Source organism: Caproicibacterium sp. XB2 (assembly GCF_044880635.1).
GTDB classification, from domain to species: domain Bacteria; phylum Bacillota; class Clostridia; order Oscillospirales; family Acutalibacteraceae; genus Caproicibacterium; species Caproicibacterium lactatifermentans.
This window is the reverse complement of the sequence record NZ_CP173227.1, coordinates 1383297-1844669: the sequence shown is the minus strand read 5'-3', so window position 1 is coordinate 1844669 and position 461373 is coordinate 1383297. Positions and strand designations below refer to the sequence as shown.

Below are 461373 nucleotides of genomic sequence, written 5' to 3'. Positions count from 1 at the left end.
GCTCCGACCAGTACTGCTCCTTCGTAATGGAGCAGGTTGAGGAAGCAAAGAAGCACTGCAGCGACCCGGCGGTATTTGTTGAGCAGCGACTGGATTTCTCTCGCTGGGTGCCGGAAGGCTTCGGAACCGGCGACTGTGTAATCGTCGCGGATGACCTGCTGCAGATTATCGATTATAAACATGGACTTGGCGTCATTGTGAATGCCGAGATGAATCCGCAGATGATGTGCTACGCGCTCGGAGCGGTTGAGATGTTTGACGGCATCTACGATATCGAAACCATCCGCATGACAATCTTCCAGCCGAGGCGGGACAATATCAGCACCTTCGAGATTTCCAAAGCAGATCTTCTCAAATGGGCAGACGAGATTCTCGCTCCCGCTGCAAAGCTTGCCTACAAGGGTGAGGGCGAATACAAGGCTGGCGACCACTGCCAGTTCTGCGCCGTAAAGGCTACCTGCCGGAAACGAGCAGAGTACAATCTGGAGCTCGCGAAGTACGACTTTCAAATGCCGCCAGACCTGTCAGATGAGGAGATTGACATGGTGCTTCTCAAGGCGGACGAGCTCGTATCCTGGGCGAACGACATCAAGGAATATGCCTTGCGGCAGGCGCTCTCCGGCACGGAATACCCTGACTTCAAAGTGGTCGCGGGACGCTCCGTCACGAAGTACACCGATGAGAACGCCGTAGCGGAGGCGGTATCGGAGCTTGGCTACGAACCATATGAGCGCAAGATTCTCGGCATCACGGCAATGAGATCGCTTCTTGGAAAGAAGCAGTTTGACGAGGTTCTCGGCGGACTTACATACAAGCCGCCGGGGAAACCGACCCTGGTACCAAAGTCGGACAAGCGTCCGGCGTTAGATACAGCAAAAACAGATTTTGAATAAGGAGGACAATATTATGTCAAAGTTTATAAATCCTACGAAGGTTATCACCGGTCCCGACACCCGCTGGAGTTACGCGAACGTCTGGGACGCGAAGAGCATCAACGGCGGAACGCCGAAGTTTTCCGTGAGCCTGATCATTCCGAAGAAGGACACCGTCACGGTGAACAAGATCAAGGCCGCGATCCAGGCGGCGTATGAGGAAGGTGAGAGCAAGCTGAAGGGCAATTCCAAGAGCGTGCCTCCGCTTGCGGCCATCAAGACGCCTATGCGTGACGGTGACGTGGAACGCCCGGACGATCCGGCTTATGCGAACAGCTATTTCATCAATGCCAACAGCACCACTGCTCCCGGCATTGTTGACGCTGACCGCCAGCCCATCCTTGAGAGAAGTGAAGTCTACTCTGGCGTGTACGGACGTGCGTCCATCAGCATGTATTCCTTCAATACAAATGGCAACAAGGGAATCGCCTGCGGTCTGAACAATCTCCAGAAGATCCGTGACGGTGAGCCGCTTGGCAGCAGAAGCCGCGCCGAAGACGACTTTGCGGCGGATGAGGATGATGATTTTCTAAGCTAAAGGAGGGCACACCATGACGACATTACAGACAGCGTTTCTTGTCATTCTTCTCGCAATCTGGCTTGTCATCAGCGTGGTGTTCCTGATCACGGTCGTCCAGAATCTCCTGAACGACCGCAAGGAGGAACGCCGCAAAGAGGAAGCCGACAAACGTGACAGGGAGTACCATGAGAAGCGCATGAAAAACTGAATCGGACAATTGGAACGGCGGGCGGCGGAGGTTTCTCTGCCGCCTTTGCCGACTTTGGAGGAAATGTATGCATGAGTTAGATATAGATCTGGAGACTTTCAGCAGCAACGATCTGTCGAAATGCGGCGTGTACAAGTACGCCGAAGCGGACGACTTCGAGATACTGCTGTTCGGCTATTCCGTTGACGGCGGCGAGGTGAAGGTTATCGACCTTGCGTCCGGCGAGACAATTCCGGATGAGATCATAAACGCTCTGACGGACGACAATGTAATAAAGTGGGCACACAACAGTCAGTTCGAGAGAATCTGCCTGTCCCGGTACCTGCGTGACCGTGGTATCAGCCTTGATCCGTTTTATGACAATCATCCGCTCTCAACGAAACACGCCCATTATCTGAACCCGGAAAGCTGGCGCTGTTCCATGATCTGGGGAGCATATCTGGGGCTCCCGCTGTCGCTCGATAAGATCGGCTCTGTACTGAAACTGGAGCAGCGGAAAATGTCGGAAGGGAAAGCCATGATCAAATATTTCTGTGTCCCGTGCAAGCCGACAAAAACAAATAGTGAGCGAACGAGAAATCTGCCGTCTGATGATTCCGAGAAGTGGGAAGTCTTCAAGGCTTACAATAAGCGCGATGTAGAGGTTGAGATACAGATAAAAGCTCGGCTGCAGGGATTCCCCGTGCCGGACTTCGTGTGGGATGAGTATCATATTGATCAGGAAATAAACGACCGTGGCATTCTGGTTGACATGCCGCTTGTCAAGAATGCAATTGCAATGGACGACCGCTCAAAGGAGGAGCTATCGTATAAAATGAAGGAGCTGACGCACCTTGACAATCCGGGGAGCGTCCAGCAGATGAAACAGTGGCTTGCCGAAAACGGGATGGAAATGGAGAGCCTTGGCAAGAAGGAAGTGGCCGCTGCCATCAAGACTGCGTCGCCGGAGCTTGCGGATATCCTTGCTCTCCGCCAGCAGCTTGCGAAATCCTCAGTCAAGAAATACCAGGCAATGAAAACGGCCGCCTGCGAGGACGGCCGGGCTCACGGGATGTTTCAGTTTTACGGAGCCAACCGCAGTGGCAGATGGGCTGGGCGCATCATTCAATTGCAAAACCTGCCCCAGAATCACATGGATGATCTGGAACAGGCGCGGGAGCTTGTAAAGGAAGGCGACTACGAGATGGTGTCAATGCTGTACGGCGACGTGCCGGACACGCTCTCACAGCTAATACGCACTGCTTTTATTCCCAAACCGGGATATAAATTTATTGTCAGCGACTTCTCAGCCATAGAGGCAAGGGTGCTGTCATATCTCGCAAAAGAAAAATGGCGCATGGATGTGTTCAGCAAGAATGGTGATATATACTGTGCTTCAGCATCCGCCATGTTCGGCGTCCCGGTCGAGAAGCACGGCGTGAACGGTCACCTCCGGCAGAAGGGCAAAATTGCGGAACTGGCTCTCGGCTACGGTGGCTCGGTCGGCGCACTCAAAGCGATGGGCGCATTGGAGATGGGACTCACCGAAGACGAGCTTTATCCGCTGGTATCCTCGTGGCGCACAGCCAATCCGAACATCGTCAGCTTCTGGTGGGATGTCGACCGCTGTGTGACCGAAACTGTCAGGAAACATATCCGCACGGAGACACACGGCATCGTCTTTTCCTATAAGTCAGGCATGATGTTCATCACGCTGCCGTCCGGTAGGCGGCTTGCCTATGTGAAGCCGAGGATGGGACTCAACCGCTTCGGTTCGGAATCCGTCACCTATGAGGGCGTCGGGCAGAATAAGAAATGGGAACGCATCGAAAGCTACGGTCCGAAATTCGTGGAAAACATCGTGCAGGCGATCAGCCGCGATATTCTCGCCTACGCTATGAAAACGCTCCGTTGCTGTGACATTGTCGGTCATGTCCACGATGAGCTTATCATTGAGTGCGATCCGAGGGTTTCGCTCGAAGTTGTCTGCGAGCAGATGGGCAGGACGCCGCCGTGGGTGCCGGGGCTCAAGCTGAACGCGGATGGGTATGTGTGCCGGTTTTATATGAAAATTTGAAAAGAGGCAGCGGGTGATTCATTTGCCTGCTGCCTCTTATACTTAGTCGATGTTTAATTCAGTCATTAGCCCCTTTGATGGAGTAGAAGCTTTTATAAATGCATTTCTTATCGTTCTTGCCTCATTTTCTCCTTGAGAAGCTATACGATTTATTATTTCTTGAGCACTGGATATCCTCTTCGAAGGAACCCGCATTCTAATAGCTGTACCTTTATATGCTGTCTCGCCTTCACTAACGCCGTGATTATCAATTAAAATATAATTTCCGTAACTGATGATGCAGAAACTCCCGTTCAAGTGCCTGCATATCTCACTAACCATATACAATCCAAACCCGGAATTCGCCCATTCGTCATTACTACGCTGCTTTGCGGATGGCCGGAATGCTTCGGAAATACCCGCTTTCAACGCCCATTTTAGCGATAGTACATTGTCCGTTATATAGCTCCTATGTGCCGGGTTTTGAATGATACTGTTGTATATTCCTATGCCTTCATCTGCGATTGCTATTTCTGCTAATTCATATGATGGCCAATACTGTCCACAAACCCACACAGTATCAGTTTTTGCATGTTCGGGGGTATTCCTGATTATTTCCCGAATCAGGTATGTCAACAATTTATGCAGTTCAGGGTTCCCTCTATCTACTATTCTTGCCAGCCTTCCTGATTCTTTTTCTATAATGTCGCCAAGTGCCAAATAGTTTCCTTGTTGAAATTCTTCTTGCTGAAGTTCGTTAATCACAATCGGCGTGATAGGAATGTAATTTGAACTTCCAGTTGCTTCGCCAGGCATTTTGCCTATTCCTAACGATTTGGATATGTATTTGAAAAACCCCATTGTGCCGGCATATCCTTTTCCTGCTGAATCAGTACCAGAAATATAAAAAGGAATATCGGGGTAACGGTGACGATAGTTCTTCATCGCAGAACCCATTATCAACATGGGAAGAGGATCAAAGTTGCTCATGTGTGAAAAATCAAAGGTGACCTCAGTTTCATCTTCTACTGAAGTTTCTACTGAAGTCTCATCCAATTGTTTTACAAATTTAAGAGCCCCTACAAGCTCCATATTAGGCACATAATATTTCAATAAACATTGTCCTCCTATTCCACTCCCAACGCCTTGAACACCGCGTCCTCGGCGCTTTGATAAAAGATGATCTGAAAGCTTCCCATCAGCTCTGGGGGAACGGTTCCCATGTCTGCGGCTGACGTAATCGGAAGTAGGATTTTCTTTGCGCCGCTGTCGAGGCAGACCTGCAGCGCATTCGCGAGCTCGTCTACTTTGATCATCGATCCGGCAATACTAATTTCTCCAAGAACGGCCAGCGAACTCTGCGTAGGACGGTTCAGCGCAATCGAGCAGATGGATATCACTGTTGGAAGCGCCAGCTTGTCTGTCATGCCGATTCCCTGCAGATCCTGATAATTGATGTTATAGTCCTTCGAAGTCATGCTGATGGAACCGCTGATTCTCTTGGCGTTTGCCTTCAGGAAATTGAACGCTGTGTTCGTTGCTTCCTTCGCGCCGCGATCACTTCCAAGGCCGGTGCAGACAAGTTTTCCAGTTCCCGGCAGCATCTGAGATTCCAGCCGGAAGACACCGAGCATTCCCGTCTTGCCGCGGGATACCGTGTAAACTTGTCCGGGATTACAGATACCCTCCGGAATCAGCTTCCCACCGCCCTGCTCCGGGACGGAGACATATTTCTCTTCAAATGTCTCGTTATCGATATAGCTGAAATTCACATCATAAAATTCCATTCCACCGAGCTTCTTGAGCTGCTCTTTCACACGGCGGCGCATTTCAAGAGAAATCTGCAGAACTTCCTCGACGTCTTCTTTTGTGAATTCTCCGTTCGGATATAGCAGCTTCAGGTAGCCGTCAACCATTCTGCGGACAGCAATTACGTCGCGCTGATTCAGGTTCTTTCCGAGATGAAAATAATGATCCAGCGCATCGCCGAGCTGCTCCTTCCGCATCTCGCGAATCCATCCGGCCAGATAATCCGTAATGAATCCATAGTCATCCGTAAAATGCTCCGGTCGGAACTTTGGCACTTCCCAGCCCGGCAGATAGCAGTGAATGCGGTCAAGGAATGCGGTATCGGTTCCCATCTCCGGCGGGAAAGGATCAAACAGGCTCGATGTCTTCAGAAGTACATCCACGCTCTGATTGATGTTGCCGACAAAAACCATTGACGCGGAAGCGGCCTTTTCTTCCTTGCCACGGGCAAAGGAACCGGATGCCATGTAATCCTTCATGATCTGGATGCCGTCATTATCCTTGAATTTGATTCCCGCGACTTCATCAAAGGCTACACAGTCCCATAAGCCGACAAGTCCGATGGTCTTCCGGCCCATGTTGTAGAAGAGATTCGCGACAGTCGTCTGCCCGCCGGAAACAAGAATGCTATTCGGCGATACTTCCTTATACAGATAGGATTTACCTGTTGAACGTGGTCCTAATTCGCAGAGATTGAAATTGTTCTCTACAAGCGGAATCATCCGGGTGAGAAGCAGCCACTTCTCCCTGTACGTCAGCTCATCCGGCTCCATCCCGATGGAGCGCATCAGAATATCAAGCCATTCATCCTTCGTGAATTCTTTCCGGCCTTCCTTGAGACCGTCCATATCTACGCTTGGCAGCTGGATCGGAGTCAGTTTCCGTATGCTAATTGGTGTCAGGTCCTTCTGCTTTTTCCGCTTTGACTGAATTCTTTCGCCGGACGTAGAAATAATATCCGGCACAGCATCCTCGCCGGAATCATACTCCAGCTGCACAATGCACCAGATACCGCCACAGAGCAGGCGGTCATACTTTTCCGGATAATCCTCACTGATCGGAATTCCAGCAAGGCCCAGGTTTGAGAAGCTTGCTTCATACTCGTCATAGCGTAGATTCAGATTCACCGTCACCATATCAATGATGGTATGACTTCCGCGCTGACGGAGCTTGGAGAGGACTTTCTGCGCTTCATCCGGACGAACAAAATTGTCCGCCAGAATCCGCTTTACATTTTCTATGCCCTGTTCGATGACCTCTTCATCGTCTGAGCTGCAGTACTGTCCAAGCAAAAACTCAAGGACATAAACCGGTACGTTTGCACCTTCCTTGATCTTCTTGGTCAGATCTTTTCGCACGATCTTTCCGTCAAAGTTCTGACGAAGCTTTTCTTTTATGATTTCACGGGAACTCTTTTCCCCGGTAGAAATATCATCCATTCGTATCACATCCTTTAGCTGAAGAAATCGAAGTCATCCACAGCAAAGGCAATGTCTATGGAGAATTCTTCGCGCTGAGGCAGCTGCAGACCACTTTCGTCCGTAATTACCAGACAGTAGCTTTCTTTGTTACTGTATTTCATTGATTTCAGGTTGAAGCTCACGCGGAACGTCCTGTCCTGATTATTATCGCTTGTCTTGTCCGCAATAATCCGTTGCGTATCGCTAACCTGCGTGCCTTCCGCATCCACAAAATACAGCAGATATGTAGTTGCTTCCCGATTAGCTCCGACAGCTTCCTTCTGGTAGAAGTTCAGCGAGAAGATCATATTGCTGATCTTACGGCTTGCCGAGAGCAGATTCAGTGTTACAGGCTTCGTGTCGTATTTCTTTTTGTTCCGCTGGTATCCAGCGCTGTCAGTCCTCATGTAATGGTAGTCGATGACAGGCACGACCATTTCCTGCAGGCTGATCCCGCCGTGGACGAAATACATGCCGCCGCCTTTTTTCTTAATGCGTGTGTTTCCAATCGGCGCAAAAGCATCATACTGAGTGCCGTCAAGGAATTTCACCGGCAGCATATATTCAGCTTTTGCACCTTTTTTCGTGATCAGGTAACGCCGGTCTACTTCAATATCATCGGCAGAAGATGTCGTTTTATCCACCTTGGCATCCTCTGTCAGCGGCTTGTAGGTATAAATGAAGCCGTGATCAGAAGTAATAAAGATCCTCGTTCCACTGAACTCATTCACAATGATCCGCACCATGTTCTTAATTTCACTGATTGCATCATCGCACGAATTGAAGACTTCAAGTTCATCAGTATGGCTGGTTTCGTCAATCCTGTCATGGTAGATATACACAACCTCCATGCCCTTGACCAGCGCACTGCGTTCAGCGCGTTTCATTTTGATGAGATCTTTATACTTAAGCGCCACACTGGCAGGATTCGCCGCTTTCAGAATCCCGTCACGATAGGGAGCATCTGTAGGCTTTCCATCCGCCAGCACGCCGAGAACGCCATTTGGCTTTGGTTCTACGGAGAGCTCTTTGTGCGGAAGGAGTGCTGTCATGCCGAACTTCGTCACAGTTGGGAAAATGCCCTCGCAGGATGACAGCTTAACCTCTGCCTGCGTTTCCCGGCGCAGCTCTTCAGATAGTGTTGCCGCTACTTCATAGCGCATGGCATCGGAAATAATCACAAACACGCGAGTATCGGCATTCTGCACGTGGGTGCGATAGAAATCCCGCTGCTGCGGCACCTCCATAATCCTGCCGTATTCCTTCAGGTTGTCCGATGCGGCAGTTGCCCAGTTGGTGCCAAGATTATCCAGATACCAGTTTGCGTACAGTCCTTCCACATTGTCCGCCACATGCTTAAACAGGTCGTCGAGCAGCGGATTGGATGAATTCAGAGATTTCCCGAACGCCACATGGAAAAGCCTGTAGCAGGTATCCATCTTATAGTAATCAGTAGTGTATTCCTTCCAGACCTTATGCGGCTCCACGGTATGAAATCCGGCGGCATGGTCCAGATAGAACTTCTGCATGTGCGCGACCTCCAGAACTCCCTCATAAAAGTTCTGCACTCGCTCATACCAAAGCATCGTCCGGCGCTGCTCCGCGGTCTGTTCGATGACATCCACATTAATCGTATGATCGATGATGTCCGTCATCAGTTTTTTCAGAATGCACTCATCGATGCACGGAAAGATTTCTGTCTGGGTAAGCTCTTCAATCGGCAGCTGACTGAATCTTGCCGGAAGGCGTAGTTCATCTTCGGTCTGTCTTGCAATGCTATAAAGCTCCCGCGTCTCATCCGAATGCATCCACTCCGACATGAAATCGTAGCAATAGCTCTGATGCGGGATAGAAATAAACCCATCCAGACCGATCAGATTATCCATGCGCATAGTACGTGTTGCCGCCGTCATCAGGATATGGCAGGAGAGCCTGCCGAGATCAGGCGTTTCCTCACGATAACCGGTGACCTGAGCCACCATCTGCCAGAAAACAGAGTATGCTCCATATTTTACGAGAGACTGGTATATGCTGTTCTGCTCCTGATCAGTTCCGGCACGGAGCACCGTCCGAATAAGGAGATTCGGCCCGGTATCCTTCACGCCGCAAAGAACCGCAATCACTGCCTTATGCAGATGCACAGGTGCAGTGATCTTCTGATTGAGATTTGCCACCTTCGTGCGGTGAGCCTTCGTCTTGAAGAACGGACGATAATCCTTCACAGTCTTCCGCAGGTTCGCCGTATTCTCAATCCCCATCTCTTCGAGCCAGATGGAAACAAGATCCGCGCGGAATTCCTCACTGTAAAGCTGCACGGGCAGGAGCCAGTTTTTTTCATCCGGATAAGTGACCGGGCAATAGACGCAGAAATTGCTCGTCTTGTCGTCATGAGTGAGAAGCTTCTTTATTTCAAAATTATTCGTCTCATCGAGCGCGATGAGCTTTGCGTCCGCCAGTTCAATTTCTCCGTTCTGAACCTTCTCCTCGAAATCCCTATCCTCGTCATACCAAAAGATGATACGGCGACTGTAGAACTCCGGAAGTGGCTGTGCAAAGCGCCGGTTCAATTCCTGTATTACTTTTTCTGAATCAGGCAGTGCCATAGTAAGCTGCCTCCTTTACTTTATCTTCGCTAAAACATCCTTGAAAATCTCGTAGTTATGCTTTACGCCATCATCAAGGTCAATCTTGATCATCTGGTCTGCCAGATGGTGAATCTTCTCTTCGCACTTCCGGGTCTCTTCGGCCTGGTCTTTGAGCTTGGTTAACTGCTTATTTATCTTCACACGCTCCGATGTCGGTGCGCCGTTAATCTGACGCTCTAAGCCGGAGATAGCCGTACGATAACGTGCCTGCTGCTCATGGACATAATCCGTACGAATTCGGGCAATCGTATCCGGCTGGTAGCGATGCATATACACGAGGCACTTGAATCCATTCTTCTTACCGGAATCAAAGAGCCAGTAAATTGGGCGCTTCTGATAAATCTTCAGGTGATCCTTGTAGAAATCATTCAGGAAGTAATTCCGGATCACTTCACGTGAGGTCGAACCCTTTTCATCAAGAGCATCTGCGATAAACTTCAGATTCTCTTCGAGCGTATCGCTCCCGTAAACAGTTCTGACGAATTCCACGAAACGACCAACAATGTCATCCGTGAAATACTCGTCATCCGTAATCGGGATGATAGCATCCTTATCCGGGATGAACGTCTTGTACTTTGAGCTGTCCCAATTGCCTCCGGCGTAAGCAAGACCATCCATATCGAGCGAATACCTACCCATCATGCAGCCGACGGCATAGGAGACAAACGAGCGGATGTCGCGACCGAGATCAGCCTTGCGGACAGTTACGTCTTTGTCATCTTCTTCCGGCGTCAGTTCATCCTGCAAGCCGTAGATGTCGATGAAGATGCGATTAAGTTCTTCCTCGTTAGCCTTGAGCTGATTGAAACGTTCATCGCATTCGGTCTGCCATTGACTGAATGCCTCTTTTATGGTGCGTGTATTTCGAATCAACGGATGCTTTTGGAAATCCCAAGATGTTTCAAATGAATCCCAATCATGACGAGAAATATTTACATTTTCTTTAGTTACAGTTTCTATTTGGCTCCTTTTGTCCTGCTCAATTTTCACAGGCAATCTAGCAATATCTCCTACATTGAAATTTATCGTTGGAGAAAGCACTTTTAGGATTTCAGCACAAACCTTCCCATTCATAAATGCAAGAAGATAGTATTTGAATTCTCGTTCAAAAATGCAAAATCCTGCGCTTGAAAAAAGAAATCCGTAATCGAACAGCCTTACGCTAATTTTTGCGCTAGAAATTGCTGTCCATGTAATACCAGCTTGATAATAAAAGTCCTTATTACGAATTGCTGCTCGGCCAAAACCTTTTATTTCAAGACCATCATTTTCCCAATTAACAACATCGCCATTATCACCATACCATCTTCTATAATCACCACCATTATTATATGGATACCATTTTTTCTCCTTATCCACACGTTCCAATTCAAAAGCGGGTTTAGCAAATTTACAGAAATTGACTTCATGCCAAATTCTTACAAACCTATTATTATCTGAAGTTGACATTCCGAATCGTGGTGGTTCTATGTCTTGAATTAAACGGTTTTCAAAATCTCTATAAAGTGAATTGCTCACCCAATAAGAAATGGGTGTGCCTGGTATTTTTGCAAAGCTAGACTGATCAGATTCATAGAAAAATCCACATTCTGGATTATTCAGTGCCTCTTTAACTTTCTGCCTCTGAACTTCCATGCCACCTGTGAAATCAGAAAGCCGGAAATATTCGCCTTTGTTATCGGCTTTTCCGTTTTTAAGCACAAAAGAACAAATCGGTACCGTTGCTTCTTCAAAAGCAGAGTACTCAAATTGAATCAATGTCGCGATTGCTTTATTCCTCAGTACAAAATTCCGCAACGGTTCATAAGTCTTGATAAACATCCAGACCATAGGCGTCATGAAACCGGAATATCCGTTTTTCTTACAGAATCCAAAATTCCGGTAAATAAACACGCTGAACAGATCACCCTTATAGTCGGCATAGTTATCCGCGATGTACTTCTTCAGCTTCGCGTCAAACTTATTCAGATATGGCGGATTCGTGGCAACAACGGCATATGTATCAGCTAGGATCTTTGCTTCACGAACCAGTGGAAGAAGGTCATCCATGGCCATATTCCTATATAGATTGACATCGTTTTTGATCTCATCAAACCGGGCAAAAAGAGCATCAAAATCCACCGGAGCTATCTGTATGATAGAACCGTATTCCTTCGCGTCTCTTGTGTCGTTGATGATCGACTGAATATCGTGCCTCAGCTTGGCGTTGCCATTTGCAAAGTAATCCACCGTAAACTGATCCACATGATTGCTTTCCTTAATTTCATAAAAATGTGGCTGAATTTTACGGCTCAGAAACCGCTTATCATACTGCATGGCCTTCATCATGATAGCAAAGTTGGCGAGCTGCGCCGCACGTTCGTCAATATCAAGTCCGAACAGATTATTCTGCACGATAGAAGCCGCTGCTTCCCGTTCCGTATATCCATATTCTGTGTAGATCTTTTCCAGTACTTCAAAGGCATAAACCCCGAAGTGGGCGGAACCCATACAAGGATCAAATACAGTCAGCTGCTCCGGAGTGATCTTCTCGTTTACCTGCGGAATAGTGCCATCTTTCGGCGTAACGAAATATTCCAGTTCATTTTTCAGATTGCTTTCCGGATTTCTTTCAATCCAGTATCTGCCGACAGAATTGTCGATGATATACCGAACGACCCAGTCTGTCGTAAAGAGCTGCGTCGCAGCCGGAACCTCATTTTTTGCAACAACTTTCCCATGAAGAGGATCAACGACCTTATCATGTTTTTCAGAAATATAATACTGATACAGCCATCCAATAATCTCGATCTGTCCGCCTTCAGAGACGTTCCAGTCTTTCTCCGGAATATCAGTAATCATTCGTTCCACAACGCTTCCTTCCCGGAGCAGATTGTCCGGGAAGAGCAACTCGGTGTAGTCTGCGATCTTCTGGAACATTCCCGGCAGCACACTGGAGAGTGCATTGCACTGCGTGATGATGAGATACTTGAACAGCGCGTCATCGTCATTGGCATCCTTCAGCGCATAGACCTTCTCCATATCGAGACCGTCCAGCTCCAGATGGATCGCATCAGAAAGAATTTCCGGCTTGAAAGCCCCATTTTCATCCGTAAAAACACGGACGCGGGAAGGAAGATAGTTATTGACCTCCATAAAACGCAGGGCAGAGAAGCGGTTGAACCAGGTGTAGGCAACCTCCTCCATCACCTGATCCTGTCCTTTTTCTTTTACCTGCGCGATCAGAGCCGCACGCTGCTTCTTCTCATCCGCTGTCAGAAGAACTCCATGTGCAGAGTCCGCAGTCGGATCAGCATCCGCGCTGATCTCATATTGATCCGCTTTCTGTGAAACGCGCTCGATGAGTTCATTTCGTGCCCAGACTGCGTATTTCTTTATTGCATTCTTATCCATGAAAGATTCCTCTCTTAGTTCAGTTTGATTCCGTCGCAGTCCTTCAGAAGCGCAGACAGATAGGAGCGCATTCTCTCCACATAGGCATCCACATCATCCTGGCTTTCCAGCGTCGCCTGCTTGAATATTGCCTGACGGTAGTAATTCTTGATGTGCTTCTTCGGATGCTTATCCTTATCGTCGTCTGGCTCCACCGGCTTCGGCGGCTTCTTGGCTGCCTCGATAGCAGCAACCGTATCATCTTTATAATTCCACATCTGCGTGGTCATGCCGTCGAGCAGGACAATGGTTCTTGTTGTGGCGATCTGGTTCTTCATCTGCGTGAAGTAATTGTCAGCCTTCTCAATGGCATTTTTGAATTCGCCGCCTTCGCCTCCGGCCTGATGAATCTCCGCAAGGCACTGACGCACGATTTCAAGAAGCTCGGTGCGCTTGTCTTCGAGCAGCTTGTTATGTCCGGCGCGAACCTTGTCCATCAGAGCGTTAAGCTCCGGGATCTTCTTATAAACAGCCGGATTACTGCCGTTCACCATCGTAATCTTCCGGATCTGGTTCAGCGCTTCATTGGTTTCCTCATCCTTCTGAATATACGGCAGGTCGTTCCGGAGATCGGCTTCCATCTTCACTGCAGAATCAAACACCGTAACCTGGTTCTTAAAGAACGCTTCGACCGGCTGCATGTCGTCCTTGCTGTCAAACAGCTTCGTTTCGTCTGCTACCAGACGGTCAATCAGCGCGATGTCGTCCTTCTCCTGCGAGAGCACGTCGTCCATCAGCTTGATGGCTGCTGTTACCTTGTCGTGATCCGGGTATTTGTGGCCCGCATACCGGCTGTTCAGTTCCTCGTAATGCTGCTTCTGATCTTTGAACTTGTCCAGAATCAGCTTAACGAGAGCATCCTGATCATCTGGCACGTCCATGATGTCGAAGTACTCCCGCATGATCTCTTTTGCGGCTTTCATTTTCTGCGCGGAGGCAGACTGCTTCATGGAAATCATGGCCTTGCCGCGCTCTGTCTTTTTGCGGAGCATATCCGGAAGCTTCGGATTGTCCGGGCGAATCTGTGCGCCGCCGTATTTAATCGTAACCTTCTGCTGATAAATCAGAAGTGCCACAACCGCGGCGATGTCGATTTCCTTCCAGCCGTACGGAATCTTCTGATAGCGCGTCTGGAGGTCGTCCATCGAGGTCGGAAGCTTCTTCATGGACTGCATTTCGAGGTACTCCTCGACCTTGGCAGCAGCATCACGGTTGTTCTCCATACCGGCCATTTCCGGATTGGTTCCGCGCAGAATCTCGATGATATCTGCATCCGTTTCCGCATTCTTTGTAATCAGGTCGAGCTCGCTGTAGACGTGCGCCACAAGATATTCGAGAGCTTGATCAATCTTGGAAACCGGCGTTCCGCTCTTGATTTCGATATGCTCGCCGTCTACATAGAACTCCGCACCGGCGATGGCTTTCTCAAGTTCTTCCTTGGCGGAGGTTTCATACTTTCCGGCCTCGTCCTGCTGGTCGCGAATGATGTCCTGCACGGATTTCGCCAGCTGATTCACATTGCGCTGCTTCACATACTTGCGAATCTTCATGGCGTTTTCCAGAGACTCGTAGTATGGCGTATCTGCGAGCACGACAATGGCGGCTCCCTTGGATTCCGTCATCAGACGCAGTTCCTGCTTGTCCGTCACGTCCGCAGCTACTGTTAGGAAGCGGAGCGTCATGCCACCAGTCACCGCACCGATGGAAGTGGAATCCACCATCTCATCAAACGGGAAGTCGTATTTCCCATACCGGTATTTCTTCTGTGTATAGATATCGCCGAAGATCATCTGCCCGATACGCTCAACGATCTTGGCGGTATCTACAGATGTATTCGCGATGTCTCGCGCAATATCCTGCTCCTCATCGGTGAGGAAGATATAGGCATCGCCGCGGCGGTCAATATAGTTCTGGCTCTTCAGGCGGTCGAGCGACTTCTGCACCGTCTGCCGGAGCTCGATCTTATCCGTCCGGATATCATCCGACATCAGAATGACGATGTTATCAAGGTTTGCCTTTACATCATCGATGTAGCGAATGAGGTAGAGGAGCTTTAATACCTTGACGTCATAGTCTTCAATGCCGTCATGATTATCCGCGGCCTTCTGGCAGCGCTCGATCACGCGGCGGATAGAGCCGTCGAGGAAGGAATGCACGCTGTCATAGAAAGGATAAAGCGGAGCGATGGCATGCTCGTTCTTGTCTTCGATGGATTTCGCCACGATCTGGAAGCCGTCCAGCATCGAGCGCTCTGCCCCGGAGTAGTGTTTTCCGGCTGCGCCGTGCTTGCGGATTTCCGAGAAAATCTTCTGAATCAGAATGAACTGATACGGCACAAACGGATAGTTCACAACGAATTCTTCCGGACCGCTGTACCCTTTAATATCGAGCACAGAATCAGTGAAGCTGAACAGGTTCTTCAGCACGTAGTCGTTGCGCTCATACAGGTCTGTCAAGACAGTCCTTGCTTCCGGCTTCTTGGTGAGGAGTCTTTTCTGGATGACTTCATCTACAGCAGAGGAGGACAGGGAAAGCCTTGTCTTGAATCTTGCCTGAATGCGGGAAAACTCATCCATGCGGACTTTGATGATCTCGTCGATGGCTTCCTGACCAGTGCAGACAATCCAGACCTTGCCGCCGCACTCGCTTCCAACCTTCTCCACGAGAGACTGAAGATTCAGGAGCGGGTTTGTATCCGTGCCGACATACTGGCCGACCTCATCAACCATAAAGAGAAGCCTGAAGTTCTTCGGCTTGCTGTTCACATAGTCCTTTATCTCTGATACAAGCTGAGCGATGCTGATCTCAGCTGTTTCCGTTCCATTGAACCAGTTGCGGGCAGCTGTCTCGCTCATACCGAGCACTTCCTCGAGCGTCTCTACAACATCGTCCTCGAAGAAGCCAAAGGACTCACGTGTCTCCACCCACGGAGCGCCGTTCTTTTCTTCAAACACACGGCGGAACTCCTCGGTCTTGCCCTGTTTCGCGACGAACTGCTCCAGCTTTGCCACCTTCAAATCTTCGCCAAGGAAGCCGAGATGGTTATAGAACATCTTCGCAAAAACCTTCAGCACGGCGGTATTGTCCTTATTGCTGAAGCCCTCAATGTCGATATTGAAAAGGATCGTCTCCGTCGGAGCCTTCGCAGCCTTGTCAATCAGCATGAAAGTCGCAGGATCATCCGCAAACTTCTTGCGGAACCGCTCAACCGTCGGAATGCCGTTGATGGTTCTGTTCTCAAGAATATAGGAGAGCATCTTCAGGAAGTGAGATTTACCACTTCCAAAGAAGCCGGAAATCCAGACACCGATATCCGCTGTTGGAGCATCGAATGCGTCGTCATAATAGTTGAAAAACGTAATGAAATGCCGTTTCAGCTCTCTCGTAATGACGTACTCGTTGAGCTCCTGCTCGGTCGTCGTATCTTCCTGGTCTACCTTGATGACACCGTTTATTTTTCGATTGATGTCATCGACAAACATGTCCTGAATTCTCATCTGGCGGTTCCTCCTATATCACATTGAACGCCCTGTAGTAAGGGTTCGGTTTAAGTCTGTCAAAAAGCTTCACGTGCCTTCCGTCGAAGGTGCCCGGATACATCACGAGGATCGGAACACCGCCCACTCTCGGCTGCAGGGCTTCCAGCAGCATATGAATGCGCATAAACGGGAACACATCCCCGACGCCGGTCAGGAGCAGCACGTCTCCCTTTTCCGGAGGCTCTGCACAGATCTTATCTACATATGCCTGTACGCCCACGGATTTCTCGATCATCTTCTCAAGCTGGTCTTTTCCGCGCTTTTTCTCCTGATCGGCCATACGGGATAGGATGCGCTTATCTTCACAGCACTGAAGAAAGATTTCATATAAATTATTCTCTTTCAGATGACACGGCAGTGCCTGGTCTGTCAGGATCTGCAGCACAAAGTGGCGGACACGCATCTCATCTTTTGCTTCATAGCAGAACATCCGGATATTTACTTCATTGCTGAGGCCGTTTCCTTCCAAGAAATCCGGGTCTTTCAGGAGCTCTCGTACCTTGTCCAGCCTCTCGTCTATATTTCCTTTCATGGTTCCTCCTACGACAGGCAGTTGAAGGCAGGCAGCGCCTCCGTCATTCCGTCGTTCCTGATTGCGTTTTCAAGTACCGGACTGATCAGCACCAGGTTCAAGTGGTCAGCTCTTGTGCTGTCCAGATAGTCGTTCTCCACGAGCGTTTTCGTCAGCACCTGACGCACTTTTGTAATGGTGGAATCGCTCCACGTTGCCACCCAGTCATCCTGCTCCTGCAGACGCATGAAAAATGTATTCAGATCCACTCTGCCAAAGGAGCTGTCGAGCTTCTGGTATTTCTCGCCGATGACCGTCAGCATGAAGTCCCATACCAGACGGTACTGCCGCATCATGGCATAGAGGCAGATCTGCTTTGCCACATCGCTCGGCTGTGTCGCGATGGCCGAAACAAGCGTATCGTCTTCCATTGCATCCAGTCTCCGGAGGCAGGCAAGTGCCATCTTCCGGACGGATTTCTCCGTCGGGTACTGAAACAGATTCTCTGACACAATATGTTCAACCACAGCATCCTTATCAAGCCCATCGTTTACAAGCTTTGCTGTGGTACGCATTTCATAAAATAAAAACTGTTCTCTTGTTATCGCTGCATTATAAGGACTGGCTTCTTTGAGTGCCTTGTTTGTACTTTGCGGCATTCTTCTTTTCCTCCGGTTTATTCCTGGTTCCCTTCTTGTCGTCATCATCAGGAACCGTCTCTACAATCTCATTGATATTGCAGTTTAATGCTTCGCAGATCTTCAGAAGCACATCGGTCGTCAGGTTTTCGCCTTTGCCCAGCTTCGCAAGGGAAGCTGTGCTGATTCCGCTTAATTCACGCAGATCCTTTTTTGTCATTTCCCGTTCTGCAAGTATTACCCATAAGGGTCTGTAGCTAATATGCATACGCTTCTCCATCAGTTTATTTTTCGTCATCTTCTGACGACTCTTCGCCGGATTCGTTTTCCGCTTTCTTAGCCCACGACCATCCGAACAGTTCTCCTCCGTTATCATGAAGCTCAATTACGCGGGTATCGTAGACAGTCTTCGCTGTATAATCTGTAAATGCCTTGTGCTTATCAAACGATATGAAGACCTGCTTCCCGCTGTTCATATAGAGCTGCATGATCTTATCAATCGGCAGGTCCGCAATGTTCTTGAAGATCAGCGAGTCATGGACGATAAACGGAAGCTCAGTGGTCTTGAATACGCTCAGGTCAAAAATAATGAGGTTCTTGTAATTTTCTCCCGTGCCAGAGTTCCAGTCGCATCCGAATGTATATTTCGGGTTTCCGTTCTTGGCATCAGAGAATTTAATCTCCGGAGCATATTGTTTTCCATCGTATATAAAGTCATTCAGCCTGACCATTTCCTGATTGATCATAGCCTGGACACTATCGAGCTGATTTTTCCGGACATCCTCCATACGAGTCTTGGCATCCTTTGTTTCCGCTGCCAGCTTTTGTGATTCATCATATCCTTCATTCTGCGTCTTTAGGAAGTTAATTCGACTGCGCAGGCGGACAGTCTCATCCAGAAACTTCTTTGATACATGCGTCGGAACACCGAGCTGACGCTGCTCGTCTTCGAGGCGCTGCATTTCCTTTGTGGATTCCGCAATCAGCGCCTCCAGTCGCTGAACTTCTTCTGACATCTCATCCGTCAGGATAGTCTGCATCTTCTTATGGAAGTGCTCAATCGTCTCAAGTTTGGCTATGTTGGCTTTCGGAAAGAACTCCTGCAGATCCTGAATATCATCTGACGTTGGCGTCAGGCCTTCCTCAAGGTTTGCCTTGACGGCATTCAGCTGCGACACAAGCCTTGTCCTTCGCCGTTTCAGCACCGTAATCTGTCCTTTGATTTCAGCGGCCTTGTCAAGCTGAGTGGTATCCTTCTCCGCGAGGGATCTGTCTTCCTTATTGAGAAGTTCCTCAAGCTGCTTCTCGAGTTCTTCAACTTCCTTGGTGTTGGCCTTGACCTGTTTCTTTGTCCTTGCGATGGTTACGATTTCTCCCAAGTTGGCGGCATTCGTTCGGACGGTTTTGCGCTTGTTCTTTGCCTTGTAGAAATCTTCATATTCCTTCACAAGGTCATAAACGCCGTAGATTTGCTCCAGCGCCTTAATCGCATCAGCATCAGGTTCTCCTCCATACTGCAGCGGAAACTCCTCGCTGTAATTATGTCTGCCGTAGATTCTTGCAAATCGTCCTACCAGACTACGCCAGCTGCACTGTGCCGTCTGAATCTGATAGGAAGTGAAGAGATGCTTCTGGAAATCGTCCAGCGAAATCGCATCACCTATTTCGTTATAATTCTCATCACATTTACTGACGTGCGTAGGGTCCAGAGTATTTCTGGAATAATACTCGATACGGTCTCCAAACTTAAAAGCGAATTTAATGACGTGGTTGCCAACGAAGCGGACCACGTTATTTTTCGTTTTCTCGCTGTCCAGATAATCGTTGCCGCCAAAGCAGAAGTCAACAGTCAGCAGGAAGGTAGACTTCCCGATGGAGTTTTCACCCTGCCTGTCTCCAAGGACAGTATTCAGTCCCGGGCGGAATCTGATTCTTCCTCTCGGGACACGCTGTCCATTTATTGTCTCAGCGAACTGGTCGCATTCTATCTCATACAACATAGCGCAGTACTTCCTCATTTTCGTCGTACTCAATCTTTCTAAGTGCATACAGGCAGTCGAGCACATCTATAAATTCATTAACGCCGTCCATTTTCTTTATCACGCGACGATACAGTTCATGCACGCCCAGCGGCTGCGTACGAAGTTCACGGAGAACAACAGGAAATTTGGAAAGCGTGCTTTCGTTATATGAATAAAGCTTATTCGGCAATAACATCAAATGCCTCACATTTCTGCGTGAAATATGCGATGACGATTTCGCAGTCACGCCATTTTTCATTCGTCGCGTCGTACAGCCACTTCGTCATTTCATAGAAAATCTTATCCTGGCTGTATCCCTTATCGCGAAAACTCACGTACATGTACCGGACCTGCTGGCAGAAAGGATTGAATCGCAGCTTTCCTTCACGGCCCATTTCCTGAAACACCTCATGCGCATCATTGAAGTAAACGTTCACGTCTGTCTTGATGCGGAGATACAGCGCGAAATCGCTGATTTTTTGTCTGACTGGAACCGGGTCGTAATTCAGATCAATATCTGTTGGCGGCTTGATGAATGGGATCTTTTCTATCACCCGCCTGACACCTTCCTGCACATGCTGGTCCGCTCGGATCTCCTGATCGTCGTGCTCATTAACAAGAGCTTCTTTTATCTTTGTCATCCGGGCAATATCGTCGGGCGTTTTAAGGGCTGCATACTTGGCCGCACATTCCGGGCAAAGCGCTATCAGATTGGATGCATTGGCTGAACTGCCATCCGGATTAATGACTGCAACGTTATAGATGAGTTCCGTATGTCCGTCTCTGTATCCAAACAGAGATTTCTGGCATCCGTCATTTGGGCATACGCTTCCGGTTTCGGCGACAAGGCCTATGCCGTATTTTTCTTTCAGTGTCGCCATCTGAACGGCAGGGACGCCTCCGCTTGTAGCCGCAAGGGAAGTATCTTTTGTTTTTGGAGCTGCCGCACGGTCAATGATGTCTTTAAACCGCGTAGCTATGCAAGAGCAGTAATTGCTCTCATCAATATCCGGGAACCATGGTCTAAACGAATCGCAGAGATACTCTATCGTGTCATCTGAATCCGTCTGTATATATCCTACAAAATTTGCTGGATCCAAAGACTTGGAAATCTTGGATGCGAGCTCCGTTATGTCATTTTGACCGTAGTAGTAGGCCTTGTATGTTCGAGGCAGGGTTTCGTCAACGGGATCATCTTCGGATTCCGGCAAGTAAATCTTCTCAAATAACTCTTGGGCAAAAACCTCGACTTTTCTGTTCCGTCGGTACTTTGTCGCGAGCAGTTTCGCAAAGATTTTGAATTCAGTGTCTGCCAACAGAGATACCTCCTTCCGCGCGTACATGTACGGTCATGTACAGCCGTGTACTCTCGGGAGCGGTGAAAAATGCCGTTTCCCGTATACTCAAGATACAGGAAGGAGAGAAACCGTCCGACATGAAACCAATGATATTTAATTTTACCACAGTTTAGCACGATGGTCAATCTTAGATTTGTCATCGCAAATTATTTTACAGTGATGAAATAGTTTATTCATTTCCTGTAAACGTCCCGGACATGACGTTAAAAGGTTCTCCAGAATCTGACTCACCTTCTTCGTGGCCACGAGGTGTGTTCGTAGTCAGGTGATGGATAGACAAGTGAATAGAGTGCCAGCTTACGAACGGCTGGTCACCGAAATGAGGCGGAGCAATCCGCAAGAGGTGACCAACGATGTCTAACAATACTGGCAGCCATATGAGCGGTCTCCGCCTCGGTTTGAAAGCCGAAAGGAGAAAGCTTATATGGCAATCAAAGGCAATCAGAAGAACTGGAAATCTTATAACGATGCACCGCTGCAGGCAGACGAGGTTCTCGTCCCGCAGCTGGTGAACAAGGAGTACGCAGCAGGTCTCGGAGCCAACATGACGAATCTGAGAACATGGGAAAAGAGTGGAATCCGCTATCTGGTGATGTTTGTTCCGGTACCGAAAAATCAGGAGAAACAGGCATGGTCTATCTTCAACGCCGAAGTAAACGAATTGCTTGATGAAAAGCTCGGTTCCAATCGCCACAGCCGCTGCCTTGTACCACAGCCTGACGGCAGCAAGAAACCCTGCCCTAAAAAGAAGGGCGATAATCACGAATGCTGTGCGAATTGCCCGTTCCGTAACATTTACGAGAAGGAAGATCGCAGCATGGTGTATTGGAGTCAGCTTGAGAAAATGGAATATGCGGCAGGCACCGAGTCCCATGCCGATGACGATTATAAGGTCGAAATGCTTCTGGAAGACCTGATCAACGAACTTGAAAAAAAGAATCCGAAGCTCGCACGTATCGTCACCCTCGGTTACGCCGGGTATAGTAAGGCGGAAATCTTCGAGATGATCGGTGTCCAGAAAACGCAGGGATATGACCTGTTCAAAGAAGCCGAACGTTTGACGAAGGAGTTTCTGTTCGGTTAATCCTTAATACGAGATAATCTGTGCTGAAAAAGCCGGGTTCCTGATGCTGAATAATTAGCTGACGGTATCCGGCTTTTTCAGTTGCATATCATTACACGATAAACCCACAATCACACGATAAAAGGCTATCGTATGATTGTGGGTGCATTTTGCTTTTTTGGCTCTCCGGGCATAAAAAGAGCGGCTGTTCAGAAGCACATCTACTGAACGCCGCCACCTGTCAAAAACGCTGAAAGCGCTGTATTTCTCAGACTTTTTCACATATCCGCTATCGTTACATTGTATCAAAATCGAGAGGCTTAGGTTCATAAGACTGTCAGTTTTGATACAATGTAACGATGAAACTTTCGAGGTCAAAAAAAGTTTCATCGTGTGATTGTGGTTTCATCGTTTACGAGTGCTGTAATTTCGGTCTTTTTCGGGCATAAAATGAGCCGGGGTTTCATTTTTCCCCGGCTTAATTCATCCCGTTCAGTTTTCAGACAGTAATCTCCGTCCCGCCTTTGAAGGTAAAGATGACCTTCTTGTCTTTCATCACGGTGACGTGATCGACCAGGCTGCTCCAGAGGTTCTCGTCAAATTCGGAGACCACGCCGTCAAGGTTCTGCAGCTCTTGGATAAATTCCTCCATCTGCTTGTCGTTTGCCTTGACGGCGGCTATTCGGTCTGACAGCTCGTCATGCAGTTTCTTCTGCTCATCGTAGCGGCTGACGAGGCCGTTGTACTTCTCGGCGTAGGCATTCTGGTCCTGCGCCTTGTGCGCGTTCTCGGAAACCGCCTCCTGCACCATTTCGGCAAGCAGTGCCATCTCCGTTTCAGCTTCCGTCAGCTGCGTCTCAAGCTCCGAAGTATCGGACACCGCTTCCCGCAAAATCGTCAGGTTTTCGATGACCTCGTCCTTGTCGGAAAGCAGTTCACCCAGCGCCTTGACGAACAGCTCTTTAATCTCGTCCTCGGTCAGATGCGGCGTTTCGCACTTCTTTCCTTTGTACTTGTGGTTGCAGCGCCAGATGACCCGGCGGTACTTGTCCGTGCTGTGCCACACCTTTGAGCCGTAGTACCCGCCGCATTCTCCGCAGATAATCTTCGAGGAGAAAATGCTCACGCCGCTGTAGTGCTTGCCCTTGCGGCGCTGCACCTCGGCCTGCACCAGCTCCCATGTCCGCTTGTCGATTATTCCATCGTGGTCATCTTCAACCAGATACTGCGGAATCTCGCCGTTATTTTTAATCTGCTTTTTCGTCAGGAACGACTCGGTGTATTTCTTTTGAAGAAGGGCATTCCCGCACATTTTCTCATTTTGCAGGATGTACATGATGTTGTAGGTGTTCCACATGTCCTTGCCCATCGGGCTTTTGACGCCTTTGTCGTACAGGGTATTCGCAATGGCCTGAGCGGAATAGCCCTCAAGGAAGAGCTTGTAGATGAGCCTTATGACCTCCGCCTGCTCCGGATTGATGACCGGCTTTCCGTCCTCGCCCTTGTCGTAGCCGTAGAAGCTTTTCCAAGGCAGGCTGTAGTTGCCGTCCGCAAACGCCTTGCGTCTGCCCCAGGTGGTGTTCTCGGAAATGCTCCGGGATTCTTCCTGCGCGAGGCTCGACATGATGGTGATAAGCAATTCGCCGCGGGCGTCAAAGGTCCAGATGTTCTCCTTTTCGAAGAAAACCTCCGTGCCGTTTTCCTTCAGTTTTCGGATTGCCGTAAGTGAATCGACCGTATTCCGGGCAAATCTTGAGATGCTCTTCGTGATGATGAGGTCAATCTTTCCGGCCAGCGCATCGTCAATCATGGCGTTGAATCCGGCGCGGTGCTTGGTGGACGTTGCTGAGATGCCTTCGTCCGAGTACATCTTCACGAACTCCCAGTCGTCACGCGAGGCGATGTACTTGCTGTAGTAATCCATCTGCGCCTCGTAACTCGTCTGCTGTTCCTCGTTGTCCGTTGAAACTCGGGCATAGCCAGCGACCCGGCGCTTCTTCACAGAGCCAAGCGGCTCCGCCGTCACCCGGCTGATGGTAGCCGGGATTTTCTTTACTTTTGCCATTTAATCTTCCTCCCGTCCTTAAACTCGAATTCAAGATGATCCTTGTAAATCCGGAGTTCCTTTATTTCAGCCGTAAACTTGTCTTCGTAATTCTCCTGCCCGAGTACTTCTGCGCAGGCAGCGTCCAGTTTGCTCTTGGCGTACCACGGATTGTCGCAGGCATCCTTGCCGTTGGCGTGACGGTTGTTGCAGACGAATGTATACCGCTTTCTTCGGTTGCCCCTGTTGTAAGCTGTGTGCGGTGCCATCCTGTATCCGCACTCGCCGCAGACGACCTTTCCCAAGAAGCAGGCGCATTCCTCGCTGCGCTGTGTGTTTTTTTTCTTCCGCTCCGCTCTGAGCTTCTGCACCAGCTCGAATGTCTCAGATGAGATAATCGGCTCGTGATGATTTTCAATCCGGTACATTGCCTTTTCGCCGTGATTGTATTTTTCCTTCTTCGGCGCGTAGGTATACTGCTTGTGGAAAAGCATGGAACCGGTGTATTCCTCATTTGTCAGCACCCGTATGATTCCGGGAGTAGAGACTGGCTTGCCGCGAAGTCCGATGAAACCTTCTGCTGCAAGCTCCCTCTGAATGCAGCCGACCGTCTTGCCGTCAATGTAGTCGCTGTAGATCCGGCGGACAACTTCTGCTTCATCCTCTTTGATGATGAGGTCGTCACCCCTCCAGCGGTAGCCGAGCATGTTCTGGTGCGTATGAACGATGCCGTTCTCGTATTTCTTCTTGATCACCCACTTGATGTTCCGCGACAGGCTGCTGCTTTCAGCTTCGGCGAATGACGCGAGGATTGTAAGCATCAGCTCTCTGTCGCCCGACATGGTATTGATGTTCTCGCGTTCGAAGCGCACCTCAACGCCGATTTCTTTCAGATGCCGAACCGTATCCAGAAGGTCGACGGTATTCCGGGCAAACCGGCTGATGCTCTTGGTCAGCACAATGTCGATTTTCCCAGCGTCGCAGTCAGCGACCATTCTCTGGAATTCCTTTCTTGCGTCGACGCTCGTGCCCGTGATTCCGGCGTCCGCGTAAACGCCTGCGTATTCCCATTCCGGATTGCTCTGAATGAGATTGCTGTAGTAGCTTATCTGAGCCGAAAGGGAATGCATGAGCTGATCTGTCGCTTTAGAGACGCGAGCGTAAGCTGCGACCTTTTTCCTCGGTCTGACGGCCTGCTCCGACGCCTCAATTTTCTTGATTTTTGGCATGTTTCAGCCCTCCTTTCAGCTACCATACATCACTCTTTAGCCCCTGTAAGTCAAGCGAATGTCGGAGAATAATGTGCCGAAAACAGGCTGGTATTTCTCCTGCATTTTTGTATCAAATATGCCATACTGCTCCTCGGTGATAAGACCTTCCGAGAGCATCTTTCTGGCGTGGCTCATCGTGACTTCGTAGAGCTTTTCCCTTTTCATTTCTTCCTCCGTCAACGGTACTCACCTCCGAACCGATCCTCGATGTAGCACTCGTGGCAGCAGTATTTCCGACCGGCGCTCTCATATGCCTTGAATGGCTTATGGCAGTAGGCGCATTCATACGTCCGCATGGATTTGCGGTTCACCTCGGCGAGATGTTTGTTCCAGTATTTGCTCCGGCAGGTGTCCGAGCAGAACTTCTTCTCCTTGCGTCCGGGATTCTGTATGACCTCTTTTCCGCAGAACAGGCAGTGACGGATATCCTGCTTCTCCGCATTGGTTCGCTTTCTCATCAGTCCATTACGGCGGCAGTACGACTTCACCGTTCCTTCCGATACTCCGATTTCATTCGCAATATCAACGTAGCTGTATCCGTCGTCACGCATGGCCGCTATTTTCATTTTCTGTTCATTCGTCATCGTTTGACCTCCTAACCGTCTGAGGGTTCTCCCCTTCACCGGCTATGTAGCCAAACCGCCTGTTTTTCCGGTCGCAGAGCAAAAAAATAGGCCCACCGACAATCCCGATAAGGGAATGCCAGTGGGCTATAAGATGTGATGAGGTTATTTCACGCGAATCCGCCATCCAACCTGGATGAGATTCACGTTCTTGATAAGCGAGCTGTTCAGCTTCTGGATCGCGGACACAGACGTGCCGTATTTCTTCGCGATGCCGGAGAGCGTGTCACCTCGCTGAACCGTGTAGTAGGTTGCCGTCGTCTTCTTGGCAGCAGATCCGAGCTTCTCGTTGACCTTCGCCTGCACGGCGCTGTAGTCGTATCCGGCTGCGGTCAGGCGGTTCTTACGGTCGGAGCCGTTGCCCCATTTCCCGGCGATAACCTCTGAAGCAATCTCATCAACGGACTTCTTCGCGGTTGTGGTCGTCGTGCTGGTGGACGCGGTTCCTTTGCCGTAGCCGTTGAATCCGCCGCTCCTGATCGTCGCCGGAAAGTCGATGTAGGAGTAGTCCATATCGACGTTCCCGCCGATACCGCTGACCTTGCCTTTGGACGAATACTGCCAGATTCCGTAAGCGCCGGAGTAGCTGCACTTGCCAGACCACTGCGCCACCCAGACGGTGAAACGCTTCTTCACGGCGTCCGATACCACGGAGTTCAGGCTGGAAAGCGAGGTGTAGAAACCAGCGTAAAAACCGCGGCTCTCAAGCTCCATGCAGAATGCCGTGATGAGGCTTGAGCAGAAATCCCGTCCCTTGGAAAGCTGCGACTTCTCCTCGATGTCGAAATAGACCGGATAATCGAGCTGCTTGCCGGAGAGAACCTTGGCGCAAGCCTGCGCTTCCTGCTTCGCTCCGGCGGCGGACGTGGCGTAGCTGTACCAGTACGCTCCGACGTGAAGCCCTACGGCCTTCGCCTTGCTGTAGTTGCTGTCGAAATACTTGTCCTTGTTTCCGTTTCCGTATCCGGCGCGGATGATCACGAAATCAATGCCGGATGATTTGACCTTGGCAAAGTCGATATTGTTTCCCTGCCAGACGGATACGTCGATTCCTTTGTATGCCATTACTGTTCCTCCTTGTCGTTTCTGTCGTGAAGCTGTTCCAGCACATCTTTGAGCTTGCCGGGTATCGGCAGCCCGAGATGCGCCGCGTTCTCGGTCAGGGACAAGCCCTCATTACTGATATAGAAAAAGATGATTGCTGTTCTCAGCACGCCCTCGTGGCCGAGTACGTGGATGTCGAGAATATTGGCGATGCCGACCAGTGTAAAATGTACTGGCTGTGCACCAAACCAGTTTGAGACACCGGCGGCCAGTAAGCAGGAAATAGCAACTGGAACCAGTGCAGAATAGTACATTTCCCCAACGCTGACAACTTCCAGTGCAAAAACAGCAGCGACAACCGGCATGCCGAATAATGCCGAAAATACAGAGCCCATGCCGCACAGTGTCATGACGTGGAGGGACTTTTCATCCAATTTGAAAAGTTTCCCGGCTCCGTAACCAAGGCTTCCGCCAATCTGCAGAGCTGCTCCTTCGCGCCCGGCAGACCCGCCGAACAGGTGCGTAATTGTGGTGGAAATAAAAATCAGCGGTGCCATGTACGTTGGAAGTGGTTGAGAGGAACGAATGGCCAGAAGCACAAGGTTTGTGCCGCGGCTTTTTTTCACACCGCAGAACTGATACAGCCATGCTATCAGTAAGCCGCCAACGGGCAACAGGAAAAGCAGCCATGAATGTGCCATTCGCGTTTGGGTACTCCACTTCATTGCATAGTAAAATAAAGTTCCCACGCCGCCTCCAATTACAATGCCGATGATTATACTAAAAAGAATCCATTTTAAAAAGCTTAGTAATCGTGTTTGCCAATGCTGCGCTTTTTTTCTAATTTTCTCTTTCTTCAAAACAGAATCCTCCCCTTGCTGCATTTGTGTTTGTTCTGCAACAGTACTACATGGGATGGACCGCTGCAAAAAAAGTCGATATTTGCTTTTATTTTTATTTTAGCATGCCCTAAACAGGGTTGCAAGGGGAGCAGTGTCCCAATATTGGGACACTGCTCAAAATAAAAGAACATATATTCGGAAATGCCTTGATGATTTGCCTTGAATTTTGTATGATGGAAATTAGAGGAATTCCGCTGCACAGAGAAAGTGAGTGGTAAAACATGGATTATCAAAAATGGGGACAGGATTATCTTAAAGAAGCAAAAATGATTCAGGAACATCTGCAGCCGGTCAGACAACGTCTCAAACAACGCGGACTGAGTGTGGAGGAGAGCCGCAATCTTGCGGCACGGGAAAGCATGCTCTATCAGATGTATTTGGAATGCCGCAGTACGGGACTTTATTTACAGAGGTCCTTTCGATGAGGCACCGTATTCTTAGTTATGACTTGCTTCCGCAGGAATTAGGGACACCTCAGCCAGACCAGACAGATTACCGATATGCTGCCATGTGCCGTGCTCTTCACCTTGCCATACAGCAGGAACTGACACAGCGGCAGAGAATTTGCATTGAAAAACGTCTTGCAGGGGAAAAGGTCAAGGATATTGCAGCCGATTTGGGAGTGGCATCCCCAACCGTTACCCAGCATGTAAAGCGGGGTGTGCGACGCTTAAAACATGCGCTGCAGTACAGCTGCTTTTATCCGGAAGAACCGTTATGAACGGATCCCTAATACCACAATGGCCTCATGGCAGTGAAAAGGTACTTTTTGGAGTTATTCAGTAAAGAAACCGCGAGTTCATACATTTAGAAAGTAAAAGCAGACATCATGTCTTTTCAAAAAACATGATGCCTGTTTTTATTTTTATTCTTTTATTCCTTTTACAATCGTACCGCCGCCCAAAAGCAAATCACCATCGTACAAAACGACTGCCTGACCGGGAGCAACAGCACGCTGTGGTTCCGCAAAGTGCAGAAGCAGTGTACCATCAGGCTGGATCGATGCCAGTGCAGATGCCGGCTTTGCCTGATAGCGGATTTTTGCCTGTACCTGTAGCGGTGTTTCCGGTGCGGGAATAGATACCCAGTTCAGGTCATCTGCCAACAGGCTGCGGCTGTACTGGCTGCCTTCCGGGCCGAGGACAACCTGATTTTGCGCGGTATCCAAACGGGTGACATACATAGGCTGGCCAAAGGCGATACCAAGCCCTTTTCGCTGGCCGACCGTATAATGTGTCAACCCGCGGTGCCGGCCGAGTACATGACCCTTTGCATCTACAAAGTCGCCGGGGGTACTGTCATGTCCGTTATGGCGGCAGAGAAAACCGGCATAATCCTTGTCTGGGACAAAGCAAATTTCCTGACTGTCTGGTTTCTGGGCAACTGGCAGGCCGGCTTCCTGAGCGATGCTGCGGACTTTTGGTTTGGGCAGAGCGGCAAGCGGAAGAAGAGTGTGGGCAAGCTGTTTTTGTGTCAAACTGTAAAGAACATAGCTCTGGTCTTTGCCGTAAGGGGAGGCATATAACTGCCAGCGGCCGTCCGGTCCCTGCTGCACTTTCGCATAATGACCTGTGGCAATGGCATCACAGCCCAGTTCTTCTGCACGGCGAAGCATTGCACCGAATTTAAGCCAGCGATTACAGCGGATGCAGGGATTTGGTGTGCGGCCGACGGCATATTCGGAGACAAAATTGTCAATTACTTTTTGCTCAAAGAGTTCTGTAAAATTAAAGACAAAATGGTCAATGCCAAGCGCATAACAAACACGGCGTGCATCCTGCACATCCTGAAAGGAACAGCATCCGCCTTCCCGCGGCGGGAAAGACGGGTCATCCAAGTGCAGGCGCAGCGTGCAGCCAACAACTTCCCAGCCGCTTTTCTGCAGCAAAAGAGCGGCGACGCTGCTGTCCACGCCGCCGCTCATGCCGACTAAAACTTTTCCCTTCAAGTTTCCGGCTCCTCTGGCGCAGCTTCTTCATCAGCCGGGTTACGGCTGGCGCTGGCTGTGCGGAAGAAGCGGGTTTCTGCTGCGGCTGCTCAGTAGAAGGCTCCTGAACTGGCGGAGCAGATTTTTTATCCTTATCGGAGGATTCCGCATCCTGCTCGTCATCGTTATCCTCATAGAATTTGCAGGTACCGCAGTCATCTTTACAGTCGGTGCATTCTGTTTCATCAACAGAAGCAAAATTGGATTCGCGGATTTCATCCATGTGATCAAAGGCACGTTTCATACGGCGGTCGCTGTCATCGATGCAGGCGCAGAGCGCGTCCGTCTCAGCATTACCCTGATCGCGGAGGTGTTCATAAAAATATTTTCCGAGTGCAACATAAGCACGGGCACTGTTTTCGCGCTCATTTTGAATGACAATATGCAGGCGGTTAATCACAGCGGAGCGGTGGTTCTTTTCCCGCAGGCTGTTAAATGTGCTGGCCATCTGGCTTCCAAGAGAATCAAGTAATCCCATTTTGTTCCCTCCGTACCGCGACCGGAAACACTGCCGGTGCGGAAAAATTAAGACCTGCTTTTATTATAACGCATCTATCAGCTATTTAACAGCATAATTTATGGAGAAGAAAAATTTTTCTGAATATCCATGAAAAATTTCCAGAAAGAACGCTTTTGGGTAGGAAAGCTGGGTCACATGTGATATAATACAATTATTATTTTGAGAAGAAACACGGAGGTGTTTTTGCTTTATGTCTACTCAGGTAAGCAAGGATGTCTGCTGCCCGCAGTGTGGAAAGCCGGTACGCACAAAATTATGGACAGGCATCAGCGCAAATACAGAGCCGGTTTTGCGGCAGAAAGTTCTGGATGAAACGCTTTTTGACTGGCAGTGTCCGCACTGTGGCTATCAGGCAGAATTGGTCTATCCCTGTCTGTACCACGATAAAGAGAAAAAATTTATGGTGTATCTGGTGCCGGAGGGCAGTAAACAGGCTTTGCGGAAAGTTGAAGTAGACACGCGCTTCCCACAGCTTGCCGGGGTGCGGAAACGCGCGGTGACGTCCCCAATGGAGCTTAAGGAAAAAGTCCTGATTTTTGAGGCTGGGCTGGATGACGTTGGGGTGGAACTTGTCAAAGCCGGTCTTGCTGCAATTGTAGAGGAAAAACAGAATAAAACAGTGGAAATCGGCTGCTTCTGTTTTGCAAATCAGGAAAAGGACCGTATCGGGTTCCTGTTCTTTCTAGAGGGAGAAGAGAATCCCCTAAAAAAGGCAACCCGTTTTGCCACTTATCAGGAAGCGATGGAGATCAGCAAACAGTGCGGCGGCGAACTAGGCGACGACTTTGTTCGCGTGGACAGTCAGTTGGCGGCCCGTCTGCTGGAAAAATACCGGAGGCTATAACAGAGTTTGTCCTCTTAAAAATTTTTTAAAAACTATTGACAGATTTTTGAAGATGTGTATAATATAAAATAAAATTAATAATTTTCTTGCTAAACCGATGAAATGGAGATAAAAACGGCACAAGCGCGTACAGAGAGTCCGGGCAGATGAGAGCCGGACCGTGAGCGGGCTGTTAAATGGACCATTGAGGGCACAGCGAAAGGTGCTTCGCACTGAGTATCCTGTGACGCAGGGCCTGCGTAATGGGCTAGGGGTATGTTGGTACTCCGCAAAGGGTGCGGTTTTCATAACCGCAAAGCAAGGTGGCACCGCGAGCCGGATTTTTCAGGCCCGTCCTTGACAGACAGTATTCTGTTTGTCCTGGGCGGGCCTTTTTGTATGCCCCCCGGGAAAATCTATCGGGAGGGATCATCTATGATAAAACCAACCTTGGAAGAAGTCAAACGTTTTGCAGCACAGGGACAGTACCGGATTTTGCCGGTCAGCCGGGAAATTTATGCAGACATTAAAACACCGATCGAGGTACTGCGTATTCTGCAGGCGGAAAGCCACCACTGTTTCCTGTTGGAAAGTGCAGAGAGCAAACGGCATTGGGGCCGCTATACATTCCTCGGTTTTGACCCCAAACAGGAGATTACCTGTGCAGACGGAGAAATGTGTGTGCGGGGGGAAACAGAAGAGCACTTTCACACACAGGACCCGGGCGCTGTGCTGAAAAAGATTCTTGCAGCTAATAAAAGCCCGCGGCTTTCGGAGCTGCCTCCCTTTACCGGTGGCTTGGTCGGTTATTTCTCTTATGACTATGTGAAATACAGCGAGCCGGAACTGAAGCTGGATGCCGAAGATCAGGAAAATTTTAATGATGTGGACCTGATGCTCTTTGACCGTGTAATTGCATTTGACCATTTCCGCCAGAAAATCGTGCTGATTGCGAATATCCGCTTAGACGGGAATGTGGAAGCTGCCTATGCAGATGCACAGAAAGAATTAAAATACTTAGCCAACCTGATTCGGAACGGAACACCTGCGCAGCGGAAACCGGGCCGTATGACCTCTCCGGTGCGTCACCTTTTCACGAAAGAGGCATATTGCCAGATGGTGGAACGTGCAAAGCAGTATATTCGGGAAGGCGATATTTTTCAGGCTGTACTCAGCAACCGGCTGGATGCTGACTTTGAGGGCAGCCTGCTCAATACCTACCGGGTGCTGCGCACGTTGAACCCGTCTCCATACATGTTCTATTTCTCCAGTGATGACATTGAAATTGCGGGTGCTTCCCCAGAAACATTAGTAAAACTTGATAACGGCGTGCTGCAGACTTTTCCACTGGCGGGTTCCCGGCCCCGCGGAGAAACAGAGGAACAGGACCGCCAGCTGGAACAGGATTTACTGACGGACCCCAAAGAACTTGCCGAACACAACATGTTGGTGGACCTCGGCCGCAACGACTTGGGCCGTATCAGCGAATTCGGTTCCGTAAAAGTAGAAAGGCATCTGCAGGTACTGCGGTTTTCCCACATCATGCACCTTGGTTCCACAGTCACCGGAACCATCAAGGACGGATTTACGGCACCGGATGTCATTGGCTCCGTCCTGCCGGCCGGGACCCTTTCCGGTGCGCCGAAGTTTCGTGCCTGTCAGATTATCAATGAACTGGAAAATAACCGGCGCGGGATTTACGGCGGCGCAATTGGTTATTTGGATTTTACCGGAAACTTGGATACCTGCATCGCCATCCGCATCGCGTTTAAAAAGAACGGAAAGGTCTTTGTCCGTTCCGGCGCAGGCATTGTGGCAGACAGCATTCCGGAGCAGGAATATCAAGAATGCATCAACAAAGCAAAGGCGGTTGTGGCTGCCCTGCAGGAAGCACAGGAGGAGATTGACGATGATTTTGCTGATTGATAATTATGACAGCTTTTCCTATAACCTTTACCAGATGGTCGGTGCCATGGAGCCGAATATCCGGGTTGTGCGCAACAGCGAATTTCCAGTCAAGCAGCTGGCAGAGATGCAGCCGGATGCAGTGATTTTAAGTCCCGGCCCCGGTCGGCCGGAAAATGCAGGGGTGTGTGAAGAAGCGGTGCGCTTTTTCACCGGAAAAGTGCCGCTGCTGGGCGTGTGTCTTGGACACCAAGCAATCTGTCAGGCATTCGGAGGAAAAATTGGCTATGCGAAACAACTGATGCATGGCAAGCAGTCACAGGTGAAACTCAGCCAAGATTGTCCGCTGTTCTGCGGGCTGCCGGAAGTGATCGGTGCGGCGCGGTATCATTCCCTGTCCGTTCAGGAAGCAAACCTGCCGCCGGAACTGAAAGTTGCGGCACGCAGTTTGGATGACGGCGAAATCATGGCAGTGCAGCACCAGACCCAACCGGTATTCGGCCTGCAGTTTCACCCGGAGTCCATCCTGACACCGCAGGGGGAAAAAATCCTGCAGAACTTTTTAAAGCTTTGTCCCCAAAAATAAATTTTCATCTATCTAATCGAATCCGTGCTGAATGATTTTTTATAGGAGGCTGCCGAAATGATTAAAGAAGCGATTGCACAGCTTGTTGAAAAAAAAGATCTTGACTACAAAACCGCCAATGAAGTCATGAACGAAATTATGAGCGGAAAAACAACACAGGCACAAATGGGGGCCTATCTGACTGCTCTGCGCATAAAAGGGGAGACGATTGAGGAGATTACCGCTTCTGCCGCGGGGATGCGTGCCCACTGCGTCAAATTGCTGCATGATATGGATGTGTTGGAAATTGTGGGAACCGGCGGTGACAACGCCAATTCTTTCAACATTTCGACTACATCCGCAATTGTGGCATCGGCGGCCGGTGTACCGGTAGCAAAACACGGCAATCGTGCCGCTTCCAGTAAATGCGGTGCTGCGGATGTGCTGGAAGCACTGGGCGTCAATATTACCCTGCCGCCGGAAAAAAGCACGGAATTGCTCAAAAAGATTAATTTGTGTTTCCTGTTTGCGCAGAATTATCATATTGCCATGAAATATGTTGCACCCGTCCGGAAAGAACTTGGAATCCGCACCGTGTTTAACATTCTCGGCCCACTTTCCAATCCGGCAGGCGCCAATATGGAGCTGATGGGTGTTTATGAGGAAGCGCTGGTGGAACCGCTGGCACGTGTGCTGACAAACCTCGGGGTTAAAAGCGGCATGGTCGTGTATGGGCAGGATCGGTTGGATGAAATTTCACTTTCTGCTCCCACTACCGTTTGTGAGCTGCAGGGGGGTCAGTATTGCTCCTATGTGATTCAGCCGGAAGATTTTGGCTTGACGCGCTGTCAGAAAGAAGACCTGGTCGGTGGTACACCGGAGCAGAATGCTGCTATTACCCGTGCAGTTCTGTCTGGTGAAAAAGGGCCAAAGCGAGATGCTGTGCTGCTGAATACCGCTGCTGCGCTGAAAATTGCGGGAAAAGTTTCCAGTATTGGCGGAGGTGTGCAGCTTGCTGCACAGACAATCGACAGCGGAGCGGCAAAAGCACAGTTGGAACAGTTTATCCGGCTTTCTAACGGAGAAAACGTATGATTTTGGATGATCTTGCCGCCGCCGCAAGAGAACGGGTGGCACAGCGGAAAACAAAGAAATCGTATGAATCTTTATTGGCAGAAGCGGAAGCGCTGCCGGCGGACCGGACATTCCCATTTGAGCGTGCACTGAAACAGCCGGGACTTTCTTTTATCTGTGAAGTGAAAAAAGCTTCCCCCAGCAAAGGGCTGATTATGCCGGATTTTCCGTATCTGCAGATTGCAAAAGATTATGAGGAAGCGGGTGCGGCTGCCATTTCTGTGCTGACAGAACCAAAGTGGTTTCTGGGAAGCGACCGGTATCTGCAGGAAATTGCACAAACGGTACAAATTCCTGTACTGCGCAAGGATTTTACGGTGGACCCGTACATGATCTGCGAAGCAAAGCTGCTGGGCGCATCGGCTGTGCTGCTGATTTGTGCCATCCTAACAGACCGGGAACTGCGGGACTATCGGGAGTTGGCACAGCGACTGGGCCTTTCCGCTTTAGTAGAAGCCCATACGGAAGAAGAAGTGCAGCGGGCACTGGCATCTGGTGCAAGGATTGTCGGTGTCAACAATCGGAATTTGAAAAATTTTACCATTGACCTTTCTGCAGGAGAACGGCTGCGCAGGCTGGTGCCGTCGGATGTGGCTTTTGTTTCAGAAAGCGGCGTGAAAGGGTCAAAAGAAATTGCCGACGTTTGCCGGATGCAGGCGGATGCTGTCTTAGTTGGGGAAGCGCTCATGCGTGCCCCGAACCGGAAACAGCGTCTGCGGGAACTGCGTGGGAAGGGGGGAGCCGAATGTGACGAAAATTAAAGTATGCGGTCTGACACGGATGCAGGATATTCAAACTGTGAATGAGGCAGAACCGGATTACGTTGGGTTTGTATTTGCAGAAAGCCGCCGGAGAGTAACACCGCAGCAGGCGGCAGAACTCCGTGCCGCGCTTGCACCGGAAATTCTGCCGGTTGGTGTCTTTGTCAATTCTGCAGTGGCAGAAATTCTGGCACTGCTGCAAAGCGGCACAATCACCATTGCCCAGCTGCATGGGCAGGAACCGGCAGAAAGTGTTCGGCAGATTCAGCAGGCCGGATTTCCGGTGATTCAGGCATTCCGTGTACAAAGCACGGCGGATATTGCCCGTGCGGAAGCCAGCCCGGCGGATTTTTTGCTGCTGGACAGCGGCGGCGGAACCGGAACGGCATTTGACTGGAGTTTGGTACCGCCGATTGACCGCCCGTGGTTTCTTGCAGGCGGGTTGACACCGGAAAATGTACAGGAAGCGGTGCGGAAGCTGCATCCTTGGGGGATGGATGTTTCCAGCGGTGTCGAAACTGACGGAAAGAAAGACAGAAATAAGATCTTTACGATAATCAGGAGGATACGAAATGGCTAAAGGAAGATATGGCGAATTCGGCGGGCAGTATGTTCCGGAAACGCTGATGCATGAGCTGCACCGGCTGGAAGACGCCTACGAATATTATAAAAAAGACCCGCAGTTCAGGAAAGAACTGCATGACCTTTTCTGTAATTATGCAAACCGTCCGTCCCTGCTTTATTATGCAGAGAAAATGACAAAAGACCTCGGCGGTGCGAAAATTTACCTTAAGCGCGAGGATCTGAACCATACGGGCTCCCATAAAATCAATAACGTGCTTGGGCAGACACTGCTTGCAAAAAAAATGGGAAAAACACGCATTATTGCAGAGACTGGCGCGGGCCAGCACGGCGTTGCGGCTGCAACCGGAGCGGCATTGCTTGACATGGAATGCGAAGTCTTTATGGGCGTGAAAGATACCGAACGGCAGGCGCTGAATGTTTACCGCATGGAGCTGCTGGGTGCAAAGGTACATCCGGTCACGACAGGAACAGGCACACTGAAGGATGCGGTTAATGAAGCCATGCGGAACTGGACCACCCGTGTGGACGACACCGCCTATGTAATAGGTTCGGTTATGGGACCGCACCCTTATCCCATGATGGTGCGCGACTTTCAAAGTATCATCAGCAAAGAAGCAAGGGAACAGATTCTGAAGACAGAGGGCAAGCTGCCGGATGCGGTGCTTGCCTGTGTCGGCGGCGGAAGCAATGCGATGGGGATGTTTTACAATTTTATACCTGATAAAGAAGTTAAACTCATTGGCTGCGAAGCGGCCGGACGCGGTGTGAATACCGCGCAGACGGCAGCAACGATTGCCACCGGAAAATACGGCGTTTTTCATGGCATGAAGTCCTATTTCTGCCAGAACAAATATGGCCAGATTGCGCCGGTCTATTCGATTTCCGCCGGCTTGGATTATCCGGGAATCGGGCCGGAACATGCCTATCTTTACGAAACCGGCCGTGCGCAGTATGTGCCCATCACCGATGATGAAGCAGTGGACGCCTTTGAGTACCTTGCCCGTACAGAAGGAATTATCTGTGCAATTGAGAGTGCACATGCAGTGGCCTATGCGAGAAAACTGGCCCCAACCATGCGGAAAGACCAAAGCATGATTATCTGCCTTTCCGGACGGGGCGATAAAGACGTGGCGGCAATGGCACGTTACAGGGGGAGGAACGTTACAGAATGAACAGAATAGGAAAGGCATTTGAACATGGGAAAGCATTTATTGGGTTCCTCACAGCGGGGGATCCTTCCCTGGAAAAAACAGAAGAGTTTGCGCTGGAAATGGCCCGGGCCGGCTGTGACCTGATTGAAATCGGCATCCCGTTTTCCGACCCGATTGCAGAGGGACCGGTCATTCAGGAGGCAGATCTGCGCTCGCTTTCCGCCGGCACCACAACTGACGGGGTTTTTAGGATGGCTGCGGATCTGCGCCGTAAAACAGACGTTCCGCTGGTATTTATGACTTACTATAATCCGGTTTTCAGCTATGGCAACGAGAAATTTTTTGCCAACTGTCGGGAAAGCGGTATTGACGGTATTATTGTGCCGGATCTGCCCTTTGAAGAGAAAGGCGAAATTACAGAAGTTGCTGCAAAAAACGGCATTCAGGTCATTTCTATGATTGCGCCGACTTCTCAGGAACGCATCCGCATGATTGCCAAAGAATCGGAAGGGTTTCTGTATGTGGTGTCCTCTCTCGGTGTAACAGGTGTGCGGACAAAAATTGAGACAGACCTTAGTGCAATTCTGAAAATTGTGCGGGAAAGTACCGATACTCCTGCGGCGGTCGGTTTTGGTATCAGTACGCCGGAACAGGCGGAAAAAATCGGCAGGACTGCAGACGGCGTCATTGTGGGCAGCGCCATTGTGAAGCTGATTGCCAAATATGGGACGGATGCCGGAAAGTACGTTTATGATTATGTCAAGTCCATGAAAGATGCCCTGAAACGTATTTAGGCCTGTAAAAAGCCGCATTCCTTGGAGTGCGGCTTTTTTTACACAACTTTCCGGAATAAGTTGACGAATTCCTACGTGCAGCGTACAATTTAACAAAGAATTCAAAAATGATACTTTGGAGCGCAGAATAGGAGTCGTTAACATGCAGTTTGCAAAGAGAATGGAACAGTTCCGGGAAGGCATATTTTCGGAATTGCTGACACTAAAAAAGGAAAAAGAAGAGCAGGGCACCACCGTTATTGACTTGAGTGTGGGAACGCCGAATATTCCGCCGGAAAACCGGATTCGACATGCGCTGGCTGCAGCGGCAGAGGACCCAAAGCAGTATATTTATGCCATCAACGACACGGCAAAACTGCAGCAGGCGGTTGCCCAGTGGTATCAGCGCCGGTATGGTGTTCAGTTAAATCCGGAAACGCAGATCAAATCTCTGCTGGGGTCTCAGGAAGGCTTGACACACATTGCCCTTTCAATTGTCGACCCAGGTGATACTGTGCTGGTTCCAGACCCCTGCTATCCGGCTTTCAGCTGCGGACCGATGCTTGCCGGTGCGCGTCTTTGCTGGATGCCAATGAAAAAAGAGAATCATTATCTCATCGACTTTGATGCTATTCCAGAAGAAGAGGCAAAAGCCGCCAAACTCATGATTGTTTCTTATCCGAACAATCCTACCACGGCGGTCGCACCGGATTGGTTTTATGAAAAACTGATTGCCTTTGCCCAAAAGTATGACATTATTGTGCTGCATGACAATGCATACAGCGAGCTGGTTTTTGACGGTAAAACCTGCGGCAGCTTCCTGCGTTTCCCGGGTGCTATGGATGTCGGTGTGGAGTTCAATTCTTTGAGCAAAACCTACGGTATGGCCGGTGCGCGGGTCGGCTTTTGTGTAGGAAATCAACAGGTTGTTTCCATGCTTAAAAAGCTGAAATCCAATTTGGATTACGGCATGTTCCTGCCGATTCAGAGGGCCGCTGTGGAAGCAATTACAGGGGAACAATCTTGTGTGCAGCGGACCTGTGCGGCCTATGAGAAACGCCGGGATTTTTTGTGGGAACAGTTTGAAAAGCTCGGCTGGCATTTTGAAAAACCGGCTGCCACAATGTTTGTCTGGGCACCGATTCCCGAAAAATATGGAATGGACGATAAACGCTTTACACTGGACCTGATTCAGCAGGCTGGCGTTCTAGTCACGCCCGGCAGAGCATTTGGGCCAAGTGGGAAGGGCCATGTCCGAATGGCACTGGTGCAGGAGAAGGCAGCTTTGCAGGAAGCTGCAGAACGGATGAGCAAGACCAATATTTTCAACTGAATTACAGGAAACGGTTGAAAACTTTTGCTTGATAAGTTCCCTTTTATCCGTTATTCTAAGCCTATAGCAGCCATACAACTGACGGAAGTGGAGAATACCACATGAAGTATGGTGAAGAAATGCCGACCGTCTGGGCGAAAACCCGGATGGTGCGGCATTTTTTTGTACGTACCTCCGGAACAGAAAAGGAGGCAATAATTTGGTATTCGGAAAAATTCATTCGGTAGAAACCATGGGAATGGTGGATGGGCCCGGCATCCGGGTGGTCGTTTTTCTGCAGGGGTGTGCCCTGCGGTGCCTGTTTTGTCACAATCCGGACACATGGGAAACGAACAGCCCGTCTGCAGAGGAAGTTTCCCCGAAAGATCTGGTCAAAAAGATTGTGCGGTATAAGCCATACTTTGCAAATGACGGCGGCGTCACGTTTTCCGGTGGGGAGCCGCTGCTGCAGCCGGAATTTCTGTTGGAAACACTGAGGCGCTGCCGGGAAGCGGGCATCCATACCTGTCTGGACACGGCCGGATGCGGAAAAGGCAGCTATGAGAAAATCCTGCAGTACACCGATCTGATTCTGTATGATGTGAAGCAGATTACCGAGGAAAATTACCGAAAAATGACCGGACGCGGTTGGGAAGAAACCAAAAGATTTCTGCAGGCCGTGCAGAAAGCCGGTACGCCGGTCTGGGTGCGGCAGGTTGTGGTGCCGGGTTTGACAGACGGGGAAGCTTATATGGAAGCGCTGCAGACATTTATCCGCACCTATGTGCCGAATGTGCAGAAAGTGGAACTTCTGCCGTATCATCTGCTGGGTGTGCATAAGTATGAAGTGATGGGGCTCCCTTACCGGCTGAAGGGGGTGCCGGCAATGGATACGAAAAAGACACGGATGTGGCAGGAAAAATATTTTTCATAAAAGAGTTTTGCCTCACGATTCTTTTCCTTCTCAAACAACAGGAATACTAAATGAAAAGCTGAAATAAAACCCAATTTGGAGGTATACAATGACAAGTGCATGGAACGGATTTACAGAAGGACGCTGGCAGAGAGAAATTGATGTACGCAGCTTTATTCAGAAAAATTATACGCTTTATGAGGGCGATGAGAGTTTTCTGGCCGGACCAAGCGAAAAAACAATGAAAGTTTGGAATAAATGCAAAGATCTGCTGCCGCAGGAACTGAAAAAAGGCGGTGTACTGGATGTGGAGACACACCGCATTTCCGGTATTAACAATTTTGAGCCGGGCTATATCGACCGTGAAAATGAAGTGATTGTCGGGCTGCAGACCGATGCACCGCTCAAGCGTATGGTGAACCTTTACGGCGGCATGCGCATGGCAAAACAAAGTCTGGAACAGTATGGCTATCAGCTGGATCCGGAAATTGACCGGCATTTCAGCGCATACCGCAAAACACACAATCAGGGCGTTTTTGACGCTTATCCGAAACGTGTGCGCACGGCACGGCACGTAGGCCTGCTCACCGGCCTGCCGGACGCTTACGGCCGCGGACGGATTATCGGTGATTATCGGCGGATTGCCCTTTATGGGACAGATTATTTAATTGAACAGAAGAAAAAAGACTTTGGTGAACTGGATGGCCCGATGGATGAAGAGCGCATCCGTTTGAGCGAAGAGGTCAGCGAGCAGATTCGTGCCCTGAAAGAGATTGCAGAGATGGCTGCTTCCTATGAGGTGGACATTACCAAACCGGCAGAAACCGCACAGGAAGCTGTGCAGGCGGTCTATATGGGTTATCTTGCTGGTGTCAAGGAAAACAACGGTGCCGCAACCAGTCTGGGACGCACCTCCACTTTTCTGGATATCTATATTCAGCGCGATTTGGAAAACGGGACGCTGACCGAACAGGGCGCACAGGAGCTCATCGATCAGTTTATTATTAAACTGCGGCTGGTGCGCCACCTGCGCACGCCGGAATACGATGAGTTGTTCGGCGGCGATCCGACATGGGTTACGGAATCCATTGGCGGCGTCGGGGTCAACGGCCGTCCCATGGTTACGAAAAACTCTTTCCGGTACCTGCATACCCTGATCAATCTGGGCACTGCGCCGGAACCGAACTTGACGGTACTGTGGAGCGAACATTTGCCGGAGGCATTCAAACGTTACTGTGCTAAAATCTCCATCGCAACGGATTCGATCCAATATGAAAATGATGATATTATGCGGCCGATTTACGGTGACGATTATGCAATTGCCTGCTGCGTTTCCGCCATGAAGGTCGGGAAGCAGATGCAGTTCTTCGGTGCGCGGTGCAATCTGGCAAAAAGCCTGCTGCTGGCTATAAACGGCGGCGTAGATGAACGCATGGGTATGCAGGTGGTTCCGGGTATTGAACCGATGACAGATGAAGTGCTGGATTATGAAAAAGTCTGGGACAATTACCGGAAAGTGATGCAATATGTCGCACAACTGTATACGGATGCCAACAATATTATCCATTATATGCATGATAAGTATGCCTATGAAGCAAGCCAGATGGCCCTGCATGATACTCGTGTGGAGCGCCTGATGGCCTTTGGGATAGCCGGACTTTCCGCTGCTGCCGATTCGCTTTCTGCCATTCGATATGCAAAAGTGTATCCGGTCCGCAATGAAAAAGGGATAGCGGTTGATTTCCGGACGGAAGGAAAATTCCCGCAGTATGGCAATGATGATGACCGTGCGGATGATCTTGCTGTCGATATTGTGGAGTACTTTATCAGTGAACTGAAGAAACATCCGCTTTACCGCGGAGCAAAGCATACGCTTTCTGCGCTGACGATTACAAGCAATGTCATGTATGGGAAAAAGACCGGCACTACACCGGACGGCCGCAAGAAAGGGCAGCCGCTGGCACCCGGTGCAAATCCGATGCACGGACGTGACCACTCTGGTGCGCTGGCTTCCCTCAACAGTGTGGCAAAAATCCCTTACCGGGATGTCTGCCAAGATGGTATTTCCAATACCTTTTCCATTGTTCCGGCAGCGCTCGGTCCGGATGCAGACCAACGGGTCACCAACTTGGTTTCTCTGCTGAACGGCTATTTCAGTCAGGGAGCACATCATCTGAATGTCAATGTGATGAACCGTGAAACGTTAGTAGACGCTATGGACCATCCGGAGAAATACCCGACGCTGACGATTCGGGTTTCCGGCTATGCGGTCAACTTTATCCGGCTGTCCCGCGAACAGCAGGAAGAGGTCGTTGCCCGCACATTCCATGAGAGTATCTGACTAAAAGAGACAGGTGATTCGAAATGGATCCGATGGATCCGGAAATTACAGAACTTTTGCCGGAGGTAGTGGGAATCAGGCAGCACCTTCACATGTATCCGGAAGTGAGCGGAAAAGAGTATCAAACGGCACACTATCTTCAGTCTTTGCGTGTTCATTTACATTCCCTTTCTCGCTCTCAGCAGGCGTTCCATCACGTCGTCCTGCGGATTCGTGCCGCCGTACTCTGCGGAGCAGTTTTCTTTCACGATCTGGAAGATCTCGTCCCACAGGCGGTTTGCCTGATTCATGTAGTTGATTCCGATGTTGATGAACGGCGACGGGATAGGCTTCCCGGTTGTCGGATGCTTGGAGAGGTATCCGAGCTTGGTCGTCATTTCTTCGCACTGAATCCATCTCGCCGAGCACATCGCGTAGCGCTCCAGCAGCTGAGGCGACACGGCCTTGGCTACGCCGAGCTTGTCAAGCCATTCCCAGGTCTCGCGGTAGATGTCGGCGGCCTCCAGAGTGGAGCCGTCATGCTGCCGGGCCGATAAGAACTCGTGCGGCTCCGGCATGTCCTCGCCCTCGGTGTCCGGGATGTCGAGCACCTCGAGCTTTCGTCCGCCCGGATTCCCGTTCTCGTACTTCTCCTTGACGGCGGTTTTCTTCCGGCCAGCGCCGGGACGTCTGCCGCCGCGACCGCCAGTGTTATTCGATTTTGTGGGCATTTCGTCACCGCCTTTCTCTCATGTACGCGCGTAATAGATAAGGAGCCGGGTTATTACCCGTTTGATTTCGCTTTTTTCGCACAGAAGACCCCGCGCCGTTTTCCGCAGCGCCGCCTCGTAGAGATTTTGACCGCCCCTACCGGTCGCCGCGTTTCTTGTGGATTTTCTCGTGGCAGGAGCGGCACAGGCTCATGAGGTTCGACTCATCGTTCGTGCCGCCTTCCGACAAGGGAACGATGTGGTGGACTTCCTCGACCGCAACGTAGCGGCCTTGCTTCAAGCACATCTCGCAGAGCGGATGCTTGTGGACGTAGCGTGTGCGGATGCGCTGCCAAGAGCGTCCGTATCGTTTGCCGGTCGAGTAGCCGCGCGTGAACTTCTCGTAGTGCTTCTCCATCAAAGCCTTGTGCTTCGGGCAGTACTGTTCACCGTCCTCGCACAGGTTCGGGCAGCCCTGGTAGCGGCAGGGCCGCTTCGGTTTCATTGGCATAGCTTGCCGCCTCCCTTCGGGCATTAGAAAAGCCCTGCGGGCGTGGTGCTCGCAAGGCTTGTGTTCAGCCGTCCATGCGGCTGTTCTTTATTCTGTTTCGCTGATTATATACTAACATAAATGCAGAGTGGGCATGTTAGGACAAAGCAGGACATTTCGGGCGCATTTCATATAATGATTGGATTTTCCGGCACTCGCACATGCTGCAGAGCGTTGCCGTGCCATCTGCGGATTGTCCTCGCGTCAGCGTTCAGCTCGCATCCTATCTGCTCCCACGTCATGTTATGAATGTAACGGTACTTCAGAACCATCCGCTCATCCATGTCCTCGACAGTTCCAATAACATCACGGATCTGTTCCTTCAGTGAAGACAGCATTTCGAGTTCCTTGGATATCTTATTCTCAAGCTCCCACAGCTTTTCCAGTGACTTCATGAATGGCGCATCCGTATTGCGAGTTCCCTGAACACGCTCACGGTCATAACGAATAGATGAAACACTGCCCGCCATCTCGCGCAGATACTTTGCTTCTTCAATGTCGGAGGCGATTCTCTGGTCAAGCCTGTAGGACTGCCGTAAATATTCCTTCGCGTTCATTTATTCTTCACCTCCTCACGAAGACGGTCGATAAGGTAGTCGCCGTCGACCGATGTTAAGCACTGATACCACTGCGAATGGAAGAACCGCTCAAGAGCCAGCGCGTCCTGCATTGCTGACTTGCTGCGCGGATTTTTCTTGAGTTTCCGGAGTGCCGCCAAATAATCTCTCGAGGCAGATTTGATAATAGCTATGGCCAGGTTCTCATACGGATCTCCCATCACACCACCGCCTTTACGGCATCGATCAGTGCGGACTGGGTATCGTTCTTTTCAGAAAGAGCTTTTAATATCTGCCCGTCAATCGTGCCTTTTGTAACGATGTGCTGAATCACCACCGTATCCGCCTGCTGCCCCTGCCGCCAGAGTCTTGCGTTTGTCTGCTGATAAAGCTCCAACGACCATGTCAGTCCGAACCATACAATCGTGCTGCCGCCGTCCTGAAGATTCAGGCCATGACCGGCGCTTGCCGGATGGATCAGACCGACTGGTATTTCCTTTCGGTTCCACCTGCGAATGCTGTCGTCAGAATCAAGCTTTTCAAACGGGATCTTTCGCTCATGCAGCCGTTCCGCGATTCTCTCGAAATCATGCCGGAACCAGTACGCCACCAGCAGCGGTTTGCCGTTTGCCGCTTCGATAATGTCCTCCAGTACGTCGAGCTTCCTGTCATGGATGCGGGTAATCTTTCCGTCATCGGAATAGACCGCACCATTTGCCATCTGGCAGAGCTTCCCGGAAAGCGATGCGGCGTTTGCGGCTGTAATCTCTTCACCGTCCAGCTGCAGCACCAGTTCCTTCTTCATCTTTTCGTATCTCGCCGTTTCGGCATCCGACATCACGGCTTCTGCCTGCGTGATTATCTTCTTCGGCATCTTCAGATGATCGGTACATTTCATGGAAATCGTGATGTCGGATATTTTCCGGTAAATCTCGTCCTCCGCTCGGGGAAGAAGCGCATAGGAATAAACAATCGGACCATTCATCCTGTCCGGCGTAAAGTAGGTGTCACGGTACTGCCCGATAAATCTGCCCAGCCGTTTTCCCATGTCGAGAACCTTGAACTCGGCGAATAAATCCATAAGACCGTTACTGCTCGGCGTGCCTGTCAGCCCGACGATTCGTTTTACCTTTGGCCTTGCCTTCATCAGCGACCTGAACCGCTTCGCTTTGTGGTTCTTGAAGGATGAAAGCTCATCAATCACGACCATATCCCAGCTCCACGGCACTCCGCTCTCGTCAATCAGCCATGAAACATTCTCACGGTTAATGATCGTAATATCCGCTTCTGCTTTCAGCGCCGCCATCCTCTCAGCAGGCGTCCCGACCGCGACGGAATAGGTCAGTCCTTTCAGATGATCCCACTTTTCGATTTCCGCAGGCCATGTGTTCTTCGCAACCCGAAGCGGCGCGATTATAAGCACCTTCTGCACCTCGAACAGCTCATACATCAGTTCATAAATAGCCGTCAGCGTGATTACGCTCTTGCCCATGCCCATGTCAAGCAGAATGGCGGAGATGGGATTCTTCACGATAAAATCGGCGGCATATTTCTGATAATCATGTGGAGAGTATTTCATCAATAACACCTCCGATCTGCTCTGTGCTGTCGATAACGTAAACCCGATACCCAAGCCGCCGAAGCAGCTCATGCCTTGAAACCTGCAGCGGTCTCGGCTTCTTGCCCGGCGCTTTTATCTCGGCAAAGGCCATCCTCCCATCAGGGAAAAGAACCAGCCTGTCCGGCATTCCGTCAAATCCGGGCGAGACGAACTTCGGCGCGATGCCGCCGCAGCTTTTCACCTCGGATACAAATTTTGCTTCTATGTATTTTTCCCTCACTGCAAACCTCCGTCATAAATCTGAGGGTGACGGTCGGTGAGGGTCTTCCCTTAAAACCCCTATATAGATAATTATTTTTTATCCCTTATAGGACTTTTATATAGAGAGGTACACCGACTGTCACCCTTAGCCATTATTCAAGAAAATCCTGTGCTTCCTTCAGCTTCAGGCCGTAGACAAAATGTCCTTTTTTCGTCTTCCTGCGCTGGAATCCGGCCTTCTCCAGATTGCCATAGAAGTCAGAAGTGCTTCTGGTAAACTCTCCCGTCTGCATGCAGACGCTGCGGTACTGCTGATACAGATCACCTGACTTCTCTGTGTATGACGGATCAACATCGCAGTGCTCCTCAATGAACTTTCCCAGCCAGTCATTGTCCTCGCGGTACTTCTCAACAGCGTCACGGACGGCCTTCGGCTCCGGAATTTTGAACCCCTTCCTGATTGCGATGCCCGCGCCCTCGATGATCCATTTCATGATGGCAGGCCCGGCGTTCTCAAAAAGGTAATCAGAGTAGTTCTTGATATCGCTCTTGCCGCTGATCTTGGCGTTAAACGGAATGACAATCAGCCTTCTCCACGTACCGTCGTCATTGGCGGACACCTTCGGCAGATAGTTGGTATACAGGACAAGCGTGTGCGAAGGATCAAAATGAAACGGGTCCTTGTACTTCTTTTCTGCTTCGATGGGATCAATGCTGCAGAGCTGCTTTACCATGCCGGTGTTGAGCCGCTGGCCCTCTTCAAGCTCCGATGCAATAATCAGACGCTTGCCTTTGAGTTCTGCCATTTCCGGTTTCACATTCCGCTTGCAGTTCATGGTCAGAGCCTCTGCTGATATTTTCCCAGAGTAATTTCCGAGAACTCTCGCGATGGTGTTCCAGAAGGTAGACTTGCCGTTCGCACCGCCGCCATAGGCGATGATCATCTGTTCTGCATAGACTCGTCCGACTGCTGCCATTCCGACAATCTGCTGCACATAGCTGATAAGCTCCTGATCCTTGCAGAAGAACAAGTCAAGATTCTCCAGCCAAAGCTTCATGCCCTTGTCACCCGGAGAGCAGGCAGTAATCTTCGTAATAAGATCATCCGGATCGTGCGGGTGGCTGCCGTTCAGGCCCTTGGTCAGGTCGTAGGTGGCATCCGGCGTGTTGAGAAGCTCCGGATCATAATCAAGCTCCGACACGTCCAGCGCGAGCATTGGCTTTGCCGCATTCTGAGCGTTTACGATGTAGCGGTAATTGCGGTATTTCATGACGAACTTCTTATAGGTATCCGCGCCGATCAGTGCGTACAGCAGGCTCAGCTTTTTCTCCGGCACCTGGTTCATGAGCTTCTTGCTCCTCGCCTTTACATCCGCTTCCGGGATTCCGATGGCGATAAGGTTCTCCTCCGCAATGCGGATAGCTTCCTCTGCATCCGTCAGCTGGTCATCCATGAAATTCTCGACAATGCCGAGTGACTTCTGCTTGTCCTCGTACCAGCGGTCGCCACCGAAAGCGATAAAGTCTGTGGCACTTGTGAACCGCAGCTTGTCTTCGCAATGTGACGCGATGACCTTGGCTTCGCCGATATCAGAATAGTCGTCTGGCTTCAGGAAGCTGCTGCCAAAAGAATCCTCATATTCATCAGGCGGCACATATCCTTCGCTGGTCTCGATCTTGCTTTTGAAGAATTTCAGTGCACTTCGCCAGATGGTGCGGAGTTCCTTGTCCGGCAGTGGCGGATCGCATTTCGCCGCGCGTTCCAGAAATGCTTCATGCGCCTTATCTGTATCGCCGAACCGCTTCAGGACGCGGCTTGCAAAGTGAGACATCGTATTGTTGCGGCTGCCCTCCGGGATAGAGCCTCCGGTGTACATTGGCGGAGCGATTGACGAGGTATCATCGTCAAAATCCGAAACCTCCAGAATTTCATCGATCTGACAGGTGCCTTCGTTCCAGATAACATCCTCCGGCCTTACATCGGAGCCGAAAAAGAAACGAGCTGCATTGAGCGCCTTTCTGTCCAGGAACGGATACTTGTTCTGGATAGCCGTTTTAACGCTGTTATACGTTTCAGCGTCGGTGTACTTTCTCACCGGGAACAGAATATGGAGTCTCGGCCTTGGAGACTTCCTGCCTTTCCATTTCATGTTGTTGCGGCTCGGCAAAATCACATGGTCTACATCTTTCAATTCCTCATGCAGCTTCTCCGCCGTCATCCATTCATCCGGATTCTCGGAATGGTCATTATCGCAGTCCTGCGGAATGCAAAATGACTCTTCAAAGTTCTCGACCAGCCGGTAATCATTCTTGTATTTGGCAAACACCTGATCAAACCTTGCCGCTTCGGCAATACCTACGGCATCTGTTATGACCTGCTTATGCGGATAAATGCAGTTATTCGCGTCCTCCCGGACATCTGCGGTGTATAAAATCACTTCCATATAGTTAATCCTCCCTGAACAGGACGTACTCCCGTCCCTGATATTCTTCTTTCAGCTTTCCTTTGATATATGGCTTCACATATGAAATGCGGCCATCTCTGTAATGGCGGTAATGACCTCGAACGCCCCATGCCGGACAATGCCACTCGGTAAAATTTCTGTGGCTGACCTGAACCTTAGAAATATCGCCTTTGAAGTGTGAGACACGGACCTTTCCCGGTTTCGTGAACGGGGCGGCAAGCGGCAGATTACTTTTGATGCCTTTTCTGTATTCCTTTCGCTCATTCAGCTCTATCGGTCTAAAGTGAAGCAGATACTGAATCGCAAAGAACGAAAGATAAACGCAGTCTTCATGCTCAGAGAGCTCTTTATCTCCGTGTGCCGCAAGATACTCCGGCATGACTGCTCTTGCGCCTTCCACCATGCCGCTGGCTCCAACCCATTCATAGGTTTCCATGAAAAACAACGCTCTTCTGCCGAGCGTCGTGAAGCAGATGCCTGCAAAGGCACGGGAAGAATAAACCTTTCTTCCGTTCAGCGCGGGTTCAGGAACCTTCTCCGGATCGATGCATTCCTCAAAAATCAGCTCACAATGGCCCTTGTCATCTCTGCACTCCAGCAAGAATTTCTCCAACGCCGGATTATCGAGAAGCCTCTGCCGCTCAGAATCCTTGAGCTGCAATCCCAGGTCTGCCAAAGATTGAAGTTGCGATTCTGTAACAGCAATCCAGTTTGTGCGGATTTTCTCGCCGCTTTCTGTCATGCCTGCACCTCCTCGCACTCTTCTGTGAAATAACGGATTGTCATCCGGCGCAGCTTGGCTCTGTCGATTTCCGTTTTCATGCCGGAGGATACCCGGCTGCCGAACACCCACAGCTCATCGCACTTCCCGAGGAAGATCAGATCCATAAAGAGCGCGAGCTCGCGTTCGCTGTCCTCCTTCATGTACTGCGGCAGCATCAGGTGCGGCGTGAGCGGGATTGTTCCCCTGTCTACTGCGAAGCGGCTGTACCTTCTCGCATCCTGAGTGTTCTTATCTGTATCGCCGGAATACGGCGAGCAAACATAAACGAGCGGACGGTACTGCTTCTTCTGATTTGTGTTAGCCATCGTCACTAACTCCTTTCGTGTATTTGTGAAGGGCTTTTCCATCCCTCCCGATGGCTATGTAGCCAAACCGGTCATTTTTCCGGTCGTGGTGGAGAAAAATTTCAGAACACGCAAAAAGACCTGCATCGCTTCCTATGAATTAAGGAAGAAATGCAGGTCTTAAAAATTTTTTTGGATTTGACCGGAAAATCCGGGCATTTGGCTACATAGCCGGTGAAAGGAGGACAGACAGCCATGCAGGAAACAAAAGAAATGAAATCACCGGCCGAAAAGCGTGAGCTGATCGATACGCTGATCGCCATCAGCGTTGTGTCAAGACGGCTGGCGAGAAAACTCGAAATGCAGATGTTAAAGGAGGACAAGCATGGGCAAAATGAGCGAGCTGTCGATGACGCTTGACGCGCTGATCGACGCAGGACAGAAGTTAACAGAATGCGGTGAAGAGCTGATTAAGACAGCAAATGAAATCAGAGCTGCCTTCTCAGAAACCGCACCAGTACCAGAACAGGCCGCTCCGGCACAGGCAGAAGCTGCCGCCACGCCGGAGAAAGAGCCTGAGAAAACCTATACCAAAGAGGAAGTGAGAAAGCTCCTTGCGGAGAAGTCAGTGGCAGGCTTCCGGGAACAGGCAAAAGCTCTGGTGAAGAAATACGGCGGAGGAAGTCTGACAGACGTTGATCCGGCAAAGTACCCCGACCTCGTAAAAGAAGCGGAGGCGCTGAAATGAGCAAGCATGCACTTCTCTCCGCGTCATCGTGCCACCGATGGCTACAGTGTCCGCCGAGCGCCAAGAGATGCGCCAGCGTTCCTGACCAGTCAAGCGAGTACGCAAGACAGGGAACCGCCGCGCATGAGCTCTGCCAGTACAAGGTTGAACACACTCTCGGGAGAAATGTCAGAGATCCGACTGAAGATCTTGATTATTCCGATGAGGAGATGGACAGGTGCTCCGACCAGTACTGCTCCTTCGTAATGGAGCAGGTTGAGGAAGCAAAGAAGCACTGCAGCGACCCGGCGGTATTTGTTGAGCAGCGACTGGATTTCTCTCGCTGGGTGCCGGAAGGCTTCGGAACCGGCGACTGTGTAATCGTCGCGGATGACCTGCTGCAGATTATCGATTATAAACATGGACTTGGCGTCATTGTGAATGCCGAGATGAATCCGCAGATGATGTGCTACGCGCTCGGAGCGGTTGAGATGTTTGACGGCATCTACGATATCGAAACCATCCGCATGACAATCTTCCAGCCGAGGCGGGACAATATCAGCACCTTCGAGATTTCCAAAGCAGATCTTCTCAAATGGGCAGACGAGATTCTCGCTCCCGCTGCAAAGCTTGCCTACAAGGGTGAGGGCGAATACAAGGCTGGCGACCACTGCCAGTTCTGCGCCGTAAAGGCTACCTGCCGGAAACGAGCAGAGTACAATCTGGAGCTCGCGAAGTACGACTTTCAAATGCCGCCAGACCTGTCAGATGAGGAGATTGACATGGTGCTTCTCAAGGCGGACGAGCTCGTATCCTGGGCGAACGACATCAAGGAATATGCCTTGCGGCAGGCGCTCTCCGGCACGGAATACCCTGACTTCAAAGTGGTCGCGGGACGCTCCGTCACGAAGTACACCGATGAGAACGCCGTAGCGGAGGCGGTATCGGAGCTTGGCTACGAACCATATGAGCGCAAGATTCTCGGCATCACGGCAATGAGATCGCTTCTTGGAAAGAAGCAGTTTGACGAGGTTCTCGGCGGACTTACATACAAGCCGCCGGGGAAACCGACCCTGGTACCAAAGTCGGACAAGCGTCCGGCGTTAGATACAGCAAAAACAGATTTTGAATAAGGAGGACAATATTATGTCAAAGTTTATAAATCCTACGAAGGTTATCACCGGTCCCGACACCCGCTGGAGTTACGCGAACGTCTGGGACGCGAAGAGCATCAACGGCGGAACGCCGAAGTTTTCCGTGAGCCTGATCATTCCGAAGAAGGACACCGTCACGGTGAACAAGATCAAGGCCGCGATCCAGGCGGCGTATGAGGAAGGTGAGAGCAAGCTGAAGGGCAATTCCAAGAGCGTGCCTCCGCTTGCGGCCATCAAGACGCCTATGCGTGACGGTGACGTGGAACGCCCGGACGATCCGGCTTATGCGAACAGCTATTTCATCAATGCCAACAGCACCACTGCTCCCGGCATTGTTGACGCTGACCGCCAGCCCATCCTTGAGAGAAGTGAAGTCTACTCTGGCGTGTACGGACGTGCGTCCATCAGCATGTATTCCTTCAATACAAATGGCAACAAGGGAATCGCCTGCGGTCTGAACAATCTCCAGAAGATCCGTGACGGTGAGCCGCTTGGCAGCAGAAGCCGCGCCGAAGACGACTTTGCGGCGGATGAGGATGATGATTTTCTAAGCTAAAGGAGGGCACACCATGACGACATTACAGACAGCGTTTCTTGTCATTCTTCTCGCAATCTGGCTTGTCATCAGCGTGGTGTTCCTGATCACGGTCGTCCAGAATCTCCTGAACGACCGCAAGGAGGAACGCCGCAAAGAGGAAGCCGACAAACGTGACAGGGAGTACCATGAGAAGCGCATGAAAAACTGAATCGGACAATTGGAACGGCGGGCGGCGGAGGTTTCTCTGCCGCCTTTGCCGACTTTGGAGGAAATGTATGCATGAGTTAGATATAGATCTGGAGACTTTCAGCAGCAACGATCTGTCGAAATGCGGCGTGTACAAGTACGCCGAAGCGGACGACTTCGAGATACTGCTGTTCGGCTATTCCGTTGACGGCGGCGAGGTGAAGGTTATCGACCTTGCGTCCGGCGAGACAATTCCGGATGAGATCATAAACGCTCTGACGGACGACAATGTAATAAAGTGGGCACACAACAGTCAGTTCGAGAGAATCTGCCTGTCCCGGTACCTGCGTGACCGTGGTATCAGCCTTGATCCGTTTTATGACAATCATCCGCTCTCAACGAAACACGCCCATTATCTGAACCCGGAAAGCTGGCGCTGTTCCATGATCTGGGGAGCATATCTGGGGCTCCCGCTGTCGCTCGATAAGATCGGCTCTGTACTGAAACTGGAGCAGCGGAAAATGTCGGAAGGGAAAGCCATGATCAAATATTTCTGTGTCCCGTGCAAGCCGACAAAAACAAATAGTGAGCGAACGAGAAATCTGCCGTCTGATGATTCCGAGAAGTGGGAAGTCTTCAAGGCTTACAATAAGCGCGATGTAGAGGTTGAGATACAGATAAAAGCTCGGCTGCAGGGATTCCCCGTGCCGGACTTCGTGTGGGATGAGTATCATATTGATCAGGAAATAAACGACCGTGGCATTCTGGTTGACATGCCGCTTGTCAAGAATGCAATTGCAATGGACGACCGCTCAAAGGAGGAGCTATCGTATAAAATGAAGGAGCTGACGCACCTTGACAATCCGGGGAGCGTCCAGCAGATGAAACAGTGGCTTGCCGAAAACGGGATGGAAATGGAGAGCCTTGGCAAGAAGGAAGTGGCCGCTGCCATCAAGACTGCGTCGCCGGAGCTTGCGGATATCCTTGCTCTCCGCCAGCAGCTTGCGAAATCCTCAGTCAAGAAATACCAGGCAATGAAAACGGCCGCCTGCGAGGACGGCCGGGCTCACGGGATGTTTCAGTTTTACGGAGCCAACCGCAGTGGCAGATGGGCTGGGCGCATCATTCAATTGCAAAACCTGCCCCAGAATCACATGGATGATCTGGAACAGGCGCGGGAGCTTGTAAAGGAAGGCGACTACGAGATGGTGTCAATGCTGTACGGCGACGTGCCGGACACGCTCTCACAGCTAATACGCACTGCTTTTATTCCCAAACCGGGATATAAATTTATTGTCAGCGACTTCTCAGCCATAGAGGCAAGGGTGCTGTCATATCTCGCAAAAGAAAAATGGCGCATGGATGTGTTCAGCAAGAATGGTGATATATACTGTGCTTCAGCATCCGCCATGTTCGGCGTCCCGGTCGAGAAGCACGGCGTGAACGGTCACCTCCGGCAGAAGGGCAAAATTGCGGAACTGGCTCTCGGCTACGGTGGCTCGGTCGGCGCACTCAAAGCGATGGGCGCATTGGAGATGGGACTCACCGAAGACGAGCTTTATCCGCTGGTATCCTCGTGGCGCACAGCCAATCCGAACATCGTCAGCTTCTGGTGGGATGTCGACCGCTGTGTGACCGAAACTGTCAGGAAACATATCCGCACGGAGACACACGGCATCGTCTTTTCCTATAAGTCAGGCATGATGTTCATCACGCTGCCGTCCGGTAGGCGGCTTGCCTATGTGAAGCCGAGGATGGGACTCAACCGCTTCGGTTCGGAATCCGTCACCTATGAGGGCGTCGGGCAGAATAAGAAATGGGAACGCATCGAAAGCTACGGTCCGAAATTCGTGGAAAACATCGTGCAGGCGATCAGCCGCGATATTCTCGCCTACGCTATGAAAACGCTCCGTTGCTGTGACATTGTCGGTCATGTCCACGATGAGCTTATCATTGAGTGCGATCCGAGGGTTTCGCTCGAAGTTGTCTGCGAGCAGATGGGCAGGACGCCGCCGTGGGTGCCGGGGCTCAAGCTGAACGCGGATGGGTATGTGTGCCGGTTTTATATGAAAATTTGAAAAGAGGCAGCGGGTGATTCATTTGCCTGCTGCCTCTTATACTTAGTCGATGTTTAATTCAGTCATTAGCCCCTTTGATGGAGTAGAAGCTTTTATAAATGCATTTCTTATCGTTCTTGCCTCATTTTCTCCTTGAGAAGCTATACGATTTATTATTTCTTGAGCACTGGATATCCTCTTCGAAGGAACCCGCATTCTAATAGCTGTACCTTTATATGCTGTCTCGCCTTCACTAACGCCGTGATTATCAATTAAAATATAATTTCCGTAACTGATGATGCAGAAACTCCCGTTCAAGTGCCTGCATATCTCACTAACCATATACAATCCAAACCCGGAATTCGCCCATTCGTCATTACTACGCTGCTTTGCGGATGGCCGGAATGCTTCGGAAATACCCGCTTTCAACGCCCATTTTAGCGATAGTACATTGTCCGTTATATAGCTCCTATGTGCCGGGTTTTGAATGATACTGTTGTATATTCCTATGCCTTCATCTGCGATTGCTATTTCTGCTAATTCATATGATGGCCAATACTGTCCACAAACCCACACAGTATCAGTTTTTGCATGTTCGGGGGTATTCCTGATTATTTCCCGAATCAGGTATGTCAACAATTTATGCAGTTCAGGGTTCCCTCTATCTACTATTCTTGCCAGCCTTCCTGATTCTTTTTCTATAATGTCGCCAAGTGCCAAATAGTTTCCTTGTTGAAATTCTTCTTGCTGAAGTTCGTTAATCACAATCGGCGTGATAGGAATGTAATTTGAACTTCCAGTTGCTTCGCCAGGCATTTTGCCTATTCCTAACGATTTGGATATGTATTTGAAAAACCCCATTGTGCCGGCATATCCTTTTCCTGCTGAATCAGTACCAGAAATATAAAAAGGAATATCGGGGTAACGGTGACGATAGTTCTTCATCGCAGAACCCATTATCAACATGGGAAGAGGATCAAAGTTGCTCATGTGTGAAAAATCAAAGGTGACCTCAGTTTCATCTTCTACTGAAGTTTCTACTGAAGTCTCATCCAATTGTTTTACAAATTTAAGAGCCCCTACAAGCTCCATATTAGGCACATAATATTTCAATAAACATTGTCCTCCTATTCCACTCCCAACGCCTTGAACACCGCGTCCTCGGCGCTTTGATAAAAGATGATCTGAAAGCTTCCCATCAGCTCTGGGGGAACGGTTCCCATGTCTGCGGCTGACGTAATCGGAAGTAGGATTTTCTTTGCGCCGCTGTCGAGGCAGACCTGCAGCGCATTCGCGAGCTCGTCTACTTTGATCATCGATCCGGCAATACTAATTTCTCCAAGAACGGCCAGCGAACTCTGCGTAGGACGGTTCAGCGCAATCGAGCAGATGGATATCACTGTTGGAAGCGCCAGCTTGTCTGTCATGCCGATTCCCTGCAGATCCTGATAATTGATGTTATAGTCCTTCGAAGTCATGCTGATGGAACCGCTGATTCTCTTGGCGTTTGCCTTCAGGAAATTGAACGCTGTGTTCGTTGCTTCCTTCGCGCCGCGATCACTTCCAAGGCCGGTGCAGACAAGTTTTCCAGTTCCCGGCAGCATCTGAGATTCCAGCCGGAAGACACCGAGCATTCCCGTCTTGCCGCGGGATACCGTGTAAACTTGTCCGGGATTACAGATACCCTCCGGAATCAGCTTCCCACCGCCCTGCTCCGGGACGGAGACATATTTCTCTTCAAATGTCTCGTTATCGATATAGCTGAAATTCACATCATAAAATTCCATTCCACCGAGCTTCTTGAGCTGCTCTTTCACACGGCGGCGCATTTCAAGAGAAATCTGCAGAACTTCCTCGACGTCTTCTTTTGTGAATTCTCCGTTCGGATATAGCAGCTTCAGGTAGCCGTCAACCATTCTGCGGACAGCAATTACGTCGCGCTGATTCAGGTTCTTTCCGAGATGAAAATAATGATCCAGCGCATCGCCGAGCTGCTCCTTCCGCATCTCGCGAATCCATCCGGCCAGATAATCCGTAATGAATCCATAGTCATCCGTAAAATGCTCCGGTCGGAACTTTGGCACTTCCCAGCCCGGCAGATAGCAGTGAATGCGGTCAAGGAATGCGGTATCGGTTCCCATCTCCGGCGGGAAAGGATCAAACAGGCTCGATGTCTTCAGAAGTACATCCACGCTCTGATTGATGTTGCCGACAAAAACCATTGACGCGGAAGCGGCCTTTTCTTCCTTGCCACGGGCAAAGGAACCGGATGCCATGTAATCCTTCATGATCTGGATGCCGTCATTATCCTTGAATTTGATTCCCGCGACTTCATCAAAGGCTACACAGTCCCATAAGCCGACAAGTCCGATGGTCTTCCGGCCCATGTTGTAGAAGAGATTCGCGACAGTCGTCTGCCCGCCGGAAACAAGAATGCTATTCGGCGATACTTCCTTATACAGATAGGATTTACCTGTTGAACGTGGTCCTAATTCGCAGAGATTGAAATTGTTCTCTACAAGCGGAATCATCCGGGTGAGAAGCAGCCACTTCTCCCTGTACGTCAGCTCATCCGGCTCCATCCCGATGGAGCGCATCAGAATATCAAGCCATTCATCCTTCGTGAATTCTTTCCGGCCTTCCTTGAGACCGTCCATATCTACGCTTGGCAGCTGGATCGGAGTCAGTTTCCGTATGCTAATTGGTGTCAGGTCCTTCTGCTTTTTCCGCTTTGACTGAATTCTTTCGCCGGACGTAGAAATAATATCCGGCACAGCATCCTCGCCGGAATCATACTCCAGCTGCACAATGCACCAGATACCGCCACAGAGCAGGCGGTCATACTTTTCCGGATAATCCTCACTGATCGGAATTCCAGCAAGGCCCAGGTTTGAGAAGCTTGCTTCATACTCGTCATAGCGTAGATTCAGATTCACCGTCACCATATCAATGATGGTATGACTTCCGCGCTGACGGAGCTTGGAGAGGACTTTCTGCGCTTCATCCGGACGAACAAAATTGTCCGCCAGAATCCGCTTTACATTTTCTATGCCCTGTTCGATGACCTCTTCATCGTCTGAGCTGCAGTACTGTCCAAGCAAAAACTCAAGGACATAAACCGGTACGTTTGCACCTTCCTTGATCTTCTTGGTCAGATCTTTTCGCACGATCTTTCCGTCAAAGTTCTGACGAAGCTTTTCTTTTATGATTTCACGGGAACTCTTTTCCCCGGTAGAAATATCATCCATTCGTATCACATCCTTTAGCTGAAGAAATCGAAGTCATCCACAGCAAAGGCAATGTCTATGGAGAATTCTTCGCGCTGAGGCAGCTGCAGACCACTTTCGTCCGTAATTACCAGACAGTAGCTTTCTTTGTTACTGTATTTCATTGATTTCAGGTTGAAGCTCACGCGGAACGTCCTGTCCTGATTATTATCGCTTGTCTTGTCCGCAATAATCCGTTGCGTATCGCTAACCTGCGTGCCTTCCGCATCCACAAAATACAGCAGATATGTAGTTGCTTCCCGATTAGCTCCGACAGCTTCCTTCTGGTAGAAGTTCAGCGAGAAGATCATATTGCTGATCTTACGGCTTGCCGAGAGCAGATTCAGTGTTACAGGCTTCGTGTCGTATTTCTTTTTGTTCCGCTGGTATCCAGCGCTGTCAGTCCTCATGTAATGGTAGTCGATGACAGGCACGACCATTTCCTGCAGGCTGATCCCGCCGTGGACGAAATACATGCCGCCGCCTTTTTTCTTAATGCGTGTGTTTCCAATCGGCGCAAAAGCATCATACTGAGTGCCGTCAAGGAATTTCACCGGCAGCATATATTCAGCTTTTGCACCTTTTTTCGTGATCAGGTAACGCCGGTCTACTTCAATATCATCGGCAGAAGATGTCGTTTTATCCACCTTGGCATCCTCTGTCAGCGGCTTGTAGGTATAAATGAAGCCGTGATCAGAAGTAATAAAGATCCTCGTTCCACTGAACTCATTCACAATGATCCGCACCATGTTCTTAATTTCACTGATTGCATCATCGCACGAATTGAAGACTTCAAGTTCATCAGTATGGCTGGTTTCGTCAATCCTGTCATGGTAGATATACACAACCTCCATGCCCTTGACCAGCGCACTGCGTTCAGCGCGTTTCATTTTGATGAGATCTTTATACTTAAGCGCCACACTGGCAGGATTCGCCGCTTTCAGAATCCCGTCACGATAGGGAGCATCTGTAGGCTTTCCATCCGCCAGCACGCCGAGAACGCCATTTGGCTTTGGTTCTACGGAGAGCTCTTTGTGCGGAAGGAGTGCTGTCATGCCGAACTTCGTCACAGTTGGGAAAATGCCCTCGCAGGATGACAGCTTAACCTCTGCCTGCGTTTCCCGGCGCAGCTCTTCAGATAGTGTTGCCGCTACTTCATAGCGCATGGCATCGGAAATAATCACAAACACGCGAGTATCGGCATTCTGCACGTGGGTGCGATAGAAATCCCGCTGCTGCGGCACCTCCATAATCCTGCCGTATTCCTTCAGGTTGTCCGATGCGGCAGTTGCCCAGTTGGTGCCAAGATTATCCAGATACCAGTTTGCGTACAGTCCTTCCACATTGTCCGCCACATGCTTAAACAGGTCGTCGAGCAGCGGATTGGATGAATTCAGAGATTTCCCGAACGCCACATGGAAAAGCCTGTAGCAGGTATCCATCTTATAGTAATCAGTAGTGTATTCCTTCCAGACCTTATGCGGCTCCACGGTATGAAATCCGGCGGCATGGTCCAGATAGAACTTCTGCATGTGCGCGACCTCCAGAACTCCCTCATAAAAGTTCTGCACTCGCTCATACCAAAGCATCGTCCGGCGCTGCTCCGCGGTCTGTTCGATGACATCCACATTAATCGTATGATCGATGATGTCCGTCATCAGTTTTTTCAGAATGCACTCATCGATGCACGGAAAGATTTCTGTCTGGGTAAGCTCTTCAATCGGCAGCTGACTGAATCTTGCCGGAAGGCGTAGTTCATCTTCGGTCTGTCTTGCAATGCTATAAAGCTCCCGCGTCTCATCCGAATGCATCCACTCCGACATGAAATCGTAGCAATAGCTCTGATGCGGGATAGAAATAAACCCATCCAGACCGATCAGATTATCCATGCGCATAGTACGTGTTGCCGCCGTCATCAGGATATGGCAGGAGAGCCTGCCGAGATCAGGCGTTTCCTCACGATAACCGGTGACCTGAGCCACCATCTGCCAGAAAACAGAGTATGCTCCATATTTTACGAGAGACTGGTATATGCTGTTCTGCTCCTGATCAGTTCCGGCACGGAGCACCGTCCGAATAAGGAGATTCGGCCCGGTATCCTTCACGCCGCAAAGAACCGCAATCACTGCCTTATGCAGATGCACAGGTGCAGTGATCTTCTGATTGAGATTTGCCACCTTCGTGCGGTGAGCCTTCGTCTTGAAGAACGGACGATAATCCTTCACAGTCTTCCGCAGGTTCGCCGTATTCTCAATCCCCATCTCTTCGAGCCAGATGGAAACAAGATCCGCGCGGAATTCCTCACTGTAAAGCTGCACGGGCAGGAGCCAGTTTTTTTCATCCGGATAAGTGACCGGGCAATAGACGCAGAAATTGCTCGTCTTGTCGTCATGAGTGAGAAGCTTCTTTATTTCAAAATTATTCGTCTCATCGAGCGCGATGAGCTTTGCGTCCGCCAGTTCAATTTCTCCGTTCTGAACCTTCTCCTCGAAATCCCTATCCTCGTCATACCAAAAGATGATACGGCGACTGTAGAACTCCGGAAGTGGCTGTGCAAAGCGCCGGTTCAATTCCTGTATTACTTTTTCTGAATCAGGCAGTGCCATAGTAAGCTGCCTCCTTTACTTTATCTTCGCTAAAACATCCTTGAAAATCTCGTAGTTATGCTTTACGCCATCATCAAGGTCAATCTTGATCATCTGGTCTGCCAGATGGTGAATCTTCTCTTCGCACTTCCGGGTCTCTTCGGCCTGGTCTTTGAGCTTGGTTAACTGCTTATTTATCTTCACACGCTCCGATGTCGGTGCGCCGTTAATCTGACGCTCTAAGCCGGAGATAGCCGTACGATAACGTGCCTGCTGCTCATGGACATAATCCGTACGAATTCGGGCAATCGTATCCGGCTGGTAGCGATGCATATACACGAGGCACTTGAATCCATTCTTCTTACCGGAATCAAAGAGCCAGTAAATTGGGCGCTTCTGATAAATCTTCAGGTGATCCTTGTAGAAATCATTCAGGAAGTAATTCCGGATCACTTCACGTGAGGTCGAACCCTTTTCATCAAGAGCATCTGCGATAAACTTCAGATTCTCTTCGAGCGTATCGCTCCCGTAAACAGTTCTGACGAATTCCACGAAACGACCAACAATGTCATCCGTGAAATACTCGTCATCCGTAATCGGGATGATAGCATCCTTATCCGGGATGAACGTCTTGTACTTTGAGCTGTCCCAATTGCCTCCGGCGTAAGCAAGACCATCCATATCGAGCGAATACCTACCCATCATGCAGCCGACGGCATAGGAGACAAACGAGCGGATGTCGCGACCGAGATCAGCCTTGCGGACAGTTACGTCTTTGTCATCTTCTTCCGGCGTCAGTTCATCCTGCAAGCCGTAGATGTCGATGAAGATGCGATTAAGTTCTTCCTCGTTAGCCTTGAGCTGATTGAAACGTTCATCGCATTCGGTCTGCCATTGACTGAATGCCTCTTTTATGGTGCGTGTATTTCGAATCAACGGATGCTTTTGGAAATCCCAAGATGTTTCAAATGAATCCCAATCATGACGAGAAATATTTACATTTTCTTTAGTTACAGTTTCTATTTGGCTCCTTTTGTCCTGCTCAATTTTCACAGGCAATCTAGCAATATCTCCTACATTGAAATTTATCGTTGGAGAAAGCACTTTTAGGATTTCAGCACAAACCTTCCCATTCATAAATGCAAGAAGATAGTATTTGAATTCTCGTTCAAAAATGCAAAATCCTGCGCTTGAAAAAAGAAATCCGTAATCGAACAGCCTTACGCTAATTTTTGCGCTAGAAATTGCTGTCCATGTAATACCAGCTTGATAATAAAAGTCCTTATTACGAATTGCTGCTCGGCCAAAACCTTTTATTTCAAGACCATCATTTTCCCAATTAACAACATCGCCATTATCACCATACCATCTTCTATAATCACCACCATTATTATATGGATACCATTTTTTCTCCTTATCCACACGTTCCAATTCAAAAGCGGGTTTAGCAAATTTACAGAAATTGACTTCATGCCAAATTCTTACAAACCTATTATTATCTGAAGTTGACATTCCGAATCGTGGTGGTTCTATGTCTTGAATTAAACGGTTTTCAAAATCTCTATAAAGTGAATTGCTCACCCAATAAGAAATGGGTGTGCCTGGTATTTTTGCAAAGCTAGACTGATCAGATTCATAGAAAAATCCACATTCTGGATTATTCAGTGCCTCTTTAACTTTCTGCCTCTGAACTTCCATGCCACCTGTGAAATCAGAAAGCCGGAAATATTCGCCTTTGTTATCGGCTTTTCCGTTTTTAAGCACAAAAGAACAAATCGGTACCGTTGCTTCTTCAAAAGCAGAGTACTCAAATTGAATCAATGTCGCGATTGCTTTATTCCTCAGTACAAAATTCCGCAACGGTTCATAAGTCTTGATAAACATCCAGACCATAGGCGTCATGAAACCGGAATATCCGTTTTTCTTACAGAATCCAAAATTCCGGTAAATAAACACGCTGAACAGATCACCCTTATAGTCGGCATAGTTATCCGCGATGTACTTCTTCAGCTTCGCGTCAAACTTATTCAGATATGGCGGATTCGTGGCAACAACGGCATATGTATCAGCTAGGATCTTTGCTTCACGAACCAGTGGAAGAAGGTCATCCATGGCCATATTCCTATATAGATTGACATCGTTTTTGATCTCATCAAACCGGGCAAAAAGAGCATCAAAATCCACCGGAGCTATCTGTATGATAGAACCGTATTCCTTCGCGTCTCTTGTGTCGTTGATGATCGACTGAATATCGTGCCTCAGCTTGGCGTTGCCATTTGCAAAGTAATCCACCGTAAACTGATCCACATGATTGCTTTCCTTAATTTCATAAAAATGTGGCTGAATTTTACGGCTCAGAAACCGCTTATCATACTGCATGGCCTTCATCATGATAGCAAAGTTGGCGAGCTGCGCCGCACGTTCGTCAATATCAAGTCCGAACAGATTATTCTGCACGATAGAAGCCGCTGCTTCCCGTTCCGTATATCCATATTCTGTGTAGATCTTTTCCAGTACTTCAAAGGCATAAACCCCGAAGTGGGCGGAACCCATACAAGGATCAAATACAGTCAGCTGCTCCGGAGTGATCTTCTCGTTTACCTGCGGAATAGTGCCATCTTTCGGCGTAACGAAATATTCCAGTTCATTTTTCAGATTGCTTTCCGGATTTCTTTCAATCCAGTATCTGCCGACAGAATTGTCGATGATATACCGAACGACCCAGTCTGTCGTAAAGAGCTGCGTCGCAGCCGGAACCTCATTTTTTGCAACAACTTTCCCATGAAGAGGATCAACGACCTTATCATGTTTTTCAGAAATATAATACTGATACAGCCATCCAATAATCTCGATCTGTCCGCCTTCAGAGACGTTCCAGTCTTTCTCCGGAATATCAGTAATCATTCGTTCCACAACGCTTCCTTCCCGGAGCAGATTGTCCGGGAAGAGCAACTCGGTGTAGTCTGCGATCTTCTGGAACATTCCCGGCAGCACACTGGAGAGTGCATTGCACTGCGTGATGATGAGATACTTGAACAGCGCGTCATCGTCATTGGCATCCTTCAGCGCATAGACCTTCTCCATATCGAGACCGTCCAGCTCCAGATGGATCGCATCAGAAAGAATTTCCGGCTTGAAAGCCCCATTTTCATCCGTAAAAACACGGACGCGGGAAGGAAGATAGTTATTGACCTCCATAAAACGCAGGGCAGAGAAGCGGTTGAACCAGGTGTAGGCAACCTCCTCCATCACCTGATCCTGTCCTTTTTCTTTTACCTGCGCGATCAGAGCCGCACGCTGCTTCTTCTCATCCGCTGTCAGAAGAACTCCATGTGCAGAGTCCGCAGTCGGATCAGCATCCGCGCTGATCTCATATTGATCCGCTTTCTGTGAAACGCGCTCGATGAGTTCATTTCGTGCCCAGACTGCGTATTTCTTTATTGCATTCTTATCCATGAAAGATTCCTCTCTTAGTTCAGTTTGATTCCGTCGCAGTCCTTCAGAAGCGCAGACAGATAGGAGCGCATTCTCTCCACATAGGCATCCACATCATCCTGGCTTTCCAGCGTCGCCTGCTTGAATATTGCCTGACGGTAGTAATTCTTGATGTGCTTCTTCGGATGCTTATCCTTATCGTCGTCTGGCTCCACCGGCTTCGGCGGCTTCTTGGCTGCCTCGATAGCAGCAACCGTATCATCTTTATAATTCCACATCTGCGTGGTCATGCCGTCGAGCAGGACAATGGTTCTTGTTGTGGCGATCTGGTTCTTCATCTGCGTGAAGTAATTGTCAGCCTTCTCAATGGCATTTTTGAATTCGCCGCCTTCGCCTCCGGCCTGATGAATCTCCGCAAGGCACTGACGCACGATTTCAAGAAGCTCGGTGCGCTTGTCTTCGAGCAGCTTGTTATGTCCGGCGCGAACCTTGTCCATCAGAGCGTTAAGCTCCGGGATCTTCTTATAAACAGCCGGATTACTGCCGTTCACCATCGTAATCTTCCGGATCTGGTTCAGCGCTTCATTGGTTTCCTCATCCTTCTGAATATACGGCAGGTCGTTCCGGAGATCGGCTTCCATCTTCACTGCAGAATCAAACACCGTAACCTGGTTCTTAAAGAACGCTTCGACCGGCTGCATGTCGTCCTTGCTGTCAAACAGCTTCGTTTCGTCTGCTACCAGACGGTCAATCAGCGCGATGTCGTCCTTCTCCTGCGAGAGCACGTCGTCCATCAGCTTGATGGCTGCTGTTACCTTGTCGTGATCCGGGTATTTGTGGCCCGCATACCGGCTGTTCAGTTCCTCGTAATGCTGCTTCTGATCTTTGAACTTGTCCAGAATCAGCTTAACGAGAGCATCCTGATCATCTGGCACGTCCATGATGTCGAAGTACTCCCGCATGATCTCTTTTGCGGCTTTCATTTTCTGCGCGGAGGCAGACTGCTTCATGGAAATCATGGCCTTGCCGCGCTCTGTCTTTTTGCGGAGCATATCCGGAAGCTTCGGATTGTCCGGGCGAATCTGTGCGCCGCCGTATTTAATCGTAACCTTCTGCTGATAAATCAGAAGTGCCACAACCGCGGCGATGTCGATTTCCTTCCAGCCGTACGGAATCTTCTGATAGCGCGTCTGGAGGTCGTCCATCGAGGTCGGAAGCTTCTTCATGGACTGCATTTCGAGGTACTCCTCGACCTTGGCAGCAGCATCACGGTTGTTCTCCATACCGGCCATTTCCGGATTGGTTCCGCGCAGAATCTCGATGATATCTGCATCCGTTTCCGCATTCTTTGTAATCAGGTCGAGCTCGCTGTAGACGTGCGCCACAAGATATTCGAGAGCTTGATCAATCTTGGAAACCGGCGTTCCGCTCTTGATTTCGATATGCTCGCCGTCTACATAGAACTCCGCACCGGCGATGGCTTTCTCAAGTTCTTCCTTGGCGGAGGTTTCATACTTTCCGGCCTCGTCCTGCTGGTCGCGAATGATGTCCTGCACGGATTTCGCCAGCTGATTCACATTGCGCTGCTTCACATACTTGCGAATCTTCATGGCGTTTTCCAGAGACTCGTAGTATGGCGTATCTGCGAGCACGACAATGGCGGCTCCCTTGGATTCCGTCATCAGACGCAGTTCCTGCTTGTCCGTCACGTCCGCAGCTACTGTTAGGAAGCGGAGCGTCATGCCACCAGTCACCGCACCGATGGAAGTGGAATCCACCATCTCATCAAACGGGAAGTCGTATTTCCCATACCGGTATTTCTTCTGTGTATAGATATCGCCGAAGATCATCTGCCCGATACGCTCAACGATCTTGGCGGTATCTACAGATGTATTCGCGATGTCTCGCGCAATATCCTGCTCCTCATCGGTGAGGAAGATATAGGCATCGCCGCGGCGGTCAATATAGTTCTGGCTCTTCAGGCGGTCGAGCGACTTCTGCACCGTCTGCCGGAGCTCGATCTTATCCGTCCGGATATCATCCGACATCAGAATGACGATGTTATCAAGGTTTGCCTTTACATCATCGATGTAGCGAATGAGGTAGAGGAGCTTTAATACCTTGACGTCATAGTCTTCAATGCCGTCATGATTATCCGCGGCCTTCTGGCAGCGCTCGATCACGCGGCGGATAGAGCCGTCGAGGAAGGAATGCACGCTGTCATAGAAAGGATAAAGCGGAGCGATGGCATGCTCGTTCTTGTCTTCGATGGATTTCGCCACGATCTGGAAGCCGTCCAGCATCGAGCGCTCTGCCCCGGAGTAGTGTTTTCCGGCTGCGCCGTGCTTGCGGATTTCCGAGAAAATCTTCTGAATCAGAATGAACTGATACGGCACAAACGGATAGTTCACAACGAATTCTTCCGGACCGCTGTACCCTTTAATATCGAGCACAGAATCAGTGAAGCTGAACAGGTTCTTCAGCACGTAGTCGTTGCGCTCATACAGGTCTGTCAAGACAGTCCTTGCTTCCGGCTTCTTGGTGAGGAGTCTTTTCTGGATGACTTCATCTACAGCAGAGGAGGACAGGGAAAGCCTTGTCTTGAATCTTGCCTGAATGCGGGAAAACTCATCCATGCGGACTTTGATGATCTCGTCGATGGCTTCCTGACCAGTGCAGACAATCCAGACCTTGCCGCCGCACTCGCTTCCAACCTTCTCCACGAGAGACTGAAGATTCAGGAGCGGGTTTGTATCCGTGCCGACATACTGGCCGACCTCATCAACCATAAAGAGAAGCCTGAAGTTCTTCGGCTTGCTGTTCACATAGTCCTTTATCTCTGATACAAGCTGAGCGATGCTGATCTCAGCTGTTTCCGTTCCATTGAACCAGTTGCGGGCAGCTGTCTCGCTCATACCGAGCACTTCCTCGAGCGTCTCTACAACATCGTCCTCGAAGAAGCCAAAGGACTCACGTGTCTCCACCCACGGAGCGCCGTTCTTTTCTTCAAACACACGGCGGAACTCCTCGGTCTTGCCCTGTTTCGCGACGAACTGCTCCAGCTTTGCCACCTTCAAATCTTCGCCAAGGAAGCCGAGATGGTTATAGAACATCTTCGCAAAAACCTTCAGCACGGCGGTATTGTCCTTATTGCTGAAGCCCTCAATGTCGATATTGAAAAGGATCGTCTCCGTCGGAGCCTTCGCAGCCTTGTCAATCAGCATGAAAGTCGCAGGATCATCCGCAAACTTCTTGCGGAACCGCTCAACCGTCGGAATGCCGTTGATGGTTCTGTTCTCAAGAATATAGGAGAGCATCTTCAGGAAGTGAGATTTACCACTTCCAAAGAAGCCGGAAATCCAGACACCGATATCCGCTGTTGGAGCATCGAATGCGTCGTCATAATAGTTGAAAAACGTAATGAAATGCCGTTTCAGCTCTCTCGTAATGACGTACTCGTTGAGCTCCTGCTCGGTCGTCGTATCTTCCTGGTCTACCTTGATGACACCGTTTATTTTTCGATTGATGTCATCGACAAACATGTCCTGAATTCTCATCTGGCGGTTCCTCCTATATCACATTGAACGCCCTGTAGTAAGGGTTCGGTTTAAGTCTGTCAAAAAGCTTCACGTGCCTTCCGTCGAAGGTGCCCGGATACATCACGAGGATCGGAACACCGCCCACTCTCGGCTGCAGGGCTTCCAGCAGCATATGAATGCGCATAAACGGGAACACATCCCCGACGCCGGTCAGGAGCAGCACGTCTCCCTTTTCCGGAGGCTCTGCACAGATCTTATCTACATATGCCTGTACGCCCACGGATTTCTCGATCATCTTCTCAAGCTGGTCTTTTCCGCGCTTTTTCTCCTGATCGGCCATACGGGATAGGATGCGCTTATCTTCACAGCACTGAAGAAAGATTTCATATAAATTATTCTCTTTCAGATGACACGGCAGTGCCTGGTCTGTCAGGATCTGCAGCACAAAGTGGCGGACACGCATCTCATCTTTTGCTTCATAGCAGAACATCCGGATATTTACTTCATTGCTGAGGCCGTTTCCTTCCAAGAAATCCGGGTCTTTCAGGAGCTCTCGTACCTTGTCCAGCCTCTCGTCTATATTTCCTTTCATGGTTCCTCCTACGACAGGCAGTTGAAGGCAGGCAGCGCCTCCGTCATTCCGTCGTTCCTGATTGCGTTTTCAAGTACCGGACTGATCAGCACCAGGTTCAAGTGGTCAGCTCTTGTGCTGTCCAGATAGTCGTTCTCCACGAGCGTTTTCGTCAGCACCTGACGCACTTTTGTAATGGTGGAATCGCTCCACGTTGCCACCCAGTCATCCTGCTCCTGCAGACGCATGAAAAATGTATTCAGATCCACTCTGCCAAAGGAGCTGTCGAGCTTCTGGTATTTCTCGCCGATGACCGTCAGCATGAAGTCCCATACCAGACGGTACTGCCGCATCATGGCATAGAGGCAGATCTGCTTTGCCACATCGCTCGGCTGTGTCGCGATGGCCGAAACAAGCGTATCGTCTTCCATTGCATCCAGTCTCCGGAGGCAGGCAAGTGCCATCTTCCGGACGGATTTCTCCGTCGGGTACTGAAACAGATTCTCTGACACAATATGTTCAACCACAGCATCCTTATCAAGCCCATCGTTTACAAGCTTTGCTGTGGTACGCATTTCATAAAATAAAAACTGTTCTCTTGTTATCGCTGCATTATAAGGACTGGCTTCTTTGAGTGCCTTGTTTGTACTTTGCGGCATTCTTCTTTTCCTCCGGTTTATTCCTGGTTCCCTTCTTGTCGTCATCATCAGGAACCGTCTCTACAATCTCATTGATATTGCAGTTTAATGCTTCGCAGATCTTCAGAAGCACATCGGTCGTCAGGTTTTCGCCTTTGCCCAGCTTCGCAAGGGAAGCTGTGCTGATTCCGCTTAATTCACGCAGATCCTTTTTTGTCATTTCCCGTTCTGCAAGTATTACCCATAAGGGTCTGTAGCTAATATGCATACGCTTCTCCATCAGTTTATTTTTCGTCATCTTCTGACGACTCTTCGCCGGATTCGTTTTCCGCTTTCTTAGCCCACGACCATCCGAACAGTTCTCCTCCGTTATCATGAAGCTCAATTACGCGGGTATCGTAGACAGTCTTCGCTGTATAATCTGTAAATGCCTTGTGCTTATCAAACGATATGAAGACCTGCTTCCCGCTGTTCATATAGAGCTGCATGATCTTATCAATCGGCAGGTCCGCAATGTTCTTGAAGATCAGCGAGTCATGGACGATAAACGGAAGCTCAGTGGTCTTGAATACGCTCAGGTCAAAAATAATGAGGTTCTTGTAATTTTCTCCCGTGCCAGAGTTCCAGTCGCATCCGAATGTATATTTCGGGTTTCCGTTCTTGGCATCAGAGAATTTAATCTCCGGAGCATATTGTTTTCCATCGTATATAAAGTCATTCAGCCTGACCATTTCCTGATTGATCATAGCCTGGACACTATCGAGCTGATTTTTCCGGACATCCTCCATACGAGTCTTGGCATCCTTTGTTTCCGCTGCCAGCTTTTGTGATTCATCATATCCTTCATTCTGCGTCTTTAGGAAGTTAATTCGACTGCGCAGGCGGACAGTCTCATCCAGAAACTTCTTTGATACATGCGTCGGAACACCGAGCTGACGCTGCTCGTCTTCGAGGCGCTGCATTTCCTTTGTGGATTCCGCAATCAGCGCCTCCAGTCGCTGAACTTCTTCTGACATCTCATCCGTCAGGATAGTCTGCATCTTCTTATGGAAGTGCTCAATCGTCTCAAGTTTGGCTATGTTGGCTTTCGGAAAGAACTCCTGCAGATCCTGAATATCATCTGACGTTGGCGTCAGGCCTTCCTCAAGGTTTGCCTTGACGGCATTCAGCTGCGACACAAGCCTTGTCCTTCGCCGTTTCAGCACCGTAATCTGTCCTTTGATTTCAGCGGCCTTGTCAAGCTGAGTGGTATCCTTCTCCGCGAGGGATCTGTCTTCCTTATTGAGAAGTTCCTCAAGCTGCTTCTCGAGTTCTTCAACTTCCTTGGTGTTGGCCTTGACCTGTTTCTTTGTCCTTGCGATGGTTACGATTTCTCCCAAGTTGGCGGCATTCGTTCGGACGGTTTTGCGCTTGTTCTTTGCCTTGTAGAAATCTTCATATTCCTTCACAAGGTCATAAACGCCGTAGATTTGCTCCAGCGCCTTAATCGCATCAGCATCAGGTTCTCCTCCATACTGCAGCGGAAACTCCTCGCTGTAATTATGTCTGCCGTAGATTCTTGCAAATCGTCCTACCAGACTACGCCAGCTGCACTGTGCCGTCTGAATCTGATAGGAAGTGAAGAGATGCTTCTGGAAATCGTCCAGCGAAATCGCATCACCTATTTCGTTATAATTCTCATCACATTTACTGACGTGCGTAGGGTCCAGAGTATTTCTGGAATAATACTCGATACGGTCTCCAAACTTAAAAGCGAATTTAATGACGTGGTTGCCAACGAAGCGGACCACGTTATTTTTCGTTTTCTCGCTGTCCAGATAATCGTTGCCGCCAAAGCAGAAGTCAACAGTCAGCAGGAAGGTAGACTTCCCGATGGAGTTTTCACCCTGCCTGTCTCCAAGGACAGTATTCAGTCCCGGGCGGAATCTGATTCTTCCTCTCGGGACACGCTGTCCATTTATTGTCTCAGCGAACTGGTCGCATTCTATCTCATACAACATAGCGCAGTACTTCCTCATTTTCGTCGTACTCAATCTTTCTAAGTGCATACAGGCAGTCGAGCACATCTATAAATTCATTAACGCCGTCCATTTTCTTTATCACGCGACGATACAGTTCATGCACGCCCAGCGGCTGCGTACGAAGTTCACGGAGAACAACAGGAAATTTGGAAAGCGTGCTTTCGTTATATGAATAAAGCTTATTCGGCAATAACATCAAATGCCTCACATTTCTGCGTGAAATATGCGATGACGATTTCGCAGTCACGCCATTTTTCATTCGTCGCGTCGTACAGCCACTTCGTCATTTCATAGAAAATCTTATCCTGGCTGTATCCCTTATCGCGAAAACTCACGTACATGTACCGGACCTGCTGGCAGAAAGGATTGAATCGCAGCTTTCCTTCACGGCCCATTTCCTGAAACACCTCATGCGCATCATTGAAGTAAACGTTCACGTCTGTCTTGATGCGGAGATACAGCGCGAAATCGCTGATTTTTTGTCTGACTGGAACCGGGTCGTAATTCAGATCAATATCTGTTGGCGGCTTGATGAATGGGATCTTTTCTATCACCCGCCTGACACCTTCCTGCACATGCTGGTCCGCTCGGATCTCCTGATCGTCGTGCTCATTAACAAGAGCTTCTTTTATCTTTGTCATCCGGGCAATATCGTCGGGCGTTTTAAGGGCTGCATACTTGGCCGCACATTCCGGGCAAAGCGCTATCAGATTGGATGCATTGGCTGAACTGCCATCCGGATTAATGACTGCAACGTTATAGATGAGTTCCGTATGTCCGTCTCTGTATCCAAACAGAGATTTCTGGCATCCGTCATTTGGGCATACGCTTCCGGTTTCGGCGACAAGGCCTATGCCGTATTTTTCTTTCAGTGTCGCCATCTGAACGGCAGGGACGCCTCCGCTTGTAGCCGCAAGGGAAGTATCTTTTGTTTTTGGAGCTGCCGCACGGTCAATGATGTCTTTAAACCGCGTAGCTATGCAAGAGCAGTAATTGCTCTCATCAATATCCGGGAACCATGGTCTAAACGAATCGCAGAGATACTCTATCGTGTCATCTGAATCCGTCTGTATATATCCTACAAAATTTGCTGGATCCAAAGACTTGGAAATCTTGGATGCGAGCTCCGTTATGTCATTTTGACCGTAGTAGTAGGCCTTGTATGTTCGAGGCAGGGTTTCGTCAACGGGATCATCTTCGGATTCCGGCAAGTAAATCTTCTCAAATAACTCTTGGGCAAAAACCTCGACTTTTCTGTTCCGTCGGTACTTTGTCGCGAGCAGTTTCGCAAAGATTTTGAATTCAGTGTCTGCCAACAGAGATACCTCCTTCCGCGCGTACATGTACGGTCATGTACAGCCGTGTACTCTCGGGAGCGGTGAAAAATGCCGTTTCCCGTATACTCAAGATACAGGAAGGAGAGAAACCGTCCGACATGAAACCAATGATATTTAATTTTACCACAGTTTAGCACGATGGTCAATCTTAGATTTGTCATCGCAAATTATTTTACAGTGATGAAATAGTTTATTCATTTCCTGTAAACGTCCCGGACATGACGTTAAAAGGTTCTCCAGAATCTGACTCACCTTCTTCGTGGCCACGAGGTGTGTTCGTAGTCAGGTGATGGATAGACAAGTGAATAGAGTGCCAGCTTACGAACGGCTGGTCACCGAAATGAGGCGGAGCAATCCGCAAGAGGTGACCAACGATGTCTAACAATACTGGCAGCCATATGAGCGGTCTCCGCCTCGGTTTGAAAGCCGAAAGGAGAAAGCTTATATGGCAATCAAAGGCAATCAGAAGAACTGGAAATCTTATAACGATGCACCGCTGCAGGCAGACGAGGTTCTCGTCCCGCAGCTGGTGAACAAGGAGTACGCAGCAGGTCTCGGAGCCAACATGACGAATCTGAGAACATGGGAAAAGAGTGGAATCCGCTATCTGGTGATGTTTGTTCCGGTACCGAAAAATCAGGAGAAACAGGCATGGTCTATCTTCAACGCCGAAGTAAACGAATTGCTTGATGAAAAGCTCGGTTCCAATCGCCACAGCCGCTGCCTTGTACCACAGCCTGACGGCAGCAAGAAACCCTGCCCTAAAAAGAAGGGCGATAATCACGAATGCTGTGCGAATTGCCCGTTCCGTAACATTTACGAGAAGGAAGATCGCAGCATGGTGTATTGGAGTCAGCTTGAGAAAATGGAATATGCGGCAGGCACCGAGTCCCATGCCGATGACGATTATAAGGTCGAAATGCTTCTGGAAGACCTGATCAACGAACTTGAAAAAAAGAATCCGAAGCTCGCACGTATCGTCACCCTCGGTTACGCCGGGTATAGTAAGGCGGAAATCTTCGAGATGATCGGTGTCCAGAAAACGCAGGGATATGACCTGTTCAAAGAAGCCGAACGTTTGACGAAGGAGTTTCTGTTCGGTTAATCCTTAATACGAGATAATCTGTGCTGAAAAAGCCGGGTTCCTGATGCTGAATAATTAGCTGACGGTATCCGGCTTTTTCAGTTGCATATCATTACACGATAAACCCACAATCACACGATAAAAGGCTATCGTATGATTGTGGGTGCATTTTGCTTTTTTGGCTCTCCGGGCATAAAAAGAGCGGCTGTTCAGAAGCACATCTACTGAACGCCGCCACCTGTCAAAAACGCTGAAAGCGCTGTATTTCTCAGACTTTTTCACATATCCGCTATCGTTACATTGTATCAAAATCGAGAGGCTTAGGTTGCGGAGAATTTTGTTGATGGTACTGGTGTGCCATTTCGTATTTCCGGCTCCGGTGAGGATGCCATCTGCCTCAAGCCCGATAGCAATCTTGCCCATGCTGGAGCCTTCGAGGTATTCGCGGTAAATTCTCTTTACAATCTCTGCTTGTTCCGGGTCAATGATGAGATGGCCGTTCTCGTCTTTGGTATAACCGAGAAATCGGTTGTGATTGACCTGCACTTTTCCCTGCTGGTAGCGGTACTGCAGGCCGAGCTTTACGTTTTGCGAAAGGCTCTGACTTTCCTGCTGGGCAAGGCTGGCCATGATTGTCAGCAAGACTTCACCTTTTGCATCCAATGTATTGATGGATTCCTTTTCAAAGTAGACCGGGATGTTCTTGTCCTTGAGCTGCCGGATGTATTTCAGGCAGTCCAGCGTGTTTCGGGCAAACCGGCTGATGGATTTTGTGATAATCATATCGATGTTTCCAGCCATGCAGTCGTCAATCATCCGGTTGAATTCATTCCGCTTCTTGGTGTTCGTGCCGGAGATGCCGTCGTCGGCGTAGATGCCTGCGAACTCCCATTCCGGATTCTTCTGAATGTATTCCGTGTAGTGTTTGACCTGTGCGTCGCAGCTTGTCCCCGTTGCTACCGTGTGGGCCTATTTCCGGCAGCTATCCGGTGATGAAGTCTTTGCTGCTGCCCGCGTCAACGTGACGGAAAACGTACTGTTTCAAATCGGCTACCGGGATGATATAACAACGGCGCACGTTATAAGATACAAGGGCATTTTGTACAATATAACGCGCGTCGATGTGTTTGAAGGCTATAAGGGTGATATAACGCTGTATTGCAAGCGGGAAAAATGACCGCCCGGTTATCATGAAACCGTGATAAATTATTTAATTCGCTGCTTGATTATGCTATACTGTTCAATGGATTTCTTTTATCAATCAAAGGGGCAAGCGCATGAAATACAATTATAACCGTTTGTGGAAAATGCTAATTGATAAAGGCATGACAAAAACAGAAATGAGCAAGCAAGCAGGAATCAGCACGAATGTTCTTGCCAAAATGGGCCGATGTGAACCGGTGTCAATGGAAAGCCTTGCGAAAGTATGCACCGCGTTAAACTGCGGGCTTGATGATATTGTAGAAATACAAAATGAGAAAGGATGACATAATACAATGCAGTACGAAGATTTGATTTTCAAAATTCCTAAAGAATCGCCTACCTATCGCGAGGATTCAGCGTTTGTAATTCAGCAAATCACGGCAATCTTGGACGAACGAAAAGCGGCAAATGATAATAAGATTATCATGAACACAAATTTACGATTGGGTTTGCCACTGGAAAATATTAACAAAATTGCCGGACCGATGATAGAAGCATGGGCGGGTGAAGTTTTCGCAGGAATTAGAGATGATAAGAACAACGAATACAATTTGATAAACGTTGAAGCACAAGAGCGTTTGGGAATGGCGGACATTATCCTTCAATTTAGAAAAGGTCAATCTGTATTAACCGGAAATGTTGATGTAAAAGCCACAGCAAATGATATTCCTAATAGTGGTAAAGGTCCTAATATTACTTCATTTTCAAGAATCAGAACGGCTTATGTGAAAGACCCGGATTTTATGTTTATTATTCTTTCAATCAAGCATCGTGTGTATTCTGAAAGAAACAATAAAACGGGTCTTGTTGACGGTATTATGGAAGTCGTTGATTATAACGCTTATGACTTGAAATTTATAAGCGACGCAGATATAAACTATAACCCCGCCCTTGGAACAGGACAGATTCAAATTAAGGATATTCATTATGTGACATATCAATACAGAACTACATGGGAAATGTGCCAGCTTCTTGACCATAAATATTTGCATAGTTCCCGCAGGACATTTAATGATTTTTACAGAGAGGCAAAAAAGAATCAATGGATAAAGAATTAAAAACAATTTGTGGGGATGCTATTGAAGAATTAAAAAAAATACCCGATAAAAGCATACGTCTTATAGCTACTGACCCACCATATAATTTGAATAAGAATTACGGAAACAATCAGGATAAATTAAAGTTTGATGAATACTTGGATTTTTCCCGTCAATGGCTTACAGAAGCGAAGCGTGTTCTTACAGATGATGGAACAATGTATGTATTTATGGGAATGCGCTATATTTCATACATTTATACCATTCTTGAGCAAGATTTGGGAATGACGTTCAATTCTTGGATAACGTGGTATTACACACAGGGAATAGGAAAAACAAAAGGCTTTTCTCCGCGGCATGACGATATTTTAATGTTCACAAAAAACCCTAAAAAATTTGTTTTTCATTTGGACGATGTAAGAGTTCCACAAAAATATTATCGTTCCGTAAATAATATGCGGGGAGCTAATCCCGGAAATGTATGGGAGTTTTCTCATATGCATTATTGCAATAAGAATCGGAAACAACATCCGACTCAAAAACCAGAAGGGTTATTTGAACGCATGATTTTAGCATCATCTGATCCCGGAGATACTGTCCTTGACCCATTTGTAGGGAGTGGCACAGCTTTGAGGGTGTGCCAACAAACAGATAGAAACGGGATAGGGATAGACATTAACCCCGATTATATTGATATGACAAAAGAACGTCTTTCTGAAAAATTTGATGGGTTTGATAGTATTGATGAAAGAATGAAACGTGTGCCAAATGATCTTAATGACCCACAGATTCGCGAGGAATATATAAAGAATCATGTGAAATGGTTTTTGAAAAATCATCCTGACGCAATTGGAGAATTTATGCAAGAAGTTCGGGACAAATACGAACCCAAAATGAAGGAATCCGGACAAATGAGCTTGTTTGATTTATATGGCCCTGAATTAGCAACCGTGGCTAATTCTTAAATGTTTAATTGTCTCTTTCAATACCATTCAATTTCATATTGTAGAATTAAGCGACAAATAAGCGACAAATTAAAGAAAGAACCGCCGAAATCCATTGAATTTATGGGCTTTCAGCGGTTCTTGATATTCTCCTTTTCAAAGTAAACGGGAATATTCAGCGTGAGAAGCTTTCGTGTCAGTTCCAGACAGTCGGCCGTATTCCGGGAGAAACGGCTGATGGATTTGGTTACGATGAAATCAATCTTTCCAGCTTTGCAGTCGGCCATCATTTTCCGCAGCTGAGGACGCTTCTCTTTTTTGGTTCCCGTGATGCCTTCATCGTAATAAAGCCCGGCGAACTTCCAGTCATCGCGCGACTTGATGTAACTTTCATAGTGCTCCTTCTGGGCCTTCAGGCTTTCTGCCTGTTCATTAGAATCGGTCGAAACACGGCAGTAAGCAGCTGCGCGAAGTTTCCTGCCATTATAATTGACCTTTTTGTTTTCCCCAATTTTTGTGACCTTTTTCATACACTCACCTCCTTCTGGTACGTCTATTTATCACTCTGATTGCCGGAACTATCAAGCAATTTCCGGCATGATTTCCACGTACAGAGGAGAGAAAGTTCTGCGGTTGATGTCCGTTAATTTGTTGAATTCAGCTTGAGAAATCAGATCGTTTGTAAGCATGATTTCTGCAATTTTCTGGGCGCGGTAGTAATCAAAATCACCCTGCAGCTTTTTCTGTGTAAAGAATCCGGTATGATTCGTTTTTGCTTCTTCTGCCATCGGTTATCCACCTCCACTTTTCACTGGAGATGGAGGAGCGACTTGAGCGGAAGAAAATAAAAAAAGCCCGCGGGCATTCCGATGAAGGAACACTCGCAGGCAAGGTAGATGCTGTACAATATGTTATTTGCCTTTACCCTGTTGAAATCAATATAGCACTGTCACACCGATACATGAATTTCTATGGCAGCTATGTTACTTGTCCTCCTTTTCATCACGGTCATGGAGCTGTTTCAGCACAGTCTTGAGTTTTTCCGGTATCGGAAGTCCCAGGTGCGCCGCATTCTCTGTCAGAGACAGCCCTTCGTTCGAGAGATAAAAGAAGATGATTGCCGTCCGGAGCACGCCCGGCTGGCCGAGAACCTGCACGTCAATTACGTTTCCGATTCCGACCAGCAGAAAAATCAGCACCTTCCGGCAGATTCCCCTGAAACCGACCTCGGATGAAAGTTTTTTGTCCGAAACTGCACACAGGACGCCGGTGATGTAGTCGCAGATGACGAAGAGGAGCAGCGCATAAAGCAGGCCGTCGCAGCCGCCGAGAAAATAGCCGAGCCACCCGCCGATGGCGGCAAACACAAATTGTATGAAATTCCAGAATTCCTTCATGAGATATGCCTCCTTGTACATTTACATATGAAAAGCGGCCGCCTGTATGGACGACCGCTCAAAAGCTTTCTGAAAGGATCAAACGCTTAAAGAAGCCTTGACTTTAAAAACTATCCATTCGCGGTGCTGGTCCGGGTCCATCGGGTCGATGATGGTGTAAACAATACTGCCGCGGATCAGTCTGCAGGAAGCGGTAATCAGCGGATTATACCTCAAGACAACATTCGCCGCGTCAATCACCTGGACGGACTGGGCAATCCACGCTTCGGTTCCGCCCAAAGGATACCATTTGCACCGCAGATAACGGGGCGGGTCAGTGGGAAGCAGGTTTCCAAGGTCAATCCAGTCGGTCGTTTTGTGAATACCTGTGCCGGTGACCACTTTCCTTTGAATGCGGATTAAGGTCCGCAGTTCACTGATGTGCATTTTGTATCTCATGGCAGGCGCTCCTAAAACGTGTCTTTGCGGATGCCAAAAAGGAGAGTGCGGAGCATGGAAGTCAGTCCTCCAAAATCCGCGTTTTCCCGGTTTTCGTACAGATAGGCCACCGCGTAAAGTTCCGCAATCCGCGCGGTTTCTTTTGAAGCAAGAAGTTCTGCTTCGTCTACACGTGCAATGTCCATACACAGCTTCTCTGCTGTTTCTATAAATCCCGTTATCACGGAATCCTCATCTGTAGAGTCAATATGCAGATAAAGCTTTGCTTCATCCAGTGTAATCAGCATGATGTGTCACCGCCTCTGTTCTACTTTTGAATCAGTTGATTCAGGCACTTGCTCCAGCTTTCAGGATCTGGACGGCTTCCGGCAGCACGAGCTTGCCGTCGACACGTTCCTTCGCCACATAGCCGATCATTCCGTTACCGGCAAAGAGCTCGCGGAGTTCCTGAAAACTTCTGGTTCCTCTGTCACCGATGTTGTAGTAGCTGAAATCACCGAAGGCGATCGCGGCTTTTCCGGCTTCAAGAGCAGGCGCATAAGCGGAAGTACGCACCGGATATCCGCAAAGCCTGTCCGGTTCGCCAGCCTGATAGGACGGCTGCCAGATGTAGGCCTGGTTGTTGTCCTTGAGTTTGCGGATTGCCGCGAGGGTGGAGTCATTCAGAATAAAGCAGGCGTTCTTACGGTACGGACGCTTCAGGGCGTAAATCAGGGTGAGAATATCATCCGTCGCGAGCTTTGTACCACTTAAGGTTACAGCCGTTACACCGCCGCCTTTGTCCGCAAAGATGCCGGTCGGCTTTCCGGTTCCGCTGCCGTTCAGGAAAGCGTCCTCTTCGGCATTGCCGAACGCTTTGCCGAACTGGTCAATGATGTAGTTCTCCAGATTGAAGGCGTTGTCGTAAAGCAGTTCCTCGGTTACCTTGATGGCCACGTGGAGCTTGTGTGCATCGAGGACGATCTGGTCGAACGTCGCATCTCCGAAAGTCAACGCTTCGCCTTCCTCAATCCATGCCGCCGCGGGTTTTGTGCCCGCAATGTTGATCTTGTGTTCGCCGGACGTAGTGATGGTCGTTGCAAGGCTGCGGAAGATGTTCTCTTCTGTGAGTTTGTCGATAAGGCGGGAGTCCCATTCTTCCGGAACGAGGTAACCGCCGTTCGCGTCAGTGCCTTCCTGCAGAATGTCTGACACCTGGTGGAAGCCGCTGCGCATGGCTGTGAGCATTGCTTTCGCGTAGGCGTCAGATGCTCTGCCGTGTTTCTCCGGCTTATTCTCTGTTCCGGCACCTGGCTTCCCGGTAAGGGGAATATTGACCGGCTGGCTCATCTGTTCTTCGATAGACTTTTGGCGGTTCAGCCTGTCGATTTCCTTTGTGAGGCCGGTGATTTCCTTTTCCATCTTGTCGTAGGCGGCTCCGTCTTCCTCAGAAAGGATGCCGCCGCTGCTGCGGTGGGATTCGAGAAATGCCTTTGCCGTTTCCCACGCCTTGGCTCTCTTATTAATTAATTCCTGTACATTCATGATGTTGTCCTCCTATTAAATGAACTGTTTCATGAGGTCGAGACGCTTTTCGAGGTCTTCGACCGATCTGCCTGTGTTGTAAACTTTTGCCTGCTTTTCGTTATCAGGCGGTTTTTCGGAATGTTCCCTGCAGTAGTCGCAGAGCTTCTTGTTCATGGCTGCCGCAGCTCTGTAACGGGAGAAGAGCATGGATTTCGGCTCAACCTCATCGGATTCCTTTTCTGATGTGCTTCTTTCGTCCGGTTCATCCTCAGCAGGTGTTTCGTCAGGCTCTGTTTCCGGTTTTCTACCATAGAGGGAGCTCCTCTCAATCACACCGTCCGCAAAATGCAGTTCGACCGCTTTCCCGGCATTCATCCAGGTCTCTTCATCCATGAGCTTACTGAGTTTATTCCTCGAAAGGCCGGTCTTTGTCTGGTAAGCGTTGACGATGGAGTTTTTCACCTCGTCCAGCATTTCGATTGCCTTCTGCATTTCGTCAGTGCTGCCCATAGCGACTGTGCTCGGATTGTGGATCATGAGCATCGAGACCGGAGACATCAGAACTTTGTCGCCAGCCATCGCAATGACGCTTGCCGCGGAAGCCGCAAGACCGTCAATCTTAATTGTGACCTTGCCCTTGTAGTCGCGGAGCATGTTGTAAATCTGTGCTGCCGCAAAACAGTCGCCGCCCGGAGAGTTCAGCCATATAGTGATGTTACCGGAGCTGCTTTCCAATTCCGATCTAAAAAGAGCCGGAGTGACGTCGTCGTCAAACCAGCTCTCTTCCGCGATTGTACCGTCAAGGAACAGCGTCCGTTCTTCCGTTTCCTGTCCGGGATTTGCTGAATCGGTCAGTTTATTTCTTGCCCATCTCCAGAACTTGTTTCTCTTTTCCATCGGTATCCTCCTTGTTTGAATTTTGATTGTATGTGGATCCGGCATCCGCGAGCTTGACCGCGTTTCCATTCAGGACGTGGATATTGCCGCCTTCCTCGTCGGAAAGGAGATCCATGTTCTCAAGTTCCCGCACATCGTTCACGGAAAAAATTCCGTTCTGAATGCCGGTCGAATAACCGTTCATGCGGCTCTGATAGTCTCCCCGCAGGAGCCCGTCTACATTAAAGCGGATAAAGTAGCTTTTCTTTTCTTCCGGAGAGAGGAGCGAGCGCTGCATGGATTGTTCCCAGCGCACGAGCCATGGCTCCAACGTATAGGTGACAAACTCCAGACTCTGGTGCTCAATGTTCGAGAAGGTCGCGTGCTCAAGGTCGCCGATCATGTGCGGCGGAATGCGGAAAATCCTCGCAATTTTGTCCAGCTGGAATTTGCGCGTTTCAAGGAACTGCGCCTGCTCCGGACTGATGGAAATTGGCGTATAGGTCATGCCTTCCTCAAGGATTGCTACTTTGTTGGAATTAGAACTTCCGCCGAATCTGAACTGCACCCCATTTGTTAGACAGTATGATATACTGAAAACAAATGGGGTGTTTTTATGCCAAAAGGTAAAGCAAAGAAACGATACACAGGAGAATTCAAACAGCAGGTTGTAGAAGCTATGCAAACAGAGAAACTCAGTTACAGTGAAGCAGCGCGGCAGTTTCACGTGTCTGACCATAAAAGCGTTGCTCAATGGGAACGAATTTATCTGGAAGAAGGACCAGAAGGGCTATATGTGGAACGCCGTGGTCGAGCCAGTGCTGCAAGCGGCACTCAGAAAGATCGCAACCCAAAGCTGAACAAAAAGGTAGAAGAAGATTTGATTGCAGAAAACCAACGGCTGCGTGCAGAGGTAGATCACTTAAAAAAATTGAATGCCTTGGTTTTGGAAGAGGAACGCCGCGACAAAAGGCGCAAGTGATCTGGGAACTAAGGCATAAACACAAGATTTCACTACTAATTGAAGTATCCGGTTTGCCGCGATCAACCTATTACTACTATGCCAAGCGTAGAATGCAACCGGATAAATACAGCGAAATCAAAGAACAGATCACTGAAATCTACCATGAAAACAAGGGGCGCTATGGTTATCGCCGTATCACAGATATTCTGCACAGTAGAGGATACTGCATCAATCACAAAACCGTCCAGAGGTTAATGAAGCAGCTTGGACTCGTATGCCGAGTGAGAATGAAGAAATATCGTTCTTACAAGGGTGAGGTGGGTAAAATTGCTCCAAATCTGCTGAAACGGGACTTTGAAGCAACGACACCAAATCAGAAACGGGTAACCGATGTGACCGAATTTAGCCTGTTCGGGCAGAAAGTGTATTTGTCACCGATTCTGGATTTGTGCAGCAGGGATATTGTCAGCTACACCATTTCGGACAGGCCGGTTTTGTCGATGGTAACGGAAATGCTGGACAAAGCATTTGAGAAAATTCCCGATGGTACACAACTTATTCTCCACTCCGATCAAGGCTGGCAGTACCAACACAAGCGGTATCGAAAAGTGCTTGCCGAGAAAGGAATTCAACAAAGCATGAGCCGCAAAGGGAACTGCCTTGATAACGCTGTAATGGAAAATTTCTTTGGCTTGCTTAAAAGTGAACTGCTGTATTTGCAGGAATTCGACTCAATCGACCAGTTCAAGGACGAACTCGTAAACTATCTGGATTACTACAACAACCGCCGTATCAAAGCAAAACTTAAGGGTTTGCCGCCCGCTTTACATAGGCAACAAGCCCTTTCGGTTGCTTGATTTAAAATATTGTCTAACTTTTTGGGGTCAATTCACTTTCTCTCAAGCAGGGAAAAGCCCTGCTTTTGTTTTGCCTTGCGCAACCAGCGGTTTTATAGTATGATTCCCCCAGAAGAACTGCCTGTGGGCAGGAAAGGTAGACCCCGCAGAATGAATAATTTGGACCGTCCGCCTTGCAGGAGATGCCCGCTGGAGGATATGACAACGGAAAAGAAACTGTACGCAACTGTTCATGAGTATCTGGACGCTTGTCGCAGGTGTTAGAATCTGCCAAATGGCATGTGCCGGCTGTGCGGCTGTTTTGTAGAAATGCGGACGGTCAAAGCTACAAACCTTGTCCGGATACGCCCCCGCATTGGCGGGTGGAAAAGTAAAAAAGGGAATTAATATAGCTCTGACTGATTGTTACCTCACAGTATAGCTAGATACGTTAAAAAGAGAACAAATATGGGAAAATGATGGATATCAAATGAATTGCCAGTACATCGATGTTCATAATCTAATTGTTACGTCGAACTAACCGGGTATCTTTTTGCTTCAAATTAGGAGATTGCAGTCTTTTTTGATAAAATTATAAATAACAATTCGCATTTAGAAAAATACAGAGAAAACATTATATGCATACAAAATGGTCGAAGGTGCGCTTTTACATAGGTTTGGCAATTTTATCAAAAAATCATTGACATATATCTATAAACTGTGATAATATAAATAATCAAAGAGCAAGAGCGCCGCAGTAACTTTTCAGCAGCGCCAGGCGCTATTTTCAGGGAAGGCTGTGCTTATGCGCTTTCGCATTAAAAAGGTCATCAATAATAATATCCTGTGTGTGACCGACGCGGATGGCAGTGAAATGATTGTTACAGGTCGTGGATTGGGATTTGGGCACAAGGTTGGTGAACAGGTCGATTCTGCTTCTGTACAAAAGACATATCGTATGACCAACCCTACCGTTCAGCAGAAGCTGCTTGATTTGCTGGAGCAAATTCCATATGAACATTTTCTCCTAACAGATGAGCTGGTGGGGGAGATTCGCAAAAGAATTTCCTATCCTCTGAACGAAAGCCTTTTGATTACATTAGCTGACCATATCAACTTTGCCATTAAGCGGCAGAAACAGGGGCTGCTTTATAAAAACCCACTTCTGGAACCAATCCGGGAATGCTATCCGGAAGAGTTTAAAATGGGAAGATATTGCATCAAACGCATAAAGGAAAAGCTGTCAGTTTCTCTGCCGGAAGATGAAGCAGGCTTTATTGCACTGCATATTGTCAATGCGGAACTGAATACCTCTATGAGTGTGATGAATGACATTACCCGATTTGTAGACGGGTGCATAAAAGTCATTGAGTCTTATTATGGAAAAAAATTTGACCATACTTCACTGGCATTCAGTCGTCTGGCAGTGCATCTTCGCTTTTTTGCACAGCGGCTGTTCCAAAACGGACAGGACAGCGGCAAAGAAGAGTATGACAAGAAGTTTCGGTCACTGATTGCACGTAACTGCAAAGAACATTATCAATGTGCGGAGACAGTTGCAGCTTATGCTGAAAATGTCTGGCATAAAAAGGTTTCCGATGAAGAAATCCTTTTTATGGCCATTCATCTAAAACGAGTTAATTTATCAGAACAACATTCTGATTAGATACAATTTATATTCTTTTGGGATAGTTACCATGTCGGGCTAAACCCATATTTTACAGGATACAAGATTACACTTGTATTCTGTGAGATATGGGTTTTTTATATGTCCTTTTTCGGTCCGGCCAGCTGAAAAAGGGTAGGAAGAATAAAAATTTCAAATCTATGTATTATTAGGGAAGGAGTTTTACGAATGAAGAAAGAACACAAAGTCTTTGGAGTTCTGCAGCGGGTTGGCAGGTCCTTTATGCTGCCGCTTGCACTGCTCCCAATCGCAGGTTTGCTGCTGGGAATCGGCAGTTCTTTTACAAACGAAACCATGTTGGCGGCCTATGGCCTTAGCCATGTGATATACAAAGGCGGTGCTCTCTACACCATACTGGATATCATGAGCAAAACAGGAAGTGCAGTATTTAATAACCTGCCGCTGCTGTTTGCAATTGGTGTTTCTATCGGTATGGCAAAAAAAGAGAAGGCCGTTGCGGCCCTTTCCAGTGCAGTTGCTTATTTGATTATGAACACAGCGATTAGCACACTGATTACGGCCAAAGGCGGTGTCAGTGCAATGCCGGCCAACTCAACTATTTCTGTATTGGGTATTACTACTTTGCAGATGGGTGTTTTCGGCGGTATTATTGTTGGTCTTGGTGTTGCCGCTCTGCATAACCGTTTCTATGAGATTCAGCTGCCACAGGTACTGTCTTTCTTTGGCGGCACTCATTTTATACCGATTATTTCATCTGTTACATTTTTGCTTGTCGGCATATTGATGTTCTTTGTCTGGCCCATTATCCAGACTGGAATTGCCGCGCTTGGCAGTTTGGTGTTAGGTTCCGGCTATCTCGGGACATGGATTTATGGTGTGATTGAGCGCGCTTTAATTCCGTTTGGTTTGCATCATGTATTTTACCTGCCGTTCTGGCAGACAGCTGTCGGCGGCACAGCTACCATTGACGGCAATGTCGTTTCTGGTGCTCAGAATATTTTCTTTGCAGAGCTTGTTTCTAAGTCAACACAACAGTTTTCCGTTTCCGCGACGCGCTTTATGTCCGGAAAATTCCCGCTTATGATTTTTGGGTTACCTGGTGCGGCGCTTGCCATGTACAAATGTGCCCGCAAAGATAAACGGAAGGAAGTAGGAGGACTGCTTCTTTCCGCAGCGCTCACATCTATGCTGACAGGCATTACAGAACCAATCGAGTTTACTTTCCTGTTTGTAGCAACGCCGCTGTATGCAGTTCACTGTGTACTGGCAGGTGCTTCCTATATGTTGATGCACATACTGAATGTTGGTGTCGGAATGACTTTTTCCGGCGGACTGATTGATTTGACACTGTTCGGAATTATGCAGGGAAATGCCAAAACACATTGGATTTGGGTAATTATTATTGGTATCGCTTATTTCTTCCTGTATTACTTCCTTTTCCGGTTCATGATTCGGAAATTCAACTATAAAACACCGGGCCGTGACGACGATGCAGAAGTCAAACTTTACACCCGTGCAGATGTGGATGAGAAGAGAAAATCTCAAAAGTCCGGCGGTGACGCTGTCAGTGCACTGATTCTGCGCGGCCTTGGTGGGAAAACGAATCTTGTCGATTTGGACAGCTGTGCAACACGCCTGCGTGTGACCGTTTCGGACAGCAGCAAAGTGGACCAGTCCCTGCTGAAACAGAGCGGAGCGTCCGGTGTTATTTGCAGGGGAGACGGCATTCAGGTCGTTTATGGACCACAGGTATCCGTTATTAAGTCCAAGCTGGAAGACTATATGGATACACCAGAATCTGACCAGCCAGATGCTGTTGCATCGCCCGTTGCTGCGAAAGCGGAAAAAGTTTCTGGTACCAAAAAGAAAGATGTGATGCTTAGCGCATGCATGAATGGCACCGCTACGCCGATAGAAAAGGTAAACGATGAGGCATTTGCAAGCTGTGTCCTTGGCAAAGGCGCTGCGATTGAACCAGCAGATGGCTGCCTGTATGCACCGGCAGATGGTACAATTTCTACTTTGTTCGATACAAAGCATGCGGTTGGCATGACCACAGACGACGGTGCAGAAGTATTGATGCACATAGGCATTGATACCGTCAAACTTGATGGCAAATATTATGAATATCATGTTCGTAAAGATGAAAAAGTCCATAAAGGTGATTTGCTGGTAACCTTTGACCTGGAAGCAGTCAAAGCCGCAGGCTATCAGACAACGACGCCGGTTATTGTCTGTAATACGGACGATTATCAGTCTGTACAGTTAGCAGCATCAGGCAATGTGAAAGTAGGGGACGATTTTCTACAGCTGAAGGCGTAAAAATCTTAAACAAGACCGTAAAAAGCCTGCACGCTCTAAAAGAGCGGCAGGCTTTTTGCTGTTACACTTACTTTGGCAGGCGGACCATGTCAGGTGTGATTTCCGCCAGCGTATGTGCGCCGCACATCTGCATGGTGTCCGCAAGTTCGGCGGCGTATTTGTCAATCGTGACCTTTACGCCTTCCGCCGCTCCACCGTACACAGCGGTTACAAACGGGCGGGCAATCAGCACAGCGTCCGCGCCGCACGCCAATGCCTTAAAGATATCGACACCGCTGCGAATGCCACCGTCTATTAAAATTTTCAAACCGCTGCCTTTCATGGCGGCGGCAATTTCCGGCAGGACTTCGGCCGTGGCGGGACATTGGTCCAGCACGCGACCGCCGTGGTTGGAAACGACAATGGCAGTAGCACCTGCTTTAGCCGCCTTTTCCGCGCCGCAGACAGTCATAATGCCTTTGACGATAAACGGTTTGCCCTCGGTTAGGGCAATAATGTCGTGCAGTTCCGGAACACTTTTGCTGCCGGCCGGTGGTGTCTGGTTTTTGAGAAACGGCAGACCGGCTGCGTCCACATCCATGGCTACGGCAAAGCAGCCGGAGGCTTTGACAAGCTCCATTTTTTCACGAATGGTGTCGATATTCCACGGCTTTACGGTGGGCACGCCTACGCCGTCCGCTTTGCGTACGGCTGCTGTTGCAGCCTGCATGACTTTGGGGTTCGTGCCATCGCCGGTGAAGGCGGCAATGCCGTTTTCCGCGCAGGAGGCAACCAAAATATCATTGTAGCGCACATCGTCACATACATCGGAGTAGTGCAGATTGACAGCACCAACTGGGCCAGCAAAAAATGGATATCGAAAGTCACGGCCGAACAGGCGGCAGACCGTGTCCACAGGAGCATTGCCGCACAGGGTATCCATATTGATGCGAATTTCCTGCCACTTCGCGTAGTTGCGGGCGGAGGTGTCGCCGGTTCCTTTCGCGCCCGGGCCGGGCATTCGGTTTTTGCAGCCGAGGCCATTGCACACCGGGCAGGCTAGGCAGCTGCCGCCAAAGGCAGCGCGGGCTTTTTCCTGCAGTTCTTGATAAGTCATAAACGGAATCCTCCTGTATGTGTTTCTTTTTATTTTACAACGACTTCCATATGATGTCCACAGTTTTACAAATGAAATATCCAATCAATATAGGTATACTAACGAAAAGGGCCCTGCCGGCGGAAAACCGACAGGACCTTTTCGTTTCCATCAGCGGAACAAATATCAGTCATTGATTCCAGCGTCGCACAGGTCCAGCCCGCCGCCAAAGGGGCGGTACACCACGCCTGTAACGGAGGGGAGCGCCGCATAATCGTGGCGGGTGCTGTACAATGGGTAGAAAACAGCGTTCTCACTTAAATATTTTTCGGCCTGCGCCAGTGTAGCGGCAGAAATGCCGGTGCTTTGCAGCAGCTGGTCATAGGAAGAATCCTTTAACTGTGTAAAGTTTCCGCTTTGGTTGCTTTGAAAGGCAGAGAGAGCGGTACAGGCATCGAAAGAGGTGGGGGTATAGGGGTAAATAGCCATATCGTAATTCCCACTGCTCACAGAAGAAAGCAGGTTGGCTTCGCTGACAGAATGCAGACTGAAATAAGTCTGGAACGCTTGGTTCCAGCAGGCGAGCATTTCACTTGCCAACGCCTTGGTTTGGTCTGTGCACAGCAGTGTAATCTTTTTGCCATTTGGCAGCAGGCTGCGTCCCTGGGCTGCCGCTGCGGAGGACTGCTGCAAATACATACTGCCCGCCTGTGTCCGGTAGGTTTTTCCGCCGAACTGCATATCCAGCGGCAGAATGCCCTCTGCTTGACTGGTGCCGGTTGGTATTAGTTTCATTAAAGCGGAGCGGTTCAGCGTTTGGACGAAGGCTCGCCGCAGCGTCGCTGACTGGAAGGTGCCGCCGGTGTGAAAACACAGCCCGCAGGTGGTGTCTTGGAAAGAAGTGACGGTCATGCCGGCCTTTTTGGCGGTGGATTCCAGCGAAAGGTCCAGCGACGCGATTTCCAGTTTGTTTCCGGTCAGTGCCTGCACCGCGTTCAGCGTTGTGGAAGCGGCGCTGCCGGTATCCGCTGCGGCAGATACCGCGGACGATGAAGTGTCGGAAGCGGGAATGTCACCGATGGTGAAAGCAATGGAAGCGGGCAGCGCAGCAGTGCGTCCCACATAGGTATCGGTGCGCTTCAGTGCTAGGTCCTGGTCATGATTCCAGCCATAGTTCGGAATGCTGAACGGTCCATTCCCCAGAATGGTTGCGCGGTCCATGCCGTATCGGCCGGAGGCATAGGTGAAAAAGGCCTGGTTGCAGGGCATAAAAACGCTTTGTGCTGTCAGCTGCGGGAACTCCGGGCAGGAGTAGCGCAGATGCACCACTAGGGTATGACTGTCCTTTGCTGTTACACCTAGGTTATCTGCCGAAAGCGAACCAGTGTGAATCTGTGCTGCGTTTTCAATACACATCATAGAGGTGCAGGAAGGCGATGCGGTGGCGGGCTCCAGCGCACGCTGCCACGCAAAGACAAAGTCGCTTGCGGTCAATGGGGTAGGAGTCGTATCCTTCGTGTTTTCGCCGGTCAAAGCCTTTACATTGCCGTTCCAGACAGCATTGCTGCGCAGGTGAAAGGTGAACTCGGTGTTTGTGCTGTCTGCCTGCCACGATTCTGCCGCGCCGGGAACCGCCTTTCCGTTTGCGTCCAGCCGGCAAAGGCCCTCGTACAGGGCAGAAATAACGGTCGCTGCGCCGCTGCCCTGTGCGACCTGGGGGTCCAGTGTAGACGGCTCTTCGGTCAGCCATACACGGATATTTTTATTTGCATTTTTCGGGGTGCCGCATCCGGCTAAAGAACTCACCAGCAGGATAATGCAGCACAAAAGTGCCCATATACGCTTCAAATCTGTTTTACACCTCTGTAAGAACTCATCAATAGTTTCATTCTAACATTCTTCAGGAAGTGCTTCAATGAGGTTAACATAGTTTTTACACGATTTATCAAATTTGTAGTTTTTACGACCGTATCTTTTCAGAATTGTTAACAAACCGATATATATTATATAACAAATCCGCCGTTTACGCTGAGCACCTGTCCGGTGATGAAAGAAGCGTCCTTTCCAGCAAGAAAAGCGGCGGCAGCGGCAATGTCTTCCGGTGCCCCCAGTCGTTCCAGAGGGGTATCCTCCGCCAATTCCTGCAGGACCTGCGGGCCGTGCATGGCATTCATTTCCGTATCGATAACGCCGGGCGCAATGCAATTGACACGAATGTGGCTGGGACCAAGCTCCTTTGCCAGTGCTTTTGTCAGACCGATGACAGCAGCCTTTGCCGCGGAATAGTGCACTTCACAGGAACCGCCGGTCTGTCCCCACATGGAGGAGATGTTGATGATGCTGCCGCGCTTAACATGAATCATGTATGGCAGGGCAAGCTGACAGCAGTGAAACACGCCGCTCACATCTACAGCGAACAGACGGTTCCACTCCTCTTCGGTAATGTCTGTAAAAAGTTTTTGCTGGGCAACGCCGGCGTTGTTGACAAGAATATCAACGTTGCCAGCCTGCTCAAATAAATTTTCGCAGGCGGCACGGTCGGCAACGTCCGCTTGCACGGCCAGCCCTCCGATTTCTTCGGCCAATTTTTCCGCGTCTTCCTTGTGTGTGTGGTAATTTACAATAACGCGGCAGCCCTCTGCGGCAAGACGGCGGCAGACCGCCGCGCCGATACCGCGGCTTCCGCCAGTGACCAGTGCAGTTTCCATCCTGCAAAAGACCTCCCTATGTTTTATTCCTGAAAGTGCGCAGACATACATAGAAACTGTGCATAACTTTTACATATTTCCAGTCAGCAGCATAACTGCCGTCAGCGCGGCAAGTGGTGCTGTTTCTGTGCGCAGAATACGCGGCCCAAGGGTAGCGGCTTGGCCGCCCGCGTCCTGCACAAGGCGCACTTCCTCTGTGGAAAAGCCGCCCTCCGGACCAATAAAGATGCTGATTTCCGAATCGACCCGATTGACAGCGTCGGTCAGAGAAACACCGCCGCCCTCATAAAACAGCAGACATTTCCCCGGTGCGGTGCATACCGCCTGCTGAAGGGAAATGCAGGGGGCAACCTCCGGCAAAATGCCGCGGCCGCTCTGTTTGGCCGCTTCGCAGGCGATTTTCTGCCAGCGCTGCACTTTTTTTGCGGAAGTTTTGCCGTCCGGTCGGGAAACGCAGCGGGAAGTCAGCGTGGGGACCACGCGGAAAACGCCGAGTTCCACCGCTTTCTGTACGATAAAATCCATTTTTGTACTTTTGGGGATTCCCTGATACAGGGTAACATGAACGCTCGGCTCGGTCTGATTATTCGCGGCAGAAAGGATATGAACCGATACGATGTCCGGGGTAACTTCTGTAATTTCTCCCTGATAGTCGTGGCCCATGCCGTCGCACAGTGTCAGCGCTTCGCCGGGGTGCATTCGCAGACTTCTGGAAATATGGCGTGCGTCCTCGCCGGTCAGAGTGGCCTGGGTGCCAGTCAGCGGGGAAATGAAAAAACGGGGCATAGTGTTTCCTCCCTTTACAATCCTGTTCGTTAGTATACCATGCGGCAGAAAAAGATGCAAAAAGCCGCGGCTTTTTGCCGCGGCTCAATTTGCGGGATATGCTGTTTTTCGCACAGAAGGGAGCTTTTACTGCAGGCGCTGTTTTAAGGCCGCCAGCTCAGCGGATAGCTCCTTCGGCAGTCTGTTGCCGAACTTTTTGTAGTGTTCGGTGATTGCGTCGGCTTCTTTCCGCCACTGGTCCTTATCGACAGTCAGAATATCTTTCATGGTTTCCGGGCTGACAGCGTCCTCCAGACCGGTCATGTCGATGTCTTCTGGTGTTGGAACATAGCCGATTGGTGTTTCCACAGAATTAGCCTTGCCGTCGCAACGGTCAAGAATCCAATCCAGTACACGCAGATTGTCGCCGAAGCCCGGCCACAGGAAGTTCCCGTCCTTGTCCAGACGGAACCAGTTGACGTTGAAAATCTTTGGCGCCTTGTCGCCTAGCTTCTTGCCCATTTCAATCCAGTGCGCAAAGTAGTCGCCCATGTTATAGCCGCAGAATGGCAGCATGGCCATGGGGTCACGCCGGACCACACCAACGGCACCGCTGGCGGCTGCGGTGGTTTCGGAGGCCATAATGGAACCGACGAATACGCCGTTGTTCCAGCCGCGGGACTGGTACACTAAAGGTGTTGTCTGGGCGCGGCGGCCGCCGAAGATGATGGCAGAAATCGGAACACCGGTTCCCTTATCAAATTCAGGGCTGATGCAGGGACAGTTCTTTGCCGGCGCAGTAAAGCGGCTGTTGGGGTGTGCGCCCTTTTCCTTGCTGGTTTTTCCGTTCCACGGGCGGCCCTTCCAGTCTACGCCGTTCTCCGGCGGATTTTTGTCCAAACCTTCCCACCAAACAGTGTTGTCGTCTTTATTGAGCGCAACGTTGGTGAAGATGGTGCCTTTGCGGGTAGTTGCGAGGGCGTTGGGGTTGGATTTATTATTGGTGCCGGGGGCAATGCCGAAGAATCCGTTTTCCGGGTTGATAGCCCACAGACGGCCGTCCGGACCAATGCGCATCCACGCAATGTCATCGCCGACGGTAAAGATTTTATAGCCTTTTTTGCGGAAACCCTCCGGCGGAATGAGCATGGCAAGGTTTGTTTTGCCGCAGCCGGACGGGAACGCTGCCGAAACATATTTGATTTCGCCCTTGGGGTTCTGGATGCCGAGAATCAGCATATGTTCTGCCATCCAGCCTTCCTGTTTGCCCTGATAAGAGGCAATGCGCAGTGCAAAGCATTTTTTGCCCAGCAGAACGTTGCCGCCGTAGGCAGAGTTAACGGAGATAATGGTGTTGTCCTCTGGGAACTGGCAGATGTAGCGTTTGTCCGGGTCAACATTGCACTTGCAGTGCAGACCGCGTACCCAGTCATTGCTGTCACCCAGTACGTCCCAAATTTTATTTCCCACACGGGTCATAATGGACATATTCAAAACGACATAAATAGAGTCGGTGACTTCCACACCGACCTTTGCAAACGGAGAACCAACAGGTCCCATGGAGTAAGGAATGATATACATAGTGCGGCCGGCGTAACTGCCGCGCGCAATATCAAACAGCATTTTGTAGCACTTCTGCGGGTCCATCCAGTGGTTGGTAGGGCCGGCGTCCTCCTCTTTGCGGGAGCAGATAAAGGTGCGGCCCTCCACACGGGCCACATCGTTTTCCGCTGTACGGTGCAGGTAGCAGCCGGGCATCTTTTCCTGATTCAGCTTAATCATTTCCCCGGTTTGAACAGCTGTTTTCCGCAGCATTTCCAGCTGTTCCTCTGTGCCGTCTATCCACATGACGTCCGCCGGTTTAACTAGGTCCTTCACTTTTTGGAGCCAACTCAGTACAGATTGATTATTTGTCATACAAATGCTCTCCTTCCAACCCAATAACAATTCACAAAGCTGTTAAACAGTCGTTTACCAATGATTATAGTACAGAACACAGCAGGAAGCAAGGAGTCAATATGAATTTTTTGAAAATTTTTCTTTCAATTATTTTCTTCCATGGGCATTTCGGGGCGCGCATTCAAGTCATTTCCGGCGGTATGTCCAGCTAAAAATTCATAATAAGCCTGGGAGCCAATCATAGCGGCGTTGTCTCCGCACAGCGGCAGGGCCGGGCAGAAAAAGCCCCAGCCGCGTTCCGCACAGGTGTGTGTCAGGCGGCGGCGCAGAAGGCGGTTTGCGCTGACACCGCCCGCCAGTACCAGCGTTTTGGCGCCGGTGTCCTCGGCGGCACGGACGAAGTTGCACTCCAAACAGTCCACAACAGCACAGCGGTATGAAGCGGCAAGGTCCGGAATGGACAGCGTTTCGCCACGCTGGTCCGCGTTGTGAATCAGGTTAATGACCGCGGTTTTCAGGCCGGAAAAGCTGAAATCGTAGAGGGAGCCGTCCACATGTGGGCGCGGCAGGTGAAAAGCCTTTTCGTCGCCGCCCTCGGCGGTTTCGTCCAGCTCAATGCCGCCGGGGTAAGGCATGCCCATGGCACGCGCGGCTTTATCGAAGGCTTCGCCGGCGGCATCGTCGCGTGTTTGGCCCAGAACGGTAATTTTGGTGTAGTCCGCGACCTGTACAATGTGTGTGTGCCCGCCGGAAACCACCAGACACAGAAACGGCGGCGTCAGCTCTGGGCTGGTCAGATAGTTGGCGGCGACGTGCCCGCGCAGGTGGTGCACCGGCACCAGCGGTTTGCCGGAAGCCATGGCAAGCCCTTTTGCAAAGTTAACGCCGACCAGCAGTGCGCCGATAAGTCCCGGTGCATAGGTGACACCGATGGCGTCCACGTCGGCCAGCGTCAGGTTTGCATCCTCCAGTGCCTTTTGGGTAACGGGGACGACGGCTTCACAGTGGCGGCGGCTGGCAATTTCCGGCACAACTCCGCCATACAGTTTATGTTCTTCTACCTGAGAGGCCACTACACTGGAGAGAATTTTGCGGCCGTCCTCTACGACAGCAGCGGCGGTTTCATCACAGGAACTTTCTAATGCGAGTATTTTCATAAGATGCAGAAACTCCTCAAAATTTAAAAATGCAGATAATCGGCAAGTTTGTAAAAAATTGGAATGGTGGTAAACAGGATCCACGCCGGATGCCATTTGTCACGGTAAAAACCCAGCAGCAGAAAGAGAATCGTAACCAAAATGGGATAGGCGCCGGTAATGCCCGCATAAAAGGCCGGTATCATGAAGAAGACCAGCCAGCCCGGGTGCCATAAGTGAAAGCAGCAGCCGAGAATCAGATATATCAGGGCAGTGGCGGGCGAAAAGAAACTTTCCGCAAGGCTGTTCAGCGGCGGAATGACAATGAATAAAAGCTGAAGCAGCAGTGCGGCAAGCAGCGGCGCGGCGGCTATAAAATTCTGCAGAGCAGGGGAGAATTCGGAAGTTTCCGGCTGTACGTTATCAACCGGATCGCTTGGCGGAACCGTGCTGGCCCAATTCGGCGCTTCGCTTTGGGCAGTGTTTTGAGCTGATTTCACTGGGTCGTCCGTCTTCAGCAGGTCATCCAGCGAAATATGGTAGAGCCTTGCCAGCAGAATGAGGTTGTCGGTGTCCGGTGAAGATTCCGCCCGTTCCCATTTGGAAACGGCCTGCCGGCTGATGCCAAGCCGTGCCGCCAGTTCTTCCTGAGAAAAGCCGTTCTTTTTGCGCAGCTGAACCAACCGGTTTGCGATTTCAATATTCATAGAGAAGACTCCTTTGTGATTGGAATGGCAAAAGCATAGCAGAAAAGGCGGCTGTAGGAAAGCATTTCTGCTTTTCAGCGGCGCAACTAACGGTTGCGGCCCTCAAAATAGGGCCGTTTTGGGAGAAAACGGCGGGTTAACAGCAGGGCAGCTTCTTCCGGATGAGTGTAGAAATGCGGCCGCCGCCCAACGGGCAGAAACCCCAGCGACCGGTAAAGTGTCAGCGCCGGCAGATTGCTTTCACGCACTTCCAGCGTGACAAAGGCACCGTTTTGGCTTTCAGCATAGCTTAGCAAAGTTTGCACCAGCCTACGGCCAACGCCCTGCCGCCGTGCAGAGGGAAGCACAGCGATGTTGTCAATGTATCCTTCGCCGCAGACAAAATGCATGCCGCCGTAGCCAACGGGAATGCCCTCCAGCAGCGCTACCTGAAAGACAGCGGTGCTGCAGACAAGTTCCGCCCGCAAGCCCTCTTCCGTCCACGGGGCGGAAAAACACAGGCGTTCAATCTCCGCCAGTGCCGCAATGTGTATTTCTGCCATAGGGACAATTTTCAACAGAATACTCATACAGGGTCCCTTGCATACAGCAGGAAATCAAAGCCAATCTCAGTTGTTAGGCAGGAGATGGTTTTCAGTTTTTCACAGCCCGCTTTCGGTGTTTTCCAGTAATAAGGCGTCATGGCAAATAGGTCCTGCACGTCCTGCCCCTGCAGGGAAAGGGTTCCGCGTACCGGAAAGCGCTGTACAAAATGAAATCCGGAATAGGCGGTATCCTTTGTTTCATTTTCGTAGGGCGCGTCATATAAAATTTCTTTTAGGCCGAACAGATGACGCGCACTGGGCACAGCTAGTACAAAATGGCCGCCGGGTTTTGTAACACGGCAAAATTCCTCCGGTACGACCGGCGCAAAAATATCAGCGAGCAGGTCAGCGGAAGCATCCGCCAGCGGCAGGGAAAAGTTGCTGGCTACGGCAAAGGAGACATCCGGCGCGGCCTTTGCGGCCAGCCGCACAGCGGCTTTGGAGATGTCACAGCCAAACAGCTGTGCCCTTTGGCCGCTTTCCCGCAGAGCGGAAGCCATCCGCGCGGTGTAGTAACCTTCCCCGCAGCCGGCGTCCATCACTACCGGCTCTGCGGTGTCAGAAAGACAGCGGCGGGCAATGCGGCACAGAGCATCGGCAAAAAGCTGATAATGTCCGCCGGACAAAAAGCGTCGCCGCGCTGCGACCATGGCCTTGTCGTCGCCGGGCGATTTGCTGTGCTTTTTGTTGGGCGGCAGCAAATACAGATAGCCCTCTTTGGAAAAGTCAAAGCTGTGGCCGTTTTTACAGGTAACAGAGAGATTGCCATTTGCATAATAAAGATGATTATTGCAGATAGGACAACTGAAATACATGAAAGGACTCCTTAATGTCAGTCAAGCTTTTGCTTCGTACCACGTTTTGCCGATTTTTGCGTCCGCTACCAGCGGCACAGAAAGCTGCGCAGCGTTCTCCATTTCTTCCTGCAGCAGCGCTTTGGCCGTTTCCGCTTCCGCCTCTGGTGCCTCGACAATCAGTTCATCGTGAACCTGCAGAATCAGCTGTGAAGAAAGGCCCTCTCGGTGAAGGCGGTTTTCCACGTGAATCATGGCAATTTTAATAATGTCAGCCGCCGCGCCCTGAATAGGCATATTGCGTGCGACGCGTTCCCCAAAGGAGCGCAGGTTGAAGTTGCTGCTTTTCAGTTCCGGCAGATATCGCCGCCGGCCGAAAATCGTTTCGGCGTAGCCTTTCTGTTTGGCTTCCTCTACCATGCGCTGCATATAGTCGTTGATACCGCTGTAATGCTGCAGGTAATCCCGAATATAGGCATCTGCTTCCTGGCGAGTGATGTGCAGTTGTTTGGAGAGAGAAAAGGCACCGATACCATATACAATACCGAAGTTGACGGCTTTTGCACGGCTGCGCATCAGCGGTGTGACCATTTCCTCCGGCATATGGAACACCTGTGCGGCGGTGGCGCGGTGAATATCCTCACCGCTGCGGAAGGCGTCAATCATGTTTTTATCGTTGGCGGTATGCGCCAGTACCCGCAGCTCAATCTGCGAATAATCGGCGTCAATCAGCACACAGCCGGGTTTTGCCACAAAAAAGCGGCGCAGCTCACGGCCAATGTCCGTACGGACCGGAATGTTCTGCAGGTTCGGCTCCGTGGAACTAATGCGGCCGGTGCGTGTTTCGGTTTGGTTAAAGCTGGAGTGAATGCGTTCGTCCGGCGCAATGACCTTCAACAGGCCGTCGCAGTAGGTGGACTTCAGTTTGCTGACGGTGCGGTACTGCAGGACCAATTCCACGACCGGATTGTCATACCGAAGATTTTCCAGAACAGCGGCGCTGGTGGACCAGCCGCTTTTTGTTTTTTTGCCATGTGGCAGGCCCAGCTTGACGAACAGTGCCTCACCTAGCTGTTTGGGGCTGTTCAGGTTAAATTCGTACCCGACTTCTTCCCAAATTTGTTTTTGGAGGGCGTCTGCTTTTTGAGCCAGCACATCTCCATAGGCGGCAATTCTCTTGGCGTCCACGGCAAAGCCGGCTTGTTCCATATGGGCCAGTATGCGTGCCAGCGGCTGCTCAATGTTTTGCAGCAGGGTGGTTTGGTTCGCTTCGGAAATATTTTTTTCCAGCACACTGCACAACTGCGGTAAGGACTGCCACTGCCCACAGGCAGAAAGAGTGTCCATACGCATTAGGTCCTGCGGCTGCAGCCCCTTCGGTGTAACAGAGGAGGGGAGCGGAATGCCGTATTCCTGACACAGATGCGCATAGCTGTAGCTTTTGGCGGTCGGGTTCAGCAGGTAGGCAGCCAGCAGAGCGTCCGTTTCCACAAGAAGTTCCGCGCCGGAAGATTCCACGGCAAGGTAGAGCAGCTTGCTGTCAAAGGTACAGCAGGGCAGATGAAGCGCGAAAACGCGGTCCCATTCCTGCGGGGACTCCAGCAGGAAGACGGCCTGCTTATGTACCACGCTCAAGCGCTGAAGGCTGCGGCCCTCAAAGATGCCCGCGAGATACAGATGCCCGTCGGCTTTCAGTTTACTGCACAGCTGTTCTATATCTGGGTGCAGCACAAGGGCAACCGCTGTGTCTGCCTCGGCAGGGTTCGACTGTTCCACGGTGTCGCCAAGGTCCAGGGATTCCAGCATTTTAAAGAATTCCAGACGCCGCATGAGGTCAGTCGCTTCCTGCTTCTGTACCGGGCCACGGACATAGCCCTGAATATCGGTGCCAACGGGCACATCGGTGCGGATGGTCCCCAGCTCGCGGGACAGGTAGGCACTTTCACGGCCGTTTTCCAACTTTTGCCGCATACTCTCGCGAATATCCAGCTCTTTTAAATGGTCATAAATATAATCAATCGAGTGGTACTGCTGTATCAGCTGACCGGCACCTTTTGGCCCGATACCCCTAACGCCGGGGATACAGTCGGAGGAGTCACCCTGCAGGGCTTTGATTTCAATCATTTCCGGCGGTGTTACACCGAATTCCTCCATAACGCGTTGTTCATCGTACAGGGTGACCTGTGGCTGTCCGTATTTTGTGCGGGCCAGCCGGACGGAAACATACGGCCCGACCAGCTGCAGACTGTCACGGTCACCAGTGGCAATGACACAGGTATCTTTGCGGCGGGTGCAGGCGGCCCCCAGCGTGCCCAGAATATCATCCGCCTCATATCCTTCACAGGTTACCAGCCGGTATCCCAGCAGCGTCAGCAGCTTTTTGAGGTTTGGCAGCTGTTGTGCCAGTTCCTCCGGCATTCCGTGGCGATTGGCCTTGTATCCAGCATAGCGTTTGTGGCGGAAGGTGGGCGCATTCAGGTCAAAGGCAATGGCAGTCGCGTCCGGCTGCACTTCCTTTTCCAGTTTTTGCAGCACAGTCATAAAGCCATAAATACCGTTTGTATATAAGCCTTCTTTGGTGGTCAGAAGCTTAATACCGTAAAAGGCGCGGTTTAAAATGCTGTTCCCGTCCAGGACGAGTAATTCCATAAAGTACCTCCGGAGTTATCATTGATTGCGGCAGTTTTATGATTCCTATTATATTGAATGAACTAGAGGTTCACTTTTACACCTAGCAGGCCCGCAAGTGCGGCGGCCTGTGTCAGGCTGACGGTGGCCCCTTTCAGCTCCGTCGGCGGCCATGAAACGACCGGAGAGCAAAAGGTTCCGGTGGAAAAGTCAATGCCGGCAAGCGGCGTTTTAAAAAAATAATTTTTGACAAAGCGGCAGCCGTGCAGGGACAGACGTTTACATTTCGCTTCCGATATAGCCGCCTCGGTAAAATCGGTGTCTGTCAGGACGGTGTCCGTCATCTTGGTGTGGTCAAAATCGGCATATTGGAAGGTGCTTTGCTCTATGGTGCAGCGGCGCATAACAGAGCCGTTCAGGTTGGTGCCGATGCACCGGCAGCTAATGAAGCGGCAGCGGGCAAAGTAGGCGTCCGTCAATAGGCTGTTGGAAAGGTCGCAGTTCTGGAACTGCACGTCCGTAAAAGAAGCACCAGCCAGACTACAGCCGGAAAAAGTGCAGGAAGAAAACGTACAATGCTGCACCTCCAGCTTGTCCAGTGTTTCTTCCTGCAGGACCATGCGGCTGTACGAACCGTTTTCCAGCGGTGATTCCTTCCGCAGCAGCGTGTGCAGCTGCCCCAAAAAAGCAGAAGAAGTTAAGATATCCATAAAGTTTCACCTCCAGAGGGGATTCCTTAAAAGTATACCACGTTTTCCCGGTGCGTGGAAGAGAAGTGCCGCGCTCCACCGCAAAAAGGACGTGCAGGCTTTGGTTTGTCGCCAAAAGCGTGTTATAATACGGAAAGAGTCTTTCATCTGCAGGAGGAAATCAATGCTGAAAATAGGGAATGTAGAACTGACGGGCCGCGCACTGCTGGCCCCTATGGCGGGCGTGACCGACCGCGCCTTCCGGGAGATGTGTATCCGCTTTGGGGCAGGTTATTGTGTTACCGAGATGGTTAGTTCCAAAGCGCTGCAGTATCACGACAAAAAGACCGCAGCGCTAATGGAGATTGGTCCAAAAGAACATCCCTGCGGCCTGCAGATTTTCGGCAGCGAGCCGGATACCATGGCACAGGCTGCCAAACAGGCGCTGGCTTTTTCGCCGGACATTATAGACATCAATATGGGCTGTCCGGTGCCGAAAATCAACGCTTCCGGCAGCGGCGCGGCGCTGATGAAACAGCCGGAGCTCTGCGCGGAAATCGTTGCGGCCGTCAAGAACGCGGTGAATGTACCGGTCACCGTGAAAATGCGCACGGGCTGGGACAGCGGAAGCATCAATGCGGTGGAGGTAGCCAAAGCGTGTGCGGATGCTGGTGCGGATGCCATTACGGTACACGCCCGTACCAAAATGCAGATGTATCGGCCCGGCGTGGACTGGCGCGTTATCCGCGCGGTGAAGCGGGCGGTGAATGTGCCGGTTATCGGCAACGGAGATGTGACAGGACCGGTTTCCGCGGCACATCTTTTGGAACAAACCGGCTGTGACGCTGTGATGATTGGGCGCAGTGCCATGGGAAATCCGTGGATTTTTCAGCAAATCAATGCGGCACTGCAGAATCAGGTGGAAATTGTGCCGGAACCGGGCATTTATCAGCGCCTGACTGTCATGTTAGAGCATATTTCCAAAATGGTGGAATATAAAGGAGAGCACCATGCCATGCGGGAGGCGCGCAAACATGTGTCGTGGTACCTGCACGGACTGCGCGGCGCGGCACAGTTTCGCCGGTGGGCGGGGGAACTGGAAACGTTCCATGACTTGGAGCTTTTGGCGCGGGATGTACTGGCAGAAAACCTGAATGTTTCACCGCCGGACTGTGAGAGGTAAAAATTGGTGCCATTTTTGCCTTTTGTGCGAAAAAATTCTTTGTGAATGCGGAAATCCTGTTGCACGATACTACTTGTATTCGGGCCTTAGTTTGTGCTAGAATAAAAAACAGTATTAATCAAAAAGAATAAGTGAATAGAAAATGTATAGCGGAGCGTTTTACTCCGCTTTTTTACAGGAGGTACGTAAACGTGAAGAAAAAGACAGTTCGCACACTGCTTTTGCTGTTTACCCTGTTTTTTGCGGTTTCCACATTTAGTTTAACGGCTTTGGCCGAAAGCGGCGATACCGAAACGGATTCGCAGTCCGGTACAACCATATCGCAGGGCGGTGAAGTTCCGCCGGGCACCCCGTACAGCAGTGATGCCGATACTGACGACCAGCCAACCCAGTCAACCAGCCGTCCTCCCCACCATCATTCTTCCCACAGTACGAGCGATGACGATGGGAGCAGAAACAACGATAACGATGATGGAGGAACACAGGACCACTCCCACAGCAGTTCGTCGCGGTCATCAAGCAAGGCGGATACCGACCAATCCCGCAGCAGGTCTTCCAGCCGAAACTCCACATCTGCCACTTATGTAGACCCGGACAATTCTGTAGGCAGCCGGAAGGGCACTTCCCGTTCAGCTACGCCCAATACTTATGAAAGCCAAATTAACCAGAGCGCTTCTGCTCTTGGCGGCTCGGTCACACCAGACGCCAGTTCGGAGGACTGGAATGATTTATATAATGAAAGCGCTTCGTCTCCCGGAACGGGTTCCGCGTCCAGTGCGGCGGCCGGCGGCGCCGGCGCAGTGACCAGCGGTAAAAGCAACGGCGTTTCCAGCATGTTCATTGTGGGTGTTGTTCTGCTCATTGCGGCGGCATGCGGCATAGGTGCCTTTGTTTACCTGCAGTTCTTCTCGACAAAGCGCCGGGGCGGCCACGGCGGTCGGCCCGGCGGCGGTGCAGGCGGCGGTTCCGATATTCGGTCGGATGATGGATATAACGATTCCTTCTCCGGTGAGGACACAGGTCCTGTTGTGCCGCCGACACCTCCGGTTTCACAAAGCAGCCTTGAGGCATCCCAGCGTGCACAGGCAGCGGTCCGCGCGGCGGAGGCCCGTGCTGCTGCCGCGGCAGTGGCTGCACGGCGGGAGCCAAAAGCACCGGATGATACCATTCATGACTTTACAGATATCAATTCCAGCAGCGACGGCATTCAGCACCGTGAGGAATATGAAGAATTCATAGAGCGCACACGTCCGCCGATTGTTCCGTCCCCTGCAGTGAAAACGGAAAAACCGTCCCGTACGGTGGAACAGCAGGACCAGGACACGATTGTAATTCCGGATTTTACGGATAAAGAGGCAAAGAAGCGTGCACAGCAGGCACGTACAGCCCGCATGGGGTCCCGCGGCCACCAGCCGCCGCTTACCTCCAATGCCCTGCCGCGAAACCTGCGCGGGCGCCCCACAGCGGCCCAGGTGCAGCATTCCTCTTCGGCATTTGCTCGTCAGACGCCTACTTATCAGCAGCATACAGCGTCTGCTTCCACTGCGCCGGCTGTGTCTAGTCGACAGCCAGCGGCATCGTCCTGTCCGGCACCCGCTGTGCCAAAGAAAAAATCCAGCGATGACTTTGACTGGGACCGGTTCCTGAATGAGAACCGGAACGGATAAAGCATCCTTTCAGTAAACAAAAAGCATCCGCGGAGAGAAGTCTTTCTCTGCGGATGCTTTCGTGTATAAAGAATACGTCAGGTCCCTGTTACAGAAGCGAGCCCGGTGGTAAAGGAGATGCTTTTGCCGTCCGTGTGTGCACAAATGGTTTTTTGTTCATCTGTACGGTAAATCTGCACACCAGAAGCCTTTAAATGGGACAGTGTCTGCTGCGGCGGAAAGCCGTAGTCATTTTTGCGTCCACAGGAGATGACCGCGTACGTAGGGGACACAGCCTTTAAAAAGGAAGCGGACGTGCTGGTTTTGCTGCCGTGATGACCGCATTTTAAAACATCCGCGTGCAGTGCGGCACCGCCCTGTACCATTTGCTGTTCGCTTTCCTTTTCGGCATCACCGGTAAACAAAAACTTTTTCTGCCCGATGGTTACCATAAGAACGGCGGAATAATTGTTTAGTGCTTTATAGGAGGCGGACTTTGGTGCCAAAAAAACGGCCTTGCAGGTGCTATCGCTGAGCATGGTCAGACCGGCTTTCACTGGGGTGGCTTTTATGCCCTTTTTCTGTATGGCCCGCAGCAGATGGGAATAAGTGGCGGAAGTAGGAACGTCTTTATCGGCTATGCGCGGCATATAATATTGACCGATGGAGAAGTTTTCTACAATTTTCTGCATACCACCGATATGGTCCGCATGGGGGTGTGTGGCAACGACCATGTCCAACTTTTGAATGCCAAGGCTTTTTAGTTCCTTGACAAGATAGCTGCCGCACTCCGATGTGCCAGCGTCAATTAAAATGTTCTTTCCGTCGGCCAGTTGCAGCAGTTCGCTGTCCCCTTGTCCCACATCAAAGAACCACACCGTGTTCTTTCCGGCGGCTGAGGCGACGGAACTGCTCTGACTTGCCGCAGCACTGCCGGTAACCTGCTGTACAGGGGCAGCGGAGCCGATGGTGTCTGTGCTAAGTTGGCAGCCGCACAGCAGAAACAGCGGTGCTAGTGCGCCGGCAAGAAATCGAAATACTTTTTTCATGAATTCATTCTCTCCTTTGCAGACAAAAAGCCGCCCCTAGGGGCGGCTGCCTGGTCAATGTTGATTATTTTTCGGTCTTTACCGCCGCACTGCCATATAGGTTGAAGCGGAAAAGCATGGACTCGTCGTCCGGGTTGTCGCAGGAAATGTAGCAGGAAGCAATCTTTCCGCCCTCGATGAGCCGGGTAAGACCTACCAGCTGGCACAACTTGCTTTTTAGGTTCAGCTTGTCACCTTCATCGGAAACCAGATAAACATTCCCCTTGCACTTTTCCAGCAGGCTGAGGAAATTTGGAACATCAACATCGTGAAGCTCCAGCAAAGATCCTGACATATTGAATCCCCCTTTTCTTCCATAGACGTGGATTGTATCCGGCCGCATGGCCGACCTCTTCTATTATAACAAAGGCCTTTTATTTGTCAATCGTACGAAGCATAAAGTTTTTCATATTGTTTCTAAGATATTTCTTAAAAAAATAGAAACGTATAAAAATTTTTTATGTAATAATACAACACTTCTATTTTACAAATTCCATTTCTTGCGATATAATAAGAAAAATCAATAAAAATCGGAAATTTTCCCCGCGCTTCTGCGGTATTTACAGGGAGGAAGCATATATGCTCGAAAAATACTGGAACCATTTTAAAAGCGGAACAGATATCCGCGGCGTTGCCAGCCCGGGTGCACCAGACGGCCAGGCGGTGGACCTGACAGATGAAAATATCTGTAAAATGACGGCAGGGTTTGTCCTATGGCTGGCGAATAAAACCGGAACGGTGCCGGAAAAGATGACAATTTCTGTTGGGCATGATTCCCGCATTTCGGCGGAACGCATTCAGGCAGATGTTGTTCAAACACTGAAAAGTGCCGGGTGCCGGGTACTGTGCTGCGGACTGGCCTCTACCCCTAGCATGTTTATGACAACGGTGGACCTGAGCTGTACCGGTGCGGTGCAGATTACCGCCAGTCACCATCCCTTTTACCGCAACGGTCTTAAATTTTTCACTCGGAACGGCGGATTGGAAGGCAGTGATATTGAGGAAATCCTGCTGCACGCACAGAACGGCGACACGCCGCCCGCCGCACAGGGCACCGTACAGGATACAGACTATATGCGGCAGTACAGCACCCGCCTGCGTGAAATGATTAAAAAGGGCGTTAACGCAAAGGACTATGACCTTCCGCTGCAGGGATTTCATATTGTAGTAGATGCCGGCAACGGTGCGGGCGGATTTTATGCCTCGGATGTACTGCGGCCGCTGGGCGCGGATACTTCCGGCAGCCAGTATCTTACACCGGACGGAATGTTTCCAAACCATATTCCAAATCCGGAAAACGGAAAAGCTATGGCGGCGGCGCGCAGGGCCGTATTAGAGAATCATGCCGACCTCGGCGTCATTTTCGACACCGATGTGGACCGCGGCGGTGCCGTGGACAGCGAGGGCAATGGGCTAAACAAAAATCGTTTGATTGCAGTAGCGAGTGCCATTGCACTGGAAGACAATCCCGGTGCGACGATTGTCACGGATTCTGTCACCAGCGACGGACTGAAAACATTTATTGAACAGGACCTCGGCGGAAAACAGCGCCGCTTCAAACGCGGCTACCGCAATGTGATTGACGAGGCGCTTCGTCTGAATGCAGCGGGTGTCAACTGCCCGCTTGCCATTGAAACCAGCGGCCATGCTGCCATGCGGGAAAATTATTTTTTGGATGATGGCGCTTATTTGGTGACGAAAATCATTATCAAAGCCGCTTCTCTGTGCCGGGAAGGCAAAAGTCTGAAAGATTTGATTGCGGCGCTGCCGGAGCCAGAGGAAACGGTGGAACTGCGTCTGCCGATTCTTGATGAGGACTTTCGCAAAACAGGGGAGCAGGCCATGGAAAATCTGCGCCAATGTGCAAGTCATCAGCCGCACTGGCATATTGACCCGGACGGCTGTGAAGGCGTACGTCTTTCCTTCGACAAACAGGCGGGAGATGGCTGGGCACTGCTGCGCCTGAGTGTGCACGACCCGGTTCTGCCGCTCAATATTGAAAGCAACTTGGCCGGCGGCCTGATGCTTATCACCGGACAGTTGTATGTGAATCTGCGTACACAGGCGGGGATTGATACGTCCTCGTTGGAAGCGTTTATTGCAGGAGAAACGACCGGAGAGTAAACAAGAAAAAGAAAAAAGGCCGCGGCTTAAAAAACAGCCGCGGCCTTTCGTTTATGATTCTTTTGGCGGTTCGTCACTGTGCAGGTGTACTAAGTGAGAAATACCTACAATGTTTTCTCCCTGCTGCAGGGCGGTGGGGGACATAAGCGCGCCGGTTGCAAGGAATAATACGTCGTGCAGGACACCGGCCTCCAGCTGACGCAGGATATATCCGCAGACAACGGAACCGCTGCATCCGCAGCCGGAGCCGCCCGCGTGAACGTCCTGCTTTTTGCGGTCGTAAATCATCAGCCCGCAGTCGTTGTGAAGTGTCTCAATATCCCACCCAGCTTTGCGCATCATCTGACGCAGAAGGCGGCTGCCGACATAACCGAGGTCACCGGTCAGAATCAGGTCAAAATCAGCCGGAACGTGGTCGGTATCTGTCAGGTAATCGGTCAGGGTGCGCACAGCTGCCGGTGCCATGGCAGCGCCCATATTGTTGGCATCGTTTACGCCCAAATCCGTCATACGGCCGAAGGTTACTTCCGTAATCGAAACCGGTGCGCTGCGTTTGCCGAGAATGACCGAGCCTGCGCCAGTTGTGGTCCACTGGGAGGTTGGTGTGCGCTGACCACCGTATTCCAGCGGAAAACGAAACTGCCGTTCTGCCGAGCAGAAATGGCTGCTGGTGACCGCCGCGGCGTTTTCCGCGGCACCGCCCGCGACAAATGCCGCGGCCATTCCCATGGTCTGCGCCATGGTGGAGCAGGCCCCGTACTGTCCCAGGAACGGGATGTTCATGTCCCGCAGGCCATAGGTGGAGGAAATACACTGATTGAGCAGGTCACCGGCAAAGATATACTGAATATCTGACGGCTGCAGGCCGGCCTTGTGCAGGGCGGTTTTGACCGCCTCAGTTTGCAGGCGGCTTTCGGCTTGTTCCCAGGTATCCATACCAAGTAGGGTATCAGAATAGATAGCATCAAAATAACTTGCCAGCGGGCCTTCTCCCTCTTTTTTTCCTGCACAGGACCCGCTGCCGAGGATATACACCGGCGGGTCCAGCTGCAGGGTGCTGTTCCCTGTGCGCTGTATCAAAACAAATCTGCTCCTTTCACACGGCTGGTTTTATTGGAAAAGGTACAGAATCAGGCCGTATATTACACTGGCAGTGGTGCCGTACACCAGCACAGGCCCCGCTACCGTGAACATTTTGGCACCCAGCCCGAGTACCAAACCTTCGCTTTTAAACTCCATGGCAGGGGAGACAATGCTGTTTGCAAAACCGGTAATGGGCACAATGGTGCCGGCGCCGGCGTGCTTTGCCAAATTGTCAAAAACGCGGCAGGCAGTGAGCAGAGCGGTGGCCGCAATCAGCGTGATGGAAACCCATGTGCTGGCGGTGTCTTTGTCCAGCCCCACGGACTGGTACAAGTTGCAGAGCCATTGCCCCACGGCACAGATGCCGCCGCCGACGCCGAAGGCCCAAAGGCAGTCAACGAATAGGTTGCTGTTGGGTGAGGCTTCTTCATACATGGACTTGTACTGCTGCTGTGTAATCTGCATAGTAAAAAAGGCCCCCTTTGGCAATTAGCCTGTCCAGGGGACCTTCGATTATACGAAAGCTTCGGTAAAAATCGTTATAGGGAAAGGGTATCGGCCAGCTTGTCCAGTTCTTTCATCCATAGGTGAACACTGGCATCGCTTGGCATACGCCAGTCACCGCGGGGTGAAAGCGTAATGGTACCGACTTTGGGGCTGTCCGGCAGGCAGCTGCGCTTGAACTGCTGATGGAAAAAGCGCTGATAGAACTTTTTCAGCCAGCGGAAAATTTCAGACGGCGAATAGATACCGGCAAAGGTGTCCGCGGCCATGCGGTATATTTTTGCCGGCGAAAAGCCGAAACGAAGCATATAGTACAGAAAATAGTCGTGCAGTTCATAAGGACCGACGACCTCTTCCGTCTTTTGGGCGATTTTACCGTCTTTTGGCGGCAGAAGTTCTGGACTGACTGGTGTGTCCAGTACGTCCAGCAGGATACGGCTGATTTCACCGCCGAATGCCTGCGCTGCGTAGCGCACCAGATGGCGCACCAGCGTTTTGGGGATGGAAGCGTTTACGCCGTACATACTCATATGGTCGCCGTTATAGGTGGCCCAGCCCAGCGCCAGCTCCGAAAGGTCACCGGTGCCGATAACCAATCCACCGGACTGATTTGAAATATCCATAAGAATTTGCGTGCGTTCCCGTGCCTGGCTGTTTTCGTAGGTGATGTCCTGCACTGCTTCATCGTGGCCAATATCCGCAAAATGCTGATGAACAGCGGCGCCGATGGGAATTTCACGGAAGGCAACGCCCAGCGCACGGGAAAGTCCCTCGGCGTTGCTTTTGGTGCGGCCGGTGGTGCCAAAACCCGGCATGGAAATGGCAGTAATGCCGCTGCGCGGCAGACCCAGTAGGTCAAAAGCGCGCACCGTTACCAGCAGTGCAAGGGTAGAGTCCAGTCCGCCGGAAATACCGATAACAGCGGACCGAATGCCGGTATGCTTCAGGCGCGTTTTCAGGCCGTTTGCCTGCAAAGAAAGAATACGGTCACAGCGCTCAGCGAGGTCTTTTGTGCTTTCTGGAACAAATGGCGTTCGTGGGAAGCGCCGCTGCAGGTGCTGCCGGTCAAAGGCGTAATCAAAGGAGAACGGAATGACCGTTTCAGCCGGCGCGGGAACGTCCTGCCAGGTGGTGGTGCGCCGGCGTTCCTGCAGCAGGCGCTCTAAATCGGTGTCCGCGGTGAGAATGCCTGTTTGGAACAGCGGGGAGGACGACAGCACGGAACCACCTTCGGCAATCAGATTATGCGCAGCAAAGACAAGGTCCGTAGTCGATTCTCCCTCACCGGCGTCCGCGTATACATAGGTACAGTACAGGCGTGCGCTTTGTCCGCGCACCAAGTCCTGCCGGTACTCCGCCTTGCTGATGACTTCGTCACTGGCTGAAGCATTGAATATGACCGTAGCGCCGGCCTGCGCCATTGCAATGCTCGGCGGTGCGGGTACCCATAGGTCTTCACATATCTCCACACCGATAACCAATTCCGGCAGTTCATGGCAGGTGTACAGCAGACCGGAGCCAAGTGTTGTTTCCTGGCCGGCAAAAGATACGGAAAGCGGTGTCTGCGGTGCAGGCGTAAACCAGCGCTGCTCATAGAATTCACTGTAATTCGGCAAAAAGCGTTTGGCGGAAAGTCCCAAAAGTCTGCCGCCGCAGCACACAGCCGCGCAGTTGTACAGGGAGGCACCGTGCAGAACCGGTACACCTACGGCGAACAGAATGGGCAGGGAAGCGGTTTTTTTCAGCAGCCATGCGAGGGCATTTTCTGCGGCTTTCTGCAGGGTACAGTCATGGAACAGGTCACCGCAGGTGTAGCCGGTCAACGCAAGCTCCGGAAATACCACGGCACCTACATTGTGTTCGGCACAGGCCGCAATCTGCTGATAGACTGCCTGCGCGTTTTCTTCACAGTTGGCAACTCGAATGACTGGTGTAGCCGCCGCGGTACGGAAAAAGCCGTCGGACGGGACTGCAGCGGAATCTGTTTTTTGCAGTTTTATCATGTTGGGAGAACCTCCCCTTTCGTTGGCAGGTGAATAAAGAAAAAGGCGCTGCAGCCTGCGGAAAACCGCACAGCGGCAGCTGCCTGTTTATTTGCAAGTGTAACCATTTTAAAAGCGTTTACGCCGGTCGGCGTGAAAAAATTAGTCAGCGGGCAAAACCTTCCCGACGGCGTCGTTGATTTCGGGAGAGCCGGGGCAGGTGCCGTTCCAGCTCGGCGACGCTGAAGTCGTCCTTGCAGCATAGGCTGATAGCGCGCCGTACAAACAGCATATCCGAAGCGTACCCGCGCATATCTTTGTTCAGCAAGTGCATTTTTGCGACATAATAATAGCAGTTATTCCGTGTCTTTCGTGCCAGATGGTGATAGCTGTCACGGAAAACCCCGAACCGGCCGCTTTTTTGCAGTGCCACGCGAATCATGGCAATGGCGCGAATATAGTCCGTTACCTTTTGAGGGCTGATAGAGCCGAGGGTGCTGTCACCGTGCAGATTGTAGTAATAAAGCGGTTCGTCAATAATGGCAACCTGCTTTGCCTGTGCAAAAATCTGGTGCAGTACGGCGAGGTCTTCAAAGCACATCTTGGGGAAACGAACGCCGGATTTTATAAAAATTTCCCGGCGGTACATTTTACACCAAAGGAAAGACTGAATCAATACGTCACGCAGCAGCATATTCAGTGAATCCTCTGTGTTGTAGACACCGCGGCAGTGGAATGGATATTCAAAAAGGACATCGTTGCACACGATGTGCCAGTAATAATAGCAGCAGGAGATGTCCGCGTGGTTGATGGTGCAGGCACGGTACAGCTGCTCTAAGTAATTTCCGGCAACATAGTCGTCGCCGTCCACAAAGCACAGATATTCGCCGCGGGAGGCTTTCAGTGCCGCGGTGCGGGCGGCGGAAACGCCCGCGTTCGGCTGATTGATGACGCGCACATGGCTGTCTGCCGCAGCGTATTGTTCGAGAATGCATAGGGAATTGTCGGTGGAACCATCATTTACGGCGATAACCTCGTAGGGAACCGAAATGGTCTGGTGTGTCAAAGTATTTAAACACTGCCCAATGTATTTGCCGACGTTGTATACCGGAACAATGACGCTGATAATTGGGTTCTGCATCAATTCGGCCATTCGTTCCCCTCCCTTTACTGTAAAGTTTTAGAAAGTACACATAAAAGTGTACACAAATTCATTGTACAAATTTTTCTGCAAAAGTCAAGCCCGAATAGAAAATCCACAAGGACAAACGTCCGCCGAAAAAATTCGGCGGACGTTTGTCCTTTCAGCGGGGAGCTTTACTGGAGGAGGACGGTTTTTTTGAAGATGAGGAAGAAGACGCCGTTTTTGACGATGCAGATGACGGCTTACTCGAAAGAGTGGACGACGCTGTTGAGGAAGCCTTGCTGGAAGTGGCCTTTTTCGACGAAGAGGAAGAGCCGGCGGTTTGCGTAGTGGTGTGCGGCGGATAATAGGAACTGGGCATGGATTCGGTGCGGACCGCACTGCCGTTTTTGTAGAATGTGCGGGTGCAGGTGGCATAACGTCCAGTTTCCACGGTCCCGCGTGTCAGCTTAGAACTAACTTCAATCGTATCCCATGTGCTGCTCTTATAGCCATAAATTGTGCAGTACATGGTGCGGCCGTCCGCACCGCTTTGTATGTACATAGGATAATCTGTCGGGTTACTGAACCGAAAGTCCAGTCCGGGGAAGGATACGGTGGCGTCCTGTCCAATGGGCACATAAGAGGAGGGACTGGAATGCGGGCTGCGTTCCACAATGCCGCAGTTGGAGCGCATGGCAGCGCCGTAAATGGTTGTGCTGCCTTGGCAGATGCCGCCGCCGTAGGACTGAACGGCCTGCCCGTTTTCCAGTGCAGTTGCCAGCTTGTAGCCCTGCGACTGGCCGGCTTCACCGATGGTGCCGAGATACGAGAAAGTGCCGTTTGCGGGAACAACAGTGCCGTTGACTGCGCGCAGTGCTTTGGACATATTATAGGTCCCGTTTTCCGTGTTGCGGGAAATGGTTGTGAAGCTGCCGAGCTTGACAATATGCTGCCGCAAATCATCAATAGTCCTAGTGCAGTCCACTGTTTCGGTTGGAATGGAGATTGTGGCGGAGTCAGAGGTGGGAATAACATCCAACACTTTTTTCAGCAGGGCAGAGTTGCTGACCTTTACGCCAGGGGTACCCTCTGTAAAGGAAAAGCCGCTGCCGTCAAAGGAGCGGATGGTTGGTTCCTTTGCGCTGTGGTTTACGGACTTTGTCAGGTCTTCCAGCTTTGCCTGCAGGCTGGTTTGGTCGACAGTGGGCGTCAGACGATATTCTGTGTCAGAAGAGGCAGAAGAAGCCGATGATGTGGTGGAAGATGCAGTGCCAGCCTGCATTGCCCTTTGCAGCACGGCATTGGTATTATAAGAAATGTGCAGGTCCTTGCCGCTCAGTGTATAGGATTTTTCCCCATGGGTCAGAGTATAGGTACGGGCCGTGTCCTTTTTCTCCATTTGTTCCAGCACAGCGCTGCGCCCCTGTGCCATAGTCATGCCCTTCAGGGATATGCCTTCCACCGTTACACTGCCGAAGACTGGCTGTGTGGAAGAGGTGTTGCCAGAGGTGGAAGCGGTCGGCTGTACAGTGTGACGGAATGTAGTCTTCCCAAGAATGAAAATGGCAGCAGCCGCCGCTGCTGCAACCAGAACGACGGCAAGGACAACTTTTTTGTTTTTTTGTTTGGACTGTGGGTCTTCACTGTATCGGTACATGGGCGATGCCTCCATCTATTTTTTACCCGCCGTGTAAAAAGACAGGAAATTTTTCTGTTTTTCCATTTTGTATTATACCGGTTTCGGTGTATCTTGTAAAGGAAAAGCCGCTGTACACCCGCCGCGGCACAGCAAAACAGGAAAAACACTTTGCCAGTCAGATTCTCTTCCATTATCCATAGAAAATTGCCCGATGATATGGTATACTTAAAAATAAATGAACACGGCCCCTATACCACGGAAAGAAGGAGCAGAGAATGAAGATTCTGATTTTAACAGCGGCAACCGGCGGCGGACATCGACGCGCGGCCCATGCTCTGCAGACTTATATCACAGAACACTCTGAGGGAAATCGGGTGGTAGTTCTGGATGCTCTGAAAGAGATTGGCCCAGTGCTGGACCACACCTGCTGTGACGGATACCGCCTTTTGTGCCGACGTGCACCACAGACATTCGGCAGGCTGTACCGTGCAACCAACAAACCTTCCCCTATGAAAGGCATGATGTTCCAGATTAACTACCAGCACAGCGGCCGGCTGGCACAGGCCATTCGGCAGGTAGCACCGGATGTCATTTTAAGTACACACCCCTTTGCAACCGAGATGGTCTCCCGCATGAAGAAAAACGGTTATCAGGTGCCGCTTTTGTGCCTGATGACGGACTATGGCCCACATCAGGCATGGATTGCCCCCGATGTAGACGCCTATGTTGTGAGCAATGAGGATATGGTGCCGGAAATGGAGGAAATGGGCGTTCCGCCGGAAATCGTGTTTCCATACGGCATTCCGGTTACGGACAACTTCTTCCGAAAAAGTGACCGTGCGGCACTGCGCCGCAGCTTTCAGCTGGACCCGGACAAAACGACGATTCTGTTCATGGCAGGTTCTTTCGGCGTAACAGGCATTATCGGCATTTATGAGGATTTGTGTCACTTGGACATGGACTTTCAGATGATTGTCATTACCGGAAAGAACGCGCGGCTTTACAGCGAATTTGAAAAAATCGTACCGGACAGCGGTAAAAAGACGAAGCTGGTCTACTTTACCAACAAAGTAGAAGACTATATGCACGCAAGCGACTTATTGATTACCAAGCCGGGCGGGCTGACGGTCAGTGAAGCATTGGCAAGTGATTTGCCCATGGCGGTATTTGACGCAATTCCCGGGCAGGAGGAGGACAACGCCGCATTCCTGCAAAACCACCACATGGCAATCAAGCTGGACCAGCATGAGGATACAGCTCAGCAGATTGCCGGACTGCTGGAAGAACCGCGGAAGCTGAAACAGATGCGGCAGGCCTGTGTTGCCTTTGACAAAAGCAAATCCGCTCAGAATATCTTTATGCTGATGCAAAGTTTGTATGACCGGTATCATTCACAGGAAACAGGAAATCATCAGGCCTGACCGGGCCTTTCAGCGCCCCTGCCTGCTGCTGCCTTTTTAGAGCAGGGTGGAGGGGCGCTGTTTCTGTACAAAAGCCCGCCGCGGCGGGCACAAAAAGCGAGGTTTTCTTTTTTGCAGCAGGTTTATCTGGATAACTCTTCCACAACACGTGTCTGTGACGAAGCGGTGCAGGTGGTCCTGAACGCCATGATGCAGACATACGGCAACCCTTCTTCCCTGCACACGCTGGGTTTTGCGGCCGAGCGTGCGCGGGAAACCGCACGGGATCAGGTGGCAGCGGCGCTTTCCGCCCGTCCGGAGGAGATTACATTTACTTCCGGCGGAACGGAAAGCAATAATCTGGCCGTTTTCGGTGCCGCAAAGGCCCGCTGCCGGCGCGGTAAACGCATTGTCACCACGGCGGTGGAACACCCCAGTGTGCTGCTGCCTATGCAGCAGCTAGAGCAGGCGGGCTTTACGGTTACCTATCTGCAGCCGGACAGCACCGGCCATATTTCCCCTCAGCAACTGTATGATGCGGTTATGCCGGACACCATTCTGGTCAGTCTGATGGCAGTGAACAATGAAGTCGGCAGCATTTTGCCAATAGATGATGCACGTGCTGCCATTGACCGTGCCGGTGCGCCGGCGCTTCTGCACGTAGATGCGGTACAGGCATTCGGCAAACTGCCACTGCGCCCCGGCCGCCGTGGAATAGACCTGATGACCGTCAGCTCCCACAAAATACACGGTCCAAAGGGCGTAGGAGCACTATTTATTCGGAAGGGTGTCCACATTCAACCGCGCACTTTCGGCGGCGGACAGGAAAAGAATATGCGCCCCGGCACCGAGCCGATGCCCGCACTCTGCGGATTTGGCGCGGCCTGTGCAGCGCTGCCGGACGTACAGGAGGAGCGGAAAAAAATTGCCGGTCTAAATACATACCTGCGTGAACAGCTTGCCAATATGCCGGGGGTCGTTATCAACAGTGCGGAGGACGCACTGCCCTATGTGCTGAACCTTTCCGCAGGCAGGGTAAAGGCACAAACCATGCTGAACTACCTTTCGGAGCGCGGCGTGTATGTTTCTTCCGGCTCCGCCTGCTCCAAAGGGGCCAAGAGCCATGTGCTTACGGCTATGCAGCTGTCGCCGGAGCGCATTGATTCCGCACTGCGGGTAAGCTTCAGCCGTTATAATACCAAAGCGGACTGTGACGCCTTCCTGCAGGCACTGCAGGAAGGGCTTCGCACTTTGCAGAAGGCCTGACTTTTCTATATTATTATTACGATTAAAAAATAAAGACAGGAATGAAAAGATACGTATGAAAGAAATTATTTTAATAAAACTTGGGGAACTGGTGCTGAAGGGCCTGAACCGCCGCGCCTTTGAGGATACTCTGCTGAAAAATCTCCGGCATCATTTGGAACCGCTGGGGAAGTTCGACATACGCTCCCGCCAGTCTGCTGTAACCGTCATGCCGCGGGAAGAAGTGGATATGGACGAGGCAATGGACCGTGTGGGTCATGTATTCGGCATTGCCACCTATGTGCGTGCGGGCGTTGCGCCAAAGAATATGGATAAAATAGAGTTGGCCGCCGCAGACTATCTGCGCAGAGAACTGTTGGCTGCGCATACTTTTAAAGTGGAAGCCAAACGTTCCGATAAAAAATTCCCAATCAAATCGCCGCAGATATGCGCCGAACTGGGTGGCTGCCTGTTGGAACATTTTCCAAACCTGAAGGTGGATGTACACCATCCGGACGTGGCCGTTTATGTGGAAGTCCGTGACTTTGGTGCCTATATTCACAGCAATCCTAAACGGGGCGCCGGCGGTATTCCAGTGGGAACCGGCGGAAAAGCCGCACTGCTCATCAGCGGCGGCATTGACAGCCCGGTTGCCGCGTGGCGGATGGCCCGCCGCGGCGTGGAGTTGACCGCGGTCCATTTCGCAAGCCCACCGTACACCAGCGAGCGCGCGGAGCAGAAAGTGGTGGACCTATTAACACAGGTCAGCAGCTATGCGGGACGCATTCCTATGTACACGGTGCCCTTTGCCCATGTACAGGAGGAAATCCGCGACAAGTGTCCGGAGGACCTTTTTACACTGCTGATGCGCCGCTTTATGATGCGCATTTCCCAGCAGATTGCTGTACAGAATGACTGCCTGACGTTGATTACCGGCGAAAGTTTGGGGCAGGTGGCAAGTCAGACCATGCAGGCCATCTGCTGCACAGACGCCTGTGTTTCCATGCCGGTGTTCCGGCCGCTTATCGGTTCCGATAAAACGGAAATTGTTGATACAGCGCGGAAAATTGGCACGTTCGATATTTCCATTGAACCGTATGAGGACTGCTGCACAGTCTTTACGCCGAAGCACCCCTGCACCAAACCGCACGAGGATAAGCTGGAGCGGGCGGAACAGCTGCTGGACGTAGAGGCACTGGTGCAGGAATGTATACAGAATGCGTCGCTGCGTGTGGTGCAGCCGCGGTAACCAATTAAGAAAAGAGGCAGACCATGGAAGCAGAGATTATCAGTGTTGGTACCGAGCTGCTGCTGGGGCAGGTTGTGAATTCTGATACCGCCTATGTGGCACGCCGGCTGGCGGAGATGGGATTTGATATCCGCTTTACCTGCGTTGTGGGGGATAACTCCGACCGTTTGGCGGAAGTCCTGAAAAACGCACTGGCAAACAGCGACATTGTTGTGGCAACCGGCGGCCTTGGACCTACCGAGGATGACTTGACAAAGCAGACCTGTGCGGCTGCGGCCGGCCGGAAGCTGGTACGCGACGAGGATACCTGCCATAGGCTGGCATCCTATTTTCGCGGGCGAACCTGCAGCCACAGCCAGATGAACCAGGCAATGCTGCCGGAAGGCTGTACGATTTTCCCGAACGACCACGGTACAGCACCAGGCTGCGGCTTTACAACAGATGAAGGAAAAGTCCTCTTAATGCTGCCAGGCCCGCCGCGGGAACTGGTTCCCATGCTGCAGACTTACGCACTGCCGTATCTTGCACAGTGGGTGGACGGCGTAATTGCCAGCACCAATATCCGCGCATTTGGCATTGGAGAAGGCAGCGCCGCCGAAAAGATTGATGACCTTGTGCAGGGGGCTAACCCCACAGCAGCCACTTATGCGCTGGAAGACGAGATGTATGTGCGGGTGACCGCCAAGGCAAAGACAAAGGAAGAGGTACAGGCACTGTGTGCGCCGCTGGCAGACGAGGTCCGCCGCCGTTTGGGCGACTATGTTTATGGGACCGATGTTGACAGCTTGGAAGTCGTGGTTGTGCGTGAACTGCAGCGGCAGGGAAAGCTGCTGGCAACGGCGGAAAGCTGTACCGGCGGTATGCTGGCCGAGCGCATTACGGATATTTCCGGTGCTTCTCAGGTGTTTCACATGGGCCTTGTTACCTACTCCAATGAAGTAAAGAATCTATTGCTGGGGGTGCCGGCGGACCTGCTGGCCGAAAAGGGCGCTGTCTGTCCGGAAACGGCTGCCGCCATGGCACAGGGCGTACGCCGCAAAGCACACGCTGATTTTGGCATTGGCATTACCGGTGTAGCCGGTCCCAAGACCAGCGAGGGAAAGCCGGTTGGCTATATCCTCATTGCGCTGGACGATGGCGAACACACATGGATACGCACCATGGACGGCCAGGGCGGCCGTAAAGAGCGCAACTACCTGCGTCACCGGGCAGCCAGCAATGCGCTGGACCTGCTGCGGCGCAGACTGTTCCAGATGCCAATGGACAGCCGTGGCTGGGATCGGACCAGTGAATTTCCATCTCGTACTGCACAAAAATAATTATCAGGTTTCCATTTATGCAAAAAAATGATAGAATAAGAACAGCCAATAATAACCTTTGTCCCGAAGGGGGGAATCTGCCATGAAGACCGCAGTACTTTTCTGTGGTGCCCGCCGCACCGCCTATTGCCAGGAACTGCTGGAAAACAGCGGCTTTCTGTTGACACAGGTCCGCACCGCACAGGAAGCGGGCCAGACGGCCTGTCTGGGACAGCTGCTGAAACAGAACCGGATGGTCTGTGCGGTTGGTCCATCCCACAGCGGCAGACCTTCCTTTGGCCAGCCGCTGTTTCAGGCATTGGGCGTTCCTCTGCTGGATGACAGCCCACAGGGAGTGCTGGTGCTGCAGGGGAACGAGTGCAGCGGATGGCTGGTGGAAAGCCGGGAGCAGGCAGTGGCACTGCTGCCGGATAAACCGGAATACCTCATGCAGCTTTTGCCGCAGCTTTGGCTGCGTCTGCGCCGCAAATTTCACCTGCAGCAGGCTGTCAACCATGCGTTCAGCGGAAAGGAGCAGCCATGATTGTCGATTTGGTATCACAGATGAAAACAATGAACTTGATGCTCAGCATTCTGCAGGGCAACCCGGAACGGTGTATGCCGTATCCGTTTGAACCGTACCGTGAAAAGCCGTTGCCGGACCGCTCCCTGTATGGCCTGGAAACCAGTACGCCGGAAGCACAGGGAGTGGAGAGTGCATGGCTGAACGGCTTTTTTACGGCGCTGCGGGACTGCCAAAGCATTCATGTACACAGCGTTGCGGTGATGCGTCACGGAAAGCTGATTGCTGAGGCCAGCTTTAAGCCATACACGGCTGCTTTTCCGCATATGCAGTTTTCTGCCGCAAAAAGCGTGGTAGGCATGGCGGTCGGAATGGCGGTGTCGGAGAACCGGCTGTCCGTGACAGACAAACTGGTTGATTTCTTTCCGGATGAGCGCAGCTTTTTCCACAACTCTCATGTTTCCAATGTGACGATTCAAAACCTGCTGCAGATGACAGCCGGTGTCAAATACAATGAACTGTTTAGCGTGACGGACCGCGACTGGGTGCGCGGTTATCTTTCTTCCGAATGTATCTTTGAGCCGGGCAGCGAGTTTTACTATAACAGCATGAATACGTATATGCTCAGCGCAGTGCTGCACAGAATGACTGGTATATCACTGGTCGATTACCTTATGCCGCGTTTGTTTACGCCCATGCGTATTCCCCGTCCGCGCTGGGAAACCTGCCCGATGGGCATTGAAAAAGGCGGTTGGGGGCTGTATCTGCGCTCAGTAGATATGGCGAAGCTGGGGCAGCTGTACCTGCAGCAGGGCCTGTGGCATACGGCAAAGGGTGACCGCCAGCTGGTGCCGGAACAATGGGTGCGGGACAGCATTGAAAAAACCGTCCGCACAGACGGTGCCTCCCGCGATGACCGGTACGGCTATCAGCTATGGAGTTTTCCAGTAGGTCATTCTTATCAGTACAGTGGATTGTTTGGACAGCATGTGTTTATTCTGCCGCATTTGGATGCAGTTGTGGCCATGACTAGCGGAAGCCAAACCTTTGTAACAGATGAAGCCAGTACGATTACTGAAAAGTACTTTGCAAAAGATGCCGAGGGCTTCCATGATGAACCGCTGCCGAACAATCTGCATGCTTTGCGCAAGCTGGAAGATACACTGGCACACCTGTATGCCGTTCAGCAGACTATACCGCCGCAGCCGAAAAAACCGATATGGCCGCCGTTCCAGCCGGCACCGCAGCTGCGGCGGACCGTTCCACCGCTGGCGCTGTCGCTGGAGGGAAAGAGCTATCGGCTGGAAAGCGGCTATGGAACCATTATGCCGCAGACACTGAAAGCGTTTATCAACAATTATCCGCCGACAATAGAGGCCTTTTCGTTCCGGTTTACACCGGGAATGTGCCATATTGGTATTCGCAGCGGCGGGGAGGATACTGTACTGACAGCCGGACTGGAGAATGAGCCGTTTCGCAGCGAAATGACCGTGAACGGTGAAACGTATCCAGTGGGATGCTCTGTGTATCTGACAACGGATGAAGACGACCGGCCAGTGCTGAAGCTGTATGCTGCCTTTTTGCAGACGCCTTTTACGCGTGTGATTAAATTTGTCTTTTATCATGACCTGCAGCAGTTGCTGGTGCGTTTTGATGAGCAGCCAAGCATTGAAGAATCCTGCGAAATGATGTTTGGTCTGATGTCCGGCGCGGGTGCGTCACAGAAGCATTTTGCCATGACGGCTGCACAGGAAAAAATGCGTCCGCGTCTGAAACAGCTGTCCATGCCAAAGATGCACGGCAGGCTGATAAAACCGGAGCAGGAAATGCCGCAGACCGCGGAAAAGAAAGAACCGGATAAAATAGCACAGACGGAAGAATGAATGAAAACGAGAGCCTATCGGTGGAAAACGCCGGTAGGCTTTTTTTGCATAAAGAAGAAAGACAGCCTAAACTTTCAGGCTGTCTTTCAGGAGAGAGGAGAAATTTATGAAAAAATACTTGTAAGCAAATAAATTCAACTCTTGCCGGTCTGTGCAATCAACTTCACCGAAATGGTGCTGCTCTTGCCCGTCTGCAGACTGACCAGCGTCAATTTTACGGTATCGCCGGCCTTTTTCTTGGAAATCACTGTGGTAATGGTGCCGCTGGAGGTCACCGTCGTGTTGTCAATCTTTGTGATAATATCGCCAACAGTGGCACCAGCTTTGGTCAGTTCCGGGTTCGTTATTTTTTGAATGACGAATCCAGTGTTGGAAATGCCGTAGATGCGTGCAGTTACATTGTCAATCATACGGCCGCTGATGCCCAGGATAGCGCGGTCCTTTACATAGCCGTACTGTTTCAGACTGGTGATGATGGGCTGAGCTTCGTTGATAGGAATCGCAAAGCCGAGGCCTTCAGCGGAAGTACTGCCGACCTGTGTCAATTTGCTGGAATTGATGCCGACCACCTGTCCGTACATATTAACCAGTGCACCGCCGGAGTTGCCGGGGTTGATGGCTGCATCGGTTTGGATGCATTCACGGGTGTAGCCAGTGTCGCTGTCCGTAATGGTACGGTTCAGTGCAGAAATGTTGCCGAATGTAGCGCTGGAAACCAGCTCACTGCCGCCGGGGTTTCCGATAGCGACCACTTCGTCACCGATTTTTAGGCTGCTGCTGTCCCCAAATTCCGCAGCGGTCAGGCCGGTAGCGCTAATTTTAATCAGCGCAAGGTCCGTTACGGCGTCGCTGCCAATCAGTTTGGCTTCATAGCTTTTGCCGTTGCTGAGGACAACTTTCAGTGCGCTGGCGCTGTCCACCACATGGGCATTGGTCATAATGTAGCCGTCACTGCTGATAATAACGCCGGAGCCTTCGCTGGCAGGGGAGATGCTGTCACCAGAGTCAGAGCTGGTACTGCCGCTGCTGGTGTTCCTATTTCCATTGTCGTCACCAAAGTCAAAAAAGCCGGTGTTGTTTGTGGCTGCGCCGCTTTTCTGGCTGCTGGTATTGCCGTCCGTTGTACCGGAAAAGTCCAGTCGGCTGGAGGCCTTCTGGTAGTTCTGTACCAGAACAACGCTGGGAATCACCTTTTTGCAGACTTCCTGTTTGGTCAGAAGTTTGGTACTGCCGGTGCTGGAGGAAGCACTGCTGGAGCTGGAACTGTCAATCAGTTTGGTAATGGCAAATGCGGGACCGGAAGAACCGGAAGTGCCAAACTTGATGGTACCGTTGTTTACCAAACCGACAAACGCACCGATGGAACAGGCAGAGATTAGGAATCCACCAACGATAAAGGCCACCACACGCGCCCAAGTGGGGGTTGCACCGTGTTCCTTTTTCCGCTTGCTGCGGCGCGTTTGTTTTTGCCCGGGGTCATGGTACTGCGGCGGTTCCCATGTGGTTTGGTGCCATACAGGTTCTTCTTGGTACCCGCTGCCGGAAGAAGTACTGCCATAGGGATTATTCGGTGGGGCATTGTATCCGGAAGTGTAGCTGCTGTTCTGCCACTGTGCAGAAGAACTGTCATTGCCGGGGCGAACAGGTCCGGAGTGATAACTTTCTCCATCCCACTGGGTACCGCTTCCAATAGTAGAGTTGGCATTTCTTTCCGCATTATTCATAGAACTTTTGTCATCTTTCATATTGTTGTTTTGATTATCATTGAAATCATTCATGGAACTCATTCCTTCCTAAAAGGGATTTCGGGTGATTTCCTTTCTGCAGTATCTATTATGTTCAAAGTATGTGAATACTGCGTGATGAATATTATAAAAAAGATGACGAAATTTAATTTTTCTCGGATTTTCCATTTTAGACAAAAACCGCCCCGCTTACCTTTGCAGATAAACGGGGCGGTAAAACTTTCTATGAAGTTTTCCTGCCTATAATTCTCACTTACTTTTTCTGTTGAAACAGCAGAGAAAGGAGGAGAGAACGGCAATTTTCCAAAGCGGGAAAATTACTTGTACAGGTCAATCAGCTTTGTCAGATGATTGTAACGGTCCTCAGCAGCCTTCTGGTTGCGTGCAAACAAATCCTTTGCACGGTCCGGGAATGCACGATTCAGACGGCTGTAACGAGTTTCGTTGGCCAGGAAGTCCTGATACTTGGAAGTATCGCCAGCCTTGGAAGTCAGGGTGAACGGGTTCTTACCCTCTGCCTTCAATGCCGGGTTGAATGTGAACAGATTCCAGTAACCAGCCTGAACAGCCTTCTTCATTTCGTTCTGGCAGTTCATCAGGCCGCCCTTAACACCGTGCAGCTCGCAGGGAGCATAGCCGATAATGAGGGACGGACCCGGATAAGCCTCAGCCTCAGCAATGGCCTTAACAGCCTGTGCCGGGTTAGCACCCAGAGCAATCTGAGCGACATAGATGTAGCCGTAAGTCATGCACATCTCAGACAGGCTCTTCTTCTTCATTTCCTTACCGGAAGCAGCAAACTGGCAAACCTCACCAATGTTGGAAGCCTTGGAAGCCTGTCCGCCGGTGTTGGAATACATTTCAGTATCGAAGACCATGACATTGACATCTTCGCCGGAAGCCAGAACATGGTCCAGTCCGCCGTAGCCGATATCATAGGCCCATCCGTCGCCGCCGAAGATCCAAACGGATTTCTTAGCAATGAACTGTTTTTCTTTCAGGATAGCCTTGGAGTCTTCACAGCCAGCAGCAGCGGCCTTCTCCAGCTCTGCGATGAGGGCCTTTGCAGGTTCGTCGTTTGCCTTTGTGCTGTCCTTAGTATCCATGAACTTCTTGTAAGCAGCCTTCATTTCAGCGGATGCCTTGTCGGATTCAGCGACCTTGGTGATGCGCTTAATGAGGTTCTCACGAACGGTCTTCAGGCCGACTTCAATGCCCAGGCCGTGCTCTGCGTTATCCTCGAACAGGGAGTTAACCCATGCAGGGCCATGGCCGGAATCTTTGTTGACGGTATACGGAGAGATGGAAGCAGTACCACCCCAAATGGAGGAGCAGCCGGTGGCGTTGGAGATGAACATCTTCTCGCCGAACAGCTGTGTGATGAGGCGTGCATAAGAGGTCTCGGCGCAGCCTGCGCAGGAACCGGAGAACTCAAGCAGCGGCTGGTTGAACTGAGAACCAATGACCGTGTTGTCCCCGAACTTGCTCGGCTTCTTGGAGATGTTGGCAACGCAGTAGTCGAAGACTGCCTGCTGGTCGGCCTGGCTTGCCTGAGGCTTCATTGTGATAGCGCCGGTCGGGCAGACAGTGACACATTCGCCGCAGCCCATGCAGTCCAGCGGGGAAACACTCATGACAAACTTGTACTCGTTTGCAGGCTTGTTGTCGCGGCTCTTTGTCTGTGCCGGGGCAGCAGCCAGCTCGTCAGCGGTCAGCTGGAACGGACGGATCGTAGCATGAGAGCAAACAAATGAACACTGGTTGCAGCCAACACACTTAGCAGCATCCCACTCAGGTACGCTGACAGCAGTACCGCGCTTCTCGTAAGCGGAAGCGCCCTGTTCCCATTCGCCGTTTGCATTTGCAACAAAGGCGGAAACCGGCAGAGAGTCGCCGTCCATACGGGCGATAGGCTCCATAATCTCGCGGACCTGCTTGACCAGTTCCGGACGGCCCTTCAAAGCCTTCGGAGCCGGGTCAGCTTCAGGGTTAGACCAAGAAGCTGGAACGTCAACCTTGTGTACAGCGTCAACGCCGGCATCAATAGCCTTCCAGTTCATCTCAACAACATTCTGGCCCTTCTTGCCGTAGGACTTCTGAGCAGCCTGCTTCATGAAATCGACAGCGTCATCAATCGGCATGACGTTAGCCAGCTTGAAGAATGCGGACTGCAGGATGGTGTTGGTGCGCTTGCCCATGCCGATTTCGATAGCTTTATCGATAGCATTGATTGTGTACAGCTGAATGTTGTTGTCAGCAATATACTTCTTTGCTTCGGCGTTCAGATGATGGGCCAGCTCTTCGTCAGACCACTGGCAGTTAATCATGAAGACGCCGCCCGGCTTGACATCCTGTACCATCTTCATGCCCTGGTTGACATAAGACGGGTTATGGCAGGCAACGAAATCAGCCTGGCTGATGTAGTAGGGGCTGTGAATCGGCTTGTCGCCGAAGCGCAGATGGCTGATGGTTACGCCGCCGGTCTTCTTGGAGTCATACTGGAAGTATGCCTGAACATACTTGTCGGTATGATCGCCGATAATCTTGACGGAGTTCTTGTTTGCACCGACAGTACCGTCGCCGCCGAGACCCCAGAACTTGCACTCTTTGGTGCCAGGGGCAGAGGTAATCGGAGCAGGCTTAACTTCCGGCAGAGACAGATGAGTAACATCATCGTTGATGCCAAGAGTGAAGCGCGGACGCGGATTCTCTTTAGCCAGCTCAGTATACACAGCGAATACGGACGACGGCGGTGTGTCCTTACTGCCCAGGCCGTAGCGGCCGCCAGTCAGGACAACGTCGTTCATGCCGGCTTCACGCAGGGTAGTAGCAACATCCAGGTACAGCGGCTCGCCCAAAGCACCGGGCTCCTTGGTGCGGTCAAGTACAGCAATCTTCTTAGCTGTCTTCGGGATAACCTTCAGCAGAGCGGAGGAAACCCAAGGACGATACAGGCGAACCTTGATGATACCGACTTTTTCGCCCTTAGCGGTCAGATAGTCGATGACTTCGTCAGCAACATCGCAGATGGAACCCATAGCAATGATGACGCGGTCAGCGTCCGGTGCGCCGTAGTAGTTGAACAGGTCATAATCGGTGCCCAGTTTTTCGTTAATCTTGCCCATATATTTCTTAACGATAGCAGGCAGAGCGTTATATACAGGGTTGCAGGCCTCACGATGCTGGAAGAAGACATCGCCGTTTTCGTGAGAACCACGCATCTTCGGATGCTCTGGATTCAGCGCTTCCTTACGGAAGTTGTCGATAGCATCCATGTCGCACATATCTTTCAGGTCTTCGTAATCCCACTTGCGAATCTTCTGCTGTTCGTGGGAAGTACGGAAGCCGTCGAAGAAGTTGATGAACGGAACATGGCCTTCGATTGTGGACAGATGTGCAACCGGGGACAGGTCCATAACTTCCTGAACGGAACCTTCAGCCAGCATAGCGCAGCCGGTCTGGCGGCACGCCATAACATCGCTGTGGTCACCGAAGATGTTCAGAGACTGGGCAGCTACGGTACGAGCTGCTACGTCGATGACGCAGGGGAGCTGTTCAGCTGCAATCTTGTACAGGTTCGGAATCATCAGCAGAAGGCCCTGAGAAGCGGTGAACGTAGTGGTGATAGCACCAGCGCCGAGAGAGCCGTGAACGGCACCGGCAGCGCCTGCCTCAGACTCCATCTCCACAACCTTGACCTGGTTGTCGAAGATGTTCTCCCGGCCAGCAGCAGACCACTGGTCAACAGTGTCTGCCATAGGGGAAGATGGGGTAATGGGATAGATGGCGGCTACGTCAGTATAGGCGTATGCTACATGTGCAGCAGCAGTGTTGCCATCCATGGTTTGCTTTTTTCTGGAATCCATGATAAATAATTCCTCCTTTTGGAAATTATCGATTGCCCACTGGAGTACGATAGAGTGGTTTATGTACTTCCAACACAAATTCTAACACGAATTTTGCGCTGTGTAAAGTATAATGGCCAAACTCAAAAAGATTTTTAGCAATATTGTATGTTTCCGCCGCCTGAGGCAGCCCAAATGAAGAAATAGGTGCTACCTTTTTAGCGAAAAAACGCATTCCGGTAGGTTGACAGCACGAGAAGTCATGCTGTAAAATGGAAAAAAGCTGGATGCCGACGTCCTTTGCGGGCGAATCAGCGGCCAATTGATGTACAAACTCTATTATACATTGTTTTTGTCTATAAAGAAAGGGAAATCTGATTTTATGCCTCCTGACCCTGCCGATACTACGGCTTTTCCGTGGAACAGCCTGCTTTTGCTGGCTGTCCTTATCCTAATAAACGCCTTTTTTTCTGCCGCAGAGATTGCGGTGCTTATGCTGAACAAAAGCAAAGTCCGCCGCATGGCGGAGAGCGGTGACCGGAAAGCCGCTGAGCTGGAGAAGCTTACAAAGGACTCAAACCGCTTCCTGGCGACCATTCAGGTCGGCGTGACGCTGGCAGGGTTTCTGTCCAGTGCGGCGGCTTCACAAAGTTTCGGTTCCATGCTGGCCGGTGCGCTCCGCTGGACAGGCCTGCCGCATTCGGCACTGCAGGCAGTAGCCTCGGTGCTGATTACGCTGATTCTCTCCTATTTTTCTTTGGTACTGGGGGAATTGGTGCCGAAACAGCTGGCGATTCACCGCGCGGAAAGCATTGCATTCCGCTTTGCGGGCATCCTTAATGGATTGGCTTCCTTTTTTACGCCGTTGGTCCATCTGCTGACCGCCAGCACAAACCTAGTCCTGCGCCTGTTTGGTATTCGCCCCGACAAAGAGGGACGGGAGGCAGTTACGGAAGAGGAAATTCGCCTGCTGGTAGATGAGGGGGAGGAACACGGCGTCATTGAGGAAACGGAAAAAGATATGATTTCCAATGTACTGGATTTTGATGACAGTCCGGTTTCTGAAATGATGACGCACCGCACGGAAATTGCGGCGGTGGAAGATACAGATACTCTGCAGGACGTGGTGCATCTTTCCATGGACCAGGGGTTTTCCCGTATTCCGGTTTATCATGAGGATTTGGATAACATTCTCGGTTTCCTGTATGTCAAAGATTTGCTTCCGTTTGTGGGGAAGCCGCCACAGCCGGTGCGGCTGACGGACCTGATGCGTCCGGCAGCTTTTGTGCCGGAAACACAGATCTGCAGCCGGCTGTTTCAGCAAATGACCGCACAGCACCGGCAAATTGCCATTATTGTGGATGAGTTCGGCGGCACCGAGGGATTGATTACATTGGAGGACCTGCTGGAATCCATTGTCGGCAATATTCAGGACGAGTACGACCGGGAAGAAGAGGAGGTCGTGCCGGACGGACCAAACCGCTGGTCCGTTGACGGCGCGCTGTTAGTGGAAGACGCGGAGGACATGACCGGCATTTCACTGCCCAAAGGGGACTATGACACGCTGGCCGGTCTGATGGTGGAGCGACTGGGACGCATTCCACAGGCAGAGGAGCACCCCACGGTTCGCTGCGGGAAGCTGTGCCTGACGGCCCTGCGGATTCAGGACCGGCGCATTGTGCGTATCCTGATTACCCGAGAGGCTTCGCCGAAGGAAAGTAATCCGTAAAAAATATACAATACAAAACGGCCGCATTGCCCACAGCATTTCTGTGTGGGCAATGCGGCCGCTTCATGATGAGTTCTAATTGAAAATTTGATATTTTGTGGTTTTTACTGTGCCTGAAAAAGGTGCTGTGTGGCATGGGAACGCTCCAGTACATGGAACAGGAGCAGTCCACCGCCGGTGCACATTACCAATTCCCCAATGCCGACCGTTGCCATGCCGCTGAAAAACAGCGGCAGGCTGAAGTTGGCAAAAGAAAAGTTCGGTCCGGCAAGGCAGGAAATTTCCAGCGCAATGATGGCGGCGTTGCACACAACCGGCATCAGTGAGGCAGCAACAGGCAGGCCTTTCCAGCGGACATTCCGCAGGGCGCGTGTTAGCAGTGCCCCGAAAAGGGTGGCGGCTGTGCCGAATATCCAGTCCACCGGGCCGAGCGGGCTGGAAAGATTGCCGATAAAGCAGCCAACAGCCAGCCCAGGTACAGCGGCGGGCGTTAGGACCGGCAAAATAGTCAGCAGTTCACTGAAACGGAACTGGATGGCCATGGAACCGATGCCCATCGCATTTGCCAAAAAAGTAAGGACAACGTAAAGTGCGGCGATGACGCCTGCCTGTGCAAGGTACAGCACAGGTTTTACTTCTTTCTGCATATTCACATTCCTCCAGTAGGCCGGACACGCAGAGGAAATCCGGCCCTAGTAAATCTTTTAGGTCCGGAACTCACGACGGACCGCTGCCTTTCGGCGGGCAGTACCTATTATAGAAGGAATGTATAAAAAATGCAAATGGCGGTTATTTGCGGTGTGCAGTGCCTTTCAGGGCATCCGTTAATACACGCAGCGCGTTTTTCCAGCAGATTTTTTCCACCTCGTCCGCCGGAAAGTACATGGCCAGCGCGTCGGCGAGCTTTGGCAGACCGGCGCAGTCGCCGAACTCCAGCGTGGAGTCAATGCCGTCAAAGTCCGAGCCGATGGCCAGCGCGTCTATGCCGGCTTTGTCACGGATATAGCGCGCACACTGCACAATGTCGTCAATGCGGGTGTATTTGCCGCTGCGTCCGTTCAAAAATTCCGCGCAGAAGTTGATGCCGCATACCGAGCCGGTTTCGCCAATTATGCGGAGCATATCGTCGGTCAGGTTGCGCGGGTGCTGGCAGAGTGTCCGTGCGCAGGAGTGGGTGGCGGCAAACGGAACGTGCAATTCCTGCGAAAGGGAAGCAACGTCGTAAAAACCACCGTCCGACAGATGAGAAACATCCACTAAAATGCCGAGTTCCTGCATTCTGCGTACTGCCTTTTTGCCGAATGGTTTCAGTCCACGGGCTGTGTCCGCGGGGATAGGGCTGCAGGGGTAGCCAAGGCTGTTTTCATACCACCACGTCAGTGTCATCACCCGCACTCCCTTTTTGTACAGGGAGGCAATCCGCCGCAGGCTGCCATCCAGCAGCACACAGTCCTCTACGCCGAGAATGGCGGACAGCCGCCCTGCCCGGTCATTTTTTAGAATATCTTCACCGGACAGTGCCGGTGCCAGTGTATCGCGGTTTATGCGCAGCTCTTTTTGGTAGCAGGCGTAGATTTGGTCGAACAGGTCCTGCGGACCCAAGGTGATGCCGTCCTCTTTGGCGGTGTCATGGGTGGGCAGAAAGGCGGCAAATACCTGTGCCATGCTGCCGGCGGCTTTCAGACGTTTTAAATCAAGCTGACAGCTGTTCTCTGCCAGCCGTACTTTTCCGCCGGAGCGCGCCACACAGGTGCCCAATGTATCACAGTGTAAGTCGATAAAACGCATAGTCGTTCCCTTCTCCGGCATCAACCGGTCGTTTCAGTCCGCGGCGGGGGCGCGGCGGTCCCAATAATCGGACATGGTCCAGCCGGGTTCCTCGGTTACTTCACGTCCCAGACAGGCTGGCGGTACAAACGCCCGTGCCTCCGCAACGCTGCTGAATTCCACTTCGGCGTACGAAAAAGCGCTGGGCAGGCCAATGTCTACATCGCTGTACTCCAGTATTAAGCCGCCCGGCAGGGAAAAAGCAGTAAAATCCTTTCGGATAAGTGGTTTCGTGAGCAGGCGGGCAAGTGCCTCGTATTTTTCCGCGGGTAAGTCCAGCTCCACTTCTTCCCGCACCAGCGTGCCTTTGCCCTTGATGCACAGCCGATAGGAATCCCCGTCTTTGCTGTGTGTCCGGCGAATACGCACGGCCGGATGGGTGCAGAGATATCCCTGATACTGCGTGACCGTATCCAAAACGGGCAGGCCCACGGGTTTTTGTGTCATCAGCCATTTTCGTTCAATTTCCATTCTATTTCCTCCCTGCGGCGGTTCACAACAATTTATAATTCTATTATGGCACAGGCAGCGAACAGTTGCAAATATTTCCGGCGGTCTATGGAAGCAGTATGAAAAAAGCGCCCGCGAGACACAGGAACTGTCTTTCGCAGGCGCTTAAAAAATACATACGGAAAATCAGCGAATCAGGCTCTTGCCCGTCATTTCGGACGGCTGCTTCAGGCCCATAATCTGCAGCATGGTGGGGGCAATGTCCGCCAGATGGCCGCCCTCCCGCAGCTGGCAGGGATAGCCCACCACGCAGAACGGGACGGGATTGGTCGTGTGTGCGGTAAAGGGCTTGTCATTTTTATCGACCATTTTGTCGGCGTTGCCGTGGTCGGCTGTAATCAGTGCCACACCGCCCATGTCGGCGATGGCATCAGTTACTTTGCCAACACAGTTGTCCACTGTTTCCACAGCTTTTACTGCCGCACCGAACACGCCGGTGTGGCCAACCATGTCGCAGTTCGCAAAGTTGAGGATAATCATGTCATATTTGCCGGAATGAATGGCATCCACCAGTTTTGTGGTGACTTCCGGTGCGCTCATTTCCGGCTGCATATCATAAGTAGCAACCTTCGGTGACTTAACAAGAATGCGGTCCTCACCGGCATATGGCTGTTCCACACCGCCGTTAAAGAAGAATGTGACGTGTGCGTATTTTTCCGTTTCCGCAATGCGCAGCTGTTTCATGCCAAGGTTGGAGATATACTCACCCAGGGTGTTTGTCAGCTTTTCCGGCGGGAACGCAACGGTCACATTCGGCATTTGGGCATCATACTGCGCCATGGTGACAAAAGTGACGGGGAAGCATCCGTTCCGGCGTGCGAAGCCGTTGAATTCCGGGTCCACAAAGGCACGGGTAATCTGACGGGCACGGTCAGGACGGAAGTTTGCGAAGATGATGGAATCGTTCGGCCGGACCAGACCTTCACTGCGGACAACGGTCGGCAGGACGAATTCATCGGTTGTGTCTTTGTCATAGGAATTCTGTACGGCTTCCTCTGCGGAAGCGGCAGTTTTGCCTTCCCCAAGGACAATGACGTTGTAGGCTTTTTCCAGGCGGTCCCAGTTTTTGTCACGGTCCATGGCATAATACCGGCCGGAAACGGTGGCAATTTCGCCGACACCGATTTTTTTAAGCTCTGCCTCACATTGTTGGACAAACCCCTTGCCGGACTTCGGCGGCTCGTCACGGCCGTCCAGAAAAGCGTGCAGATAAACTTTCTGCAGGCCGGCGCGCTTGGCAAGTTCCACCAGCGCAAGGATATGCGTCAGGTGGCTGTGTACGCCGCCGGTGGACAGCAGGCCGAAAATGTGCAGGGCGCTGTTATTCTTTTTGCAGTTATCCACTGCTTTTTGGAACGCGGGATTGCTGTAGAAGCTGCCGTCGCTGATAGCTTTGCTGATACGGGTAAGCTCCTGGTATACAATGCGGCCGGCACCGATGTTGGTGTGGCCGACTTCGCTGTTGCCCATCTGGCCATCCGGCAGGCCAACGTCCAGCCCGGAGGCACCAATCTGTGTATGCGGATTTTCCGCAAACAGACGGTCAAGATTAGGCTTTTTGGCGGCGGCAATGGCGTTGCCCTCTGGGGGCGCAATGCCGAAACCATCCATAATGATTAAAATAGTAGGCTTTTTTGCCATTCTATCAATACCCCTTTAAATCAGTCAGAAAAATTTATCTTCCAGAAACGTTCAGCCTTCGCTGGCAGCTTTGACAATTGCGGCGAAATCCTGCGGCTTCAGAGAAGCGCCGCCAATCAGTCCACCGTCCACGTCTGGCTGTGCCAGCAGGTCAGCGGCATTGCCGGGCTTCATGGAACCGCCGTACTGAACAGTCAGGGCATCGGCAGCCTTCTGGTCATACAGGGAGGCAACCGTTGCGCGGATTGTGTGGCAGACTTCGTTTGCCTGTTCGCTGGTTGCGGTTTTGCCGGTGCCGATGGCCCAGATAGGCTCATAGGCGATGATGATGTGAGCAAGCTCGTCCTTTGTTACGCCGTCCAGCGCGATTTTTGTCTGCATGGCGACCAGTTCGCTGGTGACACCCTGCTCACGCTGCTGCAGGCTTTCGCCGACGCACAGGATTACGCGCAGGCCGGCGTCCAGTGCGGCGCGGATGCGCTTGTTGACGGTTTCGTTGGTTTCGCCGAAATACTGGCGGCGCTCGCTATGGCCGATGATGACATATTCCACACCCATAGAAGCAAGCATTTCTGCGGAAATTTCGCCGGTGAAGGCACCGCTTTTTTCCCAGTGGCAGTTTTCTGCGCCGACGCCGATATTGGAACCTTTGGCCGCTTCCAGAACGACAGGCAGGTCCACATAAGGTACGCAGCACACAACACCGCAGGCTGCGTCCTTGACCAGCGGCTTAATGCCGTTGATGAGTTCTTTTGCCTCTGCGGGCGTTTTGTTCATTTTCCAGTTGCCAGCGATGACCGCCTTGCGAATTGCTTTATTCATGGTTTACAGTCTCCTTTTATTAAAAATGAGCATTTTTGCAAAAAAGGCGGGGCGAAAGGCCCCGCCCAGGTTTTACCGGCAGATTCAGTCTTTATCATTCAGGCAGGCAATGCCTGGAAGGACTTTTCCTTCCAGGAACTCCAGGGAAGCACCGCCGCCGGTGGAGATATGTGTCATCTTGTCCGCAAAGCCGAGGTTTTCCACAGCGGCTGCGGAATCGCCGCCGCCAATGATGGACACGGCATTACTGTTGGCGACTGCCTGTGCAACGGCAACAGTGCCGCCGGCAAAAGCCTTCCATTCGGAAACGCCCATCGGGCCGTTCCACACAACCGTGCCGGCATCTTTAATAGCACCGGCAAACAGCTCGCGTGTCTTGGGGCCGATGTCCAGACCCATCCAGCCTTCCGGAATCTTGTCGGACGGAACGACCTTATGGTCTGCGTCAGCCGCATATTTGTCGGCAGCCACGTTGTCCACAGGAATGAGGAACTTTACATTTTTCTCTTTTGCCTTGGCCATAATATCCTTAGCAACATCAATTTTGTCCGGTTCACACTTGGAGTCACCAATACTGTAGCCCAGCGCGTTCATAAAGGTATAAGCCATGGCGCCGCCGATAATCAAGGTGTCTACCTTGTCCAGCAGGTTTGTAATAACGCCGATTTTGTCAGAAACCTTTGCGCCGCCCAAAATGGCAACGAACGGGCGCTTCGGGTCCTGCAGGGCTTTGCCCATGACAGTGATTTCTTTTTGAATCAGGAAACCGCACACAGCAGGCAGATAGCTGGCAACGCCGGCAGTGGATGCGTGCGCACGATGTGCGGTGCCAAAGGCATCGTTCACATAAACGTCCGCAAGGCTGGCCAGCTGCTTAGCAAATGCCGGGTCGTTCTGTTCCTCTTCCTTATGAAAGCGGACATTCTCCAGCAGTTCCACTTCGCCGTCTTTCAGGGAAGCAGCGATGCGCTTGGCATCCTCACCGATGACGTCCTTTGCCATCTGGACCGGCTGGCCCAGCTTCTGGGAAAGGCATTTGGCGACCGGCACCAGAGAGTATTTCATGTTGAACTCGCCTTTCGGCCGGCCCAAATGCGAACACAGAATCACCTTTGCGTGGTGTTCAATAAGGTATTTGATGGTAGGAAGCGCACCGTCAATGCGCTTTGTATCACTGATATTTCCTGCATCGTCAAACGGGACGTTAAAGTCACAGCGGACCAGGACCCGTTTGCCTGCAACGTCGATATCTTCGACGGTTTTTTTGTTCAGGTAATTCATGGGTAACACTCCTTTTATCGTATTTTGGTATCTCATGGCTTCTTTCATACTTCTTTTTTCATACAAATAAAAAATGGGATACCGAAAACATAACTATAATGTATGGCAATTATACAACACTGGCAGGTGTATTTCAAGAATTTCACAGTGGTCGTACCATTATGTGGGGACTGAGTTGCAGAAGTGCCTACCAATGCAGCCGATGCAGCTGCCCCCGACACAGAAGCTCCGGGTATTTCCACTGGCGCAGGACCTCATAGGCACCGACAGCAGCACTGTTGGAAAGGTTTAGGCTGCGGGCGTCGGGGTGGTTGAGCATGGGAATGCGTACACAGCTTTCCGGGTTGGCTTTCAGCAGTTCTTCCGGAAGGCCAGCGCTTTCCTTGCCAAAAACGAGATAGCATTTTTCGGGGTAGCGGATATCCGAATGAATCTGACGTGCTTTCGTGGAAAAATAATAAAAAGGACCTTCATTTTTTGCAAAAAAATCTTCCAAACTCTGATAATATGACACGTCCAGCAGGTGCCAGTAGTCAAGACCGGCACGTTTCAGATAGCGGTCATCTGTACGAAAACCCAGCGGCCCCACCAAATGCAGCCGAGCGCCGGTGAGGGCGCAGGTGCGGGAGATATTCCCGGTATTCTGCGGGATTTCCGGTTCGACCAGAACAATATTCAGCTGATACAAAAAAAGTGACCTCCGTTTCTTTTTACGATAAACAGATAAAAATAGAAAAAGGCGCAAAGAATAAGGCAGGATGCACTGCTTCATCATACAGCAGGCAGCACCAGTGTGCAAGCTGCCAGGGTTATACAGCCTTCACAGGATTTGTACACGATAAATGACACGAGAAAGGGGATACTGGAAGATGGGGCTTGTTATAATAGCTTCCGCAATCCTGACGGGGAGGTTGATTCGTATGTTTAAAAGCACAGCGGGCGTGTTCCGCGGCATCGGCTGGGGCATTGCACTGGGTGCCGCTGCCACATTGGTGACTGAAAAAGCACTGGCAAACAATCACCGGCTACGCCGCAAAGCGCGCCGTGCCGCCCATGCTGTAACCGGTCTAATGGATGACGTAGGACACATGGTCAGCACAAAAATGTAACTGTGTCCGCCGCCGTGAGGCAGATGTTTTTTGCCGCGCGGCGGTTTTTTATGTACATTGCACACATAGAATAGACAAAAAAGGAAAAAGACTTGCATACCAGATGTGAATTTTTTATAATAAAATAAATAAGGAAAGGACCTTTTTAGAAAGAAGGGAACATTTTGGGTGAGAGGGTATTCTATGCCATCACCAGCAGGAGCCTGCAGGAAGATGACCGCAGGCTCCTGGCACAGGTGCGCCGGACGTATTTTGAGGAGAATGGCGCATGGCAGCAGGGGCGGGTGGATTCTGATACATTCGGTATGGATGATACGGCCAGATACCGTATGACACGCCACAGCATGAAGTGGGAGCTGACCGCCGGCGGGCAGGTGCTGCAGCGAGCGGTGCCTACCGAAAACGGAGGGTATGCGATTCTTACACGTGATGAAGCCGGCGACTTGCGCGAAAAGGCAGATTTTGACCGGGACCATCGCTGGGTGCGCTCTTCCTTTTTCCACGGGAATCCCAAACGGCCGGAGTTGCTGCTTGAGCCGGAAAAGGGGGACACAATGCTGTGCCTGCGGTATGATGACCGGCTGCATAAATACCGCCGCAGCTACCTTGTTGCCTGTCTGGCAGAGCAGACGGACAGCGACCGCGTTCAGATGGACAGTGAGGCCGGTGCGCCGGACATTTTGGCGGATACCAGCGACGGTATGCTTTATTACTGTACCCCGGAGGAGCGGAATGCCCGCCAGGCCGCCGCGGACAAGCATGGTGAATCCGGTCCGTCAGAATGGAACGCCGCCCCGGAAGCCCCTATTGATTTTCAGTTTATCCGCAACGAGCATGTACTGGATGACACCACAGCGCCACAGCTCGATTTGGAAGTGGAGAGCGAGGACGGCCCGCTCCTGTTGGAAATGGCTGATGCCGCACCGCCGGCGCTGGAGGACTGCATTATCGATACGCAGGTGCCGGACGAACCCGCGGTCATAGAAGAGGATGTTGTGCCGGTGCCAGTGGTATTTCGGCCGCCGGCACAGCCGGAACCTGCCCCGGCCGCACCGGAACCGGAGCTTGCGGACAGCCTGCGTCCGGCCAGACGGATTGTAGTGAGCAATAAGGAAATTTATTTGTATTTTGGCCCGCTGAGGGACGGCCGCCGGCAGGGACAGGGACGCACCCAAATGCAGAATGGCCATACTGCATACGAGGGTGGCTTTTCCGGGGACAAACGAGAGGGCTTCGGTACTTACTATTATAAATCCGGCCACCTGTGCTATGCGGGAAACTGGCATCAAAATCAGCGCAGCGGCCTGGGTGTCAGCTTCAGTGCGCGGGACGGTTCGCTGTTTGTAGGCAGTTGGGAAAACAATACACCGACTGGACGCGGTGCAGCCTTTAATCGGGACGGCAGTTTGTCCTATTACGGGATGTGGCTGGACGGCCTGCGGGACGGCCGCGGCATAGAATACTACGGCGGCAGTGTCCTGTACGAGGGACAGTGGCGGCAGGACTGTTATAACGGTCACGGGTGTCTGCATTTAAGCGGCGGCGGTACGCTGACAGGCACATTCCGAGATGGCTTCGCTAACGGTCCTTGTGAGGAACATGCGGCGGACGGAAAAACGGTGCGCACCGGCGTTTGGCAAAATGGGCACTTTGTCAGCGGTGTTTCTTACCGGGACGGTAAACCGGCGGAGATTGTTATAAGGGAGGACGACGTGTAAACCATGGCATGGGTGGATATACATAATGTAGGCTGCGGCGAATGCATTGTTTTGAACAGTGGGCAGAATATGTTGATGACCGACTGCGGCAGCCTCAATACCTGCCTGTCCTCCGGGCAAAATTTTAAGGAATATGTACAGCAGAGCCTGACGGAGCGTTACAGCGGCGTGCCGTACCGGGCTTTTTTGCTTTCTCATTTTCACAGGGACCACGTCTGCGGGCTGTGGGATATTTTGTCCTGCCAGCCGGACTATTTTTCGGAAATCTACTTGCCCTGTTCCCCCTGTGATGAACGCGGACTGCCGCTTTTGCTGGAATTTGCGCTGTTCGCCTATGCCTTTCTGCCGCGGCAGGGGTACTGCGGACAGGTGAGCACCAGCGCGCTGAAAGCGTTTTCCCGTGCCCTGCGCCGGACAGAACAAGGATGTGTCTATGCGCTGGGACAAGGGGACACCTTTGTCTGCGGGTCTGTTACCTATGAGTGCCTGTGGCCTCCACGGGAAAATTTTCCGTTTGATGATGACTTTGTCCGCATTGTAGAACAGCTGCATCGGGCGGTCATGGACCCGGATCAGCCGGGGGGGAACCTGCTGCAGAATTTTTTGGATGATTTTTATGAATTTTGCAATCAGTATTTGGAATTCTGCAAAGAGATTCCCGTCAGCCAAAATGCGGCGGAACGGGCGCAGATAGTGCTGGACCGTATCTCTGCACAGGTGCCGCATCTAGCCATGCTGCCTGCCGCAGAGGAAGTGTGTAATATCTTAGAAAGCCGCACGGCACGGGATTCCTACAGCCGGCAGACCAACGCGGCTTCCCTGCTTTTTCAGAACGTGCGGGAAGGAAAAGATTCGACGGACGATGTGCTTTTTACCGGTGACGCTACACCAGAAACCATGGAGGAAGTGGAACCGCTGCTGTATCGCGATTATTACCTGCTGAAGGTACCGCATCATGGTTTGCCCGGCGCACTGTCACCGGTGCTGACAGCGATTTCAGCGGAGCATATTGTCGTTTCCGGCGGTGAAGTGCCGGGCAGCGGGGCGCGTCCCGCTGTGGAATGGGCCGCTGCTCCCGGCATGAAGCACTGCACGGCACCCGTGTGTTCCTTTTTGTCGCAGGAGAGCAGCGGCTGCTGCCGCACGGCGGTGTGTCCCACTACGGGCAGGCTGGCACTGCGCTGTCCCGGAAACCGCGGCGGGGACCCGCCCTGCGGCATACGTGTGTTGGGCAGCGCCGGCAGGGGATGTATCTGTGACCTTTCGGCACGAGAGCAGCGATTTTGGTAGCGGCCACTTTTTACAAATAAACTTGTAAATTCTGCATAAAACAGTTAAAATGTGAAGTACAGCGAAAGGCAGGTGAGCAGCGTGCGCATTTTGCAGGGAACAGCCGCTTCCAGCGGCATTGCCATAGGTCCGGCCTTTGTCGCGGAAAAAATCAGTCCACACCTGGACCGGCAGCCGGTGCGGAAGCCCGTGCAGGAACTGAAACGCATGGAAACAGCCTTTGCGGCTGCCAAACAGGAGATTGAACAGATTTGTGAAAAAGCCTGCAAAGGCATCGGCGAAGAAGAATCCATGATTTTTCAGGTACACATTATGATGCTGGAAGATGAAACCTTCCGGCAGGAGATTATGGACCGCATTCTATATGACCATACCAGCGCTGAATATGCCGTATGGCGGTCCGGCCGCAAAATGTACGATATGTTTTCCCATTTGGACAGCGAATATATGCGTGCCCGTGCAGAAGATATGGCCGACATTAGCCGCCGCCTGATGCGCTGCTTGGACCAGCCAGGAGAACCGGAGCCGCCGGCGTACCTGTGCACGCCGGTTATCCTCTGTCTGTCACAGGCGGTGCCTAGTGAGATTGCTCAGACCAACCGCAGCGAAATTCTCGGCTTTATTACCCAGTACGGCAGTACCACTGCCCACAGCGCCATCCTTGCCAGAGGAATGCACAAACCGGCTGTACTGGGGTTGAACGACGCTTTCGACGAGCTTCACACCGGCGCGGAGGTGATTGTGGACGGCTGCAACGGCCGTGTCATTTTGGAACCAACGGCGCAGGTGCGCTGCCGCTATGCCAGCCTGCAGCAAACCGGCGGGCAGACGGAACAAAAGCAAAAACAGGAAACGTGAGTCCTGTTGTCTGGAGGAACTGATTCATGAATTGCAAAATATCAGCTGTTCTGCTGGTGGCCGCTTTGCTGACTGGAACACTGACCGCCTGCACAGGTGCAGGCATACAGTCTTCATCTGTGGTGTCCCGGCAGAGCGCGTCGTCAGCGGGAACAGCTTCTGCGGCGCAGGTATCCCCTGCACCGTCCAGCAGACAGTCGGCAGTCCGTATCAGCATTGGTCCAGAGCCGGAGTCCCTTGACCCAGCGCTGAGCAGTACAGAGGATACGGATGCCTACTGCGCCGCCGCTTTTGAGGGCCTGTATAAAGTGAATGCCGCAGGAAAGACTGTACTGGGTCAGGCACAAAAGGCCGTTGTTTCTGCGGACAAGAAAGTGTGGACTTTTACGCTTCGCAGCGATGCCCGCTGGTCAGACGGCACAGCGGTAAAGGCACAGGACTTTGTATATGCCTGGCGGCGAAATATTCAGCTTGCAGATGCACAGCAGAAGGAACTGTTTGCCTACCTTAAAAACGGGGAGGAGATTTTGTCCGGCAGCAATACGGATGTTTCCTCGCTGGGGGCGGAGGCACTAGATGACCAGACACTGCGTGTCACCCTGGCGTCACCGTGTGAACTCCTGCCGCAGATGCTTATGCGGCCTGTCTTTATGCCGCTGCGCAGCGATATAGTTGCTTCGCACAACAGTTGGGACCACAGCCCAGATACGTTTATCTGCAACGGCCCAATGAAAATGACACAGTGGAACGTGAAAACAAATATCATCTATGCCCGCAGCAGCACCTATTATGATGTTTCACAGGTGAATGTTTCCATACTGACCTGTATGCTGTCGGAAGATGATGAGACACGACTTTCTTCCTATGACAACAACGAAACCTCTTACATTTCGTCGCTGCCGGTCAAGTATTACACCCGAATCCGTGAACGCGGCGATATGAGTACATCCGCCGCGGGAACAGAATGCCTGCAGTTTAACACAAAAGTGGACGCCCTTTCGGACGCACAGGTGCGAAAAGCCCTGTCGCTTGCCATTGACCGCGATACACTGGCGGTGGCCGCTACGGGAATGCATTTTACGCCCGCCGCGGCGTTTGTGCCGACCGGTTTTGTGGATGCGGGCGGAAAAAATGACTTCCGCACCGTGGGCGGTTCCTGCTACAAAGTTTCCGCAGACGATTACAGCGCCAATGTAACCAGTGCCCGAACACTGTTGGAACAGGCAGGCTATGCGGGCGGAAAAAATTTCCCGCAGCTGACCATTACCGTACCGATTTCTTCGCTGGACAGTGCTGCTGCCAATGCCATTGCCCAGATGTGGAAAACACAGCTCGGCATTTCCTGTACGGTTTCCGTACAGCCTCGCAAAACATATCAGCAAAACTGCCGCAAGGGAAACGTACAGATGACGATCAGCCGTGTAACGCCTGCCTATGAGGACCCATCGGCGTATCTGGAAAACTTTGTTTCTGACGGCTTCGGCAGCATGACCGGCTGGAAGGATAATACGTTCCAGGCACAGATGACCAGTGCCCGCCGCAGCGCAGCCGGCAGCACACAGCGTTACAGTGCCCTGCACGCGGCGGAAAAGCGGCTGGCGGAAGAAGCTCCGGCAGTGGCCCTGTTCTATATGCCGTCCCTCAGTTTGCGGGATTCCCGACTGAACGGCATCTTTACCACACAGAGCGGTGTCACGTATTTTGTGTATGCCCGCCTCTTTACAGACTGATGTTCCTTTACAGCTTGCCGAGGGTGGAACCGGGGTAGTACCATGAAAGAATTTGCTGATAAGTGCTGCCCTGCTTTGCCATGGAAACGGCGCCGGTCTGGCTCATACCGACATCATGCCCGTAGCCCTTTACCGTGAACGTAAAGCAGCCGTTTGCGAAAGCAATGGAAAAATTCGCGGAGCGCAGATCAAATGCGGTGCGGGCGTCGGTGCCCTTTACGGATTTTCCGCCCAATGTCAGGGAGGAGACCATACCGGAAGCTGTGCGCTGTATGCTGCCCACCCAGTGGGACGCATCACCGCTCAGCGTACAGCCAAGGGTGCTGGCTGCTGCTTGAAACTGCGAAGCAGAAAGAACCTTTGTGGACAGATAACCGGATGCGTATATGTCGCCGGGACTGGCTACCGGCAGCAGACAGGGATATTCTTTCCCCCAGACCGCGGCGGCGTTTTCCGTGCAGCCGCTGCTGATGGCATAATAGGTTGCGTTGACGAGGGCGCTTCCGCTGCGCAGTACCTGCCCGTAAACGCTGTCCACCGCAGCGGACAAGTTGGCACTGTATTTGGCGCTGTCCTCTTTCCAGCGCTGCCTGCGCTGTGCTTCTGTTTCGTAGATATTCCATTTGCCGGTTTCACAGGAAAAGTCGGCGCCCTGCAGCGCGGGGTCTGGTTGTTTCTGATGCAGCTGACGCAGGCGGGAATAATAGGTATAGGCGGCTACCGTCTGTGCCTTCAGCGCTTCCTGCGGACTGTCGGGGCTCATTTCCGCCGCGACTGTGCCGCGCAGAAATTCCGGTTCCGCTACGGATAAAACTTTTCCGCTGGTTTTGTCGTAGATGCGAAAGACGCGGCTGCCTTTTTGGGTGGCCGCCGCCGAAGATACCGCTTTTTTTACCTGCGGCGCGGCAGAGGCTGGTTTTGGCTGGGAAGAAGCCGCAGCTGAGGAAGCAGACGGATGTGTCCGTTTCCTGGCGGCGGTGCTTTTTGCCTGTATGCTTAGACAGGGCAGCACCAGAAGCAGAACAAAAAACAAAATGAGCAGGGATATATTCCCTTTTTTCAATAAAATCCACTCCCTTGCATTTGGTTCGTCCGGATTTTTTGCAGAACGGCGGCAGTACATTTTACAATGTAAATACAAAAATTATGCATCATTCTTTCGCCAAAATGCGGCAGAAGGGGCACTGCTCCCTGCAAAATGCAGGAAAAAATGCATGGATATGCAGGCTTCCCCTTTGAATCGCTTGACTTTAAAGTACTGCTGCTGTAAAATTTAACTTTGAGAATATGTAAGAATATGCGGAAATACAGACACAGCATGTCTTGTAGAGGCCAAAAGAGGGGGATTACTTTGGAAAAACAGACAGACAGCAAGGGGTTCGTTTCCAAAGAGCTGCAGGATTTATGCAATGAAGTACGCAGAAGCAACCGCATTCCGTCGGAGGATTTTACCGCATACGGCGTGAAACGCGGGCTGCGCAATCCAGACGGAACCGGTGTGCTGGCGGGGCTCACCAAAATCAGCAACGTGCATGGCTATCTGATTAACGATAATATACGTGTTCCGGACCAAGGCGTGCTGACATACCGTGGCATTGACGTGTCCGAGATTGTGGAGGGCTGCCGTAAGGCAGACCGTTTCGGCTATGAGGAGGTTGTGTGGCTGCTGCTGTTTGGTCAGCTGCCTGCCCAGGCACAGCTGAATAAACTGCATCAGGTGCTCGGCTATTACCGGGAACTGCCGGAAAATTTTGCGGAGGACATGATTTTAAAAGCGCCGTCCCGCAATATTATGAATAAGCTGGCGCGTTCCGTGCTGGCACTTTATTCCTATGACGACAATCCAGACGACTCGTCGCTGGAAAATAACATTCGGCAGTCCCTGCAGCTGATTGCGCAGCTGCCTGCCATTATGACCTACGCCTATCAGGTGAAGCGCCGCCGCTTTGACAAACAGAGTATGTTCTTCCACCCGGTGGACCCCACCCAGTCGGTTGCGGAGTCTATTTTGGATGCGATTCGGCCGGACCGAAAGTTTACCCATGATGAAGCGCATCTGCTGGACCTTTGCATGATGCTGCACGCGGAGCACAGCGGCGGCAACAACTCCACCTTTGCAGTGCGTGTGCTGTCCTCGTCCGGCACAGATATTTACTCGGCCATTGCCGCGGGCATTGGCTCCTTGAAAGGCCCCAAGCACGGCGGCGCAAACCACCGTGTCATGATGATGATGAACGACCTGATGGAACATGTGGACGACTGGGGCAGCGAGCGCCAGGTGTATGATTATCTTGTAAAAATCGTAAATAAAGAAGTTGGGGACCATTCCGGTCTGATTTATGGAATGGGGCACGCTGTATACACCTTGTCTGACCCGCGTGCGGTCATGCTGAAGCGGGAAGCGGAAAAGCTGGCGCCGCAGCACGAGGGAATGCAGGCGAAGTTTGAACTGTTTGAGCTGGTGGAAAAGCTGGCACCGAAAGTTTTTGAAGAGGTGCACGGTGACACTAAGACCATCAGCGCGAATGTGGACTTTTACTCCGGGCTGGTCTATGAGATGCTGAATATCCCGCCGGACCTGTATACGCCGTTGTTTGCGGTGTCCCGTATGCCGGGCTGGTGTGCGCACCGCATAGAAGAGATTGAAACCGCCCGCCGCATTATGCGTCCGGCGTATCTGTCCCTGTCGCGGCGCAGGCCATATGTCCCCATTGAGGAACGATAAGCGATAGGAGTGTTCTTGTTTCATGAAACGAAAACTGCCGTGGGCTGCTTTTATTGTGACGATGGGTGCTGCCCTTGGGCTGCGCCTGTGCCAGTCCTCCATAGGGGAAACGTGGGGGACGGTCAGCATGGTGCTGTGTGCCGTGCTGCTGGGCGGCGGCGCCGTCTGCTTCTTTTCGGCGCTTTCGGAAAAGACTTTTGTCCGTTTTCCGGCGCACAGCACGCTGTTGGGAGTTATCTGTTTGGCGGCGGGCGCGCTGCTGGCGGGTGTATCCGTTGTCTTTCAGGCGTTGAACCGCACTGCAAAATTTGCATACGGCACGGGTGTGTGTACGCTGCTTGCCGTTTTTGCCGGACTGGTTCTGTTCCTGCAGGGCAGCCTGTTCCTTGCGGGCGGTCAAAATTTTTTCCATAGGCACCCGTTGCTGGCGCTTCTGCCCAGCCTATGGTGCTGTGGCGAGCTGGTACTGCAGTTCTGTGTCAATGCGGAATCGGCGATTAATATGGAAAATATTCTGCATACGGTATCTCTCATTTTCCTGCTTTTCACGCTGGAGTCTATGGCACAGATGGTGTCCGGCGTGCGGCGCGTTGCCTGCGGACGGCTGTATGCATTTGGGTTGCCGGCAGTGCTGGCAACGGCGGTATCGGTTCCCTCGCAGGCTGGGATGGCGTCGTTCCCGCCGGGGCTCGTGTGGGTGCTGCTGGTACTGGCGGTATTTACACTGATTTCACTGTTGACGCTGCGGCCAATGTCCCTGGAAGAACTGAATGAGGCGGAAGAAACGGATGAGGAAAAACCGGAGATTCGTCCGGTCATCCGCAAAAGCGGCCACATCGTTTTGCCGAAGAACCGCCGCCCAGCCCGCCGCCCTGTGGTGGCCTCTCGTGAAGACCCGCGCCCTATGCTGCAGGAAGAACTGGACGCCCGGCTGGAACGCACGCTGATGCAGTATCTTGCGCAGCGCTACCGCCCGCAGTGCTATTTTTACCCCGCCCACGAAAAGGAAGAACCTTTTCAGGAATCTCAGGAAGAGTAAAGCATAAAAGAGGGCCCCTGCGGCCGGAAGTTTTGGCAGATTATCATAAAAATTCGTTTTATAGGTTACAGACACTTGTAAAACCGGCAGAAATGCTATAAAATAAATACCAGATTAAAAAAATCAGGAGGTACAGTCCAATGATTAAAATCGGTATTAATGGCTTTGGACGGATTGGCCGTCTTGTCTTCCGCGCAGCGGTTGCACAGCCGGACGTGTTCGAGGTCGTAGGCATCAATGACCCATTTATGGCACCGGATTACATGGTATACAACGTAAAGTATGATACCATGCACGGCCGTTTCAACGGTGACATTTCCTTTACGGAGAATGCTCTGGTCGTCAACGGCAGAAAAGTTGCCGTCTTCGCTGAAAAGGACCCGGCGGATATTCCGTGGGGCAAGATCGGCGCAGAGTACGTTGTTGAATCCACCGGTGTTTTTGCAACTACCGAAAAGGCTTCCGCTCATTTGAAAGCTGGCGCAAAGAAAGTTGTTATCTCCGCTCCTGCAAAGGATAAAGAGACCCCGACTTTCGTCTGCGGTGTTAACCTCGACACCTATACCTCTGACATGAACGTTGTTTCCAACGCTTCCTGCACCACCAACTGCCTGGCTCCGCTGACAAAGGTTATCAACGACAAGTTTGGCATTGTTGAAGGCCTGATGACCACCGTGCATTCCACCACTGCTACCCAGAAGACCGTTGATGGTCCTTCTAAGAAAGACTGGCGCGGCGGCCGTGCGGCTTCCGGCAACATCATTCCTTCTTCCACCGGTGCTGCAAAGGCCTGCGCTCTGGTTATTCCGGAAGTCAAGGGCAAACTGACCGGCATGTCCATGCGTGTACCTACACTGGACGGTTCCGTGGTTGACCTGACCTGCAGCCTGAAGACTCCTACCACTTACGAGGATATCTGCAAGACTGTTAAGGCAGCTGCAGAGGGCCCGATGAAGGGTATCCTGGCTTACACAGAGGACCCGATTGTTTCCTCTGATATTCTGGGAGACCCGCACACCTCCATTTTCGATGCGAATGCCGGCATCATGCTGAACGATCATTTTGTTAAGCTGATTGCATGGTACGACAACGAATGGGGCTACAGCAACAAGGTCCTTATGCTTATCCAGCACATGAATGAAGTAGACCACAAGTAATTTTTGCCTGTGGCTCTCTGCTCTGCATTGCAAAGTGCAGGCAAGCGCCTTCTCCGGCCCGCCGGGGAGGGCGCTTTTTTCATATGCCTTTGTCAGTGTGTGCGAAGCCGACGGCTTTTTTAGCCCAGTGCGTTTATACTAAAAAGGGTATGGGTTTCCTGCGGCGGATACATAAGATGTTTTATAACATAATGAACAAAAAACATGGGTATAGTTCGGACATTTTCTGCAATATTTTCAAAAAAGTCTTGAAATTTTGCCGCTTTGTGATATGATTACAATATAAAAACCGGATAAATTCCCATTTACAGAGGAGCTGTTTGATATGCAAAAAAGCGATTCGCAGAACGACAACCTGCCGCTCTATCTGTTCCATCAGGGTACAAACGTGGAAGCGTTCCGGTACCTAGGAGTCCACTGTATGGAGGACGAGGGCCGGGTACAGACAACTTTTCGTGTATGGGCACCAAATGCGCAAAGCGTTTCCGTTATTGGCGACTTTAACAGCTGGGACGAAACCAAAACGCCCATGGAGAAAATTGGTACAGGCGTGTGGGAAGCTAGCGTGCCGTTTGGTCTGGAAGAGTATGGGCGATACCAGTACTGTGTGACCTGCGCGGACAGGCATCAAGTGCACAAAAGTGACCCTTATGCCTATTTCTTTGACACGCGTCCCGGTACGGCCAGCCGCTATTACGACATAGAGGGCTATCAATGGCACGACACCAGCTGGCAGCACCACAAAGAACAGGAACCGCACTATGAGAATCCGGTTAATATTTATGAGGTGCATTTGGGTTCCTGGCGGCGTTATCCGGACGGCAATGTCTTCAATTATGACAAGCTGGCGGAGGAACTGGTTCCTTATGTAAAAGAAATGGGGTACACCCATATTGAAATTATGCCCGTCACTGAGTATCCATTTGATGGCTCATGGGGGTATCAGGTAATCGGCTACTTCGCGCCGACCTCCCGCTATGGTACGCCGAAACAGTTCATGCATTTTATAGATGTTTGCCATAAGGCGGGCATCGGCGTGATTATGGATTGGGTGCCGGCCCATTTTCCAAAGGATGAGTGCGGGCTGGCCAAGTTTGACGGGACGCCCTGTTATGAATATGCGGACCCGCGCAAAGGGGAGCACATGGACTGGGGCACCCTGGTCTTTGATTACGGCCGCCCGGAAGTGATTAGTTTTCTCATTTCCAGTGCCATTTTCTGGTTGGAAAAGTACCACATTGACGGCATTCGGGTGGACGCGGTAGCTTCTATGCTGTACCTCGACTACAGCCGCCAGCCCGGCCAGTGGATACCCAATAAGGACGGCGGCCGCGAGAATTTGGAGGCGATTGCCTTCCTGCAGAAACTGAACGAAGCGGTCTTTGCCCGTTTTCCCACCGTGATGATGATTGCAGAGGAGTCCACCAGCTGGCCAATGGTGAGCAAACCTACTTACATGGGTGGGCTTGGCTTTAACTATAAGTGGAATATGGGCTGGATGAACGACATGATGCACTATATGTCGCTGGACCCGCTGGGGCGAAAATATAACCAGAAAGACATCACATTTTCATTTTTCTATTCTTTTGCGGAAAATTTCGTCCTGCCGATTTCCCACGATGAGGTGGTGCACGGCAAGTGTTCCCTGATGAACAAAATGCCTGGTACAGCTACGCAGAAGTTTGCGGGTGTCCGTGCTTTTATGGGGTACATGATGGCGCATCCCGGCAAAAAGCTGCTGTTTATGGGTACAGAACTGGGACAGTTTATTGAGTGGAACTATAAGCAGGAATTGGATTGGCTGCTGTTGCAGTACCCGCAGCATGAGGCGCAGCACCGTTTCTTCCAGGAACTGAATCATTTTTACCTGAAGAATGCCCCGCTGTGGCAGGTAGACTTCGATTGGTCCGGTTTCTCGTGGATTAGCAACGATGACTGTGACCAAAGTGTCATTGCCTTCCGCCGTTTTGACAAAAAGAAGGACGAGATTATCATTGTCTGCAATTTTGTGCCGGTGGAGCGTACTTCCTACCGCATTGGTGCACCGTATGACGGTGTTTATGAGGAAGTTTTTTCCACGGACTGGAGCCGCTTCGGCGGCAGCGGCATAGAGAATGGAAGCCATATTGTCAGTGATAAAACATATCCTATACATGGCATGGAGCAGTCCATTGAACTGCACTTGCCGCCGCTTTCTACTATTTACCTAAAACGAAAGAAAGGAAGAGGGCTTCCGGCAAAGAAGAACCCGTCCGCTGAAACCGTGCGGGAAAAAACGCCGGAGCCGTAAAACAGTCAGTAAAAGCACCGGTGGGCCCAAAAACTACCGGAGCCGTAAAATAGAAAGTGCGGGCTGAAGAAGACCCGAAAGAAAGAGGCTGACAGCCTCCGCGGACTGCAGCAGCTTGCTGAAAATCAGTGTATTGTTTAAGGAGGAATAACCATGTTGCCAAAACAAGATGTTGTGGCTATGATTCTGGCGGGCGGCCAGGGCAGTCGGCTTGGCGTGCTGACCAAAAAACTTGCAAAACCGGCAGTTCCCTTCGGGGGGAAATACCGTATCATAGACTTTCCGCTTTCTAACTGTGTGAATTCCGGCATTGAAACGGTTGGCGTTTTAACACAGTATCAGCCGTTGGAGCTGAACGAATACATCGGTTCCGGACAGCCGTGGGACTTGGACAGCATGACGGCCGGTGTGCGGGTGCTGCCGCCGTATCAGCGCAGCCGTAAATCGGACTGGTACAAGGGCACCGCAAACGCCATTTATCAGAATATCCCGTATATTGAGCGCTACAGTCCGGAATATGTGGTTATCCTTTCCGGTGACCATATTTATAAAATGGACTACTCCAAGATGCTGGCCTACCATCGGGAGAAAAACGCGGACTGCACCATCGCCGAAATTGAGGTGCCTATGGATGAAGCGCCCCGCTTTGGTATTTTAAATACCAATGAAGATGAATCTATTTATGAGTTCGACGAGAAGCCGAAACACCCCAAGAGCAATAAGGCCAGTATGGGCATTTATGTCTTTACATGGAAAAAGTTGAAAAAGTATCTGGAGCAGGACGAGGCAAACCCGAAGAGCAGCAACGATTTTGGGCATGATGTTCTGCCAGCAATGCTGAAGGCCGGCGAGCGGATGTTTGCCTATCACTTTGAGGGTTACTGGAAGGATGTCGGTACGATTGAAAGCCTGTGGGAGTCCAACATGGACCTTTTGGACCCCAATGTGCCGCTGGACCTTTCCGATGATTCCTGGAAGATTTATTCCCGCAACCCAGTCATGCCGCCGCACTATATTTCCAAAGAAGCTAAGGTGCAGAACTCGCTGGTGGCAGAGGGCGCAAATGTGTACGGCGAAATTGATTTTGCCGTTCTGTTCTCCGGTGTTTACATTGCACCGGGCGCGGTGGTGCGTGATTCTATTATCATGCCTGGTACGCGCGTGGAGGAGGGTGCCGTGGTGCAGTACGCTATTGTAGCGGAAAACTCAGTTATCGGCAAAGGCGCCATGGTTGGACAGCGTCCGGAAGATATGAAAAATAAAGACGAATGGGGCGTTGCTGTGGTTGGCAGCGATTGTGTCATCCAGCCGGGTGCGGTGGTACCGCCGAAAGCAATGGTAGATGCGGAAACACTGGCAGAGGAGGCGCAGAAGAAATGAGTGCAAATAAAGTACTTGGCATTATTTTCTCCAATATTTATGACGAGAAGATTCGGGAGCTGACCGAAACGCGCACCATGGCCAGCGTGCCCTTCGGTGGGCGATACCGTTTGATTGACTTTGTCCTTTCCAATATGGTGAACGCCGGCATTAACAAGGTCGGTGTGATTACTAAAAACAACTATCAGTCCCTAATGGACCATTTAGGCTCCGGCAAACCATGGGACCTTTCCCGTAAGCGGGAGGGACTGTTTATTCTGCCGCCGTTTTCCAACGGCAACTCGGAATACAACACGCGTATTGAGTCGTTGGCGTCTGTGAATCGCTTTTTCCAGCACTCCAATGAGGACTATGTGTTCCTTTCGGACAGCAATTATGTCTGCAATATCGATTGCAAGAAAATGCTGGAGTCCCACATCCAGACCGGCGCCGATGTGACGGTTGCCTACCGTTTCGGCCGTATTCCGGAAAAGTATGCGGACACTGTCAGCTATGAGATTGACCCCGACGGTCGTGTACGGGACGCGCTGGTAAAACCAAATATCGACGGTGCCTGCAACTATGGTCTGCCCATGATGATTATCAGCAAAAAACTGCTGCTGAAGCTGGTTTCGGACTGTGTCAGCCGCAACCAGTACGATTTTGAGCGCGACCTTATCCAGCGGAATATCCCAAATTATCACTTTAATGGCTATGAATTCCCCGGATTTTTCCGCTCAATTTGCTCCATGAATGACTATTTTGAAAGCAATATGGCATTGATGCAGCCAAAAGTGCGCGGTGAGCTGTTCACGCCGGAGCGTCCCATTTACACCAAAGTACGTGACGACCCGCCGGCCCGCTATGGCCTTGACAGCCATGTTTCCAACAGCCTGGTTGCGGACGGCTGCGAAATAGAGGGCGATATCGAAAATTGTGTGCTGTTCCGTGGTGTACATATCGGTAAAAATTCCAAAGTCAGCAACTGCGTCATTATGCAGGACAGCCAGATTGGACAGAATTGCCGGCTGGACTATGTGATTACAGATAAAGACGTTGTCATTAAAAATGAGCGTTCTATGATGGGATTTCAGTCCTATCCGGTGTTCATCAACAAGGGCAGCATTGTCTGACCGCGGGGCAGAGCTGGAGGCCAGCAGACATAACTTAGAAAGGGATGATTCTCAAGATGAAGATTTTATATTGCACCAGTGAAGCACGCCCGTTTGCCGCAACCGGTGGCTTGGCGGATGTGGCAGGCTCTCTGCCGCAGGCACTGCGTCAGCGGCTGATTGGCTGCCGCGTGGTTATGCCGCTGTATGAAGATATTCCGCAGGAGCTGCGCGATGATATGAAATTTGTCACCAGCCTGTCTGTACCAGTTGCATGGCGGCGGCAGTACTGCGGCGTCTTTGAGGCCCGCTCCGGGGGTGTCATTTACTACCTGATTGATAACCAATATTACTTCAAGCGCAAGGGCCTGTACGGTCATTACGATGATGCGGAGCGGTTTGCGTTCCTGTCCCGTGCCGCACTGGAAATGCTGCCGTACATCGATTTTAAGCCGGACGTGATTCACTGCAACGATTGGCAAACCGCCATGGTGCCGGTGTACTACAGCCTGTTCTATGCAAACAACGACTGGTACCGCGGCATTAAAACAGCCATTACTATTCATAATATTCAGTATCAGGGCAAGTACGGCAGGGAACTGGTGCAGGATGTACTGGGCGTACCGGAAAGCGATTTCCCGATTCTGGAATACGACAAATGTGTGAATATGCTGAAAGGCGCCATTGAAACGGCCAACCGTGTTACAACTGTCAGCCCTACCTATGCACAGGAGATTTTGGACCCGTGGTATTCCTATGGCTTGGACGGCATCCTGAAACAGCGGCAGTGGAAGCTTTCCGGTATCCTCAACGGCATTGACACAGTTGTCTATAACCCGGCGACGGACCCGGATATTTACAGCCATTACTCGGAAGATGACATTTCCGGCAAGGCGGAAAACAAGCGTGCCCTGCAGGAACGCCTCGGCCTTGCACAGGAACCGAATACACCGCTGATAGGCATGGTTACCCGTTTGGTTGCGCATAAGGGACTGGACCTTGTGAAAGAGGATTTGGACCATTTGCTGCAGAATACAAATATGCAGTTTATCATTCTTGGCAGCGGCGAGTGGGAATATGAGCAATTCTTCCAGCAGATGCAGAAGAAATATCCCGGAAGGGTATGTGCTTGCCATGGCTTCGTACCGGAGCTGTCCCACAAGATTTATGCCGGTGCAGATATGTTCCTGATGCCAAGTAAAAGCGAGCCGTGCGGCCTGTCACAGATGATTGCGCTGCGCTATGGCACTATTCCGATTGTGCGGGAAACCGGCGGCCTGAAGGATTCTATTCAGGACAGCGGTGACGGAAAGGGCAACGGCTTCACGTTCCACGACTATGACAGCGGCGATATGGATAATGCCGTTCACCGCGCATTGAGCGGTTACAGCGACCAGGATGGTTGGAAGGTTCTGGTGCAACGTGCTATGAACTGCGATATGAGCTGGGGCAAGTCCGCCAATGAGTACATCCGTCTGTACCGCAATATGATGAAAGAATAATTCCTCCTTTTCTACAAATAAAACAGGGCAGCTGCACGGCGCTTTGGGGCGCCGCCGCAGCTGTCCTGTTTTTTGTTTGGTTGCAAGTTCTTTAGAATTCGTTTATACTAAACGGATAAGAAGAAAAGAGGCTTTTCACCATGAAATTTACACCGGAACAAAAGGAAATCCTCTGCAGTATGCTGGAACACCGCCGTTTTCCGGTGGTGCGGTTTGAACTGCACCGGGAGGATGACCCCAAACACTGGAAAATCGAACGGAATTATATTTATATGACGGCCCCGGCGGATTCCGATGAGCTGGTTGCCGCCCGCAGTGAAGCGCTGTGCACCCTCATGGAACAGGGTGTGATATTTATTGATTACACAATCCATACATGGGTGCAGGGAGATTATGATGTGTATTACCACAGCAAACTGTATGAAAACCTGTGTCACACCATGCTGCAGCAGGCGAACTCCCCACAGACAGAATATGACCTGCCCTATATGCGAAAGGGATACGTTTCCTTTACACCTGTTTTTTTGCGCCGCCTGCCCCGCCAGCAGGACCCATACGAATCTCAGCACGCTGAATGAGGGTAAATAGGGCGGAGGACAGCGCCGGGTACAGTTCCGAAAGCTTTTCCGGGCTGAGGGAGGGCACTGCTGTTTTTAGCACCCGTACAAGGCCGTCTACATCTTCACCGGAAAGCAGGCAGCGGATATTGGAAAGTGCCACTTCTCCGCTGGCGGCTGCGCGGCCGTCGGCAAGGTGTTCGGAAATGGCGAACATTCCCTGTGGGTTTTTGTTGTTTGCCGCATAAAGAATACGAAATACCCGATAAACAGCCGCGAACAGATAGACAGAAACCTCATCGGTCAGGTCACTGCTGCTGCAACTGTGTGCAATGGCGTACAGCGTGGCGATGGACCGTTCCACAATGGTTTGTTCCGCCGGTGCCTGCACGGTTTCCTCCGACGTGCCGTCCGCCTGTGTTGATACCGGTACCTCGGCGGCAAAACCGGCCGGGTGCGGTGTGCGGCCAAGCAGGTAGTCACAGGAAACACCGTAAAAATCCGCAATTTTTACAACGAAGTCCAGTCCGCACTCACGGATGCCTTTTTCGTAATGAGAGAGCAGTGCCTGTGAAACGCCAAGACTGTTTGCAACAGATTTCTGGCTGAGTCCGCGTTCCTTGCGCAGCAGCGTAATCAGGCGCGGAAAATAGCTGTTCAAAATCTGTCCCTCCCAGTCCATTCATACGGAAATTTGTAAAATAACGTAATGTAAAGTATAAACTAAAATTAACTGGATGTAAACTGCTAGATGTCATGTTTTTTGCAAAAAAGGAGCTATATCATGCAATCATATCTCATTCACCTGATTCGGCACGGCCTGACAGCCGGAAACCTGGAGGGACGCTATATCGGCAGCACCGACCTACCCCTGTGTGAGGAGGGGGAAAGGCAGCTGAAGGAACTAAGAAAGCACCACCCATACCCCGAGGCGGAGGTCTGCTATTCCAGCCCCATGCAGCGCTGCCTGCAGACAGCGGGCCTGCTGTATCCGGACCTTACCCCACAGGTTATTACAGACTTTCGGGAAACGGATTTTGGTGCGTGGGAAAATAAAACCGCCAAGGAACTGGCGGCAGAGGATCCCTCGTTTGTAGAGTGGATGGAGGGTGGAAAGGCGGTTACACCGCCCGGCGGCGAAAACGGCGGCTGGTTTATGCAGCGTACCTGCGCTGCATTTGAGGACCTAGTGGATGGTATGCTGCGTACGGATACCCACACGGCAGTGGCTATTTTGCACGGCGGTTCGATTATGTCCATTATGGCAGCATACGCGCTGCCGCGGGCCAAATTTTATGACTGGCTGACACAGCCGGGCTGTGGGTATTCCCTGCGGATTACACCTGGGCTGTGGATGCGTTCCATGGTCGTGGAAGCATACCAGACAATTCCGATGGAAGGCAAGCCGACACAGGACGAGCAAACCGCGCACCTGGTGCTGGATGCGGCCCGTGCGGCGGCAGACCACCTGTACGGTGAGGAAAAAACGGATAAAGAACCTACAAACGACAAAAATCAGGCTTGACACGCGGCTTTTTCTTGCGCTATAATAGACAAAAATCAATCATTGACAAGGCAATGACGGGAATAAGGCACAGGCAGGCTGCTGCAGAGAGCCGGCGGGCGGTGTAAGCCGGTACAGATGCGTGTGCGTATAGCTCATCCCTGAGCCGCCATCCCCGAACTTCTTTCAAAGTAGGGGCGGACGCTGCGGCAGCGTTATCTGCCGGGGCCTTCTCCATTTTGGACGAGGCCGCAGAGGGCCTCTTTAAGGCTGAAGCTGGGTGGTACCACGGCGTAACTTTCGTCCCAGACACGGTGTATTTCCGTGTCTGGGACTTTTTGTTCCCTGCCCACAGGCCAACGATACAAACGCAGAAAAGGAGAGCTGATAGAACATGAACAACGCCTATAAAAAATATATCCCCTTCCGGCAGATTCCTCTGCCGGACCGGAAATGGCCGCAGAACACTATCACCAAGGCGCCCGTCTGGTGCAGCGTAGACCTGCGTGATGGTAATCAGGCACTGGTGGACCCCATGAATCTGGAAGAAAAGCTGAATTTTTTCCAGATGCTGGTAGACGTTGGTTTCAAGGAAATTGAAATCGGCTTTCCGTCCGCTTCCGAAACCGAATATGAAATTTGCCGTACGCTGATTGAGCGTGACCTGATTCCGGACGATGTGACCATTCAGGTGCTGGTTCAGGCGCGTGAACATCTGATTCGCAAAACCTTTGATGCGATTCACGGCGCCAAAAACGTCATTGTCCATTTCTATAATTCCACATCTACTTTACAGCGCAAAATTGTATTCCGTACAGATATGGACGGTGTAATTGACATTGCTGTTGATGCGGCAAAGCTAATCCGGAAACTGACCGAAAAGGAAGTTTCCGAAACCAACATGAACATCCGATACGAATATTCGCCGGAAAGCTTCAGCGGCACCGAAGTGGAAAATTCCGTGCGCATCTGTGATGAAGTACTGGAAACATTGGGTGCGGCGCCGGAAAAGAAAGTCATTATCAACCTGCCGGATACAGTGGAGATGTGTACGCCGAACACCTATGCGGACCAGATTGAGTATTGTATCCGCAACATGAAGCACCGCGACAGCGCCATTATCAGTTTGCACCCGCACAACGACCGCGGCACCGGCGTGGCTGCCACGGAATTGGCGCTGCTGGCCGGCGCCGAGCGTGTGGAAGGCACCCTATTCGGCAATGGAGAACGCACCGGCAATGTGGATATTGTCACGCTGGCCCTCAATATGTACTCGCAGGGGGTGGACCCGCAGCTCGACTTTTCCGATATCCGCCATGTACGGGAAGTGTATGAACACTGCACCAGCATGAAGGTTCCACCGCGTCAGCCTTATGCGGGTGATTTGGTATTTACCGCATTCTCTGGTTCTCATCAGGATGCCATCAAAAAGGGCGTAGATGCAATGAAAGCGCACGATAAGCCTTATTGGGAAGTGCCTTATCTGCCCATCGACCCGGCGGACATCGGCCGTGCATATGAGCCGGTTATCCGCATTAACAGCCAGTCCGGCAAGGGCGGTGCAGCCTTTGTTATGCAGCAATCCTTCGGGTTCCAGCTGCCAAAGGCGATGCAGGCGGAGTTCGGCGCGGTGGTTAAACAGGCCTGCGACGAGGCGGGCCGAGAGCTGCTGCCTGAGGAAGTTTACGGTCTGTTCAGCAAAGAGTATCTGGAAGTGAAATCACCGTACAATTTGAAAGCCTATAAGCTGGCCGAAGAAAACGAAGACGAGGAGAACGCAGAGGGTTCCGGTGCCGTCAGTTTTTCCGGCAACCTGCGTTTCCACCATACAGACCACCCTGTCAGTGCCGTGGGCAACGGCCCAGTAGACGCCTTCTTCCGTGCGCTGGCACAAGTCAGCATTCGGGACTACAGCTTTGTCACCTATCAGGAACACGCTATTTCCCGCGGCTCGGACAGTAAGGCTGTTTCCTACATTCACCTGAAGGACGCACAGGGGAAGGACGCGTTTGGTGTGGGCATTGACAGCAACATCAGCCTTGCCTCCATTAAGGGAATTATTTGTGCCATCAACCGCAGCCGCAGAGCGAAAGCAAACCAGTAACCTAAACAGTATTTTATTCTATATTTTCTATTTGGGAGGTTATGAATATGCAGACATATCAGATTGCCGTGCTGAAGGGTGACGGTATCGGTCCGGAAATTGTAGAGCAGGCCATGAAGGTACTGACCAAGGCCGGACAGAAGTTTGGCTTTGCGGTCCAGTTTCAGCAGGCGCTGCTGGGTGGTGCGGCGATTGATGCCGACGGTGTGCCGCTGCCGCAGAAAACAGTGGACATCTGCAAGGCAGCGGACAGCACGCTGCTGGGCGCTGTGGGCGGCCCGAAGTGGGACGGCCAGCCCGGCAGCAATCGCCCGGAAAAAGGGCTTCTGGGCATTCGGTCGGCGCTGGGACTGTTTGCAAATCTGCGGCCGGCGGTCATTTTTCCAGAACTGAAAAGTGCATCGCCGCTGAAGGACGAGATTATCGGTGACAATCTCGATGTCCTTATCGTTCGTGAACTGATAGGCGGCATCTATTTCGGTGAACGTGGCCGCTGTATAGAAAACGGCCAAGAGGCCGCTTATGATACTGAAAAGTACAGCGTACCGGAGATTGAGCGCATTGTGCGGGTAGGCTTCCAAATGGCCATGAAGCGCCGGAAAAAGATGTGCAGTGTCGATAAGGCTAATGTGCTGGAGTCTTCCCGCCTGTGGAGAGCCACGGTACAGCGGCTGAGCAAAGAGTATCCGGAAGTGGAAGTTTCCTATATGTATGTGGACAACTGCGTCATGCAGCTGGTGCGCAACCCGCGCCAGTTTGACGTGATTGTTACCTCTAATATGTTTGGTGACATTCTTTCGGACGAAGCGAGCATGATTTCCGGTTCCATCGGCATGCTGGCCTCTGCCAGCCTGAACGACACGAAATGCGGCCTGTACGAGCCGATTCACGGTTCCGCACCGGACATTGCGGGCACTGGCAAGGCAAACCCGCTGGCGACCGTTTTATCGGCCGCTATGATGCTGCGCTATTCACTGGACCAGCCGCAGGCGGCGGACGCCATTGAGGCGGCTGTGTCCAATGCACTGACAAAGGGCCGTACCTGTGACATTGCCGGTAAGGGCCTGCCGGTCCTTTCCTGCAGTGAGATGGGCGATTTGGTGTGCAGTCTGCTGTAACATTCTAATAAAATAGAAAATGCTGCCGGTCCCTGTGGAATTACCCGCGGGACCGGCAGCATTATTTTTATCGGTTGTTTTTACGGTTGGGGAGAACTGTCAGGCTTGTCCGGCACGTCTTCCGGAAGCGGTTCTTCCCACGCATGGAAGGCCAGATAAATGCCGCCCAGCGCGGTGACAACAGCGACGGAAGCCGCCGCGATTGACCAGCTGTCCCATTCCAGCGGGCTGGACACCATCGCAAGCAGCGTACAGCCGAGGGAAATAAAGAAAAAGATTTCTGACATTTTTCCATCTGACCAGTCCAACACAGAAGAACACCTCCATAAACAGAATCAGCGTTTTAGGACGGAAAGGCAGCGGGATATAAAAGATTACTCAGTGCAGCCAGCTGTTCCAGTGTCAGCCGTTCCGCCCGCACCGAAGCCGGCGCGTCTATTTGCTTCAAAGCTGCCTGCACGGTGGCTTTCGGCAGGGAAAGTCCGGCAGAAACCGCATTTGCGGCCGCTTTTCGCCGCTGACCAAAGGCAGCCCGCACGACACGGAAGAAGAACGTCTCGTCCCGCAGCTGTACCGGCGGCGCTTTCCGAACCCGCAGCTGAATGACGGCGGAGTCCACTTTGGGGCTGGGCAGAAAACTGCCGCGGCCTACCGGAAACAGCAGCTTTGGCTCGGCATAATACCACACAGCCGCACTGACGGCGCCGCAGGCACGGGTACCGGGAGCGGCGCACAGGCGTTCAGCTGCTTCTTTCTGCACCATGACGGTCAGGAACTCAATGGGCAGCTTTTCCTCCAGTAATTTCATAATCACAGGAGAAGTGATGTAGTACGGCAGATTGGCACATACCGCAATGTGCATTCCGGCGAATTCCTGCTGCAGCAGGGCGGGCAGGTCCAGTTTCAGGACATCTCCCTGTACGACGTGAACGTTCTGGAAAGGCTGCAGCGTTTCCGCCAGAACGGGAAGCAGGCGGCGGTCCAGTTCCACCGCACAGACTTTCTGTGCGCGTGCGGCCAGCTGAACAGTCAGTACGCCAATGCCCGGGCCAATTTCCAGCACACCGCAGTCGGGGCCAGTGACACCTGACTCCGCCATACGGGGACAGACCGTTGGGTCAATGAGAAAGTTTTGTCCCAGCTGCTTGCGAAATGTAAAACCATGGCGGGAAAGCAGCTCCCGTATGGTTTGTCTGTTCGATAAATCCATGACAACTCCTAACGTTCAGTACAGGACAGCGCCGTATTTTCGTGCAAGCGGTTCCAGCACTTCTGGTTCCAGCTCGCAGTCACTGTCGATAATCAGCCGGCCCTGAAAATACCGCAGTGCAGCGTTCAGAACCGGTTTGGAGTCGGCGTGTACGGCAATGGGCTGACGCGTCATGTGCGCAGCGGCGGCAAGAATTTTTGCGTCAGTCAGGTCCGTGACATTCACTAGCGTAATGCTGGCGGAGTCGTCGTCCATTGCAATCAGTTCCTCGCCCAGCCGTGCAGAACAGGTCAGCGGCCGGCTGAAGGAATAGTCATCCGCAAGGAAGAAAGCTTCGTTCTCAATGGTGGCCGCGTTGCAGTCCGGCTCCCGCGGTATTTTCGGCGGGGTGTACGTTTTCAGTAGGTTTTTCAATGCCCGAATATGGGCCGGTTTGGTAAACAGGCATCCACCGACAATGGAAGCTCCCGTGTCCATCAGGCGCCGCATAGCGGCAGCCCACTGTTCGGGTGGCAGCTGTGTGTTGCCGGGGCGGGCAATCAGCGGTACAGTGGTATGCGATGCTGCATCTTCCATGAGGCGAACCATTTTGTCCGGAGCACAGGTGAAGTTGAGACCGACAGCATCCGCACCCATGGCCTGCAGAGTGAGCAGGACAGGAAGCAGATGGGCACCGGTTGCGGTGCGCCCCGCTTTGTCAACAGCAATGGTAACGAATACCGGCAGACGGCTGGTGCGGGAAGCCAGCACCAGCGCGCGCATATCGGACAACGCCGCTTGGGTGCCGGCCAACAGAAAATCCACACCAGCCTTTTCCAGTGCGCGTACCTGCTCCCGGTAAATGTCATAGACATCGTCAAAGTCGGCTTTACCGTGCGGAGGCACCAACAGGCCGGTCGGTCCTACCAGTGCGCCAACCGGATGCCCGCCGGCATTTTCACGGCTGAGAGCCGTAAGCCGAAGATTCAGTTCCTCAGTCCTGCCGGCAAGGCCAAACGGTGCCAGACCGGCGCGATTGGCGTGCAGTGTCGGGGAAAGGATAGCATCGCTGCCGGCAGCAAGAAAGCTTTGCTGCACCTGCCGCAGAAGGTCAGGGTGGTCACAAGCCCACTGCTCCATGCAGACACCGCTGGGCATACCGGCAGCCGTCAGGTTTGTGACAGCGCCGCCGTCCAGCAGCATGGGCAAAGGGAATGGAAACTCTTCCACTCGCTTCATCACCTGCTTTTCAAAGATTCGGAACAAAACCGAAACTCACATGGATTCCGGTGCTGTAATTTTCAGCAGAGAAAGCACATTGTGCAGAACAGTACGCACACAGCTGCACAAATACAGCCGTGCGGCAGCCAGGGAGGATTCTTCCCCTTTAATTCTGCACGCGCTGTAAAATTTATGGAACAGCGTAGCCAGCGTCAGCGCATAACGCGTCATGCGGGCAGGGTCATAATCTTTTGCAGACTCGATAATTTCGCCGGTATAAGCGGATAGATGGTGAATCAGTTCGATTTCTTCCGGCGCGGTCAGCAGGGCCAGTTCCTCATCCGTGCAGTCCCGCAGTTCGACGCCCTCTTCTTTCATGGTGCGGAACAGACTGCACAGGCGGGCGTAGGCGTACTGCACATAGTAAACCGGATTCTTGCTGTCCTGTTGAACAGCCAATCCAAGGTCAAAGTCCATTTCTGAATTCGGCTCCCGCATATTGAACAGGAAGCGGGCAGCATCTACCGGAACTTCGTCCAGCAGGGTGACCAAAGTGATGGCGTTGCCGCTGCGTTTGCTTGCCTTGACAACTTGGCCGTCACGCACCAGACGAACCATCTGCATCAGCAGGACATCCAGCCGGCTGGTATCTACACCCAGTGCCTGCAGGGCACCTTTCAGGCGGGGCACATAGCCGTGGTGGTCGGCGCCCAGCACATCAATGGCCTTGTCAAAGCTGCGGGTGACCAATTTATTATAATGATACGCAATATCCGGAACGACATACGTCGGAACACCGTTGGCACGCACCAGAACGAAATCTTCGGAGCCGTAAGGCTCGCCCTTAAACCAGAGGGCGCCGTCCTTTTCATAGGTGGCGCCGTGTTCCTTCAGCTGCTCAATGACGCGCCTAACCGCGCCGCTTTGGTGCAGTGTGGATTCCCGGAACCAGTTATCATACCGAATGCGGTATTTAAGTAAGTCGTCCTGCAGGCCCTGAATATTCAGCGGCAAGGCATAGTCAACCAGTGCCTGCCGGCGCTCCGGATCCGGTGCGTTCACATAGCGGTCACCGTTTATCTTGGCAAAATTTTTGGCGTGTTCCGTGATGTCCGCACCATGGTAGCCATCCTCTGGGAAGGGAACCGCATCCTCACCCTTGTACAGCTGCAGATAGCGGGCTTCCAGCGACAGGCCAAATTTGTTGACCTGATTGCCAGCATCATTGACGTAGAATTCTCGCTGTACCTGATAGCCCGCGGCGTCCAGAACAGAGGCCAGGCAGTCGCCAATCGCACCGCCGCGCGCGTTGCCGATGTGCATGGGGCCGGTCGGGTTGGCGGAAACGAACTCTACCAGCACACGTTTTCCGCCGCCGAAGCTGCTGCGGCCGTAGGATTCACCGTTTTTGGCAACGTCACGCAGCACCGCAGTGTAGAATTCCGGCCGATAGAAAAAGTTTAAAAAGCCGGGGCCTGCAATTTCACAGCGGCTGAAAAATGTATCATCCAAATGAATGTTTGCTGCCAGCGCCTCCGCAATTTTGCGCGGCGCCATGTGGAATGCGCGCGCGCTGACCATGGCAGCATTGGCGGCCCAATCACCGTGGGCACGGTCGGCTGGAACTTCCAGTGTAAAATCAGGAAGTTCACTGGCAGGCAGCGCCTGCGCTGCCTGCGCTTTGGCTGTGGCTGACAGGATTTCCTGCCGCAGCTGGTCCTTTGCCTGCTGTACGTATTTTGACATTTTTATGGTCTACCTCCTTGACGGTAATGTAAATCTGGTTCACGCTGGACAAATTTGCGTTTAGGTCCAGTGTATAATTGACAATCAGCCGGCCGCCCTCATCTGTCAGCTGGTTGTCCACATTGGAAGTATAAACCCCCAGCATCATTTGGCCGTATTCGGTGGAGTACTGGCACATATGCCGTTTTCCGTTTTCGAGAATCAGACGGGTGCCGTCCATACCGCCGCGCATCAGGGTAATACAGCGGCTATCCTCCACTTTCAGCACAGAGGTCTGTGAGTGGTTGGTATCCTTATCATATTCTTTATAAGTGATAAAACGCTTGCCGTTTTTTTTAATATAGGAACCAAAGGCGGTTACTTCAATTTCACTGGTTTGGTCGTTGACCATTTGGCGGCCGCGTATGGAAATCAGATAGTTTTCTTCCATGGAACAGCTCCTTCGTATTTATCAATGTCAACCAAATGTACGTCGCTGTGTACATCTTCACGCAAGAAAAAGCCGGCGACCTTTGAAAAATCGTTAATGCGGTCGCTGACAAAGAATGAACAACCGCCGCTGCCGCCCTGTGCCAACAGGCTGTCCTTTTCCAGCAGTGTCCGGCAGTAGACAGCTGTTTCGCGCCCGCTGTCAATCAAGCGGACCTTTTCGCCCACCACTTCACCGATGATGCGCTTGATGATAGGGTAGTGGGTACAGCCGAGAATGACGGTATCCACGTCCGCTGCACGCAGCGGTGCAAGATATGTTTCCGCCACTTTTTTTGTAATATCGGGGTGCTCCAGCGAAAAACCGGACTCTACAATGGGAACGAACAGTGGGCAGCTTTTGGCAAAAACCTGCAGCTGCGGGTTCAGTGTTTGCAGTGCCTGTTGAAAAGAACCGCTGCGAATGGTCGCGGCAGTCGCAATTACGCCGATGCGGCCGTTGTGGGTGGCCGCCGCCGCTGCGCGGGCGGTTGGCTCCAGCACGCCGGTGAAAGGAACGGGAAGTTCCTTTGCCAAAAGGGAGCCGGCCACACTGCTGGCAGTGCCGCAGGCCGCCACAACCATTTTGACATTTTTGCTCATCAAAAAGGCGGCGTCCTGACGGGAATACTGGGTGATGATTTTGGGGCTGCGGCCGCCGTAAGGCACGCGGCCTGTGTCGCCAAAGTAAACAATTTGCTCCTCCGGCAGAATGCGCAGCATTTCACGCACAGCGGTCAGGCCGCCGAGGCCGGAGTCAAAAACGCCGATAGGCCGATTATCCATATTCTCTGTTGTCCTTTGCTGTAAAAATTTACAAAATGGGCCGTATGGCTCACATATAGCGTTTGCGTTCTTCGGCCAGAGAGATGAGTTCGTCCAGCAGCTGGGCGATCGGCTTGCCGCAGGCTTCCCACAGCTTGGGGTACATACTGATGGCGGTAAAGCCGGGCAGTGTGTTCAGTTCATTCAGCAGAACCTCTTTGCCGCCGCGCACGAAAAAGTCCACACGGGCAAGGCCGGTGCAGCCCAGCAGCCGGTAGGCACGGCAGGCAATGTGCCGCAGTTCATCGGCAACAGGGGCGTCCAGATGTGCCGGAATGTACAGTTGACTCTTGCCGTTTTTGTACTTATCGTCATAGTCATAAAATTCCGCGCCAGCGCCGATTTCGCCGACGATGCTGGCCTGCGGGCATTCGTTGCCCAAAACGGCGCACTCCACTTCCTGCCCATCGATGGCTTCTTCCACAACGATTTTGCTGTCCTGCAGGGCTGCAAGGGCAACGGCGGCGTCCAGCTCATCGGTACTTTTTACTTTAGAGATGCCAACACTGGAGCCGGCATTGGCGGGCTTCAGGAAGATAGGCCAGCCGAGGCGGGCGTCAATTTTACGCTGGATTTTCAGACGGCCCTCACCGCTGTAATTTTCGGCAAAAAACCATAGAAAATGTGCCTGCTTGATATTCCAGCTGGCCAGCAGGGTGTGGGTGACGGCTTTGTCCATGCAGCAGGCACTTGCCAAAGTGGGGCAGCCGACATACGGAATGCCGCTGACGTGCAGAAGGCCCTGAATGGTGCCGTCCTCGCCGTTTTTGCCGTGCAGGGCGGGAATGACGCAGTCCACATGAATGGTCTGGAAGCCGTCCGGTCCCTCGGTTACGATGCCGTGTACGGAAGTGTCCGGTGAAATACAGGCACGGCGGCACGCGGCGGTGTCCGTTTCCCATGCGCCGGAACGGATGGAATCGGTGGAACCGCTGTAAAGAAGCCAGCGTCCGTCTTTGGTGATGCCCAGTGTTAAAACGTCGTATTTATCTTTGTTTAGGTTTTCCGCAATGGTGGCCGCCGAAACACAGGACACTTCGTGCTCGGATGAGCTGCCGCCAAACAGAACTGCTACTGTTTTCTTCATAATATTTTCCTTCCATGAAGCGCTGCAGCGTTTTTCCGACGGGCGCTTCTGTCAGATGCTTTTCTGTATTTTGATATACAATTTATCATACCACAACCCCCGCCCGGACGCAATGCTGACAACCGTATAAATGAATGATGACAAAAAGCAGTTTATGTAGTATAATAATGAAAACCTAATCCTTAGAAATGAAGTGTCTGTCCCATGGCGGGCAGGATAATATGATACAGGAGTGATGACTTTGGAGCAGAAGGCGTTTAAGCAGGTTGTAACCCGGCTGCGTGCGGTGCTGGAAAAGCAGGGCTTTCCGCTGAACCAGGACAGTGTATGCCAGAACAGCGAGGGAATGCATGCGTTTTTCATTGGCCGGGAAATGGCCTACGGCGTCTTTTATGAAGCGGAGAAAAAGCGCTTTATCCTGCGCTACTGCAGTGTGGAAAACGGCCAGCCGGAGGGCAAGTGGCGAAACCGTTCCGCTCTGCTGTTTGACCCGGAGAACGAGGAAGATGCCAGTCGCCAAACGGACAGCATTATTGCCGACTTTACCGATGAAGTTACGGAAAAGGATAATAAGGAAGCGGTTGTGCAGCGGGTGACGAAGCACCGCCGCCACCGTGGGGAAGAAAGCAAGACGGATGCCCTCTTCTTTTACAATCGTCTTGTCAATGTTTTTCCTGAGCTGCGGGAGGAAATTATTCAGGAACGCGTTACCTACGGACAAATCCGCACGGCAACCTTTGCCCGTGAAAAAGTTCTGCCGAAAATGCATACCCTTTTGCAGGGAGATGCCCAGAAGCAGCAACTAAAAAAGCTGGCGGAAATTTACAGCGAGCTGTATGCCAACGGTGACACCGATGTGCACGCGGTTATTACCTTTGTTTTGCTCAATTCCCTTTCCGATGCGGAAGTGGAAAAATTGGAACCGTACTTTACACCGGAAATGAAAATTGGCTGCCAGTTTGCCCGCAAGATGCGCGGCAAAAAACTGAAGCCGGAAAAGCCGAAGAAACAGTCGAAAAACCGCGTCGTTGCTACCCTGAATGACATGGAGCGATAAAGCAAAAAAGCAAAAATTCCTTGACAGTTTCAGCCGAATATGATAAGATAAAAATACCTCATAAAGGGGTATTTTTTTTGCACCCTTTTCTAGAGGGAGGCCGGGACAGGTCTATGTCCCAATATTTTTCCGGAATACGGGAGGTGCCGTCATGAGAGTAAAGGTAGTATTGGCATGCACAGAGTGCAAGCAGCGTAACTACAACACGATGAAGAACAAGAAGAACGACCCGGACAGACTTGAAATGCATAAGTATTGTCCTTTCTGCAAGAAACATACCCTGCACAAGGAAACCAAGTGATTCGGACGGAGGGAACAGCAGATGGCTGACAAAAAGAAAAAAGCTGGCAGCAAAGCCCCGCAGGCTGCGGTTGCTGGCGAAAAAAAAGCCGCGAAAAAAACTGACAAAGCTGTTGCCAAAACAGAAGGAACCAAAGCTGCCAAAACCCAAAATGGGAAAAAGAAAAGGGCGGTTGGCCGTTTCTTCCACGATTTGAAAGCCGAAATCAAAAAAATCGTCTGGCCCGCACCGCGGGCAGTTTGGAGAAATGTGGGAATCGTTGTGGTCATGATTGCAGTCGTAGGTGTCTGTGTGTTTGGCCTGGATGAAGCATTTACCAACCTGCTGCATCAGTTTATGAATGTCGCAGTATGACGAAAGAAGTGAGGTATGACAATGGCTGAGGAAGCGTGCTGGTATGTTGTGCATACCTACTCCGGTTATGAGAACAAAGTTGCTTCCACGTTGGAAAAAACGGTGGAAAACCGCAAAATGCAGGATCTTATCCAGCAGATTATGGTTCCAACGGAGAAAGTCACGGAGATTAAGGACAACAAAACCCGTGAGGTGGAGCGCAAGCTGTTCCCTGGCTATGTGCTTATCAAAATGGTTCTGACGAATGAATCATGGTATGTTGTGCGCAATATCCGCGGCTGCACCGGTTTTGTCGGCCCGGACAACACCAAACCGGTTCCCCTGACCGAAGAGGAAGTACAGAAACTCGGCGTAGAGAAAAAAGACGTGGAGGTTTCGTACCGGGTGGGCGATTCTGTCAACATTATCGACGGGCCTTTCGACGGCTTCGTTGGTGTGGTGGAGGATATCGACACCGAGAAGAACCGCGTGCGTGTTACCATTAACATGTTCGGCCGTGAAACACCTGTCGAGTTGGAACTGGGACAGGCAGAAGTAATGGATTAACTCAAACCAGCGGGCCCGTGCGGCCCACAATAAAACAGAAACTCTGCGGGAAACCGCTGAAGTGGGGGGCTGTGTAAGCCCCCGTGGGAGGAACGCACCAAATTTGTTTTTCAGTGTGTTCCGTTTTTACCACAAATTTTGGAGGTGCAATTACAATGGCTCAAAAGGTTACTGGTTACATTAAGCTCCAGATACCTGCCGGCAAGGCAACCCCGGCGCCGCCTGTAGGACCGGCTCTCGGTCAGCACGGCGTCAACATTATGGCGTTCACAAAAGAATTTAATGAGCGCACCAAAAAGGACGCGGGGTATATTATCCCGGTCATTATCACCGTTTATGCAGACCGCTCCTTTACTTTCGTTACCAAGACACCGCCTGCCGCTGTCCTGATTAAGAAAGCCTGCGGAATTGACACTGCCTCTGGTGAACCGAACAAAACAAAAGTTGCTAAGATTACCAAAGAGCAGGTCAAGCAGATTGCAGAAACAAAGATGCCCGACCTGAATGCGGCTACTATCGAATCTGCCATGAGCATGATTGCTGGTACTGCCCGCAGCATGGGAGTCGAGGTCGTTGACTAAATCGACTACCCGGGTGGGAGGAACTTATCATCCGTATTTACCACTTTACAGGGAGGATAACCAATGAAACACGGAAAAAAATACGTCGACGGCGCAAAGCTGATCGATCGTTCTAAATTTTATGATCCGCAGGAAGCCCTTGAGCTGGCCGTAAAAACCGGCACTGCTAAGTTCGACGAAACAGTTGAACTGCACGTTAAGCTGGGTGTCGACAGCCGTCACGCAGACCAGCAGGTCCGCGGTGCGCTGGTTCTGCCCAACGGCACCGGCAAAAAGGTGCGCGTGCTGGCTATCTGCAAGGGCGACGCTGCCAAAGATGCGCAGGACGCCGGTGCCGATTATGTCGGCGCAGAAGAAATGGCACAGAAGATTCAGGGCGGCTGGATGGATTTTGACGTTGTCGTTACGACCCCGGACATGATGGGCGTTGTTGGACGTTTGGGCAAAATCCTTGGCCCGCGTGGTCTGATGCCTAACCCGAAGGCCGGTACAGTTACTCGCGAAGTCGGCAAGGCTGTTAAAGAAGCCAAAGCCGGTAAGATTGAGTACCGTCTGGACAAGTCCAACATCATTCACTGCGTGATTGGCCGCATTTCCTTCGGCGCCGAGAAGCTGACTGAAAACTTCAACGCACTGATGGGCGCTATCGTAAAGGCAAAACCGGCCACTTCAAAGGGTCAGTATGTCCGCTCCTGCGTAGTTGCTTCTACAATGGGCCCTGGCGTACGCGTTAACCCGAGCAAATTCGGTGCCTAATTTTTCAAGGTGCTCTTGACACACAGATATGCTGTGTGTTATACTTTTTAAGCTGTCCAAAGACAGCAGGTGCGTTTTGCGCAAAGGGCTGTGCCCGCCTGCCGAGGAAAGCGGAAATTTTCACTGTATCAGTGTAAACTTCAGCCTTTCCCGCAGGTGTGGGAAAGGCTTTTTTGTTGCAGAAGTACAATCGGTTCAATGGAGGTGAAACCATTTGCCAAGCAAAAAGGTTTTAGACGCAAAGCAGCAGGAAGTCGCTGCTCTTGCAGAAGAAATTAAAAAAGCAAACGTCGGTATCCTGGTTGACTACAAGGGTATTACGGTTGCGGACGACACAAAGCTGCGTAAGGAGCTGCGTGAAGGCGGGAATACCTATAAGGTTGTAAAGAATACCCTGCTGAAGCGTGCTCTGGCTGAAGCTGGTGTGACTGGCCTTGATGACCTGCTGAGCGGCACAACCGCTTTTGCAGCCGGTGAGGACTATGTCAGTGCAGCAAAGGCCCTGAAGGGTTATGCCGACGCAAAGAAGAACAAGGACTTTAAGGTTAAAGGCGGTTTTGTTGACGGTGCAGCTGTCGGCACAGATGAAATTACAACGCTGGCTAGCCTGCCCAGCAAGGAAGTCCTGCTGTCTCAGGTCCTGAGCAGCATGAATGCACCAATCACTGGTCTGGTCACCGTACTGAACGGCACCATCAAGGGCCTGGTTGTTGCACTGAATGCAATTGCCGAAAAGCAGTCCGCCGTACAGGCGTAACTGTTTGCAGAACAGAAAAATATTCTGACGAAATTCGATTCGCTTGATTTGGAGGTACAAATATGTCTGAGAAAGTTGATAAGCTCGTTGAAGAAGTAAAGGGTCTTACCGTTCTGGAGCTGTCTGACCTGGTCAAGGCTCTGGAAGATGAATTTGGTGTTTCCGCAGCTGCTCCGGTAGCTGTTGCTGCTGCTCCGGCTGCTGCTCCGGCTGCAGAAGAAAAGACTGAGTTTGACGTTGTTCTGAAGTCTGCCGGCGGCAACAAGATTCCGGTTATCAAGATTGTCCGTGATGCAACTGGTCTGGGCCTGAAGGACGCAAAGGCTCTGGTCGATGCTGCTCCTAAGGCTGTCAAGGAAGGCGTGTCCAAGGACGACGCTGAGGACCTGCAGAAGAAGCTGACTGATGCTGGTGCAGAAGTCGAACTGAAGTAATTTCACCTCTTCAATTCTTCAATATAGAAAAGGCACCCTTGCGGGTGCCTTTTTTCTTTTGCTCTTTTTCAACAAAAGGCGGGTTGCCGGTGAAAAACTTTTTCGGCAGCCCGCTAAACTGTTTTCTTAAAAGCGTCTGTATTTATGTACTTTGCGCAGGTCGGATTTTCGGCGGCTGTAAAAGACTGCCAATACAATATAAACTGCCAGCAGAATGAGAATGACAATGAAAATAACAACGAACCATGGGGCGGTAAAAACAGCTTTTGCAGCACTGGCGGAATGGACGAGTTCACTGCGGCTGATGTCTTCATTGGAAACCAGCCGGACGGTTGCCAGCTTTTGTTTGGCGTACGTCAGTGTTGCCGTGCCGATAATCTGCCCTTTCTGCACGGGTGCGTTGACAGCGGAATTGACATTCGGTGTGACCTCCACGCTGTTGGCACTTACACCTTCCGGCAGAACCGCCGTTACATCTTTTTCTGGATACAGCGTAATAGAGTCCCGATTCCAGGCGTAGTTCAGCGGTACTTCCCAAATGGGCTGTTTGGAGGACGCAACCTGTACGAGGTTAAAATTGCTGTAAATCCATTTGTACAGATTTGTTGTATCAATCATCTCGCCATATTGTTTTTCATTGATGGGTGCACCCATGAGTACGCACAGGTAGGTTCGGCCACCGTAGATAGCGGTGCTGACCAAGCAGCGTCCGGATTCACTGGTGTGGCCGGTCTTAATGCCCTTGACATAGGGGTTGTAGTACAGCCCGCCCTGTGCGCCACGGTCAATCATGGCATTGGTTGTGGTCAGCTGCCGTTTGACGGTCGGCTGATTCAGCGGTGTCAGGTTGTACACAGTGGTGTTGCAGATTTCCTGAAAGTAGTTAAGGTTTAAGGCGTACTTGGCCATGAGGGCCATGTCATGCGCGGTGGTGTAGTGGTTGACATTGTGCAGGCCATTTGGGTTTACAAAATGGGTGCCTGTACAGCCCAATGCCTTGGCTTTGCTGTTCATCATTGCCACAAACTTACTGACGTCACCGTTACCCACATAGGTTGCCAGCAGCAGTGCCGCGTCGTTGCCGGAGGGCACCATCATGGCATACAGGAGCTGATGAATACTGAACTTTTCACCAACCTTTAATCCGGCGGTGGAGCTGCCGGTGCCGTCAATGATTTTCTTTTCTTTATCGGTGTAGGTCATGGTGGCGGTATCCACATTTTTTACATTTTCAATCGTAATAATGAAGGTCATGATTTTCGTTGTGGAGGCCGGGTACATTTTTTGGTTAGCGTTCTGTTCAAACACATTCGTGTCGGTGTCCAGGTTGACCAGTGCGGCTGCCTTGGAGTTGAGCGTAAAGTTTGGCTTAAAGACACTGTCCCCGCTTTGTGCGGCAGACTGGGTAACGGCGCCGCTGGCAACAGCGGAAGAACTGCTTGCTGTCCGGGGCTGTGCCGTGCTGCTGCCGGCGGCATATACCGGCAGACAGCCCGCCGCAGTGACGGACAGAAGAAGCAGCAGCGAAAGCAGGCGTTTCTTCATGGAAGTTGTTCCTCCAATGTGATAAAATAACAGAGAATGCAAATTCCTCTGCGTATATTTCAAAAATTCATATATTCAAGTATACCAGCATTTCAGGAAAAAGGAAAGCCGCAAACTGTACTTTTCATGGCGGCTGCATGTAAAAAAGAGGGGAGTCAACCGATATGAAATTGCTGCATACAGCGGACTGGCATTTAGGGAAAGCTTTGTATGGGCGCAGCATGCTGGAAGAGCAGAAATGGTTTTTAATGCAGTGGCTGCTGCCGCTGATTGAGCAGGAAAAACCGGACGCTGTTCTGCTGGCCGGGGATATTTTTGACCGGCAAGTGCCGCCGGTGGAAGCAGTGGAACTGCTGAATACATTTTTGTGCGGACTTGCGCAGCAGGGGGTTCCACTGGTGGCGGTTTCCGGCAATCATGACAGTGCCCGCAGACTGTCACTGGGGACGTCTCTGCTGCGGCGGGAAAAGGTTGTCCTTGCGACCCGTCCGGAGGAAGTCTGGATTCCCTACACGATTCAGACAGCGGACGGTCCCCTGTGCTGCTACACATTGCCTTACTGTGAACCTGCCGCCGCCCGGCAGGCACTGCAGGTGCAGGAAGATGGGCCACGCACCATGGATACGGCCTTCCGCGCGCTGCTTGCCCGTGTCCACTTGGACCCGACGGCAAAAAATGTATTGATTACCCACTGCTTTGCCGCCGGCGGGCGCATCAGCGCCAGTGAAAACCCTGCTTTTGTGGGTGGCAGCAGCCAGGTGGGGCTGGACTGCTTTGCGCCGTTTGATTATGTGGCACTTGGACATCTGCACGCTTCACAGAAAGCGGGAACCGGTCGCTACGCGGGCTCCCCGCTCAAGTACAGCTTTGATGAGGCAGACCAGAAAAAAGGCGTTACATTGGTTACACTGGACAGCACAGGCACCCACACGCAGGTTGTTGCCATTATACCGCCGCATGATGTGCGGGTGCTGAGCGGCCGGTTTGAGGAACTGCTGGCGGCAGCAAAAGAAACACCCAGTAAAGATTATTTGCAGGTTCGGCTGACGGACACCAGTCCGGTTTTTCAGCCGATGGATCAGCTGCGGACCTACTACCCAAACCTGCTGCACCTTTCCAGCGACTGGCTGCTTTCCGCCGGAGATGGGGAGGACAGCGCGTTTCGCCGCGAGATGCGCTGCCGCCGTGTCAGTGACGAGCAAATTTTTACGGCGTTCTTACAGCAAATATGCGGAACGGAACCGACGGAGCAGGACCTAGCTTTGTTCCGAAAAGAAATGAAAAAGGAGGGACAGGAATGAACCCAGTCAAGCTGACCATGCAGGCTTTTGGTTCGTACCGAAAAAAGACAACGATTGACTTTACACTGCTGGGGGAACATCCGCTGTTTCTCATAACCGGTGCGACCGGCGGCGGCAAAACGACCATATTGGACGCCATGTGCTTTGCATTGTACGGACGCTCTACCGGCGGCCGCCGCAGCTGGGGCGAAATGCGCAGTTTAGGTGCCGCACCGGAGGAGGAAACGCTGGTCGAATTCATTTTCTCTTACCGCAATACCTTATATAAATGGTTCCGCAGCCGTAAGTGGCACATTTCCAAGCGTACCAAAAAACAAAAAGAAGACGACACATGCGAATGTTTTCAACAGGATGAGCAGGGACAGTGGAAACTTTTGCAGGCGGGTTCAGACAAGGCACTTCGGGAACAGGCGGAACAGCTGCTGGGCCTTACTTGTGAACAGTTTTCACAGGTGGCAGTGCTGCCGCAGGGGGATTTCCTAAAGCTGCTGCTGGCAAAGTCTGTGGACAAAGCGAAACTGCTGCAGACACTGTTTGGTACACAAAAGTGGGAGCATTTGACTCGCCGTGTCCGTGATAAGGCGGAACAGCTGAAAATAGAGGCAGATAAGAACGTGTCTTCACAAAACACCATTTTGGAAGGCGAGCAGGTGAAAGACCGAGAAAGCCTGCAGGCAAAATGTAAAAAGCTGCAGGAGGGCTGTGAACAGGTGCAGAAAGCGCTGGCAGCCGCACAAAAACATTTGGAGGACTGCAGCCGTGCCTATGACCTAGCGTCAAAGGCTGCTTCCAATTACGACCAGCGGCAGCGCCGAAAGACAGAGGAAGAGCAGGCACTTGTGAAGGACAAGGAAGCGGAGCAGCAGGCGAAAAACGCACAGGCACAACTGCCGAAGGCGGAAGATTTCCGCGGGCAGGCCGCACAGCTGCGGGAGGAGGCAGCGGCTAGAGAAAGCGCCCTGGCTGCCGCCCGCCGGCTGCGTGCGCTGCAAAAAGAAACGGACGCTGTGCGGAAAACCATTGTACAGAAACAGCAGATACTGACAAAGGCGGAACAAGACCAGCAGGCGGCGCAGGAGCATCGGCAGGCGGGAAATCGTTTTGTTGATGACCTGCACCGCAAGGAAACGGAGAAAGCAGCGCTGGACGAAGTAATCGAGCGGGAAAAACGCCGAGATGCGGCGGCGGTGCTTGCCGTATACCTGCGGGACGGGTGTGCCTGCCCAGTTTGCGGTGCACTGGAACATCCAAACCCCACGCAGCCACCGCGGGAATTGGTGCAGCTGCAGCAGCAGGCCGCCAGCCTGCTGAAAGAAATTAGCAAACTGCCGCGTGCCAACGCGCGTGTAAAGGAACTGGAACAAATGCAGGAAGCGGCACGTAGCCGTGCCCAGCAGGCACGCGACGCACTGGCAGAGCAGCAGCGTGTGCTGGCTGAAAAAGAGGCATCACAAAAGGAAATTGTCCTGCAAATGCAGGGCAGTGCTTCCTGTGACCAGCTGGAGCAGACCATTCGCACGCTGCGGCAGCGTGCAGCCGGATTGGAACAACAGGAGCAGCAGCTGCGCCGCCGTGCGGCAGATGCGCAAAGTGCTGCCGCCGCCGCGCATACCGCCCTGCAGACAGCACAGAAAGAAAGTGCTGCGAGTGAGGACCAGTATCAAAAGGCTATTGAGGCCTACCGCAGCCAGCCGAATGTGATGCAGGGAGTCCCTCGTCCAGATGATACGGTGGCCGCCGAACAGAAAAATGCAGCGCAGAGAACAGTTACGCAGCTGGCCGGTGAAAAAGGGCGCGCAGAGGAGAGCTTTCAAAATGCGCAGCGTTCCTGCCGTCAGCTGCAGCAGTTGGAGGAAGCAGGACAGAACCTTGGCAGCCGTTATGCCGTTGCCCGCCGTCTTGCGGATATGCTTTCCGGACGGACTGCCCACAAGGTGCCCATTCAGCAGTTTGTACTCGGCATTATGCTGGACGACATTCTGTCCAGCGCGAACAATTTGTTTTCAGACCTTTCCGGCGGCAGATATCGTCTGCTGCGTTGGACTGGTCCAGTCAGCGGCAACGCTATGGCGGGTTTGGACCTTGTGGTACAGGACGCTGCCAGCGGCGGGGAACGGGACGTGGCGACGCTGTCCGGCGGGGAATTGTTTCTCGCGTCTTTGTCGCTTGCGTTTGGCCTTTCCGACGTGGTGCAGAGTTACTCTGGCACGGTACGGCTGGATTCCCTGTTTATCGATGAGGGCTTTGGTTCACTGGACCAGGAAACGCTGGATACCACTATGGGCGCACTGTTGCGCCTGCAAAAAACCGGCCGCACCATTGGCATTATTTCGCACGTCACCGAGCTGCAGACGGTTATTAAAAAGCAAATTATCGTGGAGCCGCTTCCGGACGGCAGCAGCAGTGTTCGGATAGAGGCGTAAATAATACCACTAGATAGCAAAAAAGGTCTGCCCGCATGAAACAGGCAGACCTTTTTTATAAAGAGGAAGGAATCAAAGCCAATACGGTGGAAAGGTTAGTCACTCTGCAGAGCATCATAGCCTTCTTCACCGGTACGAATCTTTACAGCATTTTCTACATTGTAAACGAAAATCTTGCCGTCTCCGATATGCCAGTATAAAGGACTTCCTTGGCAGTTTCAATGACCTACAGCTCTGTTTCTGCGCCGTTTTCCAGCGGCCGGCTCTGTTCAAAGCAGTGATCACGGTTCATTAGTACTTCCACGTCGGCAATGCGCTGGGTAAAAGTTCGGTTATGTGTAGCAACAATCATCAGTTTATCCGGTGATTTCATGCCGGAAATAAACCGCGTAATCCATTCCTGCCCTTCATCGTCCAGTCCACTGATGGGTTCATCCAGAATGAGAACCGGTGGTTCCATGGCCAGCACGGCGGCTAGTGCGGTCCGCTTTTTTTCTCCGCCGCTCAAGTTAAAAGGTGCCCGCCTGCGGATAGGCTGCAGGTGCAGAAGCTGAATATATTTTTCAACACGCTTTTGTACCTCACTGTCCGGCAGGCCAAGCTGTATCAAACCAAAGGCAATTTCATCTTCTACACTTTTTGTAAAAAGCTGAACTTCGGAAGTTTGGAACACATAGCCGATTTTTTTATGAAACGCCCGGGCAAATTCCGGCTTTTTCATTTTCTTTTCTGTTATTTCTTCTCCATCGAGCAGGTACCTTCCGGAGGTGGGAAAATCCAGCCCATTTAAAATACGAAACAGGGTGGATTTTCCGCATCCGTTGGGACCGTGCAGTACATAACACTTTCCCATTTCAAAGCGGTAGGTCACATGGCTGACAGCGGTGGTTCCCTGATAGGAGAAACTGACGTCGTCTAATTGAATCATTTCATCATCCATTCACTGTAAAAGAAAAGTGCAATCAAAGCGGGTATCAGCAGCAGATAAATCAAGTCAAGCGTGCAAAACCGGCGGGAAGCATAGCTCTTGTATTCTCCGTCAAAGCATCTGCACGCCATTGCTTCTGAAGTTTCCTGTGACATCTGCTGGGACTTTAAAAAAGTTGTCCCGAGAATGCCGCCGGTTTGTGAGGTCTTCCAATTCGTTTTTCCCACGCTGCGCAGGGAAACTGCCTCCAGAATGGCATTGCTGTACCTGCCTAATATTACAAGGAAACGCACGGCCATGTCAAGGACGAACACGAAAATCTGCGGTGCGTGCAGGGCACGGAACGCGTCGGTGACTTCTTTCCAGGTCATGGTGGCATTCATCATAGACAGTACCAGCACGGACTCAAAAACTTTTAAAGTAACGGTGGACATTGTGCGCGGCGACCCGAGAAAGACTGCCGGCAGAAGAAACAGGGCTGTAAAGAATACAGCTGTCAGCACCGGCTTCAGTACCTGCCGAATCATGTTGGGTGTCTGCAGTGCCAACCGCAGCAGTTCTACTGCGATGACAGCCACTACAAAAAAGGCGTTTTTAGCGAGCGCACACAGAAGAATGCAGAGGATGCATACAAAGATGCGCAGTGCGGGCAGAATTTTTGAGGGCTTTGGCTGTGCGTCATTTTCCATCAGGCGGGAAATAAAGTGCATGACTTTCAGATTCGTTTTCAATGGCGAATACCTTTCCTTGTCAGGATTCCGCTACGGGACTTCTGTGTGCACTGGAAATCAGCTTAAAAATAATGATAAGTGCGGCAACGCCTATGACAGCCGACAACATATAGCCGAACCATTCTGGCAGCCCCGCAACGGAGTAGTCCGGCAGCAAGGCACCGTAGTGCAGGCCGGACGTCATGCCGGAGGGCGTAAAACCTGCGCCTGCCGCGGCGATTTCATTTTCGCCCCATTCGCCCCATGCGGTTCCTTCGGCGAGCAGCCCAAGGGGTGTCAGAACAACCAGCGCGCCCAGCAGAATGCGCAGTGGGAGCGGCGTTTGGGTGGTTTCGCTGCGGTGCTGGTCTGTTCGCAGGTTCGGGGAAGTTTTTTGTACAAAAAGCAGTACGCCAACGGTAAAGACCACTTCCGCCAAACCGAAGAGTGTTAAATGCCCAATCAGCATGGCCGGAAGGGAAATGTTCAAACCATAGGGGCAGTACATGGCTTTGCCCGCAGTGTCCCGGAACAGCATGGGCTGAATGCCGAACTCAATCGCCGCACACAGCGCCGCTGCATTGATGCCAAGATAGGAACCAACCGCTGCACCAAGAATGTGTTTTCCCTTCTTTTTTTGTCTGCTGCTGATGAACGTTGCAACAGCATACCCGACGAACGGCAGAACAAATGCCATATTAAAGCAGTTTGCTCCGAAACTCAGGACACCGCCGTCCCCAAAAATCAATGCCTGCAGCAGCAGAGCAACGCTGACTGATATACAGGCCGCATACGGCCCTAAAAGGAGTGCGATGAGGGTACCTCCTACAGCATGGCCTGTGGTTCCGCCAGGAATCGGAATATTGAACATCATGCTGATGAAAGAAAATGCCGCGGCAACGCCCATCAGCGGCAGCTTTTCCTTTGGAATTTCCTTTTTCACCTTTTTAACAGATACAATCCATGCGGGTACCATTGCGGCGGCCATAACCGCACAGGTCTGTGGGCTTAAGTAATTGTCCGGAATATGCATAAAAAACGCTCCCTTTCCTTTTTGGAAAATAAGATTTGGCAGGGGCGAAGCCTTTTTTCACGCAAAACAAAAAAGACACCACGCCCTTCTGCAAAAAAGCGAGGCATCTTCATAATGCCAAAAATCGAGTGCTGTTAATTTAACAAGCCAGCTGTAGGCTAAAGGGAACGGCTTCCTGCCGAATCTGCCTGCCTGCAGGCAGGAGATACCTGTTACATAGTTTTTTACAGCGCTTAATACTATTATAACTTATTTTTTGTAAGTGTCAATAATAATTTTTATTGAAAATGCCTGCAAATCTCCACAAAATTCCAGAAAAGACAGGATCTCTTTTTCAATAGGGAGAACCGCTTTCTGAATTCTGTAAAAAGCGATGGATATCTCCAATCCGGCCTGCCGTCTGCTCAGTTTGTACGCATTCGTACCACTATGCAGGAGGACTTAGAAGAAACAGGAACCTTAGAGGGCGCAGCCAGGTTTCAGCCTGCAGCCCAGCTGAAGGTATTTGACGAATATACCGACGTTATTCATGGCCGAAAACAACAGAAACGAACTTTTTTAGAGCTGAATCTCAAAAATGAGATTCGGTTTTCTTTTTTGTACCAACGAACTACCTGAGGAAGATGTTCCCGCTTGTAAGATGTTGTGTAAAATATATGGAAATGTTATAATAAAGTCGCACACAGAGAATATGAGGAACAGGATAAGGAGATGAAAGACTATATTGAAAGGACAATTCAAAAAGCTGCTGTTCATTTTGGTGCTGGGTGCGGCAATTCAGACGGCTGTTTTTCCAGCCAGCGCGGCGGACAGCAGCTCGCAGAAGAGCGGCACAGTGTCGTCAGCGGCTTCTTCTGCACTGACCACAGCATCTGCCACGGAGCAGCAAACGGCCAGTACCACCATTAAAAGTGACACAAACAGTGATTTCTCCATTGTGCAGGGCAAGGAATACACGTTCCGGTTTGAAGTGGTCGGTCCGCAGAGCATTACGCCGACCTTCACCATTTCGGGAAGTGCATTCCGAAAGAGCGGCCAGACACAGACAGTGGAAAACGGCCACGACGTGTACTACTACAAAATCAAAGCAGTAGGCTCGGCGGGACAGGCATCCGCTGTCTATACACAGCTTCCCGGGCAGACTGCGGTCAAGCGCTGTACGGTGACGGTGAAAGGAACCGCTTCCATTAAGAGTGACACAAACAGCGATTTTTCCGTTGAGCAGGGCAAAGAGTACACGTTCCGGTTTGAAGTGGTCGGTCCGCAGGGTCTTACGCCGACCTTCACCATTTCGGGGAGTGCATTCCAGAAGAGCGGCCAGACACAGACAGTGGAAAACGGCCACGACGTGTACTACTACAAAATCAAAGCAGTGGGTAATGCCGGCGACACAGCCGATATTTACACACAGCTTCCCGGGCAGACCGCGGTGAAGCGCTGCGCCGTGACAGTGCAGGGAGCCGCTTCCATTAAGAGTGACACAAACAGCGATTTTTCCGTTGCGCAGGGCAAAGAGTACACGTTCCGGTTTGAAGTGGTCGGTCCGCAGGGTCTTACGCCGACCTTCACCATTTCGGGGAGTGCATTCCAGAAGAGCGGCCAGACACAGACAGTGGAAAATAATCACGATGTGTACTACTACAAAATCAAAGCAGTGGGCAATGCCGGCGACACAGCCGATATTTACACACAGCTTCCCGGGCAGACCGCAGTGAAGCGCTGTACGGTGACAGTGCAGGGAGCCGCTTCCATTAAGAGTGACACAAACAGCGATTTTTCCGTTGAGCAGGGCAAAGAGTACACGTTCCGGTTTGAAGTGGTCGGTCCGCAGGGCCTTACGCCGACCTTTACCATTTTGGGAAGTGCATTCCAGAAGAGCGGTCAGACACAGACAGTGGAAAACGGCCACGACGTGTACTACTACAAAATCAAAGCAGTAGGCTCGGCGGGACAGGCATCCGCTGTCTATACACAGCTTCCCGGGCAGACTGCGGTCAAGCGCTGTGCCGTGACGGTGAAGGAAACCAGTGTTCCTGCCACTATTAAGAGTGACACAAACAGTGATTTCTCCATTGCGCAGGGCAAGGAATACACGTTCCGGTTTGAAGTGGTCGGTCCGCAGGGCCTTACGCCGACCTTCACCATTTCGGGAAGTGCATTCCGAAAGAGCGGCCAGACACAGAGAGTGGAAAACGGCCACGACGTGTACTACTACAAAATCAAAGCAGTGGGTAATGCCGGCGACACAGCCGATATTTACACACAGCTTCCCGGGCAGACCGCGGTGAAGCGCTGCGCCGTGACAGTGCAGGGAGCCGCTTCCATTAAGAGTGACACAAACAGCGATTTTTCCGTTGAGCAGGGCAAAGAGTACACGTTCCGGTTTGAAGTGGTCGGTCCGCAGGGTCTTACGCCGACCTTCACCATTTCGGGGAGTGCATTCCAGAAGAGCGGCCAGACACAGACAGTGGAAAATAATCACGATGTGTACTACTACAAAATCAAAGCAGTGGGCAATGCCGGCGACACAGCCGATATTTACACACAGCTTCCCGGGCAGACCGCGGTGAAGCGCTGCGCCGTGACAGTGCAGGGAGCCGCTTCCATTAAGAGTGACACAAACAGCGATTTTTCCGTTGAGCAGGGCAAAGAGTACACGTTCCGGTTTGAAGTGGTCGGTCCGCAGGGTCTTACGCCGACCTTCACCATTTCGGGGAGTGCATTCCAGAAGAGCGGCCAGACACAGACAGTGGAAAATAATCACGATGTGTACTACTACAAAATCAAAGCAGTGGGCAATGCCGGCGACACAGCCGATATTTACACACAGCTGCCGGGACAAAGTGCTGTGAAGAGCTGTACCGCTGTGGTAAAAATTACGACCACTACACCGATGAAAGGCATCGATGTCAGTGAGCACAACGGCTACGTAGACTGGGATACAGCCAAGGCTGCGGGTTTGCAGTTTGCTATGATTCGCTGCGGCTACGGCGGGGACATCGAAAGTCAGGACGACGCGCAGTTTGAGCGCAATGTTTCCGAGTGCGAGCGGCTGGGAATTCCGTGGGGCACTTACCTTTACAGCTACGCCTTGACAACCGACAACGCCAAAAGTGAGCTTGCCCATGTGCTGCGCCTGCTGGAAGGTAAACATCCGCAGTTCCCAGTCTTTATCGACATGGAGGATGCGGACGACTATAAGGCAAAACGTGGTATGCCGGACAGCGAAACATTGACGGAAATCATGAAGATTTTCTGCTCAGGTGTGAAAGATGCCGGCTATCTGGCAGGTTATTACGTCAATTTGGACTGGTACAAGAATTACATCAATCCGGAGGAACTTTCGGATTATCTGTTCTGGTACGCACGTCCGGGCCTGGATGAGCCGGACAAGACCTGCAGCATTTGGCAGAGTGAGTTCCCCGGAACCGGCGGCAGCTGGGACGGCGCGAACATCAGCAGCGGCGGGTGTGACATGGATGTATCTTATGTGGACTTTACCACATGGAAACAGGACAATACATAAAAATACAGTTTTACAGGATATGAAAAAGAGCAGACAGTTCTCCAGGCGGAGGGCGGCCTGCTCTTTTTAGATGAAATAAGGCATATTCCGTAAAAAAGTTTTCATATAGGGTAGCATACTGCTTCCAAATAATGTACAATTGTATGAAAAAAACAACAGGCACTATGCCTGCCGGGAGAAAGGAAGTTATTTTGATGTTGAAAACTGTTTATACCAAAGATGCACCGGCCGCTATTGGTCCGTACTCACAGGCCGTGATTTCCGGCGATACTGTGTATCTCAGCGGCCAAATTCCGATTATTCCAGCTACCGGAAAAATCATGGAGGGGGACATTGCCGTGCAGGCTGAGCAGGTTATGCAGAACATCGGCCATATCCTAAAGGCCGCCGGCACCGACTACACAAAGGTACTGAAGACAACCTGCTTCCTTGCCAACATGGCGGATTTTTCCGCATTCAATGAAGTATACGGCAAATACTTTACCGGCAAGCCCGCGCGCTCCTGCGTAGCGGTGAAAGGGCTGCCAAAGAATGTTTTGGTCGAAGTAGAAGTAACAGCGGCACTGTAAGAATAGACAGTACGACTTTTTGCAAACAAGAGAAGGCAGGCACTGCGCCCGCCCTCTCTTGTTTTTTTGTATAGGGGTACTGCCGTTTGGCAATCCAGTCCGCGCCGATGCCGAAGCACACCATACACACCATAAGCCAAAAGCCGAGGCCCATGGCAAATGAAATCAGCCTGCCTTTTGCGGGACCGGCAGAACGTTATTCCGTGTGTACTTCGCAGTAGTTACCAAGAAAATGGAAACGCGGCAGTTCCTCCTGCAGAGAGCACAGAAGTTCCAGCACGGCGGGGTCACGCACATTTCCGGTAAAATCCAAATAAAAATCATACTCGAAGTCTTTGCCCGCAATGGGCCGGGATTCAATTTTTGTCAGGTTCATTCCTGCGGCGGCAAAGCGGGACAGTACAGCGTTCAGGCTGCCGGTGGTGTGGGCCACATTAAAGCAGAGACTGATTTTTTCCGCATTGTCCGGAATGCACAGCTGCCGGCTAATGACAGCAAAGCGGGTGGCATTGTTGTCGGTGTTCTGCAGGTCACGTTCAAGTATGTGCAGACCGTACTTGTGGGCGGCGCTTTCGCTGCAGACAGCGGCAATGGAAGCATCTTCCGCGGCGGCCTTGGCGGCGGCGCTGGTACTGCTGACTGGCTGCAGCGGCAGGTGCAGGGCAGAAAGCCGCCGGGAACACTGCTGCAGGGCAATTTTTTTGGACTGAATGCAGCGGACAGATGCGGGGCTGCTTTCCTTTGCGGCAAGGCACTGATGTACCCGAATGGTCTTTGCCGCAACAATATAAAAGCGGCACTGCATCAGCAGGCTGTACACGTCACTGACACTGCCCGCACTGGAATTTTCCATAGGGACAACCGCCAGACCTGCATTGCCCTGTTCCACACAGCGAAAAATATCATCAAACCGGTTGTAGAACTGGACCTGTGCCCGCGGGTACAGGGATGACACGACACTGTGGCTGTAGGAGCCCGGCCCGCCTAAACAGGCAACACTTTCGGGAAAGGCGGGTACCTTTGGGGCGGCGGCAATGGTCTTCCGCAGGGTGCCGCCGGAACCCAGCAGCCGGTGCTGCAGGGCACTGCTTTCACTCATAATGGTACGGTACACAATGCGTGCCGCACCACTGTAGAGGCCGGCCTTTGCGGAAATGCGGTCCAGAATTTCCTCTTCCCGTGCGGCGTTGTGCACCGGAATGCCATCCCGCTTTTTAGCTTCGGCCACTTTTTTGGCACAGTCCATGCGCTGAACAAACAGCGGCAGCAACTGGCTGTCAATCGTATCTATTTCACGGCGGATATCCTTTAAATCCATTTTATCGTTCAGTCCTTTGCAATATGCTCTAAAATACCATCTATATTGAGAAGCGCCAGCGCAACAGCAGCCTCCACCGCAGGAACCGCGCGCGGCACAATACAGGGGTCGTGCCGCCCGTGTACGGACAGCAGAGTGTCCTTACCGGTCGCAAGGTTCACACTGTGCTGCTCCCGCACAATGGAGGGAGTAGGCTTAAAGGCCGCACGGAACAAAATGGGCATTCCCGTGGTAATGCCGCCTAAAATGCCGCCGGCATTGTTGGTGCGGGTTTTTACGGTGCCGTCCGCGTCGTAGAAGAACGCATCGTTGTTTTCGCTGCCATGCAGGGCAGCCGCCTCGAAGCCCGCGCCGAACTCCACACCTTTGCAGGCGGGAATGCCGAACAGAATCGAGGAAAACAGGCTTTCTATGCCGCCGAACATTCCCTCGCCGCCAAGGCCCGCGGGTACACCCAAACAGGCGCATTCTACCACGCCGCCGACACTGTCGCCCGCCGCGTGTGCCGTGTCAATCTCGCAGTACATAGCATCCTTTTTCTGCGGGTCCAGCACTGGAAAATTGGCGGAGCCGCAGGCTTTCAGTATGGGAGCGGTGATATTGGAAAACGGCGTGTCGTGTACTTGCCCGATAGACCAGACGTGCGCGCCGACCAGAATGCCACGCCGTGCGAGAATTTGGCGGCATACGGCACCCGCAAATACCAGCGGAGCGGTCAGCCGGCCGGAAAAGTGCCCGCCGCCGCGCACATCATTGCAGCCGTGGTACTTTACCCACGCGGTGTAATCGGCGTGGCCGGGGCGTGGTACCTCCAGCAGATTTTGATAATCGGCGGAACGTGTGTTGGTATTTGCAATGACAGCGCACAGGGGCGCGCCGGTTGTCACACCGTTGAGAAGTCCGGAAAGCACCTGCGGAATGTCTGCCTCCCGCCGCGGTGTGCTGGTTCGGTCCCGACCCGGTGCCCGTCGGCGCATTTGCTGCTGTACTGCGTCCATATCCACTGCTTCGCCTGCGGGAAGGCCCTCCAGCACACAGCCAATGGCCGGTCCATGGCTTTCACCGAAAATACTGATTTTTACCCGTTCACCCCACGATGACATCTGCGTTTCCTCCCATCTCCTGATAAACCGTAAAAAATTCCGGCCAGCTTTTTTGTACTGCCTGTGCGTCAGTAATCGTAACAGGCCCCTGTGTACGCAGGGCGGCAACAGCGGCGGCCATGACAATGCGGTGGTCGCTGCAGCCATCCACGGTGCCGCCGGGCAACGGCCGGCCACCCCACAAGGTAAGGGTGTCCTCCATTTGTTCTGCCCGCGCACCCAGTGAAACCGCCATGTGGTACAGGGCGTCCAGCCGGTCGCTTTCTTTTAGCCGCAGGCGGGCGGCGTTGTACAGACGGGTGCGCCCTTCGGCGAACAGTCCGGCTGCGGCCAGCACCGGTGCAAGGTCCGGTATTTGCCCCACGTCGATATCAAAGCCCGTTAAGTGATTTGCTTCGGCGGTGAGAATACCGTTTTTCCAGCGCAGGGAAGCGCCGAATTGTGTCAGCAGCGGCATGATCGCGCGGTCGCCCTGTGCGGAGCTTGGGTCCAGACCGGTGAGCGATACCTGCCCGCCCAGCGCACCGGCTGTCAGCAGGAATGCCGCTTGGCTCCAGTCCCGTTCAATGGAAAGTGTGCGGGCACGGAAATGCTGTCCGCCGGGGACCTTCCAGCCGCCTTGGTACGGCAGAACAGAAATGCCGAATTGCTGGAGCATGTGGCACGTCATGCGGACATAGGAAGCGCTTTGCAGCGGTGAGGTCAGTTGTATCTCGCTGTCACCGGAAAGCAGCGGCAGCGCAAACAAAAGTCCCGAAATAAATTGACTGGAAACATCGCCTGGCAGACAATACACGCCTGCCTGCAGCTGTCCGGAGATGCGCAGCGGCAGACCGCCGGTACTTTCACAGCACAGACCCTGCTGCGGCAGCAGAGAAAGGTAGATGCCCAGAGGGCGCTGCGGCAGCCGCCCACAGCCGGTGAAAACAGCTGGTACGCCCAGTGCGCCGACAGCCGGTATCAAAAAACGCAGGGTAGAGCCGCTTTCCAGACAGTTGAGCGTGACCGGCGCTTTCGGCGAACCGGAAATGCCTGTTACGGTCAGGGTGTCACCCTGCAGCACTGCCTGTGCACCAAGCGCACGAATACAGCCGATGGTTGCCTGCATATCCGCGCTGGTGCCGATGGGCGAGAGAACACTTTTTCCCGGGGCGAGCGCAGCGCACAAAATGGCCCGATGGGCCGCACTTTTGCTGGGCGGCGGTGACACCGTTCCCCGCAGTGCACCGGGAAAAAGCCGCACGCGGCTCACTGCATTTCCCGGCACAGCCGGGGCAGGTCCGCACGCGGTACCTTCTGTATACAGCAGTGGCCGATATCTTTCAGCAGTATCAGTTTCACACTGTTTCCAGTGGATTTCTTATCATGCGCGGTTGCGGAAATGAGGTCCTGCATGGATTCGGTACAGACAGACGGCAGGCCGTACCGGTGCAGCAGGGCCGCAATGCGGTTTGCTGTGCCAGGGGCGGTCATGCCGTTCTGTTCACTCATGCGGGTAATCAGAACCATGCCGACACCCACAGCGGCACCATGCGTCAGGCCATGATAATTCTGCAGCGTTTCCAGTGCATGGCCAAATGTATGACCAAAGTTCAAAATGGCCCGCTCACCAGTGTCACGCTCATCTTTTTCCACGACCTGCCGCTTGATGTCCACACAGGCGGCGATAACCTCCGGCAGGTATTTTCGGCAGTCCTCTGTTTCCAGTCGCTCAAACAGTGCGCGGCTGCGGATACAGCCGTACTTAATGACTTCCCCCATGCCATCAGAGAAGAAAGCAGTTGGCAGGGAGGAAAGCGTGTGCGGGTCAATGAGGACCAGAGAGGGCTGGTGGAAGGCACCCACTAGGTTTTTGCCTTCCGGCAAGTCTACGCCGGTTTTGCCGCCGACGGACGAATCCACCTGTGCCAACAGACTGGTGGGAATTTGGATGAACGGAATGCCGCGCAGCCATGTAGCCGCCGCAAAGCCGGTCATATCGCCGCACACACCGCCGCCCAGTGCCACGGCGAAATCACTGCGGGTAAGGTTCGATTGGGAGAACGCCGCGTACAGGCGGGAAATGGTGGATAGATTTTTGCTTTGTTCACCGGCGGGAAAAGTCACCAAAGAGGCGAGAATGCCCGCCGTCTGCAGAGAGCGCAGAACGGTGTCAGCGTAAAGGGGCGCCGTATGGGTATCGGCCACCACCACACAGCGTTTCGCCGCGGGCAGCAGTGTTGTGGCGTACGGCCCAATCTGCCGGATACAGTTATTTTCTATGAGAATGTCATAGGATGGATTTGTATGTACAGTGATTGTCATTCTCCCAGTTCCTCCTTAATCAGACGGCCCCGCCGCAGAAGCGCTTCCAGTCGTTTTTGGTCGCCGTCAGCAACAGCGTCCCGAATGTCGGAAAGGTTCTTTATCAGGGTATTCAGTTCCCCAGTCAGAGCAGTTTGGTTATCCAAAAACAGCTCCGCCCACATGACTTCATTGATGTTTGCCACACGGGAAACGTCACGATAGCTTCCAGCGGAAAAGCCGCGGTGTTCCGGGCAGCACGGGCTCATCACATAGGCGCAGGCCAGTGCGTGCGGAAGCTGGCTGGTAAAGGCAATCAACTGGTCGTGATGTTCCGGTGTGGTGGAGACACTGCGCCCAAAACCAAGCTGAAACGCCGTTTGCCGCAGCAGCTCCTGCACCGGTTCCGGGGCGCTGCACGGCACCAAAATGTAACTGGCACCCTTAAACATATCCGCGCGCGAAGCGGAAAAGCCGTGCTTTTCTGTGCCAGCCATGGGGTGAGCACCGCAGTAGACAAAACCCCCCTCTTTTGCCAGTGCGCACAGTCCGTGGCACACCTTTGTTTTAATGCCGCACACGTCCGTCAGAACCGTATGTTTCCCGAAGGCGGAAAGGTGTGCGCGCACAAAGTCAATGTCGGCCTGCGGGTACAGGCACAGATACACAATGTCGGCCTGTCGAAGGTCATCGTTGTCACCCTCCTTTGTGATGGCACCGCAGGCAAGGGCGGCCTCCACCGTGGCGGGGTCGGAGTCGATGCCGGCAACGTGACAGTCAGTGTATTTCGTAAAGGCTTTGGCAAGGCTGCCGCCTATCAGCCCCAGCCCGACAATGACAATATGCAAAATAACGCGCCCCTTTCGATAAAACTCTATAATTATAATGTACGGCCAAACAGCGGCGCAGCCTTTTTGATGCGTGCGGCCACATGGTCGAACTGGTCCGGTGTCAGGGACTGTGCACCGTCTGAGAGGGCCTTCTTCGGGTTATTGTGTACTTCAATGATAAGACCGTCCGCACCGGCAGCTACGGCCGCCATAGCCAGCGGTTCCACCAGCCAGGAAATGCCGCCCGCGTGGCTGGGGTCCACGACAACCGGCAGGTGCGTCAGACGCTTTAGAATCGGCACAGCCGAAATGTCTAGTGTGTTGCGGGTGTAGGTTTCATAGGTACGAATGCCCCGCTCACAGAGAATGACATTTTGGTTGCCTCCAGCCAGAATGTACTCGGCAGCCATCAGCAGTTCCTCAATGGTAGCGGAAAGACCGCGCTTCAGCAGGATCGGGGTCTGCAGGTGGCCAAGTTCCCGCAGCAGGTCAAAGTTCTGCATATTGCGTGCGCCCACCTGTATAATATCCACGCCCGCCTTGAGGAACAGGTCAATCTGCCGTACACTCATCAGTTCGGTGACAATGGGAAGGCCTGTTTCAGCTTTCGCTTCCTGCAGCAGCTCCAGTCCATCTTCCTTTAGGCCCTGAAATGCGTAAGGACTGGTGCGCGGTTTGTATGCGCCGCCGCGCAGGAATTGGGCACCACCCTGCTTGACACGACGGGCAATCTCCGTAATCTGCGGTTTGGATTCCACACTGCATGGACCGGCAATCAAGGCAAGCTGTTTTCCACCGATGGAAAGCCCGCCCGGCAGGTGAATAACGGTGTCATCCGGGTGAAATTTGCGGTTGGCCAGCTTGTACGGTTCCTGCACACGCTTGACGGAATCCACAATTTCGTTTGCACCGATGTTGTCAATATCAATCGCGGCGGTGTCCCCGATAAGGCCAAGCACGGTGCTTTGTGCGCCCACCCATGTATTGACGGATACACCGTAGGTTTCTTCTAGGTCCTTGATGAATTCCTCGCGCTGGCTGTCGGTGCAGCCGGGTTTTAAAACAATAATCATTTTCAACACGCCTCCTAAAGCGAATTCTCTCCTGCGGCTATAAAAAAAGACGGAGCTGCTTGCCAACTCCGTCTGAAGCCTGATAGGGATCGGTCCCTTTTTGAAAAATTTTAAAGGGAAAGCTTCTTCCAGAAATCTGCGCGCAGCAAAGTTTCCCGGGCAAAGAAATGACCGGAAAAAGAAAAGCTGCTAAATCGATGTGCGCAGAAAACAGACATTGCGAAAGCTCCTTTATGTATTGCGAAGTAAAAATATACGAAGCGGTTTGCATACGGCGGGCTTTTTTAACTATAATACAGCGGACGTGGATTTGTCAATGCAGTTTTACTACTTTAAATACAAAAAGTCTATTCCTCATCCGAAAGGACGGCATAAATCTGCTCGGCGGCGGTGCGGCTGTCCTCCGCGTGCACGGCAAAGTCGGCCGCGGCCTGATACAGCGGCATACGCTGGTCATACAGGCGGCGTGCCACGGCGTCTTTGTCCGGCCCCTCCAGCAGCGGGCGGGAGTGGTCGCCGGAAAGACGGTGAGCAATCACCTCATACGGCGGCTGCAGCAGCACAATCGTGCACGTTTCGCGCAAAATGCACGCGTTTAGGGGATTGGCAAGCACGCCGCCACCCGTGGCAATCACCAGCCCGGTCCGGCGTGACAGCGTTCGGCACAGTTCCGTTTCACGCTGACGGAACCACTTTTCCCCGTGTTCGGCGAACAGCTGAGAAACGGTGCGCCCTTCCTGTTTTTCAATCCAGCGGTCGGTATCCACCAGCTGCCGTCCTGTGCGGGCAGCCAGCAGTTTGCCGACGGTGCTTTTGCCGCAGCCCATGAAGCCGCACAGAACGATATTACCGAACTGCTGCCGCATGGCCTGCTCCGCTTCACCAATGATGGGCCGGACTTTTTCGGTGTCAAACCGGCAGGAGAACCAAAACTCTTCAGCGGCGGCGGCCTGCCACACCAGCATGCCCATACCGCTGGCGGCAGGCTTTCCCAAATCCCGCGCCATTTTCACAAGAATGGTCACGCCGGGGTTGTACACGGCATCAAAGACAGCTTTGCAGCGGGCAATGACCTCTCGGCTGACCGGACAGGTGCATAGGTTTGGGTACATTCCCGCACTGGTGCCATTGATGAGCAGGTCGTAAAACGTACGGTCCTGCGAAAGACCCGCACTGTCCAGCACACGTACCGGCACACCGCTGTCCGCAGTGCTCAAACTTTGCAGAAATGCTGTTTCACGCGCGCCGCGCCGCGCTTTTTTGCAGGCAGCATCTGCGGCAGAATCGTTTTTGTCGGGCCGTTCGTCCGTGTGGCGGCGCATGAGGACAGTCAGACCGGTTACGTTTGGCGCACGAAGGACCTCGTTTGCCAGCACATGGGCGACACCGCCGCTGCCCAGCAGCAAAATCTGCCCCTGCAGCGGAATGCCCGCCGTTTTCAGCGCGCGGAGAAAGCCGATTCCATCCGTTGTGCAGCCAATGGTCTGTCCATCCCGTACAGCTACAGTGTTTACGCTGCCGAAGCGGGCCGCGTCACCCTCCAGCTGGTCCAGCAGCGGGAGAATGGCCTGTTTGTGCGGAATAGTCACATTGAAACCGGAAAGCTGCCGCAGTGTGCCAGTGAACTGTGCAGAAAGTTCCTGCGGGGGGATATCCAGCTTGGTATAGGTGCCATTTACGCCTGCCAGCGGAAAAAGCCGACGGTGAATAAACGGCGACATTGTGTGGCCGATGGGGTGACCGACCACGGCAAAATGCTTTTGCTGCATCACATTTCCTCCTATACAAAATATTTACAAGAATAAAAATAAAAATTTGAGAAAGATATTGACAAAGGCGAATGATGCTAATAGTATGATGGATAGAAAAAAATCAATCCTGCGGCACTGTTCCGGTTTTTAAGCCCATTATACCCAGACCGGAACGGTTTGTCTATAACGGAAAGCTAAGGGAGGGAAACCAATGGTACTGGAAAAGGTCAAGCACATCCTTGCCGAGCAGTTTGATGTGGAGGAGGACAATATTACAGCCGACACAAACATTGCCGACGACCTGGGAGCCGATTCGCTGGATGTTGTGGATTTACTGATGTCCCTGGAAGATGAGTTCGATGTGGAGATTCCGGATGAAGAAATCGAGAATCTGAAAACAGTGGGCGATGTGGTCAATTATTTGGAAGAGCACATGTAAAAAGTCTGCGGAAGCCGCTGCCCTGCCGGGCGGGGGCTTTTTTTGTACCTGCGGCGGGGAAGTATCGGTTGCAATCCTACCTTTTTTTCACTATAATAGATTCATTCGGCCTGACCTTTTTCTGCCGTGCAGGCAGGTGGGTGTGGGCCTTTTCTTTCCGGCCCTGCGGCAGGTCCGGAAACAGGACTGATAAATCCCAAGCGAAGGAGAAAAATAAATGGCACAGCAGAAAAAACTGGTAGAAGAAATTACGCCGATGGAAGAAGACTTTGCCCGCTGGTATACAGATGTGGTAAAAAAAGCGGAACTTATGGATTACAGCAGCGTGAAAGGTTGCATGATTATAGAGCCGTATGGCTATGCAATCTGGGAAAACATGCAGGAAATCCTGGACGAGCGCTTTAAGGAACTGGGGCACGTTAACGTATGTATGCCGCTGCTGATTCCGGAAAGCTTGCTCAACAAGGAAAAAGAGCATGTCGAGGGCTTTGCGCCGGAGGTTGCGTGGGTAACACAGGGCGGCAACGACAAGCTGGAGGAGCGCCTGTGCATTCGCCCAACCAGTGAAACACTGTTCTGTGAGCACTACAAAAAGATTATTCATTCCTGGCGTGACCTGCCGAAGCTTTACAATCAGTGGTGCAACGTGGTTCGCTGGGAAAAGACGACACGTCCGTTCCTGCGTACCAGTGAATTCCTTTGGCAGGAGGGACACACCATGCATGCCACAGCGGAAGAGGCAAAGGCCGAAACACTGCGCATGCTGGATGTTTATACAGAGTTCTTTGAAAAAGTGCTGGCCATACCGGTGCTGCGCGGCCGCAAGACCGAAAGCGAGAAGTTCGCGGGCGCTGAAGCTACCTATACTGTGGAGGCCATGATGCACAACGGCGTGGCCTTGCAGGGCGGTACCAGCCATTATTTCGGCGATGGCTTTGCCAAAAACTTTGGAATTACCTTTACAGATAAAAACAATCAGCTGCAAACACCGTTTCAGACAAGCTGGGGCGTTTCTACCCGCATGATTGGCGGCATCATTATGACACACGGCGACGACAGCGGGCTGGTCCTACCGCCGGCGGTTGCGCCGATTCAGGTCGTCATCGTTCCAGTTGCGCAGCACAAGCCCGGCGTACTGGACAAGGCAAACGAACTGTTTGAGCAGCTGAAGGCGGCCGGTCTGCGCGTTAAGCTGGATGACAGTGAGCAGTCCCCGGGCTGGAAGTTTGCCCAGTATGAGATGATGGGTGTGCCTCTGCGTCTGGAAATTGGGCCGAAGGATATTGCTAAGGAGCAGTGCGTACTGGTACGCCGTCCGGATCGCAACAAGTCTTTTGTGCCGCTTGATGGTCTTGCTGACGCCGTAAAGGCAGAGCTGCAGAAAGTACACGATATTCTGTATGACAACGCGGCAAAGAACCTGCAGGCTCGTACCAGCATTGCCCGCACGCACGAGGAGTTCCTCGACATCGCGGCGAACCGTCCCGGCTTTATCAAGGCTATGTGGTGCGGCGACCCTGCCTGCGAGGAAAAGCTGAAGCAGGAGACCGGCGGCGTGAAGTCCCGCTGCATCCCGTTTGAGGAAGAGAACCTCGCCGATACCTGTGTCTGCTGCGGCAAGCCTGCCAAGCATATGGTATACTGGGGCCGTCAATACTAAGATACGGTACAGATTATTTTGTATATAATAGAGTAGACAGACAATCATAAGCAGATATGCGGGCACCAGTTTTCGGCTGGTGCCAAAACGGCTCTGCCGGAAAGGAGAACCATGAAGGCTTCCACTTTACTGAAGATTTGTGCGGCGGCCGGTGCTGCCGCTGTAGGCGCGGCGCTGTATGATGTGTACGGCAAAAGCACCGGCGTTATGCTGACCGGCGCGGGATACGCCGGCATTCTCTCCAAAGATGACAAACCGGCAGCGGCCTTTGCCTGTACCGGTATGCGCCCACATAAGATCGCTAGGCTGACAGCCCGTACCTGCGGATGGGTATGTGCGGCCAGCGCGAAAAAAGCTTTGCAGCAAAAACGGAAGGAGGCGGCTCGGCACGGATGATGAACTTTTTGTACGGTACAAATGCCGGATACTGTGAACAGACAGCGGTTTCAATGCGCTCGGTGTTCGAGAATAACCAGAACGATGCCATTTGTGTTTATTTGCTGTGTGAGAAAGTGCCGGAAGCACTGCGGCGTAAAATGTGCAGTGTGGCGGACGACTTTACCAACGCCCAAATCATCTGTATGGACCCGGAACCTTACATTGCGCCCATGCTGCAGGAATACCGCCTGCCTCGGTGGCGCGGCAGCAGCGTGCAATACATTTACGCCTGCCTGTGTGATGCGTTTCCAACGCTGGACCGCATTCTTTGGCTGGATGGTGACGTTGTCTGCTGTGCACCGCTGCGTCCTCTGTGGGAAACACAGATGGGGGACAGATGCGTGGCGGCATCGCTGGACTGCACACCGTTTCTTGCGCTGTATGTGGACAGGGTGTTCTATAATACGCCATTCTATTTCAATGCGGGTGTCCTGCTGTTTGACCTTGCGAACTGCCGCCGTCATGAGCTGCAGCAGCGATGCCGCAGCATTCTGCGCGGATATGGGGAACGCTTGCAGTACTGTGACCAGTCCATGCTGAACCTTGCGCTGCCGCCGAAGCTGGTGCACCGGCTGGACATGCGCTGGAATTACCCGGCTGGCGTACCGCGCCTTTCTATGAACTGTGTTTCAGCGCGCAGCACCAGTGAAAAGCCAACGTTTACCCTGCGGGAACTGGACGATACGCTGGCGGATGTGCGGCTGGTTCACTACATTGGCGGTTCACTGCCAACCAAGCCGTGGTATCGGGAATATGCTTCTCCCTTCAAGCCGGATTACCTGAAGTACCGTGCCCACACGCCATGGAAGGATGAGCCGCTGAAACCGTGGCCCAGAAAGACACTGAAGGATTCCTTTGTCACCGGATTTTCCCGCACATGGGACACACCCCTGATGGGCGGCCTGTCCAGTATTTATCAGTACCTGCATGGCTGGGGACCGCGTATTCAGCACAGTCTGAAAAAGATGTAAAAAACTGAAAATAAAGCTTGCATTCTCTGCCCCTTTATGATACTATAATTGAGTACGACTGCGACAGATATGCGTTGAAGCGGGAGGTTGCGGCCCTTATGCGGCCGGTTTTTCCGTGGAGTATGTCCGATTTTAAACCGGGCGAGAGAGAATCATGGGCAGCAGGTTTCCCCACAGTGGGAAACAGGTTTGTTCGGGCTTTTTTTGCTGACACCCGGGTCCCCCACTTTCGTGGGAGATCCGGTTTTTCGTTGGGTCAGGAAGAAACACCCGGCACAGTGTTTACAAAAAAGCACCTGCGGCCAGGATCTGTCCGCCAATTTTACAAGGAGGCGATCCAAAGTGGCAGTCAAAGAAAAAATGAGGATCCGTATTAAAGGATATGACCATCAGCTGGTTGACCAGTCCGCCGAAAAAATCGTGCAGACTGCAAAGCGCACTGGTGCCCGCGTAAGCGGCCCTGTCCCGCTGCCGACCGAGAAGCAGATTATCACCATCCTGCGCGCTGTTCATAAGTACAAGGACAGCCGTGAACAGTTCGAGATGCGCACACATAAGCGCCTAATCGACATCCTCAGACCGTCCAACACCACCGTTGAGGCTCTAATGGGCCTTGAGCTCCCCGCCGGCGTTGAGATTGAAATCAAACTGTAAGGCTTTACCTTATAAGTGGAAGACTCTCAACCAACCGGGCAGTCCCGAAAGGGGCTGCGTGCGGCCGAGGTCACGTTGGCATTTTGGCCAACCAATAACCTGCATAGGAGGAAACAACAAATGCAAAAAGGAATCATCGGCAAGAAGATTGGCATGACGCAAATCTTCGACGCAAAGGGAAATGTCATTCCGGTCACTGTCATTGAGGCCGGCCCCTGCGCGGTGACACAGAAAAAGACCGTTGAAAACGACGGCTACGACAGTGTTCAGCTGGGCTTCGGTGAGCTGAAAACCTGCCGCATGAACAAACCCATGAAGGGCCACTTCGACAAGGGCGACGTTGCCCCCAAGAAGACACTGCGTGAGTTCCGCCTAGACGATACCTCCGCTTTAAAAGTCGGCGACATCGTAAAGGCAGATACCTTCGCAGAGGGTGATCGTGTGGATGTACAGGGCACCAGCAAAGGTAAAGGCTGGGCCGGCGTGGTAAAGCGCTGGAACTTCGGCCGCCTGAAAGAATCCCACGGTACCGGTCCAGTCGCTCGTATGGGCGGCTCCACAGGCTGCTGTTCTGATCCGTCCCGTGTTTTCCCGGGCAAGAAGCGTTCCGGCCATTTGGGCGCTGTTACCACGACCGTGCTGAACCTGACTGTTGCCAAGGTCGACGCGGAAAACAACCTCATCGCTATCAAGGGCGCTGTGCCCGGCCCCAACGGCGGCACCGTCTGCATCCGTGACAGCGTCAAAGTGAAGAAAGCTTAAGGGAAGGAGGAACCGCAATGCCTAAGATTACAGTAAAAGATATGACCGGTAAAGAGGTCGGTACACTCGACCTTTCCGAGGCCGTTTTCGGTATCGAACCCAACGTCAGTGTTATGCATGACGTGGTGAAGAACCAGCTCGCCAACCGCCGCCAGGGTACACAGAGTGCCCTGACACGCAGCGAGGTTTCCGGCGGCGGCAAAAAGCCGTGGCGCCAGAAGGGCACAGGCCATGCACGTCAGGGCTCCACGCGGGCTCCCCAGTGGACTCACGGCGGCATCGTCTTTGCACCAAAGCCGCGCGACTACAGCTACACGCTGAACAAGAAAGTCCGCCGCTTGGCCATGAAGTCTGCCCTTTCCAGCAAAGTGAAGGATGACCAGATGATCGTTCTGGACAGCCTTCCGCTGGAAACTTATCGGACCAAGACCGTAGCTGACATGCTGAAGGCGTTGGGCGCTGACAAGCATGTGCTGCTGGTCCTGCCGGAGAATGACAAGACCGTCATCGCTTCCGCCCGCAACATCCCCGGCGTGAAGACCGCCCTGACCAACACCCTCAATGTTTACGACATCCTCAACGCTGACAAGTTCATCATTGTAAAGGACGCCGTAGCCCAGATCGAGGAGGTATACGCATAATGACTGCACATGAGATTATTCTGCGCCCGGTCATTTCCGAAAAGGCAATGAGCGGCGTCGCAAATAAAGCTTATACGTTCCAGGTCGCACCCCGTGCAACCAAGCTGGACATTAAAAACGCTGTCGAGGAACTCTTCGGCGTTAAGGTGCGCAAAGTGAACACCCTGCACGTCCGCGGCCATCTGCGCCGCCAGGGCCGCAACCAGGGTTACACCCCTGCCTGGAAGAAAGCCATCGTTTCTTTGACGGAAGACAGCAAATCCATCGAGTTCTTCGACGGCATGCTGTAAACCGAAAGATAAAGAAAGACCGGCTTTTCCGGCAACGTATGGGGGCAGGCTTCGGTCTGCGCGGTAGCCCCGCAAAAGGCACCGCTTTCTGTATCTGTTAAAATGCGGAACACCCCGCAAAGCCAAGTTTAAGGAGCGTGAAATCAGAGAATGGCTACTAAGAACTATACGCCCAGTACTCCGTCCCGCCGCAACATGTCGGTGACGGATTACGCAGGGCTTTCCAAGAAAGGCCCGGAAAAGAGCCTTCTGGATACCAATAAAAAGACCGCCGGCCGCAACAGCTATGGCCGCATCACCGTCCGCCACCGCGGTGGCGGAAACCGTACCAAGTACCGCATCATCGACTTTAAGCGTCAGAAGGCGGACATGCCCGCAACGGTTCAGACCATTGAGTATGACCCGAACCGCTCCGCTTTCATCGCACTGCTGCAGTACGAAGACGGCGAAAAAGCTTACATCATTGCGCCGGACGGCCTCAAGGTCGGCGACATGGTGGTTTCCGGTGCAGCTGCCGATATTAAACCCGGCAATGCACTTCCACTGGCCAATATCCCAACCGGTACTTACATCCACAACGTGGAACTGTATCCCGGTAAGGGTGCTCAGCTGGCACGTGCTGCTGGCATTATGGCACAGCTGATGGCTAAGGAAAACGGCATGGCGCTGCTGCGTCTGCCTTCCGGCGAACTGCGCAACGTGCCTGAAACCTGCATGGCCACTATCGGCCAGGTCAGCAACATCGACCATGAGAATGTGAAGATTGGTAAGGCTGGCCGCAAGCGTCATATGGGCTGGCGTCCGACCGTCCGTGGTTCTGTTATGAACCCGAACGACCATCCGCATGGCGGCGGCGAAGGCAAAGCACCTGTCGGCCATCCTGGTCCTATGACCCCGTGGGGCAAGCCTGCACTGGGTTATAAGACACGCAATCGCCGTAAAGCTTCCAATAAGTATATTGTGAAGAGCAGAAACGGCAAATAAGGCTAGAGAAAGGAGCTTTTAACTATGAGCAGAAGCATTAAAAAGGGTCCTTTTGTTGAGCCTGGTCTGCTGAAAAGGATCAAAGCGATGAACGATTCCGGCAAAAAGGAAATTGTAAAGACCTGGAGCCGCGCGTCCATCATTTTCCCGGAATTTGTCGGTCATACCATTGCGGTTCATGACGGCCGCAAGCACGTTCCGGTGTATATTACAGAAGATATGGTCGGGCATCATCTGGGCGAGTTCGCCCCTACCCGTACTTTTAAAGGTCATAATGGCAGTAAGACCACTGCCCCGACAACATCTGCCGGAAGTAATTCGAACGGCTGAAAGGAGTGTATCACATGGAAGCAAGGGCTAACCTGAAATACGCCCGTATTTCCCCCCGTAAAATGTCTATCGTGCTGGACCTTATCCGCAATAAGCCGGTGGACGAAGCTATGGCTATCCTCCAAAATACCCCGAAAGCCGCATCTGAGTACCTGGTCAAGCTGCTCAAGTCGGCCGTGGCGAATGCTGAGAACAACCACAGCATGGACGTTTCCCGGCTGTACGTGTCCAAATGCTATGCATGCCCGGGCCCGATCCTCAAACGCATCCGTCCGCGTGCACAGGGCCGCGCGTACCGGGTCCTGAAAAGGACTTCTCACGTGACGCTGGTGCTTAAGGAAAAGGAATAAAGCAGAGGAGGTTACACAATGGGCCAGAAAGTTAATCCGCACGGTTTACGTGTTGGTGTTATTGACGATTGGGATTCCCGCTGGTACGTCAATGAAAAGGACTTTGGCGATACCCTGGTGGAAGACTACAACCTGCGCACGGCGCTGAAAAAGCAGCTGTATGCAGCGGGTGTCCCGAAGATTGAAATTGAACGTGACGCAAGCAAAGTCCGCATTCATATTCACTGCGCAAAGCCAGGAATGGTTATTGGCAAGGGCGGCACAGAGATTGAAAAGCTCCGTCTGCAGTGTGAAAAAATGCTGGGCAAGCCTGTTTCCATCAATATTATCGAGGTTAAGAACCCCGATGTGAACGCACAGCTGGTTGCAGAAAACATTGCACAGCAGCTGGAAAAACGTACGTCTTTCCGCCGCGCCATGAAGCAGTGCATCGGCCGCGCCATGAAGATGGGCGTTAAGGGTATTAAAACACAGGTTTCCGGCCGCCTTGGCGGTGCAGAAATCGCTCGCAGAGAATCCTACCATGATGGTACGATTCCGCTGCAGACCCTGCGCGCCGACATCGACTACGGCTTTACAGAAGCTGCTACAACCTATGGCCGCATCGGCGTGAAAGTCTGGATCTATCGGGGCGAAGTTTTGCATGACAACCGCCGCAGTGATGCCGCTGACAACAGAAACAACCGGCAGTCACAGCGCCGTCCGTCCCGTAGGGAAGGAGGCCGCAGATAATGTTAATGCCTAAGCGCACAAAGTTCCGCAAAATGCACCGTGGCCGTATGACCGGCAAAGCTTACCGCGGCAACAAGGTAACATACGGTGATTTTGGCCTGCAGGCATTGGAGCCAGCATGGATTACCGCAAACCAGATTGAAGCAGCTCGTGTTGCTATGACTCGTTACTGCAAACGTTTCGGCAAAGTTTGGATTAAGATTTTTCCCGACAAGCCGTATACCAAGAAACCGCTTGAAACCCGAATGGGCAAAGGTAAAGGCGCCCCGGAATACTGGGTGGCTGTGGTAAAGCCCGGCCGTGTGCTGTTTGAAATGGGCGAAATCCCGGAGGAAACCGCACGCGAGGCTATGCGCCTGGCCGCCAGCAAGCTGCCGATTAAGACAAAGTTTGTAACTAAGAAGGAAGAGGAGGTTGCCCAGTCATGAAAGCTTCTGAAGTTCGGGATATGACCACTGCAGAGCTCGAGAGCAAGCTCAAGGACCTGAAAGAGGAGCTCTTTAACCTCCGCTTCCAGCTTGCGATTAACCAGCTCGACAACCCGATGCGTATCTCCGCTGTTAAAAAGGACATTGCCCGCATTAAGACCGTGTTGCGCGCTAATGAACTTAAAGACAGCGCCGAAGCGTAACCGGAAGGAGGGAAAACATCGTGAGCGAAAAGAGAAATAACCGCAAAACAGAGGTTGGCACCGTAGTTAGCAACAAGATGGACAAAACCATTGTGATTGCTATTAAGGATAGTGTCAAGCATCCGCTGTATAAAAAGGTCATTAAGCGTACCGTTAAGCTGAAAGCACATGATGAAAAGAACGAGTGCAATATTGGTGACCGCGTGCGTGTGATGGAAACCCGCCCGCTGAGCAAAGACAAGCGCTGGCGTCTTGTGGAGATTATCGAGAAGGCAAAATAATTTCTGTTTTGCCCTTTAGCAAAGGAGGAACGCACTGTGATTCAACAGCAGACTTACCTCAATGTTGCCGATAACACCGGCGCGAAGCAGCTTATGTGCATCCGCGTGCTGGGCGGTACCGGCAGAAGGTATGCGAATATCGGTGACGTTGTGGTCGCTTCCGTAAAGAAAGCAGCCCCGGGCGGCACAGTAAAGAAAGGCGACGTAGTAAAGGCGGTTATCGTCCGCTCTTCCAACGGCGTTCGCCGCGACGACGGCAGCTACATTCGTTTTGACGAAAATGCAGCCGTACTCATTAAAGATGACAAAACCCCGCAGGGTACTCGTATCTTTGGGCCAGTGGCACGTGAACTGCGTGACCACGACTATATGAAGATCCTGAGCCTTGCGCCGGAAGTTCTGTAAGGAGGTGTCACAGGATATGGCAAATAAAATGCATGTAAAAACCGGTGACACTGTTGTGATGCTCTCTGGCCGCGATGCCGGCAAGCAGGGCAAAGTCATGGCGGTCAGCCCCAGTGAGGGCAAGGTCATCGTCGAAAAGCTGAACATGGTCACCAAGCACGTCAAGCCCCGCAAAATGGGCGAAGAAGGCGGCAAGGTTACGGGCGAGGGCGCGGTTTACGCTTCCAAAGTCCAGGTGGTCTGCCCCAGCTGCAAGAAACCTACCCGTGTCGGCCACAAGATCGCTGCGGACGGCACCAAGACCCGCATTTGCAAAAAGTGCGGCAAAGAGCTGTGAGGGAGGAGACACCATTGGCTAGACTGAAAGATTACTACAAGAGCGAGGTCGCTCCTGCCCTGATGAAGAAGTTTTCCTATAAGAGCGTCATGCAGATCCCGAAGCTCGACAAAATCGTCATCAACGTCGGCGCAGGTGAGGCCAAGGAAAATGCCAAGGTCATCGATTCTATTATCAATGACATTATGGCAATTACCGGTCAGCGCCCGGCAGTGTGCACCGCAAAGAAGAGCGTAGCTAACTTTAAGCTGCGCGCCGGCATGAAAATCGGCGTAAAGGTTACCCTGCGCGGTAACCGTATGTACGAATTCATGGACCGCTTCTTCAATGTGGCCCTGCCCCGCGTGCGTGACTTCCGCGGAATTAACCCCAACTCCTTCGATGGCCGCGGCAACTACAACCTCGGCGTGAAGGAACAGCTGATTTTCCCGGAAATCGAGTTCGACAAGATCGATAAGGTCCGCGGCATGGACATCTGCTTTGTCACAACCGCGAAGAACGACGAGGAAGCCCGCGAGCTGCTGGCTCAGCTGGGCGCCCCGTTCGCGAAATAAGGAGGGTTTCCTGTGGCAAAAACATCTATGAAAATAAAACAGCGCCGCCCTGCGAAGTACTCTTCCCGGCAGTATAACCGTTGCAAGATCTGCGGCCGGCCGCACGGCTACCTTCGTAAGTTCGGTATCTGCCGTATTTGCTTCCGCAACCTTGCCTATAAGGGCGAGATTCCGGGCGTAAAAAAGGCAAGCTGGTAAGCAGCTAAGGAGGTAACGGAATGCAGATTACAGATACAATCGCAGACCTGCTCACCCGGATTCGCAACGCAAGCACAGCCAAGCATTCTACTGTGGAGATCCCGGCTTCCAATATGAAGAAGTCCATCTGCCAGATTTTGAAGGATGAGGGCTATATTAAGAACTTTACCGTTGCAGTCGACGGCAAACAGGGCGTCATTAAAGCAGAACTGAAGTATACAGAAGACCGTAAATCGGTCATTACCGGCCTGAAGCGTGTCAGCAAGCCCGGCCTGCGCATCTATTCCAGCGCAGCAGAGCTGCCCCACGTGATGAAGGGCCTCGGCGTGGCAATTATCTCTACAAGCCACGGCGTTATGACAGACCGCGCAGCACGCCGTGCCAATATCGGCGGCGAAGTGCTCGCGTTTATCTGGTAAAGAGGGGGTGCAAATATGTCTCGAATTGGAAGAAAACCCATAAATATTCCCGCGGGCGTTGACGTAAAAGTCAACGGAAGCGAAGTGACCGTCAAGGGACCGAAAGGCTCCTTGACCAAAACATTCCACCCGAATATGAAAATCGCGGTGGAGGGCAACGAGATTCTCGTTTCGCGCCCGGATGACACAAAGACAAACAAATCCCTGCACGGCCTTACCCGCAGCCTGATTCAGAACATGGTGGACGGCGTGACAACCGGCTTTAAAAAAGAGTTGGAGATTCGCGGTGTTGGTTACCGTGCCCAGAAAAAGGGTAAGAACATGGTTATGAACCTGGGATATTCTCATCAGGTCATTGTGCCGGAAGTTGATGGTATTACCATTGACTGCCCGTCCGCAAACCAGATTACCATTTCTGGCCCTGACAAGCAGCAGGTTGGACAGTTTGCCGCAGAAGTACGCGAAAAACGTCCGCCGGAGCCGTATAAGGGCAAAGGTATCCGCTATGTTGGCGAATTTGTCCGCCATAAGGAAGGCAAAGCCGGCAAGGGCGCTAAGAAGTAACTGAAGGAGTGAATATCATATGGTGAACAAGGCTGACAAAAACACTGCCAGACTGCGCCGCCACCGCCGTGTGCGCGGTAAGATTTCCGGCACTGCACAGTGCCCCCGCCTGAATGTGTTTCGCTCTACCAAAAACATCTACGCCCAGGTCATTGACGATATCAATGGGGTCACGCTGTGCGCGGCTTCTACTCTGGACAAAGAGTTCGATGGTAACGGCGGCAACAAAGAGGCTGCACGCAAGGTTGGTAAGCTGATCGCAGAGCGTGCCGCGGAAAAAGGCATCACAGAGGTCAAGTTTGACCGCGGCGGCAATCTGTTCCACGGACGTGTAAAGGAACTGGCTGATGGCGCCCGCGAGGGCGGCCTCAAGTTCTGATAAAGGAGGAGAAACGATTGGCTAGATTCGACTCAAGACGCAAAGAAGACGATGAGTTTAAGGAGCACGTGGTTACTATTAACCGCGTTTCCAAAACCGTAAAAGGCGGCCGTATCTTCAAGTTTGCTGCACTGGTCGTCGTGGGCGACGGCAAGGGTACAGTTGGCTTCGGTATTGGCAAATCCGGCGAAGTTCCGGATGCTATCCGCAAGGGCATTGAGGACGCTAAGAAAAACCTCATTAAAGTCGCTACTCACGGCAGCACCATCCCGCACGAGATTATCGGTGCCTACGGTGCCGGCCGTGTCCTGATGAAACCGGCTGCCCCTGGTACCGGCGTTATCGCCGGCGGCCCGGTGCGTGCTGTTATTGAGGCAGCAGGCATCCATGACATCCGTACCAAGGCACTGCGCTCCAACAATCCGTGCAATGTGGTGCGCGCAACGATTGACGGCCTGTCCCGTCTGCGTACAGCCGAGCAGGTTGCTGCGCTGCGCGGCCGCGCTGTCAGCGATATTCTGTAAGGAGGGCGCAACATCATGGCACAGTTAAAGATTAAGCTGGTCAAGAGCCTGATTGGCGCACAGAAAGACCAGATCGCTACGGCCCAGTCCATGGGCCTGCGTAAAATCGGTGACTCCACCGTGCAGCCAGATAACACCCCAACACAGGGTAAGGTGCACAAGATCACCCACCTCATCGAGGTAACCAACGCTTAAACAGCAAGGAGGTGCGAGTAAATGAAACTGAATGACTTAACAGCAGTACCAGGTTCCACACGCAGCACAAAGCGTCTGGGCCGCGGTGCCGGCTCCGGCCAGGGCAAAACCTCCGGCAAAGGCCAGAAAGGCCAGAAGGCCCGTTCCGGCGGCAGCATCCGCCCCGGGTTTGAAGGCGGCCAGATGCCGCTGCAGCGCCGTATGCCGAAGCGCGGTTTTCACAATATTTTTGCAAAGGCCATCGTTGCGGTCAATGTCGGCACATTGGACAAGAAGTTTGAGGACGGTGCTACAGTAGACACACAGGCTCTGCTGGACAACGGCATCATTAAGTCCGCTATGGACGGCATTAAGATTCTCAGCAACGGAAAAATGACGAAAAAACTGACTGTGAAGGCAAACGCTTTCTCCGCCGCGGCAAAGGAAAAGATTGAATCTGCAGGTGGGAAGGCCGAGGTGATCTGAGTTGTTCAAAACAATAAAGAACGCCTGGGGCATTCCGGATTTGCGCAAGAAAATCCTGTTCACGCTTTTTGTCATCGTGGTGTTCCGCTTCGGCGCTGTCATCCCGGTGCCTTTCCTTAACTCCACTGCTTTGCGCGGCATTATGAACAGCTCCGCTGTTAACAGTACTGCGCTGGGTTACCTGGATATGTTCTCCGGCGGTGCATTTTCCAATGCAACGCTATTTGCAATGAGCGTGACGCCTTACATCAACAGCTCCATTATTATGCAGCTGTTGGCCGTAGCCATTCCTGCACTGGAACGCATGGTGAAGGATGGCGGGGAGGCAGGCCGTAAAAAAATGGGGCAGATTACCCGCGTGGTAGCTGTCCTGCTGGGCCTGTTGCAGGGACTTGCTTATTACTTCTACCTGCGGAATGCTTCCTACGGCGGCACGCCGATTGTGAAATATACACAGGGCGGTGCCGGCGTCTTTACTGCGTTTGTCATAATCCTTGTCTTTACGGCCGGTACGGCCCTGATGATGTGGATGGGCGAACAGATCAACCAGAAAGGTGTGGGCAACGGCATTTCCATTCTGTTGTTTGCCGGCATCGTTGCCCGTATGCCAGTTATTATCGGCAACCTGGGCAAATACCTCAATATGGCATGGACAGACGGCAGCGCCAACGGACGCTACTTCTTCCTTGTTCCGCTGTGGGGCCTTATCTTCCTGGCCCTGATGTGGGTTATTGTCTTTATGAATGATGCGGAGCGCCGGATTCCGGTGCAGTACGCAAAACGGGTTGTTGGCCGCAAACAGTACGGCGGCCAGGCGAGCCATATCCCGATTAAGGTCGGCATTGGCGGCGTTATGCCCATTATTTTCGCAAGCTCAATCCTGTCTATCCCTACGACCATTCGGTTTTTCATTGGGGACAACAAGGACTTGGGCAGCTTCTGGAACGGATTCTTTGCAGCATTTTCCAGCACCGGCTGGGTGTACTGCATTCTGTATGTGATTCTTATTGTTGCATTTGGTTATTTCTACACGGCAATTCAGTACAACCCGATTGAAATGGCCAACAATCTGCGCCAGAGCAATGGTACAATTCCGGGTATTCGCCCCGGCAAGCCTACTTCTGATTTTATTGGTAAAGTTCTTTCCAAAATCACGTTCGTCGGTTCTGTTTTCCTCGCGATTATCGCCATGATGCCGATTGTTTTCGCAAATGCCACAGGGATGCATAACCTCTCCATGGGCGGTACTTCTATCATCATCCTTGTTGGTGTAGCACTGGAGACTGTGAAACAGCTGGAAAGCCAAATGATGATGCGTCATTATAAGGGCTTCCTTGATTGAGAAGGAGTTTAGCATGAATCTGATTCTTTTGGGCGCACCGGGCGCTGGAAAAGGTACACAGGCAGAAGTCATCTGCAGCAAGCTGCACATTCCTGCCATTTCAACCGGCAATATTATTCGAGAAGCGCTGAAAAGCGGCACAAAGATGGGGCTGGCTGCTAAATCCTATATGGACAAAGGCGACCTGGTCCCGGATGAAGTTGTTATCGGCATTGTCAAAGACCGTTTGAAACGGCCGGACTGCAAAAACGGTTTTGTGCTGGACGGCTTCCCGCGGACTATCCCCCAGGCCGAGGCTCTGGACAAAATGGGCGTTCAGATAGACAAGGTTGTTGAGATTCATGTCTCTGATGACCGCATTGTCGCCCGTATGTCCGGACGCCGTGTCTGTGAAGACTGCGGAGTCAGCTACCATATGCTGTACAAAAAGCCAACGGTAGAGGGCAAATGCGACGCCTGCGGAGGCACCCTTGTTCAGCGCGCGGATGACCACCCGGATACCGTGAAAGCACGGCTGAAGGAATATCACACAAAGACCGAACCCCTGAAAGATTACTATGACAAACAGGGGAAGCTGGTCATTGTAGAAGGCCAGGAGGATGTGGCCGACACCTCCCGCCTGACACTTGCAGCAATCGAGGCGTAAGTAAAGTATGATCATTTTAAAAACCAGTCGGGAACTTACCTGCATGAAACATGCCGGTCGCATCGCACAAAATGCGCTGCAGATAGCCGGCGCGTTGGTAAAGCCGGGTGTTTCCACTTGGGAAATCGATAAGGCGGCCCATGACTATATCGTAGGCGAGGGAGCTGTTCCCAGCTGCCTTGGATACGGCGGTTTTCCGGCGACCTGCTGCATTTCTGTAAACGACGTGGTTGTCCATGGCATACCAAGCAAAAAGAAGATTCTTAAGGAGGGCGACATCGTCAGCATTGACTTGTGCGCCACCTATGAGGGTTTTGTGGGCGACAATACCTGGACTTTCCCCTGCGGGAAGGTCAGCAAAGAAGCCCAGGACCTGATGGACGCTACCCGCGAAAGCCTTTTTCAAGGCATTGAGGCTGCAAAGCCCGGTAACCGCATCGGCGATGTGGGCAGCGCGGTTCAGCGGTATGTCGAAGCTCGCGGTTACTCGGTGGTACGGAACTACACCGGCCACGGAGTAGGCGCGAAGATGCACGAAGACCCCAGTGTTCCGAACTACGGCACGCCCGGCCGGGGCGTACGCCTGCTGCCGGGTATGGTTATTGCCATAGAGCCCATGGTTTGCCAGGGGACCTATGACGTGAAGACTTTGCCGGACGGCTGGACCACTCTGACTAAAGACGGCAAGTTGGCGGCTCACTTTGAGCACACCGTTGCCATTACGGAATCCGGCCCGGTCATTCTGACCAAGGGTGACTGAGGTGGCCGCCATGGAGATGAAGCGCGGCACCGTGGCCCGCAGTGCTGCCGGCCACGACAAGGGCAGCTTTTGCGCGGTGCTTTCCCTTATGGGGCCATATGCCCTGGTGTGTGACGGACGCCGCCGCACACTGGAAAAGCCCAAAAAGAAAAAGCTGATTCACCTTTTTCCTACCCGTACGGTTTTACCGGAGGAAGCCCTGCACAGCAACCGTGCGCTTCGGGCGGCTCTTCGGCCGTTTTGCGGCAGGAGCAGTTCCACGCCAGAGGAGGCTGATTTGTAAGTATGTCTAAGCAGGACGTTATAGAGACCGAGGGTACCGTAGTAGAGGCCCTGCCCAATGCAATGTTTAAGGTAGAGCTGCAAAATCATCACATGATTTTGGCCCATATCTCCGGCAAACTGCGTATGAATTTCATTCGCATCCTGCCCGGCGACAAGGTTACCGTAGAGATGTCCCCCTACGACCTGACCCAGGGCCGCATCACGTGGCGTACCAAATAAAGTAAATATCTAAAGAAGTTTTCTGCAAGGAGGGTACACCCATGAAAGTAAGACCTTCTGTTAAAAAAATGTGCGAAAAGTGCAAGATTATTAAGCGCAAGGGCAAAGTCATGGTGATCTGTGAAAACCCGAAGCACAAACAGCGTCAGGGCTAAGTGACGCGATTATCATTTTGGAGGTGCAACCAATATGGCTCGTATAGCAGGTATTGACTTGCCAAGAGACAAACGCGTCGAGATCGCCTTGACTTATATCTTTGGTATCGGCCGCAAGACCGCCACGGATATCTGCGCCGCGACCGGCGTGAATCCTGACCTGCGCGTGCGCGACATGAACGAGGACGACGCCGCAAAGCTCAGAGAATATATTGACCATCACTGCCGCGTAGAGGGCGACCTGCGCCGTGACGTGGCATTCGACATTAAGCGGCTGACAGAAATTAACTGCTACCGCGGTACCCGTCATCGCAAGGGTCTGCCGGTACACGGTCAGCGTACCAAGACCAACGCCAGAACCTGTAAGGGTCCGGTTAAGACGATGGCTAACAAGAAGAAGTAAAGGAGGGTTTCACCAATGCCAGCAAACAAAGGCGCAGCCGGCAAGAAGGCTGCTACCACGCGCCGCCGCCGCGAACGTAAAAATATCGACCGCGGTGCCGCGCATATCCAGTCCACATTTAACAACACCATTGTAACCATTACCGATATGCAGGGCAATGCTGTTTCTTGGGCAAGCTCTGGTGAGCTGGGCTTCCGCGGAAGCAGAAAGTCCACCCCCTTTGCCGCTCAGACCGCTGCTGAAACGGCTGCCAAAGGCGCTGTAGAGCACGGAATGAAGACCGTTGACGTTTACGTTAAGGGCCCGGGCTCCGGCCGCGAGGCCGCTATCCGTGCGCTGCAGAACGCAGGCCTGGAGGTCACCATGATTAAAGACGTGACCCCTGTTCCCCACAACGGATGCCGTCCTCCCAAAAGAAGACGTGTCTAATGAAAACGGAATCATAAAGGAGGAATAAGACATGGCCAGAAATATGCAGCCTGTCCTGAAGCGGTGCAAGACACTGGGCATCAGCCCCGCCGTTATGGGCATCAATAAAAATTCAATCCGCAACCCCAAGCAGGGCCGCCGCAAACAGAGTGAATATGCTACCCAGCTGAACGAAAAGCAGAAGGCAAAATTCATTTACGGCGTGCAGGAAAGACAGTTCCGCCATTACTACAAAATGGCAACCAACACCACCGGTGTGACAGGTGAAAACCTGCTGCGTCTGCTGGAGCGCCGCCTGGACAACGTTGTCTACCGCCTGGGCTTTGCAAACACTCGCCGCGAGGCACGCCAGATGGTCACCCACGGCCACATTACTGTAAACGGCAAGCGCCTGGACATCTGCTCCGCACTTGTTAAAGTGGGCGATGTTGTCTCCATCGCGGAGAAGAGCCGCTCATCCCAGCATGTAAAAGACATTCTGGAGAAGAATGCTGCTACTGCTGTGCCGAAGTGGCTGCAGATTAACCATGACAAGGTGGAGGGCACTGTCCTTGCCATGCCCGAAAGAAGCGACATTGACTTTGATATCAATGAAACGCTTATCGTTGAGTTGTACTCCAAATAATGCCCTGCAGGCACATGACACAGTGCGGTGGAGAATGCTCTGCCGTATGTCTAAGGAGGTTGCTTAATGATCGAGATAGAAAAGCCCAAAATTGAAATAGCAGACGTATCTGATGACGGCAATTACGGCAAGTTCGTGGTGTCGCCGCTGGAGCGCGGCTTTGGTACAACCCTGGGCAACAGCCTGCGGCGCGTGCTGCTTTCCTCTTTGCCGGGCGTGGCCCCTACCTCTATTAAAATAGACGGTGTGGTACACGAGTTTTCCACCATTCCCGGTGTAAAAGAGGACGTCACTGAAATGGTTCTGAATATCAAGAACCTTACCGCAAAGCTGCACTGCGACGGTCCCAAGACCGTTGAAATCTGTGCGGAAGGCCCCTGCGACGTAACAGCAGATTCCATTAAGTGTGACAGCGAAGTGGAGATTTTGAACCCAGAACTGCACATCGCCACCCTCGACGAGGGCGCAAAGCTCTACATGGAAATTACGCTGGACAAAGGCCGCGGGTATGTGCCCTCTGACCGCAACAAGCAGAACATGGCTGCCAATGTCATTGGCGTTATTCCGGTTGACTCTATTTACACCCCGGTGTATAAGGTGAACTTTAACGTGGAAAACGCCCGTGTGGGCCAGCGCATCGACTACGACAAGCTGACCCTGGAGGTTTGGACCAACGGCGTGATTACCGCGCAGGAGGCCGTCTCTTTGGCGGCAAAGTTCCTCACCGAGCACCTCAACCTGTTTGTCAATCTGTCTGATAAAGGCAGCAACGCAGAAATCATGGTGGAAAAGGACGACAAGGACAAGGAAAAGGTCCTCGATATGACCATTGAAGAGCTGGACCTTTCTGTCCGGTCTTTCAACTGCCTCAAGCGCGCCGGCATTAACACCGTGGGCGACCTTGTCAATAAGTCGGAAGAGGACATGATGAAGGTGCGCAACCTTGGACGTAAGTCACTGGAAGAAGTTATCTGGAAGATGGCTTCTCTTGGATACAATCTGCGCAAGGACGATGAATAATTCCCTATCCCATAGGTTAAAGGAGTGACATTCGATGCCAGGAACCAGAAAGCTCGGCAGAGCTACGGACAGCCGTACAGCAATGCTGCGTGCAATGGTGACCTTTCTTTTAGAGAATGGCAGAATCGAAACGACCGTCACCCGTGCCAAGGACGTTCGCGCCATGGCCGAGAAGATGATCACAATCGCCAAGAAGGACACGCTGCACACCCGCCGCCTTGTAATGGCCTTCATTACCAAGGAAGATGTTGCCAACAAGCTCTTTACCGAGATTGCTCCGCAGTATCAGGACCGCAACGGCGGTTATACCCGTATTACAAAAATCGGGCCGCGCCGCGGCGATGCTGCCCCGATGGCAATTATCGAACTGATGGAAACCGCTGCAAAGCCCGTCGCTGAAGCTGCACCAGCCGCAAAGGCTGAGGAAAAGCCTGCTGAAAAAGCAGAAGCAAAGGCTGACGATAAAGCAGAAAAGAAAGCCGACGAAAAAGCCGACAAGTAATTCTGCCTTGTAAAATTGCTATAAAAAGAGCTGCCTGCAAACGCGGGCAGCTTTTTTGTATGGTTTTGCAGATCCTTGTGCGGCGCTGACCTCTTTATGACAGCGGCGGTATCCAATCCGGCTGAATGCCAAGACCGGGCGTTTCATTCATCACAATGTGGTTTTCCAAAAACTGTGGGCCGCCGGTGTAGGGGCAGATGCTGCACAAGCCGGGACCGTCTAAGTCCACACGGGTAACAATGCGTTTGCCCGCGGCCAGATGAGCGGCCGCGCTGACGGCAAGGCTGCTTTCCAGCATACAGCCCACCATGCAGGGCACACCAAAGGTTTCGGCGAGGGAGCAAATTTGCAAAGCGCCGTAAATGCCGCCGGTTTTCATCAGCTTCAGGTTCAAAAAGTCGGCTGCACCTGCCTGCAGCACCGCCAGGGCGTCCCGTGGTGAAAAGACGCTTTCGTCTGCCAGCAGCGGGGTGGAAACATTTCGGCGCACAAAGGCCATACCTTCTATGTCCTGTGCGGGAACGGGCTGTTCGATTAGTTCCAGACCAAGACCGGCGTCTTCCATGCTGCGGATAAGGCGGACAGCCTGTGCCGGAGTCCAGCCCTGATTTGCGTCCACACGAATGGTGATGTCCGGACCGACCGCACGGCGAACGGAGGTCAGACGCTGTAGGTCCAGCTGTGGTTCCAGCCCTACCTTGATTTTTAGAATATGGAAGCCGCGCTGCACAGCAGTCAGGCTGTCGGCAGCCATTTGTTCGGGGCGGTTCACGCTGATGGTCAGGTCAGTTTCCAGTTCACTTTTGCTGCCGCCGAGCAGCCGATACAGTGGCACACCAAGTTTTTGTGCGCGCAGGTCGTACAGCGCCATGTCCACGGCAGCTTTGGCACTGGTGTTGTGCAGCAGTGCCGTGTGCAGGACTTGCATGGTGTTATCAAAGTCGTCAAGGTCACGTCCCAGCAGTGCTGGACGAATAAAATCCTCCACGGCACAGCGAATGGAGCCGATGGTTTCGCCGGTGATAGGCGCGCTGGGTGGTGCTTCACCGAAGGCGCGGCGGCCGTCGTTCGTAGTGACAGTGACCAATACGTCATGAATCTTGCTTACAGTGCGCAGGGCAGTCTTAAAGGGCGTGCGCAGCGGCACCGAAAATTCGGAAGTGCGAATGTCTGTAATTTTCATAAGGAACGTCCTTTCAGCGGAAAGCAGATGACAGGCGCAAAGAAAATGAATAATAGCACTGCCAGCCTGCAGAAATCAATGACTGGTAAGGCTATGGTAGCCTCTTTTTACGGCTCTGTCAACTTTTCTGCAGGACAAATAGGAAATTCTGCAAAGGACCGTGGCGTTCCCTTGCCAACGGACGAATGCAGAGGTATAATAATATAATAAGTAAAAATACAGGGATATACAGGAATGCAGGAGGGCACTTATGCTGACAGAGCAGAAAGAACAGTTTATCCGGTTTATGATGGATGCAGATGTACTGCGTTTTGGCGACTTTGTAACCAAAAGCGGCCGCAATACCCCGTACTTTGTCAATACCGGAAATTACCGCACCGGCGCACAGGCGGCGGGGCTGGGCCGTTTTTATGCCGGTATGGTACATGACAGCGGCTGCCGCTTTGACGCGATGTTTGGGCCGGCTTATAAGGGAATCCCACTGGTAACTGCCTGCGCGGGTGCACTGTACACCCAGTACGGAGAGGACAAGCCCTACTTCTTTAACCGCAAAGAGGCAAAGGACCACGGCGAGGGCGGTTGTTTGGTCGGCTATCAGCCGAAGGATGGCGACCACGTCATTATTATTGAGGACGTCATTACCGCGGGCACTGCTGTACGTGAAACCATACCTGTGCTGCGCTCGGCGGCAGATGTTTCCTGCAGTGATATGTTTATCTCCGTTAACCGCTGCGAAGTGGGACAGCACCCCGGCAAAACAGCAGTTATGGAAGTACAGGAAGAGTTCGGCATTACGGTGCACTCCTTAGTCACCGTGCGGGATATTCGCGAATGGCTGGGCAAGCACGGCGAATATGATGCACTTCTGCCAAAAATGGATAGGTATATGCAGAAATATTGTATCTAAAGGCAGCGTGCCGCAGCAAAAAATGCCGACAGATGTGGGGGACTGACTTCCCTGCATCTGTCTTTTTTGTTCTGCATACAGCAGAGAAGACCCATGAAAAAGGAGAGAATCCATGAAACTGATTTTTAAGTACCTCGGACACTACAAAGGGTGGTGCTTGCTGGACTTCCTCTCGGTTTTCGGCTTTGCGCTGACCGAGCTGGGAATACCGACACTGATGGCAAAGATGATTGACGGCGGTGTGATGAAAAATGATACAGGCTATATTCATAAAATGTGGCTGACCATTCTTATCATTTCGTTCATTGGTGTGACAGGAATCATTTTGCTCGGGTACTGCTGCGCACGCATTTCTTCCAATGTGACGGCGGATATGCGCAGTGACGTATTTGCGCGGGCCCAAAGCTTTTCCGATACCGAGTTTGGCAAGTTCGGCGTTTCCTCTATGATTACACGGACCAACAACGATGCCTTTCAGGTGCAGATGTTTTTGAATATGCTTTTGCGTACAGCACTGATGACGCCGGTTATGTTAGTGGCCAGTTATGTTATGATTCTGTACGCGTCAGTGAAGCTTTCTCTGATTGTGGCGGCGACTATTCCAATTATTGTGCTGGGCGTGGTCATTGTTGCGCGGCTGTCGAAGCCCATCAGCGAAAAACAGCAGGATTCCCAGGATGGAATGAACCGCATTACTCGTGAAAATTTGACTGGCATTCGTGTAGTGCGTGCCTTTACCAATGATAAATATGAGGAAAAACGCTTTGCGGGTGAAAATGAGCAGTACGCTAGTTGCTCCAAAAAAATGTTTCTGCTGATGCAGCTGACACAGCCGGCATTTTTTCTGATAATGAATATTGCAAGCGTGCTCATCTACTGGCGCGGCGCGCAGCTTTTGGGAATCGGCCAGCTGCAAATTGGCCAGCTGACCGCATTTGTGGTTTATTTGTTCCATGCCATGATGTCCACTATGCTGTTCTGCACTGTCTTTATGATGTACCCGCGTGCAGCCGTCAGTGCTCACCGGATTCAGCAGGTGCTGGACACTGTTCCGCTGGTGCGGGACCCGGTGGGTGGCCTGCAGATGCAAAAGCCGGTACGGGACCTCACCTTTGACCATGTGACCTTTGTGTATCCGGACGGCGACGAGCCGGTTTTGCAGGATGTTTCCTTTTCGGTGCGGGTGGGACAGACCATTGCCTTTGTTGGCAGTACCGGTTCCGGAAAGAGCACGCTGGTGAACCTGATTCCCCGCTTTTATGACGTGACCGGCGGCAGCATTCAGATAAACGGCACGGATATTCGTGAGTACAGTCTCAGCTCCCTGCGCGGCGCTATGGGCTTTATTCCGCAGAAAGCATTTCTGTTTCATGGAACCATTGCCGACAATATCCGTTTCGGAAAAGAGGATGCAAGCAAAGAAGAAGTGGAGCACGCGGCGAAAGTCGCGCAGGCGTATGATTTTATTATGGAAAAGCCGGGCGGTTTTGACGAAACCATTGAGGAGAACTCAGTCAATACCTCCGGCGGACAGCGTCAGCGGCTTTCCATTGCGCGTGCTGTTGTGCGCCAACCGCAGATTTATGTGTTTGATGACTCTTTTTCTGCGCTGGATTTTCGCACGGATGCAAATCTGCGCCGGGCACTGCACAGTGAAACCCAGAACGCGATTGTTGCCATTGTGGCACAGCGGGTGTCTACTATTTTGGATGCAGACTGTATTGTTGTGCTGAATGAGGGCAAAGTTGTGGGCATGGGCACACATCAGCAGCTGCTGCGTACTTGCCCTATTTATTATGAGATTGCCGCCTCACAGTTGACGGAAGCCGAGCTGCAGGAAAGTGCTGGGGAAGGGGGCAATGCAGAATGAAAAAGCGGAAAAAACAAGGGAAAAGTACTCTTAGTCAGCTGCGGCCGTACTTTGCGCCTCACAAATGGGGATTTTTGATGAGTGCGCTGATGGTCATTGCCCAAAGCGTCTGTTTGGCGATAATGCCGTCAGTGGAAGGCCGGATTACGACCCAGCTTGCCGCGGACGTGACAGACATGGCAAAGCACATTTCCGGCGCAGGCATTCACTATCAAGCGATACTGCATATCATTTTAATACTCGTTATCATCTTTATCATCAAGACGATTGTCGGGGCGCTGTCCATGATTAGTGTGACACATGCCACACAGGGCACCATGCAGACACTGCGCGATGCCCTGCAGAAAAAAATCCATACTCTGCCGGTCAGCTACTTCGATGAACACCCCTATGGCGATGTTTTGAGCCGTATTACCAACGATGTGGATACCATCAGCAACGCCTGCCAAATGACACTGCTTGACATTGTCGGCGGGATATTGTCCGTGGCGCTGGCGCTGGTCATGATGTACCGGATTCAGCCTGTTATGGCGGCCGTCGGTACGCTGATTATTCCGCTGGCACTCCTGATTACTTGGGTGGTTGTCCGGTGCAGCCAAAAACAGTTCCGCCAGCAGCAGGACGCAGTGGGACAGCTAAACGGCCGTGTAACGGAATTATACACAGGGTATCATGAAATATTATTATACAATAAGCAAAAATCAGCGGAGCAGGATTTCCGCAAGGTAAACCATCACCTGCAGCACTATGTGTTCCGTGCGCAGTTTTTGTCCTCTACCATGTCGCCACTTATTTTGCTGGTGACATATTTGATAATCGGCAGCACGGCGGCCCTCGGCTGCAATTATGTGCTGGCCGGTGGGCTGACACTGGGTGCACTGCAGGCGTTTATCAACTATATCTGGCAGCTGAATGACCCGCTTTCACGAATTTCACAGATGTCCGGACAAATACAGTCAGCTTTTGCCGCGGCCGGCCGTGTAACGGACTTTTTGGCACAGCCTAATGAGGTTCCGGAGGCAGACCCACCGGCGGAACTGGGAAAGGTGCATGGTCAAATATCGTTTCAGCATGTAAGTTTTAGTTATGGAGAGCGGGAAATCATTCACGACCTCAGCTTTACGGCTCAGCCCGGGCAAATGGTAGCCATTGTTGGGCCTACGGGTGCAGGCAAAACCACACTTATCAACCTGTTGCTGCGTTTTTACGATGTAGGCAGCGGCCGCATTCTGCTGGATGGCCGGGATATCCGTTCCTTCCGCCGGGATGACCTGCGTTCTGCTTTTGGCATGGTGCTGCAGGATACATGGCTGTTTTCCGGCAGCGTTGCGGACAACCTGCGCTATGGAAAATTGAACGCCCGCCGGGATGAAGTTGTTTCGGCGGCAAAGGCCGCTAATGTGCACCACTTTATCCGTACCCTGCCGAATGGCTACGATATGCGGGTGAACGAGGAGGGCAGCAACATTTCACAGGGTGAAAAGCAGCTGCTGACCATTGCGCGGGCACTGCTGAGGGACCCGCCCATACTTATTTTAGATGAAGCAACTTCCAGTGTGGACACACGGCTGGAAAAGTGCCTGCAGGACGCCATGCAGAATTTGCTGCGCGGACGCACTAGCTTTGTTATTGCACATCGGCTTTCTACCATTCGCAGCGCGGACCTTATTTTGGTACTGCAGGACGGACGCATTGTGGAACAGGGAACACATCAGTCGCTTATGGAAAAAGGCGGCTTTTATGCCCGTTTGTACAATGCACAGTTTGTACAGACAGAATAGTACATAATAAAATCGAAGAATAAAAAACGGACAGATGCCGCACCTTGCGGACCTGTCCGTCTTTTTTATCTGTTTATTTTGCCGTTCAGCCGCCACACAATGAACGGAACAAGTTCTAAAAAACTCTTTTTCAAAGTGTACGGCAGCAGTGGGAAAATATCAACGCGGGGCAAAAAATGTCCCCGACTTCCGGCAGGGAGCGGGGACGCGGCTTTTATAAAAACCCAAAGGGGAATGTTTGGTCTGCCGTGGTCCAAAGTCGGTATTCCGTCCATCTTTGGACTCCTGGCAGCAAAGGAAAAATGTAAAATGCGCGCAGCGCGCAAAGATAATCGTACCACTCCAGAAGTGCGATTTTTGTCGCTCTGTGGAACATCATTGATACGTTTTTTACTGTACCGGAAGGATATGTACGAGGAGTGAACGAAAGGCCAATATTTTGTCAAATATCATGTCGGCCGGCTTCACGTTCATGCAGATGACCTTGCACCGAGGGGAAATTTATTATAGAATGGAAGGGAAATAAAGCAGAAGGAGGAGAAAAATGCTGTGGATTGCGGTATGTGATAATGACAGTTGGGACCTTAATCAACTGGTAAAAGTGACGAATGCCTATTTTTCAAAGCACCCGGAACGCGAAGGTGTAGTCACGGCATTTTCGGATGCAGTGGAACTGGATTCCCAACTGCAATCCGATACGCTTTATGATATTTACGTTGTGGATATTCTAATGCCGAGCATCAGCGGCATCCGCCTGGGCAGGAAAATTCGCAGCGTACAAAAAAATGCCCCCATTATTTATACAACTTCTTCCGAAGAGTTCGCGCTGGATGCCTATCAGAATCAGGCACTGCGTTATCTGCTGAAGCCTGTTTCGCCAGAAGAGCTTTTTTCAGCGCTGGATATGGCTTGTATGCTGCTGGAAAAAGAAAAGGCGCATTTCATCCTAATTAACGGTCGTGACGGAAAAGAAAGCGTAGATAAGGAATCTATTATTGTAGTAGAAAATGTGGCGCGCTCGGCATTATATACCTTGAGCAATGGACAGACCATTTCCAGTGTCTGCAACCGCGGCAGCTTTGATCGGGCGGTTGCACCGCTTTCCAGTGACCCGGCTTTTTTAAAGCCGCACAAGTCTTTTTGGGTAAACATGCGGTTTATCCGTACCGTGCAGCGTGACAGCCTAGTTTTGGACAATAACCGGGAGATTCCCATCAGCCGCAACCGCTTTGCCGACGTCAACCGGAGATACCTGCGGTTTTTAGCACATGATGGGGAGGAATTCTAATGGAATGGCTTCAGCTTATACAGTACCGTATTTCTATGGCCTTTCTGCTGACATTTCTATATTTTTTTCTGCCCATGCGATATACAAAGCCGAAAACAATACTGCTTTTGCTGCTTTGCTTTTTGGTAACCAGTCCAGGAGACTATGCCCAGTGCTTTTTGCCGGACCAGATTCTGCCGGCTACCCTGCTGGAAATTTTGGTCCTACAGCTGTTTGTCCTGCTGCTCTGCCTTTACCGCGATTGGCGTGCGGTAATGACGGGTATCATGGCGGCATGTTATGTGCTGCCTGGAAATGTCCTGTGTTCCATGCTGTATTACTATGGAAGTATTGTCGGAAAGAACCCCGACTATACCAGCGCTGCCTTTGCTTTTACCGTGCAGATTGTAGTGCACGCTGTGTTCCTGCTCCTTCTCATTTTGTTTTGCAGGAAGCAATATCTTTCTGTCATAGAAGACAGTAGAATACATTGGGGCGGTATTTGCCTGTCCCTGGCATTGTATTATGTGGTAGTCTGCACCATGATGGTTTGGCCTACAAATTTTTACAAGTATCCGCAGAAAGGTGTCCCTATTTTACTGATGCTCGCCGCGATGATATTTACTTATTTCTTCGTTTTTAATTTAGTTTCTGCAGTTAAGCAAAGCGAGAAACTGAAACATAACAATGAGTTGCTGGAGGCCTATGCGGCTGCGTTAAAGCGAGAAGTGGAACATGAAAAAAAGTCCAAAATAGAGATGGCTATTCTCCGCCACGATATGCGCCACAGCGCAAACCTGGTTTTTTCTTATTTAGAAAACGGCGATACGGACAAAATACGCGGGATGCTACAGCAATATGTACAGCGGCTGGACCACACGGTTGTTGCAAACTACTGCAAAAATACAGCTGTCAACGGTGTGCTGACCGCTGCTGCCGAATTCGCAGAGAAAAAGAAGGTACAGTTTCAGTGCCGGGCAGATGTACCAAAGCAGCTGCAGGTAAATGAATTTGAACTTTTGACAGTTTTGCTCAATTTGCTGGAAAACGCCGTTAATGCAGCTGCCAATGTGAAAGAACCGGAAAAGCGTTTTGTCCATGTTCTGATGCACCCAGCTAAAGATAAGACAATCCTCGAAATCACCAATTCCTATGCGGGGACCGTTACATTTTCCCACGAAACTGGTCTGCCAGAATCCACGCGGGGAGAGGGACACGGTTATGGTCTGCGCCAGTGTACAGGCATTTTCCAGGAAAAGCCACGCTACGTTTGATTGTGAGGCTGAAGAAGGAATTTTTACTGTTCGTATGCTGCTGCCTTTGTGAGTACCCGCGGGGCGGGCAAGAGGCTTTTTCAGGGACCCGATAAATCGGGTCCCTTTTTGCGTACTTTTTTCGACTATTCTGCGAAACAATGTGACTATAGTGAAATTCATAAAAACGCAGGAGATTTTTCCTAAAAATCAGGGGATTTGTGGAAGCACATCCAGACATGTGTAAAACGTGTATGCTTTTGTGTAAAACGTGTTGCCACAAAGGCCGGTTCCTGTATTACAATGAATAGACAAAAATCAAATGGAAGACAGACTAGTTTATCGCTTGTATTATAAATATTTGGGATTCATATAAAATACATTGATTGTATTTTGGGCGGCCCTTTTCAGCAGGGCGGCCGTTGGCAGAGGAAAAAATATGACGGATAAAGAACTAAAAAAAATGAAGCGGACAGAGCTGCTGGAAGTGCTGGTGGATTTGTCCGAAGAAAATACCAGTCTGCGAAAGCAGATTGAGAGACTGGAACAGCAAAACGCTGCCCTGCAGGAAAAGTTGCAGGACCGGGAAATTCATCTGCAGAAAGCCGGTTCCATTGCGGAAGCGTCACTGCAGCTCAATGGTGTCTTTGAGGCGGCCCAGAAGGCCGCAGACCAATATCTCGAAAATATCCGGGGGCTGAACCAGCAAGCGGAAAGAAAAGCTGCACCATTCCAAAAGAAGGAGGGCAGAAGATTAGAAATCCATGCAGAAAACAACACAAACAAACCTGCAGCCAGCCAAAGCACGGCCGACAACCATACAACTGAAGCAGGAACTTCAGCGGGAACAACACAAAAGCCGGTATCATAAACTACTGCGCAGTACCATTTACATACTGCTGGCTGTTGCGGCGGCCGCAGTGTTGATTGCAACATTGGTCCTGACTGTGCTGCAGGTAACAGGCACAAGTATGGAGCCAACACTGCAAAATGGCCAAATCGTTGTGGCAGTCAAAAATGCAAAGTTTCAAAAGGGAAACATCGTTGCATTTTATTACAATAACAAAATCCTGCTGAAACGAGTGATTGCGAAGGCAGGCGATACGGTCATTATTCAGAAGGACGGCACTGTGCTGGTAAACGGCAAAGCTCTGAACGAACCTTACCTAAAGGAAAAGAGCCAAGGGAAATGTGACATCCAATTTCCCTATCAGGTGCCGGACGGCAAGATTTTTGTTCTGGGTGACCACCGTGCAACTTCCGTAGACAGCCGTTCTTCTTCCATAGGCTGTATTGAAAATGAGTTTATTGTTGGCAAGGTAGTCTTTCGCGTTTGGCCGCTTCCGCAAATAGGGATGGTTGGAAATTAAAAATTCAGAGGGAAAGGAGTTTTTATCCCTGCGAAAACAAATTTATCAAGACAGGTGGAAAATCGCTTACCACCATAAAAAAAGGAAAAATCTGTTCATAGCGGTATGTATCCTTTCCGTATGCACGGTTTTCGGTGTTTTTACGGCGCTGCGACAACCAGCCATTAGTATGGAAAAAGAAAATCCACTGCTGCAGGCGGAAGTTACCAAGGCGGTTTCCGGCAATGATATTCCGGTACATATTATGGCAACGGCGGATACCGAACAGGACTCCACTGTATTTTGCTTTACACCGGACGCTGTCAATGCGGAGCTGTCGGATACGTATCAGTTCGATGCCAAGAATGAAGTAAAAGTGGCGGCAGCCGATAAGACCACCATCCTCGATTTGCACCGTGTTACGGAAAGCGGCAAACCGGTTACCTACTGGTTTGCACTGGAGAAAGGCAAATCCGTAAAAGTAGACCTCAGCTGGACTGCAAAGGCTGCGGCGGACCAGAGCACAACACAGCAGGTAAAACTGTATGCCGCTTCCGCAGCAGACCTAAAAGCCGCAAAAGAGGCAATACAGGCAAAGCAGTCTTCCGGCACAGCGGAAACCGCCGATGGTTCTGTCAGCCAGCCGCTTGCGCTGAACTGGGAACCAGAAGCAGTTTCCTCTGAGGGAACATCCTCACAGGTGTCTTCTTCCAAAGCAGCTTCCTCTGAAGTGTCTTCTTCCGAGGCAACCTCTGCACAGGTGTCTTCTTCTGAAGCGGCTTCCTCTGAAGTGCCTTCTTCCGGAGCATCCTCCTCACAGGCGTCTTCTTCCAAAACAGCTTCTTCACAGACAGAATCTAAGGTGGTTAGACAAAAGCTTACCGCTTCCGTGTATACAGACAGCAAACGCACACAGGCAGTCAGCGACGGCACTTCCATTACAGTAGAGGGAGACCTGCCGCAGGGGACTACCGCAGTGGCTTACCCGGTACAGGTCAGCATGGAAAAGGCAAACGTGCTGGCGGCGTATGATATTACCCTGCTGGACAGCACCGGAAAAGAATTTGAACCGGCCAGCCCGGTGAAGGTGTACATCAACACACCGCGGCTGAAAAAGGCCGCCGGTCCGGTGGACATTTATCATGTACAGACCGGTACAGCCGATAAAAGTGAAAGCACTGCGGCTGTCAAAGCCACCGTCACGCAGGACAAAGCTGCCAGCACCAGAACCGCCGCAAAGGTCGCGGGCGCGGTGCTGGTGCAGCAGCAGGGCACGGTACAGTTCAGTGCCAGCAGTTTCTCCATTTACGTTGTGACATCGGAAACGATTTCGGTCGGCGACACAAGTGCGCTGTCTACGGCGTCGACTTTGGACGTGCTGGCGTGCAGCGGAAGGTCCGGGCAGCACCGGAGTGCGCTGTCTACGGTGTCGACTTTGGACAGCACTGCTATGGGCGTAACGCTGCAGATGTTTGACTATAACAGCCCGGCGAACATTGGCGGCGGCGGATATAACGGAACAACCGGTTCCATTACACAGGGGCTGTTGTCCAACAAGGTTGGTGAGAATGGGTTCCCAACCTGTGTGAATAATGGTTATAGCCTTTCTAACTGGTTCACCAAGGGCGGCAGCGGTACTTCCTATTCGAACGATGCTAACCATCTGTTCCTGCAAAGCGAGTATGACAAGACTCACTACCTTTACTATGATGGTTCGCAGAACTTTGCCTCCTTCGACAAGGCCAGCGGCAACTTTAAGGTTTACAACCAGCTGGGCACGCCAAATGGTGATCCCCGGTTTTTCTTTCAGCGCGGCAACTTCATGCCGTTCAATACGCTGAATATAGGAAACGTTCGGAACCATAACCGGTATGTTCGGAACCATAACCGGTATGACTATTTAGGTCATGAACTGCCTACGAGCGATGCCCGCTATAATGAAAATCTTTATGGCTTTAACGAGAGTAATAACTACTTCTTTGGCATGTATATGGAAGCCAATTTTGCGCAGCCGAAGAACGGGCTGGTAAACGGCAGTCCCATGCGGTTCGAGTTTACCGGTGATGACGATATGTGGGTGTATATTGACGGCAAACTGGTGCTGGATTTGGGCGGTATTCATGATGCACAGAGCGGTTATATCGACTTCAGCACCGGTGAAGTTGGCTTTTCAACAACGTCTCAAATCGGAGGAAATTACAAAGAGAACATAACTTCTATTAAAGACATGTTCAAGGCGGCCAACGACAATATGACCGCCAGCACGTTCGATAACTATTCAACGCATAAGATTCAAGTGTTCTATATGGAACGCGGCGCCGGTGCTTCCAATCTGCGCATTAAGTTCAATATGCCATCTGTCCCGAAAGGCAAGCTGAGCATTTCCAAACAGGTGGAAGGTGACGCGGATACGAATGCCACCTATCCAATGAAGCTCTTTGTTGACGGCAAGGTACAGGCAAATGCAGCCTATACTTTGAACGGTGACAGCACCCCATATAAAACGGATGAAAACGGAGTCTTTCAGTTGAAGACCCGCCAGACGGCTGTGTTTGACGGCATTGATGACAGTGCGAAGTATTATGTACAGGAACTGAACAGCGCCGATTACGCTGTTACTTTCAATGGTGCTAAGGCGGTGCTCCAAAAAGACAACACGACCGCACAAAGCGGTGATTATACGTTCGATTCCGATGGTTCCTTCGTGGCTGTTACCAACAAGGTGAAGACATCCGGGTTCATGCTGCATAAAGTGAGCAAGGACAGCAAGACTTCTCTGTCAGGTGCACAGTTTACGCTGTATAAAAACGATAAAGCAGACGGAACCGGCAGCTGGAGAGCTTATCTGGGCGCCGACAAGACCGGCGTCTATACCGTAGATGGGAGCGGGCAGGTGAACATTACAAACCTGCCCAGCGGGGCATACAAACTGATAGAAACCAAGGCGCCAGCTGGCTACAGTGCATTGGGCGAACCCGTTACTTTCAAGGTAGATGCCCGGACGGGAAGCATTACACCGGTGAACAGCTGGCCCACAGATGTTTCCTTTGAGAATAGCACCATGACTGTAAAAGATGAAAAAGGGTATGTCCTGCCGGAGGCAGGCGGAGCTGGCACAGGAAAATTCTTCGGAGGCGGTCTATTGCTGATGGGTGCGGCCCTGTGCACATGGTACCTCAAAAAACAGTACGCAAAAGGAAGCTGCCGATAAAATCAGATTCCCAGTGCTGTTTTTCATAAAGCAAACACATTTAAACAAAAATCAGTTTTAGGAAAGGTGAAGAATAATTTATGAAGAAAATGCTAAAACGTATGGCAGCAATTGCTGCTGCAGCTGTCATGACCGCCGCTGTTGCTGTTCCAGCATGGGCAGCAGACGGTTATACCATTACCATTCAGAACGAGACCGCTAACCATACCTATGAAGCCTATCAGGTATTCAAGGGCGACCTGAGTGAAAGCACATTGTCTAATGTACAGTGGGGCGATGGTGTCAAGGGTGCTGACCTGCTGGCAGCTTTGAAAGCAGACGATGCTACGAAAGCAAGCTTTGCCAGTGTAACAGATGCCGCCGGTGCCGCAAAGATACTGGACGGCAAAGATAACGATGCCGATTTGGTTAAGGCTTTCGCACAGGATGTCAACAAGAACCTTTCCACAGTTGCAGGTACCAGTACGTACAATACGACAGCAAAAAATTACACCATTTCCGGCCTTGCCGCAGGCTATTATCTGGTAAAAGATAAAAACGGTACACAGAGCGGTAACGATGACTACACCCGTGTGATGCTGGAAGTTGTAAATAATGTTCAGGTAAACCCGAAGAACAGCAAAGATGTTCCTACTGTTGACAAAAAAATCGTTGAAAACGGAGAAGACAAAGCAGCAAACGACTACAACGTCGGCGATACTGTTTCCTTTAAGCTGACCGGCACGCTGCCGAGCAACTATGCTGACTACAAAACTTATCAGTATAAGTTCAACGATACACTTTCCGATGGCTTGACTTATGACGCAGATTCCGTTAAAGTTACTGTAGGGGATACAGATGTTACCACATCCTTTACAACAACAGCTGATGAACAGAAGCTGACGGTTGCTTGTGCAGACCTGAAGAAGGTTACTGGTGTAGATAAAGACAGCCAAATTGTTGTTACATACACCGCGAAACTGAACAATAAGGCTGTGCTGGGCACCGCTGTCGGCAACAAGAATGAAGTTACTGTGACCTACTCCAACAACCCGAACAATGATGGTTCCGGCGACACGGGCACAACTCCGCCGAAAGATGTTACAGTTTACACCTATGAGCTGAAAGTTACCAAGGTTGACGGTGCTGACAATAAGACACCTCTGGCAGGCGCAGGCTTTAAGCTGTACAAAAATGTTGCTGACGGCGACAAGACCGTTGCCAACTATGCTGTTATCACAGACGGTAAAGTATCCGGCTGGACAACGGACATTTCCAAAGCAACAGAACTGGATACTACAGCAGACGGCGTTATTGCATTCACAGGTCTGGACACCGGTGACTATTTCCTAAAAGAAACGAAGACACCGGCTGGCTACAACACAACCGCTGATGTGGCTGTAAAAATTGGCACAACTGAACAGAACATGGTCGCAACAACTGGTATTGAATCTATGAATGTTGCCAACAACAAGGGCACTGTCCTGCCTGCTACCGGCGGTATGGGCACACGCATCTTCACAATCGTTGGTATCTGCCTGATGGCTGGCGCCGCCGTTCTGCTTATCACAAAACGCAGAATGAACAGCGAAACAAAATAATTTTGTTACCCTTCGTTTCATATCTCAATGAATTCCAATAGATAACTGGTTCCCAGCGTGCAGCTAGCCCGGCACACTGGGAACAGGGAGAGGCCTATGAAGAAACCAGCCAGAAAGAATAGAACTAGTATTCTTTTGATCGTTGTTTTTCTTGTAGGTCTCTCCGTGTTATTATACCCCTCAATCAGTAACTACTGGAACCAGTTTCATGCGTCCCATGCCATTTCCAAGTACGAACAGACCGTGTCCCATCTGGATGAAAACAGAAAAAAGCAAATGTTGACAGTGGCTCGCCGGTACAACGACTTACTGCGCGGCGGCGAAGACCAGCACCACATGACCGCCGCCCAGCAAAAGGAGTATAATAGCTTGCTGAATGCGGATGGAACCGGCGTTATGGGGTATGTAGACATACCGAAAATCCATGTCTCCCTGCCCGTGTACCACGGCACCAGCGACGCGGTTCTTGCCGCTGGTGCCGGCCACCTGCAAGGCTCCTCGCTGCCGGTGGGCGGTACCGGCACCCACGCAGTCATTACCGGACATCGGGGTCTGCCCTCCGCCAAACTGTTCACGGATCTTGACAAAATGCAGGCCGGTGATACCTTTTCCCTAACTGTGCTGGGCGAAACACTTTACTATAAAGTGGACCAAATTAAAATCGTCCTTCCCAGTGAGGTGGGCAGCCTGACCATTGACCCAAAAAAAGATTATGTTACACTGATTACCTGTACGCCTTACGGCATTAACACGCACCGCCTGCTGGTACGCGGCGTGCGTACAAATGGCCCCAATACCGTCAATGCGGCGGCGGACGCTGTGCAGATAGACCCCATGCTGGTTGCGCCGGTTGTTGCGGCGCCAATTCTTCTGGTCCTGCTGATTATGCTGCTGACTTCTACCGCAAGAAAACGCAGGGATAAGGGGACACCGAATTTTGGAAAGGATGAGAGCAAAAAATGAGAAAGAAACTCCGTTTCAGCGGATTTCTGGCAGTAGTACTGATGCTGCTGCTGTGTGTGATGCCGTTTAATTCCATGCATGCCGCGGACGTGATAGAACCAACGAAGAAGGGTTCCATTTCGCTGCAGTTTCAGGGCGGTGGTGCGGCACTTTCCGGTGTTCCTGTAAATATTTACCGTGTCGCATCCGTTTCCCAGGACGTCCACTTCACCATGACAGGCATGTTCCAGGATTACCCGGTTGTACTGGAAAACCTTTCAGATGATGAACTGACAACCGCAGCGTCGACCCTGAGAGATTACACAATCGCCGATAAAATCAAGGTGGACACATCCCTCAGCTCTGACGAAAGCGGGAACGTAAAGTTCCGGAACTTGGCTACCGGTATGTATCTGGTCATTCCCAACAGTGTAAAGATAAGCGGGACCGAAGACGAAGCATATACGTTTGCCCCGCTTCTCATTTCTGTGCCGGAATCCCTTGACAGTTCATGGAATTACGACATCGTTTCTATGCCAAAAGCGGAACGGAAGTTCATTACTAGTGATTCTTCCGCCAGCAGTGACGATACCCAAACAACCGGAAAAGTTATGAAACAGTGGGCGGACACCGGCCATTTGGACCAGCGCCCGCAGGAAATAACCGTTGAGATACTCAAAAACGGCGAAGCATTTACTACACAGAAGCTGTCTTCCAACAACAACTGGATGTTTACATGGCAGATAGATAACACAAAAGATACCTGGCAGGTCGTGGAAAGAAATGTACCGAGCAGATACACGGTACAGGTCAACAGTGACCAAACAAGCCACTCTTTTGTCGTGACGAATACCTATTCCGGCAAGGTACCAGGCAGAGGTCCCGGCGGTCCAACAGGCGCCACAACTCCCGTTAATGTGTCAAAATCGCAGGGCTCCCTGCCGCAGACCGGACAGCTTTGGTGGCCGGTTCCGCTTATGGCAGCTACCGGTATGGTATTGGTTGCGGTTGGCTGGTCCGTAAAAGCAAGGAACAGAAAAAAATCATGAAAACGAAGAAAACGAAATCTAAAGCAGGCAGCATTTTTATAGTGACGGGCATAGCGCTTATTTTGGCCGCGCTGGCGCTGGTGGTATTTAACCGCTGGGATGACTGGAACGCCGGGAAAATAGCGAGTGAAACGCTGAAACCCCTGCAGCAGCAGATCTCCACTTCTGTCGGTGGCGGCACAGCTTCCCCCAGTGAGATGCCTATGACCGAAGTGAATGGAAGGTCATACATTGGCATTGTCAGCATTCCCACACTGGGGCTGACGCTGCCGGTGCAGAATGAGTGGAATTACCCGAACCTGCGGAAAGCGCCCTGCCGATATCAGGGCAGTGTTTACACACATTCGCTGATTATCGCGGGGCACAATTACCAGGGCCACTTTGGCAGGCTCAATACGCTGAATGTGGGTGACGCTGTACAGTTTACCGACGTACGCGGCAATACATTTGATTATCAGGTTTCTTCTATGGAAACCATTGATAAATATGATGTCAGTCGCATGAAATCCGGCAAATGGGATTTGACACTGTTCACCTGCACCATTGGCGGAAAAAAACGTGTGACTGTCCGCTGTACACAGATGACCACAGCGGCTTCCGCACAGACATAAAACTAAACTCCAGGCCTCCGCCGCAGTGCACGGCGGGGACCTTTTTGTATTTTAGGCAGAAAAAAGCACCCAATTGGGTGCTTTTGCTGTATGAGAAGATTTACTTTAAATGTTTTTCAATGTGGAAACGCGGGCGGGCTTTTACTTCGGCGTACAGTTTGCCCACATAGGTGCCCACCACACCCAGACAGATAAGCTGCACGCCTCCCAGAAGCCACAGGGAACAGAGTGCAGCGGTTTGTCCGGCCAGCAGGCTGCCGGCAAAGTGAGAGATAAGCGCGTACAACAGCCCGACCACAGCCACCAGCGTTACGCCGATACCGATGTTGGTAATGATTTTCAGCGGCTTAATGCTGAAAGAGGTGATACCGTCTATGGCGAAGTTCAGCATCTTTTTCAGCGGATACTTGCTTTCTCCGGCAAAGCGCTCGTGACGGTTATAATAGACAAAGTCGCTGCGGTAGCCAATCAGCGGTACAAGGCCGCGCAGAAATAGGTTCACTTCTTTATATTCGCTGAGCGCCTCCAGCGCACGGCGGCTCATCAGGCGGTAGTCCGCGTGATTGTACACAATGTCCACACCCATGCGGCTTAAAAATCGGTAAAAAGCCTCGGCACTGGTACGTTTAAACCAAGTGTCAGTATCGCGCTTGTTGCGTACGCCGTATACTACGTCACAGCCCTCCTCAAACTTTTGCACAAACTGGGGCAGGACGCTGACATCGTCCTGCAGGTCAGCATCCAGACTAATGGCACAATCTGCTTCGTCTTTGGCAGTCATTAAACCAGCCAAAAGGGCGTTTTGGTGGCCGCGGTTGTGGGCAAGTTTCAGGCCGGTTACAAGCGGATTCTGTTGGTGGAACTGCTCAATGAGCTGCCATGTGTGGTCCTTGCTGCCATCGTCGACAAAAAGCATTCGGCTGCTGACATCCACAAGGCCTGCATCTATCATTTTGTGCAGCTGCAGGTTCAGTTCCTTTATGGTTTCGGGCAGGACTTTTTCTTCATTGTAACATGGTATCACTAAGTATACAGTAGACATATTCTTCCTCTTTTTACTATTTATCGGAATTCTCTGCTTTCCTATTTTAGCATTTTGGTATCTGCTTTACAAGATAAGGAATCAACCTACACCGTATATGAAAGAAAAGCGAACACTGTGTGAAAACGCCGCATGGAACGGTAGTGTTCCACCCATGTGTGATATAATGAAAGCCGCCGAAGCCAGGGCAGCATAGGCGGGCAACTGGGTGTCCGAGGGAAAGGATATGCCATGAAAAAACGCGAACTCAAAACCAAACATTTACAGGTAACGCCTATGACGGATGAGGAACTGCAAGAAGAAGCTGCCGGTCAGACGGAGGAACGTTTGAAACAGCTTTATACTGAAATAGGCAGCAGCTGCCGTGCCCGCCCGGAACAGCGCCTGTGGTATACGGTGTGGCGCATTACCCTGCGGGAAAGCGGGGAGCAGGCGGGTACCGTTGGTTTTTTAGGCGCACCGCAAAATAGTGCCGTGGAACTGCGCTGCAGGATAAACAGTGACTTTCGTGGCCAGGGTTATGCGGAAGAGGCCATACGTGCCGCCGCGGATTGGGCTTTTTCTCAACCGGATATGTATTTTGTTACAGCGTCCATAGAAAAGGACAATGCAGCTGCAGCGGCGGCGCTGGAAACCGTGGGCTTTGCCCGCTCCGGTCAAAAAAAGGATATGCTTTACTATGAGCTGGAGAAACCCCGTACCTGTTGGGGCAGTATTTGTTTTCTGTTCGGGTTGGCCATTGGTTATGCCTGTGGAATGAGTTCCACTGATATGTGCATCGGCATGGTGCTGGGCATGGTAATTGGAATGCCGTTTGACCGGCAGGACCGGGAAAAGCGGAAGACCCTGCGGGAGGCACGCATGGGGCACACAGGACTGCGCCAATAAACCAATAAATAAGAATTTTAAGATGCCGCAGGGTTCCACTGCGGCATCTTTCTTGAACAATCATACAAGAACATAAAACGTTTCATTCCGGTACTAGCTTTACGTCAATGGAGGCGTTGCTGGTCACAGCGGACAGACTGCACGCTTGGCCGGGGAAGGACCAGTCTGCGGGCAGACTGCTGCGGCCGTTGCTGGTGTGGCTGTGAATGGTGTAGTCCCGCGGGTCACCATGCAATGTGGCATGAATGGGGGCATTGCAGGTCTTTAGCTCGACGTTGTTAGAGGACAACTGTTCGGCGCGAACAGGGCTGTTGCTGGTGTGCAGGGACAGGCGTGTTGGAAAGCGGCAGTCCTCAGCCTGTAGACGGCCATTGCTGGTTTTGGCGGTGCAGCTTTCACCACTGCAGTTCAGAAGAAGCAGACGGCTGTTGCTGGTTCTGGCCTGCAAGGTGCGGCACACGGTACTGGTGATGAAAATGCAGGCATTGCTGGTTATAAAGCTGCCGGTGCCAATGCTGTGCAGGCTGTCGACGGTGATTTTGGCGTTGCAGGTCTGTATGGACAGACTGCCGCTAAAGTTGACAGGGACCTCCAGTATAAGGCTGCGTGCCCCGTGGAACAAATCGCGCCAGAAGAAGGGCTGCATAGTGATGGTGTGGCAGAAGGAAAATGTGCTGTTTTCCTCGGTAACGGCCACATGGTCATTTCCCAGTGGGGAAAACAGTACCTGTACGGTTTCAATCTGTGCATTTTCACGCACTTCTATCCGCAGGTTTTGGGCTGTAAGAATAATCGCGCCGACCGGTTCTTTGGAGGCGTAAATATGCTGACCATCGGAAGAGGCTGGCTTCCGCGGTGCAGTGCGTCCGTATTCGGCGCAAATGCTGGCGGCAATCTCTTTTGGCGAGCCGAAATCCTGAATGACGGATTCTTCCGATTTTCCGTTCTCTATGCCGTCGCAGATGAGCTCTCCGTAATACTCCAGTACGCGGCGGCGTTCCTCTTGACTTAGGTTTGTGAGACCGAGGGCAAGTTCTTTCAGAAAAGTTTCTTTAGTCATGGTTGGCTCCCTCCACAAAGGCATAAATTTGTTTCATTTCGTCGGCTTCATCCAGAAAGGCCTGTACCCGGTCAAGGCCGGGCTGCTCAATTTGGTAATACTTGCGAGTGCGGCCGTTATAAGCTTTCCGATAGGTGGAAACACAGCCGTTCGATTCCAGCCGGCGAAGAATGGGGTACAGGGTGGACTCGGAAATTTGAATACAGGCTGACACATCACTGACAATACGGTAACCGTAGGACGGCCCGCGTTTCAGCACCGCCAGTACACAGACGTCCAGCACACCTTTTTTTCTTTGTATGTCCATGGTACACTTCCTCTCTATAAAAAATATGGGCATATACTATGCATTGCATACTGTACGATACATAGTATATACAAAAAATGCGTGCTGTCAAGTCCTTGTGCGGATTTTTCTGCGGGAAAGGGCCATCTTATGGTAAAATAACAAAATGAATATAAAGTGAAAGCAGAAAGTCGGAAAGGGGGTGCGTAACAAAAACCTACAGAGGGATTTTGGACAAGCCGTGAGAGCGGGATGTGCCCTGCTGCTTTTTTGGATGATAGCACCGACTGCACAGAGGACATCGAAAACTGTGTATTATACTATACGGAAGGGTCAAAGGCCACAGGTATGCTGTTTCAGCATATTTGTGGTCTTTGTTGTTTGTAATAAAAAACAGTTTGTCTATTCCCCGGAGGATAACAAGAAGAGACGTCAAAATATACAAACAAAAAGGTAAACATCAGTGCTATACAGCAAGAGAGTGAATTATCAACACTTTTATGTCGCAAATTTAACCGACAACACATAAAATATAGACAGCCAAACAGGAGGCCCGTATAGGTTATATTTTTATAAACAGAGTTCTATAGCACATATACAGATTGGATTAGATTGCAACAACTTACACAAATATTTTCAATTTTATCAGAAAAATATGAATTATATTTCAAAAAATATTTGCAATATAGAAAAATGTATTGTATGATGTAAACGTAAATTAAAAAAGCACAAAATTTTTTGTAAAGGAAGCTGATAATATGAATGCAAAGAAATGGAAAAGACTCGTGGCAGTAGTGTTGTCAGCGGGCATTTTGTGCACTGTTACCTTGCCTACCTTCGCGGCAGATTCCATAAATGCCACAAAAGGAAATGCGACATCGTCCAGCTGCATAAAACTTCCGCAGGGTTTTACCACAGATACATGGAAGGAACTGCAGCTGATAAACCGCGTCCGCCACAATGAAGGCCAAGAAGACCCCTTGTCTGCTTACACCAAGCTGAACGCAGCGGCCCAAACCCGTGCACAGGAATCCGATACTCAGTTCTCCCACGTACGTCCAAACGGCACCTCCTGCTTCACTATTTTTAAACAGTATGGTATTTCCGCGTACAGCGTGGGCGAAAACCTTGCACAGCGCTTTACAGATGCCGGCTCAGTTGTGCAGGCATGGATGGAAAGTACCGGTCACCGCGCCAATATCCTGAATGCCAACTATGCATTTATCGGTATGGGCGAATACACAAAGAATTCCGTTACTTCTTGGTCACAGCTATTCACAACCGCCAGCTCCCGCCCAACAGGGCTGTCGGTTGAGAATCCACCCAAAGAAATTTTGGCCGGCCGCCGCCTGTTTGACATTGGAACTGTCCTGCGTTTGCAGTATGGCAGCACCACAACTTATCTGCCGCTGGATGACTGTATGTGCAGTGGACTGAACACCAGACGCACCGGTACCCAAAACATCACAGTCAATGTGCGCGGTGTCACAACTACTTTTTCTATCAATGTCATATCGCCAAACGGCATTTCCCTGACAGAGGATTCCGTTTACCTGCAGCCCGGTGCAACCACCACTCTGAAGGCAACGAAAAACAGCAATGGCTCCCAGGTAACCGAAGCGATTGCGTGGACTTCCAGCAACCCGAGCGCTGTCACTGTGGAAAACGGTGTTGTTCATTCCGTGGGCAATGGCAGTGCTGAAATCACTGCCAAGACAGCGACCGGTTCCGACACCTGTACAGTTTCTACCATCTCGGTTAAATCGGATACCACGATGGACTTTTCTATTCGGAAAAACAGTACATATACCTATCGCTTTGAGGTCATTGCCCCACGCGGTACACAGCCGAACATCACAACCGGAAACGGCGGTGTCCTCCGTACAGAAGGTTGCATGAAGCGTGTGGAAAACGGCCATGATGTGTATTACGTCAAAGTTCGCGCAATTGGTAAAGTCGGCGAAGAAACCGGCGTTTACACGACATTGCCTGGTCAGCAGGCTGTCCGTCACTGCAAGATTCGGATTGCGGCCTAATCTTTGTATATATGCTTTGGTATAGATGATAAGATGTTTGAATGTATCTCTCCATTATAGGGTCCCCTGAAAAAATCCGCTGTTTTCCAAAAGGCATACGGCAGATTTTTTGCTGCCTTGCAGCAGGGAAGGACCGTGGGGACCGCCGCTGCATAGAATAAGCGGGGGCTTTCCCCAGAAAGGAGTGCTTTTTAACATGGAAGAACCTTTAACTGGGCAAAAATGCGCGGTCCAGCCGCTGCCGCCTATTCCAAAGGACCCGGCACTGGCCATGGCATATATACCCGTACAAAAATTTGAGAACCTATATCAGCCGGAGGAGGGGTACCAGTCCGGTACTCTATTCCGGGATCTGAACAAACCCTTTATGGGGGGTGCCGCGAAATGACAGAACAGCAGCGCCTAATGCGCAGGATAGATGCCTGCCGGTTTGCCATGTGGGAACTGAAAATTTTTCTTGATACCCACCCCGACAACTGTGAGGCTGTGAAAAGTTTGCAGGAACGCCGGAAGATGGCTGCCGACCTGATAAAACAGTATGAGGATGCCTACGGGCCGCTGAACCAAAGCGACGCCACCGCCAGCCGCTGGGCGTGGGTGCAGGAGCCATGGCCGTGGGAGCTTACACAAAAAGAGGAGGCGGATAACTGATGTGGAACTATGAAAAACGGCTGCAGTATCCTATTCACATTAAAAATCCAGACCCGCGTATGGCGAAGATTGTGCTGGCACAATATGGTGGGCTATACATTAAAATGTGATAATCTAGAGCAAACAAAAATCAGGCGAAGTAAAATACCTCAACACTGCAGCTTATGCGGTCGAAAACAGCATGGTCGACAAACGACCGCATAAGCTTTGATTTTTCAGCCATCGGCACATCCGGCGATTGAATACGTGCCAGCTTGGATAGATTCTTTTTGCAGTATGCCTGCATATCTATTGCTGGAGTGGGACGTTTGAGCTCGCTTTCCAGCTTTGCAATTTGTTTGTTGATGCGCATTTTATTTTGCTTGTATTCATCCAGCGTATCCACTCCAGAGGCATAAGCATCCTTTACGCGGCCCAGCTTTTGCCGTTCACGGTTCAGCTGCTGCTGGAGAATAGAAATCGAGCTTTTGGTGCGTTCTGGGTGTGTGCGGTATATGAGAGATACGCTGCCGGAGGACAGGTCTTTTTGGATGACATAATACGTGATTGCCTCGATTTTGCTGAGGGAAATATAATGCGACTCTGTGCACTGACCGTGAGCAAAGGCACAGCACTGAAATCCTCCATGCGTAAAAGATAATGTAGAGCCGCAGTTGCTGCACTTCACAAGGCCCTGCAATGGGCTGTGCAGCGACGGGGTGATATGGTGTACATATTTGCCATGGAGCACCTTGTTTTCTGCAATTTTTTTCTGCGCAGCGTCCCACGTTTGTAAATCAATAATTGCCTCATGCCTGCCGTCAACAATTTTGACGGACGGGTCGTCGTAGTTCATGTTCGTTATGTGGTCAGGATTCCAGCGGATTTTTCCAATGTATACAGGATTACGCAAGATATAATCCACGGTGCGGTTTTCCCACAAGTTTCCGCGCCGAGTGCGGATGCCCATGGCATTGATTTTTATGGCGATTTTTTTAACAGGTACCCCCGCTGAAAAATCACTAAAAATCATCCGAACAAGCGGCGCGGTGTCCGGGTCTGGCACCAGTTGGCCGTCTTGCATCAGGTAGCCGATGGGCGCGATGGACACCGGGTGTCCAGTTTCAAACGCTTTGGTCATGCCGCGTTTGACTTCCCCAGCCAAACGGACAGAATAGTAGCCGTCCATCCACTCAATGATGCGCTCAATCAGGTTGCCGAATTCGCCATCAGCAATCGGCTCCGAGATGCTGACAACCGAGATACCCTTTTCCCGTTTGAGCAGGGATTTATAGACGATACTCTCTTCTTGGTTGCGCGCAAACCGGCTGAACTTCCAGACCAATATAACATCAATATCACTTTCCGGGGAACGGGCCGTGGCAATCATTCGCTGAAACTCCGGCCGTCTTTCGGCTTTACGGCCGCTGATACCTTCTGCTTCGCGGAAAATATATTCTTCCGGCAAAATCATGTCATGTTCTTTTGCGTATTTTTGTATCAGCTCCAGCTGACTTTCGGGGCTGTACTCCAGCTGGTTGTCAGTGCTGACGCGGATATAGGCTGCTGCCGTCTGCATGGTATCACCTCTTTGCAATCATGAGTCGGCACCCCCCAGCGGCTCTAATATTTTTTGCATGGTCGTCAAAGTAGGCACGCTGGGGCCGTTTTCGATGCGTGCTGCATTCGATTGTTTAACACCTGCCAGTTCGGCAAGCTTTCCATTTGTCAATGATACGCTCCACAGCGGAAAGCGCTTCCGTTCTTTGATATTTATATGATACCAAATTATATTAAACCTCATATTGAATTGGATATTTAAAAATTCGGTACAAAAAATCCCGACCAGATAAGGCCGGGATCGAACATAAGCCAGTGCGGAAAACTGGAGCGAAACCATGAACGAAAAAACGCCTGCAAAAACTTATCATGGAAGCCATCGAAGAGATGGATGATGTGCCATTGCTGTTAGAATTGTACAGCGCCGTAAAAGAGCTTACAGGCAAATAGTTATTCGTCTTTTTTGTGTCCGAGACTTGTTAAAAGTCGCGGATTATTTTTTTGCTTTTTTCATCAAGTGATATATAGGAAATAATGAAATCTTTGATAAATGCTGGACAATGAAAACCCGCAGTCCGACAAGCAGCCCGCCTGACTCAGCGGGTACGGAAAGCGGCCAGACAGCATAGCATAAAAAGAGGTGATACGCATGGCACGCAAGGCAGAACGCTGGACGCTCCGCTCGTCCTTTATCGACAAAACGCACAACGGTCAGCCGCAGCTGATGACCGAACGGGTTGTGGAACTGACAAAGGACCCAAAAACAAAGCAATGGGTGGTGCATGAGATATCATGCCGGCAGGTGATGCCGGAGGCGGAGCAAAAGAAGGCCAAAGCGGCCATGATGCGGCGCGCGTCGGAGCAGATGTCGGATTACATATCCACAAATGACAGTGTAATTGCCCCGGGAACCTATAAGCTTACGGACCTACTATGAAATTTCCGCCGAGAGGTCTTTGCCTACGAAGCGGGACCGGAAGGAAACAAAGCTGCGGCGCCTGTTAAATACAAACTTCGGATCAGGTGATTTTCACCTAACGTTGACTTACCGAAAAGGGGATAGACCAGCGGCCGAAAAGGTGCCAGGCATCATGGAAAAGTTTTGGAGAGATTTTCGGGCTTGAATATCAGTTTTACAGTATGGTGAAGTTATCCACGGCAGAGCGGAGAAGCGGTGCAGAGTCTATTCCATAGAATGAAAACATTGCGGATACCATCCAACTACCGCGTATGGAATGATGAACACAACAATCCCTGTAGAGTAAGGTGCAATGTCATATTGCTGATAGTAGATTGCAACGCCGCAGCAGGTGAGATAATAGCTCTCTTTGTTGAAATTCTTTACAATCAGCTCCCGGTAATTTTCAAAATAAATACCGGGATTTTGTTGATATTGTTTATCAGCCTGCTTTATAATCTGCTCTGTCAGCAATGCACAATAATCCTGACCGGCTGGGAACAGGCAGGAAAGCGGAACGTTTTTTCCGTTAGAAAGGTTCCAAGTGTCGGATGACCGGACGGTGCTTCCATGAGCACCGCCGGTATACTCGTACTGCTCGCGGTATACGCTGAGATAGCAGTTCTGATTGTAAGTCGTTTCATATTTGAGAACTGCGTCATATGGGTGAAAAGGAAATCCCTGCTCCAATGTGTCCTTATAGTAAGCAATGGCCTGCTGGTACAGTTCACCGGATGCATGCTGATAAAATGTATTCACCTGCTTTTGAATTTGAGCATTGATGCTGACTTGCACAGGCTCATTGTTCTGTAAGTATATTTTCGGATAGGAAATGGTAAACGTAAGCATGGTTGTATTGTCATATGTAAGAGTACGATTTATTTTGCACGTTTTCATACATGCGCATGCGTTAAAAGAATTCATGAGTCATTCCTCCTGTTTTGGATTTTTATTATTTTATTCAATCAAAACGGAGATTAACACAAAGTGAGGGGAGCATAAATGATGGTTTTACCAATCAAAAAACAATTTAAGGGCTGAATTTCAAATGGCAGCACCAGAGAATCAGAAGAAAATGAATGGGCTGTCCCGCTTTCGGACGCGAAACGGCAGAGTTTGAAAAGTACATATTGCCGAAATGGGGGAAATAAAAAACGGCTCCGTCCCAAAAGGGACGGAGCTAGATGTAGGCGATGTTACTTATTTACAACCGTTGCAGCAACCGCAGTTGCTCATCATCTGCTGGAGCAGCTGGAGCAATTCCTGACATGTCATAGCAGAAGCCTCCTTTTCAAGTTTGCTATTTCCTTTCGGAATACGTCTATCATATCAGAATTTATACAAGGCTACAATCATATATTTTTGGCAAACTTGTTAATGAAATAAATGGATAATACTTCGGCATTGTTTGGTTTGCACAAAGATACGAATGAAGGCGCAGCGCGTGAGCAGGCTGCACCGCCCAACGTGGGGTACGGCAGTCCAACAGGACGTGCCCACTGGTTCGTGACCGGAATATCTCTCCAAAGGCAGACAGTCTTGAAAGGCTGTCTTTTCGTATCCCTTCAATGAAACACTTTCTTGAAACGCCTTTCATATATATAATAGTATACCAGAATATGAAGGGAGCAAAAAAGTATGAATAATAGGTGTCCACGTCAGGGCAACTGTAATCGTATGCTCTTACAAGATTATGGACCGGAGCCGTTTGTAGTTGACATTGAAGCAATGACAAGGAGAAATAATAATTATCGTACGGCATTATGGACAGGGGACTATCTGCAGATGACTTTAATGAGCATCAGGGTGGGTGAAGATATAGGTCTGGAAATACATCCCGATACAGACCAGTTCCTTAGGATTGAGCAAGGCCGGGGAATTGTAAAGATGGGAAGCAAAAAGGATAATTTAACCTTCCAAAAACAGGTATGCCCTGGATATGTGATATTGGTACCAGCAAAAACATGGCACAATGTAATAAATACCGGAGATGTCCCACTGAAAATGTATACGATTTATGCACCTCCTCATCATCCGTGGGGCACGGTTCAAAAAACAAAAGCTGACGCACAGGAAGCAGAATAATTAGGCAACGTATCGCTTCGGCGGTACGCTGTTTTTATACCCCAAAACTGAAACATACTGCGGCAAGCACAATGTACCTGCAACCATGGGGTGCGGCGCACGGCTGACCGTCAGTATTGATGTCTTCTGCCACTCCCGCAAGCGGCGGCACTTAAGAAGATGTATCAGGGAATTACAAGTAGATTAAAATGAACAGTACTATATTATCGCAATTTAAAGTATGGTGGACCTCACGGCGAACTTGGCGCGTCTTTAAGGTATATTTCGCAGCGTTATGTCATGCCGTATCCGGAACTGAAAGCAATCCTTACGGATGTCGGAACTGAGGAGCTGGCGCACTTGGAAATGGTTAGCACCATTGTGTATCAGCTGACACGGAACCTGACGCCGGAACAGATTAAAGAGGGCGGCTTTCAGGACTATTTCATCAACCATACGACCGGAATTTTTCCGGCAGACGCAAACGGTATGCCGTTCAGTGCCATGACCATAGACGTTGCCGGCGACCCCATCACGGACCTGCACGAGGACCTTGCCGCTGAGCAGAAGGCACGCACAACTTATGACAACATCCTGCGCTTTGCGGAGGACCCCGACGTGCGTGACCCCATTAAATTCCTGCGTCAGCGCGAAGTGGTGCATTATCAGCGTTTCGGCGAGGCGCTGCGCATCATTACGGACCACTTGGACAGTAAAAACTTTTACGCCCTTAACCCGGCTTTCGATAATACAAAAAAGAAATAAAGAAATGCAAGAATAGGGCGCACCGTGCCAAGCGGCGCGCCGCTTTTTTATGCAGGCGGCAAAGAATATGGTATAATGACAAAGAGCGCGAAAACGACTGCGCCCGTTTCGGACTTTAGTGCGGCAAGGAGCAATGGAATGTTATTATCTGCTGAACATATTTCAAAAAACTATGGAACCAAACAACTGCTGCAGGACGCCTCCTGCTATTTGAATGAGAAAGATAAAATTGGCATTATCGGAATTAACGGCACAGGGAAAAGCACCCTGCTGAAGATTTTGGCGGGCACGGAAACACCGGATTCCGGTATCGTCACGGTACAGCGCGGTGCCTGTATTTCTTTCCTGCCTCAGAATCCGGAAATGGATGACAGCCGGACTGTGCTGCAGCAGGCCATGGCACAGGTGTCACCATCATTTCCGGAAGTAAACGAATACGAAGTGAAGGCCATTTTAACGAAACTTGGCATGAATGACTGCTCCACGAAAATCGGCACGCTTTCCGGCGGACAGAAAAAGCGTGTGGCGCTGGCGGCCACGCTGAGCTGCCCAGCGGATATCTTGATTCTGGACGAACCGACCAACCATTTGGACAGCGAAATGGTTATGTGGCTGGAGGACCGGCTGGCCCGTTTTACCGGCGGGCTGATTATGGTCACGCATGACCGCTATTTTTTGGAGCGTGTGGTCAACCATATCACCGAACTTTCCCATGGCAAACTTTATACCTATGAAGCAAATTACTCCAAATACCTGCAGATGCGGATGGAACGGCAGGACATGGAGCAGGCCGGCGAGCGAAAGCGGCAGGCATTTCTGCGGCGGGAATATCAGTGGATTATGCGCGGTGCCCGTGCCAGGGGAACTAAAAGCCGCGGCCGAATAGAGAAATACAATGCTGTGAGGGAGCAGGCAGCACCGGTTACAGACGGGCAGGTACAGATGGTCACCATGTCCAGCCGGCTGGGCAAAAAGCTCATTGAACTTTCCGACGTGTCCAAGTCGTTTGATGGAAGCTGCGTGGTCAGCCATTTTTCATACAATGTCAAACGCAGTGACCGCATCGGCATTGTCGGCCGGAACGGCGCGGGAAAATCCACACTGATGAACCTCATTGCGGGCAGGCTGCAGCCGGATACGGGCAAAGTAGACATCGGTTCTACCGTGAAGATTGGCTACTTCACGCAGGAGGGCAAGGAAATGGACAGCAGTCAGCTGGTTTACGACTATATCAGTGAGATTGCCGGTGAAGTGAAAACCGCCGAGGGCACGTTTTCGGCCGCACAGATGCTGGAACGCTTCCTATTTACATCTGACCTGCAGTATACGCCAATCGGCAGGCTGAGCGGCGGGGAACGCCGCCGGCTGTACCTGCTGGGCATTTTGGTTTCCGCACCAAACATTTTACTTCTGGATGAACCGACCAATGACCTTGATATTGCAACACTGACCATTCTGGAAAATTACCTCACTTCTTTTGCCGGTGCGGTCATTGCCGTATCCCATGACCGGTATTTTTTGGACAAGGTTGCGGGCAGCATTTTTGAGGTCGCGGACGGCGGTGACATTACCTGTTACAACGGTAGCTTTTCGGACTATCTGGAAAAGCGTCCCGCACCGCCGACGGAGAAAAAGGAGCATCAGCCTGCCGGGAAGCCAAAGCCGCGCGCCGCGGACAAACCGCAGCAGCTGAAAATGTCCTTTAGTGAACAGCACGAACTAAAAACGATAGATGATGAGGTTGCCGCACTGGAAGGCAAGGTTCATGCCAAAGAAAAGGAAGTGGAGGCTGCCGCCAGCGACTACACGCGGCTGGTGCCGCTTACACAGGAATTAGAGGACCTGAAACAGCAGCTGGACGAAAAAAATGACCGCTGGCTATACCTCAACGACCTTGCGGAACGTATCGGTGCGCAGAACACTGAAAAATAAGTATTTTTCGTTTTTTTACCGTTGTCCTGTTTCTGCATTTTTCGGCATACGATGATTCATGGAAAGAGAAATTTTGCTATATTTTGACGAAATGATTCAAAAAACTGCAAGAAAGCATTGACAAAGCACAAAAAAAGTTACTATAATCAGACAGTAGATGATGAAGCTCTTACCGGTTTCGTGTTTTACTGCCTTTTTGTTTTTTAGGGAATTCCCCGTTTCCGGAAGCCGCACGGGCTGCCGCAGAAAGCGGGTACAAATGAGTGTACAAGGGGGACTAAAGATGAAAAAGAGGATTTCAGGCAGCAGTACGCCTGCGTGGAAAAAACGTCTGTTTCGTGCAGCGGCTTTTTTGCTGGCGGCTGTTATGGCCGGCTCCATGGCGGGCTGCGGCAGCAGCGCAGGCAGCGCAGCGGCTTCCGCCGCCAGTACACGGTATCCGGGCACTTCCGCAGCCAATTCAGTGACGATTAATGTGCCTAACGAGCCGCCGGAACTGAACAGCATGCTGACAACCGACCAAGTTTCCGGCGATGTACTGCGTTTAACCGTATCCGGCCTGACAAAGCAGGACGCAAACGATACACCTCAGCCGGACATTGCCAAAAGCTGGGATATCAGCGCCGACAAAAAGACCTATACTTTCCACCTGCGCAAAGACGCGAAGTGGTCCAACGGCGAACCTGTGAAGGCAAAAGATTTCGTCTTTTCATGGTTAACGGCTATGACGGCTTCTACCGGTGCCCAATATGCCTATATTTTGACGGACAACATTGCTGGTGGGCAGGAATATTACGATAAAAAAATCACTGCAGATAAGGTCGGTGTGAAGGCACTGGACGACTATACGCTGAAAGTAGAGTTTAAAAACCCAATTCCTTACGCGCTGAGCCTTACCTCTTTCTTTGCCTACCTGCCCATTAACGAAAAGGGATATAAGCAGATTACCGGCGGCAATGCGGACAAGTATGGCAAAAGCCCCCAGACGCTGTTGACGAACGGTCCCTACAAAATGACAGAGTGGACACATGACGACCATGTGACACTGGTGAAAAACAACGATTACTGGGACGCTGCCAAAACGACCATTCCCAATGTAAAACTGACCATGCTGAAAGATGAGAACGCCATGATGAACGCCTTTAAGGCGGGCAGCGTGGATGAAGTAACTGTTAACGGCGACCAGATGGCCGCAATGAAGGCAGAGGGCGAGCCGGTCCACACCTACTCGGACGGCGGTACCGTTTATCTGGAGTACAATGTCAAGCGTACCAAGCTTGGTTTGAACAATGCTAAAATTCGCAAGGCCCTCGGCATGGCACTGGATACCGCCAAAATGTGCACCAATGTGCTGAAGGATGGTTCCACAGCGGCTACCGGCGTGGTGCCTACCGCCATTGCCGGTGCAAACGGCAGCTACGACAAAGCCCGCGGCACAGTCATAGCCGGCTATGACAAGGCAAAGGCCAAAGCACTGTTTGAGGATGGCCTGAAAGAAACCGGCCTTTCCAAGAACGACCTGAAGATTCCACTTGTTTCCAGTGATGACAGTAAAACACAGAAAATAACAGCTTACCTGCAGCAGCAGTGGAGCGACGCCCTCGGCATTACCGTTGAGCTGAAGCCTATGCCCTCTAAGTCCCGTTTCGCTGCCATGAGCGCCGGTGATTTCGACATGGTGCTGACCAACTGGTTCCCGGACTACAACGACCCCATGACCTATCTGGATACACTGGTGACCACAAACGGCAACAATAACGGCAAATACAGCAGTAAGCAGTATGATACCTTAATCCAGCAGGCTACTGCGGAGGCGGACGCCGCCAAACGGCAGAATATCCTCATTCAGGCCGAAAAGCTGATGATGGACGACTGCCCTATTTACCCGCTGTACTTTAAGGCACAGTGCTATGTTACATCTGGTAAGTTCACCGGCCTCACACGCACCGCATTCCAGGACATTGACCTATGTGACGGAGCAAAAGTCAGCTGAAGGCTATTCCAGTTTTACTTTATACAATAAGCGAAAGGACCTGCTGCCGCGCGCACCTGCACCGGCCGGCAGGCCCTTTTGCTGTGCTGCGGCAGTGGACAGAATGCGAAAAATGCGGTAAAACAGTAGGAGAAAAGCCCTGCCAACCGTGGGGCTGCACATAGGGAAGGAGCTCAATTTTTATGCAGCTGGAGACTTTACAGAAAAAAACCGCAGCACTCATAGAAGATGCGGCGGCAAATGTTTCGGTGCTGGTACAGGACATTGCCGGGCGCCAGCCACTGCTTGCTTTTGGGGAGCAGCGGCGGTTGGTTTCGGCCAGCACCATTAAAACACAGATTTTGCTGACGGTGCTGGACGAAGTGCGGCAGGGCAAACGGAACCTGCAGGACATGGTATCCATCGCGCCGGCAGACATTTTGCCGGACAGCACCGCTTTTGACCGTCCGGTTGCGGCGGCCTCTTTGGAAGAGCTTTTGTACTGGATGGTTTGTATCAGCGATAATACCGCAACGAATCTGATGATTCGGCTGGTCGGTATGGATGCCGTCAACCGCTACAGCAGCGAGGTGCTGCACCTGACAGATACCTCACTGCAGCGAAAAATGCTGGACCACAACGCCGTGCGGCAGGGCCGCAACAACTACACCAGCCCGCGCGATATGCTGTGTACCTATCGGGCACTGGCACAGAAGACCATTTTAACGCCGCAGCTGTGCAGCTATGCGCTTTCCCTGCTTTCCCGTCAGCAGGACAAAACAGTGGCGTTTCGGTATATTTGGGAGCCGCTGCAGGCTGCCCACAAAACCGGAGAACTGCGGGGCCTGGACCACGACACAGGCCTGCTGTTTCTGAACGGCCACACCTACTTTTTTGGCCTGTTTGCAACGGACGGTTCCTCTAATCGAGAAAATCAGCAGCTTTTGGGACGCTTGTTCCGTATGTTGGTGGATTATTTGAAAGGGGCGGCAGTATGAATGGTATAAATAGTATTTTCCTGCGCGGCGTGACCGACTTGTTTCGCAGTCCAGATGATATGGAGCGTGTGGACCAGGCGCTGTGTGGAACTGCCGCACGTGTGTTGGAACGGCGCGGAGAATGGTATCGGGTGGAAACTTCTTATGGCTACCGCGGATGGGCAGCAAAGGGAGATATGCGTGCGCTGAACAGTCGCAGTATTTGGGATGATGCCCCGAAACGTGTTGTCGTACAGGCCGCGGCAGATGTGCTGTCTCGGCCGCGGGTGCAGGGAATGTGCGTGCGCACGCTGGTACGCGGCTGTGTAGTAGGCCTGACCGATACAGATGAACGGGACGGCTGGCAGCAGGTCTGCCTGCCGGAAGGAATTACCGGATGGCTGCCCGCTTGCTTCCTTGCTGCGCTGCCGGAAACGGCCGGCGTACCGGAGGCAGACCTGCGTGCCTGCGTAACGGCATCGGCGCTTTCCTACCTTGGCACACAGTATCGGTGGGGCGGCAAAAGCCCGTTTGGCATTGACTGCTCCGGTCTTGTGCAGATGGCGTTCCAGCTGAACGGCATTACCATTTGGCGTGATGCGGAGATAAAGGAGGGCTTTCCGGTACACGAAATTCCCGAGGAGGAGATACGGCCGGCGGACTTGCTGTATTTTCCCGGCCATGTTGCCATGTATCTCGGCAGTGGGAAAATCGTCCATGCCACCGGCCACAAAGGGGACAGCTGCGTAACCGTGAACAGTTTGGACCCACGCAGCAGCCGCTGCCGTCAAGACCTTGCGGAGAGTATCACCGCCATTGGCAGCGCGTTTCCATACTAAAAATGTCCCTTACAGCACAGGAGCCCGCGGCGGTTCCTGCCTTGTAAGGGGCATCTTCTTCTATCTTACGGCGGCTGGAGAAAATAGACAAAAAAGCGGCGGGACATATTTGATGTCCTGCCGTTTTGGTACTACTATTATGTACGGTTTACAGACGACCGAAAGCATAGAAGTGCTGCCGCCAGTAAGAGGTATCAATACTGGAATACTGAACGGGGCTGCCAGCGTGAATCATCGTTCCGCTGCCGGTGTAAATACCCACATGGGTAATGGTCTCACCGCAGCTGTAGGTGCCGGTGAAGAACACAATGTCGCCCGGCCGTGCTTCGGAAACGGAGATTTTCTGGCACTGGTCATAAATGCCCTGTGCCGTGGTGCGGGACAGATTGTAGCCGCAGTGGCTAAATACCCAGCAAACAAAGCCGCTGCAGTCAAAGCCGCTCGGACTGTAGCCGCCCATTACATAAGGCGTGCCGAGGTGCTTTTCCGCTTCGCCAATCAGGTTGGAAAAAGAAGACGAGGACGAAGAGGAGGAATGGCTGGCAGACGATGTACTGCTGGCAACAGAAGAGCGACCGCGGGAAGAATAATTGCTGGACTGGCGGCTGGCACTGCTGTGCGTGGCACTGCTGGCGGCGGGGCTTGTACTGTCTGCTGTAGAACTGCTGGCAGCAGAGGAGGAACTGGAAGCGGAGCCGCTGGACGGGCTGTCCGCACTCTTGCCGGCAGTGTTGTCGGTGGAGCTGGCTGCTGCCTGCTGTGTCTGCTGCCATGAAGCGATAGAGGCGGAAAGCTTGGCCGCCTTTACGTCCAGAGAAGCGTTTTGGTCCTGCAGGTCCACTTCCTGTTGACCGATGTCTTTCAGAAACTGGTTTGTTTCACTCAATGTACTGGAAAGCTGCTGCTGTTTGCCGCTATAGCTTTCCTTTACTTTGGCTGCCTGCTGGCGCTTGGTGGAAATGGTGTCCTTTGCCTGTTTGACCGCTTCCTTTTCGGATTTCAGCCGGTTAATGAGTGTGGTATCATGCTGTGTTACCACGGAAATAGCTTCGGCCTTGTCCGAAAGGTCAGAAGTGTCCGATGCGGAAAGCAGAATTTGCAGGTTGCCTGCACCGCCGGTCATGTACAGGGCACACAGGCGCTGCTTCAGTTTCCGAGTATCAGCGTCTATCTGCTTCTGTTTGGCGGAGATGGTGTCCTGCGCCTGCTGCATTTGCAGGTCGAGGTCAGTCATCTGGTTAGAGCAGCTGTTAATCTGCTCCTCAATGGTTTCCAGCTGGGACTGCAAAGCAGCACCGTAGGCTTCTTTTTGGCTTTTGTCACTGCGAAGGGAAGCAAGTTCACTGTCGTTTTTCTGCTGTTGGGCAGCATACTGCGCCTGTTCGCTTTTCATAGTGTCCACGTCGCCCACAGCGTAGGACGGCACGGGTGTGAAAGCGGTTACACAGGCGGCAGCCAGCGCAACTGCGAGAATACGGGTCCGAATACGAGCGTGTTTATCCATATATCATCCTTCTTTACTGATAGTATCATTCTATCTATTATAAGATTTACATAATCTTTCGTCAAGCCAAAAAGATGAAAAAGGACTGACTTGCAAAGAGGCGGACAGGCCGTTATAATAAAAGTACGGCAGAAGAAATCTGCCTGCAGGGGAGCTTGGACCGCCAGGCTGAGAGGAAGCGCTGCCGCTTCGACCCTAGAACCTGATGTGGACAATGCCAACGCAGGAAACGAGTCGGATTTTCTGGCGGAGGAGCCCATTTTGGGTTCCTCCGCTTTTTCTGTTCCTGCGGACATCTTATCAAAAACAGGAGGAATTCCGTATGTTTGGAGAAATGCTTGAGAACGTGCGTACCAAAGCACCGCTGGTACACAATATTACGAATTATGTTACCGTTAATGACTGTGCCAATACCGTGCTGGCCTGCGGTGGCTCGCCCATCATGTCCGATGATGCTTCAGAGGTGGAGGAAATCACTGCCATCTGCGGCGGGCTCAATATCAATATCGGCACCCTGAACGAGGACACCCGCCGGGCAATGTTCGCCGCCGGCAAAAAGTCAAATCAATGCGGTCATCCGGTTGTGCTGGACCCCGTTGCCGCCGGTGCGTCCCGCATTCGCACCGAAACGGCCCTGCGGCTTCTGCAGGAAGTGCGGTTTGCCATTATCCGCGGCAACGTTTCCGAAATTAAGACGCTGGCGCTGGGGCGCGGCACCACAAAGGGCGTGGACGCGGACATTGCCGATACGGTTACCGAGGAAAACTTGGACCATGCGGTGGCGTTTCTTAAAGCTTTCGCGGCAAAGGCAGGCTGTGTTGTGGCGGCGACCGGTGCCATAGACATTGCGGCGGATGCGGACCGGGCATATGTTATCCGCAACGGTCATCCAATGATGAGCCGCGTCACTGGCACCGGCTGTATGCTCAGCGCAATGACTGCCGCCTATGCTGCCGCCAATCCGGAAACGCCGCTGGAGGCTGCCGCCGCTGCCATTGCAGCTATGGGGCTGTGCGGCGAGCGGGCACGTAACCGGCTTTCCGCCCGTGACGGCAACGCGACTTACCGGAATTATATCATAGATGAAGTGTATAACCTGGACGGAAAAACACTGGAGGGCGGCGCCAAATATGAAGTGCGATAAAAAAACAATGCTTCTGTACGCGGTTACAGACCGTGCATGGGTGGGAAAAGAAACCCTGTATCAGCAGGTGGAGGACGCGCTGAAGGGCGGCATTACCTGCCTGCAGCTGCGGGAAAAGGAATTGCCAGCCGAGGCTTTTTATGAGGAAGCGGTACAAATTCAAAAGCTGTGCCATCAGTACGGTGTGCCGTTCCTGATAGATGACAATGTAGAAGTTGCCCTGCGCTGTGGCGCAGACGGTGTTCACGTTGGTCAACAGGACATGGCCGCACAGGAAGTCCGCCGTCGGGTGGGGGAACGTATGATTCTCGGTGTATCTGCCGGAACCGTTGAGGAGGCTGTATGCGCCGAGCAGGCGGGTGCTGATTATCTGGGCGTCGGCGCGGTGTTTTCCACCGCGACCAAAGAGGACGCCGCGCCGGTCAGCCGGCAGACGCTGATTGCCATCTGCCAAACGGTGCATATTCCGGTGGTGGCTATCGGCGGCATAAAGGAAAATAACCTCATGCAGCTTGCGGGCACCGGCGTGGACGGTGTGTCCATTGTGTCTGCTGTTTTTGGAAGCCCGGATATCACGGCGGCCTGCCGAAAGCTGAAGGCCCTTTCGGCGAAAATGGTCAGCGGCTAAAAAACAATCAAAAGCCGGACGTTCGGGCGGGAAAAATTCCGCGGAACGTCCGGCTTCTTTATTCTATAAGAAGTATTCTGTCAGGTTAACTTCATGTCGCCGTCCTTCACCCAGCCAGCTTTGCGGCAGAAGTAATTGATAAGCGGGCACAACACAGCGGGCAGGATAAAGCTGATGAGGAACAGGCCAGCCCAGTCCATGTCGGTAATGGCGGCTTTGGTGCCTGCGGCGATATCCTTTACCCAGCCGGTGTAAACACCAATCTGTCCGACAAAGCCACAGGTTCCCATGCCGGAAGAAACCGGCGTGCCGTTCATCTGCAAATGGAACAAACAGGTTGCAATCGGTCCGGTAATGGCCGAAGTGACAATGGGCGCAATCCAAATACGCGGGTTCCGTACAATGTTGCCCATCTGCAGCATAGAGGTGCCGATTCCCTGCGAAACCAGCCCGCCCCAGCGGTTTTCACGGAAGGACATCACGGCAAAACCGACCATTTGGGCACAGCAGCCTGCTACAGCAGCACCGCCAGCCAGTCCGGTGAGGGACAGCGCCGCGCAAATGGCCGCCGAAGAAATGGGCAGCGTCAGCGCAATGCCCACCAGTACAGATACGACAATCCCCATCAGGAACGGCTGCAGGTTGGTGGCCCACATAATGAGCGTGCCCATCTTCATGGCCAGCGCGCCCAGTGCGGGTGCCCACCACCACGACAGCACCACGCCCACGCCGATTGTCACCAGCGGCGTGACAAGAATGTCCACTTTCGTTTCATGCGAAATTGCCTTGCCGACTTCCGAAGCGATAATAGCAACGAACAGCACCGCCAGCGGTCCGCCGGCTCCACCCAGTGCGTTGGAAGCAAAGCCTACTGCGATGAGGGAGAACAGAACCAGCGGCGGACAATGCAGAGCATAACCGATTGCAACGGCCATAGCCGGTCCACTCATGGCGGAGGCAAGGCCGCCCACCGTGTAGGATGTGCCGGCGACCGTTGCTACCGGTGCAGTGAGAAAGCCGATGTGGAACTGTGTGCCTAGTGTGCTAATAATGGTGCCAATCAGCAGGGAGCAGAACAGCCCCTGCGCCATGGCCCCCAGCGCGTCTACGCCGTAGCGCTGAGCGGAGATGACAATATCTTTTCGTTTGAGGAACGCTTTTACTTTTTCCAAGAAAACACCTGCTTTAAAAATATATATTTATGCGTTTACATGGATTTACATGTGTCTTGATACCAATAAATACAATCATACACAACCAGGCGTACCTTGTCAACCATTTTTGTTGGGATTTATTCGTCCAGTAAAATATGCAGGCGGTGCAGTGCGGTCTGCACCCGCTCAAACGCGGCTTCATCCGGACAGGCAAGCGTGTGCAGGTGAATGCCGTCCGTCAGGTTGGAAAGCAGCTGTGCATCTGACTGCGCACAGCGCTGCATAAACTGCTGTACCTCATACCGGCAGGAAATCTGCAGCGGGCCGGTCAGCTGTCCGTAAATGGGATGTTCCACAATGACGTCCAGCACAGTGCAGCCTTGGTCCACAATGGCTAGCAGTTCCGCCTGTGTTTGGACTGTATCGTGGCGGCAGGCAATCTGCCGTACCAGTCCTTCCGCCGGACGGCGTGTGGTATAGCCGCGGGGTGTGGCGGAAATATCCGCACCGCCGGCCCGCAGCAGGGCGATATCCCCCACAATGACCTGTCGGCTGACGGAAAAAGTTTCCGCCAATGCAGAAGCACTTACCGGCTTTTCTGCCCCCTGCAGCAGATGTACGATTGCGCTGCGCCGTTCCTTTGCATTCATGGTTCGCAGCCTCCTTCATTTTTTGTTCTGTATTGCTTATCTTACCATATCGTTTGTCAGATGAAAACAGTTTCTAGGCGTTTCCCCGGCAGGATATTGACAAAATACCGAATATATGGTACACTTGCCTCAAATATTCAGGGGAGCTTGTCTACAGCAAGCTGAGAGGAAGTTTTACACTTCGACCCTTTAACCTGATGTGGGCAATGCCACCGTAGGGAGTAAGGAAATACTTGCTTTTACGCGGAGAATGCCCGGTGTGGCGTTCTCCGCTTTTTGCTGCCCGGAATGAAAAAGAAGGAAGGCTTTTTATCAATGGAATACACAACACAGATGGACGCCGCAAAGAAGGGCATGGTCACCAATGCTATGCGGACAGTTGCCCAAAAAGAAAACATTCCGGCAGAAAAAGTGCGGCAGCTGGTTGCCGCCGGTCAGGCAGTGATTCCCTGCAACAAGAATCATGCTTCCCTTTCACCCAGCGGTGTAGGTTCGGCGCTTAAAACGAAAATTAATGTCAACCTTGGTACTTCCCGCGACTGCAGGGACCTCGACATGGAACTGGAAAAGGTCAAAAGTGCAGTGGATATGGGCACCGAAGCGATTATGGACCTCAGCTCCTGCGGCGATACACAGAAGTTCCGTCGTATGCTTACCCAGCAGTGCCCGGCGATAATTGGTACCGTGCCTATTTACGACGCGGTTGTGTATTATCATAAGGCACTGAAGGACATTACCACCGAGGAGTGGCTGGATATTGTGCGGATGCACGCACAGGACGGCGTGGACTTTATGACAATTCACTGCGGCATTAACCGTGAAACCGCCCAGAAGTTTAAACGCAACAAGCGCCTGATGAATATTGTTTCCCGCGGTGGTTCCATTATCTTTGCGTGGATGATGATGACAGGCAAGGAGAATCCGTTTTACGAGCATTTTGATGAAGTGCTGGACATTTGTCAGCAGTACGATGTGACGCTCAGCTTGGGCGATGCGTGCCGTCCCGGCTGCCTTGCAGATGGCACGGACGCTTCCCAGATAGAGGAGCTTATCACACTGGGTGAACTGACCAAGCGCGCATGGGCAAAAAATGTGCAGGTCATGATTGAGGGCCCCGGACATATGCCGCTGGACCAGATTGCCGCCAACATGGAGATTGAAAAGACACTGTGCCATGGTGCACCGTTCTATGTGCTGGGACCAATCGTCACCGACATTGCGCCGGGCTATGACCACATCACTTCCGCTATCGGCGGTGCCCTTGCTGCGTGGAAGGGTGCCGCGTTCCTGTGCTACGTTACGCCGGCCGAACACCTGCGTCTGCCGGACCTGCAGGATGTAAAAGAGGGCATTATTGCCGCGCGCATTGCGGCCCATGTCGCTGACATTGCCAAGGGTGTTCCCGGTGCCGCTGACTGGGACCGGGACATGGGACAGGCACGCAGAGAACTGGACTGGGAAAAGATTTTCTCCCTCTCCATTGACCCGGAGAAGGCCCGCCGCTACCGTGCCGCCTCCCAGCCGGAAAAAGAAGATACCTGCACCATGTGCGGGAATTTCTGTGCCGTGAAAAACATGAACCGGATTTTGGATGGCGAAGTGGTATCAATCTTTAACGAATAAAGGCCAAAAAGGCCAAGCCCTTATTCTGCCTTTTTTATACATTTTCCTCCTTGAAGAGTACGGCAAAACAGAGCAGAGCTGTGCCCGTGCGGGACTTCCCGCCGGACCGGGCTGCTCTGTTTTGCTGTATATGAGCAGATTCCACGGGAAAATTGGATTTTTCCCGTAAATAAGCGTCTTTTGTGAAGAAATATGGTATAGTGTAAACTGGACTTTAATAGTTTGAGGAGATGTCATCATGAAGAAAGGCCCAATCTATATTTTGCTGGCAACACTGCTTTTTTCGTCGATGGAAGTGGCGCTGAAAGGACTGGCTGGCAGCTTTAACCCGATTCAGATTACCTGCACACGGTTCCTTGCGGCGGGTATTCTGCTGATTCCCTTTGCACACCGTGCGCTGCGAAAGCGCAGCTGCACCATTGCCCGTACAGACTATAAATTTCTGGCGGTGCTTGGATTTTTAAATGTGGTGCTGAGTATGTCTTTTTATCAGCTGGCGGTACATAATGCGGAGGCTTCCGCGGTGGCGGTGCTGTTCTCCAGCAACCCCATTTTTGTCATTATGCTGGCGGGTGTGCTGCTGCACGAAACTGTGCACAAAAACCAAGTAGTCACGATGGTGCTGGAACTGCTGGGCATTTTGATTATTCTGAACCCCATGCATATGAAAGGGAACAGAACTGGTGTGGCGTTTGCGCTGATTTCGGCGGTGCTGTTTGCGCTGTACAGCACACTCAGCAAGAAAAAATGTGCGGACTACGGCGGACTGGCGGTTACCTGCGGCGGATTTCTGTTCGGCAGCGCGGAAATGCTGCTGCTGATTGCGGTATCCCACATTCCAGCCGTGGCGGGGGTACTGACAGCTGCCGGGCTGGGTGCTTTTTCGGCTGTCCCCATGCTGAGCGGCTATACCCTGCAGAATCTTCCCATTGTGCTGTATGTCTTTATCGGCATCACCTGTGGTGGGTTTGCCTTTTACTTTTTGGCAATGGAGGAAACTTCCGCGGCGGAAGCATCCATTGTGTTCATGCTGAAACCGGCCATTGCGCCTGTCTTTGCGGTGCTGATTCTGGGCGAATCCATTACCCCCAATATGCTGATGGGCATTGTGCTGATGCTGGCGGGATCGCTCATCAATGTGCTGCCGCAGATTTTGCAGCAAAGGGCTGCACATACAGTACCGGAAACGGATGAAACAGGGGTCGGCTGCTGACAGCAGCGCAAAACAGATACGATGATAAGGAGCAGAATATAAATATCACCGACATTGCAAAGATGGTGGGTATCACGGTGCGGTTCTGTCCTATCCTACTCTGGAGCAAATGCAGCAGATTATGCGCTGATTTTATAAAAAAGACAGGCACTGCACTGGATACCATTTCCGTATCCGGTGTGGTGCCTGCTTTTTTTGTTTTATTTTTTTCGGCTAAATACAATTCCGGCGTAAGCGGGTAGGTCCACACGGATGCCCTCATGGCCGCCCTGCCGGAATGAGAGAACCGCTGGATTGTGGTGGCCGTCACCGCCAAAATCTGTCTTATCTGTGTTGAACGCTTCCGTGTAGGTGCCATGTTCCCGCACCGGCAGAAAGTACCCAATGGCGGGACGTGCGGAAAAGTTCAGCGCAATGTACAGCTTTTCATGGTTCGGCTCCTCCAGACTGTCGCGGCAGTAGGCGAACAGACACCGGCCAACATTGGTAAGGTCCATCCACTGGAAGCCTTTCGGGTGGTAGTCGTTCTGGTACAGTGCCGGGTGGTTACGGTAAAAGTCCTGCAGGGTTGTGACAAAGAGGTGAAAGACACTGTGCTTAGGATAGGAGAGTAGGTTCCAGCCCAACCCGGCATTTTCGTCCCATTCTTTAAATTCCGCCAGTTCATTGCCCATAAAGTTCAGCTTTTTGCCAGGGTGTGTAAACATATACAGCCAGAACAGGCGCAGCTGCGGAAATTTTTCATCATAGGAACCGTAAATTTTATCAATAATCGTCCGCTTACCGTGAACGACTTCATCATGAGACAGCGGCAGCAGGAAGATATCGTTATAGAAATAGCTCATGGAAAACGTAATTTCTCGGGAAAAGCCGGGACGCTCGTCCGGCCGCTTCATCATATAATCCAGTGCGTCATTCATCCAGCCAAGGTCCCATTTATAGTCGAAGCCCAGTCCACCGTACTCGACCGGCGCCGTAACCTTCAGAAAATTGGTGGAATCTTCCGCAATCAGCATGGCGCCGGGGTGGCGCTGCTGCATGGCATAGTTGGTATTGCGCAGGAACCATACACCTGCCTCGTTGACGCCGCGGTTTTCCTGCCCGCATACATACAGCAGGCGGGAAACCGCATCATAGCGAATGCCGTCAAAGTGGTAGCAGGTCAGCCAGAAATCAACGGCGGATTTTAAAAAGCTGACAACGTGTGGCTTGGTGAAGTCAAAAAAGACGGTTCCCCACTCGCTTTCCCGCAGGTCGGGGTTCTCGCTTTCATACAAATAGAAGCCGTCAAATTTACTCAGTGCATAATTGTCACTAATGAAGTGGGCCGGCACAAAGTCCATAATAACGCCAATGCCTTCCCGATGGCAGCAGTCCACAAAGTGCATCAGCTGTTTTGGGGTGCCGTAGCGGCTGGTGGCGGCGTAGTAGCCGGAAACCTGGTATCCCCACGAGGCATCCAGCGGGTGCTCTGTTAGCGGAAGCAGCTCAATATGGGTAAAACCTTCCTGCTTTACATATGGCAGAAGGGTATCGATAAGTTCGTCATAAGTAAAGAAGCGTGCGATGCCTTTTTGGCCGTCTTTAATACGCCATGAACCGGGGTGAACTTCATAAATGGACAGGGGAGAGTTGTAGTTTTTGCCGCGGTGTGCCATCCACTGCTCGTCCGTCCAGGTGAAGCCCTCCAGCTGACAAATACGGCTGGCGGTAGCAGGACGCACTTCTGCGTAAAAACCGAACGGGTCGGCTCGGTCAAATAGGCCATCCGGCGTTTGAATGCGGTATTTGTACATTTGGCTTTCCTGTGCGCCCTCCACAAAAATACTCCAGAAACCCATAGGGGAGCGCGTCATCTGCCAGGCGTTCCAGTTGGAAAACTCACCGATGAGGAACACGTTCTGGGCATGGGGGGCATATACGGTGAAGCGCACACCCTGCTGACCATACTCACTGGTAAAGTGCGCTCCCAGTACGCGGTATGCTTCGCAGCTTTGTCCCTGCAGGTATTCGTGCAGAATCTGTTCAAACATAGTAACAGCCCTTCTTTCGTTTTGGCGTTTCTGCTGGCTGAAAAAAGTACAGACAGGTCTTTCTTCCATTATAGATGAAAAGACAGTGAAAAGCGAATGAGTTTTAAAGAAAATACCGAATTTTTACACTTCATGCAAAATGAATTTTTGTACCGCATAGGCGACGCCATCCTCATCATTGGAGCGGGTGACAAATTTAGCTGCGGCTTTCACCTCCGGCTGGGCGTTCTCCATTGCTACCCCCATGCCGGCAAAGCGTACCATGGAAACATCGTTAAAGCCGTCACCACAGGCTAAAAGGGACTGCCGTGTTAAATGCAGCCATCCCAGCAGCGCCGAAAGTGCCTGCGCTTTGTCCACGTTGCTGGGCATGACCTCCAGATAATAGGGGTCACTGCGGTAAATACTGCAGGAAGGGAACTGGCTGCGTATGTCAGGCTCCAGTTTTTCCAGATACGGCGGGTCACCCGCGAACAGAAATTTATGTACTGGAAAATCAATGCGCTGCATCAGGTCCGGCACTTCCTCTATTGCCATATGGTTAATGCGGCCATCGAACAGCACATATCGGTTATTACCCGTTTCGGTAATAATGGTGTCGGGGCTGTAAATCATGGAAGTCAAACGGTACTTTTTATTTAATCCGCACAGCTGCGGCAGGACGTTCTGCGGCAAAGAGCGCTCGTACAGCGTTTCACCGGTGCTGCAGGAGGAAATTTTTGCACCGTTAAAGGAAATAATACATCCCCCAAATCGGTCCATCTGCAGCTGCTTTGCCAGCGATGCGATACCGTTTATTGGACGGCCGGAAACAAGTGCCAGCCGTGCACCCATCTGCTGTGACCGCAGGAGGACCTGCTGCGTGTGGGGCGTTATCTGTTTTTGAGTAGTGGTTAGTGTGCCGTCAAGGTCCGTTGCCACAAGCTGATAATCAGTCATTTTATTTATTGTCTCCTGCCTATTCTAAATCTTTTTATTGGTTTTTCTTTCTATTTTACGCAGAAAGCGTCCGTTCTGCAATGGATAGGAAAGAAAACCTGCTGTCTATTGCCGCCGTTTTTTGTAGAAAAGAGAAAACCACGGCTGTACTTGCGCTTTTTCGGCTCGACCGGTATAATAAGAGCAGAAATTGCACTTTCCAAAAACGAGGCTGACAGGAGGAATTTTATTTGCGGCTGTGCTATCAAACGGTTTTGTTCGACTTCGACGGGACAATCTGTGATACAGGCGAAGGCATTATGGACTGCGTGCGGCTGGCGCTGCAAGAAATGGGGTACCCGGTGCCGCCGACGGCGACACTGCGGCGCTTTGTCGGTCCGCCGGCGGAACAGGGGTACATGACTTACTGCGGCATGAACCGTGAACAGGCGCTGCAGGCGGTGCAGCATTTTCGCTGTCATTACAATGTGGACGGCTGGAAAAAGACCAGCATCTACCCCGGCATTCCGGAACTGCTGCGGGACCTGAAGCAGGCGGGCGCAACCGTGTGCGTGGCTTCTTCCAAGCCACAAAATATGGTGGAGCGAATGCTGCCCTGCTTCCATATTCAACAGTATTTTGATGTCGTGAGTGCGGCGGACAATAGCGACCGGCATTCGGACAAAGATACGGTTATCCGTCATGCTTTGGCGCTGAGCCATGCCGAAAGCGGAACCAGCACGGTCATGGTGGGCGATACGCACTTTGACGCCGTTGGTGCCGATAAAGTGGGCCTGCCCTTTATCGGTGCCGCCTATGGCTACGGTGGTCCGGAGGATTTGCACGCTGATGGGCGTAAGGTGCCGCTGGCAAGTTCGCCGGATGGCCTGCGGCAGTATCTGTTCCACGACTGAAAGTTTCTTTCGGTATATCGCATTGGAAACAAAATAAATACGAAAGAAGGTACTGGTCCGACGCTTTGGCAGCGCGGAACCAATACCTTCTTTATTGTTGTTTATTTTTTCGCAGATACTGAATGCTGCGCACAGCACAAAGCAGCAGTCCCGCGGTCAGAACCAATGTGATGACCAGCAGCGGAATGTCCAGTCCGAAACGGGTGTGCAGGCGGCTGCTTTCGTCCAGAATGAGCAGGACCAGCAGTACCGCAGCCAGCACAAGGGAAAGTACAGCGGTGCGTACAAAGCCTGTGCGGTTGGGCTGTCCGGCTTTTCCGCCTGCGAAGTGTTCTACCAGCAGGTCCAGCACCCGCGTAAACTTATCACGCATGGCGGTCCTCCTCCGGTGCGGGAACGGCGATGGCCGCGGTGGTGCCGCCGGTCAGACGCAGCAGGTCCGCAAGGGGCAGCTCCACCTGTGTGCCGATTTTTCCGCCGCTGACGTAAATGGTGGGGAAGTTCTGCGCACTCTGGTCAAATACCGTGATAAACTGTTTTTTCATGCCGATGGGGCTGCATCCGCCGCGAATGTAGCCGGATACTTTGTTAATATCCTTCACATGAATCATTTCCACGCTTTTGGCGCCGACACTGCGTGCGGCGGCTTTCAAGTCCAGTTCTTCGGCAACGGGCAGCACAAACACATAGTACGCTTTGTCCGCACCGCATGTCACCAGCGTTTTAAAGACCTGCGCCAGCGGCTGTCCCAGCTTGCGTGCGACCGCTTCGCCGTCAATTTTGCCGTCCGAGTGGTCGTAGAAGTGGGCAGTATAGGTGACCTTTGCCTTGTCCAGAATTCGCATGACATTGGTCTTCTCGTCTTTTTTCTTTGCCATAAAAAAGCCTCCTGTCAGGTGCCCCTATTATACGCCGCAGTGCCCCTCCTGTAAACCGTATGCCGTATTGCCGAAGGGCGCAAAACCGGTTATTGGCCTACCTACAAATAAAAAACAAAAAAACAGTTGACTTTTCTAAAACACCGTGGTATTATATATGAGTGCCGTTCAGAACGGCATGCGTTCAACAGAATATCGCGGAGTGGAGCAACCCGGTAGCTCGTCGGGCTCATAACCCGAAGGTTGTAGGTTCAAATCCTGCCTCCGCAACCACCAAGCAACTGATTTCCGTATAAGAAATCAGTTGCTTTTTTTGTCGCCGAATAGGCATGATAACCCCCAGTTCAACTGGAGGTAGGAAAAAGATGTCAACGTGCTAATTTGAATGTATAAAGACTGGAAGCCGCTGATTATATACTCTGTGGCATCTACATATTGGAATATGACCAACCAAACCCCGAAGCCATTTTACGGCTCCGGGGTTTCTGTGTCTGCGGCCTGTGGAAAGTGTGCAGAAGGGAATGACAGAAAGCGTAGGAACTGCTAAAGTATGAATAATTTATTTCAGAAATCGAAATTTTGTGTAAATAACACCTTGCGCAATGTCAGAAAAACAGATATACTTAAAAATAGAACCCGACACAATGATTTGCCGGGCAGTTTTATTTTTTGAAGGAAGGAAATAAAATGGAGGAAACCAAGAAACAGGCGTACCATCCCAAGGGAGACTTTTTTAACCTGAAGGGGAACGGGACAAACGTCCATACGGAAATTATGGCCGGTATTACGACGTTCTTCACCATGTCGTATATCCTGTTTGTTAACCCACAGGTGCTTAGCAAGACCGGCATGGACAGTCAGGCGGTGTTCCTGGCTACCATCATTGCCGCGTCCATCGGCACCCTGGTCATGGCACTGTTCGCAAATGTTCCGTACGCACAGGCGCCGGGCATGGGACTGAACGCATTCTTTACCTACACGGTGTGCATGTCCCTGCACTTCACTTGGCAGCAGGCATTGGCAATGGTGTTCATCTGCGGCCTTATCAACATCATCATTACCGTTACCAAATTCCGTAAGCTCATTATCAAGTCGATTCCAAAGAGCCTGCAAAATGCTATCAGCGGCGGCATCGGCATCTTTGTGGCATATATCGGCCTGAAGAATGCAAACCTTATCCAGTTCTCAACGGACAGTTCTTCCATGGTGGCTATCAACGGTCAGCCATACAGCGCGACCGCAGCCTACAAGGGAATTACCTCGGTGGCTTCCAATGGTGGTGTGGTTCCGTCTATCGCTACTTTTAACCAGCCCTCCGTGCTGGTGGCACTGTTCGGCATCATTCTCATTGTGATTCTGCTCATGCTGAACGTTAAGGGCGCCATTCTCATTGGCATTATCGCCACAACAGTAATCGGCATTCCGTTTGGCGTTACGGATTTCTCCGGCGCGTCCATTACGTTTGGAAGCCTTGGCACTGCTTTTTCCAAACTGGGCACCACTTTCGGCGCTGCGTTCAGCTCGCAGGGCATGGGTTCATTGTTTAACGACCCCAGCAAGTTCCTGTTGGTTATTATGACCATCTTTGCGTTCAGCCTTTCCGATACATTTGATACCATCGGCACCTTCATCGGTACAGGCCGCCGCACCGGTATTTTCAGTGAAGAGGACGAGGCGGCACTGAACGACAGCAAAGGCTTCAACTCCAAAATGGACCGTGCGCTGTTTGCGGATTCCATTGCTACTTCCATCGGCGCTATTTTCGGCACATCCAACACAACAACCTTTGTGGAAAGCGCTGCCGGTATTGGCGCTGGCGGCCGCACAGGACTGACTAGCCTGACAACGGCGATTATGTTCATGCTGTGCACAATTCTTGCTCCGGTAGCGGGCTGTATCCCAGCCGCGGCTACGGCACCGGCACTGATTATCGTCGGTATCATGATGATGAGCTCCTTCAAGGAAGTTAACTGGCCGGACATGGAAGAGGCCATTCCTGCCTTTGGCGCGGCTATCTTCATGGCACTGGCTTACAGCATTTCCTATGGCATTGCGGCGGGCTTCATTTTCTACTGCATTGTCAAGGCTGTCAAGGGCAAGTTCAAGGACGTCCATCCTATCCTGCTTGTTTCTGCCATTTTGTTTGTACTGAACTTTATTGTATTGGCCATTTTGTAAGCGGACTTCCGGTTAAAAAAGAGAGAGTTTTTATAAAGCAGCCGTTGGATTTTTAGACGGCTGCTTTTCTGTCTGTTTTATTTATTTCGGTGCTTTCGGTGCGGTTTAAAATTTGAACATTGTTTCTGCAAAATGGCACGCAGGTCATCGGCGGTGCCTTTGGTAAAATCATGCTTGTTGACTAAACAGACATGGTTTGCGCCTAGGTACAGATAAAAGTATCGGCTGGTTTCGTAGACCTTGGCAATTTGCACATAGGGGTAAACACCGGAGGAAACGCCGGTCACCCGAAAATCCTCTGCCCGAAACTGGTAGCGCACTTTGCGCGTCTTCATTTTGCGGTAAGTTCCATCCTCCGCTTGAAAAACCTTATGCGGGATGCGTAAAATATAGATCACACAGAATACGGCGCCGAGTATGGCAAAGATTCTGACCAATGTAGAGGAATCCTTTGTTGCGATAAACAGGCACAAGGCCGCTGCAATCAGCAGAAAAATCCAAGTTCCCTTTCGATTCAGCAGCAGGTCTACCCGGCTAAAGCGCTGCAGCGCCTTTTTCACACACTTTGTTGTGTTTTCCACCAGTACTTCCGGTCCCGCCAATGGAATGCCCCGCTCGCGGGCTGCCGCTTCCTTTTCTTCCTGCCGCCGGCGGTAGTCCGTTATGCGCTCCAGCATAACAGCTTTGCGCCGCTTTTCATGGGTACGGCTTACGCGGCCGACAATGTACAGTACTGCCACCAGTGCCGCCAGGAACAGCAGCGGTCCTGCCAGAAATAGTGCAGAAAAAGCGGAACCGCCGCTTTCCTGCTGTTTGGGCAGATACTGCGTTACCTGAAGGCTGTCTGCCAGTGCCTTCAAACTGGCATGCTGCGGTGCCGTAAGTGCGCCAATTTCCCGATAAGTTCCCAGTGTATAGCTTCTGCCATTCGCAATGGTTAAGTAGGCGGCCTCCTGGACCTTTTTATTGTCCAGTGTACCGTTCATTTCCACATACACATACGGCAGCCCTGCAGCACCGGTAACGCGCTTGGAGGAGGACTTTATGGAGTCTGAGCCGTTTACGGACGACTCCGGCTTGTTCAGTTCTGACATTAGCGACTGCACCGCGGTACCGGACATATCCTTCATATTGTAGTATTTTTGAGTGCTGGAAGTATCCTTTTTCCGCAGATAAATGGTGTAGGCACTGTTTGGGGCGCAGATGAGCAGTATTTCATTCTGCTGCTGCATATCCTGTTTCTGCCGAATCCAGTTTGTAATGCCCGCTTTGGCAAGTGAGGGGTCCGAGGGGTCCGTGTTCTGCGTAAAGGCGTACAGGCCGGTGGGCACAGTCAGCTTCAGGTGCTCATCTGTCAGCTGTATCGGTGTACCGGAGCGGGAAGATGTCGTGGAGCTGACGGAAGAACTGCCGGCGGCTGCAGCGGGCAGCGTGCCTGCCGCGCCAATGCAGAGGACCAGCGCCAGCAGCAGGGCTGCGGCTTTTTTTCTCATGGTGGAAAACTCCTTTGTCTGCAAAATTGAAACCGTTTTTTCTGTTTCCATTATAACACAATCCCACCGGGCAAAAAAGGCGGCCGCAGAGTGCTGGAGGTAACATGACTGCACAGCGGGTACATTTACAAACACTGTGATTTCCTCTATAATCTTACTAAGAGGTACAGGAGAATGAATAAACAGGATTGCATTTCAATATTCATCCTGTAGGACACGGATTATAAAAAAGAAAGAAGATGACGGCCCCGAATGAGTAAAATAACCAATTTGTTGGAACGCATTGACGGTGCTGTGTGGGGACCAGTTATGGTCACTGCGCTGATAGGCACCGGCATTTTTCTAATGTTTCGACTTCACTTTCTGCCGTGGCGGAATCTGGGATACGCGCTGCGCTCTGTCTTTGGGAAGGATTCCCATAAAAAGAATGGTTCCGGGGACATTACGCCGTTTGCGGCATTGATGACAACGCTCGCTGCCACCATAGGCACCGGCAATATTGCCGGTGTGGCTACGGCAATGGTGATGGGCGGCCCGGGCGCACTGGTATGGATGTGGATTTCGGCAATGGTCGGGCTGGCAACGAAGTACACCGAGTGTACACTGGCGGTCCGGTTCCGGGAACGGGACCAAAACGGCGAGATGTGCGGTGGCCCCATGTATACCATAAAAAATGGATTTCGCTGCAAAAAGCTCGGCATGGTACTGGCTGCACTGTTTGCAGTGTTTACGGTGCTGGCGTCATTCGGTATCGGCGACCTGACGCAGGCAAACTCCATTTCTTCTGCTATATACGGTACCTTTCATATACCAACATGGATAACCGGCCTGGTTATCACCATACTGGCATTCGTTGTACTGGTCGGCGGCATTCAGTCTATTTCCAAAGTGTCGTCCATACTGGTACCGGCAATGGCTGTACTGTACATGATGGCTGGATTTGCCTGCATTTTTAGCAGAATACAGAATGTGCCTGCCGGCCTTGCACAGATTTTCCACATGGCCTTTACGGCACGTGCGGCGGCTGGCGGCGTCGGCGGTACGATTGTGGTGACCATGATGAATGCCATGCGTGCCGGCTGTTCACGCGGTGTCTTTTCCAATGAAGCGGGCCTTGGCTCCGCGGCCATTACATCAGCAGCGGCTACAACAGATTATCCGGCCCGTCAGGGGTACATCAGCATGACCGGAGCTTTCTTTGACACCATCGTGGTCTGTACGGTGACCGGCCTAAGCATTGCCGCTTCCGGCGTACTGGGGACAAAGGGACCGGACGGGCATGTACTGAATGGTGTGGAACTGACCATGCAGGCGTTCCAGAGCGTGCTTGGTCCTATGGGCGCATGGATTGTAGCCATTAGCCTGACACTGTTTGCGTTTTCTACAATTATCGGATGGGAATATATGGGCGAAGTGGCGCTGAAGTTTCTGGTAAAGAACCCCTCTGCCAGCTATGTGTATCGGGTGCTGTTTGCCTTTATGTCTCTCATTGGCTCTACCGTGGAGATGCAGCTCGTTTGGACACTGTCTGACATTACCAACGCACTGATGGCCATACCAAACCTCATCAGCCTGCTGGCGCTGAGCGGTGTGGCAGTAAAGGAAACGGTCATTTATCAGAAGAAAGTTGTTGTTCCGGAGCGGGAGGCACGCAGAGTCCGCCGAAAACAGAAATGTGTACAGAATACCTGACAAAAACATACAGAAAGCCCGCCGTGCGGAGAAGCAGTTTTCCGTGCGGCGGGCTTTTTGATTGTTGTTTATTTTGTACCCAACAGTAGATAGACACCGGCACTGCACACACAGAACAGCGTGATAAGCAGTGCAAGGGCACAGGTTACGGCACGGGGACGGTGCTCTTGCAGTACTGCACCGATACCCACGGTGCCGACCAGGACCGTGGGGAAAATGTATCGGAAGCTTTGGGTGCAGGCGAAGGGCTGTTTAAAACAGAACCAGATGTAAAACGCCATGCAGGTGCCGTACAGCACACCGCAGAACAGCACTTCTGAGCGGTACGGCTGCAGACTGCCGGATTTTCCCACCTGCACAGCGCAGCGAACCATGCAGACAAAGGCAGCTGCAGCCAGCAGGATGTTAGTCCAGAACAGGACCTGAGAAAAGCACAGTCCGACACCTCCCGTGAACAGCTTTGCCTCATCAAAGACGGACGTTTTAAAGAGTGCTGTAAACAGGTTGTGCTCAAAGACTTGGTTTTGCCAGTCCCAGTTTTCAAAAACGGTCAGGTGCTGCCAGTCTATACTGAACAGCCGCTGAAGGGGCGTATCAGTACCCAGATACTGCGGGTTGTTTTTTGCCAGCGCGGAGATAGCGCCGAACGGCATTTGAAAGCGGATTTTTCCGTACAGGCTCCACCACAGTCCCAGCGGTGCACAGACCAGCAGGAACAGGCCATACTGTTTCCACAGGCCGCGGCGCTTTCCCTTTCCTTTGATTAGACGAATCAGAAACAGAACCGCCACGGCGGGTGCCGCCAGCACACCGGCGCTTTTCGCCATCATGGCAAGACCAAGGAACAGGCCCAGTAGAAGAATGTTTTTTACGGTTGGACTCTGGTACCAGCGAATGGCATACAAAATGGAGGCCATGGTCAATGCCAGACACAGCACATCGTTGTTGATGCTGCCGGCCAGCAGAATGAGCATCGGGTGAAAGCAGAGGATGGCGAACGGCAGCGTGAGCGCCGCACCTTTTAGGTGCAGTGCCTGCAGAATGCGGTACCCGAGAATGATGACGGCGCAGGAATAGAAAAGCGACAGGAATTGCACATTTTCTATGGCGGTCTCCGTATTGGTGCCGAAGAACATCTGCAGCTTTACCCACATGGCGCTGAGAAAATAGTGCAGCGGCGGATGGTAGAACTCCCAGACCTTATTGGGGGCAAAATCCGGCAGGGCAAAATTGTGGTCTACAAAATATAAAATATATGCCTGGTGCCCTTCCGACTGAGACACCGGAAAAACATCGTGCTGACGTGTCAGATAAGAAGTATATAAAATATAGCAGGCGTGCAGAAAGAAAGCACCTGCGCCCAGCAGAATACAGGTGGCCTGGTCGGACAGCCACTGCTGTCGGTATTCCCAGAAACCGGCGGCGGCCAGCATCAGTAGCAAAAGCAGTGTCAGCGCGGACAGCGGGTGGCTCGACAACAGGCACAGCATTGCGGCACAGAGCACACACGCGGCGGAGAATATCACTGTCAGGACGGACAGCAGATGGGAACTACCGCATATGCAGTATCGTGCCATAAACCACGCTGTGCCCAGTGCCGTGCAGATGGCTGGCAGCAGAACACTGCGCAGGGGCAGCGGAGCTTCCGCCTGTCCGGCTGAGAAACTGGCGTACACCAGCATGCAGCCTAGACACAGCAGTAGGTATGGATGGGAGAAGACGGACGGGCGTATTTGTTGTCTGTTCATACCATACACCATCCGTCAGTCCTGTTTTTCTTCTTGATAGTCCGTGTCGGTATTCACATTCCATACGTTTGTCTTGTCCGCGCGGCCAGAAAGAATATTGTCCACAGCCTCAAAGGCTGTCATCATGGAGTGGTCCATGTTGTTGTAGCGGTGCTGCCCGTTGCGGCCAATGCAGTACAAATTTTGGTACTGATTTAAGTAAGTAATGATGCGGTCCATGTGCGCGTAGGTGTCAAAGTAGGCGGGGTAGGCTTTTTTCACGCGTTCGCGGTGGAAATCCAGAATATCGTCCGCACTTGCCAGAATGCCCATTTTCAGCAGCTCACCAGCGGCAAAGGCCATGCAGGATTCTTCAGTCATGTTCCAGAAGGCGTCACCCTCGGTGCAGAAATATTCCAGCCCAATCCATATGGTGTGTTCCGGGTCTTTCACCATATAGGGGGACCAGTTGTTGAAAATTTGCAGCCGTCCCAGCTTAATGCCGGTGTCCTGTATGTAAATCCAGCAGTCGGGTACGATATTACCCAGCGTTTTGCGGCCGGTTTCGTTTTTTAGGTTCAGCTTTTTCACCAGAAGCCCCAGTGTGACAAAATCGCGGTAAGGAAGGCCAGCCGCCAGTTTGGAGATTTCTTCCGGAACCGCATCCATGCCGCCGATAAGGTCCTTGACCGGCATAGACGACAGGAAAATGTCACCGGTTATGTTTTGTATTCCTTTCGGGGTTTCCACGGTCAGGGAAGTTACGTGGCCGTCCTGTGTATGGATGCCGGTTACATGGCAGTTTCGGTACAGTGTGCCACCCATCCTTTCCACCTCAGCGGCGGTCTGCTCCCAAATTTGGCCCGGACCATATTTCGGGTACTGGAACTGTTCTATCAGAGAAGTTTGGGTATCGGTGGATTTTTTGCCAGCTGCTTTCTGCAGCATATCTTTCAGCACGGCGGAAACGGACAGGCCTTTTACGCGCTGTGCGCCCCAGTCTGCGGAAATCATGCGCGGCGGGCGTCCCCACACCTTTTCAGTGTATCCCTCGAAGAACATACTGTACAGCGTTTTGCCAAAGCGGTTGATGTAGAAATTTTCCAGATTGTTTTCCGGCAGTTTGTGCAGACAGGCGTGCAGGTAGCTGCCGCCGGCCTGCAGGGTGCTGGCAAGACCGAGGTTCCGGAACGTCTGTGGCTTCATAGAAATGGGATAGTCGAAGAAGCGGCGGTTGTAATAAATGCGTGACACCCGCTGCCGTGTCAGCATGACGCGGTCCTGTACTTCGGGGTCTGGTCCGTCCGGCGTCAGCGTGCAGGGACGGTTCAGCACTTTGTCGTCGTAGGCCGGTGTGCCCTGCGCGGGCAGCCGCTGCGCCCACCAGCGGTTGACACGGCTTTCTTTGGAGAAAAAGCGGTGTCCACCGATGTCCATGCGGTTGCCGTGCCAGCGCACTGTACGGGAAATGCCGCCAACGGCGTTGCTTTCTTCCAGTATCGTGACGTTATAGTCGTTGCCTGCGCGGGACAGCAAATCATGCGCGGCGGTCAGGCCTGCCGGCCCGGCGCCGATAATAATAACCTGTTTCATATATAAATGGAACCTCCACGTCTTTATCCCTGTTTTTTCACTGATTTTCCTTTTCTATTATAAAGGCAACTATGTGAATTGAAAAGGGGGAAAAGTAAAGTCTGTAAAAAATGTACCGCTTGACAAACATACGCTCATGCAGTATAATCTTTTTGCTTGTAAAGCATATGGCTTTACAAGAAAGAACGGAGGCATCGTTATGGCAAAGGATTTGGAAATTTCACTGCTGCTGGACTACTATGGGGCTATGCTTACCCCGAAGCAGCGGAAAATTCTTGCCTGCTACTACAACGACGACCTGTCCCTGTCGGAAATTGCCCAGAACGAAGGCATCACCCGGCAGGGGGTGCGGGATGCGGTCAAACGCGGGGAAGCACAGCTGCGGGAAATGGAAACAAACCTTGGCCTGCTGCGCTGTTCCCGTGACCGTATGGCCGCCTACGCCAAACTGCGCGGGTATGCGGAACACATTCGTGACTACAACAGCCGCTTTGTTTATGACCGTTCCATTACAGAACAGATTACAAACCTTTTAAAGGTCCTTGACCGGATGGAAGCAGCAGAGTAAAAAGGAGGAGCACCAATGGCATTTGAAAGCCTTTCAGATAAACTTTCCGCCGCGTTTAAACGGCTGAAAAGCAAGGGAAAGCTTACCGAAGACGACGTGAAGGCCGCCATGCGCGAGGTGCGCCTTGCTCTGTTGGAGGCCGACGTCAACTACAAGGTGGCAAAGGAATTCACAAAAAAGGTGAGTGAGCGTGCCATCGGCAGTGAGGTTATGGAAAGCCTGACGCCTGGCCAGATGGTTGTCAAAATTGTGGACGAAGAACTGACCAACCTGATGGGCGGCGGCGAAGCGCGGCTCAACATCCCATCCTCCGGGCCGTGCGTTATGCTGCTGTGCGGCCTGCAGGGCGCCGGCAAAACCACCCACGCGGCAAAGCTGGGACGCCTGCTGAAGAAAAAAGGTCACCGGCCGCTGCTGGTGGCGTGCGATGTTTACCGTCCGGCCGCCATTAAACAGCTGCAGATTGTTGGGCAGCAGGCCGGTGTGCCGGTCTTTGAGGAAGGACAGGGCGACCCGATACGCATCAGCAAAGACGCTGTGCGCCGTGCGAAGGATTACGGCAACGATTTTGTACTCATTGATACTGCCGGCCGTTTGCAGATAGACGACAAACTGATGGATGAGCTGAAAAACATCAAAGAAGCGGTGCATCCCAATGAAATCCTGCTGGTCGTGGACAGCATGACCGGTCAGGAAGCAGTCAACGTGGCGAAGTCCTTTGATGAAAAGCTGGACATCACCGGCGTTATCCTTACTAAGCTGGACGGCGACACCCGCGGCGGTGCGGCGCTTTCCGTAAAAGCAGTGACCGGCAAGCCTATCAAATTTGCCGGTGTGGGCGAAAAGCTGGATGATATTGAGGTGTTCCACCCGGACCGCATGGCTTCCCGCATTTTGGGCATGGGTGATGTGCTGACACTCATTGAAGATGCACAGACAAAGCTGGACGAAAAGCAAGCGGAAAAAGCCGCCAAGCGAATGCTGCAGAACAAGCTGGACTTTAACGACTTACTGGCGCAATTCGACCAAATTAAAAAAATGGGACCAATTCGCGGTGTTCTGGAAAAAATCGGCATGGATACCCGCAAGCTAAGCGACTCCCAGCTGGATGACCGTATTGTGGACCGTGAAAAGGCCATTATCCTTTCCATGACACCGCAGGAACGTGAAAAGCCCTCTCTCATAAATCCATCCCGCAAACGGCGCATTGCCGCCGGCAGCGGCACCCGGGTGGAGGATGTCAACAAGCTGCTGCGTTCCATGGAACAAATGCAGAAGCTGATGAAGCGTGTGAAGGGTAAAAAAGGCCGCCGCCGCTTTATGCCGCCGATGAACATGCCCGGCATGCCGGGCGGAATGCCTTTTAACTGACCGGATAATTCGGGGAAACCGCGTTTTTCCCAGGTTATAAATTCCTTTATTATATTTATTTTGCGTAGAAAAATTCTGGAGGTACAAACTTATGGCAGTCAAGATTCGTCTGCGCCGCATGGGCGCAAAGAAAAGCCCGTTTTATCGTATTGTTGTGGCAGATTCCCGCGACCCCCGCGACGGCCGTTTCATTGAAGAAATCGGTTACTACAACCCGCTGAAGGAGCCTGCCGAGGTTAAGGTAGACGCCGACAAGGTGCAGAACTGGATGAAGAACGGCGCACAGCCGACCGATACCGTAAAGCGCCTGTTCAAGAAGAACGGCGTACTGTAAAAAAGGGGAGGGCCCTTCCATGGAAAAACTTCTGACTGCCCTTGCGCAGGGATTGGTGGAAGACCCCTCGGCTGTTCAGGTGACGGTTGACGCGCCTGCACCGGACGGCACGGTTACTTATCATCTGCATGTGGCGGAACCGGATATGGGCCGTGTTATCGGCAAGCAGGGACGCATTGCACGGGCTATCCGCGTGGTTATGCGTGCGGCTGCCACCAGACAGGACACCAAGGTGTCTGTTGAAATCGACTGATTGATGCAGAACAAAGCTGCCGCAGGCGTTTTTGGCTTGCGGCATTCTTTTTGTCTGTGGCGGACCGGTGAAAGGGAGGAAAAACATGAAGACAGAGTATCTGGAGGCCGGCAGAATCGTTGGCACCCACGGCGTACGCGGGGAGCTTCGTTTGGAACCATGGTGTGACTCGGCATCATTTCTGCGGCAGTTCCATACGCTTTACTGGGAAAAGGACAAGAATCCCGTACAGGTGATGTCCTCCCGTGTGCACAAAAACCTCTTGCTGCTTACGCTGGAGGGTGTGGCAACCCTTGAACAGGCGGACGCTCTGCGAGGGAAAGTGCTGTGCTTCCGCCGAGCGGATGTCAACCTGCCGGAGGGCACCTATTTTCAGCAGGATTTGCTGGGCCTGACGGTTACGGACGCACAGAGCGGCCAGGTGTACGGTACCCTGACACAGGTGTATTCCACTGGCGCCAATGATGTATATGAAGTAAAAGATACGGACGGAAAGACTGTACTGCTGCCGGCAGTGCCGCAGGTAGTCAAAAAGATTGACCTTGAAAGCGGCACACTGGAAATCCTGCCAATGGAGGGAATGTTCCATGCGGATTGACCTAGTTACCCTGTTTCCGGAAATGTGTGAGGCCGTGCTGGCGGAAAGCATCGTTGGCCGCGGGCGCAAACGCGGTGCAGTTCAAATTGTGCCGCACCAGCTGCGCAGCTATGCCCATGACCGGCACAGTACGGTGGATGATACCGTCTTTGGCGGCGGAAAGGGAATGCTGCTGCTGGCGGAGCCCATTGCGGCCTGCTTTGACGACCTCACCCGGACACTCGGCGAAAAACCGCATATTATATTTATGAGCCCGCAGGGCAGGCCGCTTAATCAAAAGCTTTTGAAAGAACTAAATGGCTACGAGAATCTGTGTATTCTCTGCGGCCACTATGAGGGCGTAGACGAACGTGTGCTGGAAACTTATGTTGACGAGGAAGTTTCGCTGGGGGACTTTGTGTTGACTGGCGGAGAGCTGCCGGCGCTGTGCCTGATTGACTCGCTTGCCCGGCTGCAGCCAGGTGTACTGGCCGCCGCCGAATGCTACCAGGAGGAAAGCCACTACAATGGCCTGCTGGAGTACCCGCAGTACAGCCGCCCACAGGTGTGGCGCGGCAAAAGTGTACCGCCCCAGCTGATGACCGGGCACCATGCCAACATTGCGTGCTGGCGGCGGCAGCAAAGCCTGCTGCGTACCCTGCACAAACGCCCGGATATGCTGCAGAGTGCACCGCTTACCCCAGCGGACCGTGCTTTTTTGCAGCAGTACATGGAACAGTGTAAAGATGGAGAATAGTAGTTATAAATAATCGTTAAAAGTATAAGGCAGAGAGCCTAAAAGTTTTCAACAAACCTGTCAATATGCACGAAGGAACTTGTGCCGGAAAGCCCCCAGCTTAGGTATTAGTCCGAATTTTCGACGCAGTGATTGACCGCACTTTCAAATGTGCTATAATACAACTGTAAGCGCAAAAGCTTGTCTTTTTGTTCCGTGTGTATATTTTTAATGCTGAAAATTTTTAATCGTTAGGAGATAATTGGAATGTGTGTTAAAGAAGTATTGGTCCAGAATCAGGTCGGACTGCACGCCCGTCCTGCTACCTTCTTTATTCAGAAGGCCAACGAATACAAATCTTCTATCTGGGTTGAAAAGGAAGAACGCCGTGTCAACGCAAAAAGCCTGCTGGGCGTACTTTCTCTGGGAATTGTCGGCGGTACGACAATCCATATTATTGCGGACGGCCCCGATGAAGAAGAAGCTGTCAACAGCCTGGTCGATTTGGTCAAGTCCGGCTTTGCTGAATAATTTGTACTGCATACTGCCCCGTCTTCATGGTCTTTTCCGTGACGGGGCAGCTTTTTTATACCACTAAAGAAAAAAGGGGGCGGGACATTTGCTTAGTGAGGAAAAGCGCCGGGAACTGCGCCGGCGGGCCATGAATTTGCCCCTGCATCCCGGGGTATATATCATGCACGACCACAGCGGACAGATTATTTATATTGGTAAGGCCAAAGCACTGAAAAATCGTGTGAGCCAGTATTTTGGCAGTGAGAAGAATCATGCGGAAAAAGTGCGCCAGATGGTTGCCCATGTGGACTGGTTTGAGTATATCCTGACAGATAGTGAATTTGAGGCACTGGTGCTGGAAGCAAGCCTGATTAAACAGCATCAGCCAAAGTATAATATTTTGCTGAAGGACGACAAAGGCTATCATTATATTCGTGTTACGAAGGAAGCATGGCCGCGTGTTTCACAAGTACAGCAGAAGATGGACGATGGTGCTGTTTATCTGGGACCGTATGTCAGTTCCTGGGCAACCCGGCAGAGTGTGGACGAAGCCCTGAAAATTTTCCGTTTGCCTAGCTGCACCCGCCGCTTTCCGCAGGATATAGGCAGGCGGCGTCCCTGCCTAAACTATTATATTAAGCAATGCTGTGCACCCTGCCTTGGAAAAATCAGCCAAGAAGAATATGGCGAGCTGGTGCGGGAAGCGGTTGACTTTCTGCGCGGTGGCAGTGCTTCTTCTGTGCACCAGCTGGAACAGAAGATGCGGGAGGCAAGCGAGCATTTGCAGTTCGAGCGTGCTGCCCGTCTGCGGGACCGGCTGCTTGCTATCCGCCGTATGGCAGGCCGGCAGAAAGTGGTGGCAGTTTCTGTTCCGGAACAGGATGTCATTGCGCTGGCACAGGGGGCCGACGCCGCGTGTTTTCAGGTGTTCCGCTTTCAGGATGCCCGTCTGTGCGACCGTGAAAGCTTTCCGATGGGACCGGTTGGCGAACCGGAAAGTGCCCGCGGCGCTTTTTTGGAACAGTACTATACCATTCGGGACCGCATTCCGCCGCGCGTGACACTGGATGGTCCCGCGGAAAATACTGACCTGCTGGAGCGATGGCTGAGCGAAAAGGCCGGCCGGGCCGTGCATATCACCGTGCCGCAGAAAGGGGAACAGGCTCATCTGGCAGAGATGGTGCGCAGCAACGCGGCGGAACAGGTGGCACAGACCACCGGCCGCACCGGCCGCGAAACCAGTGCGCTGGACGAGTTGGGCCGTCTGCTGGGGCTTTCGCACCCGCCGCAGTACATTGAGTCTTATGATATTTCCAATTTAGCGGGGGAGGATAACGTGGCCGGTATGGTCGTGTTCGCAAATGGTCGGCCGCTCCGTTCTGCTTACCGCCGGTTCCGGATAAAAACCGTAGAGGGACAGGACGATTATGCTTCCATGCGGGAAGTGCTGTTCCGCCGGTTTCAGGAATATGAGGCACATAAAGAAGAGGATGAGGGGTTCGGCCACCTGCCGGACCTTATTCTGCTGGACGGCGGCAAAGGACAGATCAGTGCCGTGCAGCCGGTACTGGAACATTTTGGTCTACAGGTGCCGCTGTTCGGTATGGTTAAAGACAATAGCCACCGCACCCGGGCCATTACCGGCAGCGGCGGGGCAGTTGCCATTAACAGCCACCGTGCCGCCTTTACGCTGGTTTCCAGCATTCAGGATGAAGTACACCGCTGGGCCATCAGCTACCACCGCCAAAGCCGCAAAAAACATACTTTTTCCTCATCCTTAACACAGATAGAGGGTATCGGTGACCGGCGCGCAAAAGCCCTGCTGCACCATTTTCGTACGGTGTCTGCCATTCGGGAGGCTACGCTGGAAGAGCTGGCAGGTGCGCCGTGCATGAACCGTCCCGCCGCGGAAAAAGTGTATGCCTATTTTCGGCAGGAAGAAAATTGCACGCCGCCGAAAAATTGATTTTCGCCTTTTTTTCGCTGAAAGTTGACAGGAACGCCGTGGAATGCGATAATAGAGTTCGTGACAAAACGCCACCACACCACGAAAGGAGTTCGGATCCATGCGCGTAATTACCGGCACGGCCAGAGGCCGCCGCCTTGTTACCCGGGAGGGTTCCGAAACACGCCCCACACCGGAGCGTGTGAAAGAAGCAATTTTTGACATCGTTCAGTTTCAGGTGGAAGGCCGCCGGGTGCTGGACGCGTTTGCCGGTTCCGGCCAGCTGGGCATTGAGGCACTTAGCCGCGGTGCGGACCATGCCACCTTTTTGGACAGCAGCCGGGAAAGCATACAAGTCATTCAGAAAAATCTGACCATAACAGGTCTTGCGGATAAAGCCAGCGTGTACCAGACGGATACCCTGCTGTATCTGCAGCGCCGCGGGCAGCGATATGACCTGTGTTTTCTGGACCCGCCCTACCGTACGGGCCTGCTGCAGCAGGCACTGCCGTTGTGTGCGGCAGTCATGAACCCGGGTGGCCTGATTTTGTGTGAGCACCCTGCCGATGAAGAACTGCCGCAGAGCGCCGGCGATTTCTGCCACCTGCGGGAGTACCGCTACGGGAAAATCAGGATAGCTACATTCGTGCATAAGGACGTATCAGTATGAGGAAAGAAAAAATTGCAATCTGCCCGGGCAGCTTTGACCCGATGACGCTGGGACACTTGGATATTATCCGCCGCTCCTGCAAACTGTTTGACAGAGTAATCGTTGCGGTACTGGACAATCCGGCCAAACACACTGCCTTTACAACAGAAGAACGGGAAGAAATGATTCGCCGCTGCACCAAAGAGATGCCGCAGGTGGAAATCGACAGCTTTCACGGTCTTCTGGCCGAGTATGCACATCAAAAGCACGCTGTGGCCGTGGTCCGCGGCCTGCGTGCTCTGTCCGACTTTGAGTATGAGTTTCAGATGTCCCTTACGAATCGGAATCTTAACCCAGACTTGGAAACCATCTTTTTTAACACGACCGCAGAAAATATGTTTCTCAGCTCCAGCGTAGTGAAGCAAATCGCCACGTTCGGCGGCGATATTTCAAAATGCGTACCGCAGTGTATCCTGCCGGATATTATGGATCGCATTTACACAGGAGGAAACAAGGAATGAGTGATGAAAATACCGTCAGCGCAGAGGAACTGATTGACGAGCTGGAACAGATGCTGGACGGCGCATGGCATTTGCCGCTCGGCCGTGGAAAAGCCGTGCTGAACGGTGAAGAAGCCCGCCAAATTCTCAGTGAACTGCGTGACACTCTTCCGAGGGAGGTAAGCCAGGCACGCGCGATTGTAGCTGACCGCGCAAAAATCCTTACGGATGCCCAGAAGCGTGCAGAGCGCACCATTCAAGAGGCGGAAACACGCGCACGGGATATGACCAGCAAGCAGGCGGTCCTTCGGCAGGCACAAAAGATTGCCACGGAGATGCTGACTGTTGCCCAAAAACAGACACGTGATATGCGCCATGCCAGCAGCCGGTATGTGGATGACCTGATGCGCCGTGCGGACGATTCCCTGACCGAGAATCTTTCAGAACTGCGCACAGCGCGCAAAAATATTCAGGAAATTGCTGCTCACACGGGAAAAAATCATTCCAGACAGTAAAACAGCCCAAAACTGGCTCCTCCACGCCGCTTCCTGTGTCGTGGAGGCTTTTTTATTCTGAATAGGAAAGAAGACAGACAGATATGTGGATTCTCTATGCGTTTGGTTCAGCGTTTTTTGCCGGTATTACAGCGGTATTGGCGAAAATCGGGATTAAAAATGTCAATTCTCATTTGGCAACGGCGCTGCGGACAGTTGTTGTGCTGGCCTTTGCGTGGCTGATGGTGGTTGTGGTGGGTTCCGGCGGCCAGATTGGCAGCCTGTCCGCACACACATGGACGTTCCTCGTCCTTTCCGGCTTGGCAACGGGTGCCAGCTGGATTTGTTACTTCCGTGCGCTGCAGCTGGGTGATGTCAATAAAGTAGCACCGATTGATAAATCCAGTACGGTACTGACCATGATTCTGGCATTTCTGTTTTTGGGCGAACCATTTTCAGCCAATATGCTGATTGGTATGGTGCTGATTTTAAGCGGTACCCTGCTGATGATACAAAAGAAAAAAACAGAAGCACCGGCTGCCGGGGGCAAAAGCTGGCTTGTGTGGGCGGTGGCCTCGGCGGTTTTCGCCAGCCTGACGGCTATTCTCGGTAAGGTCGGCATACAGGGGGTAGAATCGAATCTCGGCACCGCGATACGTACGGTGGTGGTGCTGGCGCTGGCGTGGGGGATTGTGTTCGCACGCGGCCTGCAAAAGCAGATTTCCGTAATTGATGGGAAAAGCTGGCTGTTCCTGGCACTTTCCGGATTGGCAACGGGATTGTCATGGCTGTGTTATTACCGTGCGCTGCAAATGGGCAGTGCCAGCTTGGTAGCACCCATCGATAAACTTTCTATTCTGGTTACGGTGCTGTTCTCTTACCTGTTCCTAAAAGAAAAACTGAGTTGCAGGGCCGCGGTGGGACTGGCACTTCTAACGGGCGGTACGCTGCTGCTGCTGGTTCACTTTTAAGGAAGCAAAGTATCTCATTTGGCGGTTACAGTTCTGTTGCTTCTCTGCAAAACGAAGAAAAGACGTGAAAAGGCCGGTCCCAATGCGCGGGACAGCGGCCTTTTCCCTTTTTTATATTTTCTGTACGAATAGGGCCGCCGCAGGCAGTATTCTCTCTTTCTTTTGTTTGCGTTCTGTATCATTCTATGATAAAATGGCAAAAATGAAAGAGAGGTGGGAAGTATGTGGGAACAACTGACAGGTGTCATGCCGTTTGTTTGGCTTGTCATTATCATCATTGCCGCAGTCATAGAGGGCCTAACGGTTCAGCTTGTAAGCGTTTGGTTCGCCGTGAGCGGCATAGTGGCGGCGGTTGCGGCTTTCTTCGGTGCGGCGCCGTGGATACAGGTCCTTTTGTTTTTGGCAGTGTCAGCAGTCCTGCTGCTGTGCACACGGCCCTTTGCTCGCCGCATGACGCGTTTTCAGAAAGTGCAGACAAACGCTGACCGCTATGTGGGAAAGACCGGTATTGTGACAGAGGAAATCTGCAATACAGATGACCGCGGCCTAGTCAAGATTATGGGCAGCGTGTGGACCGCGCGCTCGGAGGACGACAGCATCATTCCCGCAGGCAGCATCGTGGCGGTGGCCCGAATTGAGGGTGTCAAGCTGATTGTCCGCCGCAACTGACCTGTTTACTTTCGTCCAGCAGCCTGTTTTTTGAGAGGAGAGATTTGTTATGACTCTAGCATCACTTGTCCTGATTATCATTCTGGTTTTGGTCCTTTTAGTCATTGTTTCCAACATCAAGATTGTGCCGCAGGCCCACTCTTATGTGGTGGAACGTCTGGGTGCCTTCCACGCTGACTGGCGCACCGGTCTGCATCTTAAGATTCCGTTTATTGAAAAGGTTTCTAAAAAAGTGTCCCTGAAGGAACAGGTTGTCGACTTCCCACCACAGCCGGTTATCACAAAGGATAACGTTACTATGCAGATAGACACCGTTATCTATTTTCAGGTGACAGACCCAAAGCTGTACACTTATGGTGTGGAACACCCGCTGTCCGCGATTGAAAACCTTTCTGCCACCACCCTGCGCAACATTATTGGTGACTTGGAGCTGGACCACACGCTGACCAGCCGCGACTACATCAATACGAAGATTCGGACCATTCTGGACGAGGCAACGGATGCATGGGGCATTAAGGTTAACCGTGTGGAACTGAAAAACATCCTGCCGCCAAAGGAAATCCAGGACAGCATGGAGAAACAGATGAAGGCCGAACGTGGGCGCCGTGCCCAGATTCTGGAGGCCGAAGGCCATAAGCAGAGCGCTATTCTGGTGGCTGAAGGTGAAAAAGAAAGTACCATCCTGCGTGCGGATGCCAAGAAGGAATCCATGATTCGGGAGGCACAGGGCCAGGCGGAGGCTGTGCGTGAAGTACAGAGCGCCTATGCCGACGCGCTGAAGCTGCTGACAGAGGCCAATCCGAGTGACCGTGTCATTGCGCTGAAGAGCCTGGAAGCTTTCCAGAAAGCAGCTGACGGCAAGGCTACTAAAATTATCATTCCGTCCGAGATACAGGGTCTTGCGGGTCTTGCGACGTCCCTAAAAGAACTGATCACGGACCCGAAGGATGACCAAAACAACGCACCCGCGGCAAAGTAGAATAGAATTTTTCGTGAAAAAGCAAGACGAACCTTGCAATTATGCACGTTTTCCCCTACAATAGAGGTATTCTACAGGCAGGGGGGCGGAAAACAGATGCATCATCTTTTTTCAGGTTCGCCTGCTTTTCTTTCAAATAGACTGTACCGGTGGCGGCACAGCCTATTTTTCTTTTTATTTTATTAAATTGATATGGGAGTGATTGATTACCATGGCAACAAAAAAAGTAGCGGTCATTATGGGCAGCGACAGCGATTTTCCCACTGTCAGCAAGGCAATCGTCAAGCTGAAAGAACTGGACATTCCCTGTGAGGCGCATGTGATGAGTGCGCACCGTACCCCGGACGCAGCCATTGCTTTTGCACGCGGCGCAAAAGCGGCGAGCTTTGGCGTGATTATCGCGGCGGCCGGCATGGCGGCGCACCTTGCGGGCATTCTGGCAGCCAACACGACACTGCCGGTCATCGGCATTCCCATGAAGTCTTCAAACCTCGGCGGTATGGAAGCACTGCTGGCCACTGTACAGATGCCCAGCGGCATTCCAGTTGCAACGGTCGCCATTGACGGTGCTGTAAATGCGGCGATTCTTGCCGCGCAGATTCTGGCGCTTTCGGACGATGCGCTGGCGGGCAAGCTGCAGCAGGCCAAGAAGGATATGGCGGCTGGTGTTGCCAAAAAAGATGCAGCTGTTCAAGAGAAAGTAAAGGAACTGTAAGCCGTTTTTCTGTTCTGTGCCGCCGCCCGGCCGGGAAGGCGGACAGAGGACCCATGGAGGGGACAAATGAATCAAAATAGTTACAGTGACAGCTACCGGCAGGCCGGTGTGGACGTGACGGCGGGCTACAAATCCGTAGAACTGATGAAGCAGTATGTTGCCCGCACCCTTACGCCAGGTGTTGTTTCGGGTATCGGCGGTTTTGGAGGACTGTTCCAGCCAGACCTTTCCGGCATGCAGGAACCGGTGCTGGTCAGCGGCACGGACGGCGTGGGCACCAAACTGAAGGTCGCGTTCCTGATGGACAAGCACGACACCGTTGGTATTGACTGCGTAGCGATGTGTGTGAATGACGTCATTTGCTGCGGCGCGCAGCCACTGTTCTTCTTAGACTATATCGCTACGGGGAAAAACATTCCGGAAAAGACCGCGGCCATCGTCAGCGGCGTAGCAGAGGGCTGTGTGCAGTCCGGCAGCGCCTTGATTGGCGGCGAAACAGCAGAACATCCCGACCTGATGCCGGAGGATGAGTACGATTTGGCGGGCTTCTCCGTTGGAATCGTGGACAAGGCGAAAATCATAGACGGCAGCAAGGTGAAACCGGGCGATGCACTGATTGGCCTTGCTTCCAGCGGCGTGCATTCCAACGGCTTTTCCCTGGTGCGCCGTGTACTGCACCTGACGGACAGCGCCGCAGCACAGCGCCGTGTGCCGGAACTCGGCGGAACCTTGGGCGAAACTCTGCTTACCCCGACACGCATTTATGTAAAATCCATGCAGAAGCTAATGCAGGCAGTGGAAGTAAAGGCTGTGTCCCATGTGACAGGCGGCGGCTTTTACGAAAATATCCCGCGCATGCTGCACCCCGGCCTGACGGCAAAGATTGAACTTGGCTCCTTTGCAAAGCTGCCTATTTTCTCCGTTATCCAGCAGGCGGGGAAGATTTCTGACCATGATATGTACAATACCTTTAATATGGGCATTGGTATGTGCTGCGCCGTGGCAAAGGAAGACGCCCAAAAGGCAGTCACCGTGCTGCAGCAGGCCGGTGAAACTGCTTCGGTTATTGGCGAGATTGTCGCTGGGGAGGACGGCGTAGTGCTATGCTGAACATTGCTGTGCTGGTTTCCGGCGGCGGTACCAACCTGCAGGCCCTTATCAACGCGCAGGACCGCGGAGAAATTCCGGACGGCCGCATTACACTGGTCGTTTCCAGCAATCCCGGCGCGTATGCGCTGCAGCGTGCCGAAAAGGCGAACATCCCGACAACTGTCCTGCGGCGGCGGACTTTTGCGCGGCAGGAGGACTACGACACAGCCCTATTGCAGGTACTGGACCAAAACCACACCAGTTTGATCATTCTGGCAGGTTTTATGACCATCATCAGTGAGCAGGTTATCCGTGCGTACCGCAACCGCATCATTAACATTCACCCATCGCTGATTCCCTCTTTCTGTGGGGAGGGCTTTTATGGGCTGCATGTGCATGAAGCGGCACTGGCACGCGGTGTCAAAGTAACCGGCGCCACCGTTCATTTTGTAAATGAAATTTGTGATGGCGGACCGATTATTTTACAGAAAGCGGTTGCCGTGCAGTCCGGCGATACACCGGAAATTTTGCAGCGCCGTGTGATGGAACAGGCTGAGTGGAAGCTGCTGCCAAAGGCGGCTGCGCTGTTCTGTGCCGGCCGGCTGCACGTGACAAACGGAGTCGTAACCATTGACGAGGAGGCAGAAGCATGAAACTGACAGATTTGGCACAGGAGCTTTCTTCCTGCACATATCCCGGCCGCGGCATCATTCTTGGCCGAAGCGAGGACAACGGCAGCGCGGTCATTGCGTACTTTATTATGGGCCGCAGTGAAAACAGCCGCAACCGTATCTTTGTTCCGACAGCGGACGGCATTCAGACCAAAGCATTTGACGAAGGCAAAATGACGGACCCGTCCCTCATCATTTATGCACCGGTGCGGCAGTATCAAGATAAAACCATCGTGACAAACGGCGACCAGACTGATACCATCTATGATGTCATGCAGGCGGGCCGCTGCTACCGCCACGCACTGCTGCAGCGCACGTTTGAGCCGGACAGCCCCAACTTCACCCCGCGTATCAGCGGTGTTGTAAAGCCGAACGGTGGTTTTAACCTGTCCATTTTGAAAAGCGACAACGGCGACAAAGACAATACACTGCGGTATTTCTATGAGTATGAAAGCTGCCGCGCGGGACAGGGACGTTATATCCACACCTACCTCGGTGATGGCAGCCCGCTGCCTAGCTTCGATGGAGAACCGACACTGGTTACGATACCGGGAAATCTGGAAACTTTCACCCGCACCGTATGGGACAACCTGAACAGTGACAATAAAGTTTCCCTATATACCTGCTTTATCGATTTACAGACCGGCAAGCATACTTCTAAAATCGTCAATAGAAATGTTTGAGGAGGGCAATGTATGAAAGAACTGGAATTGAAATATGGCTGCAACCCGAACCAGAAGCCTGCGCGTGTCTTTATACGGCAGGGTGAACTGCCCATTCAAGTATTAAATGGCCGTCCCGGCTATATCAATTTGCTGGACGCACTCAACTCTTGGCAGTTGGTGCATGAGCTGAAAACAGCCACCGGCCTTGCCAGTGCCGCCTCTTTCAAGCACGTTAGTCCAGCGGGTGCCGCGGTGGCAACCGAACTTTCCGATACATTGAAAAAGATCTATTTTGTAGATGACTTGCAGCTTTCTCCGCTGGCATCAGCCTATGCCGCCGCACGCGGCGCGGACCGGATGTCCTCCTACGGTGATTGGGCCGCTTTGTCCGATACCTGCGACAAAGAAACCGCTCTGTTTTTAAAGCGGGAAGTGTCCGACGGCGTCATTGCCCCTGGCTACACCGATGAGGCTTTGCAGATATTGAAAAAGAAGCGCCGCGGCAGCTACAATGTGGTGCAGATTGACGCTTCTTATGTCCCCGCGGACGTGGAGCAGAAGGACGTTTTCGGCGTTACTTTTGAGCAGTGCCGCAATAACTTTAAAATCAACAATGCCCTGCTGGAAAATATTGTGACGGAGCAAAAGGACCTGCCCGAAAGTGCCAAGCGCGATATGCTCCTTTCTCTTATTACACTGAAGTATACCCAGAGCAACTCGGTCTGCTATGTAAAGGATGGCAAGACGATTGGTGTCGGTGCTGGCCAGCAGAGCCGTATCCATTGCACCCGTCTTGCCGGTAATAAAGCGGACGTTTGGTGGCTGCGTCAGCACCCGAAGGTGCTTGCCCTGCAGTTTGTGGACGGCATTCATCGGCCGGACCGCGACAACACGATTGATAACTATATTTCCAACGAGTGGGAGGACCTGCTGGAAACGGACAACTGGAAGCAGTTTCTGAAAGTAAAGCCGGAACCGCTGACATGCGAGGAAAAGAAAGAATGGGCGGCGAAGCTTTCCGGTGTAACACTGGGCAGCGACGCTTTCTTCCCCTTTGGCGACAACATCGAGCGCGCACACAAAAGCGGCGTGAAGTATGTGGCCGAACCTGGTGGTTCTATCCGTGACGACAATGTCATTGATACCTGCAACAAGTACGGAATGGTCATGGCGTTCACCGGTATGCGCCTGTTCCACCACTAAGAACGGCAGAAGAAGGGGAGCATTGCAATGAAAATTCTGGTAGTCGGCGGCGGCGGCCGAGAACACGCCGTTATCCGTCAACTGATGGAGAGCCGCCGCGCGGACAAAATTTACTGCGCACCCGGCAACGGCGGCATTGGCTGTGATGCTGAAAACGTGCCGATTGCAGCGACAGATGTAGCGGGTATGGTGGACTTTGCGAAGAAAAACGATATTGACATGGTGTGTGTCACGCCGGATGACCCGCTGGCGGCGGGTATGGTCGATGCCTTTACCGAGGCTGGCATTCCAGCTTTTGGCCCGAACCGCGCCGCGGCGCAGATTGAGGCCAGCAAGGTATTCAGTAAGAACCTGATGAAAAAATATCATATTCCCACAGCGGCGTATGAAGTTTTTGATACACCGGAAAAAACGCTTGCCTATGTTCGGAAACAAAACCGCTATCCGGTCGTTATCAAGGCGGACGGCCTTGCGCTGGGCAAAGGCGTTATCATTGCGCAGAACTTTGATGAGGCAAAGGATGCCGTGCATACCATCATGGAGGACAAGGTGTTCGGCAATTCCGGCAATCAAGTGGTTGTTGAAGAATTCCTGACTGGTCCGGAAGTCAGTGTGTTAGCCTTTGCGGACGGCAAAACGCTGAAGCCAATGGTCAGCAGCAAGGACCATAAGCGTGCGCTGGATGGAAACAAGGGCAAAAACACCGGCGGAATGGGTACCATTAGCCCGAACCCTTCCTATACCGATGCCATTGCCGACGAATGCATGAAGACTATTTTTATGCCGACATTGAAGGCCATGAATGCAGAGGGCCGGCCGTTTAAGGGCTGCCTGTATTTTGGACTGATGCTGACGCCGGACGGCCCGAAAGTCATTGAGTACAATTCCCGTTTCGGTGACCCGGAGGCACAGGTTGTGCTGCCACGGTTGAAAACGGACCTTGTCGATATTTTTGAAGCGACCATCAACGGCACACTGGATAAAATCGATATTCAGTGGAAAAAGGAAGCCTGCGCCTGTGTCATTATGGCGAGCGGCGGCTATCCGGGCAGCTACAAAAAAGGACTGGAAATTTCCGGTCTGGACCAGAACGGCCAAGTGGAGGGCGCAATGGTTTATCATGCCGGCACGCTGAAAAAGGACGGAAAGTTTTATACCAACGGCGGCCGTGTGCTGGGCGTTACCTGCACCGGAGCCACTTTGGAAGAAGCACTGCAGAAATCTTATACGGCTGTTGCAAAGATTCACTGGGATGGTGTACAGTACCGTCATGACATTGGCCACGCCTAAAAACACAATCTAGCCAAGACAGCAAAGTCACCGCAGAAACGTTTCTGCGGTGACTTTTTTGTACAAAAGAAAAAAGAATTGCATTAAAGAGCGGCGGCAGAAATTTTCTGCCGCCGCTCTTTAATGCTTAAATGCGTTTATTTTGCCAGTGCACGAGTCAGCCATGCGTCTGCAATATCCATTGCCAAGTACAGGCCGGACTTTTCACTGTTCTTTACGATTTGTTTGCGGGACTGCATGGCTGGGTCCGTCAGCATCAGCTGTACGGCTACTTTGTCAGCCACATCCATGTCCTTTACCTTTTTTGTGCTCTTAATTTCCAGCCGGCAGACATACCGGTCCTTCATGCTGCCATAGTACAGTACATTGCCGCTGCGCACCAGCGGTTTGCCTTTGTACATGGGGAACTTTGGTTCCGTTTTCTTTTCGCTCAATAGGAGGCCTCCTTTTTAGGCGGAAGTTAGGTTCAGGTCTGCAGATAAGATTTTACCAGTACCTGCAAAAGTTCATCTCGGTCGACCTTGCGGATAAGGCTGCGCGCGTTGTTGTGGGTGGTGATATACGTTGGGTCTTCCGAAAGAATATATCCCACTATTTGGCTGATGGGGTTGTATCCTTTTTCCTGTAAAGCCTGGTATACCGTCGTCATAATTTTTTTAATATCTTCTTCCCGGTTGCCGCCAATCGAAAAGGTCATGGTCTTATCCTGCATACGATCACCTCCTAATATAAAGTTATCATACATCAGAAAGTGGTAAAATGCAAGGCAGGAAATGTGAATAATTGGGCATGACTTTTTAAAAAGCAGTGTATTTTTGCGGTTTTTTGGGAAGAAATGTGCATATTACTCGCGCAGGGCGGCACCGATTTTCTCCAGTTCCTTCATTATGCGGTGCAGGGAGCTGTTTATCTGTTCGTCCGTCAGGGTAGTGTCCGGGCTGCGTAGGACCAAGCTGAAGGCTACACTCTTTTTGCCGCGGGAAATCTGCTCGCCGCGGTACACATCAAAAACGCTGATGGTTTCCAGCAGCTTACCGGCGCCGCGGCGGATAGCCTTTTCCAGGTCACCGACAGGCACTTCGGCGTCACAGATGAGCGCAAGGTCACGGGTGACAGCCGGGAACTTCGGCAGGGTACGGTAGGTGTGCTGCGTGTGGGCGTGCTTGCGCAGCACCGGCACGTCCAGCGTAAAGGTATACACGCGGGTGTCGAGGGAATAGTTTTCCGCCGCAGTGGGGTGTACTTCCCCGAGAATGCCCAGGGTGTCCTCACCGGCGGACAGCTTTGCGCAGCGGCCGGGGTGGTAGCTGCATGCGTCTTTGCAGGCAGTGATGTCCCAATCGTCAACGCAGAGCTTTGCCAACAGTGTTTCTACCATGCCTTTGGCAGTAAAGAAGTCATAGCCCTCACCGTACATGCCGCAGATGAGTGTGGGACGCTCCTCCGGCAGGGCGTCCGGGCCATCAGCGGGCAGGTAAACGTTGGCCAGCTCGTACAGGCACGCCTGCGGGTTGCGGTTGTTGTAGTTGCGCGACAGAATCTGTAGCACGGAGGGCAGCAAAACCGTGCGCATAATGCTGGTATCCTCACCCAGCGGATTGCGCAGGGTAACGGAAGTACGCAGTGGGTCGTTTGCCGGCATGAGAATTTTGTCATATTCTTTGGGAGAAATAAAGGAATAGGACATAATTTCGTCCGCACCCAGTGCCTGCATTTCGTTGTGCACAGTGCGCAGAAAATGCTGCTTGGGTGTCAGTACACCCTCGGCGCCGCCGGGCAGCTTTTTGCTTTGAATGCTGTTGTAGCCGTAGAAACGGGCGACTTCTTCTGCAATATCCGCCTTATGCTCCAGGTCGGGGCGGAAGGTCGGCACCAAAATATCGTCACCGTCGAATTCACACTCCAGCTTCAGAAGAATTTTCTTCATCATTTCGGGGGCAATATCCGTGTGCAGGAAGCGGTTGGTCCAATCCGGCTCGAAACGGATGCGGTGTTTTTCCTTGCTGGAGTGGTCGTCCACGATGATGCCGTCCATGACGTCGCCGGCGTCCAGCATTTCCACCAGTTCGCAGGCACGGTTAATCGCGGGAATACAGTTGTTGGGGTCCAGTCCCTTTTCATAGCGGCCACTTGCCTCGGTACGCAGGCTCTGGTCACGCGCGGTCGTGCGAATACTGGGGCCGCTGAAGCAGGCGGACTCAAAAACGATGGTCGTGGTATTGTCCGTAATACCGCTGTTCTCGCCGCCCATAACACCGGCAATGGCCATGGGCTTGCTGCTGTCAGTGATGACCAGCTGCTTTTCAGTCAGGGTGTGCTTGTCGCCGTCTAGGGTCGTGATGGTTTCACCCGGTTTGGCATGGCGTATACGAATGGTGCGATCCTGCACGCTCTCCAGGTCGAAAGCGTGCATGGGCTGACCGTATTCCAGCATGACGTAATTTGTAATATCCACAATGTTGTTGATGGGGCGTACACCCATGGCGCGCAGGCGTTCCCGCATCCACAGCGGCGAGGGTTTGACACGCACATTTTTTACAACACGGTTTGTATAAATGGAGCACAGGTCCGGTGCCTCAATCTTCACGTCCAGCAGGCCGGTACAGTCACCGGCACCGCCCTTGACAACCGGCGTGTGCAGTTTGAGCGGTAGGTGGAAAGTTGCCGCTGCCTCACGTGCCAGGCCGATGACGGAGAAGCAGTCCGGCCGGTTGGAGGTGATTTCAAACGCAACGGTCGTGTCATTCAGACCCAGCGCCTCATGAATATCCATACCCAGCTGCAGCTTGCAGCCGTCCGTTTCCGTCAGCACCATAATGCCATCCTCTATGGTGGAGGGGAAGTCATGGGTAGTCAGACCAAGCTCGGCAATGCCGCACAGCATACCGTTGCTTGCCACACCGCGCAGCTTGCCGCGCTTAATTTTCTTGCCGCCGGGCAGGGTGCTGCCGTGCAGTGCGACCGGCACATAGTCGCCGACCTTCAGGTTTTGGGCGCCGGTGACAATCTGCAGCGGCTCCTCGTTTTCATTTACCGTTGTTTTGGTAATCCACAGGTGGTCACTGTCTGGATGGCGTTCCAGCGATAAAACTTTGCCGACCACCACTTTGGAAATCTCTTCACCTTCGGTGCTCCAGCTTTCCACTTTGCTGCCGCTGAGGGTAATAGATTCTGTGAACTGGCGCAGCGGCATGGGGGGCAGGTCCACAAATTCTTTGAGCCAACGCATTGAAAGATTCATTATTTAATATATCCCACACTTTCCGTTATACACTGAGTAATTACACCGCTTCAGAACTGTTCCAAAAAGCGGACGTCATTTTCGTAAAACAGACGCATATCATCGATGTTATACCGACGCATGGCGATGCGTTCCAAACCGATGCCGAACGCAAAGCCGGAGTACTCCTCCGGGTCAATGCTGCAGTTGGAAAGGACCTTCGGGTGCACCATGCCGCAGCCGAGAATTTCAATCCAGCCTTCGCCCTTACACAGGCGGCAGCCTTTGCCGTGGCAGTTGAAGCACTGTACGTCCACTTCGGCGCTGGGCTCCGTGAAGGGGAAGTGATGCGGACGGAAACGTACTACGCTGTCCTCACCGTACAGGCGCTTAATAAATGTTTCCAGTGTGCCCTTCAGGTCGGCAAAGGTAATGCCGTGGTCCACGACCAGCCCCTCTATCTGGTGGAACAGCGGGGAGTGAGTGGCGTCTACAGCGTCACTGCGGTAAACACGCCCCGGCGCGATGATGCGGATAGGCGGTTTCTGGCTCTGCATGGTGCGCACCTGCACCGGGCTGGTCTGGGTACGCAGCAGGACCTTGTCGTTGATATAGAAAGTATCCTGGTCGTCGCGGGCCGGGTGGTCCTTTGGAATATTCAGTGCCTCAAAATTGTAGTAGTCATACTCTACTTCCGGGCCTTCTGCGATGCTGAAGCCCATGCCGAGGAAAATCTCTTCGAGGTCTTCCAGTGTCAGCGTTAGCGGGTGTTTGCAGCCCAGATGGCGCTGTTTGCCGGGCAGGGTTACGTCCACCGCTTCGGCCTGCAGGCGATGCTGCAGTTCCAGCTGCTTCAGTTCCTCCCGACGCTCTGCAACAGCGTCCTCTATTTTGGCGCGCACGTCGTTGGCCAGTTTGCCGACCACGGGGCGTTCTTCCGCGGACAGATTTCGCATCTGTTTGAGAATGCCCGTTAGGGAACCTTTTTTTCCAAGGTAGCGCACACGCAGCTCGTCCAGCCCCTTCTGGCTGTCGGCGCCGTGCAGCTCCTGCAGCGCTTTGCTGCCGAGTGCCTGCAGTTCTTCTTTTATCATGTTACGGTCCTCATCCTTTCCGCCGCAAATAAAAAAAGCCCCCGCCCCACATAAGGGGCGAAGGCTTGTAAATCTTCGCGGTACCACCCTAATTTTATACTTTTGCAGCCGATAACGGGGCCGTCCGTTCCCGCCTACTAAAAGGTGCAGTTCAGCGGGAACGCTCAAAAGGGAACTTCACAAACCCGGTGCAGGCGGGCACGTTTTCAGCCGACGGCGTGCCCTCTCTGTTCCTGTGCGGCGGGTGCTACTTCCTTTGTCACAGCGTTTACGGGGATATTTAAATTTATTATAGCATGGGTAGCCCGGAAATGCAAGGTGGAGCGTCTCCGGCCGTTGTATTTCTGCTCCGCCTATGTTACAATATTTAGCATATAAAGAACTGCCATAAAAGCTAAAATGCGGAAAACCGGAGGAACCCTGCAAATGGACATTTTCTGTGAAGAGATTATCAAACGTAAATTCAGCGCAAAGGACGCGGGCATTTTGCTTTTGTGTCTGGTCGGCGCCGTTGTCATTCTGCTGTTACCCATGATTTTCACGCCGCTGCTGTACTTCTTTATCTTTATTTTGGCCGGTGTTGGTTTTGGCCTGTATTACCTCATCACCAGTATCGACTGGGAGTTTGAGTACAGCATTACAAACGGCGACTTCACCTGTGATAAAATCATTCACCGCCGCAAGCGCAAGCCGCAGTTTTCCATTAACCTGCACGATACAGAGGAGATTGGAAAATACGACCCGCAGAAATTTACCGGCAGAAAATTTGATTACGTTTATCGGGTGGGTCGAACTGTCGGCGGCACCGACGGGGAGTGGTATTTGGCTGGCCATTACGGACAATACGGCAGACTGCTGGTGGTTTTTAGTCCCAGTGATAAAGTACTGAATGCGATTCATCCGTTCATCAAGCGTACAGTGGACACTTCCGCGTTGCCGAAACCGCAGGCGGCGGACAAACCGGCATGCTGACGACAGGGCTTGACTTGTGTGAGATTGACCGTATTCGGCACTCCATGCGGAACCCGCGCTTTTGCGGGCGCGTTTTGGGAGAATGGGAATATGAGCAGCTGAAAGAACGCGGGTTTCCGCCGCAGAGTGTTGCGGCTTCTTTCAGCGCAAAAGAAGCGTTTGGTAAGGCGATGCACACGGGCCTTGCCGGCTTTTCCCTGCGAGAAGTGCAGCTGATGCGCAAGCCGAACGGTGTACCGTACCTCGCATTAAGCGGCGCGGCGGCACGGCTGGCGGACGGGTGGCAGTTTTCGGTCAGCGTGACGCACACTGCTGCTACGGCGGCGGCGGTCGTACTGGGTGAACGAAAGGACGCTGAAATATGAATTGGATTCCTGAACAGCTTGCTTTTTCTGTTGCGAAGCAGCGCCCAAAGGACAGCAACAAAGGCACCTTCGGGCGCCTTTTGTGTATCTGCGGCAGTGCGGGTATGGCCGGGGCCGCTATGCTGTGTACAGGTGCGGCCCTGCGCTGCGGCACGGGACTGGTGGACGCCGCTCTGCCGGAGAGTATTTACCCCATTGTGGCGTCCCGTCTGCCGGAAGCGGTGTATACCGTTTATCGGGAGGACGACTTTTCACCGGTACTGCACTCCCTGCGGAAAGCCTCCGCCTGCGTGCTGGGGTGCGGCCTTTCCACTGCGCACCCCGAACGGGTGCGGAATGTATTGCGTGCCTGCTGTGATCCGCTGGTGTTGGACGCCGACGGTCTGAACTGCATTGCAGAAGATGTTTCCGTGCTGGACACAGTTTCGGCGCCGCTGGTGCTTACGCCACATCCGGGAGAGATGGCACGGCTGCTGCATTGCTCGGTCGAAGATGTGCAGGCGGACCGCGTCGGTGCGGCCGCTTCTTTCGCGGCAGAGCACAAAGTCATTCTGGTGCTGAAAGGCGCCGGCACACTGGTTGCTGCTCCAGACGGTCGTTTGCTGAAAAACCCGACCGGTAATCCTGGCATGGCGCGCGGCGGAAGCGGTGACCTGCTGGCGGGCATGATTGGCGCTTTTTTAGCACAGGGAATAGAACCGTATACGGCCGCTGCCGCCGCAGTCTATCTGCACGGACTGGCAGGGGACCGCTGTGCGGCGCGTTTCTCTCAGCAGGCGATGCTGCCGCATGATATGCTGAATGAACTGCCGCGAATTTTTTTACGGATTGAAAACACCCGCCGGATCTGATACTTTTATCAGAAACAGAATTCTTCATCCCCGCATACACTGTGGCAGAAGAGCGGAAAAATGTATAGATTTTACCGCTTCTGCCAATGCTATCTGCAGAAAATAAAACGCGGAGCGTGAGATGTATGCAGGTTAGACGTGGAGATATTTTTTACGCAGATTTAAGCCCAGTCATTGGTTCCGAACAGGGTGGTGTGCGGCCGGTCCTCATCATTCAAAACGATGTGGGGAACCGTTTTAGCCCAACGGTCATTGCGGCCGCCATTACCAGCCAGCGCGGCAAAACCGAGCTGCCGACACATATCCACCTGAACGCCGCCGCCACCGGCCTTGCCCGTGACAGTATCGTTCTGCTGGAGCAGGTGCGCACATTGGATAAACACCGCCTGCGGGAGCACATTGGCCGTGTCGGGGAGGAAAGCATGAATGCGGTGGACCGTGCCCTATCTGTCAGCTTTGGTCTGATTCCACAGCCTCGCCACCGTTTTTCCGGTGTCCCTGCCGCAGCAGCACAGGTTTCTCATGGAGCTGCTACATAAAAACAGCGCCGGGAAAAGAAAACAAAACAGACAAAAGCAGCGGCCCGCCGTTTATGGCAATGGAACCGCTGCTTTTTTACTGCTGTCCTGCAGGGACAGCGGACAGGGACGATATTTCATTATACGGCGCGAAATACGCCGACACCCACCAGCCCCGGGCCGGTGTGTACAGCCATGGAAGCATTTATCTGTTTTTCAACTACAACTTTCCCATTTGGGAAAAAGGCCGGAAGCCTGTCCCGCAAAATATGTGCTTGACTGGCCGCTTCACCGTTCATCAGTGCCAGCCACACTTTTTGATTGGTTGCCAGTTTCCCGACGGATTCCAGCATACGGCCGCTGCCGTCTTTTTTGCCGCGTACCATGGCGGCGGTATAGTAGGTTCCTTCGTCATTGCAGGAGATAATGGGACGGATATTCAGCACTTTGCCAATTAGTCCAGTTACGCGGCCAATTCTGCCGCCAGCACGCAGGTAATCAAGCGTGTCCATGTAAAAGAACACTTTGCTGGCGTACTGTCCATTTTTCAGGGCAGAGGTAATCTGCTCAAAGGACATGCCCTGCTGAATGGCACGGGCGGCCCACAGTGCATAGAATCCGGTGCCGATAGAGATGTTCTTGCTGTCAAATACAAAGATGTCCATATCAGGGAACTCTTTTGCGGCGTTCTGCACGGTCTGGAATGTACAGCTCAGTCCACTGGAAATACAAATGGAGATTACTTTGCGGAAGCCCTGACTGTGCAGCTGTTCCAGCACGTCACAGGTTTCCTGCACATTGGGGGCAGAAGTGGTGGGAATCTCCTTGGGAAAACGGTTGTAAACCATCTGTGGGGTAATCTCTGTGCTGTCAGCATAAGCCTTGTCCTGGTATATGACGCGCAGGTCCATGGTTGTAATGCCATATTTGTTTTTCAGGTCTTCCGGCAAGTCACTGCCAGAATCAACAAGAACTGCGATTTTTTCGCTCATCATGTATCTCCTTTTTCAGGCGGCAAGGCTGCCTGCAGTATTCTTCTCTTGTATAGTATGGCAGTTATTGGTGCGGAAAATTCCACTTTTCACAAAGGAAACGAAGAAGAAATTCCGCTAGGTGGACTTGCTGCCCGATTTATTGTATAATATAGCGACCGCAGAAACACGGCCTGTGCAGATGAAACAAACTCACAACGGGATGGGAACATCCATTTTTGTAATACATAAAAATGAAGGAGGAAATAATATGACAGTGCTAAAAGGGGAAGGCGTAAGCAAAGGTGTTGTATTCGGCAAAGTTCGCTTTTTCCACAGGAATTCGGCGGCTGTCGAAAAACGCACGGTGACGGATATAGAAGCAGAGACCAAACGCTTTGAGGATGCCCGTGCGGCTGCTGTGACACAGCTGGCCAATTTATATGTAAAAACACGCAATGAACTGGGGGAAGAGAATTCCCTGCTGTTCCAAATCCACCAAATGATGCTGGAGGATGTGGATTACGGCAATTCCATTACAGATAAAATAACAAATGAAAAGGTTTGTGCAGAGTACGCTGTGCAGGAAACCTCCAAAGAATTTGCGGAGATGTTCTCACAGATGGACGACGAATATATGCGCGGCCGTGCGGCGGATGTTAAGGACGTTTCCGCGCGTGTAATTGCCATTTTGACCGGCAAAGAGACCGGCGGCCTTACCGGCAGTGCGCCATGCGTGCTGGCGGCGGACGATTTGGCCCCCAGTGAAACGGCCCAGCTGGACAAGGCACAGGTGCTGGCATTCATCACGGCAGAAGGTTCCTATAATGCCCATACGGCAATTTTTGCTCGTACCATGGGCATTCCGGCAGTCATTGGTCTAAAAGACCAGCTGGCATCGGAGCTGGAAGGCAAAGAGGTCATTGTGGACGGTTCCACCGGCTGTGTCTATCTGGATGCGGACAAGGCAACCCGTCAGGCCATGAACGAAAAGCATCAGAGCGAGGAAGCACGCAAGCGCCTGCTGTCCCTGTACCGCGGCCGTCCTACCGCAACCAAGAGCGGCCATCATATCGACCTGTGTGCCAACATCGGCAACCCGAAAGATATGGCTGCCGTACTGGAAAATGATGCGGAGGGCATTGGCCTGTTCCGCAGTGAGTTCCTGTATCTGGAAAGCAGCGATTATCCAACCGAGGAGGAGCAGTTCCAGGCTTACAAAGCGGTGGCGGAAAAAATGAACGGCAAACGGGTGGTTATCCGCACGCTGGACATTGGCGCCGACAAGCAGGCAGACTATTTCCACCTGCCCAAAGAAGCGAACCCGGCTATGGGTATGCGTGCCATCCGTATTTGTCTGACACGTCCGGAAATTTTTAAGACGCAGCTGCGCGCCTTGTACCGCGCCTCTGCCTACGGAAAAATCGCCATTATGTTCCCGATGATTACTTCTTTAGAGGAAGTACAGCAGTGCAAACAGATTGCCGCACAGGTGCGCGGTGAACTGACACAGGAGGGAATTCCGTTCTCTTCTTCCGTGGAGCTGGGCATCATGATTGAAACACCGGCTGCTGCGGTCATCAGTGATGACCTTGCCAAAGAAGTGGACTTTTTCAGCGTTGGCACCAACGACCTGACACAGTATACACTGGCCTGCGACCGCCAGAATCAGGATATTGCCCGGTTCTGCAACACGCACCACAAGGCTATCCTGCGTCTGATTCGTATGTCCGCTGAAAATGCCCACAAGGCCGGTATTTGGATTGGCATCTGCGGCGAGCTTGGTGCAGATGAGAGCCTGACACGGACCTTTGTCGACATGAGTATTGATGAGCTTTCCGTTACGCCGACCTCAATTTTGGGCCTGCGTGCGGCTATTTCTGAAATCGAATAACGGCATTCTGACAGAAAAAAATACAAAAAGCGGCTTTACCGAACAGGACTTTCGTTCCTGCGGCAAAGCCGCTTTTTTATTGTCAATTTTGTTTATCAATCGTACCGTGCTTTTCCGCTTCCGGACAGCGGCGGCAGTCTTTTGGAAAAACATATGGCGTCTTCCAGTCCGCGGTATCTGCCGTAGTTTTCACATGGCTGATAGCCGCAGCGCAGGTAAAACTGCACAGCCTTTTGATTTGCCTTTCGTGTTTCTAAAATGAGGCGTGTATAGGAAAGCCGACGAGCCTCCGCTTCCAGATATTTTAGGATACGGCTGCCAATGCCATGGCCGCTTTGACAGGCGTACACACGTTTAACCTCCGCAGTGTTGTCGGACACTTCACGCAGGGCACCGCAGCCGACCGGTCGACCTTCCAGCTGGGCCACCGCAAACAGCGCCCGCGGATTTTCCATGTCCCGGAAGTCAAAACCGGAAGCTCCGCTGCACCCGGTTAACTCCGTAAGCTTTGCAGAAAGTTCACCCATCAGCTGCTGCGCCTCTGGGGACGAAACGGGCATTTTCTGTATGGTCACTTTTTCCTCCATAAGAAGAAAGTTCTACCGGCAAGTGGTTACACTGTATCACAATTCATTGGTACAGACAAGTAGTATTTGTTGAACAATTTGAAAATAAACGGATTTTGAGGCGAAAAAGTGCCCTGCCTTTCCAGCGGCAGCCAGAGAAAGCAGGGACGCTTTGTTATACGGAAAATGAAAAATTAAGCTTGTGTGGAAGGAACAACGGCACCGCTGTACTTCTTGTTAATGTAGTCCTGCGTTTCTTTGCTGGTCAGGGCTTTATACAGGGCCTTCAGTTCCGCACGGTTTTCGTCGCCCTGCCGTACAGCCAGCACATTGGCGTAAGTTTTAGCGGCAAGGGAGGAGTTCTTTTCCATGGCCAGTGCGTCGCTGACTTTCAGCCCGCCGCTGATAGCATAGTTGCCGTTGATAACAGCGAGGTCCACGTCCTGAATCGCACGGGGCAGCTGCGCGGCTTCAATTTCCTGAATCTTAATGTGCTTCGGGTTTTCGGCAATGTCCTTCTGTGTGGCAGTAATGCCGGCATTTGCTTTCAGTTTGAGAATACCGTTATCCTGCAGCAGAAGCAGAGCGCGGGCTTCGTTGGTGGTGTCGTTCGGTACGGCAATGGTTGCGCCGTCCTTCAGGTCGGCCAGCTTTTTGGTCTTACCGGCATAAATGCCAAACGGCTCGTAGTGGATCGGGCCCATGGAAACCAAATGGGTGTTTTTTTCTTTGTTAAAGCTGTCCATGTACGGCTTGTGCTGGAAGTAGTTAGCGTCCAGATTTTTGCCCTCCAGTGCGAGGTTCGGCTGTACATAGTCGGAAAACTCCTTTACGACCAGCGTGTAGCCTTCCTTGGCCAGCTGCTGTTTGACAACACCGTTCAGGATTTCTTCATGCGGCGAAGGGGAAGCACCAACGATGATGGTTCCTTTTGCCGCAGCAGTGTTGGTGGAAGCCGCCGAAGAAGAAGCGCCGCCGCAGCCCGCAAGGGTGCCTGCCGCCAAAACGGCTGTCAGTGTAAATGCCAGTAATTTTTTCATAAAGAATCCCTCCTGAGAAATAAATGCAGTATGTGCCGATGATACCCTCTCAAAACGGCTGTATCAAATGCCGCAGAACAGCTGCTTTTCAGCGCTTGCGTCTGTCGGAACTGTCCGCCACTTTCAGGCCGACGCCCTGCAGAATCTGGGTGATGACGACCAGCAGCACGACCGTTGACAGCATGGTAATGCTGTCATAGCGGTAATAGCCATAGTTGGTGGCAATGGCACCCAAGCCGCCGCCGCCGACAAAGCCCGCCATGGCCGAGTAGCCGAGGATGGTGGTCGTGGCGATTGCCGCATTGCGCAGCAGACCGGGCTTTGCTTCCGGCAGAAGCACTTTCCAAATCGTCTGCCAAGTGGTGCAGCCCATGGACTGGGCCGCCTCCACCACGCCGCCGTCCACATCGGCCAGCGGGCTTTCTACCAGACGCGCGACGAACGGCGCCGCACTGATGGTCAGCGGGACAATCGTCGCGTTGGTGCCGATGGAAGTACCAACGATGGCCCTTGTAAACGGTATAATTGCTACCAGAAGAATCAGGAATGGAACGCTGCGCGTAATGTTGACAATCACATCAATGACCTTGTGGGCAGCAGCGTTTGGCCGGATGCCGTCTTTGGCGGTCACGACCAGCAGTACACCCAGCGGTAGACCGATGACATAGGCAAACAGGGTGCTGAAAAGAACCATATACAGCGTTTCTAGAATACCTTGCCCAAAAATGGGAAGCATATCACTGCTCATCTGTTGTCACCTCCTCTACAGTCAGGCCGCGTGCTCGACAGAAGGTGACCATTTGGTCGCCCAGTTCTTGGTCCTCAGGCAGCTGCAGAATCATTTGACCAACCGCCTTGCCGTTTAGGTCGCGTGTGTCCGCATACATAATGTTGACTTCCGTTTGGAAGTGCAGCACCAGCTGTGCCAGCACCGGTTCATGAGAATCCACACCGTCAAACACAAGGCGGATTTGCCGGCGGCCCAGCATCTGCCCTTTCCGTCCGGAAGAGGGCAGCACCAGTTTTTTGGCGGCGTCCGTTTTCGGGTTAGCAAAAATGTCGCGCACAGGCCCGCTCTCCACAACACGGCCGCCGGAAAGGATAGCCACACGGCCGCAGATTTCCTCAATGACGTTCATCTGGTGCGTAATGACCAAAATTGTAATACCGTAAGCATTGTTTATCTTTTTCAGCAGATGCAGAATACTCAGGGTAGTCGCGGGGTCCAGCGCACTGGTTGCCTCGTCACACAACAGCATTTTCGGCTCGGTGGCCAGTGCGCGCGCAATGGCCACACGCTGTTTCTGTCCGCCGGAAAGCTGGCTGGGGTAGCTGCCGGCCCACTCAGAAAGGCCAACAGTATTCAGCAGCTCTGCCGCATGTGCCCGTGCCTTCTGCTTGGGCACACCGGCAATTTCCAACGGGAAACTTACATTGCGCAGTGCAGTTCGCTGCATAAGCAGGTTAAACTGCTGAAACACCATGCTAATGGAGCGCCGTGCTTTGCGCAGCTCAGCAGGGGAGGCAGTCAGCATGTCCTGTCCATCGAACAGGATACTGCCGCTGGTCGGCTGCTCCAGTAAGTTAATGCACCGCACCAACGAGCTTTTTCCGGCACCGCTCATGCCGATGATGCCAAAAGTTTCACCGCGCTGAACGGTTAGGTCCACATGCTGCAGGGCGTTTACGGTACCGTCACGCGTAGTGTAGGTTTTACACAGGTCGTGAATTTCCAGAATAGGTTTTTCTTCCATACGATTCCTCTTTCCCAGCTCCGCAGGACAGAGCAGATGTACCAGCAGATAATAAAAAAGCGGCACAGCAAAAAAGCTGCTCCGCAGAAAGTCTGTTTCAGTTACAGAAAACACACGGGTTTTTTGCAGAGGAAACATCGGCTGACAGTTCTGCGGCAGTACAGTGTGGCACACATACAGCACATCATGCGACTTCCTCCTTTGCAAAACCTTTATTATCTATAAACTTTATCAATTTAGTATAGATTTCATGGTAACAGTGTACACATTTCGGTCTGCTTTGTCAAGCGTTTTAATTAAGAAATTTAACATTCAGCCATTTTGCATGGCGGAGTTCACAAATTTGCAGAACCCACGCAGAAAAACAGCTTTTTCCGCACAAAGGTGGATTTTACGGTGCAGCGGACATTCCAAAATGCATGAATCAGTCCTCCGGCAGCCACTCATAAATGCCGCAGATGCGCGGGATAAACTCGTGAAAAAACAGCTTTGGGTTTTGCGGTGAAACGAGGAAATGGCCCTCTACGCGGTAAACACCATCCTGATAAACAGCGTTTGCCAGCCGTGACGTACCACATGCGCCGCAGTTTTCACAGGTTGCTTCATCTGGGTCCTCAAACTCTACCCATACACATTTTCCATCCAGTCCGGTAAGTCCTTTCAGTTTTTTTCCCTTCATCGGGCATCTTCTCCTTTTTTGTGCTGTTTCCAGTATACCCCACGTGTGCCGGTTTGTAAACGTATGTGGGCAGTGAATAAACAGAAAATGCAAACAGAAGCGAGAAAACGGAAGAATGGACGAGAAAAACCCACACGTGGCTTGTGCATTATGGCGCCCAATATCATTTCTGTTGAAATTTGATGGAATTTTCAGAAATAGATTGACAGATTACGAATTAAACACTATTATATCTGTTGTTGCGTTTGCATCTGACGAATATCCGGTCCTGTTCTGCTGCCGCAGCGTGAAAGCCTCTCGACTGCGAAAAATCCTTTGCGGGGCGCAGCGGAGATACAGCTCCGGGGGTAGCGTTTAACCATGCCTGGCTCAACGTAACTAAACAACCGCAAAGGGGATGCATTTCTATTGGAAAAAGCACCAATCATTGCACTAAAGGACATTGCCGTTGCCTTTGACGGCGAACCGGTCCTGCAGGACTTCAACCTCAGTATTCGGGACGGAGAGTTCGTCACGCTGCTGGGACCGTCCGGCTGTGGCAAAACCACCACACTGCGCCTTATCGGCGGTTTTGTCAAACCGGACCGCGGCGACATTTTCTTTAACGGCCGGCGCATCAATGACGTTCTGCCCTATCGGCGGGAGGTCAACACTATTTTTCAAAAGTATGCGCTGTTTCCGCACCTGAACGTGTACGACAATGTCGCCTTTGGTATGCGTGTACACAAACGTCCGGAAAAAGAGATACGCACCGCTGTGCGCAGTATGCTGGAGCTGGTGAACCTGCGCGGCTTTGAGCACCGCAGCGTGGAGCGCCTTTCTGGCGGGCAGCAGCAGCGTGTGGCCATTGCGCGGGCACTGGTGAACCACCCAAAGGTTCTGCTGCTGGACGAACCGTTGGGCGCACTGGACATGAAGCTGCGCAAGGATATGCAGGTGGAGCTGAAAAAGATTCAGCAGCAAACCGGCATTACGTTCCTTTTTGTCACACACGACCAGGAAGAAGCCCTTTCCATGAGCGATACGGTTGTTGTTATGGATGCCGGCCGTATCCAGCAGATAGGCACACCGCAGGACATTTATAATGAACCAAAGAACGCCTTTGTCGCCGACTTTATTGGGGAGTCCAATATACTGGACGGCGTGATGATGGAAGATTATTTGGTGGGGTTTGCGGGCTGCCGTTTTCACTGCGTGGACAAAGGCTTCGCCCCTATGGAGCAGGTGGACGTGGTCATTCGTCCGGAAGATATCGATGTTGTTGCGCCGGACAAAAGCCCGCTGCACGGGGTCGTCACCAATGTTACCTTTAAAGGGATGCACAATGAAATTATTGTGGACGTCGGCGGCTTTAAGTGGATGATACAGTCCATTCACTATACGGGTGTGGGGGAACACATCGGTTTGGAAATAGAGCCGGACGATATTCACATTATGCACAAGTCCAGCTATTCCGGTTCTTTCGGCGACTACAGTACGTTCAGCGACGAAATGCAAGAGGATATCCTTACCTCGGAGGAAGCGGAGGCCGAAGAAAAGGCCGGTGGGAAAGAGGAGGCACAGCCATGAAGTCCAAAAAAGCGCTGTCTCCGTACCTTGTGTGGATGATTCTGTTCACAGTTGTTCCCATGCTGCTGGTGCTGTACTTTGCCTTCACGGACCACAGCGGTGCTTTCACGCTGAAAAACCTACAGCAGGTGGGGCAGTACAGCAACGTCTTTCTGCGGTCCATCTGGCAGGGAGCGCTGGCTACGGTTATCTGCCTGTTGCTGGGATATCCGCTGGCCTATATCATTGCACACATGAAACTAAAATCACAAAGCGCGGCAGTTTTGCTCATTATGCTGCCCATGTGGATGAATTTTTTGCTGCGCACTTATGCGTGGATGACTCTTTTGGAGGACAACGGCATTCTCAACACCATGTTTGCGGCGCTGGGCCTGCCGAAAGTGCACATGATAAACACCGCCGGTGCGGTGGTGCTGGGTATGGTGTACAACTATATTCCGTATATGATTCTGCCGCTTTACACGGTTCTTACCCGCATTGATACCTCTGTACTGGAGGCGGCACAGGACCTTGGCGCCAACCGGACGCAGGTTTTCTGCAGGGTAACGCTGCCCATGAGTATGCCGGGCGTCATTTCTGGCATTACCATGGTGTTTGTGCCCGCAGTCAGCACCTTTATTATCAGTAAGATGCTGGGCGGCGGCAGCAATTTGCTGATTGGCGATGTGGTAGAGATGCAGTTTCTCGGCTCGGCTTACAACCCGAACCTCGGTTCGGCTATCTCGCTGGTACTGATGCTGCTGATTATCATTTGCCTTGGCATTATGAATCAGTTCGATGAGGGAGAGGAACAGGAGGCGGTGCTGCTGTGAAAACGGCCTCTAAAGTTTATATGTTCCTGATTTTTCTGTTCCTGTATGCGCCCATTTTTGTCCTTATCCTATTTAGCTTCAATAATTCAAGCGCGATGAGCCGTTCGGTATTTTCCGGTTTTTCACTGCGCTGGTACCGGCAGCTTTTTGGGGATAGCATGATTCTGGAAGCACTGCGCAACACGCTGATTATCGCCGTAGTGGCGTCGGCAGCTTCCACGGTGCTGGGCACGCTGGGCGCAATTGGTATCAACAGCCTGAAAAGCAAATGGGCACGTCGCATGACCATGAACGTGACGAACTTGCCGATGGTCAATCCCGAGATTGTCACCGGTGTATCTATGATGCTGCTGTTTGTTATTGCTACCCGTGCACTGGGCACCAGCCTTGGCATGGGCAGCCTGATTATTGCGCACATCACGTTTTGTCTGCCGTATGTTTTGCTTTCTATACGGCCAAAACTGCTGCAGATGGACCCACACTTGTACGAAGCGGCACTGGACCTTGGCTGTACACCGGCGCAGGCCTTTTTCCGGGTCGTGCTGCCGCAGATTGTGCCGGGCATTGTTTCCGGCGCCATTATGGCATTTACGCTGTCGATTGATGACTTTGTTATCAGCTACTTTACCAGCGGCACCACACAGACGCTGTCCATTTATATTTACTCCATGACACGCAAACGCATCAGCCCGGAAATCAACGCGCTTTCTACGATGCTGTTTGTGGTGATTCTGGTGCTGCTGCTGGCAGTGAACATCGGTCAGTCTGGCAGCGCCGCGCGTGCGGCCCGCCGCCGGGCGGCACAGGAGGAGGCGGAAGTACTGTGAAAAAACGGGTATTGTCCCTGCTCCTGGCGGGAATTCTGACCTGCGGCAGTGCTGTACTGCCGGCCTCTGCCGCGTCCGAAGGTACGCAAAAAACGAATGCTGCGTCCGGTACAATTATTCATGTGTATAACTGGGGCGAGTATATCAGCAGCGGTGCGGACGGCAGCATGAACGTCAACGCCGCGTTTACCCAAAAGACCGGTATTCGGGTGGATTACACCACATTTGATACCAATGAGTCGCTGTATTCCAAACTGGCGGGTGGCGGCGCACAGTATGATGTCATTATTCCGTCAGATTATATGATTAACAAGCTGATTAAACAGAATATGCTGGAAAAGCTTGATTTCCGGAATATCCCGAATTACAAATATATCGATAAACAGTATCGAAACCTTTCCTATGACCCACAGAACCAGTATTCTGTGCCGTACACATGGGGAACGGTAGGCATTTTGTACAACAAAAAGCACGTTAAAAAAGAAGAAACCAAGTCTTGGGACGTGCTGTGGAACCAGAAATATGCGGGCAAGATTTTGATGTTTGATAATCCGCGGGATGCCTTCGGCATTGCCCAGAAAAAGCTGGGCCTTTCCTACAACACCACGGACACCAATGATTGGGAGGCGGCCGCTACACTGCTGAAACAGCAGAAACCGCTGGTGCAGTCCTATGTAATGGATCAGATTTTTGACAAAATGGATTCCGGTGAGGCGTGGGTGGCGCCGTACTATGCCGGCGACGGCGAATCTTTGATGAGGGAAAATCCCGATATTGGCTTTACCATTCCCACAAAAGAAGGCACCAATTTCTTTGTGGACACCATTTGTATTCCGAAAGGAAGCAAAAATAAGGCGGCGGCCGAGGCGTATATCAATTTCCTGTGCAGTCCCGAAGTTTCCGCGGCCAATATGGAAGCCATCGGCTACTCTACACCGGAAACAGCTGCTCGAAAGTTGCTGCCAAAAGAAATGGCGGACAGCACCATTTGCTATCCGCCGCAGGAAATCCTGGAAAAATCGGAAGTGTTCACGAACTTGCCGGACAGCACGCTGACGCTAATTGATAATTTGTGGACCGAGGTCAAAATGGGCAGTTCCGGTGACACGCTGACACTCATTTTGGTGCTGTGCGCGTTTCTGGCAGCCTATATCGTCATTGTCGTTTATAAAAAGCAAAAACGAAGACGCGAAATGGAATAAAATAGAAGCACTGTTTTCGGTGAATGGACGCCGGAAACAGTGCTTCTTTCATTTTTTATGCTGATGTTAGACAGAAATGCCAAACAACTTTTCTGCATTATGACAGCCGGCGTCCAGAACTTCTTGTGCGGAAATGCCCCGCACAGCGGCAATGACCTCCGCGGAATAGGGAATCATGGTAGAGTCACAGCGGGCACCGCGCAGCGGCACCGGTGCCATATAGGGGCAATCGGTTTCGTTCAGCAGACGGTCCAGCGGAACCGCGGCCGCCGCACGCAGCGGCTTTTTGGCGTTTTTAAAGGTCACCGCACCGCCCAGACCAATGTACATACCGAGCCTCAGAATTTCCTGCATGGTTTCCACACTGCCGGAAAAACAGTGGACAACACCGCGCGGCCGATATTTTTGCAGCAGCTCCAGTGTATCGGCATGTGCGTCGCGGTCGTGGACGATAACGGGAAGGTCATAGCGGGCAGCAAGTTGCAGCTGAGCGGCAAAGGCTGCTTTCTGCACGTCGTGCGGCGGGTTGCCCTCGAAATGGTAGTCCAGCCCGATTTCTCCCATAGCGGCAATGCGGTTTTCCTCTTTGTGCTGCAGCAATGCTTCCAGCTGGGGCAGCCATGCGTCCGCGGAGGAGCCGATTTCCTCCGGGTGAATACCGACTGCCGCGTGAATGTATGGATAATGCTTTGCCAGCCGCACCGCATTACCGCAGCCTTCCAGTGTAGCGCCGCAGTTAATAATGTGACAAATGCCCTGCTGGGGCAGTGTGTGCAGCAAAATATCGCGGTCCGTGTTGAAGGCGGTGTCATCGTAATGTGCGTGACTGTCAAAAATATGCTGATAAGGCATAAAGATAAGTTTCCTCCTTTGCAGAAAAACAGGGCTGCCGCCAACCAGAGCAAACAGTCCTGCTTTTTGTATCTTTGTCTGTATGAAAGTCGAGGTTAGCCGCGGTCCATTGCCTGCCACTCTGAGCGCAGAATGGACCACAGAACAACGTCCACCGGGTGTCCCTGTCTATTCAAAAGGAACTGCCGCAGAACGCCCTCCCGCTGCATGCCGCTTTTCTGCATGACTTTACCGGAGGCGGGATTTCGGATATTGTGATAGGCATCAATACGGTTGTAGCCGACCTTTGCGAACAGGAAATCCTCCACCGCAATCAGCGCTTCCGTCATCAAACCATGGCTCCATAAACGGTGCGCCATGCAGTAGCCGATTGTCGCACGCAGGTTCTTGTCGTCCTGTCCTACAGCGTCAATGCAGCCAATGGGTTCGTTGGTTCGTTTGTCGGCAATACACCACCGGTAAGTTTCGGATTTGGCGTACTGCATGACCCACATACACAACAACTGCTCTGTTTGGGAAACCGATCGGTGCGGCGGCCAAGTCAGATACTGTGTCACCTGCGGGTCACTGGCCCAATTTTGGTACATGGCCGCAGCGTCCTCTATGGTAAAGCGCCTGAGCCGCAGACGGTAGGTCGTCATTTCCTGTGTACCGATGTGCTTCATAAAAAATCCCCTTACCGAATTTTGCTGCCGGCCGGCACACCGTCTAAGAAAACAACCTTTACGTCATTTTCACCGGCGTCTGCCGCGAGAATCATGCCCTGGCTTTCCACTCCGCAGAGCTTGGCGGGTTTGAGGTTTGCCACCAGCACAACCGTTTTGCCAACGAGGTCCTCCGGCTTATACCACTGGGAAATACCGCTGCAGACAGTGCGCGGTGTCCCGGTTCCGTCGTCCAGTGTCAGCTTTAAAAGCTTTTTGGCGCGCTTGATTTTTTCGCAGTCCATGATTTTTGCGGCGCGAAGTTCTACCTTGGCAAAATCGTCAATGCCAATCTGTGCAACACCCGCAAGTTCTTCCTTTACTTTGCCTGCGTTGTCCTGTGTGTTTTTGGCGGCGGGGTTGGGAATCAGGCGGTTCAGTTCTTCAATTTCCTTTTCAACGTCAATGCGCGGGAACAGGGGCTGGCCCTTTGTTACGGTGCAGCCTGCCGGGAAGTGGCCGAAGCTGCCGGCACGCGCATAGGTGCAGTCCTCTTTGGAAAGGCCGAGCTGTTCCTGAATCTTTGGTGCCGTGCTGGGCATGAAGGGTGTCAGGAGAATGGATACAATGCGCAGTGCTTCGCACAGGTGGTCCATCACAGCGGCCAAGCGGGCCTTTTTGGTTTCGTCTTTGCCCAGGGTCCAGGGTGCCGTTTCATCAATATATTTGTTGGTGCGGGCAATAAAGCGCCAAATTTCCTCCAGTGCTCGGCTGAACTGATAGGCGTCAATGTCGGCGTTACATTTGCTGCGCAGAGCGTTGCCCATTTCCTCCAGCTCATTGTCCGGTGCGGCGGTTTCCTGTTCCTGCGGAATCGTGCCGCCGAAATACTTCTGTACCATGGCGGTTGTGCGGGACAAAAGGTTGCCGAGGTCGTTTGCCAGGTCGGAATTGATACGGTTAATCAATGCTTCATTTGTGAACAGCCCGTCGCTGCCGAAGGGAATTTCACGCAGCAGGAAGTAGCGGATAGCGTCAACGCCATAGCGTTCACACAGCACATACGGGTCCACAACATTGCCTTTGCTTTTGCTCATCTTTGTGCCGTCACCAAACAGCAGCCAGCCGTGGCCGTACACCTGCTTTGGCAGCGGCAGGTCCAGCGCCATCAGTATCGCCGGCCAGATAATAGTGTGGAACCGCACAATTTCCTTACCGACAAAGTGCACATCGGCCGGCCAGTATTTTTTAAAGTCGCTGTCATCATCACTGCCGTAGCCCAGTGCCGTAATGTAGTTCGGCAGGGCATCCACCCACACATATACCACGTGTTTGGGGTCGAAGTCAACCGGCACGCCCCAGCTGAAACTGGTACGGGAAACACACAGGTCCTGCAGGCCCTGGTTGATAAACGAAATCATCTCGTTTTTGCGGCTTTCCGGCTGAATAAAGTCCGGGTGGTCCTTGTAGTACTGCAGCAGCCGGTCACCGTACTTGGAAAGGCGGAAGAAATACGCTTCTTCCTCAGCCCAGTTGACGGCACGGCCGCAGTCGGGGCATTTGCCGTCTTTCAGCTGTGTTTCTGTCCAGAAAGATTCACAGTCTGTGCAATACCAACCCTTATACTTGCCCTTGTAAATTTCCCCTTTATCGTACAGCTGCCGGAAAATTTCCTGCACGCCTTTCACATGATAGCTGTCAGTGGTGCGAATGAAGCGGTCATTGGAAATATTCAGCAGCTTCCACAGGTCCTGAAAGACCTTCGTTGTGCCATTTACATATTCCTGCGGGGTAATGCCGGTGGCTTCCGCTTTCTGCTCGATTTTTAGGCCGTGCTCGTCGGTGCCGGTCAGGAACATGACATCATAGCCCTGCATTCGCTTGTACCGGGCGATGGCATCGCTGGCCACGGTGCAGTAGCTGTGACCGATGTGCGGCTTGCCGGAAGGATAGTAAATGGGCGTTGTGATGTAAAAAGTCTTTTTCTCCATGTTTCTGCCTCCGCTATATTTTGAACAGATTTATCTATTCATTATACACGCATTTCAGGTCGATTACAATTCCTGACCTGTTTCTTTGTGCAGTTTTCCTACAGATACAAAAGACCGCCCTCCCCATTTCCGGGAAAGCGGTCTTTCTTTGTTTTGCTTGGTTTAACTGGTGCTGTTGGTTTCATAAATAAACTGCCGGAGCAGACGGCAGTTCTTTTCCATTTGGGCGACTTCCACCCAGCCGACCGAGCGGAGCGTTTCACCCTTAAAAGTGCCATCCGCGGGAATCTGCTGCGTTTTCTGTTTGGAAAGCAGCATAGGCAGGCTGGTGATGGATATACCGGCAAGGGAACTAGCCGACATGTTTGTCCACACCAGCGGCAGAAACTTGTTCATCGTAGCGGTCAGCTTGAAAGGTCCGGAAAGCGCCAGCTTTTTCATCAGCTGACCAATCACTTCCCGCTGACGCTGGGCACGGCCGTAGTCATTGCCATAGTTGCGGATACGGGTGTAGTACAGTGCCTGTACGCCTTTCAGGTTGTACTTGCCGGGGGTAAAGTGGGTGGCAAGGTTTTTGTTGAACTCAATGCACAGTCCCTGGTCCAGTGTGACGTCAATACCGCCGACATCGCTGATAATGGTCGAGAAAGAGTCGAAGTCCACGGCCAGATACTTATCAATTTTAATGCGGTAGTTGTTTTCCAGCGTCTGCATGGTCAGGGCAGGGCCGCCGTAGGCAAAGGCGGCGTTCAGCTTTTGACGGCCGTGGTTTGGAATTTCTACATAGGTATCACGCAGGAAAGAGGTCATTTTTATCTTGTTGTGCGTATGGTCAAAGGACAAAAGAATCAGCGAGTCACTGCGGTGCACATCGCCGGAAGCGAGGTCCATGCCGATGAGCAGGACATTGGTCACCAATGGACTGGACATCACTTTCCAGTCGGGCGCGTGTTCGGGGGTACGCACATAAGTACTTTGGCTGACGGTGTTGTGGGTGCGGTTCATGTTGGAAAACAGCGCGGTAAGCCACGCAAAGGAGAGCACCAGCAGCGCCAGCAGGATGCAGATAACGTTGCGGAAAATGTGATGTCCACCGCGTTTGCGGCGGGCTGTACTGCCGTAAGGGGTATGGCGGCCGGAACCGGATGGAGAGACAGACCGGCGGCGGTCTACGGTCGTGGCCTGGTCGTCCGGGTCAAAGCCATCGTGGTAGCGTACCTGTGTTGGGCGGGTACGGCGGGCATTTGCGCGCCGGCGGCGGGCGCTGTAGGCGGAAGCGTCCACCAGCGGTTCGTCCGTCCGCGGCCGGCGGGAAGAGTGGGAGTAAATATTGCGGTTGTCTGCCGGGGGGCGGTCCTGCTGCCTGCGCTGCGTATATGGGTCACGCTGCGGTGGACGGCGGGAACCGCCGTTCTGCGGTGAATTGGACATTGGTTTTAAAAACCTCGTTTTCTGTAAAAAATTTTGTACCCTCATTTTACCGAGCACCTATGGGAATGTCAAGTTATGTAAACTTTCTGTAACCGCGCCTACAGCGGTTCCTTCTTTCCGGAAAATGTGGTAAACTTGACTGAAGAAGTAAAAAGCTCCTGTTTGCTGATGCTACGAAGAAGAAGGGATTTTTCATGCGTGAAAAGAAGCGAAAACTCGTCATTCGCGTGGTTGCGCTGGTTTGTGCGGTACTGATTGCGCTCAGCACGCTGGCAGCTGCTCTTTTTTGACGGCGGACATAACAAAAAAAGGCTTCAGGGACCAAACGGTTCCTGAAGCCTTTTTCCGTACACCAGTAAGCAGGGGCTGTTATTAACAAAGAAAACGAATCCCAACAGGAGGAAGAAAGATGGTTCTATCAAAGAAAAACAGGAATTAGTCCTGGAACAGGGCAGTGGAGAGATAACGGTCACCGGTATCCGGCAGCAGGGCGACAATGGTCTTGCCCTCATTTTCCGGACGTTTTGCCAGCTCGGTTGCGGCCCAGATAGCTGCACCGGAGGAGATGCCGACCAGTAAACCTTCCACTTTTGCCAGCTCACGGCCAACCACAAAAGCAGGGTCGTTTTCTACAGCGATGATTTCATCATAAATCTTGGTATCCAGTGTTTTGGGGATAAAACCGGCACCGATGCCTTGAATCTTATGCGGGCCGGCATGGCCTTTGCTCAGAACCGGAGAAGTTGCGGGTTCTACGGCGATTACCTTGACGTTGGGGTTCTGCTCTTTCAGGTAGGAGCCGGTGCCGGTCAGTGTGCCGCCGGTGCCAACGCCAGCCACAAAGAAGTCGACCTTGCCGTCGGTGTCACGCCAAATTTCGGGGCCGGTGGTTGCCTTATGGGCAGCCGGGTTAGCTGGGTTGACGAACTGGCCGGGAATGTAGGAATTGGGGGTTTCCTTTGCCAGCTCGTCGGCCTTAGCGATAGCGCCCTTCATGCCGGCGGCACCGTCTGTCAGCACCACTTCTGCACCGTAAGCCTTCAGCAGGTTGCGGCGTTCAATGCTCATGGTTTCAGGCATGGTCAGAATAATGCGGTAGCCGCGGGCGGCAGCTACGCTGGCAAGACCGATGCCGGTGTTGCCGCTGGTTGGTTCGATAATGACTGAGCCGGCCTTCAGCAGGCCCTTCTTTTCGGCGTCATCAATCATGGCAAGTGCAATACGGTCCTTTACACTGCCGGCGGGGTTCAGATATTCCAGCTTCGCAACGACCTTTGCCCTCAGGTCATGTTTCTTTTCATAGTTGGTCAGCTCCAGCAGCGGGGTGTTGCCAATGAGTTCTGTAAGGCTTTTATGAATGTTTGCCATGATAAATTCCCTCCATCAATTATGTTGTAGTTTGTATAGCGGTTTGGCCCACCGGAACTTTCATATAATTCATATACGATTTGTATTGATTTGCTTGTATGGCTAGAGTATAGCTGCTTTTGCGGTGGATGTCAATAGGTTTTGATAAAAACATTATTACTTTTATATCTTTGGTAATGATTATCCTAAAAAGCAGCGGCGGTGCTATGATTTCCTTAATGAATATAAAAAATCCGTCGGGGCATTTCGCCTCGGCGGATTTTGCTGTTTTTGAATTTTTAAGAAGCCTGTGCAAGGGTACTGTCTGTCGGCTGCGGCAGGCAGCTCTGTGAAACGCCAGTCCCTAGGGGAACCGCTTTGCTGGTCAGCTTTTTCTGGTTCATCCAGCTGTAAAAGCGGTTCCAGCGTACGGTATCGATTTGTCCCCATACAGCGGCACCATCGGTATATTTGCCGGCCAACCATGTGAGCGAGCGCTGTACCAGCGGCTGCTGATTTTTCACAGCGGGCACGGCCGCACACACCAGTTTTGCCGTGGTGTCTGGGTGAGCTGCCGCATACAGGTATCCTTCCCGTACAGCCGAAAGAAAATCTTTTGCCGTTTGTGGGTGCTGTTTCAGGAACGTGTTGTTCCCAGCCAGCAGGCAGGGGTACTCGTCCAGCGCGGGGACGGTGTCACGGTAAAACAGAAAATTCGCGGTTACACCGGCCTGCTTGCACGCAAGGCCGTCCCAGCTGTAGCTGCCACAGTAAGCAGCGCCGCCTTTCAGCGCGGCAGCGGCGTCCGCCGAAGCGATGCCGGTCTTTACCAACGCGGCCTTGCCGCCGTCCGCGGCAACGGTTTCTTTCAGCATGGCCCCTGTCAGCGGGATGTCCGCAGCTATCTGGCAGGTGGTGTTTTCCAGTTGCTTGGGACGTACCGTCTTTTTAGCGGCAGATGTCAGAATACCGGCATCGCTGTGCTGCAGCACAGCGGCTACCGCAGTTACGGCTTTGCCGGAACAGAGTGCGTTCGCAAAGGAAGTGCTTTGTTTGGCGACAGCGAACTGGGCGGTGCCGGAACTGGTGAGGTCCAGCGCTGCAGCGGAAGTGTCCGCTGTGCGAATGGTTACATTCAGCCCGTACCGGCCGAAATAGTCCTGCTTGTCTGCCGCGTAAATGCCGCCCAGCAAAGGAGCCGCGGTTTCGGAATCCACAGCGAGCGTTAATTTAATCTGCGGCAGGCTGCTGCGGGAAGATGGCGCTGTGCTGTCGGAAGCCGCCGAAGAAACAGCCGGTGTTTTGGACGAAGAAGTGGCGGATGAATTTGTGCCGCCCATACCGGTGCAGGCGGCCAGCGAAAGGCCCGTCAGCAGAGCCGCCAGAAGAGCGGCGGCTGTTCGTTTGCAGTTCATAAAAAGTTCCTCCCCGAAAATGGATACTGCAGAAAATGCGGAAAACGGGAATCCGTTTTATTTATGGAATTTTTCAGCAATATCCAGAACGGCGTCAATCACATACTGTACTTCTTCGTCCGTCATGGTCGGGTACAGCGGCAGGCTGATGATGCGCTGATAGTGCTTTTCTGTATTCGGGAAGTCACTGGGCTTAAAGCCATAACGGCTGGTGTAGGCGCTCATGTTGGTGACCGGAATGAAGTGAACGCTGGTGCCGACGTTGCGGTTGTTCAGTTCCACAATGAACTGGTCGCGGTCAATGGTGAGGTTTTCCGGCACAATGCGCAGCACATACAGGTGCCAGCAGTGTGTGGTGTATTCCGGTACGAACGGCGGGTCCAGTGCGTCGCATTTGCTGAAGGCGGCCTGATACTGTGCGGCAATCTTCAGGCGCTTCTGCTGCATTTCCTCCAGACGGTCCAGCTGACGCAGGCCCAGTGCGGCCTGAATATCAAACATATTATATTTGAAACCGGGTTCGCAGATATCATACTTCCAGCTGCCGCCTTTGGCGTAGCGGTTCCATGCGTTTTTGCTCATACCCTGGCCGGCCCAGATGCGTGCTTTTGCGTCAATCTCATCATTATCGGTTACCAGCATGCCGCCCTCGCCGGTGGTTAGGTTCTTGGTGGCGTAGAAGCTGTAGCAGGCAGAGCCCTTCAGATGATTGCCAATCAGGCGGCCCTTATAGCGGCTCCACAGCGCGTGGGCAGCGTCCTCGCTGACATACAAATGATACTTGTCCGCCAGTGCATAGATAGGGTCAAGGTCGCAGACCTGGCCGCTGTAGTGTACCGGAACGATTGCCTTGGTCTTTGGGGTGATTTTCTTTGCCACTTCTGCCGGGTCAATGCAGCCGGTGCGGTAGTCAATATCTGCAAAAACCGGCTTTGCGCCGCAGTGAATGACCGTGTTTGCGGTGGAGGCAAAGGTCATGGGAGTGGTGATGACTTCATCGCCGGGGCCAATGCCCGCGCTTAATAGGGAAACGTGCAGGGCAGCAGTGCAGGAGTTGAGTGCGAGTGCGTGCTTTGCACCTACATATTTTGCAAAGGCCTGCTCGAACTGCAGGGTGCGCGGTCCTCTGGCAATCCAGCCGGATTTCAGTGTATCAACAACTTCACCAATTTCAGCATTGGTGATGTCCGGACGGTTATAGGGAATAAAGTTCTCTCTGACGCGAAAGTTACTCATAGTTTGTCCTTCTTACTTATTTTATATAATAAATTTTTAGAACAAAAACCTGCACCAGCGCCGTGCAGACACTTTTGCAGTTCTAAATACATGATAATCTATAATACCTGCAAAGTCAATGCGGAAAAGGACTGTGTACCCTATAAAACATTTGACGATACCGCCTGTTTATACTATAATACTTAAGTTAAGGCAGTATGTGTTTCCACCCTTTGCTGGGCTTTTTGGCACAGACTGTTTAGATTGCTTCGCTAAAGAAGGTTATGGCAAATGAGTGAGTCTTGCTTTGTCCACCCCAGCGCCTGTGTTGATGACGGCGCCCAGATTGGAAACGGTACAAAGGTTTGGCACTTTTCCCACATCAGCGGCGGTGCCCGCATTGGGGAGGATTGCACACTGGGGCAGAACGTGTTTGTGGCGGACGGTGTTACCATCGGCAGCCACTGCAAAATCCAGAACAATGTCAGCGTTTATGAGGGCGTGCAGCTGGGCGATTACGTTTTCTGCGGGCCGAGCATGGTCTTTACCAACGTGTCGCGCCCGCGGTGCCGTTACCCGCAGCGCGGCGCTCAATTTTACAAGCCCACACCCATTGGCGACGGCACTTCCATTGGTGCAAACGCAACCATTGTGTGCGGCCACACCATTGGAAAAAATGCATTCATCGCCGCCGGCAGCGTGGTCACAACGGACGTACCCGCCCATGCCATTATGATGGGCGTGCCGGCACGGCAGCACGGCTGGGCCTGTGAGTGCGGTGCCAAGCTGGACGAGCATCTGCACTGCCCCAAATGCGGGCGGCAGTACGCGGAAGGCAAAGACGGCCTGCATGAGGTGAATGGCTGAATGCGGAGAACGGCCCTTTTGGGCCGACTGTTTTCAGGAGGAAACAAATAGTATGGATGAAATAAAGTTCAATGACCTTGGCGCCCAGTACCACGCGCTGAAAAAAGAGATTGACGCGGGGATTGCGGACGTTATTGCGGGTACACACTTCATTTCCGGTCCACAGATAGAGCAGCTGGAAAAGGAACTGTGCGCCTATACGGGCCGCCGGTACTGTGTGACCTGTGGCAACGGCACGGACGCACTGCGTATGCCGCTGATGGCCTGGGGCATACAAGCAGGGGACGCCGTCTTTGTTCCTGCCTTCACGTTCTTTGCCAGCAGCGAGGTTGTCAGCCTGTGCGGCGGTACACCGGTCTTTGTGGACAGCCGCACGGATACTTTTGACATGGACCCCGAGGACCTGAAAAAGAAAATCGCTGCCGTGAAGGCAGAGGGCAAGTTGATACCCCGCGCGGTCATTGCGGTGGACCTGTTCGGCCAGCCGGCACAGTTCCCGGAAATCGAAAAGATTGCCGCGGAAAATGGCCTGAAAGTGCTGGAAGATGGTGCGCAGGGTTTTGGCGGGCGCATTGGCGAAAAGTGCGCCTGCTCCTTCGGAGATGCCTCTGCCACCAGCTTTTTTCCGGCCAAGGCGCTGGGCTGTTACGGCGACGGCGGCGCTGTCTTTACGGACGACCCGGAACTGTACAAGGTGCTCAAATCCATCCGTGTACATGGAAAGGGCAGCATGAAGTATGAAAATGTCCGTATCGGCGTAAATTCCCGTTTGGACACCCTGCAGGCGGCGATTCTGCTGCCAAAGCTGCACGCCTTTGATACCGAGAACACACATCGCATCCGTGCCGCCCAGCGTTACACGGATGCTTTGAAGGACAAGTTCCAGACGCCAACCGTGCTGCCGGGTTACCACTCGAGCTTTGGGTACTATACCCTGCGCGCCGCGGACGAAGCGCAGCGCACCCGTGTGATGGATGCCCTGAAGACAGCGGGCGTGCCGTCTATCATTTATTATCCCTGCCCGCTGCACCTGCAGAAGGTCTATGCGCCGCTGGGTTACAAGCCGGGCGACCTGCCGGTGGCAGAGAGCCTTGCGAAGACCGTCTTTAGTCTGCCGATGCACGGCTATATCACCGATGAAACCATCGATTACGTATGCGGTGTGCTGCAGAAGGCATAAGACAATCCTGTAAGAAAATTTGCATTTTATATAGTTCTTCAATTCTATCAAAAATGAGGGAAAATTATGGCAAATGTAAAAGCAGACCTGCTTGATAAAATTAACAGCAAAACCGCCAAGGTCGGTATTGTCGGCCTTGGGTATGTCGGCCTGCCACTGGCGGTTGAGTTTGCCCGCGCAGGGTACACCACCATTGGCTTCGATGTGCAGAAGAAAAAAGTGGATTCCGTCAACGCTGGTCACAACTATATTGGCGATATTGTCGGTGACACCCTGAAAAAAGAAGTAGAAACCGGCAAGCTGCGCGCTACCAGCGACTTCTCCTTTATTAAGGAAGTAGACGCAGTGGCCATTTGTGTGCCTACGCCGCTGGACGCTCATCAGCAGCCGGATATCAGCTATGTGAAGAGCTCCACCGAAAGCGTTGCCGAGTATGTGCATCCCGGTATGGTTATCATTCTGGAAAGCACCACTTACCCGGGCACAACCGAGGAACTGCTGAAGCCAATCCTTGAAAAATCCGGCCTGAAGTGCGGCGAGGATTTCTACCTTGCCTTCTCCCCGGAACGTGTGGACCCCGGCAACCAGCAGTATAAGACTAAGAATACACCGAAGGTCGTTGGCGGCATCGGCAAGGACGCCACAACTGTGGCGGCGTCCCTGTACCGCAACGTGCTGGAGGGCGGCGTGTATGAGGTCTCTTCTCCTGCTGTGGCAGAGATGGAGAAACTGCTGGAAAACACTTACCGCAATATCAACATCGGTCTGGCAAACGAAATGGCCATTATCTGCAACCGTATGGGCATTAACGTCTGGGAAGTCATCGACGCGGCAAAGACCAAGCCGTACGGCTTCCAGGCATTCTATCCTGGCCCTGGCCTGGGCGGACACTGCATTCCGCTGGACCCGTTTTACCTTTCCTGGAAGGCGCGTGAGTATGATTACCATACCCGCTTGATTGAAACTTCCGGTGAAATTAACACCTCCATGCCGGAATATGTGGTGGACCGTGTTATGAAGGTCCTCAGCAAAAAGAAGGTTGCCCTAAACGGCGCCAAGGTCCTTGTACTGGGCGTTGCCTACAAGAACAATATTGACGACTGCCGTGAAAGCCCGGCCATCAACGTCATTTCAAACTTCATTAAGCAGGGCGCCAACACAACTTATTATGACCCCTATATTCCGCAGTACACCCATAAGGGCGTTGTACACAAGAGTGAGCCGGCCCTGACCGACGATATGCTGCGCAATGCGGACATCGTGGTTATCTGCACCGCTCATTCCTGCTTCGATTATGACCATATCCAGAAGACTGCAAAAGAAGTCTTCGATACCCGCAACGCCATGAAGGACGTAAAGGACCGCAGCAATATCGAGCTGCTGTAAAATAAACAGGACAGCGCCGCCGTACACGGCGCTTTGGTTTTGCGCTTTTCCCACGGAAGAGCGCAAAATTTATGTAAAGGAGAGTTTTATCATTATGGCTAAATTACGCTTTATGCTTATCGGCTGCGGCCGAATCAGCAAAAACCACATTGCGGCAGCTGCCGCCAACAAGGACACCATGACACTGGCCGTTGTGTGTGACGTTGTACGCGCGCGCGCCGAGGAAAAGGCCGCCATGCTCAAGGAGCAGGCAGGCTATGAACCGCTGATTTATACAGACTATAAAAAAGCTTTGCAGGAGCAGGAAATTGATGTATGCGCCATTGCAACCGAAAGCGGCTTCCACGCACAGATTGCACTGGAATGCATGGCACACGGCAAGCATGTCCTCACTGAAAAGCCCATGGCGCTTTCCACCGCGGACGCTGAAAAGATGATTTCCACCGCGGAAGCAAAAGGCCTGACGCTGGGCGTCTGCCACCAGAACCGCTTCAACGCACCTATCCAGCAGCTGCACGCCGCACTGGACGCGGGCCGCTTCGGCAAGCTGGTCAGCGGCACAGCACGCATTCTTTGGAACCGCAATATGTCCTACTATCAGCAGGCACCGTGGCGCGGCACATGGGCACAGGACGGCGGCACACTGATGAACCAGTGCATTCACAATATTGATTTGCTGCAGTGGAGCCTCGGTGGTGAGCCGGACACGGTGATGGCTATGACCGGCAACTACCTGCGTGATATCCAGGCGGAAGATTTTGGCGCTGTCCTCATTCGCTTTAAGAACGGGGCCATCGGCATTGTAGAGGGCACCGCCTGTGTATACCCGAAGAACTTGGAAGAAACGCTCTCCGTTTTTGGTGAAACCGGCTGTGCCGTTATCGGCGGACTGGCTGTGAACCGTATTGAAACTTGGAATTTTGCAGATCCTGCCCCGCAGGACGAGGTCGTTAAGACTTTGGTCGGCAAGGACCCGAAGGATGTATACGGCAGCGGCCATAATGCCCTTTACGCAAACTATATTCACGCGGTCAACACGCACACCCGTCCGCTGGTTTCCGGCTACGAGGGCATTAAAGCACTGAAGATTATCCTGGCTGCTTATCAAAGCCAGAAGACAGGCAAAGCGGTTAAGTTTGACGGCCTGTCCTTTGCCACCACAGATATGTGCAGCGAAGACGTGAAAGTACGCTGAGGCAAACCAGTAAAGGAGGCCCAAACAGACGATGAAAGTGGTTACAGTAGTCGGTGCCCGGCCGCAGTTTATTAAGGCCAGTGTGGTTTCCGCCGCGCTGGCACCCCTGTGCCAGGAAGTTCTGGTGCATACCGGACAGCATTATGATAAAAATATGTCTGCAGTCTTTTTTGAAGAACTGCAGATTCCACATCCAGCCTATAATTTGGGTGTCGGCAGTGGCACCCACGGCCGCCAGACCGGCGAAATGTTGATTGGCATTGAGCAGGTGCTTTTTAAGGAAAAACCAGATGTCATGCTGGTGTACGGCGATACCAATTCCACACTGGCGGGCGCGCTGGCCGCCAGCAAGCTGCACATCCCGGTGGCACACGTCGAAGCAGGCCTGCGTTCCTACAATCGGCGTATGCCGGAAGAGCAGAACCGTGTTTTGACGGACCACATTTCCACCCAGCTGTTCTGCCCAACGCAGACGGCTTGGCAGAATCTTCAGAAAGAGGGCATTACCGAGGGCGTTTCGGTTTCCGGCGATGTTATGCTGGACAGTGTCCTGCACTTCCGCAAGGTCGCAATGGATAACCCCGAAAAGCGAAAAATTCATGAACAGCTGGGCATTGAACCCAAACACTACCGTTTGGCAACTTTGCATCGTGCGGAAACAACGGACGGCGGTCTGCCCGCTATTGAGCGTATTTTTGACGCGTTTGAACAGCTGCCGCAGCGTGTGGTAATTCCGATTCACCCGCGTACCCGTTCACTGGCCGAACAGGCCCTTGCAGACCGCGGTTACCGGAACATTCAGCTGATTGACCCGGTCGGCTATTTGGAGATGCTGCTGCTGACCAATGGTGCCTGTCAGGTGCTGACCGATAGTGGCGGACTGCAGAAAGAGGCATGGTTTATGGAGGTGCCTTGTGTCACGCTGCGCAGCGAAACAGAATGGGTGGAAACCCTTGTCGGCGGCTGGAACGTGCTGGCAAAGCTGACGACTGAGGACATTCTGAGCAAAGCGTTGAACACAGTGCCGGACCCGGCCGCGCGTGCTGCACAGCCCTTCGGTGACGGACACGCCAGCGAGCGGATTGCCCGCGCTGTCTGCGGGCGGGAAGGGTGAGTTCCCCGATGAATATCATTTACCTGGAACATTACGCGGGTTCCCCGAAATTCGGTATGGAGTTTCGTCCCTATTTTATGGCACAGCGCTGGGTGGCGGCCGGTCATACCGTGACCATTGTCGCCAGTTCCTACAGCCACCTGCGTACCAAAAATCCGGACATGAAGGGACGGCCGTATCTTATAGAAATGGAGAACGGCATTCGCTGGTTTTGGATTGCTGGACCGTCGTATGAAGGCAATGGTGTGGGCCGTATCCGCAATATTCTTTCCTTCCTGCACGGCGTAAAAAAATACCAGAGCGAAATCTGCGCGGTGGGGAAACCGGACGTTATCATTGCGTCCAGTACCTATCCGCTGGACATTTATCCGGCAGTATCTATCGCAAAACGCTTTCATGCGGAGGTCATTTATGAAGTACATGACCTGTGGCCTTTAAGCCCTATGGAGCTGGGACACATGAGTGCGCACCACCCGTTCATCATGGTTATGCAGCATGCGGAAAACAAATGCTGCCGGTCGGCGGACGCAATCGTCAGCCTGCTGCCGTGTTCCAAAGAGCACTTTGTGGAACACGGCATGGCGCCGGAAAAATTCTATTGTATCCCCAACGGCATCGTCAAGGCGGATTGGGAAAAGCCGCTGCCGGAACACCCTGTGTACGAGCAGCAGCTGAAGCGCTGGCATGAAGAGGGCTGGTTTCTCATTGCGTACACCGGTGCGCATGGTGTTGCCAATGCGCTGGACAGCTTTGTGGAAGCGGGCGAAAAGCTAAAAGGCAAAAAAATCAAGCTGCTGCTGATTGGCCCCGGCCCAGAGCGCGAGCGTCTGAAAAAAAAGGCTGCTTCGCTGGAAAACGTGGACCTGCTGGAGCCGGTAGGACGTACCCAGGTGCCAGAGCTGCTGGCACAGATGGACGCACTGTATGTCGGATTGCAGCGGCAGCCGCTGTTCCGCTTCGGCATTTCGCCGAACAAGCTGATGGATTATATGATGGCGGGCAAGCCGGTTATCTTTGCCATTGAGGCCGGCAATGATATGGTCGCCGAGGCCGGGTGCGGCATATCGGTTCCGCCGGAGGACAGCACGGCAATCGCCGATGCCGCCGAAAAGCTAGCGGTTACGCCGAAAGAGGAGCTTGCCGCTATGGGTGCCCGCGGTCATGCCTATATTTTAAAGTATCACGAGTATGACGCGCTGGCAAAACAGTTTTTGGACGTTATGCAGGAACATCTGAAAAAATAAAAGACAGAAAAGCCCATATCCGCCGGAACATTGTTTTCCGACAGGTACGGGCTTTTTTACGGATTACAGTGTCGGACGGCCGTGGACCGATACTGTCATTGGCAGGAATTTTCTGTGGAATGGCAATTATTCTTCTTCACAGCAGCAATGGCACTCTTCCGGACGGCAGCAGTGGTGGCAAAAAATGGACGGGTCTCCGGCACAAGCGCGGGTGGAGTAAGTGACAGGAATTTTTACACAGATTTTCTGGCAGATAAGAAATTCACACAGATGAGTGCAGCGGTTTTCATGGCAGAGAACGGTGGGGTCCCCACAGCATTCTGTTTCTACACGGCCAATTTGTGTATGGGGTTTCAGTGCGACTGGCAGGCTGACTTCGACCGTGTGGCGGCCGACTGTCTGGCAGGAACCGGAGGGACGTATTACAGGCGGCAGCGGTGGATCATGGGTCTGGCTGCTCCAGGTATCGCCGCTTTCATAAGTGGTTTTCATCGATTCATTTCCTCCTCAAAATCTATCAGCAGGGGTACAAAAATTTTTTAATTGTGTACACTCCATAATATGCGCCGGCAGGCCGGATGTCACCGGCAGAAAAAAGGCATTTTCACTGTACATCTGTACAGCGAAAATGCCTTTTTATAGATTTGATTTTAGGAAAGACGTATCGGAAATTTACCAGCGGCAGTGTTCACGTCCGGCACCTGCCGCAAAGTGGTAGCGCACGATGCCGAGGTCAATGTCGGAGTAGAATCCGCCGTTGGAGGCAACGTCAGCTTTGCCATTTGTTAGGGTGAAGCAGAATTTTTGCCGGTTCAGCGCGGTAGGCGCCAGCATGGCAGCCTCCATACCGGCATGGAACCAGTCCGGCATGGGTCCCTCAACCTTGCAGAGTTCCTGCATGGGTTTGCTTTTGTGGGGAACACCCTGTGTTTTTCCGTAACCGATGGGAATAACACAGACCAGTTTTTCACCGGGTACTACCTTGGCAGCACACTTGGATTTGCGGAATGAAGCGGCCACCCAGCAGCTGTTTAATCCCAGCTGCTGAGCTTTTAGGACCAGTCGTTCCCCATAATATCCGGCAAGCTCACCAAGGTCAAAAGATACTTTGCCGACCATCCCGAGATAGTTGGTTATACCGGAAAAGTTACCAAAACGGGCGGTCAGCCCGCCAAATGCTTCCGGTTCATCTGTAATCAGCTGGATGTGCAGCCCACTTTCGCGGTTGCAGGTATCCACTTCAATCTGCAGCTGTTCCAGAATACTGCTGCTTATTTTCCGGTCTGTATAGCTGCGCACGGCGTGCCGCGCGCGGATTGCTTCTGCCAAATTCATATTTTTTCTGTCAATCCTTCTGTGAATCCTTATTTTTAAATATGTCTTTTGTATGATGAGAAAGTACCTGCTGGTATAGTGACGGAATGACTGCTGCAGCCTGCGGCGGCAATAGGCGGGACAAAAAGCAGGCAGGCCCGTACAGCGGCGGGGAAAAAATCAGCAGTTTTCCCGCCTGCATTCCGCGGAAAGCGGCCAGTGCCACCCGGCGAGGATTCGCCGCGAAAGACGCGTCCTGCCGTCCGGCAGCTGCGGAAAAGCCGGTCTTTGTCGGGCCGGGGCACAGAACACTCACACTCACCGGCGTGTACCTTAGCTCCGCCCACAGCGTTTCGCCGAACTGCAGGTCATACGCTTTGGTGGCGCTGTATACAGCGAAGCAGGGGTCCGGCGCAAAGGCGCTGGTAGAGGCGGTAATCAAAATTCTGCCGCGGCCGCGCCAGACCATATCTGCCGCAAAAAGACGTGTCAGCAGTGTGGTGCTGGTTACGTTCAGCGCAATGGTGTCGGCCATTCCCTGTATATCCGCCTCAATGACTTCCTGATGGCGGGCACTGCCAGCGTTGCTGACCAACTGGTCCACAACGATTCCTTTTTCCTGTAAGGTGTCATATACCTGCTGAGCTGCTTCCGCTTTGGAAAGGTCGGCTGGCAACACTTCAACAGTGACGTGAAAAGTTTGCCGCAAAAGCTGCGCCAGCTGTTCCAGCCGGCTTTGTGTGCGCGCGGTCAGTACCAGCCGAAAACCGTGTGCGGCAAACAGGATTGCCAGTTCTCGGCCGATGCCGGACGACGCGCCGGTAATCAGGACCGTCTGTTTTGGTCCCAGTTCCCGCCGCATTCAGCCGGACACCAGTACGGAGCGGGCGAAAGCTTTCATACGGGCAAGGTCCTCCTCGTCCGGGTGGGTGCGGTGCAGAAAGTGGAAGCGGCCGCGGCAGTGAAATTCCCGGCGGTCCAGCGGAATATTTCGGGCAGCAAGCAGCTTTTCCACCGTCTGATAGGTGGAAGTGGGCAGTGCCGCTGTACTAAAATTGACTACCTTTTTTACTTGTGTGCTGTCAAGGGAGGCAATAAACTGTTTCACTTCCCGGTCTACGGTGCCGGCATAAACGGAGCTGCCGAGGAACAACAGGTCCGCCGGTTCGGTCAGCGGGGTGGATACCGGCAGGGCAGGCACGCCGGCCACCTCCGCCGCGGCTTCCGCCAGCTTTTTGGTATTCCCGCTTTTGGTGTAATAACGAATTGCGATATTCATGATAGGGAACCCCCCTTTTTACACAGAGATGTGTGCAGTCTGCAACTCATTTGGTTGCCATATCGTACATTGCCTGCAGGCAGATTTGGGCGTGCTGCATAAAGCGGGCAAGGTCAATGCTTTCATTGGTATTATGCAGGCGGCGGTCCGGCTCGTCTGGGAAGAAAGGTCCAAACGCAACGCCGCGGCCATTCAGTTCCCGCGCGTAGGTGCCGCCGCCGGTTGCGTATACAGTGGGTTCTTCACCCATGACAGCAGCATACGCGCCTTTCAGCAGGCGGATAAGGTCGCTGTCTTCCGGCAAGTACAGCGGACGGTTTTCGCAGGTGCGTTCGCAGGTGAGGCCGTAGGGAGCGGAAATCATTTCCAGATGTTCCAGAATGTCATCACCGCTGGCTGTAACTGGGTAGCGGATATCAAGGCCGGCGCTGGGGGTACCTTCTCCAATACGTACCAAGCCGAGGTTTAGTGTCAGCGGACCGGAAGGCTCATCGCTCTGCTGAATGCCGGCGGAAGCGCCGTCATATTCGGTTTTTACCTTGTCGGCGAGGAACAAGAGCACACTGCCCATCTGGTCCTTGTCCAGCACTTTGGAGAGCAGCATAATCAGCTTTTCGGCGGCATTGACGCCTTCCTGTGGCTGCATAGCATGGGACGCCACACCGACCGCATCGATACACAGGCCGTCCGGTGTACGGGTGCAGCGCAGGGTGTCCTCGTCCGCCGTCAGTTCCAGCAGCGCATTGGCCTGGTCCTCGGAGCAGACCACAACAGCGGAAGCATTTGCGGGGACCGCATTTACTACGTCGCCGGCCGTAAACAGCCGTACAGCGGTTGACTCTTTTCCACCGGACAAATCTATACGCAGAATGCCCTTTTCCCGGTTGCAAATGCCGTAGTCACTGTCCGGCGTAAAGGCAAAGACCGGCATAGGTTCCGACTGGTAATACGTTTCAATGTCGTTGCTGGCCACTTCTTCACCGGCACCGAAAATAACGCGGATACGGCGCTTGGTTTTTACGCCCGCATCCTTGAGGGCCTTCAGACAGTACAGGGCTACCACCGCGGCACCCTTATCGTCCGCGGTGCCGCGGCCGTACAGCAGGCCATCTTTTTCCACGGTATCAAACGGCTCAGTTTCCCAACCGTCACCGGCGGGTACAACATCTACATGACACAGCACATCAGCGTATTCGTTGCCTTCACCGTACACAGCATGGCCGGCATAGTTGCCGACGTTCTTGGTTTCCAGTCCAAGGTCGTCCGCAATACGCAGAATGGTCTGCAGTGCGCGTGCACTTTCCTCACCGAACGGCTTTCCGGGCAGCGGGCTGTCGACAACCGAGGGGATTGCCACCATTGTCTTCAGCGTTTGGTGCATCTGTTCTTTATAGGGCAGAATATGTTCTGCAAACAGCATAGTAAAAACTCCTTTGTTTTTAATTTTATTCCGTGGGTATCCGCATTCTTTGGCGAGTGGAAAGAACCCCAGGAAAAGAGAAATTTTGCCCCGTTTCTGCGGCAAGGCACAGGGCCGGAAAGCAGAAGCAGGGACACTTCTACAGTATAACACAAAAACGCATTCGCAGGCAGGAAAATTCAGAAAATACTTGCGTTTTTTCTGAAAAACGGATATAATAAATATTGTATTCTGTACTGTACAGAGAATGAAAAAGCAAGGCAGAAATCGTGCGGCAGGATATGCAGATGGGCGGGCTCTGTGCGGCGGGGCGCCGTGAACCATGTCAGGCGGGGAACCGAGCAGCATTAAGCGGAGTGGCCCTGTGCGATGCAGGTTTGTCTGTCCATCTGTATATCCGGCAGTACGGCGGCGCGAAGGCGCCTGTCTTGCTTTTTTGTTATATATACGCATATATTCACCGAAAGAGGCAAAAAATGGGGCAGTTCCGCTGTCGGAAAGGAGTGTTGCGTATGTATCAGGTGCTTTACCGCAAGTGGCGTCCGCAGGTTTTCGCGGACGTAGTTGGACAGCCGCAGGTCACCAAAACGCTGAAAAACGAACTCATTGCCGGGCGGGTGGCGCATGCCTACCTGTTTACCGGCTGTCATGGCACCGGCAAAACCACCTGTGCCAAGATTCTGGCGAAAGCGGTCAACTGTCTGGACCCACAGGATGGTGAGCCATGCGGAAAGTGTGATATCTGCCACGCCGCACAGGATGGCACCCTGATGGATATTGTGGAAATTGACGCCGCCAGCAATAATGGCGTGGACAGTATCCGCACGCTGCGGGAAGAGGCAAACTTCACACCGGTAGCCGCCAAGTACCGTGTGTATATTATTGATGAAGTGCATATGCTTTCCACCAGTGCATTCAACGCTCTGCTGAAAACGTTGGAGGAGCCGCCGGCACACGTCATTTTTATTTTGGCAACCACAGAAGTACAAAAGCTGCCTGCCACCATTCTTTCACGCTGTCAGCGTTTTGACTTTCACCGCGTTCCGCCGGAAGAGATTGCGGCTCGTCTTACTTATATTTCAGGGCAGGAAGGCGCCTCGCTGGAACCGGAAGCGGCAATGCTGCTGGCACGTTTGTCGGACGGCGCTGTGCGTGACGCGCTTTCTCTGCTGGACCAGTGCCTTGGCCGCAGCCGGGAAGTGACGGTACAGGTTGTCAATGAAGCAACAGGTCTAACCAGTCGGAACCATTTGTTTCAGCTGGCAGATGCGGTTTATCAGCATGACAGCGCTGCGGCGCTGTCTGTGGTAGATAAGGCACACAGGGATGGCAAAGACATGGCTCGCCTTTGCGAGGAACTTTCCGCCCATTTTCGTTCTTTGATGCTGATTAAGACCATGCAGAATGCCCGTCCGCTGGTTGCCGTAACCGAGGACGAATATACGCGGTTGGAACAGCAGGCGCTGAAAATTCCATTGCCAGTTATCCTACACGGACTGGATACACTGCAGGATGCGCTGGAGCGTATATACCGTGGCACGGACCGCCGTACCGAAATGGAAATGAGTATGCTGCGCTTGTGCTGTCCGGAGCTTGATGACAGCCGGGCTGCGCTGGTTCGGCGCATTGATGCACTGGAAAAGCGGGCACCGGTTACGGCCGCCGCCGCGCCTGCCCCGGTGGAGCCGGTGCAGGTGCCGCGGCAGGATACCGCGGCAGAACCAGTGCCCACAGCGGAGCAGACACCACCGGCCGCTGTCATTCCGGAACCGGTAAAGCCGACAGAACAGACGCCTGTTCCGGCTGTGCCGCAGACAGCCTCCCCACAAACAGCGATTGTTCCCCGGAAGAGTTCCGCCCGGCAGACGGCGGCTCAGCTGGCGGAGAACGCGGTGCCGTTGACCGAGTGGCCGGAAATTGTGCAGGCACTGCAGCAGTACTCCAAGTCTATCGCCACCGCATTCCGCGGCACCAAAGCCTACGTCAGCGGCGACTATGTACTGATTGATGCGCATAACGATTTGGCGTTTCAGCTGCTGCGGGAATCTTCCCAGCGGGACAGTATGCGCCGTGCCATTCAGCAGGTGACTGGCAGAACGTACCGGCTGGGGCCGTACCGCCCCGCACAAAAACAAAAAGAAGAAATTGACCCGTTAAAAAAGCTGGAGCAGCGCGCGCGTGCAGAAGGCATTCCGGTCATTGAAAAATAAAGTGAAAATCATGACATTTCCCCTTGACCTTTTCGGGTGGAATGTTATATGATTTGACGCAGGACAACATAAAGATTCAGGAAAATAGGACATATTCGGAGGTCTTCAATATGAAAGCAAGGGTTCCCCAGAGCAAAAGTCCGCAGAACCTGCAGCAGATTGCCAAGCAGGCACAGAAACTGCAGGAAAAGATGAGCGAACTGAACCAGGAGCTGGACGAAAAAGAATATACGGCTACTGCCGGCGGCGATGCGGTCAAGGCAACAGTGCTGGGCAAAATGGAAGTAAAAAGCATTGACATCAAGCCGGAAGTCGTTGACCCGGAGGACGTGGAAATGCTGTCTGACCTTGTCATGGCTGCCGTCAATGAGGCGCTGCGCGCTGCCGCTAAGGATAAAGAAGAGCAGATGGAGTCACTGTCCGGCGGACTGAATATGCCGGGCTTGTTTTAATGGCAGGGGGGTATCAGGTTGCGCCGCTGGCACGTCTGGTGGAGCAGTTCGAGCGGCTGCCGGGCATTGGGCACAAAAGTGCTCAGCGCCTTGCGTACCATGTGCTGGGCATGAGCCGCGAGCAGGTGCAGGCCTTTGTGGATGCCCTGCTGGAAGCACACGATAAAATTCATTACTGCAAAGTGTGCTGTAACTTGACCGACCAGGAGCTGTGTCCTATCTGTCGGGACGAACGCCGGGATAATTCCGTTATATGCGTAGTGGAAGACCCGCGCGACGTTGCCGCCATGGAGCGTACCAATGAGTACAACGGAACCTATCATGTCCTGCACGGTGCCATTTCGCCGTTGTCGGATGTTGGTCCGGACCAGCTGTGCATTAAGGAACTGCTGGCCCGCCTGCACGATGGAAAAGTGAAGGAAGTTATTATGGCAACCAACCCGACAGTAGAGGGCGAAGCCACTGCCATGTACATATCGCGCCTGATTAAGCCGCTGGGCATTAAAGTAACACGCCTTGCGTACGGCATTCCAGTCGGCGGCGATTTGGAATATGCGGATGAGGTGACGCTGCTGCGTGCGCTGGAAGGGCGCAGTGAGCTGTAACGACTGGAAACGGGGGTGAACCGATGCGGAAAGAAAACTTTAAAACGATTGCCCGCAACAAAAAGGCATACCACGACTACTTTGTGGAAGAATCTTTTGAGGCGGGTATCGAACTGTGCGGCACAGAGGTAAAATCTCTGCGCGGCGGCGGGTGTAACTTAAAGGACGCATGGTGTTCGGTAGACGATGGCGAACTGGTCGTTCACGGAATGCGTATCAGCCCGTATGAGCACGGCAATATCTATAACCGCGACCCGGTGCGCACCCGCCGGCTGCTGATGCATAAAAAGGAAATTATGCACCTGTTTGGTAAGGTAAAACAGCAGGGGTATTCGCTGATTCCGCTGTCCGTCTACTTTAAGGGCAGCCTTGTTAAAGTGCAGGTGGGCCTGTGCCGCGGCAAAAAGCTGTATGATAAGCGCGCTGATTTAGCTGCCCGTGCCGCAAAGCGGGACATTGACCGCGCCATGAAAGCACACCTGCAGTAAACGACCATTTATGGTCTTGCATTTATAAAAGAACCATAGTATACTGAAGATGGCCGGAACAGCGGCCAATTTTATGGGGATGTAAAGGTTTCGACGGGGGCTGGGAACCCCGGCAAGCGAGCAGCGGGGCGGGACCGCTTCATCAATCCGTACCTTAAATTTAGATGAGAAATCTTCTAAAAACAACAGCAATGTCATGAACGTTAACTTTAACAATTATGGGATGGCTGTTGCAGCTTAAATAAAAGCTGCCGTCCTCACTGGGAATACCGCGGCCCGGCTGAGGGCGTAACCTAAGCGGTGAACGTGAACCGAACGATGCCCCTCGTTCGGTCATGATTTAGGGGCTGCCGGTACACTGAGCCTGCCAGTGGGCGCTGTGCACCGGGAGAATGAAATCACCGGCTACGCTCGTAGAAAACCGAGGCAAACGGCTTTCGGACAGGAGTTCGACTCTCCTCATCTCCACCAATCAAATACTGTGCGAACTTTTTATCATAAGTATACTGCTTTATCTATATGTAAAAAGGGTAATCGCACAAATAAAAAACACCCCCAGTGGACGACTTTCGCGGCTGTCTACTTGGGGGTGTTTTTATGTTTGTATAGGTATATATTCTAAACAAAGAATCACATTTTCCATCTATATTCACAGTTTAAGCATGTAACCCAAACACCTTTCGCATGAATATTTTCGGCAGCCAAACTATAAGTCCAACAATAGCAGCTCCAATGACAGCTTTTCCTATTCCAAAACCTTTTTTATTTGCACTTAAAGACGTTACCGCCATCCGTGGCTCTGCTGATACTTGACGATTGTGTCCACGTTGGCAAGCTCGATGGAGTTTAGCCGGCTGCGGACATTAGATTCGTTACAGCTTGGGTCACGGACATACCACGTTTTATTATTGAAATAATTGCTCCAGTGCGCTGTTTGAAAGTTGTATCCGTGCCGCGCATAAATTTCATTGAGAATTGCATTCACTTGGTCTTTATCAAAGTACTGCAGTTGCTCCACGGAAATGCAAGCCGTGTCGGTCGGCCACAGATAGCCGGAATCTGAAACATTGTTGTAATAGTCCTGCACATTCCCTTTGCCTAGGCCCGCACCGGAAGCGTAATAATAGTAGTTATTCACGACCTGCGGCTTGGAAGAAACAGCGGATGATGGTGCCTGACTGGAGGAAGTCGGTGCGGCGGACGACACCGCAGAAGATACCGCGGAGGATTCCGCACTGCTTCGCATAGAGGAAGATTGTGTCTGCTGGGCTGTTTGTGCTGCCAGATTTTGATCCCCTTTTTTCAGCATTGTGACACAGATAATCAGCACAATCAGCACGACTGCCACCAATACGGAAATGAGAATTGGCATCAGATGACGATTGTTTCCGCTGTGCTGCTGTACGGCATACCGGCCTTCATTGGACTTGTTTTCCTGCTCAATGGCTTTCTCCTGCAGGGGGTATCCACAGCCTGGGCAAAAATGCACATGGTCAGGTACATCTCTGCCGCAATTTGGGCATTTCATAAAATCTCCACCTTTTTACAACAATTTTTACAGTACAATTTTAGCATGGTTTTTGTCAATTTTCAACGATTCCCTTTTTTGAGAGTGCATGAGGAACCGCTTTTCTGCCATGTGAGTTTTCCTGTACATTAATGGCGTGATAATTTGGATTTACCTCAATCCATGGCTCACCATCTAAAAATCCAGCATTTTAGTGTTATCCTATTGCATGGGGGGTCGTGCGTTGTCGCGGCTTTTAAAGTGGATGGCACGCATGACTTTTTCGTTTTGTCCGGGATGTTTTTTACATAAGTCCCGGTATGCATTGCATGTTTCAATATCTCTGTATTGGGAAACATCCTCAAATGCTGCCTTTGTGCTGGAAATCTGTCCCGAAAATGGGTTGTGAATGAATTTACTCAAAAAATGGCCTTGCTCCTTTTTATGAGGAACAAGGCCATTATGTTTGCTTCAAGCTGTTTCCAAATCACTTTGATTTGTCCATCAGGGGCAGTCCAGAGGGGAGTGCCCCAGCTTTTCTGAACAGTCGGTCGAGATGGCGGCAGGCCGCAGGATGTATGTTTCAATGGCCAAAGCCACGCCGTCTTCGGTGTTTCGGCGCGTCACGGCATTTGCCGCTTCTTTTACACGTTCGCACGCATTGCCCATGGCAATGCCGAATCCACTGGCCCGGAGCATCTCAATATCGTTTTCACTGTCACCGAAGGCCATGATATTCTGATTCTGTATTTTTGTTCCAGATGAATGCAGGCAACGGCAAAAACCCAAGAGCCCCGCTGCTTTTGATGTTCCGCGGTTCATGATTTCAAAGCCATTCGGCGTGTTAACCAGGGAGAAGATGCCCCACGAGGAGAACTCTGCCCACAACTTTTGTTTGAAAGTGGAGGGGATATTTGGAAGATTGATTTTTTCAATGGGACCTGGCAGTGCATCACCGAATGAAAGGCTGCTGATTTCCGTGCCGATCTTTTCGACAACTTCCGCATGGAATGGATTCAACAAGAAATCAGACTGGTGCAGAAGTTTTTCGCGCTCGACGTAAATCTTTCCATCAGCCCACAGTTCGGCCCACAGTTTTTTCGGAATCGTCCGGAAAACGGCGGCAGCATTTTCCCGCGGAATACAGTTGGAATACATGATTTTCTTGTCTTTGAGGCGATAGGCGAGAGCACCGTTTGACGTTATAGCAAACTGCACGGCGGGCAGAGCCATGACAGCTTCCGGCATGGCGGAAATGATTCTTCCACTTGTGGGAACGACCAGGATATGTTCGGCGACCACTTGGTCGATGACTTTTGCAGTACTTTCCGTTATGCTGCGGTGGTCGTCAATCAGGACGGTACCATCCATATCAAGCGCAATCAGTTTGATGTTCACATCGAATCTCCATCCTATTTCAGCCTGTTAATGGCATTGCGCGTTTTTACTATATATTCTTTGGTCTGCTTCATGTCGCTTTTCGCAAGGCCGAGATAAAGAAGGTCGGTGACGATAAGAGAAGCGTTTCGGGAAGCGATAGCGCCGAGCCGCAGTTCGCGTTCCGTGGTGGGAATATACAGCAGGATGTCAGAAAGCTTTGACAGCGGTGTCTTGCGGAATTGAGTGATAGCAATGGTCATGGCACCGATTTCTTTGGCAAACTTCATAGCGGTATTCACTTCATGCGTTCTCCCACTGTAGCTGATGGCAATGGCGGCGTCCCGGTTCGACATATGGGCGGCGGAAGCGAGTTGGTCATGGAAGTCGTTGTGGTAAACGACGCGGCGGTTGATGCGCGAGAGCTTTTCCATGAAATCCATGCAGACAATGCCGGATCCGCTTACTCCGAACAGGTAAATCGTCTGGCATTTTAAAAGCGCCTGAACGGCCCGGTCGAGATTTTCGGTATTCAGCAGGCGGTAAGCCTGATCCTGGAGCATCATATTCAGGCCTTTGGATTTGTTCACGACGGTTTCCATGGAATCCTCTTCCTTGATGACGTCGTCGAAGTTTATGGCCGCTTTGCTGCTGTCGCGCGCAAGATCCACTTTCAAAGCGGTAAAGCCGCGGTACCCGAGCTTGTGCGAAAAACGAATGACAGCGGCGGCGGAAACTCCAACCATGCCGCCCAGGGCCTGCGCGGAGCTTTGGACAACCTCGTTGGGATTCTGCAGGATGTATTTCGCAATTTTTTTCTCAGTCGAAGTGTAGCTCGCCATTCCTTCCTGCATTTTATAAATACAACTCATTCGCTGCTTCCCCTGTTCTGTACTTTCTTTATTGCTCTTTCTCAGAATGCTGTTTCAAAGAACGAATCGCCTTCGAAATATTTCCATTTGCATTTTTTAATATTATACCACAGTTTTCTTTCGGCAGGTGAGTGATTGCCATACAAATCGCGATTTTTACTTTGCCTCCGCTTTGTTCCAGATAGCGGAGTGCTTCTTCATAGCTGCATTTGCTACTGGACATGATGATATGCTTGGCGCGCTCCACCAGTTTTTCATTTGTCGGCTGAACGTCGACCATCAGGTTCTTGTAAACTTTTCCGTATTTTATCATCAGAGAAGTGGAAATCATATTGAGAATCATTTTCTGCGCGGTGCCGGCTTTCATGCGCGTGGAGCCGGTAATCACTTCCGGCCCGACGATTGCCTCAATTTTGGTGTCTGCATGTTCGGAAATCTTGGCATTGTGGACGCAGCTGATGGCTCCGGTCAGCGCGCCGATGGAATTGGCATAATCGAGGCCGCCGATTACATAGGGGGTCCTTCCGCTTGCGGCAAGGCCGATGACGGTATCATCTGTGGTGAGACCGGCTTTTTGGAGGTCGCCTTTTGCGAGCTCTGTGTCATCTTCGGCGCCTTCCTGCGCTTTCAGCAGCGCTCCGAATCCCCCGGCAATCAGCCCCTGAATCAGAGACGGGTCAACGCCGTAGGTTGGGGGGCATTCGCTTGCATCCAACACGCCAAGGCGTCCCGATGTACCGGCGCCAATATAAATAACCCGCCCACCTTTCATCATTCGAACATGGATGCGGTCGACGAGCTCTGCAACCTTGGGAAGGACTTTTTTTACCGAAAGGGCAACAGTCTGGTCCTCCTCGTTAATAACGTGCAGAATATCGATGGTGTCCATTACGTCGATGTTCTGGCTGTTCGGGTTCACTTGTTCTGTTTCGAGCATATTTAAGTTAATCGACATATTGATTTCTCCTTAATTTTTCCCGCACCCGGCATCCAGGTGTCCGGAGCGGGGGATTTTTCAGGCCCTGTCTTTCGATGCAGTCTGTGAGCTTCCATCACTATTATATCAGTTTGAAACTAAATTTCAACATTACTTTATAATTTATAAAATATTAATTCAAAAATATTTTAAAAATCTATCCTGATGCTGCTTTGCTGATTTAAAAATGATCAACAATAAACACAATATTATAATTCGTTTATCTATAAAAACATATAAATAGTATCAACTTTGCAGGAGGACATACGTTTTAAAAGAAAACCTCATAAAATAAAGTAAAATATTATTTCATAAAATATATAAATTTTACGAAATAATATTGACATATAAAATTTAATGCGTATAATGAGAGGCAGACAGAGCAAGCAGCGGATCGTTTGATTTTAATCTCAAAGGGAAGGGAAGCATGAAAGTATTATGAACTATCAAAACACTGCTGAACAGGTTCTTGCGGCGGTCGGCGGAAAAAGCGATGTCGCCGCTAACATGACGTGTATGACACGTCTGCGCATCAGCATATCTGACCACGGAAAGGTCGATACCCCCGCACTGAAAAAAATCGACGGGGTGCTGGGAGTGGTCGACTCCGACACGGTGCAAATCGTTTTCGGTCCCGGCACAGTCAACAAAGTTGGCATGGAATTTTCAAAACTGACAGGCCTTGCACTCGGGTCCGATGAAGCGAGTGGCGAGATGAAGGATGTCAGGGAGGTTGCAAAAGAAAACAAAGCTGCAAACAAGGCGAAATACAATGGCCCGGTTCAAAGGTTCCTAAAACATATCGCCAATGTCTTTATTCCTATTCTTCCGGGCATTATTGCGGCAGGCCTTATCAATGGCATTATCAATGTCATCAATGTTTCCACCAACAATGCGATGGCCACGGTCTGGTGGTACCAGGTGATTCATGTAATAGGCTGGGCACTGTTCCTGTACCTGCCAATCTTTGTGGGCATGAACGCAGCAAAGGAATTTAAAGGCTCGGCAATTTTAGGCGCGCTGGCAGGTGCCTATTTCGTTGCTCATCCGCTGATGCCTCTTCTTGCCAAAGCAAAAGACGGGTCGCAGATTTTGCTCCCGCTGACTGATAAAGTATTTAACCCAGGCAACGGCGGCCTGATTTCCGCATTGATTGCCGGTATCTTTTTGCTTTTCTGGAAAGATGGATCCGCAAGATTATGCCGAATATTCTGGATACGTTCTTTACCCCGCTGCTGACTGTGATTATCGGCGGTTTGATTACCGTCATTGTGCTGCAGCCGATTGGCACATGGCTTACCAATGGAATTTACTTCGTACTCGACTTCCTCTATAAGGATGTAGGCGCTATTGGCGGATATATCCTTTCGGCCGGATTCCTCCCGATGGTTGCCGTTGGACTGCACCAGGCTTTGACACCAATTCATGCTATGCTGAATGACCCAGCCGGACTGACGAAGGGCATCAATTATCTGCTGCCGGTTCTTATGATGGCAGGCGGCGGCCAGGTAGGCGCCGGACTTGCACTTCTGCTGAAGACAAAGAATAAGAAACTCAAAAGGGTGGTTGGCGATTCGATTCCGGTAGGAATTCTCGGCATTGGTGAACCTCTGATGTATGCCGTTACCCTTCCGCTCGGCAGACCGTTTGTCACGGCATGCCTCGGTGCCGGCTTCGGAGGCATCCTGGCTTCGCTGTTCCACATCGGCACGGTTTCCCAGGGCGTATCTGGCCTGTTCGGACTTCTGATTGTTGTTCCTGGGCAGCAGCTGGAATATGTGCTTTCCATGCTGGTCGCTTATGCGGGAGGATTTATTCTCACATGGCTGTTCGGTGTAGATGAAGGCCGCATCAACGAGGTCTATGGAAAAGAGTAAGCCCCGTATCCATTGGTATAAGCCTGCAGATTAAAATCATGAAAGATGTGAATGGGACAATGAACAATATCTACAGCTTTAAGGCGTATCAAGGCCAGGGCGAAAGGTATATCACGTGCAAGGACTTGAAAAGCGCGGGGTTTTTTGTCAACATAGTGAAAAGAGTGACGGACTAGCTGCTACAATCCGCTGTAAAAAGGCTTTACAGCCAATGACTGTGCGGCAACGGAAGTCGGCGGCAAGACCCTGGGCCTTGTTGCCGGGACCCCGGGCGTTTTCCGTACATAGCTTGTTTCGCACAGCGGGAATGCCTACGGAATCAAAAATTCATTTCAATGGAGTGTCAGTCATGAATGGCTTTGGAATTTCCTTATATCTTAGCACTGGCTTGGACCGCAATGCGGCAATTTTAAAAAAAGCGCACCGCGCCCATATGCAGTATGCTTTCACTTCCCTGCAGATTTCCGAAGAAAATACGGAAAATAAAATGGAAGAAGTCAACAGCCTCCTGAAACTCTGCAAGGCATCCGGGATTTCGCTGATTGCGGATGTCAGTCCGTATACGCTGAAAAAAATGGGGTGTAGCAGCTTTCAGAAGCTGAAAAAAACAGCCATTTCTTATCTCAGAGTGGACTATGGCTTTTCGTGTGAGGAGCTGGTGGAACTTTCCAAAGATTTTCACCTGGTCTTTAATGCCAGCACGCTCAAGGACGACGAAATTGCTGAGCTGCAACGACTGCACGCTGATTTTACAAAATTCAGCGCCTGCCACAACTTTTATCCTGAGCCGCTGACCGGATTATCGGCCGAACGGGTGAAAAAAACCAACGAACGTATGCACAGCCTCGGAATGAAAACGATGGCTTTTGTAGCGGGGGACAGTTCGCTAAGGGGACCTTTGTATCAAGGGCTCCCTACTCTTGAAAAGCAGCGCAACAGCCATGTACTGCTGAATATGCTCCAGCTTTTTCAGGAGTGTGACACGGACATCTGTCTCGTGGGAGATATCGATGTAAGCGACATGGCATACCGGCAGATTCAGGAGCTTGCGGAAGGATATATCAGTCTGCAGGCCGAAATAAAGCCGGAATATTGTTTCCTTACCGAGAGGCTTCATCATGACCGTCCGGATTCCAGTGATTATGTGATCCGGTCCCAGGAATCGAGAAAATATGTTTCAGAAGGCAGGACGTTTCCCGCCGAACCGCTATGCAGGCCGAGAAAGAAGGGAAGCATTTTTGTAGCAAATGCAGACTACCTGAGATATGCTGGCGAACTTCAAATCGCACGGCGAGATCTGCCGCCGGAGGCGAAAGTAAATCAGGTTGGCACTGTGAATTCTGCATGTTTGCCATATCTTTCCTATATCCGAGATGGCATGGGATTCCAATTCGTTTTGCCGTCTTCCTCAAAAATTAGCTAATATCGTGTGAATTCCAATTTATGCGTATGCCGGGATACGGCATACAGTCCTTTAAAAACACTCAGAAAACAGTTGGAAAGGATGAACAGTCAGATGAAATTGTTTCAAAAGTCACAGTCCGCCCATGTCATCTTAGCACCGCAGACAGGGAGGGCTGTTGCACTTACGGAAATTCCGGATCCAGTCTTCTCCGGCAAAGTCCTGGGCGATGGTGCTGCTGTGATTCCGTGCGGCAGTCAAGTGCTTGCGCCTGTCACGGGGACTGTTGTCCAGATTGCTTCCACTCTCCATGCAATTTGCATGGAGAGTGATGACGGCCTTGACATTTTGATTCATTTGGGTCTTGATACCGTCAATCTGAAGGGAAGAGGCTTTCAGTGCCATGTCCAGACAGGCCAGCACGTCAAGGCAGGCACTTTGTTGATGGAAATGGATGTGGAGCAGATTCGGAGCGCCGGGCTTAACCCGGTGACTCTGTGTATTATTACCAATATGGAATGCGTCCGAGAATTGACGTCCTATACCGGCAAAACCGAGGCGGGCAATACCGTACTGCTGTCTTATGTCCGTTCCTAGGCCGCATGGTTTTGCGGTTCGGGCAGAAATTTGGCAATATCAACAGGGAGAATACACGTTATGAAGATATTAGAAGCATCAAACTATGAGGGGATGAGCCGCAAGGCGGCCAATATCATTTCCGCTCAGGTCATTCTGTTTCCGCGCAGCGTCCTGGGCTTGGCAACAGGCTCCACGCCGCTCGGCATTTACCGTCAGTTGATTGACTGGTACCAGAAGGGCGATATTGACTTCAGCCACGTGACGAGCGTCAACCTGGATGAATACTGCGGCCTTGGGCCGGACGATTCGCAGAGTTACCGGTACTACATGAATACGAATTTTTTCCGCCATATCAATATCCGCACGGAGAACACTTTCGTGCCGGATGGGCTTGCGGAGGATTTCGAGGAGGAATGCCGCCGATATGACGAAAGAGTTTCCGCCCTCGGAGGGATTGACCTGCAGCTGCTGGGAATCGGTGAGACCGGCCACATTGGGTTTAATGAGCCGGATGATACTTTCGACAAAATGACCCACCAGGTTGCCTTGAAGCAGAAAACTATCGAGGCCAATTCGCGCTTTTTCAAAAGTCCAGACGAAGTTCCCCAATATGCCCTGACCATGGGCATTAAGGCCATCATGCAGGCAAAGAAGATTCTGCTTGTTGCCAACGGGCCCAAGAAGGCGGATGTGTTGGAAAAGGCACTGTTTGGGCCGGTTACGCCGGAAGTTCCGGCATCGATTCTCCAGCTTCACCCTGATGTCACCGTTGTGGCGGACAGCGAAGCTCTGCGCGCCATCCATGAAAAGCATCCTTCGGGGAAATAAGCTATGATTTTAAAAAATGCAACAATCTTTGATGAAAATTTTGAATTAAGAAAGGCGGATATTGCCGTCTGCGGCGACAGAATCAGCCGGATTGGAAATGGCCTGGAGGGAGACGACTGCCGCGACTGTTCCGGATGTGTGGTTTCTCCCGGCTTCGTCGACATTCATATTCATGGATGCGTAGGAGCCGATACCTGCGACGGAACACGGGAAGCCATTGGAAAAATGGCGGCCCATCTACTGACGGAGGGCGTAACTTCTTTCTGCCCGACAACCATGACGGTTCCGCTTACGCAAATTCGGAAGGTGCTTTCCGTCGTTCGGGACTGTATGGAGCATCCGCCGAAAGGCGCGGCTGTCTGCGGCGCTAATCTGGAAGGCCCATATATTTCCGCTGAGCGGAGGGGCGCCCAGAAGGAGACCGACATTCGGAAGCCGGACTGGAAGGAATTCCGGGAGCTTTATCAGGAGAGCGGAGGCATTATCAAACTGATCGATATGGCGCCGGAATGCGAAGGCGGACAGGAATTCATCCGGTACGTCAGTCCGTATTGCAGGGTGTCTCTTGCGCATACCGAAGCGGATTACGGGACGGCGAAGCAGGCGTTTCAAAACGGGATTACCCATGTGACGCACCTGTTCAATGCGATGACTGGGCTGCACCACCGGAAACCGGGGGCGGTCGGCGCTGTGTTTGACGACAGTAGCGTCCGGGCGGAGCTGATCTGCGACGGGTTCCACATTGCCCCCGCAGTGCTGCGGATTGCTTTCCGTCAGCTCGGGGAAGACCGAACGGTAATCATAAGCGATTCGATGCGCGCAGCAGGAATGCCGGACGGGGAATCGGAACTCGGAGGACAAAAGGTATTTGTGAAAAATGGCCAGGCTCGCCTGGTGGACGGCACGATTGCCGGTTCGACGGCGAACCTTCATCAGGAAGTGAAAAACTTGATTCGGTCCGGAATCCCAGTGCGGCAGGCGATAAAGTCTGCGACGATGAACCCAGCCCGTGAAATTGGCCTGGAACAAGAAATTGGGAGCATCCAAGTAGGAAAAAGGGCTGACCTCGTCATTATGAATCAAAACTGGGACATTGCGGCTGTCATCCATAATGGATGGCAGGTGCAAAACAATACGTAGAACATTCGGAACAATTCAAGCAAGGGCAAAATGAATCAGCCCGAGACGATCGGAATTAAGAATCTCAGGCTTTGCCGTTTGGAATGCTTTTCCTAAGGCGCGCAACACCATTGGAACTGCCAAAGTGTCATCCATTTTATGAAGCACGCCACTGCACATTTTCTGAAGAAAAGCAGAAGAAATCAAAGAATAAATCATGAGAAAAAAGCCCAGCGAAAGCTGGGCTTTTTTGTTGCAAATATGTGAAGTGTGAATAGATACAGGAGTTGCGCGTAATGGAAATTCCTTGTATACTTATTCTATAGGCTTAGTTGGAATATTATGAATTGCCGTACTTCCTATGTGCTGTATGTCTATAATATTATCGCTCCAAACCGCTTCAATCTCACTTTTAACTTGATGGTATTCACCACCCCATTTTTCATTATGGGGAAGTAGCCTTACTTTATATCTCTCTACGCCTTCCATAGCATATCTCCATCAACTTCACTTATTACACACTGGCGAAACCATCTTCGGAGTTAGAGTAATCTTATTTTTAAAAACAGTTCTCATCTATAAATAACAAGGCGAGTTGTGAAAACAACTCGCCTTGTTATCAATTTTTGGTGGACGTTACAGGACTCGAACCTGTGACCTTCCGCACGTCAAGCGGATGCTCTAGCCAGCTGAGCTAAACGTCCATTTCTCAACAGCACTTGTATATTATATCTCATGTTTCGGGAAAATGCAAGCTTTTTTCAAAAAACAAACGAAATGACGCGGCTTGTATTCCTTTGGGTATTCTTCTATAATAGAAATAGAAAAATGAAAATAGAAAAACAATACAGGGGGAATGGCTGTGTCTACAGGACTGGTGCTGGAAGGCGGCGGCCTGCGCGGTGTTTATACGGCGGGCGTGCTGGACGAATTTATAAAAAACAAGATTCAATTTCCGTCGGTCTATGCGGTTTCAGCTGGTGCCTGCTGTTCCCTCAGTTATCTGGCCGGTCAGTATGAGCGCAATAAAAATATTTTTTACCGCTATGTGCCGGATGACCGTTATGTCAGTTTTAAAAATCTGCGTACAACGGGTTCGCTGTTTGGGTTCGATTTCATTTTTGGAGAACTGTTCCACACGCTGGACCCATTTGATTATGATGTGTTCCGCAAATCCAAAGTAAACCTGATGGTCGGCACAACCGACTTGATTACCGGTACGGAATCCTATTTTTCCAACAAAGATATGGACGACCGCTTTCTGCCGGTGCAGGCTTCCAGCTCCCTGCCGTTCTGGTCGCCGATTGTTTGGATAAACAACCACCCGTATATGGACGGCGGCCTTGCTTCTCCGGTCCCGTACGAGCGCTCCATGCAGGATGGAAACGAGAAGAATGTCGTTGTGCTGACGCGTGACCTTTCCTACCGGAAACGCTTTGGACCGGATTATCCGCGTGGCTTGATTCATGTGCACTACCGCGGCTATCCGAATTTTGTCCGCACACTGGAACGCCGCGGAGATGTTTATAACCGCCAGATGGCCGTTATCCGCCAACAGGAACGTGCGGGCCGCATGGTCGTTATCCGGCCGACTTCTCCCATTAACTTGGGGCGTTGCGAGAAAGACGCGGAAAAATTGCTGAAAGTGTATCATCTCGGCCGGCGGGACGCTGCGGCTAAACTGCCCGCGGTGAAAAAACTTCTAATGGAAAAATAGCCAAATAAAGAACGGAGAATCGCTTGTATCTGCGAGTTCTCCGTTCTTTTTATTTAACAGTTTTTGTGGCGTAAAAGGTCGGTACATGGAAGTCGTGCAGGCGGCCTTCACTGTTGATGTCCTCATAAATATCCGTCAATGTAAAACCGGCCTGCAGCTGTCCGCCAATTTCCTCCTCGATTGTGTGGGAAAACTGAATTCCCCAGTCGTTTTCAACGGAGGTTTGGTAAAGCGCCTTGTCTTTCAGCGGATTGAACGGCAGTTTGCATGCAAAGTCTGTTTCCTCTTCATTGAAAACATAATTGATGCCGTTGTCAAAGCCCGCCAGCAGGATGCCGCCCTTTTTCAGGACACGGAAGCACTCTTTCCAAAGCGGCAGAATGTTTTCAATATAGCAGTTGGAAACCGGGTGGAAAATGAGGTCAAACGAATCGTCCGGCAGGGGCAGAGGATGTGACATATCGGCCCGTATCACTTGAATGACGTAGTGTTCGCGCTGTGCCACCATGCGCTCACTTTGCAGCTGCGCGCTGGAATAGTCCAGCACCGTGCATTCCGCACCGGCGGCTGTAAATATAGGCATTTGCTGACCGCCGCCGGACGCAAGGCCGAGCACTTTTTTGCCCTTTAGGTTTCCAAACCAGCTTTTGGGGACCATTTTCATGGGGGTGAGCTGTACGGACCATTTTCCGGCTTTGGCATTCTCAAAGGCTTCATGAGAAATAGGCTGTCCCCATTCCCAGCCGTCGTGTACCCATCTGTCTACGAATGCGGCGTTTGATTTTGTGTAGCTTTCATTCATTTTTATCACCTGCTTTTAGAATTTGAATATATACTTTGGTACCTTTAGGCGCGTTCGGAGCGTTTTCCAATAAAAAACGAAAGGAAGAAAATAACGGCCGCGACCAGTACGATTGTGCCGCCTGTAGCTGTGCCGGTGTAGTAGCTGATAATTAGGCCGGAAATGCCGGATACCAGGCTGATGCCAATGGACCAGAAGTGATAACTGCGCATGGAATGGGCGAGGTTACGGGCAGCTGCCGCCGGCAGCACCAAAAGGGAGTTGATAAGCAGAATGCCTACCCACTTAATGGTGGAAGTCACCAGCACGGCGACCAAAACAACAAAGATGTTCTGCAGGAGCCGGACCGGGATGTTCTTGCTGGCGGCGAGGTCGGCATTGACACTGGTCAGCAAAAACGGGTTAAAGAAGAGAATCCACAGCAGAATGACCGCGGCCAACAGCACAGCCAGCAGGGCGATTTCCTGCGGCTGTACCGTCAGAATGTCGCCAATTAGGTAGCTGGAGTATTTGGCAAAGCCGCCGGTTGCGGAAAGCAGAACAATGCCCAGTGCCATGCCGACGGACGCAAAGACGCTGATAATGGTGTCGGCGCTGGAAGTGCCGCTGCCGATAACCGCCGAAATGCCCAGCGCGAATAATAGGGCGAACCCCATCATAGACAGCAGGTAGTTGTCCGTACCCAGCAGGACGCCAATCGCAATACCGGTCAGGGCCGAATGGCCGAGCGCATCGCTGAAAAAGGAGAGCTTGTTATTGACAATCATGGTGCCCACCAGACCGAACAGCGGCGTGATGAGCAAAATGGCCAGCAGCGCATTTTTCATATAGACAAATTCTGTCCAGTCAAAAGGCAGGATGGTGTCGATAAATGAATAAATGGCATTCAATGGAAATCACCTCCCGCCAGTTTCAAACCGAACGCTTCCTGCACAGCGTCAGTTTTCATTACCTCAGCGACCGGACCGCTGACCACAATGGTGTGGCTGATGAGCGCGGCACGGGTTGCGTATTTCATTACATGGGAAAGGTCATGCGAAACCAAAATAATCGGCATTTCATGCTGTTTGCGCATATGTGTAACAAGGTCGTAAAACAATTCGATGCCCTTGCGGTCCACAGCGGAAACCGGTTCATCCAGCAGCAGCAGGTCCGGCATGGGGTGCAGGGCAAAGGCAAGCAGTACACGCTGCAGTTCGCCGCCGGAAAGCGCGCCCAGCCGTTTGGGCAGCAGGTCCGGTGAACCGCCCACGCGCCGCAGCATTTCCGCGGCAAAGTCACGCTGCTCTTTGCGGTGGCCGAGCCATACCGGAAAATGGGTTAGGTTGGCGCACAGCATATCCTGCACAGTCACAGGTGTGGCTCGGTCAAATACTAGGTTTTGCGGGACATAGCCAATATGCGGGTCCGTCAGTTTTTTGCCACCGGCATCGTGGAAAGTGATGGTGCCGGTGTAGGGAATACGTCCCAACAGCGCCTTGAGCAGGGTGCTTTTTCCGGCACCATTCTGGCCGATGAGGGCCATGATTTCGCCGTGGTGTACGTCCAAATTCACATCATGCAAGATCTGCGCACCGTGGCGGCGTACGCCCAAATTCCGAATGATGGTGTTGCATTTACAGGTTGTCATGGTAGAATCTCTCCTTGTACAGAACAAATAGCCAATCGGGCGGGGGAAAGGTCCCGCCGCTCTATGCCAGCGCCTTTTGCAGCGTTTGTGTATTTTTCTCCATGGCCTTTAAATAAGCGTCACGGTCATAACTGCCGGTCACAGCCGGGTCCAGTTTATAAAAAGCGGCGCCGCTTTCCTGCGCGATAATCTGTGCGGCGGACTGTTCGTACTGCGGTTCCGCAAAAACCGCCTTTACGCCGCTTTGCCGAATCATGCGGATGGTTTCCGCAAGTTCTTTGGCACTGGGCTGGCTGTCCGGTTCCCGCTGAACGGTCTGTACGATGTTGAGGTGAAATTCCTTGGCGAAATACGGAAAAGCCTCGTGAAAGGTAATGATGTCCCGGTGCGGCAGGTGGTCCAGTTCCGTATGCATACGGGTGCGCAGGGTTCGCAGCTTTTTTAGGTAGATATCAGCATTGGCACGGTATTGTGCGGCATGGGGCGGGTCCGCCTTTTCCAGTCCGGCGGTGATATTCTGTACCTGCTGCATATAGTTGCTGATGCTTACCCACAGGTGTGGGTTGACTTCACCGGTCTTATCCGTGATGTGAGATACACCGGTGCTGCTGTCCAGCACGGTCAAATGGGGCAGCTGGTCGGTTACGCGGGACATGAAGCTTTCCATGCCGGCACCGTTAATAATGAATAAGTTTGCCTGTGACAGAGCCTGCATATCGGCACTTTGCAGCTGATAGTCGTGCAGGCAGCCGGTTTGCTGGCCGGCCATGTTGTCCACCTGCACGCCCTGTATGCCATTTGTAATATTGATGGACATAATATATACAGGGTAAAAGGAAGCCATAATGTGGAACGACGCCTTTTGCGCAGGGCGGCGCGCACAGCCTGCGCAGGTACCCAGCAGCAAAACTGTCGCCAAAAATGCAGTAGTGATTTTTTGAAGGAACTGTTTCATAGCAACACACACTTTCTAAATGCAAATAATTTGCATTCCCGAGTATAGCACGGCAAAAACGGGATGTCAAGAAGGGGTGGCAAAGAAAAAAGCAAAATAAAAAACCGCTGGGAATATTCCCAAGCGGTTTTTGTGACCAAACCTATAAGCCGGGTTCTGTTTAGACGGTCATCTATCTTGGCCGGGCGTTGCCGCCGCGGCTCAGTGCCACCTTCCCGGGACGCGCCGGGCCGACGCTTTGTGTCCCTCTGCGGTGTTGCTCCGGATAGGGTTTGCATAGCCGTCAGGTCTCCCTGACGCTGGTGAGCTCTTGCCTCGCCTTTCCATCCTTACCGCGGAAAACCGCGGCGGTCGTTTTCTGTTGCACTTTCCCTGGGGTCGCCCCCGGCGGCTGTTAGCCGTTATCCTTGCCCTATGAAGCCCGGACTTTCCTCGGAAGTTTGCTTTCGCGCATCCCCCGCGGCCGTCCAGTTTGCTCACAACTTCTTTATTATAGAAGAAAGTTTACGGCGCGTCAAGGGCCGACAGGCAGTTACCTCAGGATGCCATAGCCGCCGACTTCCTGAAAACCAATGTGTTGATAAATGTGGCTGCCTTTTTTCTTCACTTTCTGCTAAATTTCCAAAAAGCAGGTGGCTTTTGGAAATTTAATGGTAAATATATTTTACACGAGGGCATTTTTGACAAATAAGCTGCTGAAAAGTTTCCGTCGTTCCAAGGGTGAAGCCATCTTTTGCGGCGACAACCGCGATAGACTGCTGAACAACCAAAATAATAAGATTTTTCGTTTCGTTAATCTGTGTAATCTGTGTGTAGTCAAAGAATGACTCACCGCTGTTGGAGGACGTTACCCGAATACGGTCAGAAAATGACGTTGTCACTTCCCGTGGCTTGCCACCGTTTACAAGCAGCTGCTGTTTATATCCGCGCTTCGCCAGCGTATTGCGCAGAAGAGGTGTGTAAAAGAACATAAACACAGATAAAACCAGACAGACAATGAACGGAACCGTTTCTTGTTCTGCGAAAAAGCAAACCGCTACGGCTGCCAGCACGGAGGCTGTAATCAGTGCCACAGCCTTTGCTCCTTTGCGGAAAACTGCGTTAACATATTCCCGGTAGAGTTCCGGTGACCAAACAATATGGCTGACAAAAAGATTTTCCATAGATACTCCTCATTAGGCGGGGGGTGTTTTTCTTGTTAATAGGTATATTCGTCCAACATTTTCTGTTTGATGTCCCACAGCGGACGGGAGAGGTCCACATAGTAGCGGTGCGGGTTGTCAAAGCGGAGCACTTCATCCCACAGGGTACCCACCTGCTTTGTGCACTCATCCTGCAGCTGCTTCAGAGTCTTTTCCTTGGCAATGCACTTGCCATGGTCGAAAATCTTCTTACGCAGCGGGACAGCATGGAAGTTAGTGATTACCTTGCGTTTCCAGACGTGCACGGGGTCGAAAATCTCATACGGTTTTGTGTCGTCAATGGTTTCGTTGTACAACGTGATGACATCGGCAATCGCCTTGCCGCTGGTGCGGTCGAACAGGCGCCACAGTTTTTTAAAGCACGGTGTGGTGATTTTGCTGACATTTTCACTGACCTTGATTTTCGGGGTAATATTACCGTTTTTGTCTTCTACGGCGGACAGCTTGTACACGCCGCCGAAAACCGGATGGCTGCTGCTGGTAATGAGCCGTTCGCCGACACCGAAGGAGTCCACCGGTGCGCCTTGAATCAGCATATCCTGAATTAGATGCTCGTCCAGAGAGTTGCTGGCACAGATTTTGCAGTCCGGGAAACCGGCATCGTCCAGCATCTTCCGGGCCTTTTTGGTCAGATAAGTAATATCACCGCTGTCAATGCGAATGCCGGCAGGACGGTAGCCGCGCGGGAGCACTTCTTCATTGAAGATTTTAATGGCGTTCGGTACGCCGGATTTCAGTACGTTATAAGTGTCGACCAGCAGGGTGCAGGCATTGGGATATTCCCGGGCATAGGCACGGAAAGCGTCCTCTTCGCTGTCGAAAAGCTGTACCCAGCTGTGTGCCATGGTGCCCATGGCCGGAACACCGAAGTCACGGTCGCAGATGGTGCAGGCCGTGCCGCAGCAGCCGCCAATATAGGCAGCACGTGCGCCCAGTGTGGCGCCGTCGGCACCCTGTGCCCGGCGGGAGCCGAACTCCATAACCGGGCGGCCCTGTGCGGCGCGCACAATTCGGTTAGCCTTGGTGGCAATCAGGCTTTCGTGGTTAATGGTCAGCAGAATCATGGTTTCAACAAACTGAGCCTGAATAACCGGCCCGCGCACGGTCAAAATCGGTTCACCGGGGAAGATGGGCATGCCTTCCGGCACAGCCCACACATCACACGCAAAATGGAAGTCCTGCAGGTATTGCAGAAAGCCTTCACTAAAAATTCCGCAGCCGCGCAGGTAGGCAATGTCCTCCGGCTCGAAGTGCAGGTTCTTTAGGTAATCCATCATCGGCTGTACACCCGCCATAATCGCAAAGCCGCCGTTGTCCGGTACCTCACGGAAAAACATATCAAAATAAGCAATTCGGTCCTTAAAACCATTGTTAAAGTATCCGTTTGCCATTGTGATTTCGTAAAAGTCTGTCAGCATGGTCAGGTTCGTTTTTTCCATGATGTTTCCTTTCGTTTTAAACGGTTATCTATTCTGTCATCTTGTGAGATTGCTGCATACTATAAAAAGGAAGTGATAATGCCCCTATTATATCAAAAACGAGAGAGAATAACAAACAAATTTTCATTTTTTCAACAAAAGCCATGCAATAGGAAGAAAAAGACGTCACTTCGTATTTTTTCAATATAAATAGTCATAATAGTAGACATTATTTGTGCAAATTATGAAAAAATATTGTTAATATCCTTGCATTGGGGCCAAAATTCGATTATACTATAAATGAATTTATTTGTTATGACCGTGTTCCTACTAAAATCTGATTGTATGCGGCCGTGCGCTCTGGCTGTCAGCTGTGCCCGGCTGCTTTGGCAATCTGCTGAAAACAGGAGATGAACGAAATTGAGATTACGCAAGCAGGCGCTGGGCAGCCGCAATTTGGTAGGCGCCCGCGTGGAAGCAACCCGCAAAAGCGAAGGGATGAAACAAAAAGAGCTGCTGGCACAGCTGCAGGTGCAGGGGGTAGATATGAACGCTTCCGGCCTTTCTAAACTGGAAGGTCAGCTGCGCTATGTTACGGATTTTGAACTGGTAGCGCTTGCCAAAGTTTTCAACGTCTCAGTAGATTGGCTGCTGGGGCTGACCGACAAACGCGAACCGTAAAATTAAATGAGCAGGAGTCGCTTTTTGTCCCACAGACGGAGCACTGGGCGGCCTACTTTATCTGTATTTTCTGCGCCCCGTTTCCTTTTGGAAGCGAGGCGCTTTTTGTGCCTAATAGAAAGTATGGTGGCCATCTTGCCATTTTAGGTAGGCTGTGCTATGATAATGGCATTCTTCTTTCATATGGTTGTTATAGTATATCAAAATGTATATAGTCCCCGGCGGCGTTCAGATACCTGAAAAAGGAGAACGGCTTTTACGGGCTGGCAGGGAGGATGAACAAAAACTATGAACGTGTTGGTAATCGGATGTGGGCGCCTGGGTGTCCGTCTGGCGGCCATGCTGGACGAACGTGGCCATGAGGTCGTTGTGGTCGATGAGTCCGCTGGTGCATTGGAACGCTTGCCGGATAGCTTCAGCGGACAGTCCATTACTGGAATGCCCATGGACATGAGTGTCCTGAGAAGTGCTGGCATTGAAAATTGTGACGCGGTCGCGGTGGTTACGCCGGATGATAATTTGAACATTACCATTTCACAGGTGGCGCGCGAATTTTTCCACATTGATAATGTAGTGGCCCGCATCAGTGACCCTATGCGGGAAAGAGTTTTTGCAGCGTTTGGGCTGCACACAGTCTGTCCGACTAAGATGGCCTGCGCGTCGCTTTACAATGCACTGACAGAACCATGGGAGAGCCGGGAGCTTACGTTTGGTACAGCGACCGTTTCTTTCCGTGTTTGGGCAGCTGACCATATGGTCATTGGGCAGCCGCTGTCAAAGGTACCACATTTTCAAGACGAAACGGTCTTTGCGGTGGTTCACCGCAACGGCCGTCTGGAGCTGGCGGATGCTGTCAGCAAAGAACAGGAAATTACCATGGGCGACCATATCATTCTGGCGTCTATAGCGGACTAAGGGGGCAGGCAAGATGAATATTGTCATCATGGGCGGCGGAAAACTGGGCCGTCAGCTGGCCCGCAATATGCTGGACCGCAAATGCACGGTACATTTGATTGAAAAAAACAAGGCACGCTGTATGTGCCTTGCGAATGAACTGGACATAGAGATTATCTGCGGTGACGGTACAGAGCTGGAAGTCCTGCAGCGCGCCCGGACCAAGGATGCCAATTGCTTTCTGGCGGTCGGCGGCAGTGACCAGGACAACTTGGTCGCCTGTCAGCTGGCACGGCGGGAATTTGGTGTGCAGAAGGTCATTGCCCGCGCGAATGACCCGCGGAACCTGCCGGTACTGCGGACACTTGGTACAGAAATTGTAGTCAGCAGCACCGAAATTATCACAAACCTGATTGAACAGCAGGTGGACATGGCGGAAATGCGTTTGCTGGCAACCCTAAACAAGGGCCGTGCGGCTATCTGCGCGGTGACGCTGCCGAAAAACACACGGTTGCGCGGTGTCGCTCTGAAAAACCTGAAGCTGCCGAATGGCTCATTGGTTATTTCTGTCGTTCGGGGCGAAAAAATGGTTGTGCCAAACGGTGAAACAATTTTTCAGCCGCTGGACGAGATTGTGGCTGTCTGTGAAGGAGATTCGCAGGCAAAGCTGCAGGATCTGTTAACGGCAATCACTACCAAACAGAGTGTGACTCACTAAATAAAACAGCAAAGCGGCGGCAGTGGTTGAAACTGCCGCCGCTTTTTAGCGAACCGTACAGGCAAAGACTTGATAAAAGGGATGCTTTTGTATACTTTATTGGCAGATAAATGAAATGATTTCAGACCATGTCTGCTGCATTTTGTGGAACTGGCGGTTGTGCTCCGGCACTTTTTCCGCATAGTGATGCATGTCCGTATACAGATTATGAAAATCGCTGTTGTTGAAATAGGAGCAGACGTAGGGGAGGGACTGCTCCAACCCGGTCAGGGAATTTTTCATAATCTCTGAAAAGTTTTCCGGCTGCGTCAGGTATGTATACAGTGGCTTGTAGCGTGCCCAGCCGATGCAGGCTTTGTAAAAGCGGTTATTGACTTCTACCGAGTCATACAGAGAAATCTTTTCCAGCGACAGCGGCAGAACACCTTTCAGCAGCGAGCCGTAAAAAGAGAAGCCGTCGTGAAATGTGTAAACGGGAATCCGCTTAACATTATAGTTGCTGAGGCAGGTGCTTAAAATACTGTCCTCACCGCGCGCGCCCGGCGGATTGTAGAAGGGCAGTACCCGCTCCGGGTTTGTCAGGTTGATGCCGATGTTGCTGCCGCTGATGAACTTGGCACCGTTTACTTCCGGCACCAGCTCTGCCTGATGTGTACTTAAAACATTTTTGTCCGCGTAAGTGACGCCGCCGCAGCGAATCAGCCGGCTGACGTCTTCCCATTTCAGGACGTCACTGCTCAGTGCGTCGGTGAACTGGTGGAAAATGTTTTCCGGCAAAATACCATCAAATTCAATCGCCGGGACCGGCGTTAGGTAGCCGCAGTGGTAACCATAGGTAATGTCAGAAAACTGCAGGTACTTAATGTGTTCCTCCATAACGTGCTGGCCGCTCCACAGGGTAGCGCCGCCCGATTCCGTTACGGCAAGCGGATATTCATCATCGTCCAGAAAAATCAGGCCGTCCACCTTTTCCCGCAGTGCCTCAAATAAAATGATATTTCGCTGTACGGCATAGCCAGTGCCGAACGCCTGGCCAACCTCTTTCGAGGAAAGACCGGTGTCTTTTGCCAAACGGTCCTTTTCGGCCTGAATATCCTCCGGGCCGATAAACCGGCAAATGTGAAATGTCTGCCGCTCTTCCTCCGTCAGATTGTCGTAGTCCGCTCTCGTAGTGTTGCTGTAAGAGGGGTCGTAAGCGACAAACAGGGAGATAAGCATGTTGTGGTCATATAGAAAGTTGGTTTCCTGCAAATGATAGATATATGCGCGCAGAACATTTTGAAAGCCAATGCGTCCTGTAGCGAACCCAATCGCTACGTGAATTATTCCGTCGACCATACTTGTTCCTTCTTCCATATTATAATATACCTATCCTATTATATAACTCGGCGGATAAAAATGCAAAAATTGTAATTTCGGTGAACAACCGAACAGGCCCTTGGCAACCGGACAGCCGACTTCACTTTCCACAAATTGTATTGTAAGCATTAAACCTTCGCCGTGTATGTCCTTTTTCGGTGCGGTAGATAAAAAAAGAAGCAGAGATTTTTTGGTATCTATTTCTTTACACTCTCATACTATAGTATGGAAGCAGGATGAATGTAAGGCTGGCGACTGTATTTTCGGTGCATGAACCAACAACAGAAACAGTTTAATAAATCAGCGGCCGATGCAAAGCGGATACAAATAATCCGAAGGAAATTTGCATTCCGGAACGGGGGAAAGCGCAGAAACGACACACGGGAATAACAACCGGCATACAAAAAACAGCGAACAGCGGATGCGACGGAGTCAGCCACAGCGTTCGGATAGCTCTGGAAACGGCGAGTCTTTCCTGCTGTGTTCGGCTTTTTAAAGGACAGAATAGTGTTGTCATCCTTTTGCAGGAAAGAAAAGGAATATGCATAAATAGCTGTGTGAAAATGCGGAATACCAAAAAAAGCAGAAGGAATTTCCATGAAAGCCTGATACGGGCATTCAGCATGGCACTGCTTTCAGCGAAAAATCAGACCGAAAATTCCGTATTTTTACCGTAAAAAGTAGGGAATCAGCTATGCCAAGGCAGCTTTTGCTGTTTTGAAAGAAAAGCAGAGAATGCTTTCCCCAATGTATACAGTTTTTCCTCCTATTGTTGAAAGCGAATATTGCACATTTACGTCTTGCATTTTTAAAAAGATATGGTTATACTATAGTGCAGGACAGGGACGTTCATGACAGATATTGTACATGGGCGCCTTTCCTTTTACAGAATCGTCCGGTCCGGGCTTTTACAAAAAGCACGTTTCCAGCGGGCTGCGGCGGCGGACAACAGTGCGGCAGACCTTTTGCGAACGGAGATAAAGGACTTGGTTTCCTTTTTCCGTGCGCAGGTTTTTAGGCCGCCTTGTCCATCGTCGGCCCGGGCAGCGGTGCTTTTCCCTGCAGAGACGGAAAGACGACGAACGCTGGTACGGTTTCCGTACAGGACGCCGGCAGCATGAAAGGCTTGTCCAATGGCGGTACGTCCCATCTCGGTACACAGCGAATGCTGTAGAGGTCCTGCTCGTAGGCAGCCGAAACGTGTCCTGCCTGCACATCTTTTGCGGCAGAGTCCGGCTTTTTGCACGGTCCCCGAAAGGGGAGACCAGCAGCTTGGATTTTCCCCGAAAAAGTGCGGCGGCAGGTACTGCGGTTTTGGTTTATGCGGGTTTTCAGGACATTTGATTATAGCAGAACTGTATAGCACTGACGGATTGTGCCGACCTGACAATCTGGCTGTTGACGAAAAGACTTTTCCGTTTCGCGGCAATTTATGCGGCGGGAAAAGTCCTTATTCCGAACTGAAATAAGCTCCGGGCAGAGGAACTGTTTTTACATTCCTGTATGCCGGGGCTTTTTTGTTGCCTTTTTGCCAAAAATGCAGCTATTCATTATAAAAAACAGCGTAAGCTGGACTTTTCAGCAGCTGTGTCTGCTGCCGGTAATCTGGTATAACGCGTTCCAGTTCCGCGTAAAACGCGCGGGAATGGTCCGGATGCAGAAAATGGACATATTCATGCAGGACAACTGCCTGCACACAGAAAGCAGGTGTTTCCAACAGGTGGGTGCTGAATGTGACTACATGCTTTGTCGGAATGCAGCTGCCCCAGCGGGAAATCATGCGGCGTACCCGCAGGGTAATGTTTTGTGGGAGACAGCGGTCTGCCAGCAGGTCCTGTGCCTGCAGGGCAGCCTGTGTAAAAATGGCTTGGCAGGTATCCCGCAGCCAGCGGTCCATTTGCGCTTTCCGCTTTTTGGCGGTTGACTCCGCCGGCACCCGCAGGAAAAGTGCCGCGCCCTGCCGCTGTACACTGGCAGGAAAACCGGTTTGAACCTGTAGTGTCAACATTTGTCCCAGTACACGAAACTGCTCGCCGCTTTCATATTGATGGACCGGAGGCTGCAGAACCGCACATTGTTTTATCCGCTCCCGTGCAGAAAGCAGGAAGCGGCTTTTTTTCTGCAAAATATGTTCCACTTCGGCCGCCGGCACCCATTCTGCGGCGGAAACAACAGCGGTGCCGTCGGTGCGGACGTGGATATTGATATTTTTGACAGGTTTCCGTACCAATAAATAAGGCATTTGTATTTCGCCGCAGCGAATACTGCCACGGACAACGGCATTTTCCATCGCTTTCGCTCCTTTTCTTCTATCTTAACACACGAGTGCTCCCAGGAAAAGTTCCACACGGGACTTGACAGTGCGCATTTCCCGAAACACTATGCATTATACACGATTCAGTACATAGCATTTCGCTGCAGACGAAATGAATACCGTGGACGTACGGCAAATGCGCTATGCCGAAAAAAGCAGTTGACATTTGTTTTAAAATTGTTTATAATACTTAATTATTCATGTACTGCAATTATTAAAGCTACTTTACAGTTGCGGTGCTGTCATTTTCAGGAGAGGGGGCGAGAACGTGATGAATGCCAAACACAGCAGACTGTTTGCGGCGGCCAGCAGAGTACGCAAAACCAGCGGGCGGATGCATCGACTGTCCGGCATTACACCCGGCGAGTGGTTTGTATTGTGCCATCTGTTGCATTTACAGCAGGAGCATGATGTGCGTGCCAGCGACCTTGGCCGCCAGATACACATGAGTCGCTCGGCCATCAGCCAAATGCTGCGCTCGCTGGAACAAAAGGGTCTAATAGAGCGCACAAACAGCGAACGTGACCGCCGTGTGGTGTATGTTCGCATGACGGACAGCGGCCGTGACCGCTACCAGGAGCTCACCGCGGTTATGGCAGAGAAAATGGACCGTGTGCTGGGCAGCCTTGGCGAAGAAAAAGAAGAACAGCTGACTTCACTGCTGAACGAGCTGGCCGATGCCATGCAGGACGAGCTGACATAACCACGGCAGTGCTGTATACCGTTTTTCACGCAGAAAGGAAGGAAACTATGCGCCGAATTTCCCGCTATTTCAAAACCTATTTCGGCCCGATTCTGCTGGCAGTACTGCTGCTGTTTGCGCAGGCAATGTGCGATTTGTCTCTGCCAAACTACATGAGCAATATCGTCAATACCGGCATTCAGCAGGGCGGCATTACCAATGCTGCCCCCAGTGCTGTCAGCACAAAAGGACTGCAGTTTTTCAAAAATTTTATGTCGCAGGATCAGAAAACGCTGATTGACAACAGTTATCAGCTGGTTCAAAAGGGCACGGATACTTCCAGCTATCCGCAGAACAAAACCGAGGATATTTATGAACTAAAGGACAGCGCCGACCGTCAGGCGGTCAGTAACCTGTTCGGTGAAACGACATGGACTTTTATCAATACAATGAAGTCCCTGCAAAGCAAAATGGGCAGCAAGGCTTCCACCACGCAGGACAGCTCCACACAGACAGATGTCAGCAATATCGATTTTTCCAAGCTGTACCAGATGGAGCCGATGCTGGCGCGTGTGCCACAGCAGACCTTTGCGGACGCCCGTAAAAAGGCCGCCGGTGTGCAGGACAGTATGAAGCTGCAGAGCGGCGCTGTGTTGGTTAAGGCTTTCTACCAGGAACTGGGTGTTGACACAGCGCAAATCGAACAAAACTATATCATACGGGAAGGGCTGTATATGCTGCTCTTTACGCTGGGCAGTGTTGCCGCCGCCATTTTGGTGGGGCTGCTGGCCTCCCGTGTTTCGGCCGGCATGAGCCGTGACCTGCGCCGTGACGTCTTTAACCGTGTCAATGCTTTTTCAAATACCGAATTTGATAAATTCAGCACGGCGTCCCTCATCACGCGCACGACCAACGATATCACACAGGTGCAGATGGTCGTGCTCATGGGAATCCGCATGCTGTTCTACGCACCCATGATGGCCCTCGGCGGCATTACCATGGCCGTGCGCAAGAGCGTTTCTATGACATGGATTATTGCGCTGGCGGTCATTGTGCTGATTGGTTTGGTAGGCGTGATTTTCTCCATTGCGCTGCCGCGCTTTAAGAAAATGCAGAGTCTGATTGACCGCATGAACCTTGTGGCCCGCGAAAACCTAACTGGTTTGATGGTGACGCGCGCCTTCAGCAACCAGAACTTTGAAGAAAAGCGCTTTGATAAGGCTAACCGTAACCTGACGGACAACCAGCGCTTTGTCAACCGCCTGATGGCGATTATGATGCCGGTTATGATGCTGGTTATGAACGGCATTTCTCTGCTCATTGTTTGGGTAGGCGCTCATCAGGTAGCACAGAGCCGGATTCAGGTGGGCGATATGATGGCCTATATGCAGTACGCCATACAGATTATCATCAGCTTCCTGTTCATTTCCGCTATTTTCATTTTCCTGCCGCGTGCTTCTGTATCAGCGGGCCGTATTGCCGATATTATTGAAACCGAACCTGCTGTGCAGGACCCGCCGGAGCCAAAAGCGTTTCGTCCAGAAAAGAAGGGCTGCGTGGAGTTCCGCCAGGTTTCTTTCCGGTATCAGGGGGCACAGGAAGATGTTCTGCACAACATCAGCTTTACCGCGGAACCGGGACAGACAACGGCCTTTATTGGTTCGACCGGCTCCGGAAAAAGCACGCTTATCAATTTAATTCCTCGTTTTTATGATGTAACGGAAGGTGCGGTTTATGTAGACGGACTGGACGTTCGGCAGGCTTCCCAGAAGGACCTGCGCGCACGCATTGGCTATGTCCCGCAGAAAGGCGTGCTGCTTTCCGGCACCATTGCATCCAACCTGCGTTACGGCAAGGCGGACGCTACTGATGAAGAACTCAATGCCGCGGCACAGGTGGCACAGGCTACGGAATTTATCAGTACCATGCCGGACGGTATGCAGACATCTATCTCACAGGGTGGCAGCAACGTTTCCGGCGGCCAAAAGCAGCGGTTGTCCATTGCCCGCGCTTTGGCAACCGGCGCGCAGATTTATCTGTTTGATGACAGCTTTTCTGCGCTGGACTTTAAGACGGACGCTGCGCTGCGCGCTGCCCTGAAAACACAGATTTCCGGCGCGACAGTGCTGCTGGTGGCACAGCGTGTTTCCACCATTATGGACGCGGACCAGATTATTGTACTGGATGAAGGGAAAATTGTGGGGCGCGGAACACACCGCGAACTGCTGAATACCTGCCCAACCTATTACGAGATTGCCTCCAGCCAGCTGACAAAGGAGGAATTAGCATGAATACAGAGAAGCCCTCCCGTCCACAAAGGCATCACGGTCCCATGGGCGGCCCGCCCGTGGGTGTACCCGGCGAAAAAGCAAACGACTTTTTCGGTACGCTGAAAAAACTTGCCCATTATCTTGGCAGGTATAAACTGCAGATTCTGCTGGTTCTCCTGTTTGCCGTATGTTCCGCCGCTTTTATGATTGTCGGGCCGAAAGTTCTTGGCAAGGCCACTACGGAGGTTTTTACCGGCCTCATGAACCAGATTTCCGGTACAGGGCAGGGTATCAATTTTACCCGTATTGGGCAGATTCTATTGTTCCTGCTGGCACTGTATCTGGTCAGTTCTGCCTTTAATTATGCGCAGGGCTGGATTATGACCGGCGTTACCATGAACGTGACCTATCAGCTGCGCAGGGATATTGCCGGCAAGATTCAGCGGCTGCCATTTTCCTACTATGATACGACAACCAACGGCGAAGTCCTTTCCCGCCTGACCAACGATGTGGATACCATCTCGCAGAGTCTCAACCAGTCCATGACACAGATTATCACCAGTGTGACGCAGCTAATTGGTATTTTGATTATGATGTTCTCCATCAACTGGCAGATGTCGCTGGTGGCGCTGTGCATTATTCCGCTGTCCGGTTTGGTTATTCTGTTTGTTGTCAAGCATTCACAGAAATACTTTAAACAGCAGCAGGACTACCTTGGCCATGTAAACGGTCATATCGAGGAAATGTATGGCAGCCATGTCGTTGTGCAGGCCTTTAACGGACAGGAAAGAAACGAAAAAACATTTTCCGGCTATAATGAAAACCTGTACCATTCGGCATGGAAAAGTCAGTTCTTTTCCAGCCTGCTGCAGCCGATTATGATTTTTATCGGCAATGTCGGATTTGTGGTCGTCTGCATTCTGGGCGGCTGGTACGCGATCAAAGGGTTTATCACGGTCGGCGATATTCAGGCGTTCACGCAGTATGTACGTCAGTTTACGCAGCCTATTCAGCAGGTGGCCAACATTTCCAACGTCATGCAGTCCACAGCGGCTGCGGCGGAGCGTGTTTTTGATTTCTTAGAGGAAAAAGAGGAACCGAAGGACAGCCCAAATGCCATCACGCTGAATATAACGGATAAGCCGGACACTGAGCTGAATGTTCATATCCGCGGCAGTGTGCAGTTCGCGCACGTCAGCTTTGGCTATACACCGCAGAAAACCATTATCCATGACTTCTGTGCCCAGGTAGAGCCTGGTCAGCGGGTGGCAATCGTCGGCCCGACCGGTGCAGGAAAGACCACTATGGTTAAGCTGCTGATGCGCTTCTATGATGTCGGCAGCGGTGCCATTCTGGTGGACGGCTACGATATTCGTGACTTTAAGCGCAGCAATTTGCGGACGCTGTTCGGCATGGTACTGCAGGATACATGGCTGTACAACGCGACCATTCGGGAAAATATCCGCTACGGCCGGCAGGACGCTACAGATGAACAGGTGCTTACCGCGGCAAAATGTGCGCAGGTGGACCACTTTGTCCGTACATTGCCCGGCGGATATGACATGGTGCTGAATGAGGATGCCAGCAATGTCAGTCAGGGCCAAAAACAGCTGCTGACGATTGCACGCGCATTCCTTGCGGACCCGCAGATTTTGATTTTGGATGAAGCTACTTCCAGCGTGGATACCCGTACAGAGATTATGATACAGAAGGCAATGGGCGAACTGATGAAAGGCCGTACTTCATTCATCATTGCGCACCGACTGTCCACTATCCGTGGCGCTGATTTGATTTTGGTCATGGACCACGGCGACATTGTGGAACAGGGCACGCACACTTCCCTGATGGCTAAGGGCGGCTTCTATGCCAAACTTTACAACAGCCAGTTTACGGACTGAAAAACGGCATGCTTTTTGGACCGCTTGCAGGATAAAACCTGCGGTGGCCCATTTTTTATTCTCGTTTGTAGAGGAATAGACAGAACGGACAAAATAGATGGATTTTCCGCCCTGTTTGTGAGAATTTTGCAGAAGAACAAACGTAAGGCCATACCGATTTTTTAACTACCGTACTGTTGAAAATGTGGAAAATTCAACGCCAAAACCGGAAAATGGCTGATTTTGCGCACGATTTAGTTGAAAACACGGTTGAAAATGTTGAAGACTTTTTAACAGGTAAAGATTTACAAACTTTTTTAACATATATTATGTAAACTAACAAGGCGGGCAAAAAAGATGGGAAGAAAAAATATAACAACGGATTTTCCAATTTAGAATAATAAATTGTACAAAAAGCATTAGAATGGAAAAATATTGTGTGGGCGGAGGGAGTGCCTGTGAGAAATCACGTGAAACCAAAATGGATTATCCTTTCAGTTTTAGCTGTAGCGCTGGCTGTGGTCATCGTGCTGGCCGGCGTGCATGCACTTCAGTCTCTGCATAAAGCGCAGCATCAGCCCCGGGCAGATGTACTGGCGGAAGAAATAGTGAATCAGCTGGGATATCAAAATCAGTATACGCAGGTGCCATCCGCGTCTATACAAAAATATTATCCGATAGCAGCGGGCATGGTGGAAAGCCAGGGCATGTGGATTGCCAAGACAGGGGGTAGTGCCGATGAGCTGTGCTGCTTCCAGCTTTACCGTGCCGCAGATGCAGAGAAAATGAAGGCGGTTATTGCGGACCGTTTGGAGCAGAAGGCAAAGGCATTTCACGGCCTGAACAGTGACCAGTATCAGCAGGTGCAAAAGGCCGCTGTTTATCAACAGGACCGATATGTGCTGGTGGCCATTTCCAGTGACCCTTCCGGAGAGGTGCATTTATTCCATAAGCTCCTCAAATAAATGTAAGTTTGTCAAACATATTGGACAGTGAAGAAGTGGAAAAATTCAGCAAAAGAGAGCCAATGAAGCAGTTTGGCAGCAGTTGCTTCCAAGAGCGCAGGATGGCCCTTTTTTTGATGGAAAAAAGCGGTTGGTAAATCTAAAATTATTATCTGTCTGGATGCATTCCATTCGCACCCCACGGCGTGCAAACCACTGAACGGATTTTTTAAAAAATCGGCGGAAGAATATGTATTATGTTCCGGGTAAGCGCCAAGAAAACGCAGGTGAGAGTATTCGTCAATCGCCAGCTATATATTGAAACAAGTGCAGCTCTGGACCAGCAATACAGCGCATGGGGACTATCTTTACATCTATTTAGACGCGTTCCCATTTTTCTCATGACACGAAACAGAAATTCCGGCCAGCGTCGATATCCGTATTTTCACAGGCGGTGCCACAACTTAATAAGGCCAAGCTTCGGGTTTCTGCGCCGCATATTCTGAATTAACTTTAGTTCTTCTTCTGTATGCTGATTCGGATGACTGTGAGGCCTGCGTGACTGACAACGGAGAGTACCATCGTACCGCCTTTTCCAAAAATAAACATAGGAACGGCTGTGGTTATATTTCCGACCCGCTCGGCCGACACTAAATTCGCATTAGGGATTGCTTGTATTTCATATCTTGTGTTACACTGTTCATGCAGAAATGGGTACTTCCTTTCGGTTGAATGAGATGAAGTAACTTAAATTCTAACCGATTTTGAAACAAATCATATACAGCTATCTTTTTTATACCTGAAATGTGCCTAGAATCTCCTGAATCCCCATTCTGTTTTTGCGTGCCGATACCATTACTTTCCACTCAATTTGTTAAATCACTATAGGTTCACTTTTACTCCAGAAAGGAAACTTCGTTATGGTCACCATTAAGCAAATGGCCGAAAAAATCGGTGTCAGCCCCACTACTGTTTCCAATGTCATTCACGGAAATACCCGGGAAGTTTCCCATTCCACGATCCAGAAAGTTCGTCAGGTCATTCGGGAATCTCATTACATTCCCAATATGACTGCACGCAATCTTGCCAGCAATCAGACACATATCATCGGCATTATCCTCTGCTTTGAAAAAGGAAGTGGTGCACAGGCACTGGCAGACCCTTTTAATGGCGAGTTGGTCGGTGCGATTGCCGCTGCCATTGAGGAGAGGCAGTTTTATATGATGGTGCACATCACCAATGCGGAGGATGAAGCCATTCAGCTTGCCCTTTCATGGAATGTAGACGGACTTATCATCTGCAGCATGCACAAGGATCAGTGGTGCCGGATTGAAGAAGTTACGCATAAACCCGTGGTTTTCATCGATTCTTATTTTGATGGCAGAAAAGATTATGCAAATATCGGGCTGGAAGACCGATTCGGCGGCTACCAGATTACCTCTTACCTGATTGCGCACGGGCACACACGCATTGCCTTTTCCTCAGATAACCTCATCGGCGTTGACCATGAGCGCTATCTGGGTTATAAAACTGCATTGGAGGAGCATGGCATCCGCTGTGAAAAAGGCTGGATGATTCCCTCCTCCCATGAGGATAAAACCAAAGCACCGGCAGAACTGCTGCGCCGGAGAAATGATTTCACAGCTGTTTTCTTTGTCTCTGATTATTATGCGATGCTTGCCATGAATTATTTACAAGATAACGGCGTGCGCATACCGGAAGACCTTTCCGTCGTCGGCTTTGACGATAATATACTGGCACAGAATACCCGCCCGTCGCTGACCACCATGCACCAGGAACCAGCAGAGAAAGGCCGGCTGGCAGTGGAGCTGCTCCTAAACATCATGCAGGGACATCCGCCGAAGCAACGAAATATCCACTTGCCTACACACCTGGTTGAGCGCGGCAGCGTGCGCACCATCACAGATGAAACTGTTGAAAACAAGGAAAAAGGACTTGCACAATGAAAGGTGAAAAACGAAATGGGCTATCCGGAGAGGCAAACTCAGTTCACAAATATGGAGTTTACAGGGCCTACGGGCACTTTTGGGTTTCACCGGGAAATAAAAATATCGGCTTTCATGATGAATACATTCCGCGAATTACCGTAATTTATGGGTGTGAATTTAGAATAAAGACAAAAAAGAAAGGCTGCGGAGAATTTCTCCACAGCCTTTCTTTTGTTGTCACACTGACTTTGCCCCGTCTGTGCAGCTTTTATGGCAGCCATCACACTACCGTGAAAACCGGTTTCCGCAGGCTCCTTTGCTTTGCTTATTTCCTCTGCTAAAATCCATTGTAACCGCTTCCCTGAAAATAAGGCAATGCTCTGTTCTGCACGATTGGACTATACCCGATAAAACGGACAGTAAAAAAAGAGATCTTTTTATGCCCAGAAAATATACAAAAGTTGAGTTACTGAACGAAGAGGTACTTCGGTGCAAAACAGCCGGAAAGAAACCAATCGGGAAATAGCAGAAAGTTATGAATTGAGCAAACAACAAATTAAAGGGTTGGCGAAACCAACAGGCAAAAGGGGATAAAGACCAGTGACTGATAGGGCCGATTACGGATTGTCAGCGGCGTGGAAAGCAGACCTACGGATGCCGCCAGGCGTAATGCGAAAATATGATTTGCTTTCGCCAATACGTCGGCATTGGCCATTGTACATTACAAACAGGCGGTATATAAATATCCGAACCTGTTAAAAAGGACTTTTGAGCAGCCGCTGCCCAATTACTTCTGGGTTACGGACATTACCTACATTCCTAACGCAAAACGAATGTCGTATTTGTGTGTGCTGATACAATTAGTTTTCGTATGTTTATACGGATCAATTTGTTAGATTGCTATAAACCGGAAAAAACGATTCCCGGTGTGGGCCGTACGCACCGCTTTGGGCACCAAAAAGAGCAGTTCCCAGTTTCGGCGATTTTATGCGTAGAAAATCAAAAATATTAAAACTTATGCGCAAAAGTATTGCAAAACGAAAATATATGATATATAATAATCACATAAAATCAGCTTATACCAGATAAACTTTTGCGACAAAGTGATAATTGTGGCATATTGGGAAATGCTGATTCACAATCTTTTGGAGGAAAAGGAGTTGTTTAAAAATGAAAGGTAAAAAGTTGCTGGCATTAGTAACGGCTGGTGCAATGTGTGCGGTTGCATTAACAGGATGCGGCGGAAACCCAGGAGCTTCTTCCGGAGCTGCTGGTTCCACTGCGGCGGACACCTCTGCAGGCGGAGTGCCCAGTGATAAAAATGTGAGCATTAATATTTTCCAGTTCAAAGTTGAGGCAAAGGATGCCTTTCAAAAAGCCATTGACGCTTACCAAAAGAAGCACCCGAATGTTAAGATTAACATGGAAACCGTCGGCGGCGGAGACGATTATGGCGCCGCGCTGAAAACAAAGATGAAGTCTGACCCGCCGGTCATCTTTAACATCGGCGGTCCGCAGGACGTGAAAGACTGGAACAGCAAGCTGGAAGACCTTTCCGACCAGCAATGGATTTCTCATTTGCCGGAGGATTCCCTAGCCGATGTCAAGGATGGCAGCAAAGTTTTGGGAATGCCGTTTGACCTTGAGGGCTATGGCATTGTCATTAACCGCAAAATGTTTGAGGATGCCGGTGTGTCTTATGATTCAATGCTGACCTTTGATGGCATGAAGAAAGGCTTTGATACCCTAAAAGCCAAGATTGAAAAGGGCGACATGAAATCCAAATATCCGCAGTTGGAGGCGGTTATGGAGTATCCGGCCAAGGAAACATGGGTTATCGGTGACCATGACATCAACCCGGCTTTGGGGCAGGACTTTAAGAATGCAGCCGAAGCATTTAACGCCAAGGAGCTTCCATTTAAGGCGGCGGACGGCTACAAGAAGATGATCGATTTTCAGGCAAGCTACACCACCAACGCAAAGAACCGCGGCACTCTGAATTCTATCGATTATAGCACTTCTTTGGAGGGCGGCCTTGCTATCGAGCGTGTTGCTGCCATTGAGCAGGGCAACTGGATTGCACCGTCTGTTACCAATGTGGATGCTAACGTGCTGCAGAAACTGGATGTGCTGCCGCTTCCGGTGCCGGGCTTCTCTGACGGCAAATGGCCGGTTGGCGTGCCGATGTACTGGGCTGTGAATAAAGATGCGGATGCTGACAAGAAAGCTGCTGCAAAAGATTTTCTGAACTTTATGTATCAGTCCGATGAAGGCAAGCAAATTATTATCAATGACGCGAAGTTCGCGGTCGCATTTGACAACTATGGCAGCCTGAAGCCGTCAGACCCGCTAAACCAGCGTATTATGAAGGCCGTGGAAGAAAAGAAGACAATTCCTGGCTGGGTTTACAACGGCGCACCGGCAACCTGGACACAGAAAGTGGCAGGCGCCAATGTGCAGAAATACCTGAGCGGTGAGGAAACATGGGACCAGGTCGTGAAGAACTGCAAGGACCAGTGGAAATCCATGAGAGCTTCCTGAGCAGATAAAAACTGAAAGTGCCTGAATCGGGAGTCGCCGCTTTCAAACGGCGGCTCCTGTGCTAAATGAAATCAAGTCTAAGGGGGAATCACGGATGCAAAAGAGCAAAACACGGTTTTGGCTGTTTTTGGCGCCTGCGCTGATTGCTTTTGTGCTCGTTGTGCTTATTCCCACAATCATGGGATTCTGGTATGCCTTCACAGACTGGAACGGAATCTCAGAGCGTGCCAACTTTGTGGGAGCTCGTAATTTCGTAACCATTTTTCAGGACCAGACTTTTCTGCACGCTTTTGGATTCACGGCTTTGTTTGCCTTGTGCGCAATGGTACTAGTCAATGTCGTAGGCTTTGCTCTGGCGCTTCTGGTGACACAGACTTTTCCCGGCGCAACTGCCCTGCGCGGCATTTTCTTCATGCCAAACCTGATTGGCGGGCTGCTGCTCGGCTTTACATGGCAGTTTATATTTACATCTGTCTTTACGGCAATTGGCAAAGCAACCGGAATGCATTTTCTGATAGGCTGGCTGTCCAATCCGCAGACCGGCTTCTGGGGGCTGCTGATTTTAACCGTCTGGCAGCTTTCCGGCTACATGATGATTATTTATATTGCGCAAATCCAGCAGATACCAGAATCTATCAAGGAGGCAGCACGCATTGACGGCGCCGGTGCGGGCAGTATGCTGGTTCACATTACGATGCCGCTGATGATGCCTGCCTTCACAATCGGTTTGTTCATGACTATCTCCAATTCCTTCAAAATGTTTGACCAGAACCTGGCATTGACAGCCGGCGGCCCTTACCGCGCAACCGAGATGCTGGCGCTGAATATTTACAACTCCGCCTTTGCGGAAAATCGCTTGGGCATTGCACAGGCAAAGGGTATCATTTTCCTGATTGTCGTTGCCGCCATTGGCATTACCCAACTGATGCTTACCAAGCGGAAGGAGGTTGAGATGTAATGGAAAACACCCAAACAGCAAAAACCGGAATGCACCGCAAAAATAAAACCAAGAAGGCGACATTCGTTGTCATCGGCATTTTACTGGGCATTCTGTTTTTATTCCCAATCTTTATTCTGATGCTGAATTCCTTTAAGAATCAGCGTGGAATCTTTATGAATGTGCTGGGCTTTCCGGATGCAAAGACCTTTACACTAAAGAACTATGTGCAGGCTTTTCAGTCTTTGGATTATGTGACGTCGTTTATGAATTCACTGGTCATCACGGTCGTGTCCACGGCGCTGATTATGCTGGTATCCTCCATGGCAGCATGGGTGCTGGTGCGATACAAGACAAAGGTGAGTTCTGTCATTTTCATGCTGTTCGCCGCTGCCATGCTGATTCCCTTTCAGTGTGTGATGCTGCCGCTGATGAGCCTTGGCTCCGCTCTACACATGATTAACCGCGTTGGATTGGTTATCATGTATGTTGGCTTCGGTACCAGTATGTCCATCATCATGTTCCATGGTTTCATTAAAAATGTGCCGGAAGAACTGGAGGAGGCCGCCACGATTGACGGTTGCAATTCCATTCAGCTTTTCTTCATCATTGTGGTGCCGCTGCTCAAAACCATTATGATTACAGTCGCCATCCTGAATGTGATGTGGATTTGGAACGATTATCTGCTGCCATCCCTGGTGATTAACAAACCCGGCTGGCAGACTCTGCCGCTGAAGACCTATCTGTTCTTTGGGCAGTTCTCCAAGCGCTGGGATTTGGCGTCTGCTGGACTGATGCTGTGCATCATCCCAATCGTTATTTTCTATCTTGCCTGCCAGAAGTACATCGTCAAAGGTGTGACAGAAGGAGCAATTAAATAAAATATTGAATGAAATGTGCGAAAGACCGGATTGCGCTGTGCATCCGGCCTTTTTGCTGAAAAGCAGGGAATTTATGAAACAGAAGATTACAGGAGGACATTACTATGATTAGACGCTATTCATTCGGGCATCCGTTTCAGACCGATGCGGTGGTGAAAGACCTGCCGCCCATACATGGGCCGGTGCCGTATTTTACAGTGGAAAATGATGACTGCACACTTGCCTGCCCACTTAGCAGCGACACGATTGTTTATGGCTTAGGTGAAACCGTGCGCGGTATCAATAAACGCGGCTGGCATTACTGCAGCAACTGCTCAGACGAACCGCAGCACACAGAGGGCAAACAGTCCCTGTATGCGTCGGACAATTTTCTGCTGCTGGCGGGGAAAGGGCAGATGTTCGGCGTATTTCTGGATTATCCCGGGAAAGTCGATTATGACATTGGTTACACCAATATGAACCATATGGCGGTGACTGTGGGGAATGCCGACTATGACCTTTATATCATAGAAGGCAAAAGTGCAGAGGAGATTGTGCATCAGTTCCGTGGGCTGATTGGCAGAAGCTATATTGCGCCAAAGTGGGCTTTTGGCTATGGACAGAGCCGCTGGAGCTATTACAGCGAAGATGAAGTACGCGAAGTGGTGCAGAAACATCGGGAAAATCATGTACCGCTCGATATGGTATACCTTGATATTGATTATATGGACCATTACAAGGACTTTACCCTGAATGACAAAACCTTTCCGGATTTTGCCGAGTTTGTGCAGGAAATGCGGCGGCAGAATATCCACCTTGTGCCGATTATTGATGCCGGTGTTAAGCAGGAAAGAGGCTATGATGTTTGTGACGAGGGGCTGGAAAACGGCTATTTCTGCAAAAAAGAGGACGGCACTCCTTTTGTGGGCGCGGTCTGGCCGGGCAAAGCTTATTTTCCGGACTTTTTAAATCCGGAGGTGCGCGCGTGGTTCGGCGGAAAGTACCGCTTCCTGCTGGATAAAGGCATTGACGGATTTTGGAATGATATGAATGAACCGGCGCTATTCTATTCGGAGGACGGACTGAAAGCCGCCTTTGCGGAGATGAAAAAGCTGGAAGGCAAAAATTTGGATATGGATAAGGTCAACTATTTCCGCGAGCTGGTCACCGGTTTGTCAAACAACCCGAAGGACTATGAGAGTTTCTACCATAATTGCGGCGGAAAGCGGGTGCGTCACGACAAGATTCATAACCTTTATGGCTATAATATGACGCGTTCCGCCGGGGAAGCCTTTGAAAAATACTGTCCGAATAAACGGGTACTGATGTTCTCCCGTTCCTCTATGGTGGGAATGCACCGTTACGGCGGTGTCTGGACAGGTGATAACTGCTCATGGTGGAGTCATTTGCTGCTGGAAATTCAGATGATGCCATCCCTGAATATGTGCGGTTTCCTGTATTCAGGTGCGGACATTGGAGGCTTTGGGGACAACGCCACGGCTGACCTGCTTCTGCGCTGGACTGCATTTGGCGTCTTTACACCGCTTATGCGAAACCACTCCGCACTGGGTACCCGCTGTCAGGAAGTCTACCGCTTCCCGGAGGTACTGCCGGTATTCCGGAACCTGATTGGCATTCGCTATGCACTGCTGCCGTATCTTTACAGTGAATATATGAAAGCCACACTACAGGACACTATGTACTTTAAACCGCTGGCATTCGTTTACCCGCAGGACGAGGACGCCGCACGGGTGCAGGACCAGCTCATGCTGGGCGACGAACTGATGGTGACACCGGTTTACACACAGAATGCCGTGGGCAGGACGGTCTATCTGCCGGAGCCGATGAAACTGGTTCGGATGCATTCCGCACAGGAAATTCAGACGGAGCAGATGAAAAAGGGATACCACTATATTCCAATCGCTCTGGATGAGATTGTCTTTTTCCTGCGTTCAGACCGGATGATTCCTCTTGCAAAGGGCGGAGAAAGTGTACCGGAAGTCGATTTTGGTGACTTGACGCTGCTTGTCAATGTGCAGCACTGTGCCGCTTATCAATATTACAGCGATGACGGCTGCAGCAAAGATTATGATAACCCAAAAAATCGCACCTGCATTACGATGAAAGCCGATGGTACGGTTTCCGCAGAGGGACAGCTCCCAGTAAAACTTGATGTAAAGAGATAAAAGCCCTGACGCAGAATAGCTGTGATTTAAGCGGCCTTGCTCCGGTTTTTAAACGGAGTGAGGCCGTTTTTTAAGTTGATACGTTCATAATAGTAAAATCATCAGAGGCAAGCTTCACTACCGTTATAAAAAAGATGATACAAGCCAGTGAACGCGACCGTCCGAATGTGCAGTTCCTATGTTCTTGTCTAGTTCACTGAATGGGGAGATGGAGAGCCCTTCAAAAACTACATTGAGCAGCATCCCGCGCCGACTCTCCATGAAGGCGGCATCGTCGTGATGGATAATTTGCGCTATCATAAAATCAAAGGGATCAAACAGGCTATTGATAAAGCTGGCACGCATATTCTTTACCTCCGCTATGTTCCATAAACTCCTCAAATAAATTACTTGCAGGAAAAAACAGAATATGTTATAATAATAATTACTTCATGCAGAAGTAGTTCAGTGGCAGAACATCAGCTTCCCAAGCTGAGAATGCGGGTTCGATTCCCGTCTTCTGCTCCAAAATAAAGCTCCCCGAAGGCCGGTGTCAATGTGGCTTTCGGGGAGCTTGCTGTTTATCGAATCAGCACATCTCCGGCAGAAAATACAAAATGCCGGATGCTGTCGAATTGTACGATACTGCGATACTATTATATAGAAGAAAAAGAACGACAGAAAGGTGGACTGTTTTTTATGCAGATTCCTTCTTTGCAGCAGGCAGAGGCACTGCTGGGACAGGCACGAAACAGCAATCCTGGCCCATGGATTGCCCACAGCAAAGTGACGGCGGACTGCGCACAGCGCATTGCCGCTGCCTGTCCGGACCTAAATGCGGATGATTCACATATTCTGGGCCTGCTGCACGACATTGGCAGAGGACACGGCATTTCGGGAATTCGGCACGTTTATGACGGCTGGCAGGATATGAATCAAATGGGGTACCCGGATGTGGCACGCGTCTGTCTGACACATTCTTTTATGTATCAAAGTTTGGATTCTTTTATGGGGAAGATGGATATTACTGATGCCCAAAAGGACGAGCTGACGGCAGCACTTTCCAAAACCCAGTATAATGACTATGACCGCCTTATTCAGCTGTGTGACGCACTGGCCTACCCGACGGGACCAACGCTGCTGGAAACACGGCTGGTGGACGTGGTCCTGCGCCGCGGATGCAGCCGGTTTACCCGGCAGAAATGGCTGGCTACTTATCAGCTGAAAGGATACTTTGAAAGAAAGACAAATCAGAATATTTATCAGCTGGTGCGGGCAAACATTGGCATTGAATACGCTTTATAAAATAAGGGAGAGAACATATGATACAGCTTTCGGTTTCTTTTTCAGCGGCACATATTGCCATACTGATTGGAATTATCCTTTTGGTCACGCTGGCGGCGGAACTGATTCGTTTTGTGTTTTACCGCCGAAAGATGCATTTTATCTGTCCGGAGTGCAAACACGTTTTTAAACCGACGCTGCTGAATTTCCTTGGCTCCGGCGCAACAAATACCGCCTCCGCCGGAAAGATGCTGACCTGTCCCAAATGTGGAAAACGGTCTTACATGGAGCCGGAAAAGGACCGCTGGCAGTAAAAGATGACGAAAGAAAAAAGTCTGCTGCCGGCAGGAATATCTGTGGGCAGAGAGACAAACGATAACAGGAACTGAACATTTCCCTTCGGTAGAGTATGACAATTTCGCAGATGTGTCATACTTTATGACTTTATTTTCAGGTTGTCTAAGGACAAAAGCCCATTTCATTCTTATAATGATTTTCAGATACAAAGGGATGCAGGCTGGCATACCCGGTTAAAAAAGTCTTGAAAATGCAGCACTTTTTGCTTATTTTTTCTTTATTAGGAGGATATCAATATGGCAGATGCAGGTCTGAAAGAACAGCTTCAAAAGTTTGGTATTAAAAAAGCTTTGAGTTATCTGGGAAAAGATCCCGATAAAAACATCCCAAAACTTTTGAACATGATTGATAAGTTCGATACGGGTAATATGTACCTTGGTCAGCGCAAGATGTTCCATCGCTTTGTCGACAACCCTGACAACAACTGGTACCAGCTCATCAAAAAGCTGTGGGACGTGGTGGACACTCATGTTCTGCAGACTGTATTTTCCAACTTCATTGTCAACGCTACCCTCATTGGCGGCAAGAAACAGGACAAAATCCGCAAACAGTACGGTTGCAACGTCCCGTTTACGATTCTGCTGGACCCGACCAGTGCCTGCAACCTGCACTGCACCGGCTGCTGGGCCAGCGAGTACGGCCACAACTTGAACCTCACCTATGATGAGATTGACGATATTATCAATCAGGGCACCGCAATGGGTACTTATATGTACATCTATACAGGCGGCGAACCGCTGGTGCGCAAAGATGACCTGATTAAGCTTTGCGAAGCACATCAGGACTGCGTGTTCCTCTGCTTCACCAACGCAACACTGATTGATGACAAATTTGCAGAAGATATGCTGCGCGTCGGCAACTTCGTGCCAGCTATTTCTGTTGAGGGCGATGAAGAAACAACCGATGCACGCCGCGGCAAGGGCACCTTCCAGAAGGTTGCCAAAGCTATGAAGATTCTGCGTGAACACAAGCTGCCCTTTGGTGTTTCCTGCTGCTACACCAGCCAGAACGTAGACACCGTCAGCCAGGAGAAGTTCTTTGACTGGATGATTGACCAGGGCGTACTGTTCAGCTGGTTCTTCACTTATATGCCTGTCGGAGTAGGCGCACCGGTTGACCTGATGGTTCCGGCTGACAAACGTGAGCTGATGTACCACCAGATACGTAAATTCCGCAACACGAAGCAGCTCTTTACGCTGGACTTCTTCCTCGACGGCGAATATGTGTACGGCTGCATTGCAGGCGGCCGCTATTACCTGCACATCAACGCAAATGGTGATATTGACCCCTGTGTGTTTATTCACTACAGTGACTCCAATATTCACGACAAGTCCCTGCTGGAAGCATACTGCAGCCCGCTGTTCATGGAATACCACAAGAACCAGCCTTACAACGAAAACATGCTGCGCCCCTGCCCGCTGCTGGATAACCCCTACCGTTTGGAAGATGTTGTCAAGAAGTCCGGCGCGCATTCTACCGACCTGGTGGAAAAGGAAGACGTACACGAACTGTGCGCAAAGTGCGAAGCGCAGGCAAAGGCTTGGAAGCCGGTCGCCGACCGTCTGTGGGTCAGCAGCGAAGGCAATAAGCATGGCCTGGGCTGTGAAAACACCATTCTGCCTGAAAATCGTATCGACCACAGCAAGACACGCCTGCTGCGCGACGTTATCCAGGAAGACATTGACGAGGACAACGCAAAGATTGCTGCGAAGAACGCAGATAAAAAGTAATCCATTATACGCAAATGAAGAGGTCTCTGCCGCAAACAGGCAGAGGCCTTTTTGCTGGTCTAGACAGAAAATTGCCCGTAAAAGGAAGCTCTTTTAAGGAAAAGAAAAGGAATATGCCCTTTTCTTGCAGGGTGATTTATGCTAAAATGAAAAACACGAAAAAACATAGTGGCGTTTTTTGCAGCGGGCCGGGAAACCGGCGGAACGGGGGTAAAATGTCTAACGTAAGCAGAGTTTTTGTGGAAAAGAAGCCCGGCTTCGACGTGGAAGCACAGCACATTCGGGAGGATCTTGTGCACAGCCTGGGTCTAGGCAGCATTACGGCACTGCGGCTGATTAACCGATACGATGTTTCCGGGCTGACTGCGGAGCAGTTTGCAGAGGCACGTAGCACAATCCTTTCGGAACCGAATCAGGACATGGTACACGATGAAGAATGCCCGCTTGTGGGCTGGCAGGCTTTTGCCATGGAGTACCTGCCCGGCCAGTACGACCAGCGCGCCGACAGCGCGGCACAGTGCATGCAGCTTTTAACACAGGGGGAGCGCCCGCAGGTTGTTACGGCGAAAATCATTGCGGTGCAGGGCGGTCTGACTGCGGATGAGATGAAGCGCATGGAGGAATACCTGATTAACCCGGTGGAAAGCCGCCTTGCCAGCATGGACAAGCCGGAAACGCTGGAAATGAAAGTACAGCGTCCGGCCAACGTTCAGCGGGTGGAAGGCTTTACCGTATGGGATGAACAGCAGATGCACGCCTATTACGGCAAAATGGGTTTTGCTATGACGCTGGAAGACCTTCTGTTTGTACGGGATTACTTTGAGAAGCAGGAACACCGCGACCCCTCTGTTACGGAGCTGCGTGTCATTGATACTTACTGGAGCGACCACTGCCGCCACACAACCTTTAATACCCACCTAAAAAATATTCATGTCGCCAGAGGTGCGGTCAGTTCAGCTCTTGAACAGGCGCTGCAGGCGTATTATGATGTGCGGGACGAAGTGTACGGCAAGGACACCACGCGCTCGGTTTCTTTGATGGATATGGCAATTATCGGCATGAAAGTGCTGAAAAAGCGCGGCCAAATTCCGGACCTTGACCAGAGCAAAGAAATCAATGCCTGCTCCATTGAGGTGCCGATTACCATTGACGGAAAAACGGAACCGTGGCTGGTGCAGTTTAAGAATGAAACGCACAACCACCCGACGGAAATTGAACCGTTCGGCGGCGCAGCCACCTGCTTGGGCGGCGCTATCCGTGACCCGCTTTCCGGACGTGCTTATGTCTATCAGGCCATGCGTGTGACCGGCAGCGGCGACCCGCTGGTGTCGGTGGAAAAGACACTGAAGGGCAAGCTGCCGACACGCAAGATTACCACCGGTGCCGCTCATGGCTATTCTTCCTACGGCAACCAGGTTGGCCTTGCCACCGGTCAGGTGCAGGAACTGTATGACCCAGGCTATGTTGCCAAACGCATGGAAATCGGCGCGGTTGTCGGCGCGGTTCCCAAAGCAAACGTCGTGCGTGAAGAGCCGGTTCCCGGTGATATCATTGTCCTGCTGGGCGGTGCGACCGGCCGTGACGGCATCGGCGGGGCAACCGGTTCCAGCAAAGCACATACAGAGGAAAGCGTTGAGGAGTGCGGCGCCGAAGTACAGAAAGGCAATCCGCCGACCGAACGCAAGGTTCAGCGTATGTTCCACAACGCCGCGGTTGCACATATGATTAAGCGCTGCAATGACTTTGGTGCCGGCGGTGTCAGTGTCGCCATCGGCGAGCTGGCCGATGGCCTGCGTATCAATCTGGATAAAGTACCGAAGAAGTACGAAGGACTGGACGGCACGGAACTGTCTATCTCCGAAAGCCAGGAACGCATGGCTGTTGTGCTGGATTCAAAAGATGTAGATGCCTTTATCGCGGCGGCAGATAAAGAAAATCTAGCGGCAACGGCAGTGGCGGTTGTCACGGAAGAGCCGCGCCTGCGTATGTTCTGGCGGGGCGATGAGGTAGTCAACATTACGCGCGCTTTCCTGGACACCAACGGTGTAACACAGGAAACAGACGTTGAGATTGAACCGGTGGACCCGCAGCAGAACTACCGTGAGCAGGTTCCGGAGCGCCTTGCCAGCAAACCGCTGGCAGAAGCATTCCGCGACAACCTTGCCCGGCTGGAAGTGTGCGGACAGAAGGGCCTTGCGGAGCGGTTCGATTCGTCCATTGGCGCCGCAACGGTGCTGATGCCGTTTGCCGGACGTTATCAGATGACGCCGGAAGAAGGCATGGCCGCCAAGATCCCGACAGCGGGCGAAACCGATGACGCGACCGCGATGGCTTACGGCTTTATTCCCGGCATTTCCAAATGGAGCCCGTTCCACGGTGCCGCATGGGCTGTAACCGAAAGCCTTTCCAGGTTGTGCGCAATGGGTGCCAACCCCCTAAAGGCACGCCTGACTTTCCAGGAATATTTTGAGCGCATGACAGAGGACCCCAAACGCTGGGGCAAGCCGACAGCGGCACTGTTGGGTGCCCTGTCTGCTCAGCTGGGCATGGGGCTACCGGCAATCGGCGGCAAAGACAGCATGAGCGGCACCTTTGAAACGCTGGACGTTCCGCCGACGTTGGTAAGCTTTGCCCTGACGATGACGAAGGCAAGCAAAACCATTTCTGCAGCCCTGCAGGGCGTGGGACATACACTGGTCCTGTTCCCGCTGCCGACCGATGAGGCAACACTGCTGCCGGATTGGGAAGCGTTAAAAGATTACTACCGAAATGTTTTGGCAATGATGCAGGACGGTGCCATTCTGTCCGCTTCTGTGGTCAAAGAAGGCGGCACCGCGGCGGCAGTTTCCAAGATGGCCTTTGGCAACCGCATTGGCGTTTCGCTGGACCGCAATATGGAGGACGCGCAGGCGCTCTTTGCACCGCGCTGTGGCACACTGATTGCCGAACTGGAAAATGGCACGGCTTTCCCGAAGGGTGCAGTCGCAGTTGGCCAAACCATTGAGACACCGGAAATTGTGCTGGCAGGCAGTCATATGACACTGGAGAACCTGCAGGCTGTTTGGAGCGGTACGCTGAATTCGGTTTTCCCGAGCAACGCACGGGAAGTCCCAGTTACGCATGATATTCCGCTATACACCAAGCGCGGCGGCGCAGCGTCGGCTGTCAAGGCAGCGAAGCCCCGTGTATTCATTCCGGTGTTCCCGGGCACAAACTGCGAGTATGACAGCGCCAAAGCCTTTGAACAGGCGGGTGCCAAGGTGGACGTTCTGGTGGTACGGAACCTGACGCCTTCTGCGATTGAAGAAACGATTGCCGCTATGGCACAGGCGATTGCAAAGTGCCAGATTATCATGCTGCCGGGTGGATTCTCCGGCGGCGATGAGCCGGACGGTTCCGGCAAGTTTATCGCCACCACGTTCCGCAGCCCGCGTGTCGCGGAAGAAGTCCAGCGCCTGCTGGAGCAGCGGGACGGCCTGATGCTGGGCATCTGCAACGGTTTCCAGGCGCTAATTAAGCTGGGACTGGTGCCCTATGGGAAAATCACTGCGCCAAGCGAAAAGGCACCGACGCTGACCTTCAACACACTGGGCCGCCATGTTTCCCGCATGGTGTACACGCGTGTGACCAGTGTCAAATCCCCGTGGTTTGCGGCAGTGGAGCCGGGGCAGGTCTTTACGGTGCCGGTGTCCCACGGTGAGGGCCGCTTTGTCGCCAACGATGAAGTGCTGCAAACCCTGATTGCCAACGGCCAGGTTGCAACCCAGTATGTCACGCCGACGGGCATTCCCAGCGGCAGCATTGAGTGGAACCCCAACGGCTCCGTTTGTGCCATTGAGGGCATCACGAGTCCCGACGGCCGTATCCTTGGCAAGATGGGCCATAGTGAACGCCGCGGCACCAATCTGTATAAGAATGTTCCCGGCGAGAAGGACCAAAAATTGTTTGAATCGGGTGTAAAGTACTTTGAATAATTCCCTGAAGCGTACCTGGGCAGAAATTGACCTGGATGCAGCGGCTCACAACTATCAGTCTATCCGCGCAGCCATGCGCCCCGGCGTAAAAATGTGCTGTGTGGTGAAGGCGGACGCGTATGGCCACGGCGCCGAACAGCTGGCGCACCTGTATGAGCGTTTGGGTGCGCAGTGGCTGGCAGTTTCTAATCTGGAGGAAGCTATCCAGATACGCGCCTGCGGGGTAGGACTGCCTATCCTGATTTTAGGCTATACGCCGCCGACACAGGCAAAAGAGCTTTCTCGGCTCAACATCGCACAGGCTGTGCTTTCTGAAAAATATGCGCAGGAACTGAACGCGGCGGCGGAAAATGCCGGCGTAACTGTGAAAGCGCACATTAAGCTGGACACCGGCATGAGCCGCATCGGCTTCCTTTATCAGGACCCGAAACGAGATGCAGATTCCCTGCAGCAGGTTGTGCGTGTCTGTGCACTGCCACACCTGCAGCCGGAAGGCATTTTCACTCATTTTGCAGCTGCAGATGAGGGGGCAGACGGCGAAGAATTTACACATCGGCAGAATGCCAGCTTTACTGACGGCATTCATAAGCTGGAGCAGGCCGGGGTTCGGTTTGCTGTTCGGCATTGTGACAACTCCGCAGGTTTAATGGATTATCCACAGTTTCAGCTGGATATGTGCCGCCCGGGCGTCATTCTGTATGGCATGATGCCCTCTGATAAAGTGCGCACCCAGCTGGACCTGCAGCGTGTCATGCGGCTGAAGAGCGTGGTTTCGCTGGTAAAAACACTGCCTGCCGGTACGCCTGTCAGCTATGGCTGTACGTACCGCACACAGCGGGAAATGCGTGTGGCTACCGTTCCAGTCGGCTATGCGGACGGTTATCCGCGTATGCTTTCCGGCAGGGCAGATGTGCTGATTCATGGCAGACGTGCTCATAGTTTGGGCCGTATCTGCATGGACCAGATGATGGTGGACGTTACGGATATTCCAAATGTGCAGGAAGAGGACCCGGTTACCCTGATTGGCTCGGACGGCAAGGAGTGCATTACGGCGGATGAGCTGGCCAGTCTGGTGGGTACCATCAATTACGAAATTACCTGCGGCATTAGTAAGCGGGTACCGCGCATTTACTATAAAAACGGCCGTGCCGTTGCAGAAATGAATCTTATCTGCGGAAACTAAATAGAACATCTGCAAAATATTTTAGGACCTGTGTGGGCTTTGTGCCTACACAGGTTTTTTGCCGCTTAGGTTATATTTTGGAGGAGAAATTATGAACAAATCGAAAAATGGAAGTTTGTGTAATATTAGCATTGAATATGGTGCACACATTTATTAAAATATAGATATAGTCAGTCGAAGAATTTATATAAGATGCTAGAGAGATTTCCTATTCAAGGGAGGGAAAAAGTATGGTTTCTTTTTTTGTGGCACTGGCTCTGCTGGTTGTCGGCTACCTTACATACAGTAAAGTTGTCGATAAAGTTTTTCAGCCGCACCAATCGCCCACTCCATGCCAAGCACATCCGGATGGTGTTGATTTTGTTCCTATGAGCACCCCGCGTGCGTTTTTGGTCGAACTGCTGAATATAGCAGGTCTTGGCCCTATTTTCGGCGCTTTGGCGGGTTCCCTATGGGGACCGGTGGTGTACCTTTGGATTGTGTTTGGCACAATTTTCGCCGGCGGTGTGCACGACTTTTTAAGCGGCACACTGTCTATGCGGCAGGACGGCGCCTCCATTTCGGAAGTTGTCGGCCGGTACCTTGGCAAAGGAATGCTGCAGGTCATGCGTGTGTTCTCCGTTATCCTGCTGGTTCTCATTGGTGCCACATTTACTACCGGCCCAGCCGGCCTGTTTGCGGAACTGACACCGAACACACTGACTACGAAGTTCTGGGTTGTTGTTCTGCTGATTTATTATTTTCTGGCGACGATGTTCCCGGTAGATAAAATTATCGGGAAGATTTACCCGATTTTTGGTGTCATTCTCATTGCCATGTGCGTGGGCGTTATGGGCGGTGTTTTTGCCGGCGGCTATCCAATTCAGGAATTGACGCTGGCGAATCAGCACCCGGCAAAAACACCTATCTGGTCCATGATGTTTGTCACTGTGGCGTGCGGCGCGTGCTCCGGCTTCCACTCCACACAGGCACCAATCGTTGGCCGCTGCATTGACGACGAGCGCAAAAACCGTAAAATTTTCTACGGCGCCATGGTCGCTGAGGGCGTTATTGCGCTTATCTGGGCAACTGTTGGTGTTGCGTTCTACGGCGGCACAAAGGGACTGTATGATGCCGGCCTGGCTCTGCACAACAACCAGTCCGTTATGGTTTATAACATCGGCAAAGGTCTGCTGGGCCCAGTCGGTGTTATCCTGACGGTTATCGGCGTTGGCATCTGCCCAATCACTTCTGCAGATACCGCTTTCCGCAGCGCACGTTTGACAATCGCTGACTGGTTCCATATTGACCAGAAGAGCATTCCGGCTCGTCTGAAGATTTCCATTCCGCTGTTTGCAGTAGGCGCACTGCTTACACAGCTGGACTTTTCCGTTATTTGGCGCTACTTTTCCTATTCCAACCAGACGCTGGCCATGATTGTCCTTTGGACCGGCGCAGCGTATCTGTGCAAGTGGAAACCAGGTACTATGTATTCTCTGGTCGCAGCCATTCCGGCAACCTTTATGTCCGCGGTCACCGCTACTTATTTGTTTATGGCACCGGAATGCCTGCATCTTTCGACCGCGATTGCTTATCCGGCCGGAATTATCTTCGCGATTTTCTGTGTCATCCTTTACATTGTAAAGGGTGTTATTCCGAATATGAAACCGACTGACCGCCTCACCGGTACGCCGGCATAAAGCAAAGCGGACAAAAACACATAGAATCGCAATGCTAAAAAAGACACCGTCGCAGAATTCCTTTCTGCGGCGGTGCCTTTTTCGTAGAGCTTACTGCCACTGCAGCGGCAGGCGCAGCAGGTGATGGTATAATAGGCAGGTCAGCAGCAAAACGAGGACAGCTGTACCACCATAGATAAATGCAGCACTTCCCGAAAACGAGAATGTCAGCAGAATGGGCGGGAAAACAGCCAAAAAACCAATCAGCAGCGTAAACAGCATCGGCATTCCTTGTTTCACCGGCACCATTTCACTGGTCCAGTCAAACTGCGGGCGGGAAATGTCCAGCAGCAGACCGACCACTGCGATGAACAGCGAATAAATACACGGCAGCACAAAAGTAAAAATTGCCTGTACAGGCGGCAGGTGCAGACCAAACAGCAGCAGAAGGCCGCTGACAAAAACCGCCGGCAGCAAAATGGTCAGATTGACCGCTATTTTAGCACGGAAAACCACCTTTTGGGAAACCGGCGCGGAACAGGTAATCCACCGTGTCTTTCCTTCCAGTGAAACGGAAGCGGCGGTTGTACAGCTCATACAGACAAACATGGATGGAAGCAGCGGTGCCAACCGCCGCAGCCATACGGCAATGATTGGTATACCCGCCATAGACGCCACTTTTTCGGGCGAAAGGAACAGCAAAACAGCACTGAACAGAACAATGAGAATTGGCCCGGGCATGGTATTCAAAACATAAACCGGACAGGAAAAGTAACGATGCAGTTCCTTGTGGTAGAAAGCAGAGGTCGGCGAAAGGATTTTTCTCTTTTCTGCCTGTAAAACATTCTGCTGTCTGCCAGTGTGCTGGTTTTCCAGTGCAGCATGCAGGGCGGGGTAATTGTGTGTCAGTATGGATACAAGCAGGGCGGTGATGCCCGTGGATGCCAGTGCGAACAGCAGGTAAGCGCCCCAGTTTCCATTGTTTACTGCAAGTGCGTACCACGCCGCGGGCGGATAAATTTTTCCGGCAGCGCGCGAAACTGAAACCGCCGCAGCCTGCAGCTGTGTTCCGGGGTGGTCACTGCCGAGGAAGAAGAAAAGCCCAGCCATGATAGCGATAAACAACAGTAATCCAAGCAGAATGGACAATAGGTTTTTATGACGGGACCGTACAGAAGCCGCTGTTATAGCGGCGCTGAGGACAGCCCCGACTGCGGTGGGCAGCAAGGGCAGCAAAAACAGCGCCGGAATCAGCATCAGCCAATAGGAAATGTCTTTTCCGCCGGCCATACCGCAGACAATGCCTGCCGGCAGGAAAAAAGAAGTGCTGAACAAAAAGCTAATGCAGTAAATACTCAGCAGACGGCTTTGCACAACGGCACGAACAGAGACAGGCAGTGCCATGACCAAATCGTAGTCGCTGCAGGTAAACAAAGCCGGTCTGCTTTTTTGGAGCGTTGAAATCAGTGTAATCACAACGCAGATAACAGCGGTCAGCGGTGCAATGAGAGCGGCCATCTTTGCCAGCACAAGGCCCATTGCCAGTATGACACTGTAAAAAATGAGCAGCAGGGACAGAAAGCAGAGAATAGCGAACGATGACATTCCTTTTTTGACATGGGAATGCCGCATTTGGTTCCACCCCAGAAAGCCAAGCATCTGTACTTTCAGCAGTGTCAGGGTGTTATGATTCATGGCCGACCACCTCCAGGAAGACATCCTCCAAACTGCTGTTTCCGCGTACGTCTTCGGTTTTGCCACTGGCTATCAATTTTCCGTCCTTCAGAATGGCAATTTTGTTGCAGAGCTTTTCGGCAACTTCCAGTACATGAGTGGAAAAGAAAATGGCACTGCCGCCGGCACACAGCTCGTGCATCATGGCCTTTAGGTGATAGGAGGCTTCCGGGTCCAATCCGACAAACGGTTCGTCTAGTACCAGCAGTTTCGGTGTGTGCAGAAAAGTGGACAGTACGGCCAGTTTTTGCTTCATGCCGTGGGAATAAGAGGAGATAAGATCCCCAAGTACCGGCGTCAGCCCCAGTAAACTGCTGTACTTTCGAATGCGTTTCTGCCGCCGGTCGGCGGGCACACGAAAAATATCCCCGATAAAATCCAGATACTGAATGCCGGTCAAATACTCGTACAGGTCCGGATTGTCCGGAATATAGGCAGTTACGGATTTGCATAGGACCGGTTCTTCCCGTACAGAGTGGCCGTCAATCCGAATTTCGCCCGCATCGAAGGGCATGACGCCCACCACCGCGCGGATAGTCGTTGTTTTGCCGGCACCGTTTTGGCCGATAAAGCCATAAATATCGCCCGGTTCCACCGTCAAGTTCAGGTGGCCCACCGCCGTTTTTGTGCCAAAGCGTTTTGTCAGGTCTTGAATTTGCAGCATTGGTTTCATCATTGTGGTTTTCCCTCTTCCAGTTTTTTCGGCGGTGTTGCAATCACACCAATCGAGTGCATCTGCCGTCCGGGTGCGGGCTGGTTTTTCTGCATTTCCGTCAAAATTTCGCCGATTTTTTGCAGTACGGTGACTATCTCTTCGCGCGTTGCCCATACCGGACAAACTGTAAAGCTCAGCGCGTCCTGTGTGGGGTCCGCGTCTTCCCGCTCTGCATATTCACGAAATTCCTGCAGCAGGCCGGCCATATACTGCGTGAATAGGTACAGAAGTCCTTTGGCAGGGTCTTTTTTCAGAAGTGTTTCCCCCTCAGCCTGCAGGTCTATTTTTAGGGCATATACTTTTTCCACTGTGCCGCGTACAGGATTTTTAGCGATGACTTTCAGAATGCCGTCCTGGCACATTTGGTTTAGATACCGGTACAGCGTGGATTGTGAAATATCCCCCAGTACCGGCCGCAGCTGTTTGGCGGTAGCCTGTTTTTTGGTGTATATTTCCAACAGAAGCCGGCTTTTTGCCGGGTGAGTGAAGCACGCTATGAGCTTATCCAGCATTGCAGAGGTTCCTTTCATTGTCATTTTCATTATATTATCATGTGTGATAATATAATACAAGAGAGAATATAAGATTTTTCGGATGGCTTTTTGCAGGCACTTATATGGCTTTCCTGGACATTCGGACAGTAAAAAACCGCTCTGCTGGAGCTTTGCAGCAGAGCGGTTTTTATATCTTTTTATAATAGTTCACCGTACCGGCGGATATACAGTTTCTTTGCCGCGGTAGCTAGTACCATATAGGCTGCGACGAACAAAAGCAGCCACGGGAAATAGGCACCCGGCAGCGGCGTAAAGCCGAGAAACGAATGCAGCGGTGTGAAGGGGAGCAGGGTAACCAGCCCAATGCCGCAGGCGGTCATCAGCAGCAGTGGACGTGAGGCACAGCTTTGAATAAACGGAATTTTCGGTGTGCGAATCATGTGGATAACGGACGTCTGTGTCCACATGGATTCCACAAACCAGCCTGTCTGAAAGACCGAAACAAACAGGGCACGCATGGCGGGGTCTGTAATGGCGCGGTAAGACTGCCCACCGCAGACCGCTGGACAAAGGATAAAGTACAGCACAAGGTAGGTCGCGATATCAAAGACCGAGCTGGTCGGTCCCATCCAAACCATAAAGCGGCCAATCGAGGAGGCGTCCCATTTGCGCGGCTTTGCTAAGAACTCACGGTCTACATTGTCCCATGGAATTGCAATACAGGTAATGTCATACAGCAGGTTCAGAAGCAGCAGATGCTCCGGACGCATGGGCAGAAACGGAAGGAAAGCACTGGCAGCCAGCACGGAAAAAATATTGCCAAAGTTGGAGGAGGAGGACATCTTGATGTATTTCATCATGTTGCCGTAGGTCCGGCGGCCCTCCAGAATTCCTTCTTCCAGAATCATCAGGTCTTTTTCCAGCAGAATGACGTTGGCACTTTCTTTTGCAATATCCACAGCGGTATCGACTGAAATGCCAACGTCTGCGGCTTTCATAGCGGCGGCATCATTGATGCCGTCACCCATATAGCCAACGGTGTGGCCGTCCTCCCGCAGGACGCGCACAATGCGGGCCTTTTGGGTAGGGGAAAGCTTCGCAAAAATGGAGGTGTTTTCGGCACGCCGCTTCAGGTCGTCATCGGTCATTTGCTCCAGTTCCTCACCCAGCAGAATACGGTCTGCCGAAATTCCGACCTTGCGGCAGATGCAGCGGGTGACTTTGTCGTTGTCACCGGTCAGAACCTTGACCTGCACACCATATTTCTGCAGGGCACAAATGGCTTTAGCGGCGGTTTCCTTCGGCGGGTCCAGAAAAGCGAGGTAACCAATCAGCACCATGCCGCTTTCGTCCTGTACAGAGAAAGCGCCGACCGGAGAGGGGTTGGTTTTCTGTGCAACCGCAATCACGCGCATTCCCGCGTTGTTCAATTCGCCGACTTTGCCGCGCACCATTTCCTTTATATCTTCGGTCAGCGGAATGACCTGTCCCTTATATTCCGCATAAGAAGAAACAGAAAGCATTTCTTCTACGGCACCCTTGGTAATCATTTGTGTTTTACCGCTTTTGTTGGCAACTACAACACTCATGCGGCGGCGGTCAAAGTCAAAGGGAATTTCGTCCACTTTGATATAGCTGTCGGAAATGCCGTTCAGCAGGGGCGTGGTAGCTTCCAGTTCACGGGTGCGGTCAATGATGGCCAGGTCCATTAGGTTTTTCAGACCGGTCTGATAGTAGCTGTTTAAAAAACCGTGCCGCAGGACGCGCGCATCCTCTTTTCCTTCCAGGTTCAGATTGTATTCCAGGGCGACTTTGTCCTGTGTCAGGGTGCCGGTTTTATCGGTGCAGAGAATGTCTATGGAGCCGAGGTCCTGAATGGAATTTAGGTTTTTAATGATGACTTTCTTTTTGGACATAGACAAGGCGCCGCTTGCAAGGCAGGTGGTCACCAGCATGGGCAGCATTTCCGGTGTCAGGCCCACGGCAACCGAGATAGCAAACAACAGGGCGCTCATCCAGTTGCCTTTTGTAAAGCCATTGATAAACAATACAATGGGTACCATGACCAGCATAAAGCGAATGAGAATCCAAGAAACCGAGTCGATGCCTTTTTCAAAACTCGTTTTGGGCGGTTTTGCGGAAAGTTCCTTTGCCATGCTTCCCAGCATGGTTTGATTGCCGACGGCGCACACAATACCGCGTGCGGCACCGCTGATGACAGTGGTGCCCATTAGGGCGGCGTTGGGATTGTCGGTAACCGTTCCCTTTTCGTTTGTTTGGCACACATATTTTTCCACTGGTTCGCTTTCACCAGTCAGAGCGGACTGGCTGACGAACAGGTCTTTGGCGGCAGTAATGCGGATATCTGCTGGAATCATATCGCCGGCGCTCAGGTGAACAATATCACCAACCGCTACTTCGTCCAGCGGGATTTCACGGCTGCCGGTGTCAGAACGTTCCACACAGGTAGTGGTGCGAATCATTTCGGACAGTTTTTCGGCGGCGTTGCCGCTGCGCGTTTCCTGCACAAAGCGGATGATGCCGGAAAGCAGGATAATGGACAGAATAATAATGACGGTTGCCGGATTTTTCTGTCCGGGTGGTGGCAGAATAATATCCGTTACGGCAGAAACAATTACCAGCAGCAAAAGGATGCCCGTAAACGGGTCCGCGAAAGATTTAACAATGCGCAGCAGCAGCGGCGTCTTTTTGCCGTGGGTAACAATGTTGCTGCCGTAATCTTCCCGGGACTGGGCGGCCTGCTCTTCGGTCAGGCCGTGTGGGGTGGAGTGCAGCTGACAGCAGGCTTCTGCCGGGGTGTGCTGCACGGCGTATAGGAGCCGCTCGCTGACGGTATGTGTTTTTGTCGATGCGGTGCGGAGTTCCAATTTCTTTTTCATAGGGTCTGTACCTCCATTCTTTCTGTAGTGCTGAAAAAATGCATGGAAGTATGACACACTGGTTTGGGCAAAAAGGAACAAAGACCATTCAACCGGTTCCTGTTCCGCGGATGCAGAAAAACAGACCGCAAGGCGGTGGTTTTCTGTACCCGGTTCGCCCGCCAGGTTTTGTGCCGCTGCTACTTCCTGCGTCCATTCTTCTCACCTCCGAAAATAATTTATCAGCAGGATACGGTACCGGAAAATAATTGCCCGAAAAGCAAAAATCCCATACGGGAGCCCAAAGCACCTGTATGGGAAAAACTGCTGTTTCCGCACCGATGTTTGAGCTTTAGCTTTACAGGGCGATGAAACTGCATTATGTTATACCTTGTTGTCGATATAACCTGTTCAAACCTTCTCATAGTGTCTCCACCACTCCGCGGCAGCAGTCCGTATCCCTGTAGGAGCCTCACCTACCAGATATCGAATCCATACTATATTATAGGCAATGCACTGTTTTTGTCAATCCTTTTTTGTTTAGCTGCAGCTGTCGAAAAGGCAGAAAAGCAGAAACGGGCAGATGCCGTTTTCGGCTCTGTCCGTTTCTGCAGATTAAAGTCAGGGTATGTATGTTTGCAATCAGGCACCCCGTCTGTTTTTACAGCTGGGCTGCGGTGATAATTGCCATTTTGTAAACTTCCTCAGCATTGCAGCCGCGGGAGAGGTCGTTGATTGGTGCGTTCAGGCCGCCGAGGATTGGGCCCATTGCTTCAAAACCGCCAAGACGCTGAACCATCTTATAGGCAATATTGCCGGCGTCGATGTCCGGGAAGATATAAACGTTTGCTTTGCCGGAAATTTTGGAACCGGGAGCCTTCAGGGAAGCAACTTCCGGAACAACAGCGGCGTCGAACTGCAGCTCGCCGTCAGCCGGGAAGTCGGGGTTGGTAGCCAGCAGCTTTTCGGTAGCAGTGCGCATTTTGTCAACGCTTTCGCCCTTGCCGGAACCCTTTGTGCTGTAGGACAGCATAGCAACCTTCGGATCAATGCCGAACAGGCGGGCAGTTTCTACAGTGCCCTGCGCAATTTCCACCAGGTCGTCAGCGTTCGGTTCGATGTTGATGGCGCAGTCGCCCATGGCATAGGCTTCTTCTCCGCCTTTGCCGTCCGGACGGTCCAGAACGAAGCAGCTGGTTACGATTTTGTGGCCGGGCTTGCATTTGATAAGCTGCAGGGCCGGGCGCACGGTGTCAGCGGTGGAATAGGTTGCGCCGCCCAGCAGAGCGTCCGCATAGCCCATTTTTACGTACATGGTGCCGAAGTAGTTGGACTTTTTCAGATTGGCGCGGCAGGTAGCCTCATCCATTTTGCCGCGGCGCAGTTCGACCATCCGTGCCACCATTTTTTCAAAGTCCGGGAATGTGTCGATATCGACGATTTCAATGCCGTCAATGTCCAGGCTGGCCTTTTTTGCGGAGGCATTTACTTTGTCCGGGTTGCCGATAAGCACCGGAGTTAGGAAGCCTTCCTTTTTCAGGCGGCTGGCAGCTGTCAGAATACGGGGGTCCGGGCCTTCTGTAAAGACAATGCGGCGCGGATTTGCTTTCAGCGTTTCAATCATTTTTTCAAGCATGAATTTTTCGTCCTTCCATTTCAGATAATTTACAGTCTACTGAAGGCAGGCTGCGGTTCATCACATACAACTTTATTATACACCATACAGCAAAGAAAACAAAGGAAAAAGGAACAAATAGTCGAAAAAAATAAAGAATATTTTTGTCCTTTTTTCAATAAAAGTGTGAAAATTATGTCATACAGGCACTGCAAACCCCACAAGGGGTGGGACCATTGAAGGGAAAGTTTTGGCCTTATGGGGTACTTTGGCCGGCCTGCCGCCCGCAAGGTCACGGACAGCTGCAGGCATGCCTGTAAATCCTGCTGCTGGCAAGATTGACATGTGCTGTATAAGATGATACCATAAAAACAAATGCTATACTGCTGTTTTTGCACGATTTCTTTAAAAAACAGGCGGTACCGACAACAGGCAGACAGGAAGTAACGCTTATGAGTACACTGAGTATCAGAGATATTGCAAAAATGGCCGGTGTGTCAGTTACCACTGTATCCCGCGTCCTAAATAATTACCCGGACGTAAGCGAGGGAACAAAGCGGCGTGTACAGCGTGTCATTGCGGAATGTGACTACCAGCCGAACAATGCGGCCCGCAACCTGAAACGCACCCACAGCAATGCGGTCGGGCTGCTGATGGAAGGCAGCGCTACCCCATTTATTACGGACCTTTCCGACATTATAGAAGCAGAAATCAATGCGCACGGCTACACATTGGTACCACATCGTGTAACCAATGGCGTCAGCGGGGTGGATACGGCAGTACAGTTGGTTATGGAAAAGCGGCTGAAGGGCTTGATTATCTGCGGCGGCTATTTTATCCATTCGCTGGAGCAGCTGAAGCGCCTGCCGGTACCAGCGGTTTTCTGCACCACAACCCTCAGCGGCATTGACCACAGCACTTATTCCAGCGTGCACGTTGACGACCGGCAGGCCGCCATGGAGGCAGTCAATTATCTGGTTTCCATCGGGCACCGCGATATTGCAATCCTTGGCGGCATAGAGAACGATTCCGGCGGTGTTTCCGGCCAACGTCTAAGCGGTTACTATGATGCTCTGAAACAGCACCATATTCCACTGGACCCGACACTGGTGCGTTACGGTGGCCTGTTTACCATGCAGCGCGGCTATGATGCCACCTGTGAACTGCTGTCCGGCAGCCGGCAGCCCAGTGCTGTTTTCTGTGTGGCGGACTCACTGGCAGTGGGTGCCTGCAAGGCAATCTTCAATGCGGGCCTGCGTGTACCGCAGGATATTTCTGTTATGGGCTTCGATGGCACCGACATGGCCCGATTCTATGAGCCTTCCATTTGTACCGTGCGCCAGCCAAAAGAAAGCATTGCGAAAAAGACGGTGGAAGTTCTGATTAGTCTAATGGAGAAAAAAGGGCCGAACCGCCATATCATTTTTCCAACTGAAATCGTTACCGGAGGTTCCTGTGCATCTCCTGGGAATTCGGTGAAAAGTCATCAGTAAACGGCAAAATTCCATGAAAACAATTTGCACAGAACAAGGCGACTGCTTCGGCAGCCGCTTTGTTGCTTTTGAAGAATAAAGCGTCAATACAGACAAAAAGAATTTGTAATAAGAAAAGAATTTAAAAAAAATCACAAAAAATACTTGCATCTGCGGAAAAGCTGTGCTATAGTAGAGTCAATCCCGAAAACGTTTCCGAAACAGTTCACAAACATGCCGGATTGTGGCGGAAATAAAGAAAGCAGTCATGAAAGCAGGGAGAAATGGGAAACCTATTGGTTGTACGCGAAAAGGAGTGTGTGACAAAATGAGAAAGAGTGCAAAACGGATTTTTGCAGCGGTTCTGGCGGCTTCTCTGGCAGCCGTTTCCTTCGCCGGTTGCGGCGAAAGCACAAGTTCCTCTGCAGCGGGCGGCGCAGCGTCTGGTGCCTCCACAGCAGCGGGGCCGGCAAAGGGCAGGTTTATTACCTAAACTTTAAGCCGGAGCAGGCGGATCAGTTCAGCGCCATTGCAAAGGCCTACACCGAAAAAACCGGCGTGCAGGTAAAGGTACAGACAGCAGCATCCGGTACTTATGAGCAGACGCTGAAATCCGAAATGGCCAAGAGCGACGCACCGACCATTTTCATCTGCAACGGTCCGGTTGGCTACAAAACATGGGGCAGCTACTGTGCCGACCTTACCAATGCTGATATGACAAAGCACCTGACCGACAACTCCCTTGCACTAAAGGACGGCAGCAAGGTTGTTGGCCTGCCGCTGGCAGTAGAAGGCTATGGCATCATTTATAATCAGGCAATTATGGACAAATACTTTAAGCTTGACGGTGCCAAGGCCAAGAGCGTGGACGAAATCAACAACTTTGCAAAGCTCAAGGCTGTGGTTGAGGACATGACCGCGAAGAAGAGCAAGCTGGGCATTAAGGGCGTGTTTGCAAGCACTTCCCTGAAGAGCGGCGAAGATTGGCGCTGGCAGACACATCTGGCCAACGTACCGATTACCCATGAACTGCAGGATTCCAACATCAATGTGAACTCCAGCGTGAAAGAGATCCAGTTTAAGTATGCCAACGAATACAAAAACATCTTCGACCTCTACCTCAACAACTCTGTCACAGATAAGAAAATGCTGGGCAGCAAGAGCGTCGGCGATTCCACCGGTGAATTCGCACTTGGCCAGGCAGCCATGATGCAGAACGGCAACTGGGTATGGAGCGACATCGGCAAGGTGGACGGCAATGTGGTAGATAAGAACGACGTCAAGTTCCTGCCTATCTACACCGGCCATAGCGGTGAGGAAAAACAGGGCTTGTGCATCGGCACAGAAAACTTTGCCTGCATCAACAACAAGGCTTCCGCAGCTGACCAGAAGGCCTCTCAGGACTTCCTCAACTGGCTGTACACAGGCGAAGGCATGGACTATGTAACCAAGAACGCTACTGACGGCGGCCTCGGCTTCATTGCTCCATACGATACCTTTAAAGGCAAGTCCCCAGATGATCCGCTGGCAAAACAGGTTTCCGAGTGGCAGAACAAGTCCGGCATAAAGACCGTTCCGTGGGATTTCACCTGCTTCCCGAGCCAGAACTTTAAGAACAAGTTCGGCGCAGACCTGCTTTCCTATGCACAGGGCCAGAAATCTTGGGACGACGTGAAGAGTGACGTTGTAAAGACATGGAAGACAGAAGCGGCGGCCTCCACGCAGAGCTGAGTCTTTTTTCAGCGGCTGGCTGACTCAGCAGCTGGTCGGAATTGAAATAGTGGGTGCAGTTGCAGAAAACTCACTCACTATTTTTTTGTTCCAAATAGGTTTTTACTTCCATTCTATCCCCGATATATGGACTTATCATATAATCGTACTGAAAAATACTGAAGGAGGAATCCAGTTATGCAAAAAATGCTGCGCAAATACTGGGCGGTCTTTACATTGCCTACGTTTATTTGCTTCGCTATTGCGTTTCTCGTTCCGTTCGTCATGGGCTTAGGGCTTTCCTTTGCCAAGTTTACAACGGTGACAGACGCAAAATTTGCCGGCTTCTCAAATTATATCCGTGCTTTTTCCGGTGATGATACGTTCCTGCCGGCACTGGGCCGCACAGTCCTGTTTACCATTGCCACGGTCGTGTTGATTAACCTGTTCGCGTTTCTATTTGCGTTGCTTCTTACCCGCAAGATGCGCGGCACCAATGCGTTCCGCACCATTTTCTTCATGCCAAACCTTATCGGCGGCATTGTGCTGGGCTATATCTGGCAGCTCATTTTCAATGGCGTGCTGGCCCGCTATAATCTGACTTTGACCAGTGACGGCAAATACGGCATTTACGGACTGATTATCCTGATGTGCTGGCAGATGACCGGCTACATGATGGTTATTTACATCGCCGGTCTGCAGAACGTCAGCCCAGACCTGATTGAGGCAGCCGAGATAGACGGCGCCACATCATGGCAGACGCTGCTTCATGTGAAAATCCCCATGGTTATGCCAGCCATTACGATTTGCATGTTTATGACGCTGACCAATTCATTTAAGCTTTTTGACCAGAACCTCGCACTGACGAACGGCGCCCCGGGCAACGATTCCGCGCTGGTTGCGCTGGATATTTACAAAACCTTCTATAACCGTCCGGGCTATGAAGGTGTTGGTCAGGCAAAGGCAGTGGTGTTTGCAGCGATTCTGGCAGTCATCGCCATGCTGCAGCTGCGTGCTACCCGCAGTAAGGAGGTCGAGAACTGATGCTTAAAAAAAGAAAAACAGCAAATGTAATCATTACGATTCTGCTGATTGCCCTTTCATGTATGTTCATCGCGCCAATCCTGATTGTCCTGATGAACTCCTTTAAAGGAAAGCTGTTCATTTCGGACCAGCCATTTACATTTCCAACTTTTGCGAAGCAGGACCTCGGTGAAGCGGGCATTCAGCCAAAAACATTTGTCGGCTTTAAAAACTATATCAATGGCGTTGAAAAAATTCACTTCTTTGACGCACTGGGCCGGTCTGTATTCATCACGGTGTTTGCGGTCATTTTGATTGTTCTGTTTACTTCTATGACAGCGTGGTTTATCACGCGTGTGAAAAATCACTATACCAGCACGCTGTACTATTTGTTTGTGTTCTCTATGGTGATTCCGTTCCAGATGGTTATGTACGCGATGACGAAAGTGGCTGATGTGCTGCATCTGTCCAATCCGGTCGGCATTTTGGTATTATATCTGGGCTTCGGTGCAGGTATGTCCGTGTTTATGTTCTCTGGTTTTGTCAAGGGAGTTCCCATTGACATAGAAGAGGCGGCCACCATAGACGGCTGCAATCCGCTGCAGTGCTTCTTTAAGATTGTATTTCCAGTTATGAAGCCAACAGCGGTTACTGTCGCTATTCTGAACACCATGTGGGTGTGGAACGATTACCTGATGCCTTACCTTGTAATGGGCAAGGATTATCCGACCATTCCAATTGCCATTCAGTACCTGCAGGGCGGCTACGGCAGTATTGATATGGGTGCCATGATGGCCATGCTGATTCTCGCTGTTATTCCGATTATTATTTTCTACGCGCTATGCCAGAAATATATTATTGAAGGTGTTGTGGCCGGTGCCGTGAAAGGCTGAAAAATACCGCTGCCATGAAGAATGGACAGGGGAAGGGGAAAAGATATGTCTATGTTACACAAACAGGCGCCACTTGGGCGCGGGGCAGGTGTGCTGCTGCCGGTGGCCAGTCTGCCGTCAGCACACGGTATTGGTACGTTTGGTGAGGAAGCGTACCGCTTTGTCGATTTCCTGCAGGCGGCTGGTCAGCGCTACTGGCAGGTGCTGCCGCTGGGACCGACCAGCTATGGGGACAGTCCCTACCAAAGCTTTTCGGCGTTTGCCGGCAATCCCTATTTTATCGACCTTGACACCTTTGTCGAGGAAGGGCTGCTTACCCCGGAAGAAGTGAATGCGCCGGACTGGGGCAATAACCCGGAATTTGTTGATTACGCAAAAATTTATCAAAACCGCTTCGCCGTACTGCATAAGGCATTTCAGCGCAGCAATTTTCGTCAGAGCGCGGATTACCGCACTTTTTGCAGCAGCAACGAGGAGTGGCTGGACGACTACAGCCTGTATATGGCGATTAAAATGCACTTTGGCGCTCATGAATGGCTGAAGTGGCCGGAAGATATCCGCATGAATGAACCGAAAGCTGTGGAAGGTTTCCGCCTTTTGCTGCAGGATGAAATTGATTTTTGGAAGTTCTGCCAATATCAGTTTTTCCGTCAGTGGTATAAACTGAAAGCATACGCAAATGTGCGCGGTGTTCGCATTATCGGTGACATTCCGATTTATGTATCATTGGACAGTGCGGACGTCTGGCGGCATCCATCCCTATTCCAGTTGGACAAACAGCGCCGTCCCACCGCTGTGTCCGGTGTGCCGCCGGATAATTTCAGCGCGACCGGGCAGCTGTGGGGCAACCCGCTTTACCATTGGGAACACATGGAGCAGGACGGCTTTGCGTGGTGGAAAAAGCGGATGGCTTTTTCTGCAAAGCTGTATGACATTGTGCGTATTGACCACTTTATCGGCATGGTGCGGTATTATGCCATTCCTTATGGCGAACCTACCGCTATGTACGGCGAATGGCGCCACAGTCCCGGCGAAGCATTGGTCAGGGCCATTAGCAGTGTCATGGGGGATTCCCATATTATTGCCGAGGATTTGGGCTGTGTCGTACCGGAAGTGTATCAGCTGCGCGACGAAGCCGGCTATCCAGGCATGAAAATTTTGCAGTTTGCATTTAACGACACCAGCAAAAACGGAAATCTGCCCTGCCACTATACGGCAAACAGCGTTGTTTACAGCGGAACGCACGATAATGAAACGCTGAAGGGCTTTTTTGCCCACCAGCCGCGGCGCGCTCTCCACTTTGCGTGTGACTATCTGCACGTTAAAAAGAGGGAGCACCTGCCGGCGGCCTGCATTTGTGCCGCCTACGAAAGTGTGGCGGATACCGCGATGATTCAAATGCAGGACTTACTTGGCCTTGGCAATGAGGCCCGCACCAATTATCCGGCCACTATCGGAAATAACTGGCGCTGGCGTTTGCAGCGGGGGCAGGTTACTGAAGCTCTTGCGGTACAGCTGCACGACCTGTGTGAGCTGTACGCCCGCTTGCCGGAAGCTGCCAGCACAGACCAACCGAAAAAAGAACCATCCGCTGAAAAAGTGCCGGAAACAGAAAAAATACAAAAAAGTTCGAATGATAAGATTTAAAGGAGGAATTGAAATGCAGCCATTTCAGGAGGCAATCGTTCATAAACTGCGGGAAATGTATCATACGGACATGAAGTCAGCCACAACCAAGCAGCTATACAATGCGGTCTCACAGGCGGCTATGGACACCTGCCGTGACACGTGGGCGCAGCCGGTGCAGGGCAAAACAGCATGTTACCTTTCTGCGGAGTTTTTACTGGGACGGTTGATTCACAGCAACTTGATGAACTTGGGACTGCTGAAAGAAACAGAAGACCTGCTGAACTCTGCCGGCATTAACCCCAATGTATTTGAAGATGTGGAAGATGATGCGCTTGGCAATGGCGGTTTGGGAAGACTTGCCGCCTGCTTCTTGGACAGCGCCGCCACACAGGGCATTCCGCTCATGGGGTATGGCATTCGCTATCGGTATGGTCTCTTTAAACAGCGTTTTGCCTACGGCTATCAGGAAGAGGATGCCGATGACTGGCTGGCATGGGGTGACCCGTGGAGTGTGCGCCGTGAGGACCAGAAGGTTCGTGTGAACTTTGGGGACCAAAGCGTTTGGGCTGTGCCATATGATATGCCGATTATCGGCTACGGCGGCAAAGTAGTGAATACACTGCGCCTGTGGCAGGCAGAAGCAATTCAGCCTTTCAATTTCCGTTTGTTCAATGACCAAAAATATCAGGAAGCCGTTCAGCAGAAAAATGATGCTGAAGCGATTTCCGCGGTTCTGTACCCCAATGATGACACGGACGCGGGCAAACGTCTGCGTTTAAAACAGCAATACTTTTTCTCCAGTGCCTCTCTGCAGAGCATTTTTGCGGACTATACCGCTAAGTGCGGGACAGACTACAGCAAATTTGCGGAACAGTATGCCATTCAGCTGAACGATACGCACCCGACCGTTTCGATTCCGGAACTCCTGCGTTTGCTGATGACACAGGGACATATGGGGTTTGAGCCGGCATTCCAGGTGGTACAAAAGACATTTGCGTACACGAATCATACCATCATGGCCGAGGCACTGGAAAAATGGAACCTCAGTCTGTTCCAGTCCGTTTTGCCGGAAGTTTATCCCTACGTTGTGATGATTCAGAACCGCCTTTCCAATGAACTGGTCAAAAAGAACATCACGGAAACCGGAAAATACAACATCATTCAGGACGGCATGATTCATATGGCCCGCATGGCCATCTATTCTACCCATTCCACGAACGGTGTTGCCAAGATTCATACGGAAATCATTAAGCACAGTGCTCTGCCGGAGTGGTATGCGCTGTATCCGGAACGCTTTAACAACAAGACAAACGGCGTTACACAGCGCCGCTGGCTTGCTCTGTGCAACCGGGAGCTGGCGGACTTTATTACCGAACGTATCGGTAGCGGCTGGGTAACTGATTTTTCACAGATGTCCCGGCTGAAGCCCTATGCCGAGGACCAATCTTCCCGGCAGCGTTTCCTGGAAATCAAGCAGGAAAAGAAAAATCAGCTGGCGGATTATATGTACCGCAAAGACCGCTTTGGCCTCAACACAAGCAACATTTTTGATATTCAGGTAAAGCGTCTGCACGAATATAAACGGCAGCTGCTTAATGCTTTTTCCATTTTGGATATGTATTTTGGCATTAAGGACGGCCGCATTCAGGGTTTCCATCCAACGACCTTTATTTTTGGTGCCAAGGCAGCCCCCGGCTATTACCGCGCCAAAGGCATTATCAAGTTTATCAATGAAGTAGCTAATCTTGTGAACTATGACAATGCGGTCAACCGCAGAATGCAGGTAATCTTCGCCAGCAACTACAATGTTTCCTATGCGGAAAAGCTCATTCCCGCCGCGGATATCAGTGAACAGATTTCCACAGCCGGAACAGAGGCTTCCGGCACCAGTAACATGAAGTTCATGATGAACGGCGCAGTTACATTGGGTACTTACGACGGCGCCAATATTGAAATTGTGCAGAATGCCGGAGAAGAGAACAACTATATTTTCGGTGCACGGGTAGAGGACCTGGACAAAATAAAGGATACATATGACCCCGTTAAACTGTATGAGAAAAAACCGCGCATCCGCCGTGTGGTGGATACCCTGATTGACGGCACACTTACGGACGGCGGTTCCGGCTGGTTTGCGGAACTATATGATTCTCTGCTGAAAGGCGCCAGCTGGCACAAACCGGACAATTATTACCTGTTGCTGGACTTCCTGCCTTACTGTGATGCCCGTCTGCAGGCAAACCATGACTATGCTGACCGGCAAGCCTTTGCGAAAAAGTGCCTGCTGAATATTGCGGCGGCAGGACCCTTTACCAGCGACCGCACCATTCGTCAGTACGCGGACGAAATCTGGCATATATAATTGCGTACCCATTCTTTGCGCAAATAAAAGCGGCCCCTGCCGTAGGACAAAATCCTGCGGCAGGGGCCTTTTCTATTTCTTCTGTTTTTGTTTGTGAGAAACCAGCCGCTTTTTTCCAGCTGACAGCAGATATTCCTTTTAATATGTATAGGCGGGATATGCCAAAGGTACGGGGAGAGGCAGTGCCACTTCATCCGGGGACCGGTTGCAGTAGCAAATCTGCATTTTTCCGTTGGTACAGTCGATACGGCTGATGCCACCGTTTTTCAGTACGGTTTTTCCGGTGCCGGCACTGCCGCCGGAAAGCACATACAGCAGTGCGTTGATGGCGGCACCATGCGATACCATAACAACGTTTTGAAAAGTGCGGCCGCTGTAATCCGCCAGTACAGCAAGCATACGGTCAATCAGATTATCCCGGCTTTCCAGCGGAATAGAAGCGCCGGAAAGGTACATTTTCCGCCGCTCCACTGGTGTCATGCCGGACAGCGGGCCGAAGTCACGCTCAATCAGGCGGCGGTCCAGCCGCACTGGATAAACGTGTACAGCGGCGGCGATGAGTTCAGCGGTCTTTTTGGCACGCTGCAGCGGGCTGGACAGAATGCAGTCAATTCCGAGCGGGACAAGCGCTCTGCCGCACAGCTCAGCCTGCCTTTTTCCGGAAGCATTCAGGTGAATATTTTCCCGTCCTTGAACCCGCCGCTGGCGGTTCCAGTTCGTTTCACCATGACGAACCAGATAAATTGTCATACCAGCAGCCCTCCCGCCCTGTATTTGCACAGCCTTTCGCTTTCTTGCAACTTTCCCTTTACAATACTATTGTAACTATTGTAGCAAAAAAAATCGAAAAAAGAAAGCTGAAAAGTGTGGAGAAGGCGGTTCTCATTAAAAAAGGAAATAGTTACAAATCCGTTTATTGACAAATGACAAATAAAGCCGGTATAATCAAATTACAAAGTGTATCTGCCATTTTTTATAAAAATTTCTGTATAAAGGAACAAGGATATACGCTTTTAGACAAATTTTTGGCAGTCGGACCATAGTCATCCTTTGTACTTAAAAAGCAGGACACCGCCAATCATCAGTGCAGTGCCAGCATATTTCTGCCAGCCGAACGGTATGCGGGTAGTGCCGAACCACCCCATCGCGTCAATAAGTGCCGCGGCCGTCAGCTGTGCAATGAGAATGATGCACACAGCAACGGTTGCACCCAATCCTTTCATAGCGAGCATGACGGTAATGGTAATCACCATGCCCAATACGCCGCCCAGCAAATACAGACGGCTGGTGTGTGCCAAGGCAGAGAAGTTTCCTTTTCCAAGTAACAGCACAGCCAGCAGGGAAAAGGCGAACGCAATGCCCTGCACCAGCAGATTGGCCTCGTATAGGCCAATGTGTTCCCCCAGCCGTGTGTTTAGTACACCTTGAACACTCATGGCGGCGCCAGCCAGTACACTGCACAGCAAACCCAGCATGACGGTCGCTCCTTTCTGGTATTAAATTTTGAAATGCTGTTTTCTACAGACAATGTTCCCGCCGGACAGCAAAAAAATACGGTTCCCGGCACAGGAACCGAAAAAATGTGCCTATTCCTTTCTTTTGACAGAGTTTTCAGAAAAAAACTGGTATTCTTTTATATCCCCAACAGGCAAAACAAAAGAAAGGCGGCCTTACTTTATGCCACGCAGAAAAAAAGAGGAAAATATGACCTATGAAGAACGAATCCAGGACATTGACAGGCGCATTGCCCAGTGCAAGGAAACAGTTTCACAGCTACGCAGTCAGCGCCGACAGCTGGAAAAGGAACGGGATGAAGAAGCCATGCAGCGCATTTATGCCTATATCCGTTCCTCAGATATGAGCCCCGCTCAATTTTTGGACCTATTGCAGGAACAGGATACGCAGGATACAGCAGGGGAGGAGAAAACGGAAACGTCCCTCAATCCTTAATGCGAAATGTGGTTTCTCCGGGACAGTCCGGCAGCTTTCGACATTTGATGTGTTCTACTTCGGCCCAGCGGTTCCCGCTTTGCACTTCCTGCAGGAAGTCTTTCAGGGCACGGGGACTGCCTTGTGCCTCTATAGAGACACTGGTGTCCCATTCATTTTTTATCCACCCGGTCAGTCTGAGCTTTTCGGCGGATTGGCAGACCGTATAACGAAAGCCAACACCCTGTACCAGACCGGTCACCCGTAGTGCATACCGCATGATTGTTTTCGTCTCCTTTTTTCTTTTTATTATAACGGCGGCGGTGCTTTCCTGCAAGCGAGTACTTTCCGGTACAGAAGAAGGTTCTTTGCAAAAAGACAGGCGGAGAACCCGCTCGGTCAGCACACGGCCGGCAGTCCCTGCGACTGCTCAGCTGTCGGCAGAGCAGAAAGGAGAGAAGAGACATGAAATCCAAACGAAGGAAACAGGTTACAACCCTGTTGACAGCAGCGGTCGCTTTTGCGGCAGCCGCTGTCCTTACCATCATGCCGGCGGCAGCCGAGGACGGCGGCTCCCTAACACCACAGTCGTCAGCCAGCAGTTCTGCCGTGCAGCCTGCTTTGCAGGGACAGACACAGGCAAAGCAGGAAAACAGCATGGACAGCAGTCAGCCAAATTCCTCCTCACAGGACACGCAGGATTCACAAACAGCGGATACAGCCAGCGATGTACAGGTTACTTTGGACACAGTCGAACCGTACACCTTTACGGAACTGGGAAAACGCTATACCGTGCTGATTCGTACAAAACCGGATAGATGGCCGGCGGTTGTCAGCAGCAATCCTTCTGCGGTAACAGTCAGCAATCCCACATGGAACGCAAAGGTACAGGGCTATCTGTGTACGCTGACCGCTGTGGGTGAGGGAAATGCGCAAATTCAGGTACAGGCAGGCCATACGCAGAAGGTAATAGAAACGGAAGTGAAAATACCGCCTGTGCAGCTGTGGACAGATACTTCTTCCTATACGTTCCATACAGCGGGTCAACAGTATACTGTATTGATTCGCACTTCTCCGGCAACGAAACCCATTGTGGTCAGCAGTGACACAAGCGTTGTGACAGCCGCGGCCCCGGTGTGGAATGCCGGAGCAAAAGGGTATCTGTGCAAGCTGACTGCCGTGAACACGGGAAATGCGCAAATTCAAGTACAGGCAGGCCATACACAGAAGGTAATGGAAACGGAAGTGAAAATGCCGCCTGTGCAGCTGTGGACAGATACTTCTTCGTATACGTTCCATACAGCGGGCCAACAATATACCGTATTGATTCGCACTTCTCCGGCAGTGAAACCCATTGTGGTCAGCAGTGACACAAGCGTTGTGACAGCTGCGGCTCCGGTGTGGAATGCCGGAGCAAAAGGGTATCTGTGCAAGCTGACTGCCGTGAACACGGGAAATGCGCAAATTCAAGTACAGGCAGGCCATACACAGAAGGTAATGGAAACGGAAGTGAAAATGCCGCCTGTGCAACTGTGGACAGATACTTCTTCGTATACGTTCCATACAGCGGGCCAACAATATACCGTATTGATTCGCACTTCTCCGGCAGTGAAACCCATTGTGGTCAGCAGTGACACAAGCGTTGTGACAGCTGCGGCTCCGGTGTGGAATGCCGGAGCAAAAGGGTATCTGTGCAAGCTGACGGCGGTAGGCGAGGGCGACGCAGAGGTCACTGTTCGGGCAGGCAGCTCAGAAAAAAAGATTGCGGTGCGGTTTGTGACGACCATTGGCCGCGACACTCTTGCCTATACATTCCATACGCCGGGGCAAACCTACCACATGGGGCTGTCCACTTCTACAGGCGAACAGCCGCAGATTGTTTCCTCTGACCCCGATGTTGTCAAAGTGGTCTTCACGGTTCCTAACCCCAGCCATCAGGGATTCCTGCTGTGTAAGCTACAGGCAGGCGAAAAAGAGGGAACCGCCGACATTACCATCACGGCGGGGAGGGCCAAGGCAGTAACAACCATTACCAATGACTTTCGGCCGGTTAATCTTTCTATAGATACCAGCTCTTATACATTCTATTATCCGGGCCAGCGGTATACAGTGCTGGCGACTGTAGCCGACAACACACCAGCAATCGTTTCATCCGAAGATTTATCTGTTGTTTCTCAACAGCTGAAAAGTGACGGGAACGGCCGCTGGCTGATTCAACTGGTAGCCCAGCGGAGCGGGGAAACAAAAATCCATGTGCGTGCCGGCAGCAGCGAAAAGGTGCTTCCGGTGAAGGTTTCGGACGAGCGACTGACCATAACAGCAAATGCTTCGGGACATACGTTTTATGGATTGGGGCAAAGCTACACATTCTTGTTCCATACCTCGCATAATTTGGCGCCGCAGTTTTCTAGTTCCAACAATTATGTAGCCGTTGTGCAGAATTTGGGGTGGAATGCTTTACAGCAGGGCTATCAGTGCAGAGTAACTTCGCGGGGGACCGGTTCCGCTTCCATTTCTGCTTACATAGGCAGTGCCGCCAGAACATCGGTCAGTGTCAGTGTTGTCAATACAGATGAAAGTCAGATGCGGCAGCGTGCACAGCAGTACAGCAGTTCCACAAAATATCTGTTCCTTGTCAACACCTCCACACACCGGGTAGGTGTTTATACGGGACAGAGCGGAAACTGGAGCCAGCTGCATTACTGGGCCTGTACAACCGGCGCTTCGGCAACACCAACGATTCACGGTGTCTTCCACATACAGTCCCGCGGCTACTACTTTGATTCCGGTTCTGTGCGCTGCTTCTACTATACACAGATTTACGGTGGCTATATGTTCCACTCTGTTTTGTATGCGCAGACCGCTTCTCCCAGCCAAGTGGTGGACGGCCGCCTTGGGCAGGCACTGTCCCACGGCTGTATACGCTTGCAGCTGGAAAATGCAAGGTGGATATATATGTATGTGCCGTTTGGTACAACCGTTGTCATTTACTAAACAATAGACAATAAAAAGCAGCCTTTTGCCGACAGCAGGTTTGTGCCGGCAGGGGCTGCTTTTTCTGTATGTTCTTATTTAAAAACTGTGCAGGCGCTTGACAGCATCAGGAACCGCCTTCAGTAACTGGTCAACGTCCTCTTCTGTGTTCTGCACCCCCAAGGAGAAGCGAAGAGAACTACGCGCAGCTTGGCGGTCCAGACCGATTGCCTGCAGTACATGGCTGGGCTCGATACTGCCAGCCGCACAGGCGGAACCGGCGGAAGCACAAATGCCCTGCTGGTCCAGCAGCAAAAGGAGTGCCTCGCCGTCCGTTCCCGGAAAACACAGGTTCAGGTGGCCCGGCAGACGGTGACTGCCGCCATTCCGAAAACAGCCGGGCACAGCGGCCAGCAGGCCCCGCTCCAGCCGGTCACGCAGGGTGGAAACGCGTTTCGTGTCCTGCTCCAATGCAGCGGTGCGTTCCCGCAAAGCGGCGGCTGTGCCGACAATGCCAGCCGTATTCTCGGTTCCGCCGCGCCGTCCCTGTTCCTGTGCGCCGCCGCACAGAAGATTGGCCGGATGCAGCCCGCGGCGGATGTACAGCACGCCGCAGCCCTTTGGCCCGCCGAACTTGTGGGCGGAAAGGGAGAGCAGGTCAATATTGTTCAGATGTACATTGATAGGCAAATGTCCCGCAGCCTGTACAGCGTCCGTATGGAATGGCACATCGGCGGTGCGGCAGATATCGGCCAGCTGACGCACCGGCTGAACGGTGCCAAGTTCATTGTTGGCGTACATGATGCTGACCAGCGCAGTTTTAGGCGTTAGGGCAGCCTGCAGGTCTTCCGGACGAACATAGCCGTCCTTTGTTACCGGCAGGTAGGTGACGGAGAAGCCTTTTTGTTCCAGCGCCTGACAGGTATGCAGGACAGCATGGTGCTCAAATACAGAGGTAATGATGTGGCGGCGGCCGGATTTAGCCTGTTCAGCGGCCATGCCGCGCAGCGCCCAGTTATCACTTTCCGTACCGCAGGCGGTAAAATAAATTTCCTCCGGTGTGGCACCCAAGCAGGCGGCAATGCTGTCCCGTGCCTGCTCCACGGCTTTGCGGGCACGGCGCCCAAGACTGTACAGGGCAGAGGGGTTGCCGTAGAACTCCGTCAGATACGGCATCATGGCTGTTAGTGCTTTTTGTGAAAGCGGCGTAGTAGCCGCGTTATCTGCATAAATGATTTTCTGCATGATTTTTCATCCATTCTTAATCTGCATCCACTGCGAAACAGCAAGCCTGTCGCAGCGCTCATTTTCCGGGTGGCCGGCGTGGCCTTTCACCCAGACGAATGTAACTTTGTGGCGTTCCAGCTGCGGCAGCAGCTGCTGCCATAGGTCGCGGTTGAGGGCAGGTTTGCCGTCCGCTTTTTTCCAGCCGCGGCGCTGCCACGAACGCAGCCAGCCTTTGCTGACCGCGTCACATACATAGCGGCTGTCTGTGGTCAGCGTCACTTCGCAGGGCTCCTTCAGGCAGGCGAGAGCCTTAATGACGGCGGTCAGTTCCATGCGGTTGTTGGTCGTTTCCGTTTCACCGCCGCACAGTTCCTTTTCGGCAGCTTTATAGCGCAGCACGGCACCCCACCCACCAGGACCGGGGTTGCCGGAACACGCGCCGTCCGTAAAAATATCCAAATGTTTCATTTGCACTTTGGCGGCTCCTTTTTTGTTGGCATATCCTATCAGCTTTTGGAAAACATTTTTAGTATACCACAGCGGCACGGATGTTTCCAGAAGAAGCGAAAGCGTTTCCGCTCTTGACAGGGTATGAAAATCAAGCTAAAATAAAATGAAGTTGTATATGCATATCTGCTCTGGCCTTTGGGAGTGGCTGACTTTGAGAAGCCAAAGCAGAGCTGCATATATGTTTTTGAGCGGAGTGGTTCTGCGGCCGGTGTATCCGGTACGGAACGGCAGGTCGTTTTTTCGCGGAGCAACGGGCGCTGTGTTCGGAACGGAAAGGATTTTTCCTTCAAACCGGCTTTTGCCGGTGCGTCCAGCTGCCAGATGTACGGCCTTTTTAAAATGAAAAATGCGGGGGCCCAGCGGAAAGGCCCGTGCGGCAGCTTTGCTGTTTTTGCAGCCGGAGGACCGGTTTTGTTTTGTGTACGGTTTTTCGGTATAGGTATATTTGTATGGATTTTGGACCAGTATCTTTTTATCAGGGGGCCGTATTCTGTCTGCTGAACGGCGGCTCTTTTGTTTTTCTGCAGGAACAGGACAATGCTGTGCCTGTGGGATAAAAATCGGGATTTTTTATATTTTATATTTTATTATACTTTTAATATATATTTTGTACCATTGTACGGAAACGGAATACGAAAAATTTCAAAGAATATGCGAAGGGACAAGGTCTGTCGGAATGCCAAAGCGGGCAGCCTTTTTCCCGGGAAAATGGAGGTTTTTTTGTGTCAGACGAAAAAAAAGAAAAGAATTTGATACCGGATACGGCACAGGCGGAAACTGCTTTTCAGGAGGAACAGCCGCGCAGGAAACCAGCCGATCAGGTGATTGGCGGCGAAAGTGTACTGCTGCCAGAACCGGCACCGCAGCCGGAACAGAAACAGCCGGCACCGAAAGCGGAGAATGAGCCGCGCCGCCGTCCGCGCCGCCCGCACCGTCCGCCGCAGCCAAAACAGCCGGTGGCTTCCGCTGCGGCACCGCAGGCGGAGCATGAGCCACGCCGCCGTCCGCGCCGTCCGCGCGGAAAAAGCGGTGCTTCCAGTAAGCCGGTCATTCGTATGGCCTTTTTGGGCGGTCTAAACGAAGTCGGCAAGAATATCACGCTGGTTGAGTGCCAAGGCGATATGTTCCTGCTGGACTGCGGCATGGCTTTTCCGGATGACGATATGCTGGGTGTGGATTTGGTCCTGCCGGACTTTACGCTGGTCGAAAAATATGCGGACCGTATTCAGGGCATTGTGCTGACGCATGGTCATGAGGACCACATCGGCGGGTTGCCGTATCTGCTGAAAAAAGTGAATCTGCCGCTGTACGGCACGCCGCTGACGCTGGGCCTTGTCAAGGGAAAACTCAAGGAACACGGTTTGCTGAATAAAGTAAAAATGAACGTTGTGCACCCCGGCGATACTATCCGCTTTGGCTGCATGGCAGTGGAACTTATCCATGTCAACCACTCCATTCCGGACGCCGTGGGTCTTGCCATTCATTCCCCGGCAGGCACCGTTGTGCATACCGGTGACTTTAAGATTGACTGTACGCCAGAGTGGGGTGAAATGATTGACCTGGGCCGTTTTGCACAGTTGGGCAAAGAGGGCGTGCTGGCACTGCTGTCCGACTCAACCAACGCGGAACGCCCCGGCTTTACCAAAACGGAACAGATGATTGCCAATTCCTTTGAGGCCATGTTCCAGCGTGCGGAGCATAAACGTATTATCATTGCGACTTTTGCCAGCAATGTCAGCCGTGTGCAGCAGATTATAGACTGTGCGGTCAAGTATGACCGCAAGGTCGCGCTTTCCGGGCGCAGCATGGTGAACGTGATGTCCATCGGTGTGGAAATGGGCTATCTGCATGTGCCGGACGGTGTCATGATTGATATTGACCTGATTAAAAAATACCCGAAGGATAAAATCGTCCTTATTACAACAGGCAGCCAGGGTGAGCCAATGAGTGCCCTGTCCCGCATGGCCTACGCTGACCACCGCAAGGTGGAGGTCGGTCCGGACGACTTCATCATCATTTCCGCACGGCCGATTCCCGGCAACGAAAAGAGCGTCGGCAATGTCATTGATGAGCTGATGAAACGCGGCTGTGAAGTAGAGTATGGCTCCATGTACGAAGTACACGTTTCCGGACACGCCTGTCAGGAAGAGCTGAAACTGATGCAGGGCATTGTCAAGCCGAAGTACTTTATTCCAGTGCACGGTGAGCAGAAAATGCTGCACCAGCACGCGGCGCTGGCCTATTCCATGGGCATGAACCGCCAGAATGTCTGCATTGCAGATATCGGTGACGTCATTGAGCTGTCAGAGGACCATATGCGGCATCTGCCGAAGGCCGTTCCAGCAGGCAACGTGCTGGTGGATGGTCTTGGTGTCGGCGATGTCGGCAGCATTGTTCTGCGTGACCGCAAACATCTGGCGGAGGACGGCCTGATTGTTGTGGTGTGCACGATTGCTTCCGAAACAGGCCATGTCGTTTCCGGGCCGGACGTTGTTTCCCGGGGCTTTGTGTATGTGCGGGAAAGTGAACGGCTGATGGACGACGCCAAAGATTTGGTCTATACTGTGCTGGAGCAGTGTGCCGATAACGGTATTCATGACTGGGGTACGCTGAAGACTAATATCAAGGATTCCTTGTCCCACTTGCTGTATGACCGCACACGCCGCAGCCCCATGATTCTGCCAATTATTATGGAAGTGTAACGTGTTCTGGTGGGCAGAATTTGCAGTCCCATGCAAAAAAGTGTATAATGCTTGCAGCCGCAGCCCTGCGGCAGAAATGGGGCGGGCGTTCCTCTGCCTGCCAGAAGAGGGAGATCAGCTGTGAAAAAGAAAATCTGGGCTGCCTCACCGGTCTTTTTTGTCTTGTCCGGCGCTATGCTGGTGATGGCTTTCCTTTCTCTGCGGTATAGCCATACTGTCTTTGTTATAGAACTGTGCATTTCCGGAGTGTCCGTTGCAGTGACGGCTTTGTCAGTGCTGAAATTTAAAAATTATGTTGCGGTGTCTATTGCTGCGGCCAAACAGGTGCTGACGGCCGAGGACGAACAGGCAATGGAGACGTTTACCATGCCGGTTGTCCTGGTGGGGCAGGCCGGGGATATCATCTGGGTAAATCAGGCATTTTTAAAAAAGGTTTCTTCCCAGCATGAGGTGCGCGGCGAGAATATCGACCGCATCATCTATCCGAATGCGCTGAGCCAGATCACCGCGGCTTCCGGCACAAATGTCACGGTGGACAGCCGCCAGTATTCGGTCTTTGGCACGCAGGTTAAAAATGAAAGTATCCTTTATTTTGTAGACGATACGTACTACAAAGAAGTAAACCGTGAATATACGGAAAGCCGCCCGGTCGTTTGTCTGGCTTTGTTTGACAACCGGGAAGAGCTGGCGCGTGACTCTGCCAGCAGCGAGGACAGCCGCATTGCCGCGGATGTGGAAGATGTGCTGTTCCGCTGGGCACAGTCCATGGGCGGCTTTTCCAAGCGCTTGTCCGGTGGGCGCTACCTGATTATGACAGATGAGCGCCATGTGCGGGAGGCGCTGGACCACCGCTTTGCGATACTGGATAAGGTGCGCGAGATTAAGACCAGCGACAACCGCAGTGCCACCATTTCCATGGGTGTTGCGCGGGGGGCTGCCTCCCTGCAGGAAGCGGAGGAGTGGTCCCGCAAGGCACTGGATATGGCACTGGGACGCGGCGGTGACCAGGTAGCCCTGAAGCAGAAAGATGAGTCCTATGAATTTTTCGGCGGTCTGTCCAAAGGCGTGGAAAAGCACGATAAGGTGCGGACGCGTGTCATCGCGGCGACGCTGTCTGACCATATCCGTCAAAGCGACTGTGTCCTGATTATGGGGCACAAGTTCGGCGATTTGGACTGTGTGGGTGCCGCGGTCGGCATGTGGAGTGCCGCAACCAATGCCCTGCACCGTCAGGCAAGGGTTGTATTGGACCGCAGTCAGTGCATGGCACGATCTTTGGTGGACCATATTGAGCAGGCGGGCGAGACGAATATCTTTGTTTCACCGGAAGAGGCACTACCCATGCTGACTTCTCACTCACTGCTGGTGGTGGTGGACACCCATAATCCGGATGTAGTGGAAAGTCCGGAACTGCTGGAAAAAGCACAGCGCGTGGTGGTAATTGACCACCACCGCATGATGGTAAAGCATATTGAAAATGCGCTGGTCTTCTATCATGAGCCGTACGCAAGTTCGGCGTCGGAGCTGGTAGCGGAACTGGTGCAGTACATAGGGGATACCGCTTTGTCCCGCACAGATGCCGAGGCCCTGTTGGCGGGCATTATGCTGGATACCAAAAACTTCGTCATGAAAACCGGCGTGCGTACCTTTGAGGCGGCCGCTTATTTACGGCGCCGCGGTGCGGATACCGTGGTGGTGAAGAGCCTTTTTGCCGATAATATTGAAGTATATAAAGCAAAATACAGGATTGTTTCCAGTGCGCAGATTCATAACGGCTGTGCCATTGCTTATGTAGAAAAAGAGTTTCCGGACATTCGCCTAAGCTGTGCGCAGGCTGCCGATGAACTATTGTCGATTCAGGGCGTAAAGGCTTCCTTTGTTATTTTTCCGTCCGGCGGCACTGTGAATGTTTCTGCACGCAGCTTGGGGGATGTGAACGTACAGCTGATTATGGAGCAGATGGGCGGCGGCGGCCACCTGTCGATGGCGGGTGCACAGGTTACCGGCATGACTGTACAGCAGGTATGTGAAAAACTGCTGGAGGAGCTGGCAACCGGCATAGGACAGCCGCAGATAAAGGACAGCGCCGGAACAGCTAATTAGAAGGGGGATATTCGATGAAAGTCGTATTATTGCAGGACGTAAGGTCATTGGGGAAAAAGGGAGAGCTTGTCAATGCAAGCGACGGCTATGCACGCAACTACCTTCTGCCGCGCAGCCTTGCAAAAGAGGCAAACGCACAGGCAATGAATGAGCTGAAAAATGCGGAAGCCTCCCGCGCCTATAAAACAAAGATGGAGATAGCCGCCGCAAAGGCAGCTGCAGCCAAACTGGAGGGCAAAAGCGTCAATATGACAGCAAAGGCCGGCAAGGGCGGCAAACTGTTCGGTTCTGTTACACCGCGGGAAATTGCTGCGGCCATTCGGCAGCAGTTCGGCGTACAGGTCGACAAACGCAAAATCACGCTGGATATGGAAATCAAAGCATTCGGTACGTTCCATTGTGATGTAAAACTGTACAATGGCATCTCCGCTAAAGTATCCATTGTGGTAACGGAAGCCTGACAGGCCATTGCAGAACGAATGCTTCCAATAAACGATAGAATATAGGCAACCCCCGCCGGCGCAGAACAGTACGCTGCAGGGTTGCTTTTCTGTACAGTGGAAAAAGGCAGATAAAAAACAGGAAGGGGGAAAGCGGATTATGGCAAATAATACAACCGCATCTTATACCGGCAGCACACAGCCGTTTGACCGGGAAGCCGAACAGGCTGTGCTGGGCGCTGTTTTGCTGGATTCCTCCTGTTTGGATACTGTGATGGAGATTCTGCCCAGTCCGGACTATTTCTCGCAGAGCAGCAATGCTGACATTTACGATGCCATGCTGTCACTTTCCAACGAGGGCCGGCCGGTGGACTATGTCACGCTGCTGGATTATCTGCGCCGGGAACCCGGTTTTGAGGAGAATGACGGCAAAGGCTATCTGCTGGAACTGGCACAGATTGTTCCTTCTATCTCCAATGTGGAAACATACGCGCATATTGTACGAGATAAGTATGAACTTCGCATACTGATTCAGACCGCGCGTTCTATCCTGGAGGAGGCCGCCGCCGGAACAGAGGACTCTTCTGTCCTGCTGGACTCTGCCGAGCAGAAAATTTATGATATCCGCCGCGGCCAAAATATGCAGGGCCTGCAGCGCATCAATCAAACACTGATTGAAACATTTGACCGTTTAGACCTCATTACTTCACCGGAAGGCGAGCAGTATCGGGGCATTCCCACCGGCATTAGGGCGTTGGACGATACCATTACCGGACTGAACCGCACGGACCTTATTCTGTTGGCCGCCCGCCCCGGCATGGGCAAAACCAGTTTTGCGCTGAATATTACCCGGCACGCCGCGGTTACCTGCCACAAACGGGTTGCCTTTTTCTCACTGGAAATGACACGGGAACAGCTGGCCTCCCGTATGCTTTCCACCGAGGCACAGGTCAGCGGTGTCAAGCTGCGCAGCGGCAAGCTGGACGATGACGAATGGCCGCGGCTGATTGAAGCGGGCGATGTTTTAAGCCATACGGAGATTTACTTTGACGACAATTCCGCCATCACTGTACCCGAAATGAAGGCAAAGCTGCGCCGACTGAAAGATGTGGATTTAGTCGTTATTGACTACCTGCAGCTGATGTCTTCCGGCGGTCGTATTGACAATCGTGTACAGGAAATTTCCGCTATCACACGAAACCTGAAAATTATGGCCAAGGAGCTGAATGTACCGGTCCTGTGCCTGTCCCAGCTGTCCCGTGAAAGCGAGAAACGCACAACGCATAAGCCCATGCTAAGTGATCTGCGTGATTCCGGCTCTATTGAACAGGATGCTGATATTGTCCTGTTCCTGTATCGGGAAGGGTACTACGCCAACAGCGGCGATACACCGGCACCTACACCTGACGAAGACCAAAACAGCGGTGAGTGTATTGTGGCTAAAAACCGCCACGGCGAAACACGCAGTGTGCCGCTGCACTGGCAGGGTGAGTTTATGCGCTTTACTTCACAGGAACTGGTTCGGCAGGAACCTTAACACGGACCGAAAGGAGAGAGCTGTATGGCAGCCAAAGAAACAATGACCGCAAAGGTAATGCGTACGCTGCGGCAGTACCAAATGCTTCCCCCGAAAACGGCGGTGTTGGTGGGGGTTTCCGGCGGCGCGGATTCTACGGCGCTGCTGCATTGGCTGGCCCTCCATGCACAGCAGCTGGATATTTCAGTTGCGGCAGCCCATGTGAACCACGAGCTGCGCGGGGCGGAAGCTGACAGCGACGAGGCGTTCGTGCGTGACCTTTGTGCCAAGCTTGGCATTCCACTGCATATACTGCACGCAGATGTACGGGGAGAAGCGCAAAAAACAGGAGAAGGACTCGAAGAATGCGGCCGTCGCCTGCGGTACGCATTTTTTTATAAAATCTGCAGACAATATGCAGGCTCGCGCATCGCCACCGCTCACACACTTTCGGACAATGCGGAAACCATGCTGTTGAATCTGGCACGCGGTGCCGGTGCAAAGGGGCTGGCGGGTATTCCGCCGGTACGTGAAAATGTAGTGCGTCCGCTGATTTCCGTTACGCGTGCGGAAACCGAACAGTACTGTCGGGAACATGGCTTGCTGTATCATACGGACCGCACCAATGCGGACGTACGATATATGCGCAACTGGGTACGGCTGAAGATTGTACCGCAGTTTCACCGCATTGACCCCAACTTTGAGGAAGCTGCCGGCCGAGCGGCCTGTGCCCTGCGGGAAGATGACGAATGCCTGCGCGAACTGGCACAACAGGCACTGCGGACGGCGGAATGTCTGGGCGGTTGGCGTGCTGGCGTGCTGGCGCAGCAGCCGGCAGCTGTACGGATGCGGGCACTGTATTCGGCGGCCCGTAGTGCCGGAACCGGCAGGCTTTCCCGTCAGCATCTGCAAATGCTGGACCATCTGCTGGCCAAGGGCGGCGGCTGTACCCTGCCCGGCGGCTGTTCTGCGCGGGTGGAACGGGGAATTTTGCTGTTTCCGGAGCCGGCGGAGGGCTATGCGGTGCCGCTGCAGATGCCGCAGACATCCTTGCCGAATGGGCGGATTTTGTGTATACAGACCATTCCAAAAGAGAAAATTCCGAAAGAAATACGCAAATGTGTCTTTTCTAATTGTCTTGATTATGATACAATAACTTCTGATACCATGGTTCGGTCCCGCCGTGCGGGCGATTCCTTTTCACCGGCAGGGCGGGGTGTGACCAAGTCCCTGAAAAAACTGCTGAATGAAAAAAAGATTCCGCCTTCGCTGCGGCAGGGACTTGTTATTCTGTCGAATGGTCAGAATATTCTTTGGATAGAGGGCTGTGGCCCCAGTGAACAGGCAAAGGTGACTCCCCGCACCCGGTGTGCAGCGGTTGTTACAATAAAGGAGTGCATAGGAAATGGAAAATCAGATGCTCGGTGATATTCAGGAAGTATTGTTTAGTGAAAAACAGCTTGCCGATATTGTGGAACGCGTGGGCGAGCAAATCAGCGAGGACTACCAAGGCAAAAAGCTGCTGTTGGCCAGCGTCCTGAAAGGTTCCGTTGTCTTTATGGCGGACCTGATGCGTGCCATTAAAATTCCCTGTGAAGTGGACTTCATGTCCGTTTCCAGCTATGGCAACGGCACCAAAACTTCCGGTATTGTCAAGATTACCAAGGACCTTGACATCAACCTGGAAGGGTATGACCTGCTGGTCGTGGAGGATATCCTTGACAGCGGCGTTACGCTGAACTACATACTGCACATGATGCAGGCTCGTAACCCCAACAGCATCCGCCTGTGTACCCTATTTGACAAACCGGAACGCCGTACGGTGCCGGTGAAGGCAGACTATGTGGGTGCAGAGGTACCGGATGCGTTCATTGTTGGTTATGGCCTTGATTACGCACAGAAATACCGCAATCTTCCCTTTGTAGGGGTCCTGAAACCGGAAGTATACGGCGGATAAGGAGGAATGCAGGGTTGGAAAACAAGAAATCGCTGCGCAACCTGATACTGGTTATTGCCATACCGGTGATGCTGCTTATCCTCTTGGCAGCGCTGTTCGGCGGTATGGAAACGCCGCCTAAAACTTACACGTTTTCCGATGTTATAGGATTTTTTGCAGACCAAAAAGTAACGGAGTATTCACTGGACTTCGGTACCGGAGAAATGAGCATTAAAGTGAATGGCACGGACAGTCCAGTTTCCTTTATGGCGCCGGATTCCCAGTATATGCAGGAGCGTTTGGACCCATATGTGGAGCAGTACAACAAAAAGCACCCGACTGCCCGCATGGTCCAAAAGCTGCAGCGTCCCAAAGAAAACAACTGGCTGCTTTCTTTCCTGCCGTTTGCTATAGCCGTTGCCATTATGTTGCTGTTTACCTACCTGATGATGCGCAAGGTCAACACCGGTTTGGGCGATGCTGGAAAACAGATGAACTTTGGCAAGGCCAAAGTAAAAAAGCTGGAAGATGAAAAGCGCAAGACCACCTTTGCCGATGTGGCCGGCGCAGATGAGGAAAAGGCAGAGCTGCAGGAAATTGTGGAGTTCCTAAAGAATCCACAGAAGTACAATGCCCTCGGCGCGCGTATTCCCAAAGGCGTGCTGCTGGTGGGCCCTCCCGGTACCGGTAAAACACTGCTGGCACGCGCTGTAGCCGGTGAAGCCGGCGTGCCGTTCTTCTCTATTTCCGGTTCCGACTTTGTGGAAATGTTTGTCGGTGTGGGCGCTTCCCGTGTGCGTGACCTGTTCGACCAGGCAAAGAAAAACAGCCCCTGCATTGTCTTTATTGATGAAATTGATGCAGTAGGCCGTCAGCGCGGCGCCGGATTGGGCGGCGGACACGATGAACGGGAACAGACACTGAACCAGCTGCTGGTGGAAATGGACGGTTTCGGTGCCAATGAGGGCGTCATTATGATTGCTGCCACCAATCGTCCGGATATTCTGGACCCGGCTTTGATGCGTCCCGGCCGTTTTGACCGGCAGATTATGGTTGGTTATCCGGATATTAAGGGCAGAGAGGACATCCTGCACGTACACGCGCGCGGAAAGCCCCTTTCACCGGACGTGGACCTGAAAGTGATTGCAGGTTCCACCGCTGGTTTTACCGGTGCTGACTTGGAAAACCTGCTGAACGAGGCCGCTTTGTTGGCGGCCCGCAGAAACCTGAAGGCAATTACCATGCAGGAGATAGAAGAGGCGACCATTAAAGTGGTCGTGGGCACCGAAAAGAAGAGCCATGTGATGAGTGACCGTGAAAAGACACTGACGGCCTACCACGAAGGCGGCCATGCGGTTGTTACCTATTACTGCCCCACACAGGACCCGGTGCATCAAATCAGCATCATTCCGCGCGGCATGGCGGGCGGTTTTACCATGCAGGTACCGACCGAGGATCGTTCCTACCGCTCCAAAAAAGAGATGGAAGAGGATTTGGTCGTTATGATGGGCGGCCGTGTGGCAGAGTCCCTGACAATGGGGGATATCTCGACCGGCGCCAGCAATGATATTGAACGTGCAACGAAAGTTGCCCGGTCTATGGTCACAAAGTACGGAATGTCTGCTGTTTTGGGCCCCATTACCTATGGCCGTGATGACAGTGAACCGTTCCTTGGCCGTGATATGGGACACATCCGCGACTATTCTGAACAGACAGCCGCGGCGATTGATAAAGAAATTAAGAATATTATGACGACGGCTTATGACCGCACCGAATCTATTTTGCGGGAGCATATGAACCAGCTGCATGAAGTGGCGCGGTACTTGTTCCTGCACGAAAAGATGGACGGCAAACACTTCCGTCTGCTGATGGAAGGGAAAATCGATGGCGAGGGCAACGAACTGCCCGGCAGCCGCCCGCAGCCGCTGCCGCAGAACTGAAATGCGGCAAAACTGAACAAGTCAGCAAAATCAGGGGGGTGCAGTCATTCCCCTGATTCTTGTTTTCACGGTTTTCTTTGTTATAAACAGTTTTTACAGGAGAGAATTGAATGCCAAAAAAAAATCAAAGCTATGGAAACGAAAGCATCTCCATGCTGAAAGGCGCCGACCGGGTGCGCCTGCGTCCAGCCGTTATCTTTGGTTCGGACGGAATAGAGGGGTGCGAACACTCCGTCTTTGAAATTTTGTCAAACTCCATTGACGAAGCGCGCGAAGGCTATGGCCATGAAATTACAGTGACACGCTACAGTGACTGGTCCGTACAGGTGGAGGACCATGGCCGCGGCTGCCCGGTGGACTACAATCCGCGGGAAAAACGCTACAACTGGGAATTGGTTTTCTGCGAAATGTACGCCGGCGGCAAATACCACAATGGTGAAGATGCCAGCTATGAGTACAGCCTGGGACTAAACGGCCTTGGTTTGTGTGCAACGCAGTATGCCGCCGAGTACATGGACGTGGAAATACACACCGGCGAAACCAAATACACTCTGCACTTTCAGCACGGTGAAAATGTCGGCGGCCTGAAAAAAGAGCCCAGCACTGCGCCCAGCGGTACGAAAATCCATTGGAAACCGGACCTGCAGGTTTTTACCGATATTCGTATTCCGGTGGAATACTACGAGGATACCCTGCGCCGGCAGGCAATTGTCAACAATGGCCTGAAATTCGTCCTGAAAAACCAAAATGGGAAAAAGTTTGACACACAGGAGTTTCTGTATGAAAATGGTATCGCTGACCATGTGAAAGAAATGGCCGGCGATGATGCGCTGACCAGTGTGCAGTCATGGCAGGCGGAGCGAACCGTCCGTGACCGTGCCGATAAGCCGGAATATCATGTTAAAGTCAACGTGGCACTGGCTTTTTCCAACAAAACGCATCTAACGGAGTATTACCATAACTCCAGCTGGCTGGAACATGGCGGTGCGCCGGATAAGGCTGCCCGCAACGCCTTTGTGTACCAGATTGATTCCTATTTAAAGCAAAATAATAAATACAATAAGAACGAGAGCAAAATTACCTATGCGGATGTGGAGGACTGCCTGATTCTGGTTATCTCCTCTTTCAGTAACCGCACTTCCTATGAAAACCAGACCAAAAAAGCCATTACCAATAAGGGCATACAGGAAGCGATGACGGAAATGCTTCGTCATCAGCTGGAAGTTTATTTTATTGAAAATCCGCTGGACGCCGATAAGATTGCCGCACAGGTGCTGATAAATAAGCGCAGCCGAGAGGATGCCGAAAAAACACGCCTGAACCTAAAGAAAAAGCTGACCAGCAACATGGATATTACCAGCCGTGTTGCAAAGTTTGTGGACTGCCGCAGCAAGGACGTTTCCCGCCGGGAAATCTTTATCGTGGAAGGCGATTCCGCTTTGGGCGCATGCAAACAGGCACGTGACCCTGACTTCCAGGCGATTATGCCGATTCGCGGCAAGATTCTAAACTGCCTGAAAGCAGACTACAACCGTATTTTTAAAAGCGACATCATCACGGACCTTGTCAAGGTGCTGGGCTGCGGGGTGCAGGTCAAAAGCAAGGCCAATAAGGATCTTAGCTCTTTTGATATGGACAACCTGCGCTGGAATAAAATTATCCTCTGTACTGATGCCGATGTGGACGGCTTTCAGATACGCACCCTGCTGCTGACCATGCTGTACCGCCTGACGCCGGAGCTGATTCGGCAGGGAAAGGTGTTCATTGCTGAGTCGCCGCTGTATGAGATTCACTGTAAAAATGAAACTTACTTTGCCTATGATGAAGTAGAAAAAGAGCGCTTTTTAAAGCAGCTGAAAGGCCAGAAGCTGACCATTCAGCGCAGCAAAGGATTGGGCGAAAACGAACCGGACATGATGAACCTGACAACCATGAACCCCGTGACACGCCGGCTGATTAAAGTGATGCCGTCAGATGCCACCGCGACAGGCAAGACGTTTGACCTGCTGCTGGGGGACAACCTGTCCGGACGCAAGCAGTATATTTCAGAACATGGCCGCGAATATGTAGAGGAACTGGACGTCAGCTGAGAAAGACCATATCGTGAAAGACAGGGAAGTTTATGCCAAGAAAAAAGAATGAAAAACGCCGGGCGCCGGTGCCAAAAGCACACGGCGTAATTATCGGTGCGGGCAGTGTTGTGGAACAGCCCATTGTCTCCACCCTGCAGAAAAACTATATGCCCTATGCAGTCAGTGTTATCATCAGCCGCGCCATTCCGCAGATAGATGGCTTTAAACCGAGTCACCGCAAGCTGCTGTATACCATGTATAAAATGGGACTGCTGACTGGTGCCCGTACCAAAAGCGCCAATATTGTCGGCCAGACAATGCGGCTCAACCCGCACGGTGACGCGGCTATTTATGATACCTTGGTGCGGCTGTCCCGCGGCAATGAATCGCTGCTGCACCCTTATGTGGACAGCAAGGGCAACTTCGGTAAAGCCTACAGCCGGGATATGGCATATGCCGCCTCCCGTTATACAGAAGCGAAGCTGGACCCCATCTGCAGCGAACTTTTTCGGGACATTGATAAAAATACGGTCGATTTTGTCGACAACTACGACGGCACCATGCAGGAGCCAACACTGCTGCCCGCCACTTTTCCCAGCGTTTTGGTCAATGCCAATACCGGCATTGCGGTCGGCATGGCCAGCAGTGTGTGTTCCTTTAACCTGCGGGAAGTTTGTGAAACGGCCGCGGCGCGTATCATGCACCCGAAGCATGACCTGCTGAAAACACTGCAGGCGCCGGATTTCCCCGGCGGCGGACAGATTTTGTACGATGAAGAGCAGATGCGGAAAATTTACCGCACCGGCCGCGGAAGCATTCGTGTGCGCAGCCGTTATGCGTATGATGCCGCAGAGAACTGCATTGATATTACCCAAATTCCGCCGACCACGACCGTAGAGGCCATTGTAGAGAAAGTAATTGAACTGGTCAAGCAGGGCCGGGCCAAAGAAGTGGCGGATATCCGCGACGAAACCGGACTTGCCGGCCTTAAAATTACCATTGACCTAAAGCGCGGGGCGGACCCGCACAAGCTGATGGCGAAGCTGTTCCGGCTGACTCCGCTAGAGGACAGCTTTTCCTGCAACTTTAACATTTTGGTGAACGGTGTGCCGCGCCTGATGGGTGTCGGCGAGATTTTGGATGAGTGGACAAAGTTCCGTATCGATTGTGTGCGCCGCCGTACGGAATTTGACCTGCAGAAAAAAATGGACAAGCTGCATTTGCTGAAAGGCTTGGAAGCCATTTTGCTGGATATTGACAAAGCTGTGGCAATTATCCGCAAAACAGATGAAGAAAGTGAAGTCGTGCCGAACCTGATGAAAGGTTTTGGCATTGATGAAATACAGGCGGAATATGTAGCGGAAATTAAGCTGCGTCACCTGAACCGAGAGTACATTCTAAACCGCACACAGGAAACCTCTAAGCTGCAGGGGGAGATTGCAGAACTCAATGCAGTGCTGGACGACCCAAAAAAGATTAAGCAGATTATTGTAAACGAGCTGAAAACCGTCACAAAAACCTATGGACAGCCGCGGCACAGTATCCTCCTGTACCATGACGACCTTGCAGAGAAGGAAGAAGAACTCGACGAAATTCCGGATTATCCGGTGCACCTTTTCTTTACCAAAGATGGATATTTCAAAAAAATCACACCGCAGTCACTGCGAATGAGCGGCGAGCAAAAGGTGAAGGAGGGGGACAGTGTTACCTGCCATATTGAGGCGACAAACCGGAGTGAGCTGCTCTTCTTTACGGATAAATGTCAGGTATATAAAGCAACTGCCAGCGACTTTGGGGACACCAAAGCAAGCGTGCTGGGAGAGTATATTCCGGCTCAGCTGCAAATGGACGAGGGAGAGAATGTGCTTTTCATGGCGGTTACCAAGGATTACAGCGGTTTCCTGCTTTTCTGCTTTGAAAACGGCAAAGTTGCCAAGGTAGACCTTTCAGCCTATCAAACCAAAACGAAACGCCGGAAGCTGGTGAATGCTTACAGCGACAAGTCTCCGCTGGCAGCACTTCTGATTCTGCCGGAAGATACCGATGTGCTGTTCACTTCTACACAGGAGCGTAAACTGCTGGTGAACACCGGTGAAATTCCGGCAAAGGCAACGCGTTCCACACAGGGCGTGCAGGTTATGACACTGCGAAAGCACGCGCTGCTAAAATCCGTTAAAGTTTATGAAGAAGGCGACGTACAGAGGCCCTCCCGATACCGCAAGAAGCTGCCGGCAATCGGCGCACTGCCCGATGCACGGGAAATGCAGGGGGAACAGCTGAAACTGACCGAATAAAAAACGCCCCGGGCTGCAGCGCCGGGGCGTGTGCTTCCCAGTGTGCAAACGCGAAACATGGGGGCACGATTGATAGTTTGTGCGGTATTCTTATAGTTATGCTTCTATTACATCCATCAGCCGCATCTTTTGTTTCCAAAAAGAGGAGTGCTCTGCAGTCTGACTCAAAGACTGCGGGGCACTTTTTGTTTTACCATTCGATTTATGGGGAGAAAAGAAAAAGAAATCCTTTACAGGTTTAATTTAGTATGATAATATGATGATACGATGAAACTGACGGAGAAAGCACTTTGAATTTGGAGGATATTTTATGAAAACGTTCAGAAAGCTGGCATCACTGTTCCTGGCGGGAATTATGGCGGTTTCCTTTGCGGCGTGCGGTGGGACAGGTTCCTCTTCCGCTGCCAGTGCGGCAAGTGCCTCGGCGGCGGACAGTACGGCTTCGGCAGCTGACAATACCTTTACGGTTGGATTTGACCAGAACTTTCCGCCCATGGGGTTTAAGGGCAGTGACGGTAAGTTTACAGGATTTGACCTGGATCTTGCGGCGGAGGCCGCCAAGCGCATGGGAATGGCCATAAAGTACCAGCCAATTTCGTGGGACGCGAAGGACGCGGAGCTGACCAGTGGAACGATTGACTGTATTTGGAACGGCTTTACCATCAGCGGACGTGAAAACAATTATACATGGTCCAAACCTTATATGGAAAACGACCAGGTCTTTGTTGTAAAGGCCGATTCCGCGGTGAAGTCCCTTGCTGACCTCAAAGGAAAAACAGTGGAAGTGCAGACGGACTCCGCGGCACAGGCGGCTTTGAAAGAAAAGACAAATATCAGCTCCGCGTTTGCCAATGTGCAGACCACCGCAGACTACAATACGGCGCTGATGGATTTGGACATGGGTGCCGTTGATGCCGTTGCCATGGACAGTACCGTTGCCGACTATAAGATTACATCCGGTAAACTGAAACTGAAAATTCTCGGCGAATCCATTCAGAAAGAACAGTATGGCATTGGATTTAAAAAAGGCAATACGGCACTTTGCGCAAAGGTTTCCAAGGCAATGGATGAAATGAAGAAGGACGGAACCCTCACAAAAATTTCTAAAAAGTGGTTTGGCAAGGACGTTACCACATGGGGCAAGGCCTGAAACGGACGGCCCATTATCGGTTAAGGAGAGAATGTTATGTCGTTCAGTTCTATTGTATTGCAGCTTGCCCAAGGTATGGGTGTCAGCGTAGAGATCTTTTTCATTACGTTGGTGTTTTCCCTGCCGCTTGGTCTTCTTATCGCCCTTGGAAGAATGAGCAAAAATAAAATTGTTTCTGCAATTATGAGCGTTTATATTTCCATTATGCGCGGTACACCGCTGATGCTGCAGATGATGGTCGTTTATTTCGGGCCGTATTATCTGTTTGGCATACATATTTCCGGTTCGTACCGAATGTCGGCGGCACTGATTGCATTTATCATCAACTATGCGGCTTATTTTGCGGAAATTTACCGTTCAGGCATTCAATCCATGTCACAGGGCCAGTATGAGGCGGCAAAACTCCTTGGCTACTCCAGACAGCAGACATTTTCCATAATTATCCTGCCGCAGGTCTTTAAGTGCATTATTCCCGCGCTTAGCAATGAAGTGATTACCCTGGTAAAGGATACGTCCCTTGCCTTTACCATCAGTGTGGTTGAGATGTTTACGACCGCGAAAGCACTTGCCAGTGCAACAGCCAGCATGATGCCGTTTGCGGCGGCAGGCCTGTTCTACTACATCTTTAATTTCCTGGTTGCGTGGGTTATGGACATTATCGAAAAGAAACTGGCTTATTACAAGTAAGGGAGGAAAAATGGGCTATGGCACTGCTCGAAATGAACCATATACAAAAATCCTTTGAGGGGCTGAGTGTCCTGAAGGATATCTCTCTTTCGGTCGACAAAGGCGAGGTCTTTTCGATTATCGGGCCATCCGGTTCCGGTAAAACAACGCTTCTGCGGTGTGCCACCATGCTGGAAACCATTGACGGCGGTGAGATTCTCTATCATGGACAGCGGGCGACATGGACCGAAAACGGGAAAGTCGTTTATGCGCCGAAAAACGAACGAAAACAGATTTCCTCCATGTTTGGGCTCGTATTTCAGAACTACAATCTTTTTCCGCATATGACAGTCCTTAAAAATATTACAGATGCACCGGTGCGTGTACAAAAACGGGAAAAAGAGGAAGCCAAAGCAACGGCAATGGAACTGCTGCGGAAGGTAGGTATGGAGGACAAGGCAGGTGCTTATCCCTGTCAGTTGTCTGGCGGGCAGCAGCAGCGGGTCGCGATTGCGCGCGCGCTGGCACTGCATCCCAGTATTCTTTTCTTTGACGAACCCACCTCGGCCTTGGACCCGGAGCTGACAGCAGAAGTCCTGAAGGTTATCAAATCTTTGGCGGACCTGCATATTGCCATGGTGATTGTGACCCATGAAATGTCTTTTGCAAAAGATATTAGTGACCGCATTCTCTTTATGGCGGGCGGCGTGATTGTGGAACAGGGCACACCCGATGAAGTTTTTTCTTCCAACAACGAGCGTACCCGCAGTTTCCTCGGCCGGTACGGAACACTGGCCGAAAATTAGCAATATTGTGGTGTATTGTAACTTTTCAGCTGCATATGATAATGACTGTAAAAAAGCTTGCATTCCGCGTATATTCGTGTTAGAATAGAAGAAGTTTATTAAGGGAAGAAGGGCGCTTTCTATCAGTGCACCGGTTTCCCGCAGTTGTTTCGGAGGTTACAGTCCATGACAGTTTCTGAGATTGTTTTGGGTATTATTTTGCTTCTTGCTTCGCTGGCCATCATTGTGGTCGTTTTGCTGCAGGAAGGACACGAGAAAGACTTGGGTGTTGTCACCGGCGGTGCAGATACCTTTTTGAGTCAGAACAGTGCCCGCTCTATCGACAGTTTCCTTGCGCGGTGGACAAAGGTTATTTCACTTGCGTTTTTTGTCTTAGTCATTGCAACCAATGTATATATGTATATGACAAATAAGTAAGAGATGGATAAAGCCCCGCAAGGCAGCGGGGCTTTTTTACGTCAGAATCTGTCCGCGTCAGCGGTCATATGGCAGATGGAGGTTTCCTATGGTCGAAGATATTAAAAAAGGAATATTGGAGGCTCTGCAGAGTGCGGGGGAGGACCTGTCTTCCCGTTTTCTCATGCGGAAACTCGGTATCCCGGAAAAATACAGCACTACTTTTTATACCGCACTGAATCAGCTGCGCCGCGAAAAAAAGATCAGCGTGAACAGCCGCCATATTGTTCGTCTTCATGGTGACCCTACCCAGCGGATTCCGGCAACCATCGTTTCGCTGTCCCGCAGCTTTGCGTTTGCCCGGCCGGACGACGGCGGTGACGATATGTTCCTGCATGGCGAAGATTTGCACGATGCCTTTTTGGGTGACTCGGTTGTTTTAGGCAATGTCCGTCAAAGCCCCAAAGGCTCCAGCTGTGAAGTGCTGGAAATTACCCAGCGTGCCGGCAATACCGTGAACGGCACGATTGTGCGCAGCCCATATGGTGTGGAGCTGCACCCGGATGCGGCTATCCGCTTTGATATTCCCATTGCCGACTTTGCACACTGCGGCGCCGAGGTAGGGGACAAGGTGCAGGCGGACATCAGCCGCCTGCCGCACTCCTCTCGCTTTTCCGCGAAGGTCGTGAAAAATTACGGCCATGCCGACTGCGCCAAGATCTGTGCAGATGCCATTTTGGACGCCAACAGCGTGAAGGTTCCGTTTTCACCGGAGGCTCTTGCAGAAGCAGAAGCCATTGGTTCCCGTCCCATTACCGAAGCGGATATGCAGGGACGTGCGGACTATCGGGGCTGGCCTATCTGCAGCATTGACAGCGCCAGCGCCAAAGATTTGGACGATGCCATCAGCATTGTGCGTACACCTCAGGGGTACCAGCTGGGTGTTCATATCGCGGACGTTTCCTATTATGTGCGCCCCGGCACAGCACTGGACGAGGAAGCACGCAAACGCGCCACTTCCGTTTACCTGCCAGACCGTGTTGTCCCCATGCTGCCGGAAGCTATCAGCAACGGTGTGTGTTCCTTGAATGCCGGCACGGACAAGCTGACATTCTCGGCTGTTATGGACTTTGACAAGGCCGGTAAAATGACGCATTATGAATTCCATAAATCCATCATTAACAGTAAAGTCCGCGGCGTATATGACGAAGTCAATCAGATTTTTGATGGCACCGCTGGACAGGATCTGCTGGACAAATATGCACCGGTGCTGGACAGCCTGGCCGCCGGACGGGAGCTGGCTGGTATCCTGAAAGCCAATGCCCGTGCCAACGGCAACTTTGATATTGACAGTTCTGAGTCGGAATTTATACTGGACGAAAAAGGACACTGTATTGATGTTTTGCCGCGGCACACCGGCCCTTCCGAGCAGATGATTGAACAGCTGATGATTGCCGCGAATCAGGCGGCCGCTAAGCTGGGCCGTGAGCAGCAGCTTCCGTTTGTTTACCGTGTGCATGAAAATCCGGACCCGGACCGTGTGGATGCGCTGAAAGATTTGCTGGTGACCATTGGCTTGAATCCGGTGTGCCTGTCACATCCGGCAGACGTAACGGCCAAGGACTTTGCGCAGGTTATGGCACAGGCAGCCGGTACGCCGCGGGAAAAGGTGGTTTCACACCAGCTGCTGCGCACGATGGCCAAGGCCCGCTATGATACCAAACCGCTGGGGCATTTCGGGTTGGCTTTGCAGGACTACTGCCACTTTACTTCTCCTATCCGCCGCTATCCGGATACTTCTATTCATCGCATCATGGGTGCCTACCTTGCCGGTGAAGATAAGGCGAAGATTAAAAAGGAATACACGGATTTCGCGCAGGAATCCGCTAAACATTCCAGCGAGCGTGAAATCTGCGCCATGAACTCTGAACGCAGTGCGGACGACTGCTTTGCGGCAGAATATATGGCTCAGCATTTGGGCGAGGAGTACGACGGCATTATCAGCGGTGTGACCATGCGCGGCGTATTTGTGGAACTGTCCAACAGCGTAGAGGGCTTTGTGCCGGTTGCGGACTTTACCGACAAACATTTTGAGTTTGACGGCCGTCTTTCTCAGGTGGACGAGGCTACCCGTGAACGTCTGACCATCGGTGACCCGCTGCGGGTTGTCAATGTGGCCGCGGACGTTTCCAGCGGACGCATCGACTTTACACCGGCCGGCTATCATTTGGTTGAAGATAAAAAAGCATAATCTGTCCCTCATCCCCATATTCTGTAAGCAGGGGGTGAGGGACATTCTGTTTGCAGGGATTCTTTTGGCAGCTTTTTTGTTCTGTGCAGCGATGCTGGCCGCCGGACACAGTCCGCACCCCTTCGCAGGGGCCGCGGGCAGTGTCATAGCGGGACTGGCGGCGCTGTTAGTGGTCAATCTGGCGGGTGGGCTGACCGGCGTTACGCTGCCGGTCAGTCCGCTGGTTGTGGGTGCTTCCGCATTCCTGGGTATTCCGGGAGTCACCACACTGCTTCTGTTGAACCTGTTTTTTTGATAGCAGGCAAAAATAAGGTGTGAAAAAGGTACGGCTGACGTTTGCCTTGTCAGCTGTACCTTTTTATTTTGCAAAGAGTTTGTCTGTCAGTGCCAGTCCTTAACCAGTGTCGCCGCAGCGTCATGGTCATCAATCAGCAGGGCCAGCAGCATTTGATATACCCGCTCCGGCGATGCCTGAAAGTTGTTCTGAATGAGTTCTGCCTGCCGCTTTTCCGGTACCGCCAAAGTAAAGGACATCAGGTCCCCTTTGCCGCCGGAAATGTGACAGTATACCTGATAGCCCTGTCCGCATTTCGTAATTTCAACAGCGTTTTCACGTTTGCGGCGCGCCTGTGCAAGCAAACTGACGGCGGCCTTCACGGCCTTATCCCGTACGGAAATAGGCAGTGCCGTGTCCAGCTGGCAGGCAATCTCATGTGCCTGTGCGCTGGCAATATAGCAGCCGTCCTGCAACAGCAGGTTGCCGTTTTCGGTCAGTTCCTGCAGGGCATCGGTTACTTCAAAGTAGTTTGCAAGGCCCATGCCCTGCACGCACTGCAGAATATCATCCCTGGAAAGAGGCGCGTTGACACTGGAAAGTAGGTAGCACAGCAGGATTCGGATTTCTTCTCTGGTGCGCAGACCACCGGGTTCTACGCCTGCGGTAAAAGCGTCATAAGCCATACCGGCCACACCTCCATTTGTTTCATTCTAACACAAATATCGGCGACTGTGCAACTGAACCGGGTATTCTTTCTGAAAAAGACGGCTAAGAATTCTTTGTGCGCAGCAGCTCCATAATTTTTCCCCGGGTTTCCTGATTGGCCAGCCGGTACATGGCAATCAGCTGTCGTTCCTCTGGACAGAGGTCGTAGATGTGGGATTTATTATGGTCAAGGTCGGCAAATACGCCTGGAGCAGAGTCGGAAAACTGCGGCGGCGCTTCTTCATTGCCAAACAAATCAGACAGCGACACATGGTAAACGTCGGCGAGCTTTTTCAGGGTGGAAAGCGGCGGTGTGCTGCGGCTGGTTTCATAGTAGGCATAGGTGGAACGGTCAATTTGCAGGATAGAACTGATGTCCTGCTGGGTATATCCCCATTTTGCCCGCAGAGTGCACAGACGTTTGCCCAGGCTTGTGCGCAGGTCCATTTTCCAGTTCCCCCTTTCTATTAGTGTATACTGATTGTAGAATAAAAATGGTTGGGATTCATGATTTTGTGAACAGATATCACATAATAAAAAATTTATACAGGGAGGAAATAAGAGAAATTTGTTTCCATAAACTGACTTATTTCCCTCGGTGGAAAAATTTCGCTTATTGGTGTCGGGCCCCTGTGTTTTATGCTTGTGAAGCAGTAAAAATCATGGTATGATAAATCCATCCATTCTTTTGGTCATTACATCGGGAAAGGAGAAAAAGCAATGCTGTATTGTCCGAAATGTCAGGTTCTATGTGAAGATCAGTGCCCGCTTTGCGGCAGCCGGTATCTTCTGGACCCGCAGGAGGAGGACCCTGTGCGTCTGGCAACGGCGGAGAATCCGCAGGCCGGTCAGCTGGAACAGCTGCTGCAGGCGCGGAGCATTCCCTATGAAAAGCGCGCGGCGCTTTCTGCCGGAACACAGCAGGCCTTTAATTTTTATGTGCCTTTCTGCCGGAGCGAAGAGGGAAAACAGGCGGCTGCCGTTGTTTTTCCCAGTACGCCGACGGTGTCCACACCGGATGCAGAACAAAAGGACAAGGCTGACAAACCGCGGACTTACCGTGTAAAGGGCGAGGAGTTTGAAGTCATGCCGCGCAAAAAGCGGATATTTTGGCGGGCTTTTTCCGTTGTCCTGTTTCTGCTTCTCATTTTTATAGTCGTTTTTGTCACCGACCAGGCGGCCGGTTGGGTAAAAGGCCTGTTTTCCTAATACAGCCGAATAGGCCGTTTTTCTTTTGCCACAGTATCTTTTTAAAATAGCAAGGAGTGTATACAATGGGACCGAATTATCAGCCGGATACGCTGTGTATCCATGCAGGCTATTCCCCAAAGAACGGAGAACCGCGCGTTGTGCCAATCGTGCAGAGCACGACTTTCCGCTACACCACCGCTGAGGCGATGGGACGCCTTTTTAATCTAGAAGACAGCGGACATTTTTATACCCGTATCTCCAACCCAACAACAGAAGCAGTGGAAAAAAAGATAGCGGAACTGGAGGGCGGCGTTGGCTGTGTGGCAACCTCCTCCGGTATGGCGGCCATTTTCCTTTCGGTACTGAATATCTGCAAGGCCGGTGACCATGTGGTCAGTTCCAGTGCGGTTTACGGCGGTGCCTTTAATCTGTTTAATAAGACGATGCGTGATATGGGGATTGATTTTACCTTTGTTCCGCCGGATGTCACAGAAGAACAGCTGGAGGCTGCTATGCAGTCCAACACTCGTGCAGTTTATTGTGAAACGCTTTCCAACCCGTCGCTGGTCGTTACGGATTTGGAGCTATTTGCAAAGGTAGCACACGCACATGGTGTGCCGCTGATTGTGGACAACACCTTCCCAACGCCTATTAACTGCCGCCCGTTTACCTTTGGCGCGGATATTGTGGTTCATTCCACGACAAAATATATGGACGGTCATGCCGTGCAGATGGGCGGAGCCATTGTGGACAGTGGAAAATTTGACTGGACAAACGGCAAATTCCCCATGCTGACAGAACCGGATGAGTCTTACCATGGATTGATATACACCAAGGCATTCGGAAAAGCGGCGTACATTACAAAGGCCCGCACCCATCTGCTGCGGGATATTGGCTGTCAGCCCGCACCGGAAAATTCGTTCCTTTTGAACCTTGGGCTGGAAACACTGGCACTGCGTATGGAGCGTCACTGCTCCAACGCTCAGAAGATTGCCGAGTTCCTGGACCAGGATGACCGTATCAGCTGGGTGAACTATCCGGGACTAAAGGACAGCCCGTACCATACGCTGGCACAGAAATATCTGCCGCATGGCAGCTGCGGCGTTATTTCGTTTGGCGTAAAGGGCGGCAGAGCTGCTGCTACAAAATTTATGGAGTCTCTGCAGCTGGCCTCTATGGTGGTGCATGTGGCAGACCTGCGCACCTGTGTGCTACATCCGGCCAGCACCACACACCGTCAGCTGACAGATGAGCAGCTGGCAGAAAACGGAATCAGCCCGGATATGATTCGTATGTCTGTTGGTATTGAAAATGTGCAGGATATTCTTGCGGATATCCAGCAGGCACTGGAAAAGGTGCAGCAGAAATAATCCCGCGGCGGGAAAGGAATCAAAGCCTTGCAGAAAAAAGGAAAAAAAACAGATATTTTAGACTTATACGAGGAAACAGTTTATGCACAGGACAACTGGGAAAAAACACCGACGGCGGTATATGAACAGCGCGGCATGCCGATAGCAGATATCACGGTAGGAATCCTTTTGCTGTTCAGTGCGGTAACGGCTCTGGCGATGGGGCACGCGTACTGGTATTTGTATCTCCTCTTTTACGGGCTGGGTGCGTTTGTTTTTCTCATGGGTGTTTTTCATGTGGCCCGCCCCATTCTGCGTCGAGAGGGCAGTGACCTAATCGGTGTCAGCTGCGGCTTTATCCCAAGGGAGCATCGCCTGCCGCGCACGGCCCTGAGACGCATTATTCCCGAACCTGCGCCGGGTACCAAGCAGTACTCCAAGTTCCTGCGCTATTATGTGGAGCTGTATCCGGTTTCCGGCAAAAAAATTGATTTGGGGGAGCGCCATCTGAAAGAAGACGCCGCGCTTTCACTGGACGAATATCTGGCGTCCAAAGAAAAGCAGGCTGCCGCCCCGGAAAAAGCAACACCCATCCGTTCGCTGCTGATTTTGGAGATTGTACTGATTGCAGCTGGACTTGTGGGATTGATTTTTATTTTTAAAATTTAAAAAATTACCTCCGCCGGATTCCCGTCTGCAATGAATAGATCCCACTGCCGGTGGGTACATTAAACAGCGGAGGTGTTAATTTTATGAGCCCAAAGGAATTGTCCTATGTAGAAGATGCACTGGAACATGAGCAGTTTTTGCAGACACAGTGCGAAAACGCAGCGTCGTCCATGACGGACCCGCAGTTGAAACAGTGCGTAAAGCAGATGACGAACAAACATCAGCAGACGTTTCAGCAGTTTTTAGGCCTGCTTTAAGGAGGTACGGGACATGGATGACAAGAATACAATGCAAGAACTGCTTTCAGCAGAAAAAAATGCCTGTGACCTGTACCTGCACGGCAGCATTGAATCCGGTACGCAGAACGTGAACCAGGCTTTCACCAAGGCACTTCAGGATTCCCTGACTTTGCAGGGGGACCTGTACAAGAAGATGGCGGATAAGGGCTGGTACACGACACAGCAGGCACCGCAGCAGCAGATGCAGCAGGTAAAACAGAAATATAGCAGCCAGAGCCAGAGCCAGAGTCAGAGCCAAGGTTAATATCCTCTGGCCGGTCCGCAGACTTTCGAGTCTGCGGATTTTTTATGTTCGGCGGTTCCTTTTTCTTTTACGGTACATCTTTTTCCTTTTCGCATATTCTAAGAAAGAACAAGTGCGTAAGTGAAAGGAGCCAGGTTTTATGTGTGGAATTGCCGGATGGATAGATAAAAATCAGTATTTGTCAGATCAGCAGACGGCGCTGGACGCTATGTCCAGAACATTGGAGCGCCGTGGACCGGATGACCATGGCCAGTACACAGAGCCGAATGTTTGCCTGCTGCACCGCCGTTTGGCGGTTGTGGACCCGCAGAATGGGCATCAGCCCATGGTAACACATACCGCGCGGGAAACCTATGCGCTGGTGTACAACGGCGAGCTGTACAATACCGATGAACTGCGCAGTGAGCTGGAAACACTCGGCTGCCATTTTTCAACACACAGCGATACCGAGGTGCTGCTGCAGGCCTATGTTGCATGGGGAGCGGATTGTGTGCAGCGGCTGAACGGCATTTTTGCTTTTGCTGTATGGGAAAAGAACAGCCGGCGCCTGTTCGCTGCGCGTGACCGTATGGGCGTTAAGCCGTTCTATTATTATCCATACCCCGGCGGACTGGTGTTTGGGTCTGAAATAAAGGCCCTGCTGGCCAATCCAATGGTGGAGCCTGTCGTGGACAGCGACGGTCTGAATCAGATATTCCTGCTGGGACCGGGCGCTATCCCCGGCCGTGCCGTGTACTGCGGCATGGAGGAGCTGGCACCGGGCTGGTCACTGACCTTTCTCCCGGAGGAGGGTGTCAAGCTGCATCGTTGGTGGAAGCTGCACGCGAAAGAACATACAGAAGATGAGGCAACCAGTATCGCACACGTGCGTGCCCTGCTGACGGACAGTATTCGCCGTCAGCTGGTGTCCGATGTACCCTTGTGTACGCTGCTTTCCGGCGGGCTGGACAGTTCCATTATTTCGGCTGTCGCGGCACAGGAGTACAGGAAACAGGGCAGACAGCTGAACACCTATTCGGTGGACTATGTGGATAACGCAAAATATTTTCAGAGCAATCTGTTTCAGCCTGCACCGGACAGTGAGTTCGTGGGGGAAATGGTGGACGCCATTGGCTCCAAACATCACAATGTTGTGCTGGACAACGCGGCACAGGCGGACGCACTGCTGGACGCCGTGCGTGCGCGGGACTATCCCGGTATGGCGGATATTGATTCGTCGCTGCTGTTGTTCTGCCGAGAAATTAAAAAGGACTACACAGTTGGTCTTTCCGGTGAGTGTGCAGATGAAATTTTCGGCGGGTATCCATGGTACCACCGGGAAGAAATCCTGTTTGAGGATACGTTTCCGTGGTCACGTTCGGTCAACCTGCGTACCAGCATTCTGCAGCCGGGCGTCCTGAAAGGGGACAGTGCTGCCTATGTGCGTGCGGAATATTTAAAAACAATCAATGACACAGAGAAGCTGCCGGGAGAAAGCAAAAAAGAAGCGCGTATGCGGGAAATGTTCCGCCTGAATACTGACTGGTTTATGCAGACGCTGTTAACCCGCAAAGACCGGATGTCCATGTACAGCGGCGTGGAAATGCGTGTACCGTTCTGTGATCACCGGCTGGTGGAGTATACCTATAATCTGCCGTGGGAGTTAAAGAGCCTGCACGGACGGGAAAAGGGCATTCTGCGTGAAGCCTTCAGTGATATGCTTCCACAGCGGATTGCATGGCGCAAAAAGAGCCCCTATCCGCGCACATTCAGCCCGGCGTATTCGCAGCGTGTTATGGAACTGTTCCGGCAGGTTATGGAAAAGGGCAGCCCGCTTACTGATATGCTGAACTTTGACCGTCTGCGTGACCTTGCGGAACATCCGGATGACCTGTCGGAGCCGTGGTATGGGCAGCTTATGCGTGTACCGCAGATTTTTGCTTATCTGCTGCAGATACACTGGTGGATGACAGAAAACCATGTACGAATTGTGCAGTAAAGAATCGTAACGATTATATTTAAAAAGCAGCAAAGCCACCGAACTAGGCTTTGCTGCTTTTTGCGGTATTAGCATAGTTTCTAAAAAGTTTGTAAACTCGATGAATGACTTTAGAAAACACTTTCCGGTGTTTATTCCATACATTCTTCAAATTGCATTTATAGTGCAGTTTATGTTAAAACTTTACAAGGTGGTGAGTGGAGTGGACAAGGATAAGATTATGCGGCTGGCAATATGCGACGATGAGCTGCCCATGCGGCAGCAGCTTCAGAAAAGAACAGAAACTTTTATGGCAGAACGGCAGATACCTTATACGCTGGATACTTTTGCAAGCGCAGAGAAACTGCTTACAAGCGAAAAAATTTATAACATTGTACTGATGGACGTACGGTTTACCGGCATGGATGGTATGCAGGCGGCAATGGCACTGAAAGCGCGCTGTATGGATACGCTGATAATTTTCATCTCCAGCTTCGTGCAGTATGCACCGCTTGGCTATCAAAGCACCATTCGGTATATTTTAAAGTCACAGCTGGATGTGTATTTTGCAGAGAGTTTGGATGCCGCAATCAGCCAAATCCATTTGCAGTCGGACACGGTCGAGGTCTGCTATGGAAAGAAGTCTTCACAAATACCATTAAGTCAAATTCTGTACCTAGAAAGCGCCAACCGAATGATTCAATTACATCTGGAGGCAGATTCGAAAGAAATGTTTCCATTAAAATGTTATGGAAAACTTGAAGAATATGAAATGATTCTTCAAAAAAGAACTTTTTGCATTGCCACAAAAGCTACTTAGTGAATTTGAGAAAAATCAAGCGTATGACAGAAAATTGTTTCTTTTTGAAAAACGGTGAAAGTGTGCCTATTAGTCGAAGATGTTTTTCAGAGTCAGAAAGAATTTACAAGCTGTTTTTAGCGGAAACATCGGGCAATCTGCAGATTATCCCATGATTTTCATGGCCATGTGGTTAGTATCCGCAGCTATTTGGAGCAGGGTGAACAGGAAGCAGCACTACGGTATGTTTGCTCAATTTCCGAAAAAGCAATCCATGCTATTTTGCCGGTACATACCAATGTGCAGACAGTGGTCACACAGAATTATAGCTATTTTTCTTTGTCATGTCAAGATGGAATTTTTCACTTTTTAGTGTCATTTGATGAAAACAGAATGAATTCTTCACCAATTTCAACATTTTGAATACCAGTTTCAACAAGATGACTTGAAAAAGGAAAAATTGGTGATATAGTGATGGAGAAAAAAGGGAAAACAAGAAATGGCATTGAAAGCATGGAATGAAAAACTTGCAGATTTTAAATGCATGGAGATGTAAAATGTTAAGAAATTTACAGAAGACAAACCTTAAAGTCCTTTTTAGGAATCGGCGATTTTATATTGTGCTGTGTGCCGTTCTGGCTTATGTGCTGTTTCCAACGTTGGTGGAATCGATGCAGATGTACAAAACGGATCAGGCAACGTTGTCAGCCGCGTATGTTTACTTTGGACAGGCACAAGTTAGTGTAGTACATACTTTCGACAGTTATGGATTGTTCTTTATCATGCTTTTTCCTTTTGCGGTTTCCTTGGCGTATTCCGACTGTAATTTCGAGGAAAAGCAATATGGGAGCGACCGCATTGTCATTGCGAGGGTTGGCCGCAGCCATTACTATACCGCACAATGGCTGACTGTTTTTATTGCAGGAGCATTGATTATTTGGATTCCCTTGGTGATTCAAAAGCTGGTATTCATGACTGCAATTCCGTTGGATTCTCTGAAAATAACTCCCACCTATCCATTGGATCCTTACACTGCGTTTTATAATCTATCGTATTGGAAACCATTGTTCTATAATCATCCTTATATCTATTTTTTTCTGTATGATTTTATAACAGCATTTTTGGGGGGACTTTTTGCATTGCTTTCTTATGTCCTTTCTGTTCATACCAAGCTGAATCATTTTCTAGTATTGACTGTCCCGGGAATTTGCTATATCATTGCTGGCTTGCTGGGCGGTCTTGGGAACGAAAAATATATGCCTATTGCATGGATGGTACCGCCTTTCCGGGCGGCAGGTACAAAGCTGTCCTATCTCCTATGCGGAGCGGCTGTGCTTTTGCTCTTCGATTTAGCAGGGCTGCTTGTAAAAATTCATGTGAGGCGGGATGAGGTATGACGCTGCGCGCACTTAGAAAAGTCTATCTTCGCAATCGGTCGACCGCTGTGGTGCTGCTGGTCCTGCTGGCTTTTACAGCCTTGGGGATTTTCAGACCGAATATGCTGGCGCAGTTTGCGTGGGAGCAACATCCGAAGTTTTATTTTGCTGCAGCCGCAGATTCACTTTTTTGAGCAGGAAACCGTTTTCTGCAGATTGCTCTCGAAAAGAAGGCTGTGGCTGCTTCGGCTTGCAATTGGCGCGGCGAGTGCGGTTCTTTATGTTGTGCTGCTGTACCTTTTGCTGTTTATACGAGCGGCCGTTTTTGGGCAGCTGACGCATTATGCGGAAAACGCAGCTTTCTTTCTGTTCGCGTTTGTGTCGCAGTGTGCAGCTTACGCCTGCATTACCTGCGTTTACCTATTCTTCGCGCAGGTATTTTCGAATTGCATTTTGGGCTGTGTTGTCAGTTATGGCCTCGTTTTGTATGACTTTATCGTCTTGCAGGGGGCTTTGGATTGGGGTGAACTAGGCATTATGGAAGCGATTGCTGTTGTTCCGGGACATACGAATGCATATGGAATCAACTTGATACGGAATGCGGCTGTCATCGTGGCGGTTGCTGTAATAGGCGCAATCGTTTGTCCCGGATGTGATTGTCTCCCCAAGGAGAAAGGGGAGCAGAAATGACGCTGAAAAGGCTGCTCTATCAAAGCTATCGCTACGTTGTTACCGGTGCTGCCTTTTTGCTGCTTCTGTTTCCGAATTTAAGCGTTGCTGCACAAATGCACGGCAGTCTGGAGTTCTATTTTCTGGCTTGCTACGGCGGTATTTGCGATGTGGAAGATATTCTGTCAATCTCCAATTTACGATGGATGATTCCCAATGTGGTGTCGGTCTATATGCTTTCCAACCTTTTTTAGAGGATTGCCGTATTAGTTATGTGTATGTTTTTACGCGCTCGCAGAAAAAGTCGGGGTGGCTGTTTCGGCAGATGCTCCATTTGCTGAAGAGAGAACCTGCAGTACCTTTGGTCTGCTTTTTGCTGTCACACTGTTAATTGGTGTTTTTAACGGGTTAAAACCGCAAAACGGCATACACACGGTAATTTTGCTGTTGACATTGTATTTGCTTAATGTAGGTACTGTATTCCTTTTTGCTTTTCTGCAAAATGCCTTTTCCCTCAAACTAGGCGGTGCTGCTGCATTCCTTATAGTGCTGCTTTTATATTTAGTGCCAATTTTTCTGTGCTGTATACTTTACGGTCAAGCTGCATCACTGGTACCCTTATATATCCTGCTGCCCGGTGCCAGCCAAATGCTCTTGTGGCACACACTTCCGTTTACGGTTCCCGGTCAGGAGATATTTGGAATTGTGCCAGTCCCCGGTGCCGCCGCGGGAGGCTGCATTTGTGCAATTATCCTGTGGTGTATTGCTTGTTATTGGCTGCACCGCCAGTGGTTTTGCAAGCAGGACATGATTTCATTGATGAAGGAGGAACAAGGATGGGCGTTACAGTAGAAGTGAAAAATTATACGAAAACAATTAAGGGGCAAACCGTTCTTTCAAATGTGACTTTGCAGTTGGAAAGCGGTGTCTGCTATGGACTATATGGTCATAATGGGTGCGGCAAGTCTATGCTTATGCGCGCGATTGCGGGGTTAATCTGCCCTACAGAGGGCAGTGTGATGGTTCTTGGAAAGGAACTGAATAATTCCAATTCTTTCCCAGACAGCTTAGGACTGATTATTGAAAACGTTGGTTTCTGGCCTTATTTTACGGGACTGGAAAATCTTAAATTACTGGCTTCCATCAAAGGGCAGATTGGGGAGCCGGAGATTCGGGATTCCATTACACGCGTGGGACTTGACCCGGATGACCGGCGGGTCTATCACAAGTACTCACTGGGCATGAAACAACGGCTGGCCATTGCACAGGCGATTATGGAAAAGCCCAATTTAATTTTATTGGATGAAGCTACCAACGCATTGGATGAAAACGGCGTTGCGTTAATCCGAAAAGTTGTGCAGGAAGAAACCGAACGCGGAGGAAACAACGTCATTTTTAGAGGGAAAGGGTTTTCGCACCGGTGCAGACCTTGTGTCAGGTTCTGATATTATCGTGCAGGGAAAATGGTCGGGCGAGCGGAAAGCAACCAATGATGCGCTTTATACCCCTGTAAACGTGGAAAAAGTGAATAAAGGCAGTGCTTCGTTAGTAGGAAAAACGATTTTGGTTGTACAGCAGATGAATGTAATTGAAAATACTGAGCAAGCATTTTATTATGACGCGGCACAAAATGCAATGATTCCATTGCAAAAAGATGTTGAATATTTATTACTGCTCAAACATGTACCATCGGATGCATCAAAAACTGTGGACTCCATGCAGTATTATCCTGTCAGTGAATCTGCATTTGGTATCTATCGATTGTCTGACAAAAAGCAACCGCGTATTTTAAAATCCACAGAAGAAATAATTCACTTTAGCGAACTACAGAATTTTGACTTATATACCTCAAAGCAGGCACAGCTAGACAAGTATTATACATATAAGGCTGACGTTTTTGCAGCAATACACTAATAACGTTTAATAAACTAGCCATGATGTTCTATAGTTGTGACCTGAATTACTGAGCTGATAAGCGACATCTGAAGCCACAGATTTAAACACAACTGTTAAAAGACAACTATAGAATTTATCAATGGTGGATGACAGAGAACCATGTTCATCTGGTGTAATGTCCGTTCTGTATGCAAAAGGTTCCCTCTTTTTTGTGGATATGGTATAATCATAGCCAGAAGTTAGGAAGGAGCCGTAACAGGATGGAATATAAAGAAGAGTTCATAGAGATTTTTCAAAGCAAGGTCAAACGTGAGGGAGCGGCTGAGCTGCTGGAATGGCTGCAGAAGCGGACGGACTTTTTCACAGCACCTGCCAGCACCCGTTATCACTGCGCCTGCCCGAGTGGTTTGGTACAGCACAGTATCAGCGTCTATAAGACCATGATGAACTGGTTTGAGCCGGAAACGGACAGCGAGGAAAGCTACGTTATCTGCGGGCTGCTGCATGATATCTGCAAGGCGAATTTTTATAAACAGAGTACGCGCAATGTCAAAAATGACGAAACTGGCAAATGGGAGCGCCGCCCTTACTACAGCATCGACGACCAATTCCCCTACGGTCACGGTGAAAAGTCTGTCTTTCTCATCGAGCGCTTTCTGCGTTTGCGTACCAGCGAGGCCATGGCTATCCGCTGGCACATGGGTGGATTTGACGATGCGGCACGCGGCGGCTGCAAAGCAATTTCACAGGCATACGAAAAGTATCCGCTGGCTGTAAAGCTGCATTTGGCCGACTTCGAGAGCACCTATCTGCATGAAAAGGGAACGTCCGTTGTGCCGAACAATCACCCGCACAACAAGCAGGCCCCAAAGGTCTGACTCAAAACCAAACATGGTATTTTTTCTGCGCCGAAGGCATACAACAGCCTCTGGCGCAGTTTTTTATTTTTCAAAAAAGTACTTGACAAAGCAGCTGTACCAATGTATTATTGTATTAGGTTGTTAGTACACTAGTACAGAAGGAGGAAAAAAGATGGCTTGGCAGTTCTCTTCAGACCGACCAATCTACACCCAGCTGGCGGACCAGATAAAGCTGCGTGTGGTGTCTGGCAGGTACCCTGCCGGCAGCAAGCTGCCCAGCGTGCGGGAGCTGGCGGCGGAGGCCGCCGTCAATCCCAATACCATGCAGCGGGCTTTATCACAGCTGGAAACGGAGGGCCTGCTGTTTACCCAGCGGACCAGCGGCCGCTTTGTTACGGATAAGGAGGAAACCATTATGGACTTGAAATCATCCCTTGCACAGAAAGTTATCCAGGAGTTTCTGCAAAAGATGGAAAGTCTTGGGTTTACCCAGGAGGACGCTGCACAAATGGTGCAGAAGGCGGAAAAGAGAGAGAGGGAGGTATCCTGATGGAACCAATTTTACAGTGCAGCGGGCTGTGCAAAAACTATGTCGGAAAGACCGCCCTGCAGAATGTAAACTTGAAAGTTGAACGCGGCCGCATTGTGGGATTGCTGGGACCGAACGGCAGCGGAAAAAGCACCTTGATTAAACTGTGCAGCGGCCTGCTGACACCCAGCACCGGCATTCTTTCGATTGCCGGCATGGCGCCCGGTGTGGAAACAAAAAAGATTGTTTCCTATCTGCCGGAACATCGCTACTTAAGCGACTGGATGTGCGCGAAGGACCTGCTTACTGTTTTTTCTGATTTTTATGCGGACTTTGACATGAGCAAGGCACTGGATATGCTGCAGCGGCTGGGCATCAGCCTTTCCAGCCGCCTGCGTACCATGAGCAAGGGAACCCGTGAAAAAATGCAGCTGATTTTAGTGATGAGCCGCAATGCCCAGCTGTACCTGCTGGACGAACCCATCGGCGGTGTGGACCCCGCCACCCGAGATTACATTTTAAATACAATTATTAGCAACTACAGTGAAAATGCTACCGTTATCATCAGCACTCACCTGATTGCAGATGTGGAGAAAATTTTGGACGAAGTTATTTTCCTGCGAGAGGGCAGCGTGCTGCTGCACACACCGGCGGACGAACTTCGTGAGCATGAGGGCAAGAGCGTGGACGCCTGCTTCCGGGAGGTATTCAAATGCTGAGTAAACTGATTCATTATGATTTTCGCTCGACCGGGCGTGCCTTTGGGCCGACCTATCTGGTTGTGTTGGCGCTGTCCGTACTGTACACGATTTTGAACCATATTCCGCACGCGAATTCCCGCCCGCTGACTGCTTTGTTTGATATTATTTGCGGGCTGTATATTCTTTCTTTGTTTGCAATGTTCCTGCTGACGCTGATATTCTGCATCAAGTATTTTTATGATAATCTTTTTAAAGATGAGGGCTACCTAATGCATACCCTGCCGGTTACGCCGGCACAGCTGCTCTGGAGCAAGATTATCATCGGCGGTGTGTGGACACTGGCTTCCTGTGCCGTCGCGTTTGTAAGTCTGTGGATTGCCTCTCTGCCCGGCATTCGTTCAGATATTCGTTATGACAGAGAATTTCTGCAGTTCTGCCAGCAGGCACTGAATAAGCTGGCGGAAAATCCGGAATACATTGGCGTGCTCCTGCTGTCAATACTGACGATAATTGCAGGTTTGATATTTGTTGAACTGCTTTTCTATACCTCTATGAGTATCGGCAGCTTGGTGAAAAGACATCACCGCATTGTCGCCGTGCTGGTGCTGATTGGTTTTATGATTGCGCACACTATTTTGCTCGGCATCCTTTCTACGCTCTCTGACATACAGGAAGTGCAGAACTTTGTGGAACGAGTGAGTTTCTCGCTGAATGAGGTACAGGAAATGTGTGCGACGCTTGGCTGTGTGCTGGCGTATTTTGTATTGTTCATCGGCGTTAATTTTGTCATTAACAATGTCATTATGAAGAAACACTTGAACCTAGAATAAGAGAATTAGCACTCTTAAAGATAGAGTGCTAATGTTTACAAACGATAAATAGAATATTCACATACCGTTCATCTTCTGTGGATATACTAGCGCTTGTAAGGTGAAAGGAAGGTTCCCGCAGCGGGACCTTACCGGCGCCCTCGGGCGCTTTTCCTTTTGCTGCTTCGTTTTTTGAAGGAGTGTGAAGACCTATGAACGCACAGAATTTTACACAGAAATCACTGGACGCGATTCAGCGGGCGCAAAGTCTCGCTTTGTCGCACGAGAACATGCAGATTGAACAGCTGCATTTGTTAAGCGCCTTGCTCACACAGGAGAATGGGCTGATTCCGCAGCTGCTCAAAAAAATGAACATAGACCCGCAGGCATTTCTGCAGGACGTCAACGCGGAGATTGAAAAAATGCCGGCCGTTTCCGGTCCGGGGCGGGAGCCGGGCAAAATCTACATTGCACAGGATGTGGATACTGCTTTAACGGAATCGGAATCTGCGGCCAAGCATATGAACGACGAATATGTTTCCGTGGAGCACCTGTTTATCGGCCTGCTGCGCCGCGCCAACGGTACACTGAAAACACTGTTTAACAAATACAATCTTACGGAAAGCCGTTTTCTGGACGCACTTTCCAGCGTACGCGGAAATACCCGTGTCACCAGCGACAACCCGGAGGAAACCTATGCGGCGCTGTCCAAATATGCGACCGACCTTGTGCAGGCAGCCCGTGACCAAAAGCTGGACCCGGTTATCGGACGGGATGCGGAAATTCGTGATACCATTCGTATCCTTTCCCGCAAAACGAAAAACAATCCAGTCCTAATTGGTGAACCAGGTGTTGGCAAGACGGCGATTGTAGAGGGTCTGGCACAGCGGATTGTACGCGGAGATGTGCCGAACAATCTGAAAGACCATAAGCTGTATTCGCTGGACATGGGCGCTTTGATCGCCGGTGCCAAGTACCGCGGCGAGTTTGAGGAACGCTTTAAGGCGGTACTCAATGAGGTGAAAAAGTCAAACGGCCGCATTATTCTATTTATCGATGAGCTGCACACCATTGTCGGTGCCGGTAAAACCGAGGGCAGCATGGATGCCGGAAACCTGCTGAAGCCCATGCTGGCCCGCGGCGAACTGCACTGCATTGGTGCCACGACGCTGAATGAATTCCACCAGTATATCGAAAAGGACGCTGCACTGGAACGCCGTTTTCAGCCCGTTATGGTGAGTGAACCGTCTGTGGAGGACACCGTGTCTATTCTGCGCGGCTTAAAGCAGCGCTATGAAGTGTTCCACGGCGTAAAAATTACCGACCAGGCGCTGATTGCCGCCGCAACGCTTTCTAACCGCTACATTACGGACCGGTTTCTGCCGGATAAGGCCATTGACCTTGTCGATGAAGCCTGCGCTACGGTGCGAACCGAAATTGACTCCATGCCGGCGGAGGTGGACGATGTTTCGCGTAAAATCATGCAGCTGGAAATTGAAGAGGCTGCCCTGAGGAAAGAGGACGACCGCTTGAGTCGGCAGCATTTGGCTAACCTGCAGAAAGAGCTGGCGGAACTGCGCGAACGGTTCAAGTCCATGAAAGCCCAGTGGGAGAACGAGAAGAAGGACATTGGAAAAGTCCAAAATCTTCGTTCTGAAATTGAAAAGTGCAATGCCGCAATAGAGGAAGCCCACCGCAACTACAACCTTGAAAAGGCAGCGGAACTCCAGTACGGCAAACTGCCGGAACTGAAAAAGCAGCTGGAAGAACAGGAACAGATTGCGGAAAAAGAGGACGACCACCATTTGCTGCGTGACCGTGTGGACGAAGAAGAGATTGCCCGCATTGTCGGCCGCTGGACCGGCATTCCGGTCAGCCGCCTAATGGAGGGCGAACGCGAAAAGCTGCTGCGCCTGCCGCAGACACTGCATGAGCGTGTCATTGGACAGGATGAAGCGGTGAATAAAGTCAGCGATGCCATTCTTCGTTCCCGTGCGGGCATTCAGGACCCGAACCGTCCCATTGGTTCGTTCCTGTTCCTCGGTCCTACTGGCGTCGGCAAAACAGAGCTTGCCAAAGCATTGGCACAGGCACTGTTTGACGATGAGCGAAACTTGATTCGTATCGATATGTCCGAATATATGGAAAAATTCAGTGTGTCGCGCCTGATTGGCGCACCTCCCGGATATGTCGGATACGAGGAGGGCGGCCAGCTGACCGAGGCTGTGCGCCGCAAACCATACAGTGTGGTGCTGTTCGATGAGGTGGAAAAGGCGCATCCGGACGTCTTTAATATCCTGCTGCAGGTGCTGGACGATGGCCGCATTACGGACAGCCAGGGCCGGACAGTGGACTTTAAGAACACCATTCTCATCCTGACTTCCAACCTCGGTTCACAGCAGATTCTGGAGGGCATTCAGCCCGATGGCACCATCAGTGAAAAGGCACGGGAGGAAGTTCACGGCCTGCTGCGCCACCAGTTCCGTCCGGAGTTCCTGAACCGTTTGGACGAAATTGTATTTTATAAGCCGCTTACAAAAGAGGAAATCAGCCAGATTGTCAATCTGCAGATTGCGTCTCTTGGCAAACGTCTGCGGGGCAGAGAGCTGGGGCTGCAGCTGACCGACGCTGCCCGCACCTATGTTGTGGACCAGGGGTATGACCCTGTATATGGCGCCCGTCCGCTCAAGCGCTTTATCCAATCCAATGTGGAAACACTGCTGGCCAAGAAGATGATTGCAGGCGACTTTGCGCCGCGCTCGACCATTGTTGTCGATTACGATGGGCATCAGCTGACGGCCAAAGCGGTTTTAAACGCCGAAACTGTTTCCGAAAAATCATAATTGCCTATTTTGAGGACTGCCGCAGCTTTTGCGGCGGTCCCTTTTGTGTGCCGGTTCCGGTACAGCGGAAAGTCACACTTCCGGACAGAAAACATTGACAAAATCCGAAAAATGGGTATCCTTAAATGATATAAAGCTTTTTTGAAAGACAGCAGAAGCCGGAGGGCCGCGGACATTCATGAATGCAATCATTACTGACAGACTGACAAAGTCATATGACCATACAACCAATGCGCTGGATTCACTAACCATCACTGTACCGGAGGGAAAAGCCTGTGCGCTGCTTGGGCCGGACGGTGCAGGCAAGACAACAGTGGTTAAACTGCTGGGCGGGCTGATAACGCCCAGCAGCGGACGCTGTATGGTTATGGAAATAGACCCAGAGAAGAATCCGGCTCGGCTGCACAGTGTGTGCGGTGTTGTGACGCCTTCTGCACACCTGTACGGCTGTATGACCGGACGGGAAAACCTGGCCTTCTTTGGGGAAACCGCTGGCATGACCGCCTCTGACGCACAGGTCCGTGCGGCGGAATTGATGAAGGACTTGGGCATTTGGCAGGCGAGAGAAACGCTGGTGCGTGACTTTCCAAGCGGCGTGATGCAGCGGCTGTCCCTTGCGCGTGCGCTGATGATTCACCCGAAGGTCCTGCTGCTTGACGAGCCTTTTCAGGGGCTGGACCCAGAAAGCACACAGGCAGTGCTCGGTCTGCTGACCGGACTGAAACAGCAGGAGGGATTGACTATTCTGCTGTGTACCCATCACCCGGCCTATGCGCAGCTTTTGTGTACGCAGTTTGGCATTCTGCGGGAGGGTGTTATCCTTGCCGCGGGCGGGACAAAAGAGCTGTGCCGGAAAGCGGAGTGTTCCATACGGGCGGGCGTCTGTCTGCCGGAGCAGGACAGCCTTACTGGATTTATAAAAGGGGCAGATGGCTTCTGGCAGAAGCAAATAGAAAAGGAAAGCGATATGCCGGACCTCCTGCGGGAAATTGTAGCGGCGGGTCATGACGTTTATGAGGCACATCTTTACCGTCCGACGCTTGCGGATGCGTATACCGCTTTGCTGGAAAAGGAGGAATCCCGTTGAAACTGCCGAAATGGATACGAAATGCAGCAAACAGACGCGAAAAAGTATTGATTAAAAAGGATTTTCGGGAAATGTGGCAGAACCTCGGGGTGCGTGCCATGCTGGTAATCGTTCCGCTGCTGTTTGTCGTCTGCCTGCCGATTCTGTTTATGGTGCTGGCCTATATTTTACCGGATTCTAGTATCAAAGATATGCAGCAGATGCGAATACTGCTTTCCGAACGGCAGAGCTATATGAACGACCGACAGGCGCTATTCTATGTGTTTTCCTTTTGCTTGGCACCTATGCTGTACCTGATTGTTGTGCTGATGACAGCCTGTGTCACAGCGGCCAGCAGCTTTGTCGGGGAGAAAGAGCGCGGAACGATTGAAACCTTGTTCCTTACACCGCTGACTACACGAGAGATTTTTCGGGCCAAAGTGTTGGGATGCACGGCGCTGTCCGTGGTTGCTTCGCTGATTTCCTTCATTTTATATGCCATTGTAATGTCAGTGGGGGATATTCTGCTGGGCGTGACTGCATTTTGGGCGGACCCCAGCTGGGCTGTGATGTTTTTCCTGCTGACACCGATTCTCATTCTGTTTGGGGTGTTGTTTATGGTACTGGTTTCCGGGCGCAGCCATAGCTTTCGGGAATCGGTGCAGATATGCGGCTATGTGCTGCTGCCGCTGACGCTGTTGTATGTCGGGCAGTTTTCCGGATTCTTCCGGATGAATGCCGGGCACTATATCCTGCTCAGCGTATTCCTCGCGGTTATGGATTGTATCTTATGGAAAGTGACAATGGCACATTTTACGCTGGAAAAAATGCTGGGTTAAAAATTTTGGTACAGAACAAAAGGAGAGTAAAGAATGCAGCCCGATGAAAAAGAAACAGCCGTTTCCGCTGCCGCTGATGATGTACCGCAGACGCCGGACGCACAGCCGGAACAGGAGTCAGCCCATCCTGACCATAAAATAACAGGTGTTCTGTCGTGGATTATGACTATGGGCATTACGGTTGCAGCGGTTCTGCTGGTTTGCACCTTTATTGCGCGGCCTGGCCGCGTTAGCGGCAATAGTATGCAGAATACCTGCCATGACGGCGATTTTGTTATCCTGTGGGAGCTGAACTATCAGCCGCAGCATGGGGATATTGTTGTGGTAAACAGCAACAATGCGCTTGGGGACAACCTGATTAAACGAGTCATCGGCGTGGGTGGTGATCACATTGTGGTTTCCAACGGCGTGGTTATTCGCAACGGCCAGCGCCTGCAGGAATCCTATGTGAAAGAACAGACGTGGTCCGGCCCCAATGTGGATATTACTGTCCCCAAAGGACAAATGTTTCTTATGGGTGACAACCGGAACCATTCAGCGGACAGCCGCTATATCGGAACGGTCAGTGACAATATCATTGTCGGCAAAGTGACAGTGCGCCTTTTTCCCTTTAACGCCATTCGTACATTTCAGTAGAATAGAAAGCGAAAAGCCGGCAGCGTGCCGGTTTTTTTAATGCTCACTTTTCAGAGAAAAATAAAAGCCGGCACTCCGGAGAGGTTCCGGAACGCCGGCAAATTTGATTAGACATGATAGATGAGGTCGGCGTAGGTGGGGAACGGCCAGTAAGAAGCGCCGGTTAAGGTTTCCATCTTGTCCGCATCGGTGCGCAGGGCGTCCATAGTGGGCAGAACCGTCTCTTTGTAAGCGCGTGCGCTTTCCTCAAAGTCAGTAATGGCAGCAGCGGCGCTGACGTTTTCTTTCAGCTCCTCTGTTTCATCATACACGCTGGCGCTCAGTTCACTCAGCTTTGTTACACGGTCATATTCCACGTGACAGTTCATTTTGGGGTTTAGGGCCTTTTTGTGGGTAAAAGCAAGGCTCAGGTCATCCATGTACTTTTCAACTGCCGGTAGAATTTGCTTATTGGCCATGTCAATCATGGTCAGTGCCTCGATGTTCAGCGTTTTGCTGTAGTTTTCCATAGACACTTCATAGCGGGAGTGCATCTCGCTTTCCGTGAAGATGTGGTGTTTGGCAAAGAGCTTTACATTCTTTTTGTCCAGAAAATGCGGCATAGCATCAACTGTGGTTTTCAGGTTCAGCAGGCCGCGCTTTTCAGCTTCCGCAACCCAGGAATCTGTGTAGCTATCACCATTGAAAACGATGCGCTTGTGTTCTTTAATGGTTTTGCGCACCAGTGTGTCGAGGTCCTTCCGGAAGTCTTTGCTCTTTTCCAGTTTGTCGGCAAACTGCTCCAGTTCTTCGGCGACGATGGTATTCAGCGCGACATTCGGGCCGGAAATGGAAACCGCGGAACCCAGCATACGGAATTCGAATTTATTTCCGGTAAAAGCAAAGGGAGAGGTACGGTTGCGGTCCGTGCTGTCCTTGGGGAAGCGCGGCAGGGTATGTACGCCGACTTTTAGGATTTCCTTGTCCTTCTGGCTGTATGGCTTGCCCTGTTCCAGGCACTTCAGAATTTCCGTGAGCTCGTCGCCGAGGAAGATGCTGATGATAGCCGGTGGGGCTTCGTTTGCGCCCAGACGGTGGTCATTTCCGGGGCTGGCAACCGAAATGCGCAGCAGGTCCTGATACTCATCTACTGCTTTAATGACGGCAACGAGGAACAAAAGGAACTGTGCGTTCTCCATCGGGGAATCACCGGGCTCCAGCAGATTTGTGCCGGTATCGGTGGATAGAGACCAGTTGTTGTGCTTGCCGGAACCGTTGACGCCCTCGAAGGGTTTTTCGTGCAGCAAGCAGTACATTCCATGGCGCTCCGCCACCTTCTTCATGGCTTCCATGGTCAGCTGATTATGATCCGCCGCAACGTTGGTATTGCTAAAGATGGGTGCCAGTTCGTGCTGTGCGGGGGCAACCTCGTTGTGTTCGGTTTTGGCCAGTACGCCCAGTTTCCACAGTTCATTGTCGAGGTCCCTCATAAAGGAGGCAACTTTCAGCTTGATGCTGCCAAAATAGTGGTCCTCCAGTTCCTGGCCGCGCGGCGGGCGAGCACCAAACAGGGTGCGGCCGGTCAGCACGAGGTCCTCACGTTGATTGTATAGGTTCCGGTCGATGAGAAAATATTCCTGTTCCGGACCGACGGTGGAATTGACCTGCTGTGTCTTTGTGTCACCAAACAGGCGCAGAATGCGCAGCGCCTGTTTGTTCAGTGCTTCCATAGAGCGTAGCAGCGGTGTCTTTTTGTCCAGTGCCTCACCGGTGTAGGAACAAAAGACCGTAGGAATATACAGCGTTTTGTCCTTGACAAACGCAAAGCTGGTTGGGTCCCATGCGGTGTAGCCGCGTGCCTCAAAGGTTGCGCGCAGGCCGCCGGAGGGGAAGGAGCTTGCGTCCGGTTCACCACGGACCAGTTCCTTGCCGGAAAACTCCATCAAGACAGAGCCGTCACCGGCAGGGGAGATGAAGCTGTCATGCTTTTCGGCGGTAATGCCGGTCATGGGCTGAAACCAGTGGGTAAAGTGGGTGCATCCTTTTTCCAGTGCCCAGTCCTTCATGGCGCTGGCCACAGTGTTGGCGATGTTGATGTTCAGGCTTTTTCCTTCCTGAATGGTGTTTTCCAGCGCCTTAAATGTTTCACGCGGAAGCCGTTCCTGCATGGTTCGTTCGTCAAAGACCATACTCCCAAAAATTTCCGGTACGCTTGCTGCCATTGTTTCAATCCCTCCAAAAAGTTAATAAAAAAAGCGCAGCGGTTCAAAAACCGCAGCGCCATCGCTGTTATGCCTTGCATTATAGGCCTGCACCGAGCGTTTGTCAATAGAATCTTCTTGTTTTGCAGCAGAAGACTTAAGGATTGTCATTCTCGTTTACTGCACTTGAAAAAATGAAGCGGAAAACTGACAAATATGCAGGAGGTATATATGAATATGCAGAAATGTGGGAAAAAGCGTCGGCACTACAGGTGCACCGCTTATTCGCTGCCGCGCCGGTCTGTTTGACCGCGCGGCATAAAAAAGAGAGTGCACACGTTCAATACGCGTACACTCTTCCACTTTGGTGCCGGTGGTGGGGGTCGAACCCACACGTCATTGCTGACAACGGATTTTGAGTCCGTCTCGTCTGCCAATTCCAACACACCGGCGTTGTTTTTTATTATACCGCAGAGCAACAGAATTTGCAAGCTTTTTGTAAATGAATAAAAAAACAGCGGTCATTCTGCAATGAAAAGAACGCCATTTTTTTGGCAGAATGATAATTGAAAAAATTTTTACAGCATGATAAAATATAAGGAAATTATGGAAATTACGACAAATTTTCAAGGAGAGAAGGCGGCTTCCTCTGAGATATCACAGGATTTTAGGAGGAACCAATATGACAGGACAGCATAAAATTGTTGCAGAAGCACATCTGATGGGAAATTTTTCTCTTACAATCGGGGAAAAGACAATTTCCTGTAAAAAGCGCCGCCCTACTCTGGTATGGCTGTTGCTGGCTATTTTGCTTTATTCACATGAAAAGCCTTTACAGGAAGATGAGCTGATACGGGCGCTGTGGAAATATGAAGTAGACGGTACGGACACAATGAATGCACTGAAAAATTTGGTGTACCGTACACGGGAGCTGCTGTGCCATTCCTTTGGCAGTGAGGCTGGAAAATATATTTTGTTTGACTGTGGCACATACTGCTGGAGCCCGGCACTGGAAACGCACACGGATGTCGACCACTTTCAGCGATTAAATCAAGTCATTCGCATGACGCATTCCGTCACCGAAAAAGGCCAACTCTGCAAAGAAGCAATGCATCTGTATGCAGGTCCGTTTCTGCCCGGCGTGGAACGGTCAACAGACGTACAGGCTATTCGTCATAAACTGGAGGACCGGTATGCGGAATGTACCGCTGCCATGTGCGGTGTGCTGGAACAGCAGAACCAAACGGACAACCTGCCGGAATTCTGCCTGGAGGCACTGAAGCGGGCACCCCTCAACCTGCAGCTGCACCGCCTGACCATTTTCTGTTACCTAAAGGCAGAACGATATTCTGAGGCACTGTCCTATTATAATCAGGTGACGGCTCTGTTTTACCGGGAGAAGGGACAGGACATTTCTCCGGAACTGCGCGACCTTTACCGCCTGATTTCTAAAAATTTCCGACACGCGCCTATGGATATTTCCTCTATCCGCGATGAGCTGCAGGAGCCTTCCCAAATACAAAGTGCCTATTTCTGCGATTTTGAGGCATTTCGCAATCTGTACCGTGTCGATGCCCGTGTCTGTATGCTTAGTCATCAGCCGGCGACCATTGTACTGATGACGCTTGCCAAAACGGACGGTTCGCTGCCGGAACGGGTCAGTGTTATCCGCGAACAAAATGCACTGAAGTCAGCTGCGATGTCTTCTCTGCGCAGTGGTGATGTCATTACTTCCTACAGTGATACGCAGTTTTTGCTTTTATTGCCGCAGACCAATTTGCAGCAGGCGGGGAAGGCTGTTGAAAAAATTCTGAAAAGCTACCATAAACTTTGCCGAAATAAATATCTGCAGGTTCTTCATAAAATGATGCCGGTGAAAGCTGCTCCGCAGGTAGCATCATCTGAGCCGGCAGAAACAAATGAGAGAGAAGATTCTAAGAAATGCTGAATGAAAAAAAGCCGGTTTTGGCACAGGGCGCTGTTGTAACGGGAAACGTTACATTTGGAAAAGACTGTTCAGTTTGGTATAATACAGTTATACGCGGCGATACGGCCCCCATTTCAGTTGGAGAAGGAACGAACATTCAGGACTGCTGTGTCCTGCATGTGGATGAAGGAAGGCCGCTGTACCTAGGAAACGGCGTGACCGTTGGCCATGGTGCTATTCTGCACGGGTGCACTGTAGGTGACAACACAGTCATCGGCATGGGTGCTGTTTTGCTGAACGGCGCCTCCGTTGGAAAGAACTCGATTGTTGCGGCGGGTGCACTGGTGTCGCAGGACCACACATTTCCGGACGGTGTCTTGCTGATGGGCTGCCCGGCAAAGGTAAAACGTGCGCTGACAGAGGAAGAGATTGCAGAAAATCGCCATAATGCGGAACATTATATACAGCAGTCGAAAATCCAGCTGTCGGTGGACTGATATTCTTTACAATTTATGATAAAATAAAATAGAATAAAATAAAGGATACACGCCGGCAGACGCTGCTGAACAGCCGCCGGGCATAGGAGGACAAAATGGAGCAACTGGATACTGCCATTGTTGGGGCCGGACCTGCGGGAATTTCTGCGGCACTCAATGCAAAAATCAGGGGACTGTCCTTTGTATTGTTTGGCAGTCCGGACCACAGTGGGAAAGTCGCCCGGTCGGAACAGATACAAAATTATCCCGGTTTCCCGAATGTTTCGGGACAGCAGCTGACGCAGGCATTCGCGCGTCAGCTGGAGAATATGGATATTGCTGTTACAAAGGAACGTGTTACATCAGTGTACAATATGGGAAATTCCTTCATGCTGCTGGCAGATGAACAGAAAGAGTACACGGCGAAGACGGTCATTTTAGCAATGGGCATGAATGCCGCGGTACAGCTGCCCGGAGAAAAGGATTTTTTGGGGCGCGGCGTCAGTTACTGCGCAACCTGTGACGGAAACTTGTACCGCGGCAAAACGATTGCCGTTGTTTGTGATACACCTGCCATGGAAACAGAAGTGGAGTTCCTTGCGGGGCTGGCTGGAAAGATGTACTATCTGCCGCTGTTCCAGACATCACAGTTTCAGAGGCCCAATGTGGAACGGCTTTCTGCGAAAATCCGAAAAATTACAGGGGACAGCCGTGTGACGGGGCTGGAACTGACAGATGGAAGCAGCCTGCCGGTGGATGGCATCTTTTTCTTAAAACAGGCGCTTCCTCCAATGGCACTTCTGCAGGGACTAAAAATGCAGGACCGACATATTGCGGTGGACCGGCAGATGCGTACCAATGTTTCAGGCTGTTTTGCTGCGGGTGACTGCACCGGCCGGCCGTACCAAATTGCAAAAGCCGTAGGAGAGGGAAACACCGCTCTGCACGCTGTGCTGGAGGACCTTGCCGGCCGCGGATAATTACGAAAAGCCTTTATTCCTGCCTGTTTTCCAAATGCGGGCAGGATTTTTTTATGAGTAGGCGAAGAACAGGCTGCTAAAAACATCCTTGCTATTTTCGACAATATGGCTTATGATTTCATTGTCGAGGGCAGAAGTCTGTTCGTTTTCCAAAGACTTCTGCAGTAAAAAATAATATTGGTCATATTAGGATGACCGATGGCGAAGGAGGACACAAACAATGAACGTTGATTATGCAGCATTGAAAAAAGACGGCTTTATGCTCCAAAAACAGAAAGACTGCTTTTCTATGCGGCTGCATACCTCAGGCGGATATTTGTCTATTGAGCAGATGAAAACGATTTATGGAATTGCCGAGCGGTACGGAAAGGGCTATGTTCACCTCACTTCCCGCCAAGGAGTAGAAATTCCATTTATTAAACTGCAGGACATTGCGGCTGTCCGCAAAGAACTGCAGGAAGGCGGCATGGAACAGGGTGCCTGCGGTCCCCGTGTGCGCACCATTACTGCCTGTCAGGGCAGCACGGTTTGCCCGAACGGCCTAATTGATACACAGAAACTGGCTAAGAAACTGGACGAGCGCTATTACTGCCGTGACCTGCCCCATAAATTTAAGATTGGTATTACGGGCTGCTGCAATAACTGCCTGAAAACGGAAGAAAATGACCTTGGCATTAAGGGCTGTTTGATTCCATCATGGAATGAGCAGGACTGTATCTACTGTGGTGCCTGTGCAAAGGTCTGCCCTAATCAGTGCATTGCGGTTGACAAGGAAGCCAAAATGGTTACGATTGACCGGGACAAGTGCAGAAAGTGCGGCAAATGCGTCCGGTCCTGCCCGAAAAAGGCGTGGACAGGAAAAGTAGGTTACCAGTTGAACTTTGGCGGCACATTCGGGAACCACTTCCGCAAGGGCCAGCAGCTGCTGCCAATTTTGTACAGTGAGGAGCAGGTCATTCGGGCGGCGGATGCGGCACTCGATTATTTTCAGAAAAACGGCCGGCCGCATGAGCGCCTTGCCCTGATGCTGGAACGCGTCGGAACGGACGGCTTGGTTGAAACGCTGCAGGAAGCAGTGCGGTAAAATCTATTTGCAGACAAGAATAGAAGAAAGAAAAGTGCACGGAAAGCAGATGCTGCTTTTTGCGGCACTTTCCTTTTATGGGGAAAAGAGAGGACTGGGTGTTTTGCGTATCAAAATCTTTACACGGGCCATGTGCGGTGTGCTGGCGGCAGCGCTCCTTGCCGGATGTGGTACGGCGGCTGCTTCATCTGCAGTTTCTTCCTCGGCAGCACCGGTGAAAAGTGCTGTGTCAGCGGATAGCTCCACACAGCGGATAGTCACGTTTCAGGACGCTCTTGGCTATACCGTTTCCGTAAAGTCGTGGAAACGGGTGGTGGCGGCTTACGGCAGCTTTGCAGAAACATGGAAATTGGCGGGTGGCAGCGTGGTGGGCGTGACCAGCGATGCCATAGAAGAAAAACGAGTGCAAAAGACGGACGGTCTGCAGGTCGTCGGTTCGGTCGAAAAGCCAAATCTTGAAAAAATTTTGGCAGCTTCACCGGACTTTGTCCTTCTTTCGGCCAGCCTGCCGGAACATACTAAGCTGCACGCTGCTTTGACGAAAGCGGGTATCCCGCACGCTTATTTTCGTGTGGAAACCTTTACAGATTATCTTTCTATGCTGCAGCAGCTTTGCAGCATGACCGGCCGGTCGGACCTTTACCACAAAAACGGGCTGGAGGTACAGGAACATATACAGAAAATCATCCACACCGTGCAGGGCCAGCCCAAGCCGACGGCACTTCTTATCCGAGCCTATTCAACCAATGCAACGGTCAAAGGGGAAAACTCCATGACAGGCGCCATGCTGAAAGACTTGGGCGCGGTGAACGTTGCCACGAACCACAAAAACTTGTTGGAAAATCTGAGTATGGAGTCCATTCTGTCTGCCAATCCGGATTTCATTTTTACAGTAACTATGGGGAAGAGTGACGCAAAGGCGCAGGCGCACCTAAAGCAGACGCTGCAGTCAAACCCCGGCTGGGCAAGCCTTTCGGCTGTCAAGAATAAGCGGTATTATCAGCTGCCGAAGGACCTGTTCCACTATAAACCAAATGACCGCTGGGGGGAAAGCTATGCCTATCTCGCAAAAATCCTCTACCCGAAACTCGCGTCCCAAATCTCATAACCGAACAGCGCTGCTGCTGATGGCTGTCGCCGCCGCGGCTGCAGTACTGCTGAGCTTGTGCTGCGGCAGTCAGCCTTATTCCCTGCAGCAGATGATTTTCGCGGTGTCCCACCGGGATACGGACAGCACAGTGTGGCAGGTCCTTGTCAATGTACGTGTACCGCGTACGCTTGCGGCGGGACTGGCGGGATGTGCCCTGGCGGTTGCTGGTGCGGTCATTCAGGCAGTTCTCAACAACGCCATGGCAAGCCCAAATGTGATTGGCATCAATGCAGGCGCAGGCTTTTTTGGCCTGTTGGCGGCGGTATTTGCTCCGCCGGCGATGGGACTGGTGCCCATTTCCTCTTTTTTGGGTGCCTTTTGTACGGCTCTTTTTATCTATGCGCTGGCTGTTCGTGCGGCCTTTTCCCGTACAGTGCTGATATTGGCGGGCATTGCGGTGGGCAGTATGCTGACAGCGGGCATTAACACCATTACCCTGCTGGAACCGAACGCAGTGGCCAGCTCCAGCAGCTTTATGCTGGGCGGCTTTTCCGGTGTTGCACTGGAAAATGTTCAATCCGCTTTCTTTTATATTCTGGTAGGATTGCTGCTGGCCGGATTCCTTGCGGAAAATTTAGATGTACTGCAGCTGGGGGAGGAAAGTGCCGCTAGCCTGGGGCTAAATGTACAGCGGACACGCTTTCTTGCCATCTTGGCGGCGGCTTTGCTGGCAGGTGCCGCGGTCAGTTTCGCGGGCCTGTTAAGCTTTGTGGGCCTTTTGGTGCCGCATATTGTTCGGCGCTTGGTGGGCGGCCGGAATGTCTGGGTGCTGCCGGCCTGTGCGCTGTCCGGAACAGCGTTTGTGCTGCTGTGTGATACACTGGCGCGGGTGATATTTGCGCCTTTTGAATTCCCAGTGGGAATTATCCTGTCGCTGCTGGGTGGTCCGTTTTTTCTCAGCCTGCTGCTGCGGCACAGAAAGGGCCGATTGTATGATTGATTTTTGTCACGCAAAAGTGGGGTATCCGGAGCGGGCAGTTTTGTCCGACCTCACCTTTTCCATACCGAAAGGACAAATTACATCACTGATCGGGCCGAATGGCTGCGGCAAAACCACTTTGCTGCGGACCATCGCCCGTCAGCTGCCGCCGCTTGATGGCAGCATTACGCTGGGTGGACGCCTGCTGTCCGACTTCAGCCGGAACGAGTTTGCCCGCACGGTTTCTTATCTGCCGCAGGTGCGCAGGCTGCCTGCCATTACGGTCCGGCAGCTGGTCAGTCACGGACGCTTTCCGTACCTCGGTTTTTCCCGCAGAATGCGGGAAAAAGACCGGGAGGCAGTGGATACCGCCATGCGGGAAACCGGCATTTTTAAGTGGGCCGACCGTGACCTGCGGGAACTTTCCGGCGGAGAAAGGCAGCGGGTGTATGTCGCTATGGCACTGGCACAGGATACAGATATTATTCTGCTGGATGAGCCAACCACATATTTGGACCTGCACCGTCAGTTTGAACTGCTGGGCCTTTTGACAGAGCTGAACCGACGGGGCAAAACGATTGTTATGGTTCTGCACGAACTGTCATTGGTTCTGCGGTACAGTCATCAGGTTGCACTGCTGTTCAATGGACGGCTGGAAGACTTCGATACACCGGAAGCACTGGTGAAGTCTGGGCAGATTGACCGTGTCTTTGGGGTGCATACCTGCAGGGTCGGGGACGGTTATTTTTTTACACCGAATTTATAAAAAAGCTCCTGCCGCTGGCGGGAGCTTTTTTGTGTAAAGAGATCGGCAGAATAATTCTTTCTATCTGCAAATAACGGAATTTTATTTTTATGAATAACGCATAAAAAAGGCAAAAATAAAATTGACATTTCAGCAGTAATCCTCTATGATAAAAGAGTAGGATCAGAAGAGAAAAAGTCAATTCTTCTTTTCTGCGGCAGGTGGCAGGGCACAGATGCTCCCGGAGGAGGTGCCGCTCAGCTGTGTGTCTTCCAACAGGACCGCAGGCTGTACACAGGCATTCCCGTAGCGCTTTTTCAGGCCGTCCAATGTGGCGTCCAGATTTTCAGCGCGCATTCGTTTCTTTTCGTCCCGGAACAGGCTAGTTTGTATGTTCTGTCCTGCCGGCAGCAGATCCGAAACCGTAATGCCCACACTGCGCACTGGCAGCGACCAGTGATAGTTTGAGCAGAAGAGCTGGTAGGCGCTTTCGGCAATTTCACGGGTGATGTTGGTATACTGCGGACAGGTGTGCTGTCGGGTAAATGTGTGCAGGTGCGTGTCGCGTACGCTGATGGAAACCGTGCGTGCAGAAAATCCCTGTTCCCGCAGGCGATGAGCAACGCTGTCCGCGAGAACCAGAAAAACGACTTTCACGTCTGTATTGCAGGTTAGGTCACGCGGGGTTGTGGTGGAGTTGCCGATGGATTTAACGGCGGAACGGCTTCCCCAGCGTTCCACAGGGGACGTGTCCAGTCCGTTGGCATAGCTCCACAGCAGCGGCCCGCTTTTTCCGAAGCGTGCCTGCAGTACTTTCGGCGGCATGGCCGCCAGGTCACCGATGGTGTGCACACCGTATTCCAGCAGTTTTTGCTGGGTGGCTCGGCCGACAAACAGCAGGTTGCTGACCGGCAGCGGCCAGATTCGGCTTTTCCAGTTGTCTCGCAGAAAGGCCGTGGTGGCATTTGGCTTCTTGTAATCACTGCCCAGCTTGGCGAAAACTTTGTTCCAGCTGACACCGACGCTGACGGTAATGCCCAGTTCCTGATGAACGCGGCACCGCAGTTCGTCTGCCAGCCGGACACCCTCCCGCGGAGAGGAAACGCTGCCGGTCACATCCAGCCACGCTTCATCCAGACCAAATGGTTCTACCATATCGGTATACTGCAGGTAAAGCTGCCTTGCACGGTCGGAAAATTTTCGGTACAGTGCAAAACGCGGCGGCAGCACAGCAAGATCCGGACACTTTCGACGTGCCTGCCACAGTGCTTCACCGGTCTTTATGCCGCAGTCCTTAGCTGGCTGGTTTTTGGTCAAAATGATGCCGTGCCGTCGCCGGGGGTCGCCGCCCACCGCAAAGGGGCGGTTCCGCAGCTCCGGATGGTACAGCATTTCTACAGAGGCATAGAAACAGTTACAGTCACTATGCAGGATGATACGATCCAAACTGAGTTCCTCCTTTTTTCAGAGCAAAGGACATTAGAACAAACGTTTCACACTTATCATAACACAAGAGGGGCGGTTCGGCAATCCCTTTTGTGGGGACCAACATGGTGAAAATATGTTATTTTTTATAAAGAATGCCTTCAAAATCATCCGGCTTTTAAAAAAGTAAATTTTTAAAGACAAATGCCTCTGCATTTGTTATAATAAAAACAAAGGAATGTGATAGAAGCATACTCGCTGTATAAAACGGCTTTTCCTGTGCTGTCTTTCAGCTTTTCAAGTTTATTAAAAAAGGAGAATATATCAATGGCTATTAGAGGCATACACTCACCTGTTACCGATATCCGCCGCAAGGTCTTTACTGAGGTGGCACGTCTTGCTTATGAGGGTGGAGATTATTCGCGTATCGAAGAACTCCCTTATAAAATTGTCCCTGGAAATGATGCCAGCTACCGTACCAGTGTCTTTTTGGAGCGTGCCATTGTCGGTGAACGTCTGCGGCTTGCCATCGGCCTGCCGCTGCGTCCAGCGGACCAGCATGCCCCCATTTCGGACGGCATTGTGGAAAGTGCGATTGCAGAGAAGTACTATGACCCGCCGCTGGTGAACGTGATCAAGTTTGCCTGCAACGCCTGCCCGGAAAAATCCGTTCATATTACAGAAATGTGCCAGAACTGTCTGGACCACCCCTGCCGGGAAGTCTGCCCCCGTCACGCTATCAGCGGTGAAAACGGAAAGAGTGTTATCGACCAAGAACTCTGTGTAAAGTGCGGCCGGTGCGTCAACGTGTGCCCGTACCATGCTATCATCCATATAGAGCGCCCGTGTGCGGCGGCCTGCGGCATGAACGCTATTTCTTCCGATGAGTACGGCCATGCAACCATCGACTATGACAAGTGTGTTTCCTGCGGCCAGTGCCTGGTCAGCTGCCCGTTCGGCGCTATTTCGGACAAGGGTCAGATTTTCCAGGTTATCCACGCTATTAAAGAAGAGGGCGAGATTTACGCCGCAATCGCACCGGCCTTTGTCGGACAGTTTGGTCCGGAAATGACACCGGAAAAACTGCGTGCTTCGTTCCAAAAGCTTGGTTTCACCGATGTGGCAGAAGTTGCGGTCGGCGCTGACCTCTGTACACTGGAGGAAGCGCATGATTTCCTCGACAAGGTTCCGGAGAAACTGCCATTCCTCGCAACCTCCTGCTGCCCGGCGTGGTCGGTTATGGCAAAGAAGGAATTCCCGCAATTCGCTCCCCGCATTTCTATGGCGCTTACGCCAATGGTCCTGACAGCACGCCTGCTGAAAAAAGAGCATCCGAACTGCAAGGTGGTCTTTGTTGGCCCCTGTGCCGCAAAGAAGCTGGAAGCCAGCCGCCGCTCTATCCGCAGTGATGTCGACTTTGTGTTGACGTTTGAGGAAGTCATGGGTATGTTCGAGGCGCGCGGCGTCGATTTGGTCGCGGCACTGCCGGACAGCCAGCTGAACGAAGGCACAGCGGCCGGCCGTGGATTTGCTGTCAGCGGCGGTGTGGCTAAGGCTGTTGTAGATGTTATTAAGAAGATTGACCCGGACCGTGACATAAAGGTACAGGCGGCACAGGGACTGCGGGAATGCCGCCAGATGCTACGCGTGGCAAAGGCCGGTAAATACGACGGCTATCTGCTGGAAGGCATGGCATGCCCCGGCGGCTGTGTAGCTGGTGCGGGAACACTGCAGCCCGTTGCAAAGTCTTCTGTACAGGTAAAGCAGTATGCCAGTAAGGCAGACAAAAAGAACGCATTGGAAAGCCCCTACGAAGATATTGCGGACAAGCTGGACTGAGTTTTCTGCATCATCTGTACACAAGAAAAAACAAAAGTGCCTTGTCCGGCAGTGCCGGCGGGGCACTTTTTTAGAGGCAAAGGAGGACAAAAACGGCAGAATGCAGAAAATGAAACGAATTGTACAGCCGCTGCTTAGGTGGTTCCAGCGGAATGCACGGGACCTGCCGTGGCGGCATCATCCCACACCGTACCGAGTCTGGATATCCGAAATTATGCTGCAGCAGACACGTGTGGAAGCGGTAAAAGGATATTTTGAGCGCTTTTTGAAGGCGGCACCGGATATTCCTTCCCTGGCGGCACTTCCGGAGGAACGGCTGCTGAAGCTGTGGGAAGGGCTGGGCTATTATTCCCGCGCCCGTAACCTGCAGAAAGCGGCAAAGGTAGCTGTCGAAAAATACGGTGGACGATTGCCTGCTTCCTATCCGGAACTGCTGACACTGCCGGGAATTGGTCCCTATACTGCCGGTGCCATTGCGTCCATTGCGTTTCACCTGCCGGTTCCGGCGGTGGACGGCAATGTCCTGCGGGTGTGGATGCGTTTGACAGCGGACAGTGCCGATATTTCGGACCCCACCGTCAAGCGCTGCGTAGAAGCGGGCGTTCAGGCAATTCTGCCGGAAGAGCACAGCGGTGATTTTAATCAGGCAATGATGGAACTGGGTGCCACTGTTTGTGTACCGAATGCGCCGCCAAAGTGTGAAAGCTGTCCGCTGGCGGAGCTGTGTGCGGCACATACTGCCGGCGGAGAACAGCAGTATCCGGTGAAGAAGCCAAAGCCGCCGCGCCGAATAGAACAGCGGACACTTTTTTTGCTGCAGCAGGGGGGACGTTTGGCACTGCGCCGCCGGCCGCCAAGGGGACTGCTGGCTTCCATGTGGGAACTGCCCAGCGAGAATGGTGCGCTGGACCAGCGGCAGGCGGTGCAGGCTGTGCGTGCGATGGGGTTGGAGCCGGTCCGTCTGCTTCCGCTTCCGCCGGCTAAACATATTTTCACCCATATCGAGTGGCACATGACGGGCTGGCGTGTCCTGCTGGCTCCGCCTGTATCGGCGCCGGACCTTGTGTGGGCCAGTATAGAAGAACTGCGGGAACGCTATCCGCTTCCCAGTGCTTTCCGTCCCTATCTCAACGCTTTTTTGGAAAAAACAGAGCAGAGCGGGGACACAAATGCATATTCCGCACAGCGGAAACAATAAAATAAAAGAGTGTGTTAAAAAGGAGGAAAGCTATGCAAGATGAAAAAAGGTTCGCTGTCCTTATCGACGCGGACAATGTTTCGGGCAAATATGTCCGATATATTCTGGATGAAATCAGCAACAATGGTGTTGCAACGTATAAGCGCATTTACGGGGACTGGACAAAGCCTTCCCTCGCTTCCTGGAAAAATGTGCTGCTGGAGAATTCTATTATTCCGTTTCAGCAGTACGGCTATACAGCAGGGAAGAGTTCGACCGATTCGGCCATGATTATTGACGCGATGGATATTCTGTATTCCGGTCATGTGGATGGTTTTTGTTTGGTTTCCAGCGACAGCGACTTTACCCGTTTGGCGGCCCGCCTGCGGGAGGGCGGAATGGTTGTAATCGGCATGGGCGAAAAAAAGACACCGGCGCCCTTTATTGCGGCGTGCAACAAATTCCGCTATTTGGAAGTGCTGGAGCAGCAGGCGGAAGAGAATGAAAAAGCCTCGGATGCTCCGACCAAACCGGAAATGGTGCCGCCGGACAAAATTATTAACAGCATCTATAATATGGTGCGGGATAACGCCGATGAGGACGGCCGTGTGCTGATTGGCGATGTAGGAAATATGTTGGTGCGCCGCTATCCGGATTTTGATGTGCGAAACTACGGCTTTAAAAAGCTGAGCCAGTTTATCGGTTCCCTGGATATGTTTGATGTTGTTAGTGTGCTGGCAGAAAACGGCCGCAACCGCATTTATTATGTTATGGAAAAATCCATTCCCCGCCGGAAACCGAAGATACATGTGTGACCGGTGCGAAAACAAATTTTTTATTGCCGCGAGTAACAAATCTTTAACTGGTATTTTATTCTGGTCCGCTTTATAATGAGTATGTACACATACGTTCCAGAAAATGTTCATTCATGGGTAAATTCCCCTGTAAGCAAAGCAACCATTTTCCGGACAGATGAAAACAGCCTGCCCATTTTGACGGCAGATGCGCTGTACAACGCAAAAAGGAAGTAGAGTAGAGAAAATGTCAGAGAGAAAAAAAGTGAGTGCGGTCGAGCGGCAGAAAAAGCGCACAAGACGCCACGCCGCAATTGTTCTAATCTGTATTGTATTGGTTGCGGCGCTTGCCGGTGGTACTTATGGAATTACCCGTCTGTTGGTGCACCCGAAAACGGGAACAGCAGTGTCTTCCTCTGCCGTTTCCAAGGCGTCCACTGCGAAAGATTCTTCCACCTCGGCTTCTTCTGCTGCGGCTGCTTCTTCCGCACAGGCCTTTGAGGTCAACAAGACTGGCCTGACGGGATATCAGGCGCTGTATCCGGACCTGTATGCAAAGACAAAGGTTGGTCAGTGGAAAGATGCCGCCGATAAAACCGTGTACCTCACCTTCGATGACGGCCCGAGTGACCTGACCCCGCAGCTGCTGGAGGTCCTGAAGAAGAACAATGTCAAAGCAGCCTTTTTCATCACTCATCAGCCGGAACAGCAGAAAGACCCGAACTATGATAAATACCTAAAGGAAATTTATGATTCTGGCTGCACCTGTGCTGTGCACAGCGCCTGCCATAACTACCGGAAAATTTATGCTTCTCCGGAAGCATACCTTTCTGATTTCAACAATATGTACCAGATACTGAAGAAAGCAACCAATGACCATGTGGCACCATTCTTCCGCTTCCCTGGCGGCAGCAACAACCCCATTATGTCCACTTCCACACGCAAGGCAATCATTCAGGAAATGACCAGACGCGGTTTCTTCTTCTATGACTGGGACGTCGACTCAAAAGATGCACAGGGTGCAGACGCCAGCGGTATTTACGCAAACTCCATTCGCGGAATGCAGGAGGGCGGGAACATTATCCTCATGCACAATACGTCGGTGAAAAAAGCTACCCTCAGCGAAGTGGAGAACATCATTCAGTATGGCAAGCAGAACGGCTATACGTTTAAGCCACTGGATGGGACATTGGACCCGAGTATGTACGGATTCTCGAACCAGTATTTCATTCCGCTGCTGAAAGGCAATCCGAACTTTAAGCTCAGCACAAAGCATGAAGCACGGTTTGCCTCTCTGCTGAACAATGGCACTTCCGTCTCCGGCGCAGGCGTTTCCAGCGCAGGCAACTGAATCAGAATAGTTTGGCACTGTCCACAGATGGACAGTGCTTTTTTCTGCTTTTCAGCGAAAAATCAAAGATAGATATAATAAAAATAGCAGCTAAATATAGCTGAGCATCATGCATGAAGTGGGCACCTGAATATGCAACTTTTGCTTGTATATTGGCGAAAAACATGATATGATAAATCTGCTAATTAAAAATAGGTTAAAAACAGGTTAAGATGACCTGCAGCGAGGAGAAAAGGACCTGCCATGATTACTTTTTCCACTTTTCTGCAGCAGATTGCCAGCAATCCGCCGTTCCTTATTACGGTGCTGCTTGTTTTAGCTGCAATTATGGTCAACGGTGGTACAGATGCGCCGAATGCGATTGCTACAACCGTTTCTACACGTTCCATGTCGCCGCGGGCGGCAATTGGAATGGCGGCTGTCTGCAATCTATTGGGCATTATCATTATGACTCGGCTGTGTCCCACTGTTGCTGAAACCATTTATAAAATGGTCGACTTTGGCACGGATTCACACAACGCCCTTATCGCGCTGTGCGCTGCTATGATTGCGATTGTTGTATGGGGCGGCGTCGCGTGGGCCTTTGGTATTCCTACCAGCCAGAGTCACTCGCTGATAGCTGGCCTGACGGGCGCTGCGATTGCTGTACACAATGGACTGAATGGTATCCACTGGAACGAGTGGGTGAAGGTCCTGTATGGGCTGGCATTGTCCGCTGTACTTGGCTTTGGGCTGGGCTGGCTTATCTGCAAGCTGACCGAAGTAATCTGCCGCAATATGGACCGCCGCAAAACGGGACATTTCTTTAAGGGTGCACAGATTTTCGGTGGTGCAACGATGGCTTTCATGCACGGCGCGCAGGATGGGCAGAAGTTTATCAGCGTGTTCCTGATGGGCCTTCTGCTGGCAAACGGCCATACGGCTTCCGCCGGGGCACAGCTGCAGATTCCATTTTGGATTATGGTTATTTGTTCTTTGGCTATGGCACTGGGTACTGCGACTGGCGGCTACCGCATTATTAAGTCCGTGGGCATGAATATGGTCAAGCTGGAACGCTACCAGGGCTTTGCGGCAGATATGGCCGGCGCTGTGTGTCTGCTGATTTCCAGCCTGACCGGCTGGCCAGTCAGCACAACGCATACCAAAACAACAGCCATCATGGGTGTAGGTGCTGCCAAACGAATGTCAGCAGTTAACTGGGGTGTGGCGAAAGATATGGCCATGACATGGATTATGACATTCCCCGGCTGTGGTCTGATTGGCTATGTTGTGTCTAAAGTGCTTATCGCAGTTCTCTGATTTTTCAATTACTCTGTAAAAAATAGTTGCTCTATTTTAGAGATGCAATTCGGCAATTATCAGCAAAGGAGTGCTATCCGCCGTGTCGAAAAAAACCAGTCCTTATTATGACAGTTTCGTAACGCAGATGAAATACGCCTGTCAGGCGGCTAAAAAGCTGCAGGATATTCTGCAGCACTTTAATATCGAAAACCTGCCGCAGAAGCAGGAAGAAATGCACATGATTGAGCATGCAGCGGACCAGGAAAAGCATACCATGATGAATCAGCTTGCCCGCGAATTCATTACGCCGATTGAGCGGGAAGATATCATTGACCTTGCGCAGGCACTGGACGAAGTGACCGACAAGATTGAAGATGTTCTCATGCGTATTTATATGTACCACATTAACGATATCCGTCCGGAAGCGCTGGAGTTTGCAAATTTGATTGTACAGTGCTGTGACCACCTGTTGGCTGCCATGCAGGAGTTTTACAACTTCCGCAAGCAGACACATATTCACGAACATGTGGTGGAGGTCAACACGCTGGAGGAAAGCGGCGATAAACTGTACATTGACACCGTTCATCAGCTGTACGGTGAAGACGGCAAGACAGCGGTGAAGATTGGCTGGGTACGGGCTTTTGACCGCTTTGAGGATTGCTGTGATGGCTGCGAACAGGTGGCAAACCTGCTGGAAAGTATCATTATGAAAAATACCTGAATCCTTTACAGGCTCTGCTGCGGCAGAGCCTGTTTTGTTGGAAAACAGCGGAAAAGGGCCGAACACAAAACAGTGTCCGGCCCTTTTCTTTATATGAAACGGAAAGACGTGTTACTGTTCCTTCCACTGCACACCGGCCCGATGCAGGTCTGTTTCCAGTGCACGGTATCCGTGCTGGAAGCAATGCGTCTGCAGACCGAGCGCTTTGGCGGCGGCGATGTTGTCAGGGTTGTCATCGATAAAAAAACATTCTTCCGCCTGCAGGGAGTAGCGGAAAAGCAGCGTTTGATAAATCGCGGGGTCTGGTTTTACCTGCTGAACGTCCGCCGAATACACGGCACCGTCCATAATTTGAAACGCCGGAATACGGAAGCTGTAAACGTGCAGGCGCACGCCTGTGTTGCTGAGAATATAAATCTTATAACCTGCACGGTGCAGTTCCAGCGCCAGTTCGTTTGTTTCGGGTATCGGCCGAATATAGGACTGCCAGCCGTAGAAAAGTTCCCGGGCCGGCCGGCGCAGATGCGGCGGCAGCTGTGGAAGCAAGGTATGAATAGCCTCTGTTTCGGTAATTTGGCCAGCATCTAGCTGCTGCCATGTTTTGCCGCCGAACAGAACATGTGTCACCAGATGACAGTCATCTGTGCCTGCCGAATCGGGCAGAAAAGCCTTTGTGTAGCGTTCTGGACAGTAATCAAGCAGGACCTGCCCCATATCGAAAATGATGTTTTGAATCGGCATTCTAAAAAGATTCCTTTCCGTTGCTGCAGGGAAATCCCCGCCTTTTACGCCCTATTTTAGCATATTGGCGTCCGTCCTGTAAAGTTGCTTTTTCAACAGGATTCGTGTAAAATAAATCGCAGAATCCAGAGCGGAAAGGAGAATGTTATGAGCCGCTATGTCCGCAGTCCCCGTGTACAGAAACGAATACGAAAACAGAGAAGGCGCTTGCTGCTGGCGGCCGGCGCGGTTGTGCTGGCCATCGTTTTGCTTTTAACGGCTATTCTGCACAGCTGTTCATCCCATAAAAATGCAGAGGAACAAGTATCGTCTTCGATTGTAGAGGATATGATTATACAGGACCGCTATGAAGGGGAAAAAATCATACCCAAATATGCGGTGGCAAAAAATACCCTGTCTGACAGTAAGTTCAGCGCACTCAATGGCATCACCTCTTATGCAGGTGCGGTCAACGGCGTAGATGTCTCTTCTTGGCAGGGCAGTATTGACTGGAAAGAAGTGAAGGCCTCCGGCATGGATTTCGTCATGATTCGTGTCGGATACCGTGGCCAGACCACCGGCACAATTCAGGCGGACAGCAGGTTCACGGAAAACATGAAGGGCGCTTTGTCAGCTGGGCTGAAGGTCGGCGTTTATTTCTACTCACAGGCGATTTCCAAAGCAGAAGCGGAAAAGGAAGCTGACTATGTGATACAGCAGATAAAGCCCTATCAGGTAACATGGCCGGTCGTCTTTGATTGGGAGCCGGGAAACGATGAAACGATTTCCACTATTTCGGAGGCCGGCGGTCTGCGTACCAACAGCGAAACGCCGGAAGAAGTTACACAGTATACGGCGGCTTTCTGCAAACGCATCCAGGCAGCCGGGTACAAGCCAGCCTATTACTGCAACAAAACCATGGGATATACGGTTTTTGACCTAAAGGAACTGGAGGCATATCAGATTTGGTATGCAGAATATAAAAATCTGCCCAGCTTTTACTATCATTTTAACATATGGCAGTATACGCAAAAGGGAAAAATCAACGGCATAACCGGTACGGTTGACCTCAATATTTCTTTTCAGAAATATGCGTAAGTGGGAAAGCGACTTTGTCAGACAGGCGCTGCGGCGTCGGGAGGAATTATGCAGGTAAAATATGCGATTTTTGACATGGACGGCACTCTGCTTGACTCCATGCATGTATGGGACAACTTGGGGGAAGACATTCTCAGTAGGCACGGCATTTCTGCGCAGAAAGATATGCACACCCGTCTGCGTGCCATGACCGTTGAGGACTCGGCACGCTATTTCCGTACGCTTGGGGTACAGGAGAGTATGGAAGCTATTATGGAGGAAATAAACACGATCCCCTATGAGAGGTACCGCACAGAGGTACAGCCAAAACCGGGTGCAGTCGCATTCCTGCAGCGGCTTCATCAACAGGGAACCCCTATGTGTATTGTTTCCAGTACGGACGCCCGCAGTATCCGTGCGGTATTTGACCGGCTGGGCGTTACACAGCTTTTTCAGTTCATTTTGTCAACAAATGACTTTGGCAGCGGCAAGGACCGTCCGGAGATTTTCCAGGCAGCGGCCCGCGGATTGGGCGGCACGCCTGAAGAAACTGTGGTCTTTGAAGACGCATTGTATGCGATTCGGACCGCCAAAATGGCGGGTTTTCCGGTCGCGGCATTGGCGGACGCGGAAGCAAAACCGGAAAAGCCGGAAATTCAGGAGCTGGCAGATGTATATTTGCCGGACCTCCGCTATTTTCCATGGGAAACGGCAGACGGTCTGCCGGAAGTTTCCTGCTGTGCTGTGATTGTGGCGGCGGGCGCCTCCACACGAATGGGCCGTCCCAAACAGGAGATTCCACTGGGCGGTAAGCCTGCATTGGTGCATACGCTTTCTGCTTTTGAACAGGCGAAAACGGTTCAGCGTGTCATATTGGTCTGCCCACCCGGTCAGGAAGCACATTTCCGCGCGCTGGCGGTGAAGAATCACTGTACAGACAAGCTGGCGGCCATTGTGCCGGGTGGTGATACCCGCCAAAAGTCCGCGGCGGCCGGAGCCAAAGCGGCCGGAGCGTGCAGACTGCTTGCCATTCACGATGGTGCCCGTGTGCTGGTAACACCGGAAGAAATTGACCGTGCGGTAGCAGATGCTGCCCAATACGGTGCGTCTGCGCTGGCGGTGCCAGTGAAAGATACGATTAAAAAATCGGACGAAAACGGCCTCATTATTGACACGCCGGAACGTCGGAACTTATGGGCGGTGCAGACACCGCAGGTTTTTTGTGCCAAGGCATACCGCAGCCTGCTTTCCGGCGGTGGGCAGAACCTGACGGATGACTGTCAGCTGTTTGAGCATGCCGGATATCCGGTACACCTCTGCCGCGGCAGTTATACCAATTTTAAACTCACCACGCCGGACGATGTACCGGCGGCGGAGGCTGTTTTGCGCAAAAGGGGCGAAAAATGATGCGCATAGGACATGGATATGATGTACATAAACTGGTGCCCGGCCGCCGCCTGATTCTGGGCGGGGAAGAGGTCCCGTATGAGAAGGGCCTGCTGGGCCATTCGGACGCGGACGTGCTGGCGCACGCTGTATCGGATGCATTGCTGGGTGCCGCGGCACTGGGGGACATCGGCTGTCTGTTTCCGGACACGGACCCGGCTTACAGCGGTGCCAACAGTTTACAGCTTTTGCAGGAGGTCTGCCGCCATGTGCGGGCGAACCGATATGAAATAGAAAATATCGACGCCACCATTCTTTGTCAGCGGCCGAAACTGCGCCCGTATATTACTGCCATGCGGCAGAATTTGGCACAGGCCTGCTCCGTTCCTGTGGAACAGGTTAGTGTCAAAGCCACTACGGAAGAGGGACTTGGATTTACCGGTGCGGGGGAAGGTATAGCGGCCCATGCGGTGTGTCTGCTGCGGTAACGCACGGCGCAGTTCTAAAGGACAAAAAAGGCAGAAAGCAAGGTGGCTTCATATTCTGTAGTATGTAAACTACAAAGAGGTGATACCTTGTGGGTCAGCAAGTTGTTATAGATGTAGGTTCCGTCACATATGCGATGAAAAGCCGTGAGCTTTTGCGCAATAATGGCATTCGGGCCTATGTAGAGCGCCTGCCGCGTACGCCGAATACCTCGGGCTGCGGCTATGGTGTATATGTTCCCAACGGGGTAGAAGAAGCTGAACAGATTTTACAGGAAGCAGGCATTCATGTACTGGGACGCAGAGAGCGGGTGCAGCAGAAATGATTTATTTGGACAATGCCGCTACCACATACCCAAAGCCACCACAGGTTTCTGCGGCAATGCAGCGTGCCCTGCGAATGTATGGAGCTAATCCCGGCCGGGCCGGACACCGTATGAGTCTGCGTACAGCGGAAGCTGTGTTTCAGGTGCGGGAGCGTGCCGCTCGCTTTTTCGGTGCGCCTGGTCCGGAAAATGTCGCATTTGTTATGAATTGTACGCAGGCACTGAACATGGTTATCAAAGGAGCGGTGAAGCAGGGCGGCCATGTGGTCACTTCCTGTTTGGAGCACAACGCGGTCATGCGGCCGCTGGAAACGCTGCGCCGCCGCAACGTCATTACTTATACAGAAGTGCAGGTCGTGCCCGGTGACAATGACGCCACCATGGACGCTTTCCGCAAAGCCATGCAGGAAGATACCTGTCTGTGTGTGTGCACCCATGTTTCCAATGTGTGGGGCATTCGCCTGCCGGTGGAGCGTATTGCGGCGCTGTGTCACGCCTATCAGGTGCCGATTTGTGTGGACTGTGCCCAGTCCGCCGGCATTTTGCCCATTTCTATGGCGGAAAACGGTATTGACTACCTCTGTGCGCCGGGGCATAAGGGTTTGTATGGGCCAATGGGGACCGGCCTGCTGCTTGCGCTGAACGGCGCTTCTTTGGATACACTGATAGAGGGCGGTACCGGTACAGCCTCGGAAAGTTTGGTGCAGCCGGAGGAAATGCCGGAACGGTTTGAGAGCGGAACTGCCAATGTCCCCGGCATTCTTGGCCTTGGTGCGGGCATTGCCTTTGTACAGAGGATGGGCATACAAAATCTTTACGAAAAAGAAAGCCGGCTGGCGTGCGGCGTGTACGACCGCTTCAAACGCTCCGGCAAAGTGGAGTTGTATACGCCGCGGCCGGAACCGCCATATTTTGCGCCGCTTTTATCGTTTAATCTACCCGATATGGACAGTGAGGAAACGGCTGCCAAGCTGGACCGGCACGGCTTTGCCGTGCGTGCGGGGCTGCACTGTGCACCGCGCGCACACGCTTTTTACGGCACGTTGGACCGCGGCGCCGTACGAATGTGTCCTTCCGCCTTTACCGGCAGAGCGCAGACGGAAGCTTTTGCGGATGCGGTCCTCCAAATTGCAGGCGGCAGACACTGAAAAGCCGCCGTGGGAAGAAAAACATTTTGCATATCTGCCGGGATATGATACAATAAAAGAAGGATTGGAAAGGAGGGACCGCCGTGGGTCAGCTGGCGATTTTCTGGGGAAATATACAGAATGCGTTCAGTAATTTCCGCGTACAGGACATAATCGACATTCTGTTGGTTACTTTTGTCATTTACAGTGCAATCAAATTCATGAGGGAAACCCGTGCCGGTCAGCTGGTCAAAGGCATCCTGATTATTTTGGCTGTATGGGTGGGTGCGAATGTACTGCAGCTGTATATGATGAAAACACTCTTCACGTATGTTATCCAGTATGGGCTGGTATGTCTGTTTGTGGTCTTTCAGCCGGAACTGCGCAGTGCGCTGGAGAAAATGGGACGCGGTCACCACGGCGGCCTGCGTGCGCTGATGAGCGGGCGCAGCACGGTTGACCAAGAGGTGCAGGAACAGTGGCGGCGTGGTATCCGCGCGGTTGTGGCAGCCTGTGATAGTATATCCAAAAGCAAAACCGGTGCCCTCATTGTCATGGAGCGTGAAACCAAGCTTGGCGACATTATAGATACCGGTACCATCGTTAACGCAGTGCCCAGTGTTCCCATCATCTGCAATATTTTTTTCAATAAGGCGCCCCTGCACGACGGTGCCATGATTGTTCGGGATGGAATGCTGTATGCGGCCGGCTGTATTTTGCCGCTGACAAAGCGCAACAATGATGTGGCCATTGAGCTTGGCACCCGTCACCGTGCCGCGATTGGCATGAGTGAAAATTCGGACGCGGTTGTCATTGTTGTTTCCGAGGAGACAGGCCAGATTTCCATTGCCCTGGGCGGGACTATTACCCGCAACTATACGCGTGAGTCCCTGCAGAATGAGCTAAACAGTCTGCTGCTGGAACCCGAAAGTACTCGGGACCGGGGATCGTTCTTTGCTTCTATTAGGAGGACGAAAAATGAAAAATAAAAATAAAGAAAAAATAAAACGCCCACAGAAGAAAAACGGATACAAAAAGCTGAATGGCCTGTTCTACAACAACAAATTCGTCTTGATTCTATCACTGGTACTGGCGGTTTTTCTGTGGCTTGTGCTGGCCTGCAATGACACCGAGCATTTCCCGAAGCGCATCAATGAGATTCCCATCAATGTCCGCCTTCCGGATGAGGCACAGCAGCAGGGGCTGACAGTTTATTCGCCCAGCAAAACAGATACCGCTTCCGTCACCATAACTGGCAACACCCTTTCAGTCAGTCAGGTGCGCAGCAAGGACCTGGAAGTAGTGCCGGCCAGCGTGGCACAGATTACCGCGCCCGGCGACTATAGGGTAATGCTGATTGGCAAGAACATCAGTGCGCTTTCCAACTTTAGCTTCAGCAAAATTTATCCGTCTGAGTGGACGATTCATGTGGACCGCGCGGCAAAGAAAACGTTCTCTATCCACATGCCTGCCAATATGTATAAAATCGACACTTCCGGCTACTACAGCCCCGGTCCCACTGCGGATACGGAAAATGTGACCATTTCCGGCCCGCAGACGGAGGTTTCCAAAATTGACCACGTGTCCGTTGACTACAGCGGCAGCAATACCGTGCTGACGGATACCAAAACTTTTGCGGCACCACTGGTGCTGTACGATGCTTCCGGCAAGACCATTGTGCCGGACCAGTACCTTACTATGAGTGTGAACCAGGTAAATGTCACCATTCAGGTGCAGCCAAAAAAGACAGTGAAAGTTCTGCCGACTTTTACAAACCAGCCTGCTGGGCTGAAATTGGACGCGGACAGCGCCTTCACAGTCAGTCCGGCCAGCATTTCGATTGCCGGGCCAAAGGATACCATTTCTAAAATTACAGAAGTCAGTTTGGAAGCGATTGACTTTTCACAGGTTAATACCACCCACAACAGCTTTAACCAGCAGATTTCACAGATGCCAAGCGGCTGTACGAATCTAAGCAGCAGCGCCACGGCGCAGGTTACACTGAAAAACATGAGTCAGTACACCAGCAAAGACTTTACCGTTACGGCCTTTACCAAGATGAATGTTCCCTCCGGAATGAAGACAGAGGTGGAAACCAAGTCGCTTAACATCAGCATTATCGGCAAAGCAAGTGATATTGCCACCCTGACGGCGAGCAATATCACAGCGGCGGTGGATTTTTCGAATATTCAGCAGGCCGGTACGACGAATGCACCGGTATCCATTAAAATCGGCGGCGACAAAACCTGCTGGGCCTACGGAACTTACCAGGTAGGCGTTACGCTGACAAAATCGTAGCCTTTTAGAAAATTTTTCGGCAGCCGGATAAGGGCATTTCATTCTGCCTGTACCGGCTGCCTTTTTCATACTGCCACATACCGAATTTGCCGGAAAACATTGATTATTGTGGATTGAAATGATAAAATAATATATTATACATCATTTATCGTTATGAATAAATGGTTACAGAATAGAGAAAATGCCCGGATTTTTCGGGCAGAAAGAACGGGTGAACTTCTTTTGGCACTCAAAAAATGGGTCGTTGCTTCCATCGACCGCCGTGCGGCGCGCCAGCTTTCCCAGCAGACTGGCATTCCGGCGGTGACGGCGGCATTACTGCAGTCACGTGGCTGCAGTACACCGCAGCAGGCCGCGGACCAGATTAATGGGGCACCGCTGAGTGACCCGCTTCGTTTAAAAGACATGGACCGGGCTGTTCAGCGCATTCAAAAGGCCATTGATTCCTTTGAAAAAGTGACTGTTTATGGCGACTATGATGCCGACGGTGTTACTGCCACTGCCATTTTATATTCCTATTTGGAGTCCAGCGGTGCAAATGTTTCTTTTTACATTCCGGACCGAGAAAAAGAAGGCTATGGGCTGAATATGGCCGCAGTGGACAAGTTGCATGAGCGGCAGGTGGACCTGCTCATTACCGTAGACAACGGCATTTCTTCCCTGCCGGAAGTGGAGCACGCGCGGGAACTGGGCATAGACGTCGTCATTACGGATCATCATCGGTCACGTCCGGAGCTGCCGCAGGCACAGGCCGTAGTGGACCCGTTTCGGCCGGACGATACCAGTGAAGACAAATGTCTGTGCGGTGCGGGACTGGCCTTTAAACTGGTGCAGGCACTGGAGGGGGAGGACTCCGACCAGCAGCTCCTGCTGGAAACTTATGCGGACCTTTTGACCATTGGAACCGTGGGAGATGTTGTGCCGCTGACGGGTGAAAACCGGACGTTTTTGCGGACTGGCCTTCGTTTGCTGCCGCAGACGGATCGTCCCGGTCTGCGTGCACTGCTGGAAAAAGCGGGTTTGGAAGACCGCGAGCTGACAGCGGAAAATATTGCTTTTGGCATTGTGCCGCGCATCAACGCGTGCGGACGCATCGGTTCGCCGGACCGCGCGGTCCGGCTGCTTTTAAGTGAGGACCCGGATGAAGCCTGCCTGCTGGCGGCAGATATTTGTGACGACAATGATTACCGCAAGCAGCTGGAGGCGGAAATTTATGAAAGTGCCCTGCAGCAGCTGCAGCAGGAACCGGACCGTCTATTGGACCGAGTGTTGGTTGTAGAAGGACGCGGCTGGCATACAGGTGTCATCGGAATCGTTGCCAGCCGCCTAACGGAAACATTTGGCAAGCCAAGCATTGTCCTTTCGTGCGGCAATCATGAAGCAAAAGGCTCCGGACGCAGTGTGGAGGGCTTTTCTCTGTTTCAAGCCATCAGTGCCTGCGCGGACCTGCTGACAAAATTCGGCGGGCACGCCATGGCCGCCGGCATGACCATGCCGGCGGAAAACACGGCGGAATTCCGCCGGCGCATCAACGCCTACGCCGCATCACAGGGGACTATGCCTGTGCCGGTGCTGCAGCTGGACGGCGTGCTGAAACCGGCCCGTATTTCCCTGGAGCTGCCGCACGCGGCCGACCTATTGCAGCCGTTTGGCACTGGAAACCCAAAGCCGCTGTACGGTCTGTTTGGAGTGCGCCTGCAGGAAATTCAGCCGGTCGGCGGCGGAAAACATCTGCGGCTGGTTTGTTCGGCCGGCGGAGTACGGCTTCGCTGTATGAAATTTGGTATGGAACTATCCGCTTTTCCTTATCACCCGGGGGACATGTTGGATCTTGCAGTGGAACTCATCGGTGATGTATATAACGGCCGAGAAACGCTTTCGATTATCGTGCGGGACATGAAACTGTCCGGCTGTGATGAAGAAGCACTGCTGAAGGGACGGGAGCTGTTTGAAAAAGCCAAGCGCGGTGACCCGCTGACGACAGAAGAGTTTGACAGCCTTTCACCGGACCGTGCTGCCTGTGCTGGTCTGTACCGCACACTGCGTGCGTGCGGCGGCTACCGCGGTGGTGCGGAGGGCGTGTCTGCCCTTGGCAAAATGCCATTTGCCCGCCTGCTGGTTTGTCTGGAGCTTTTTCAGGAACATGGGCTGGTTGAGGCACAGGCATTTGGTACACAATATACCGTAACCATGTGTACGGTCAAAGGGAAAGTGGATTTATCAGACAGCGGTTTTCTGCGCGGATTGCGGGCGCAGGTTCAGATGGTCCCGCAGACTTGAGAGGAGATGGAGAAACACTGTGGAGAGTACGGAAAATACATACGATGATTTAACAGCGCTTTTGTCACAGAGCGAGCACGACTATGATATGGAACTTATCCGCCGAGCATATGATTTGGCCCTTTCTGCACATGGCGACCAGAAGCGTCTTTCCGGCGCTCCCTATATTTCTCATCCGGTTGCCGTAGCGTGCATTTTGGTACAGCTCGGTATGGACAGCGAGAGCGTGGCGGCCGGTTTACTGCATGACGTGGTGGAGGACACCAAGGTCAGTTTGGAGGAACTGCGCCGCCTGTTCGGTCCGGAGATTGCCGGTCTGGTGGACGGTGTTACGAAAATCACAAAGATGGGACTGATCCCGTACAAATCCCGCGAGGTACAGCAGGCGGAAAATCTCCGCAAGATGCTGATTGCCATGAGCGAGGATATCCGCGTTATCATCATCAAGCTGGCGGACCGCCTGCACAATATGCGCACGGCCTGCTATTGGGGACCGGAAAAACAGCGGGAAAAAGCACTGGAAAGCATGGAGGTCTATGCGCCGATTGCGCACCGGCTTGGTATTCGTGCCATTAAAGAAGAGCTGGAGGACCTTTCCCTGCGGGTACTGGACCCCTATGCCTATAAAGAGATTGAAAGCAGTCTGGCACTGCGGCGGGAAGAGCGGACTGCTTTTATTGAAAAGACAAAGAAAATCGTTCAGGACCGCGTTGCGGAAACGATTCCCAACGTCTATGTTTCCGGCCGTGTAAAGAGCATCAACGGCATTTACCGGAAGATGTTTATACAGGGCAAGAATATGGACGAAATTTATGATATTTATGCGGTGCGCGTCATTGTGGATACCGTTAATGACTGCTACAACGTGCTGGGCATTGTACACGATATGTTCCGGCCGCTGCCAAACCGCTTTAAGGACTATATTTCCACCCCAAAACCGAATATGTATCAGTCCCTGCATACAACGGTCATCGGCAAAGACGGCATTCCTTTTGAAATTCAGATACGCACATGGGAAATGCACCACACTGCCGAGTACGGCATTGCCGCCCACTGGAAGTACAAACTGGGTATGACGGACGGCCATCATTCTCACGACAGCATGGAAAAGCGTTTGGAATGGATTCGGCAAATCCTGGAAGAACAGAAAAATTCGGCGGACGCTACGGACCTAATCCGCACCATCAAGTC

At 51.6% G+C, this 461373-nt stretch carries 426 protein-coding genes, 4 tRNA genes, 3 other RNA genes, 11 pseudogenes, 4 riboswitches and 2 other annotated features (2 of these 450 running past the window's edge); of the genes and pseudogenes, 275 read left to right on the top strand and 169 right to left on the bottom strand.

Annotation, left to right across the window (positions count from 1 at the left end; all coding sequences use genetic code 11):
• The 4 genes from ACIHKT_RS09190 to ACIHKT_RS09175 form a co-directional block, all read left to right on the top strand.
• Positions 1-893, top strand: the 3' portion of a protein-coding gene (locus ACIHKT_RS09190; protein ID WP_086035025.1) for a DUF2800 domain-containing protein. It extends 223 nt beyond the left edge of the window; 893 of the gene's 1116 nt are visible here — the last part of the coding sequence; its start codon lies beyond the left edge, outside the window; the stop codon is at positions 891-893.
• Between the two features lie 13 nt (positions 894-906).
• Positions 907-1470, top strand: a complete 564-nt coding sequence (locus ACIHKT_RS09185; protein WP_086036644.1) for a DUF2815 family protein — start codon at positions 907-909, stop codon at positions 1468-1470.
• Positions 1471-1483: 13 nt separating this feature from the next.
• Positions 1484-1660, top strand: coding sequence for a hypothetical protein (locus tag ACIHKT_RS09180; RefSeq protein ID WP_177345017.1), 177 nt, complete (start codon positions 1484-1486; stop codon positions 1658-1660).
• 67 nt (positions 1661-1727) lie between these two features.
• Positions 1728-3716, top strand: coding sequence for a DNA polymerase (locus ACIHKT_RS09175; protein ID WP_086036643.1), 1989 nt, complete (start codon positions 1728-1730; stop codon positions 3714-3716).
• A 42-nt stretch (positions 3717-3758) separates the two neighbouring features.
• Here the strand turns inward: ACIHKT_RS09175 and ACIHKT_RS09170 are convergent, their stop codons facing one another.
• The 11 genes from ACIHKT_RS09170 to ACIHKT_RS09120 are packed head-to-tail and all read right to left on the bottom strand — an operon-like array spanning position 3759 to position 21066.
• Entirely contained in the window at positions 3759-4808 is a 1050-nt protein-coding gene (locus ACIHKT_RS09170; RefSeq protein WP_086036642.1) for an ATP-binding protein, read from the bottom strand.
• A gap of 14 nt (positions 4809-4822) precedes the next feature.
• A complete protein-coding gene (gene brxL / locus ACIHKT_RS09165; protein WP_086036641.1) occupies positions 4823-6943 on the bottom strand; it encodes a protease Lon-related BREX system protein BrxL in 2121 nt (706 codons plus the stop codon).
• 14 nt (positions 6944-6957) lie between these two features.
• Complete coding sequence (gene pglZ / locus ACIHKT_RS09160) at positions 6958-9567, bottom strand: BREX-1 system phosphatase PglZ type A (RefSeq protein ID WP_404352364.1); 2610 nt, start codon at positions 9565-9567, stop codon at positions 6958-6960.
• Between the two features lie 15 nt (positions 9568-9582).
• Positions 9583-13002: a BREX-1 system adenine-specific DNA-methyltransferase PglX gene (gene pglX / locus ACIHKT_RS09155; protein WP_404352362.1), complete on the bottom strand. Its 3420-nt coding sequence runs from the start codon at positions 13000-13002 to the stop codon at positions 9583-9585.
• Positions 13003-13016: 14 nt separating this feature from the next.
• On the bottom strand, positions 13017-16538 hold the full coding sequence (gene brxC / locus ACIHKT_RS09150; RefSeq protein WP_404352360.1) for a BREX system P-loop protein BrxC: 3522 nt from the start codon (positions 16536-16538) through the stop codon (positions 13017-13019).
• A 13-nt stretch (positions 16539-16551) separates the two neighbouring features.
• On the bottom strand, positions 16552-17112 hold the full coding sequence (locus ACIHKT_RS09145; RefSeq protein WP_086036637.1) for a DUF1788 domain-containing protein: 561 nt from the start codon (positions 17110-17112) through the stop codon (positions 16552-16554).
• An 8-nt stretch (positions 17113-17120) separates the two neighbouring features.
• A complete protein-coding gene (locus tag ACIHKT_RS09140; RefSeq protein ID WP_086036636.1) occupies positions 17121-17750 on the bottom strand; it encodes a DUF1819 family protein in 630 nt (209 codons plus the stop codon).
• Complete coding sequence (locus ACIHKT_RS09135; RefSeq protein ID WP_086036905.1) at positions 17704-17997, bottom strand: helix-turn-helix transcriptional regulator; 294 nt, start codon at positions 17995-17997, stop codon at positions 17704-17706. Before ACIHKT_RS09135 ends, ACIHKT_RS09140 begins: the two co-directional genes overlap by 47 nt.
• Positions 17998-18013: 16 nt before the next feature.
• On the bottom strand, positions 18014-19729 hold the full coding sequence (locus ACIHKT_RS09130; protein ID WP_157658994.1) for a DUF2326 domain-containing protein: 1716 nt from the start codon (positions 19727-19729) through the stop codon (positions 18014-18016).
• The gene (locus ACIHKT_RS09125) at positions 19719-19946 is read right to left on the bottom strand and encodes an ABC-three component system middle component 7 (protein ID WP_086036634.1); all 228 of its coding nucleotides are present in this window, start codon (positions 19944-19946) and stop codon (positions 19719-19721) included. Before ACIHKT_RS09125 ends, ACIHKT_RS09130 begins: the two co-directional genes overlap by 11 nt.
• Positions 19930-21066, bottom strand: a complete 1137-nt coding sequence (locus ACIHKT_RS09120; RefSeq protein ID WP_086036633.1) for an ABC-three component system protein — start codon at positions 21064-21066, stop codon at positions 19930-19932. Before ACIHKT_RS09120 ends, ACIHKT_RS09125 begins: the two co-directional genes overlap by 17 nt.
• Positions 21067-21532: 466 nt before the next feature.
• Here ACIHKT_RS09120 and ACIHKT_RS09115 point away from each other — a divergent pair, with 466 nt between their 5' ends.
• Positions 21533-22192 carry a hypothetical protein gene (locus ACIHKT_RS09115; RefSeq protein ID WP_086036632.1) on the top strand — a complete coding sequence of 220 codons (660 nt, stop codon included), beginning with the start codon at positions 21533-21535 and terminating at the stop codon, positions 22190-22192.
• A 478-nt stretch (positions 22193-22670) separates the two neighbouring features.
• On the opposite strand, the gene ACIHKT_RS09110 is transcribed toward ACIHKT_RS09115, so the two are convergent.
• The 7 genes and pseudogenes from ACIHKT_RS09110 to ACIHKT_RS09080 all read right to left on the bottom strand — a co-directional run.
• Positions 22671-24236 (bottom strand): recombinase family protein, encoded by a 1566-nt coding sequence (locus tag ACIHKT_RS09110; protein WP_086035062.1) that lies wholly within the window; start codon positions 24234-24236, stop codon positions 22671-22673.
• Positions 24224-25444: a recombinase family protein gene (locus tag ACIHKT_RS09105; RefSeq protein ID WP_404352397.1), complete on the bottom strand. Its 1221-nt coding sequence runs from the start codon at positions 25442-25444 to the stop codon at positions 24224-24226. Before ACIHKT_RS09105 ends, ACIHKT_RS09110 begins: the two co-directional genes overlap by 13 nt.
• 36 nt (positions 25445-25480) lie before the next feature.
• Positions 25481-25666, bottom strand: a complete 186-nt coding sequence (locus tag ACIHKT_RS09100) for an SHOCT domain-containing protein (protein ID WP_086035060.1) — start codon at positions 25664-25666, stop codon at positions 25481-25483.
• Entirely contained in the window at positions 25663-26070 is a 408-nt protein-coding gene (locus ACIHKT_RS09095; RefSeq protein ID WP_086035059.1) for a helix-turn-helix domain-containing protein, read from the bottom strand. The genes ACIHKT_RS09100 and ACIHKT_RS09095 overlap by 4 nt, the downstream gene beginning before the upstream one ends.
• A gap of 144 nt (positions 26071-26214) precedes the next feature.
• A complete protein-coding gene (locus tag ACIHKT_RS09090; protein WP_086035058.1) occupies positions 26215-27174 on the bottom strand; it encodes a GH25 family lysozyme in 960 nt (319 codons plus the stop codon).
• A pseudogene (locus ACIHKT_RS09085) lies at positions 27174-27380 on the bottom strand (holin family protein); the annotation flags it as partial. The pseudogene ACIHKT_RS09085 and the gene ACIHKT_RS09090, both read right to left, overlap by 1 nt.
• Positions 27381-27854 (bottom strand): annotated as a pseudogene (locus ACIHKT_RS09080) (chloride channel protein); the annotation flags it as partial.
• 422 nt (positions 27855-28276) lie between these two features.
• Between ACIHKT_RS09080 and ACIHKT_RS09075 the strand changes: the two are divergent.
• Both ACIHKT_RS09075 and ACIHKT_RS09070 read left to right on the top strand, forming a co-directional pair.
• Positions 28277-28480: a hypothetical protein gene (locus ACIHKT_RS09075; protein WP_404352394.1), complete on the top strand. Its 204-nt coding sequence runs from the start codon at positions 28277-28279 to the stop codon at positions 28478-28480.
• Positions 28477-28776, top strand: a complete 300-nt coding sequence (locus tag ACIHKT_RS09070) for a sigma factor-like helix-turn-helix DNA-binding protein (RefSeq protein WP_404352392.1) — start codon at positions 28477-28479, stop codon at positions 28774-28776. The genes ACIHKT_RS09075 and ACIHKT_RS09070 overlap by 4 nt, the downstream gene beginning before the upstream one ends.
• A 144-nt stretch (positions 28777-28920) precedes the next feature.
• Here ACIHKT_RS09070 and mnmA read toward each other — a convergent pair whose 3' ends face one another.
• Together mnmA and ACIHKT_RS09060 are read right to left on the bottom strand one after the other, a co-directional pair.
• Entirely contained in the window at positions 28921-30003 is a 1083-nt protein-coding gene (gene mnmA / locus ACIHKT_RS09065; protein WP_404352390.1) for a tRNA 2-thiouridine(34) synthase MnmA, read from the bottom strand.
• Positions 29885-30520 carry a hypothetical protein gene (locus tag ACIHKT_RS09060; protein WP_404352388.1) on the bottom strand — a complete coding sequence of 212 codons (636 nt, stop codon included), beginning with the start codon at positions 30518-30520 and terminating at the stop codon, positions 29885-29887. Before ACIHKT_RS09060 ends, mnmA begins: the two co-directional genes overlap by 119 nt.
• Before the next feature lie 232 nt (positions 30521-30752).
• On the opposite strand from ACIHKT_RS09060, the gene ACIHKT_RS09055 reads away from it, so the two are divergent.
• The 11 genes from ACIHKT_RS09055 (at position 30753) to pflB (ending at position 42825) form a co-directional block, all read left to right on the top strand.
• Positions 30753-31406: a CpXC domain-containing protein gene (locus tag ACIHKT_RS09055; protein WP_174193389.1), complete on the top strand. Its 654-nt coding sequence runs from the start codon at positions 30753-30755 to the stop codon at positions 31404-31406.
• Between the two features lie 414 nt (positions 31407-31820).
• Positions 31821-33311: an anthranilate synthase component I gene (gene trpE, locus ACIHKT_RS09050; RefSeq protein WP_404352386.1), complete on the top strand. Its 1491-nt coding sequence runs from the start codon at positions 31821-31823 to the stop codon at positions 33309-33311.
• Positions 33295-33876 carry an anthranilate synthase component II gene (locus ACIHKT_RS09045; protein ID WP_404352384.1) on the top strand — a complete coding sequence of 194 codons (582 nt, stop codon included), beginning with the start codon at positions 33295-33297 and terminating at the stop codon, positions 33874-33876. Before trpE ends, ACIHKT_RS09045 begins: the two co-directional genes overlap by 17 nt.
• 57 nt (positions 33877-33933) lie before the next feature.
• Positions 33934-34950 carry an anthranilate phosphoribosyltransferase gene (gene trpD / locus ACIHKT_RS09040; protein WP_174193383.1) on the top strand — a complete coding sequence of 339 codons (1017 nt, stop codon included), beginning with the start codon at positions 33934-33936 and terminating at the stop codon, positions 34948-34950.
• Positions 34947-35750 (top strand): indole-3-glycerol phosphate synthase TrpC, encoded by an 804-nt coding sequence (trpC, locus tag ACIHKT_RS09035; protein ID WP_174193381.1) that lies wholly within the window; start codon positions 34947-34949, stop codon positions 35748-35750. The genes trpD and trpC overlap by 4 nt, the downstream gene beginning before the upstream one ends.
• On the top strand, positions 35737-36330 hold the full coding sequence (locus ACIHKT_RS09030; protein ID WP_404352382.1) for a phosphoribosylanthranilate isomerase: 594 nt from the start codon (positions 35737-35739) through the stop codon (positions 36328-36330). Before trpC ends, ACIHKT_RS09030 begins: the two co-directional genes overlap by 14 nt.
• Complete coding sequence (gene trpB, locus ACIHKT_RS09025) at positions 36323-37507, top strand: tryptophan synthase subunit beta (protein ID WP_174193377.1); 1185 nt, start codon at positions 36323-36325, stop codon at positions 37505-37507. Before ACIHKT_RS09030 ends, trpB begins: the two co-directional genes overlap by 8 nt.
• Positions 37504-38280, top strand: coding sequence for a tryptophan synthase subunit alpha (gene trpA, locus ACIHKT_RS09020; protein WP_404352379.1), 777 nt, complete (start codon positions 37504-37506; stop codon positions 38278-38280). Before trpB ends, trpA begins: the two co-directional genes overlap by 4 nt.
• Positions 38281-38422: 142 nt before the next feature.
• Complete coding sequence (locus ACIHKT_RS09015; RefSeq protein WP_404352377.1) at positions 38423-39592, top strand: aminotransferase class I/II-fold pyridoxal phosphate-dependent enzyme; 1170 nt, start codon at positions 38423-38425, stop codon at positions 39590-39592.
• A 64-nt stretch (positions 39593-39656) separates the two neighbouring features.
• A riboswitch (ZMP/ZTP riboswitch) is annotated at positions 39657-39735 on the top strand.
• A 56-nt stretch (positions 39736-39791) separates the two neighbouring features.
• A complete protein-coding gene (gene pflA / locus ACIHKT_RS09010; protein ID WP_404352375.1) occupies positions 39792-40505 on the top strand; it encodes a pyruvate formate-lyase-activating protein in 714 nt (237 codons plus the stop codon).
• An 88-nt stretch (positions 40506-40593) separates the two neighbouring features.
• Positions 40594-42825: a formate C-acetyltransferase gene (pflB, locus tag ACIHKT_RS09005; protein WP_404352373.1), complete on the top strand. Its 2232-nt coding sequence runs from the start codon at positions 40594-40596 to the stop codon at positions 42823-42825.
• A gap of 158 nt (positions 42826-42983) precedes the next feature.
• On the opposite strand, the gene ACIHKT_RS09000 is transcribed toward pflB, so the two are convergent.
• From ACIHKT_RS09000 to ACIHKT_RS08960, 9 genes are all read right to left on the bottom strand, one after another.
• Positions 42984-43535 carry a P27 family phage terminase small subunit gene (locus tag ACIHKT_RS09000; protein WP_086035035.1) on the bottom strand — a complete coding sequence of 184 codons (552 nt, stop codon included), beginning with the start codon at positions 43533-43535 and terminating at the stop codon, positions 42984-42986.
• 136 nt (positions 43536-43671) lie between these two features.
• Positions 43672-44025 (bottom strand): HNH endonuclease, encoded by a 354-nt coding sequence (locus ACIHKT_RS08995; protein WP_086035034.1) that lies wholly within the window; start codon positions 44023-44025, stop codon positions 43672-43674.
• 167 nt (positions 44026-44192) lie between these two features.
• The gene (locus ACIHKT_RS08990; protein ID WP_086035033.1) at positions 44193-44621 is read right to left on the bottom strand and encodes a sigma factor-like helix-turn-helix DNA-binding protein; all 429 of its coding nucleotides are present in this window, start codon (positions 44619-44621) and stop codon (positions 44193-44195) included.
• Positions 44618-44842, bottom strand: a complete 225-nt coding sequence (locus tag ACIHKT_RS08985; protein ID WP_086035032.1) for a hypothetical protein — start codon at positions 44840-44842, stop codon at positions 44618-44620. The genes ACIHKT_RS08990 and ACIHKT_RS08985 overlap by 4 nt, the downstream gene beginning before the upstream one ends.
• Positions 44842-46200 (bottom strand): SNF2-related protein, encoded by a 1359-nt coding sequence (locus ACIHKT_RS08980; protein ID WP_404352370.1) that lies wholly within the window; start codon positions 46198-46200, stop codon positions 44842-44844. The genes ACIHKT_RS08985 and ACIHKT_RS08980 overlap by 1 nt, the downstream gene beginning before the upstream one ends.
• Positions 46181-46462, bottom strand: coding sequence for a VRR-NUC domain-containing protein (locus tag ACIHKT_RS08975; protein ID WP_086035030.1), 282 nt, complete (start codon positions 46460-46462; stop codon positions 46181-46183). Before ACIHKT_RS08975 ends, ACIHKT_RS08980 begins: the two co-directional genes overlap by 20 nt.
• Positions 46463-46595: 133 nt before the next feature.
• Positions 46596-48887: a phage/plasmid primase, P4 family gene (locus ACIHKT_RS08970; RefSeq protein ID WP_086035029.1), complete on the bottom strand. Its 2292-nt coding sequence runs from the start codon at positions 48885-48887 to the stop codon at positions 46596-46598.
• A 4-nt stretch (positions 48888-48891) separates the two neighbouring features.
• On the bottom strand, positions 48892-49650 hold the full coding sequence (locus ACIHKT_RS08965; RefSeq protein WP_086035028.1) for a hypothetical protein: 759 nt from the start codon (positions 49648-49650) through the stop codon (positions 48892-48894).
• Positions 49647-49997, bottom strand: a complete 351-nt coding sequence (locus ACIHKT_RS08960; RefSeq protein ID WP_086035027.1) for a DUF4406 domain-containing protein — start codon at positions 49995-49997, stop codon at positions 49647-49649. Before ACIHKT_RS08960 ends, ACIHKT_RS08965 begins: the two co-directional genes overlap by 4 nt.
• Positions 49998-50231: 234 nt before the next feature.
• Between ACIHKT_RS08960 and ACIHKT_RS08955 the strand changes: the two genes are divergently transcribed.
• From ACIHKT_RS08955 to ACIHKT_RS08930, 6 genes are all read left to right on the top strand, one after another.
• Positions 50232-50396, top strand: coding sequence for a hypothetical protein (locus ACIHKT_RS08955; RefSeq protein ID WP_157658882.1), 165 nt, complete (start codon positions 50232-50234; stop codon positions 50394-50396).
• Entirely contained in the window at positions 50362-50724 is a 363-nt protein-coding gene (locus ACIHKT_RS08950) for a hypothetical protein (RefSeq protein ID WP_157658881.1), read from the top strand. The genes ACIHKT_RS08955 and ACIHKT_RS08950 overlap by 35 nt, the downstream gene beginning before the upstream one ends.
• Positions 50721-51836, top strand: coding sequence for a DUF2800 domain-containing protein (locus ACIHKT_RS08945; protein WP_086035025.1), 1116 nt, complete (start codon positions 50721-50723; stop codon positions 51834-51836). The genes ACIHKT_RS08950 and ACIHKT_RS08945 overlap by 4 nt, the downstream gene beginning before the upstream one ends.
• Positions 51837-51849: 13 nt before the next feature.
• Positions 51850-52413, top strand: coding sequence for a DUF2815 family protein (locus tag ACIHKT_RS08940; RefSeq protein WP_086036644.1), 564 nt, complete (start codon positions 51850-51852; stop codon positions 52411-52413).
• A 13-nt stretch (positions 52414-52426) separates the two neighbouring features.
• Positions 52427-52603: a hypothetical protein gene (locus ACIHKT_RS08935; RefSeq protein WP_177345017.1), complete on the top strand. Its 177-nt coding sequence runs from the start codon at positions 52427-52429 to the stop codon at positions 52601-52603.
• Between the two features lie 67 nt (positions 52604-52670).
• Entirely contained in the window at positions 52671-54659 is a 1989-nt protein-coding gene (locus tag ACIHKT_RS08930; protein ID WP_086036643.1) for a DNA polymerase, read from the top strand.
• 42 nt (positions 54660-54701) lie between these two features.
• On the opposite strand, the gene ACIHKT_RS08925 is transcribed toward ACIHKT_RS08930, so the two are convergent.
• The 11 genes from ACIHKT_RS08925 to ACIHKT_RS08875 are packed head-to-tail and all read right to left on the bottom strand — an operon-like array spanning position 54702 to position 72009.
• Positions 54702-55751, bottom strand: a complete 1050-nt coding sequence (locus ACIHKT_RS08925) for an ATP-binding protein (protein ID WP_086036642.1) — start codon at positions 55749-55751, stop codon at positions 54702-54704.
• 14 nt (positions 55752-55765) lie between these two features.
• Entirely contained in the window at positions 55766-57886 is a 2121-nt protein-coding gene (gene brxL, locus ACIHKT_RS08920; protein WP_086036641.1) for a protease Lon-related BREX system protein BrxL, read from the bottom strand.
• Positions 57887-57900: 14 nt separating this feature from the next.
• Complete coding sequence (pglZ, locus tag ACIHKT_RS08915; RefSeq protein ID WP_404352364.1) at positions 57901-60510, bottom strand: BREX-1 system phosphatase PglZ type A; 2610 nt, start codon at positions 60508-60510, stop codon at positions 57901-57903.
• Between the two features lie 15 nt (positions 60511-60525).
• Entirely contained in the window at positions 60526-63945 is a 3420-nt protein-coding gene (gene pglX, locus ACIHKT_RS08910; protein WP_404352362.1) for a BREX-1 system adenine-specific DNA-methyltransferase PglX, read from the bottom strand.
• Between the two features lie 14 nt (positions 63946-63959).
• Positions 63960-67481: a BREX system P-loop protein BrxC gene (gene brxC / locus ACIHKT_RS08905; protein WP_404352360.1), complete on the bottom strand. Its 3522-nt coding sequence runs from the start codon at positions 67479-67481 to the stop codon at positions 63960-63962.
• A gap of 13 nt (positions 67482-67494) precedes the next feature.
• Positions 67495-68055, bottom strand: a complete 561-nt coding sequence (locus ACIHKT_RS08900; protein ID WP_086036637.1) for a DUF1788 domain-containing protein — start codon at positions 68053-68055, stop codon at positions 67495-67497.
• An 8-nt stretch (positions 68056-68063) separates the two neighbouring features.
• Positions 68064-68693 carry a DUF1819 family protein gene (locus ACIHKT_RS08895; RefSeq protein WP_086036636.1) on the bottom strand — a complete coding sequence of 210 codons (630 nt, stop codon included), beginning with the start codon at positions 68691-68693 and terminating at the stop codon, positions 68064-68066.
• Positions 68647-68940 (bottom strand): helix-turn-helix transcriptional regulator, encoded by a 294-nt coding sequence (locus ACIHKT_RS08890; protein ID WP_086036905.1) that lies wholly within the window; start codon positions 68938-68940, stop codon positions 68647-68649. Before ACIHKT_RS08890 ends, ACIHKT_RS08895 begins: the two co-directional genes overlap by 47 nt.
• 16 nt (positions 68941-68956) lie before the next feature.
• A complete protein-coding gene (locus ACIHKT_RS08885) occupies positions 68957-70672 on the bottom strand; it encodes a DUF2326 domain-containing protein (protein ID WP_157658994.1) in 1716 nt (571 codons plus the stop codon).
• Positions 70662-70889 carry an ABC-three component system middle component 7 gene (locus ACIHKT_RS08880; protein ID WP_086036634.1) on the bottom strand — a complete coding sequence of 76 codons (228 nt, stop codon included), beginning with the start codon at positions 70887-70889 and terminating at the stop codon, positions 70662-70664. Before ACIHKT_RS08880 ends, ACIHKT_RS08885 begins: the two co-directional genes overlap by 11 nt.
• The gene (locus tag ACIHKT_RS08875) at positions 70873-72009 is read right to left on the bottom strand and encodes an ABC-three component system protein (RefSeq protein WP_086036633.1); all 1137 of its coding nucleotides are present in this window, start codon (positions 72007-72009) and stop codon (positions 70873-70875) included. Before ACIHKT_RS08875 ends, ACIHKT_RS08880 begins: the two co-directional genes overlap by 17 nt.
• 466 nt (positions 72010-72475) lie before the next feature.
• Between ACIHKT_RS08875 and ACIHKT_RS08870 the strand changes: the two genes are divergently transcribed.
• Positions 72476-73135 (top strand): hypothetical protein, encoded by a 660-nt coding sequence (locus ACIHKT_RS08870; protein ID WP_086036632.1) that lies wholly within the window; start codon positions 72476-72478, stop codon positions 73133-73135.
• A 303-nt stretch (positions 73136-73438) separates the two neighbouring features.
• On the opposite strand, the pseudogene ACIHKT_RS08865 reads toward ACIHKT_RS08870, so the two are convergent.
• A pseudogene (locus tag ACIHKT_RS08865) lies at positions 73439-74062 on the bottom strand (recombinase family protein); the annotation flags it as partial.
• Between the two features lie 13 nt (positions 74063-74075).
• Between ACIHKT_RS08865 and ACIHKT_RS08860 the strand changes: the two are divergent.
• The 4 genes from ACIHKT_RS08860 to ACIHKT_RS08845 all read left to right on the top strand — a co-directional run bounded on the left by ACIHKT_RS08860 (position 74076) and on the right by ACIHKT_RS08845 (position 76319).
• The gene (locus ACIHKT_RS08860) at positions 74076-74291 is read left to right on the top strand and encodes a phage head closure protein (RefSeq protein WP_236858968.1); all 216 of its coding nucleotides are present in this window, start codon (positions 74076-74078) and stop codon (positions 74289-74291) included.
• A 100-nt stretch (positions 74292-74391) separates the two neighbouring features.
• Complete coding sequence (locus tag ACIHKT_RS08855; RefSeq protein ID WP_086036630.1) at positions 74392-74601, top strand: helix-turn-helix domain-containing protein; 210 nt, start codon at positions 74392-74394, stop codon at positions 74599-74601.
• Positions 74602-74610: 9 nt separating this feature from the next.
• The gene (locus ACIHKT_RS08850) at positions 74611-75375 is read left to right on the top strand and encodes a restriction endonuclease (RefSeq protein ID WP_086036629.1); all 765 of its coding nucleotides are present in this window, start codon (positions 74611-74613) and stop codon (positions 75373-75375) included.
• Positions 75360-76319, top strand: a complete 960-nt coding sequence (locus tag ACIHKT_RS08845) for a DNA-methyltransferase (protein ID WP_086036628.1) — start codon at positions 75360-75362, stop codon at positions 76317-76319. Before ACIHKT_RS08850 ends, ACIHKT_RS08845 begins: the two co-directional genes overlap by 16 nt.
• A 122-nt stretch (positions 76320-76441) precedes the next feature.
• Here the strand turns inward: ACIHKT_RS08845 and ACIHKT_RS08840 are convergent.
• From ACIHKT_RS08840 to ACIHKT_RS08805, 8 genes and pseudogenes are all read right to left on the bottom strand, one after another.
• Positions 76442-76828 (bottom strand): annotated as a pseudogene (locus ACIHKT_RS08840) (recombinase family protein); the annotation flags it as partial.
• Positions 76829-76879: 51 nt separating this feature from the next.
• Positions 76880-77086: an SHOCT domain-containing protein gene (locus ACIHKT_RS08835; RefSeq protein WP_086036626.1), complete on the bottom strand. Its 207-nt coding sequence runs from the start codon at positions 77084-77086 to the stop codon at positions 76880-76882.
• Between the two features lie 195 nt (positions 77087-77281).
• Positions 77282-77695, bottom strand: a complete 414-nt coding sequence (locus tag ACIHKT_RS08830; RefSeq protein ID WP_404352354.1) for a holin family protein — start codon at positions 77693-77695, stop codon at positions 77282-77284.
• Positions 77696-77773: 78 nt separating this feature from the next.
• The gene (locus ACIHKT_RS08825; protein ID WP_404352352.1) at positions 77774-78133 is read right to left on the bottom strand and encodes a head-tail adaptor protein; all 360 of its coding nucleotides are present in this window, start codon (positions 78131-78133) and stop codon (positions 77774-77776) included.
• A gap of 11 nt (positions 78134-78144) precedes the next feature.
• The gene (locus tag ACIHKT_RS08820; protein WP_404352350.1) at positions 78145-78420 is read right to left on the bottom strand and encodes a head-tail connector protein; all 276 of its coding nucleotides are present in this window, start codon (positions 78418-78420) and stop codon (positions 78145-78147) included.
• A gap of 40 nt (positions 78421-78460) precedes the next feature.
• Positions 78461-79657, bottom strand: coding sequence for a phage major capsid protein (locus ACIHKT_RS08815; protein ID WP_404352348.1), 1197 nt, complete (start codon positions 79655-79657; stop codon positions 78461-78463).
• A 15-nt stretch (positions 79658-79672) separates the two neighbouring features.
• Positions 79673-80536 carry a head maturation protease, ClpP-related gene (locus ACIHKT_RS08810; RefSeq protein ID WP_404352346.1) on the bottom strand — a complete coding sequence of 288 codons (864 nt, stop codon included), beginning with the start codon at positions 80534-80536 and terminating at the stop codon, positions 79673-79675.
• Positions 80496-81074 (bottom strand): annotated as a pseudogene (locus tag ACIHKT_RS08805) (phage portal protein); the annotation flags it as partial. The pseudogene ACIHKT_RS08805 and the gene ACIHKT_RS08810, both read right to left, overlap by 41 nt.
• Before the next feature lie 57 nt (positions 81075-81131).
• Between ACIHKT_RS08805 and ACIHKT_RS08800 the strand changes: the two are divergent.
• The 5 genes from ACIHKT_RS08800 to ACIHKT_RS08780 all read left to right on the top strand — a co-directional run bounded on the left by ACIHKT_RS08800 (position 81132) and on the right by ACIHKT_RS08780 (position 86285).
• A complete protein-coding gene (locus ACIHKT_RS08800) occupies positions 81132-81497 on the top strand; it encodes a transposase (RefSeq protein ID WP_404352344.1) in 366 nt (121 codons plus the stop codon).
• Complete coding sequence (locus tag ACIHKT_RS08795; RefSeq protein ID WP_404352894.1) at positions 81446-82336, top strand: IS3 family transposase; 891 nt, start codon at positions 81446-81448, stop codon at positions 82334-82336. Before ACIHKT_RS08800 ends, ACIHKT_RS08795 begins: the two co-directional genes overlap by 52 nt.
• A gap of 267 nt (positions 82337-82603) precedes the next feature.
• Entirely contained in the window at positions 82604-82723 is a 120-nt protein-coding gene (locus tag ACIHKT_RS08790) for a DUF6171 family protein (RefSeq protein ID WP_404352892.1), read from the top strand.
• Positions 82724-83120: 397 nt separating this feature from the next.
• Positions 83121-83981: a BglG family transcription antiterminator LicT gene (licT, locus tag ACIHKT_RS08785; RefSeq protein ID WP_086036620.1), complete on the top strand. Its 861-nt coding sequence runs from the start codon at positions 83121-83123 to the stop codon at positions 83979-83981.
• Between the two features lie 189 nt (positions 83982-84170).
• Entirely contained in the window at positions 84171-86285 is a 2115-nt protein-coding gene (locus ACIHKT_RS08780) for a PTS transporter subunit IIABC (protein ID WP_086036619.1), read from the top strand.
• Between the two features lie 67 nt (positions 86286-86352).
• Here ACIHKT_RS08780 and ACIHKT_RS08775 read toward each other — a convergent pair whose 3' ends face one another.
• The 11 genes from ACIHKT_RS08775 to ACIHKT_RS08725 form a co-directional block, all read right to left on the bottom strand.
• Entirely contained in the window at positions 86353-87381 is a 1029-nt protein-coding gene (locus ACIHKT_RS08775) for an alpha-hydroxy-acid oxidizing protein (RefSeq protein WP_086036618.1), read from the bottom strand.
• A gap of 165 nt (positions 87382-87546) precedes the next feature.
• On the bottom strand, positions 87547-89208 hold the full coding sequence (locus ACIHKT_RS08770; protein ID WP_157658993.1) for a peptide ABC transporter substrate-binding protein: 1662 nt from the start codon (positions 89206-89208) through the stop codon (positions 87547-87549).
• A gap of 155 nt (positions 89209-89363) precedes the next feature.
• Positions 89364-90068 carry an elongation factor P 5-aminopentanone reductase gene (ymfI, locus tag ACIHKT_RS08765; protein ID WP_086036616.1) on the bottom strand — a complete coding sequence of 235 codons (705 nt, stop codon included), beginning with the start codon at positions 90066-90068 and terminating at the stop codon, positions 89364-89366.
• 69 nt (positions 90069-90137) lie between these two features.
• Positions 90138-90854, bottom strand: a complete 717-nt coding sequence (locus ACIHKT_RS08760) for a 16S rRNA (uracil(1498)-N(3))-methyltransferase (RefSeq protein ID WP_086036615.1) — start codon at positions 90852-90854, stop codon at positions 90138-90140.
• A 126-nt stretch (positions 90855-90980) separates the two neighbouring features.
• A complete protein-coding gene (locus ACIHKT_RS08755) occupies positions 90981-92750 on the bottom strand; it encodes a phosphoenolpyruvate carboxykinase (GTP) (protein WP_404352341.1) in 1770 nt (589 codons plus the stop codon).
• 125 nt (positions 92751-92875) lie between these two features.
• Positions 92876-93889, bottom strand: a complete 1014-nt coding sequence (gene tsaD, locus ACIHKT_RS08750) for a tRNA (adenosine(37)-N6)-threonylcarbamoyltransferase complex transferase subunit TsaD (protein WP_174192762.1) — start codon at positions 93887-93889, stop codon at positions 92876-92878.
• A gap of 23 nt (positions 93890-93912) precedes the next feature.
• Positions 93913-94575: a helix-turn-helix domain-containing protein gene (locus ACIHKT_RS08745; protein WP_404352339.1), complete on the bottom strand. Its 663-nt coding sequence runs from the start codon at positions 94573-94575 to the stop codon at positions 93913-93915.
• 86 nt (positions 94576-94661) lie between these two features.
• A complete protein-coding gene (rimI, locus tag ACIHKT_RS08740; RefSeq protein WP_086036612.1) occupies positions 94662-95144 on the bottom strand; it encodes a ribosomal protein S18-alanine N-acetyltransferase in 483 nt (160 codons plus the stop codon).
• Positions 95141-95974 (bottom strand): putative RNA methyltransferase, encoded by an 834-nt coding sequence (locus ACIHKT_RS08735; RefSeq protein WP_086036611.1) that lies wholly within the window; start codon positions 95972-95974, stop codon positions 95141-95143. Before ACIHKT_RS08735 ends, rimI begins: the two co-directional genes overlap by 4 nt.
• A 21-nt stretch (positions 95975-95995) precedes the next feature.
• On the bottom strand, positions 95996-98602 hold the full coding sequence (polA, locus tag ACIHKT_RS08730) for a DNA polymerase I (protein ID WP_086036610.1): 2607 nt from the start codon (positions 98600-98602) through the stop codon (positions 95996-95998).
• A gap of 62 nt (positions 98603-98664) precedes the next feature.
• On the bottom strand, positions 98665-99291 hold the full coding sequence (locus ACIHKT_RS08725; RefSeq protein WP_086036609.1) for a pentapeptide repeat-containing protein: 627 nt from the start codon (positions 99289-99291) through the stop codon (positions 98665-98667).
• A 163-nt stretch (positions 99292-99454) separates the two neighbouring features.
• Here ACIHKT_RS08725 and dusB point away from each other — a divergent pair, with 163 nt between their 5' ends.
• Positions 99455-100453, top strand: a complete 999-nt coding sequence (gene dusB, locus ACIHKT_RS08720; protein ID WP_086036608.1) for a tRNA dihydrouridine synthase DusB — start codon at positions 99455-99457, stop codon at positions 100451-100453.
• A 191-nt stretch (positions 100454-100644) separates the two neighbouring features.
• Positions 100645-102120: a hypothetical protein gene (locus tag ACIHKT_RS08715; protein WP_086036607.1), complete on the top strand. Its 1476-nt coding sequence runs from the start codon at positions 100645-100647 to the stop codon at positions 102118-102120.
• A gap of 77 nt (positions 102121-102197) precedes the next feature.
• Here the strand turns inward: ACIHKT_RS08715 and ACIHKT_RS08710 are convergent, their stop codons facing one another.
• Both ACIHKT_RS08710 and ACIHKT_RS08705 read right to left on the bottom strand, forming a co-directional pair.
• Positions 102198-103148 carry a ComEC/Rec2 family competence protein gene (locus ACIHKT_RS08710; RefSeq protein ID WP_086036606.1) on the bottom strand — a complete coding sequence of 317 codons (951 nt, stop codon included), beginning with the start codon at positions 103146-103148 and terminating at the stop codon, positions 102198-102200.
• A 64-nt stretch (positions 103149-103212) separates the two neighbouring features.
• A complete protein-coding gene (locus ACIHKT_RS08705) occupies positions 103213-103482 on the bottom strand; it encodes a hypothetical protein (protein ID WP_086036605.1) in 270 nt (89 codons plus the stop codon).
• 284 nt (positions 103483-103766) lie between these two features.
• Here ACIHKT_RS08705 and ACIHKT_RS08700 point away from each other — a divergent pair, with 284 nt between their 5' ends.
• Positions 103767-105311 (top strand): phosphomannomutase/phosphoglucomutase, encoded by a 1545-nt coding sequence (locus ACIHKT_RS08700; RefSeq protein ID WP_404352334.1) that lies wholly within the window; start codon positions 103767-103769, stop codon positions 105309-105311.
• A 51-nt stretch (positions 105312-105362) separates the two neighbouring features.
• Here the strand turns inward: ACIHKT_RS08700 and spoVAD are convergent, their stop codons facing one another.
• From spoVAD to ACIHKT_RS08675, 5 genes are all read right to left on the bottom strand, one after another.
• Positions 105363-106391 carry a stage V sporulation protein AD gene (gene spoVAD / locus ACIHKT_RS08695; RefSeq protein ID WP_086036603.1) on the bottom strand — a complete coding sequence of 343 codons (1029 nt, stop codon included), beginning with the start codon at positions 106389-106391 and terminating at the stop codon, positions 105363-105365.
• 30 nt (positions 106392-106421) lie between these two features.
• A complete protein-coding gene (gene spoVAC / locus ACIHKT_RS08690; protein ID WP_086036602.1) occupies positions 106422-106859 on the bottom strand; it encodes a stage V sporulation protein AC in 438 nt (145 codons plus the stop codon).
• Positions 106860-106933: 74 nt separating this feature from the next.
• Positions 106934-108901 carry an NAD(+) synthase gene (locus tag ACIHKT_RS08685; protein ID WP_086036601.1) on the bottom strand — a complete coding sequence of 656 codons (1968 nt, stop codon included), beginning with the start codon at positions 108899-108901 and terminating at the stop codon, positions 106934-106936.
• 145 nt (positions 108902-109046) lie between these two features.
• Positions 109047-110033 carry a glycosyltransferase gene (locus ACIHKT_RS08680; RefSeq protein WP_174192766.1) on the bottom strand — a complete coding sequence of 329 codons (987 nt, stop codon included), beginning with the start codon at positions 110031-110033 and terminating at the stop codon, positions 109047-109049.
• Positions 110034-110184: 151 nt separating this feature from the next.
• Entirely contained in the window at positions 110185-111663 is a 1479-nt protein-coding gene (locus ACIHKT_RS08675) for a VanW family protein (RefSeq protein ID WP_174403043.1), read from the bottom strand.
• 257 nt (positions 111664-111920) lie between these two features.
• Between ACIHKT_RS08675 and ACIHKT_RS08670 the strand changes: the two genes are divergently transcribed.
• The 6 genes from ACIHKT_RS08670 to ACIHKT_RS08645 all read left to right on the top strand — a co-directional run bounded on the left by ACIHKT_RS08670 (position 111921) and on the right by ACIHKT_RS08645 (position 119243).
• Complete coding sequence (locus ACIHKT_RS08670) at positions 111921-113066, top strand: MGDG synthase family glycosyltransferase (protein WP_086036598.1); 1146 nt, start codon at positions 111921-111923, stop codon at positions 113064-113066.
• Positions 113067-113177: 111 nt separating this feature from the next.
• Complete coding sequence (locus tag ACIHKT_RS08665) at positions 113178-114311, top strand: cysteine desulfurase family protein (protein WP_086036597.1); 1134 nt, start codon at positions 113178-113180, stop codon at positions 114309-114311.
• A 55-nt stretch (positions 114312-114366) separates the two neighbouring features.
• Complete coding sequence (gene thiI, locus ACIHKT_RS08660) at positions 114367-115539, top strand: tRNA uracil 4-sulfurtransferase ThiI (RefSeq protein WP_086036596.1); 1173 nt, start codon at positions 114367-114369, stop codon at positions 115537-115539.
• 23 nt (positions 115540-115562) lie between these two features.
• Positions 115563-116858, top strand: coding sequence for a competence/damage-inducible protein A (locus ACIHKT_RS08655; protein ID WP_086036595.1), 1296 nt, complete (start codon positions 115563-115565; stop codon positions 116856-116858).
• Positions 116859-116940: 82 nt separating this feature from the next.
• On the top strand, positions 116941-117381 hold the full coding sequence (locus ACIHKT_RS08650; RefSeq protein ID WP_404352329.1) for a hypothetical protein: 441 nt from the start codon (positions 116941-116943) through the stop codon (positions 117379-117381).
• Positions 117378-119243, top strand: coding sequence for a serine hydrolase domain-containing protein (locus ACIHKT_RS08645; RefSeq protein WP_086036593.1), 1866 nt, complete (start codon positions 117378-117380; stop codon positions 119241-119243). The genes ACIHKT_RS08650 and ACIHKT_RS08645 overlap by 4 nt, the downstream gene beginning before the upstream one ends.
• Positions 119244-119377: 134 nt before the next feature.
• On the opposite strand, the gene ACIHKT_RS08640 is transcribed toward ACIHKT_RS08645, so the two are convergent.
• Together ACIHKT_RS08640 and nifJ are read right to left on the bottom strand one after the other, a co-directional pair.
• Positions 119378-121021: a S1C family serine protease gene (locus ACIHKT_RS08640; protein WP_404352327.1), complete on the bottom strand. Its 1644-nt coding sequence runs from the start codon at positions 121019-121021 to the stop codon at positions 119378-119380.
• Between the two features lie 284 nt (positions 121022-121305).
• The gene (gene nifJ, locus ACIHKT_RS08635) at positions 121306-124854 is read right to left on the bottom strand and encodes a pyruvate:ferredoxin (flavodoxin) oxidoreductase (RefSeq protein WP_236849707.1); all 3549 of its coding nucleotides are present in this window, start codon (positions 124852-124854) and stop codon (positions 121306-121308) included.
• Positions 124855-125215: 361 nt separating this feature from the next.
• Between nifJ and ACIHKT_RS08630 the strand changes: the two genes are divergently transcribed.
• The gene (locus ACIHKT_RS08630) at positions 125216-126562 is read left to right on the top strand and encodes a hemolysin family protein (protein WP_086036592.1); all 1347 of its coding nucleotides are present in this window, start codon (positions 125216-125218) and stop codon (positions 126560-126562) included.
• 104 nt (positions 126563-126666) lie between these two features.
• On the opposite strand, the gene ACIHKT_RS08625 is transcribed toward ACIHKT_RS08630, so the two are convergent.
• The 7 genes from ACIHKT_RS08625 to ACIHKT_RS08595 all read right to left on the bottom strand — a co-directional run bounded on the left by ACIHKT_RS08625 (position 126667) and on the right by ACIHKT_RS08595 (position 133331).
• Positions 126667-127209, bottom strand: a complete 543-nt coding sequence (locus tag ACIHKT_RS08625; protein ID WP_086036591.1) for a QueT transporter family protein — start codon at positions 127207-127209, stop codon at positions 126667-126669.
• A gap of 142 nt (positions 127210-127351) precedes the next feature.
• Positions 127352-128350, bottom strand: a complete 999-nt coding sequence (locus ACIHKT_RS08620) for a dipeptidase (RefSeq protein ID WP_157658992.1) — start codon at positions 128348-128350, stop codon at positions 127352-127354.
• Between the two features lie 33 nt (positions 128351-128383).
• Complete coding sequence (locus ACIHKT_RS08615) at positions 128384-128860, bottom strand: CYTH domain-containing protein (protein WP_086036589.1); 477 nt, start codon at positions 128858-128860, stop codon at positions 128384-128386.
• Between the two features lie 165 nt (positions 128861-129025).
• Positions 129026-130540: a 2,3-bisphosphoglycerate-independent phosphoglycerate mutase gene (gene gpmI, locus ACIHKT_RS08610; protein WP_086036588.1), complete on the bottom strand. Its 1515-nt coding sequence runs from the start codon at positions 130538-130540 to the stop codon at positions 129026-129028.
• A 51-nt stretch (positions 130541-130591) separates the two neighbouring features.
• Positions 130592-131362 (bottom strand): triose-phosphate isomerase, encoded by a 771-nt coding sequence (gene tpiA / locus ACIHKT_RS08605; RefSeq protein WP_174192772.1) that lies wholly within the window; start codon positions 131360-131362, stop codon positions 130592-130594.
• Positions 131363-131446: 84 nt separating this feature from the next.
• Positions 131447-132643 (bottom strand): phosphoglycerate kinase, encoded by a 1197-nt coding sequence (locus ACIHKT_RS08600; RefSeq protein WP_086036586.1) that lies wholly within the window; start codon positions 132641-132643, stop codon positions 131447-131449.
• Between the two features lie 187 nt (positions 132644-132830).
• On the bottom strand, positions 132831-133331 hold the full coding sequence (locus ACIHKT_RS08595; RefSeq protein ID WP_086036585.1) for a tRNA (cytidine(34)-2'-O)-methyltransferase: 501 nt from the start codon (positions 133329-133331) through the stop codon (positions 132831-132833).
• 232 nt (positions 133332-133563) lie between these two features.
• Between ACIHKT_RS08595 and ACIHKT_RS08590 the strand changes: the two genes are divergently transcribed.
• The 5 genes from ACIHKT_RS08590 (at position 133564) to ACIHKT_RS08570 (ending at position 139348) form a co-directional block, all read left to right on the top strand.
• Complete coding sequence (locus ACIHKT_RS08590; RefSeq protein ID WP_086036584.1) at positions 133564-133752, top strand: hypothetical protein; 189 nt, start codon at positions 133564-133566, stop codon at positions 133750-133752.
• Between the two features lie 164 nt (positions 133753-133916).
• Entirely contained in the window at positions 133917-135470 is a 1554-nt protein-coding gene (locus tag ACIHKT_RS08585; RefSeq protein WP_404352322.1) for a hypothetical protein, read from the top strand.
• Positions 135471-135473: 3 nt separating this feature from the next.
• Positions 135474-136760 (top strand): hypothetical protein, encoded by a 1287-nt coding sequence (locus ACIHKT_RS08580; RefSeq protein ID WP_086036582.1) that lies wholly within the window; start codon positions 135474-135476, stop codon positions 136758-136760.
• A gap of 81 nt (positions 136761-136841) precedes the next feature.
• Positions 136842-137618 (top strand): phosphoenolpyruvate-utilizing N-terminal domain-containing protein, encoded by a 777-nt coding sequence (locus ACIHKT_RS08575; protein ID WP_174192777.1) that lies wholly within the window; start codon positions 136842-136844, stop codon positions 137616-137618.
• A gap of 26 nt (positions 137619-137644) precedes the next feature.
• Complete coding sequence (locus ACIHKT_RS08570) at positions 137645-139348, top strand: peptide ABC transporter substrate-binding protein (RefSeq protein ID WP_174403039.1); 1704 nt, start codon at positions 137645-137647, stop codon at positions 139346-139348.
• Positions 139349-139355: 7 nt separating this feature from the next.
• Here ACIHKT_RS08570 and spoIID read toward each other — a convergent pair whose 3' ends face one another.
• Positions 139356-140411: a stage II sporulation protein D gene (gene spoIID / locus ACIHKT_RS08565; protein ID WP_236849708.1), complete on the bottom strand. Its 1056-nt coding sequence runs from the start codon at positions 140409-140411 to the stop codon at positions 139356-139358.
• 288 nt (positions 140412-140699) lie between these two features.
• On the opposite strand from spoIID, the gene ACIHKT_RS08560 reads away from it, so the two are divergent.
• From ACIHKT_RS08560 to ACIHKT_RS08525, 8 genes are all read left to right on the top strand, one after another.
• A complete protein-coding gene (locus ACIHKT_RS08560; RefSeq protein ID WP_236849709.1) occupies positions 140700-142073 on the top strand; it encodes a citrate/2-methylcitrate synthase in 1374 nt (457 codons plus the stop codon).
• 22 nt (positions 142074-142095) lie between these two features.
• The gene (locus ACIHKT_RS08555) at positions 142096-143112 is read left to right on the top strand and encodes a hypothetical protein (RefSeq protein ID WP_086036577.1); all 1017 of its coding nucleotides are present in this window, start codon (positions 142096-142098) and stop codon (positions 143110-143112) included.
• Positions 143113-143252: 140 nt separating this feature from the next.
• Positions 143253-144269 (top strand): type I glyceraldehyde-3-phosphate dehydrogenase, encoded by a 1017-nt coding sequence (gene gap / locus ACIHKT_RS08550; protein WP_086036576.1) that lies wholly within the window; start codon positions 143253-143255, stop codon positions 144267-144269.
• 325 nt (positions 144270-144594) lie between these two features.
• Positions 144595-146559: a 1,4-alpha-glucan branching protein GlgB gene (gene glgB / locus ACIHKT_RS08545; protein ID WP_174403038.1), complete on the top strand. Its 1965-nt coding sequence runs from the start codon at positions 144595-144597 to the stop codon at positions 146557-146559.
• Between the two features lie 153 nt (positions 146560-146712).
• On the top strand, positions 146713-147939 hold the full coding sequence (locus tag ACIHKT_RS08540) for a glucose-1-phosphate adenylyltransferase (protein ID WP_086036573.1): 1227 nt from the start codon (positions 146713-146715) through the stop codon (positions 147937-147939).
• Positions 147936-149051, top strand: a complete 1116-nt coding sequence (gene glgD / locus ACIHKT_RS08535) for a glucose-1-phosphate adenylyltransferase subunit GlgD (protein WP_404352317.1) — start codon at positions 147936-147938, stop codon at positions 149049-149051. The genes ACIHKT_RS08540 and glgD overlap by 4 nt, the downstream gene beginning before the upstream one ends.
• A gap of 56 nt (positions 149052-149107) precedes the next feature.
• Positions 149108-150532: a glycogen synthase GlgA gene (gene glgA, locus ACIHKT_RS08530; RefSeq protein ID WP_086036901.1), complete on the top strand. Its 1425-nt coding sequence runs from the start codon at positions 149108-149110 to the stop codon at positions 150530-150532.
• A gap of 140 nt (positions 150533-150672) precedes the next feature.
• Complete coding sequence (locus ACIHKT_RS08525) at positions 150673-151110, top strand: hypothetical protein (protein ID WP_086036571.1); 438 nt, start codon at positions 150673-150675, stop codon at positions 151108-151110.
• On the opposite strand, the gene ACIHKT_RS08520 is transcribed toward ACIHKT_RS08525, so the two are convergent.
• On the bottom strand, positions 151043-151750 hold the full coding sequence (locus ACIHKT_RS08520) for a helix-turn-helix domain-containing protein (protein WP_086036570.1): 708 nt from the start codon (positions 151748-151750) through the stop codon (positions 151043-151045). The genes ACIHKT_RS08525 and ACIHKT_RS08520 overlap by 68 nt on opposite strands.
• Positions 151751-151873: 123 nt before the next feature.
• On the opposite strand from ACIHKT_RS08520, the gene ACIHKT_RS08515 reads away from it, so the two are divergent.
• The 3 genes from ACIHKT_RS08515 (at position 151874) to leuB (ending at position 155815) form a co-directional block, all read left to right on the top strand.
• Entirely contained in the window at positions 151874-152614 is a 741-nt protein-coding gene (locus ACIHKT_RS08515; RefSeq protein ID WP_086036569.1) for a histidine phosphatase family protein, read from the top strand.
• A 373-nt stretch (positions 152615-152987) separates the two neighbouring features.
• Positions 152988-154697, top strand: a complete 1710-nt coding sequence (gene leuA, locus ACIHKT_RS08510) for a 2-isopropylmalate synthase (protein ID WP_404352314.1) — start codon at positions 152988-152990, stop codon at positions 154695-154697.
• A gap of 47 nt (positions 154698-154744) precedes the next feature.
• The gene (leuB, locus tag ACIHKT_RS08505; protein ID WP_404352313.1) at positions 154745-155815 is read left to right on the top strand and encodes a 3-isopropylmalate dehydrogenase; all 1071 of its coding nucleotides are present in this window, start codon (positions 154745-154747) and stop codon (positions 155813-155815) included.
• Between the two features lie 80 nt (positions 155816-155895).
• Here leuB and ACIHKT_RS08500 read toward each other — a convergent pair whose 3' ends face one another.
• The 7 genes from ACIHKT_RS08500 to ACIHKT_RS08470 are packed head-to-tail and all read right to left on the bottom strand — an operon-like array spanning position 155896 to position 162351.
• Positions 155896-156126 carry a hypothetical protein gene (locus ACIHKT_RS08500; protein ID WP_086036566.1) on the bottom strand — a complete coding sequence of 77 codons (231 nt, stop codon included), beginning with the start codon at positions 156124-156126 and terminating at the stop codon, positions 155896-155898.
• Positions 156127-156158: 32 nt separating this feature from the next.
• Positions 156159-157025 carry a 16S rRNA (adenine(1518)-N(6)/adenine(1519)-N(6))-dimethyltransferase RsmA gene (gene rsmA, locus ACIHKT_RS08495; RefSeq protein WP_086036565.1) on the bottom strand — a complete coding sequence of 289 codons (867 nt, stop codon included), beginning with the start codon at positions 157023-157025 and terminating at the stop codon, positions 156159-156161.
• Between the two features lie 15 nt (positions 157026-157040).
• A complete protein-coding gene (locus ACIHKT_RS08490) occupies positions 157041-158243 on the bottom strand; it encodes a homocysteine S-methyltransferase family protein (protein ID WP_174403037.1) in 1203 nt (400 codons plus the stop codon).
• A 36-nt stretch (positions 158244-158279) separates the two neighbouring features.
• On the bottom strand, positions 158280-159971 hold the full coding sequence (gene argS, locus ACIHKT_RS08485; protein ID WP_086036563.1) for an arginine--tRNA ligase: 1692 nt from the start codon (positions 159969-159971) through the stop codon (positions 158280-158282).
• Positions 159874-160401, bottom strand: a complete 528-nt coding sequence (locus tag ACIHKT_RS08480) for a DUF1934 domain-containing protein (protein ID WP_086036562.1) — start codon at positions 160399-160401, stop codon at positions 159874-159876. Before ACIHKT_RS08480 ends, argS begins: the two co-directional genes overlap by 98 nt.
• Positions 160383-161225, bottom strand: a complete 843-nt coding sequence (gene murI / locus ACIHKT_RS08475) for a glutamate racemase (protein WP_086036561.1) — start codon at positions 161223-161225, stop codon at positions 160383-160385. Before murI ends, ACIHKT_RS08480 begins: the two co-directional genes overlap by 19 nt.
• Before the next feature lie 49 nt (positions 161226-161274).
• Positions 161275-162351: a D-alanine--D-alanine ligase family protein gene (locus tag ACIHKT_RS08470; protein WP_338031354.1), complete on the bottom strand. Its 1077-nt coding sequence runs from the start codon at positions 162349-162351 to the stop codon at positions 161275-161277.
• 241 nt (positions 162352-162592) lie between these two features.
• Here ACIHKT_RS08470 and ACIHKT_RS08465 point away from each other — a divergent pair, with 241 nt between their 5' ends.
• The 8 genes from ACIHKT_RS08465 (at position 162593) to rplL (ending at position 167137) form a co-directional block, all read left to right on the top strand.
• Positions 162593-163408 carry a hypothetical protein gene (locus ACIHKT_RS08465; RefSeq protein ID WP_086036559.1) on the top strand — a complete coding sequence of 272 codons (816 nt, stop codon included), beginning with the start codon at positions 162593-162595 and terminating at the stop codon, positions 163406-163408.
• 151 nt (positions 163409-163559) lie between these two features.
• Positions 163560-163709, top strand: coding sequence for a 50S ribosomal protein L33 (gene rpmG / locus ACIHKT_RS08460; protein WP_086036558.1), 150 nt, complete (start codon positions 163560-163562; stop codon positions 163707-163709).
• A gap of 21 nt (positions 163710-163730) precedes the next feature.
• Entirely contained in the window at positions 163731-164063 is a 333-nt protein-coding gene (gene secE, locus ACIHKT_RS08455) for a preprotein translocase subunit SecE (protein WP_086036557.1), read from the top strand.
• A 21-nt stretch (positions 164064-164084) separates the two neighbouring features.
• A complete protein-coding gene (nusG, locus tag ACIHKT_RS08450) occupies positions 164085-164609 on the top strand; it encodes a transcription termination/antitermination protein NusG (protein WP_086036556.1) in 525 nt (174 codons plus the stop codon).
• A gap of 155 nt (positions 164610-164764) precedes the next feature.
• Entirely contained in the window at positions 164765-165190 is a 426-nt protein-coding gene (gene rplK / locus ACIHKT_RS08445) for a 50S ribosomal protein L11 (protein ID WP_086036555.1), read from the top strand.
• Between the two features lie 63 nt (positions 165191-165253).
• Positions 165254-165946 carry a 50S ribosomal protein L1 gene (rplA, locus tag ACIHKT_RS08440; protein WP_086036554.1) on the top strand — a complete coding sequence of 231 codons (693 nt, stop codon included), beginning with the start codon at positions 165254-165256 and terminating at the stop codon, positions 165944-165946.
• A 38-nt stretch (positions 165947-165984) separates the two neighbouring features.
• Positions 165985-166130, top strand: a sequence feature (ribosomal protein L10 leader region).
• Positions 166131-166160: 30 nt separating this feature from the next.
• A complete protein-coding gene (gene rplJ, locus ACIHKT_RS08435) occupies positions 166161-166703 on the top strand; it encodes a 50S ribosomal protein L10 (RefSeq protein WP_086036553.1) in 543 nt (180 codons plus the stop codon).
• A gap of 62 nt (positions 166704-166765) precedes the next feature.
• Positions 166766-167137 (top strand): 50S ribosomal protein L7/L12, encoded by a 372-nt coding sequence (rplL, locus tag ACIHKT_RS08430; protein WP_086036552.1) that lies wholly within the window; start codon positions 166766-166768, stop codon positions 167135-167137.
• Between the two features lie 126 nt (positions 167138-167263).
• Here the strand turns inward: rplL and ACIHKT_RS08425 are convergent, their stop codons facing one another.
• Positions 167264-168682 carry a D-alanyl-D-alanine carboxypeptidase family protein gene (locus tag ACIHKT_RS08425; RefSeq protein ID WP_086036551.1) on the bottom strand — a complete coding sequence of 473 codons (1419 nt, stop codon included), beginning with the start codon at positions 168680-168682 and terminating at the stop codon, positions 167264-167266.
• 164 nt (positions 168683-168846) lie between these two features.
• On the opposite strand from ACIHKT_RS08425, the gene ACIHKT_RS08420 reads away from it, so the two are divergent.
• Positions 168847-169983, top strand: a complete 1137-nt coding sequence (locus ACIHKT_RS08420) for an exonuclease SbcCD subunit D (RefSeq protein ID WP_086036550.1) — start codon at positions 168847-168849, stop codon at positions 169981-169983.
• Positions 169980-172406: an AAA family ATPase gene (locus tag ACIHKT_RS08415; protein ID WP_174192778.1), complete on the top strand. Its 2427-nt coding sequence runs from the start codon at positions 169980-169982 to the stop codon at positions 172404-172406. The genes ACIHKT_RS08420 and ACIHKT_RS08415 overlap by 4 nt, the downstream gene beginning before the upstream one ends.
• A 95-nt stretch (positions 172407-172501) precedes the next feature.
• Here ACIHKT_RS08415 and ACIHKT_RS08410 read toward each other — a convergent pair.
• The 4 genes and pseudogenes from ACIHKT_RS08410 to cbiM form a co-directional block, all read right to left on the bottom strand.
• Positions 172502-172632, bottom strand: a pseudogene (locus ACIHKT_RS08410) (P-II family nitrogen regulator); the annotation flags it as partial.
• Positions 172633-173334 (bottom strand): energy-coupling factor ABC transporter ATP-binding protein, encoded by a 702-nt coding sequence (locus ACIHKT_RS08405; RefSeq protein ID WP_157658990.1) that lies wholly within the window; start codon positions 173332-173334, stop codon positions 172633-172635.
• Positions 173331-174065: an energy-coupling factor transporter transmembrane component T gene (locus tag ACIHKT_RS08400; RefSeq protein ID WP_086036547.1), complete on the bottom strand. Its 735-nt coding sequence runs from the start codon at positions 174063-174065 to the stop codon at positions 173331-173333. The genes ACIHKT_RS08405 and ACIHKT_RS08400 overlap by 4 nt, the downstream gene beginning before the upstream one ends.
• A 19-nt stretch (positions 174066-174084) precedes the next feature.
• Positions 174085-175077, bottom strand: a complete 993-nt coding sequence (gene cbiM / locus ACIHKT_RS08395) for a cobalt transporter CbiM (protein ID WP_086036546.1) — start codon at positions 175075-175077, stop codon at positions 174085-174087.
• 724 nt (positions 175078-175801) lie between these two features.
• Here cbiM and ACIHKT_RS08390 point away from each other — a divergent pair.
• Both ACIHKT_RS08390 and ACIHKT_RS08385 read left to right on the top strand, forming a co-directional pair.
• On the top strand, positions 175802-178603 hold the full coding sequence (locus tag ACIHKT_RS08390) for a glycoside hydrolase family 25 protein (RefSeq protein WP_404352306.1): 2802 nt from the start codon (positions 175802-175804) through the stop codon (positions 178601-178603).
• Between the two features lie 194 nt (positions 178604-178797).
• Positions 178798-179172, top strand: a complete 375-nt coding sequence (locus tag ACIHKT_RS08385; RefSeq protein ID WP_086036545.1) for a RidA family protein — start codon at positions 178798-178800, stop codon at positions 179170-179172.
• A gap of 196 nt (positions 179173-179368) precedes the next feature.
• Here ACIHKT_RS08385 and ACIHKT_RS08380 read toward each other — a convergent pair whose 3' ends face one another.
• The 7 genes from ACIHKT_RS08380 to ACIHKT_RS08350 form a co-directional block, all read right to left on the bottom strand.
• The gene (locus tag ACIHKT_RS08380) at positions 179369-180490 is read right to left on the bottom strand and encodes a bifunctional chorismate mutase/prephenate dehydratase (RefSeq protein ID WP_086036544.1); all 1122 of its coding nucleotides are present in this window, start codon (positions 180488-180490) and stop codon (positions 179369-179371) included.
• 8 nt (positions 180491-180498) lie between these two features.
• Complete coding sequence (gene aroC / locus ACIHKT_RS08375; protein ID WP_174403035.1) at positions 180499-181593, bottom strand: chorismate synthase; 1095 nt, start codon at positions 181591-181593, stop codon at positions 180499-180501.
• On the bottom strand, positions 181577-182860 hold the full coding sequence (gene aroA, locus ACIHKT_RS08370) for a 3-phosphoshikimate 1-carboxyvinyltransferase (RefSeq protein WP_236858939.1): 1284 nt from the start codon (positions 182858-182860) through the stop codon (positions 181577-181579). Before aroA ends, aroC begins: the two co-directional genes overlap by 17 nt.
• Positions 182842-183897, bottom strand: a complete 1056-nt coding sequence (gene aroB / locus ACIHKT_RS08365; RefSeq protein ID WP_086036542.1) for a 3-dehydroquinate synthase — start codon at positions 183895-183897, stop codon at positions 182842-182844. The genes aroA and aroB overlap by 19 nt, the downstream gene beginning before the upstream one ends.
• Positions 183894-184724, bottom strand: a complete 831-nt coding sequence (locus tag ACIHKT_RS08360; protein ID WP_086036541.1) for a prephenate dehydrogenase — start codon at positions 184722-184724, stop codon at positions 183894-183896. Before ACIHKT_RS08360 ends, aroB begins: the two co-directional genes overlap by 4 nt.
• A 32-nt stretch (positions 184725-184756) precedes the next feature.
• Positions 184757-185779 carry a 3-deoxy-7-phosphoheptulonate synthase gene (aroF, locus tag ACIHKT_RS08355; protein WP_086036540.1) on the bottom strand — a complete coding sequence of 341 codons (1023 nt, stop codon included), beginning with the start codon at positions 185777-185779 and terminating at the stop codon, positions 184757-184759.
• A gap of 347 nt (positions 185780-186126) precedes the next feature.
• Entirely contained in the window at positions 186127-187548 is a 1422-nt protein-coding gene (locus tag ACIHKT_RS08350; RefSeq protein WP_086036539.1) for a shikimate kinase, read from the bottom strand.
• 193 nt (positions 187549-187741) lie between these two features.
• Between ACIHKT_RS08350 and acpP the strand changes: the two genes are divergently transcribed.
• The 36 genes and pseudogenes from acpP to rplQ all read left to right on the top strand — a co-directional run.
• Positions 187742-187969 (top strand): acyl carrier protein, encoded by a 228-nt coding sequence (gene acpP / locus ACIHKT_RS08345; RefSeq protein WP_086036538.1) that lies wholly within the window; start codon positions 187742-187744, stop codon positions 187967-187969.
• 217 nt (positions 187970-188186) lie between these two features.
• Positions 188187-189629, top strand: a complete 1443-nt coding sequence (proS, locus tag ACIHKT_RS08340; protein WP_086036537.1) for a proline--tRNA ligase — start codon at positions 188187-188189, stop codon at positions 189627-189629.
• 111 nt (positions 189630-189740) lie between these two features.
• Entirely contained in the window at positions 189741-190025 is a 285-nt protein-coding gene (locus tag ACIHKT_RS08335) for a hypothetical protein (RefSeq protein ID WP_086036536.1), read from the top strand.
• A complete protein-coding gene (locus tag ACIHKT_RS08330; protein WP_157658989.1) occupies positions 190022-191038 on the top strand; it encodes a glycosyltransferase family 8 protein in 1017 nt (338 codons plus the stop codon). Before ACIHKT_RS08335 ends, ACIHKT_RS08330 begins: the two co-directional genes overlap by 4 nt.
• A 342-nt stretch (positions 191039-191380) precedes the next feature.
• On the top strand, positions 191381-191692 hold the full coding sequence (gene rpsJ / locus ACIHKT_RS08325; protein WP_086036534.1) for a 30S ribosomal protein S10: 312 nt from the start codon (positions 191381-191383) through the stop codon (positions 191690-191692).
• 120 nt (positions 191693-191812) lie between these two features.
• Positions 191813-192454, top strand: coding sequence for a 50S ribosomal protein L3 (gene rplC / locus ACIHKT_RS08320; RefSeq protein WP_086036533.1), 642 nt, complete (start codon positions 191813-191815; stop codon positions 192452-192454).
• 17 nt (positions 192455-192471) lie between these two features.
• On the top strand, positions 192472-193095 hold the full coding sequence (gene rplD, locus ACIHKT_RS08315; RefSeq protein ID WP_086036532.1) for a 50S ribosomal protein L4: 624 nt from the start codon (positions 192472-192474) through the stop codon (positions 193093-193095).
• Positions 193095-193385, top strand: a complete 291-nt coding sequence (gene rplW, locus ACIHKT_RS08310) for a 50S ribosomal protein L23 (RefSeq protein ID WP_086036531.1) — start codon at positions 193095-193097, stop codon at positions 193383-193385. Before rplD ends, rplW begins: the two co-directional genes overlap by 1 nt.
• A 150-nt stretch (positions 193386-193535) precedes the next feature.
• Positions 193536-194369 (top strand): 50S ribosomal protein L2, encoded by an 834-nt coding sequence (gene rplB, locus ACIHKT_RS08305; protein ID WP_086036530.1) that lies wholly within the window; start codon positions 193536-193538, stop codon positions 194367-194369.
• Between the two features lie 24 nt (positions 194370-194393).
• Complete coding sequence (gene rpsS / locus ACIHKT_RS08300) at positions 194394-194699, top strand: 30S ribosomal protein S19 (protein ID WP_086036529.1); 306 nt, start codon at positions 194394-194396, stop codon at positions 194697-194699.
• A gap of 14 nt (positions 194700-194713) precedes the next feature.
• Complete coding sequence (gene rplV, locus ACIHKT_RS08295) at positions 194714-195049, top strand: 50S ribosomal protein L22 (protein WP_086036528.1); 336 nt, start codon at positions 194714-194716, stop codon at positions 195047-195049.
• An 18-nt stretch (positions 195050-195067) separates the two neighbouring features.
• Complete coding sequence (gene rpsC / locus ACIHKT_RS08290; RefSeq protein ID WP_086036527.1) at positions 195068-195781, top strand: 30S ribosomal protein S3; 714 nt, start codon at positions 195068-195070, stop codon at positions 195779-195781.
• Positions 195781-196209, top strand: a complete 429-nt coding sequence (rplP, locus tag ACIHKT_RS08285; RefSeq protein WP_086036526.1) for a 50S ribosomal protein L16 — start codon at positions 195781-195783, stop codon at positions 196207-196209. Before rpsC ends, rplP begins: the two co-directional genes overlap by 1 nt.
• Positions 196206-196412: a 50S ribosomal protein L29 gene (gene rpmC, locus ACIHKT_RS08280; protein ID WP_086036525.1), complete on the top strand. Its 207-nt coding sequence runs from the start codon at positions 196206-196208 to the stop codon at positions 196410-196412. Before rplP ends, rpmC begins: the two co-directional genes overlap by 4 nt.
• Before the next feature lie 20 nt (positions 196413-196432).
• On the top strand, positions 196433-196693 hold the full coding sequence (gene rpsQ, locus ACIHKT_RS08275) for a 30S ribosomal protein S17 (RefSeq protein ID WP_086036524.1): 261 nt from the start codon (positions 196433-196435) through the stop codon (positions 196691-196693).
• Positions 196694-196729: 36 nt separating this feature from the next.
• Entirely contained in the window at positions 196730-197098 is a 369-nt protein-coding gene (gene rplN, locus ACIHKT_RS08270) for a 50S ribosomal protein L14 (RefSeq protein ID WP_174192787.1), read from the top strand.
• Positions 197099-197114: 16 nt separating this feature from the next.
• Positions 197115-197435, top strand: coding sequence for a 50S ribosomal protein L24 (gene rplX, locus ACIHKT_RS08265; RefSeq protein ID WP_086036522.1), 321 nt, complete (start codon positions 197115-197117; stop codon positions 197433-197435).
• A 14-nt stretch (positions 197436-197449) separates the two neighbouring features.
• On the top strand, positions 197450-197989 hold the full coding sequence (rplE, locus tag ACIHKT_RS08260) for a 50S ribosomal protein L5 (RefSeq protein ID WP_086036521.1): 540 nt from the start codon (positions 197450-197452) through the stop codon (positions 197987-197989).
• A 12-nt stretch (positions 197990-198001) separates the two neighbouring features.
• The gene (locus ACIHKT_RS08255; RefSeq protein ID WP_086036520.1) at positions 198002-198187 is read left to right on the top strand and encodes a type Z 30S ribosomal protein S14; all 186 of its coding nucleotides are present in this window, start codon (positions 198002-198004) and stop codon (positions 198185-198187) included.
• Positions 198188-198207: 20 nt separating this feature from the next.
• Positions 198208-198606, top strand: a complete 399-nt coding sequence (rpsH, locus tag ACIHKT_RS08250) for a 30S ribosomal protein S8 (RefSeq protein ID WP_086036519.1) — start codon at positions 198208-198210, stop codon at positions 198604-198606.
• A gap of 15 nt (positions 198607-198621) precedes the next feature.
• A complete protein-coding gene (gene rplF, locus ACIHKT_RS08245) occupies positions 198622-199170 on the top strand; it encodes a 50S ribosomal protein L6 (protein WP_086036518.1) in 549 nt (182 codons plus the stop codon).
• A 19-nt stretch (positions 199171-199189) separates the two neighbouring features.
• The gene (gene rplR / locus ACIHKT_RS08240) at positions 199190-199549 is read left to right on the top strand and encodes a 50S ribosomal protein L18 (protein ID WP_086036517.1); all 360 of its coding nucleotides are present in this window, start codon (positions 199190-199192) and stop codon (positions 199547-199549) included.
• 17 nt (positions 199550-199566) lie between these two features.
• On the top strand, positions 199567-200073 hold the full coding sequence (rpsE, locus tag ACIHKT_RS08235; protein ID WP_086036516.1) for a 30S ribosomal protein S5: 507 nt from the start codon (positions 199567-199569) through the stop codon (positions 200071-200073).
• A 15-nt stretch (positions 200074-200088) separates the two neighbouring features.
• Positions 200089-200268: a 50S ribosomal protein L30 gene (rpmD, locus tag ACIHKT_RS08230; protein WP_086036515.1), complete on the top strand. Its 180-nt coding sequence runs from the start codon at positions 200089-200091 to the stop codon at positions 200266-200268.
• Between the two features lie 21 nt (positions 200269-200289).
• Positions 200290-200733 carry a 50S ribosomal protein L15 gene (rplO, locus tag ACIHKT_RS08225; RefSeq protein WP_086036514.1) on the top strand — a complete coding sequence of 148 codons (444 nt, stop codon included), beginning with the start codon at positions 200290-200292 and terminating at the stop codon, positions 200731-200733.
• 1 nt (position 200734) lies between these two features.
• Positions 200735-202075: a preprotein translocase subunit SecY gene (secY, locus tag ACIHKT_RS08220; protein ID WP_086036513.1), complete on the top strand. Its 1341-nt coding sequence runs from the start codon at positions 200735-200737 to the stop codon at positions 202073-202075.
• Between the two features lie 13 nt (positions 202076-202088).
• Entirely contained in the window at positions 202089-202721 is a 633-nt protein-coding gene (locus tag ACIHKT_RS08215; protein ID WP_174403031.1) for an adenylate kinase, read from the top strand.
• A 7-nt stretch (positions 202722-202728) separates the two neighbouring features.
• Positions 202729-203481 (top strand): type I methionyl aminopeptidase, encoded by a 753-nt coding sequence (map, locus tag ACIHKT_RS08210; RefSeq protein WP_086036511.1) that lies wholly within the window; start codon positions 202729-202731, stop codon positions 203479-203481.
• A gap of 10 nt (positions 203482-203491) precedes the next feature.
• Complete coding sequence (locus tag ACIHKT_RS08205) at positions 203492-203764, top strand: KOW domain-containing RNA-binding protein (protein WP_086036510.1); 273 nt, start codon at positions 203492-203494, stop codon at positions 203762-203764.
• 2 nt (positions 203765-203766) lie between these two features.
• Complete coding sequence (gene infA, locus ACIHKT_RS08200; protein ID WP_086036509.1) at positions 203767-203985, top strand: translation initiation factor IF-1; 219 nt, start codon at positions 203767-203769, stop codon at positions 203983-203985.
• A 41-nt stretch (positions 203986-204026) separates the two neighbouring features.
• A complete protein-coding gene (gene rpmJ / locus ACIHKT_RS08195; protein WP_004824776.1) occupies positions 204027-204140 on the top strand; it encodes a 50S ribosomal protein L36 in 114 nt (37 codons plus the stop codon).
• Between the two features lie 34 nt (positions 204141-204174).
• The gene (gene rpsM / locus ACIHKT_RS08190) at positions 204175-204543 is read left to right on the top strand and encodes a 30S ribosomal protein S13 (RefSeq protein ID WP_086036508.1); all 369 of its coding nucleotides are present in this window, start codon (positions 204175-204177) and stop codon (positions 204541-204543) included.
• 15 nt (positions 204544-204558) lie between these two features.
• Positions 204559-204972, top strand: coding sequence for a 30S ribosomal protein S11 (gene rpsK, locus ACIHKT_RS08185; RefSeq protein ID WP_086036507.1), 414 nt, complete (start codon positions 204559-204561; stop codon positions 204970-204972).
• Between the two features lie 31 nt (positions 204973-205003).
• Complete coding sequence (gene rpsD / locus ACIHKT_RS08180; RefSeq protein WP_086036506.1) at positions 205004-205597, top strand: 30S ribosomal protein S4; 594 nt, start codon at positions 205004-205006, stop codon at positions 205595-205597.
• A gap of 66 nt (positions 205598-205663) precedes the next feature.
• Positions 205664-206617, top strand: coding sequence for a DNA-directed RNA polymerase subunit alpha (locus ACIHKT_RS08175; protein WP_086036505.1), 954 nt, complete (start codon positions 205664-205666; stop codon positions 206615-206617).
• Positions 206618-206651: 34 nt separating this feature from the next.
• Positions 206652-206990 (top strand): annotated as a pseudogene (gene rplQ, locus ACIHKT_RS08170) (50S ribosomal protein L17); the annotation flags it as partial.
• Between the two features lie 223 nt (positions 206991-207213).
• Here rplQ and ACIHKT_RS08165 read toward each other — a convergent pair.
• Positions 207214-208302 (bottom strand): dipeptide epimerase, encoded by a 1089-nt coding sequence (locus tag ACIHKT_RS08165; protein WP_086036503.1) that lies wholly within the window; start codon positions 208300-208302, stop codon positions 207214-207216.
• Between the two features lie 250 nt (positions 208303-208552).
• Between ACIHKT_RS08165 and pyrE the strand changes: the two genes are divergently transcribed.
• The 12 genes from pyrE (at position 208553) to ACIHKT_RS08105 (ending at position 224122) form a co-directional block, all read left to right on the top strand.
• On the top strand, positions 208553-209209 hold the full coding sequence (gene pyrE / locus ACIHKT_RS08160; RefSeq protein WP_086036502.1) for an orotate phosphoribosyltransferase: 657 nt from the start codon (positions 208553-208555) through the stop codon (positions 209207-209209).
• 112 nt (positions 209210-209321) lie between these two features.
• A complete protein-coding gene (locus tag ACIHKT_RS08155) occupies positions 209322-211079 on the top strand; it encodes an ABC transporter ATP-binding protein (protein WP_086036501.1) in 1758 nt (585 codons plus the stop codon).
• On the top strand, positions 211076-212860 hold the full coding sequence (locus tag ACIHKT_RS08150; protein ID WP_086036500.1) for an ABC transporter ATP-binding protein: 1785 nt from the start codon (positions 211076-211078) through the stop codon (positions 212858-212860). The genes ACIHKT_RS08155 and ACIHKT_RS08150 overlap by 4 nt, the downstream gene beginning before the upstream one ends.
• Before the next feature lie 544 nt (positions 212861-213404).
• Positions 213405-214148 (top strand): LytR/AlgR family response regulator transcription factor, encoded by a 744-nt coding sequence (locus ACIHKT_RS08145; RefSeq protein ID WP_086036498.1) that lies wholly within the window; start codon positions 213405-213407, stop codon positions 214146-214148.
• Positions 214148-215401, top strand: coding sequence for a GHKL domain-containing protein (locus tag ACIHKT_RS08140; RefSeq protein ID WP_404352292.1), 1254 nt, complete (start codon positions 214148-214150; stop codon positions 215399-215401). The genes ACIHKT_RS08145 and ACIHKT_RS08140 overlap by 1 nt, the downstream gene beginning before the upstream one ends.
• 418 nt (positions 215402-215819) lie before the next feature.
• Positions 215820-216251, top strand: coding sequence for a hypothetical protein (locus tag ACIHKT_RS08135; protein ID WP_174192800.1), 432 nt, complete (start codon positions 215820-215822; stop codon positions 216249-216251).
• Entirely contained in the window at positions 216145-216750 is a 606-nt protein-coding gene (lepB, locus tag ACIHKT_RS08130; RefSeq protein WP_086036495.1) for a signal peptidase I, read from the top strand. Before ACIHKT_RS08135 ends, lepB (ACIHKT_RS08130) begins: the two co-directional genes overlap by 107 nt.
• Before the next feature lie 169 nt (positions 216751-216919).
• Positions 216920-219940 (top strand): SpaA isopeptide-forming pilin-related protein, encoded by a 3021-nt coding sequence (locus tag ACIHKT_RS08125; protein WP_404352289.1) that lies wholly within the window; start codon positions 216920-216922, stop codon positions 219938-219940.
• Positions 219941-220020: 80 nt separating this feature from the next.
• On the top strand, positions 220021-221520 hold the full coding sequence (locus tag ACIHKT_RS08120; RefSeq protein WP_404352287.1) for a SpaH/EbpB family LPXTG-anchored major pilin: 1500 nt from the start codon (positions 220021-220023) through the stop codon (positions 221518-221520).
• Positions 221521-221616: 96 nt separating this feature from the next.
• Positions 221617-222483: a class C sortase gene (locus ACIHKT_RS08115; protein WP_086036492.1), complete on the top strand. Its 867-nt coding sequence runs from the start codon at positions 221617-221619 to the stop codon at positions 222481-222483.
• The gene (locus ACIHKT_RS08110) at positions 222480-223511 is read left to right on the top strand and encodes a Cna B-type domain-containing protein (RefSeq protein ID WP_086036491.1); all 1032 of its coding nucleotides are present in this window, start codon (positions 222480-222482) and stop codon (positions 223509-223511) included. The genes ACIHKT_RS08115 and ACIHKT_RS08110 overlap by 4 nt, the downstream gene beginning before the upstream one ends.
• Entirely contained in the window at positions 223508-224122 is a 615-nt protein-coding gene (locus ACIHKT_RS08105; RefSeq protein WP_086036490.1) for a sortase, read from the top strand. The genes ACIHKT_RS08110 and ACIHKT_RS08105 overlap by 4 nt, the downstream gene beginning before the upstream one ends.
• A gap of 100 nt (positions 224123-224222) precedes the next feature.
• Here the strand turns inward: ACIHKT_RS08105 and ACIHKT_RS08100 are convergent, their stop codons facing one another.
• The gene (locus ACIHKT_RS08100) at positions 224223-225164 is read right to left on the bottom strand and encodes a glycosyltransferase family 2 protein (protein WP_086036489.1); all 942 of its coding nucleotides are present in this window, start codon (positions 225162-225164) and stop codon (positions 224223-224225) included.
• Positions 225165-225395: 231 nt separating this feature from the next.
• On the opposite strand from ACIHKT_RS08100, the gene ACIHKT_RS08095 reads away from it, so the two are divergent.
• Positions 225396-226052 (top strand): GNAT family N-acetyltransferase, encoded by a 657-nt coding sequence (locus tag ACIHKT_RS08095; protein WP_086036488.1) that lies wholly within the window; start codon positions 225396-225398, stop codon positions 226050-226052.
• Positions 226053-226134: 82 nt separating this feature from the next.
• On the opposite strand, the gene ACIHKT_RS08090 is transcribed toward ACIHKT_RS08095, so the two are convergent.
• Together ACIHKT_RS08090 and ACIHKT_RS08085 are read right to left on the bottom strand one after the other, a co-directional pair.
• Positions 226135-227112 (bottom strand): HAAS signaling domain-containing protein, encoded by a 978-nt coding sequence (locus ACIHKT_RS08090; protein ID WP_174192806.1) that lies wholly within the window; start codon positions 227110-227112, stop codon positions 226135-226137.
• A complete protein-coding gene (locus tag ACIHKT_RS08085) occupies positions 227105-227419 on the bottom strand; it encodes a PadR family transcriptional regulator (protein WP_086036486.1) in 315 nt (104 codons plus the stop codon). Before ACIHKT_RS08085 ends, ACIHKT_RS08090 begins: the two co-directional genes overlap by 8 nt.
• A 737-nt stretch (positions 227420-228156) precedes the next feature.
• Here ACIHKT_RS08085 and ACIHKT_RS08080 point away from each other — a divergent pair.
• The 4 genes from ACIHKT_RS08080 (at position 228157) to ACIHKT_RS08065 (ending at position 230195) form a co-directional block, all read left to right on the top strand.
• A complete protein-coding gene (locus ACIHKT_RS08080) occupies positions 228157-229434 on the top strand; it encodes a CAP domain-containing protein (protein WP_404352283.1) in 1278 nt (425 codons plus the stop codon).
• Positions 229435-229630: 196 nt separating this feature from the next.
• Entirely contained in the window at positions 229631-229822 is a 192-nt protein-coding gene (locus tag ACIHKT_RS08075) for a spore coat associated protein CotJA (RefSeq protein ID WP_086036484.1), read from the top strand.
• Positions 229819-230085 carry a spore coat protein CotJB gene (locus ACIHKT_RS08070; RefSeq protein ID WP_086036483.1) on the top strand — a complete coding sequence of 89 codons (267 nt, stop codon included), beginning with the start codon at positions 229819-229821 and terminating at the stop codon, positions 230083-230085. The genes ACIHKT_RS08075 and ACIHKT_RS08070 overlap by 4 nt, the downstream gene beginning before the upstream one ends.
• Positions 230085-230195, top strand: coding sequence for a manganese catalase family protein (locus ACIHKT_RS08065; RefSeq protein ID WP_157658986.1), 111 nt, complete (start codon positions 230085-230087; stop codon positions 230193-230195). The genes ACIHKT_RS08070 and ACIHKT_RS08065 overlap by 1 nt, the downstream gene beginning before the upstream one ends.
• Before the next feature lie 20 nt (positions 230196-230215).
• Here the strand turns inward: ACIHKT_RS08065 and ACIHKT_RS08060 are convergent, their stop codons facing one another.
• Positions 230216-231643 (bottom strand): recombinase family protein, encoded by a 1428-nt coding sequence (locus tag ACIHKT_RS08060; RefSeq protein WP_086036482.1) that lies wholly within the window; start codon positions 231641-231643, stop codon positions 230216-230218.
• An 18-nt stretch (positions 231644-231661) separates the two neighbouring features.
• A complete protein-coding gene (locus ACIHKT_RS08055; protein ID WP_086036481.1) occupies positions 231662-231964 on the bottom strand; it encodes a helix-turn-helix domain-containing protein in 303 nt (100 codons plus the stop codon).
• Positions 231965-232273: 309 nt separating this feature from the next.
• Here ACIHKT_RS08055 and ACIHKT_RS08050 point away from each other — a divergent pair, with 309 nt between their 5' ends.
• Complete coding sequence (locus ACIHKT_RS08050) at positions 232274-232561, top strand: hypothetical protein (protein WP_086036480.1); 288 nt, start codon at positions 232274-232276, stop codon at positions 232559-232561.
• Positions 232562-232807: 246 nt separating this feature from the next.
• Here ACIHKT_RS08050 and ACIHKT_RS08045 read toward each other — a convergent pair whose 3' ends face one another.
• Entirely contained in the window at positions 232808-233506 is a 699-nt protein-coding gene (locus tag ACIHKT_RS08045) for a DUF3298 and DUF4163 domain-containing protein (protein ID WP_086036479.1), read from the bottom strand.
• A 753-nt stretch (positions 233507-234259) separates the two neighbouring features.
• On the opposite strand from ACIHKT_RS08045, the pseudogene ACIHKT_RS08040 reads away from it, so the two are divergent.
• From ACIHKT_RS08040 to ACIHKT_RS08015, 6 genes and pseudogenes are all read left to right on the top strand, one after another.
• Positions 234260-234667: pseudogene (locus ACIHKT_RS08040) on the top strand (cupin domain-containing protein); the annotation flags it as partial.
• 216 nt (positions 234668-234883) lie between these two features.
• Positions 234884-235411: pseudogene (locus ACIHKT_RS08035) on the top strand (manganese catalase family protein); the annotation flags it as partial.
• Between the two features lie 138 nt (positions 235412-235549).
• Positions 235550-237343, top strand: a complete 1794-nt coding sequence (locus tag ACIHKT_RS08030; protein WP_174403024.1) for an ABC-F family ATP-binding cassette domain-containing protein — start codon at positions 235550-235552, stop codon at positions 237341-237343.
• A 283-nt stretch (positions 237344-237626) separates the two neighbouring features.
• Complete coding sequence (locus ACIHKT_RS08025; RefSeq protein WP_404352279.1) at positions 237627-239336, top strand: peptide ABC transporter substrate-binding protein; 1710 nt, start codon at positions 237627-237629, stop codon at positions 239334-239336.
• A 182-nt stretch (positions 239337-239518) separates the two neighbouring features.
• Entirely contained in the window at positions 239519-240313 is a 795-nt protein-coding gene (locus ACIHKT_RS08020; RefSeq protein ID WP_086036475.1) for a serine hydrolase, read from the top strand.
• The gene (locus tag ACIHKT_RS08015) at positions 240310-241131 is read left to right on the top strand and encodes a C40 family peptidase (protein WP_086036474.1); all 822 of its coding nucleotides are present in this window, start codon (positions 240310-240312) and stop codon (positions 241129-241131) included. Before ACIHKT_RS08020 ends, ACIHKT_RS08015 begins: the two co-directional genes overlap by 4 nt.
• A gap of 148 nt (positions 241132-241279) precedes the next feature.
• On the opposite strand, the gene ACIHKT_RS08010 is transcribed toward ACIHKT_RS08015, so the two are convergent.
• Entirely contained in the window at positions 241280-242635 is a 1356-nt protein-coding gene (locus ACIHKT_RS08010) for an NlpC/P60 family protein (RefSeq protein ID WP_086036473.1), read from the bottom strand.
• A 137-nt stretch (positions 242636-242772) separates the two neighbouring features.
• A riboswitch (TPP riboswitch) is annotated at positions 242773-242881 on the top strand.
• A 76-nt stretch (positions 242882-242957) separates the two neighbouring features.
• Between ACIHKT_RS08010 and thiM the strand changes: the two genes are divergently transcribed.
• A complete protein-coding gene (thiM, locus tag ACIHKT_RS08005; protein WP_174192812.1) occupies positions 242958-243779 on the top strand; it encodes a hydroxyethylthiazole kinase in 822 nt (273 codons plus the stop codon).
• The gene (thiE, locus tag ACIHKT_RS08000) at positions 243766-244407 is read left to right on the top strand and encodes a thiamine phosphate synthase (protein ID WP_086036471.1); all 642 of its coding nucleotides are present in this window, start codon (positions 243766-243768) and stop codon (positions 244405-244407) included. The genes thiM and thiE overlap by 14 nt, the downstream gene beginning before the upstream one ends.
• A gap of 80 nt (positions 244408-244487) precedes the next feature.
• Here thiE and ACIHKT_RS07995 read toward each other — a convergent pair whose 3' ends face one another.
• Both ACIHKT_RS07995 and ACIHKT_RS07990 read right to left on the bottom strand, forming a co-directional pair.
• A complete protein-coding gene (locus ACIHKT_RS07995) occupies positions 244488-245579 on the bottom strand; it encodes a PTS transporter subunit IIC (RefSeq protein WP_086036470.1) in 1092 nt (363 codons plus the stop codon).
• Positions 245580-245698: 119 nt separating this feature from the next.
• Positions 245699-246211, bottom strand: a complete 513-nt coding sequence (locus ACIHKT_RS07990; RefSeq protein ID WP_086036469.1) for a transcription repressor NadR — start codon at positions 246209-246211, stop codon at positions 245699-245701.
• 129 nt (positions 246212-246340) lie between these two features.
• Positions 246341-246450, top strand: a riboswitch (TPP riboswitch).
• Positions 246451-246526: 76 nt separating this feature from the next.
• Between ACIHKT_RS07990 and thiC the strand changes: the two genes are divergently transcribed.
• Positions 246527-247834 carry a phosphomethylpyrimidine synthase ThiC gene (thiC, locus tag ACIHKT_RS07985; RefSeq protein WP_086036468.1) on the top strand — a complete coding sequence of 436 codons (1308 nt, stop codon included), beginning with the start codon at positions 246527-246529 and terminating at the stop codon, positions 247832-247834.
• A 238-nt stretch (positions 247835-248072) separates the two neighbouring features.
• Entirely contained in the window at positions 248073-249047 is a 975-nt protein-coding gene (locus ACIHKT_RS07980) for a DMT family transporter (RefSeq protein WP_086036467.1), read from the top strand.
• Positions 249048-249247: 200 nt separating this feature from the next.
• Here the strand turns inward: ACIHKT_RS07980 and glgB (ACIHKT_RS07975) are convergent, their stop codons facing one another.
• Complete coding sequence (gene glgB / locus ACIHKT_RS07975; protein WP_157658984.1) at positions 249248-251080, bottom strand: 1,4-alpha-glucan branching protein GlgB; 1833 nt, start codon at positions 251078-251080, stop codon at positions 249248-249250.
• 123 nt (positions 251081-251203) lie between these two features.
• Positions 251204-252019 (bottom strand): Cof-type HAD-IIB family hydrolase, encoded by an 816-nt coding sequence (locus ACIHKT_RS07970; RefSeq protein WP_086036465.1) that lies wholly within the window; start codon positions 252017-252019, stop codon positions 251204-251206.
• Positions 252020-252249: 230 nt separating this feature from the next.
• Between ACIHKT_RS07970 and ACIHKT_RS07965 the strand changes: the two genes are divergently transcribed.
• Positions 252250-252912 carry an HAD hydrolase-like protein gene (locus tag ACIHKT_RS07965; protein WP_086036464.1) on the top strand — a complete coding sequence of 221 codons (663 nt, stop codon included), beginning with the start codon at positions 252250-252252 and terminating at the stop codon, positions 252910-252912.
• Between the two features lie 91 nt (positions 252913-253003).
• On the opposite strand, the gene ACIHKT_RS07960 is transcribed toward ACIHKT_RS07965, so the two are convergent.
• Both ACIHKT_RS07960 and ybaK read right to left on the bottom strand, forming a co-directional pair.
• A complete protein-coding gene (locus ACIHKT_RS07960) occupies positions 253004-253285 on the bottom strand; it encodes a hypothetical protein (protein ID WP_086036463.1) in 282 nt (93 codons plus the stop codon).
• Positions 253278-253790, bottom strand: coding sequence for a Cys-tRNA(Pro) deacylase (gene ybaK / locus ACIHKT_RS07955; RefSeq protein WP_236849714.1), 513 nt, complete (start codon positions 253788-253790; stop codon positions 253278-253280). Before ybaK ends, ACIHKT_RS07960 begins: the two co-directional genes overlap by 8 nt.
• A gap of 196 nt (positions 253791-253986) precedes the next feature.
• On the opposite strand from ybaK, the gene ACIHKT_RS07950 reads away from it, so the two are divergent.
• Positions 253987-254063 (top strand) — tRNA-Met (locus tag ACIHKT_RS07950).
• 414 nt (positions 254064-254477) lie between these two features.
• Positions 254478-255968: an NCS2 family permease gene (locus ACIHKT_RS07945; RefSeq protein WP_086036462.1), complete on the top strand. Its 1491-nt coding sequence runs from the start codon at positions 254478-254480 to the stop codon at positions 255966-255968.
• 77 nt (positions 255969-256045) lie between these two features.
• Here ACIHKT_RS07945 and ACIHKT_RS07940 read toward each other — a convergent pair whose 3' ends face one another.
• Positions 256046-257461 (bottom strand): YcxB family protein, encoded by a 1416-nt coding sequence (locus ACIHKT_RS07940; RefSeq protein WP_157658983.1) that lies wholly within the window; start codon positions 257459-257461, stop codon positions 256046-256048.
• Between the two features lie 252 nt (positions 257462-257713).
• Between ACIHKT_RS07940 and ACIHKT_RS07935 the strand changes: the two genes are divergently transcribed.
• Positions 257714-259153: an alanine/glycine:cation symporter family protein gene (locus ACIHKT_RS07935; RefSeq protein ID WP_086036460.1), complete on the top strand. Its 1440-nt coding sequence runs from the start codon at positions 257714-257716 to the stop codon at positions 259151-259153.
• A 68-nt stretch (positions 259154-259221) separates the two neighbouring features.
• On the opposite strand, the gene ACIHKT_RS07930 is transcribed toward ACIHKT_RS07935, so the two are convergent.
• Together ACIHKT_RS07930 and ACIHKT_RS07925 are read right to left on the bottom strand one after the other, a co-directional pair.
• Positions 259222-260901 (bottom strand): glycosyltransferase family 39 protein, encoded by a 1680-nt coding sequence (locus ACIHKT_RS07930; protein WP_157658982.1) that lies wholly within the window; start codon positions 260899-260901, stop codon positions 259222-259224.
• Positions 260902-260916: 15 nt separating this feature from the next.
• Complete coding sequence (locus ACIHKT_RS07925) at positions 260917-262473, bottom strand: NAD(P)/FAD-dependent oxidoreductase (protein WP_174192818.1); 1557 nt, start codon at positions 262471-262473, stop codon at positions 260917-260919.
• 199 nt (positions 262474-262672) lie between these two features.
• Between ACIHKT_RS07925 and ACIHKT_RS07920 the strand changes: the two genes are divergently transcribed.
• The 20 genes and pseudogenes from ACIHKT_RS07920 to purD all read left to right on the top strand — a co-directional run bounded on the left by ACIHKT_RS07920 (position 262673) and on the right by purD (position 278665).
• The gene (locus ACIHKT_RS07920; RefSeq protein WP_086036457.1) at positions 262673-263041 is read left to right on the top strand and encodes a sigma factor-like helix-turn-helix DNA-binding protein; all 369 of its coding nucleotides are present in this window, start codon (positions 262673-262675) and stop codon (positions 263039-263041) included.
• Positions 263042-263056: 15 nt separating this feature from the next.
• A complete protein-coding gene (gene ffh / locus ACIHKT_RS07915) occupies positions 263057-264412 on the top strand; it encodes a signal recognition particle protein (protein WP_404352272.1) in 1356 nt (451 codons plus the stop codon).
• 91 nt (positions 264413-264503) lie between these two features.
• The gene (rpsP, locus tag ACIHKT_RS07910; RefSeq protein WP_086036455.1) at positions 264504-264746 is read left to right on the top strand and encodes a 30S ribosomal protein S16; all 243 of its coding nucleotides are present in this window, start codon (positions 264504-264506) and stop codon (positions 264744-264746) included.
• 19 nt (positions 264747-264765) lie between these two features.
• Positions 264766-264999: a KH domain-containing protein gene (locus tag ACIHKT_RS07905; RefSeq protein ID WP_086036454.1), complete on the top strand. Its 234-nt coding sequence runs from the start codon at positions 264766-264768 to the stop codon at positions 264997-264999.
• 85 nt (positions 265000-265084) lie between these two features.
• Positions 265085-265597, top strand: coding sequence for a ribosome maturation factor RimM (gene rimM / locus ACIHKT_RS07900; protein ID WP_086036453.1), 513 nt, complete (start codon positions 265085-265087; stop codon positions 265595-265597).
• Positions 265587-266333, top strand: a complete 747-nt coding sequence (trmD, locus tag ACIHKT_RS07895) for a tRNA (guanosine(37)-N1)-methyltransferase TrmD (protein WP_086036452.1) — start codon at positions 265587-265589, stop codon at positions 266331-266333. Before rimM ends, trmD begins: the two co-directional genes overlap by 11 nt.
• 246 nt (positions 266334-266579) lie before the next feature.
• Positions 266580-266843 (top strand): HPr family phosphocarrier protein, encoded by a 264-nt coding sequence (locus ACIHKT_RS07890; protein WP_086036451.1) that lies wholly within the window; start codon positions 266580-266582, stop codon positions 266841-266843.
• Positions 266844-266931: 88 nt separating this feature from the next.
• On the top strand, positions 266932-268791 hold the full coding sequence (gene uvrC, locus ACIHKT_RS07885; protein WP_236858931.1) for an excinuclease ABC subunit UvrC: 1860 nt from the start codon (positions 266932-266934) through the stop codon (positions 268789-268791).
• 97 nt (positions 268792-268888) lie between these two features.
• A pseudogene (rsmD, locus tag ACIHKT_RS07880) lies at positions 268889-269440 on the top strand (16S rRNA (guanine(966)-N(2))-methyltransferase RsmD); the annotation flags it as partial.
• Positions 269437-269940 carry a pantetheine-phosphate adenylyltransferase gene (gene coaD, locus ACIHKT_RS07875; RefSeq protein WP_086036449.1) on the top strand — a complete coding sequence of 168 codons (504 nt, stop codon included), beginning with the start codon at positions 269437-269439 and terminating at the stop codon, positions 269938-269940. The pseudogene rsmD and the gene coaD, both read left to right, overlap by 4 nt.
• Positions 269937-270434 (top strand): hypothetical protein, encoded by a 498-nt coding sequence (locus ACIHKT_RS07870; protein ID WP_086036448.1) that lies wholly within the window; start codon positions 269937-269939, stop codon positions 270432-270434. The genes coaD and ACIHKT_RS07870 overlap by 4 nt, the downstream gene beginning before the upstream one ends.
• A gap of 83 nt (positions 270435-270517) precedes the next feature.
• The gene (locus ACIHKT_RS07865) at positions 270518-271384 is read left to right on the top strand and encodes an EamA family transporter (protein WP_086036447.1); all 867 of its coding nucleotides are present in this window, start codon (positions 270518-270520) and stop codon (positions 271382-271384) included.
• 222 nt (positions 271385-271606) lie between these two features.
• Positions 271607-272053 (top strand): NfeD family protein, encoded by a 447-nt coding sequence (locus ACIHKT_RS07860; protein WP_236849716.1) that lies wholly within the window; start codon positions 271607-271609, stop codon positions 272051-272053.
• A gap of 49 nt (positions 272054-272102) precedes the next feature.
• Positions 272103-273032 carry an SPFH domain-containing protein gene (locus tag ACIHKT_RS07855; RefSeq protein ID WP_086036446.1) on the top strand — a complete coding sequence of 310 codons (930 nt, stop codon included), beginning with the start codon at positions 272103-272105 and terminating at the stop codon, positions 273030-273032.
• A gap of 211 nt (positions 273033-273243) precedes the next feature.
• A complete protein-coding gene (gene purE / locus ACIHKT_RS07850) occupies positions 273244-273747 on the top strand; it encodes a 5-(carboxyamino)imidazole ribonucleotide mutase (protein ID WP_086036445.1) in 504 nt (167 codons plus the stop codon).
• Between the two features lie 66 nt (positions 273748-273813).
• A complete protein-coding gene (gene purM / locus ACIHKT_RS07845) occupies positions 273814-274857 on the top strand; it encodes a phosphoribosylformylglycinamidine cyclo-ligase (protein WP_086036444.1) in 1044 nt (347 codons plus the stop codon).
• Positions 274851-275489, top strand: a complete 639-nt coding sequence (gene purN, locus ACIHKT_RS07840) for a phosphoribosylglycinamide formyltransferase (protein ID WP_086036443.1) — start codon at positions 274851-274853, stop codon at positions 275487-275489. The genes purM and purN overlap by 7 nt, the downstream gene beginning before the upstream one ends.
• Positions 275486-276190 (top strand): IMP cyclohydrolase, encoded by a 705-nt coding sequence (locus ACIHKT_RS07835; protein WP_086036442.1) that lies wholly within the window; start codon positions 275486-275488, stop codon positions 276188-276190. The genes purN and ACIHKT_RS07835 overlap by 4 nt, the downstream gene beginning before the upstream one ends.
• 12 nt (positions 276191-276202) lie before the next feature.
• Entirely contained in the window at positions 276203-277375 is a 1173-nt protein-coding gene (locus tag ACIHKT_RS07830) for a phosphoribosylaminoimidazolecarboxamide formyltransferase (protein ID WP_086036441.1), read from the top strand.
• A 27-nt stretch (positions 277376-277402) separates the two neighbouring features.
• The gene (gene purD / locus ACIHKT_RS07825; RefSeq protein WP_086036440.1) at positions 277403-278665 is read left to right on the top strand and encodes a phosphoribosylamine--glycine ligase; all 1263 of its coding nucleotides are present in this window, start codon (positions 277403-277405) and stop codon (positions 278663-278665) included.
• Between the two features lie 137 nt (positions 278666-278802).
• Here the strand turns inward: purD and ACIHKT_RS07820 are convergent, their stop codons facing one another.
• The 4 genes from ACIHKT_RS07820 to pheS all read right to left on the bottom strand — a co-directional run bounded on the left by ACIHKT_RS07820 (position 278803) and on the right by pheS (position 282976).
• Positions 278803-279066, bottom strand: coding sequence for a hypothetical protein (locus ACIHKT_RS07820; RefSeq protein ID WP_086036894.1), 264 nt, complete (start codon positions 279064-279066; stop codon positions 278803-278805).
• 65 nt (positions 279067-279131) lie between these two features.
• Entirely contained in the window at positions 279132-279377 is a 246-nt protein-coding gene (locus ACIHKT_RS07815) for an IreB family regulatory phosphoprotein (RefSeq protein ID WP_086036439.1), read from the bottom strand.
• 132 nt (positions 279378-279509) lie between these two features.
• Positions 279510-281906 carry a phenylalanine--tRNA ligase subunit beta gene (gene pheT, locus ACIHKT_RS07810; protein ID WP_174403022.1) on the bottom strand — a complete coding sequence of 799 codons (2397 nt, stop codon included), beginning with the start codon at positions 281904-281906 and terminating at the stop codon, positions 279510-279512.
• A gap of 50 nt (positions 281907-281956) precedes the next feature.
• On the bottom strand, positions 281957-282976 hold the full coding sequence (pheS, locus tag ACIHKT_RS07805; protein WP_086036893.1) for a phenylalanine--tRNA ligase subunit alpha: 1020 nt from the start codon (positions 282974-282976) through the stop codon (positions 281957-281959).
• Between the two features lie 53 nt (positions 282977-283029).
• Positions 283030-283251, bottom strand: a binding site (T-box leader).
• Positions 283252-283405: 154 nt separating this feature from the next.
• On the opposite strand from pheS, the gene ACIHKT_RS07800 reads away from it, so the two are divergent.
• The 4 genes from ACIHKT_RS07800 to ACIHKT_RS07785 all read left to right on the top strand — a co-directional run bounded on the left by ACIHKT_RS07800 (position 283406) and on the right by ACIHKT_RS07785 (position 285706).
• On the top strand, positions 283406-283951 hold the full coding sequence (locus ACIHKT_RS07800) for a hypothetical protein (RefSeq protein WP_086036437.1): 546 nt from the start codon (positions 283406-283408) through the stop codon (positions 283949-283951).
• Positions 283945-284316, top strand: coding sequence for a holo-ACP synthase (gene acpS / locus ACIHKT_RS07795; RefSeq protein ID WP_236849717.1), 372 nt, complete (start codon positions 283945-283947; stop codon positions 284314-284316). Before ACIHKT_RS07800 ends, acpS begins: the two co-directional genes overlap by 7 nt.
• On the top strand, positions 284313-285167 hold the full coding sequence (locus ACIHKT_RS07790; protein ID WP_086036436.1) for an NAD(P)H-hydrate dehydratase: 855 nt from the start codon (positions 284313-284315) through the stop codon (positions 285165-285167). The genes acpS and ACIHKT_RS07790 overlap by 4 nt, the downstream gene beginning before the upstream one ends.
• Before the next feature lie 125 nt (positions 285168-285292).
• Complete coding sequence (locus ACIHKT_RS07785) at positions 285293-285706, top strand: type II toxin-antitoxin system PemK/MazF family toxin (protein ID WP_086036435.1); 414 nt, start codon at positions 285293-285295, stop codon at positions 285704-285706.
• Positions 285707-285825: 119 nt separating this feature from the next.
• Here the strand turns inward: ACIHKT_RS07785 and ACIHKT_RS07780 are convergent, their stop codons facing one another.
• Positions 285826-286677, bottom strand: coding sequence for a DegV family protein (locus ACIHKT_RS07780; RefSeq protein ID WP_086036434.1), 852 nt, complete (start codon positions 286675-286677; stop codon positions 285826-285828).
• A gap of 250 nt (positions 286678-286927) precedes the next feature.
• Here ACIHKT_RS07780 and ptsP point away from each other — a divergent pair, with 250 nt between their 5' ends.
• Complete coding sequence (gene ptsP / locus ACIHKT_RS07775; protein WP_174192821.1) at positions 286928-288550, top strand: phosphoenolpyruvate--protein phosphotransferase; 1623 nt, start codon at positions 286928-286930, stop codon at positions 288548-288550.
• Between the two features lie 95 nt (positions 288551-288645).
• On the opposite strand, the gene ACIHKT_RS07770 is transcribed toward ptsP, so the two are convergent.
• The 5 genes from ACIHKT_RS07770 to ACIHKT_RS07750 form a co-directional block, all read right to left on the bottom strand.
• Positions 288646-289125 (bottom strand): GNAT family N-acetyltransferase, encoded by a 480-nt coding sequence (locus ACIHKT_RS07770; RefSeq protein ID WP_236849718.1) that lies wholly within the window; start codon positions 289123-289125, stop codon positions 288646-288648.
• A gap of 185 nt (positions 289126-289310) precedes the next feature.
• Positions 289311-290156: a MetQ/NlpA family ABC transporter substrate-binding protein gene (locus ACIHKT_RS07765; RefSeq protein WP_086036431.1), complete on the bottom strand. Its 846-nt coding sequence runs from the start codon at positions 290154-290156 to the stop codon at positions 289311-289313.
• Between the two features lie 88 nt (positions 290157-290244).
• On the bottom strand, positions 290245-290904 hold the full coding sequence (locus ACIHKT_RS07760; RefSeq protein WP_086036430.1) for a methionine ABC transporter permease: 660 nt from the start codon (positions 290902-290904) through the stop codon (positions 290245-290247).
• On the bottom strand, positions 290894-291910 hold the full coding sequence (locus ACIHKT_RS07755) for a methionine ABC transporter ATP-binding protein (RefSeq protein WP_086036891.1): 1017 nt from the start codon (positions 291908-291910) through the stop codon (positions 290894-290896). The genes ACIHKT_RS07760 and ACIHKT_RS07755 overlap by 11 nt, the downstream gene beginning before the upstream one ends.
• A 424-nt stretch (positions 291911-292334) precedes the next feature.
• Positions 292335-292589: a hypothetical protein gene (locus ACIHKT_RS07750; protein WP_086036429.1), complete on the bottom strand. Its 255-nt coding sequence runs from the start codon at positions 292587-292589 to the stop codon at positions 292335-292337.
• Between the two features lie 408 nt (positions 292590-292997).
• Here ACIHKT_RS07750 and ACIHKT_RS07745 point away from each other — a divergent pair, with 408 nt between their 5' ends.
• Genes ACIHKT_RS07745 through ACIHKT_RS07730 form a run of 4 tightly spaced genes read left to right on the top strand, consistent with a single transcriptional unit; the run spans position 292998 to position 296999 of the window.
• A complete protein-coding gene (locus ACIHKT_RS07745; protein ID WP_174192823.1) occupies positions 292998-294158 on the top strand; it encodes an ABC transporter ATP-binding protein in 1161 nt (386 codons plus the stop codon).
• Positions 294155-294970 (top strand): ABC transporter permease, encoded by an 816-nt coding sequence (locus ACIHKT_RS07740; protein WP_086036427.1) that lies wholly within the window; start codon positions 294155-294157, stop codon positions 294968-294970. The genes ACIHKT_RS07745 and ACIHKT_RS07740 overlap by 4 nt, the downstream gene beginning before the upstream one ends.
• Before the next feature lie 20 nt (positions 294971-294990).
• Entirely contained in the window at positions 294991-295797 is an 807-nt protein-coding gene (locus ACIHKT_RS07735; RefSeq protein ID WP_086036890.1) for an ABC transporter permease, read from the top strand.
• Entirely contained in the window at positions 295794-296999 is a 1206-nt protein-coding gene (locus ACIHKT_RS07730; protein WP_086036426.1) for a PotD/PotF family extracellular solute-binding protein, read from the top strand. Before ACIHKT_RS07735 ends, ACIHKT_RS07730 begins: the two co-directional genes overlap by 4 nt.
• Before the next feature lie 66 nt (positions 297000-297065).
• Here the strand turns inward: ACIHKT_RS07730 and ACIHKT_RS07725 are convergent, their stop codons facing one another.
• The 7 genes from ACIHKT_RS07725 to ACIHKT_RS07695 all read right to left on the bottom strand — a co-directional run bounded on the left by ACIHKT_RS07725 (position 297066) and on the right by ACIHKT_RS07695 (position 305915).
• Positions 297066-297851 (bottom strand): TatD family hydrolase, encoded by a 786-nt coding sequence (locus ACIHKT_RS07725; protein WP_086036425.1) that lies wholly within the window; start codon positions 297849-297851, stop codon positions 297066-297068.
• Positions 297852-297946: 95 nt separating this feature from the next.
• On the bottom strand, positions 297947-298516 hold the full coding sequence (locus ACIHKT_RS07720) for a GNAT family N-acetyltransferase (protein WP_086036424.1): 570 nt from the start codon (positions 298514-298516) through the stop codon (positions 297947-297949).
• Positions 298517-298527: 11 nt separating this feature from the next.
• Entirely contained in the window at positions 298528-300486 is a 1959-nt protein-coding gene (gene metG / locus ACIHKT_RS07715; RefSeq protein WP_086036423.1) for a methionine--tRNA ligase, read from the bottom strand.
• Positions 300487-300648: 162 nt separating this feature from the next.
• Positions 300649-301917, bottom strand: a complete 1269-nt coding sequence (locus tag ACIHKT_RS07710) for an LCP family protein (RefSeq protein WP_157658981.1) — start codon at positions 301915-301917, stop codon at positions 300649-300651.
• A 435-nt stretch (positions 301918-302352) separates the two neighbouring features.
• Positions 302353-303285 carry a cysteine synthase A gene (gene cysK, locus ACIHKT_RS07705; RefSeq protein WP_086036420.1) on the bottom strand — a complete coding sequence of 311 codons (933 nt, stop codon included), beginning with the start codon at positions 303283-303285 and terminating at the stop codon, positions 302353-302355.
• Between the two features lie 278 nt (positions 303286-303563).
• On the bottom strand, positions 303564-304679 hold the full coding sequence (locus ACIHKT_RS07700) for an ABC transporter substrate-binding protein (RefSeq protein WP_086036419.1): 1116 nt from the start codon (positions 304677-304679) through the stop codon (positions 303564-303566).
• 57 nt (positions 304680-304736) lie between these two features.
• Positions 304737-305915: a DegT/DnrJ/EryC1/StrS aminotransferase family protein gene (locus ACIHKT_RS07695; protein WP_086036418.1), complete on the bottom strand. Its 1179-nt coding sequence runs from the start codon at positions 305913-305915 to the stop codon at positions 304737-304739.
• A gap of 270 nt (positions 305916-306185) precedes the next feature.
• Between ACIHKT_RS07695 and ACIHKT_RS07690 the strand changes: the two genes are divergently transcribed.
• The 6 genes from ACIHKT_RS07690 (at position 306186) to ACIHKT_RS07665 (ending at position 312880) form a co-directional block, all read left to right on the top strand.
• A complete protein-coding gene (locus ACIHKT_RS07690) occupies positions 306186-306761 on the top strand; it encodes an acyltransferase (protein WP_086036417.1) in 576 nt (191 codons plus the stop codon).
• 52 nt (positions 306762-306813) lie between these two features.
• Positions 306814-307941: a DegT/DnrJ/EryC1/StrS family aminotransferase gene (locus ACIHKT_RS07685; RefSeq protein WP_086036416.1), complete on the top strand. Its 1128-nt coding sequence runs from the start codon at positions 306814-306816 to the stop codon at positions 307939-307941.
• 66 nt (positions 307942-308007) lie between these two features.
• Positions 308008-309327, top strand: coding sequence for a nucleotide sugar dehydrogenase (locus ACIHKT_RS07680; protein ID WP_086036415.1), 1320 nt, complete (start codon positions 308008-308010; stop codon positions 309325-309327).
• A 94-nt stretch (positions 309328-309421) separates the two neighbouring features.
• Complete coding sequence (locus ACIHKT_RS07675; RefSeq protein WP_086036413.1) at positions 309422-310522, top strand: Gfo/Idh/MocA family protein; 1101 nt, start codon at positions 309422-309424, stop codon at positions 310520-310522.
• 31 nt (positions 310523-310553) lie between these two features.
• A complete protein-coding gene (wecB, locus tag ACIHKT_RS07670) occupies positions 310554-311636 on the top strand; it encodes a non-hydrolyzing UDP-N-acetylglucosamine 2-epimerase (protein ID WP_086036411.1) in 1083 nt (360 codons plus the stop codon).
• A gap of 8 nt (positions 311637-311644) precedes the next feature.
• The gene (locus ACIHKT_RS07665; RefSeq protein WP_086036409.1) at positions 311645-312880 is read left to right on the top strand and encodes a glycosyltransferase family 4 protein; all 1236 of its coding nucleotides are present in this window, start codon (positions 311645-311647) and stop codon (positions 312878-312880) included.
• Between the two features lie 126 nt (positions 312881-313006).
• Here ACIHKT_RS07665 and ACIHKT_RS07660 read toward each other — a convergent pair whose 3' ends face one another.
• The 5 genes from ACIHKT_RS07660 to ACIHKT_RS07640 all read right to left on the bottom strand — a co-directional run bounded on the left by ACIHKT_RS07660 (position 313007) and on the right by ACIHKT_RS07640 (position 316893).
• Positions 313007-313372 carry a hypothetical protein gene (locus tag ACIHKT_RS07660; protein ID WP_086036407.1) on the bottom strand — a complete coding sequence of 122 codons (366 nt, stop codon included), beginning with the start codon at positions 313370-313372 and terminating at the stop codon, positions 313007-313009.
• Between the two features lie 180 nt (positions 313373-313552).
• On the bottom strand, positions 313553-314215 hold the full coding sequence (locus ACIHKT_RS07655) for a nitroreductase family protein (RefSeq protein WP_086036405.1): 663 nt from the start codon (positions 314213-314215) through the stop codon (positions 313553-313555).
• A gap of 10 nt (positions 314216-314225) precedes the next feature.
• Positions 314226-315056, bottom strand: coding sequence for an SDR family NAD(P)-dependent oxidoreductase (locus ACIHKT_RS07650; protein WP_086036403.1), 831 nt, complete (start codon positions 315054-315056; stop codon positions 314226-314228).
• Positions 315057-315473: a flavodoxin family protein gene (locus ACIHKT_RS07645; protein ID WP_086036401.1), complete on the bottom strand. Its 417-nt coding sequence runs from the start codon at positions 315471-315473 to the stop codon at positions 315057-315059.
• A gap of 46 nt (positions 315474-315519) precedes the next feature.
• The gene (locus ACIHKT_RS07640) at positions 315520-316893 is read right to left on the bottom strand and encodes a Sapep family Mn(2+)-dependent dipeptidase (RefSeq protein ID WP_174403020.1); all 1374 of its coding nucleotides are present in this window, start codon (positions 316891-316893) and stop codon (positions 315520-315522) included.
• 289 nt (positions 316894-317182) lie between these two features.
• On the opposite strand from ACIHKT_RS07640, the gene ffs reads away from it, so the two are divergent.
• The 6 genes from ffs to ssrA all read left to right on the top strand — a co-directional run bounded on the left by ffs (position 317183) and on the right by ssrA (position 321119).
• Positions 317183-317277, top strand: an RNA gene (gene ffs / locus ACIHKT_RS07635) — signal recognition particle sRNA small type.
• A 128-nt stretch (positions 317278-317405) separates the two neighbouring features.
• A complete protein-coding gene (dnaX, locus tag ACIHKT_RS07630) occupies positions 317406-319103 on the top strand; it encodes a DNA polymerase III subunit gamma/tau (protein ID WP_086036889.1) in 1698 nt (565 codons plus the stop codon).
• 110 nt (positions 319104-319213) lie between these two features.
• Positions 319214-319555 (top strand): YbaB/EbfC family nucleoid-associated protein, encoded by a 342-nt coding sequence (locus tag ACIHKT_RS07625; RefSeq protein ID WP_086036396.1) that lies wholly within the window; start codon positions 319214-319216, stop codon positions 319553-319555.
• Positions 319555-320160: a recombination mediator RecR gene (gene recR / locus ACIHKT_RS07620; RefSeq protein WP_086036394.1), complete on the top strand. Its 606-nt coding sequence runs from the start codon at positions 319555-319557 to the stop codon at positions 320158-320160. Before ACIHKT_RS07625 ends, recR begins: the two co-directional genes overlap by 1 nt.
• 23 nt (positions 320161-320183) lie before the next feature.
• The gene (gene smpB, locus ACIHKT_RS07615) at positions 320184-320648 is read left to right on the top strand and encodes an SsrA-binding protein SmpB (RefSeq protein ID WP_404352255.1); all 465 of its coding nucleotides are present in this window, start codon (positions 320184-320186) and stop codon (positions 320646-320648) included.
• 75 nt (positions 320649-320723) lie between these two features.
• Positions 320724-321119: a transfer-messenger RNA gene (gene ssrA, locus ACIHKT_RS07610) on the top strand.
• Between the two features lie 310 nt (positions 321120-321429).
• Here ssrA and ACIHKT_RS07605 read toward each other — a convergent pair.
• From ACIHKT_RS07605 to murQ, 4 genes are all read right to left on the bottom strand, one after another.
• Positions 321430-322176, bottom strand: a complete 747-nt coding sequence (locus ACIHKT_RS07605; RefSeq protein ID WP_086036888.1) for a YARHG domain-containing protein — start codon at positions 322174-322176, stop codon at positions 321430-321432.
• Positions 322177-322659: 483 nt separating this feature from the next.
• Positions 322660-323553, bottom strand: a complete 894-nt coding sequence (locus ACIHKT_RS07600) for an HAD hydrolase family protein (RefSeq protein WP_086036388.1) — start codon at positions 323551-323553, stop codon at positions 322660-322662.
• 14 nt (positions 323554-323567) lie between these two features.
• A complete protein-coding gene (locus ACIHKT_RS07595) occupies positions 323568-324404 on the bottom strand; it encodes a MurR/RpiR family transcriptional regulator (RefSeq protein WP_174192827.1) in 837 nt (278 codons plus the stop codon).
• A 28-nt stretch (positions 324405-324432) separates the two neighbouring features.
• Entirely contained in the window at positions 324433-325359 is a 927-nt protein-coding gene (murQ, locus tag ACIHKT_RS07590) for an N-acetylmuramic acid 6-phosphate etherase (RefSeq protein ID WP_086036384.1), read from the bottom strand.
• A gap of 459 nt (positions 325360-325818) precedes the next feature.
• On the opposite strand from murQ, the pseudogene ACIHKT_RS07585 reads away from it, so the two are divergent.
• The 5 genes and pseudogenes from ACIHKT_RS07585 to nagA all read left to right on the top strand — a co-directional run bounded on the left by ACIHKT_RS07585 (position 325819) and on the right by nagA (position 331206).
• A pseudogene (locus ACIHKT_RS07585) lies at positions 325819-327257 on the top strand (PTS transporter subunit EIIC).
• A 349-nt stretch (positions 327258-327606) separates the two neighbouring features.
• On the top strand, positions 327607-328680 hold the full coding sequence (locus ACIHKT_RS07580) for a MupG family TIM beta-alpha barrel fold protein (protein ID WP_404352253.1): 1074 nt from the start codon (positions 327607-327609) through the stop codon (positions 328678-328680).
• 93 nt (positions 328681-328773) lie between these two features.
• Positions 328774-329256, top strand: a complete 483-nt coding sequence (locus ACIHKT_RS07575; RefSeq protein WP_157658980.1) for a PTS glucose transporter subunit IIA — start codon at positions 328774-328776, stop codon at positions 329254-329256.
• A 60-nt stretch (positions 329257-329316) separates the two neighbouring features.
• A complete protein-coding gene (nagB, locus tag ACIHKT_RS07570; RefSeq protein WP_174192829.1) occupies positions 329317-330066 on the top strand; it encodes a glucosamine-6-phosphate deaminase in 750 nt (249 codons plus the stop codon).
• Between the two features lie 3 nt (positions 330067-330069).
• Positions 330070-331206 (top strand): N-acetylglucosamine-6-phosphate deacetylase, encoded by a 1137-nt coding sequence (gene nagA / locus ACIHKT_RS07565; protein ID WP_086036373.1) that lies wholly within the window; start codon positions 330070-330072, stop codon positions 331204-331206.
• A 15-nt stretch (positions 331207-331221) separates the two neighbouring features.
• Here nagA and ACIHKT_RS07560 read toward each other — a convergent pair whose 3' ends face one another.
• The 3 genes from ACIHKT_RS07560 to ACIHKT_RS07550 form a co-directional block, all read right to left on the bottom strand.
• Entirely contained in the window at positions 331222-331404 is a 183-nt protein-coding gene (locus ACIHKT_RS07560; protein ID WP_086036371.1) for a hypothetical protein, read from the bottom strand.
• Between the two features lie 96 nt (positions 331405-331500).
• Entirely contained in the window at positions 331501-331674 is a 174-nt protein-coding gene (locus ACIHKT_RS07555; protein WP_086036370.1) for a GrpB family protein, read from the bottom strand.
• Between the two features lie 138 nt (positions 331675-331812).
• Positions 331813-331889, bottom strand: a tRNA-Val gene (locus tag ACIHKT_RS07550).
• 158 nt (positions 331890-332047) lie between these two features.
• On the opposite strand from ACIHKT_RS07550, the gene ACIHKT_RS07545 reads away from it, so the two are divergent.
• Positions 332048-332902 (top strand): patatin family protein, encoded by an 855-nt coding sequence (locus tag ACIHKT_RS07545; RefSeq protein WP_157658979.1) that lies wholly within the window; start codon positions 332048-332050, stop codon positions 332900-332902.
• 49 nt (positions 332903-332951) lie between these two features.
• On the opposite strand, the gene ACIHKT_RS07540 is transcribed toward ACIHKT_RS07545, so the two are convergent.
• The 7 genes from ACIHKT_RS07540 to ACIHKT_RS07510 form a co-directional block, all read right to left on the bottom strand.
• Entirely contained in the window at positions 332952-333704 is a 753-nt protein-coding gene (locus ACIHKT_RS07540) for a class I SAM-dependent methyltransferase (protein ID WP_086036365.1), read from the bottom strand.
• A 44-nt stretch (positions 333705-333748) separates the two neighbouring features.
• Complete coding sequence (locus ACIHKT_RS07535) at positions 333749-334594, bottom strand: metal ABC transporter permease (RefSeq protein ID WP_174192835.1); 846 nt, start codon at positions 334592-334594, stop codon at positions 333749-333751.
• Positions 334591-335334, bottom strand: coding sequence for a metal ABC transporter ATP-binding protein (locus ACIHKT_RS07530; protein ID WP_086036363.1), 744 nt, complete (start codon positions 335332-335334; stop codon positions 334591-334593). Before ACIHKT_RS07530 ends, ACIHKT_RS07535 begins: the two co-directional genes overlap by 4 nt.
• A 61-nt stretch (positions 335335-335395) precedes the next feature.
• Positions 335396-336289 carry a metal ABC transporter substrate-binding protein gene (locus ACIHKT_RS07525; RefSeq protein ID WP_086036361.1) on the bottom strand — a complete coding sequence of 298 codons (894 nt, stop codon included), beginning with the start codon at positions 336287-336289 and terminating at the stop codon, positions 335396-335398.
• Between the two features lie 129 nt (positions 336290-336418).
• Positions 336419-336768, bottom strand: an RNA gene (rnpB, locus tag ACIHKT_RS07520) — RNase P RNA component class A.
• Positions 336769-336936: 168 nt separating this feature from the next.
• Positions 336937-337452, bottom strand: a complete 516-nt coding sequence (locus ACIHKT_RS07515; RefSeq protein ID WP_086036359.1) for a YcxB family protein — start codon at positions 337450-337452, stop codon at positions 336937-336939.
• Positions 337453-337487: 35 nt separating this feature from the next.
• Positions 337488-338930 carry a nicotinate phosphoribosyltransferase gene (locus ACIHKT_RS07510; protein WP_086036357.1) on the bottom strand — a complete coding sequence of 481 codons (1443 nt, stop codon included), beginning with the start codon at positions 338928-338930 and terminating at the stop codon, positions 337488-337490.
• 399 nt (positions 338931-339329) lie between these two features.
• Between ACIHKT_RS07510 and ACIHKT_RS07505 the strand changes: the two genes are divergently transcribed.
• The 3 genes from ACIHKT_RS07505 (at position 339330) to ACIHKT_RS07495 (ending at position 341202) form a co-directional block, all read left to right on the top strand.
• Positions 339330-339590 carry a helix-turn-helix domain-containing protein gene (locus tag ACIHKT_RS07505; protein WP_086036355.1) on the top strand — a complete coding sequence of 87 codons (261 nt, stop codon included), beginning with the start codon at positions 339330-339332 and terminating at the stop codon, positions 339588-339590.
• A gap of 288 nt (positions 339591-339878) precedes the next feature.
• Complete coding sequence (locus ACIHKT_RS07500) at positions 339879-340505, top strand: potassium channel family protein (RefSeq protein ID WP_404352247.1); 627 nt, start codon at positions 339879-339881, stop codon at positions 340503-340505.
• Between the two features lie 13 nt (positions 340506-340518).
• Positions 340519-341202, top strand: coding sequence for a TrkA family potassium uptake protein (locus ACIHKT_RS07495; RefSeq protein ID WP_086036351.1), 684 nt, complete (start codon positions 340519-340521; stop codon positions 341200-341202).
• A 96-nt stretch (positions 341203-341298) separates the two neighbouring features.
• Here the strand turns inward: ACIHKT_RS07495 and ACIHKT_RS07490 are convergent, their stop codons facing one another.
• The 3 genes from ACIHKT_RS07490 to ACIHKT_RS07480 form a co-directional block, all read right to left on the bottom strand.
• Complete coding sequence (locus ACIHKT_RS07490) at positions 341299-342540, bottom strand: hypothetical protein (protein ID WP_086036350.1); 1242 nt, start codon at positions 342538-342540, stop codon at positions 341299-341301.
• A 1035-nt stretch (positions 342541-343575) separates the two neighbouring features.
• Positions 343576-343776 carry a hypothetical protein gene (locus ACIHKT_RS07485; protein ID WP_157658978.1) on the bottom strand — a complete coding sequence of 67 codons (201 nt, stop codon included), beginning with the start codon at positions 343774-343776 and terminating at the stop codon, positions 343576-343578.
• Positions 343777-344104: 328 nt separating this feature from the next.
• Positions 344105-344851 carry a M48 family metallopeptidase gene (locus ACIHKT_RS07480; RefSeq protein ID WP_086036344.1) on the bottom strand — a complete coding sequence of 249 codons (747 nt, stop codon included), beginning with the start codon at positions 344849-344851 and terminating at the stop codon, positions 344105-344107.
• A gap of 295 nt (positions 344852-345146) precedes the next feature.
• Between ACIHKT_RS07480 and ACIHKT_RS07475 the strand changes: the two genes are divergently transcribed.
• From ACIHKT_RS07475 to ACIHKT_RS07395, 17 genes are all read left to right on the top strand, one after another.
• Positions 345147-345578 carry a MarR family winged helix-turn-helix transcriptional regulator gene (locus tag ACIHKT_RS07475; RefSeq protein WP_086036342.1) on the top strand — a complete coding sequence of 144 codons (432 nt, stop codon included), beginning with the start codon at positions 345147-345149 and terminating at the stop codon, positions 345576-345578.
• A 47-nt stretch (positions 345579-345625) separates the two neighbouring features.
• Positions 345626-347848, top strand: a complete 2223-nt coding sequence (locus ACIHKT_RS07470) for an ABC transporter ATP-binding protein (RefSeq protein ID WP_174403015.1) — start codon at positions 345626-345628, stop codon at positions 347846-347848.
• Complete coding sequence (locus tag ACIHKT_RS07465; protein WP_174403014.1) at positions 347845-349725, top strand: ABC transporter ATP-binding protein; 1881 nt, start codon at positions 347845-347847, stop codon at positions 349723-349725. The genes ACIHKT_RS07470 and ACIHKT_RS07465 overlap by 4 nt, the downstream gene beginning before the upstream one ends.
• A gap of 437 nt (positions 349726-350162) precedes the next feature.
• Positions 350163-350669, top strand: coding sequence for a DUF4358 domain-containing protein (locus ACIHKT_RS07460; RefSeq protein WP_157658976.1), 507 nt, complete (start codon positions 350163-350165; stop codon positions 350667-350669).
• Between the two features lie 899 nt (positions 350670-351568).
• Positions 351569-352615, top strand: a complete 1047-nt coding sequence (locus ACIHKT_RS07455) for a LacI family DNA-binding transcriptional regulator (protein WP_086036334.1) — start codon at positions 351569-351571, stop codon at positions 352613-352615.
• Between the two features lie 1152 nt (positions 352616-353767).
• On the top strand, positions 353768-355138 hold the full coding sequence (locus ACIHKT_RS07450) for an ABC transporter substrate-binding protein (protein WP_086036330.1): 1371 nt from the start codon (positions 353768-353770) through the stop codon (positions 355136-355138).
• A gap of 94 nt (positions 355139-355232) precedes the next feature.
• Entirely contained in the window at positions 355233-356096 is an 864-nt protein-coding gene (locus ACIHKT_RS07445) for a carbohydrate ABC transporter permease (protein ID WP_086036328.1), read from the top strand.
• The gene (locus ACIHKT_RS07440) at positions 356096-356956 is read left to right on the top strand and encodes a carbohydrate ABC transporter permease (RefSeq protein ID WP_404352242.1); all 861 of its coding nucleotides are present in this window, start codon (positions 356096-356098) and stop codon (positions 356954-356956) included. The genes ACIHKT_RS07445 and ACIHKT_RS07440 overlap by 1 nt, the downstream gene beginning before the upstream one ends.
• Positions 356957-357060: 104 nt before the next feature.
• Positions 357061-359121 (top strand): TIM-barrel domain-containing protein, encoded by a 2061-nt coding sequence (locus ACIHKT_RS07435; RefSeq protein ID WP_404352240.1) that lies wholly within the window; start codon positions 357061-357063, stop codon positions 359119-359121.
• A 231-nt stretch (positions 359122-359352) separates the two neighbouring features.
• Complete coding sequence (locus tag ACIHKT_RS07430; RefSeq protein ID WP_157659011.1) at positions 359353-359493, top strand: hypothetical protein; 141 nt, start codon at positions 359353-359355, stop codon at positions 359491-359493.
• A 61-nt stretch (positions 359494-359554) separates the two neighbouring features.
• Positions 359555-359628: transfer RNA gene (locus ACIHKT_RS07425), tRNA-Gly, on the top strand.
• Between the two features lie 171 nt (positions 359629-359799).
• Entirely contained in the window at positions 359800-360405 is a 606-nt protein-coding gene (locus tag ACIHKT_RS07420) for an HD domain-containing protein (protein WP_174192864.1), read from the top strand.
• Between the two features lie 17 nt (positions 360406-360422).
• A complete protein-coding gene (locus ACIHKT_RS07415; RefSeq protein WP_086036320.1) occupies positions 360423-360698 on the top strand; it encodes a hypothetical protein in 276 nt (91 codons plus the stop codon).
• A 279-nt stretch (positions 360699-360977) separates the two neighbouring features.
• The gene (locus ACIHKT_RS07410; RefSeq protein WP_086036318.1) at positions 360978-362471 is read left to right on the top strand and encodes a radical SAM protein; all 1494 of its coding nucleotides are present in this window, start codon (positions 360978-360980) and stop codon (positions 362469-362471) included.
• A gap of 215 nt (positions 362472-362686) precedes the next feature.
• The gene (locus ACIHKT_RS07405) at positions 362687-366445 is read left to right on the top strand and encodes a phosphoribosylformylglycinamidine synthase (RefSeq protein WP_404352237.1); all 3759 of its coding nucleotides are present in this window, start codon (positions 362687-362689) and stop codon (positions 366443-366445) included.
• Positions 366438-367628 (top strand): alanine racemase, encoded by a 1191-nt coding sequence (gene alr / locus ACIHKT_RS07400; protein WP_086036316.1) that lies wholly within the window; start codon positions 366438-366440, stop codon positions 367626-367628. The genes ACIHKT_RS07405 and alr overlap by 8 nt, the downstream gene beginning before the upstream one ends.
• Before the next feature lie 230 nt (positions 367629-367858).
• Positions 367859-369307 carry a carbon starvation protein A gene (locus ACIHKT_RS07395; RefSeq protein ID WP_404352235.1) on the top strand — a complete coding sequence of 483 codons (1449 nt, stop codon included), beginning with the start codon at positions 367859-367861 and terminating at the stop codon, positions 369305-369307.
• 90 nt (positions 369308-369397) lie between these two features.
• Here the strand turns inward: ACIHKT_RS07395 and ACIHKT_RS07390 are convergent, their stop codons facing one another.
• The 5 genes from ACIHKT_RS07390 to pta form a co-directional block, all read right to left on the bottom strand.
• The gene (locus ACIHKT_RS07390; RefSeq protein WP_086036312.1) at positions 369398-370981 is read right to left on the bottom strand and encodes a hypothetical protein; all 1584 of its coding nucleotides are present in this window, start codon (positions 370979-370981) and stop codon (positions 369398-369400) included.
• Positions 370971-371684, bottom strand: a complete 714-nt coding sequence (locus ACIHKT_RS07385; protein WP_086036884.1) for an ABC transporter ATP-binding protein — start codon at positions 371682-371684, stop codon at positions 370971-370973. The genes ACIHKT_RS07390 and ACIHKT_RS07385 overlap by 11 nt, the downstream gene beginning before the upstream one ends.
• 8 nt (positions 371685-371692) lie before the next feature.
• Complete coding sequence (locus ACIHKT_RS07380) at positions 371693-372247, bottom strand: hypothetical protein (protein ID WP_086036310.1); 555 nt, start codon at positions 372245-372247, stop codon at positions 371693-371695.
• A 179-nt stretch (positions 372248-372426) separates the two neighbouring features.
• A complete protein-coding gene (mgtA, locus tag ACIHKT_RS07375) occupies positions 372427-375129 on the bottom strand; it encodes a magnesium-translocating P-type ATPase (RefSeq protein WP_086036308.1) in 2703 nt (900 codons plus the stop codon).
• Positions 375130-375439: 310 nt separating this feature from the next.
• Positions 375440-375599, bottom strand: a riboswitch (M-box (ykoK) riboswitch).
• Positions 375600-375769: 170 nt separating this feature from the next.
• Positions 375770-376744, bottom strand: a complete 975-nt coding sequence (gene pta, locus ACIHKT_RS07370; RefSeq protein ID WP_086036304.1) for a phosphate acetyltransferase — start codon at positions 376742-376744, stop codon at positions 375770-375772.
• Between the two features lie 431 nt (positions 376745-377175).
• Here pta and ACIHKT_RS07365 point away from each other — a divergent pair, with 431 nt between their 5' ends.
• From ACIHKT_RS07365 to ACIHKT_RS07340, 6 genes are all read left to right on the top strand, one after another.
• On the top strand, positions 377176-378216 hold the full coding sequence (locus tag ACIHKT_RS07365) for a LacI family DNA-binding transcriptional regulator (protein WP_086036302.1): 1041 nt from the start codon (positions 377176-377178) through the stop codon (positions 378214-378216).
• A 378-nt stretch (positions 378217-378594) separates the two neighbouring features.
• Entirely contained in the window at positions 378595-379926 is a 1332-nt protein-coding gene (locus tag ACIHKT_RS07360) for an ABC transporter substrate-binding protein (RefSeq protein ID WP_404352231.1), read from the top strand.
• Positions 379927-380103: 177 nt separating this feature from the next.
• On the top strand, positions 380104-380949 hold the full coding sequence (locus tag ACIHKT_RS07355; RefSeq protein WP_086036300.1) for a carbohydrate ABC transporter permease: 846 nt from the start codon (positions 380104-380106) through the stop codon (positions 380947-380949).
• Positions 380949-381821 (top strand): carbohydrate ABC transporter permease, encoded by an 873-nt coding sequence (locus tag ACIHKT_RS07350; RefSeq protein WP_086036298.1) that lies wholly within the window; start codon positions 380949-380951, stop codon positions 381819-381821. Before ACIHKT_RS07355 ends, ACIHKT_RS07350 begins: the two co-directional genes overlap by 1 nt.
• A gap of 45 nt (positions 381822-381866) precedes the next feature.
• Entirely contained in the window at positions 381867-383468 is a 1602-nt protein-coding gene (gene malQ / locus ACIHKT_RS07345; protein WP_338031359.1) for a 4-alpha-glucanotransferase, read from the top strand.
• A 13-nt stretch (positions 383469-383481) separates the two neighbouring features.
• Positions 383482-385809, top strand: coding sequence for a glycogen/starch/alpha-glucan phosphorylase (locus tag ACIHKT_RS07340; RefSeq protein ID WP_404352228.1), 2328 nt, complete (start codon positions 383482-383484; stop codon positions 385807-385809).
• Between the two features lie 138 nt (positions 385810-385947).
• Here ACIHKT_RS07340 and ACIHKT_RS07335 read toward each other — a convergent pair whose 3' ends face one another.
• Entirely contained in the window at positions 385948-386559 is a 612-nt protein-coding gene (locus ACIHKT_RS07335) for a histidine phosphatase family protein (protein WP_086036295.1), read from the bottom strand.
• Positions 386560-386852: 293 nt separating this feature from the next.
• Positions 386853-387284: a DMT family transporter gene (locus ACIHKT_RS07330; protein WP_086036293.1), complete on the bottom strand. Its 432-nt coding sequence runs from the start codon at positions 387282-387284 to the stop codon at positions 386853-386855.
• Between the two features lie 202 nt (positions 387285-387486).
• Between ACIHKT_RS07330 and ACIHKT_RS07325 the strand changes: the two genes are divergently transcribed.
• Positions 387487-387759, top strand: coding sequence for a hypothetical protein (locus ACIHKT_RS07325; protein WP_157658974.1), 273 nt, complete (start codon positions 387487-387489; stop codon positions 387757-387759).
• Here ACIHKT_RS07325 and ACIHKT_RS07320 read toward each other — a convergent pair.
• Complete coding sequence (locus ACIHKT_RS07320) at positions 387749-388018, bottom strand: acylphosphatase (RefSeq protein ID WP_157658973.1); 270 nt, start codon at positions 388016-388018, stop codon at positions 387749-387751. The two genes, ACIHKT_RS07325 and ACIHKT_RS07320, sit on opposite strands and share 11 nt — an antisense overlap.
• 185 nt (positions 388019-388203) lie before the next feature.
• On the opposite strand from ACIHKT_RS07320, the gene ACIHKT_RS07315 reads away from it, so the two are divergent.
• On the top strand, positions 388204-390732 hold the full coding sequence (locus tag ACIHKT_RS07315; protein WP_174403007.1) for a L,D-transpeptidase: 2529 nt from the start codon (positions 388204-388206) through the stop codon (positions 390730-390732).
• A gap of 78 nt (positions 390733-390810) precedes the next feature.
• Here the strand turns inward: ACIHKT_RS07315 and ACIHKT_RS07310 are convergent, their stop codons facing one another.
• Complete coding sequence (locus ACIHKT_RS07310; RefSeq protein WP_086036288.1) at positions 390811-391956, bottom strand: cysteine desulfurase family protein; 1146 nt, start codon at positions 391954-391956, stop codon at positions 390811-390813.
• 6 nt (positions 391957-391962) lie between these two features.
• Complete coding sequence (gene rnhA, locus ACIHKT_RS07305) at positions 391963-392406, bottom strand: ribonuclease HI (RefSeq protein WP_086036881.1); 444 nt, start codon at positions 392404-392406, stop codon at positions 391963-391965.
• 764 nt (positions 392407-393170) lie between these two features.
• On the opposite strand from rnhA, the gene ACIHKT_RS07300 reads away from it, so the two are divergent.
• The 15 genes from ACIHKT_RS07300 to ACIHKT_RS07230 all read left to right on the top strand — a co-directional run bounded on the left by ACIHKT_RS07300 (position 393171) and on the right by ACIHKT_RS07230 (position 413015).
• Positions 393171-395150, top strand: a complete 1980-nt coding sequence (locus ACIHKT_RS07300) for a ribonuclease J (RefSeq protein WP_236849724.1) — start codon at positions 393171-393173, stop codon at positions 395148-395150.
• Positions 395151-395270: 120 nt separating this feature from the next.
• Positions 395271-397253 (top strand): DHH family phosphoesterase, encoded by a 1983-nt coding sequence (locus tag ACIHKT_RS07295; protein ID WP_086036282.1) that lies wholly within the window; start codon positions 395271-395273, stop codon positions 397251-397253.
• Between the two features lie 14 nt (positions 397254-397267).
• The gene (gene rplI, locus ACIHKT_RS07290) at positions 397268-397714 is read left to right on the top strand and encodes a 50S ribosomal protein L9 (RefSeq protein WP_086036280.1); all 447 of its coding nucleotides are present in this window, start codon (positions 397268-397270) and stop codon (positions 397712-397714) included.
• A 139-nt stretch (positions 397715-397853) separates the two neighbouring features.
• The gene (gene dnaB / locus ACIHKT_RS07285; protein ID WP_086036279.1) at positions 397854-399230 is read left to right on the top strand and encodes a replicative DNA helicase; all 1377 of its coding nucleotides are present in this window, start codon (positions 397854-397856) and stop codon (positions 399228-399230) included.
• A gap of 24 nt (positions 399231-399254) precedes the next feature.
• Complete coding sequence (gene tilS, locus ACIHKT_RS07280; protein WP_086036277.1) at positions 399255-400637, top strand: tRNA lysidine(34) synthetase TilS; 1383 nt, start codon at positions 399255-399257, stop codon at positions 400635-400637.
• Entirely contained in the window at positions 400627-401166 is a 540-nt protein-coding gene (gene hpt / locus ACIHKT_RS07275) for a hypoxanthine phosphoribosyltransferase (protein WP_086036879.1), read from the top strand. Before tilS ends, hpt begins: the two co-directional genes overlap by 11 nt.
• A 14-nt stretch (positions 401167-401180) precedes the next feature.
• Positions 401181-403085 (top strand): ATP-dependent zinc metalloprotease FtsH, encoded by a 1905-nt coding sequence (gene ftsH, locus ACIHKT_RS07270; protein WP_086036275.1) that lies wholly within the window; start codon positions 401181-401183, stop codon positions 403083-403085.
• Between the two features lie 110 nt (positions 403086-403195).
• Positions 403196-405175 carry a type IIA DNA topoisomerase subunit B gene (locus ACIHKT_RS07265; RefSeq protein WP_086036274.1) on the top strand — a complete coding sequence of 660 codons (1980 nt, stop codon included), beginning with the start codon at positions 403196-403198 and terminating at the stop codon, positions 405173-405175.
• Between the two features lie 32 nt (positions 405176-405207).
• Positions 405208-407451 carry a DNA topoisomerase (ATP-hydrolyzing) subunit A gene (locus ACIHKT_RS07260; RefSeq protein WP_086036273.1) on the top strand — a complete coding sequence of 748 codons (2244 nt, stop codon included), beginning with the start codon at positions 405208-405210 and terminating at the stop codon, positions 407449-407451.
• A 310-nt stretch (positions 407452-407761) separates the two neighbouring features.
• Entirely contained in the window at positions 407762-408601 is an 840-nt protein-coding gene (locus ACIHKT_RS07255; RefSeq protein ID WP_174192872.1) for an amino acid ABC transporter substrate-binding protein, read from the top strand.
• 36 nt (positions 408602-408637) lie between these two features.
• Positions 408638-409288, top strand: coding sequence for an amino acid ABC transporter permease (locus ACIHKT_RS07250; RefSeq protein ID WP_086036271.1), 651 nt, complete (start codon positions 408638-408640; stop codon positions 409286-409288).
• 17 nt (positions 409289-409305) lie between these two features.
• Positions 409306-410073, top strand: coding sequence for an amino acid ABC transporter ATP-binding protein (locus ACIHKT_RS07245; protein ID WP_086036269.1), 768 nt, complete (start codon positions 409306-409308; stop codon positions 410071-410073).
• Positions 410074-410238: 165 nt separating this feature from the next.
• The gene (secG, locus tag ACIHKT_RS07240; RefSeq protein WP_086036268.1) at positions 410239-410490 is read left to right on the top strand and encodes a preprotein translocase subunit SecG; all 252 of its coding nucleotides are present in this window, start codon (positions 410239-410241) and stop codon (positions 410488-410490) included.
• 88 nt (positions 410491-410578) lie between these two features.
• A complete protein-coding gene (rnr, locus tag ACIHKT_RS07235; RefSeq protein WP_086036266.1) occupies positions 410579-412720 on the top strand; it encodes a ribonuclease R in 2142 nt (713 codons plus the stop codon).
• Between the two features lie 64 nt (positions 412721-412784).
• Positions 412785-413015 (top strand): pro-sigmaK processing inhibitor BofA family protein, encoded by a 231-nt coding sequence (locus ACIHKT_RS07230; RefSeq protein ID WP_236849725.1) that lies wholly within the window; start codon positions 412785-412787, stop codon positions 413013-413015.
• A gap of 86 nt (positions 413016-413101) precedes the next feature.
• On the opposite strand, the gene ACIHKT_RS07225 is transcribed toward ACIHKT_RS07230, so the two are convergent.
• Both ACIHKT_RS07225 and ACIHKT_RS07220 read right to left on the bottom strand, forming a co-directional pair.
• Positions 413102-413680 carry a DUF4364 family protein gene (locus ACIHKT_RS07225; protein WP_086036265.1) on the bottom strand — a complete coding sequence of 193 codons (579 nt, stop codon included), beginning with the start codon at positions 413678-413680 and terminating at the stop codon, positions 413102-413104.
• An 85-nt stretch (positions 413681-413765) separates the two neighbouring features.
• Positions 413766-414149, bottom strand: a complete 384-nt coding sequence (locus tag ACIHKT_RS07220) for a helix-turn-helix domain-containing protein (protein ID WP_404352218.1) — start codon at positions 414147-414149, stop codon at positions 413766-413768.
• Positions 414150-414422: 273 nt separating this feature from the next.
• Between ACIHKT_RS07220 and ACIHKT_RS07215 the strand changes: the two genes are divergently transcribed.
• The 23 genes from ACIHKT_RS07215 (at position 414423) to lepB (ACIHKT_RS07105) (ending at position 432434) form a co-directional block, all read left to right on the top strand.
• On the top strand, positions 414423-414911 hold the full coding sequence (locus ACIHKT_RS07215; protein ID WP_086036261.1) for a hypothetical protein: 489 nt from the start codon (positions 414423-414425) through the stop codon (positions 414909-414911).
• Positions 414912-414976: 65 nt separating this feature from the next.
• Positions 414977-416263, top strand: coding sequence for an O-acetylhomoserine aminocarboxypropyltransferase/cysteine synthase family protein (locus ACIHKT_RS07210; protein ID WP_086036259.1), 1287 nt, complete (start codon positions 414977-414979; stop codon positions 416261-416263).
• 27 nt (positions 416264-416290) lie between these two features.
• Entirely contained in the window at positions 416291-416911 is a 621-nt protein-coding gene (locus ACIHKT_RS07205) for a hypothetical protein (RefSeq protein ID WP_086036257.1), read from the top strand.
• An 83-nt stretch (positions 416912-416994) separates the two neighbouring features.
• Positions 416995-417168, top strand: coding sequence for a hypothetical protein (locus ACIHKT_RS07200; RefSeq protein ID WP_174192878.1), 174 nt, complete (start codon positions 416995-416997; stop codon positions 417166-417168).
• Between the two features lie 13 nt (positions 417169-417181).
• A complete protein-coding gene (locus ACIHKT_RS07195; protein WP_086036255.1) occupies positions 417182-417454 on the top strand; it encodes a spore coat protein in 273 nt (90 codons plus the stop codon).
• A gap of 139 nt (positions 417455-417593) precedes the next feature.
• Positions 417594-419432, top strand: coding sequence for an asparagine synthase (glutamine-hydrolyzing) (gene asnB, locus ACIHKT_RS07190; protein ID WP_086036254.1), 1839 nt, complete (start codon positions 417594-417596; stop codon positions 419430-419432).
• Between the two features lie 202 nt (positions 419433-419634).
• Positions 419635-420231, top strand: a complete 597-nt coding sequence (locus ACIHKT_RS07185; RefSeq protein WP_157658971.1) for a LytTR family DNA-binding domain-containing protein — start codon at positions 419635-419637, stop codon at positions 420229-420231.
• The gene (locus ACIHKT_RS07180; RefSeq protein WP_157658969.1) at positions 420231-420386 is read left to right on the top strand and encodes a hypothetical protein; all 156 of its coding nucleotides are present in this window, start codon (positions 420231-420233) and stop codon (positions 420384-420386) included. Before ACIHKT_RS07185 ends, ACIHKT_RS07180 begins: the two co-directional genes overlap by 1 nt.
• A 342-nt stretch (positions 420387-420728) precedes the next feature.
• On the top strand, positions 420729-421607 hold the full coding sequence (locus tag ACIHKT_RS07175; RefSeq protein ID WP_174192880.1) for a hypothetical protein: 879 nt from the start codon (positions 420729-420731) through the stop codon (positions 421605-421607).
• Positions 421604-421780, top strand: a complete 177-nt coding sequence (locus ACIHKT_RS07170; RefSeq protein WP_174403004.1) for a hypothetical protein — start codon at positions 421604-421606, stop codon at positions 421778-421780. The genes ACIHKT_RS07175 and ACIHKT_RS07170 overlap by 4 nt, the downstream gene beginning before the upstream one ends.
• A gap of 22 nt (positions 421781-421802) precedes the next feature.
• Complete coding sequence (locus ACIHKT_RS07165; protein WP_404352213.1) at positions 421803-422276, top strand: hypothetical protein; 474 nt, start codon at positions 421803-421805, stop codon at positions 422274-422276.
• Positions 422273-422509, top strand: coding sequence for a hypothetical protein (locus tag ACIHKT_RS07160; RefSeq protein ID WP_086036242.1), 237 nt, complete (start codon positions 422273-422275; stop codon positions 422507-422509). Before ACIHKT_RS07165 ends, ACIHKT_RS07160 begins: the two co-directional genes overlap by 4 nt.
• Before the next feature lie 55 nt (positions 422510-422564).
• Positions 422565-423107, top strand: coding sequence for a hypothetical protein (locus tag ACIHKT_RS07155; protein ID WP_404352211.1), 543 nt, complete (start codon positions 422565-422567; stop codon positions 423105-423107).
• Complete coding sequence (locus tag ACIHKT_RS07150; RefSeq protein ID WP_404352209.1) at positions 423092-423700, top strand: ATP-binding cassette domain-containing protein; 609 nt, start codon at positions 423092-423094, stop codon at positions 423698-423700. The genes ACIHKT_RS07155 and ACIHKT_RS07150 overlap by 16 nt, the downstream gene beginning before the upstream one ends.
• Positions 423687-424169, top strand: coding sequence for a hypothetical protein (locus tag ACIHKT_RS07145; RefSeq protein WP_086036233.1), 483 nt, complete (start codon positions 423687-423689; stop codon positions 424167-424169). Before ACIHKT_RS07150 ends, ACIHKT_RS07145 begins: the two co-directional genes overlap by 14 nt.
• Positions 424170-424411: 242 nt before the next feature.
• Positions 424412-425029: an HD domain-containing protein gene (locus ACIHKT_RS07140; protein WP_086036230.1), complete on the top strand. Its 618-nt coding sequence runs from the start codon at positions 424412-424414 to the stop codon at positions 425027-425029.
• 154 nt (positions 425030-425183) lie between these two features.
• Complete coding sequence (locus ACIHKT_RS07135; protein ID WP_086036229.1) at positions 425184-425561, top strand: GntR family transcriptional regulator; 378 nt, start codon at positions 425184-425186, stop codon at positions 425559-425561.
• Positions 425561-426259 carry an ABC transporter ATP-binding protein gene (locus ACIHKT_RS07130; protein ID WP_086036225.1) on the top strand — a complete coding sequence of 233 codons (699 nt, stop codon included), beginning with the start codon at positions 425561-425563 and terminating at the stop codon, positions 426257-426259. Before ACIHKT_RS07135 ends, ACIHKT_RS07130 begins: the two co-directional genes overlap by 1 nt.
• Positions 426253-427071, top strand: a complete 819-nt coding sequence (locus ACIHKT_RS07125) for a hypothetical protein (protein WP_404352206.1) — start codon at positions 426253-426255, stop codon at positions 427069-427071. The genes ACIHKT_RS07130 and ACIHKT_RS07125 overlap by 7 nt, the downstream gene beginning before the upstream one ends.
• A 191-nt stretch (positions 427072-427262) precedes the next feature.
• The gene (clpB, locus tag ACIHKT_RS07120; protein WP_174192885.1) at positions 427263-429893 is read left to right on the top strand and encodes an ATP-dependent chaperone ClpB; all 2631 of its coding nucleotides are present in this window, start codon (positions 427263-427265) and stop codon (positions 429891-429893) included.
• A gap of 178 nt (positions 429894-430071) precedes the next feature.
• Positions 430072-430980 (top strand): ABC transporter ATP-binding protein, encoded by a 909-nt coding sequence (locus ACIHKT_RS07115; RefSeq protein WP_404352204.1) that lies wholly within the window; start codon positions 430072-430074, stop codon positions 430978-430980.
• Positions 430977-431798, top strand: a complete 822-nt coding sequence (locus ACIHKT_RS07110) for an ABC transporter permease (protein WP_086036215.1) — start codon at positions 430977-430979, stop codon at positions 431796-431798. Before ACIHKT_RS07115 ends, ACIHKT_RS07110 begins: the two co-directional genes overlap by 4 nt.
• 33 nt (positions 431799-431831) lie before the next feature.
• Complete coding sequence (gene lepB / locus ACIHKT_RS07105) at positions 431832-432434, top strand: signal peptidase I (protein ID WP_086036213.1); 603 nt, start codon at positions 431832-431834, stop codon at positions 432432-432434.
• Between the two features lie 107 nt (positions 432435-432541).
• Here lepB (ACIHKT_RS07105) and ACIHKT_RS07100 read toward each other — a convergent pair whose 3' ends face one another.
• Positions 432542-434635, bottom strand: a complete 2094-nt coding sequence (locus ACIHKT_RS07100) for a glutamine synthetase III (RefSeq protein ID WP_404352201.1) — start codon at positions 434633-434635, stop codon at positions 432542-432544.
• Between the two features lie 344 nt (positions 434636-434979).
• Positions 434980-435066: transfer RNA gene (locus ACIHKT_RS07095), tRNA-Leu, on the bottom strand.
• Between the two features lie 230 nt (positions 435067-435296).
• Between ACIHKT_RS07095 and ACIHKT_RS07090 the strand changes: the two genes are divergently transcribed.
• From ACIHKT_RS07090 to ACIHKT_RS07060, 7 genes are all read left to right on the top strand, one after another.
• Positions 435297-436562, top strand: a complete 1266-nt coding sequence (locus ACIHKT_RS07090; protein ID WP_086036207.1) for a bacterial transcriptional activator domain-containing protein — start codon at positions 435297-435299, stop codon at positions 436560-436562.
• Complete coding sequence (locus ACIHKT_RS07085) at positions 436556-437038, top strand: gamma carbonic anhydrase family protein (protein WP_086036205.1); 483 nt, start codon at positions 436556-436558, stop codon at positions 437036-437038. The genes ACIHKT_RS07090 and ACIHKT_RS07085 overlap by 7 nt, the downstream gene beginning before the upstream one ends.
• Positions 437039-437133: 95 nt before the next feature.
• Positions 437134-437997 carry an NAD(P)/FAD-dependent oxidoreductase gene (locus ACIHKT_RS07080; protein ID WP_086036202.1) on the top strand — a complete coding sequence of 288 codons (864 nt, stop codon included), beginning with the start codon at positions 437134-437136 and terminating at the stop codon, positions 437995-437997.
• Positions 437998-438217: 220 nt separating this feature from the next.
• The gene (locus tag ACIHKT_RS07075; protein ID WP_174192891.1) at positions 438218-439081 is read left to right on the top strand and encodes a 4Fe-4S binding protein; all 864 of its coding nucleotides are present in this window, start codon (positions 438218-438220) and stop codon (positions 439079-439081) included.
• Positions 439082-439184: 103 nt separating this feature from the next.
• A complete protein-coding gene (locus ACIHKT_RS07070) occupies positions 439185-440189 on the top strand; it encodes an ABC transporter substrate-binding protein (protein WP_236858923.1) in 1005 nt (334 codons plus the stop codon).
• A complete protein-coding gene (locus ACIHKT_RS07065) occupies positions 440137-441171 on the top strand; it encodes a FecCD family ABC transporter permease (RefSeq protein WP_086036196.1) in 1035 nt (344 codons plus the stop codon). Before ACIHKT_RS07070 ends, ACIHKT_RS07065 begins: the two co-directional genes overlap by 53 nt.
• The gene (locus tag ACIHKT_RS07060; protein WP_086036193.1) at positions 441164-441916 is read left to right on the top strand and encodes an ABC transporter ATP-binding protein; all 753 of its coding nucleotides are present in this window, start codon (positions 441164-441166) and stop codon (positions 441914-441916) included. The genes ACIHKT_RS07065 and ACIHKT_RS07060 overlap by 8 nt, the downstream gene beginning before the upstream one ends.
• 177 nt (positions 441917-442093) lie before the next feature.
• Here the strand turns inward: ACIHKT_RS07060 and dinB are convergent, their stop codons facing one another.
• The gene (dinB, locus tag ACIHKT_RS07055; RefSeq protein ID WP_404352197.1) at positions 442094-443341 is read right to left on the bottom strand and encodes a DNA polymerase IV; all 1248 of its coding nucleotides are present in this window, start codon (positions 443339-443341) and stop codon (positions 442094-442096) included.
• 312 nt (positions 443342-443653) lie between these two features.
• Here dinB and ACIHKT_RS07050 point away from each other — a divergent pair, with 312 nt between their 5' ends.
• From ACIHKT_RS07050 to ACIHKT_RS07025, 6 genes are all read left to right on the top strand, one after another.
• On the top strand, positions 443654-445159 hold the full coding sequence (locus tag ACIHKT_RS07050; protein ID WP_086036875.1) for a 4Fe-4S dicluster domain-containing protein: 1506 nt from the start codon (positions 443654-443656) through the stop codon (positions 445157-445159).
• Between the two features lie 100 nt (positions 445160-445259).
• A complete protein-coding gene (gene mutY / locus ACIHKT_RS07045) occupies positions 445260-446357 on the top strand; it encodes an A/G-specific adenine glycosylase (protein ID WP_086036874.1) in 1098 nt (365 codons plus the stop codon).
• Between the two features lie 32 nt (positions 446358-446389).
• Positions 446390-447151, top strand: coding sequence for an NYN domain-containing protein (locus ACIHKT_RS07040; protein ID WP_086036188.1), 762 nt, complete (start codon positions 446390-446392; stop codon positions 447149-447151).
• A gap of 226 nt (positions 447152-447377) precedes the next feature.
• The gene (locus ACIHKT_RS07035; protein WP_157658967.1) at positions 447378-448481 is read left to right on the top strand and encodes a polysaccharide deacetylase family protein; all 1104 of its coding nucleotides are present in this window, start codon (positions 447378-447380) and stop codon (positions 448479-448481) included.
• Positions 448482-448724: 243 nt separating this feature from the next.
• Positions 448725-449780: an inorganic phosphate transporter gene (locus ACIHKT_RS07030; protein ID WP_086036182.1), complete on the top strand. Its 1056-nt coding sequence runs from the start codon at positions 448725-448727 to the stop codon at positions 449778-449780.
• An 82-nt stretch (positions 449781-449862) separates the two neighbouring features.
• Entirely contained in the window at positions 449863-450483 is a 621-nt protein-coding gene (locus tag ACIHKT_RS07025) for a DUF47 domain-containing protein (protein WP_236849727.1), read from the top strand.
• Positions 450484-450594: 111 nt separating this feature from the next.
• Here the strand turns inward: ACIHKT_RS07025 and ACIHKT_RS07020 are convergent, their stop codons facing one another.
• Positions 450595-451224 (bottom strand): HAD family phosphatase, encoded by a 630-nt coding sequence (locus tag ACIHKT_RS07020; protein WP_086036179.1) that lies wholly within the window; start codon positions 451222-451224, stop codon positions 450595-450597.
• 147 nt (positions 451225-451371) lie between these two features.
• Between ACIHKT_RS07020 and ACIHKT_RS07015 the strand changes: the two genes are divergently transcribed.
• From ACIHKT_RS07015 to ACIHKT_RS06975, 9 genes are all read left to right on the top strand, one after another.
• Entirely contained in the window at positions 451372-452301 is a 930-nt protein-coding gene (locus ACIHKT_RS07015) for a glycoside hydrolase family 25 protein (RefSeq protein ID WP_086036177.1), read from the top strand.
• A 48-nt stretch (positions 452302-452349) separates the two neighbouring features.
• Positions 452350-453687 carry a 2-C-methyl-D-erythritol 4-phosphate cytidylyltransferase gene (ispD, locus tag ACIHKT_RS07010; RefSeq protein WP_174192893.1) on the top strand — a complete coding sequence of 446 codons (1338 nt, stop codon included), beginning with the start codon at positions 452350-452352 and terminating at the stop codon, positions 453685-453687.
• On the top strand, positions 453687-454154 hold the full coding sequence (gene ispF, locus ACIHKT_RS07005) for a 2-C-methyl-D-erythritol 2,4-cyclodiphosphate synthase (protein ID WP_274380237.1): 468 nt from the start codon (positions 453687-453689) through the stop codon (positions 454152-454154). Before ispD ends, ispF begins: the two co-directional genes overlap by 1 nt.
• An 89-nt stretch (positions 454155-454243) precedes the next feature.
• Positions 454244-454477 carry a DUF3343 domain-containing protein gene (locus ACIHKT_RS07000; RefSeq protein ID WP_086036175.1) on the top strand — a complete coding sequence of 78 codons (234 nt, stop codon included), beginning with the start codon at positions 454244-454246 and terminating at the stop codon, positions 454475-454477.
• Complete coding sequence (locus ACIHKT_RS06995; RefSeq protein ID WP_086036172.1) at positions 454474-455625, top strand: aminotransferase class V-fold PLP-dependent enzyme; 1152 nt, start codon at positions 454474-454476, stop codon at positions 455623-455625. The genes ACIHKT_RS07000 and ACIHKT_RS06995 overlap by 4 nt, the downstream gene beginning before the upstream one ends.
• A gap of 83 nt (positions 455626-455708) precedes the next feature.
• A complete protein-coding gene (gene cdaA, locus ACIHKT_RS06990) occupies positions 455709-456593 on the top strand; it encodes a diadenylate cyclase CdaA (RefSeq protein ID WP_086036169.1) in 885 nt (294 codons plus the stop codon).
• Positions 456583-457902, top strand: coding sequence for a YbbR-like domain-containing protein (locus ACIHKT_RS06985; RefSeq protein ID WP_086036166.1), 1320 nt, complete (start codon positions 456583-456585; stop codon positions 457900-457902). The genes cdaA and ACIHKT_RS06985 overlap by 11 nt, the downstream gene beginning before the upstream one ends.
• A 222-nt stretch (positions 457903-458124) precedes the next feature.
• A complete protein-coding gene (recJ, locus tag ACIHKT_RS06980) occupies positions 458125-460182 on the top strand; it encodes a single-stranded-DNA-specific exonuclease RecJ (RefSeq protein ID WP_157658966.1) in 2058 nt (685 codons plus the stop codon).
• An 88-nt stretch (positions 460183-460270) separates the two neighbouring features.
• Positions 460271-461373: the 5' portion of a bifunctional (p)ppGpp synthetase/guanosine-3',5'-bis(diphosphate) 3'-pyrophosphohydrolase gene (locus ACIHKT_RS06975; protein ID WP_086036870.1), read on the top strand. 1021 nt of this gene lie beyond the right edge of the window; 1103 of the gene's 2124 nt are visible here — the first part of the coding sequence; it begins with the start codon at positions 460271-460273; the stop codon falls past the right edge of the window.

What these genes read in the sequence shown, in the direction of transcription:
- ACIHKT_RS09185 (WP_086036644.1), top strand. Translation starts at nt 907, where the DNA reads ATGTCAAAGTTTATAAATCCTACGAAGGTTATCACCGGTCCCGACACC.
- ACIHKT_RS09180 (WP_177345017.1), top strand. Translation starts at nt 1,484, where the DNA reads ATGACGACATTACAGACAGCGTTTCTTGTCATTCTTCTCGCAATCTGG.
- ACIHKT_RS09175 (WP_086036643.1), top strand. Translation starts at nt 1,728, where the DNA reads ATGCATGAGTTAGATATAGATCTGGAGACTTTCAGCAGCAACGATCTG.
- brxL (WP_086036641.1), bottom strand. Translation starts at nt 6,943, where the DNA reads ATGGATGATATTTCTACCGGGGAAAAGAGTTCCCGTGAAATCATAAAA.
- pglZ (WP_404352364.1), bottom strand. Translation starts at nt 9,567, where the DNA reads ATGGCACTGCCTGATTCAGAAAAAGTAATACAGGAATTGAACCGGCGC.
- pglX (WP_404352362.1), bottom strand. Translation starts at nt 13,002, where the DNA reads ATGGATAAGAATGCAATAAAGAAATACGCAGTCTGGGCACGAAATGAA.
- brxC (WP_404352360.1), bottom strand. Translation starts at nt 16,538, where the DNA reads ATGAGAATTCAGGACATGTTTGTCGATGACATCAATCGAAAAATAAAC.
- ACIHKT_RS09145 (WP_086036637.1), bottom strand. Translation starts at nt 17,112, where the DNA reads ATGAAAGGAAATATAGACGAGAGGCTGGACAAGGTACGAGAGCTCCTG.
- ACIHKT_RS09140 (WP_086036636.1), bottom strand. Translation starts at nt 17,750, where the DNA reads ATGCCGCAAAGTACAAACAAGGCACTCAAAGAAGCCAGTCCTTATAAT.
- ACIHKT_RS09135 (WP_086036905.1), bottom strand. Translation starts at nt 17,997, where the DNA reads ATGCATATTAGCTACAGACCCTTATGGGTAATACTTGCAGAACGGGAA.
- ACIHKT_RS09130 (WP_157658994.1), bottom strand. Translation starts at nt 19,729, where the DNA reads ATGTTGTATGAGATAGAATGCGACCAGTTCGCTGAGACAATAAATGGA.
- ACIHKT_RS09125 (WP_086036634.1), bottom strand. Translation starts at nt 19,946, where the DNA reads ATGTTATTGCCGAATAAGCTTTATTCATATAACGAAAGCACGCTTTCC.
- ACIHKT_RS09115 (WP_086036632.1), top strand. Translation starts at nt 21,533, where the DNA reads ATGGCAATCAAAGGCAATCAGAAGAACTGGAAATCTTATAACGATGCA.
- ACIHKT_RS09110 (WP_086035062.1), bottom strand. Translation starts at nt 24,236, where the DNA reads ATGGCAAAAGTAAAGAAAATCCCGGCTACCATCAGCCGGGTGACGGCG.
- ACIHKT_RS09105 (WP_404352397.1), bottom strand. Translation starts at nt 25,444, where the DNA reads ATGCCAAAAATCAAGAAAATTGAGGCGTCGGAGCAGGCCGTCAGACCG.
- ACIHKT_RS09095 (WP_086035059.1), bottom strand. Translation starts at nt 26,070, where the DNA reads ATGACGAATGAACAGAAAATGAAAATAGCGGCCATGCGTGACGACGGA.
- ACIHKT_RS09090 (WP_086035058.1), bottom strand. Translation starts at nt 27,174, where the DNA reads ATGGCATACAAAGGAATCGACGTATCCGTCTGGCAGGGAAACAATATC.
- ACIHKT_RS09075 (WP_404352394.1), top strand. Translation starts at nt 28,277, where the DNA reads ATGGATTATCAAAAATGGGGACAGGATTATCTTAAAGAAGCAAAAATG.
- ACIHKT_RS09070 (WP_404352392.1), top strand. Translation starts at nt 28,477, where the DNA reads ATGAGGCACCGTATTCTTAGTTATGACTTGCTTCCGCAGGAATTAGGG.
- ACIHKT_RS09060 (WP_404352388.1), bottom strand. Translation starts at nt 30,520, where the DNA reads ATGGGATTACTTGATTCTCTTGGAAGCCAGATGGCCAGCACATTTAAC.
- ACIHKT_RS09055 (WP_174193389.1), top strand. Translation starts at nt 30,753, where the DNA reads ATGTCTACTCAGGTAAGCAAGGATGTCTGCTGCCCGCAGTGTGGAAAG.
- trpE (WP_404352386.1), top strand. Translation starts at nt 31,821, where the DNA reads ATGATAAAACCAACCTTGGAAGAAGTCAAACGTTTTGCAGCACAGGGA.
- ACIHKT_RS09045 (WP_404352384.1), top strand. Translation starts at nt 33,295, where the DNA reads ATGATTTTGCTGATTGATAATTATGACAGCTTTTCCTATAACCTTTAC.
- trpD (WP_174193383.1), top strand. Translation starts at nt 33,934, where the DNA reads ATGATTAAAGAAGCGATTGCACAGCTTGTTGAAAAAAAAGATCTTGAC.
- trpC (WP_174193381.1), top strand. Translation starts at nt 34,947, where the DNA reads ATGATTTTGGATGATCTTGCCGCCGCCGCAAGAGAACGGGTGGCACAG.
- trpB (WP_174193377.1), top strand. Translation starts at nt 36,323, where the DNA reads ATGGCTAAAGGAAGATATGGCGAATTCGGCGGGCAGTATGTTCCGGAA.
- trpA (WP_404352379.1), top strand. Translation starts at nt 37,504, where the DNA reads ATGAACAGAATAGGAAAGGCATTTGAACATGGGAAAGCATTTATTGGG.
- ACIHKT_RS09015 (WP_404352377.1), top strand. Translation starts at nt 38,423, where the DNA reads ATGCAGTTTGCAAAGAGAATGGAACAGTTCCGGGAAGGCATATTTTCG.
- pflB (WP_404352373.1), top strand. Translation starts at nt 40,594, where the DNA reads ATGACAAGTGCATGGAACGGATTTACAGAAGGACGCTGGCAGAGAGAA.
- ACIHKT_RS09000 (WP_086035035.1), bottom strand. Translation starts at nt 43,535, where the DNA reads ATGCCCACAAAATCGAATAACACTGGCGGTCGCGGCGGCAGACGTCCC.
- ACIHKT_RS08995 (WP_086035034.1), bottom strand. Translation starts at nt 44,025, where the DNA reads ATGCCAATGAAACCGAAGCGGCCCTGCCGCTACCAGGGCTGCCCGAAC.
- ACIHKT_RS08990 (WP_086035033.1), bottom strand. Translation starts at nt 44,621, where the DNA reads ATGAACGCGAAGGAATATTTACGGCAGTCCTACAGGCTTGACCAGAGA.
- ACIHKT_RS08985 (WP_086035032.1), bottom strand. Translation starts at nt 44,842, where the DNA reads ATGGGAGATCCGTATGAGAACCTGGCCATAGCTATTATCAAATCTGCC.
- ACIHKT_RS08980 (WP_404352370.1), bottom strand. Translation starts at nt 46,200, where the DNA reads ATGAAATACTCTCCACATGATTATCAGAAATATGCCGCCGATTTTATC.
- ACIHKT_RS08970 (WP_086035029.1), bottom strand. Translation starts at nt 48,887, where the DNA reads ATGGAAGTGATTTTATACACCGCAGATGTCCGGGAGGACGCGAATAAC.
- ACIHKT_RS08965 (WP_086035028.1), bottom strand. Translation starts at nt 49,650, where the DNA reads ATGACAGAAAGCGGCGAGAAAATCCGCACAAACTGGATTGCTGTTACA.
- ACIHKT_RS08960 (WP_086035027.1), bottom strand. Translation starts at nt 49,997, where the DNA reads ATGGCTAACACAAATCAGAAGAAGCAGTACCGTCCGCTCGTTTATGTT.
- ACIHKT_RS08955 (WP_157658882.1), top strand. Translation starts at nt 50,232, where the DNA reads ATGCAGGAAACAAAAGAAATGAAATCACCGGCCGAAAAGCGTGAGCTG.
- ACIHKT_RS08950 (WP_157658881.1), top strand. Translation starts at nt 50,362, where the DNA reads ATGGGCAAAATGAGCGAGCTGTCGATGACGCTTGACGCGCTGATCGAC.
- ACIHKT_RS08945 (WP_086035025.1), top strand. Translation starts at nt 50,721, where the DNA reads ATGAGCAAGCATGCACTTCTCTCCGCGTCATCGTGCCACCGATGGCTA.
- ACIHKT_RS08940 (WP_086036644.1), top strand. Translation starts at nt 51,850, where the DNA reads ATGTCAAAGTTTATAAATCCTACGAAGGTTATCACCGGTCCCGACACC.
- ACIHKT_RS08935 (WP_177345017.1), top strand. Translation starts at nt 52,427, where the DNA reads ATGACGACATTACAGACAGCGTTTCTTGTCATTCTTCTCGCAATCTGG.
- ACIHKT_RS08930 (WP_086036643.1), top strand. Translation starts at nt 52,671, where the DNA reads ATGCATGAGTTAGATATAGATCTGGAGACTTTCAGCAGCAACGATCTG.
- brxL (WP_086036641.1), bottom strand. Translation starts at nt 57,886, where the DNA reads ATGGATGATATTTCTACCGGGGAAAAGAGTTCCCGTGAAATCATAAAA.
- pglZ (WP_404352364.1), bottom strand. Translation starts at nt 60,510, where the DNA reads ATGGCACTGCCTGATTCAGAAAAAGTAATACAGGAATTGAACCGGCGC.
- pglX (WP_404352362.1), bottom strand. Translation starts at nt 63,945, where the DNA reads ATGGATAAGAATGCAATAAAGAAATACGCAGTCTGGGCACGAAATGAA.
- brxC (WP_404352360.1), bottom strand. Translation starts at nt 67,481, where the DNA reads ATGAGAATTCAGGACATGTTTGTCGATGACATCAATCGAAAAATAAAC.
- ACIHKT_RS08900 (WP_086036637.1), bottom strand. Translation starts at nt 68,055, where the DNA reads ATGAAAGGAAATATAGACGAGAGGCTGGACAAGGTACGAGAGCTCCTG.
- ACIHKT_RS08895 (WP_086036636.1), bottom strand. Translation starts at nt 68,693, where the DNA reads ATGCCGCAAAGTACAAACAAGGCACTCAAAGAAGCCAGTCCTTATAAT.
- ACIHKT_RS08890 (WP_086036905.1), bottom strand. Translation starts at nt 68,940, where the DNA reads ATGCATATTAGCTACAGACCCTTATGGGTAATACTTGCAGAACGGGAA.
- ACIHKT_RS08885 (WP_157658994.1), bottom strand. Translation starts at nt 70,672, where the DNA reads ATGTTGTATGAGATAGAATGCGACCAGTTCGCTGAGACAATAAATGGA.
- ACIHKT_RS08880 (WP_086036634.1), bottom strand. Translation starts at nt 70,889, where the DNA reads ATGTTATTGCCGAATAAGCTTTATTCATATAACGAAAGCACGCTTTCC.
- ACIHKT_RS08870 (WP_086036632.1), top strand. Translation starts at nt 72,476, where the DNA reads ATGGCAATCAAAGGCAATCAGAAGAACTGGAAATCTTATAACGATGCA.
- ACIHKT_RS08855 (WP_086036630.1), top strand. Translation starts at nt 74,392, where the DNA reads ATGAAATACAATTATAACCGTTTGTGGAAAATGCTAATTGATAAAGGC.
- ACIHKT_RS08850 (WP_086036629.1), top strand. Translation starts at nt 74,611, where the DNA reads ATGCAGTACGAAGATTTGATTTTCAAAATTCCTAAAGAATCGCCTACC.
- ACIHKT_RS08845 (WP_086036628.1), top strand. Translation starts at nt 75,360, where the DNA reads ATGGATAAAGAATTAAAAACAATTTGTGGGGATGCTATTGAAGAATTA.
- ACIHKT_RS08835 (WP_086036626.1), bottom strand. Translation starts at nt 77,086, where the DNA reads ATGGCAGAAGAAGCAAAAACGAATCATACCGGATTCTTTACACAGAAA.
- ACIHKT_RS08830 (WP_404352354.1), bottom strand. Translation starts at nt 77,695, where the DNA reads ATGAAGGAATTCTGGAATTTCATACAATTTGTGTTTGCCGCCATCGGC.
- ACIHKT_RS08825 (WP_404352352.1), bottom strand. Translation starts at nt 78,133, where the DNA reads ATGAGATACAAAATGCACATCAGTGAACTGCGGACCTTAATCCGCATT.
- ACIHKT_RS08820 (WP_404352350.1), bottom strand. Translation starts at nt 78,420, where the DNA reads ATGCTGATTACACTGGATGAAGCAAAGCTTTATCTGCATATTGACTCT.
- ACIHKT_RS08815 (WP_404352348.1), bottom strand. Translation starts at nt 79,657, where the DNA reads ATGAATGTACAGGAATTAATTAATAAGAGAGCCAAGGCGTGGGAAACG.
- ACIHKT_RS08810 (WP_404352346.1), bottom strand. Translation starts at nt 80,536, where the DNA reads ATGGAAAAGAGAAACAAGTTCTGGAGATGGGCAAGAAATAAACTGACC.
- ACIHKT_RS08800 (WP_404352344.1), top strand. Translation starts at nt 81,132, where the DNA reads ATGCCAAAAGGTAAAGCAAAGAAACGATACACAGGAGAATTCAAACAG.
- licT (WP_086036620.1), top strand. Translation starts at nt 83,121, where the DNA reads ATGCGCTTTCGCATTAAAAAGGTCATCAATAATAATATCCTGTGTGTG.
- ACIHKT_RS08780 (WP_086036619.1), top strand. Translation starts at nt 84,171, where the DNA reads ATGAAGAAAGAACACAAAGTCTTTGGAGTTCTGCAGCGGGTTGGCAGG.
- ACIHKT_RS08775 (WP_086036618.1), bottom strand. Translation starts at nt 87,381, where the DNA reads ATGACTTATCAAGAACTGCAGGAAAAAGCCCGCGCTGCCTTTGGCGGC.
- ymfI (WP_086036616.1), bottom strand. Translation starts at nt 90,068, where the DNA reads ATGGAAACTGCACTGGTCACTGGCGGAAGCCGCGGTATCGGCGCGGCG.
- ACIHKT_RS08760 (WP_086036615.1), bottom strand. Translation starts at nt 90,854, where the DNA reads ATGCCCCGTTTTTTCATTTCCCCGCTGACTGGCACCCAGGCCACTCTG.
- ACIHKT_RS08755 (WP_404352341.1), bottom strand. Translation starts at nt 92,750, where the DNA reads ATGACAAATAATCAATCTGTACTGAGTTGGCTCCAAAAAGTGAAGGAC.
- tsaD (WP_174192762.1), bottom strand. Translation starts at nt 93,889, where the DNA reads ATGAAAATACTCGCATTAGAAAGTTCCTGTGATGAAACCGCCGCTGCT.
- ACIHKT_RS08745 (WP_404352339.1), bottom strand. Translation starts at nt 94,575, where the DNA reads ATGAATATTGAAATCGCAAACCGGTTGGTTCAGCTGCGCAAAAAGAAC.
- rimI (WP_086036612.1), bottom strand. Translation starts at nt 95,144, where the DNA reads ATGAGTATTCTGTTGAAAATTGTCCCTATGGCAGAAATACACATTGCG.
- ACIHKT_RS08735 (WP_086036611.1), bottom strand. Translation starts at nt 95,974, where the DNA reads ATGTATTTCAGTTGTCCTATCTGCAATAATCATCTTTATTATGCAAAT.
- polA (WP_086036610.1), bottom strand. Translation starts at nt 98,602, where the DNA reads ATGGAATTACTCGTCCTGGACGGGAACAGCATTTTAAACCGCGCCTTT.
- ACIHKT_RS08725 (WP_086036609.1), bottom strand. Translation starts at nt 99,291, where the DNA reads ATGGATATCTTAACTTCTTCTGCTTTTTTGGGGCAGCTGCACACGCTG.
- dusB (WP_086036608.1), top strand. Translation starts at nt 99,455, where the DNA reads ATGCTGAAAATAGGGAATGTAGAACTGACGGGCCGCGCACTGCTGGCC.
- ACIHKT_RS08710 (WP_086036606.1), bottom strand. Translation starts at nt 103,148, where the DNA reads ATGAAAAAAGTATTTCGATTTCTTGCCGGCGCACTAGCACCGCTGTTT.
- ACIHKT_RS08705 (WP_086036605.1), bottom strand. Translation starts at nt 103,482, where the DNA reads ATGTCAGGATCTTTGCTGGAGCTTCACGATGTTGATGTTCCAAATTTC.
- ACIHKT_RS08700 (WP_404352334.1), top strand. Translation starts at nt 103,767, where the DNA reads ATGCTCGAAAAATACTGGAACCATTTTAAAAGCGGAACAGATATCCGC.
- spoVAC (WP_086036602.1), bottom strand. Translation starts at nt 106,859, where the DNA reads ATGCAGATTACACAGCAGCAGTACAAGTCCATGTATGAAGAAGCCTCA.
- ACIHKT_RS08685 (WP_086036601.1), bottom strand. Translation starts at nt 108,901, where the DNA reads ATGATAAAACTGCAAAAAACAGATTCCGCTGCAGTCCCGTCCGACGGC.
- ACIHKT_RS08680 (WP_174192766.1), bottom strand. Translation starts at nt 110,033, where the DNA reads ATGGCCGAATTGATGCAGAACCCAATTATCAGCGTCATTGTTCCGGTA.
- ACIHKT_RS08675 (WP_174403043.1), bottom strand. Translation starts at nt 111,663, where the DNA reads ATGTACCGATACAGTGAAGACCCACAGTCCAAACAAAAAAACAAAAAA.
- ACIHKT_RS08670 (WP_086036598.1), top strand. Translation starts at nt 111,921, where the DNA reads ATGAAGATTCTGATTTTAACAGCGGCAACCGGCGGCGGACATCGACGC.
- thiI (WP_086036596.1), top strand. Translation starts at nt 114,367, where the DNA reads ATGAAAGAAATTATTTTAATAAAACTTGGGGAACTGGTGCTGAAGGGC.
- ACIHKT_RS08655 (WP_086036595.1), top strand. Translation starts at nt 115,563, where the DNA reads ATGGAAGCAGAGATTATCAGTGTTGGTACCGAGCTGCTGCTGGGGCAG.
- ACIHKT_RS08650 (WP_404352329.1), top strand. Translation starts at nt 116,941, where the DNA reads ATGAAGACCGCAGTACTTTTCTGTGGTGCCCGCCGCACCGCCTATTGC.
- ACIHKT_RS08645 (WP_086036593.1), top strand. Translation starts at nt 117,378, where the DNA reads ATGATTGTCGATTTGGTATCACAGATGAAAACAATGAACTTGATGCTC.
- ACIHKT_RS08640 (WP_404352327.1), bottom strand. Translation starts at nt 121,021, where the DNA reads ATGAATGATTTCAATGATAATCAAAACAACAATATGAAAGATGACAAA.
- nifJ (WP_236849707.1), bottom strand. Translation starts at nt 124,854, where the DNA reads ATGGATTCCAGAAAAAAGCAAACCATGGATGGCAACACTGCTGCTGCA.
- ACIHKT_RS08630 (WP_086036592.1), top strand. Translation starts at nt 125,216, where the DNA reads ATGCCTCCTGACCCTGCCGATACTACGGCTTTTCCGTGGAACAGCCTG.
- ACIHKT_RS08625 (WP_086036591.1), bottom strand. Translation starts at nt 127,209, where the DNA reads ATGCAGAAAGAAGTAAAACCTGTGCTGTACCTTGCACAGGCAGGCGTC.
- ACIHKT_RS08620 (WP_157658992.1), bottom strand. Translation starts at nt 128,350, where the DNA reads ATGCGTTTTATCGACTTACACTGTGATACATTGGGCACCTGTGTGGCG.
- ACIHKT_RS08615 (WP_086036589.1), bottom strand. Translation starts at nt 128,860, where the DNA reads ATGGAAATTGAACGAAAATGGCTGATGACACAAAAACCCGTGGGCCTG.
- gpmI (WP_086036588.1), bottom strand. Translation starts at nt 130,540, where the DNA reads ATGGCAAAAAAGCCTACTATTTTAATCATTATGGATGGTTTCGGCATT.
- tpiA (WP_174192772.1), bottom strand. Translation starts at nt 131,362, where the DNA reads ATGAATAAAGCAATTCGCAAGGCGGTCATCGCTGGCAACTGGAAAATG.
- ACIHKT_RS08600 (WP_086036586.1), bottom strand. Translation starts at nt 132,643, where the DNA reads ATGAATTACCTGAACAAAAAAACCGTCGAAGATATCGACGTTGCAGGC.
- ACIHKT_RS08590 (WP_086036584.1), top strand. Translation starts at nt 133,564, where the DNA reads ATGTTTAAAAGCACAGCGGGCGTGTTCCGCGGCATCGGCTGGGGCATT.
- ACIHKT_RS08580 (WP_086036582.1), top strand. Translation starts at nt 135,474, where the DNA reads ATGGCATGGGTGGATATACATAATGTAGGCTGCGGCGAATGCATTGTT.
- ACIHKT_RS08570 (WP_174403039.1), top strand. Translation starts at nt 137,645, where the DNA reads ATGAATTGCAAAATATCAGCTGTTCTGCTGGTGGCCGCTTTGCTGACT.
- ACIHKT_RS08555 (WP_086036577.1), top strand. Translation starts at nt 142,096, where the DNA reads ATGAAACGAAAACTGCCGTGGGCTGCTTTTATTGTGACGATGGGTGCT.
- gap (WP_086036576.1), top strand. Translation starts at nt 143,253, where the DNA reads ATGATTAAAATCGGTATTAATGGCTTTGGACGGATTGGCCGTCTTGTC.
- glgB (WP_174403038.1), top strand. Translation starts at nt 144,595, where the DNA reads ATGCAAAAAAGCGATTCGCAGAACGACAACCTGCCGCTCTATCTGTTC.
- ACIHKT_RS08540 (WP_086036573.1), top strand. Translation starts at nt 146,713, where the DNA reads ATGTTGCCAAAACAAGATGTTGTGGCTATGATTCTGGCGGGCGGCCAG.
- glgD (WP_404352317.1), top strand. Translation starts at nt 147,936, where the DNA reads ATGAGTGCAAATAAAGTACTTGGCATTATTTTCTCCAATATTTATGAC.
- glgA (WP_086036901.1), top strand. Translation starts at nt 149,108, where the DNA reads ATGAAGATTTTATATTGCACCAGTGAAGCACGCCCGTTTGCCGCAACC.
- ACIHKT_RS08525 (WP_086036571.1), top strand. Translation starts at nt 150,673, where the DNA reads ATGAAATTTACACCGGAACAAAAGGAAATCCTCTGCAGTATGCTGGAA.
- ACIHKT_RS08515 (WP_086036569.1), top strand. Translation starts at nt 151,874, where the DNA reads ATGCAATCATATCTCATTCACCTGATTCGGCACGGCCTGACAGCCGGA.
- leuA (WP_404352314.1), top strand. Translation starts at nt 152,988, where the DNA reads ATGAACAACGCCTATAAAAAATATATCCCCTTCCGGCAGATTCCTCTG.
- leuB (WP_404352313.1), top strand. Translation starts at nt 154,745, where the DNA reads ATGCAGACATATCAGATTGCCGTGCTGAAGGGTGACGGTATCGGTCCG.
- rsmA (WP_086036565.1), bottom strand. Translation starts at nt 157,025, where the DNA reads ATGGATTTATCGAACAGACAAACCATACGGGAGCTGCTTTCCCGCCAT.
- ACIHKT_RS08490 (WP_174403037.1), bottom strand. Translation starts at nt 158,243, where the DNA reads ATGAAGCGAGTGGAAGAGTTTCCATTCCCTTTGCCCATGCTGCTGGAC.
- argS (WP_086036563.1), bottom strand. Translation starts at nt 159,971, where the DNA reads ATGTCAAAATACGTACAGCAGGCAAAGGACCAGCTGCGGCAGGAAATC.
- ACIHKT_RS08480 (WP_086036562.1), bottom strand. Translation starts at nt 160,401, where the DNA reads ATGGAAGAAAACTATCTGATTTCCATACGCGGCCGCCAAATGGTCAAC.
- murI (WP_086036561.1), bottom strand. Translation starts at nt 161,225, where the DNA reads ATGGATAATCGGCCTATCGGCGTTTTTGACTCCGGCCTCGGCGGCCTG.
- ACIHKT_RS08470 (WP_338031354.1), bottom strand. Translation starts at nt 162,351, where the DNA reads ATGAAGAAAACAGTAGCAGTTCTGTTTGGCGGCAGCTCATCCGAGCAC.
- rpmG (WP_086036558.1), top strand. Translation starts at nt 163,560, where the DNA reads ATGAGAGTAAAGGTAGTATTGGCATGCACAGAGTGCAAGCAGCGTAAC.
- secE (WP_086036557.1), top strand. Translation starts at nt 163,731, where the DNA reads ATGGCTGACAAAAAGAAAAAAGCTGGCAGCAAAGCCCCGCAGGCTGCG.
- nusG (WP_086036556.1), top strand. Translation starts at nt 164,085, where the DNA reads ATGGCTGAGGAAGCGTGCTGGTATGTTGTGCATACCTACTCCGGTTAT.
- rplK (WP_086036555.1), top strand. Translation starts at nt 164,765, where the DNA reads ATGGCTCAAAAGGTTACTGGTTACATTAAGCTCCAGATACCTGCCGGC.
- rplA (WP_086036554.1), top strand. Translation starts at nt 165,254, where the DNA reads ATGAAACACGGAAAAAAATACGTCGACGGCGCAAAGCTGATCGATCGT.
- rplL (WP_086036552.1), top strand. Translation starts at nt 166,766, where the DNA reads ATGTCTGAGAAAGTTGATAAGCTCGTTGAAGAAGTAAAGGGTCTTACC.
- ACIHKT_RS08425 (WP_086036551.1), bottom strand. Translation starts at nt 168,682, where the DNA reads ATGAAGAAACGCCTGCTTTCGCTGCTGCTTCTTCTGTCCGTCACTGCG.
- ACIHKT_RS08420 (WP_086036550.1), top strand. Translation starts at nt 168,847, where the DNA reads ATGAAATTGCTGCATACAGCGGACTGGCATTTAGGGAAAGCTTTGTAT.
- ACIHKT_RS08415 (WP_174192778.1), top strand. Translation starts at nt 169,980, where the DNA reads ATGAACCCAGTCAAGCTGACCATGCAGGCTTTTGGTTCGTACCGAAAA.
- ACIHKT_RS08405 (WP_157658990.1), bottom strand. Translation starts at nt 173,334, where the DNA reads ATGATTCAATTAGACGACGTCAGTTTCTCCTATCAGGGAACCACCGCT.
- cbiM (WP_086036546.1), bottom strand. Translation starts at nt 175,077, where the DNA reads ATGCATATTCCGGACAATTACTTAAGCCCACAGACCTGTGCGGTTATG.
- ACIHKT_RS08385 (WP_086036545.1), top strand. Translation starts at nt 178,798, where the DNA reads ATGTTGAAAACTGTTTATACCAAAGATGCACCGGCCGCTATTGGTCCG.
- ACIHKT_RS08380 (WP_086036544.1), bottom strand. Translation starts at nt 180,490, where the DNA reads ATGGATTTAAAGGATATCCGCCGTGAAATAGATACGATTGACAGCCAG.
- aroC (WP_174403035.1), bottom strand. Translation starts at nt 181,593, where the DNA reads ATGTCATCGTGGGGTGAACGGGTAAAAATCAGTATTTTCGGTGAAAGC.
- aroB (WP_086036542.1), bottom strand. Translation starts at nt 183,897, where the DNA reads ATGACAATCACTGTACATACAAATCCATCCTATGACATTCTCATAGAA.
- aroF (WP_086036540.1), bottom strand. Translation starts at nt 185,779, where the DNA reads ATGATTATTGTTTTAAAACCCGGCTGCACCGACAGCCAGCGCGAGGAA.
- ACIHKT_RS08350 (WP_086036539.1), bottom strand. Translation starts at nt 187,548, where the DNA reads ATGCAGCAAAAGCATTTTGCCGTGGTCGGTCACCCCATCGGCCACACA.
- acpP (WP_086036538.1), top strand. Translation starts at nt 187,742, where the DNA reads ATGGTACTGGAAAAGGTCAAGCACATCCTTGCCGAGCAGTTTGATGTG.
- proS (WP_086036537.1), top strand. Translation starts at nt 188,187, where the DNA reads ATGGCACAGCAGAAAAAACTGGTAGAAGAAATTACGCCGATGGAAGAA.
- ACIHKT_RS08335 (WP_086036536.1), top strand. Translation starts at nt 189,741, where the DNA reads ATGAAGGCTTCCACTTTACTGAAGATTTGTGCGGCGGCCGGTGCTGCC.
- ACIHKT_RS08330 (WP_157658989.1), top strand. Translation starts at nt 190,022, where the DNA reads ATGATGAACTTTTTGTACGGTACAAATGCCGGATACTGTGAACAGACA.
- rplC (WP_086036533.1), top strand. Translation starts at nt 191,813, where the DNA reads ATGCAAAAAGGAATCATCGGCAAGAAGATTGGCATGACGCAAATCTTC.
- rplD (WP_086036532.1), top strand. Translation starts at nt 192,472, where the DNA reads ATGCCTAAGATTACAGTAAAAGATATGACCGGTAAAGAGGTCGGTACA.
- rplW (WP_086036531.1), top strand. Translation starts at nt 193,095, where the DNA reads ATGACTGCACATGAGATTATTCTGCGCCCGGTCATTTCCGAAAAGGCA.
- rplB (WP_086036530.1), top strand. Translation starts at nt 193,536, where the DNA reads ATGGCTACTAAGAACTATACGCCCAGTACTCCGTCCCGCCGCAACATG.
- rpsS (WP_086036529.1), top strand. Translation starts at nt 194,394, where the DNA reads ATGAGCAGAAGCATTAAAAAGGGTCCTTTTGTTGAGCCTGGTCTGCTG.
- rplV (WP_086036528.1), top strand. Translation starts at nt 194,714, where the DNA reads ATGGAAGCAAGGGCTAACCTGAAATACGCCCGTATTTCCCCCCGTAAA.
- rpsC (WP_086036527.1), top strand. Translation starts at nt 195,068, where the DNA reads ATGGGCCAGAAAGTTAATCCGCACGGTTTACGTGTTGGTGTTATTGAC.
- rplP (WP_086036526.1), top strand. Translation starts at nt 195,781, where the DNA reads ATGTTAATGCCTAAGCGCACAAAGTTCCGCAAAATGCACCGTGGCCGT.
- rpmC (WP_086036525.1), top strand. Translation starts at nt 196,206, where the DNA reads ATGAAAGCTTCTGAAGTTCGGGATATGACCACTGCAGAGCTCGAGAGC.
- rplX (WP_086036522.1), top strand. Translation starts at nt 197,115, where the DNA reads ATGGCAAATAAAATGCATGTAAAAACCGGTGACACTGTTGTGATGCTC.
- rpsH (WP_086036519.1), top strand. Translation starts at nt 198,208, where the DNA reads ATGCAGATTACAGATACAATCGCAGACCTGCTCACCCGGATTCGCAAC.
- rplF (WP_086036518.1), top strand. Translation starts at nt 198,622, where the DNA reads ATGTCTCGAATTGGAAGAAAACCCATAAATATTCCCGCGGGCGTTGAC.
- rplR (WP_086036517.1), top strand. Translation starts at nt 199,190, where the DNA reads ATGGTGAACAAGGCTGACAAAAACACTGCCAGACTGCGCCGCCACCGC.
- rpmD (WP_086036515.1), top strand. Translation starts at nt 200,089, where the DNA reads ATGGCACAGTTAAAGATTAAGCTGGTCAAGAGCCTGATTGGCGCACAG.
- rplO (WP_086036514.1), top strand. Translation starts at nt 200,290, where the DNA reads ATGAAACTGAATGACTTAACAGCAGTACCAGGTTCCACACGCAGCACA.
- ACIHKT_RS08215 (WP_174403031.1), top strand. Translation starts at nt 202,089, where the DNA reads ATGAATCTGATTCTTTTGGGCGCACCGGGCGCTGGAAAAGGTACACAG.
- map (WP_086036511.1), top strand. Translation starts at nt 202,729, where the DNA reads ATGATCATTTTAAAAACCAGTCGGGAACTTACCTGCATGAAACATGCC.
- ACIHKT_RS08205 (WP_086036510.1), top strand. Translation starts at nt 203,492, where the DNA reads ATGGAGATGAAGCGCGGCACCGTGGCCCGCAGTGCTGCCGGCCACGAC.
- infA (WP_086036509.1), top strand. Translation starts at nt 203,767, where the DNA reads ATGTCTAAGCAGGACGTTATAGAGACCGAGGGTACCGTAGTAGAGGCC.
- rpmJ (WP_004824776.1), top strand. Translation starts at nt 204,027, where the DNA reads ATGAAAGTAAGACCTTCTGTTAAAAAAATGTGCGAAAAGTGCAAGATT.
- rpsM (WP_086036508.1), top strand. Translation starts at nt 204,175, where the DNA reads ATGGCTCGTATAGCAGGTATTGACTTGCCAAGAGACAAACGCGTCGAG.
- rpsK (WP_086036507.1), top strand. Translation starts at nt 204,559, where the DNA reads ATGCCAGCAAACAAAGGCGCAGCCGGCAAGAAGGCTGCTACCACGCGC.
- rpsD (WP_086036506.1), top strand. Translation starts at nt 205,004, where the DNA reads ATGGCCAGAAATATGCAGCCTGTCCTGAAGCGGTGCAAGACACTGGGC.
- ACIHKT_RS08175 (WP_086036505.1), top strand. Translation starts at nt 205,664, where the DNA reads ATGATCGAGATAGAAAAGCCCAAAATTGAAATAGCAGACGTATCTGAT.
- ACIHKT_RS08165 (WP_086036503.1), bottom strand. Translation starts at nt 208,302, where the DNA reads ATGAAAATTACAGACATTCGCACTTCCGAATTTTCGGTGCCGCTGCGC.
- pyrE (WP_086036502.1), top strand. Translation starts at nt 208,553, where the DNA reads ATGCTGACAGAGCAGAAAGAACAGTTTATCCGGTTTATGATGGATGCA.
- ACIHKT_RS08155 (WP_086036501.1), top strand. Translation starts at nt 209,322, where the DNA reads ATGAAACTGATTTTTAAGTACCTCGGACACTACAAAGGGTGGTGCTTG.
- ACIHKT_RS08150 (WP_086036500.1), top strand. Translation starts at nt 211,076, where the DNA reads ATGAAAAAGCGGAAAAAACAAGGGAAAAGTACTCTTAGTCAGCTGCGG.
- ACIHKT_RS08145 (WP_086036498.1), top strand. Translation starts at nt 213,405, where the DNA reads ATGCTGTGGATTGCGGTATGTGATAATGACAGTTGGGACCTTAATCAA.
- ACIHKT_RS08140 (WP_404352292.1), top strand. Translation starts at nt 214,148, where the DNA reads ATGGAATGGCTTCAGCTTATACAGTACCGTATTTCTATGGCCTTTCTG.
- ACIHKT_RS08135 (WP_174192800.1), top strand. Translation starts at nt 215,820, where the DNA reads ATGACGGATAAAGAACTAAAAAAAATGAAGCGGACAGAGCTGCTGGAA.
- lepB (WP_086036495.1), top strand. Translation starts at nt 216,145, where the DNA reads ATGCAGAAAACAACACAAACAAACCTGCAGCCAGCCAAAGCACGGCCG.
- ACIHKT_RS08125 (WP_404352289.1), top strand. Translation starts at nt 216,920, where the DNA reads ATGGAAAAAGAAAATCCACTGCTGCAGGCGGAAGTTACCAAGGCGGTT.
- ACIHKT_RS08120 (WP_404352287.1), top strand. Translation starts at nt 220,021, where the DNA reads ATGAAGAAAATGCTAAAACGTATGGCAGCAATTGCTGCTGCAGCTGTC.
- ACIHKT_RS08115 (WP_086036492.1), top strand. Translation starts at nt 221,617, where the DNA reads ATGAAGAAACCAGCCAGAAAGAATAGAACTAGTATTCTTTTGATCGTT.
- ACIHKT_RS08110 (WP_086036491.1), top strand. Translation starts at nt 222,480, where the DNA reads ATGAGAAAGAAACTCCGTTTCAGCGGATTTCTGGCAGTAGTACTGATG.
- ACIHKT_RS08105 (WP_086036490.1), top strand. Translation starts at nt 223,508, where the DNA reads ATGAAAACGAAGAAAACGAAATCTAAAGCAGGCAGCATTTTTATAGTG.
- ACIHKT_RS08100 (WP_086036489.1), bottom strand. Translation starts at nt 225,164, where the DNA reads ATGTCTACTGTATACTTAGTGATACCATGTTACAATGAAGAAAAAGTC.
- ACIHKT_RS08095 (WP_086036488.1), top strand. Translation starts at nt 225,396, where the DNA reads ATGAAAAAACGCGAACTCAAAACCAAACATTTACAGGTAACGCCTATG.
- ACIHKT_RS08090 (WP_174192806.1), bottom strand. Translation starts at nt 227,112, where the DNA reads ATGACTAAAGAAACTTTTCTGAAAGAACTTGCCCTCGGTCTCACAAAC.
- ACIHKT_RS08085 (WP_086036486.1), bottom strand. Translation starts at nt 227,419, where the DNA reads ATGGACATACAAAGAAAAAAAGGTGTGCTGGACGTCTGTGTACTGGCG.
- ACIHKT_RS08080 (WP_404352283.1), top strand. Translation starts at nt 228,157, where the DNA reads ATGAATGCAAAGAAATGGAAAAGACTCGTGGCAGTAGTGTTGTCAGCG.
- ACIHKT_RS08075 (WP_086036484.1), top strand. Translation starts at nt 229,631, where the DNA reads ATGGAAGAACCTTTAACTGGGCAAAAATGCGCGGTCCAGCCGCTGCCG.
- ACIHKT_RS08070 (WP_086036483.1), top strand. Translation starts at nt 229,819, where the DNA reads ATGACAGAACAGCAGCGCCTAATGCGCAGGATAGATGCCTGCCGGTTT.
- ACIHKT_RS08065 (WP_157658986.1), top strand. Translation starts at nt 230,085, where the DNA reads ATGTGGAACTATGAAAAACGGCTGCAGTATCCTATTCACATTAAAAAT.
- ACIHKT_RS08060 (WP_086036482.1), bottom strand. Translation starts at nt 231,643, where the DNA reads ATGCAGACGGCAGCAGCCTATATCCGCGTCAGCACTGACAACCAGCTG.
- ACIHKT_RS08055 (WP_086036481.1), bottom strand. Translation starts at nt 231,964, where the DNA reads ATGGTTTCGCTCCAGTTTTCCGCACTGGCTTATGTTCGATCCCGGCCT.
- ACIHKT_RS08050 (WP_086036480.1), top strand. Translation starts at nt 232,274, where the DNA reads ATGGCACGCAAGGCAGAACGCTGGACGCTCCGCTCGTCCTTTATCGAC.
- ACIHKT_RS08045 (WP_086036479.1), bottom strand. Translation starts at nt 233,506, where the DNA reads ATGAATTCTTTTAACGCATGCGCATGTATGAAAACGTGCAAAATAAAT.
- ACIHKT_RS08030 (WP_174403024.1), top strand. Translation starts at nt 235,550, where the DNA reads ATGTTATTATCTGCTGAACATATTTCAAAAAACTATGGAACCAAACAA.
- ACIHKT_RS08025 (WP_404352279.1), top strand. Translation starts at nt 237,627, where the DNA reads ATGAAAAAGAGGATTTCAGGCAGCAGTACGCCTGCGTGGAAAAAACGT.
- ACIHKT_RS08020 (WP_086036475.1), top strand. Translation starts at nt 239,519, where the DNA reads ATGCAGCTGGAGACTTTACAGAAAAAAACCGCAGCACTCATAGAAGAT.
- ACIHKT_RS08015 (WP_086036474.1), top strand. Translation starts at nt 240,310, where the DNA reads ATGAATGGTATAAATAGTATTTTCCTGCGCGGCGTGACCGACTTGTTT.
- ACIHKT_RS08010 (WP_086036473.1), bottom strand. Translation starts at nt 242,635, where the DNA reads ATGGATAAACACGCTCGTATTCGGACCCGTATTCTCGCAGTTGCGCTG.
- thiM (WP_174192812.1), top strand. Translation starts at nt 242,958, where the DNA reads ATGTTTGGAGAAATGCTTGAGAACGTGCGTACCAAAGCACCGCTGGTA.
- thiE (WP_086036471.1), top strand. Translation starts at nt 243,766, where the DNA reads ATGAAGTGCGATAAAAAAACAATGCTTCTGTACGCGGTTACAGACCGT.
- ACIHKT_RS07990 (WP_086036469.1), bottom strand. Translation starts at nt 246,211, where the DNA reads ATGAATGCAAAGGAACGGCGCAGCGCAATCGTACATCTGCTGCAGGGG.
- thiC (WP_086036468.1), top strand. Translation starts at nt 246,527, where the DNA reads ATGGAATACACAACACAGATGGACGCCGCAAAGAAGGGCATGGTCACC.
- ACIHKT_RS07980 (WP_086036467.1), top strand. Translation starts at nt 248,073, where the DNA reads ATGAAGAAAGGCCCAATCTATATTTTGCTGGCAACACTGCTTTTTTCG.
- glgB (WP_157658984.1), bottom strand. Translation starts at nt 251,080, where the DNA reads ATGTTTGAACAGATTCTGCACGAATACCTGCAGGGACAAAGCTGCGAA.
- ACIHKT_RS07970 (WP_086036465.1), bottom strand. Translation starts at nt 252,019, where the DNA reads ATGACTGATTATCAGCTTGTGGCAACGGACCTTGACGGCACACTAACC.
- ACIHKT_RS07960 (WP_086036463.1), bottom strand. Translation starts at nt 253,285, where the DNA reads ATGCGTGATAAGTTTACGCGGGTGCTGGACCTGCTGGTAGAACACTTC.
- ybaK (WP_236849714.1), bottom strand. Translation starts at nt 253,790, where the DNA reads ATGGCAAAGAAAAAAGACGAGAAGACCAATGTCATGCGAATTCTGGAC.
- ACIHKT_RS07945 (WP_086036462.1), top strand. Translation starts at nt 254,478, where the DNA reads ATGGAGGAAACCAAGAAACAGGCGTACCATCCCAAGGGAGACTTTTTT.
- ACIHKT_RS07940 (WP_157658983.1), bottom strand. Translation starts at nt 257,461, where the DNA reads ATGAGAAAAAAAGCCGCAGCCCTGCTGCTGGCGCTGGTCCTCTGCATT.
- ACIHKT_RS07935 (WP_086036460.1), top strand. Translation starts at nt 257,714, where the DNA reads ATGAGTAAAATAACCAATTTGTTGGAACGCATTGACGGTGCTGTGTGG.
- ACIHKT_RS07930 (WP_157658982.1), bottom strand. Translation starts at nt 260,901, where the DNA reads ATGAACAGACAACAAATACGCCCGTCCGTCTTCTCCCATCCATACCTA.
- ACIHKT_RS07925 (WP_174192818.1), bottom strand. Translation starts at nt 262,473, where the DNA reads ATGAAACAGGTTATTATTATCGGCGCCGGGCCGGCAGGCCTGACCGCC.
- ACIHKT_RS07920 (WP_086036457.1), top strand. Translation starts at nt 262,673, where the DNA reads ATGGCAAAGGATTTGGAAATTTCACTGCTGCTGGACTACTATGGGGCT.
- ffh (WP_404352272.1), top strand. Translation starts at nt 263,057, where the DNA reads ATGGCATTTGAAAGCCTTTCAGATAAACTTTCCGCCGCGTTTAAACGG.
- rpsP (WP_086036455.1), top strand. Translation starts at nt 264,504, where the DNA reads ATGGCAGTCAAGATTCGTCTGCGCCGCATGGGCGCAAAGAAAAGCCCG.
- ACIHKT_RS07905 (WP_086036454.1), top strand. Translation starts at nt 264,766, where the DNA reads ATGGAAAAACTTCTGACTGCCCTTGCGCAGGGATTGGTGGAAGACCCC.
- rimM (WP_086036453.1), top strand. Translation starts at nt 265,085, where the DNA reads ATGAAGACAGAGTATCTGGAGGCCGGCAGAATCGTTGGCACCCACGGC.
- trmD (WP_086036452.1), top strand. Translation starts at nt 265,587, where the DNA reads ATGCGGATTGACCTAGTTACCCTGTTTCCGGAAATGTGTGAGGCCGTG.
- ACIHKT_RS07890 (WP_086036451.1), top strand. Translation starts at nt 266,580, where the DNA reads ATGTGTGTTAAAGAAGTATTGGTCCAGAATCAGGTCGGACTGCACGCC.
- coaD (WP_086036449.1), top strand. Translation starts at nt 269,437, where the DNA reads ATGAGGAAAGAAAAAATTGCAATCTGCCCGGGCAGCTTTGACCCGATG.
- ACIHKT_RS07870 (WP_086036448.1), top strand. Translation starts at nt 269,937, where the DNA reads ATGAGTGATGAAAATACCGTCAGCGCAGAGGAACTGATTGACGAGCTG.
- ACIHKT_RS07865 (WP_086036447.1), top strand. Translation starts at nt 270,518, where the DNA reads ATGTGGATTCTCTATGCGTTTGGTTCAGCGTTTTTTGCCGGTATTACA.
- ACIHKT_RS07860 (WP_236849716.1), top strand. Translation starts at nt 271,607, where the DNA reads ATGTGGGAACAACTGACAGGTGTCATGCCGTTTGTTTGGCTTGTCATT.
- ACIHKT_RS07855 (WP_086036446.1), top strand. Translation starts at nt 272,103, where the DNA reads ATGACTCTAGCATCACTTGTCCTGATTATCATTCTGGTTTTGGTCCTT.
- purE (WP_086036445.1), top strand. Translation starts at nt 273,244, where the DNA reads ATGGCAACAAAAAAAGTAGCGGTCATTATGGGCAGCGACAGCGATTTT.
- purM (WP_086036444.1), top strand. Translation starts at nt 273,814, where the DNA reads ATGAATCAAAATAGTTACAGTGACAGCTACCGGCAGGCCGGTGTGGAC.
- purN (WP_086036443.1), top strand. Translation starts at nt 274,851, where the DNA reads ATGCTGAACATTGCTGTGCTGGTTTCCGGCGGCGGTACCAACCTGCAG.
- ACIHKT_RS07835 (WP_086036442.1), top strand. Translation starts at nt 275,486, where the DNA reads ATGAAACTGACAGATTTGGCACAGGAGCTTTCTTCCTGCACATATCCC.
- ACIHKT_RS07830 (WP_086036441.1), top strand. Translation starts at nt 276,203, where the DNA reads ATGAAAGAACTGGAATTGAAATATGGCTGCAACCCGAACCAGAAGCCT.
- purD (WP_086036440.1), top strand. Translation starts at nt 277,403, where the DNA reads ATGAAAATTCTGGTAGTCGGCGGCGGCGGCCGAGAACACGCCGTTATC.
- ACIHKT_RS07820 (WP_086036894.1), bottom strand. Translation starts at nt 279,066, where the DNA reads ATGTACAAAGGCAAACCGCTGGTGCGCAGCGGCAATGTACTGTACTAT.
- ACIHKT_RS07815 (WP_086036439.1), bottom strand. Translation starts at nt 279,377, where the DNA reads ATGCAGGATAAGACCATGACCTTTTCGATTGGCGGCAACCGGGAAGAA.
- pheT (WP_174403022.1), bottom strand. Translation starts at nt 281,906, where the DNA reads ATGAATCTTTCAATGCGTTGGCTCAAAGAATTTGTGGACCTGCCCCCC.
- ACIHKT_RS07800 (WP_086036437.1), top strand. Translation starts at nt 283,406, where the DNA reads ATGGACATTTTCTGTGAAGAGATTATCAAACGTAAATTCAGCGCAAAG.
- acpS (WP_236849717.1), top strand. Translation starts at nt 283,945, where the DNA reads ATGCTGACGACAGGGCTTGACTTGTGTGAGATTGACCGTATTCGGCAC.
- ACIHKT_RS07790 (WP_086036436.1), top strand. Translation starts at nt 284,313, where the DNA reads ATGAATTGGATTCCTGAACAGCTTGCTTTTTCTGTTGCGAAGCAGCGC.
- ACIHKT_RS07785 (WP_086036435.1), top strand. Translation starts at nt 285,293, where the DNA reads ATGCAGGTTAGACGTGGAGATATTTTTTACGCAGATTTAAGCCCAGTC.
- ACIHKT_RS07780 (WP_086036434.1), bottom strand. Translation starts at nt 286,677, where the DNA reads ATGAGCGAAAAAATCGCAGTTCTTGTTGATTCTGGCAGTGACTTGCCG.
- ptsP (WP_174192821.1), top strand. Translation starts at nt 286,928, where the DNA reads ATGACAGTGCTAAAAGGGGAAGGCGTAAGCAAAGGTGTTGTATTCGGC.
- ACIHKT_RS07765 (WP_086036431.1), bottom strand. Translation starts at nt 290,156, where the DNA reads ATGAAAAAATTACTGGCATTTACACTGACAGCCGTTTTGGCGGCAGGC.
- ACIHKT_RS07760 (WP_086036430.1), bottom strand. Translation starts at nt 290,904, where the DNA reads ATGAGCAGTGATATGCTTCCCATTTTTGGGCAAGGTATTCTAGAAACG.
- ACIHKT_RS07755 (WP_086036891.1), bottom strand. Translation starts at nt 291,910, where the DNA reads ATGGAAGAAAAACCTATTCTGGAAATTCACGACCTGTGTAAAACCTAC.
- ACIHKT_RS07750 (WP_086036429.1), bottom strand. Translation starts at nt 292,589, where the DNA reads ATGAAGGGAAAAAAACTGAAAGGACTTACCGGACTGGATGGAAAATGT.
- ACIHKT_RS07740 (WP_086036427.1), top strand. Translation starts at nt 294,155, where the DNA reads ATGAAGTCCAAAAAAGCGCTGTCTCCGTACCTTGTGTGGATGATTCTG.
- ACIHKT_RS07735 (WP_086036890.1), top strand. Translation starts at nt 294,991, where the DNA reads ATGTTCCTGATTTTTCTGTTCCTGTATGCGCCCATTTTTGTCCTTATC.
- ACIHKT_RS07725 (WP_086036425.1), bottom strand. Translation starts at nt 297,851, where the DNA reads ATGCCTTATCAGCATATTTTTGACAGTCACGCACATTACGATGACACC.
- ACIHKT_RS07720 (WP_086036424.1), bottom strand. Translation starts at nt 298,516, where the DNA reads ATGAAGCACATCGGTACACAGGAAATGACGACCTACCGTCTGCGGCTC.
- metG (WP_086036423.1), bottom strand. Translation starts at nt 300,486, where the DNA reads ATGGAGAAAAAGACTTTTTACATCACAACGCCCATTTACTATCCTTCC.
- ACIHKT_RS07710 (WP_157658981.1), bottom strand. Translation starts at nt 301,917, where the DNA reads ATGTCCAATTCACCGCAGAACGGCGGTTCCCGCCGTCCACCGCAGCGT.
- cysK (WP_086036420.1), bottom strand. Translation starts at nt 303,285, where the DNA reads ATGGCAAACATTCATAAAAGCCTTACAGAACTCATTGGCAACACCCCG.
- ACIHKT_RS07700 (WP_086036419.1), bottom strand. Translation starts at nt 304,679, where the DNA reads ATGAACTGCAAACGAACAGCCGCCGCTCTTCTGGCGGCTCTGCTGACG.
- ACIHKT_RS07695 (WP_086036418.1), bottom strand. Translation starts at nt 305,915, where the DNA reads ATGAGTAACTTTCGCGTCAGAGAGAACTTTATTCCCTATAACCGTCCG.
- ACIHKT_RS07690 (WP_086036417.1), top strand. Translation starts at nt 306,186, where the DNA reads ATGAGTGAGTCTTGCTTTGTCCACCCCAGCGCCTGTGTTGATGACGGC.
- ACIHKT_RS07685 (WP_086036416.1), top strand. Translation starts at nt 306,814, where the DNA reads ATGGATGAAATAAAGTTCAATGACCTTGGCGCCCAGTACCACGCGCTG.
- ACIHKT_RS07680 (WP_086036415.1), top strand. Translation starts at nt 308,008, where the DNA reads ATGGCAAATGTAAAAGCAGACCTGCTTGATAAAATTAACAGCAAAACC.
- ACIHKT_RS07675 (WP_086036413.1), top strand. Translation starts at nt 309,422, where the DNA reads ATGGCTAAATTACGCTTTATGCTTATCGGCTGCGGCCGAATCAGCAAA.
- wecB (WP_086036411.1), top strand. Translation starts at nt 310,554, where the DNA reads ATGAAAGTGGTTACAGTAGTCGGTGCCCGGCCGCAGTTTATTAAGGCC.
- ACIHKT_RS07665 (WP_086036409.1), top strand. Translation starts at nt 311,645, where the DNA reads ATGAATATCATTTACCTGGAACATTACGCGGGTTCCCCGAAATTCGGT.
- ACIHKT_RS07660 (WP_086036407.1), bottom strand. Translation starts at nt 313,372, where the DNA reads ATGAAAACCACTTATGAAAGCGGCGATACCTGGAGCAGCCAGACCCAT.
- ACIHKT_RS07655 (WP_086036405.1), bottom strand. Translation starts at nt 314,215, where the DNA reads ATGAATTTGGCAGAAGCAATCCGCGCGCGGCACGCCGTGCGCAGCTAT.
- ACIHKT_RS07650 (WP_086036403.1), bottom strand. Translation starts at nt 315,056, where the DNA reads ATGCGGCGGGAACTGGGACCAAAACAGACGGTCCTGATTACCGGCGCG.
- ACIHKT_RS07645 (WP_086036401.1), bottom strand. Translation starts at nt 315,473, where the DNA reads ATGAATATCGCAATTCGTTATTACACCAAAAGCGGGAATACCAAAAAG.
- ACIHKT_RS07640 (WP_174403020.1), bottom strand. Translation starts at nt 316,893, where the DNA reads ATGCTGTTTGCAGAACATATTCTGCCCTATAAAGAACAGATGCACCAA.
- dnaX (WP_086036889.1), top strand. Translation starts at nt 317,406, where the DNA reads ATGTATCAGGTGCTTTACCGCAAGTGGCGTCCGCAGGTTTTCGCGGAC.
- ACIHKT_RS07625 (WP_086036396.1), top strand. Translation starts at nt 319,214, where the DNA reads ATGAAAGCAAGGGTTCCCCAGAGCAAAAGTCCGCAGAACCTGCAGCAG.
- recR (WP_086036394.1), top strand. Translation starts at nt 319,555, where the DNA reads ATGGCAGGGGGGTATCAGGTTGCGCCGCTGGCACGTCTGGTGGAGCAG.
- smpB (WP_404352255.1), top strand. Translation starts at nt 320,184, where the DNA reads ATGCGGAAAGAAAACTTTAAAACGATTGCCCGCAACAAAAAGGCATAC.
- ACIHKT_RS07605 (WP_086036888.1), bottom strand. Translation starts at nt 322,176, where the DNA reads ATGAAATGCCCAAATTGCGGCAGAGATGTACCTGACCATGTGCATTTT.
- ACIHKT_RS07595 (WP_174192827.1), bottom strand. Translation starts at nt 324,404, where the DNA reads ATGAGTTGTATTTATAAAATGCAGGAAGGAATGGCGAGCTACACTTCG.
- murQ (WP_086036384.1), bottom strand. Translation starts at nt 325,359, where the DNA reads ATGTCGATTAACTTAAATATGCTCGAAACAGAACAAGTGAACCCGAAC.
- ACIHKT_RS07580 (WP_404352253.1), top strand. Translation starts at nt 327,607, where the DNA reads ATGAATGGCTTTGGAATTTCCTTATATCTTAGCACTGGCTTGGACCGC.
- ACIHKT_RS07575 (WP_157658980.1), top strand. Translation starts at nt 328,774, where the DNA reads ATGAAATTGTTTCAAAAGTCACAGTCCGCCCATGTCATCTTAGCACCG.
- nagB (WP_174192829.1), top strand. Translation starts at nt 329,317, where the DNA reads ATGAAGATATTAGAAGCATCAAACTATGAGGGGATGAGCCGCAAGGCG.
- nagA (WP_086036373.1), top strand. Translation starts at nt 330,070, where the DNA reads ATGATTTTAAAAAATGCAACAATCTTTGATGAAAATTTTGAATTAAGA.
- ACIHKT_RS07560 (WP_086036371.1), bottom strand. Translation starts at nt 331,404, where the DNA reads ATGATTTATTCTTTGATTTCTTCTGCTTTTCTTCAGAAAATGTGCAGT.
- ACIHKT_RS07555 (WP_086036370.1), bottom strand. Translation starts at nt 331,674, where the DNA reads ATGGAAGGCGTAGAGAGATATAAAGTAAGGCTACTTCCCCATAATGAA.
- ACIHKT_RS07540 (WP_086036365.1), bottom strand. Translation starts at nt 333,704, where the DNA reads ATGAATGAAAGCTACACAAAATCAAACGCCGCATTCGTAGACAGATGG.
- ACIHKT_RS07530 (WP_086036363.1), bottom strand. Translation starts at nt 335,334, where the DNA reads ATGACAACCTGTAAATGCAACACCATCATTCGGAATTTGGGCGTACGC.
- ACIHKT_RS07525 (WP_086036361.1), bottom strand. Translation starts at nt 336,289, where the DNA reads ATGAAACAGTTCCTTCAAAAAATCACTACTGCATTTTTGGCGACAGTT.
- ACIHKT_RS07515 (WP_086036359.1), bottom strand. Translation starts at nt 337,452, where the DNA reads ATGGAAAATCTTTTTGTCAGCCATATTGTTTGGTCACCGGAACTCTAC.
- ACIHKT_RS07510 (WP_086036357.1), bottom strand. Translation starts at nt 338,930, where the DNA reads ATGGAAAAAACGAACCTGACCATGCTGACAGACTTTTACGAAATCACA.
- ACIHKT_RS07500 (WP_404352247.1), top strand. Translation starts at nt 339,879, where the DNA reads ATGAACGTGTTGGTAATCGGATGTGGGCGCCTGGGTGTCCGTCTGGCG.
- ACIHKT_RS07495 (WP_086036351.1), top strand. Translation starts at nt 340,519, where the DNA reads ATGAATATTGTCATCATGGGCGGCGGAAAACTGGGCCGTCAGCTGGCC.
- ACIHKT_RS07490 (WP_086036350.1), bottom strand. Translation starts at nt 342,540, where the DNA reads ATGGTCGACGGAATAATTCACGTAGCGATTGGGTTCGCTACAGGACGC.
- ACIHKT_RS07480 (WP_086036344.1), bottom strand. Translation starts at nt 344,851, where the DNA reads ATGGAAAATGCCGTTGTCCGTGGCAGTATTCGCTGCGGCGAAATACAA.
- ACIHKT_RS07475 (WP_086036342.1), top strand. Translation starts at nt 345,147, where the DNA reads ATGAATGCCAAACACAGCAGACTGTTTGCGGCGGCCAGCAGAGTACGC.
- ACIHKT_RS07470 (WP_174403015.1), top strand. Translation starts at nt 345,626, where the DNA reads ATGCGCCGAATTTCCCGCTATTTCAAAACCTATTTCGGCCCGATTCTG.
- ACIHKT_RS07465 (WP_174403014.1), top strand. Translation starts at nt 347,845, where the DNA reads ATGAATACAGAGAAGCCCTCCCGTCCACAAAGGCATCACGGTCCCATG.
- ACIHKT_RS07455 (WP_086036334.1), top strand. Translation starts at nt 351,569, where the DNA reads ATGGTCACCATTAAGCAAATGGCCGAAAAAATCGGTGTCAGCCCCACT.
- ACIHKT_RS07450 (WP_086036330.1), top strand. Translation starts at nt 353,768, where the DNA reads ATGAAAGGTAAAAAGTTGCTGGCATTAGTAACGGCTGGTGCAATGTGT.
- ACIHKT_RS07445 (WP_086036328.1), top strand. Translation starts at nt 355,233, where the DNA reads ATGCAAAAGAGCAAAACACGGTTTTGGCTGTTTTTGGCGCCTGCGCTG.
- ACIHKT_RS07440 (WP_404352242.1), top strand. Translation starts at nt 356,096, where the DNA reads ATGGAAAACACCCAAACAGCAAAAACCGGAATGCACCGCAAAAATAAA.
- ACIHKT_RS07435 (WP_404352240.1), top strand. Translation starts at nt 357,061, where the DNA reads ATGATTAGACGCTATTCATTCGGGCATCCGTTTCAGACCGATGCGGTG.
- ACIHKT_RS07420 (WP_174192864.1), top strand. Translation starts at nt 359,800, where the DNA reads ATGCAGATTCCTTCTTTGCAGCAGGCAGAGGCACTGCTGGGACAGGCA.
- ACIHKT_RS07415 (WP_086036320.1), top strand. Translation starts at nt 360,423, where the DNA reads ATGATACAGCTTTCGGTTTCTTTTTCAGCGGCACATATTGCCATACTG.
- ACIHKT_RS07410 (WP_086036318.1), top strand. Translation starts at nt 360,978, where the DNA reads ATGGCAGATGCAGGTCTGAAAGAACAGCTTCAAAAGTTTGGTATTAAA.
- ACIHKT_RS07405 (WP_404352237.1), top strand. Translation starts at nt 362,687, where the DNA reads ATGTCTAACGTAAGCAGAGTTTTTGTGGAAAAGAAGCCCGGCTTCGAC.
- ACIHKT_RS07395 (WP_404352235.1), top strand. Translation starts at nt 367,859, where the DNA reads ATGGTTTCTTTTTTTGTGGCACTGGCTCTGCTGGTTGTCGGCTACCTT.
- ACIHKT_RS07390 (WP_086036312.1), bottom strand. Translation starts at nt 370,981, where the DNA reads ATGAATCATAACACCCTGACACTGCTGAAAGTACAGATGCTTGGCTTT.
- ACIHKT_RS07385 (WP_086036884.1), bottom strand. Translation starts at nt 371,684, where the DNA reads ATGCTGCAAATTCAAGACCTGACAAAACGCTTTGGCACAAAAACGGCG.
- ACIHKT_RS07380 (WP_086036310.1), bottom strand. Translation starts at nt 372,247, where the DNA reads ATGCTGGATAAGCTCATAGCGTGCTTCACTCACCCGGCAAAAAGCCGG.
- mgtA (WP_086036308.1), bottom strand. Translation starts at nt 375,129, where the DNA reads ATGAAAAAGAAATTGGAACTCCGCACCGCATCGACAAAAACACATACC.
- pta (WP_086036304.1), bottom strand. Translation starts at nt 376,744, where the DNA reads ATGCTTGAAAAAATGATTGAAACGCTGAAAGCAAATCCGCGCCGCATT.
- ACIHKT_RS07365 (WP_086036302.1), top strand. Translation starts at nt 377,176, where the DNA reads ATGAGTACACTGAGTATCAGAGATATTGCAAAAATGGCCGGTGTGTCA.
- ACIHKT_RS07355 (WP_086036300.1), top strand. Translation starts at nt 380,104, where the DNA reads ATGCAAAAAATGCTGCGCAAATACTGGGCGGTCTTTACATTGCCTACG.
- ACIHKT_RS07350 (WP_086036298.1), top strand. Translation starts at nt 380,949, where the DNA reads ATGCTTAAAAAAAGAAAAACAGCAAATGTAATCATTACGATTCTGCTG.
- malQ (WP_338031359.1), top strand. Translation starts at nt 381,867, where the DNA reads ATGTCTATGTTACACAAACAGGCGCCACTTGGGCGCGGGGCAGGTGTG.
- ACIHKT_RS07340 (WP_404352228.1), top strand. Translation starts at nt 383,482, where the DNA reads ATGCAGCCATTTCAGGAGGCAATCGTTCATAAACTGCGGGAAATGTAT.
- ACIHKT_RS07335 (WP_086036295.1), bottom strand. Translation starts at nt 386,559, where the DNA reads ATGACAATTTATCTGGTTCGTCATGGTGAAACGAACTGGAACCGCCAG.
- ACIHKT_RS07330 (WP_086036293.1), bottom strand. Translation starts at nt 387,284, where the DNA reads ATGCTGGGTTTGCTGTGCAGTGTACTGGCTGGCGCCGCCATGAGTGTT.
- ACIHKT_RS07325 (WP_157658974.1), top strand. Translation starts at nt 387,487, where the DNA reads ATGCCACGCAGAAAAAAAGAGGAAAATATGACCTATGAAGAACGAATC.
- ACIHKT_RS07320 (WP_157658973.1), bottom strand. Translation starts at nt 388,018, where the DNA reads ATGCGGTATGCACTACGGGTGACCGGTCTGGTACAGGGTGTTGGCTTT.
- ACIHKT_RS07315 (WP_174403007.1), top strand. Translation starts at nt 388,204, where the DNA reads ATGAAATCCAAACGAAGGAAACAGGTTACAACCCTGTTGACAGCAGCG.
- ACIHKT_RS07310 (WP_086036288.1), bottom strand. Translation starts at nt 391,956, where the DNA reads ATGCAGAAAATCATTTATGCAGATAACGCGGCTACTACGCCGCTTTCA.
- rnhA (WP_086036881.1), bottom strand. Translation starts at nt 392,406, where the DNA reads ATGAAACATTTGGATATTTTTACGGACGGCGCGTGTTCCGGCAACCCC.
- rplI (WP_086036280.1), top strand. Translation starts at nt 397,268, where the DNA reads ATGAAAGTCGTATTATTGCAGGACGTAAGGTCATTGGGGAAAAAGGGA.
- dnaB (WP_086036279.1), top strand. Translation starts at nt 397,854, where the DNA reads ATGGCAAATAATACAACCGCATCTTATACCGGCAGCACACAGCCGTTT.
- tilS (WP_086036277.1), top strand. Translation starts at nt 399,255, where the DNA reads ATGGCAGCCAAAGAAACAATGACCGCAAAGGTAATGCGTACGCTGCGG.
- hpt (WP_086036879.1), top strand. Translation starts at nt 400,627, where the DNA reads ATGCTCGGTGATATTCAGGAAGTATTGTTTAGTGAAAAACAGCTTGCC.
- ACIHKT_RS07265 (WP_086036274.1), top strand. Translation starts at nt 403,196, where the DNA reads ATGCCAAAAAAAAATCAAAGCTATGGAAACGAAAGCATCTCCATGCTG.
- ACIHKT_RS07260 (WP_086036273.1), top strand. Translation starts at nt 405,208, where the DNA reads ATGCCAAGAAAAAAGAATGAAAAACGCCGGGCGCCGGTGCCAAAAGCA.
- ACIHKT_RS07255 (WP_174192872.1), top strand. Translation starts at nt 407,762, where the DNA reads ATGAAAACGTTCAGAAAGCTGGCATCACTGTTCCTGGCGGGAATTATG.
- ACIHKT_RS07250 (WP_086036271.1), top strand. Translation starts at nt 408,638, where the DNA reads ATGTCGTTCAGTTCTATTGTATTGCAGCTTGCCCAAGGTATGGGTGTC.
- ACIHKT_RS07245 (WP_086036269.1), top strand. Translation starts at nt 409,306, where the DNA reads ATGGCACTGCTCGAAATGAACCATATACAAAAATCCTTTGAGGGGCTG.
- secG (WP_086036268.1), top strand. Translation starts at nt 410,239, where the DNA reads ATGACAGTTTCTGAGATTGTTTTGGGTATTATTTTGCTTCTTGCTTCG.
- rnr (WP_086036266.1), top strand. Translation starts at nt 410,579, where the DNA reads ATGGTCGAAGATATTAAAAAAGGAATATTGGAGGCTCTGCAGAGTGCG.
- ACIHKT_RS07225 (WP_086036265.1), bottom strand. Translation starts at nt 413,680, where the DNA reads ATGGCTTATGACGCTTTTACCGCAGGCGTAGAACCCGGTGGTCTGCGC.
- ACIHKT_RS07220 (WP_404352218.1), bottom strand. Translation starts at nt 414,149, where the DNA reads ATGGACCTGCGCACAAGCCTGGGCAAACGTCTGTGCACTCTGCGGGCA.
- ACIHKT_RS07215 (WP_086036261.1), top strand. Translation starts at nt 414,423, where the DNA reads ATGCTGTATTGTCCGAAATGTCAGGTTCTATGTGAAGATCAGTGCCCG.
- ACIHKT_RS07210 (WP_086036259.1), top strand. Translation starts at nt 414,977, where the DNA reads ATGGGACCGAATTATCAGCCGGATACGCTGTGTATCCATGCAGGCTAT.
- ACIHKT_RS07200 (WP_174192878.1), top strand. Translation starts at nt 416,995, where the DNA reads ATGAGCCCAAAGGAATTGTCCTATGTAGAAGATGCACTGGAACATGAG.
- ACIHKT_RS07195 (WP_086036255.1), top strand. Translation starts at nt 417,182, where the DNA reads ATGGATGACAAGAATACAATGCAAGAACTGCTTTCAGCAGAAAAAAAT.
- asnB (WP_086036254.1), top strand. Translation starts at nt 417,594, where the DNA reads ATGTGTGGAATTGCCGGATGGATAGATAAAAATCAGTATTTGTCAGAT.
- ACIHKT_RS07175 (WP_174192880.1), top strand. Translation starts at nt 420,729, where the DNA reads ATGAAAAACTTGCAGATTTTAAATGCATGGAGATGTAAAATGTTAAGA.
- ACIHKT_RS07170 (WP_174403004.1), top strand. Translation starts at nt 421,604, where the DNA reads ATGACGCTGCGCGCACTTAGAAAAGTCTATCTTCGCAATCGGTCGACC.
- ACIHKT_RS07160 (WP_086036242.1), top strand. Translation starts at nt 422,273, where the DNA reads ATGACGCTGAAAAGGCTGCTCTATCAAAGCTATCGCTACGTTGTTACC.
- ACIHKT_RS07150 (WP_404352209.1), top strand. Translation starts at nt 423,092, where the DNA reads ATGGGCGTTACAGTAGAAGTGAAAAATTATACGAAAACAATTAAGGGG.
- ACIHKT_RS07140 (WP_086036230.1), top strand. Translation starts at nt 424,412, where the DNA reads ATGGAATATAAAGAAGAGTTCATAGAGATTTTTCAAAGCAAGGTCAAA.
- ACIHKT_RS07135 (WP_086036229.1), top strand. Translation starts at nt 425,184, where the DNA reads ATGGCTTGGCAGTTCTCTTCAGACCGACCAATCTACACCCAGCTGGCG.
- ACIHKT_RS07130 (WP_086036225.1), top strand. Translation starts at nt 425,561, where the DNA reads ATGGAACCAATTTTACAGTGCAGCGGGCTGTGCAAAAACTATGTCGGA.
- ACIHKT_RS07125 (WP_404352206.1), top strand. Translation starts at nt 426,253, where the DNA reads ATGCTGAGTAAACTGATTCATTATGATTTTCGCTCGACCGGGCGTGCC.
- clpB (WP_174192885.1), top strand. Translation starts at nt 427,263, where the DNA reads ATGAACGCACAGAATTTTACACAGAAATCACTGGACGCGATTCAGCGG.
- ACIHKT_RS07115 (WP_404352204.1), top strand. Translation starts at nt 430,072, where the DNA reads ATGAATGCAATCATTACTGACAGACTGACAAAGTCATATGACCATACA.
- lepB (WP_086036213.1), top strand. Translation starts at nt 431,832, where the DNA reads ATGCAGCCCGATGAAAAAGAAACAGCCGTTTCCGCTGCCGCTGATGAT.
- ACIHKT_RS07100 (WP_404352201.1), bottom strand. Translation starts at nt 434,635, where the DNA reads ATGGCAGCAAGCGTACCGGAAATTTTTGGGAGTATGGTCTTTGACGAA.
- ACIHKT_RS07090 (WP_086036207.1), top strand. Translation starts at nt 435,297, where the DNA reads ATGACAGGACAGCATAAAATTGTTGCAGAAGCACATCTGATGGGAAAT.
- ACIHKT_RS07085 (WP_086036205.1), top strand. Translation starts at nt 436,556, where the DNA reads ATGCTGAATGAAAAAAAGCCGGTTTTGGCACAGGGCGCTGTTGTAACG.
- ACIHKT_RS07080 (WP_086036202.1), top strand. Translation starts at nt 437,134, where the DNA reads ATGGAGCAACTGGATACTGCCATTGTTGGGGCCGGACCTGCGGGAATT.
- ACIHKT_RS07075 (WP_174192891.1), top strand. Translation starts at nt 438,218, where the DNA reads ATGAACGTTGATTATGCAGCATTGAAAAAAGACGGCTTTATGCTCCAA.
- ACIHKT_RS07065 (WP_086036196.1), top strand. Translation starts at nt 440,137, where the DNA reads ATGCCTATCTCGCAAAAATCCTCTACCCGAAACTCGCGTCCCAAATCT.
- ACIHKT_RS07060 (WP_086036193.1), top strand. Translation starts at nt 441,164, where the DNA reads ATGATTGATTTTTGTCACGCAAAAGTGGGGTATCCGGAGCGGGCAGTT.
- mutY (WP_086036874.1), top strand. Translation starts at nt 445,260, where the DNA reads ATGCAGAAAATGAAACGAATTGTACAGCCGCTGCTTAGGTGGTTCCAG.
- ACIHKT_RS07040 (WP_086036188.1), top strand. Translation starts at nt 446,390, where the DNA reads ATGCAAGATGAAAAAAGGTTCGCTGTCCTTATCGACGCGGACAATGTT.
- ACIHKT_RS07035 (WP_157658967.1), top strand. Translation starts at nt 447,378, where the DNA reads ATGTCAGAGAGAAAAAAAGTGAGTGCGGTCGAGCGGCAGAAAAAGCGC.
- ACIHKT_RS07030 (WP_086036182.1), top strand. Translation starts at nt 448,725, where the DNA reads ATGATTACTTTTTCCACTTTTCTGCAGCAGATTGCCAGCAATCCGCCG.
- ACIHKT_RS07020 (WP_086036179.1), bottom strand. Translation starts at nt 451,224, where the DNA reads ATGCCGATTCAAAACATCATTTTCGATATGGGGCAGGTCCTGCTTGAT.
- ACIHKT_RS07015 (WP_086036177.1), top strand. Translation starts at nt 451,372, where the DNA reads ATGAGCCGCTATGTCCGCAGTCCCCGTGTACAGAAACGAATACGAAAA.
- ispD (WP_174192893.1), top strand. Translation starts at nt 452,350, where the DNA reads ATGCAGGTAAAATATGCGATTTTTGACATGGACGGCACTCTGCTTGAC.
- ispF (WP_274380237.1), top strand. Translation starts at nt 453,687, where the DNA reads ATGCGCATAGGACATGGATATGATGTACATAAACTGGTGCCCGGCCGC.
- ACIHKT_RS06995 (WP_086036172.1), top strand. Translation starts at nt 454,474, where the DNA reads ATGATTTATTTGGACAATGCCGCTACCACATACCCAAAGCCACCACAG.
- ACIHKT_RS06985 (WP_086036166.1), top strand. Translation starts at nt 456,583, where the DNA reads ATGAAAAATAAAAATAAAGAAAAAATAAAACGCCCACAGAAGAAAAAC.